The sequence below is a fragment of the Sphingomonas sp. SORGH_AS_0879 genome, from assembly GCF_030819175.1.
GTDB lineage: Bacteria > Pseudomonadota > Alphaproteobacteria > Sphingomonadales > Sphingomonadaceae > Sphingomonas.
Genome location: NZ_JAUTBJ010000002.1, coordinates 65221 through 519584 on the forward strand (window position 1 = coordinate 65221; position 454364 = coordinate 519584).

The 454364-nt window shown below is 67.4% G+C and carries 421 protein-coding genes, 4 tRNA genes, 15 pseudogenes and 1 riboswitch (2 of these 441 only partly in view); of the genes and pseudogenes, 216 read left to right on the plus strand and 224 right to left on the minus strand.

All coding sequences use genetic code 11. The annotated features are described in order from the left end of the window. The 4 genes in view from QE379_RS00855 to QE379_RS00870 are tightly spaced (at most 4 nt apart) and all read right to left on the minus strand, a layout consistent with a single transcriptional unit that may run on beyond the window. Window positions 1-609, minus strand: partial view of a methyltransferase gene (locus tag QE379_RS00855; RefSeq protein WP_306996931.1) — the 5' portion only. The gene continues 138 nt to the left of window position 1, outside the view; 609 of the gene's 747 nt are visible here — the first part of the coding sequence; its start codon is at window positions 607-609; its stop codon lies beyond the left edge, outside the window. 4 nt (window positions 610-613) lie between these two features. Beyond that, window positions 614-1252 (minus strand): heme exporter protein CcmB, encoded by a 639-nt coding sequence (locus QE379_RS00860; RefSeq protein WP_306996933.1) that lies wholly within the window; start codon window positions 1250-1252, stop codon window positions 614-616. Beyond that, entirely contained in the window at window positions 1249-1839 is a 591-nt protein-coding gene (gene ccmA, locus QE379_RS00865) for a heme ABC exporter ATP-binding protein CcmA (RefSeq protein ID WP_306996935.1), read from the minus strand. Before ccmA ends, QE379_RS00860 begins: the two co-directional genes overlap by 4 nt. Beyond that, window positions 1836-2243: a metallopeptidase family protein gene (locus tag QE379_RS00870; protein ID WP_306996937.1), complete on the minus strand. Its 408-nt coding sequence runs from the start codon at window positions 2241-2243 to the stop codon at window positions 1836-1838. Before QE379_RS00870 ends, ccmA begins: the two co-directional genes overlap by 4 nt. On the opposite strand from QE379_RS00870, the gene QE379_RS00875 reads away from it, so the two are divergent. Beyond that, window positions 2213-2590, plus strand: coding sequence for a 4a-hydroxytetrahydrobiopterin dehydratase (locus tag QE379_RS00875; RefSeq protein WP_306996940.1), 378 nt, complete (start codon window positions 2213-2215; stop codon window positions 2588-2590). The two genes, QE379_RS00870 and QE379_RS00875, sit on opposite strands and share 31 nt — an antisense overlap. Before the next feature lie 187 nt (window positions 2591-2777). Here the strand turns inward: QE379_RS00875 and QE379_RS00880 are convergent, their stop codons facing one another. Next, window positions 2778-3779 carry a fumarylacetoacetate hydrolase family protein gene (locus QE379_RS00880; RefSeq protein WP_306996942.1) on the minus strand — a complete coding sequence of 334 codons (1002 nt, stop codon included), beginning with the start codon at window positions 3777-3779 and terminating at the stop codon, window positions 2778-2780. 277 nt (window positions 3780-4056) lie between these two features. Here QE379_RS00880 and QE379_RS00885 point away from each other — a divergent pair, with 277 nt between their 5' ends. Together QE379_RS00885 and QE379_RS00890 are read left to right on the plus strand one after the other, a co-directional pair. Beyond that, entirely contained in the window at window positions 4057-5433 is a 1377-nt protein-coding gene (locus QE379_RS00885; protein ID WP_306996944.1) for a DEAD/DEAH box helicase, read from the plus strand. Between the two features lie 265 nt (window positions 5434-5698). Beyond that, window positions 5699-5965 (plus strand): hypothetical protein, encoded by a 267-nt coding sequence (locus QE379_RS00890; protein WP_306996946.1) that lies wholly within the window; start codon window positions 5699-5701, stop codon window positions 5963-5965. A 45-nt stretch (window positions 5966-6010) separates the two neighbouring features. On the opposite strand, the gene QE379_RS00895 is transcribed toward QE379_RS00890, so the two are convergent. Next, window positions 6011-7957: a potassium transporter Kup gene (locus tag QE379_RS00895; RefSeq protein WP_306996948.1), complete on the minus strand. Its 1947-nt coding sequence runs from the start codon at window positions 7955-7957 to the stop codon at window positions 6011-6013. A gap of 149 nt (window positions 7958-8106) precedes the next feature. On the opposite strand from QE379_RS00895, the gene pdeM reads away from it, so the two are divergent. Then, window positions 8107-8769, plus strand: coding sequence for a ligase-associated DNA damage response endonuclease PdeM (pdeM, locus tag QE379_RS00900; protein WP_306996950.1), 663 nt, complete (start codon window positions 8107-8109; stop codon window positions 8767-8769). Window positions 8770-8841: 72 nt separating this feature from the next. On the opposite strand, the gene msrA is transcribed toward pdeM, so the two are convergent. The 3 genes from msrA to pabB all read right to left on the minus strand — a co-directional run bounded on the left by msrA (window position 8842) and on the right by pabB (window position 13051). Further along, on the minus strand, window positions 8842-9513 hold the full coding sequence (msrA, locus tag QE379_RS00905; RefSeq protein WP_306996952.1) for a peptide-methionine (S)-S-oxide reductase MsrA: 672 nt from the start codon (window positions 9511-9513) through the stop codon (window positions 8842-8844). Window positions 9514-10048: 535 nt separating this feature from the next. Continuing rightward, the gene (locus QE379_RS00910; protein WP_306996954.1) at window positions 10049-11248 is read right to left on the minus strand and encodes a pyridoxal phosphate-dependent aminotransferase; all 1200 of its coding nucleotides are present in this window, start codon (window positions 11246-11248) and stop codon (window positions 10049-10051) included. A 54-nt stretch (window positions 11249-11302) separates the two neighbouring features. Next, entirely contained in the window at window positions 11303-13051 is a 1749-nt protein-coding gene (gene pabB / locus QE379_RS00915) for an aminodeoxychorismate synthase component I (RefSeq protein ID WP_306996956.1), read from the minus strand. Between the two features lie 82 nt (window positions 13052-13133). On the opposite strand from pabB, the gene QE379_RS00920 reads away from it, so the two are divergent. Next, entirely contained in the window at window positions 13134-13826 is a 693-nt protein-coding gene (locus QE379_RS00920; RefSeq protein WP_306996958.1) for an MBL fold metallo-hydrolase, read from the plus strand. Window positions 13827-13980: 154 nt separating this feature from the next. On the opposite strand, the gene QE379_RS00925 is transcribed toward QE379_RS00920, so the two are convergent. Further along, window positions 13981-15609 (minus strand): M28 family metallopeptidase, encoded by a 1629-nt coding sequence (locus tag QE379_RS00925; protein WP_306996960.1) that lies wholly within the window; start codon window positions 15607-15609, stop codon window positions 13981-13983. Next, window positions 15606-16043 (minus strand): MAPEG family protein, encoded by a 438-nt coding sequence (locus QE379_RS00930; protein WP_306996962.1) that lies wholly within the window; start codon window positions 16041-16043, stop codon window positions 15606-15608. The genes QE379_RS00925 and QE379_RS00930 overlap by 4 nt, the downstream gene beginning before the upstream one ends. Window positions 16044-16249: 206 nt before the next feature. Between QE379_RS00930 and rpmF the strand changes: the two genes are divergently transcribed. From rpmF to QE379_RS00955, 5 genes are all read left to right on the plus strand, one after another. Next, on the plus strand, window positions 16250-16429 hold the full coding sequence (rpmF, locus tag QE379_RS00935; protein WP_037568791.1) for a 50S ribosomal protein L32: 180 nt from the start codon (window positions 16250-16252) through the stop codon (window positions 16427-16429). A 39-nt stretch (window positions 16430-16468) separates the two neighbouring features. After that, entirely contained in the window at window positions 16469-17497 is a 1029-nt protein-coding gene (gene plsX, locus QE379_RS00940; protein WP_306996964.1) for a phosphate acyltransferase PlsX, read from the plus strand. Then, window positions 17494-18462, plus strand: a complete 969-nt coding sequence (locus QE379_RS00945) for a beta-ketoacyl-ACP synthase III (protein WP_306996966.1) — start codon at window positions 17494-17496, stop codon at window positions 18460-18462. The genes plsX and QE379_RS00945 overlap by 4 nt, the downstream gene beginning before the upstream one ends. 90 nt (window positions 18463-18552) lie before the next feature. Next, window positions 18553-18852: an integration host factor subunit alpha gene (locus QE379_RS00950; protein ID WP_306996968.1), complete on the plus strand. Its 300-nt coding sequence runs from the start codon at window positions 18553-18555 to the stop codon at window positions 18850-18852. Beyond that, window positions 18836-19204: a MerR family transcriptional regulator gene (locus QE379_RS00955; protein ID WP_306996970.1), complete on the plus strand. Its 369-nt coding sequence runs from the start codon at window positions 18836-18838 to the stop codon at window positions 19202-19204. Before QE379_RS00950 ends, QE379_RS00955 begins: the two co-directional genes overlap by 17 nt. 112 nt (window positions 19205-19316) lie before the next feature. Here QE379_RS00955 and QE379_RS00960 read toward each other — a convergent pair whose 3' ends face one another. The 6 genes and pseudogenes from QE379_RS00960 to QE379_RS00985 form a co-directional block, all read right to left on the minus strand. Next, complete coding sequence (locus QE379_RS00960; RefSeq protein ID WP_306996972.1) at window positions 19317-19838, minus strand: hypothetical protein; 522 nt, start codon at window positions 19836-19838, stop codon at window positions 19317-19319. 55 nt (window positions 19839-19893) lie between these two features. Then, window positions 19894-21420 (minus strand): peptide chain release factor 3, encoded by a 1527-nt coding sequence (locus tag QE379_RS00965; protein ID WP_306996974.1) that lies wholly within the window; start codon window positions 21418-21420, stop codon window positions 19894-19896. A 274-nt stretch (window positions 21421-21694) separates the two neighbouring features. Then, the gene (locus tag QE379_RS00970; RefSeq protein ID WP_306996976.1) at window positions 21695-22576 is read right to left on the minus strand and encodes an aldose 1-epimerase family protein; all 882 of its coding nucleotides are present in this window, start codon (window positions 22574-22576) and stop codon (window positions 21695-21697) included. Next, window positions 22569-24932: a phenylalanine--tRNA ligase subunit beta gene (gene pheT / locus QE379_RS00975; protein WP_306996978.1), complete on the minus strand. Its 2364-nt coding sequence runs from the start codon at window positions 24930-24932 to the stop codon at window positions 22569-22571. Before pheT ends, QE379_RS00970 begins: the two co-directional genes overlap by 8 nt. Next, window positions 24929-26018 (minus strand): annotated as a pseudogene (gene pheS, locus QE379_RS00980) (phenylalanine--tRNA ligase subunit alpha). The gene pheT and the pseudogene pheS overlap by 4 nt, the downstream one beginning before the upstream one ends. Before the next feature lie 195 nt (window positions 26019-26213). Beyond that, window positions 26214-27425 carry an LL-diaminopimelate aminotransferase gene (locus tag QE379_RS00985; protein WP_306996980.1) on the minus strand — a complete coding sequence of 404 codons (1212 nt, stop codon included), beginning with the start codon at window positions 27423-27425 and terminating at the stop codon, window positions 26214-26216. A 119-nt stretch (window positions 27426-27544) separates the two neighbouring features. Here QE379_RS00985 and QE379_RS00990 point away from each other — a divergent pair, with 119 nt between their 5' ends. From QE379_RS00990 to QE379_RS01030, 9 genes are all read left to right on the plus strand, one after another. Then, on the plus strand, window positions 27545-29260 hold the full coding sequence (locus tag QE379_RS00990; protein ID WP_306996982.1) for an alpha/beta hydrolase: 1716 nt from the start codon (window positions 27545-27547) through the stop codon (window positions 29258-29260). Between the two features lie 84 nt (window positions 29261-29344). Next, the gene (locus QE379_RS00995; RefSeq protein WP_306996984.1) at window positions 29345-30235 is read left to right on the plus strand and encodes a phasin family protein; all 891 of its coding nucleotides are present in this window, start codon (window positions 29345-29347) and stop codon (window positions 30233-30235) included. A gap of 281 nt (window positions 30236-30516) precedes the next feature. Beyond that, complete coding sequence (locus QE379_RS01000) at window positions 30517-30864, plus strand: hypothetical protein (protein ID WP_306996986.1); 348 nt, start codon at window positions 30517-30519, stop codon at window positions 30862-30864. Window positions 30865-30878: 14 nt separating this feature from the next. Next, a complete protein-coding gene (gene ribD / locus QE379_RS01005; protein WP_307003015.1) occupies window positions 30879-31820 on the plus strand; it encodes a bifunctional diaminohydroxyphosphoribosylaminopyrimidine deaminase/5-amino-6-(5-phosphoribosylamino)uracil reductase RibD in 942 nt (313 codons plus the stop codon). 1 nt (window position 31821) lies between these two features. Continuing rightward, a complete protein-coding gene (locus QE379_RS01010) occupies window positions 31822-32424 on the plus strand; it encodes a riboflavin synthase (protein WP_306996988.1) in 603 nt (200 codons plus the stop codon). Then, entirely contained in the window at window positions 32414-33565 is a 1152-nt protein-coding gene (ribB, locus tag QE379_RS01015) for a 3,4-dihydroxy-2-butanone-4-phosphate synthase (RefSeq protein ID WP_306996990.1), read from the plus strand. Before QE379_RS01010 ends, ribB begins: the two co-directional genes overlap by 11 nt. Further along, window positions 33565-33984 (plus strand): 6,7-dimethyl-8-ribityllumazine synthase, encoded by a 420-nt coding sequence (ribH, locus tag QE379_RS01020; protein WP_042488209.1) that lies wholly within the window; start codon window positions 33565-33567, stop codon window positions 33982-33984. Before ribB ends, ribH begins: the two co-directional genes overlap by 1 nt. Then, entirely contained in the window at window positions 33981-34529 is a 549-nt protein-coding gene (locus QE379_RS01025; protein ID WP_306996993.1) for a GNAT family N-acetyltransferase, read from the plus strand. Before ribH ends, QE379_RS01025 begins: the two co-directional genes overlap by 4 nt. Then, the gene (locus tag QE379_RS01030; protein WP_306996995.1) at window positions 34526-34948 is read left to right on the plus strand and encodes a hypothetical protein; all 423 of its coding nucleotides are present in this window, start codon (window positions 34526-34528) and stop codon (window positions 34946-34948) included. The genes QE379_RS01025 and QE379_RS01030 overlap by 4 nt, the downstream gene beginning before the upstream one ends. Before the next feature lie 273 nt (window positions 34949-35221). Here QE379_RS01030 and QE379_RS01035 read toward each other — a convergent pair whose 3' ends face one another. Further along, window positions 35222-36316, minus strand: coding sequence for an alkene reductase (locus tag QE379_RS01035; RefSeq protein ID WP_306996997.1), 1095 nt, complete (start codon window positions 36314-36316; stop codon window positions 35222-35224). 65 nt (window positions 36317-36381) lie between these two features. On the opposite strand from QE379_RS01035, the gene QE379_RS01040 reads away from it, so the two are divergent. The 6 genes from QE379_RS01040 to QE379_RS01065 all read left to right on the plus strand — a co-directional run bounded on the left by QE379_RS01040 (window position 36382) and on the right by QE379_RS01065 (window position 42587). Further along, window positions 36382-37353, plus strand: coding sequence for a DMT family transporter (locus tag QE379_RS01040; protein WP_306996999.1), 972 nt, complete (start codon window positions 36382-36384; stop codon window positions 37351-37353). Between the two features lie 5 nt (window positions 37354-37358). Then, entirely contained in the window at window positions 37359-38033 is a 675-nt protein-coding gene (locus QE379_RS01045) for a COQ9 family protein (RefSeq protein WP_306997001.1), read from the plus strand. Between the two features lie 204 nt (window positions 38034-38237). Continuing rightward, the gene (locus tag QE379_RS01050) at window positions 38238-38489 is read left to right on the plus strand and encodes a ferrous iron transport protein A (RefSeq protein WP_373461701.1); all 252 of its coding nucleotides are present in this window, start codon (window positions 38238-38240) and stop codon (window positions 38487-38489) included. 16 nt (window positions 38490-38505) lie between these two features. Continuing rightward, entirely contained in the window at window positions 38506-40365 is a 1860-nt protein-coding gene (locus QE379_RS01055; RefSeq protein ID WP_306997004.1) for a ferrous iron transporter B, read from the plus strand. Window positions 40366-40385: 20 nt separating this feature from the next. After that, window positions 40386-40958 carry a single-stranded DNA-binding protein gene (ssb, locus tag QE379_RS01060; RefSeq protein WP_306997006.1) on the plus strand — a complete coding sequence of 191 codons (573 nt, stop codon included), beginning with the start codon at window positions 40386-40388 and terminating at the stop codon, window positions 40956-40958. A gap of 84 nt (window positions 40959-41042) precedes the next feature. Further along, the gene (locus QE379_RS01065) at window positions 41043-42587 is read left to right on the plus strand and encodes a PAS domain-containing protein (RefSeq protein WP_306997008.1); all 1545 of its coding nucleotides are present in this window, start codon (window positions 41043-41045) and stop codon (window positions 42585-42587) included. An 83-nt stretch (window positions 42588-42670) separates the two neighbouring features. Here the strand turns inward: QE379_RS01065 and QE379_RS01070 are convergent, their stop codons facing one another. The 3 genes from QE379_RS01070 to QE379_RS01080 form a co-directional block, all read right to left on the minus strand. Beyond that, complete coding sequence (locus QE379_RS01070; RefSeq protein ID WP_306997010.1) at window positions 42671-43072, minus strand: response regulator; 402 nt, start codon at window positions 43070-43072, stop codon at window positions 42671-42673. 67 nt (window positions 43073-43139) lie between these two features. Continuing rightward, the gene (gene metW / locus QE379_RS01075; RefSeq protein ID WP_306997011.1) at window positions 43140-43733 is read right to left on the minus strand and encodes a methionine biosynthesis protein MetW; all 594 of its coding nucleotides are present in this window, start codon (window positions 43731-43733) and stop codon (window positions 43140-43142) included. After that, window positions 43730-44890 carry a homoserine O-acetyltransferase gene (locus tag QE379_RS01080; protein ID WP_306997013.1) on the minus strand — a complete coding sequence of 387 codons (1161 nt, stop codon included), beginning with the start codon at window positions 44888-44890 and terminating at the stop codon, window positions 43730-43732. The genes metW and QE379_RS01080 overlap by 4 nt, the downstream gene beginning before the upstream one ends. A 64-nt stretch (window positions 44891-44954) precedes the next feature. Here QE379_RS01080 and hisC point away from each other — a divergent pair, with 64 nt between their 5' ends. Both hisC and QE379_RS01090 read left to right on the plus strand, forming a co-directional pair. Continuing rightward, window positions 44955-46061, plus strand: coding sequence for a histidinol-phosphate transaminase (gene hisC, locus QE379_RS01085; protein WP_306997015.1), 1107 nt, complete (start codon window positions 44955-44957; stop codon window positions 46059-46061). After that, window positions 46061-46972 (plus strand): prephenate/arogenate dehydrogenase family protein, encoded by a 912-nt coding sequence (locus QE379_RS01090; protein WP_306997017.1) that lies wholly within the window; start codon window positions 46061-46063, stop codon window positions 46970-46972. The genes hisC and QE379_RS01090 overlap by 1 nt, the downstream gene beginning before the upstream one ends. 109 nt (window positions 46973-47081) lie before the next feature. Here the strand turns inward: QE379_RS01090 and QE379_RS01095 are convergent, their stop codons facing one another. The 4 genes from QE379_RS01095 to ftsE are packed head-to-tail and all read right to left on the minus strand — an operon-like array spanning window position 47082 to window position 49952. After that, a complete protein-coding gene (locus tag QE379_RS01095; protein WP_306997019.1) occupies window positions 47082-47795 on the minus strand; it encodes a 1-acyl-sn-glycerol-3-phosphate acyltransferase in 714 nt (237 codons plus the stop codon). Further along, complete coding sequence (locus QE379_RS01100) at window positions 47792-48325, minus strand: YdcF family protein (protein WP_373461702.1); 534 nt, start codon at window positions 48323-48325, stop codon at window positions 47792-47794. Before QE379_RS01100 ends, QE379_RS01095 begins: the two co-directional genes overlap by 4 nt. After that, a complete protein-coding gene (locus QE379_RS01105; RefSeq protein ID WP_306997021.1) occupies window positions 48325-49224 on the minus strand; it encodes an ABC transporter permease in 900 nt (299 codons plus the stop codon). Before QE379_RS01105 ends, QE379_RS01100 begins: the two co-directional genes overlap by 1 nt. Continuing rightward, window positions 49221-49952: a cell division ATP-binding protein FtsE gene (gene ftsE / locus QE379_RS01110; protein WP_306997023.1), complete on the minus strand. Its 732-nt coding sequence runs from the start codon at window positions 49950-49952 to the stop codon at window positions 49221-49223. The genes QE379_RS01105 and ftsE overlap by 4 nt, the downstream gene beginning before the upstream one ends. 143 nt (window positions 49953-50095) lie before the next feature. Here ftsE and QE379_RS01115 point away from each other — a divergent pair, with 143 nt between their 5' ends. Then, window positions 50096-50824, plus strand: coding sequence for a zinc-ribbon domain-containing protein (locus QE379_RS01115; RefSeq protein ID WP_306997025.1), 729 nt, complete (start codon window positions 50096-50098; stop codon window positions 50822-50824). Between the two features lie 107 nt (window positions 50825-50931). Here the strand turns inward: QE379_RS01115 and QE379_RS01120 are convergent, their stop codons facing one another. Beyond that, on the minus strand, window positions 50932-52287 hold the full coding sequence (locus tag QE379_RS01120; protein WP_306997027.1) for an MATE family efflux transporter: 1356 nt from the start codon (window positions 52285-52287) through the stop codon (window positions 50932-50934). Between the two features lie 151 nt (window positions 52288-52438). On the opposite strand from QE379_RS01120, the gene QE379_RS01125 reads away from it, so the two are divergent. Further along, a tRNA-Leu gene (locus QE379_RS01125) sits at window positions 52439-52525 on the plus strand. A 232-nt stretch (window positions 52526-52757) separates the two neighbouring features. Here the strand turns inward: QE379_RS01125 and QE379_RS01130 are convergent. Continuing rightward, a complete protein-coding gene (locus QE379_RS01130) occupies window positions 52758-53348 on the minus strand; it encodes a PilZ domain-containing protein (protein ID WP_306997029.1) in 591 nt (196 codons plus the stop codon). Between the two features lie 186 nt (window positions 53349-53534). Here QE379_RS01130 and QE379_RS01135 point away from each other — a divergent pair, with 186 nt between their 5' ends. After that, complete coding sequence (locus QE379_RS01135) at window positions 53535-55751, plus strand: transglycosylase domain-containing protein (protein ID WP_306997032.1); 2217 nt, start codon at window positions 53535-53537, stop codon at window positions 55749-55751. Here QE379_RS01135 and QE379_RS01140 read toward each other — a convergent pair. The 3 genes from QE379_RS01140 to QE379_RS01150 are packed head-to-tail and all read right to left on the minus strand — an operon-like array spanning window position 55727 to window position 57410. After that, window positions 55727-56395 (minus strand): M48 family metallopeptidase, encoded by a 669-nt coding sequence (locus QE379_RS01140; RefSeq protein WP_306997035.1) that lies wholly within the window; start codon window positions 56393-56395, stop codon window positions 55727-55729. The genes QE379_RS01135 and QE379_RS01140 overlap by 25 nt on opposite strands. Continuing rightward, window positions 56392-56820, minus strand: a complete 429-nt coding sequence (locus QE379_RS01145) for a YcgN family cysteine cluster protein (RefSeq protein ID WP_306997037.1) — start codon at window positions 56818-56820, stop codon at window positions 56392-56394. The genes QE379_RS01140 and QE379_RS01145 overlap by 4 nt, the downstream gene beginning before the upstream one ends. Next, a complete protein-coding gene (locus QE379_RS01150; protein WP_306997039.1) occupies window positions 56820-57410 on the minus strand; it encodes an SCO family protein in 591 nt (196 codons plus the stop codon). Before QE379_RS01150 ends, QE379_RS01145 begins: the two co-directional genes overlap by 1 nt. A 69-nt stretch (window positions 57411-57479) precedes the next feature. Between QE379_RS01150 and QE379_RS01155 the strand changes: the two genes are divergently transcribed. Beyond that, a complete protein-coding gene (locus QE379_RS01155; RefSeq protein WP_306997042.1) occupies window positions 57480-58079 on the plus strand; it encodes an ankyrin repeat domain-containing protein in 600 nt (199 codons plus the stop codon). A 109-nt stretch (window positions 58080-58188) separates the two neighbouring features. On the opposite strand, the gene QE379_RS01160 is transcribed toward QE379_RS01155, so the two are convergent. After that, window positions 58189-58593 carry a DUF1489 family protein gene (locus QE379_RS01160; RefSeq protein ID WP_306997044.1) on the minus strand — a complete coding sequence of 135 codons (405 nt, stop codon included), beginning with the start codon at window positions 58591-58593 and terminating at the stop codon, window positions 58189-58191. 159 nt (window positions 58594-58752) lie between these two features. On the opposite strand from QE379_RS01160, the gene QE379_RS01165 reads away from it, so the two are divergent. From QE379_RS01165 to QE379_RS01175, 3 genes are read left to right on the plus strand one after another with little or no spacing between them, the layout of a single operon-like run. Then, on the plus strand, window positions 58753-59022 hold the full coding sequence (locus tag QE379_RS01165) for a PadR family transcriptional regulator (RefSeq protein WP_306997046.1): 270 nt from the start codon (window positions 58753-58755) through the stop codon (window positions 59020-59022). Then, window positions 59019-59648: a hypothetical protein gene (locus QE379_RS01170; protein ID WP_306997048.1), complete on the plus strand. Its 630-nt coding sequence runs from the start codon at window positions 59019-59021 to the stop codon at window positions 59646-59648. Before QE379_RS01165 ends, QE379_RS01170 begins: the two co-directional genes overlap by 4 nt. 22 nt (window positions 59649-59670) lie before the next feature. After that, a complete protein-coding gene (locus tag QE379_RS01175; RefSeq protein ID WP_306997050.1) occupies window positions 59671-60126 on the plus strand; it encodes a nuclear transport factor 2 family protein in 456 nt (151 codons plus the stop codon). 77 nt (window positions 60127-60203) lie between these two features. On the opposite strand, the gene rplT is transcribed toward QE379_RS01175, so the two are convergent. Both rplT and rpmI read right to left on the minus strand, forming a co-directional pair. Further along, window positions 60204-60569 carry a 50S ribosomal protein L20 gene (gene rplT, locus QE379_RS01180; protein ID WP_175311849.1) on the minus strand — a complete coding sequence of 122 codons (366 nt, stop codon included), beginning with the start codon at window positions 60567-60569 and terminating at the stop codon, window positions 60204-60206. Between the two features lie 21 nt (window positions 60570-60590). Next, window positions 60591-60794: a 50S ribosomal protein L35 gene (gene rpmI, locus QE379_RS01185; RefSeq protein WP_007406658.1), complete on the minus strand. Its 204-nt coding sequence runs from the start codon at window positions 60792-60794 to the stop codon at window positions 60591-60593. 177 nt (window positions 60795-60971) lie between these two features. Between rpmI and QE379_RS01190 the strand changes: the two genes are divergently transcribed. Next, entirely contained in the window at window positions 60972-63089 is a 2118-nt protein-coding gene (locus tag QE379_RS01190) for an AsmA family protein (protein ID WP_306997052.1), read from the plus strand. Between the two features lie 50 nt (window positions 63090-63139). On the opposite strand, the gene QE379_RS01195 is transcribed toward QE379_RS01190, so the two are convergent. Together QE379_RS01195 and QE379_RS01200 are read right to left on the minus strand one after the other, a co-directional pair. Continuing rightward, the gene (locus QE379_RS01195) at window positions 63140-63658 is read right to left on the minus strand and encodes a YgcG family protein (RefSeq protein WP_306997054.1); all 519 of its coding nucleotides are present in this window, start codon (window positions 63656-63658) and stop codon (window positions 63140-63142) included. A 126-nt stretch (window positions 63659-63784) separates the two neighbouring features. Beyond that, complete coding sequence (locus QE379_RS01200; protein WP_306997056.1) at window positions 63785-64606, minus strand: inositol monophosphatase family protein; 822 nt, start codon at window positions 64604-64606, stop codon at window positions 63785-63787. Between the two features lie 94 nt (window positions 64607-64700). Between QE379_RS01200 and QE379_RS01205 the strand changes: the two genes are divergently transcribed. Beyond that, window positions 64701-65234 (plus strand): peroxiredoxin, encoded by a 534-nt coding sequence (locus QE379_RS01205; protein WP_306997058.1) that lies wholly within the window; start codon window positions 64701-64703, stop codon window positions 65232-65234. 24 nt (window positions 65235-65258) lie between these two features. Beyond that, window positions 65259-66335 (plus strand): diguanylate cyclase, encoded by a 1077-nt coding sequence (locus QE379_RS01210; protein ID WP_306997060.1) that lies wholly within the window; start codon window positions 65259-65261, stop codon window positions 66333-66335. Between the two features lie 359 nt (window positions 66336-66694). Here the strand turns inward: QE379_RS01210 and QE379_RS01215 are convergent, their stop codons facing one another. After that, the gene (locus tag QE379_RS01215; RefSeq protein ID WP_306997062.1) at window positions 66695-67315 is read right to left on the minus strand and encodes a YbhB/YbcL family Raf kinase inhibitor-like protein; all 621 of its coding nucleotides are present in this window, start codon (window positions 67313-67315) and stop codon (window positions 66695-66697) included. A 17-nt stretch (window positions 67316-67332) separates the two neighbouring features. After that, on the minus strand, window positions 67333-68361 hold the full coding sequence (locus tag QE379_RS01220; protein ID WP_306997064.1) for a DUF1176 domain-containing protein: 1029 nt from the start codon (window positions 68359-68361) through the stop codon (window positions 67333-67335). A gap of 77 nt (window positions 68362-68438) precedes the next feature. Here QE379_RS01220 and QE379_RS01225 point away from each other — a divergent pair, with 77 nt between their 5' ends. After that, window positions 68439-69308: a 3-hydroxyacyl-CoA dehydrogenase NAD-binding domain-containing protein gene (locus QE379_RS01225; RefSeq protein WP_306997066.1), complete on the plus strand. Its 870-nt coding sequence runs from the start codon at window positions 68439-68441 to the stop codon at window positions 69306-69308. A gap of 71 nt (window positions 69309-69379) precedes the next feature. Here QE379_RS01225 and QE379_RS01230 read toward each other — a convergent pair whose 3' ends face one another. Both QE379_RS01230 and mgtE read right to left on the minus strand, forming a co-directional pair. Next, the gene (locus QE379_RS01230; RefSeq protein WP_306997068.1) at window positions 69380-70639 is read right to left on the minus strand and encodes a NupC/NupG family nucleoside CNT transporter; all 1260 of its coding nucleotides are present in this window, start codon (window positions 70637-70639) and stop codon (window positions 69380-69382) included. A gap of 323 nt (window positions 70640-70962) precedes the next feature. Continuing rightward, complete coding sequence (mgtE, locus tag QE379_RS01235) at window positions 70963-72372, minus strand: magnesium transporter (protein WP_307003020.1); 1410 nt, start codon at window positions 72370-72372, stop codon at window positions 70963-70965. Window positions 72373-72489: 117 nt separating this feature from the next. On the opposite strand from mgtE, the gene QE379_RS01240 reads away from it, so the two are divergent. Continuing rightward, a complete protein-coding gene (locus QE379_RS01240; RefSeq protein ID WP_306997071.1) occupies window positions 72490-72945 on the plus strand; it encodes a peptidylprolyl isomerase in 456 nt (151 codons plus the stop codon). A 212-nt stretch (window positions 72946-73157) separates the two neighbouring features. Here the strand turns inward: QE379_RS01240 and QE379_RS01245 are convergent, their stop codons facing one another. After that, a complete protein-coding gene (locus tag QE379_RS01245) occupies window positions 73158-73940 on the minus strand; it encodes a crotonase/enoyl-CoA hydratase family protein (protein WP_306997073.1) in 783 nt (260 codons plus the stop codon). Between the two features lie 60 nt (window positions 73941-74000). Between QE379_RS01245 and QE379_RS01250 the strand changes: the two genes are divergently transcribed. Both QE379_RS01250 and QE379_RS01255 read left to right on the plus strand, forming a co-directional pair. Further along, window positions 74001-74411, plus strand: a complete 411-nt coding sequence (locus tag QE379_RS01250) for a PaaI family thioesterase (protein WP_306997076.1) — start codon at window positions 74001-74003, stop codon at window positions 74409-74411. Next, entirely contained in the window at window positions 74408-74821 is a 414-nt protein-coding gene (locus tag QE379_RS01255) for a PaaI family thioesterase (protein ID WP_306997077.1), read from the plus strand. The genes QE379_RS01250 and QE379_RS01255 overlap by 4 nt, the downstream gene beginning before the upstream one ends. Here the strand turns inward: QE379_RS01255 and QE379_RS01260 are convergent. The 8 genes and pseudogenes from QE379_RS01260 to QE379_RS01295 form a co-directional block, all read right to left on the minus strand. After that, window positions 74800-75543 (minus strand): SGNH/GDSL hydrolase family protein, encoded by a 744-nt coding sequence (locus QE379_RS01260; RefSeq protein ID WP_306997081.1) that lies wholly within the window; start codon window positions 75541-75543, stop codon window positions 74800-74802. The genes QE379_RS01255 and QE379_RS01260 overlap by 22 nt on opposite strands. Then, window positions 75540-78992, minus strand: a complete 3453-nt coding sequence (locus QE379_RS01265; protein WP_306997083.1) for a LamG-like jellyroll fold domain-containing protein — start codon at window positions 78990-78992, stop codon at window positions 75540-75542. Before QE379_RS01265 ends, QE379_RS01260 begins: the two co-directional genes overlap by 4 nt. A 264-nt stretch (window positions 78993-79256) precedes the next feature. Next, a complete protein-coding gene (locus QE379_RS01270; RefSeq protein WP_306997085.1) occupies window positions 79257-80504 on the minus strand; it encodes an adenosylmethionine--8-amino-7-oxononanoate transaminase in 1248 nt (415 codons plus the stop codon). Next, window positions 80501-81121: a dethiobiotin synthase gene (gene bioD, locus QE379_RS01275; protein ID WP_306997087.1), complete on the minus strand. Its 621-nt coding sequence runs from the start codon at window positions 81119-81121 to the stop codon at window positions 80501-80503. The genes QE379_RS01270 and bioD overlap by 4 nt, the downstream gene beginning before the upstream one ends. Next, on the minus strand, window positions 81118-82227 hold the full coding sequence (locus tag QE379_RS01280) for an 8-amino-7-oxononanoate synthase (RefSeq protein WP_306997089.1): 1110 nt from the start codon (window positions 82225-82227) through the stop codon (window positions 81118-81120). Before QE379_RS01280 ends, bioD begins: the two co-directional genes overlap by 4 nt. A 157-nt stretch (window positions 82228-82384) precedes the next feature. Continuing rightward, window positions 82385-83113, minus strand: coding sequence for a bifunctional 2-polyprenyl-6-hydroxyphenol methylase/3-demethylubiquinol 3-O-methyltransferase UbiG (locus QE379_RS01285; protein WP_306997091.1), 729 nt, complete (start codon window positions 83111-83113; stop codon window positions 82385-82387). Between the two features lie 4 nt (window positions 83114-83117). Then, the gene (locus QE379_RS01290; protein ID WP_306997093.1) at window positions 83118-83270 is read right to left on the minus strand and encodes a hypothetical protein; all 153 of its coding nucleotides are present in this window, start codon (window positions 83268-83270) and stop codon (window positions 83118-83120) included. A gap of 67 nt (window positions 83271-83337) precedes the next feature. Further along, window positions 83338-83502 (minus strand): annotated as a pseudogene (locus QE379_RS01295) (GtrA family protein); the annotation flags it as partial. A 131-nt stretch (window positions 83503-83633) separates the two neighbouring features. Here QE379_RS01295 and QE379_RS01300 point away from each other — a divergent pair. Beyond that, window positions 83634-85403, plus strand: coding sequence for an AcrB/AcrD/AcrF family protein (locus tag QE379_RS01300; RefSeq protein WP_373461703.1), 1770 nt, complete (start codon window positions 83634-83636; stop codon window positions 85401-85403). A 139-nt stretch (window positions 85404-85542) separates the two neighbouring features. On the opposite strand, the gene QE379_RS01305 is transcribed toward QE379_RS01300, so the two are convergent. From QE379_RS01305 to QE379_RS01320, 4 genes are read right to left on the minus strand one after another with little or no spacing between them, the layout of a single operon-like run. Further along, on the minus strand, window positions 85543-86166 hold the full coding sequence (locus QE379_RS01305) for a MarC family protein (RefSeq protein WP_306997094.1): 624 nt from the start codon (window positions 86164-86166) through the stop codon (window positions 85543-85545). Between the two features lie 4 nt (window positions 86167-86170). After that, on the minus strand, window positions 86171-87049 hold the full coding sequence (gene folD / locus QE379_RS01310; RefSeq protein WP_306997096.1) for a bifunctional methylenetetrahydrofolate dehydrogenase/methenyltetrahydrofolate cyclohydrolase FolD: 879 nt from the start codon (window positions 87047-87049) through the stop codon (window positions 86171-86173). 14 nt (window positions 87050-87063) lie between these two features. Continuing rightward, complete coding sequence (locus QE379_RS01315; protein WP_306997098.1) at window positions 87064-87366, minus strand: DUF167 family protein; 303 nt, start codon at window positions 87364-87366, stop codon at window positions 87064-87066. Window positions 87367-87370: 4 nt separating this feature from the next. Further along, window positions 87371-87682 (minus strand): YggT family protein, encoded by a 312-nt coding sequence (locus tag QE379_RS01320; RefSeq protein WP_306997099.1) that lies wholly within the window; start codon window positions 87680-87682, stop codon window positions 87371-87373. A gap of 134 nt (window positions 87683-87816) precedes the next feature. Here QE379_RS01320 and QE379_RS01325 point away from each other — a divergent pair, with 134 nt between their 5' ends. Beyond that, the gene (locus tag QE379_RS01325) at window positions 87817-89664 is read left to right on the plus strand and encodes an AsmA family protein (protein WP_306997101.1); all 1848 of its coding nucleotides are present in this window, start codon (window positions 87817-87819) and stop codon (window positions 89662-89664) included. A 37-nt stretch (window positions 89665-89701) separates the two neighbouring features. On the opposite strand, the gene QE379_RS01330 is transcribed toward QE379_RS01325, so the two are convergent. Together QE379_RS01330 and tsaD are read right to left on the minus strand one after the other, a co-directional pair. After that, window positions 89702-90679, minus strand: coding sequence for an NAD(P)H-dependent glycerol-3-phosphate dehydrogenase (locus QE379_RS01330; RefSeq protein WP_306997103.1), 978 nt, complete (start codon window positions 90677-90679; stop codon window positions 89702-89704). Continuing rightward, the gene (gene tsaD, locus QE379_RS01335; RefSeq protein WP_306997105.1) at window positions 90676-91701 is read right to left on the minus strand and encodes a tRNA (adenosine(37)-N6)-threonylcarbamoyltransferase complex transferase subunit TsaD; all 1026 of its coding nucleotides are present in this window, start codon (window positions 91699-91701) and stop codon (window positions 90676-90678) included. The genes QE379_RS01330 and tsaD overlap by 4 nt, the downstream gene beginning before the upstream one ends. Before the next feature lie 65 nt (window positions 91702-91766). Here tsaD and hemC point away from each other — a divergent pair, with 65 nt between their 5' ends. The 4 genes from hemC (at window position 91767) to QE379_RS01355 (ending at window position 95175) form a co-directional block, all read left to right on the plus strand. Further along, complete coding sequence (hemC, locus tag QE379_RS01340) at window positions 91767-92678, plus strand: hydroxymethylbilane synthase (protein ID WP_306997108.1); 912 nt, start codon at window positions 91767-91769, stop codon at window positions 92676-92678. Window positions 92679-92683: 5 nt separating this feature from the next. Further along, a complete protein-coding gene (locus QE379_RS01345; protein WP_306997112.1) occupies window positions 92684-93367 on the plus strand; it encodes a uroporphyrinogen-III synthase in 684 nt (227 codons plus the stop codon). Continuing rightward, a complete protein-coding gene (locus QE379_RS01350; RefSeq protein ID WP_306997114.1) occupies window positions 93364-94296 on the plus strand; it encodes a hypothetical protein in 933 nt (310 codons plus the stop codon). The genes QE379_RS01345 and QE379_RS01350 overlap by 4 nt, the downstream gene beginning before the upstream one ends. A gap of 96 nt (window positions 94297-94392) precedes the next feature. Beyond that, window positions 94393-95175 carry a hypothetical protein gene (locus QE379_RS01355; protein ID WP_306997116.1) on the plus strand — a complete coding sequence of 261 codons (783 nt, stop codon included), beginning with the start codon at window positions 94393-94395 and terminating at the stop codon, window positions 95173-95175. Window positions 95176-95357: 182 nt separating this feature from the next. Here the strand turns inward: QE379_RS01355 and QE379_RS01360 are convergent, their stop codons facing one another. Continuing rightward, window positions 95358-97670 carry a DNA translocase FtsK gene (locus QE379_RS01360; RefSeq protein ID WP_306997118.1) on the minus strand — a complete coding sequence of 771 codons (2313 nt, stop codon included), beginning with the start codon at window positions 97668-97670 and terminating at the stop codon, window positions 95358-95360. 125 nt (window positions 97671-97795) lie between these two features. On the opposite strand from QE379_RS01360, the gene QE379_RS01365 reads away from it, so the two are divergent. Both QE379_RS01365 and QE379_RS01370 read left to right on the plus strand, forming a co-directional pair. Then, the gene (locus tag QE379_RS01365; RefSeq protein ID WP_306997120.1) at window positions 97796-99010 is read left to right on the plus strand and encodes a UbiH/UbiF/VisC/COQ6 family ubiquinone biosynthesis hydroxylase; all 1215 of its coding nucleotides are present in this window, start codon (window positions 97796-97798) and stop codon (window positions 99008-99010) included. A 15-nt stretch (window positions 99011-99025) separates the two neighbouring features. After that, window positions 99026-99598, plus strand: a complete 573-nt coding sequence (locus tag QE379_RS01370; protein ID WP_306997122.1) for an MAPEG family protein — start codon at window positions 99026-99028, stop codon at window positions 99596-99598. 123 nt (window positions 99599-99721) lie between these two features. Here QE379_RS01370 and QE379_RS01375 read toward each other — a convergent pair whose 3' ends face one another. The 4 genes from QE379_RS01375 to gltX all read right to left on the minus strand — a co-directional run bounded on the left by QE379_RS01375 (window position 99722) and on the right by gltX (window position 102806). Continuing rightward, on the minus strand, window positions 99722-99889 hold the full coding sequence (locus tag QE379_RS01375; RefSeq protein ID WP_306997124.1) for a Trm112 family protein: 168 nt from the start codon (window positions 99887-99889) through the stop codon (window positions 99722-99724). Next, complete coding sequence (locus tag QE379_RS01380) at window positions 99886-100491, minus strand: LON peptidase substrate-binding domain-containing protein (protein WP_373461704.1); 606 nt, start codon at window positions 100489-100491, stop codon at window positions 99886-99888. Before QE379_RS01380 ends, QE379_RS01375 begins: the two co-directional genes overlap by 4 nt. Before the next feature lie 5 nt (window positions 100492-100496). Further along, a complete protein-coding gene (locus QE379_RS01385) occupies window positions 100497-101393 on the minus strand; it encodes a tetratricopeptide repeat protein (RefSeq protein WP_307003025.1) in 897 nt (298 codons plus the stop codon). 87 nt (window positions 101394-101480) lie between these two features. Then, entirely contained in the window at window positions 101481-102806 is a 1326-nt protein-coding gene (gene gltX, locus QE379_RS01390; protein WP_306997126.1) for a glutamate--tRNA ligase, read from the minus strand. 98 nt (window positions 102807-102904) lie between these two features. Here gltX and QE379_RS01395 point away from each other — a divergent pair, with 98 nt between their 5' ends. Next, entirely contained in the window at window positions 102905-103840 is a 936-nt protein-coding gene (locus QE379_RS01395) for a ribose-phosphate pyrophosphokinase (RefSeq protein WP_307003027.1), read from the plus strand. 178 nt (window positions 103841-104018) lie between these two features. Here QE379_RS01395 and QE379_RS01400 read toward each other — a convergent pair whose 3' ends face one another. Both QE379_RS01400 and QE379_RS01405 read right to left on the minus strand, forming a co-directional pair. After that, entirely contained in the window at window positions 104019-104351 is a 333-nt protein-coding gene (locus QE379_RS01400) for a PilZ domain-containing protein (RefSeq protein WP_306997128.1), read from the minus strand. A gap of 25 nt (window positions 104352-104376) precedes the next feature. After that, on the minus strand, window positions 104377-104910 hold the full coding sequence (locus QE379_RS01405; protein WP_306997130.1) for a sterol desaturase family protein: 534 nt from the start codon (window positions 104908-104910) through the stop codon (window positions 104377-104379). Between the two features lie 195 nt (window positions 104911-105105). On the opposite strand from QE379_RS01405, the gene sucC reads away from it, so the two are divergent. The 5 genes from sucC to QE379_RS01430 all read left to right on the plus strand — a co-directional run bounded on the left by sucC (window position 105106) and on the right by QE379_RS01430 (window position 109764). After that, complete coding sequence (gene sucC / locus QE379_RS01410; RefSeq protein ID WP_056438953.1) at window positions 105106-106305, plus strand: ADP-forming succinate--CoA ligase subunit beta; 1200 nt, start codon at window positions 105106-105108, stop codon at window positions 106303-106305. Window positions 106306-106458: 153 nt separating this feature from the next. Then, window positions 106459-107208 carry an electron transfer flavoprotein subunit beta/FixA family protein gene (locus tag QE379_RS01415; RefSeq protein WP_306997132.1) on the plus strand — a complete coding sequence of 250 codons (750 nt, stop codon included), beginning with the start codon at window positions 106459-106461 and terminating at the stop codon, window positions 107206-107208. Beyond that, window positions 107205-108134: an electron transfer flavoprotein subunit alpha/FixB family protein gene (locus QE379_RS01420; protein WP_306997134.1), complete on the plus strand. Its 930-nt coding sequence runs from the start codon at window positions 107205-107207 to the stop codon at window positions 108132-108134. The genes QE379_RS01415 and QE379_RS01420 overlap by 4 nt, the downstream gene beginning before the upstream one ends. A gap of 134 nt (window positions 108135-108268) precedes the next feature. Continuing rightward, window positions 108269-108547: an acylphosphatase gene (locus QE379_RS01425; RefSeq protein WP_306997136.1), complete on the plus strand. Its 279-nt coding sequence runs from the start codon at window positions 108269-108271 to the stop codon at window positions 108545-108547. After that, the gene (locus tag QE379_RS01430) at window positions 108541-109764 is read left to right on the plus strand and encodes a dipeptidase (RefSeq protein WP_306997138.1); all 1224 of its coding nucleotides are present in this window, start codon (window positions 108541-108543) and stop codon (window positions 109762-109764) included. Before QE379_RS01425 ends, QE379_RS01430 begins: the two co-directional genes overlap by 7 nt. Here QE379_RS01430 and QE379_RS01435 read toward each other — a convergent pair. Continuing rightward, window positions 109718-110923: an MFS transporter gene (locus QE379_RS01435; RefSeq protein WP_267435885.1), complete on the minus strand. Its 1206-nt coding sequence runs from the start codon at window positions 110921-110923 to the stop codon at window positions 109718-109720. The two genes, QE379_RS01430 and QE379_RS01435, sit on opposite strands and share 47 nt — an antisense overlap. A gap of 204 nt (window positions 110924-111127) precedes the next feature. Between QE379_RS01435 and QE379_RS01440 the strand changes: the two genes are divergently transcribed. From QE379_RS01440 to QE379_RS01460, 5 genes are all read left to right on the plus strand, one after another. Next, a complete protein-coding gene (locus QE379_RS01440; protein ID WP_306997141.1) occupies window positions 111128-112507 on the plus strand; it encodes a glycosyl transferase family protein in 1380 nt (459 codons plus the stop codon). Then, complete coding sequence (locus QE379_RS01445) at window positions 112504-113478, plus strand: hypothetical protein (RefSeq protein ID WP_306997143.1); 975 nt, start codon at window positions 112504-112506, stop codon at window positions 113476-113478. Before QE379_RS01440 ends, QE379_RS01445 begins: the two co-directional genes overlap by 4 nt. 111 nt (window positions 113479-113589) lie before the next feature. Continuing rightward, a complete protein-coding gene (locus tag QE379_RS01450; protein WP_306997145.1) occupies window positions 113590-114504 on the plus strand; it encodes a sulfite exporter TauE/SafE family protein in 915 nt (304 codons plus the stop codon). A 41-nt stretch (window positions 114505-114545) separates the two neighbouring features. After that, a complete protein-coding gene (locus QE379_RS01455; RefSeq protein WP_307003029.1) occupies window positions 114546-115265 on the plus strand; it encodes a TIGR02186 family protein in 720 nt (239 codons plus the stop codon). 78 nt (window positions 115266-115343) lie between these two features. Then, complete coding sequence (locus tag QE379_RS01460; RefSeq protein WP_306997147.1) at window positions 115344-117005, plus strand: ATP-binding protein; 1662 nt, start codon at window positions 115344-115346, stop codon at window positions 117003-117005. A gap of 113 nt (window positions 117006-117118) precedes the next feature. On the opposite strand, the gene QE379_RS01465 is transcribed toward QE379_RS01460, so the two are convergent. Next, window positions 117119-118591 (minus strand): M23 family metallopeptidase, encoded by a 1473-nt coding sequence (locus tag QE379_RS01465; RefSeq protein WP_306997149.1) that lies wholly within the window; start codon window positions 118589-118591, stop codon window positions 117119-117121. Window positions 118592-118809: 218 nt separating this feature from the next. Between QE379_RS01465 and QE379_RS01470 the strand changes: the two genes are divergently transcribed. From QE379_RS01470 to QE379_RS01495, 6 genes are all read left to right on the plus strand, one after another. Next, window positions 118810-121305, plus strand: coding sequence for a helicase-related protein (locus QE379_RS01470; protein WP_306997151.1), 2496 nt, complete (start codon window positions 118810-118812; stop codon window positions 121303-121305). Window positions 121306-121527: 222 nt separating this feature from the next. Continuing rightward, complete coding sequence (locus QE379_RS01475) at window positions 121528-121854, plus strand: S4 domain-containing protein (RefSeq protein WP_306997154.1); 327 nt, start codon at window positions 121528-121530, stop codon at window positions 121852-121854. A gap of 29 nt (window positions 121855-121883) precedes the next feature. Next, entirely contained in the window at window positions 121884-122225 is a 342-nt protein-coding gene (gene fdxA, locus QE379_RS01480; RefSeq protein WP_042486955.1) for a ferredoxin FdxA, read from the plus strand. Window positions 122226-122464: 239 nt separating this feature from the next. After that, window positions 122465-122998 (plus strand): CarD family transcriptional regulator, encoded by a 534-nt coding sequence (locus QE379_RS01485; protein WP_042486954.1) that lies wholly within the window; start codon window positions 122465-122467, stop codon window positions 122996-122998. Between the two features lie 118 nt (window positions 122999-123116). Beyond that, the gene (locus QE379_RS01490) at window positions 123117-123866 is read left to right on the plus strand and encodes a head GIN domain-containing protein (RefSeq protein ID WP_306997157.1); all 750 of its coding nucleotides are present in this window, start codon (window positions 123117-123119) and stop codon (window positions 123864-123866) included. Window positions 123867-124093: 227 nt separating this feature from the next. After that, the gene (locus QE379_RS01495; RefSeq protein WP_306997159.1) at window positions 124094-124789 is read left to right on the plus strand and encodes a GIN domain-containing protein; all 696 of its coding nucleotides are present in this window, start codon (window positions 124094-124096) and stop codon (window positions 124787-124789) included. Here QE379_RS01495 and QE379_RS01500 read toward each other — a convergent pair. Beyond that, the gene (locus tag QE379_RS01500; RefSeq protein ID WP_306997160.1) at window positions 124746-125645 is read right to left on the minus strand and encodes an alpha/beta fold hydrolase; all 900 of its coding nucleotides are present in this window, start codon (window positions 125643-125645) and stop codon (window positions 124746-124748) included. The two genes, QE379_RS01495 and QE379_RS01500, sit on opposite strands and share 44 nt — an antisense overlap. Window positions 125646-125862: 217 nt before the next feature. Between QE379_RS01500 and QE379_RS01505 the strand changes: the two genes are divergently transcribed. Continuing rightward, window positions 125863-128232, plus strand: coding sequence for a membrane-bound PQQ-dependent dehydrogenase, glucose/quinate/shikimate family (locus QE379_RS01505; RefSeq protein WP_306997162.1), 2370 nt, complete (start codon window positions 125863-125865; stop codon window positions 128230-128232). A 182-nt stretch (window positions 128233-128414) separates the two neighbouring features. On the opposite strand, the gene QE379_RS01510 is transcribed toward QE379_RS01505, so the two are convergent. From QE379_RS01510 to QE379_RS01520, 3 genes are read right to left on the minus strand one after another with little or no spacing between them, the layout of a single operon-like run. Beyond that, window positions 128415-129764 (minus strand): family 43 glycosylhydrolase, encoded by a 1350-nt coding sequence (locus QE379_RS01510; protein WP_306997163.1) that lies wholly within the window; start codon window positions 129762-129764, stop codon window positions 128415-128417. After that, a complete protein-coding gene (locus QE379_RS01515; protein WP_306997165.1) occupies window positions 129764-131329 on the minus strand; it encodes an alpha-N-arabinofuranosidase in 1566 nt (521 codons plus the stop codon). The genes QE379_RS01510 and QE379_RS01515 overlap by 1 nt, the downstream gene beginning before the upstream one ends. A gap of 56 nt (window positions 131330-131385) precedes the next feature. Beyond that, window positions 131386-134550, minus strand: coding sequence for a glycoside hydrolase family 2 TIM barrel-domain containing protein (locus QE379_RS01520; protein WP_306997168.1), 3165 nt, complete (start codon window positions 134548-134550; stop codon window positions 131386-131388). Between the two features lie 238 nt (window positions 134551-134788). Between QE379_RS01520 and QE379_RS01525 the strand changes: the two genes are divergently transcribed. Then, the gene (locus tag QE379_RS01525) at window positions 134789-136285 is read left to right on the plus strand and encodes a glycoside hydrolase (protein ID WP_306997169.1); all 1497 of its coding nucleotides are present in this window, start codon (window positions 134789-134791) and stop codon (window positions 136283-136285) included. Window positions 136286-136391: 106 nt separating this feature from the next. On the opposite strand, the gene QE379_RS01530 is transcribed toward QE379_RS01525, so the two are convergent. The 11 genes and pseudogenes from QE379_RS01530 to QE379_RS01580 all read right to left on the minus strand — a co-directional run bounded on the left by QE379_RS01530 (window position 136392) and on the right by QE379_RS01580 (window position 143225). Further along, on the minus strand, window positions 136392-136880 hold the full coding sequence (locus QE379_RS01530) for an MmcB family DNA repair protein (RefSeq protein ID WP_306997171.1): 489 nt from the start codon (window positions 136878-136880) through the stop codon (window positions 136392-136394). Between the two features lie 57 nt (window positions 136881-136937). Further along, window positions 136938-137567: a cell wall hydrolase gene (locus tag QE379_RS01535; RefSeq protein WP_306997173.1), complete on the minus strand. Its 630-nt coding sequence runs from the start codon at window positions 137565-137567 to the stop codon at window positions 136938-136940. Window positions 137568-137761: 194 nt separating this feature from the next. After that, the gene (locus QE379_RS01540) at window positions 137762-138088 is read right to left on the minus strand and encodes a DUF1491 family protein (protein ID WP_306997175.1); all 327 of its coding nucleotides are present in this window, start codon (window positions 138086-138088) and stop codon (window positions 137762-137764) included. 4 nt (window positions 138089-138092) lie between these two features. Beyond that, window positions 138093-138551: a PaaI family thioesterase gene (locus tag QE379_RS01545; protein WP_306997177.1), complete on the minus strand. Its 459-nt coding sequence runs from the start codon at window positions 138549-138551 to the stop codon at window positions 138093-138095. Beyond that, window positions 138535-139005 carry a PTS sugar transporter subunit IIA gene (locus tag QE379_RS01550; RefSeq protein ID WP_306997178.1) on the minus strand — a complete coding sequence of 157 codons (471 nt, stop codon included), beginning with the start codon at window positions 139003-139005 and terminating at the stop codon, window positions 138535-138537. Before QE379_RS01550 ends, QE379_RS01545 begins: the two co-directional genes overlap by 17 nt. Window positions 139006-139070: 65 nt before the next feature. Further along, window positions 139071-139662 (minus strand): annotated as a pseudogene (gene hpf / locus QE379_RS01555) (ribosome hibernation-promoting factor, HPF/YfiA family). Window positions 139663-139717: 55 nt separating this feature from the next. Beyond that, window positions 139718-140413, minus strand: coding sequence for a DNA polymerase III subunit epsilon (dnaQ, locus tag QE379_RS01560; RefSeq protein ID WP_306997181.1), 696 nt, complete (start codon window positions 140411-140413; stop codon window positions 139718-139720). 7 nt (window positions 140414-140420) lie between these two features. Continuing rightward, window positions 140421-141014, minus strand: a complete 594-nt coding sequence (gene coaE, locus QE379_RS01565; protein WP_306997183.1) for a dephospho-CoA kinase — start codon at window positions 141012-141014, stop codon at window positions 140421-140423. Beyond that, on the minus strand, window positions 141011-141823 hold the full coding sequence (aroE, locus tag QE379_RS01570) for a shikimate dehydrogenase (RefSeq protein ID WP_306997186.1): 813 nt from the start codon (window positions 141821-141823) through the stop codon (window positions 141011-141013). Before aroE ends, coaE begins: the two co-directional genes overlap by 4 nt. Beyond that, window positions 141823-142410, minus strand: a complete 588-nt coding sequence (locus tag QE379_RS01575; RefSeq protein WP_306997188.1) for a nucleoside triphosphate pyrophosphatase — start codon at window positions 142408-142410, stop codon at window positions 141823-141825. Before QE379_RS01575 ends, aroE begins: the two co-directional genes overlap by 1 nt. Continuing rightward, on the minus strand, window positions 142407-143225 hold the full coding sequence (locus QE379_RS01580) for a pyruvate, water dikinase regulatory protein (RefSeq protein WP_306997190.1): 819 nt from the start codon (window positions 143223-143225) through the stop codon (window positions 142407-142409). The genes QE379_RS01575 and QE379_RS01580 overlap by 4 nt, the downstream gene beginning before the upstream one ends. A gap of 318 nt (window positions 143226-143543) precedes the next feature. Here QE379_RS01580 and hemE point away from each other — a divergent pair, with 318 nt between their 5' ends. From hemE to rho, 3 genes are all read left to right on the plus strand, one after another. Next, the gene (gene hemE / locus QE379_RS01585) at window positions 143544-144566 is read left to right on the plus strand and encodes a uroporphyrinogen decarboxylase (protein ID WP_307003031.1); all 1023 of its coding nucleotides are present in this window, start codon (window positions 143544-143546) and stop codon (window positions 144564-144566) included. After that, a complete protein-coding gene (locus tag QE379_RS01590) occupies window positions 144563-145024 on the plus strand; it encodes a CopD family protein (RefSeq protein WP_306997192.1) in 462 nt (153 codons plus the stop codon). Before hemE ends, QE379_RS01590 begins: the two co-directional genes overlap by 4 nt. Window positions 145025-145338: 314 nt before the next feature. Next, a complete protein-coding gene (rho, locus tag QE379_RS01595) occupies window positions 145339-146595 on the plus strand; it encodes a transcription termination factor Rho (protein WP_007405231.1) in 1257 nt (418 codons plus the stop codon). A gap of 339 nt (window positions 146596-146934) precedes the next feature. On the opposite strand, the gene QE379_RS01600 is transcribed toward rho, so the two are convergent. Next, a complete protein-coding gene (locus QE379_RS01600) occupies window positions 146935-147432 on the minus strand; it encodes an outer membrane protein assembly factor BamE (protein ID WP_307003032.1) in 498 nt (165 codons plus the stop codon). A gap of 141 nt (window positions 147433-147573) precedes the next feature. Here QE379_RS01600 and QE379_RS01605 point away from each other — a divergent pair, with 141 nt between their 5' ends. Then, window positions 147574-148107 (plus strand): ubiquinol-cytochrome C chaperone family protein, encoded by a 534-nt coding sequence (locus QE379_RS01605; protein ID WP_306997194.1) that lies wholly within the window; start codon window positions 147574-147576, stop codon window positions 148105-148107. Continuing rightward, complete coding sequence (locus tag QE379_RS01610; protein WP_306997196.1) at window positions 148104-148631, plus strand: DUF177 domain-containing protein; 528 nt, start codon at window positions 148104-148106, stop codon at window positions 148629-148631. Before QE379_RS01605 ends, QE379_RS01610 begins: the two co-directional genes overlap by 4 nt. A 100-nt stretch (window positions 148632-148731) precedes the next feature. Here the strand turns inward: QE379_RS01610 and QE379_RS01615 are convergent, their stop codons facing one another. After that, complete coding sequence (locus QE379_RS01615) at window positions 148732-149265, minus strand: histidine phosphatase family protein (protein ID WP_306997198.1); 534 nt, start codon at window positions 149263-149265, stop codon at window positions 148732-148734. Beyond that, complete coding sequence (locus QE379_RS01620; RefSeq protein WP_306997200.1) at window positions 149262-151997, minus strand: ATP-dependent DNA helicase; 2736 nt, start codon at window positions 151995-151997, stop codon at window positions 149262-149264. Before QE379_RS01620 ends, QE379_RS01615 begins: the two co-directional genes overlap by 4 nt. Before the next feature lie 310 nt (window positions 151998-152307). On the opposite strand from QE379_RS01620, the gene QE379_RS01625 reads away from it, so the two are divergent. Continuing rightward, window positions 152308-153882, plus strand: coding sequence for a lysine--tRNA ligase (locus QE379_RS01625; protein ID WP_306997203.1), 1575 nt, complete (start codon window positions 152308-152310; stop codon window positions 153880-153882). A 38-nt stretch (window positions 153883-153920) separates the two neighbouring features. Here QE379_RS01625 and QE379_RS01630 read toward each other — a convergent pair whose 3' ends face one another. After that, entirely contained in the window at window positions 153921-154622 is a 702-nt protein-coding gene (locus QE379_RS01630; protein WP_306997206.1) for a dienelactone hydrolase family protein, read from the minus strand. 69 nt (window positions 154623-154691) lie between these two features. Between QE379_RS01630 and QE379_RS01635 the strand changes: the two genes are divergently transcribed. From QE379_RS01635 to QE379_RS01660, 6 genes are all read left to right on the plus strand, one after another. Then, window positions 154692-154916 (plus strand): DUF6489 family protein, encoded by a 225-nt coding sequence (locus QE379_RS01635; RefSeq protein ID WP_306997208.1) that lies wholly within the window; start codon window positions 154692-154694, stop codon window positions 154914-154916. Window positions 154917-154924: 8 nt separating this feature from the next. Continuing rightward, window positions 154925-156211 carry a tRNA uridine-5-carboxymethylaminomethyl(34) synthesis GTPase MnmE gene (gene mnmE, locus QE379_RS01640; protein WP_306997210.1) on the plus strand — a complete coding sequence of 429 codons (1287 nt, stop codon included), beginning with the start codon at window positions 154925-154927 and terminating at the stop codon, window positions 156209-156211. 66 nt (window positions 156212-156277) lie between these two features. Next, window positions 156278-158113, plus strand: a complete 1836-nt coding sequence (gene mnmG / locus QE379_RS01645) for a tRNA uridine-5-carboxymethylaminomethyl(34) synthesis enzyme MnmG (protein WP_306997212.1) — start codon at window positions 156278-156280, stop codon at window positions 158111-158113. Then, on the plus strand, window positions 158110-158724 hold the full coding sequence (gene rsmG / locus QE379_RS01650; RefSeq protein ID WP_306997214.1) for a 16S rRNA (guanine(527)-N(7))-methyltransferase RsmG: 615 nt from the start codon (window positions 158110-158112) through the stop codon (window positions 158722-158724). Before mnmG ends, rsmG begins: the two co-directional genes overlap by 4 nt. Then, entirely contained in the window at window positions 158721-159512 is a 792-nt protein-coding gene (locus tag QE379_RS01655; protein ID WP_306997216.1) for a ParA family protein, read from the plus strand. The genes rsmG and QE379_RS01655 overlap by 4 nt, the downstream gene beginning before the upstream one ends. Next, window positions 159509-160429 carry a ParB/RepB/Spo0J family partition protein gene (locus tag QE379_RS01660; RefSeq protein ID WP_306997220.1) on the plus strand — a complete coding sequence of 307 codons (921 nt, stop codon included), beginning with the start codon at window positions 159509-159511 and terminating at the stop codon, window positions 160427-160429. Before QE379_RS01655 ends, QE379_RS01660 begins: the two co-directional genes overlap by 4 nt. Window positions 160430-160590: 161 nt before the next feature. Here the strand turns inward: QE379_RS01660 and holA are convergent, their stop codons facing one another. Genes holA through QE379_RS01680 form a run of 4 tightly spaced genes read right to left on the minus strand, consistent with a single transcriptional unit; the run spans window position 160591 to window position 165084 of the window. Further along, complete coding sequence (holA, locus tag QE379_RS01665) at window positions 160591-161610, minus strand: DNA polymerase III subunit delta (RefSeq protein WP_306997222.1); 1020 nt, start codon at window positions 161608-161610, stop codon at window positions 160591-160593. Next, window positions 161607-162137 carry an LPS assembly lipoprotein LptE gene (gene lptE, locus QE379_RS01670; protein WP_306997224.1) on the minus strand — a complete coding sequence of 177 codons (531 nt, stop codon included), beginning with the start codon at window positions 162135-162137 and terminating at the stop codon, window positions 161607-161609. The genes holA and lptE overlap by 4 nt, the downstream gene beginning before the upstream one ends. Beyond that, window positions 162134-164635 carry a leucine--tRNA ligase gene (leuS, locus tag QE379_RS01675; RefSeq protein ID WP_306997226.1) on the minus strand — a complete coding sequence of 834 codons (2502 nt, stop codon included), beginning with the start codon at window positions 164633-164635 and terminating at the stop codon, window positions 162134-162136. The genes lptE and leuS overlap by 4 nt, the downstream gene beginning before the upstream one ends. An 11-nt stretch (window positions 164636-164646) precedes the next feature. Beyond that, window positions 164647-165084: a DUF3576 domain-containing protein gene (locus QE379_RS01680; protein ID WP_306997228.1), complete on the minus strand. Its 438-nt coding sequence runs from the start codon at window positions 165082-165084 to the stop codon at window positions 164647-164649. Window positions 165085-165314: 230 nt separating this feature from the next. Between QE379_RS01680 and QE379_RS01685 the strand changes: the two genes are divergently transcribed. Continuing rightward, the gene (locus QE379_RS01685) at window positions 165315-166022 is read left to right on the plus strand and encodes a hypothetical protein (protein WP_306997230.1); all 708 of its coding nucleotides are present in this window, start codon (window positions 165315-165317) and stop codon (window positions 166020-166022) included. A 109-nt stretch (window positions 166023-166131) separates the two neighbouring features. Here the strand turns inward: QE379_RS01685 and QE379_RS01690 are convergent, their stop codons facing one another. Then, a complete protein-coding gene (locus QE379_RS01690; RefSeq protein ID WP_306997232.1) occupies window positions 166132-166707 on the minus strand; it encodes a thiamine phosphate synthase in 576 nt (191 codons plus the stop codon). 22 nt (window positions 166708-166729) lie between these two features. Between QE379_RS01690 and QE379_RS01695 the strand changes: the two genes are divergently transcribed. After that, the gene (locus QE379_RS01695; protein ID WP_306997233.1) at window positions 166730-167389 is read left to right on the plus strand and encodes a YggS family pyridoxal phosphate-dependent enzyme; all 660 of its coding nucleotides are present in this window, start codon (window positions 166730-166732) and stop codon (window positions 167387-167389) included. Beyond that, window positions 167386-168054, plus strand: a complete 669-nt coding sequence (locus QE379_RS01700) for an HAD family phosphatase (protein WP_306997235.1) — start codon at window positions 167386-167388, stop codon at window positions 168052-168054. The genes QE379_RS01695 and QE379_RS01700 overlap by 4 nt, the downstream gene beginning before the upstream one ends. A 148-nt stretch (window positions 168055-168202) precedes the next feature. Here the strand turns inward: QE379_RS01700 and ribA are convergent, their stop codons facing one another. The 7 genes from ribA to QE379_RS01735 all read right to left on the minus strand — a co-directional run bounded on the left by ribA (window position 168203) and on the right by QE379_RS01735 (window position 175001). Next, on the minus strand, window positions 168203-169252 hold the full coding sequence (gene ribA, locus QE379_RS01705) for a GTP cyclohydrolase II (protein ID WP_306997237.1): 1050 nt from the start codon (window positions 169250-169252) through the stop codon (window positions 168203-168205). Next, entirely contained in the window at window positions 169249-170031 is a 783-nt protein-coding gene (locus tag QE379_RS01710; RefSeq protein WP_306997239.1) for an exodeoxyribonuclease III, read from the minus strand. The genes ribA and QE379_RS01710 overlap by 4 nt, the downstream gene beginning before the upstream one ends. A 306-nt stretch (window positions 170032-170337) precedes the next feature. Beyond that, window positions 170338-171333 carry an IS5 family transposase gene (locus tag QE379_RS01715; protein ID WP_306997241.1) on the minus strand — a complete coding sequence of 332 codons (996 nt, stop codon included), beginning with the start codon at window positions 171331-171333 and terminating at the stop codon, window positions 170338-170340. A 235-nt stretch (window positions 171334-171568) separates the two neighbouring features. Beyond that, a complete protein-coding gene (locus tag QE379_RS01720) occupies window positions 171569-172201 on the minus strand; it encodes an outer membrane lipoprotein carrier protein LolA (protein WP_306997243.1) in 633 nt (210 codons plus the stop codon). Window positions 172202-172265: 64 nt separating this feature from the next. Then, window positions 172266-173666, minus strand: coding sequence for a carbohydrate porin (locus QE379_RS01725; RefSeq protein ID WP_306997245.1), 1401 nt, complete (start codon window positions 173664-173666; stop codon window positions 172266-172268). Between the two features lie 208 nt (window positions 173667-173874). Then, on the minus strand, window positions 173875-174336 hold the full coding sequence (gene msrB, locus QE379_RS01730; protein WP_306997248.1) for a peptide-methionine (R)-S-oxide reductase MsrB: 462 nt from the start codon (window positions 174334-174336) through the stop codon (window positions 173875-173877). A 17-nt stretch (window positions 174337-174353) separates the two neighbouring features. Further along, on the minus strand, window positions 174354-175001 hold the full coding sequence (locus tag QE379_RS01735; RefSeq protein WP_306997250.1) for a DsbA family oxidoreductase: 648 nt from the start codon (window positions 174999-175001) through the stop codon (window positions 174354-174356). Between the two features lie 176 nt (window positions 175002-175177). Between QE379_RS01735 and QE379_RS01740 the strand changes: the two genes are divergently transcribed. Beyond that, window positions 175178-175927, plus strand: coding sequence for an SDR family NAD(P)-dependent oxidoreductase (locus QE379_RS01740; protein ID WP_306997252.1), 750 nt, complete (start codon window positions 175178-175180; stop codon window positions 175925-175927). A 4-nt stretch (window positions 175928-175931) separates the two neighbouring features. Here QE379_RS01740 and QE379_RS01745 read toward each other — a convergent pair whose 3' ends face one another. Next, window positions 175932-176414: a GNAT family N-acetyltransferase gene (locus tag QE379_RS01745; protein ID WP_306997254.1), complete on the minus strand. Its 483-nt coding sequence runs from the start codon at window positions 176412-176414 to the stop codon at window positions 175932-175934. Between the two features lie 104 nt (window positions 176415-176518). Here QE379_RS01745 and QE379_RS01750 point away from each other — a divergent pair, with 104 nt between their 5' ends. After that, the gene (locus QE379_RS01750; protein ID WP_306997256.1) at window positions 176519-176965 is read left to right on the plus strand and encodes a VOC family protein; all 447 of its coding nucleotides are present in this window, start codon (window positions 176519-176521) and stop codon (window positions 176963-176965) included. 48 nt (window positions 176966-177013) lie between these two features. Here QE379_RS01750 and QE379_RS01755 read toward each other — a convergent pair. Further along, a tRNA-Gly gene (locus QE379_RS01755) sits at window positions 177014-177088 on the minus strand. A 131-nt stretch (window positions 177089-177219) separates the two neighbouring features. Between QE379_RS01755 and QE379_RS01760 the strand changes: the two genes are divergently transcribed. From QE379_RS01760 to clpS, 4 genes and pseudogenes are all read left to right on the plus strand, one after another. Beyond that, window positions 177220-177981, plus strand: a complete 762-nt coding sequence (locus QE379_RS01760) for an ImuA family protein (protein WP_306997258.1) — start codon at window positions 177220-177222, stop codon at window positions 177979-177981. Beyond that, window positions 177872-179425: a DNA polymerase Y family protein gene (locus QE379_RS01765; protein ID WP_306997260.1), complete on the plus strand. Its 1554-nt coding sequence runs from the start codon at window positions 177872-177874 to the stop codon at window positions 179423-179425. The genes QE379_RS01760 and QE379_RS01765 overlap by 110 nt, the downstream gene beginning before the upstream one ends. Before the next feature lie 404 nt (window positions 179426-179829). Beyond that, window positions 179830-183046 (plus strand): annotated as a pseudogene (locus QE379_RS01770) (error-prone DNA polymerase). 133 nt (window positions 183047-183179) lie between these two features. Next, on the plus strand, window positions 183180-183536 hold the full coding sequence (gene clpS, locus QE379_RS01775) for an ATP-dependent Clp protease adapter ClpS (RefSeq protein WP_261268654.1): 357 nt from the start codon (window positions 183180-183182) through the stop codon (window positions 183534-183536). A gap of 31 nt (window positions 183537-183567) precedes the next feature. On the opposite strand, the gene QE379_RS01780 is transcribed toward clpS, so the two are convergent. After that, window positions 183568-183756 (minus strand): helix-turn-helix domain-containing protein, encoded by a 189-nt coding sequence (locus QE379_RS01780; protein WP_306997262.1) that lies wholly within the window; start codon window positions 183754-183756, stop codon window positions 183568-183570. After that, window positions 183692-184303, minus strand: coding sequence for a Crp/Fnr family transcriptional regulator (locus QE379_RS01785; protein WP_306997264.1), 612 nt, complete (start codon window positions 184301-184303; stop codon window positions 183692-183694). Before QE379_RS01785 ends, QE379_RS01780 begins: the two co-directional genes overlap by 65 nt. Before the next feature lie 191 nt (window positions 184304-184494). Between QE379_RS01785 and murA the strand changes: the two genes are divergently transcribed. Continuing rightward, window positions 184495-185775, plus strand: a complete 1281-nt coding sequence (murA, locus tag QE379_RS01790; protein WP_306997266.1) for a UDP-N-acetylglucosamine 1-carboxyvinyltransferase — start codon at window positions 184495-184497, stop codon at window positions 185773-185775. 103 nt (window positions 185776-185878) lie between these two features. On the opposite strand, the gene QE379_RS01795 is transcribed toward murA, so the two are convergent. Together QE379_RS01795 and QE379_RS01800 are read right to left on the minus strand one after the other, a co-directional pair. Next, window positions 185879-187471 carry a cisplatin damage response ATP-dependent DNA ligase gene (locus QE379_RS01795; protein ID WP_306997268.1) on the minus strand — a complete coding sequence of 531 codons (1593 nt, stop codon included), beginning with the start codon at window positions 187469-187471 and terminating at the stop codon, window positions 185879-185881. 7 nt (window positions 187472-187478) lie between these two features. After that, window positions 187479-187664, minus strand: a complete 186-nt coding sequence (locus QE379_RS01800) for a DUF1328 domain-containing protein (protein WP_007407044.1) — start codon at window positions 187662-187664, stop codon at window positions 187479-187481. A gap of 356 nt (window positions 187665-188020) precedes the next feature. Here QE379_RS01800 and QE379_RS01805 point away from each other — a divergent pair, with 356 nt between their 5' ends. Beyond that, window positions 188021-189700, plus strand: a complete 1680-nt coding sequence (locus QE379_RS01805) for a hypothetical protein (RefSeq protein ID WP_306997270.1) — start codon at window positions 188021-188023, stop codon at window positions 189698-189700. 61 nt (window positions 189701-189761) lie between these two features. On the opposite strand, the gene QE379_RS01810 is transcribed toward QE379_RS01805, so the two are convergent. The 3 genes from QE379_RS01810 to QE379_RS01820 form a co-directional block, all read right to left on the minus strand. After that, the gene (locus QE379_RS01810) at window positions 189762-190259 is read right to left on the minus strand and encodes a Dps family protein (RefSeq protein ID WP_373461705.1); all 498 of its coding nucleotides are present in this window, start codon (window positions 190257-190259) and stop codon (window positions 189762-189764) included. Between the two features lie 99 nt (window positions 190260-190358). Further along, window positions 190359-190928, minus strand: coding sequence for a hypothetical protein (locus QE379_RS01815; RefSeq protein WP_306997273.1), 570 nt, complete (start codon window positions 190926-190928; stop codon window positions 190359-190361). Next, a complete protein-coding gene (locus QE379_RS01820; protein ID WP_267435729.1) occupies window positions 190928-191263 on the minus strand; it encodes a hypothetical protein in 336 nt (111 codons plus the stop codon). The genes QE379_RS01815 and QE379_RS01820 overlap by 1 nt, the downstream gene beginning before the upstream one ends. Window positions 191264-191462: 199 nt before the next feature. Between QE379_RS01820 and rpmG the strand changes: the two genes are divergently transcribed. Further along, window positions 191463-191630 (plus strand): 50S ribosomal protein L33, encoded by a 168-nt coding sequence (gene rpmG, locus QE379_RS01825; RefSeq protein ID WP_007407030.1) that lies wholly within the window; start codon window positions 191463-191465, stop codon window positions 191628-191630. A 252-nt stretch (window positions 191631-191882) separates the two neighbouring features. Here the strand turns inward: rpmG and QE379_RS01830 are convergent, their stop codons facing one another. Beyond that, window positions 191883-192773: a LysR substrate-binding domain-containing protein gene (locus QE379_RS01830; protein ID WP_306997275.1), complete on the minus strand. Its 891-nt coding sequence runs from the start codon at window positions 192771-192773 to the stop codon at window positions 191883-191885. Window positions 192774-193033: 260 nt separating this feature from the next. On the opposite strand from QE379_RS01830, the gene QE379_RS01835 reads away from it, so the two are divergent. Further along, a complete protein-coding gene (locus QE379_RS01835) occupies window positions 193034-195325 on the plus strand; it encodes a CDC48 family AAA ATPase (RefSeq protein ID WP_306997277.1) in 2292 nt (763 codons plus the stop codon). A gap of 214 nt (window positions 195326-195539) precedes the next feature. On the opposite strand, the gene QE379_RS01840 is transcribed toward QE379_RS01835, so the two are convergent. Further along, complete coding sequence (locus QE379_RS01840; protein ID WP_306997279.1) at window positions 195540-195866, minus strand: antibiotic biosynthesis monooxygenase; 327 nt, start codon at window positions 195864-195866, stop codon at window positions 195540-195542. Window positions 195867-196011: 145 nt separating this feature from the next. On the opposite strand from QE379_RS01840, the gene QE379_RS01845 reads away from it, so the two are divergent. Continuing rightward, a complete protein-coding gene (locus tag QE379_RS01845) occupies window positions 196012-196626 on the plus strand; it encodes a class I SAM-dependent methyltransferase (protein ID WP_306997281.1) in 615 nt (204 codons plus the stop codon). A gap of 52 nt (window positions 196627-196678) precedes the next feature. Here the strand turns inward: QE379_RS01845 and QE379_RS01850 are convergent, their stop codons facing one another. After that, the gene (locus QE379_RS01850) at window positions 196679-197866 is read right to left on the minus strand and encodes a phosphatidylserine/phosphatidylglycerophosphate/cardiolipin synthase family protein (protein ID WP_307003034.1); all 1188 of its coding nucleotides are present in this window, start codon (window positions 197864-197866) and stop codon (window positions 196679-196681) included. Window positions 197867-198024: 158 nt separating this feature from the next. Here QE379_RS01850 and rpoZ point away from each other — a divergent pair, with 158 nt between their 5' ends. Next, window positions 198025-198369 (plus strand): DNA-directed RNA polymerase subunit omega, encoded by a 345-nt coding sequence (rpoZ, locus tag QE379_RS01855; RefSeq protein WP_042486773.1) that lies wholly within the window; start codon window positions 198025-198027, stop codon window positions 198367-198369. Window positions 198370-198458: 89 nt separating this feature from the next. Here rpoZ and QE379_RS01860 read toward each other — a convergent pair whose 3' ends face one another. The 5 genes from QE379_RS01860 to QE379_RS01880 all read right to left on the minus strand — a co-directional run bounded on the left by QE379_RS01860 (window position 198459) and on the right by QE379_RS01880 (window position 201991). Next, a complete protein-coding gene (locus tag QE379_RS01860; protein ID WP_306997283.1) occupies window positions 198459-198785 on the minus strand; it encodes a hypothetical protein in 327 nt (108 codons plus the stop codon). A 103-nt stretch (window positions 198786-198888) separates the two neighbouring features. Next, window positions 198889-199584, minus strand: coding sequence for a hypothetical protein (locus QE379_RS01865; RefSeq protein WP_306997285.1), 696 nt, complete (start codon window positions 199582-199584; stop codon window positions 198889-198891). Window positions 199585-199594: 10 nt separating this feature from the next. Continuing rightward, on the minus strand, window positions 199595-200218 hold the full coding sequence (locus QE379_RS01870) for a hypothetical protein (RefSeq protein ID WP_306997288.1): 624 nt from the start codon (window positions 200216-200218) through the stop codon (window positions 199595-199597). After that, complete coding sequence (locus QE379_RS01875) at window positions 200215-200514, minus strand: PadR family transcriptional regulator (RefSeq protein WP_306997290.1); 300 nt, start codon at window positions 200512-200514, stop codon at window positions 200215-200217. The genes QE379_RS01870 and QE379_RS01875 overlap by 4 nt, the downstream gene beginning before the upstream one ends. 79 nt (window positions 200515-200593) lie before the next feature. After that, window positions 200594-201991: a M20/M25/M40 family metallo-hydrolase gene (locus QE379_RS01880; protein ID WP_306997292.1), complete on the minus strand. Its 1398-nt coding sequence runs from the start codon at window positions 201989-201991 to the stop codon at window positions 200594-200596. Window positions 201992-202254: 263 nt separating this feature from the next. On the opposite strand from QE379_RS01880, the gene QE379_RS01885 reads away from it, so the two are divergent. Further along, the gene (locus tag QE379_RS01885) at window positions 202255-202914 is read left to right on the plus strand and encodes a queuosine precursor transporter (protein ID WP_306997293.1); all 660 of its coding nucleotides are present in this window, start codon (window positions 202255-202257) and stop codon (window positions 202912-202914) included. A 60-nt stretch (window positions 202915-202974) separates the two neighbouring features. Beyond that, on the plus strand, window positions 202975-203874 hold the full coding sequence (gene argB, locus QE379_RS01890; RefSeq protein ID WP_306997296.1) for an acetylglutamate kinase: 900 nt from the start codon (window positions 202975-202977) through the stop codon (window positions 203872-203874). Window positions 203875-204081: 207 nt separating this feature from the next. Here argB and QE379_RS01895 read toward each other — a convergent pair whose 3' ends face one another. Further along, the gene (locus QE379_RS01895; RefSeq protein ID WP_306997298.1) at window positions 204082-204243 is read right to left on the minus strand and encodes a DUF1674 domain-containing protein; all 162 of its coding nucleotides are present in this window, start codon (window positions 204241-204243) and stop codon (window positions 204082-204084) included. Window positions 204244-204411: 168 nt separating this feature from the next. Between QE379_RS01895 and QE379_RS01900 the strand changes: the two genes are divergently transcribed. The 4 genes from QE379_RS01900 to purH all read left to right on the plus strand — a co-directional run bounded on the left by QE379_RS01900 (window position 204412) and on the right by purH (window position 210122). Continuing rightward, entirely contained in the window at window positions 204412-205653 is a 1242-nt protein-coding gene (locus QE379_RS01900) for an RsmB/NOP family class I SAM-dependent RNA methyltransferase (RefSeq protein ID WP_307003036.1), read from the plus strand. Between the two features lie 32 nt (window positions 205654-205685). Further along, complete coding sequence (gene rpe, locus QE379_RS01905; protein WP_306997300.1) at window positions 205686-206342, plus strand: ribulose-phosphate 3-epimerase; 657 nt, start codon at window positions 205686-205688, stop codon at window positions 206340-206342. 5 nt (window positions 206343-206347) lie between these two features. Continuing rightward, complete coding sequence (locus QE379_RS01910; protein ID WP_307003037.1) at window positions 206348-208090, plus strand: heparinase II/III family protein; 1743 nt, start codon at window positions 206348-206350, stop codon at window positions 208088-208090. A gap of 412 nt (window positions 208091-208502) precedes the next feature. Next, window positions 208503-210122 carry a bifunctional phosphoribosylaminoimidazolecarboxamide formyltransferase/IMP cyclohydrolase gene (purH, locus tag QE379_RS01915; protein WP_306997302.1) on the plus strand — a complete coding sequence of 540 codons (1620 nt, stop codon included), beginning with the start codon at window positions 208503-208505 and terminating at the stop codon, window positions 210120-210122. A 136-nt stretch (window positions 210123-210258) separates the two neighbouring features. Here the strand turns inward: purH and QE379_RS01920 are convergent, their stop codons facing one another. The 4 genes from QE379_RS01920 to nadB form a co-directional block, all read right to left on the minus strand. Next, entirely contained in the window at window positions 210259-211773 is a 1515-nt protein-coding gene (locus QE379_RS01920; protein WP_306997304.1) for a lipopolysaccharide biosynthesis protein, read from the minus strand. Between the two features lie 376 nt (window positions 211774-212149). Further along, window positions 212150-214921, minus strand: a complete 2772-nt coding sequence (polA, locus tag QE379_RS01925) for a DNA polymerase I (protein ID WP_306997307.1) — start codon at window positions 214919-214921, stop codon at window positions 212150-212152. Between the two features lie 497 nt (window positions 214922-215418). Beyond that, complete coding sequence (locus QE379_RS01930; protein WP_306997309.1) at window positions 215419-216558, minus strand: serine hydrolase; 1140 nt, start codon at window positions 216556-216558, stop codon at window positions 215419-215421. A gap of 106 nt (window positions 216559-216664) precedes the next feature. Next, entirely contained in the window at window positions 216665-218242 is a 1578-nt protein-coding gene (gene nadB / locus QE379_RS01935; RefSeq protein WP_306997311.1) for an L-aspartate oxidase, read from the minus strand. A gap of 118 nt (window positions 218243-218360) precedes the next feature. Here nadB and QE379_RS01940 point away from each other — a divergent pair, with 118 nt between their 5' ends. Beyond that, complete coding sequence (locus QE379_RS01940; RefSeq protein WP_306997313.1) at window positions 218361-219107, plus strand: energy transducer TonB; 747 nt, start codon at window positions 218361-218363, stop codon at window positions 219105-219107. Window positions 219108-219422: 315 nt separating this feature from the next. On the opposite strand, the gene QE379_RS01945 is transcribed toward QE379_RS01940, so the two are convergent. Further along, complete coding sequence (locus QE379_RS01945; RefSeq protein ID WP_306997315.1) at window positions 219423-220355, minus strand: ABC transporter ATP-binding protein; 933 nt, start codon at window positions 220353-220355, stop codon at window positions 219423-219425. An 88-nt stretch (window positions 220356-220443) separates the two neighbouring features. Here QE379_RS01945 and QE379_RS01950 point away from each other — a divergent pair, with 88 nt between their 5' ends. Continuing rightward, window positions 220444-220677 (plus strand): zinc-finger domain-containing protein, encoded by a 234-nt coding sequence (locus QE379_RS01950; protein WP_306997317.1) that lies wholly within the window; start codon window positions 220444-220446, stop codon window positions 220675-220677. A 254-nt stretch (window positions 220678-220931) separates the two neighbouring features. Next, entirely contained in the window at window positions 220932-222362 is a 1431-nt protein-coding gene (tldD, locus tag QE379_RS01955) for a metalloprotease TldD (protein WP_306997319.1), read from the plus strand. A 169-nt stretch (window positions 222363-222531) separates the two neighbouring features. Here the strand turns inward: tldD and QE379_RS01960 are convergent, their stop codons facing one another. After that, window positions 222532-223311 carry a formate/nitrite transporter family protein gene (locus QE379_RS01960; RefSeq protein WP_306997321.1) on the minus strand — a complete coding sequence of 260 codons (780 nt, stop codon included), beginning with the start codon at window positions 223309-223311 and terminating at the stop codon, window positions 222532-222534. Window positions 223312-223534: 223 nt separating this feature from the next. Between QE379_RS01960 and QE379_RS01965 the strand changes: the two genes are divergently transcribed. Both QE379_RS01965 and QE379_RS01970 read left to right on the plus strand, forming a co-directional pair. Further along, window positions 223535-223873, plus strand: coding sequence for a P-II family nitrogen regulator (locus QE379_RS01965; protein WP_042488306.1), 339 nt, complete (start codon window positions 223535-223537; stop codon window positions 223871-223873). 16 nt (window positions 223874-223889) lie between these two features. After that, window positions 223890-225254, plus strand: a complete 1365-nt coding sequence (locus tag QE379_RS01970) for an ammonium transporter (protein ID WP_306997324.1) — start codon at window positions 223890-223892, stop codon at window positions 225252-225254. A 255-nt stretch (window positions 225255-225509) separates the two neighbouring features. On the opposite strand, the gene QE379_RS01975 is transcribed toward QE379_RS01970, so the two are convergent. Beyond that, a complete protein-coding gene (locus tag QE379_RS01975; RefSeq protein WP_306997326.1) occupies window positions 225510-225893 on the minus strand; it encodes an EF-hand domain-containing protein in 384 nt (127 codons plus the stop codon). A gap of 147 nt (window positions 225894-226040) precedes the next feature. Between QE379_RS01975 and QE379_RS01980 the strand changes: the two genes are divergently transcribed. The 3 genes from QE379_RS01980 to QE379_RS01990 are packed head-to-tail and all read left to right on the plus strand — an operon-like array spanning window position 226041 to window position 230547. Next, window positions 226041-227261, plus strand: coding sequence for an argininosuccinate synthase (locus QE379_RS01980; protein ID WP_007406430.1), 1221 nt, complete (start codon window positions 226041-226043; stop codon window positions 227259-227261). A 35-nt stretch (window positions 227262-227296) separates the two neighbouring features. Then, entirely contained in the window at window positions 227297-228868 is a 1572-nt protein-coding gene (locus QE379_RS01985) for a hypothetical protein (protein ID WP_306997330.1), read from the plus strand. Between the two features lie 11 nt (window positions 228869-228879). Then, a complete protein-coding gene (locus tag QE379_RS01990) occupies window positions 228880-230547 on the plus strand; it encodes a hypothetical protein (RefSeq protein WP_306997332.1) in 1668 nt (555 codons plus the stop codon). Window positions 230548-230635: 88 nt separating this feature from the next. Here QE379_RS01990 and QE379_RS01995 read toward each other — a convergent pair whose 3' ends face one another. The 4 genes from QE379_RS01995 to QE379_RS02010 form a co-directional block, all read right to left on the minus strand. Next, a complete protein-coding gene (locus QE379_RS01995) occupies window positions 230636-231766 on the minus strand; it encodes a GNAT family N-acetyltransferase (RefSeq protein WP_306997334.1) in 1131 nt (376 codons plus the stop codon). Window positions 231767-232158: 392 nt separating this feature from the next. After that, on the minus strand, window positions 232159-232623 hold the full coding sequence (locus QE379_RS02000) for a RidA family protein (RefSeq protein WP_306997337.1): 465 nt from the start codon (window positions 232621-232623) through the stop codon (window positions 232159-232161). A 47-nt stretch (window positions 232624-232670) separates the two neighbouring features. After that, window positions 232671-233294, minus strand: a complete 624-nt coding sequence (locus QE379_RS02005; RefSeq protein WP_306997339.1) for an HAD family hydrolase — start codon at window positions 233292-233294, stop codon at window positions 232671-232673. After that, on the minus strand, window positions 233291-233533 hold the full coding sequence (locus QE379_RS02010; protein WP_306997342.1) for a DUF3572 family protein: 243 nt from the start codon (window positions 233531-233533) through the stop codon (window positions 233291-233293). Before QE379_RS02010 ends, QE379_RS02005 begins: the two co-directional genes overlap by 4 nt. An 81-nt stretch (window positions 233534-233614) precedes the next feature. On the opposite strand from QE379_RS02010, the gene QE379_RS02015 reads away from it, so the two are divergent. Next, on the plus strand, window positions 233615-233977 hold the full coding sequence (locus QE379_RS02015; RefSeq protein ID WP_306997344.1) for a response regulator: 363 nt from the start codon (window positions 233615-233617) through the stop codon (window positions 233975-233977). 241 nt (window positions 233978-234218) lie between these two features. Here the strand turns inward: QE379_RS02015 and QE379_RS02020 are convergent, their stop codons facing one another. Continuing rightward, a complete protein-coding gene (locus QE379_RS02020; protein WP_306997346.1) occupies window positions 234219-234914 on the minus strand; it encodes an RlmE family RNA methyltransferase in 696 nt (231 codons plus the stop codon). Beyond that, a complete protein-coding gene (locus tag QE379_RS02025) occupies window positions 234911-235954 on the minus strand; it encodes a Ppx/GppA phosphatase family protein (protein WP_306997348.1) in 1044 nt (347 codons plus the stop codon). The genes QE379_RS02020 and QE379_RS02025 overlap by 4 nt, the downstream gene beginning before the upstream one ends. Window positions 235955-236125: 171 nt before the next feature. Between QE379_RS02025 and QE379_RS02030 the strand changes: the two genes are divergently transcribed. Next, window positions 236126-236199: transfer RNA gene (locus QE379_RS02030), tRNA-Gln, on the plus strand. A gap of 67 nt (window positions 236200-236266) precedes the next feature. Further along, window positions 236267-237841, plus strand: coding sequence for a glycosyltransferase family 39 protein (locus QE379_RS02035; protein WP_306997349.1), 1575 nt, complete (start codon window positions 236267-236269; stop codon window positions 237839-237841). Between the two features lie 6 nt (window positions 237842-237847). Here the strand turns inward: QE379_RS02035 and QE379_RS02040 are convergent. After that, window positions 237848-238367: pseudogene (locus QE379_RS02040) on the minus strand (phosphoribosyltransferase). On the opposite strand from QE379_RS02040, the gene QE379_RS02045 reads away from it, so the two are divergent. After that, the gene (locus QE379_RS02045) at window positions 238305-238457 is read left to right on the plus strand and encodes a hypothetical protein (protein ID WP_307003312.1); all 153 of its coding nucleotides are present in this window, start codon (window positions 238305-238307) and stop codon (window positions 238455-238457) included. The pseudogene QE379_RS02040 and the gene QE379_RS02045 overlap by 63 nt on opposite strands. A gap of 42 nt (window positions 238458-238499) precedes the next feature. Here the strand turns inward: QE379_RS02045 and QE379_RS02050 are convergent, their stop codons facing one another. Next, complete coding sequence (locus tag QE379_RS02050; protein WP_306997351.1) at window positions 238500-239513, minus strand: adenosine deaminase; 1014 nt, start codon at window positions 239511-239513, stop codon at window positions 238500-238502. Window positions 239514-239733: 220 nt separating this feature from the next. Between QE379_RS02050 and QE379_RS02055 the strand changes: the two genes are divergently transcribed. Together QE379_RS02055 and QE379_RS02060 are read left to right on the plus strand one after the other, a co-directional pair. After that, window positions 239734-241101: a nucleobase:cation symporter-2 family protein gene (locus QE379_RS02055; RefSeq protein WP_306997352.1), complete on the plus strand. Its 1368-nt coding sequence runs from the start codon at window positions 239734-239736 to the stop codon at window positions 241099-241101. A 54-nt stretch (window positions 241102-241155) separates the two neighbouring features. Continuing rightward, window positions 241156-242151 (plus strand): IS5 family transposase, encoded by a 996-nt coding sequence (locus tag QE379_RS02060; RefSeq protein WP_306997355.1) that lies wholly within the window; start codon window positions 241156-241158, stop codon window positions 242149-242151. 150 nt (window positions 242152-242301) lie between these two features. On the opposite strand, the gene QE379_RS02065 is transcribed toward QE379_RS02060, so the two are convergent. Genes QE379_RS02065 through QE379_RS02075 form a run of 3 tightly spaced genes read right to left on the minus strand, consistent with a single transcriptional unit; the run spans window position 242302 to window position 247291 of the window. Continuing rightward, window positions 242302-243663 carry an 8-oxoguanine deaminase gene (locus QE379_RS02065; protein WP_306997357.1) on the minus strand — a complete coding sequence of 454 codons (1362 nt, stop codon included), beginning with the start codon at window positions 243661-243663 and terminating at the stop codon, window positions 242302-242304. Beyond that, window positions 243660-244745 carry a purine nucleoside permease gene (locus QE379_RS02070; protein WP_306997359.1) on the minus strand — a complete coding sequence of 362 codons (1086 nt, stop codon included), beginning with the start codon at window positions 244743-244745 and terminating at the stop codon, window positions 243660-243662. The genes QE379_RS02065 and QE379_RS02070 overlap by 4 nt, the downstream gene beginning before the upstream one ends. Window positions 244746-244801: 56 nt before the next feature. Then, window positions 244802-247291 (minus strand): TonB-dependent siderophore receptor, encoded by a 2490-nt coding sequence (locus QE379_RS02075; protein WP_306997361.1) that lies wholly within the window; start codon window positions 247289-247291, stop codon window positions 244802-244804. Window positions 247292-247513: 222 nt separating this feature from the next. Here QE379_RS02075 and QE379_RS02080 point away from each other — a divergent pair, with 222 nt between their 5' ends. Next, window positions 247514-248434: a LysR family transcriptional regulator gene (locus QE379_RS02080; protein ID WP_306997363.1), complete on the plus strand. Its 921-nt coding sequence runs from the start codon at window positions 247514-247516 to the stop codon at window positions 248432-248434. On the opposite strand, the gene QE379_RS02085 is transcribed toward QE379_RS02080, so the two are convergent. Genes QE379_RS02085 through QE379_RS02110 form a run of 6 tightly spaced genes read right to left on the minus strand, consistent with a single transcriptional unit; the run spans window position 248431 to window position 256788 of the window. Next, window positions 248431-249537 (minus strand): nucleoside hydrolase, encoded by a 1107-nt coding sequence (locus QE379_RS02085; RefSeq protein WP_307003038.1) that lies wholly within the window; start codon window positions 249535-249537, stop codon window positions 248431-248433. The two genes, QE379_RS02080 and QE379_RS02085, sit on opposite strands and share 4 nt — an antisense overlap. Next, window positions 249537-250826 carry a guanine deaminase gene (gene guaD, locus QE379_RS02090; protein WP_306997365.1) on the minus strand — a complete coding sequence of 430 codons (1290 nt, stop codon included), beginning with the start codon at window positions 250824-250826 and terminating at the stop codon, window positions 249537-249539. Before guaD ends, QE379_RS02085 begins: the two co-directional genes overlap by 1 nt. Further along, the gene (gene xdhC, locus QE379_RS02095; RefSeq protein ID WP_306997366.1) at window positions 250823-251755 is read right to left on the minus strand and encodes a xanthine dehydrogenase accessory protein XdhC; all 933 of its coding nucleotides are present in this window, start codon (window positions 251753-251755) and stop codon (window positions 250823-250825) included. The genes guaD and xdhC overlap by 4 nt, the downstream gene beginning before the upstream one ends. Beyond that, on the minus strand, window positions 251752-254034 hold the full coding sequence (gene xdhB, locus QE379_RS02100; RefSeq protein ID WP_306997368.1) for a xanthine dehydrogenase molybdopterin binding subunit: 2283 nt from the start codon (window positions 254032-254034) through the stop codon (window positions 251752-251754). Before xdhB ends, xdhC begins: the two co-directional genes overlap by 4 nt. Continuing rightward, on the minus strand, window positions 254031-255440 hold the full coding sequence (xdhA, locus tag QE379_RS02105; RefSeq protein WP_306997371.1) for a xanthine dehydrogenase small subunit: 1410 nt from the start codon (window positions 255438-255440) through the stop codon (window positions 254031-254033). The genes xdhB and xdhA overlap by 4 nt, the downstream gene beginning before the upstream one ends. Next, a complete protein-coding gene (locus QE379_RS02110) occupies window positions 255433-256788 on the minus strand; it encodes an NCS2 family permease (protein ID WP_306997372.1) in 1356 nt (451 codons plus the stop codon). The genes xdhA and QE379_RS02110 overlap by 8 nt, the downstream gene beginning before the upstream one ends. 490 nt (window positions 256789-257278) lie before the next feature. On the opposite strand from QE379_RS02110, the gene QE379_RS02115 reads away from it, so the two are divergent. From QE379_RS02115 to QE379_RS02170, 12 genes are all read left to right on the plus strand, one after another. After that, a complete protein-coding gene (locus QE379_RS02115) occupies window positions 257279-258769 on the plus strand; it encodes an adenosine deaminase (protein WP_306997374.1) in 1491 nt (496 codons plus the stop codon). Between the two features lie 112 nt (window positions 258770-258881). After that, window positions 258882-259046, plus strand: coding sequence for a hypothetical protein (locus QE379_RS02120; protein WP_306997376.1), 165 nt, complete (start codon window positions 258882-258884; stop codon window positions 259044-259046). Next, entirely contained in the window at window positions 259043-260386 is a 1344-nt protein-coding gene (locus QE379_RS02125) for an AtzE family amidohydrolase (RefSeq protein WP_306997378.1), read from the plus strand. The genes QE379_RS02120 and QE379_RS02125 overlap by 4 nt, the downstream gene beginning before the upstream one ends. Next, window positions 260383-261966 carry a gamma-glutamyltransferase family protein gene (locus QE379_RS02130; protein ID WP_306997381.1) on the plus strand — a complete coding sequence of 528 codons (1584 nt, stop codon included), beginning with the start codon at window positions 260383-260385 and terminating at the stop codon, window positions 261964-261966. The genes QE379_RS02125 and QE379_RS02130 overlap by 4 nt, the downstream gene beginning before the upstream one ends. Then, window positions 261960-263210, plus strand: a complete 1251-nt coding sequence (locus tag QE379_RS02135; protein WP_306997383.1) for an allantoate amidohydrolase — start codon at window positions 261960-261962, stop codon at window positions 263208-263210. Before QE379_RS02130 ends, QE379_RS02135 begins: the two co-directional genes overlap by 7 nt. Window positions 263211-263247: 37 nt before the next feature. Next, window positions 263248-264429: an alanine--glyoxylate aminotransferase family protein gene (locus QE379_RS02140; RefSeq protein ID WP_307003039.1), complete on the plus strand. Its 1182-nt coding sequence runs from the start codon at window positions 263248-263250 to the stop codon at window positions 264427-264429. Then, window positions 264426-265328 (plus strand): allantoinase PuuE, encoded by a 903-nt coding sequence (gene puuE, locus QE379_RS02145; protein WP_306997385.1) that lies wholly within the window; start codon window positions 264426-264428, stop codon window positions 265326-265328. The genes QE379_RS02140 and puuE overlap by 4 nt, the downstream gene beginning before the upstream one ends. After that, the gene (hpxZ, locus tag QE379_RS02150; protein WP_306997387.1) at window positions 265325-265705 is read left to right on the plus strand and encodes an oxalurate catabolism protein HpxZ; all 381 of its coding nucleotides are present in this window, start codon (window positions 265325-265327) and stop codon (window positions 265703-265705) included. The genes puuE and hpxZ overlap by 4 nt, the downstream gene beginning before the upstream one ends. Continuing rightward, entirely contained in the window at window positions 265702-266187 is a 486-nt protein-coding gene (uraD, locus tag QE379_RS02155) for a 2-oxo-4-hydroxy-4-carboxy-5-ureidoimidazoline decarboxylase (RefSeq protein ID WP_306997389.1), read from the plus strand. Before hpxZ ends, uraD begins: the two co-directional genes overlap by 4 nt. Then, complete coding sequence (locus QE379_RS02160; protein WP_306997391.1) at window positions 266184-267611, plus strand: NAD(P)/FAD-dependent oxidoreductase; 1428 nt, start codon at window positions 266184-266186, stop codon at window positions 267609-267611. Before uraD ends, QE379_RS02160 begins: the two co-directional genes overlap by 4 nt. Further along, window positions 267608-267949, plus strand: a complete 342-nt coding sequence (gene uraH, locus QE379_RS02165) for a hydroxyisourate hydrolase (RefSeq protein WP_306997393.1) — start codon at window positions 267608-267610, stop codon at window positions 267947-267949. Before QE379_RS02160 ends, uraH begins: the two co-directional genes overlap by 4 nt. A 28-nt stretch (window positions 267950-267977) precedes the next feature. After that, complete coding sequence (locus QE379_RS02170; protein ID WP_306997395.1) at window positions 267978-268994, plus strand: bile acid:sodium symporter family protein; 1017 nt, start codon at window positions 267978-267980, stop codon at window positions 268992-268994. Here the strand turns inward: QE379_RS02170 and QE379_RS02175 are convergent. Together QE379_RS02175 and QE379_RS02180 are read right to left on the minus strand one after the other, a co-directional pair. Continuing rightward, window positions 268942-269847, minus strand: a complete 906-nt coding sequence (locus QE379_RS02175; protein ID WP_306997396.1) for a LysR family transcriptional regulator — start codon at window positions 269845-269847, stop codon at window positions 268942-268944. The genes QE379_RS02170 and QE379_RS02175 overlap by 53 nt on opposite strands. A gap of 223 nt (window positions 269848-270070) precedes the next feature. Beyond that, a tRNA-Leu gene (locus QE379_RS02180) sits at window positions 270071-270157 on the minus strand. A gap of 104 nt (window positions 270158-270261) precedes the next feature. Here QE379_RS02180 and QE379_RS02185 point away from each other — a divergent pair. The 6 genes from QE379_RS02185 to QE379_RS02210 all read left to right on the plus strand — a co-directional run bounded on the left by QE379_RS02185 (window position 270262) and on the right by QE379_RS02210 (window position 280388). Further along, a complete protein-coding gene (locus QE379_RS02185) occupies window positions 270262-271194 on the plus strand; it encodes a complex I NDUFA9 subunit family protein (RefSeq protein WP_306997397.1) in 933 nt (310 codons plus the stop codon). 83 nt (window positions 271195-271277) lie between these two features. Then, window positions 271278-272087, plus strand: coding sequence for an undecaprenyl-diphosphate phosphatase (locus QE379_RS02190; protein ID WP_306997399.1), 810 nt, complete (start codon window positions 271278-271280; stop codon window positions 272085-272087). Window positions 272088-272240: 153 nt separating this feature from the next. Further along, on the plus strand, window positions 272241-273692 hold the full coding sequence (locus QE379_RS02195) for an NAD(P)-dependent oxidoreductase (protein ID WP_306997401.1): 1452 nt from the start codon (window positions 272241-272243) through the stop codon (window positions 273690-273692). Window positions 273693-273739: 47 nt separating this feature from the next. Next, on the plus strand, window positions 273740-278254 hold the full coding sequence (gltB, locus tag QE379_RS02200; RefSeq protein ID WP_307003041.1) for a glutamate synthase large subunit: 4515 nt from the start codon (window positions 273740-273742) through the stop codon (window positions 278252-278254). Window positions 278255-278602: 348 nt separating this feature from the next. Further along, complete coding sequence (locus QE379_RS02205; protein ID WP_306997403.1) at window positions 278603-279679, plus strand: AI-2E family transporter; 1077 nt, start codon at window positions 278603-278605, stop codon at window positions 279677-279679. Window positions 279680-279815: 136 nt separating this feature from the next. Beyond that, complete coding sequence (locus tag QE379_RS02210) at window positions 279816-280388, plus strand: OmpA family protein (RefSeq protein ID WP_306997404.1); 573 nt, start codon at window positions 279816-279818, stop codon at window positions 280386-280388. Between the two features lie 48 nt (window positions 280389-280436). Here QE379_RS02210 and QE379_RS02215 read toward each other — a convergent pair whose 3' ends face one another. Then, complete coding sequence (locus QE379_RS02215) at window positions 280437-280703, minus strand: hypothetical protein (RefSeq protein WP_306997406.1); 267 nt, start codon at window positions 280701-280703, stop codon at window positions 280437-280439. A 97-nt stretch (window positions 280704-280800) separates the two neighbouring features. After that, entirely contained in the window at window positions 280801-281871 is a 1071-nt protein-coding gene (locus QE379_RS02220; protein ID WP_306997408.1) for a low specificity L-threonine aldolase, read from the minus strand. A gap of 49 nt (window positions 281872-281920) precedes the next feature. Next, window positions 281921-282031, minus strand: a riboswitch (SAM-I-IV-variant riboswitch). A 109-nt stretch (window positions 282032-282140) separates the two neighbouring features. Here QE379_RS02220 and QE379_RS02225 point away from each other — a divergent pair. Continuing rightward, window positions 282141-283208, plus strand: a complete 1068-nt coding sequence (locus QE379_RS02225) for a LacI family DNA-binding transcriptional regulator (RefSeq protein WP_306997410.1) — start codon at window positions 282141-282143, stop codon at window positions 283206-283208. A gap of 171 nt (window positions 283209-283379) precedes the next feature. Then, window positions 283380-284804 (plus strand): sugar porter family MFS transporter, encoded by a 1425-nt coding sequence (locus QE379_RS02230; protein ID WP_306997412.1) that lies wholly within the window; start codon window positions 283380-283382, stop codon window positions 284802-284804. Between the two features lie 219 nt (window positions 284805-285023). Here QE379_RS02230 and QE379_RS02235 read toward each other — a convergent pair whose 3' ends face one another. Together QE379_RS02235 and QE379_RS02240 are read right to left on the minus strand one after the other, a co-directional pair. Then, complete coding sequence (locus QE379_RS02235) at window positions 285024-286313, minus strand: ROK family transcriptional regulator (protein WP_306997414.1); 1290 nt, start codon at window positions 286311-286313, stop codon at window positions 285024-285026. A 99-nt stretch (window positions 286314-286412) separates the two neighbouring features. Next, a complete protein-coding gene (locus QE379_RS02240) occupies window positions 286413-287624 on the minus strand; it encodes a PQQ-dependent sugar dehydrogenase (protein ID WP_306997416.1) in 1212 nt (403 codons plus the stop codon). A gap of 172 nt (window positions 287625-287796) precedes the next feature. Between QE379_RS02240 and rimP the strand changes: the two genes are divergently transcribed. The 10 genes and pseudogenes from rimP (at window position 287797) to pnp (ending at window position 299487) form a co-directional block, all read left to right on the plus strand. Further along, on the plus strand, window positions 287797-288375 hold the full coding sequence (gene rimP / locus QE379_RS02245) for a ribosome maturation protein RimP (protein WP_306997418.1): 579 nt from the start codon (window positions 287797-287799) through the stop codon (window positions 288373-288375). Then, window positions 288375-289997 (plus strand): transcription termination factor NusA, encoded by a 1623-nt coding sequence (gene nusA, locus QE379_RS02250; RefSeq protein ID WP_306997421.1) that lies wholly within the window; start codon window positions 288375-288377, stop codon window positions 289995-289997. Before rimP ends, nusA begins: the two co-directional genes overlap by 1 nt. Further along, complete coding sequence (locus QE379_RS02255; RefSeq protein WP_306997423.1) at window positions 289997-290245, plus strand: 4-oxalocrotonate tautomerase family protein; 249 nt, start codon at window positions 289997-289999, stop codon at window positions 290243-290245. The genes nusA and QE379_RS02255 overlap by 1 nt, the downstream gene beginning before the upstream one ends. Next, on the plus strand, window positions 290226-291029 hold the full coding sequence (locus tag QE379_RS02260) for a DUF448 domain-containing protein (RefSeq protein ID WP_373461708.1): 804 nt from the start codon (window positions 290226-290228) through the stop codon (window positions 291027-291029). The genes QE379_RS02255 and QE379_RS02260 overlap by 20 nt, the downstream gene beginning before the upstream one ends. After that, window positions 291026-293899, plus strand: a complete 2874-nt coding sequence (gene infB / locus QE379_RS02265; RefSeq protein WP_306997425.1) for a translation initiation factor IF-2 — start codon at window positions 291026-291028, stop codon at window positions 293897-293899. Before QE379_RS02260 ends, infB begins: the two co-directional genes overlap by 4 nt. A gap of 105 nt (window positions 293900-294004) precedes the next feature. After that, window positions 294005-294412: a 30S ribosome-binding factor RbfA gene (rbfA, locus tag QE379_RS02270; RefSeq protein WP_306997427.1), complete on the plus strand. Its 408-nt coding sequence runs from the start codon at window positions 294005-294007 to the stop codon at window positions 294410-294412. A gap of 576 nt (window positions 294413-294988) precedes the next feature. Next, a complete protein-coding gene (locus QE379_RS02275; RefSeq protein ID WP_306997429.1) occupies window positions 294989-295600 on the plus strand; it encodes a thymidine kinase in 612 nt (203 codons plus the stop codon). A 10-nt stretch (window positions 295601-295610) separates the two neighbouring features. Beyond that, on the plus strand, window positions 295611-296612 hold the full coding sequence (gene truB / locus QE379_RS02280; RefSeq protein ID WP_306997431.1) for a tRNA pseudouridine(55) synthase TruB: 1002 nt from the start codon (window positions 295611-295613) through the stop codon (window positions 296610-296612). A gap of 12 nt (window positions 296613-296624) precedes the next feature. Then, complete coding sequence (gene rpsO / locus QE379_RS02285; RefSeq protein WP_261268525.1) at window positions 296625-296894, plus strand: 30S ribosomal protein S15; 270 nt, start codon at window positions 296625-296627, stop codon at window positions 296892-296894. A gap of 252 nt (window positions 296895-297146) precedes the next feature. Next, a pseudogene (gene pnp / locus QE379_RS02290) lies at window positions 297147-299487 on the plus strand (polyribonucleotide nucleotidyltransferase). A 452-nt stretch (window positions 299488-299939) separates the two neighbouring features. Here pnp and QE379_RS02295 read toward each other — a convergent pair. The 5 genes from QE379_RS02295 to QE379_RS02315 form a co-directional block, all read right to left on the minus strand. After that, complete coding sequence (locus tag QE379_RS02295) at window positions 299940-300152, minus strand: hypothetical protein (RefSeq protein WP_306997433.1); 213 nt, start codon at window positions 300150-300152, stop codon at window positions 299940-299942. 42 nt (window positions 300153-300194) lie between these two features. Beyond that, window positions 300195-301187: a glycosyltransferase family 2 protein gene (locus QE379_RS02300; protein WP_306997437.1), complete on the minus strand. Its 993-nt coding sequence runs from the start codon at window positions 301185-301187 to the stop codon at window positions 300195-300197. A 34-nt stretch (window positions 301188-301221) separates the two neighbouring features. Then, window positions 301222-302637 (minus strand): M48 family metalloprotease, encoded by a 1416-nt coding sequence (locus tag QE379_RS02305; RefSeq protein WP_306997439.1) that lies wholly within the window; start codon window positions 302635-302637, stop codon window positions 301222-301224. Window positions 302638-303051: 414 nt separating this feature from the next. Beyond that, entirely contained in the window at window positions 303052-305151 is a 2100-nt protein-coding gene (locus QE379_RS02310; RefSeq protein WP_306997441.1) for a bifunctional (p)ppGpp synthetase/guanosine-3',5'-bis(diphosphate) 3'-pyrophosphohydrolase, read from the minus strand. Window positions 305152-305412: 261 nt separating this feature from the next. Then, entirely contained in the window at window positions 305413-307824 is a 2412-nt protein-coding gene (locus tag QE379_RS02315) for a ligase-associated DNA damage response DEXH box helicase (protein ID WP_306997444.1), read from the minus strand. Between the two features lie 19 nt (window positions 307825-307843). Between QE379_RS02315 and QE379_RS02320 the strand changes: the two genes are divergently transcribed. Continuing rightward, complete coding sequence (locus QE379_RS02320) at window positions 307844-308842, plus strand: ligase-associated DNA damage response exonuclease (RefSeq protein WP_306997447.1); 999 nt, start codon at window positions 307844-307846, stop codon at window positions 308840-308842. Between the two features lie 10 nt (window positions 308843-308852). Here the strand turns inward: QE379_RS02320 and mdoH are convergent, their stop codons facing one another. Further along, window positions 308853-310652, minus strand: a complete 1800-nt coding sequence (gene mdoH, locus QE379_RS02325; RefSeq protein WP_306997449.1) for a glucans biosynthesis glucosyltransferase MdoH — start codon at window positions 310650-310652, stop codon at window positions 308853-308855. Then, entirely contained in the window at window positions 310649-312172 is a 1524-nt protein-coding gene (locus tag QE379_RS02330; protein ID WP_306997451.1) for a glucan biosynthesis protein, read from the minus strand. Before QE379_RS02330 ends, mdoH begins: the two co-directional genes overlap by 4 nt. 189 nt (window positions 312173-312361) lie before the next feature. Between QE379_RS02330 and QE379_RS02335 the strand changes: the two genes are divergently transcribed. Continuing rightward, complete coding sequence (locus QE379_RS02335; RefSeq protein WP_306997453.1) at window positions 312362-315355, plus strand: TonB-dependent receptor domain-containing protein; 2994 nt, start codon at window positions 312362-312364, stop codon at window positions 315353-315355. Window positions 315356-315737: 382 nt separating this feature from the next. On the opposite strand, the gene QE379_RS02340 is transcribed toward QE379_RS02335, so the two are convergent. Further along, complete coding sequence (locus tag QE379_RS02340; protein ID WP_306997455.1) at window positions 315738-316328, minus strand: TlpA disulfide reductase family protein; 591 nt, start codon at window positions 316326-316328, stop codon at window positions 315738-315740. Window positions 316329-316344: 16 nt separating this feature from the next. On the opposite strand from QE379_RS02340, the gene argH reads away from it, so the two are divergent. The 5 genes from argH to QE379_RS02365 all read left to right on the plus strand — a co-directional run bounded on the left by argH (window position 316345) and on the right by QE379_RS02365 (window position 321055). Beyond that, window positions 316345-317712, plus strand: a complete 1368-nt coding sequence (gene argH / locus QE379_RS02345; protein ID WP_307003045.1) for an argininosuccinate lyase — start codon at window positions 316345-316347, stop codon at window positions 317710-317712. Continuing rightward, the gene (locus QE379_RS02350; RefSeq protein ID WP_306997457.1) at window positions 317709-317945 is read left to right on the plus strand and encodes a hypothetical protein; all 237 of its coding nucleotides are present in this window, start codon (window positions 317709-317711) and stop codon (window positions 317943-317945) included. The genes argH and QE379_RS02350 overlap by 4 nt, the downstream gene beginning before the upstream one ends. Next, entirely contained in the window at window positions 317945-319207 is a 1263-nt protein-coding gene (gene lysA / locus QE379_RS02355) for a diaminopimelate decarboxylase (RefSeq protein ID WP_306997459.1), read from the plus strand. The genes QE379_RS02350 and lysA overlap by 1 nt, the downstream gene beginning before the upstream one ends. A gap of 124 nt (window positions 319208-319331) precedes the next feature. Beyond that, the gene (locus QE379_RS02360) at window positions 319332-320105 is read left to right on the plus strand and encodes a bifunctional precorrin-2 dehydrogenase/sirohydrochlorin ferrochelatase (RefSeq protein WP_306997461.1); all 774 of its coding nucleotides are present in this window, start codon (window positions 319332-319334) and stop codon (window positions 320103-320105) included. Further along, complete coding sequence (locus QE379_RS02365; protein ID WP_306997463.1) at window positions 320102-321055, plus strand: zinc transporter ZntB; 954 nt, start codon at window positions 320102-320104, stop codon at window positions 321053-321055. Before QE379_RS02360 ends, QE379_RS02365 begins: the two co-directional genes overlap by 4 nt. A gap of 172 nt (window positions 321056-321227) precedes the next feature. Here QE379_RS02365 and QE379_RS02370 read toward each other — a convergent pair whose 3' ends face one another. The 18 genes from QE379_RS02370 to QE379_RS02455 all read right to left on the minus strand — a co-directional run bounded on the left by QE379_RS02370 (window position 321228) and on the right by QE379_RS02455 (window position 337050). Beyond that, window positions 321228-321644, minus strand: coding sequence for a flagellar protein FliS (locus QE379_RS02370; RefSeq protein WP_306997466.1), 417 nt, complete (start codon window positions 321642-321644; stop codon window positions 321228-321230). Between the two features lies 1 nt (window position 321645). Next, window positions 321646-323079: a flagellar filament capping protein FliD gene (fliD, locus tag QE379_RS02375; protein ID WP_306997468.1), complete on the minus strand. Its 1434-nt coding sequence runs from the start codon at window positions 323077-323079 to the stop codon at window positions 321646-321648. A gap of 127 nt (window positions 323080-323206) precedes the next feature. Next, window positions 323207-324334, minus strand: coding sequence for a flagellar biosynthesis protein FlhB (locus tag QE379_RS02380; protein WP_306997470.1), 1128 nt, complete (start codon window positions 324332-324334; stop codon window positions 323207-323209). Then, window positions 324334-325107, minus strand: coding sequence for a flagellar biosynthetic protein FliR (fliR, locus tag QE379_RS02385; protein WP_306997472.1), 774 nt, complete (start codon window positions 325105-325107; stop codon window positions 324334-324336). Before fliR ends, QE379_RS02380 begins: the two co-directional genes overlap by 1 nt. Before the next feature lie 18 nt (window positions 325108-325125). Then, a complete protein-coding gene (gene fliQ / locus QE379_RS02390) occupies window positions 325126-325395 on the minus strand; it encodes a flagellar biosynthesis protein FliQ (protein ID WP_230483419.1) in 270 nt (89 codons plus the stop codon). Window positions 325396-325523: 128 nt separating this feature from the next. After that, complete coding sequence (gene fliP, locus QE379_RS02395; RefSeq protein ID WP_306997475.1) at window positions 325524-326402, minus strand: flagellar type III secretion system pore protein FliP; 879 nt, start codon at window positions 326400-326402, stop codon at window positions 325524-325526. Beyond that, window positions 326399-326752 (minus strand): flagellar biosynthetic protein FliO, encoded by a 354-nt coding sequence (locus tag QE379_RS02400; RefSeq protein ID WP_306997477.1) that lies wholly within the window; start codon window positions 326750-326752, stop codon window positions 326399-326401. Before QE379_RS02400 ends, fliP begins: the two co-directional genes overlap by 4 nt. Before the next feature lie 8 nt (window positions 326753-326760). Beyond that, window positions 326761-327051: a flagellar motor switch protein FliN gene (gene fliN / locus QE379_RS02405; protein ID WP_007406148.1), complete on the minus strand. Its 291-nt coding sequence runs from the start codon at window positions 327049-327051 to the stop codon at window positions 326761-326763. After that, on the minus strand, window positions 327048-328028 hold the full coding sequence (locus QE379_RS02410; RefSeq protein ID WP_306997480.1) for a flagellar motor switch protein FliM: 981 nt from the start codon (window positions 328026-328028) through the stop codon (window positions 327048-327050). The genes fliN and QE379_RS02410 overlap by 4 nt, the downstream gene beginning before the upstream one ends. A gap of 3 nt (window positions 328029-328031) precedes the next feature. Continuing rightward, window positions 328032-328724: a flagellar basal body-associated protein FliL gene (fliL, locus tag QE379_RS02415; protein ID WP_306997482.1), complete on the minus strand. Its 693-nt coding sequence runs from the start codon at window positions 328722-328724 to the stop codon at window positions 328032-328034. 11 nt (window positions 328725-328735) lie between these two features. Further along, window positions 328736-329998 (minus strand): flagellar hook-length control protein FliK, encoded by a 1263-nt coding sequence (locus tag QE379_RS02420; protein WP_306997484.1) that lies wholly within the window; start codon window positions 329996-329998, stop codon window positions 328736-328738. Window positions 329999-330011: 13 nt separating this feature from the next. After that, window positions 330012-330452, minus strand: a complete 441-nt coding sequence (locus QE379_RS02425; RefSeq protein ID WP_306997486.1) for a hypothetical protein — start codon at window positions 330450-330452, stop codon at window positions 330012-330014. A gap of 14 nt (window positions 330453-330466) precedes the next feature. Beyond that, entirely contained in the window at window positions 330467-331804 is a 1338-nt protein-coding gene (locus QE379_RS02430) for a FliI/YscN family ATPase (protein ID WP_306997488.1), read from the minus strand. After that, the gene (locus QE379_RS02435; RefSeq protein WP_306997491.1) at window positions 331798-332628 is read right to left on the minus strand and encodes a FliH/SctL family protein; all 831 of its coding nucleotides are present in this window, start codon (window positions 332626-332628) and stop codon (window positions 331798-331800) included. The genes QE379_RS02430 and QE379_RS02435 overlap by 7 nt, the downstream gene beginning before the upstream one ends. After that, window positions 332621-333649, minus strand: coding sequence for a flagellar motor switch protein FliG (gene fliG, locus QE379_RS02440; RefSeq protein ID WP_306997493.1), 1029 nt, complete (start codon window positions 333647-333649; stop codon window positions 332621-332623). Before fliG ends, QE379_RS02435 begins: the two co-directional genes overlap by 8 nt. Further along, on the minus strand, window positions 333646-335394 hold the full coding sequence (gene fliF, locus QE379_RS02445) for a flagellar basal-body MS-ring/collar protein FliF (RefSeq protein WP_306997495.1): 1749 nt from the start codon (window positions 335392-335394) through the stop codon (window positions 333646-333648). The genes fliG and fliF overlap by 4 nt, the downstream gene beginning before the upstream one ends. A 1-nt stretch (window position 335395) precedes the next feature. Continuing rightward, window positions 335396-335770 carry a flagellar hook-basal body complex protein FliE gene (gene fliE, locus QE379_RS02450; RefSeq protein ID WP_267434290.1) on the minus strand — a complete coding sequence of 125 codons (375 nt, stop codon included), beginning with the start codon at window positions 335768-335770 and terminating at the stop codon, window positions 335396-335398. Next, complete coding sequence (locus QE379_RS02455) at window positions 335767-337050, minus strand: sigma-54-dependent Fis family transcriptional regulator (protein ID WP_306997499.1); 1284 nt, start codon at window positions 337048-337050, stop codon at window positions 335767-335769. The genes fliE and QE379_RS02455 overlap by 4 nt, the downstream gene beginning before the upstream one ends. Window positions 337051-337347: 297 nt before the next feature. Here QE379_RS02455 and QE379_RS02460 point away from each other — a divergent pair, with 297 nt between their 5' ends. The 4 genes from QE379_RS02460 (at window position 337348) to QE379_RS02475 (ending at window position 341518) form a co-directional block, all read left to right on the plus strand. Further along, the gene (locus QE379_RS02460; RefSeq protein WP_306997501.1) at window positions 337348-338196 is read left to right on the plus strand and encodes a flagellin; all 849 of its coding nucleotides are present in this window, start codon (window positions 337348-337350) and stop codon (window positions 338194-338196) included. Between the two features lie 256 nt (window positions 338197-338452). Then, window positions 338453-339307 (plus strand): flagellin, encoded by an 855-nt coding sequence (locus QE379_RS02465; protein ID WP_306997504.1) that lies wholly within the window; start codon window positions 338453-338455, stop codon window positions 339305-339307. Between the two features lie 346 nt (window positions 339308-339653). Next, the gene (locus QE379_RS02470; RefSeq protein WP_306997506.1) at window positions 339654-340481 is read left to right on the plus strand and encodes a flagellin; all 828 of its coding nucleotides are present in this window, start codon (window positions 339654-339656) and stop codon (window positions 340479-340481) included. A gap of 200 nt (window positions 340482-340681) precedes the next feature. Further along, window positions 340682-341518: a flagellin gene (locus QE379_RS02475; protein WP_306997508.1), complete on the plus strand. Its 837-nt coding sequence runs from the start codon at window positions 340682-340684 to the stop codon at window positions 341516-341518. 128 nt (window positions 341519-341646) lie between these two features. Here the strand turns inward: QE379_RS02475 and QE379_RS02480 are convergent, their stop codons facing one another. The 9 genes and pseudogenes from QE379_RS02480 to QE379_RS02520 form a co-directional block, all read right to left on the minus strand. Further along, window positions 341647-342876 (minus strand): ABC transporter permease, encoded by a 1230-nt coding sequence (locus QE379_RS02480; protein WP_306997510.1) that lies wholly within the window; start codon window positions 342874-342876, stop codon window positions 341647-341649. Between the two features lie 135 nt (window positions 342877-343011). Further along, on the minus strand, window positions 343012-343821 hold the full coding sequence (locus QE379_RS02485; RefSeq protein WP_306997512.1) for a sigma-70 family RNA polymerase sigma factor: 810 nt from the start codon (window positions 343819-343821) through the stop codon (window positions 343012-343014). Further along, window positions 343818-345896, minus strand: a complete 2079-nt coding sequence (gene flhA, locus QE379_RS02490; protein ID WP_306997513.1) for a flagellar biosynthesis protein FlhA — start codon at window positions 345894-345896, stop codon at window positions 343818-343820. Before flhA ends, QE379_RS02485 begins: the two co-directional genes overlap by 4 nt. A 3-nt stretch (window positions 345897-345899) precedes the next feature. Beyond that, window positions 345900-346757, minus strand: coding sequence for a lytic transglycosylase domain-containing protein (locus QE379_RS02495; protein ID WP_306997515.1), 858 nt, complete (start codon window positions 346755-346757; stop codon window positions 345900-345902). A gap of 234 nt (window positions 346758-346991) precedes the next feature. Continuing rightward, window positions 346992-347303, minus strand: coding sequence for a flagellar protein FlgN (locus QE379_RS02500; protein WP_230483398.1), 312 nt, complete (start codon window positions 347301-347303; stop codon window positions 346992-346994). Beyond that, on the minus strand, window positions 347290-347589 hold the full coding sequence (flgM, locus tag QE379_RS02505) for a flagellar biosynthesis anti-sigma factor FlgM (protein ID WP_306997517.1): 300 nt from the start codon (window positions 347587-347589) through the stop codon (window positions 347290-347292). Before flgM ends, QE379_RS02500 begins: the two co-directional genes overlap by 14 nt. A gap of 247 nt (window positions 347590-347836) precedes the next feature. Then, window positions 347837-348184 (minus strand): annotated as a pseudogene (locus tag QE379_RS02510) (hypothetical protein); the annotation flags it as partial. Continuing rightward, window positions 348181-348726, minus strand: coding sequence for a hypothetical protein (locus tag QE379_RS02515; protein WP_306997520.1), 546 nt, complete (start codon window positions 348724-348726; stop codon window positions 348181-348183). The gene QE379_RS02515 and the pseudogene QE379_RS02510, both read right to left, overlap by 4 nt. Beyond that, on the minus strand, window positions 348723-349412 hold the full coding sequence (locus tag QE379_RS02520) for a motility protein A (RefSeq protein WP_306997522.1): 690 nt from the start codon (window positions 349410-349412) through the stop codon (window positions 348723-348725). Before QE379_RS02520 ends, QE379_RS02515 begins: the two co-directional genes overlap by 4 nt. Before the next feature lie 247 nt (window positions 349413-349659). On the opposite strand from QE379_RS02520, the gene flgB reads away from it, so the two are divergent. The 13 genes from flgB (at window position 349660) to QE379_RS02585 (ending at window position 360306) form a co-directional block, all read left to right on the plus strand. Then, window positions 349660-350010 carry a flagellar basal body rod protein FlgB gene (gene flgB, locus QE379_RS02525; protein ID WP_267434303.1) on the plus strand — a complete coding sequence of 117 codons (351 nt, stop codon included), beginning with the start codon at window positions 349660-349662 and terminating at the stop codon, window positions 350008-350010. Between the two features lie 3 nt (window positions 350011-350013). Further along, a complete protein-coding gene (gene flgC / locus QE379_RS02530) occupies window positions 350014-350424 on the plus strand; it encodes a flagellar basal body rod protein FlgC (protein WP_306997524.1) in 411 nt (136 codons plus the stop codon). 2 nt (window positions 350425-350426) lie between these two features. Further along, the gene (locus QE379_RS02535; RefSeq protein ID WP_306997526.1) at window positions 350427-351128 is read left to right on the plus strand and encodes a flagellar hook assembly protein FlgD; all 702 of its coding nucleotides are present in this window, start codon (window positions 350427-350429) and stop codon (window positions 351126-351128) included. 28 nt (window positions 351129-351156) lie between these two features. Next, on the plus strand, window positions 351157-352443 hold the full coding sequence (locus QE379_RS02540) for a flagellar hook protein FlgE (RefSeq protein WP_306997528.1): 1287 nt from the start codon (window positions 351157-351159) through the stop codon (window positions 352441-352443). A 29-nt stretch (window positions 352444-352472) separates the two neighbouring features. Then, the gene (locus tag QE379_RS02545; RefSeq protein ID WP_306997530.1) at window positions 352473-353228 is read left to right on the plus strand and encodes a flagellar basal body rod protein FlgF; all 756 of its coding nucleotides are present in this window, start codon (window positions 352473-352475) and stop codon (window positions 353226-353228) included. Between the two features lie 13 nt (window positions 353229-353241). Beyond that, window positions 353242-354030, plus strand: a complete 789-nt coding sequence (flgG, locus tag QE379_RS02550) for a flagellar basal-body rod protein FlgG (protein WP_306997532.1) — start codon at window positions 353242-353244, stop codon at window positions 354028-354030. Between the two features lie 23 nt (window positions 354031-354053). Further along, the gene (locus QE379_RS02555) at window positions 354054-354758 is read left to right on the plus strand and encodes a flagellar basal body L-ring protein FlgH (protein WP_373461839.1); all 705 of its coding nucleotides are present in this window, start codon (window positions 354054-354056) and stop codon (window positions 354756-354758) included. Window positions 354759-354769: 11 nt separating this feature from the next. After that, window positions 354770-355864, plus strand: coding sequence for a flagellar basal body P-ring protein FlgI (locus QE379_RS02560; RefSeq protein ID WP_306997534.1), 1095 nt, complete (start codon window positions 354770-354772; stop codon window positions 355862-355864). Further along, window positions 355861-356181: a rod-binding protein gene (locus tag QE379_RS02565; RefSeq protein WP_306997536.1), complete on the plus strand. Its 321-nt coding sequence runs from the start codon at window positions 355861-355863 to the stop codon at window positions 356179-356181. The genes QE379_RS02560 and QE379_RS02565 overlap by 4 nt, the downstream gene beginning before the upstream one ends. 15 nt (window positions 356182-356196) lie before the next feature. Beyond that, window positions 356197-357540, plus strand: coding sequence for a flagellar hook-associated protein FlgK (gene flgK / locus QE379_RS02570; RefSeq protein WP_306997538.1), 1344 nt, complete (start codon window positions 356197-356199; stop codon window positions 357538-357540). Then, the gene (gene flgL, locus QE379_RS02575; protein ID WP_306997541.1) at window positions 357540-358436 is read left to right on the plus strand and encodes a flagellar hook-associated protein FlgL; all 897 of its coding nucleotides are present in this window, start codon (window positions 357540-357542) and stop codon (window positions 358434-358436) included. The genes flgK and flgL overlap by 1 nt, the downstream gene beginning before the upstream one ends. A 112-nt stretch (window positions 358437-358548) precedes the next feature. Continuing rightward, window positions 358549-359412, plus strand: coding sequence for a flagellar motor stator protein MotA (motA, locus tag QE379_RS02580; RefSeq protein WP_306997543.1), 864 nt, complete (start codon window positions 358549-358551; stop codon window positions 359410-359412). Window positions 359413-359415: 3 nt separating this feature from the next. Continuing rightward, the gene (locus QE379_RS02585) at window positions 359416-360306 is read left to right on the plus strand and encodes a flagellar motor protein MotB (protein WP_306997546.1); all 891 of its coding nucleotides are present in this window, start codon (window positions 359416-359418) and stop codon (window positions 360304-360306) included. 17 nt (window positions 360307-360323) lie between these two features. Here the strand turns inward: QE379_RS02585 and QE379_RS02590 are convergent, their stop codons facing one another. The 8 genes and pseudogenes from QE379_RS02590 to QE379_RS02625 all read right to left on the minus strand — a co-directional run bounded on the left by QE379_RS02590 (window position 360324) and on the right by QE379_RS02625 (window position 367483). Further along, a complete protein-coding gene (locus QE379_RS02590; RefSeq protein WP_306997548.1) occupies window positions 360324-361343 on the minus strand; it encodes a hypothetical protein in 1020 nt (339 codons plus the stop codon). A 246-nt stretch (window positions 361344-361589) separates the two neighbouring features. Next, on the minus strand, window positions 361590-362075 hold the full coding sequence (locus tag QE379_RS02595) for a MucR family transcriptional regulator (RefSeq protein WP_306997550.1): 486 nt from the start codon (window positions 362073-362075) through the stop codon (window positions 361590-361592). A gap of 757 nt (window positions 362076-362832) precedes the next feature. Then, window positions 362833-363177: a hypothetical protein gene (locus QE379_RS02600; RefSeq protein ID WP_306997552.1), complete on the minus strand. Its 345-nt coding sequence runs from the start codon at window positions 363175-363177 to the stop codon at window positions 362833-362835. Between the two features lie 72 nt (window positions 363178-363249). After that, the gene (rpoN, locus tag QE379_RS02605; protein WP_306997554.1) at window positions 363250-364734 is read right to left on the minus strand and encodes an RNA polymerase factor sigma-54; all 1485 of its coding nucleotides are present in this window, start codon (window positions 364732-364734) and stop codon (window positions 363250-363252) included. Between the two features lie 66 nt (window positions 364735-364800). After that, window positions 364801-365590: pseudogene (lptB, locus tag QE379_RS02610) on the minus strand (LPS export ABC transporter ATP-binding protein). Window positions 365591-365649: 59 nt separating this feature from the next. Continuing rightward, entirely contained in the window at window positions 365650-366192 is a 543-nt protein-coding gene (locus tag QE379_RS02615; protein WP_306997556.1) for an LptA/OstA family protein, read from the minus strand. 18 nt (window positions 366193-366210) lie between these two features. Continuing rightward, entirely contained in the window at window positions 366211-366837 is a 627-nt protein-coding gene (lptC, locus tag QE379_RS02620) for an LPS export ABC transporter periplasmic protein LptC (RefSeq protein ID WP_306997558.1), read from the minus strand. Between the two features lie 25 nt (window positions 366838-366862). Then, window positions 366863-367483: a ribonuclease D gene (locus QE379_RS02625; RefSeq protein WP_306997559.1), complete on the minus strand. Its 621-nt coding sequence runs from the start codon at window positions 367481-367483 to the stop codon at window positions 366863-366865. 298 nt (window positions 367484-367781) lie between these two features. Between QE379_RS02625 and QE379_RS02630 the strand changes: the two genes are divergently transcribed. The 5 genes from QE379_RS02630 (at window position 367782) to QE379_RS02650 (ending at window position 371011) form a co-directional block, all read left to right on the plus strand. Continuing rightward, the gene (locus QE379_RS02630; protein WP_306997561.1) at window positions 367782-368630 is read left to right on the plus strand and encodes a cold-shock protein; all 849 of its coding nucleotides are present in this window, start codon (window positions 367782-367784) and stop codon (window positions 368628-368630) included. 178 nt (window positions 368631-368808) lie between these two features. Beyond that, a complete protein-coding gene (locus tag QE379_RS02635; protein ID WP_306997563.1) occupies window positions 368809-369366 on the plus strand; it encodes a helix-turn-helix domain-containing protein in 558 nt (185 codons plus the stop codon). Between the two features lie 5 nt (window positions 369367-369371). Further along, window positions 369372-369896, plus strand: coding sequence for a GNAT family N-acetyltransferase (locus QE379_RS02640; protein ID WP_306997565.1), 525 nt, complete (start codon window positions 369372-369374; stop codon window positions 369894-369896). A 72-nt stretch (window positions 369897-369968) separates the two neighbouring features. Then, window positions 369969-370436: a nuclear transport factor 2 family protein gene (locus QE379_RS02645; RefSeq protein WP_306997567.1), complete on the plus strand. Its 468-nt coding sequence runs from the start codon at window positions 369969-369971 to the stop codon at window positions 370434-370436. A gap of 2 nt (window positions 370437-370438) precedes the next feature. Beyond that, window positions 370439-371011: a TetR/AcrR family transcriptional regulator gene (locus QE379_RS02650; protein ID WP_306997569.1), complete on the plus strand. Its 573-nt coding sequence runs from the start codon at window positions 370439-370441 to the stop codon at window positions 371009-371011. 30 nt (window positions 371012-371041) lie between these two features. On the opposite strand, the pseudogene QE379_RS02655 reads toward QE379_RS02650, so the two are convergent. The 5 genes and pseudogenes from QE379_RS02655 to lgt form a co-directional block, all read right to left on the minus strand. Continuing rightward, window positions 371042-372377 (minus strand): annotated as a pseudogene (locus QE379_RS02655) (cystathionine gamma-synthase family protein). 79 nt (window positions 372378-372456) lie between these two features. Next, the gene (pgeF, locus tag QE379_RS02660; protein WP_306997572.1) at window positions 372457-373221 is read right to left on the minus strand and encodes a peptidoglycan editing factor PgeF; all 765 of its coding nucleotides are present in this window, start codon (window positions 373219-373221) and stop codon (window positions 372457-372459) included. Next, window positions 373218-373727 carry a GNAT family N-acetyltransferase gene (locus QE379_RS02665; RefSeq protein WP_306997575.1) on the minus strand — a complete coding sequence of 170 codons (510 nt, stop codon included), beginning with the start codon at window positions 373725-373727 and terminating at the stop codon, window positions 373218-373220. The genes pgeF and QE379_RS02665 overlap by 4 nt, the downstream gene beginning before the upstream one ends. Then, entirely contained in the window at window positions 373724-374806 is a 1083-nt protein-coding gene (locus QE379_RS02670; RefSeq protein WP_307003048.1) for a class I SAM-dependent methyltransferase, read from the minus strand. The genes QE379_RS02665 and QE379_RS02670 overlap by 4 nt, the downstream gene beginning before the upstream one ends. A gap of 41 nt (window positions 374807-374847) precedes the next feature. Then, the gene (gene lgt / locus QE379_RS02675) at window positions 374848-375729 is read right to left on the minus strand and encodes a prolipoprotein diacylglyceryl transferase (RefSeq protein ID WP_306997578.1); all 882 of its coding nucleotides are present in this window, start codon (window positions 375727-375729) and stop codon (window positions 374848-374850) included. Between the two features lie 452 nt (window positions 375730-376181). On the opposite strand from lgt, the gene QE379_RS02680 reads away from it, so the two are divergent. The 3 genes from QE379_RS02680 to phbB all read left to right on the plus strand — a co-directional run bounded on the left by QE379_RS02680 (window position 376182) and on the right by phbB (window position 380216). Beyond that, window positions 376182-378395 (plus strand): xanthine dehydrogenase family protein molybdopterin-binding subunit, encoded by a 2214-nt coding sequence (locus tag QE379_RS02680; RefSeq protein WP_306997580.1) that lies wholly within the window; start codon window positions 376182-376184, stop codon window positions 378393-378395. After that, on the plus strand, window positions 378395-379408 hold the full coding sequence (gene hemH, locus QE379_RS02685) for a ferrochelatase (RefSeq protein WP_306997582.1): 1014 nt from the start codon (window positions 378395-378397) through the stop codon (window positions 379406-379408). Before QE379_RS02680 ends, hemH begins: the two co-directional genes overlap by 1 nt. 85 nt (window positions 379409-379493) lie before the next feature. Beyond that, on the plus strand, window positions 379494-380216 hold the full coding sequence (gene phbB, locus QE379_RS02690; protein ID WP_306997584.1) for an acetoacetyl-CoA reductase: 723 nt from the start codon (window positions 379494-379496) through the stop codon (window positions 380214-380216). A gap of 159 nt (window positions 380217-380375) precedes the next feature. Here phbB and QE379_RS02695 read toward each other — a convergent pair whose 3' ends face one another. Beyond that, window positions 380376-380714: a glycine zipper 2TM domain-containing protein gene (locus QE379_RS02695; protein ID WP_306997587.1), complete on the minus strand. Its 339-nt coding sequence runs from the start codon at window positions 380712-380714 to the stop codon at window positions 380376-380378. 203 nt (window positions 380715-380917) lie between these two features. Here QE379_RS02695 and QE379_RS02700 point away from each other — a divergent pair, with 203 nt between their 5' ends. Beyond that, the gene (locus QE379_RS02700) at window positions 380918-381907 is read left to right on the plus strand and encodes an esterase-like activity of phytase family protein (protein WP_306997589.1); all 990 of its coding nucleotides are present in this window, start codon (window positions 380918-380920) and stop codon (window positions 381905-381907) included. A gap of 203 nt (window positions 381908-382110) precedes the next feature. Here QE379_RS02700 and rpmB read toward each other — a convergent pair whose 3' ends face one another. Next, a complete protein-coding gene (gene rpmB / locus QE379_RS02705) occupies window positions 382111-382419 on the minus strand; it encodes a 50S ribosomal protein L28 (protein WP_056432158.1) in 309 nt (102 codons plus the stop codon). Between the two features lie 150 nt (window positions 382420-382569). Here rpmB and QE379_RS02710 point away from each other — a divergent pair, with 150 nt between their 5' ends. Genes QE379_RS02710 through QE379_RS02720 form a run of 3 tightly spaced genes read left to right on the plus strand, consistent with a single transcriptional unit; the run spans window position 382570 to window position 383810 of the window. Further along, entirely contained in the window at window positions 382570-382782 is a 213-nt protein-coding gene (locus QE379_RS02710; protein ID WP_306997591.1) for a hypothetical protein, read from the plus strand. 54 nt (window positions 382783-382836) lie between these two features. Next, window positions 382837-383286, plus strand: coding sequence for a nucleoside deaminase (locus QE379_RS02715; protein ID WP_306997594.1), 450 nt, complete (start codon window positions 382837-382839; stop codon window positions 383284-383286). An 11-nt stretch (window positions 383287-383297) separates the two neighbouring features. Then, the gene (locus QE379_RS02720; RefSeq protein WP_306997596.1) at window positions 383298-383810 is read left to right on the plus strand and encodes a kinase; all 513 of its coding nucleotides are present in this window, start codon (window positions 383298-383300) and stop codon (window positions 383808-383810) included. 81 nt (window positions 383811-383891) lie between these two features. On the opposite strand, the gene QE379_RS02725 is transcribed toward QE379_RS02720, so the two are convergent. Then, window positions 383892-384569 (minus strand): OmpA family protein, encoded by a 678-nt coding sequence (locus QE379_RS02725; RefSeq protein WP_042487217.1) that lies wholly within the window; start codon window positions 384567-384569, stop codon window positions 383892-383894. A 141-nt stretch (window positions 384570-384710) separates the two neighbouring features. Here QE379_RS02725 and QE379_RS02730 point away from each other — a divergent pair, with 141 nt between their 5' ends. Both QE379_RS02730 and QE379_RS02735 read left to right on the plus strand, forming a co-directional pair. Continuing rightward, entirely contained in the window at window positions 384711-386012 is a 1302-nt protein-coding gene (locus QE379_RS02730) for a hemolysin family protein (protein ID WP_306997598.1), read from the plus strand. A 222-nt stretch (window positions 386013-386234) separates the two neighbouring features. After that, window positions 386235-387104, plus strand: coding sequence for a glycerophosphodiester phosphodiesterase family protein (locus QE379_RS02735; RefSeq protein WP_306997600.1), 870 nt, complete (start codon window positions 386235-386237; stop codon window positions 387102-387104). On the opposite strand, the gene QE379_RS02740 is transcribed toward QE379_RS02735, so the two are convergent. The 3 genes from QE379_RS02740 to purD are packed head-to-tail and all read right to left on the minus strand — an operon-like array spanning window position 387093 to window position 389720. Beyond that, on the minus strand, window positions 387093-387653 hold the full coding sequence (locus QE379_RS02740) for a hydrolase (RefSeq protein ID WP_306997603.1): 561 nt from the start codon (window positions 387651-387653) through the stop codon (window positions 387093-387095). The two genes, QE379_RS02735 and QE379_RS02740, sit on opposite strands and share 12 nt — an antisense overlap. Before the next feature lie 34 nt (window positions 387654-387687). Next, a complete protein-coding gene (locus tag QE379_RS02745) occupies window positions 387688-388383 on the minus strand; it encodes a hypothetical protein (RefSeq protein WP_306997605.1) in 696 nt (231 codons plus the stop codon). A 50-nt stretch (window positions 388384-388433) separates the two neighbouring features. Next, window positions 388434-389720, minus strand: coding sequence for a phosphoribosylamine--glycine ligase (gene purD / locus QE379_RS02750; RefSeq protein ID WP_306997607.1), 1287 nt, complete (start codon window positions 389718-389720; stop codon window positions 388434-388436). Between purD and xseA the strand changes: the two genes are divergently transcribed. Genes xseA through QE379_RS02765 form a run of 3 tightly spaced genes read left to right on the plus strand, consistent with a single transcriptional unit; the run spans window position 389719 to window position 392232 of the window. Then, window positions 389719-391125 carry an exodeoxyribonuclease VII large subunit gene (gene xseA, locus QE379_RS02755; protein WP_306997609.1) on the plus strand — a complete coding sequence of 469 codons (1407 nt, stop codon included), beginning with the start codon at window positions 389719-389721 and terminating at the stop codon, window positions 391123-391125. The two genes, purD and xseA, sit on opposite strands and share 2 nt — an antisense overlap. A gap of 19 nt (window positions 391126-391144) precedes the next feature. Next, window positions 391145-391345 carry a DUF2093 domain-containing protein gene (locus tag QE379_RS02760; RefSeq protein ID WP_306997611.1) on the plus strand — a complete coding sequence of 67 codons (201 nt, stop codon included), beginning with the start codon at window positions 391145-391147 and terminating at the stop codon, window positions 391343-391345. Window positions 391346-391362: 17 nt separating this feature from the next. Further along, window positions 391363-392232, plus strand: a complete 870-nt coding sequence (locus tag QE379_RS02765; protein ID WP_306997612.1) for a M23 family metallopeptidase — start codon at window positions 391363-391365, stop codon at window positions 392230-392232. Between the two features lie 26 nt (window positions 392233-392258). Here QE379_RS02765 and QE379_RS02770 read toward each other — a convergent pair whose 3' ends face one another. After that, complete coding sequence (locus QE379_RS02770) at window positions 392259-392645, minus strand: hypothetical protein (RefSeq protein ID WP_306997614.1); 387 nt, start codon at window positions 392643-392645, stop codon at window positions 392259-392261. Window positions 392646-393037: 392 nt separating this feature from the next. Here QE379_RS02770 and QE379_RS02775 point away from each other — a divergent pair, with 392 nt between their 5' ends. The 4 genes from QE379_RS02775 to QE379_RS02790 all read left to right on the plus strand — a co-directional run bounded on the left by QE379_RS02775 (window position 393038) and on the right by QE379_RS02790 (window position 404644). Beyond that, window positions 393038-395938, plus strand: a complete 2901-nt coding sequence (locus QE379_RS02775; RefSeq protein ID WP_306997616.1) for a TonB-dependent receptor domain-containing protein — start codon at window positions 393038-393040, stop codon at window positions 395936-395938. A gap of 143 nt (window positions 395939-396081) precedes the next feature. Beyond that, entirely contained in the window at window positions 396082-397377 is a 1296-nt protein-coding gene (locus QE379_RS02780) for an aspartyl/asparaginyl beta-hydroxylase domain-containing protein (protein ID WP_306997618.1), read from the plus strand. A gap of 502 nt (window positions 397378-397879) precedes the next feature. Further along, the gene (locus QE379_RS02785; protein WP_306997619.1) at window positions 397880-400951 is read left to right on the plus strand and encodes a TonB-dependent receptor domain-containing protein; all 3072 of its coding nucleotides are present in this window, start codon (window positions 397880-397882) and stop codon (window positions 400949-400951) included. A gap of 426 nt (window positions 400952-401377) precedes the next feature. Continuing rightward, the gene (locus tag QE379_RS02790; protein WP_306997621.1) at window positions 401378-404644 is read left to right on the plus strand and encodes a TonB-dependent receptor; all 3267 of its coding nucleotides are present in this window, start codon (window positions 401378-401380) and stop codon (window positions 404642-404644) included. 69 nt (window positions 404645-404713) lie between these two features. Here QE379_RS02790 and clpB read toward each other — a convergent pair whose 3' ends face one another. Next, complete coding sequence (gene clpB / locus QE379_RS02795; RefSeq protein WP_306997623.1) at window positions 404714-407293, minus strand: ATP-dependent chaperone ClpB; 2580 nt, start codon at window positions 407291-407293, stop codon at window positions 404714-404716. 212 nt (window positions 407294-407505) lie between these two features. Between clpB and QE379_RS02800 the strand changes: the two genes are divergently transcribed. The 4 genes from QE379_RS02800 (at window position 407506) to QE379_RS02815 (ending at window position 413600) form a co-directional block, all read left to right on the plus strand. Next, window positions 407506-410349: a pitrilysin family protein gene (locus QE379_RS02800; RefSeq protein WP_306997625.1), complete on the plus strand. Its 2844-nt coding sequence runs from the start codon at window positions 407506-407508 to the stop codon at window positions 410347-410349. 26 nt (window positions 410350-410375) lie between these two features. Beyond that, the gene (locus tag QE379_RS02805; RefSeq protein ID WP_306997627.1) at window positions 410376-410675 is read left to right on the plus strand and encodes a hypothetical protein; all 300 of its coding nucleotides are present in this window, start codon (window positions 410376-410378) and stop codon (window positions 410673-410675) included. Window positions 410676-410935: 260 nt separating this feature from the next. After that, the gene (locus QE379_RS02810; RefSeq protein WP_306997629.1) at window positions 410936-412741 is read left to right on the plus strand and encodes a DUF885 family protein; all 1806 of its coding nucleotides are present in this window, start codon (window positions 410936-410938) and stop codon (window positions 412739-412741) included. Window positions 412742-412787: 46 nt separating this feature from the next. Then, window positions 412788-413600 (plus strand): TonB family protein, encoded by an 813-nt coding sequence (locus QE379_RS02815; RefSeq protein WP_306997631.1) that lies wholly within the window; start codon window positions 412788-412790, stop codon window positions 413598-413600. A 9-nt stretch (window positions 413601-413609) separates the two neighbouring features. Here the strand turns inward: QE379_RS02815 and QE379_RS02820 are convergent, their stop codons facing one another. The 5 genes and pseudogenes from QE379_RS02820 to glmM form a co-directional block, all read right to left on the minus strand. Next, a complete protein-coding gene (locus tag QE379_RS02820; RefSeq protein WP_306997633.1) occupies window positions 413610-414665 on the minus strand; it encodes a 5-(carboxyamino)imidazole ribonucleotide synthase in 1056 nt (351 codons plus the stop codon). Between the two features lie 5 nt (window positions 414666-414670). Beyond that, window positions 414671-415151: pseudogene (purE, locus tag QE379_RS02825) on the minus strand (5-(carboxyamino)imidazole ribonucleotide mutase). A gap of 379 nt (window positions 415152-415530) precedes the next feature. Next, window positions 415531-416217 (minus strand): 2,3-diphosphoglycerate-dependent phosphoglycerate mutase, encoded by a 687-nt coding sequence (gene gpmA / locus QE379_RS02830; RefSeq protein ID WP_306997635.1) that lies wholly within the window; start codon window positions 416215-416217, stop codon window positions 415531-415533. Window positions 416218-416274: 57 nt separating this feature from the next. Beyond that, a complete protein-coding gene (locus QE379_RS02835) occupies window positions 416275-416499 on the minus strand; it encodes a DUF1272 domain-containing protein (protein WP_306997637.1) in 225 nt (74 codons plus the stop codon). Then, a complete protein-coding gene (gene glmM / locus QE379_RS02840) occupies window positions 416499-417839 on the minus strand; it encodes a phosphoglucosamine mutase (protein WP_306997639.1) in 1341 nt (446 codons plus the stop codon). The genes QE379_RS02835 and glmM overlap by 1 nt, the downstream gene beginning before the upstream one ends. Before the next feature lie 113 nt (window positions 417840-417952). Here glmM and QE379_RS02845 point away from each other — a divergent pair, with 113 nt between their 5' ends. Together QE379_RS02845 and QE379_RS19550 are read left to right on the plus strand one after the other, a co-directional pair. Continuing rightward, window positions 417953-419197: a dicarboxylate/amino acid:cation symporter gene (locus tag QE379_RS02845; protein WP_306997642.1), complete on the plus strand. Its 1245-nt coding sequence runs from the start codon at window positions 417953-417955 to the stop codon at window positions 419195-419197. A 43-nt stretch (window positions 419198-419240) separates the two neighbouring features. After that, a pseudogene (locus tag QE379_RS19550) lies at window positions 419241-419381 on the plus strand (aldo/keto reductase); the annotation flags it as partial. Between the two features lie 279 nt (window positions 419382-419660). On the opposite strand, the gene QE379_RS02855 reads toward QE379_RS19550, so the two are convergent. After that, window positions 419661-421247 carry a peptide MFS transporter gene (locus QE379_RS02855; RefSeq protein WP_306997646.1) on the minus strand — a complete coding sequence of 529 codons (1587 nt, stop codon included), beginning with the start codon at window positions 421245-421247 and terminating at the stop codon, window positions 419661-419663. 129 nt (window positions 421248-421376) lie between these two features. Between QE379_RS02855 and QE379_RS02860 the strand changes: the two genes are divergently transcribed. Together QE379_RS02860 and QE379_RS02865 are read left to right on the plus strand one after the other, a co-directional pair. Beyond that, entirely contained in the window at window positions 421377-421979 is a 603-nt protein-coding gene (locus tag QE379_RS02860; protein ID WP_306997649.1) for a nitroreductase, read from the plus strand. A gap of 71 nt (window positions 421980-422050) precedes the next feature. Then, a complete protein-coding gene (locus QE379_RS02865; RefSeq protein WP_306997651.1) occupies window positions 422051-422407 on the plus strand; it encodes a GntR family transcriptional regulator in 357 nt (118 codons plus the stop codon). Here QE379_RS02865 and QE379_RS02870 read toward each other — a convergent pair. The 5 genes from QE379_RS02870 to QE379_RS02890 all read right to left on the minus strand — a co-directional run bounded on the left by QE379_RS02870 (window position 422350) and on the right by QE379_RS02890 (window position 427605). Then, window positions 422350-423402 (minus strand): PepSY domain-containing protein, encoded by a 1053-nt coding sequence (locus QE379_RS02870; protein WP_306997654.1) that lies wholly within the window; start codon window positions 423400-423402, stop codon window positions 422350-422352. The genes QE379_RS02865 and QE379_RS02870 overlap by 58 nt on opposite strands. Before the next feature lie 364 nt (window positions 423403-423766). Next, window positions 423767-424012, minus strand: a complete 246-nt coding sequence (locus tag QE379_RS02875) for a ribbon-helix-helix domain-containing protein (protein WP_306997656.1) — start codon at window positions 424010-424012, stop codon at window positions 423767-423769. After that, complete coding sequence (gene cobT, locus QE379_RS02880; RefSeq protein WP_306997658.1) at window positions 424009-425832, minus strand: cobaltochelatase subunit CobT; 1824 nt, start codon at window positions 425830-425832, stop codon at window positions 424009-424011. The genes QE379_RS02875 and cobT overlap by 4 nt, the downstream gene beginning before the upstream one ends. Before the next feature lie 5 nt (window positions 425833-425837). After that, window positions 425838-426842, minus strand: a complete 1005-nt coding sequence (cobS, locus tag QE379_RS02885; protein ID WP_294269930.1) for a cobaltochelatase subunit CobS — start codon at window positions 426840-426842, stop codon at window positions 425838-425840. A 148-nt stretch (window positions 426843-426990) separates the two neighbouring features. Next, window positions 426991-427605, minus strand: coding sequence for a J domain-containing protein (locus QE379_RS02890; protein WP_306997662.1), 615 nt, complete (start codon window positions 427603-427605; stop codon window positions 426991-426993). Between the two features lie 39 nt (window positions 427606-427644). On the opposite strand from QE379_RS02890, the gene QE379_RS02895 reads away from it, so the two are divergent. The 5 genes from QE379_RS02895 to QE379_RS02915 all read left to right on the plus strand — a co-directional run bounded on the left by QE379_RS02895 (window position 427645) and on the right by QE379_RS02915 (window position 430989). Continuing rightward, window positions 427645-427929: a BolA family transcriptional regulator gene (locus QE379_RS02895; protein ID WP_306997664.1), complete on the plus strand. Its 285-nt coding sequence runs from the start codon at window positions 427645-427647 to the stop codon at window positions 427927-427929. Between the two features lie 4 nt (window positions 427930-427933). After that, window positions 427934-428626, plus strand: a complete 693-nt coding sequence (locus QE379_RS02900; RefSeq protein ID WP_306997667.1) for a glutathione S-transferase — start codon at window positions 427934-427936, stop codon at window positions 428624-428626. Further along, window positions 428623-429084, plus strand: a complete 462-nt coding sequence (locus tag QE379_RS02905) for an NUDIX hydrolase (protein WP_306997669.1) — start codon at window positions 428623-428625, stop codon at window positions 429082-429084. The genes QE379_RS02900 and QE379_RS02905 overlap by 4 nt, the downstream gene beginning before the upstream one ends. Then, window positions 429077-429976, plus strand: coding sequence for a pirin family protein (locus QE379_RS02910; protein ID WP_306997672.1), 900 nt, complete (start codon window positions 429077-429079; stop codon window positions 429974-429976). The genes QE379_RS02905 and QE379_RS02910 overlap by 8 nt, the downstream gene beginning before the upstream one ends. A 344-nt stretch (window positions 429977-430320) precedes the next feature. Continuing rightward, window positions 430321-430989, plus strand: a complete 669-nt coding sequence (locus QE379_RS02915) for a sensor histidine kinase (RefSeq protein ID WP_306997674.1) — start codon at window positions 430321-430323, stop codon at window positions 430987-430989. Window positions 430990-431093: 104 nt separating this feature from the next. Here the strand turns inward: QE379_RS02915 and QE379_RS02920 are convergent, their stop codons facing one another. Then, the gene (locus tag QE379_RS02920; protein ID WP_306997676.1) at window positions 431094-431792 is read right to left on the minus strand and encodes a pirin family protein; all 699 of its coding nucleotides are present in this window, start codon (window positions 431790-431792) and stop codon (window positions 431094-431096) included. Between the two features lie 112 nt (window positions 431793-431904). On the opposite strand from QE379_RS02920, the pseudogene QE379_RS02925 reads away from it, so the two are divergent. Further along, window positions 431905-432836: pseudogene (locus tag QE379_RS02925) on the plus strand (LysR family transcriptional regulator). A gap of 37 nt (window positions 432837-432873) precedes the next feature. Continuing rightward, window positions 432874-433425: pseudogene (locus tag QE379_RS02930) on the plus strand (TMEM175 family protein); the annotation flags it as partial. Window positions 433426-433453: 28 nt separating this feature from the next. Here the strand turns inward: QE379_RS02930 and QE379_RS02935 are convergent. The 10 genes from QE379_RS02935 to QE379_RS02980 all read right to left on the minus strand — a co-directional run bounded on the left by QE379_RS02935 (window position 433454) and on the right by QE379_RS02980 (window position 442317). Beyond that, entirely contained in the window at window positions 433454-434593 is a 1140-nt protein-coding gene (locus QE379_RS02935; RefSeq protein ID WP_306997680.1) for a sensor histidine kinase, read from the minus strand. Between the two features lie 43 nt (window positions 434594-434636). Further along, window positions 434637-435458, minus strand: coding sequence for an alpha/beta fold hydrolase (locus QE379_RS02940; protein WP_306997682.1), 822 nt, complete (start codon window positions 435456-435458; stop codon window positions 434637-434639). Between the two features lie 94 nt (window positions 435459-435552). Next, a complete protein-coding gene (locus tag QE379_RS02945) occupies window positions 435553-436260 on the minus strand; it encodes a YoaK family protein (RefSeq protein ID WP_306997684.1) in 708 nt (235 codons plus the stop codon). A 10-nt stretch (window positions 436261-436270) separates the two neighbouring features. Further along, window positions 436271-437626: an alginate export family protein gene (locus tag QE379_RS02950; protein WP_307003051.1), complete on the minus strand. Its 1356-nt coding sequence runs from the start codon at window positions 437624-437626 to the stop codon at window positions 436271-436273. A 28-nt stretch (window positions 437627-437654) separates the two neighbouring features. Then, complete coding sequence (locus QE379_RS02955; protein ID WP_306997686.1) at window positions 437655-438092, minus strand: DoxX family protein; 438 nt, start codon at window positions 438090-438092, stop codon at window positions 437655-437657. Further along, on the minus strand, window positions 438089-438985 hold the full coding sequence (locus tag QE379_RS02960) for a glyoxalase (RefSeq protein ID WP_306997688.1): 897 nt from the start codon (window positions 438983-438985) through the stop codon (window positions 438089-438091). The genes QE379_RS02955 and QE379_RS02960 overlap by 4 nt, the downstream gene beginning before the upstream one ends. 14 nt (window positions 438986-438999) lie before the next feature. Beyond that, window positions 439000-440847 carry an amidohydrolase gene (locus tag QE379_RS02965; protein WP_307003053.1) on the minus strand — a complete coding sequence of 616 codons (1848 nt, stop codon included), beginning with the start codon at window positions 440845-440847 and terminating at the stop codon, window positions 439000-439002. An 80-nt stretch (window positions 440848-440927) separates the two neighbouring features. Then, window positions 440928-441185 (minus strand): XapX domain-containing protein, encoded by a 258-nt coding sequence (locus QE379_RS02970; protein ID WP_306997690.1) that lies wholly within the window; start codon window positions 441183-441185, stop codon window positions 440928-440930. A gap of 3 nt (window positions 441186-441188) precedes the next feature. Then, window positions 441189-441848, minus strand: coding sequence for an isochorismatase family protein (locus QE379_RS02975; protein ID WP_306997691.1), 660 nt, complete (start codon window positions 441846-441848; stop codon window positions 441189-441191). 154 nt (window positions 441849-442002) lie between these two features. Beyond that, the gene (locus tag QE379_RS02980; RefSeq protein ID WP_306997693.1) at window positions 442003-442317 is read right to left on the minus strand and encodes a hypothetical protein; all 315 of its coding nucleotides are present in this window, start codon (window positions 442315-442317) and stop codon (window positions 442003-442005) included. Between the two features lie 439 nt (window positions 442318-442756). On the opposite strand from QE379_RS02980, the gene QE379_RS02985 reads away from it, so the two are divergent. The 6 genes from QE379_RS02985 to QE379_RS03010 all read left to right on the plus strand — a co-directional run bounded on the left by QE379_RS02985 (window position 442757) and on the right by QE379_RS03010 (window position 449667). Then, on the plus strand, window positions 442757-443731 hold the full coding sequence (locus QE379_RS02985; protein WP_306997695.1) for an alpha/beta fold hydrolase: 975 nt from the start codon (window positions 442757-442759) through the stop codon (window positions 443729-443731). A 33-nt stretch (window positions 443732-443764) separates the two neighbouring features. After that, window positions 443765-444781, plus strand: coding sequence for an MBL fold metallo-hydrolase (locus QE379_RS02990; protein WP_306997697.1), 1017 nt, complete (start codon window positions 443765-443767; stop codon window positions 444779-444781). Then, a complete protein-coding gene (locus QE379_RS02995) occupies window positions 444778-445641 on the plus strand; it encodes an alpha/beta fold hydrolase (RefSeq protein ID WP_306997700.1) in 864 nt (287 codons plus the stop codon). Before QE379_RS02990 ends, QE379_RS02995 begins: the two co-directional genes overlap by 4 nt. After that, window positions 445641-447299, plus strand: coding sequence for an FAD-dependent oxidoreductase (locus QE379_RS03000; RefSeq protein ID WP_306997703.1), 1659 nt, complete (start codon window positions 445641-445643; stop codon window positions 447297-447299). The genes QE379_RS02995 and QE379_RS03000 overlap by 1 nt, the downstream gene beginning before the upstream one ends. Window positions 447300-447322: 23 nt before the next feature. After that, window positions 447323-447889, plus strand: coding sequence for a carboxymuconolactone decarboxylase family protein (locus tag QE379_RS03005; protein WP_306997706.1), 567 nt, complete (start codon window positions 447323-447325; stop codon window positions 447887-447889). 215 nt (window positions 447890-448104) lie between these two features. Beyond that, window positions 448105-449667, plus strand: a complete 1563-nt coding sequence (locus QE379_RS03010) for a sensor histidine kinase (protein WP_306997709.1) — start codon at window positions 448105-448107, stop codon at window positions 449665-449667. On the opposite strand, the gene QE379_RS03015 is transcribed toward QE379_RS03010, so the two are convergent. Continuing rightward, window positions 449587-449940, minus strand: a complete 354-nt coding sequence (locus QE379_RS03015; protein WP_306997711.1) for a response regulator transcription factor — start codon at window positions 449938-449940, stop codon at window positions 449587-449589. The genes QE379_RS03010 and QE379_RS03015 overlap by 81 nt on opposite strands. 100 nt (window positions 449941-450040) lie before the next feature. Next, window positions 450041-450700 (minus strand): response regulator transcription factor, encoded by a 660-nt coding sequence (locus tag QE379_RS03020; RefSeq protein ID WP_306997713.1) that lies wholly within the window; start codon window positions 450698-450700, stop codon window positions 450041-450043. A gap of 81 nt (window positions 450701-450781) precedes the next feature. Here QE379_RS03020 and QE379_RS03025 point away from each other — a divergent pair, with 81 nt between their 5' ends. Continuing rightward, a complete protein-coding gene (locus tag QE379_RS03025; protein ID WP_306997715.1) occupies window positions 450782-451603 on the plus strand; it encodes an alpha/beta fold hydrolase in 822 nt (273 codons plus the stop codon). A gap of 82 nt (window positions 451604-451685) precedes the next feature. Here the strand turns inward: QE379_RS03025 and QE379_RS03030 are convergent, their stop codons facing one another. Then, the gene (locus QE379_RS03030; protein WP_306997717.1) at window positions 451686-451976 is read right to left on the minus strand and encodes a UBP-type zinc finger domain-containing protein; all 291 of its coding nucleotides are present in this window, start codon (window positions 451974-451976) and stop codon (window positions 451686-451688) included. A gap of 346 nt (window positions 451977-452322) precedes the next feature. Between QE379_RS03030 and QE379_RS19555 the strand changes: the two are divergent. From QE379_RS19555 to QE379_RS03045, 3 genes and pseudogenes are all read left to right on the plus strand, one after another. Further along, window positions 452323-452616 (plus strand): annotated as a pseudogene (locus tag QE379_RS19555) (M17 family peptidase N-terminal domain-containing protein); the annotation flags it as partial. Between the two features lie 216 nt (window positions 452617-452832). Then, window positions 452833-453463, plus strand: a pseudogene (locus QE379_RS19560) (response regulator). A gap of 149 nt (window positions 453464-453612) precedes the next feature. Then, window positions 453613-454173, plus strand: a complete 561-nt coding sequence (locus tag QE379_RS03045; protein WP_306997723.1) for a helix-turn-helix domain-containing protein — start codon at window positions 453613-453615, stop codon at window positions 454171-454173. Between the two features lie 51 nt (window positions 454174-454224). Here QE379_RS03045 and QE379_RS03050 read toward each other — a convergent pair whose 3' ends face one another. Continuing rightward, window positions 454225-454364: the 3' portion of a hypothetical protein gene (locus QE379_RS03050; RefSeq protein WP_306997725.1), read on the minus strand. Its footprint extends 67 nt past the window's final position; 140 of the gene's 207 nt are visible here — the last part of the coding sequence; its start codon lies off the right edge, out of view; it ends in the stop codon at window positions 454225-454227.

The following is a 454364-nucleotide window of genomic DNA, read 5'->3' on the forward strand; positions in this document are numbered from 1 at the left end:
CCCGATCGCCCGCAGCGCGCGCATGAAGTCCGCCGCCGTCCCGTGCCTCTGCTCGAACGCCCGCGTCTCGATCCGCCAGCCCATCGCCGCCAGCGCCTCGACCGGCGGATAGGCCGGGCTCCCCGCGACATAGCCCTCCGCCCGGTGTGCGTCGTGCCAGGCCGCGAACGTGCCCTCGACCAGCGTCGTCACCAGCATGCGCCCGTCCGGCGCAAGGCAAGCGGCCAGCCGCCGCAAGCCGCCGCTCAGGTCGGCGAACCACTGCACCGCCAGGCTGCTGACGATCAGGTCGAACGGCGCTTCGCCGGGCAGGTCGGGATGCTCCCCATCCATCACTCGCCCCCGCGCGCCCGGATTCGCCACCAGCCCACGAGCCAGCATGGCGGGCGCGATATCGGTCATCAGCCAGTCGGGCTCGATCAGATACGGCAAGGTTGCACCGGTCAGGAAGCCCGTGCCGCACCCGATCTCCAGCACATGCGGGGCGGGCGGCGCGGCGGCGATGACCCGATCGGCCAGCCAATCGGCGACCTGTCGCTGGACCACCGCATGGGCGTCATAGGCCGCCGCCGCGTCGAAGGCCCGCGCGATCCGCGCCGCGTCGGCCATCGTCTCAGTCCCGCACCGAACGAATCGCCGCCGCCGCGATCCAGGGCGCGCCCGCGACCAGCAACAGCGATACCGAGGCCAACAGCTTGAGCCCGCCGAAATCCCCGCCCCCCGCGCCGAAGATCAACAGCGGCAGGGCAAGCGGCAACAACACCAGTCCGGCGATCCCCCCTGCCCCGCGCAACCCGGCGGTCAGCGCGCCGGTCGCCACCGCCAGCGCCGCCAGCCCCGGTGTCCCCAGCAACAGCGCCAGCTCGACCAGCGCCAGCACACGCGCATCAAGCCCGAACAGCCCTCCGGCGACCAGCGCCGCGACCATCAAGGGCGGTGCGAAGGCCAGCCAGTGCGCCACGATCCGCAACGCCATGACCAGCGCCAGCGACAGGCCATGCACCCGGATCTGGTCGAACCAGCCCGACTCGGCGTCCGGCGCGACCAGCCGCTCGACCGGGAGCAACGCCGCGAGCAAGGCGGCAACCCAGATCGCGCCCGGCCCGATCCGCGCGAGGATCGCCCGATCGGGACCGATCGCGAAAGGAAACAGCACCACCGCCAGCAGAAAGAATCCGCACACCAGCGCCGCGCCGCCCCCGGCATAGCCGCGCCGTACATCGCGCGCGATCAGCGTCAGCGCCCCATTCATGCGGGGACGAACCCGTCGAGGGAGACCGTCCCCGCCTCCGTCACCCCCAGCGGCTGATGGGTGGTCAGCAGCACCGCGCCACCGTCCGCACGGTGCTGCGCGACTATCTGCTCCAGCATCCGCACGCCGTCCGCATCCAGTCCGTTACCGGGCTCGTCCAACAACCAGAGCGGAGCCCGCGACGCCACCACCCGCGCCAGCGCGGCGCGGCGACGCTGACCGGTCGACAAGAGGCGCACCGGCACCTCGGCCAGGGGAGCAAGGCCCACCGCCTCCAGCGCCGCCGCCACTCGCCCCCGCGCATCGGGCAGGAGATCGAGCCGCGCCCAGAAGAGCAGCGCCTCGCCCAGACGCCGCTCGGTGTCGAGGGCGATATCCTCGGTCATCAGCGCGATACGCGCGGTCCGCTCCACCCGCCCCTCGAACGGCGGGATCAGGCCGGCGGCCAGGCGAAGCAGGCTAGACTTGCCGATGCCGTTGGGGCCGGTGACGATCGCCGCCCCGCCCGCCACGAGGCCCAGCGACAACCGGGCGAAGAGCAGCCGCCCGCCCCGCGCGCAGGCGACATCGGACAGGCACAGGATCACGCGACCGCGTCTTCCAGCGCGTGCATGTCCTCATCCGACAGGCCGAAATGATGGCCGATCTCATGAATCGTCACATGCACGACCAAATCGTCCAGCCGCACCCCCGTCTCGATCCATTCGTCCAGGATCGCGCGGCGATAAAGGTGGATGCGGTCGGGCAAGCTCCCCGAATCCATCGAACTTTTCTCACCCAGCGGACGGCCATGATAGAGGCCGGTCAGGTCGAGCGGATGTTCGATGCCCAGCGCCGCCAGCGTCTCGTCATCGGCATAGTCCTCGACGATCAGCACCACATCACCCAGATGGGCGCGGAACTCCTCCGGCAGGCGCGCGATCGCGGCGCGGGCGATCGCCTCGATCACATCGGCTCCCGGTGCCGCGCCGATCCCGTCTTGCCCGCTCATGCGCGCCGTCTTACCCCTGGGGCAGGCGAAAGAACAAGAGAAGCAAGGGGACGAGCATGGTGGAGCGTCTGAGCGAACTGGACCGGGACGAAGCGCTGGACGGCCTGCCCGAATGGGACTGGGACGAAGCACGCGACGCGATCAGCCGCCGCTTCGTCTTCGCCGATTTCAACGAGGCGTTCGGCTTCATGACCCGCGTCGCGCTGCTCGCGGAAAAGGCGGACCATCATCCCGAATGGTCCAATGTCTGGAACCGGGTGGACATCGTGCTGACCACGCATGATGCGGGCGGCCTGTCGGCGCGCGACATCGACATGGCCGAAGCGATCGACGCGCTGGTGGATTGACCACCCCAATCCTCCCCATCCCCGATGGGGAGGGGGACCGCCGGGCGTCAGCCCGGTGGTGGTGGGGCGATGCCGGACGGCCGCCCCGTCACCGAACTTCGGAAGCAGGCGAGCCGCCGGACCCCGCCCCTCCACCATCGCTGCCGCGATGGTCCCCCTCCCCAAGCAAGCTTGGGGAGGAATAAGGTCACCCGACCGTCTGCTCGATCGCGCCGAAGATGGGATGGTGGCGGTCGTCCTCCATCCATATGCGCACCGTGTCGCCCTTTTTCAGGAACGGCGTCTTCGCCTCGCCGCCGCGGATCGTCTCGATCATCCGCACTTCCGCGATGCAGCTATAGCCGACGCCGCCCTCGGCGACCGGCTTGCCGGGGCCGCCGTCCGAATCGCGGTTGGACACGGTGCCCGAACCGATGATCGTCCCCGCCCCCAGCGCGCGGGTCTTTGCCGCATGGGCGATCAGCGTGCCGAAGTCGAAGGTCATGTCCACCCCCGCCTCGGCCCGGCCGAAGGGCTTGCCGTTCAGGTCGACCTTGAGCACCCGGTGCAGCTTGCCGTCCCGCCACCAGTCGCCCAGCGACTCTGGCGTGACGAAGACGGGCGAAAAGGCCGAAGCCGGCTTGGACTGGAAGAAGCCGAACCCCTTGGCCAGTTCGCCGGGAATCAGCCCCCGCAGCGATACGTCGTTGGTCAGCCCGACCAGCCGGATCGCCGCCAGCGCTTCCTCGCGGCTCGCGCCCATCGGCACATCGCCGGTAACGACGACGACCTCGCCCTCCAGGTCGCAGCCCCAGCTTTCATCGGCCAGCGGGATCGGATCGCGCGGCCCCAGGAACCCGTCCGACCCGCCCTGATAGATCAACGGATCGTGCCAGAAACTCTCGGGCAGTTCCGCCCCGCGCGCCTGGCGGACCAGCGCGACGTGATTCACATAGGCCGACCCATCCGCCCACTGATAGGCGCGCGGCAGCGGCGAGGCGGCGTCATGCTCGTGGAAACGCGCACGCGGGATCGCGCCGTGATCCAGATCGGTCGCCAGATTGGCCAGCGCGGGCGCGATCGCATCCCAATCGTCGAGCGCGGCTTGCAGCGTCGGTGCGATATGCCCCGCATCGGCATACCAGGCGAGGTCGCTCGACACGACGACCAGCTTGCCGTCGCGACCTTCCTTGAGACTGGCGAGTTTCATGCAGGACTCCTCTTGCCTATTTGGTATCAGATGTAACCATCCGTCCGCGATTGTCACGCCATCGCGCCCCGATCCTGCCTGAAACTTGACTTTTCGCAAAGGTCGGCGCACATGGCCATCCGTCGAGGCGTCCACTCGCAGCGTGAACGGACCATCTGGTCCCGGCTCCGCCCCGACCCTGTCTTCAGGCTTCCCTTGTCACGCGGGGTGTCATCAACCCCGGCGCCGCATCTCGCGGCCCTTCCGTGACTCGCGCGCCATGATCGAAAGCAATTCCATGCCATTTTCCGAACTCGGCCTTGCCGAGCCGCTCGTCCGCGCGCTCGAAGCGAAAGGCTATTCCGAACCCACCCCGATCCAGCGCGATTCGATCCCGACGCTGCTGGAAGGCCGCGACCTGCTGGGCATCGCGCAGACCGGCACCGGCAAGACCGCGGCCTTCGTCCTCCCCTCGATCCAGCGTCTGGTCGAGGCGAACAAGCGCGTCCTGCCGACCCATTGCCGGATGCTCGTCCTCGCCCCCACGCGCGAACTGGCCAGCCAGATCGCCGAGAATGCGAAAGGCTATGCCAAATTCTCCAAGCTGGCGGTCGCGACCGTCTTCGGCGGGACCAGCCTGAACAAGAACCGCCAGGACCTGTCGCGCGGCGTCGATATCCTGGTCGCGACGCCGGGCCGCCTGATCGATCTGGTCGAGCAGGGCTTCCTGAACCTGTCGATGATCGAGATCCTGGTGCTGGACGAGGCCGACCAGATGCTCGACCTGGGCTTCATCCATGCGCTGCGCCGCATCGTGAAGATGATCCCGCGCAAGCGTCAGACCCTGTTCTTCTCGGCCACCATGCCCGCCGCGATCCGCGATCTGGCCGACAAGTTCCTCGACAACCCCGCGACGGTATCGGTCACGCCGGTCTCGACCACGGCCGAGCGTGTCGAGCAGTCGGTGACCTTCGTAACGCAGGCCGAGAAGCAGGCGCTGCTGACCATCCTGCTCGCCGATCCCGCGATCGAGCTGGCGCTGGTCTTCACCCGCACCAAGCATGGCGCGGACCGCGTCGTGAAGCTGCTGGCGGGCAATGGCATCGCCGCCAACGCGATCCATGGCAACAAGAGCCAGGGCCAGCGCGAGCGGGCGCTGGGCGAGTTCCGCTCGGGCCAGACCCGCGTGCTGGTGGCGACCGACATCGCCGCGCGCGGCATCGACATTCCGGGCGTCAGCCATGTCTTCAACTTCGAATTGCCCAATGTCGCCGAGCAATATGTCCACCGCATCGGCCGCACGGCGCGCGCGGGCCGCTCGGGTCTGGCCATCGCCTTCTGCGCCGAGGATGAGCGGCCCTATCTGAAGGACATCGAGAAGCTGACGCGGCAGAAGATCAATGTCGTGCCGCTTCCCGCCGACTTCGTGAAGCGTGCCGAGGCGATCAAGTCGCAGCGGGTGAAGGCCATCGGCGCCGACCCCGCGCCGCGCGTCGACCGTCCGCGCGATCCGGCGCGTCCGCGTGCGACCCATCATCCGCGCGCAACCGACGCCCGCGCGCCGCAGGGTCGCCAGCCGCGCCGTCGTGGCGGCGGTGGTGGAGCTGGCGGCGGTCGTGGTCGCGGCGGCCAGGGTCGCCCCGGCGGCGGTGCCGGTCGCGGCGCGCAGGGCTGAATCCTTCTTAGCTCTTCTTAAGCCCCTCCCGCAGGCGGGAGGGGTTTGGGGAGGGCAAGGACTCTCACAGAGACCATCGCCTGTGGCGTACCCTCCCCCATCCCAGTTTCAGGTAAACGATGCCCCGCATCGTTTAGGTCGTGCCGGGGGCATGACCGACCTGAAACTCGCCTGCGGGAGGGGCGTGCTTGCGGCCATCGCTTGCATCCCAACACGATGCTGATGCGTTGAACGCGTAACGACACGCGCATCAGGAGAGGTTGCCATGGATATTGCCCACACCCCCGCCGCCGAACGCATCGCGCGTGTGCTATGCGGCCAGCGGTTGAGCGCCAATGCCGGGGGCGATTCGGAGTCCGCCGCCAAGCTGGTCGACGATCATTGGCGCGAGCATATGAGCGACGCGCTGGCCGTGCTGCGGACCCTACGCGAACCCGATCAGGCGATGGCCGAAGCGGGCGATCCCGCGATCTGGGAAAAGATGGTGCTGGTGGCGGTCGAGGCCGCCAAGCCGCCCAAGGTCACGCTGTAGCCCCTATCCCTCCCCCGAGCCAAACTTGGGGAGGGGAGGAATAACTCACACCGTCACCTGCTCCCCCAATTCCAGCACCTTGCCCGGCGGAATCCGCAGGAAGTCGGTCGGGTCGCTGGCGTTGCGCTGCAGGAACATGAACAGCCGGTCCTGCCAGGGCGGCATGCCCTTTTCCGCCTCGGGTTTCAGCGTGTTGCGGCCGATGAAATAGCTCGTCTTCATCGGGTCCAGCCCCGACATGCGTGTCTCCACGCCCAGATCGCGGGGCAGGTCGCGCGGGATGTCCGGCGTCTCCATGAAGCCATAGGTCAGCGTCACGGTCGCGAAATTGTCGTCCAGCCGCTCGACATGCGCGCGCTTCTCCGCCGACACGACGGGCCGGTCGGCGGTGCGGATCGTCACGACCAGATTCTGTTCGTGCAGGATCTTGTTGTGCTTCAGATTGTGGAGCAGCGCGCCGGGGGCGGACGCCGGATTGGCGGTCAGGAACACCGCCGTTCCGGGCACCCGCTCCGGGGGACGCTTGGCCAGCGCGGCGGCGAGGTCGGCGAGCGGTATCGCCTGGCGCTTCTCGAACGCCGCGACGATCCCGCGCCCGCGCACCCAGGTGTGGATGATCGTCCCCACCCCCGCGCCAACCAGCAACGGCACCCAGCCGCCCTCGATCACCCGCAGGATGTTCGCCCCGAAAAAGACGAGGTCGAGCGCCAGAAAGGGCAGGATCGCCGCCAGCGCCAGTGCCCGCGACCAGCCCCAGCGATGCCGAACGACCAGATAGGCGAGGCAGGTCGTCACCACCATCGTCCCCGTCACCGCGATGCCATAGGCGGCGGCCATCGCCGAAGAGGTCTTGAACTGGATGACCAGCACCAGCACCCCGAACAGCAGCAGCCAGTTGATCGCGGGCAGATAGATCTGCCCTTGGAAATCGGCCGAGGTCTGGCGGACGCGCAGGCGCGGCAACAGTCCCAGTTGAATCGCCTGCTGGGTCAGCGAGAAGGCGCCGGTGATCACCGCCTGCGCCGCGATGACGGTGGCGAGCCCCGCCAGCACGATCAGCGCGGGGCGGAGCGACTCGGGCGCCATCAGGAAGAACCAGTCCTGATTGGTGAAGGGCTGTCCGTTCGCGGTCGCCCGCTCCAGCGCCGACAGCGCGAAAGCCCCCTGCCCCAGATAGTTGAGCGCCAGCGCCGGCAGGACCAGCGAGAACCAGCCGATCCGGATCGGCAGCCGCCCGAAATGCCCCATATCGGCGGTCAGCGCCTCCGCGCCTGTCACCGTCAGGAACACCGCGCCCAGCACGAACAGCCCGACCACCCCATGGCTCGCCAGGAAGCTGACGCCGTAGCCCGGCCAGATCACCCGCGCAATCGAGGGTTCGTCGGCGATATGCCACAGGCCCAGCCCGCCGATGACGAGGAACCACAGGATGCAGATCGGCCCGAACAGCTTCGACACCGACGCCGTGCCGCGCGACTGGATGAAGAACAGCGCGACCAGGATGACGATGGTGCACATCCGGATCACGTCTTCGTTGAAGATCGTGGCGGCGGCGGGGATGGTGTGCAGCCCCTCCATCGCCGACAGGACCGACAGCGCCGGCGTGATGATCGCATCGCCATAGAAGAGCGACGCCCCCGCCGCGCCCAGCACCAGCGCCAGCCGCGAGCGGATGCCGACCGAGCGCCGGGCCAGTGCGGCCAGCGCCAGCACCCCGCCCTCCCCCTGATTGTCGGCGCGCATCAGGAAGACGACATATTTGATCGTGACGACCAGGATCAGCGACCAGAGCGCCAGGCTGAGCACGCCCAGTATCTCGCTGGGGTCGATGCCATCGCCCGCCGATTGGGACAGCGCCTCGCGAAAGGCGTAGAGCGGGCTGGTGCCGATATCGCCGAACACCACGCCGATCGCCCCGATGGTCAGTGCCGCCAGCGCGGGGTGACGGTGCGCGGTTTCCGCCGCGCCGGTCGCCGCGGTCTGGTCGTCCATAATGTCGGTTGCCGTCCCCGTCATGTCCGCCGGAACCCCCTGAGCCAAAAGGACGGCGCGCTTTACGCTTCTCCGTCCGGGAAGCAAGGGCTTTCCCATGCCCTGTGCAAACGCTTGATATTGCCGAGCGTCAAGCGCATGGACGGCAAATGGTTCCCTTTTCGTTCGGCGGGCAGGCGTTTCAGGCGCTGGCCGATGGCGCGCTGTTCTGGCCCGCGCGGGCCGCGCTGCTGGTCGCGGACCTGCACCTGGAGAAGGCGAGCTGGTATGCGGGCGGCGGACAGATGCTGCCCCCGTACGACTCGCTCGCGACCTTGAGCGAGTTGACCGAAATCGTGGCGCGGACGGGCGCGCGGCAGGTCTGGTGCCTGGGCGACAGCTTTCACGATGCGGAGGGATGCGACCGCCTGCTGCCGGAGGCGCGGGCGATGTTGCTGGCGCTGACCGGCTCGACCGAATGGACCTGGATCACCGGCAATCACGACCCCGTGCTGCGCGACCGATGCGGCGGCGCGGTGGTGGACGAAGCGCTGGTCGATGGTCTGGTCCTGCGGCACGAGGCCGATCCGGCGGAGACGCGGCCCGAACTGTCGGGGCATTTCCACCCCAAGCTTCGCCTCCGGGTGCGCGGCAAGCTGGTCGCGCGGCGTTGCTTCGTGGGGACGACGAACAAGCTGATCCTGCCCGCCTTCGGGGCGCTGACCGGCGGGCTGGACGTGGATCATCCCGCGCTGATCCAGGCGGTCGGGCGGTCGGCGGAGGCACTGGTCCCGGTGCGCGACCGCATGCTGCGCTTCCCGGTCGCCGCCTGAGGGTGGGTCGCCATTCCCTGGCTTCGCTAACCCTCTCCCCTCGCAGAGGGGTGAGGGAAGTCACGCTACGCCCTATCCCGCCCGCGCCAGATCCGGGAAACCGGCGCGGAAGCCCGCCACCTTGGGCTTGTCCCAGCGCATGATGTAGGGATGCATCGGGTTGCGGTCGTAGAAATTCTGATGATCCGCCTCGGCGGGGAAGAAGCCGCCCTGCTCGATCCGGGTGGTGATCGGTTTGCCAAAGGCATGGGCCCTGGTCAGCTGCGCGATATAGGCGCGGGCGACCCGTGCCTGTTCGGGCGACTGGGCGAAGATGGCGGAGCGATAGCTGGGCCCGCGATCCGGGCCCTGGCCGCCGACCTGGGTCGGATCATGCGCGATCGCGAAATAGACGCGGAGCAGCGTGGCGTAGGAGACTTGCGCGGGGTCGTAGGTGATCCGAATCGCCTCGGCATGGCCGGTCCGCTCGGTCGAGACGGCGCCGTAATTGGCATCCTCGCGACGACCACCGGCATAGCCCGCCGTTACGGCGCGGACGCCCTTCACCCGCTCGAACACCGCTTCCATGCCCCAGAAGCAACCGCCCGCCAGCACCGCCACCTGCGGGCGGGACGACGCGGGCACGTCCATCGCCGCCCTGGGCAACGGCACCGCGCGTTCCGCGCTGGCGGGGAGGGAGGACAGGGCGACCGCTCCGAATGCGGTCGCGACCAGAGCGATGCAGAGGGTATAGCGCATCGCCATGATATGGGGTGGGATTTCAGGTTCGGCTAGAGGCGGGCGTTGAAGCGCGGGCTTCGACTTCGCTTAGCCTGAACGGCTGTTTTAGAGGAGTATTCCAAACCTCCGTTCCGCCTGCGCGAAGTCGAAGGCCACGGGAATCACCCCGCCGGGGCCCCTTAGCGAACCGCCTCGACCGGAGCGGACGCATAGCGGCTGGGCGCGTCGGCCGGGTGAAGCATCACGAGACCCAGGGCGCCAAGCGCAAATCCGCCGGCGAACTGCCATACGAAGCTGGACTTGAGGAGGGCACGCATTCGTCTTCACCTGTCTAAACGGTTCGCCTCCGAAATGGGCGGCGATCTTCCGGGTGCCATCTGGTCGATCGGCACCGTTCCGACAATGGCGTTTATAGAAACACAGCATTAACGGCACGTGACCGTGTCGTTCACGCCACAGTTAAGCCATATTGCCGCAGCGCACCCAGCGATAGGAAAAAGCCAGCCAGTCGAGCCATTTGGCTGGACCGACTGGCTTTCGCAGCGCCATAAGGCGAACCTTATTTCAGCGCGGCGCAGGCCGTCTGAATGCGGGTGCACGCTTCCCTGAGCAGCGCATCCGAGGTCGCATAGCTGATTCGCATCGCGGGCGAGAGGCCGAACGCCGCCCCCTGCACCGCCGCGACCTTGGCATCGTCGAGCAGATAGCCGACGAACGCCTCGTCACCATCGATCAACCGGCCCGAAGGCGTGGACTTGCCGATCAGCGGGGCGAAGGACGGATAGACGTAGAAGGCGCCCTCCGGCGTCGGGCAGGTCATGCCCTCTATTGCGTTCAGCATCGACACCACCATGTCGCGCCGCGCCTGGAACGCCTGGTTCCGCTCGGCGAGGAAGCTCTGGTCGCCGGTCAGCGCCGCGGTCGCCGCCGCCTGCGCGATCGAACAGGGGTTGGAGGTCGACTGAGACTGCAACTTGGCGATCGCCTTGATCAGCCAGGGCGCGCCGCCCGCATAGCCGATCCGCCAGCCGGTCATCGCATAGGCCTTGGAACAGCCATTCACCGTCAGCGTGCGCTCGTACAGCTCGGGGCAGACCTGCGCGATGGTGGCGAAGCGGAAGCCGTCATAGACGATATGCTCGTACATATCGTCGGCGAAGACCCAGACATGCGGGTGGCGAAGGATCACCTCGCCCAACGCCTTCAACTCGTCGGCGGTATAGCCCGCGCCGGTCGGATTGGACGGCGAGTTGAGGATCACCCACTTGGTCCGGGGCGTGATCGCGGCGTCGAGCGCCTCGGGGGTCAGCTTGTAACCCTGTTCGGGCCCCGCCTTGACGATCACCGGCACGCCGCCCGCGAACTGGACCACGTCCGGATAGCTGACCCAGTAAGGCGCGGGGATCACCACCTCGTCGCCCGCATCGATCGTCGCGACCATCGCGTTGAACAGGGTGTGCTTGCCGCCGACATTCACGCTGATCTGGTCGGCCTTGTAGGTCAGGCCGTTGTCGCGCGCGAACTTTTCCGCGATCGCCGCCTTCAGCTCGGGCGTGCCGTCGACATTGGTATATTTGGTCTTGCCGTCGCGGATCGCCCGGATCGCCGCCTCTTTGACGAAATCGGGCGTGTCGAAGTCGGGCTCACCCGCGCCCAGTCCGATCACATCGACACCGGCGCGCTTCAGTTCCAACACGCGGCTGGTGATGGCGAGCGTGGGGGACGGGCTGATACGGCCGAGCGCGGCGGAGGGCTGCATGAAACGGAACCTTTGCGTCAGGGATTTGCGGGGGCGCTTTAGACGCCTCCACCCTCAATCCGCAACCATCCGTGCACGAAACAATCCGCGAAGTGCATTGCCAAGCAAGAATCCGTCCCGAATGTCTCCACGGGTCAACCGCCCCTCGACCGCGCGGCCCGTCTGGATCAAATGCGCGCGCAGCACGCCGGGCAGCAGCCCTTGCGCCAGCGGCGGGGTGACCAGCACATCGCCGCGCGTGACGAACAGCGAGGTGTAGCTGCCCTCGGTCAGGCCGCCATCGGGGGCCTCGAACACCACCTCGGTCGTGCCCGCCGCGATCCGCGCCGCGTCGTAAAAGCCGCGCGCGCTGGTCTTGTGCCGCAAGCGCAGATCGTCGGGAGAGACGGGCAGCGGCACGATCCGCACCGGCACCACCCCATCGAAGGGTGCGGGCCGGGGGCCGACCTCCACCACCACCGCGCCACCGCGCGCCAGCAACAGCCGGATCCGCCGTGCCTCGCGCAGGCGGAAGGTCGCCGCCTGAAGTTCGTTGCGCGCGCCATGCCGGTCGAAGGCGAAACCCAGCGCGGCCGCGCTCGCCTTCATCCGGGCGAGATGCGCCTCCAGATGCTGGATACCCTCGACCGGATCGAAGGCCATGGTTTCGATCAGGTCGAAATCGGGCCGCCCCCCGACCAGGAACGCCGCCTTGGCGAGACACTCGTCCCACTCGTCCGCCGCCACCGAATCGGCGACCACCCCGGACCCGATGCCCAGCGTCACCCGCGAGCCGCCCGTCGGCCAGGTCAGGGTGCGGATGGCGACGTTGAACATCGCGTCCCCATCGGCATCCAGCCGCCCGATCGCCCCGGTATAGAGCCCGCGTGCCGAATCCTCGATCCCGGCGATCGCCTGCATCGCGCGGATCTTGGGCGCGCCGGTGATCGATCCGCAGGGAAACAGCGCCGCCAGTACGTCCAAGGCATCGCGCCCCTCGGCCAGGTCGGCGGTGACGGTGGATACCATCTGGTGCACCGTCGGATAGGGTTCGACCGCGAAAAGCTCGGGCACCGCGACGCTGCCCGCCCGCGCGACGCGCGACAGGTCGTTGCGCATCAGATCGACGATCATCAGATTTTCGGCGCGCTGCTTCGGGTCGTCGCGCAGGGCCGCCGCCGCGCGCGCATCGGCGGCGGGATCGGCCTCGCGCCGTGCGGTGCCCTTCATCGGCCGGGCGGTCAGGCGACCGTCCTCCAGCGAGAAGAACAACTCGGGCGACAGCGACAGGATCGTCGCCTCGCCGGTCGCCACCACCGCGCCCCAGCCCGCGCGCGACCGGGCGCGAAGCCCCGCATAGAGCGCCAGCGGATCGCCGACGACCGGCGCGGTCGCGCGAAAGGTCTGATTGACCTGATAGAGATCGCCCGCCGCGATCAGCCGCTGCACCTCGGCGAATTGCGCGGCATGGCGCGCCTCGTCCCATTCGGGCTCCAGCGCGCCGATCCACGCCCCCGCCGGATCGGGCAGCGTCGCCTCGACCGACAGGCTCTGCCACCCCTCGAACAGCCCGAACCACAGGAGCGGGCCGTCGAGCGCAGGCGCGGACACACCGGGTTCCAGCGCCGCCCCCGCCTCATAGGCGATCATCCCCGCGGCATGGAGGCCCTGCGCCCGCGCCTGTCGCAGCTTTTCCAGCGCGGGGGCGACCTCCAGCGGCGCATGCGCGACGACGATCCCGACCGGCGCGGTATAGAGCCGCGCCGCCGCTCCTCCGTCACGGGCGTCGTCGAGCAGCACGAAAGGGGCATCGAGGCGCAGCATGGCGTTCGATCCATGCACGGCCCTTCCCCGCACATGCAAGTATCGATTGGCCGCGACTGTCCCAGTCTCTATCCCGGACGCCATGACCGATGCTTCCCAGACCCTGCCCCCGCCCCCTACCCCGCCTTTGCGCGCCGCGATCGTCCCCGTCACCCCGCTTCAGCAGAATTGCTCGATCGTCTGGTGCACCGCGACGATGAAGGCGGCGGTGGTCGATCCCGGCGGCGACCTGCCCCGTATCCACGACGCCATCGCCAAGACCGGGGTGACGGTGGAGAAGATCCTGCTCACCCATGGCCATATCGACCATGCGGGCGGAGCCAGGGCGCTGTCCGATTCGCTGGGCGTCCCGGTCGAGGGTCCGCAGGAAGAGGATCGCTTCTGGCTCGCGCGGCTGGACGAGGATGGGCAGGCCTATGGCATCCCCGCGCAGGTGCTGGAGCCGACGCGCTGGCTGTCCGAGGGCGACACGGTGACGATCGGCGGCCTGACCCTGGATGTGTACGAGACGCCGGGGCATACGCGCGGGCATGTCATCTTCCACCACGCGCCGTCTAAGTTCGCGCTGGTCGGCGACGTGCTGTTCCAGGGATCGATCGGGCGGTCGGACATGGCCGGCGGGGATCATGATACGCTGATACGCTCGATCGTCGAGAAGCTCTGGCCGCTGGGGAACGAGACGGCGTTCATCCCGGGGCACGGCCAGCCCAGCACGTTCGGGCATGAGCGGCAAAGCAATGCGTTCGTCGCGGATCGGGTGTTGGGTTTGGGGTGAAGTTGGGGCGTGGGCTTCGACTTCGCTCAGCCTGAACGGCTGGTGGGATAGGGGTTCCCCAAACCCCGTTCAGCCTGAGCCCTTCGGCTGGCTGGCAAGCCAGCCGCTCAGGATAAACCTCGGGGCAAAGCGCCGAGGTCGAAGGCCAAGGGAATCAGCGCCGTTCCGCGGCACTCTCCCCTCGAATCGCCTTGAACTCCGACCCCTCACGCCATTCCGGCCAATCCCGCCCATCGGCCAGATCGCGCCCGATCCGGTAGAACAACCCGACATCCGCCGCCGCCCCGCGCAAGTCCCATTTCGCGTCCCAGGCATCGCAGGTCTGGTGATAGCAGCGCATATAGCCGTCGAGCCATTGCTGCCCCGCCGGACGCCCCCCTTCGACCAGATCGGGCGCGCCGCTGATCGCCATCAGCAGCAAGGTCGGCACGCCGCGCCGCGCGACCGAGAAATGGTCCGCGCGATAGAACAGCCCACGCTCGGGCAGAGCCTCGGGCGTCACCACCCGCCCTTGCGCGGCGGCGGCGGCCTTCAGCCGATCCTCCAGGTCGTTCTGGCCATCACCGACCAGCATCACGTCCTTCGACGGCCCCGCCGTCTGGAGGATGTCGAGCGTCAGGTTGGCGACCGTCTTGGCCAGCGGATAGACCGGCTTCACCGCATAGGTCTCCGACCCCAGCAGCCCGCGCTCCTCGCCGGTCCACAGCGCGAAGACCAGGCTGCGATCGGTCGGCGGGGCCGCCTTGAACGCGCGCGCCAGTTCCAGCACGCCCGCCACGCCCAGCCCGTCGTCGTTCGCACCGGGACGGATCACCCGCCCCTGCGCATCCGCCGCGCCCTTGCCATAGGCGTCCCAATGCGCGCCGAACATGACGACTTCATCGGGGTGCGTCTTGCCGGGAAGTTTCGCCAGCACGTTGCGGCTCTCGGCCCGCACCGTCGTCACGGGCAGGTCGGCGGAGAAGGACTGCCCCTTCAACGGCACGGGGCGGAAGTCGGCACGCCGCGCGGCCTTGCGCTGCTGGGCCAGGTCCAGCCCAGCGGCAGCGAACAGCTTCGTCGCCGAGTCGCCCGACAACCAGCCCTGCAACAGCACCCGCGACGTCGGATCGCTGCGCACGATATCGTAATTCTCGCCCGCAGGCGCCGTCACCGTCGCCCAGCCATAGCCCGCGCCCGGCGTGTCATGGACGATCAGCGCCCCCAGCGCGCCCCGCCGCGCGGCTTCCTCATATTTATAGGTCCAGCGGCCATAATAGGTCATGCGGCGGTCGCCGAACTTGCCCTTGGCATCGTCGCCCGCGACCGCCTCGAAATCGGGATCGTTGACCAGGAAGACCGCGACCTTACCCTTCAGGTCGACGCCCTTGAAATCGTCCCAGCCGCGTTCGGGCGCATGAACGCCGTAGCCGACAAAGACCATCGGCGCGTTCTGAATGGCGACGCGATCGACGGGACGCACGGTCGAGACATAGATACCCTGGCCCTGCGCCAGCGGCATGGCCCCGACGCGCATCGTCCCCTTGCCGATCTGGGTACGGATCAGCGGCACGGCCTGGGTCCACTGCCCATCCGGGCCGCCTGGTCGCAGTCCCATCGCCTTGAACTGCGCGACCAGCCAGTCGACCGTCTTCGCCTCGCCCGGTGTGCCGGGCGCGCGTCCCTCGAAGCTGTCGGAGGCGAGCGTCTTCACATCGTTCGACAGGCGCGTGGGTGAGATGGGATCGGGGGCGGCGGCGGTCAGCGCGATGGCGGCCATGCCGATGAGGGGAAAACGAATCATCGCTGGTCGATCCTTATGACGGTGGTGGCGCTGACGGGCGCGACATGGCTGGTATAGACGATCCCGATCGCCCAGCCCGCCAACAGCGCCAGGACCGCCCAGGTTCCCATCGCGCCCCCGGCGCGCCCGATATTGGGCGCGGGCCGCATCATGCCCCAGCCATGGCCGATCCGCGCGATGATGAATGCGCCGCCCAGCACCCACAGCCAGAAGGACGATCCCCCCGCCAGCTCGATCAGCGCCATCAGGATCAGCACGAAGGGCGCATATTCGACGAAATTGGCCTGCGCGCGCATACCACTGGCCAGTCGCGAATCGCCGCCATCGCCCAGCAGGACCTTGCCCCGCACCCGCCCGACGACGATTCGCAGGGCGAGCCACAGATTGACCAAGGCGGCCGCCGCCGCGATGCTGAGCGTGACGGGCAAGACCATAAGCGCCGCATTCTCCGTATATTGAACCCGAACACCGCCTGCCATTCCGTGGCAAAGCTTGCAACATCGGCAAAACTCGCTATAGGCGCGGGGCTTCGCGATGCGTCCGGCTGGGTGCTCACGCGGCCGGGTCCTTCGATCCGGGCGCGCAATGGGTGCTGACCGTGGCGTATTCCACCCATTGTTCGAATTGATAAGGTGCCGCAATGGCCGTCCCCAAGAGAAAGACTTCGCCCTCCAAGCGCGGCATGCGCCGTGGCCACGACTCGCTGACGATCGCGGCATTCCAGGAATGCCCGAACTGCGGCGAGCTGAAGCGTCCGCACAATCTGTGCACCGCTTGCGGTCACTATAACGGCCGTGAGGTCGTGTCGGTCGAGGGCTGATCCCTCCATCCGTCAACGGAATGACCGTTAGAGGAACGCATGGCCGATAACGCCTGGATCGCCGTCGATGCGATGGGCGGCGACGACGGGCTGGCCGTGATGCTGGCCGGTGTCGCCAGAGCGCGACGCCGTTTCGAGGGCATGCGCTTCCTGCTGGTCGGGGACGAGGCACAGATTGCGGAGGGGTTGAAGACCCATCCCAATCTGTCCGCCGCGTCCGAAATCGTGCACGCGCCCGAAGTGGTCGGCTCCAGTGAGAAGCCGAGCCAGGCGATCCGGCGCGCCCGCACGACATCGATGGGCATCGCCATCGATCTGGTGAAGCGGGGACGCGCCGCCGCCGCCGTGTCGTCGGGCAATACCGGCGCGCTGATGGCGATGGCCAAGCTGAGCTTGCGCACCCTGCCCGGCATCGACCGGCCCGCGCTCGCCGCGCCGCTCCCCACGCTGGGCGACAATGACGTCGTCATGCTCGACCTGGGTGCGAACACCGAGTGCGATGCGCGCAACCTCGTGCAATTCGCGGTGATGGGCGCGGCCTATGCCCGCATCCTGCTCGAACTCGACAATCCGCGCGTCGCGCTGCTCAACATCGGGTCCGAGGATCAGAAGGGCACCGACGAGATTCGCGACGCCGCCGCCGTGCTGCGCGGACAGAGCCATTTGCCGCTGAACTTCACCGGCTTCATCGAGGGCAATCAGCTCGCCCGCGGCGAGGTCGATGTGATCGTGTGCGACGGCTTTGCGGGCAATATCGCGCTCAAGACCGCCGAGGGCACCGCGCGATTCGTGGGCGACCTGTTGAGGCGCGCCTTCCGCTCCTCGACCCGGTCCAAGATCGGCTTCCTGATCTCGCGCCCCGCTACGGAATTGCTGCGCGATCATCTCGACCCCAACAACCATAATGGCGCGGTTTTCCTGGGCCTGAAGGGCGTGGTGGTGAAGAGCCATGGCGGCGCGACCGAACTGGGCGTCGCCACCGCGATCGGCAACGCGGCCAAGATGGTGCGCGCCGACCTGACCCGGCGTATTGCCGAGGATCTCTTGAATTTCGAGGATGCCGCATGATTCGTTCGATCGTCACGGGTACGGGTTCGGCGCTTCCAACCCGGCGGGTGTCGAACGAGGAACTGGCGCAGGAGGTGGACACGTCCGACGAGTGGATCGTCGAGCGCACCGGCATCCGTTTCCGCCACATTGCGGGCCCGGAGGAAACGACCGCCACGCTGGCCGCCGACGCCGCCAAGGCCGCTATCGCGGCGGCGGGCCTATCGGCCCAGGATATCGACCTGATCGTGCTGGCGACCGCCACCCCGGACCAGACCTTTCCCGCCACCGCCACCAAGGTCCAGACGATGCTGGGCATCGACGATTGCGTGGCGTTCGACGTCGCGGCGGTCTGCTCGGGCTTTCTCTACGCCGTGCAGGTCGCCGATGCGATGCTTCGCTCGGGCGTGCAGCGGCGCGCGCTGGTCATCGGTGCCGAGACCTTCAGCCGCATCCTCGACTGGGAGGACCGCACCACCTGCGTCCTGTTCGGCGACGGGGCGGGTGCAATGGTGCTGGAGGCCCGCGAGAGCGCGGATGCTGACGGACGCGGAATCCTGACGACCAAGCTCCATGCCGATGGGCGTCACAATGGCCTGCTCTATGTCGATGGCGGCCCCTCGACCACCGGCACGGTCGGCAAGCTCCGCATGAAGGGTCGCGAAGTGTTTCGCCATGCCGTCGTCAATCTGGCGCAGGTTATGGAAGAAGCGCTGCAACTGGCCGGGCTGTCCGCCGCCGATGTCGACTGGGTCGTGCCGCATCAGGCCAATGCCCGCATCCTCGACGCCACCGCGCGCAAGCTGAACCTTCCCGCGGAGAAAGTCATCGTGACGGTCGATCGCCATGCCAATACCTCGGCGGCTTCGGTTCCTTTGGCACTGGACACGGCGGTTCGGGACGGGCGCATTCGGGAAAATGATCTGATCGTTTTGGAGGCAATGGGCGGCGGCTTCACTTGGGGAGCGGCTGTAATCCGCTTCTAGGCAATCGATTTTCATTAACCAAGATAAATCCCTTTCGGTCCCAATAGTCGATGTGTTAATCGGCCCATTACAGACCATTGGGGGATGGACATGACCAAAGCTGGAACTTTGACACGCGCTGATCTTGCGGAATCGCTGCATCACGAAGTGGGCCTGTCCCGCTCCGATTCGGCGGACGTGGTCGAGCAGATTCTCGTCGAGATGTGTGATGCCCTGGCACGGGGTGAGAACGTCAAGATTTCCGGCTTTGGCACCTTCGTGCTGCGCGACAAGGGGGAGCGGATCGGCCGCAATCCCAAGACCGGGATCGAGGTGCCCATCGCACCCCGCCGCGTCCTGACCTTCCGCGCAAGCCAGATGATGCGCGATCGTATTGTCGCGGCGGGATAGGCCCGAGCGTCCCATCGAAGGCGGCAAGTCCGATGGTGCCCTGCGCACCATCGGCGAGGTTGCGCGGGAAACCGGCGTGGCGCAGCATGTGCTACGCTATTGGGAAAGCCGTTTTCCGCAGCTTCGCCCGGTGCAGCGGGCGGGCAACCGACGCTATTACCGCCCCGAAGACCTGGCCCTGATTCGCCGCATCGATCACCTGCTCAACCAGCAGGCCTATACCGTGCGCGGCGTCCAACAACTGTTGGACAACGAGGCGCGAGCGAAAGACGATCCCGCGACCATGTTGCGCAACATCCGCGATTCGCTGGTCGAGGCGCTGGCCTGGGACGATCGGGCGGAACGGCGATAGGGGGCGCACGCGGCCTTAGACTTCGCTTTGGCTGGACGGCTGGGTGGAGTGGGTCCGGACCTCGAACCCCGTTCAGCCGGAGCGAAGTCGAAGGCGAGGCTGCAATCCCGCCTCAAGCGTGCTGAATCACCCCGCCCTGCGCTCCCAGCAGCAGATCGCGGCAAGCCCGGTTATAGGCATGGGCGCGCCACCAGAACCAACCGCCATTGCCGACACCCCAGGCCGCGACGCCGAGCGCCGCCCAAGGCACCGCGCGTGCCGCCCGACCACCGCGCGCGGCGATCCGACCGGCGGCAAGCCCGCCCTTGCCGATCCGCCGTGCGGTCTTGGCCAACTTTCCCGCCGCGCGCGCCTGCGACAACAGGCCCGACCCGCCACGCAGATCGCCCAGGATCGCCGCCGGGCCGACAAAACCCTTCAGCTTGGCCGCAATCTCCTGCGCCTCGATGGCCGCACCGGGCTCCAACTGGCGGCGCTGCGCCCCCGTCAGGCCATAGGCATCGGCGATCGCATCGATCGTCTCGGCCAGGCTTTCGGTCCCGATGGTCAGCGCCTTCGCCCCGGCCTTCAGGGCGCGGCGGCGGATCAGCTTCTCATTGGCCTCGAAGGTGGCGTCGATCGCGGTGCGGTCCATGGACAATCCCTGTTCGTTCATGACCGTTGAAGCCCCGAAACGGCCTTCCGGTTCCTTAGCGCTCGCGCGTGGCGAGGAAGCGGACCTTCGGGTAACGATCCGCGACATAGCCGACCTCCCAGGCGCTCTTGGCGAGGAAGACGGGGTTGTCGTCGCGGTCCTTGGCCATGGCGGCACGGTTCAGGTCGATGAACGCCTTGAGGTCGGCGGGATCGTCCGCCGCGATCCAGCGCGCGGTGTCGAACGGCGCGGGCTCCAGCCCGGCGGCGACCTTATACTCGGCGTCCAGCCGCGACAGCAGCACATCGAGCTGCAACTGCCCGACCACGCCGATGATCCAGTTAGACCCGATCTCGGGATAGAAGACCTGGGTCACCCCCTCCTCGGCCATGTCGTCCAGCGCCTTGCGTAGCTGCTTGGTCTTGGTCGGGTCCTTGAGTGCCACGCGGCGAAGGATTTCGGGCGCAAAATTGGGCAGGCCGGTGAAGCGCACATCCGCCCGCTCCGACAGGGTATCGCCGACGCGGAGCGTGCCGTGATTGGGGATGCCGATGATATCGCCCGGAAACGCCTCGTCCGCGACTTCGCGATTCTGCGCGAAGAACAGGATCGGCGAATGCACCGCGATCGGCTTGCCATGGCCCGTCGGCGTCAACTTCATGCCGCGCTTGAAGGTGCCCGAGCAGAGCCGCATGAACGCGATCCGGTCGCGATGCTGCGGGTCCATATTCGCCTGCACCTTGAAGACGAAGCCGGTGACTTCCTTGTTCTCCGGCGACACCGGCGCGGGTTCGGCGGGCTGTGGGCGTGGGCTCGGCGCGTGGCGGCTGAGCGCGTCGATCAGTTCGGCGACGCCGAAGTCCTTCAGCGCGGAGCCGAAATAGACCGGCGTCAGGTCGCCATTGCGATAGGCTTCGCCGTCGAACTGGGCGTAACCCGCCTGCGCCAGTTCCACCTCTTCGGCGACCTCGGGTGGAAGGGGCGGCGCATCGTCCACCTTGCCCAGAAAGGCGCGGCTGTCCCCTTCGGGACGGCTCACCTTGCCGGTGGTCAGGTCGAGCACGCCCTCGAACAACCCACCCATACCGACCGGCCAACTCATCGGCGCGACGTCGAGCGCCAATATGTCGGCGATCTCGTCGAGCAGTTCGAACGCCGGACGGCCTTCGCGATCGACCTTGTTGACGAAGGTGATGATCGGCACGGAGCGCAGGCGGCACACCTCGAACAATTTGCGCGTCTGCGCCTCGATCCCGCGCGCCGCGTCGATCACCATCACGGCCGAGTCGACGGCGGTCAGCGTGCGATAGGTATCCTCCGAGAAATCCTCGTGGCCCGGCGTGTCGAGCAGGTTGAAGGTCACGCCGTCCTTCTCGAACGTCATGACTGAGGACGTAACCGAGATGCCGCGCTGCTGCTCGATCTTCATCCAGTCCGACCGCGCGCGCCGGTTCTGGCCCCGCGCCTTGACCTCGCCCGCCAAGTGGATCGCGCCGCCGAAATAGAGCAGCTTTTCGGTCAGCGTCGTCTTGCCGGCGTCAGGGTGCGAGATGATCGCGAAGGTACGGCGGGGGGAAGTCATGGGCGGCTCTGTCGAATAGGGAAATGGGGCGTCCGGGCGCCCGAGATGCTGCGCCTGTTACAGCAAATTGCGGCACAAGACAGGCCCTGGATTGCGGTAGCCGTCAGTGCCAGCCTTCCTCCATCCGCGCCACCCCGGCGAAGGCCCGGGTCCAGTTGCCAAGGTCGTTGAGATCGGACGTCGACATTCGCTATCGACGTCACAGCCACTGGACCCCGGCCTTCGCCGGGGTGGTGTAGGATATGGGGTGGTGTAGGATATCAGGCGGACGCCCTTACCCCGCCAGCGCCACCGTCATCCGCATGACCTTCTCGCCACCGACCGGCACCACGAACACGCCGGGCTTGTCGGCAAACTCGCCATCATACCCTTCCGGATCGGCGATGCCGTGCCAGGGCTCGACACAGACATAGGCCGCGCCGGGCTTGGTCCAGATGCCGAGCTTGGGCGTGTCTGGGAAGGCGATCCGCAACTGCGGTGCACCGTCCGCGCCATAGGTGACGCTGCGGCTTTCGACCGGATCCCAGACCAGCGCGTCCTCGGTGAACAGGTCATCCGCCAGATGCAGCACGCGGCCGTCGAGCGGGCTGTCACGGCGCTCCTCCGCGATCAGGCCGTCGGGCGCGATCTTGCGGAGCCGGGATGGCTCGTCCTTCTCGAAGACGATACGGTGCTCGGCCCGCGCCTTGCCGTATGGCAACGGCCAGGCGAAGGCGGGGTGGAAGCCGAAGCTGGCGGGCATCGGCACCTCGCCCCGGTTGAGGAGGCGGATTTCCATGATCAACGTCGCCTCTTCCAGCCGGAACTCCGCCTCCAGCCGAAAGGCGAAGGGATAGGAGGTGCGGGTTTCCTCGCTATCGCCCAGCGAGAAGACCGCGCGGGTCGCCTCGTGCGTCACCAGTTCGAACATCGAGTGGCGGGCGAAACCGTGCTTGGCCATCGGATAATGCTGGCCGTTCAGGCGGATGCCGTCGCGAGTCACGCCGATCACCGGGAAGAGCAAGGGCGCGCGGCCGGTCCAGAAGGCCGGGTCCGCGTTCGTCATCAACTCGCGGCCCTCGGCGTCCTTCAACGAAGACAATTCCGCTCCGAACGGATTGATCGCCGCCGACAGATGGTCGTTGCCGATGCGGACCCAGTTTTCCTCATTAGCCACGGAGTTGCGCCCCCTGCTTGGCGGCCGCCGCGACGATCTTGTCCGCGACGGCTTTCAGTTCCTCGTCGGTGAAGCTTTTCTGCGACGGTTGCAGAAGCACTTCGACCGCAACCGACTTGTGGCCCTCGGGCACGCCCTGACCGGCGAACACGTCGAAGACGCGCGCGGCGGTGATCGCGGCCTTGTCGGCACCCCGGACCGCGCGGATCAGCATGTCGGCGGCGAGGGCCTCGGGCACCAGAAAGGCGAAGTCGCGCTTCACCGACTGCAAGGCGGGGGGCGTATAGGCAGGGCGCATGAAGCCCGTCGCGCGCTTCGGCGGGATCGCGTCGAGATAAAGCTCGACCGCCGCCACCGCGCCGTCGAGGTCGAACGCCTTCAGGACCGAGGGGTGGACCATGCCGAACGCCGCCAGCACCGTCTTCGGCCCCAGCCGCAGCGTACCCGACTGGCCGGGATGCCAGGCGTCGCCCGCCTCGCCCATCACCTGGAGGTTGTCGACCGGCGCGCCTCCTTGCGCGAGCAGCGCGATCGCCTCCGCCTTGGCGTCATAGGCGTCGAACCCTTGCGCCTTGCCCGAACGCCAGTTGCGCGGGGCCTTGTCGCCCGCCAGCACCACGCCCAGCGTCGGCCGCTCGGCCTCCGCCAGATAGCGGCGGCCGATCTCGAACAGGCGCACGGCGGTCGCGCCGCGCTTGATGTTGCGCTCGGTCGCGGCGAGCAGGCCGGGGAGGAGCGAGGGCCGCATGACCTTCAGGTCTTCGCTGATCGGGTTGGCGAGCGTGAAGGCCCCACCGCCAAAGGGCGCGGCCTGCGCCTCGCTGATGAAACTCCACGTGACCGCTTCGTCCAGACCGCGCGCGGCGGCGGCGCGACGGGCGCGGCGCTCCAGCTTCTGCTGCGGCGTGGCGGTGGGACGCGCGACGCCGGGGGTGCGGGGGAGCGCGACCGGGGGAACATGGTCGATCCCCTCGATGCGGATGACTTCCTCGACCAGATCGGCGGGGCCGTCCACGTCGCGCCGCCAGCTAGGCGCGGTGACCTGCCAATCGGCGGTGACGGTGAAGCCCAGCGACTCGAGAATCGCCTTCTGCCGCTCGGGCGCAATGGCGAGGCCGCCCAGCGTCTGGGCAAGGTTCGGGTCATAGGCGATGGTCTTGCCGACGACCGGCGACTGACCCGCGCGGGTCACGGTGCTGGCCGTACCGCCGCAATATTCGAGGACCAGATAGGTCGCGATGGCGAGGCCGTCGTCGAGGAACGCCGGGTCCACCCCACGCTCGAACCGCTGGCGCGCGTCGGAGGTCAGGGCCAGCTTCTGGCCCGTCCGCGCGATCGCCTCGGGCGCGAAATAGGCGCATTCGATAATGACGTCGGTGGTCGTCTCCGACACGCCCGAATGTGCACCGCCCATGATGCCGCCGATATCGTGCACGCCCGCATCGTCGGCGATGACGGTCATGCCCTCCGACAGGGTATAGGTCTTGCCGTTGAGCGCCTCGACCGTCTCGCCCTCGCGCGCCTTGCGGGCGACCAGACCGCCCGACAGCCTGGCCTTGTCATAGACGTGCAAGGGGCGGCCGAGATCGACCGTCATGTAATTGGTGATGTCGACCAACGCCGAGATCGGCTTCTGCCCGATGGCGGTCAGGCGCTGGCGCATCCATTCCGGTGCCTCGCCATTGGTCAGCCCCGACACGGCTTGCGCGTAGAAGGCCGGGCAGCCCTCCGCGTCCTCGATGCGGACATCGGGGCCGGGGCCCTCGCCCGGAACCGACGGCACGGTCGGCGCGATCAGCGTCCCCAGCCCGGCGGCGGCCAGGTCGCGCGCGATGCCGTGGACGCCCATGCAGTCCTGCCGGTTGGGCGTGATCGACACGTCGATGACCGGATCGTTCAGCCCCGCATAGTCCGGAAAGGAGGTGCCGACGACCGCATCCTCGGGCAGTTCGATGATGCCGTCATGGCCCTCGCCGATCTGCAACTCGCGCGCCGAGCACATCATGCCGTTCGACTCGACACCACGAATGGCGGCGACCTTCAACGTCACGTCGAGGCCGGGGACATAGGCCCCCGGCGCGCCGAACACGCCGACCAGGCCAGCGCGGGCATTGGGCGCGCCGCACACGACCTGCATCGGGCCGTCGCCCGCATCGACCGACAGCACCTGAAGCTTGTCCGCCTGCGGATGCCGATCCGCCGACAGGATGCGCGCGACGCGGAACGGGGCCAGCGCCTCGCCCGGATTATGGACGCCCTCGACCTCCAGGCCGATACGGGTCAGCCCCTCGACAATGGCGTCGAGCGGGGCGTCGGTGTCCAGATGGCTCTTCAGCCAGCCCAGGGTGAACTTCATGCGCCGACTCCTCCCGACAGAGTGGGTACGTCGAGGCTCGCGAACCCGTAATGCTTCAACCAGCGGATATCGCCGTCGAAGAACGCCCGCAGATCGTCCATCCCGTATTTCAGCATGGCGAGGCGATCGATGCCGCAGCCGAAGGCGAAGCCCTGCCACTCGTTCGGATCGAGCCCGCACGCCTCGATGACCTTGGGGTGGACCATGCCGGAGCCGAGAACCTCCATCCAGCCGCCGTTCTTGCCCTCTGGGGACCCACCGATGACGCGCTTGCCCTTCTCGATGGTGTAGCCGACATCGACCTCCGCCGACGGTTCGGTGAAGGGGAAATAGCTGGGGCGCAGGCGCAGCACGATATCGTCGCGCTCGAAGAACGCCTTGAGGAACGTCTCCAGCGTCCATTTCAGATGGCCGAGCGTGATGCCCTTGTCGATCACCAGCCCCTCGACCTGATGGAACATCGGCGTGTGGGTCGCGTCCGAGTCTGAGCGATAGGTGCGGCCCGGCGCGATGATGCGGATCGGCGGCTTCTGGTCGAGCATGGTGCGGATCTGCACCGGCGAGGTGTGGGTGCGCAGCACGCGGCGGACCGTGCGCTCGTCGCCCCCGGCGTCGACGCCCGCCAGATAGAAGGTGTCGTGCATCGCGCGCGCCGGATGCGTCTCCGGGATGTTGAGCGCGGTGAAATTGTGCCAGTCGGTCTCGACCTCAGGGCCGGTCGCGACCGCAAAGCCCAGATCGGCGAAGATCTCGGCCAGTTCGTCCATGACTTGGGCAACCGGATGGACGGTGCCGAAGCTGGCGGTTTCGACCGGCAGGGTCATGTCCAGCCGCTCGGACGACAGCCGCCGCGTCGAGCGCCGCCTGTTCCAGTGCGGCCTTGCGGGTCGCCAGCGCCTCGGTCACGGCTTCACGCAGCGCGTGGATGCGCGGCCCTTCGACCTGGCGCTCGTCGGGGGCCATCTTGCCCAGGGTCTTGAGCAGTTGCGTGATCCGCCCCTGTTTGCCCAGCGCATCGACGCGGATCGCCTCCAGCGCGTCCAGCGCGGGCGCGGCGGCAATGGCGGCGAGCATGGGCTCACGCATTTGATCGAGTTCGTTGCTCACTCTTTACTCCGTCGGCCGCTGCGGCCGCCCCGATGGGGGATGGCCTCGGCCGGTTTGCGGGATTGCACCCGCCGTAGCGGCTAGGGGCGGCCCGGATCAATCCTTCTGACGGTCGCCCATGCGGCATGACCGGGCTGGCGGCGGCGGAGCCCCGCCCCGCCGCCGTGCCGCGCCTTACACCGCCTTGGCCGAGCCCGGCGTGTTGACGCCCATCGACTGGAGGTAACGCTTGATGTTGCGCGCCGCCTGGCGGAGCCGCTGTTCGTTCTCGACCAGTGCTATGCGGACGAAGCCCTCGCCATTCTCGCCATAACCGACGCCCGGCGCGACCGCGACCTTGGCCTCGGTCAGCAACTGCTTGGAAAATTCCAGGCTGCCGAGATGCGCCAGCGCCGGGGGCAGCGGCGCCCAGGCGAACATCGACGCCTTGGGGCTGGGAATATCCCACCCCGCCCGGCCGAAGCTCTCGACCAGCACGTCGCGGCGCTTGTGGTATAGCTGGCGGTTCTTCTCGACAATGTCCTGCGGCCCGTTCAGCGCGGCGCAGGCCGCCGCCTGGATCGGGGTGAAGGCGCCGTAATCCAGATAGGACTTCACCCGCGTCATCGCCGCGATCAGCTTCTTGTTGCCCACCGCGAAGCCGATCCGCCAGCCCGCCATCGAATAGGTCTTGGACAGCGAGGTGAACTCGACCGCCACGTCCTTGCCGCCCTTGACCTGAAGGATCGAGGGGGTCGGGTTGCCGTCATAATAAAGCTCGGAATAGGCGAGGTCGCTGAGAATCCACAGCTCATGCTCCTTCGCGAACGCCACGAGGCGTTCGTAAAAGGCCAGGTCCACCGTCTCGGCGGTCGGGTTGGACGGATAATTGACCACCAGCACCGAGGGGCGCGGCACGGTGAAGTGCATCGCCCGCTCCAGGCTCTCGAAATAGGCTTCGTCGGGCGTGGTCGGCACCGCGCGGATCGTCGCCCCCGCGATGATGAAGCCGAAGGTGTGGATCGGATAGGACGGATTCGGCGCCAGGATCACGTCGCCCGGCGCGGTGATCGCGGTGGCCAGCGACGCCAGACCTTCCTTCGAGCCCATGGTCACGACCACCTCGGTCTCGGGGTCCAGATCGACGCCGAAGCGACGGCCATAATAATTGGCCTGGGCGCGGCGCAGGCCCGGAATCCCCTTGGACTGGGAATAGCCATGGGCGTCGGGCTTCTTCGCCACCTCGACCAGCTTGTCGAGGACATGGTCCGGCGGCGGCAGGTCGGGATTGCCCATGCCCAAGTCGATGATGTCCTCGCCGCCCGCGCGCGCCGCTGCCCGCATCGCATTGACTTCGGCGATGACATAGGGCGGCAGGCGCTTAATGCGGTAGAACTCTTCGGACATGGGTCCCTCGTTGAAACAATTGGGACCCGATGCTTAGCGCCTTTCGTTCAACAACGCGACCCGACATGACGGCGCAATATCCTGACGCTAGGATGGCTCCAAACGAACGAGAGGATGCGATGACGGCCGCCCCCGCGACAGCCCCCACCCTTCCCACGCTGGAAGAGTTGCAACACTGGACCTGGGTGATGGGCCGGGCGCAGCAGATGATGATGGAGGCCGCGCTGTCGCCCCCGCCGGAAGGCGTGCCGGTGGTGCAGGGCTTCAACGACCCCGCCACGATGACGCGGGTCCGCGATTTCTGGTCCGATTCGATGGCGCTGTGGCAGCGCTTCGTCGACCCCGCCGCCGAGCCGAGCGTGGCCCCCAAGCCCGATCGCCGGTTCAAGGCCGAGCAGTGGCAGTCGCCGCTCTTCGACTGGATCCGGCAAAGCTATCAGGTGATCTCCGACCATATGCTGCGCGGCGTCGATGCGCTGGAGGGGGTGGAGCCGCGACAGAAGGAGCAGATCCGCTTCGCCGCGCAGGCCTTTGTCGATGCGATGAGCCCGACCAACTTCCCCGCGACCAACCCGGAGGTGCTCGACACGATCGTCGAGACGCGCGGCGAGAATCTGTTGAAGGGTTTGCAGAACATGCTCGCCGATCTGGGGCGCGGGCAACTGACGCACAGCGATTCGCGCGCGTTCGAGGTCGGGCGCAATCTCGCCGCGACGCCTGGCAAAGTCGTCAAGCGGACCGACCTGTACGAACTGATCCACTATACCCCGACCACCAAACAGGTGGCGGCGGTGCCGATCCTGATCTTCCCGCCCTGGATCAACCGCTTCTACATCCTCGACCTTTCCCCTGAGAAGAGCCTGATCAAATGGCTGGTCGATCAGGGGTTCAGCGTCTTCATGGTGTCGTGGAAGTCCGCCGACGCCAGCATGAAGGACGTGATCTGGGACGATTACGTCACCGCGCAGGTCGATGCGGTCGACACGGTGCGCGCGTTGCTGGACGTCGAGTCGGTTCACACCGTCGGTTACTGCGTGGCGGGCACGACGCTGGCCGCGACCCTGGCCTATCTCTCCGCCAAAGGAGAGGCGGCGAAGGTCGCCAGCGCCACCTTCTTCACCGCCCAGGTCGATTTCTCCAAGGCGGGCGAGCTGCTCCACTTCGTCGATGACGAGCAGTTGAAGCTGATCGGTACGCTGTCCCCTGAGGGTTATCTCGACGGGCGCTATCTGGCGATGACCTTCAACCTGTTGCGCGGGCGCGACCTGATCTGGAACTACGTCACCAACAACTATCTGCTGGGGCGCGATTATGTGCCGTTCGACCTGCTCCACTGGAATGGCGACGTCACCAACCTGCCCGCCAAATGGCATCTCAGCTATCTGACCGACCTGTACCGCGACAATCGGCTGATGACCCCCGGCGCGATGGCGGTGGCGGGCGTACCGCTCGACCTGACCAAAGTGGCGACCCCCGCCTATGTCCAGGCGGGGCGCGAGGATCATATCGCCCCAGCCGAAAGCGTGTGGAAGATCACCGAGGCCTTTACCGGCCCCCTTCGCTTCGTGCTGGCGGGATCGGGGCATATCGCTGGTGTGGTGAACCCTCCGGCGGCGGGGAAATATCAATATTGGACCAACGACATGCCCGCCGCGACGCTGGCCGACTTCGTCGCGGGGGCGAAGGAGACGAAGGGAAGCTGGTGGCCCGACTGGGCGGACTGGTTGCGAACCCGCGACTCCGCGACCGTGTCGGCGACCGGTGCGCGGATACCGGGCGAAGGTCCGCTCCCCGCGCTCGACGAAGCGCCCGGACGATACGTCAAGCTGCGCTAGACGGGATTTGCTGCACCGCACAATAGACTTGATTTTCATCATGCGAATCGCTATTGTGCACCGCAACAAATCGGGAGAGCGCTCTTGGATTCGAAGAAGCAGACCGTTCCTGCGGCCAAGCCGCGACGGGCGACCAAGCCGGTAGCGGCCAAGACGTTGCCGGGACTCCCCTCCGACCCCATCCCCGCCGCGAAGCCGGCGGTCGCCGCGACCGCCCCGGCTCCGTCGGTCAGCCCGCCCCTGCCGCCGAAGCAGCCCGAGGCCAAGACGGCACCGGTCGCCGAAAAGCCCATCGTGCCGGTGGCGGCCAAGGGGGTGGACGCCGCACCCAAGGTCGAAAAGCCCCAGGCCGTCAGCGCCCCGGCCAAGCCGGTCGCCGCACCGCCTGCGCCCAAGCCCAGGGTGAAAGCCCAGCCCAAGGCCGTCGAAGCGGCCAAGCCCGCTCCGGCCCCCAGGCCCGAAGCGCCCGCGCCCGAGATTTCTTCCCCGACCGCCGCGGTTTCGGCGGACTCAAAGCCCAAGGACATCATCATGGACGCCACGAGCACCATCGAAAACGCGACCGCCAAGACCCAGGCCTTTTTCGGCGACGCCCAGGCGCGCACCCAGGCCGCGATGGAAAAGAGCAGCAAGCTGTTCGAAGACATGGTCGCCTTCAGCAAGGACAATCTGGAAGCGGTCGTCGAATCGTCGAAGATCGCCGCCAAGGGCGCCGAGTCGCTGGGCCAGGGTGCAGCGGACTATGCCAAGCGCTCGTTCGAAACCGCGACCCAGACGCTGCAAACCCTGTCGGCGGTCAAGTCGCCGACCGAGTTCATGAAGCTCCAGTCGGACTTCGCCCGTTCGGCCTTCGACTCGATGGTCACCGAGACCTCGCGCTCGACCGAGACGATGATGAAGCTGGCCGGCGAAATCGCCCAGCCGCTGAGCAACCGCTTCGCGGTCGCGGCCGAGAAGATGAAGACCGTCGCGTAATGCGCTGACGCTTTCCTTCGCGGGAAAAACGGGGCGGTCACTGCGGTGGCCGCCCTTTTTTGTTGAGCGGGTTCGACGGAGGCATCGCTTGCGGCTTGCCCTCCCCCATCCCCTCCCGCCTGCGGGAGGGGAGCGGCAAGATCGGACGGTTCGATCCATCCGCGAGTTCGACCCTTGGCACGCCCCTCCCGCAAGCGGGAGGGGATGGGGGAGGGCATGGTGTCTCACCGAGACCGACGTCCCCACTGGCATCCCACGCCCGCAAGCCCTATCTTCCCCCCATGTCGTTCTTCGGCCGCTTCTCCCCCGTCCGCGCCATCCGCGACCTGCGTTTCTTCCTGGCGCAGCGCCAGCCCTATGAACTCGTCTTCCTGATGATCGCGATGGGGATCACGGGCTTCTTCATCTACGCCTTCGCGCGCAACGACTATGTGCCGGTGCCGTACAAGCCCGACATCGTCTATGTCGAACAATGGCGCGCCGACCGCACCGATGCGGAGATCAAGGCGCAGCAGAAGATCGACTATGTGAAGAAGAAGGAACGGCTGGCCGAGGAGAAGGCCGCCAGGGAACAACGTCAGGCCGAGTTCAAGAAGGTCGATGACACGCTGAGCCGGTGGGGCTTCTGACCGATCATCGCTGGATGGGCGTGGCGCTGGCGCTGGCGGATCGCGGCGTCGGGCGGACCGCGCCCAATCCCAATGTCGGATGCGTGCTGGTCCGGGACAGCCGGGTCGTGGGACGCGGCTGGACGCAGGCAGGCGGCCGCCCCCATGCCGAGGCGATGGCGCTGGCCGAGGCGGGCGAGGCGGCGCGGGGTTCCACCGCCTATGTCACGCTGGAGCCTTGCGCGCATGTCTCGCTGCGCGGTCCCGCCTGCACCGACCTGCTGATCGCCGCTGGAGTCGCGGGCATCGTCGCCGCGATGGGCGATCCCGACCCACGCACCGATGGGATCGGCTTCGCCCGCGCGCGCGCCGCCGGGATCGCGGTCACGGCCGGGGTGCGCGAGGCGGAGGCGCGGGCGATGATCGCGGGTTTCCTGACCCGCCGGGCGAAGGGCCGCCCCTTCGTCACGCTGAAGCTCGCCACCTCGCTGGACGGCAAGATCGCCCGGCCCGATGGGACAAGCCGCTGGATCACCGGCCCGGAGGCGCGCGCACATACCCATCTGGAGCGCAGCCGCCATGAGGCGATCCTGGTCGGGCGCGGCACATTGGAGGCGGACGCCCCCAGGCTCGACGTCCGCCTGCCGGGCCTGGAGGGCCGAAGCCCCCGCCGCATCCTGCTGTCCCGCACGCCGGAGGCGGGTTGGGACACCATCCCCTCTCCCCACGCCATCGCCGATCTGGCGGGCGTCGACCGGCTGATGGTCGAGGGGGGGGCGAAGACCGCCTCCGCCTTCCTCGCCGGTGATCTGGTCGACCGGCTGCTCCTCTACCGCGCGCCGATCCTGATCGGGGAAGGCCGCGCGGCGCTGGGCGATATCGGGCTGGAGATGCTGGCCGATGCGCATGGTCGCTGGACGCTCACCGACTCGCGGATGCTTGGCAGCGACCGGTTGGAGGTCTACGAGCGCGACTGATATGTTTACCGGGATCGTCACCGACATCGGCTCCGTCTCCGCCGTGGAAAACCGCGGCGACACGCGAGTCGTCATCGCCACCGCCTATGATACGGCCAGCATCGACCTGGGCGCATCGATCGCCTGTTCGGGCGTCTGCCTGACCGTGGTCGAAAAGGGCCCCGACTGGTTCGCGGTCGATGTCTCCGCCGAGACGATCGGGCGCACCGCCGACCAATGGACGAGCGGCCAGCGCCTGAACCTCGAACGCGCGATGAAGCTGGGCGACGAGCTGGGCGGGCATATCGTCACCGGCCATGTCGATGGCGTCGGCACCGTCGTCTCGGTCGCGGAGGAAGGCGGGTCGCACCGGGTGTTCGTAACCGTACCCGCCGACCTCGCCCCCTTCATGGCGACCAAGGGTTCGGTGACGGTCGACGGCGTCTCGCTGACCGTCAACAGCGTCGAGGACCGCGAGGACGGCACCGTCATCGGCCTGAACATCATTCCCCACACCGCCGCCGTCACCACCCTGGGCGGCATTGCGGCGGGCCAGCGCGTCAATATCGAGATCGACGTGCTCGCCCGCTATCTGCAACGCATGGAGCATTATCGTGGCCGCTGATCCGAACGCGCTTTCCGGTCTGCGGCGGGGATTCCTCTCCAGCCCCGAAGAGATCATCGACGAGGCGCGCAACGGCCGCATGTTCATCCTGGTCGATGACGAGGATCGCGAGAATGAAGGCGATCTGGTCATCCCGGCGCAGATGGCGACGCCCGAAAAGGTCAACTTCATGGCGCGGCACGGGCGCGGGCTGATCTGCCTGGCCATGACACGCGAGCGGGTCGACACGCTCGGCCTGCCGCTGATGAGTCCCAAGAACGGGACGCGGCACGAAACCGCCTTCACCATCTCGATCGAGGCGCGCGAGGGCGTCACCACCGGCATCTCCGCCGCCGACCGCGCGCGGACCATCGCGGTGGCGATCGACGCAGGCCATGGGGCCGACTCGATCGTGACGCCGGGCCATGTCTTCCCGCTGGTCGCGCGCGACGGCGGCGTGCTGGTGCGGGCGGGCCATACCGAGGCGGCGGTCGATGTCGCGCGGCTGGCGGGTCTGAACCCCTCGGGCGTGATCTGCGAGATCATGAACGAGGACGGCACGATGGCGCGGATGGACGACCTCGTCTCCTTCGCGCAACTCCATAACCTCAAGATCGGCACGATCCGCGACCTGATCGCCTATCGCCGTCGCTACGACCATCTGGTCGAGTTGCAGTCCGAGGCGACCTTCGAGAGCGAATGGGGCGGCACCTGGACCGCGCGCGCCTATCGCAACAAGGCGACCGGCACCGAGCAGGTGGCGTTGGTCAAGGGCAGGCTCGACACCGACCAGCCGGTACTGGTGCGGATGCACGCGCTGTCGCCCTTTGCCGATGTGTTCGGCGAGGCGGGATCGCGCGGGGCCTTGCTCGCCAAGTCGATGCGGATGATCGCCGAGGAAGGCTCGGGCGTCATCGTCGTGATCAACCGCCCGCGCTCCGACGCCTTCACCACCGCCGTCCGCCTGAAGGCCGGCGAGGAGGTGCAGATCGATATGGAGGAACTGCGCGATTACGGCGTCGGCGCGATGATCCTGGCCGAGCTGGGCGTGCAGGACATGGTGCTGCTGACCAACACGCATCACACGCTGATCGGGCTCGACGGCTATGGCCTGTCGATCGTCGGCGAACGTCGCATTGAAAATTTTGAGGGAGACGCCTGATGGCGCATGTGTTGATCGTCGAGGCGCGCTTCTACGAGCATCTGAACGACCTGCTGCTCGCGGGCGCGCGCGCCGCGATTGAGGAGGCGGGCCACAGCCATGAGACGATCACCGTCCCCGGCGCACTCGAGATCCCGGGCGCGGTCGCGATGGCGGCGGACACCGGCCGCTATGACGCGTTCGTCGCGATCGGCGTGGTGATCCGGGGCGAAACCTATCATTTCGAGATCGTCTCGAACGAGAGCGCGCGCGGGCTGATGGCGCTGACCATGGACGGGCTGCCCATCGGCAACGGCATCATCACCACCGAGAACGAGGCGCAGGCGCTGACCCGTGCCAAGCCCGACGAGAAGAACAAGGGCGGCGAAGCGGCCAAGGCGGCGCTCGCCATGTTGGCGCTCAAGGGCCGGTTCGGGTGACATCCCCCGTCCTCCAGACCGAGCGGCTGATCCTCCGGGTGCCCTCGGCGGAGGATTTCGAGGCCTGGGCGGCTTTCCATGCCGAGGAGGACACGATGCGTTTCCTCGGCGGCGTACAGGCGCGCGGGGCGGCGTGGCGTTATCTCTGCACCATGGTCGGTGCGTGGAGCGTGCGCGGCTTCGCCATGTTCTCGGTGATCGAGCGCGACACCGGCCGCTGGGTCGGGCGGATCGGCCCCTGGCAGCCGGAAGGCTGGCCGGGGCGCGAGGTGGCCTGGGGCGTGGCGCGCGAATTCGCCGGACGCGGCTATGCCTATGAGGCGGCGTGCGCGGCGATGGACTATGCGGTCGATGTGCTCGGCTGGGACCATGTGATCCACACCATCGACCCGGAGAATTACGGCTCGATCAAGCTGGCGCAGCGGCTGGGCGCGGTGAACGAGGGGCCGGTGAGCCTGCCCGCGCCGCTGGAGAGTTTCCGCGTCGACGCCTGGGGCCAGAGCGCCGACCAGTGGCGCGCGCGGCGGGGACGCGCTGCGGAATGACCGACATGCCGCCCACCCGCTTTCGCGTCGTCGAGCGGGGTCGGCGGCTGGAGGTGATCGATACCATGGCGGGCAAGGCGGCGCCTGCGCGTCGGACGGAGGCGCCGCGTCTGGCGGACGGCAAGACGTCGCGTTTCAAGCTGCCCGAAAAGGTCCGCTTCGATGGCGGCGGGTCCTGGACGACCGATGGCTTCTACGATGCGAAGGGGCCGCGTACCGTGACGCTGGACGCGGGCGCGATGCGGAGGCTGCGCTATGCCGGGGCGGCAGCGCTGGCACTGGTGATGGTGTGGGCGGCGCTGGGTTTTGCGATTCCGATCGTGTGGGGCGCGCCGATGCTGCTGCTCAACCCCAAGGTTCGCGAAACGGTGCGGGGGCAGGTGACGACGTTGATCGACGGGCTGGATAGCGGCGGATAACGCCCCGCCCTCCGTTCACGCTGAGCGAAGTCGAAGCGCACGTTCCGCGATGGCCGCCAGGGTTTCCCTTGGCCTTCGACTTCGCTCAGGCTGAACGGAGGTAGGGGGAAAGAAATGCGCTCCCAACGGACGTCACCCCGGCGGAGGCCGGGGTCCAGATGCCGCCAAGTCTGTTGTTCAACCCGGCCAGCCCCTTCGCCACCACATCACAACTGGATCCCGGCCTTCGCCGGGGTGGTTGGGGGGTGGGAGAAACCCCCGCCCCCCGCCTTGTCACGCCGCCCGCGCGGCTTCGTCGAGCGTCGGGTAATCGATATACCCCTCCGGCCCCTGGCTGTACCAGGTCTTCATGTCGCTCTGGTTCAGCGGCGCATCGGTGCGCAGCCGCTCAGGGAGGTCGGGATTGGCCAGGAAGGTCCGCCCGAACGCGATCCCGTCCGCCACGCCCGAATCGATCGCTTCTTGCGCCTTGGCCCGGCTGTCGAAGTCGCTGTTCAGAATCAGCGGCCCCTGGAAGACCTCACGGATCTGCGGCGACAGCTTGGGCACGTCGGTCGCGCCGTAAGTGCCGTCCGGCCCGATCTCACGCAGTTCGAGAAAGGCGATGCCGAGGTCCGACAGCATCTTCGCGGCGGGCACGAAGACCGAAGCCGGATCGCTGTCGTCCACACCCTGGCTGTCGCCATTGGGCGAGAGGCGGACGGCGACTCGATCCTTGCCCGCGACCGCGATCACCCGCTCGGTGATCTCACGGAGCAGGCGGATGCGGTTTTCCGGCGAGCCGCCATATTCGTCTTCGCGGTGATTGGCCCCGTCGCGCAGGAATTCGTCGATCAGATAGCCGTTGGCGGCGTGAATCTGCACCCCGTCGAACCCGGCGCGCATCGCGTTGCGCGTCGCCAGTTCATAATCGTCGAGCAGGCGCGGGATTTCGGACAGTTCGAGCGGACGGGCCGTCTCGAAATCCTGCTTGCCCTCGAAGGTATGCGCCTGCCCCTCGGTCCGCGTCGCCGAGGACGATACCGGCTGCATCCCCGTCACCGAGCTGTGCACCTGGCGGCCCATATGCCAGAGTTGCGCGACGATCCGGCCGCCCGCCTTGTGCACGGCGGCGGTCACCGGCTTCCAGGCCTCGACCTGCTCGTCGGTCCACAGGCCGGGTGCATAGGGCCAGCCCAGCCCTTCACGGCTGATGCCCGTGGCTTCCGAGATGATCAGGCCCGCACTCGCGCGCTGGGCATAATATTGCGCCATGATCGGCGTCGGCACCGCCTCGCGCGTAGCGCGCGCGCGGGTCAGCGGGGCCATCAGGATACGGTTGGGGGCGTGAATGGCGCCCAGATGGATGGGATCGAACAGCGTTGGCATCAAAATGCAATCCTTCTGCGGCCTTTCTGGCCTGACGCAACGCAGATAGGAGGTAAAGGGAGCCCATGCCCGTGTTCCGCGCCCCAAGAAAAAGTGAACGACCTGAAAGGGATGGTCTTTCCGACCGGAACGGGCCGATCACGACGCCGCCCCTGGCCTTCGCGGCGGTCATTCTCGCCAATGTCGCGCTCGCCTTCGGGCCGCTGCTGGTGCGGATGGCCGATACCGGGCCGGTCGCCTCGGGCTTCTGGCGGATCGCGCTGGCCGCGCCGGTGCTGGCGTTGGTCGCATCGCTCGGCCCCGCTCGCCCCCGTATGCCGGGCCAGGGGCAGGTGGGGCTCTGGGTCCTGCTGCTGATCGGCGGGGTCGCCTTTGCGGGTGATCTGGGCACCTGGCATATCGGTATCGAGCAGACGACGATGGCCAACGCCACGCTGTTCGGCAATTCGGCGACCTTCATCTTCCCGCTCTATGGCTTCCTCGTCGCGCGCGCCTGGCCCTCACGGGCGCAAGGGGTGGCGCTGATCCTGGCGGCGGTCGGCGCGGGGTTGTTGATGGGCCGCAGCTATCAGGTCGATCCGCGCCATCTGGTCGGCGATCTCCTCTGCGTGCTCGCCGGGCTGCTCTATGCGGTCTATTTCATCCTGATGTCGCGGGTGCGCGTCGCGATGCCGCCGGTCCCGGCGCTCGCCTGGTCGACCGTGGCCAGCATCGTGCCACTGCTCATCTTCGCCCTGATGCTGGGCGAGCGGATATGGCCCGGCCATTGGGGACCGCTCATCCTGCTGGCGGTGGGGAGCCAGATCGTCGGCCAAGGGTTGATGATCTATGCGCTGGGGCTGCTCAGCCCGCTGGTGATCGGGCTGGCCCTGCTGGTCCAACCGATGGTGGCGACGGCGATCGGCTGGATCGTCTATGGCGAGACGCTGGCGCTGCCCGATCTGGTGGGCGTCGCGATGGTGGCGGTCGCGCTGGTGCTGGTGCGGCGCGGATCGACGAGGAGGGTTGCCAAGACCGGCGATAGGAACGACGAGTGATGCATATGACCGAGGCTGCCATGACCGATGTTCAGGACCTGACGCTCGACGAGGTACGCGCGCTGCTGGCGCAGGGGATCGCGTCCAACGCGGCCTTTGACGGCTGGGGCGACGCCGCCCGCGACATGGCGGCGGATGCGGCCGGGGTCGACCGCGACATCGCGCGACTCGCCTTCAAGGATGGGCCGGTCGCGATGATCGACGCGTGGTTTTCGGCAATCGATGCGGCGATGGTCCAGGCGGTCCCCGTCGAACAAGCCGCCGCGATGAAGATTCGCCAGCGCATCACCGCGCTGGTCGAGGCCCGACTGGCGGCGGTCGCGCCCAATCGCGAGGCGCTCCGCCGCGCGCTGACCATCCTGGCGATGCCGCAGAACGCCGCCACCGGCGCGCGACTCGGCTGGCGGACGGTCGATACGATCTGGGCACAGGCGGGCGATACCGCGACCGATTACAATCACTATACCAAGCGGGCGACGCTGTTCGCGGTCTATGCCGCGACGATCGCCACCTTCCTGAACGACGATAGCGAGGATCACGCCGACACCCGCGCCTTCCTCGCGCGGCGGATCGAGGGGATCATGCGGTTCGAGAAGTGGAAGGCCGGCATGGTCAAGCGCGGCGGAAATAGGCCGAGTCTGTCGCGGTTTATCGGGCGGTTGCGTTATCCGGCGGTGTGAGGGGAGTGGAGGTGACGGATTCCCTTGGCCTTCGACTTCGCTCAGGCTGAACGGGGGCGAGGAATGGCTGAACGGGGCGAGATGCCCGGCATGTATACCAATCTCCGTTCAGGCTGAGCGAAGTCGAAGCCCACGCCCCAAACCTCACATCCATTTCACGAACAGGTAATTGATAATCACTCGCACCGGGGTTATGTACGCCCCATGGCGATGTTGAGCAGTCTCGAAACCCTTCCCCGCCGGCAACCGGCGACCGTGGCCGCGATCGACTGGGCGCAACTGGCCGTGCCGGAGGCGCGTCGCCTGCGCGAACTGGGCTTCGACGAAGGCGTGGGGGTCGAGGTGCTGCACCGCGCGACATTGGGCGGTGGCCCGATCGCCTGCCGGATCGGACGCATGACGGTGGCGCTGCGCCGCCGGGTCGCGGCTTCGATCCGCGTCGCCACGGGCGCTTGAGGCCCAGCCGGATATAATGAACGCCGCACCGCTGGTCGCGCTCGTCGGCAATCCCAATGCCGGCAAAAGCGCCCTGTTCAACGCGCTCACCGGCGCGCGGCAGAAGGTCGGCAATTATCCCGGCGTCACCGTCGAGCGCCATTCGGGCCGCCTCGTGCTGGAGGATGGCCGTCCGGTCGAGCTGGTCGACCTGCCCGGTGCCTATAGCCTCGATCCCGGCAGCCTGGACGAACAGGTCACGCGCAACGTCGTCATGGGATCGCAGGCGGGCGAGCGCCGGCCCGACGCGCTGGTCGTGGTGGTCGATGCCGCCAATCTCGACAATCATCTGCGCTTCGCCCTGCAACTCATCGCGCTGGGCCTGCCGGTCGTGGTCGCGCTCAACATGGTCGATCTGGCCGAGCGCGACGGGCTGACGCTCGACGCCGATATCCTGGCGCGCGAACTGGGGGTGAAGGTCATTCCCACCGTGGCGGTGCGCCGTCGCGGGCTGGACGCGCTGAAGGGTGAGATCGATCGGCTGGTATCCGAGGAGCGGGCGCATCCGGTCGCGGCTGCCGACAAGATCGACGATATCGTTACCCTGCAACGCCGCGCGCGCCAGATCGCGGCGACCGCGACCGTGGCCGAGACGCCGACGCGCCGCTGGACGCACATGCTCGACTCGGTCGCGCTGCATCCCATTTTCGGGCCGATCCTTCTGGTCGGACTGCTCTTCATCATGTTCCAGGCGGTCTTCGCCTGGTCCGAAGCCCCCATAAGCTGGATCGAACAGGGCTTCGTCTGGCTGGAGGCGCAGGTGGGTGCGACCCTGCCCGAGGGCTGGTTCCGCAGCCTCATCACCGACGGCCTGATCGCCGGTGTCGGCGCGGTCATCGTCTTCCTGCCGCAGATCCTGATCCTGTTCCTGTTCATCCTGGTGCTGGAGGCGACCGGCTATATGGTCCGCGCGGCCTTCCTGATGGACCGGCTGATGGCGCAGGTGGGGCTGTCGGGACGTGCCTTCATCCCCCTCCTCTCCTCCTTCGCCTGCGCGGTGCCGGGTATCATGGCGACGCGCACGATCGATGACGAGAAGGACCGGTTGACCACGATCCTGATTGCGCCGCTGATGACCTGTTCGGCGCGGCTGCCCGTCTATACTATCATCATCAGCGCCTTCATCCCCGACCGTCAGGTGCTGCCGTTCGTCGGCTTGCAGGGGCTGGTGCTGCTCGGCCTCTATCTGATGGGCATCATCGGCGCGTTCGTCGCCGCGCTGCTGCTGCGCCGCACCGTCACCAAGGGTGCGTCGTCGGGCTTTATGATGGAGATGCCCAAATATCAGTGGCCGCATATCCGCGACGTGTTGCTCGGCCTGTGGAGCCGCGCGCTGATCTTCCTGAAGCGCGCGGGCACCACGATCGCGCTGACCACCGTCATCCTGTGGGCGCTGCTGTCCTTCCCCAAGCCGCCCGAGGGGTCGGGGATCTCGCCGGTCGACTATTCGATCGCGGGCCGCATCGCGAGCGGGATCGAGGTCGTGGTCCGCCCGATCGGCTTCAACCGCGACATCGCGCTGGCGCTGGTGCCCGCCATGGCCGCGCGCGAAGTGGCGGTGGCCGCCATCGGCACCGTCTATGCCATCGACGATACCGAGCATGAGGGCGGGCAGAAGGCGATGACCGAAAAGCTCAAGCGCAACTGGTCGCTGCCCACCGCGCTCGCCTTCCTGATGTGGTTCGTCTTCGCGCCGCAGTGCATCTCCACCATCGCGGTCACCCGCCGCGAAACCAACGGGTGGAAATGGCCCGCCTTCATGGTGGCGTACTTGTTCATCACCGCCTATGTCATGGCGGGCATCACATATTGGCTGGCCGTTTTCGCCGGCCTCTAGAACAAGCACAGGACTGATACATGGCGGGCAGCGTCAACAAGGTGATTCTCGTCGGCAATCTGGGACGCGATCCCGAGAGCCGTTCCTTCCAGAATGGCGGCAAGGTGGTCGAACTGCGCATCGCCACGTCCGAATCGTGGAAGGACCGCAACAGCGGCGAGCGCAAGGAAAAGACCGAGTGGCACACGGTCAAGATCTTCAACGAAGGCCTGGCCAATGTCGCCGAGCGGTTCCTGCGCAAGGGCTCGAAGGTCTATATCGAAGGCGCGCTGACCACCCGCAAATGGCAGGACCAGCAGGGTAACGACCGTTACTCGACCGAGGTGACGCTCCAGGGCTTCAACTCGGTGCTGACGATGCTTGATGGCCCCGGCGGCGGCCAGGGCGGGGGCGGTCGTGGCGGCGGCGATTTCGGCGGTGGTGACGATTTCGGCGGCGGCAACGACTTCGGCGGCGGGTCGAGCGGATTCGGCGGCGGCAATCGTGGCGGCGGCTCGACCAATCAGAGCAGCGGTGGGAACGGCGGCAACCGTGGCGGGTTCGGACAGGGCGGCGGTTTCGCCGACGATCTGGACGACGACGTGCCCTTCTGATCGGGCACATCCCATCAGGTTACGGGCATGCAGGATACGGGGTTTCGACAGGATGGGGTCTCGGATGATGATGGGGGGACAGACATGCTCGCCCCCCTGACCATTTCCGAGGAGCAGCGCGCGGCGGTGATCCGCGCCTATGACCTGTCGGGCTATCGCGACAGCGGTTGCCTGGACGATCTGGCGGCCTTCGCCGCCGAGTTGTGCGGCACGTCCGTCGCGCTGGTCAGCCTGGTCGAGGAAGAGACCCAGCAATTCCTGGCGGCGATCGGTTTCGAGGAGCGCCAGACGCCGCGCGAAACCTCCTTCTGTGCACATGCCATGGTCGCAGGCGACCCGGTGATGGTCGTTCCCGACGCCAGGACCGATCCCCGCTTCACCGACTTCCCCCTCGTCGCGGGGCCGCCCTATATCCGTTTCTATGCGGGGGCCCGCCTCCTGTCGCATGAAGGCGTGCCGCTGGGCGCGATCTGCGTCATCTCGCCGGAGCCCCGCCCGGAGGGGCTGAGCGATTTCCAATATCGGGGCCTGGAAATCCTGGCGACCGCCGTCATGGGCCGGTTGCAGGATCGCCGCGCCCAGCTGGAGCATATGCGAACGGTCGAGGTATCGGAGGCGCGCGTCGCCGACAGCGAGCAGCGCTTCCGCACGCTGGCCGACACCATGCCGCAAATGGTCTGGTCGACCCAGCCCGACGGCTTTCACGACTATTACAATGCCCGCTGGTACGAGTTCACCGGGGTGCCCGACGGATCGACCGATGGCGAAGGCTGGAACGGCATGTTCCATGCCGATGACCAGGAGCGCGCCTGGGCGCGCTGGCGCCACAGCCTGGCGACCGGCGAACCCTATCAGATCGAATATCGACTGCGGCACCATGACGGCACCTATCGCTGGGTGCTGGGCCGCGCGCTGCCGATCCGCGATGCCGAGGGGCGCATCATCCGCTGGTTCGGCACCTGCACCGACATCCACGAGCAGAAGCTGGCGCTGGAAGAGCGCGAGATCGTCAGCCAGGAACTCAGCCACCGGATCAAGAACATCTTCGCGGTGATCTCCGGCCTGATCGCCTTCGCTGCGCGCAGCCATCCGGGTTTCGCCGGGATCGCCAGCGATTTGCGCGACCGGATCACCGCACTGGGCCGTGCCCACGACTTCGTCCGCCCGCACAGCCCGCAGTCGCAGCCCAAGGCGCGGCAGGATTCGCTGCATGGGCTGCTCGGCGATCTGTTCGAGCCTTATCGCGGCGACACCGATGCCCGCATCCGGCTGGACGGTGAGGATGTGCTGGTGGACGACCGATCGGCCACGCCGCTGGCGCTTCTGTTCCACGAACTGGCCACCAACGCCTCCAAATATGGCGCGCTGTCGGTGATGACCGGGCATGTCGATCTGACCGTGGCGCGGCAGGAGGACATGGTGACGCTATGCTGGCAGGAGCATGGCGGCCCCGCGCTGGAGGCCCCGCCGGAACGCATCGGGTTCGGATCGCAACTGGTCGAATTGTCGGCGGTGCGGCAGCTGGGCGGTACCGTCCGCCGCGACTGGCAGGCCGAGGGGCTGGTCGTGACGATCGAGGTTCCGCTCGCCGCGTTCAGCCGCCCGGCGGATGCCGGTCCCTGCCGGTAAAGGGCTGACGGAGAGCGGTTGCTCCGTCATCATTCCTGCCATTGCCAAGAGCCCCGGGCCCGCACCGGCGCTATAGCGGTCGATCAGTTTCCGATCGTCAGCTTGAACGGCATCAATTCCTCGGGCACGTCATCAATAGGGGACCCGCTGGCCATCGCCGCCGCCGCCAGGATCGCACGCTCGCTGAACGGCTTGCGGATATAGCCGAGCGCCTGGATATCGGTCGCGATCTGGGCGGGGTTGGCGGTGACGAAGACGATCTTCACGCCATAGTCATGGACCAGCCGCCGCGCGATATCGGGACCCGTCGCGCCATCGCGCAGGTTCACATCGACAAAGGCGAAGGAGCAACCCGGCGCGGTTTCGTAAGCGGTGCGGCTATCTGCCGCTATGCCAGCTACTTGATAGCCCGCATCGGTCAGAATGCGCTCAAGATCGAGGGCCACGAATATTTCGTCTTCCACGATCAGGGCGGTTTGGCTCATGTCAAATTCCCGTCACTTTTCCGGTCAACCGTCTTGATACAGATAAAGTTCCGCATCTGTCGTCGTTTCACCGACGTAACAGAAAAACAGCATGCTCGGCGCGGAAATTCGCCGCCGCCGCGCTGGTCGGGCGACCGCGCGACAGGAACCAGCTGCCCTCCACGGTGATTCGCCGTTGCCGCACAAAGGCGCGGAAGTCGTCGATCGTCACATGGTGGATGTTGGGCGTGTCATACCATTGTTCGGGCAGCAGCTTGGTCACTGGCATCCGCCCGCCCCAGAGCAGCGACAGCCGCACCCGCCAATGCGCGAAATTGGGAAAGGAGACGAAGGCCCGCTGGCCGATACGCAACAGATGGTCGAGCACCTGGTCGGGCGCGCGCGCCGTCTGCAAGGTCTGGCTGAGGATCGCATAGTCGAACCCCTTGTCGGGATAGCCCGCCAGATCGACATCCGCGTCGCCCTGCACCACGGCCAGCCCGCGCGCGACCGCCGAGGCGACATTGGCGGGATCGATCTCCAGCCCGCGCGCATCGACGCCCGCCCGGTCGCGCAGCGCCGCCATCAGCTGCCCGTCGCCGCATCCGATATCGAGCACGCGCGCGCCCGGCGCGACATGGTCGGCGATGATCGCCAGATCGGGGCGCAGCGCGTCGCTCATGGTTCGGCCCTGAGGAAACCGTCGATCACCCGGTTCATCTCCGGCGCTTCGAGCAGGAAGGCGTCATGGCCGTAAGGGCTGGACAATTCCACGAAACTCGCCGCCGCCCCCGCCGCGTTGAGCGCCTGCACGACGGCGCGCGACTCGGAGGTGGGATAGAGCCAGTCGGTGTCGAAGCTGACCAGACAGAAGCGCGTACGCGTCCCCCGGAAGGCATTGGCGAGCAGCCCGCCATGCTCCTCGGCCAGGTCGAAATAATCGAGCGCGCGGGTGATGTAGAGATAGGAATTGGCGTCGAACCGGTCGACGAAGCTCAGTCCCTGATGGCGGAGATAGCTTTCGACCTGGAAATCGGCGTCGAAGCCGAAGCTCTTGGCCCCGTCCGGCCGGTCGGGTCGTGCCTGGAGGCGACGCCCGAATTTCTCGGTCAGGCCAGCCTCGGACAGATAGGTGATGTGCGCCGCCATCCGCGCGACCGCCAGACCGGCGGCGGGCGGGTCGTTGGCTTCGTAATAGGCCCCGCCGCGCCATTTGGGGTCGGCCATGATCGCCTGTCGCCCGACTTCGTGAAAGGCGATGTTCTGCGCCGAGTGCCGCGCGGTGGAGGCGACCATGACGCAGGCGCGCACCCGCTCGGGGAAGGTTGCGGCCCAGCTCAGCGCCTGCATCCCCCCCATCGAGCCGCCGACCACCGCCTTCAACCGGCCGACGCCCAGATGGTCGAGCAGCATCGCCTGCGCACGCACCATGTCGCGGATGGTGATGACCGGGAAGCGCATGCCCCAGGGCTCGTTCGTCGAGGGGTCGGTGGTCGCGGGGCCCGACGATCCCATGCAGCTGCCGATGACGTTGGAGCAGATGATGAAATGCCGCGCCGGATCGATCGGCTTGCCCTCGCCCACCAGGCGGGTCCACCAGCCGGGCTTGCCGGTGCGGGGATGGGGCGAGGCGACATGCTGGTCGCCGGTCAGCGCATGGCAGATCAGGATGGCGTTCGAGCCATCGGCGTTCAGCGTGCCATAGGTTTCGTACCCGATCTCGACCGGCGACAGCAGGCCACCGCCGTCCAGCCGGAGCGGCCCGGGCAGGACGACATGCCGCGACAGACCGAAACGCTGGTCGTCGCCAAGGGATTGCGCGGAAACGGAAGCGGCCATGGAGCGATATCCGCTAGGCCGCGATGCTTGGCAACGCAAGGGCGAGGCCGCTATGGCGGGTCGCATGACCGATCTTACCGCCCCCGAACCGATTTCCTGGGTCAAGGCCATCGCGCCCTATGTCCCCGGCCGCGCGACGACCGATGACGGGCGCACGGTCGCCAAACTCTCGTCCAACGAGAATCCGCTGGGGACGAGCGAAAAGGCGCGCGCCGCCTTCGCCGCCGCCGCCGCCAAGCTGGAGCGTTACCCGGACGCGGGCGCGACCGCGCTCCGCGAGGCGATCGGCGAAGTGCATGGGTTGGACCCGGCGCGGATCATCTATGGCACCGGTTCGGACGAGATCCTGCACCTGGCGGCGGGCGCGTTCGCGGGGCCGGGGGATGAGATCATCCATGTCCGCTACGGCTTTGCGGTCTATGAGATCGCCACCCGCCGCGTCGGTGCGGAGCCGGTGGTGGTCGCCGATCACGACTATGCCACCGATGTCGATGCTATCCTGGCGGCGGTGACGGAGAAGACCAAAGTCGTCTTCGTGGCCAATCCCAACAATCCCACCGGCACCTATGCGGGCGCGGGCGAGATCGCGCGGCTGCACGCCGGTTTGCCGCCGCATGTCCTGCTGGTACTGGACCAGGCCTATGCCGAATATCTGGCGGAAGGCGAGGATGACGGCGGGATGACGCTGGCCGAGCGCGCGTCCAACGTGCTGGTGTCGCGTACCTTCTCCAAGATTCATGGCCTCGCCGCCGAGCGGATCGGCTGGGGCTATGCCGCTGCCCCGATCATCGACGCGCTGCACCGCATCCGCGCGCCGTTCAACGTCACCATCGCAGGCCAGAATGCGGCGATCGAGGCGATCCACGACCGCGCCTTTGTCGAGGCGTCGCGCGCGCATAATGCCAAGTGGCTCGGCTGGTTCGAGGAACAGATCGCGTCGCTGGGCAATGCGGGCCTGCGCTGCGTACCGTCCAAGGCGAATTTCTCGCTGGTGCTGTTCGAAGGCGAACTGACCGCCGAGCGGGCCTATCATGGGCTGATGGACGCAGGCTATATCGTCCGTTGGCTGCCCAGCCAGGGGCTGGGCCATGCCTTACGCATCACCATCGGCACCGAGGATGAGGTGAAGGGCGTCGTCGCCGCGCTCCGTGCGATGGTGGCGGCCGACTGATGCTGCCCTTCGCGCGGATCACCATCATCGGCCTGGGGCTGATCGGTTCCTCGGTCGCGCGGGCGACGCGCAAGGCGATGCCGACCGCGCGGATCACCGCCTATGACGCCGACCCGCAGGTGCGCGAGACGGTGCGCGCGCTCGACCTCGCCGACGATGTCGCGGATACGGCGGGCGCGAGCGTGATCGACGCCGACTTCGTGATCCTGTGCGTGCCGGTCGGCGCGATGGGCGCGGTCGCCGCCGAGTTCGCCGACGACCTGCCCGAGGACGCGATCGTGTCGGACGTGGGAAGCAGCAAGACGGCCGTCCTCGCCGCGCTGACCGAAGCCCTGCCCGGCGCGACGATCATCCCGGCGCACCCCGTGGCGGGCACCGAGCGCAGCGGGCCGGAGGCGGGCTTTGCCACGCTGTTCCAGAAGCGCTGGTGCATCGTCACCCCGCCCGAGGGCGCGGACGAACTGGCGGTCGAGCGGGTCGCGGAGTTCTGGCGACGGCTGGGCGCGGATGTCGAGGTGATGGCCCCCGACCATCACGACCGGGTGCTGGCGGTGACGAGCCATTTGCCGCACCTGATCGCCTACACCATCGTCGGCACCGCCAGCGACCTGGAGGAAGTGACCCAGTCCGAGGTCATCAAATATTCCGCCGGTGGCTTTCGCGACTTCACCCGCATCGCCGCGTCGGACCCGACCATGTGGCGCGACGTGTTCCTGACCAATCGCGAGGCGGTGCTGGAGATGCTCCAGCGCTTTTCCGAGGATCTCAGCCAGCTTCAGCGCGCGATCCGCTGGGGCAAGGGCGACGAGTTGTTCGACCTGTTCAGCCGCACCCGCGCCATCCGCCGCTCGATCATCGACCAAGGCCAGGACGATGCGAGAGAGGATTTCGGGCGGAGTCACGAAGCCTAACAATCCTCCCCAAGCATAGCTTGGGGAGGGGGACCGCCCGGCGCAGCCGGGTGGTGGAGGGGCATGGCCACACAGGACGTCCCTCGTGGCACGCCCCCTCCACCACCCCCTATGAGCGCGGTCCCCCTCCCCGTGCCGGGGAGGATTCCAGCGCATTCATTGCCGCGTGCACCCTGGCCTCCGCCTCCGCGCGGGGCAGGCCCGGCGGGATCATCTCGCCGAAGCGCAACGTCACCACGCCCGGTCGCTTCAATCCCTTGCGCGGCCAGACCAGCCCCGAATCGGTCGCCACCGGCACCACCGGCAGGTTGAGCATCCGGTAAAGCCCCGCGAAACCGGGTTTCAGCGGCGGCATCTCGCCCGGCTTCACGCGCGTGCCCTCGGGAAAGATCATGATCGCCCGCCCCTCATCCACCGCCACCCGCGCATCGCGCATCATCCCGCGCATCGCCTTGGCCGAGGCCGAACGATCGACGACGATCGCGCCGTACTTCCGCACCGCCCAGCCCCATAGGGGGATGTTGGCCAGTTCGCGCTTCAGCACCATGGCGGGCGCGCCCAGCATGCGCTGCAATTCCATCGTCTCGAACATCGCCTGGTGCTTGGCGGGATAGAGTACCGGGATCGTCGGCACCTGCCCCTCCACCACGACGCGGATGCCCAGGATCCACCGGGTGCAGATCCGGTGAAACCGCGTCCAGGCGGTCGCCCAGTGGATCACCGCGCGTCGACCGCCGACCGCGATCACCGGCGCGAGCAGCGCCATCACCGTCGACACCGGATAGAAAACGGCCACGAAGGCTATGTTGCGAAACAGGATCACGCCCCCACTCCCGTCCAAAGCGCGATTCGGCGCAGGATCAGCTTGTTATATTCGTTGATCAGGGTGCCCAGCCGCGGCTCGGACGGCACCCCGTCGCCCATCACCAGCACGTCGCGCCCCAGCGCCGCCGTCAATTCCATCTTCGCGCGCGGCAAATGCCAGTCGGAGGTGACGAGCCGGACCGTGCGATAGCGATGCTGGCGCACCCAGCCCGCCGTCTCCTCGGCATTGGAGCGGGTGTCGACCGCCTCTCCGCCCAGGTCGATGCAGCAGGAAAACAGCGCGGGCGAGGTGCGATAGGTGCGCGCCAGGTCGATCGGGCGCACGCCGGGCGCAACTCCGGTCACCAGCATCCGCTTGGCCTGATGCGCCTGGAGCAGCGCGATGCCGCGATCGATCCGCCCCGGCCCGCCGGTCGGCACCACGATCGCGTCGGTGGTGTTGTGCTCCAGCGGGTGCGGCAGGGTCAGCATGAAGGCCGCGAACCCCAGGCACCAGGCGAGCGCCGCCAATCCGATCAGCCGCAGCATCAGAGCATCCGCCGCATCTGGGCCAGCACCGCCAGCCGCGCCGCGACCACCGCCAGCGCGACGAAGGCGAAGGGCAAGGCGATCAGCATCGCCACATCCCCGACGCCGAGCCGCATTCCGCCCAGCAATTCGGATTCCAGCGCCCCGATCTGGCGTGCGACGAGCAGGATGGCACCACCCGCGACCATGCTGCCCACCACCGCCCCGATCCCGGCATCCAGCGCGATCCGCCGCTGGAACAGTCGGGCGACCTGCCGGTCGGTCGCGCCCAGCATATGGATGACCTCGATCGTCGCGCGATGCGCCTCCAGTCCGGCCCGCGCCGCCAGCATGACCACCGCCGTGGTCGCGCCCAGCATCAACAGGATGATCGCCCCCGCCAGCCAGGCGGCGGTGTCGAGCAATCGCCCGACCGGGCCCAGCCAGGTCGCATGGGCATCGACCCGCGCCGCCGGGCTGGCGCGCATCACCGCCGCGCCGACGCGCGTAATGGCGGTCCCCGCATCGCTGGTCAGGTCGACATCGATCAGCGCGGGCACCGGCAGTCCGGCAGCCTCGGCATCCTTGCCCAGCCAGGGTTGCAGCATCCGCGCCAGATCGGCCTGCGGCACCGGGGTCGCGCGGACCACATCGGGCAGGGTGCGCAGGACCGCCAGCACGCGGGCCGCCGCCGCATCGCGCCGCTGCGTCTCACCCTCGACGATCTGGACGGTCAGCCGCCCCGCCATCTGCCGGTCGAGCGCGCCCGCCGCCCGCGCCGTCCCCAGCCCCGCCGCCCCGGCCAGCAGGGTGAGGAACAGCATGATCGCGATGACCCAGCTCATCACATGCGCGCCGCCGACATCGTCCAGCGCCCGCGCCTCCGCGCCCGTCGCCCGTGGCTTGCCGCCGCGCGTCACAGGCCGCTCCGCACGATCGTCGAGGGCGGCGGCGGTGCCGGGGAGTCGGCTTCGGGCGGTTCGGGATCGACCAGCCGCCCCCCCTCCAGGTGCAGATGATGCGCCCCCGGCACCCGATCGATCAGATGCCAGTCATGCGTCGCCATCACCACTGTCGTCCCCAGCCGGTGGAGCGAGTTGAACAGGTGGATCAGCCGCTCCGCCATGACCGGGTCGACATTGCCCGTCGGCTCGTCGGCGACCAGCAGTTCAGGGCGCGCGATCACCGCGCGGGCGATCGCCACCCGCTGCTGCTCCCCGCCCGACAGCGTCGCGGGGCGCGCACCCGCGCGTTCGGACAGGCCGATCCAGGCCAGCATCTCGCGCACCGCGCGCGCGATCTCCGATTCGGCAATGCCTGCGACCCGCAGGGGCAGCGCGATATTGTCCGCCGCCGACAGATGCGGGATCAGGCGGAAATCCTGGAACACCACGCCGATCCGCCGCCGGAATCCAGGCAGCCGGTCGCGCGGCAGGATCACCGCATCCTCGCCGAACAGCCGGATGATTCCCCGACTGGGACGCTGGGACAGATATAAAAGCCGCAACAGCGAGGTCTTGCCTGCGCCGCTGGCCCCGGTCAGGAAGTAAAACTGCCCCGACCGCAACGTGAAGCTGACGTCGCACAGGGTTTCCTCGCCCGCGCCATAGCGAAGGCCGACATTCTCGAACTGGACGATGTTCGCCATGCTGGCATGGCCTTGGCATGGCCCGCCCCGCGCTTCAAGCTTGCCACGCATATGGGCGGCGTGCTTACTGGCCTTTCGGGGGGCCTGATCAGGATGGCCTGTCCGTCTGTCGATCCGTCCTGTCCGTTGAAGTGCCCGCCCGCATGATCCTCGAATGTCCCGAGTGCCGCACCCGCTATCTGGTGCCCGACAGCGCGATCGGGCTGGAGGGGCGGACCGTGCGCTGCGCCAATTGCCGGCATAGCTGGTTCCAATCGCCGCCCGAGCCCGAACTGCCCCCGCCGCCGGTCGCGACGCCCCAGCAGGAGGATCTGTTTCCGGAGAGCGTCCCCGAAACGCCGCCGCCGCCTCCATCGGTCATCGTGCCGCCCCCGGCCCCGCCGATCCTGTCGCAGGACGAGGCCGGGTTCGACGCCTTCGCGCACCGCCCGCCCTTCCGCGCGCGGCGCAACCCGGTGCGGCGCTGGACCATCGGCGCGATCGCGGCGGGCCTGTTGATGCTGATTGCGACGGCGGCGATCCTGTGGACCGGCATGCCGGGCATCGGCGGCTGGCTGGGCCTGGGCAGCACGGAGTCGGCGCTGGAACTCCGCTCCAACCCGATCGAGCGGCGCGAGTTGGAAAACGGCTCGGAACTCTTCGCCATCTCGGGCCAGATCATCAATCCGTCCTCGACGCAGCAGAGGGTGCCCGACCTGCGCGCCGAGCTGAAGGACGCGCAGGGCCGCGTCGTCTTTTCCTGGGCCATCGCGCCGCAGCAGCGGACCTTGGGGCCGGGTGCATCGATGGACTTCAACTCGGCCAAGCTCGACGTGCCGCCCAGCTCCAAACGGCTGGACCTGAGCTTCGCGGGCGAGGGCAGCGGGAACTGACAGGCGGGCGTAGCGTGGCCTTCGACTTCGCTCAGGCTGAACGGAGCGAGGGTTACTTGGCGCTATTTCCCCACCCCCGTTCCGCCTGAGCGAAGTCGAAGGCCACGCTACTCACGCAATCGCCGCGCGATGATCGCGAACCGCGCACCGTGGAGCAGCGCGGCGATCAGCATGCCCACACCCGAGGCGATGGCCAGCCCCTGCGCGCCCCAGCCATGCGCGACCAGCCACCATCCCGCGCCGCCCGTGACGATGAAATAGGCGATGATGCTGTTGATCCCCGCCGCCACCTGATCCCCCAGCGAGCGTAGCGCATAGACCAGCACCACCTGCACCCCGTCGAACAGGATGAACGGGGCCCAGATCAGCAGCATCGCGACCGCGACGACGTGGGCATCGGCCTGGGCGGGGAACAGGCCGACCAGCGGCCCCGCCCCGACCAGCAGCGCCACACCGCACGCCCCCATGGCCAGTGCGGCAAGCGCGACCGCCATCAGGGCGCGCGGGATCGCCGCCGACGCCGTGCCTTCGCCCACCGCATTGCCCGCGCGCACCCCCGCCGCCGATCCCAGGCCGAGCGCCAGCGCGAAGGTGACGTTATGGACCGAGAAGACGATCTGGAATGCATGCGCGGTCGCATCGCCCAGCCGCGTCGACAGCGCGATCAGGATGGCGAACCCGGCCAGTTCCAATCCCGAGGCGATGGCGGGGACGAAGCCGAACCGCGCCAACTCCACCGCGCCCGCCAGCGTCGGGACCCAGGAGGCCCGGTCCATCCGCCGCACGCCTCGCAAGCCGCCGCGCGGCAGGGTCATGGCGCTCGCCACCATCGCCACCGCGCCCAGTGCCGAGGCGATCACCGTCGCCAGCGCCGCCCCGACCGCACCCAGCGCCGGAAAGCCCAGTTCCCCACCCGCCAGCGCCCAGGCCAGCACCGCATTGATCGGCAGGATCGACAGATTGACCATCGTCACCCGGCGCGGGCGGCTGATCCCCTCCAGAAAGAAGCTCGCCGCGACCAGCACCAATTGGAACGGATAGCCCAGCGCCATCACTGCCACGACCCGCGCGCCCGGCTCGACCAGCGCGGGGGCGACCCCGATCCCACGCAACAGGCTCGCCCCGCCCAGCCCCAGGATCAGCATCGCGGCGACGCCCAGGATCAGGCCGAGCACCAGCCCGTCACGCAGCGCCTGCCCCGTTGCGGGCAGGTCACCCGCGCCATCGGCGCGCGAGGCGCGGACCAGCACGCCCGACAGCCAGGCCAGACCGGTGACGATCGCGACATAGGTCAGCGACCGGCTGGCCGAGAGCGCGGCGACCTCATGCTCGCCGACGCGGCCGACCACCACGACATCGGTGACGTGCAGGATGGTCCAGTTCAGGCTGGTCAGCATCACCGGCCAGGCCAGCCCGAGCAGACGGCGCGCCTCGGCACGATCGGGGCGGAGGATGGTCGTCATCCGTCCTCCCTATGCGCGATGCGGGTCCGGCGAAAGTCATCGAATATCGCCGACGCCATGCGCTCGCACGAAAGCCATTGCGCTACCCGTATCGCTTTGCTAGGGGCACCCGCCTACCAGCCCTCCGGCTTGCCGGTGGTGACTATCGAGTGCGGTCGTGGCGGAATTGGTAGACGCGCAACGTTGAGGTCGTTGTGGCCGAAAGGCCGTGGAAGTTCGAGTCTTCTCGACCGCACCAGATTTTTCCCGAACATCGTGAAATGGGCCGATGGCCCGTTATGTCATGCCTGCGAAAGCCAGGGTTGACCATCGCACCGTGGCATTTCCTCCCCTCGCCCCTCTCTGAGGGCAGAGGGTTGCGCAGATTTGGCCTTTGCGGGAGCAAAGGCTTAGTCGAAGCTGGGTGAGGGGTGAGCGCTCGATGAGCGCGCAAGCCTTTGGGCTCGCTCGACCCCTTACCCAAGCTATGCTCACCGCGCGGCGACGATCGCCGCCAGCGTGTCGATGGGCAGGGGCGAGACGAAGCGGAAGCCGAAGCGGCCGTCCTTTACCCAGCAGATCGTACCGAACAGCGCCGTCCCCATCGGGCGGATGACGATATGCCCCGCCAGTCCGGGCTGAACCGGATCGTCGGCGACCAGCTTGGCGCCGCCGGCGGAGACGTCGATCAGTTCGCTGGCGAATTTCCGGTCGCCCAGCCGCACCTCGGCGGCCAGCGTCACCGGGAAGCGCGGCGGGCGGGGGATGGTCCCGTCCTCATTCTCCGACGAGAAGATGTTCTGATAGGGCTGGGGCGCATCGAACTGCACGCCCGCCTTCTTGCCCCGCACCCAGCGGACCGTGCCGGAGACGGGCGGCAGGCCGCGCACCTCGATACGGATCGCCTCGCCCACCACGGGTACGTCGACGAATCGCGCCATCAGTCCATTGGCCGAAATATTATGGACCAGGCAGACGCCGGGCACGTCGCCGCACACCTTGCCCAGCAGAAGGACGGCCGAATGCCGCTGGCCCGACCGACGTTCAGCCGACATGCTCTGCTGCTGTTCGATCTGTTCCATGCCCATCCTTTCCGCCAATTACGCCCCCCTGACGGAATTCGGCTTGGTTTGTCTATTAGCGTATCACGGACAAAAAATTAACAGCTTTGCGGGACCACGCCGATCTTTGGTTCATCACGCCGCAATATCGGGTCGGGCATCCCGCTTGTGGTCATGTCCAAAGCCCTGTAATTCGCGAGCCGTCCCATGCCTCGCGCGTCGTCTTCCCGGTCACCCCGGCCCCGCTCCTCCAAGCCCCGCTCTCCCTGGCGGCGCCGGATCGTCGTAACCTTGCAGATCCTGATCGGCCTGGCCGTGCTGGCGGTCGGCGCGCTGGCGATCGCGGTCTTCGTCGCCAAGTCGCAATTGCCCAGTTTCGAGGAGCTTAAGTCCTCGCCCAACGGCCAGATGATCCGCGTCCATGCCGCCGACGGCACGGTGATCGTCTCGCTCGGGCCGAGTTATGGCGAATGGCTGCCCTATGATCGCATCCCCACCGTCATGCGCGACGCGACGATCGCGGTCGAGGACCGCCGGTTCCGCCAGCATCCCGGCGTCGATCCGATCGGCATCGCCCGCTCGGTCGAGGTGCGGGTGGAAAAGGGCCGCTGGAAACAGGGCGGCTCGACCATTACCCAGCAGATCACGCGCACCATCTTCCTGAACAACCAGAAGAAGTTCGGGCGCAAGATTCGCGAGGCGATCCTGGCGCTGGCGATGGAGCTGAAATTCTCGAAGAACCAGATTCTCGAACTCTATCTGAACAAGGTCTATTATGGCGGCGGCGCCTATGGCATCGATGCCGCGAGCCGCAAATTCTTCGGCCATGGCGCGGATCATCTCAGCCTGTCCGAGGCGGCGGTGATCGCCGGGCTGGTCAAGGCGCCGTCCAACTATTCCCCGACCGCCGATGCCGAGGCCGCCGTGGGCCGTGCGGGCGTGGTCATCAGCCAGATGGAGCGCAACGGCTTCATCACCGCCGCCCAGGCCGCCCAGGCCGATCCGCAGGCCCTGAAACTCGCGCCCGAGCCCAAGCAGAATTCGGTCCGCTATTTCACCGACTGGGCACTGCCCCAGCTCGACACGCTGATCGACGAGCAGACCGCGCCGCTCGACGTGTGGACGACGCTCGACCTCAATATGCAGCGTGCCGCCGATGCTGCGATCCGCGCCGATGCGCCCGCAGGGACGCAGGGCGCACTGGTCAGCCTGGACCGCGACGGGGCGGTGCGCGCGATGGTGGGGGGCAAGGATTATGTCTCCACCAACTATAACCGCGCGGTGACGGCGGTCCGCCAACCGGGTTCGGCGTTCAAGCTGTTCGTCTATCTCGCCGCGCTGGAGGCCGGGCACAAGCCCGAGGACCAGGTGGTCGACGAACCTGTCACCATCGACGGATGGTCCCCGCGCAACGATTCGCGCCGCAATTCGGGCAGCGTCTCGCTTCGCACCGCCTTCGCCTATTCGTTGAATACCGTCGCGGCCAAGCTGGGCCAGGAGGTCGGGTTCCAGACGGTCGCCGACATGGCGCGCCGCTTCGGCATCACCACGCCGGTCAACACCCACCCCTCGATGGTGCTCGGCACCTCGGAAGTGCGGGTGATCGACATGACTAGCGCCTTCGCCAGCGTCGCGAACAAGGGCGTGAAGGTCACCCCCTATGGCATCACCAAGGTCATGGCGAACGGCCAGACCATCTACACGCATGAGGTCGATCGCAGCCATGTGCTGGTCGCGCCCTTCGTCGCCGCCGAGATGACCGACCTGCTCCAGACCGCAGTCAACACCGGCACCGGCCGCGCCGCGCAGATCGGTCGCCCGGTCGCGGGCAAGACGGGCACGACGACCAGCCTGAAAGACGGCTGGTTCCTGGGCTTCTCCAGCGGGATCACCACCGGCGTCTGGATGGGACGCGACAATGCCAAGCCGGTTGCCGGGCTGCACGGGGGCAGCGCCCCTGCCAAGGCCTTCGCCGACTATATGCGCGTCGCCACCGCCAACCGCCCGATCGAACAGTTCGATACCCAGGTGACCCTGCCCGACTGGCAGCTGGAGCCCGATGAGGAGAGCTATTTCGGTCAGCCCGACAATGGCGTGGCCGGGGTCGATGCCGATGGCAATCCCCTGCCCCCGCCGGTCGCCGGAGGGGCGCAGGAAGGCGACGAGACGATGGAGATCCCCACCCGCCGCAACCCCGGTGCGCCCATCCCGATCCAGCAGCCGCAACCGGGCGCGTCCGTGCCGTCGCCACCCTCGGGTCAGCCGCCCGCACAGGCCCCCGCCCCGCAACAAAGGCTGGATCAGGCATGGATCGACCGGGTGACCGGGCGCGGCAATGGCGGGGCTCCGCGTGAGGGGCGGGCCAATCCCAACCCGCCGCGCGGCTCAACCCGCGATCGTCAGGACGACCGCCCGTACCAGTGAAGTCCCGCGCCGTGTCGCCGCAACCAGGCGGTGGCCGGCGTCGGGTCCTCGCCCAGCAATTCGGCGACCAGCGCGTGGAAAACGGGCGCGTGGTTCATATGCACGCGGTGCGCGACCTCATGCGCAACGGTGGCGCGGCGGACGAAATCGGGGGCCAGGATCAACCGCCAGCTATAGCGGATCGCGCCCGTCGAGGCACAGCTTCCCCAGCGCGCCTTGGGGTCGGCGACGCTGACCTTGGTCACGGTGACACCCGCCGCCCGCGCGACCTCCGCCGTCTCGCGCGCCAGCACTTCGAGCGCCTGTCGCTTCAACCACGCCTCGACCCGGCGGCCCAGCGTCTCGATCGGGCCGGAGGCACAGAGCCGGTTCCCCTCGCGCTGGATGACGCGGGCCCGCCCCTCCCGCCATTCCAGCGTCAGCGTCACGTCGCCGAACGGGATCGTCGCGCCGGGCACGAAGGGACGCGGGTTTGGCAGGCGGGCGCGCTGCTCGGCGATCCAGTCCTTCTTCTCCTCGGCCCAGGCGAGCGCGGACTTCAGCCCCGCGCAGCGCGGCACGATCAACCGCGCGGTCCCGGTGGCGGGATCGACGCTGAGGCGGATGGTCTTGGCGGTCGGGTGGCGGACGACCTCGTCGATCACAATTCGCGGTCCACGATGTGATTCTCGAAATCCCCGGCATCGTCCTCGCTGATCGTCCAGCCGCGCACCGATTGCCCTGCGCGATGCACCGCCTCGCGGTCACCGCAGACCAGATAATGCCATTCGGGCAGCGCCTCGCCCGCCGCGCGCAGGCGATAGGCGCAGGTGGTCGGCAACCAGTCGATCGAGCGGACATTGCCCATGGTCAGCCGCACGCACTCGCTGACATAGGCGCGGCGATGGCGGTAGTTGGAGCATTGCCCGCTCCGCCGGTCGAGCAGGCGGCACGCGACGTTGGTCGCGACCAGTTCGCCCGTCTCCTCATCCTCCAGCTTGTGGATGCAGCATTTGCCGCAACCGTCGCACAGCGCCTCCCATTGCGCGCGGTCGAGGCTTTCGATCGGCTTTTCCCAGAAGCGCTCCATTATCGGACCCACTGGTCCAGCGTGTCGGCCACCGCCTTGGGGCCTTCATCCGTCGGCAGCAGCGCCATCGGTTTGCCGTCCGGGTCCATCAGATAGGCCTGTTTGCTATGGTTCATCAGATAGCCGCCGCCGGGCGAGGGATCGCCCTTTTGCGCCACGATGGCATAGGCCTTTTCCACCGCCGCGATCTGCGCCTCGGTGCCGGTCAGTCCGACGAAGCGCGGGTGGAAGGTGGTGGCGAAGCGGCCGACCACCTCGCGCGTGTCGCGCGCCGGATCGACGGTGATGAAGATCGGCACGATCCGCGCCGCCTTTTCGGGCGCGCTCTGTTCCAGCAGCTTCAGCCCCGCGCCGATCGCCTGCATGTCGGTGGGGCACACATCGGGGCAGAAGCTGTAGCCGAAATAGACGATGCGATACCGCCCGGCATAGTCGCGATCGGTGACGGTGCGGCCATCGGCGGCGGTCAGGCGGAACGGTCCGCCGATCTTCGCCCCGGCCAGCGGCGGCTGCGCCTCCGGCTGGGAGGAACCGCAACCGGCCAGCGTCAGGGCCAGCGGCAGCAGGGCGGACGGGAATATTCGGGTCATGACGTCGACAGCCTTGCTGTGATAAATCGCCGGTTGCAAGCCATGCTCCATTGCTCAGGATCACCTTTCATGTCCCTTCGCCCCCTGTTCGCCGCCGCGCTTCTGGGTGTCATCGCCATGCCCGCCACGGCGCAGATGATGCAGTCGGAAAGCTATAAATTCCTCCAGGCGGTGCGCGAGGCCAAGGGCAACGACGTGACCAACATGCTGGACCGTCCGGGCGCCAGCATCATCAACACCCGCGACGTGACCAGCGGCGAAGGCGCGCTGCACATCGTCATCAAGCGCGGGGACGAGACCTATCTGCGCTTCCTGCTCCAGAAGGGGGCCGATCCGAACCTGCGCGACGGGCGCGGCAACACCCCGTTGCTGCTGGCGGTCGGCGGCGGCCAGTCGGAAATGATCCGCATCCTGACCGCCGCCAAGGCCAATCCCAATATCGGCAATGCCTCGGGCGAGACGCCGCTGATCCGCGCGGTGCAGCGTTACGACATCGGCATGGTCCGTGAGTTGCTCGCCGCCGGGGCCGATCCCGACCAGGCCGACAATGTCGCTGGGCTGACCGCGCGCGAATACGCCTCGCAAGACCCCCGCAACACCGCCATCGCCAAGCTGTTCGCCGAAACGCCGAAGAAGACCCGCGCGGCGGTGGCGGGGCCGAAACTGTAAAATAACATCCTCCCCGGCACGGGGAGGTGGCAGGCCGAAGGCCTGACGGAGGGGGATGGCCGCATCGGACGATCCCTGGCGGCGGTCCCCCTCCCCGTATCGGGGAGGATCAAATCAAACCCAGTTCCACCAGTTTCCCTACCAGCACCGGCGGCATCGTCTCGATCCCCGTCGCCGCGCCGCTGAGGTCGGGCGGGGCGTCGTTCGCCTCCAGATAGCGCCATCCCTGATGCGCGCGGCGGGGCAGCGCCTGGACCAGCACCAGTTCGGGGTCGATATGGATAGCGCACCGCCCGCCCTCCGCCTCTCCGAAGGACAGGATCGGCGAGCGCGCGACCAGCTGGTGCTTCAGGATCCAGAACAGCGACCCCTGCCCCGCCACTTCCTCATGCCGCTTGGGCAGATAGCGCGTGGTCAGGAACACCGGCCCTTCCTGCGCCCGCATCTTCAGTCGTTCGGCCAGATGATCGATACTGGCCGCCCCGAACGCGACCTTGGTCAGATGAAGCGCCATGTCATGGGGGCATGTGGGGAGGCGGACCCGTGAAGGCTAGGGAAAGCGCCCGCCCCGTTCGGCAAAATGTGACGGACACAGCCGATGACGGGCGTTGACTCATAAATCTACATATGTGACGTTATATGGGTGAAACGATCCCGCCGCCCTTCCAAACAGATGCTTACCCTGCTGGCAGCGCTGGCCGAACGGGGGGCGCAATGGTGGCATGGCTATGACCTGATGAAGGACACCGGACTTCAGTCTGGTACGCTCTACCCCCTGCTGATTCGCATGACCGAGCAGGGCCTGGTCGAGGCCGAATGGCGCGAGCCCGATCAACCCGGTCGGCCCGCGCGCCACGCCTATCGGCTGACGGCGCAGGGTGTCGCCTTCATGCGTGCCCATGCCATCGCGATCGACCTCGATCCCGCGCCGGTCGTCGCATGAACGGCGCAGCGGCTCGGGCGGTGATGGCCGTGGCGCTGCCCCTCATGCGGCAGGACGACCGGTGCTGGGCCCACGCGATGGGTGCCGAGTTCGAGGAGGCGGAGCGCGACGGACAGGGCCTGCGTTTTGCCATGGGGTGTCTGGGCGTTGCGGCCCGGCGGCTGACCGGTTCAGGCAGGGGTTGGCATTTCCTGACGCGCCACGGTGTCGCCCTGGCGATCATCCTGCCCTTTGCGCTGTTCCATCTCGGCTGCGCCCTTCGGGGGCTGCGCTACTGGTTGGCGGGCGGCGATCCCTATGTCGCCGCCCTATCGGCGGGCGATGCGGGCCAGCGCCTGATCGCGGTGGCCTATCGGACATGGTCGCCATGGATCGCGCTGTTGCTCGTGGTGCTGGGTACGCTGCATATCGTCATCGCGTGGCGGATCGCCTGCTGCCAATGGCGCGGCGCGCGTCATGCGATGATCGCGGCGATCCTGGTCGTCGCCGGACTGTTGCTGTGCATCGCCGTCGTACACCCCACGCCCGGCGGCATGGTCCTGCAAGCCGTTGCCCTGGCCGTTGAATTGCTCTCCGTCCCGATCCTGGCCGCGTGGCAGGCGCGGCACAACGTTCCGATCCGCTAACCTCCAAACAGGGAATTGCTTTATGATCCATCGTCCATGGACGGGATGGGTGTGCCTGATCGCCGCCCTCCTGCCGCTTTCGGCCGCGTCGGCCCAGACGATACCGACCGACGAGCCGCTCGCGCTGGTGACGCGCTTCGAAACCGCCCGCCGCGATTTCGACCCCGTCATGCTGGCCGCGACCCTGTCTTCCGACTTTGTCGAGATTTCACCGCGTGGCGAAGTCGATCCGCGTGACAAGGTTCTCGGCTTTTACGATCCGGCTCATAAAAGCCCGGTCCCGCGGATGGAAAGCGACGAACCGACCGTTCGCCTGGTAAGCGACATCGCCCTGATGACCCGGCGCCTCTCGATCATCCTGCCGGGCGCGGGCGGCAAGCGCTCGGTCCGCGTTCTGTATGTGGCGCATCGGGAAAAGGCCGGATGGAAGCTGGTCTCGGCCCAATATACCCCGATACCGCCCGAACCCACCAAATAAGCCGCGCAAACAGAAAGGGCGCCGGTGGAACCCACCGACGCCCTTTCCTGATTTCCGGCTGAACCGTCAGTCGCGATTTACGCGGCCTGCGGCAGAGCGGCCTTCGCCTGTGCGACGATCGCCTTGAAGGCTTCGCCCTCGTGCATGGCGATGTCGGCCAGGACCTTCCGGTCCAGTTCGACGCCCGCCAGCTTCAGGCCGTGCATGAACTGCGAATAGGTCAGGCCCTCGGCCCGGACACCGGCGTTGATGCGCTGGATCCACAGACCACGGAAGGTCCGCTTCTTGACCTTGCGGTCGCGATACGCATATTGACCGGCCTTTTCGACGGCCTGGCGCGCGATGCGGATGGTGTTCTTGCGACGGCCATAATAGCCCTTCGCCTGTTCCAAAATCCGCTTATGCTTCGCCTTGGTGGTCGTGCCCCGCTTGACGCGTGCCATATCTTTCTATCCTTCCAGAAATCAGTTCAGGCCGTAAGGCGCCCAGGCCTTCACGGTCTTGGTGTCGGCATCGGACAGGACCGAGGTGCCGCGGTTCTGGCGGATATACTTGCCGTTATGGCTGATCAGGCGGTGGCGCTTGCCGGCGACGCCGTGCTTGAGCTTGCCGGTCGCGGTGAGCTTGAAGCGCTTCTTGACGCCGCTCTTGGTCTTGAGCTTGGGCATTTTGGTCCTTTCGCTGGAGCTAAGGCAGAAACGGCCGCGGCAGCCCTGATGGCCGGGCCGTTCGTGACACCTCGCTCGGGAAGCGGGCCGCTTAGACCAAGCCGCGCCGGATTGCAACCGATGAGCGGTGGAGAGCCCCAAGGGAACCAGCGCTCCGCTTGCGCGATTGGACCTATCATGGATCAGGCGCCTGCGGCCGACACCCCCGCCAGCCCGACCGCCGCCCGCAGCCGCTGGCGGCGATGGGCGTTGCGCGTCCTGATCGGCTTCGTCACCGTCATCGCCGCGATCTGGCTGGTGCTGTTCATCACCAAGGGGCGGTTCCTGCGCCATCCCTTCGAGTCGATCGTCGGAAAGCTGACCCACCGGACGGTCAGCGTCGGCGGCGACTTCCAGCTCTATTTCGCGCCGTGGCGGATCAAGTTCGTCGCCGAGAAGATCGCGATCTCCAACCCCGGCTGGGCCAGCCGCCCGAACCTGTTCACCGCCGACCGGATCGATTCGCGGATCGCGCCGCTGTCGCTGCTGTTCGGAAAACGGCGCTTCACCTGGCTGGAACTCACGAACGGCGCGGTCGACCTGGAGTGGACGCCGGACCACCGGACCAACACATGGACGTTCAGCGAGAAGAAGGGTGGCAAGCCGCTGGAATTCCCGCGAATCGATACGGCCGATGTGACCGGCACCACGGTCCGCTATCGCGATCCCCGGTTGCGGGTGACGGCGGATCTGGCGCTGGACGACATCCGGTCGCAGGACGCGCGGATCGGCAAGGCGGTGGGGGTTCGCGGCAAGGGCGTGATCCGGGCCACGCCCTTCACCCTGACCGCCCGGCTTCTGTCGCCCGACGCCACCGCCAATCGCGGCAGGAACGCGCTGATCGCCCGGATGCGCGCGGCGGGCAATGTGGTCGACGTGTCGGGCACCCTGCCCTCGATCGCCGCGATCGAGAATGTCCCGCTGAAGACGCGGGCGCGGGGCAGGGATCTGTCGACGCTGCTCGACGTGATCGGCGTCGTCATCCCGCGCACCCGCACCTATGACTTGCGCGCGCAACTGGTGAAGGATGGCGAGGTCTATCGCTTCACCCGGATGACCGGCCATTTCGGGGACAGCGATGTGGCGGGCAAGCTGACCGTCACCAATGGCGAGCGGCTGCATCTCGATTCGGAACTGGCGACGACCAAGCTCGACATCATCGATGCCGCACCCTTCATCGGTTACAATCCCGACATCGTCGCGAGCAAGGGCGCGCAGGCCGCCGCCGCCGCGACCGGGGTGGGGCCGCAAATGCTGCTGCCCGACGCCGCGCTGCCGATCGCGACGATGCAGCGATTCGATGCCGATCTGAAATGGACGATCCGCACCGTGCGGTCGCGCCGGGTGCCGATCTCCAATGTCGACCTGACGCTGGAGTTGGAACGTGGCAAGCTGACCCTCTCGCCGCTGCGCTTCGCAATGGCGCGGGGCGATGTGGCGTCGGACCTGATCTTCGACACGCGGCCCCGGCCCAGCCGGATCACTTACGATATCCGCCTGTCGCCGACGCCGCTTGGCCGGTTGCTTGCCGGATGGGGCGTGGCGGAAGCGGGGACGACGGGCACGGTCAAGGGCCGTATCCAGTTGGAGGGGCGCGGCGACACCATCCATGATTCGCTGGCCGGTGCGAATGGCCGCATGGCCTTCATCCTGCCCGCCGGGTCGCTATGGACCCGCAACGCGCAATTGGCCGAACTGGACCTGGGCACCTTCGTCCAGAAGATGTTCGAGGAACGGCTCAAGGAGCCGGTCCGGATCAATTGCGGGCTGATCGCCTTCACGGTGCGCGGCGGGGTGGCGGCGGCGGACCCGATCCTGATCGACACGTCGAAGAACGTCATCATCGGGCGCGGCGGCTTCAGCTTCCGCAACGAGGCGATCGACCTGGCCATCCGCGCCGACGCCAAGAAGTTCAGCCTGTTCTCCGGCCAGTCGCCGGTCGGGCTGACCGGCCATTTCGTCTCACCCGCCATCCAGCCGATCAGCGGCGACCTGCTCGCCCGCGCCGGGGCCGGGCTGGGGCTGGCGGTGGTGGCGACGCCGCTGGCCGGGGTGCTGGCGTTCGTCGATGTCGGCGACGCCAAGGCGGCAGCGTGCGGCCCGGTCTTGTCGGGCGCGCGAGCGGGTGCGCAGCGGACGACCAAGGGCGACAAGCGCGACGATGTCGGGCGGGGCACGACCGCCAAGGACGAAAAGGGACGCGGCAATCCCGGCGAAGCCAAGGCACAGCGGAAGAAATTTTTGGGGATTTTCTGAGGTCACGCGCCATTCGGCACCACATGGGCACGGTCGCCCGATAGCCGGGACTAACGCGCGCCGGGGGCTGACGCCTGGAGCCTCTCGATGATCGCCGACACACCCCGCTCTATGCCTTGCCCGATCCGCGCTTTCGCGAAAGCAGGAACCATGATCCGGCTCATCACCTGCTGGCAGAACGCATCCGGCAATCGCTGTTCCAGTCCGATGCCAACGGCAATTCTGGCTTTCCTGTCATTCGCCGCCACAAGGATCACGATGCCGTCGTTGAGGTCTTTTCGGCCGACGCCCCACCGGTTTGCGAGCCGCATGGTGAAGTCCTTCACGTCCTCACCATGCAGGGTTTTCACCGTCACCACCGCGAGTTGATGACCGGTTTCCCGCTGAAAACGCCCGAGCCATAAAGTAAGCCGCTGCTTCTCGTCGCTATTCAGCAGCTGGGCCTGATCGACGACATAGCCGGTAAATTGCAACGGCTCGTCCGCACTCGCAATTTTCGGCTCCATCGCCTGGCAGGGCGCGGCAATGCCCCCAAGCAAGGCCAGCGGCATCGCCAGGGCCACCAGCACCGCTGAACGGTATGACCGCAAAGGGGGCCTTGATCCCGGGTCGATCCTGCCGTTCACCCACGATAACCCGCCGGGGTCGGACATTTCCGCCATGTCTGTCACCAGGCATCGACCAATGATCGTGCATCAATGATCGTGATGGTGATCCCCATGCGGCACATTGCGCAACGCCTCCAGCACCTCCTCGGTCCGCGCGGGGTCGCCGATCGCCAGCACATGGCCCGCGCTGTCGGCGGTCAGGGGATCGCCGTTCCAGTCGCACATGCGCCCGCCCGCCCCTTCGACCACCGGCACCAGGGCGGCGAAGTCGTGCAGCTTCAGCCCCGATTCACAGACGATGTCGATATGCCCGCTCGCCAGCAGTCCATAATTATAGCAATCGCCGCCATAGACCGGCCCCTGGCGCGGATTGTCGCCGCTGATCGCCCCGACCAGCGCCATGAAGTGCGGCACGTCGTCATCCTCGAACAGATGCGGGCTGGTCGTCGCGATCGTCGCCCCCGCCAGTTCGGGGCAGGGGCGGGTGCGGGCGGGCTGGCCGTTGAACAGGGTCGGGCGGCCCGTGACGCCCAGCCAGCGCTCGCCCGCGATCGGCTGGTCGATGATGCCCAGCACCGGCCAGCCATTGTCTACCAGCGCGATCAGCGTGCCGAAGATCGGACGGCCCACGGTGAAGCTGCGCGTCCCGTCGATCGGATCGAGCACCCATTGCCGACCGGTCACGCCCGCCTTGACGCCATATTCCTCGCCATGAATCCCGTCGCCGGAGCGCTCCGCCTCCAGGATGCGGCGCATGGCGGCCTCCGCCTCCCGGTCGGCGAGCGTGACGGGCGACCGATCCTCCTTGATCTCCAGCCCCATCTCGCGACGAAAATAAGGCCGGATGGCGGCACCGGCGGCGTCGGCCAGCTTCAATGCCAGGTCGATATCGGCAGAGTGTACGGACATGGGGCATGGGATAAGCCAGCTTGGATGTATCAGCAATGGACGCCAATCCCGCGACGCGATACGTTTGACGTATAGGTATATGAGAGGTGAAGTGATGCGCGTACTGCTGGGCGTTCTTCTGGCAATGGCCACGGTTCCGGCTGCGGCGGCGCTACGCCCGGGGGCCACCGCTCCCGACTTCACCACGCGCGGCGCGGTGGCGGGCAAGGTCTTCACGCTGAACCTGAAGGATCAGCTGCGCCATGGTCCGGTCGTCCTCTATTTCTTCCCCGCCGCCTTCACCAGCGGATGCAGCGCGGAGGCGCGCGCCTTCGCCGAGAAGATCGACGCCTTCCGCGCCGCCGGCGCGCGCGTGATCGGCATGTCCGCCGACCCGGTCGACAAGCTCGCCGCCTTTTCCAAGGCCGAATGCGCGGGCAAGTTCCCGGTGGCCAGCGCGGGTCCGGCGATCGTGAAGGGCTATGACGTGGCGCTGGGCCGTCAGATCGAAGGTCGCGACATCACCTCGCGCACCAGCTACGTCATCGGTCGCAACGGCAAGATCGCCTTCGTCCATGACGATATGAACCCGGCCGAGCATGTCGCCACGACGCTGGCGGCGGTGCGCGACTTGGACTCCCGTCGCTGAGCAGGGGGGTGACGGGGGCGTCCGATGTCTGTGGGGGATTATGCGGAACTGGGCGGGCGTAACATGACGCGCGCGACCGATGACCTGTATCGGCGGATCGGCCGGTTTCTGGACGATCATCGCCTGTCCCCCGATCCGGCGCATTATGCGTTCGTCCACGCCATCATGACCGACCCGGACGGCAGTCTGGCACGGGCGGTGGCGGCGTTGATCGACGGCGGCGTCCGCCTGCACCGCGACGATATCTGCCGGCTGGGCGGTCCGCAGAACGCGTCCCGACCCGCCGCCCCATCGCCTTCGCGCAAACCCCGCAGCCGCTCGCAGCTGATCGTCCCCCCCGCCGAGGTGCAAACCGACGCGCTGGCCGAACAGACCCAGGATCAGGTGGAAACCTTCGCGGCGATCATCCGCGGCATCCAGGCGGACACCTCCGCCTTCGGCGTCGATCTGGCGCGCAACGCCGAAGAGCTTCGGCACGGCGACGCGATCGGGCTGAGCACGCTCGCCACGCTGACCGGCGAAATGCTGAAGCGGATCGACGCCACCGAGGCCCGGTTGCAGGAGGCGACGGCAGAGGCCGAGACGCTGCGCGAAAAACTGGCCGAGGCGCGGGCGCTGGCGCGGCGCGATCCGCTGACCGGGCTGGCCAACCGGCTGGCCTTCAACGAAGCGCTCGTCCAATGCTTCCAGAACGCCTCATCCTGCCATCTCGCCCTGTGCGACATCGATCGTTTCAAGCGGATCAACGACGAGCATGGGCATGGGGTGGGCGACCGGGTCCTGCTGGCGATCGGCAATATCCTGGCGAAGGAATGCCATGGCCATCTGGTCAGCCGTCATGGCGGCGAGGAGTTCGCCATCCTGATTTCCGGCCTGTCGGACCAGGAGGCGTTCGCACTGGTCGAGCGCGCCCGCGACACGCTGCGCGAGCGGCAGATGCGGGTGCGCGAGACCGGGGAAGCGCTGGGGCCGATCACCTTCTCGGCGGGGATCACCGCCTTCCGCCCCGATGATACGCAGGAAACGCTTTTCGCCCGCGCCGACGCGCTTCTTTACCGCGCAAAGAACGAAGGCCGCGACCGCGCTTTCGGCGACGCCTGAATTGCGCCACGACATGGCGCAAAATCCGCAGGGTCGTTGGCAAAAATTCCCAACTTCTCGATTGGCAAAATAGAAAACGCCTGATTTGCGTCACTTATCGAACTGGCACGCTCCCTGCAAAGCTGTTGGCATCGGTCGCCAAATGGTTGGACGACCGGACCATCAAGGGAGTTTCACCATGTTCACCTCGTTCCAGGCTCGCCAGATCCTCGTTTCCTTCGTCGGCGCGGTCGTCTTCGCCAGTCTCGCCATCACCAGCGCAGCGCCGATCTTTCCGATCGCCTGATCGGTGACGGCGCCTTCACCATGGCGCGGTCGGGTCCATCACCGCTGATGCCCGACCGCCGCCCCTCCGACGATCAGGCGGGGGCCACCGCGCCGACCGGGCCCACCGGCGCTTCCTCTTCCCGCGAATAGGTGCCGGTCAGCACCCCGGCGGCGAGCACATGCCCCGCCATCGCCTCGACCAGCGCACCACGCCCCGGCGTCGCGCCGCCGATCTCGACCAGGCTATCCAGCGCGAACAGCTGAAACACGTAACGATGCTCGCCATGCCCGCGCGGCGGATCGGGGGGCAACCAGCCTTCGCCCAAATAGGAATTGCGCCCGACATCGCCGCCTTCGGGCGTTCCCGCACCATCCGCCGCGATCGCGCCTTCCGGAAGGTCCCCGGCGTGCGGCGGCAGCTTCCACAGGATCGCATGGACCAGCGGCTGCGGCGTGGGCGCATCGGCATCCTCGACCAGCAGCGCCAGCATCGCGGTCCCGCTCGGCGGATCGCCCCATATCAAGGGCGGCGACACCCCTTCCCCATCGGCGGTGAAGCGTTCGGGCAGGCGGCCCATGTCGGCAAAGGCGGGGCTGCTCAGCGACAGGGCGGCGGGCGGGGCCAGTTCGGGTCGGACCACCGCGATCGATTCGACCCCGGCGCGCCAGCCGCTCATCGCCTTGCCCAGCCATGCAGGCAGATGTTCGAGCATGATCCTCTCTCCCTTGCCTATCGCGCCGCCATGCCGACGGGGCGCGTGCGCCAGACATGCAGCGTGTCGATCGCGCCGCGACATTCGGTCATGCTCGCCGCCTCCAGCAGCCGGAAGCGCGTGCCGTCCCAGCCGAACGACTGCCGGTCGCCGCAATCGCCCAGCCCCCGGCCCTTGCCCCAGCTCGACAGCCGTCCGGTCGGCGACCATTCGCTGTTGACCAACGTCACCGCGCCGCCGGGCCTGGCCTCCCCGGCGAAAGGAAAGGCGAAGTCGAACCGCGCCGGGGCCAGCCGCCCGTCGCGCCAGATCAGAGGCTTGACCAGATAATTATACGCCCCCGCGCCGCAGGACATCAGCACCAGTGTCGAGCGCCGGTCCAGCCGATAGGATTCGGCACTGACCGGGCTGCCCAGGCTGTTACGGCAATCGAGCCGCCGCCGCATGTCGGCGATCGCCCCGTTGGGGATGGAGGGGGCCGCGCCCGGTGGCGGCGTCACGATCCGCACGACGGGCAGGACGGGGGGCCTGCCGCGATACCGCGCCGCCCCCTTCGCCACCAGCGCGCTGGTGGTCCCGGCGCGCTTCTGCCGCTCGTCCATATAGCGGAAGGCCGCCGACGCGCCGGCCAGCGACACGGGCTTGGCGTCGGGGGTCAGGATCGCCGCGCGCCGACCATGGCTCATGGCGGCGACCAGCGCGGTCGCGGGGGCGCCGCGCAGCCATCCCTCCGCTTGTTGCGGCAGGGGGACGGTCGCCACCGCCCGGCCATCGATCCGGACGCTGGCGGATTGCGCCTTGCCGGTCATGTCCGCGACCTTGACCGCGACCGTCCCGTCGGCCGCGCGTTGGATGAACAGCCCGGCGTCCTGCAACGTGCCGTCCTCCGACGACAGCGAGGCCGCCTCGCACCCGCCACCATTGTCGCAGGTCACGATCCAGTCGCGGAACAGCTTCAGCTTGGACGGGACCGGCGTGGCGGGGTCCACCGCCGTGACGGGCATCGCGAAGCCGATGAGGACCGAGAATGCGGCGATGCGAATCATGCTGGACCAACCCCTTTGCTGGCGGTGACGTTCCGAAACGGATAGGGCGACTGTCAAAGAATAAGGAGAGTATCGTGATGAAGTCGGTAGGTGTGATCGGCGCCGGGCAGATGGGCGCGGGTATCGCGCAAGTGTCGGCGGCGGCAGGCTATTCGGTCAAGCTGGCCGATGTCTCGGCCGAGCGGGCCGAGGCGGGCAAGGCGGGAATCGCCAAGGCGCTCGACCGGCTGGTGACCAAGGAAAAGACGACCCGCCCCGAGGCGGACGCGCTGCTGTCGCGGATCGAACCGGTCGGCAGCCTGTCCGCCATCACCGGATGCGAACTGGTGATCGAGGCGGCGACCGAACGCGAAGCCATCAAGCGCGCGATCTTCGAGGAGGTCGGCAAGGGGCTGTCCGACACCGCGATCCTGGCGACCAACACCTCCTCCATCCCGATCACCCGTCTGGCGCAAGCCGCGCCCGATGCCGGACGGTTCGTCGGCGTGCACTTCTTCAACCCGGTGCCGGTCATGGGCCTGATCGAACTGATCCGCGGCCTCGCCACCTCGGACGAGACGGTCGCCAAGGTGGAAGCCTTCGCGCAGGAACTGGGCAAGCATGTGGTGCACGCCAATGACGCGCCCGGCTTCATCGTCAACCGCGTGCTGATGCCGATGATCAACGAAGCGATCTTCGCGCTGGGCGAGGGCGTGGCGACCATCCCCGATATCGATGCGGCGTGCCAGTTGGGACTCAACCACCCGATGGGCCCGCTGACGCTGGCCGATTTCATCGGGCTGGATACCTGTCTGGAGATCACCCGCGTGCTGTTCGAGGGCACCGGCGACCCCAAATTCCGCCCCGCCCCGCTGCTGATCAAATATGTCGAGGCGGGCTGGTATGGCCGCAAGACCAAGCGGGGATTCTACGACTATAGCGGTGCGGAACCCGTGCCGACGCGGTGACCCCAATCCTCCCCAAGCTCTGCTTGGGGAGGGGAACCACCGCGAAGCGGTGGTGGAGGGGCATATCCCGATCAGGCGATCAGCAGCCCCGCCAGCGCCGCCGACATCAGATTGGCCAGACTCCCCGCGACCAGCGCCCGGATGCCCAGCCGCGCGATGGTCGGGCGCTGGTTCGGCGCGAGGCTGCCGGTCACCGCCATCTGGATCGCGATGGACGAGAAATTGGCGAAGCCGCACAGCGAGAAGGTGACCACCGCGACCGTGCGCGGGGAAAGCTGCGCGGCCTGCTTGCTCAGGTCGATATAGGCGACGAACTCGTTCAGCACGATCTTCTCGCCGAACAGCCCGCCCGCGATCCCCGCCTCGTTCCACGGCACGTTGAGCAGCGCCATGATCGGCTGGAACACATAACCCAGCAGCGCCTGGAAGCTGAGGCCCGGAATCCCGATCATATTGCCCAGCCCGCCGAGCAACCCGTTGGCCAGCGCGACCAGGGCGACGAAGGCCAGCACCATCGCGCCGACCGCGACGGCCAGCTTCACGCCGGTCTGTGCACCCTGCGCCGCCGCCATGATGATGTTGGCGGGCTTTTCCTCGTCGTGCGTGGCTTCGGCGAGCGCGATCTTCTCGTCCTCGATCACATCGCCCAGCGGCAATTGCCCGGCGGGCGGCTCGATCCGGTCGGGCATGATGATCTTGGCCATCAGGATGCCGCCGGGCGCGGCCATGAAGCTCGCCGCCAGCAGATATTCGATCGAGATGCCCATCGAGGCATAGGCGGCCAGGATCGTCCCCGCCACGCCCGCCATGCCGCTGGTCATCACGGTGAAGAGCTGCGCCGGGGTCAGGCTCGCCAGATAGGGGCGGATGACGAGCGGCGATTCGGACTGGCCGACAAAGACGTTGGCGGCGGCGCAGAGCGACTCCACCTTGGACACGCCGATCACCTTCTCGATCGCACCGCCCAGCCAGCGCACGACCAACTGCATGATCCCCAGATAATAGAGGATCGAGACGAGGGCCGCGAAGAAGATGATGACCGGCAGCGCCTGGATCGCGAAATTGCGGCCCAGCGGATCGGACGCCAGCGCGCCGAACAGGAACTTGGTCCCCTCATTGGCGTAGCCGAGCAGCCCTGCGACCCCACCCGACAGCCATTGCAGCACCCGCTTGCCCCAGGGGACATAGAGGACCAGCACCGCGATCCCCGCCTGAAGCGCGAAGGCCGCGCCGACGACGCGCGGGCGGATGGCGCGCCGGTCGGTCGACAGGGCGACCGCGATCGCCAGAATGACAAATATACCCGCGATACCGATGGCAAAACGATTCATGCGCGCTGCTTAGCTGGGCCGCTTTGGGGCGGGTGGTGAAAACGACGCGGCCCCCCGGCTGCGCGGGGGACGATCATAAGCATGGTATGAGCCGACCGCCATAGTTTTGATCGGGGGCCGTAATTCGTTGAAATTCCTCCCGTGCAAGGATTCCTCTGCAAAACTCCCGCCAGCACCATCCCGGCGAAGGCCGGGACCCAGTTGCTGAACGATGGTAAATGACTCCCATCGCTTCCCAACTGGACCCCGGCCTCCGCCGGGGTGGTACATGATGTTGGGCGACGTCCCGACTTTCGCAGAGGTTTCCTTGCACAGGAGGAACGCTATCCAGTCAGCCCCGCCGCCGTCGCCAGCCCCAGAAACGCCAGGAAGCCGATCGAATCGGTCGTCATCGTCACGAACACCGACGACGCCACCGCCGGGTCGGCGTCGAACCGGTCGAGCGTCACCGGCACCAGCACGCCCGCCAGCCCCGCGACCAGGATATTGGTCATCATCGCCGCCGCGATCACCATGCCCAGCGCGGGGTTGGCGAAGACCAGGCTCACCCCCACCCCGATCACCGCCGCGACCGTCACCCCGTTCATCATCGCCACGCGGATCTCGCGCATGATCGCGCGCGCGGTGTTGGAACGGGTGAGTTGGTTGGTCGCCAGCGCGCGCACCGTCACCGCCAGCGTCTGAGTCCCCGCATTGCCGCCGACGCCCGCGACGATCGGCATCAGCGTGGCCAGCGCCACCATCCGCGCGATCGTGCCCTCGAACGCCGCGATCACCGAGGAGGCGACCATCGCCGTCACCAGATTGGCGAGGAGCCAACGGACACGGCTCTTATAGCTGTCGAGGATCGGCTCGTTGATATCGCCCTCGCCCGCGCCCGACAGGCGCAGCACGTCCTCGCCCGCCTCCTGCTGGATGATGTGGACGATGTCGTCGACGGTGATCATGCCGACCAGCCGCCCGCTGGCATCGACCACGGCGGCGGAGATCAGCGCATATTTCTGGAAGCGCAACGCGACCTCTTCCTGGTCCATATCGACCGGGATCAGCGTCTGTTCGCGCTTCATCACGTCGCCGATCACGATCTGCCCCGGCGCGCGGAGAATCCACGACAACTGGCACGTCCCGATCGGACGATGGCCGGGATCGACGACGAAGATTTCCCAGAAATCGGTGGTCAGTTCCTCGTCGTCGCGCAGGAACTGGATCGTCTCGGCCACCGTCCAATGCTCGGGCACCGCGATCAGCTCGCGCTGCATCAGGCGACCGGCGGACTCCTCGGGGAAGGACAGCGCCTCTTCGATCGCGGCGCGGTCGTCCGGGTCGAGCGCGCGCAGCACCGCACGCTGCTCGTCCTCGTCCATGTCCTCGATGATCGCCACCGCGTCGTCGGTGTCGAGTTCGGAGGCGATATCGGCGACTTCATGCGGTTCGAGCGCCTGGATAAGCTGCTCGCGCACATAGTCGTTCATCTCGGCGAAGACGTCGCCGTTGAGCAGGTCCGCGACCGCGCGCGCCAGATTGACGCGCTCCTCGTCGCCGACCAGTTCGAACAGGTCGGCGATGTCGGCGGGGTGGAGCGGCTCGACCAGCGCGCGTGCACCCTCGTCGTCACCCGCGTCCAGCGCGTCGAGTACCGCCGTCACATATTCGGGCTTCAGCCGGTCGTCCTCGTCCAACTGGGTTTCCGGCGGGGTCTCGGTTTCGAGTTCGGGGAGTTCGGTGTCGCTGATCTCGGCCTCCCTCGACGGTGCATGAACGCGGTGTCACGCCTCTATAGAGAGGCGCTTCGATTTGCCAGCGGGCGTGTGAACGCCTACCTGCGGGCGATCAACCAAGGAAGACCCCTTATGGCCGAGACTTTTTCCAAGCTGACCCTGACGCTCGAGAGCGGCGATGTCGTGATCACGCTGCGCCCCGACCTCGCGCCCGAGCATGTCGCGCGCATCGGCGGGCTTGCCAATGAAGGCTTTTACGACGGCGTCGTGTTCCACCGCGTGATTCCGGGCTTCATGGCACAGGGCGGCGACCCCACGGGCACCGGCATGTCGGGTTCGGACAAGCCGAATCTGAAGCAGGAGTTCAATGCCGAGCCGCATGTGCGCGGCACCTGCTCGATGGCGCGGACCAACGATCCCAACTCGGCCAATTCGCAGTTCTTCATCTGCTTCGACGACGCGCGCTTCCTCGACCGTCAGTACACGGTCTGGGGCCAGGTGGAGAGCGGCATGGAACATGTCGACGCGCTCCCCAAGGGCGAGCCGCCCCGCAATCCGGGCAAGATCCTGAAGGCACGCGCGGAGTAATTTCGCAAGAGCCGGGAAAGGGGGGAGTCCTGAGAAGGGCTCCCCTTTTTTGTTTGGCCCATCGCCCTGCCAAGCAGCACGCCCCTCCCGCAGGCGGGAGGGGATGGGGGAGGGAAAGCCACAGGCCATGCGCTCCATGAGACCCCATGCCCTCCCCACCCCCTCCCGCCTGCGGGAGGGGCTATCGTTGCGGGAGGGCGAGCAGCGCCCTCTCAACCGTCGCGGAAATCCGGCCGCCGCCGTTCCATGTTCGCCTGTACCGCCTCGCGGAAGTTCGCCCCCCGCATCAGCGCCACTTGCTCGGCGCTTTCCATCGCCAGCATCGCCTCGGGCGCGCTCCCCATCGCCCCGAACAACCGTTTCGCGCTCCGCACCGCATCGGGACTCCGCCCGGCAATCTTCTCCGCCAGCACCAGCGCCTCCCCGCGCGGATCTTCCACCAGCCGGGTCACGAACCCCGCCGCCAGCGCCTCCGCCGCATCGAACTCGCGCGCGGTATAGACCCATTCGCGCAAGCAATCCTCGCGGACTCCGCGCCACAGCGCAAAGCCGCCCATGTCCGGCACGATCCCCCAATGCACTTCCCGGATCGCGAAACGGGTCGCCGGGTGCGCCAACCGGATATCCGCCCCGGCCATGATCTGCGTACCGCCGCCGAACGCCACGCCGTGCACCGCCGCGATCATCGGCACGGGCAGCGTCCGCCATCCCCACGCCACCTGCTGCACCCTGTTGGCGGGGCCATGGCTCCGCGCCGACAGGTCCAGCCCCGCCAAGTCTCCCCCCGCCATCGCCGCCATGTCGAGGCCGGAGCAGAACCCGTCCCCCTCGCCCGACAGCACCACCGCGCGCACATCCTCCCGTGCCGCCAGCGTCTCGATCGCCTCGGCCAGCGCATCGAACATCGCGCGGTCGATGGCGTTCAGCTTTTCCCCGCGCGACAGGCGGACATCGGCGACGCCGTCCTTCACCGCGATCGTCACCCGGTTCCGCATGTCGCTCTCCTTTTGCACTGGCTTTCCCGTGGTGTAGATCATGGCCCCATGGGGTTCGATATGGAACGCTTCATCGCGATGGGCGGCCTGGGCGGTGGGCATGGCCGGCATCTGGGCATCGCATACCGCGCGCATGGGCCGGATTGGGCGGAACTGGCGCTGCCCTATGACGAACGGCTGATCGGCGATCCGGCGAGCGGGGTCATCGCCTCCGGCCCGATCGTCGCGATGATGGACATGGCGACCAGCGTCGCCGTCTGGCTGAAGCGCGGGCGTTTCGAGGCGCATGTGACGCTGGACCTGCGCGTCGATTACCTCCGCCCCGCCGTGCCGCAGCGGACCGTGATCGGGCGCGGCGAATGCTATCGGATCACCCGCAGCGTCGCCTTCGTCCGGGGGATCGCGCATGACGGCGATCCCGACGATCCCGTCGCGCATGTCGCGGGCACCTTCATGGGAATGAAGCCATGAGCACCCCCCGCACCGCCATCGGCCAGGCGATGGTCCTGCCACCCTATGCCGAATGGCTCGGCTGTTCGATCGAATGGGCGGAGGGTGCTCCGCAACTGGTCATGCCGTTCGGCGACCATGTCATGGGCTGGCCCGGCCTGCTCCAGGGCGGCGCGATCGCGGGGTTGCTGGAGGTGGCGGGGATCGCCGCGCTGACCCACCGGCTGTCGAGCGAAGGGGCTTCGCGGATCAAGCCGGTGACGGTGACGACCGATTACCTGCGGACCGGCCGCGACCACCCGACGCGCGCGGTCGGCACGATCCTGCGGCTGGGCCAGCGGGTCGCCAATGTCGAGGCGACCGCCTGGCAGGAGGATCGCGACCGGCCGATCGCGACCGCCCGGCTGAACTATCGCATCCTGCGCGGCTGAGCGCCCCTGAGCGCCTGTTTGATCGCAGCGTCGGCGACCGGCGCCATCGCGGCATAGCCCGCCTCGTTCGGGTGGACCCCATCGGTGCCATAAGCGGGGTTCAGCGCGTCGCCGACATGTAAGGCAGACCAGTAATCGGCATAGGTCGCCCCCACCCGACCCGCATAATCCTTCAACCACGCATTCATCGCGGCGATGCGCGGGGCGGGGTTCACGCCCGGCTTCCACTCGAAATGATCGGCGGGCGGGATGGAGGCCAGGATCACCCGGATGCCGTTGGCCTGCGCCAGTTCGACCATCGACATGATATTACCCTGCACCTGCGCATCGGTCGTCGGGCCGGTATTGCCCGCGATATCGTTGGTGCCCGCCATGATCTGCACCACCGTGGGATGCAGGTCGATCACGTCCTGGCGAAAGCGGAGCAGCATCTGCGAGGTCGTCTGCCCGCTGATCCCGCGCCCGACCCTTTCGGTCGTGAAGAACTGCGGCACCTTGCTGGCCCAATTTTCGGTGATCGAATCGCCCATGAAGACGATGCGGGAATACCCCGGCGTCAGCTTCGCATTGTCGGCACGATAGCGGGCGAGATAGCCGAAGTCGTTGTGCAACCGCTCCTCCCATTCACGGGCCCAGCGTTGGCCATCGGTTTCCGTCTGCTGCGCGGCGGCGGGCGTGGCGAGGACCAGCGCCATCAGCACGATCGAGGCAAGGCGGCTCACGGACGCAGGTCCGCAGCGGTGGCGGTGACGTTCCAGCCGCGAAGCGTGACGCTGGGCTTGTCCGCCTTGGCGGTGGGATAGCGAATCTCGATCACGCGGCTCTCTCCGGGCAACAGGGTGACGTAATTGTCGCTGAAATAGGCGGGCAGAACCTGGCTACCGTCCGCATTCATCACGGTCAGCTTGGTCTCGATCGCGGGGACCGAACCGCTATTGGTCAGGGTGACGTTGGCGAGCGTCTCCTCGCCCTGCCCCTGAAGGCTGGTGGTCGCGGTGACGGTCGCCGCGCCCATCGTCGTCAGCGCGCGGTAGCCCGCATCGTCCTGCGCCTGCCAATAGCTGTTGGTCGAAAGCACCTGCCCGCCCGCGTCGGTGGCCTCCAGCCGGACCAGCACCGGCCCGCGCTTCATCGCGGAGGCGAGGTCGAGATTGAGGGCGGGCGTCACCCCCTCGGCACCCGCGACCAGCTTCGCCTCCTGCTCGCCCTCGACCCGGCCATCGAGCCCGACGACACGTGCGCGCACCTGCACGCCCTTCAGCGCATCACGGGTGTTGTTGACCAGCACGACACGGTGGTCGGGCAGGTTCATCTGGACATGGATCGGCTCGGCCGCCTTCTTCACCCCGTAAAAGGCGGCATGGGTGTCATAATCGGAAGAGAATATCTGCCATGCCGAGGACGGCCAGGCGGGTTGGGTCATCCACAGCATCCGCCCCGAATTCTCGGTCCAGAGACCGGCATTCATCCCCTCGAAAATGGCGCGGTAGGATTCATACTCCATCATTTGCGCCTTGCGCTCGAAATCCTCCAGCCCGGTGGCGGGGCCGAAGCGGCGTTCGAGGGCGTCAGTGAAGCTCTTGACCGCGCCGTTCCCGCTCTGGTGCCAGTCATGATAGGCCCAGACATCACCGATCGGCCAGCGATCCGCCTCCGCCGGGATGGCGCGCTTCCACGCCTCCAGCGTCGGCAGCGAGGGCGTGCCGACCTCGACCGAGAAGCCCTTGGCCAGATCGGTGAAGTAATCGACCGGCGGCCGCCAGTTATACGGCCCCGAGCCTTGCAGGTTCACCGCGTTGGACGAGGGCATATAGAGCCGCGTCCCGTCCTCGGCGCGCAGGATCGCGTCGAGACCGGTGTTGAGGATCGGTTGCGGCACGCCCTCGTTGCGGCCGAACCAGGCGACGATCGAGGGATGGTTGCGATAGCGGCGCACCACATCGGCCGCATTGGCGAGGAACAGTTGCGGGTCCTCGGCCTCCATATTGTAATCCTGGGTCGACTCCCAGAAATCGGACAGGACCATCAGGCCGTACTCGTCGGCCAGATCGAAGAAGCTCTCCTCGCTATTCTGGCCCACCCAGTTGCGGACGATATTCAGATGCGCGTCGCGGTGGAGGCGGAAGAACGGCTCCAGATGCGCGCGGTCGACGCGCTTCATATAATCGTCCATGCCGATATTGCCGCCGCGCGCGGCGATGCGCACGCCGTTGACCCGCAGGACGAGATGGGGGGCGAGGCGCGGGTCGTCCTGCACCTTGGTCACCGCCGCCGACTGGTCGCCGCCGGGGGTGAAGCTCATCGCCCAGCCATTACCGGCCTTGCGAATGCCCGCATGGCTGGTGTCGATCACCCGCTGGCCGCCACGCACCCGGTTGAGATCGAGCGTCACCCGCTCCAGATCGCCGTCATTGTCGAACAGCGACAGGTCATAGGTCACCTGCCGCATCCCGAAGCGGAGCGCCTTCGAATCCGACAGCGCCCCGTCCACCGCCGCCGTCAGCGCGAGATCGTGCAGCGCCGGGTCGCCATAGCCATTGGGCCACCACAGGCGCGGGTTCTTGACCGAAAGCTGCGGGAACTCGGACGGCGACAGGACGGCGCGGATCGTCTGGCCGGGGGCGATCGTCACCGGCTTTTCGACCACCACATCGTCGAACACCGCGCGCACCATGGTCGTCACCGGCGCCTGGCCGTTGTTGGTGACGGGCACCGCGATCTCGACATCGGCGACGCTATTGTCGGTCTTGGGCAAGGTGGTGACCACCTGCGGGTCGCCGATCACCGCCGGGCCGGTCGCGGCCAGCGTCACCCCCTGCCACAGCCCGGTATTGCGATCGCGGACGGAGGGAATCCAGTCCCAGCCCTCGGTCGCGACGAAGGTCGGGCCGTCGAGCATCTGGACGCCGCCATTCTCGCCCACGCCCGCCGTCATCGACTCCTCATGCGCGATGCCGGGGTGCGGCGGCGGGGAGACGCGCACCGCGATGGCGTTGCGCCCGGCGGCCAGCGTCACGGGGAAGCGGCCGCGGATGAAGGCCCCCTTCATCGTGCCCGCCATCCGGCCGTTGACCCAGATTTCGGCGGAATAGTTCACGCCGTTGAAGGTCAGCCACATCTGACGCCCGGCAGCCTCGGCGGGCGTGTCGAACTCGGTGCGATACCAGTAATCCTGCCGTGCCAGCGTCTCCGGGATCGACAGGTTGTTCAGCCCGACCGCCGGATCGGGATAGACGCCGCGATCGACCAGCGTGGTCAGCACCGTGCCCGGCACGGTCGCGGCATACCATTTGCTGGCGTCGAAATTCCCCTGCGACAGGTCCGCGCCGCCGGGGCCGACCTTGGCCGCCTCGATCAGTCGCCAGCCATTCACTGCCCATTGCCCGGTCGCGGTGGAGACGAGCGCCGCGTCCTTGGGCTCCGGTTTCGCCGTGCCGCTGGTCGGGATCGGGGCCTTGGACTGGGGCAGGGTCCAGGCGTCCTGCGGCACCGTCTGACCCTGCATCTGGCGCGTCTGGAAGGGCCAGCTTGGGCTGCCGGTCTGGAGCGCCAGCCTGGCGGGGTCGGGCGCGCGCCGCGCGGCGACACGGATGGTCAGCGGATCGACCACCTCGCGCACCATGCGGAAGTCGATGACCTTGCCTGCGAAGACCGGCTGGTAACTGCGCGGGGCCAGCGTCGCGACGCCGTTGACGGGTTGCAGCGTCAGGCCGCGCTGCACCACCTGTCGCCCGTTCACGAACAGCCGGACGACCTTTCCGTCATAGCTGGCGGCGATATAGGTCCATTTGTTGCGATCGGCGTCGCCGCCGCCCTGCACCACCCCCGCCTCGGTGACGAGCGCGGGCTGGCCATCGACCAGTGCAAGATAGCGGCGCGGGCCGCCGGTCGGATCGCCAAAACCGCCGATCAGCATCGTCGTGCCCTTGCCCGCGACACTGCGCGGCTGGACCCAAGCGGACAGCGTCCAGTTGGGCGCGGCGACCGGTGTCCGCACGATAGCGCGGGCGTAGGAATCGCCACCGGGCGGCAGATCGGCGTTGATCGGCCCAAGCGGCGTCGCGGGCGGCGTCGCAGGCACGGCCACCGTCTGCGCGGAGGCGGCGAGGCTCCAGACCAGCGCCGTCACCGATGCCAGAGCCCCCATCGCCCTTGCCGCCGCCACGCTCATGCCTGCTCCTTTTGAATCGCTGCGGGATAAAGCAAATGAAAAGCCCTAAAGTCAAAGGCCGCTGACCATATTCCTCCCCTTCCGGGAAACCTCTGCGAAAGTCGGCACGTAAGCCGATACCATGGACCACCCCGGCGGAGGCCGGGGTCCAGCTGGGGCGCAATGAGAGGACTTGCAACCGTCCCGCAACTGGATCCCGGCCTTCGCCGGGATGGTCAGGGGGGAGTTTTGCAGAGTAATCCCTTGCAGGGCGGGAATCGACGTTCACCCTCCGAAGCGGTCGATCGCCGCATGGATGCCGGTCCAGACTTTACCGAGCTGTTCCGGCGTGATGGAATAGGGCGGCATGACATAGATGGTGTTGCCCATCGGCCGGACGAGCAGATCGGCCTCGCGGAAATGCGCCAGCAGCCGTGGGGCGAGGTCGGAGAGATAATCCTGCCCCGCGCCCAGTTCGAACGCGGCGATGGTGCCGAGCGTCCGGGGATTGTGCACCGCCGCCGCGCCGCTCACCGTCGCCAGATACTTTCCTTGAGCCTCGGACAACGCGTCTATCCGCGCCGATACCGGCTCGTCGCGCCAGATCGCCAGATTGGCCGCCGCCGCCGCGCAGGCGATGGGGTTGGCGGTGTAGCTGGAGGAGTGGAAGAACTGCCTCGACCGATCCGTCTCGGACCAATGCGCCTGGAAAATCCCCTCGGTCGCCAGCGTCACCGCCAGCGGCACCGCGCCGCCGGTCAGCCCCTTGGACAGGCACAGGATATCGGGCACCACCCCCGCCTGCTCGCAGGCGAACAGCGTGCCGGTGCGGCCCCAGCCGGTCATGACCTCGTCGGCGATGAACAGCACGCCGTGCGCCGCGCAGATTTCGCGCATCGCCGCCAGCGTCTCGGGCGGATAGAACAGCATCCCGCCCGCGCCGAGCACCAGCGGCTCGACGATGAACGCCGCCGCACCCGCCCGACACTCCGCCTCCAGCGCGTCGAGCGTAGCCTGCACGTCATGGGGAAAGGGGATGGTGCCGACATCGAAGAGCAGCGGCGCATAGGCCCGATTATACACCCCGCGCGCGCCCACCGACATCGCGCCGATCGTGTCGCCATGATAGCTGTGTTCGAGGACGAGGATGCGATGGCGCGGCTCGCCCCGGTTGAGCCAGTAACCCAGCGCCATCTTGAGCGCGACCTCGACCGCCGTGGAGCCCGAGTCGGAGAAGAACACCCGCGTCAGTTCGGGCGGCGTGATCCGAACCAGTTCGGCGGCGACCTCCTCGGCGGGGTCATGCGTCCAGCCCGCGAAGATGATCTGGTCGAGCCTGCCCGCCTGGTCAGCGATGGCGGCGGCGATGCGCGGGTGGTTGTGGCCATGGGTCGTCACCCACCAACTGGAGATGGCGTCGATCACCTCGCGCCCGTCAACCGTGGTCAGCGTCGCGCCACTCGCGGTGACGACACGCGGGATCGGCTCGCCCAGACCATGCTGGGTGAAGGGGTGCCAGACGGGCGAGGTCATCGGAAATCCTCGACGTCGAAATGCGCCGCGAACGCCTCCGCCAATGTCTCGCGGGTCAGCGTCGCCAGACGCGGCAGGCGGCCGAGCCGCTTCACCCCGCCGATCGCCGCGATGGTCGCCTCGCTATCCTCCACCGCCTCGCCGACGAAGGCGACACCCCGAATCGGCACCCCGCGCGCGCGCAGGGCCTCGATCGACAAGAGGCTGTGGTTGATCGTCCCCAGCCCGGTCCGCGCGACCAGCACCACCGGCCGGCCCCAATGGGCGAACAGATCGGCGAACAGCATCTGCCGCGTCACCGGCACCAGCACGCCCCCCGCCCCTTCCGCCACCAACGGCCCATCGACCTGCGGCAAGGCCAGCCGCTCCCTCTCGATCGTCACGCCGTCGATCTCGGCCGCGCGGTGCGGCGAGCAGGGCGCCCTGAGTCGATAGGCGGAGGACAGGACCGGACGCCCGCTGAGCGATGCGACCGTCTCGGCATCGCCATGCCCTTCCGCGTCGGTGCCCGCCTGTACCGGCTTCCAATAGCTGGCCCCCAGCGCTCCGGTCAGCGCGGCGGAGAAGATGGTCTTGCCGATCTCGGTATCGGTGCCGGTGACGATGACGGCGCTCATGCCAGAACCTCGCTCAGTGCCGCGTCGAGCGCGCGGATATCCGCCGCCTCGACATTCAGGGTGATGGACAGCCGCAGCCGCGCCGCGCCCACCGGCACGGTCGGCGGGCGGATGCCGCGTATGTCAAAGCCGCGCCCCTGCAACGCCTCGGCGGCGCGCATGGTGCGGCCATTGTCGTGCAGGATCAGCGGCAGGATCGGCGTACCCTGCGCCAGCGCGCCGTGCCGGGACAGATGCGCGCCCGCCAGCGCGATCCGCTCGTGCAGCGCCGCCCGCCGCTCGGGTTCGTCGGCCAGGATTCGCAACGCTTCGCGCACTCCGCGCGCCATCAGCGGCGAGGGCGCGGTGGAGAAGATGAACCCCCGCCCGCGATTGACCAGATAGTCGCGGACCAGCCCGGACCCGGCGACCAAAGCCCCCTCGCACCCCATCGCCTTGCCGCAGGTGTGGAGGGTCACCACCCGCTCACCCGGCCGGGACAGCCCCTGCCCCCGGTCGCCGAAGACGCCGGTGGCGTGCGCCTCGTCCACGACCAGCATCGCGTCATGCCGCTCGGCCATGGCATGGAGATCGGCCAGCGGCGCGGTGTCGCCGTCCATGCTGTAGAGGCTTTCGACCGCGATCCAGACGGTGCCCTTGCCGCCCCGCGTCCGCCACGTCCGAATCGCGTCCTCGAACGCGCCCACATCGTTATGCGCCGCCGCCACCGACTCCGCGCGCGACAGCTTCATCCCTTCATGCATCGAGGCATGGGCGAGCGCGTCATGGACGATCAGGTCGCCGCGCTGGGGCAGGGTGGCGAGGATCGCGACATTGGCGGCATAGCCCGAGGAGAAATAGAGGCTCCCCTCCGCACCGAAGAACGCGGCGGCTTCGGCCTCCAGCGCTTCATGCTCGGGATGGTTGCCGCGCAGCAGCCGCGAGCCGCCCGAGCCGACGGGCACGCCTTCCGCCACCCCTTGCGCGATGGCGGCGGCGAGGCGGGGGCTGTTCGCCAGCCCGAGATAATCGTTGGAAGCGAAGTCCTTGCCCCGCTGCGGGGCCAGCACCCGCAACCGGTCCCGCGCGGCCAGTCGGGCCAGATCGGCGCGATGAAAGTCCAGCATGGCGCTTCCCTAAAAGGGATGCGCGGTCAGCGGAACCCGGAAAGGTGAAGGATTCCCTTGGCCTTCGACTTCGCTCAGGCTGAACGGGGGGTGGGGAGACCGGGCCGGATACAAAACCCCGCTCAGCCTGAGCGAAGTCGAAGGCCACGCCCTGACCTCAAACAGGCTCCGCCAGGGTCACGATCGACACCCCCGGCGTCATCGGCGCACGGCCGACCAGGTGCCGTTCCAACCGGAAGATCGCCTCGAACGCCTTGTTCAGCGGCGCGGGGGGGGGCGAGTCGTCGCTGTCGTCGCGGCCTGTCAGCCGCCCGGCGATCCGCGCGGCAGCAGCGAGCGGGAAGAGCAGCGAGTTGAAATAGCTCAGCTTGCGCGGCCTCAGCCCGGCCTTCTCGATCGCCGCCACCAGCGTGGCCTTGGAATAACGACGGTGGTGATGGTTCACCACGTCATGCGCCGACCACATCCACTGATGCGCGGGCACCGCGATCAGGATCTTGCCGCCGGGCTTGAGACACGCCTTCATCGCGGCGAGCGCGGCGACGTCGTCCTCGATATGCTCGACCACATCGAGCACCGCGATCAGGTCATAGGCCCCACGTTCGATCCCCGGCAGTTCGGGCAGCGGCGCGTCGCCCACGGCGCGGCCCAGACGGGTGGATGCGATTGCGCGCGCCGCCGGATCGATTTCGATCGCATCGACCGTGCCGAAATGCGCCAGCATCGGCAGGTTGTGACCGGTGCCACAACCGATCTCCAGGATGCGGGCATCCTGGGGCAGCTTGCCATAGCGGTCGAGATAATCGGCCAGGATGTCGCGGCGGGCGCGGTACCACCAATGGGTGGAATCATGCGCCGCCATGCGGTCGTAAACGATACGGTCCATGAACTTATCCGAAGACCCATTGGCGGTTGAGCGCGAAGGTCGCGATCGGCGTGATCGTGACCACCGGGATCAACGCGACCCAGGGTTGTTGATGCAGGAGCCCGGTCGCGATCCAGGTGAAGAGCGCGTTCAACGCAAGGCCGAAGCCCTGCACCACCAGGAATTTTCAGATGCTGCTTGCCGCTGGAGTCGCGGGTGCCGTGCCCGCGAAAACTCCACGCGCTGTGCAGGAAGAAGCCGAAGATCACCGCGACCAGAAAGGCGGGCGGCACCGCCAGCACGGCCCTGTCGTGCGGCAACACCCAATAGGTCAGCGGCAGATAGACCGCCGAATAGACGACCGTCGACAGGCCGCCCGCGATGCCGAACCGGATCAACTGGCCCAGCATGCCGCTGTCCCGCCATCGTTCGATCTGGTGCTGAAGAGTCGCCACGCCGCCGCCTTTGCCCCCGACCTTGCCCTTTGCGTCGCCCGCGATAGAGCGGGCCCCTGGTCCTGCGCCTTAAGCTGCGGGCGGGTATGAGGGAAGCGTCTTTGGAACGTCTGAAGGGCGAGATGGATCGGCACTGGCGACGCTGGGTGCTGATCGCCTGGGTCGCGGTCGCCGCCTGGTACATGTACGACCGCTGGGGCCAGATCCGCTGGTGGTCGCTGGGCGACACCGACGACAATATGCGCCTGATGCAGGTGCGCGCCTGGATGGCGGGCCAGGGCTGGTACGACCTGCGCCAGTATCGGCTGAATCCGCCGCTCGGCTTCGACATCCATTGGAGCCGCATCGTCGACCTGCCGATCGCCGGGCTGATCCTGTTCTTCCGCCTGTTCACCACCCCGGCCTGGGCGGAGCGACTCGCCTGCGGCCTGGCGCCGATCATCCCGCTGTCGATCACCATGCTGGCGATCGCGGCGACGATCCGGCGGTTGATCGAACCCTATCTCTGGCCGCTGGGCATCGTCCTGCTGCTGTGCGCCAGCGCGACGCAGCTGATGTACATGCCGATGCGCATCGACCATCACGGGTGGCAGCTCGCCATGCTGGCGGTCACCGTCGCGGGCTTATGCGATCCGCAAGGACGGCGCGGCGGCGCGATGGTGGGTCTGGCCAGCGCGGTGTCGCTGGCCATCGGGCTGGAGATGCTGCCCTATGCCGCGATGGCGGGGGCGATCCTGTGCTTGCGCTGGGTCTGGGACCGGGCGGAGGCCCCGCGCCTGGCCGTCTATGCGCTGACGCTCGGCGGGGGGAGCGCGGCGGGATTCGCCGCCTTCGCCTCCAACGCCAATTACGCGATGCGCTGCGACGCGCTGACTCCGGTATGGCTGTCGGTGACGGTGGCGGCGGGGGCGCTGCTGTTCCTGCTTGCCCGGATCAATCCCGAGTCGCGGGGCGCGCGGCTGGGCCTGGCGGTGGTTGCGGGGGCGGTGATCGCAGGTGGGTTCGCCAGCCTGTTTCCGCAATGCCTGACCCGCCCCGAACAGGTCAGCCCGGAGTTGCAGCGCAACTGGCTGAACAATGTCCGGGAGGCCAAGCCGATCTACAAGCATCCGCTCCGCGTCGCGCTACCCATGGCGATCATGCCGGTCATCGGCCTGATCGGTGCCGCGCTGGCGGCGTGGCGGCGGCGGACGATCGGGTGGAGCGCGGTGGCGCTGTTCACCGCCTTCGCCTGCGCCATGCTGTTGTGGCAGGCGCGCGCGGCCCCGGCGGCACAGATGCTGGCGGTGCCCGGCGTCGCGGCGCTGGTGTGGATGCTCCTGCCCCTCATCAACCGGCTGCGCTCGCCGCTGTTGCGCGTGCCGTTGATGGTTGCCGTGATCCTGGTGCCCACCGGCGTCCTCGCCGCGCTGGTCCTCAAGAAACTGCCCGCGACGCAGCCCACCCCCTATGCCGCGCGGGTCAATCGCGCGACGGGGCAGTGCGTGCGCACCTCGGTGCTGACGCGGGTCAACGTCTATCCGAGGGCGACAGTCTTCACCTTCGTCGACCTGGGCCCGCGCCTGATCGTCACCACCCATCACGATGCGATCGCGGGGCCCTATCACCGCAATGGCGATGCGATCCTGGACGTGCAGCACGCCTTTCAGGGCGGCGAGGCACAGGCGCGCGCGATCATGAAGCGGCACGGCGCGAAGCTGTTGCTGATCTGCCCCGACATGGCCGAGTCGACCAATTACCGGGCACGGGCGCCGGGGGGTTTTTACGACCGGATGGCGCATGGCTGGGTCCCGAACTGGCTGACCCCGCTACCGCTGCCCAAGGGGTCGCCGCTGAGGCTATACCGGATCGATTGAGAAAAATATCCTCCCCGACAACGGGGAGGTGGCAGGGCGTGAGCCCTGACGGAGGGGGGCCTGCCACACGGGACGTCCCTGGCGGCACACCCCCTCCACCACCGCTTCGCGGCGGTCCCCCTCCCCGTGCCGGGGAGGATCAGCGCAAGGACGCGGTCACCCCGTCGATCACGAACTGCACCGCCAGCGCCGCGAGCAGCACGCCCAGCACGCGGGTGATCACCGCCTCGATCTTCGCGCCCAGCAGCCGCATCAGCGGCCCCGCCGCCAGCAGCGCGACCAACGTCAGGATCAGGATCGTCACCATCGCGCCCAGCACGACGATCGACGCCTCCAGCCCCGAATTGCGGCTCATCAGCAGCATGACGGTCGCGATCGAGCCGGGCCCCGCGATCATCGGCATCGCCATAGGGAAGATCGACACATCCTCCGCCTCGTGCGGATCGTCGGCGACCTTGGCCGCGCGGTCCTCGCGGCGCTGGGTGCGCTTCTCGAACACCATCTCCAGCGCGATCAGGAACAGCATGATGCCGCCCGCGATCCGGAACGCCGCCATCTCGATGCCCAGACCGTGGAGCAGCGCCTCGCCGAACAGCGCGAATACGAACAGGATGACCGCGGCGACCAGCACCGCGCGGATCGCCATCGCCCGGCGATGCTGCGGCGTCGCCCCCGCCGAGAGGCCCGCATAGATGGGCGCACAACCCGGCGGATCGATCACCACGAAGAAGGTGATGAGCGAGGAGATGAAGAGTTCGAGCACCGGCTTACAGCGCCGTCTGGTCGATCGCGACGCCCTCGCGCCGCCCCGCCGAGACCAGCGTGTTGCGCAACAGGACCGCGATCGTCATCGGCCCGACCCCGCCGGGAACCGGCGTGATCGCACCCGCGCGGGTCACCGCCACGTCATAGTCCACATCGCCGACCAGCCCGGTCTCGACACGGTTGATGCCGACATCGATGACGCTGGCGCCGGGCTTGATCCACTCGCCCTTGACCAGCCCGGGCACGCCGACCGCCGCCACGACGATATCGGCGCGCCCGACCACTTCGGCCAGGTTGCGGGTGCGGCTGTGCGCGACCGTCACGGTGCAGCTTTCGCCGAGCAGCGACTGCGCCATCGGTTTGCCGACGATGTTGGAGCGGCCGACGACCACCGCATCCATGCCCGACAGGCTGGGGTGGATGCTCTTGAGCAGCATCAGGCAACCCAGCGGGGTGCAGGGCACGAAGCCCTCGACACCCGTGGCCAACCGCCCGGCATTGACCGGGTGGAAACCGTCGACATCCTTGTCGGGGTCGATCGCCTGGATCACGACTTGCGCGTCGATCTGGCCCGGCAGGGGAAGCTGGACGAGGATGCCGTCCACCGTCGGATCGGCATTCAACTGCTCGACCAGCGCCAGCAGGGTCGCCTGGTCGGTATCGGCGGGCAGGCGATGCTCGATGCTCTCCATCCCCGCCTCGCGCGTCGCCTTGCCCTTGGAGCGCACATAGACGCTGGAGGCCGGGTCCTCGCCGACCAGCACGACCGCTAGGCCGGGCGCACGGCCCGCCTTTTCACGGAACGTCGCGACCTGGGTGGCGATGCGGGTGCGGAGGGCGGCGGCGAAGGCCTTGCCGTCGATGATCGTGGCGCCGGTCATTGGGGTATTTGGGGTCATGGCGTATCGCCATAAAGCGCCTCGGCCAGCCGCGCCAGCTTTTGCGGGTCGCCCGCGACATGCAGGCGTTTGAGCCGCGCCGTCTCCCCCGCCACGATGGTCACCGCGCGCTTGGGCACCCCGAAATGCTTGGCGACGAGGGGCACGAGCGCCGCATTGGCCGCGCCGTCCACCGGCGGGGCGGAAAGGCGCGCGGCGAAATGCTCCTCGGTTCCGGCGGTCAGCGCATCGCGGCCTCCACGCGGCGTCACGCGCACCGCGATCTGGATGCCGTCATCGCGCGAGGTCCAGGCGGGCATGGCCTCAGCCGACGACGACCGCGCCCCCGTACATCTGCTGCGCGATGGCGGTGTCCAGGATCTTGCCCAGGATGATGACGGCGAGCAGCACGACCATCGGCGACAGGTCCAGCGCCCCGAAATCGGGCAGGATGCGCCGGATCGGGCGATAGAGCGGATCGGTCATCCGTTGCAGCGCATACCAGACCGAGCGGATGAAATCGTTCGAGGTGTTGATGACGTTGAAGGCGATCAGCCAGGACAGGATCGCCTGCACGATGATCACCCACCAGACGACGTTGAGCAGTATCTGAAGGATTTGAAGGATGAGGATCAACGCAGGGAGCTCCCGATGGCCATGGCCCCATATCTAGGGCGCTGGGTGCCCGGGGGCAATAATCGTGCACGGCGGTCCTGACGCAGCCGGAACGAACTACCGGATCGAGCGTCCCGCTTAACATGGAACAAGGAATGGATCGTCCGGCGACACGGCGGCGGCTCGGGATGCGGATCGCGATAGGGGTGCTGGCGGCCTTGCCGCTGCTCCTGCTGCTGGGCCTGGCGGTGTTTCCCTGGGGTATCCTGCGCGGGGCGGTGACGCGTGCGGCGACCGAGCGGTTCGGGCGGCCCGTCACCATCGGCTCGGTCCACCGGGTCGACGCCATCGGCTTTCACCCCGTCATCGCGGTCGAAAAGCTGCGCATTCCGCAGGCCACCTGGGCAGGACAGGGCGACTTCGCGACGCTGGAGCGCGCGGAAATCCGCTTCTCGGTCTGGCCTTTGCTGAAGGGCGCGTTCGTGCCGGAGGATATCCGCGTCTCCGGCCTGCGCCTGGCGCTCGTCCGCGACCAGCAGGGGCGCACCAACTGGTCCCGCCCCGGCGCGCCCGAAAAGGGCGGCAGTTCCACCGACCTGCAAGGGCTGGTCATCACCGATGGCGTGATCCGGTACAGCGACGCCAGGCAGGATCGCGACGCCACGCTGCGCATCGCCGCCGATCCCGACAGGGGCGTGCGGGCGGAGGGGCCGGGTTCGGTGCGTGGCGCGCCGGTCCGGATCATGTTCACCGGCGCGGCGGTGAAGCCGGGCCGCTGGCCCTTCACCGCGACGATCACCGGCGATACCCTGTCGATGACGGCGCGCGGCACGATGGATCGCCCGTTCGACACCGACGCGATGACGCTGGACCTGACGGCACGCGCCGACGACCTGAAACGGATCGACGCGGTGATCGAGGCCGGCCTGTTCCAGACCCGCGCGGTGCAACTGGCCGCGCATGTCCGCCACGATCGCCCGCGCTGGACGATCACCGATCTGACGGGGCGCATCGGCCGCTCCGATCTGGCCGGGCATCTGACGGTCGACAAGAAGGCGGGGCGCACACTGCTCGACGGAGAGCTGACCGCGCGACAGCTCGATTTCGACGACCTGTCCTCGGCGGAAGGGCGCGCCGAGGCCGCCGCGCTCGAACGGCGGATCGGGCCGCGACTGGTGCCCAATACGCGCATCGATATCTCCAAGATCGACACCACCGACGGCACGATCCGATTCAAGGTCGGGCGGGTGGTCAGCGCGCAGGGCCCCTCGCCGATCACCGGGCTGGCCGGGCGGATGACGATGGATCGCCAGTTGCTGACCATCGGCGATATCCGCATGGCCCTGCGCGAAGGCGTGGTGACGGGACAGGCGGTGATCGACCAGCGCAACGGGCGCAAGGTGCCACGCCTGTCGCTCGACCTCCGTTTGAAAGGGGCGAGCGTGTTGTCGCTCTCGGGTCAGACCGCGATCACCGGCCAGGTCGCCGCACGTGCGAAACTGACCGGCTCCGGCGAGACGGTGCGAGCGGCGGTCGGGCGATCGGATGGCCGGATCGGGCTGGTCGTCGCGAACGGCTCGCTGCCCGATCGCTATGCCGCAGCGCTGGGATTCGATGCGGGCGCGGCGTTCATGGGGGATAGCGGTCGCGCAACTCTACGCTGTCTGGTGCTGGGCGTGGACATGAGGAACGGCACGGGCCGCGCCGATCCGCTGATCGTCGACACCTCACGCAGTCGGCTGGACGGGACGGGGATGGTCAGCTTTCCCGACGAGCGGCTGGCGCTTCGCCTGACCGGCGCGCCGAAACAGGGTGCGACGCTGCGGCTGGCGGGGGCGGCGACGGTGGGGGGAACGCTGGAGAAGCCGGACCTCGTCATCCCCCGGGAGGTGAAGTCGGTCGGCAATATCTTCAAGTCGATCGGCCGCGCGATCACCGGTGACTCGGGCCCGAAGGCGCAAAATGCCGCGTGCGGGGCCCTTGCGCGGCAGGTGCTGCGGTGATTCCCATCTTCCGCTCAGGCTGAACGGAGCGAGGGAGTCAGGCTCCCTCAGCCTTCAACGGTCTGGCCAGCAACGCCTCGATCACCTCGCCGACGCCCGCGCCCTCCAGCAACCGGCACACCGCCTCGCACACCGGCATGTCGACGCCCGCTTCCGCCGCCGCCTGGCGCAGCACGGGGGCGGTGAAGGCCCCCTCCGCCACGGTCCGCCGATCGGCGAGCAGTTCCGCCGCCGAACGCCCCTGCCCCAGCCCGACACCCAGCGAGAAATTGCGCGAGGCGGTCGAGGAACAGGTCAGCACCAGGTCGCCCAGGCCCGACAGGCCCGCCAGCGTCTCCGCGCGTCCGCCGCGCGCCAGTCCGAATCGCGTCATCTCGGCAAAGCCGCGCGCGATCAAGGCGGCGCGCGCATTCTGGCCCAGCCCCGCGCCCTCCACGACACCACAACCGATGGCGAGCACGTTCTTGATCGCCCCGCCGATCTCCGCACCCGTCACGTCATCGGTGGCATAGGGCCGGAAGTGCGGCGCGGCGATCCGGGCGGACAGGGCTTTTCGCAAATCCATATCCTCGCACGCCAAAGTCACCGCCGTCGGCAGCCCCGCCGCCACCTCATGCGCGAAGGTCGGGCCCGACAAGACCGCGATGGGAGCCTGCGGATGGATCGCCCGCGCCACCTCGCCGACCAGCCGCCGCGTGCCCGCCTCGATCCCCTTGGAACACAGGACCAGCGGCGTGGACCCGACCGGCATCGTCGCCAGCACCGCACCCACCGCCTGGGCCGGGGTGACGACCAGCAGCGCATCCGTCTCCGCCATCGCCGCCGGATCGCTCACCGCCTCGATGCTCGGCGAGAGCGCGATGTCGGGGAGGTAGAGCGGGTTGGCGTGCCTCGCGTTGATCGCCTCCGCCACCGCCGGATCGCGCGCCCAGATCCGCACCGGCCTGCCGCCATGCGCCGCCACCTGCGCCAGCGCGGTGCCCCAGGCACCCGCACCGATGACCCCGATCCTCATGCCTTCACCCCCGCGCCGCGCACCGACTCCGCCGCCGGGTCGAGTGGCCAGCGCGCCCGTGCGGGCGTATCGAGCGGATCGGTCAGCCCTTCGCGGAACCGCTCCACCCCGGCCCAGGCGATCATCGCGGCATTGTCGGTGCACAGCCAGAGCGGCGGCGCGACGAAGCGCAACCCATGCTCGGCGGCCAGCGCCTCCAGCGCGCCCCGGATCACGCCGTTCGCCGCCACCCCGCCCGCGACCACCAGGGCGGTGACCGGCGGCACCTCGGCCAGCGCACGGCGGGTGCGGTCGAGCAGGCAATCGACCACCGCCTGCTGGAAGGAGGCGGCGATATCCTCCGGCCGGTGATGCCCGACCGCGCGCGCCACCGCGCTCTTCAACCCCGCGAAGGAGAAATGCGGCTCGGCCGCACCCTTTAGCGGACGGGGCAGCGGCACCGCATGAGGATCGCCCTCCCGCGCCGCCGCCTCGACTCGCGGGCCGCCGGGATAGCCGAGGCCGAGCAGCTTGGCGGTCTTGTCGAACGCCTCGCCCGCCGCGTCGTCGATCGTCGTCGCCATCCGGCGATAGCGCCCGACCCCCTCGACCAGCAGCAACTGGCAATGCCCGCCCGACACGAGCAGCAACAGATAGGGATAGGCCAGTTCCCGGTCCGACAGGCGCGGCGACAGGGCATGGCCCTCCAGATGGTTGACAGCGATCAGCGGCTTGCCCGCCGCATGGGCCAGCGCCTTGCCCGTGACGAGCCCGACCATCACCCCGCCGATCAGCCCCGGCCCCGCCGTCGCGGCGATCGCATCCACGTCCGCCAGCGTCACCCCCGCATCGGCAAAGGCGGCGGCGACCAGCGGCTCCATCGCCTCGACATGCGCGCGCGCGGCGATTTCGGGGACGACGCCGCCGAAGGGCGCGTGCGCGGCCTCCTGCCCCAGCAGCCGGTGCGCCAGCACGCGGCCGTCATCGGTGACAAGCGCGGCGGCGGTCTCGTCGCACGAGGATTCCAGTCCCAGGATCAGCATGGGTCCTCCATACCCGCCCGCTCACAACTTGTCGAAGGGGGTCGGTTTACGGCAAAGGCGAACATATGGTTTGTTTCCGGCTCGGTACGCGCGGTTCGCCGCTGGCCCTCACCCAGGCGCATATGGTGCGGGCGGCGCTGGCCGATGCGCAGGGCTGGGACGCCGACGCGATCGAGATCGTGCCGATCAGGACCACCGGCGACCGCGTGCAGGACCGCGCGCTGGCCGAAATCGGCGGCAAGGCGCTGTGGACCAAGGAACTGGATCGCGCGCTCCATGACCGGGAGATCGACGCCTCGGTCCATTCGATGAAGGATGTCGAGACGATCCGCCCCGACTGGCTGCATATCGCGGCGATGCTGCCGCGCGCCGATGTCCGCGACCGGCTGATCGGGGCGGAGAGCATCGCCGAACTGCCCCCCGGCGCGGTGGTGGGGACCAGCAGCCCGCGACGCCGCGCGCAATTGCTGTCGCACCGCCCCGATTTGGCCATCACCTTGCTGCGCGGCAATGTCGACACGCGGCTGGCCGCCGTCGCGAACGGGGATGTGGACGCGACCCTGCTCGCCGCCGCAGGGCTCGACCGGCTGGGGCGCGAGATCGGCCATGCGGTGCCGACCGACCAGATGCTGCCCGCCCCGGCGCAAGGGGCGGTGGGGATCGAGACGCGCGCCGACGATGCGGCGGCGACCATGCTGCTCGCGTCGATCGACCATGCCGAAACCCATGGCTGCGTGATGGCGGAACGGTCGCTGCTCGCCGCTTTGGCCGCCGATTGCCACAGCCCGGTCGCGGCGCTCGCCTCGCTGTCGGGCGAGATGCTGACGTTGCGCGCCGAATTGCTGGCGGAGGATGGATCGTCACGGGTGAGCGGCTGGGTCGAGGGGGCGAGGGACGAGGAACTCGGCGCGCGGCTGGCGATCGACCTGCTCGACCGCGCATCGCCCGAAGTGCGCCGCCTGTTCGCCGGGGGTTGAGCGCCATGGCGGTCGTCGTCGTCCGGCCCGAACCCGGCCATGGCGCGACGATGGCTCGCCTATGCGCGGAGGGACTGGCGGCATGGTCCCTGCCCTTCTTCGCGACACGGGCGGTCGCATGGGCCGCGCCCGATCCCGATGCGATCGACGCGCTGCTCTTCACCAGCGCGCAGGGCGTACGACTGGCGGGTGCGGGGTTGGAGCGGCTGAGGCATCGTCCCGTCGTCGCGGTCGGCCCCGCCACCGCCGCCGCCGCGCGAGAGGCGGGCCTGTCGGTCGTCCTGACCGGCTCCCATGACGCCGCCGCCGTGGTGGCGCAGGCACGGGGCATGGGGCTGGCCCGGCTGCTGCATCTCGCGGGGCGCGACCGGGTGGAGACGGGGGCGATGGTGCGGGTGGTCTATGCCGCCGATCCGGTGCCGGTGCCACCCTCCGCCATCGCCGCGCTGGCGGGCGAGATCGTATTGCTCCACTCCTCCCGCGCCGCCGAGCGGCTGGCCGAGCTGGTCGATGAGGCGGGGCCAGGCCGCCGGGACATCGCGATCGTCGCGATCAGCGCGAAGGTCGCGGCGGCGGCGGGTTCGGGCTGGCGCGCCGTCGCCATCGCCGATGCGCCCCGTGACGAAGCGATGCTCGCCGCCGCGCGGGCGTTGACCCGGACAGCCGCCACGGGGATAAGCGGGGCATGAACCAATTCGCGCCATCCGACCGACCGCCGTCGCGCGGGCCCCGTACGGGCGCGACCATCGCGCTGATCCTGCTCGCCTTTGCCGCCGGCCTGATCCTGATGGCCTATGCGATGCGCAACCTGTCCTGGTTCGGCGGCACCCCCGCCGCCAAGACGAGCGCGGTGACCGGCGCCAAGCCGGGCGGCACCGCCGCCGGGTCGCCCGCCGCCGATGCGACGCACGGCGCCACCGACCCGGTCGCGCTCGCCACGCGCGAAGCGGCGCTGGCCGCGCAGATCGCCGCGCTGGAGACCCGCGCCGCGACCATCGCGACCGATGCCTCCGCGGCAGGGGCACAGGCAGGGCGCGCCGAATCGATCCTGGTCGCCGCCGCGGCGCGCCGCGCGGTCGATCGCGGCCAGCCGCTCGGCTATCTCGAAGAGCAGCTCCGCCAGCGCTTCGGTGCGAGCGAGCCGCGCGCGGTCGCCGTGCTGATCGGCAACGCACGCCAGCCGGTCACGCTGGAGACGCTGCGCCAGGGGCTCGACACGCTGGCCCCCGATCTGGTCGTCAACGGCACCAGCGGCTGGTGGGAAGGACTTCGCCAGGAACTCGGGCGGCTGATCGTGATTCGCGAGGCGAGCGCCCCCTCCTCCAACCCCGCCGACCGGCTGGCGCGCGCGCGTCGCCTGCTCGACGGTGGACAGGTGGAGGCCGCCCGCGCCGAAGTCGCCCGGCTGCCCGGCGCCGATGCCGCCCGGACCTGGCAACATGCCGCCCAGCGCTATGTCGCGGCACGCCGCGCGCTCGACCTGATCGAGAATGCCGCCCTGATCACGCCCGTCGCGGCTCCGGCCCCGATCGTGACCACCCCGGTGACGAATGCGCCTCCGGCGGAGGAACAGGCCGGCCCCGAAACGGCCCCCGCGCCCGCCGCACCGACGATCTGATCCGGTCCGCCGCTGGCCCGCCGATTGCGGCGAAACGAGGAGCCGGTGGCGAGGGCGGAGCGTTGATCTCCGTCATCATCGTCGGAGATCCTGCTTGTGACCCGTGCCGCACCCCGCCTCGCCCGCTGGCTGACCGGTTCGCTCCTGCTGCCGCTCGCCGCATGTGGAGGAGCCGCCGACCCGACGCGTAACGACAGCGCCGCCGCTGGCCCGACACCCACAGCGACCACCATGCCGGACCGCGTGCCGGAGCACGCCGCCCTTCCCGCGCCGATCAAGACCACCCCCTCGCCCGAAGCGCAGAGCGTGCTCTCCTGCTCCGCCGAACGGGGGCAGGCCGCCGCGCAGAGGCTGGTGAAGATCTGCACCTCGGTCTCGCCCGCGACCCATCCGCCGTGCAATGCCGCCAATAGCTGTGCGATCATCGAGGACGAGATCGCGCGGAGTTGCGGGCTGCTGGGCGACGACGCGGCAAAGACCAGTGGTTGCGCGGTCGATCCGAAGAGCGATGCGGCGGCGGCCAACGTCATCCGCCGCTATTATTCGGCGATCAATGCGCATGACTATGCCACCGCCTGGATTCAGTGGGGCAATGACGGGCGACCGGGCCAGCGCTTCGCCGATTTCCAGAAGGGCTTCGCCGATACCCGCGCGACCAGCGTGACGATCGGCAAAATGCCGCCCAGCGAAGGGGCGGCGGGATCGATCTATGCCACCGTGCCGGTGACCGTGGATGCGCAACTGGACGATGGGCGGCGGCAGCGCTTCATCGGGCACTATGTGGTGCGGCGGGTCAACGACGTACCGGGGGCGAGCGCGGAGCAGCTACGCTGGCATATCGATTCGGCGACGTTGAAGGCGGCGGGGGTTTCCGGGTGAGCGTGAGGCGCGGCCTTCGACTTCGCCCAGGCTGAGCGGGTGAGGGAATTGGTTCGCCCTCGCCAGAAAGGCACACGCCCCAACCTCCGTTCCGCCTGAGCGAAGTCGAAGGCCAAGGGACGCCCGCAGCGGGCGCGTACAGCGTGCACTTCGACTTCGCTCAGTGCGAACGGAGGAGTATCCTAGATCGGATGCCCCTCGGTATCGCGCAGCACCTCGCGCCGCCCGACATGGTCCGGGCGACCGACGATCCCGTCCGTCTCCATCCGCTCGATCAGCCGCGCCGCCGAGTTGTACCCGATGCGCAACTGCCGCTGGAGCCAGGAGGTCGAGGCCTTCTGGCTCTCGCACACCAACTGGATCGCGGCGCGATATTGCTGGTCCTCCGCCGAATCCTCCCCCGTCGGCGCGCCGTCGAGCGCGAAGCTTTCCGCCGGTTCTTCGGTGACCGAGGAGATGTAATCGGGCTGTCCCTGCGAGCGCCAGTGATCCGCGACCCGGTGCACCTCGTCGTCCGAGACGAAGGGGCCATGGACACGCACGATCCCCTTGCCGCCGGGCATGTAGAGCATGTCGCCGCGCCCGAGCAGTTGCTCTGCCCCCTGCTCGCCCAGGATGGTGCGCGAGTCGATCTTGGACGTGACGTGGAAGCTGATGCGGGTCGGCAGGTTCGCCTTGATGACGCCGGTGATGACGTCCACCGACGGCCGCTGCGTCGCCATGATCAGGTGGATGCCCGCCGCGCGCGCCTTTTGCGCCAGGCGCTGGATTAGGAATTCGACCTCCTTGCCCGCCGTCATCATCAGGTCGGCCAGTTCGTCGACGATCACCACGATCTGCGGCAGCGGTTCATATTCGAGCTTTTCCTCCTCATAGACCGGCTGGCCGGTCTCGGGATGATAGCCCGTCTGCACCTTGCGCCCCAGCGGCTGGCCCTTGGCCTTGGCCGCGCGCACCTTGTCGTTGAAGCTGGCGAGGCTGCGCACGCCGACCGAGGACATTTGCCGATAGCGGTCCTCCATCGTCTCCACCGCCCATTTCAGCGCGCGGACTGCCTTGGCCGGGTCGGTGACGACCGGCGACAGCAGATGCGGAATGTCGTCATACATCGACAATTCCAGCATCTTGGGGTCGATCATGATCATCCGGCACTGCTCGGGCGTCAGGCGGTAGAGCAGCGACAGGATCATGCCGTTCAGGCCGACCGACTTACCCGACCCCGTCGTACCCGCGACCAGCAGGTGCGGCATCGGCGCAAGGTCGGCGACCACCGAGTCGCCCGCGATATTCTTGCCCAGGATGATGGGAAGCTGCGCGGCCTGATCGGCGAAGCTCTGCGACGCGACCAGTTCGTGCAACGACACCATCTCGCGCTTGGCATTGGGCAATTCGATGCCGATCACGTTTCGCCCCGGAATCACCGCGACGCGCGCCGAGATCGCCGACATGTTGCGTGCGATATCGTCGGCCAGCGCGATGACGCGATTGGCCTTGATGCCGGGGGCCGGCTCCAGTTCGTACATGGTGACGACCGGGCCGGGGCGAACCTCGACGATCGATCCCTGGACGCGGAAATCGTCGAGGACATTCTCCAAGAGGCGCGCATTGCGCTCCAGCCCGGCCTTGTCGATCGTCCCCGCCGGAGTCGGCGGCGCGGGCGTCAGCAGGTCGAGGCCCGGCAACTGGTACGGCGCGTCGCGATCCGCCGTCGCCTTGGGCCGCGCGGGCGCGGGGGCAATCTGGCGGTCGGCGATGACGGGCGCGGGGCGATCCTCACGCACCGGCACCGCCTTGCGCGCCAGGGTCAGCGGCTCCTCGTCTTCGTCCTCGTCGTAGAGCGCCTCGTCCTCATCGTCCCAGGGGAGCGCCTCGCCATCCTCGCCGATCGCCCGGCGGCGACGCAGCCGGGCCAGGCCGCGCTCGGCGAGATCGAGTTCCAGGCTCCGCCCCCAGATCAACGCGCCGCCCAGCCCGAAGGCGAGCCCGATCGCCACCGAACCCCAGGTCACCACCGCCGCCTGTCCGCTGAACTCCAGGGCCCAGCGGACGAAACCGGCGACCGACAGGCCGATCACCCCGCCCCAACCGGCGGGCAGCGCCAGCACCGCCGAGTCGGAGACGAAGGACAGGGCACAGGCCATCAGCGCCACGCCGATCACCGCCTGGCGCAGCATCCGCACCCAGCGCCCCGCCGGGCGGTCGCGCCACAAGCGACTCGCGACGATCGGTCCGACCGGCAGGACCAGCGCGACGGCGGGGCCGAACAGGGTCAGCGCGATATCGGCCACCCACGCGCCGGGCAGTCCCAGCCAGTTGGCGGGCACCGCGCCCGAGGCGGTGTTGAGCGCGGGGTCGCTCGCGCGGTAGCTGGCCAGCGCCAGCACCAGCATCAGCGTGACGGCGAACAGGATCAGCGCGGCGACCAGCGCCCCGCTACGTACCGCGCCCGCCTTCACCGTCTCGCGCCATAATACCGGCTGCGCGCGGCTGGCCATGGGTATTGTCCTTCAGGAATGTCCGAAAATCCGGGAAAATTCATCGCCTCTGGCGGTTCCCGCGTCAAGGCGCACGGGCCATAGCCGCATTGTTAGGCGGTCCGCGAAGGTCTAGGAGCATGTCCATGGATAGCGATGTCATCATCCTCGGCGGCGGTCTGGTCGGCGCGACGCTGGGCGTCGGGCTGGCCGCGCATGGCCTTTCCTCGATCATCATCGATCCCGCCGATCCGGCGGTGATCCTGGCCCCCGGCTTCGACGGGCGCGCCTCCGCCGTCGCTTCGGCGAGTTGGCGGATGCTCGACGCGATCGGGATCGGAGCCAAGCTGGCGGGACAGGGCTGCGAGATTCGGCATATCCGGGTCAGCGACGGGCTGGAGCCGGGGGCGCTCGATTTCATTCCCGACGCCGATGACGGTGCGCTCGGCACGATGTTCGAGAACAAGCTGCTCCGCCGCGCGATCCATGCGACCGCGAGCGAAGCGGAACGGGTCGACCTGCGGATGCAGACCCGTGCGGTCTCGGTCGAGCGTGGCCCGGCGGGCGTCACCGCCACCTTGAGCGACGGCACCACGGTCCGCGCGCCGCTGCTGGTCGCAGCCGAGGGCCGCCAGTCGCCGACCCGCGATGCGGCGGGGATCAAGGTGGCGCGCTGGTCCTATGACCATAACGCGATCATCAGCGCCTTCCACCACGAAGCCTCCCACGAAAATATCGCGTTCGAGATCTTCTACCCTACCGGCCCCTTCGCGCTGCTGCCGCTGCCCGATGATGAGGTCGGGCATCGCTCGGCGATCGTCTGGTCGGTGCCGGGGCGCGATGGCGACGCGATGCTGAAACTCTCCGACCGCGCCTTCCTGGCCGAGGCGGAGAAGAGCATGGGCGGGTTCCTGGGGCGGCTGTCCCATGCCAGCCCACGTTCCGCCTATCCGCTGGGCTTCCACCGCGCCGCGACGATGACCGGCGACCGGCTGGTGCTGGTCGGCGACTCGGCGCATGGCATCCACCCGATCGCGGGGCAGGGCGTGAACCTCGGCTATCGCGACGTCGCCGCGCTGGTCGAGGTGCTGGTCGAGGGCAAGCGGACCGGCATGGACCTGGGGGATGCGGCGTTGCTCCAGCGGTATCAGCAATGGCGCGGGCTCGACACGTTGATGGTGTCGGTGGCGACCGACAGCTTCAACCGCATCTTCGGCGTGCCCGGCAAGATGGCCAGCAGGGTCCGGCGGCTGGGCATCAGCGCGATCAACCATATCCCGCCGATCAAGAACCGCTTCATGGCCGAGGCGCGCGGTGAAACCGGACAGCTTCCCCGGCTGTTGCAGGGCGTGATGGTCTAACCCACAGGAGCCGCCATGATCCCTGGGCCTGATTATCCCGACCACCCTGGCCGCCCCGCTCGCGCGCCCGTCAGAGACCGTCGCCAGACCGGCGTCGCGCGCGGCATGGCGGCGGCACTGGTGGTCGTCCTCCTGACGCTGGCGGTGGGTTGGAGCGTGGGCAGCCCGCTCTCCCCGACCGACCGGGTGTTGCGCGCGGTGGCGGCGGCGACGGTCGCGGCGCTCTGGCTGGCGGCGGCGATCGGACGTGTCGCGGCGCTGCGGTTCGACTCGCCCGCCGATATCGATGCGGCGGCGGGCGGGAGTGCGGATTCGCCCCGCCTTGCCATCGCCAATGCGGTGCTGCGCAACACGCTGGAGCAGGTGGTGCTGGCCATTCCCGCCTATCTCGCGCTCGCCTGGGTGGTGGAGGGATCGGGCGCGATGATCCCGATGCTCGCCGCGCTGTTTTCGGTCGGGCGGACGCTGTTCTGGACCCATTACGCGCACGGGGCGGCGGCACGGTCGTTCGGCTTCGCGCTGACCTTCTATTCCAGCGTCGCGGCGCTGGTCATCGTGCTGGTGGCGCTGGTCGGGCGACTGGTCTGAAATCCACCCTCCGTTCGCACTGAGCGAAGTCGAAGTGCACGTTCCAAGATTGGCGGCCACGGATTCCCTTGGCCTTCGACTTCGCTCAGGCTGAACGGGGGGTAGGGAGGTGAGGGCGCGGGATCAGATTTCCCGCGCTTCCTCCACCAGCATCACGGGCACGCCGCCCCGGATCGGATAGGCCAGCCCCGCCGCCTCCGAAACCAGTTCCTGGGCGGCTTCGTCATAACGCAGCGGCGTCCGCGTCACCGGGCACACCAGCCGTTCGAGCAACCACGGGTCCAGGCTCATTGCAGCGTCACCCGATCCTCGCCGTCATGGCGACCGAAAAATTGCATCAACTGGATGATCAGTTCGGCGCGCTGTTCCAGGTCGGTCGCCTCCAACAGCGCCTGCTTCGCCGCCACGTCGAAGGGCGCGATCTGGGCGATGCCGTTGACCAGGCTCTCGTCATCGAGTCGCCCGACCGCGTCCCAGTCCACCGCATAGCCCTGTAGCTCGGCGAAGCGCCGCGATTCCTGCTCCAGCGACGCCCGGCGGCCCAGCGACAACAGATCCTCGTCCACCACCGGCAGCAACTCCGCCTCGACCTGGCGGAAGGGGGTCGTCACCTCCAGTTCGCGGACGATGCGGAACAGCGAGACGCCTTCGAGCACAAGGTTGTAGCGGCCATCCTCCATCGCCTCGACCTCGGCGATGCGGCCGACGCATCCCAACTGATAGAGGCTGGGCGTGTCGCCCTCGCCCGAGGGCTGGACCATGCCGATCCGCCGGTCGCGCGCCATCGCGTCCGACACGAGCGCCCGGTAGCGCGGCTCGAAAATGTGCAGCGGCATCGGCATCCCCGGAAAGAGGATCGCACCCGCCAGCGGAAAGATCGAAAGCCGCGCCACCCGCCTTATCCGAACAGGATGGCGGACAGCCGCCGCCGCTGCTGCGATACCCAGGGGTCGGTCATGCCGACCACCTCGAACAGCTTGAGCAACTGCTGGCGCGCGGCATCCTCGTTCCAGCTCCGGTCGGCGGCGACGATATGGAGGAGGTTGTCCGCCGCGCCGTCCCGGTCACCCGCCGCCATCTGCGCGTTGGCGAGCGCGAACCGCTTTTCGTGATCCTCGGGATTGGCCGCGACGTCGGCCGCGAGATCGGCATAGTCCGCCGCCGGAGGGGCCGAACGCGCCAGCGCCACGGCGGCGACCGCGCGATGGATGGCGGGGTCGTTGGCAAGACCCTCGGGCAGTGCCTCGGTCGCGGCTTCGGCCTCCTCGACCCGACCGGCGGCGATCAGCGCGCGGATGCGGCCCGACAGCACGGCGGGATGCTCGGGAGCCATGTCGAGCAACTGCTCGAAGATCGACAGCGCACGTTCCGCGTCACCCGCCTCCAGCACCTCTTCGCCCATCGCGATCAGCGGTTCGAGTTCCGCCGCCGCGTCCGCCGCCTCCGACTGGATCGGCAATTGCTTGAGCAACTGGTCCAGCGTCGCCCGCAGCGCGCTTTCGGTGCGCGCGCTGGTCAGGTCGGCGACCAACTGCCCCTGGAACATCGCATAGACGGTCGGGATCGAGCGAATCTGGAATTGGTTGGCGATGAACTGGTTCTTGTCGGTGTCGATCTTGGCCAGCACCACGCCCTTGTCGGCATAGTCGGCGGCGACCTTCTCCAGCGTCGGGCCCAGCGCCTTGCACGGGCCGCACCATTCCGCCCAGAAATCGAGGATGACCAGCTTGGTCATCGACGGCTCGACGACATCGCGGCGGAAGGCGGTGACGGCCTCCTTCTCGGCGGGCGACATTCCCAACGTGGCCAAAAGACGCTCCTTTACGTGTTGCTTGGCCCTATGTGGGCGAGGGTGGGCGGTAATGAAAGGCCGTTCGGTGAATCAGGCCGACAGCCGCGCGATCGTCCGCTCCTGCCCGATCAGCGGGAGAAGCGCGGCCATGTCCGGCCCCTGCGCCCGGCCGGTAAGGGCAAGTCGCAACGGCAGGAACAGCGTCTTCCCCTTGCGCCCTGTCGCGTCCTTGAGCGCGGCGGTCAGCCTGTGCCACGGGTCGTTCGCCCAGTCGATGGTGGCCGCAACCTCGGCGGCTTGGGCCAGGTACGCGCGGTCCTCCCCGGCCGGCTCGGGTGCGTCTACCGGGCCCTCGATCACCTGCCACCAGTCGGCGGCCTCTGCGACGGTCGACAGGTTGGGCCGCACCGCTTCCCATTCCGCTGCGCCCATGCCGTTGGGAAGGCGATCGGCCACGGCGGCATACGGAGTCTGATGCAGAATGCGCGCGTTCAACTGCGCCAGTTCCGCCTCGTCGAACCGTGCAGGCGCGCGGCCGAAGCGCGAAAAGTCGAACCCGGCGATCAGCGGGGCCATGTCGGCGACCGGCTCGACCGGATCGCTGGTGCCGATCCGGGCGAGGAGCGCGCGGACCGCCTGCGGCTCGATCCCTTGTCCACGGAAGTGATCGACGCCCAGCGAACCGAGTCGCTTGGACAGCTTGCCCTCATTGCCGGTCAGCAGTGCGGCATGGGCGAAGCGGGGCAAGTCCGCCCCCAAAGCCTGAAACATCTGAATCTGGAGCGCGGTGTTGGAGACGTGATCCTCACCCCGCACCACCTGGGTCACGCCCATGTCGATGTCATCGATCACCGAGGGCAGCATATAAAGCCATGTCCCATCGGCGCGGCGGATCACCGGATCGCTCATCGTCGCGGGGTCGAAGCGCTGGGGCCCGCGCACCGCATCATCCCACTCGATCGACGCGCCATGGTCCAGCTTGAAGCGCCAATGCGGGCGAACGCCTTCGGCCTCCAGCTTGGCGCGGTCTTCGTCGGTCATGGTCAGCGCGGCACGGTCGTACACGGGGGGAAGCCCGCGCCCCAACTGAATCTTGCGCTTCAGGTCGAGTTCCTGCGCGGTTTCATAGGCCGGATAGACATGGTCGTTCGCCGCCAGTTCGGCGAAGCGCGCCTCATACAGCGCAAAACGCTGCGACTGGCGCACCTCGGCATCGGGGATCAGCCCCAACCAGACCAAATCCGCCCGGATCGCCTCGACATAGCGTTCCTCGCTCCGCTCGGCATCGGTGTCGTCGATGCGCAGCAGGAAGCGCCCGCCGGTGCTTTGCGCATACATCCAGTTGTGGAGCGCGGTGCGGATATTGCCGACATGCAGCCGCCCGGTGGGCGAAGGAGCGAAACGGGTCACGGTCATGCCCCGCGCCATAATCCGGGAATCGCCTTTGCGCTATTGTGACAGCGCGATTAAAGGGGCCGCGACCAACGGACTGTCTGCGGGGACGGGGAATGACCATGAAGTTGATGACCGGCAATTCGAACCTGCCGCTGGCAAAAGCCATTTCCGCCTATCTGGAAGTGCCGCTGACCGAAGCGCTGGTGCGCCGCTTCGCCGATGAGGAAATCTTCGTCGAGATTCAGGAGAATGTGCGCGGCGAGGACGTGTTCGTGATCCAGTCGACCGGCTATCCGGTCAACGACAACCTCATGGAATTGCTGATCATGATCGACGCGCTGAAGCGTGCGTCGGCGCGGCGGATCACGGCGGTCATCCCCTATTTCGGCTATGCGCGCCAGGACCGGAAGCCCGGCCCGCGCACGCCGATCTCGGCCAAGCTGGTCGCCAATCTGATCACCGTGGCGGGTGCCGATCGCGTCCTGTCGGTCGACCTCCATGCCGGTCAGATTCAGGGCTTTTTCGATATACCGACCGACAATCTCTATGCCGCGCCGGTCATGTCGGCGGACATATTGGCGCGGTTCAAGAACGACAATCTCATGGTCGTATCACCCGACGTCGGTGGCGTGGTCCGCGCACGCCAGCTCGCCAAGCGGCTCAACAACGCGCCGCTCTCCATCGTCGACAAGCGCCGCGAGCGCGCGGGCGAGTCGGAGGTGATGAACATCATCGGCGACGTCGAGGGCCGCTTCTGCATCCTGATCGACGATATCGTCGACTCGGCGGGCACGCTGTGCAACGCCGCCGCCGCGCTGCGCCAGGCGGGGGCGGAGGACGTGGTCGCCTATGTCACCCACGGCGTGCTGTCGGGCGGCGCGGTGGCGCGGGTCGAGGGATCGGAACTGCGCGAACTGGTCATCACCGACTCGATCGGCAATCACGAGTCGATCGGCGCGACGGCCAAGATCCGCCATTTGGCCATCGCCCCGCTGCTGGGCGAGGCGATCAAGCGCATCGCGGATGAAACCAGCGTGTCGAGCCTGTTCGACTGATGGCAACAGGGGGCTGTCGGCAGCTTTGCCCGCCGCCATGGCTGCAGGTCGATGGGGGATTCCCGTGGCCTTCGACTTCGCTCAGGCTGAACGGGGGTAGGGGGTCGCCAAAACCCCGTTCGCGCTGAGCGAAGTCGCAGCGTACGCCCCTCGCTCACCGCAAGGGACACGAACCGCCTCAGCCATTCCCCAGCGCGACGATATGCTCGAACACCGCCGGGTGGAGCGGCTTGGAAAAGGCGCAGCCATATTTGAAGCCGTCGCGCCAGGCGATCACCGCTTCCATGGGGGCGAGGCCCGGCAGGGTCAGCCAGACGATCGTGCCCGGCCACAGGGTGAAGCTGGTTTCGGCGCGAAAACCATGCTGCGACAGGTCGACCACGTCGATCTCGAACCGGGTCTGCCCCTTGTCGCGCAGATGGGCGCGCATCCGCACCGCATGACGCAGGGTACGACGGAGTTCCTGGCCGGCGACCGGCTCGAACGGCGGGGTGAAGACCGGTTTTTCCATGACTCCCGTTCTATCCGAAATAAGGTTACTTTTTCGACAACAGCCCGTCCTGTTCGGCTACGGCACCGACAGGGCGGCGAACCCCGGCGCGCGAACGCCGCTTGAGTTCGGCCTTCAACGCCTCGGGCCTGGGCGCGACCAGAAAGCCGAAGCTGACCGTGCCGTGCTTGGTTTCCACGACATGGTGCAGCCGGTGCGCCTGGATGATCCGCTTCATATAATCCGACTTGGGCAGATAGCGGGTCGGCAGCCGCTTGTGCACGATGACATCGTGAAAACCGAAATAGATCGCGCCGTAAGCCGCGATCCCCGCGCCGATCCAGGTAAAGCCGCTCCACCAGCCCAGTTGCGCACCGCCCAGGATCATCACGAAGGACGGCACCGCGAAGATCGCGGCATACAGGTCGTTCAACTCCCAATTGCCGGTGCGCGGGCGGTGATGGCTTTCGTGGAGGAACCAGCCGGGCCCATGCATGATCCAGCGATGCGCCGCATAGGCGAACCCCTCCATGAAGATCACGGTGCCGAGAAACAGGAGAATGCCGAGAGCCCAGTGCATCCTGCCTATATAGCGTGGTCGCTCTGCTTTTGCGCGTAATTCCGTTCGTCACCCTGATCGAACGGCTCGCCACCCGAGAATTCGCACTTGCGATGCAATTGCAATAATGCCGTTTCGGGGTGGATTTGTCCGTCCGCCTGTGCTTTAGCCGCACCCAATTTCCCTAGAACCACCCGAGAGGCGGAAGGCTAGCGCATGAACATCCACGAATATCAGGCCAAGGAATTGCTCGCCAAGTTCGGCGTGCCCGTCCCCGCCGGCTTCGCCGCGATGACCGTCGAGGAAGCTGTCGAGGCATCGTCCAAGCTCCCCGGACCGCTCTATGTCGTCAAGGCGCAGATCCATGCCGGTGGCCGTGGCAAGGGCAAGTTCAAGGAACTCGGCCCCGACGCCAAGGGCGGTGTTCGCCTCGCCAAGACCGCCGAGGAAGTCCGCGCTGCCGCGACCGACATGCTGGGCAACACGCTGGTCACCATCCAGACCGGTGAGGCTGGCAAGCAGGTCAACCGCCTGTACGTGACCGACGGCGTCGACATCGCCAAGGAATTCTACCTGGCGCTGCTCGTCAACCGCGCCACCGGCCGAGTCTCGATGGTCGCCTCGACCGAGGGCGGCATGGATATCGAAACCGTGGCGCATGACACTCCCGAAAAGATCCATTCGATCGACATCGACACCGCGACCGGCTTCATGCCGCATCACGGCCGCGCCGTCGCCGCCGCGCTGGAACTGACCGGCGACCTTGCCAAGCAGGCCGCCAACGTCGCGTCGAAGCTCTACGCCGCGTTCCTGGGCACCGATGCCGAGCAGATCGAGATCAACCCGCTCGCCGTCACCGAGGACGGCAAGCTGATGGTGCTCGACGCCAAGGTCGGCTTCGACGGCAACGCCATGTTCCGTCACAAGGACCTGATGGAACTGCGCGACACCACCGAAGAAGACGCGATGGAACTGGAGGCGTCGAAGTACGACCTGGCGTACATCAAGCTCGACGGCGACATCGGCTGCATGGTCAACGGCGCAGGGCTTGCCATGGCGACGATGGACATCATCAAGCTGAACGGCATGTTCCCGGCCAACTTCCTCGACGTCGGCGGCGGCGCCAACAAGGAGAAGGTCACCGCGGCGTTCAAGATCATCCTGAGCGACCCCGCCGTGAAGGGCATCCTGGTCAACATCTTCGGCGGCATCATGCGCTGCGACATCATCGCCGACGGCATCGTCGCGGCGGCGAAGGAAGTGAACCTCCAGGTTCCGCTGGTCGTCCGCCTCGAGGGAACGAATGTCGAGAAGGGCAAGGAAATCCTCGCCAATTCGGGTCTCGCCATCGTCCCCGCCAACGATCTGGGCGACGCCGCCAAGAAGATCGTGGCCGAGGTGCAGAAGGTCGCCTGATAAGCGCCTTCGGCCCTGATGGACCGATTTGGAGGGGCTCGGGCGGAAACGTCCGGGCCCCTTTCTCGTTGGTCGGGACGAACACTTGCGATGCGCTCGCAAGCCCGCCAAAGACGGCGACATGATGGGCTGTTCAGCCGGGAAGGAACCGCGATGAAGATCGTCGTGCCCGTGAAACGGGTGTTGGATTATAACGTGAAGCCTCGGGTGAAGGCGGACGGGACGGGCGTCGATCTGGCGAACGTGAAGATGTCGATGAACCCGTTCGACGAGATCGCGGTGGAAGAGGCGATCCGGCTGAAGGAGAAGGGGGCGGCGACCGAGGTGGTCGTCGTCTCGATCGGCGAGCCCAAGGCGGCGGACACGCTGCGCACCGCGCTGGCGATGGGCGCGGACCGGGCGGTGCTGATCACCGCCGATCAGGCCCCCGAACCGCTCGGCGTCGCCAAGCTGCTCGCCAAGGTGGTCGAGGAGGAGCAGCCCGGTCTGGTGATCCTGGGCAAGCAGGCGATCGACGGCGACAACAACCAGACCGGCCAGATGCTGGCGGGGCTGCTCGGTTGGGCGCAGGGGACCTTTGCGTCCAAGGTCGAGATCGACGGCCAGACCGCCAACGTCACCCGCGAGGTCGATGGCGGTCTGGAGACGGTGGCGCTCACGCTCCCCGCCATCGTGACGACCGACCTGCGCCTCAACGAGCCGCGCTATGCGTCGCTCCCCAACATCATGAAGGCCAAGTCCAAGCCGATGGCGACCAGGACCGCCGCCGACTACGGCGTAGATGTTGCCCCCCGGCTGACGGTCACGCACGTTGCCGAGCCGGGCAAGCGCCAGGCGGGCGTCAAGGTCGGCTCGGTCGACGAACTGGTCGAGAAACTCAAAGCACTGGGAGTGGCCAAGTGAAGACGCTGGTATGGGTCGAACATGACGGCGGAGCCGTCAAGGATGCCACGCTGGCGACCGTCACGGCGGCGGCCAAGCTGGGCGAGGTCCACCTGATCGTCGCCGGTCAGGGCGTGGACGGTGTCGCGCAGGCCGCCGCCAAGATCGCGGGCGTGGGCAAGGTCCATGTCGCCGATGACGCGGCCTATGCCCATGCGCTGGCCGAGAATGTCGCACCGCTGGTGGCGAAGCTGATGGAGAGCCACGACGCCTTCCTTGCCCCGTCGACCACCACCGGCAAGAACATCGCGCCGCGTGTCGCCGCGCTGATCGATGTGATGCAGATCAGCGACATCCTGTCGGTCGAGGGGCCGGACAGCTTCACCCGGCCCATCTATGCGGGCAACGCCATCGCGACGGTGAAGACCAGCGACAAGAAGCTGGTCCTGACCGTGCGCACCACCGCCTTCGAGAAGGCGGCGGCCGAGGGCGGCTCGGGCGAGGTCGAAGCCATCGCGTCCACCGGCGATGCCGGAAGCTCGCGCTTTGTCGGCGCGGAGAAGGCCGAGAACGCGCGGCCCGAACTGACCAGTGCCAAGGTCATCGTCTCGGGCGGTCGCGCGCTGGGCTCGGAGGAGCAGTTCCATGCGCTGATCGACCCGCTCGCCGACAAGCTGGGGGCCGCCGTGGGTGCCTCCCGTGCGGCGGTCGATGCGGGCTATGCCCCCAACGACTATCAGGTCGGGCAGACCGGCAAGATCGTCGCCCCCGAAGTCTATGTCGCGGTCGGCATTTCGGGCGCGATCCAGCATCTTGCCGGAATGAAGGATTCCAAGATCATCGTCGCGATCAACAAGGACGAGGATGCCCCCATCTTCCAGGTCGCCGATATCGGCCTGGTCGGCGACCTGTTCACCGTGATCCCCGAACTGACCGAGAAGGTCTGACGGAGGGGGGATCGCCGCACACGGCGTACCCGGCGGCGAGCCCCCTCCACCGCCGCTCCGCGGCGGTCCCCCTCCCCGTGCCGGGGAGGATTGTGGCTCTTCCCTTTCTTGTCCACCTGCGCGACATTCGCCGCATGATCGGCCGTCATCTTCGTATCACCGGACGCGTGCAGGGCGTCGGGTATCGCTACTGGTTTATCGGTCGCGCCAAAGCACGGGGGCTGACCGGCTGGGTTCGTAACCGTGCGGACGGCTCGGTCGAAGCGGTCGTCCAGGGACCTGAGGACGAAGTGGCGCGGATCGTCGCCGACGCCGCGTCGGGACCACCCGCCGCGCGGGTCGACCGTGTCGAAGCGATCGAGCAACCCGTCGATCCCGCCTTCAATCAATTGGAACAGCGACTGACATGCTGATCGCACTTATCCTCGCCCAGGCCACCGATCCGGCCATCGCAAAGCGGGTCGAGTCGCTTCTTTCGCGCGCGCCCATAGTCGACGGGCATAACGACCTGCCCTGGGAACTGCGCGACACCGACCTCCCGCCCGAATCGCCCAGGCTCGCCGCCGACACGAGCGCCCTGCCCCATCCGCTCCAGACCGACCTGCCCCGGTTGCAGCGTGGCGGGGTCGGCGGACAATTCTGGTCGGTATGGATTCCCGCCGACGCCACCGGCCCGCGCGCGGTCGAGATGACGCTGGAGCAGATCGACCGGGTCCACCGCCTCGTCGCCGCGCATCCCGACCGGCTGGCACTGGCGCGCACCGCCGGGGATATTCGTCGGCTGTCGAAACAAGGCCGGGTCGCCTCGCTGATCGGGGTCGAGGGCGGGCACCAGATCGACGGACGGCTGTCCGTGCTGCGCCAGTATCGGGCACTGGGCGTCGCCTATATGACACTGACCCATGGGCGGAGCCTGGCCTGGGCCGATTCCTCGACCGATGCGCCGATCGCCAACGGGCTCAGCCCCTTTGGCCGTGCGGTGGTGGCAGAGATGAACCGGATCGGCATGATCGTCGATGTCGCCCATGTCTCCGACGCGACGATGGCGGCGGTGCTCGACACCAGCAAGGCGCCGGTCATCGCCTCGCATTCCGACGCCCGTGCGCTGGCCGATGCGCCGCGCAATATCCCCGATGCACTGCTCCGCCGGATCGGTGAGGGCGGCGGCATGGTGATGGTCAACTGCTATCCCGCCTTCCTGTCGAGCGCGTGGCGCGCCTGGGATGCGGCCCGCACCGCCTATGCCAAGTCGGTCGGCGTGCCCGCCAATATCTATGGCCCGCGCAGCCCCGCGCCCTTGATCGCCTGGGACGCGCAGCACCCCGCCCCGCATGTGACCGCCGCGATGGTCGCCGACCATATCGAGCATATCGTGCACGTCGCCGGGCATGGCGCGGTCGGATTCGGCGGCGATTATGACGGGATCAACGGCACTTCGCCCGAGGGGATGAGCGGGGTCGACGGCTATCCGCTGGTGCTGGCCGAGCTGGTCCGGCGCGGGTGGAGCGACGCCGACCTGGCCGCGCTGACCAGCGGCAATATTCTGCGCGTGATGGACCGGGTCGAGGCCGTGTCCAAGAGCCTCAGTGCGACAGCGCCGGACGATTCGATCGATCCACTGGCCCGCTGAGCGTATCCCCGGCGAAGCGCATCGCCACCAGCCAGATCACGAACCCGCCCAGCGCCAGCCCGCAACCGACATAGCCGGTCGAGGTCCAGCCCAGCCCGTTCGCGATGGCGAGCCCGCCCGCCCAGGGCCCGATGGCATTGGCGGTGTTGAAAGCCGAATGGTTGAGCGCGGCGGCCAACCCCTGCCCCTCGCCCGCCACGTCCATCAACCGCGTCTGGAGCACGGTGCCCAGCGCGCCGCCCAGCCCGATCGCGAAGATATTGGGCAAGATCGTCCACAAGCTCCCCGCCGCCAGCGGATAGAGCGCCAGCATCGCCGCCGACCAGAGCAGCAGCCCCCCGGCGGTCGGCATCAGCGCGCGGTCGGCGAAACGCGGCACGACGATATTGCCGATCGTCATGCCCAGACCGAACACCGCCAGCACCAGCGGGATGGTCGCGGTGGAGGCCCCCGTCACCTCGGTCAGCGTCGCGGCGAGATAGGTATAGACCGCGAACATCCCGCCAAAGCCGATTGCCCCGATCGCCAGCGTCAGCCAGACCTGACCCCGGCCCAGCGCCGCCAGCTCGCGCCGGACACTCGCGCCTTCGTCCGGCCTGTCATGCGGCGCGGCGATCCACACCAGGGTCGCGGTCAGCAGCGCCAGCGCCGCCACCACGCCGAACACCCAGCGCCAGTTGAGCCACTGGCCCAGCATCTGCGCCAGCGGCACGCCGATGACGGTCGCCACGGTCAGCCCCAGCATGATCCGCCCGACCGCCACCGTCCGCCGCTCGTCGGGGACCAGCGAGGCCGCGACCAGCGCCGCGATGCCGAAATAGGCCCCGTGCGGCAGCCCGCTGAGAAAGCGAAAGAAGAGCATCCAGTGATAATCGGGCGCGATCGCCGACAAGCCGTTGCCCAGCGCGAACATCAGCATCAACAGGATCAGCAGCGTGCGCCGCGCCAGCTTGGCCGACAGCACCGCGAGCAGCGGCGCGCCCACGACCACGCCCAGCGCATAGGCGCTGATGACATGCCCCGCCGTCGGCGCGTCGATGTTCAGCCCGCGCGCCAGATCCGGCTCCAGGCTCATCGCGGCAAACTCGGTGGTGCCGATCGCGAAACCGCCCACCGCCAAAGCGGTGTGGACGATGCCGGGGGAAAATGTCCGGGCCATGGATTATCCTTTCTCGGCTTCCATATGTTGCGCCGCAGCAAAATGCGCAACCGTGGCGATGCGATCGCACAGCATTGAATTGATGAGGAATTCGAAAAACCAAGGATTTTCCGAACCCGTAACTGTTCCGAAACGGTCTTTTATCCATGTTGAAGTGCCCATTCCAGGCGGGCAGGGTCGTCCTCGGCAAAAGGGGGATGCCGGATGGGCGAGATCACGGGGGTGGTCGAAGTCGTGGCACGCGAGTTGCTATTGTTCGCGGCGGCGGGATTGTTGATCGGCGGGCTGGATGATCTTCTGGTCGACCTGCTCTATTTCGCGCGACGACTGGTGAAGGGCCCGGCGACACGGCTTCGCAGCTATGCCTTGTCCCCACCCGTTCAGCCAGGACGGATGATCGTCTTCACCCCGGCATGGGACGAAGCACCGGTGATCGGTGCGATGCTTTCCACCGCCCTCTCCCGTTTCCGCCATCCCGACTATCGCCTCTATGTCGGGCTTTATCCCAATGACCCCGCGACCATCGCCGCCGCCGCCGATGTGGCGGAGCGGGACGATCGGGTCCGCCTGGTCATCGGTCCACGCAACGGCCCCACCACCAAGGCCGATTGCCTGAACACCCTCTGGCACGCCCTGCGACGCGACATGGCGGTGGAGGGTTTCGATGCCAAAGCGATCATCCTGCACGATGCCGAGGATGTGGTGCATCCCGACGAACTGATGGTCTTCGACTCGCTGATCGAGGGGCGGGCGGTGGTGCAATTGCCGGTCCTGCCGCTGGTGGTACCGGGGTCGCGGCTGGTGTCCGGTCACTATGCCGACGAGTTTGCCGAGAGCCATATCAAGCAACTGGTCGTCCGCACCTGGATCGGCGCGGGGATGCCGCTGGCGGGGACGGGATGCGCCATTTCGCCCTCGATCCTGGGCAGGATCGCCGCCCTGCGCGGCGGCGATCCGTTCGATGCGACCAGCCTGACCGAAGATTACGAACTGGGCCTGCGCATCGCCGAATTGGGCGGCGAGGGACTGTTCGCGCGGGTGGCCGACGGGACGCGGCACGGGGTGGTGGCGGTGCGTGCTTTCTTCCCAGCCACGCTGATCGCCGCCATACGGCAAAAGGCGCGCTGGATGACCGGCATCGCGCTGATTGGATGGGACCGCACCGGCTGGGGCCGCACGCTGGCGATGGGGGATCATTGGTGGCGGCTGCGCGACCGGCGCGGGCCGGTGGCGATGCTGGTGCTGGCGGCGGCCTATCTGGGCATGGTCGCCGATGCCCTGTCGGTGCTGCTGCACGTGATCGCCGACACCCCCTTGCCGCCGGTCCATGCCGGACTGAAATTCCTGTTCGGGATCAATGCATTGTTGTTGAGCTGGCGGCTGGCGGTGCGGATGATGTTCACCGGGCGCGCCTATGGCTGGCGCGAGGCGCTGTGGTCGTTGCCGCGGTTCGTCATCGGCAATTTCGTCGCACTGGCCGCGATCCCCCGCGCGCTGATCCGCTATGTCCATGTGCTGCGCGGCGGGGTCGCGGCGTGGGACAAGACGAGCCACCGCTTTCCGGACCTGTCGCCGCAGCCATGAGCGGACGGCCCCTGCGATTCCTGGGCGGCATCGTCGGGTTGTGGACGCTTGGGCGGATCGCGGTCCTGCTGCCCTCCGAACCCGCCGTGGAGATGGCGATCGCGCCCGAGCGGCCCGCCACGACGAAAACCGCCCCGATCCTGGCCGCCAATCTCGCCGCACCCGGCCCGGCATCCCAGCCGATCCGGATCGCCTATGTCCGAACGCCTTCGCCCGCCCTGAAGATCGCTCGACGGGCGAGCGCGCCTCCGCCTCCGAATACTGTCTCGGTCGCTGTCCATGAGGACGTCCGCCTTGAAACGCCGGTCCGCATCCCGTTCTCGATCCCGGCCCTGCCCGAAACACCCACCCCCACTCGGCGATGGAGCGCGAGTGTCTGGGGAATCGTCCGCGACGGCGGGCGGACCCTGCTGCCCGGCGGGCAATTGGGCGGCACGCAGGCGGGCATCCGCCTGTTGCGGCGGCTCGATTCGCATGGAGACCTGTCCGCCAGCCTGCGGCTTTCCACCCCGTGGCGGGGGATCGGGCGCGAAATGGCGGTGGGGGTCGATTGGCGACCCGTTCGCCGCCTGCCCGTTCGATTGCTGGTCGAACAGCGCTTCACCCTCGATTCGGGGCGGGACGCGCCCGCCGCACTGATCGTGACGGGAATCGGCCCCAAACCCGTCGCGCCCGGCCTCACCCTGACCACTTATGCGCAGGCCGGGGTGGTGGGCCGCACCCGAGTCGAACCCTTTGCGGACGGCGCGGCGCGGATCGGTATGGCGGTGTCGCCCGACATGGATCTGGCACTGGGCGCATGGGGCGGGGCGCAACAGGATGCGCAGCGGCTGGATATCGGACCGAGCCTGGGGCTCGCCCTGCCCGTCGCCGATCGACGGATTCGCCTGTCCCTCGACTGGCGACAGCGCGTCGCCGGTCGCGCCGCCCCCGGCTCCGGTCCGGCCCTGACACTGGCAAGCGATTTCTGAGAGTCGGTTTGAAAACGGGCCGGTGCCACCGGAAATTGGCTCTTTCGCCAATTTCCTCGTCTCCAAACGATCGACACTGTTCGGAAAGACCCTTGCGGCTATAACGCCGCCGTGGACCTGTATCTTCCGATTGCCAATCTGTCGGTCAATGCGCTCGTCATCATCGCGCTGGGGGCCGGCGTGGGTCTGTTGTCGGGCATGTTCGGGGTCGGGGGCGGCTTTCTGACCACGCCGCTGCTGATCGTCTATGGCATCCCGCCCACCGTCGCCGCCGCCTCCGCCGCCAGCCAGGTGACCGGGGCCAGCGTGTCCGGCGTCTCCGCGCATTGGCGGCGCGGCGGGGTGGATGTGAAGATGGGCGGCGTGCTGGTCGCCGGCGGCGTGGTCGGATCCTTCGCGGGGGCCTGGATCTTCCGCCTGCTCCAGGCGAGCGGACAGATCGATACGGTCATCGCCATCGTCTATGTCCTGATGCTCGGCTGGATCGGATCGGTCATGGCGCGCGAGGCGGCGGGCGCGATCCTGGCACAGCGGCGCGGCGTGCCGCAGCGCGCGGCACGGCGACGGCATCACCCGATCGTCGCGGCGCTGCCCTTCCGCACCCGATTCTACGCCTCGGGCCTGTACATCTCGCCGCTGGCGCCGCTGATGCTGGGCTTCTTCGTCGGCATCCTGACCATATTGCTGGGCGTGGGCGGCGGGTTCATCCTGGTCCCCGCCATGATCTATCTGCTGGGCATGGCGACCAATGTCGTGCTCGGCACCTCGCTGTTCCAGACCCTGTTCGTGACGGCGGCGGCGACCATGGTCCATGCCACCACGACCAAGGCGGTGGACATCGTGCTGGCCGGGCTGCTGCTCGTCGGATCGGTGACGGGAGCGCAGGTCGGCGCGAAGCTGGCGACCAATGTGAAGCCCGAATATCTCCGCCTCGCGCTGGCCGTCATCGTGCTGCTGGTGGGGCTTCGCATCCTGCTCGGCCTGGTATGGCGGCCCGAGGAGATCTTCACGGTCCAGCCGCTGTGAGGAAAGCCGCCGCCGCGCTGGCGCTGCTGTCGCCGCTGTTGATGGCCCAGGCCAAGCCGGTGCTGGTCCCCGACGTGTCGCAGCGCGATATCCAGATCGCCTACAGCTTCACCGGGGCCGAACTGCTGCTGTTCGGCGCGATCCTCTATCCCGGCGGGCGCCCGCCCCAGGACGACAAGCCGACCGATATCGTCGTGGTGGTCAAGGGCCCGACCCAGTCGATCCTGATCCGCGAGAAGGAGAAGATCGCGGGGCTGTGGGTCAATGCCGGGCGGCTGCGGTATCAGTCCGCGCCCTCCTTCTACGCCATCGCCTCGTCGCGCCCGATCGAGCGGATCGTCGACGACCGGACGCGCGCCATCTACGAACTGGGGCTCGACAGCCTTCAGCTTTCCCCCGCGTCCAACGCCCCCGCCGATGTCCAGGCGCGGTTCCAGGAGGGGCTGGTCGATCAGCGCCGCCGCAGCGGCCTGTATGTCGAGGCGCCGCGCGCCGTCGAGATCACCGACGACGTGCTCTACCGCGCGCGCGTCACCATCCCCGCGCGCGTGCCGGTGGGCCGCTTCACCGCCGAAACCTTCCTGATCCGCGACGGTCGCGTCCTGGCCGCCGCCGTGCGCGATATCGACATCCGCAAATCGGGGTTCGAGCGATTCGTCGCGCGCGCCGCCGACCGCGCCGCCATCCCCTATGGCCTGACGGCGGTCGCCCTGTCGATCCTGCTGGGCTGGGCCGCGGGGTGGATCGCGCGCCGCGTCTAGGCGCTTGTAGATACGGCATTTTAAGCTTCGCGCGGTACCAGACCAGTCCTTCTTCCAGGATCGGACGGTTTCGTCTCCATGTTCTCCCCTTCGCCCGCGCTCGAACATCCCGCATCGTCCTGTCCCGAGGCCCCCGTCCCCGAGTCCCCCGTCATAGGCTGGCTGCTGGGTATCGCCGGATCGAGTGGCCGCATCGTCCTCGACCGGACGGCGATCGACGCGCTGGCGGGGCATGCCGACCCGGTGCTGGCGGCGGCGGGGCAGGTGGCGATGCCGGTGAAGATCCGCCGCGACGATCGCTGGATCATCGGATCGATACGCGCGCTGTCACTCGACCCGTCCAGCGACGCCGCCGCCATCGCGACCGAGATCGACCTGATGGGCGAGGCCATGCGCCACGCCGAAACCGGCGAGATGCTGGGCTTTCGGCGCGGCGTGACCTCCTATCCCCTGCCCGGCGCGACCATCCATGCGATCAGCAATGCGGAACTGGCCGGAATCCACGCCAATACCGATATCACGACCGTGCGGATCGGCACCGTCCATCCGGCGCGCAGCGTGGCCGCGACGCTGGCGGTCGACGCGCTGCTGGGCCGTCACTTCGCGCTGCTCGGCTCGACCGGCACTGGCAAGTCGACCGCGACCGCGATGATCCTGCACCGCATCTGCGACCTGGCGCCGCAGGGGCATATCGTGATGATCGATCCGCACGGCGAATATGGCAGCGCCTTTCCGGACAGCGGCGCGGTTCACGATGTCGGCAATCTGCGGATGCCCTATTGGCTGATGAATTTCGAGGAGCATTGCGAAATCCTGCTGACGGCCGGCCCCGCCGACCGGCAGGGCGATGCCGACATCCTGGCCCGCTGCCTGCTCGCCGCGCGGATGCGCAACCGGGCGGCGCAGGAACTGCCGCGCGTCACCGTCGACACGCCGATCCCCTATCTGTTGTCCGACCTGACCAGCCTGTTGGCGCAGGAGATGAGCAAGCTGGAACGCGCGGGCGACAGCGCGCCCTATCTGCGACTGAAGACCAAGATCGAGGAGTTGAAGGGCGATCCCCGCTATGCCTTCCTCTTCTCGGGCATGCTGGTCGCCGACACCATGGCGAGTTTCCTCAGCCGCATCCTGCGCATGCCGAGCGGCGGACGCCCGATATCGATCATCGACGTGTCGGGCGTGCCGTCGGACGTGACCAGCGTCGTGGTCGCGGTGCTGGCGCGGATGATCTTCGACCATGCGATCTGGTCACCGCCGGAGGAGCGTCGCCCGGTCCTGATGGTCTGCGAAGAGGCGCATCGCTACATCCCAGCCCGCGCCGAACAGGAATCGGCGGTCGGGCGCGTCCTGTCGCGCATCGCCAAGGAGGGGCGCAAATACGGCGTCTCGCTGGGCCTGGTGACGCAGCGGCCCTCCGATCTGTCCGAAAGCGTCCTGTCGCAATGCGGCACGATCATCGCGATGCGGCTGAACAACGAACGCGACCAGGCGATGGTCCGCGCGGCCATGCCGGAAGGGGGCCGCGGCCTGCTCGACACCATCTCGGCGCTGCGCAACCGCGAGGCGATCCTGTCCGGCGAAGGCGTGACGTTCCCGATGCGCGCCAGCTTCGACACGCTGGAGGAGGGCAAGCGGCCCGCCTCCAACGACATGCGGATTTCCGCGACCTGGGCGATCCCCGCGCGCGGCGAGGCGGCGGTGGCGGACACCGTCGCGCGCTGGCGGACGGCGGGCAAGTGACAGCGAAGGGGAAACCCCACCTCCGTTCAGCCTGAGCGAAGTCGAAGGCCACGGGTCGACCGTCGGGCGCGCGCTCCGACGACGCTCAGCGTGACCGGAGGTGAGGGATTGATCTACCGCCCCGGCCGGACCGACAACAGGCTCTGCACCTCGTGACGGAAGGCACGCAGCTTCGCGCCGGACAGTACCGCGACGCTCGTCAGCTTCAAGCTGCGCGGATCGACGGTTACGCCGTTCCTCCACACTTCCCAATGGAGATGCGGGCCGGTCGACATGCCGGTCGATCCGACATAGCCGATCACCTGCCCCTGCCGCACCCGCGCGCCCGAGCGGACGGCGAAGCGGCTCATATGGCCGTAACCGCTGGCGACGCCGCCGCCATGCGACAGCTTGACGAAATTGCCATAACCGCCCGACCGGCCCGCGAACTGGACGACGCCGTCCATGATCGCATGGATGGGCGAACCATAGGGCGCGCCGATATCGGTGCCCTTGTGCATCCGCATGAAGCCCAGGATCGGGTGCATCCGCTTGCCATAGGACGAGGTCACCCGCCCCGCGACCGGCATGTCCATGCTGCCGCGCCGTTCGCTCTGGCCGTTGACGTCATACCATTGGCCGTCATCGTCATCCGCCAGCCGCGCCAGCTGTACCTTGCGCCCGCCATGATCGAGCCCGGCGAGAAGCAGCTTGCCCAGCCGCGTCTCGCCGGTGGCGGCCCGCTCGCGCTCGATGATCAGGTCGAAACTGTCCGAGCGCCGCACGTCGCGCCCGACCGACACATGCGACGACAGCGCCTTGATATAGGCCTCCACCACCTTGGCCGGAGCCCCGGCGGCGCGAGCGGAGCGATAGAGGCTGGCGCCGACCAGCCCCTGGAGGCGCAGCGGCGTACGGTCGATCGCGATGGGCTGCTTCGTCATCGACAGCCCCTGCGCCGTGCGGGTCAACGTGACGGCCAGGTCGAAGCGCGCGCGCAGCTTCATCGCCTCCAGGGGGCGCGCGACCATCCGGCTGGGCCGCCGCCCCAGGGTCAGCGCGACGCGGGTGCCGGAGGCGATCGCCTCGCCCCCGGTCGCCTGGTCGACCAGATCGGCGGCGGCCCGCGTCTGGTCACGGGCGACCCCGGCGCGTTGCAGGACACGAGCCAGGGAATCACCCGATCCGATGGTGGCGGACAGGTCGACGCTGGGACGCTCGGGCGCTTCGGCCAGATGCTCGACCAGCTCGCCCGCCGCCAGCCGACGCCCGCTATCCGCGCCCAAGGCCAACGGGGCGATGGCCTGTGCGCGGGCGTTCTTCCAGGCATCGCCGGTCAGCGGAGCGGGAACGCGCGCCGGAATGGAATGGTGAAAGCCCGGCGCCATCGCGATCGTCGCCGCGCACAGCGCCGAACAGGTCGCCAGCCCCCGCCACCAGTCGCGGCTGCCGATCTGCGCGCCCAGATCGGGCACCCAGTCGATCTCGCGCATCGCCCGTCGCCAGCGGGCCAGTCGCCCGACCGGTACCAGGGGAAATCCCCCGCCGATCGTCCGCGCGGCGGTGCCGCCGGATACCAGGAATGCGTCGTCGCCGGCCAGAAACATGACTGAGAAGTGCGTCCGTCTATCGTCGATCCATGTCGCCGATCCCCCCGGCGCGCATTTGGCGGGGTGTAAGCGCGCCGGACCAAAGTCAAACGCCCCGCGATCCCCTGCCCCGATGCTGCGGTAAGACGTGGCCGGACCGGGCCGAATGTCGCGAACGTCGCGCCATCTTGCCTCATGCCGTTGCAACCGCGCGCGGGAAGCCCGATGTAGAGGATATGACCAGCCGCGTATCGGGCGCCGTGACGGCCGTTCTCGGGCCGACCAACACCGGCAAGACGCACCTCGCGATCGAGCGGATGTGCGCGCATTCGAGCGGCATCATCGGCTTTCCCCTCCGCCTGCTCGCGCGCGAGGTCTATGACCGGGTCGTCGCGCTGAAAGGGCCGGAAAAGGTCGCGCTGGTGACCGGCGAGGAAAAGATCGTGCCCCCCGACGCGCGCTGGTTCCTGTGCACCGCCGAGTCCATGCCCGACCGCGACGTGGCCTTCGTCGCGCTGGACGAGGCGCAACTGGGGGCCGACCCGGAGCGCGGTCATGTCTTTACCGATCGGTTGCTGCACGCGCGCGGCCGGGACGAGACGATGATCCTGGGCTCCGAAGCCCTGAAACCGATGATCCGCGCGCTGGTGCCCGATGCGGAGATCGTCGCGCGACCGCGTTTCTCGACCCTGTCCTATGCGGGCGCGAAGAAGATCAGCCGGTTGCCCAAACGCTCGGCCATCGTCGCCTTCTCGGCGGAGGAGGTGTACGCGGTGGCCGAGATGCTGCGGCGGCTGCGCGGTGGCGCGGCGGTGGTGATGGGGGCGCTGTCCCCGCGCACCCGCAATGCCCAGGTGGAGATGTTTCAGGCGGGCGAGGTCGATTATCTCGTCGCCACCGATGCGATCGGCATGGGCCTGAACATGGATGTCGCGCATGTCGCCTTTGCCGGGCTGCACAAGTTCGACGGCCGCCGCCGCCGTCGCCTGACCGTCGCCGAGATGGCGCAGATCGCGGGCCGCGCCGGGCGGCACCACCGCGACGGGACGTTCGGTGCACTGGCCGAGGAAGGGCCCGATGCCTTCCTGCCCGAAGAGATGCTGGCGATCGAGGAGCATCGCTTTCCCCGGCTCGACCATCTCTACTGGCGCGAGGGCGATCCCGACCTGTCGAGCATCGATGCGCTGATCAAGAGCCTGGAGCGCAAACCCGAACCCGGCGTGCTCCGCGCCGCGCCGATCGCCACCGATTTGCAGGTGTTGAAGCGCCTCGCCGACGAGCCGTGGGTCCGTGACCGGGTCCGGCGGCCCGCCATGGTCGCGCGGCTCTGGGCGGCGTGCGGCATTCCCGATTTCCGGAAAGTGGGCATCGATCCCCATGCCCGCTTCGTCTCGCGCGTCTTCGGCCATCTGTCCGAAGGGCTGGGCCATGTGCCCCACCAATGGTTCGCCGACGAGATCGCGCGGCTGGACAGCATGGCGGGCGATGTCGAGACGCTGGCGGGCCGCCTCTCCGCGATCCGAAGCTGGGCCTATATCGCGCAGCGCGCCGACTGGCTGGCCGACCCGAAGCATTGGGCCGAGCGGACGCGAGAGATCGAGGAGCGGCTGTCCGACGGCCTGCACGCCAGCCTGACCCAGCGTTTCGTCGACAAGCGCACGACCGCGCTGATCCGCCGCATCGGCGCGGATGCCGGGGCATTGCCCGTCACCATCGGACCGGAAGGCGAGGTGCTGGTCGAGGATCATCCCATCGGGCGGCTGGAGGGATTCCGTTTCACCGTCGAGGCGGGCGCGCGGGCGAACGACAAAAGGCTGCTGCTCGCCGCCGCCGAAAAGCGGTTGGGAACCGAGCGCGGCCGCCGGGCCGAGGCGTTGATCGCCGCAACGCCCGACGCCTTTTCGCTGGTCGAAGACCGACTGGTATGGGACGGGCATGCCATCGCCCGGCTGGTGGCGGGGCCTTCGCTCGGACGGCCGGTGGTGCGGCTGGAGCGCGATCTGGATTGCCTGCCCCCGTCGATGCGCGAACGGGTGAAGGGCCGGCTGGAGGATTGGGTCGCACGCACGCTCGACCGCCAGGTGCCCGCGCTCGTCCGGCTGTCGGCGCTGACGCGAGAGGCCAAGGCTTCGCCCGCGATCCGCGCGGTGGCCGCCGCGCTGGAGGATGCGGGCGGGATCGTGCCACGCCAGCCGTTGCGGCTGATGATCGATGCGCTGTCGCCGGAGGAACGGCGGCGATTGCGCGGGCTGGGCATTACCATCGGCACGCTGGATGTATTCGACGCGCGACTGCTCAAGCCCGGTGCCGCCGCGTGGCGGCGCACGCTGATGGCGCTGTGGGGGCAAAGCCCCGAACTCGCACGGATCGGCGCGACCACGCTCCGCCGGGACGAGCCGGGGCGGAGCGTCGCCTCGGGCTTCCGGCCCTTGGGCGAGCAGGCGGTGCGGATCGACCTGGTCGAACGAATCGCGCGCGCCACCCATGATGCGCGCCAGGGGCGTGGGCCCTTCGCCCCCGACGCCGCACTCGCCACCTCGATCGGGCTGGAGGCGGCGACGCTCGACCGGCTGATGGGCGATCTGGGATTCCGCAAGGTTCGCGGCACGACGGAGGGCGAGCCCCCCCGCTGGGTCTGGCGCGGTCGTCCCCCCGCACGCCCCGCCCCGCGTGCCGAAGCGCGCCCCGGCAACGCCTTCGCCGCACTTGCCGACTGGGGGCGGACGCCGTGACCCCGATCCTTCCCAATCTCCAATGGGGAGGGGGACCGCCGGGCGTCAGCCCGGTGGTGGAGGGGCGATGCCCTGCGGTTCGTGCCAAGCCAGGAATTTGCGTGCCAAGCCCCTGCCCCTCCACCATGCTTTGCATGGTCCCCCTCCCCAAGCACAGCTTGGGGAGGAATGGGGTTAAGCCCTCTTGCCCTCCCTTCCCCGTAGAAAGGATCGCCCCACCCCATGACCGCCCGCGCCCCCGCCGCAGCCACCGAGTCGATGCGGCTCGACCGTTTCCTCTGGTGGGCGCGGATCGCCAGGTCGCGTGAGACGGCACAGGCGATGGCGTGCGACGGGCATTTCCGCATGGACGGGCGCAAGATCGACCGGGCGCATGCGCCGGTCCGGGTGGGCAGCATCCTGACCTTCGCGCATCATGGCGATGTGCGGGTATTGCGCGTGGAACAGCTTCCCGTGCGGCGCGGTCCGCCCGCCGAGGGGCGCGCCTGTTACTGCGATCTGGTCACTTCCCCGGTTTCGGGCGTTGACGGATCGTCACACGCGGCATAGCAGCACGCGTTCGTACCTTGGGAGTTGTCATGACCTACGTCGTCACCGATGCCTGCATTCGCTGCAAGTATATGGACTGTGTCGAGGTGTGTCCCGTCGACTGCTTCTATGAGGGCGAGAATATGCTCGTCATCAACCCGTCCGAGTGCATCGACTGCGGCGTGTGCGAGCCGGAATGCCCGGCCGAGGCGATCCTGCCCGACACCGAAAGCGGTCTGGAACAGTGGCTCGAGTTGAACAACACCTTCTCCGCCCAGTGGCCCAACGTCACGCGCAAGCTGGACCAGACCCCGCCCGATGCCGACGCGATGAAGGGCGTGGAGAACAAGTACGACCAGTTCTTCAGCCCGGAGCCCGGCAAGGGCGACTGAGCCCAGGGCGCTGCTGACGCTACGGCACAGGTCGCCTGTGACGCGCGGTGGCGTGTGGCGCGGGACATGCTGGTAATTTTGTTGCGACCATGCTATATGGTTCCGCGACGGGCCTAGCTTTTTCGCGAAGGCCCGCCTTGCTATGTTCGACCCTTCCTTCCCGAGGCCGATGAGAACAGTGGACCCATTTCCGCTCGTCCGGCGCTCGTGCGAAGGCCTTTGACCCGGAAAGGCCCCCAATGGCTGCCAAGGCGCTCCACTTCGACGTCGGTGACTATGTCGTGTATCCCAAGCATGGCGTGGGCCGCGTTATCGAGCTGCAAAAGCAGGAAATCGCAGGGATGCAGCTCGAACTCTACGTGCTGCGCTTCGAAAAGGAGCGCATGACGCTGCGCGTTCCCACCAACAAGGCCGAGTCGGTCGGCATGCGCAAGCTGTCCTCGGACAAGACCATGCGCGAGGCGATGGAAACGCTGAAGGGCAAGCCCAAGGTCAAGCGCACCATGTGGTCGCGCCGTGCGCAGGAATATGAAGCGAAGATCAACTCGGGCGACCTGGTGTCGATCGCCGAAGTGGTCCGCGACCTGTTCCGCGCCGACGACCAGCCCGAGCAGAGCTATTCCGAGCGGCAGATCTTCGAAGCGGCGACCAGCCGCCTCGCCCGCGAACTCGCCGCGATGGAAGAGGTGGACGAGCCTCGCGCCCAGGAAAAGATCCTGGAAATCCTGCGCGCCGCCGCCGCCATCTACAACAAGGAAAAGCCCGCCGCCTGACGGCTGCCGGTTTCGACCGAACCGAAAAGGGGCGGCTCCATCCGGGGCCGCCCCTTTTCATTTGCATCCGTCAGCGCCCCACGTGTATTGTTTGCGCAATACACGATAGGAGGATCGCATGGCCGGACCCGCATTTCGACTGCCCCTGATCGCGCTGCTGGCGCTGGCGATCCCGACGGCGGCGTGCAGCTATGGCTGGTCCGACGATGAGGGGCAGGAGGTGCCCGCGCAAGGATCGGGCACCGCCCGCAGCTATGCCGTGCGCGATTTTACCGGCATCGACCTGCGCGGCAGCGATCCGGTGGAGGTCCGGGTGGGCGGCGGCTTCTCGGTCCGTGCCGAAGGACCGTCCGACGTCCTGGACCAGCTCCGTATCGAGCGCGACGGCGACACGCTGCGCGTCGGGCGGAAAAAGGGTGTGCACTGGGGCGGCGGCAAGGGTGCGCGCATCCTCGTCACGCTGCCGCGCCTGACCGATGTCGGGGTGGCCGGATCGGGCCGGATGACGGTCGACCGGGTCGAGGGGCCCAGCTTCCATGCCGGGATTGCGGGATCGGGCGATCTGGTGATCGGCGCGATGCGGGTCGGCACCGCCGATCTGGCGGTCGCCGGATCGGGGACGATCACGCCCAGCGGCGTGGCCGACATGCTGAAGGTCTCGGTCGCCGGATCGGGCGATGTGCGCGGGGCCGGATTGCAGGCGAGGCAGGCCAATGTCTCGATCGCCGGATCGGGCGACGTCGTCGCGCGGGTGAACGGTGCGGCCAAGGTCAACCTGATGGGCTCGGGCAGCGCCGATCTGGGCCCCCAATCGAGCTGCACCGTCAGGAAGATGGGCTCGGGGAGCGCCCGGTGCGGGCGGCAATGATCCGGGGAGGGTGCCTGCCCCTCCACCACCGCTGACGCGGTGGTCCCCCTCCCCAAGCCATAGCTTGGGGAGGAATAAGGATACCAATCCTCCCCATCCCCGATGGGGAGGGGGACCGCCGCGAAGCGGTGGTGGAGGGGCGGCAACGGCGGCCGCATGACCAACATCCCACCGCTCGATTCCGCGCCCGCTTGTCGCGCTCGAAGGACGGTGCGAGGATCGCCTCCATGCTCCCCCGTGCCCTCCTCGCCGCCGCCTTGCTCCTCCCCAGTGTCGCGCAGGCGGCGGACCGGCAGGTCGATCTGAGCAGCTTCGACACACTGCGGGTGGAGGGGCCGTTCATCGTCGCCCTGACCACCGCGCCCTCACCACGCGGCATGATGTCGGGCGATGCCGAGACGCTTCGCCGGGTGGAAGCGCGGATCAGCGGCACGACCCTGGTGGTGCGGCGGAGCAATGACGGCACGGCCATGTCGCGCAGTCCCCTCGGCCCCGTCACCCTGACCATCGCCGCACCGCCGCTGTCGACGATCACCGTCATCGGCGGCGCGCAGGTGACGGCGCAGGCGATGCGCGGCACCGCCCTGTCCCTTAACATCAACGGACCGGGCGACGTGCACATCGACCGGGCGGATGGCGAACAGCTGAGCGCGACCCTGCTCGGCCCCGCCAAGCTGGCGATCGGCGGCGGGCGGGTGGGCAAGGCGCGGCTCTCCGCGAACGGCCCCGCCGCGATCACGGCCGGGGGGCTGGAGGCGGGCGACCTGCTGGTCATGCTCGACGGTGCCGGAGAGGTCGATGCGCGGGCCCGCTATACCGCAACCATCGCCAATAACGGCCTGGGTCGCGTGACCGTGGCGGGGACGCCCAAATGCCGGGTCACGGGTGCGGGCACCGGTCCGGTCCGCTGCGGCACGCGGTGACGCGCCGTGCGAGGAAGGCGTCGATCGCGGCCAAGGCATTGCCCCGCATCGGCTCCGCCTCGCGCAATATCTCGTGCGCGCAGCCCCGTCCGAAGGCGACCATCTCCCCCTGGGGCAGTTGCGCCGCCACCCTTCCAGCGGCGCGCGCATCGACCAGCCGGTCGGCCAGCGCCACCAGCATCAGCATCGGCACTTCGATCCGCGCCAGCCCCGGATCGTCGCGGAGCGCCGCGGTCGCGCGAAACGCCTCCGCCACCCAGTGCCAACTCGGCGAGCCCAGGCACAGTTCGGGCCAGCGCCGCCGGAACGCCTGCTGATCGGCGAAGCGCGCCACGTCATGGGTCAGCCTTTTCTGGCGCGCGGTCGAGGCCGCCTCGGTCTCCAGCCTTTGCCAGGCGGCGCGGCTCGGATCGCCGCGACCGACCTGCCACCGGGCGAACATCGCGCCCGCCCATTGCCCCACGGGTGATCGCAGCGCGAGCATCGGCGCGACCAGCACCACCGCATCGGGCGCGATCCGCTGCGCCGCCAGTGCCGACAGGGTGACGAACCCGCCCATCGAATGGCCGAGCACGACATGCGGCCCCTCCGCTTCCTCCACCCAATCGGCATGGAAAGCGGCCAGATCGTCGGTCAGCCGGTCGAAGCGATCGATATGGCCGGTGTCGTCGCTTGCCAGCCGCCCCGATCCCCCCTGCCCGCGCCAGTCGAAGGCGGTGACGTCCCAGCCCTGGGCCCGGAAATGGTCGATCGCATCGCCATATTTCTCGACCATATCGGCGCGCCCCGTCTGGAACAGCAGCCGCCCGCGCCGCGCCGTCCCCTCTTCGCGCGGGCGATCATAGCGGCGATGCACCCAGCCATCGGGCGCGATCCAAGGCGACAGCCAGGGCGAAAGCGGCCCATCGACCGGCCAAGAGGGCGATGTCGCTATGACGGCCTCCGTCCTTCCAAAGCGCAACGGCGAGACTTCGCCCGAAAAATTGCCGCAGATCAAGCGCCTGTGCGAACAAACACGGTGCCGCTGCGTTCACCCCTTAGCAATATTTTGTTACAACCATAGGGAATAGCTCGTGTTGGGTCGCGCCTTTGCAAAGATACTAGGCTGGGCGCTGGCCCTGCTGGGCGGGTTTTTCGCCGTGGCGGGGGGCTATCTCGCGCTACTGGGCGGTTCGCCTTATTATGGGCTGACCGGCCTGGCGATGATCCTGTCGGGCGCGCTGATCGGGCGGGGCGATCCGCGCGGGCGGTGGCTCTATGTCGCGATCTGGGTCGTCACCCTGGTCTGGGCGGTGTGGGAGGTCGGGCTGGACTGGCTCCAGCTCGTGCCGCGCGTGGTCGCGCCGACCGTCCTGCTGGTGCTGGTCGCCCTCCCCTGGATCGGACGCGCGATGCGTTCGCCCGGAGCGCGGACGCGGGCGATGCCCGCCGCTTTGGGGATCGTCGCGCTGCTGTTCGCCGTGCCCGTCCTGAAGACCCGCCCGGTCGAGGCGCAGGACCCCGCCCCCCACGGACTGCCGATCGCCGCGCAGGCGCCGGTGGGCGACTGGACCGATTATGGCGGCACCCTGTCAGGCCAGCGCTATTCGGCGCTGTCGCAGATCACGCCAGAGAATGTCGGCAAGCTGGAACTCGCCTGGACGCAGCGGACCGGCGACCTGCCCGACCGGGCAGAATCGGTCGAGCATCGCCGCGAATATCATTCGGAGGCGACGCCGATCCAGATCGGCGACACGCTGTATACCTGCACGCCGCATTCGATCGTGCAGGCGATCGACGCGACGACCGGGCGGACCAAGTGGAGCTGGAAGGATCAGGTCAGCCGCCAGGGCAATTCCTATCTCGTCTGTCGCGGCGTCGCCTTTTATCAGGCGCCGGCGGGCACCCCCTGCCCCCGTCGCATCTTCGCGCCGACCTTCGACGCGCGGATGATGGCGCTGGATGCCGATACGGGGAAGCCCTGCCCCGGTTTCGGGACCAATGGCGGGATCGACCTGCGCCAGAATATGGGCGTGTCGGGCCCCGCCGACCAGATCAGCACCTCGCCCCCCGTGGTCGCGAACGGCCGGTTGATCGTGGGGGAGCGGATCGTCGACAACGTCAACCGCAACATCCCCAGCGGGGTGGTCCGCGCCTATGATCCGATCAGCGGCGCAGGAGTCTGGGCCTGGGACGTGGGCCGCTCGCCCGATGCGATCCCGCCGCTGCCCGCAGGGGAAACCTATACGCGCGGCACCCCCAATGTCTGGGGCGCGATGACCGCCGATCCGGCCAACGGGCTGGTCTATCTGGGCACCGGCAATGCCTCGCCCGATTACTGGATCGGCTGGCGGCGGCCGTTCGACGACCGGTTCGGCTCGGCGATCGTCGCGCTGGAGATCGCGACGGGCAAGCTGCGCTGGGTCCGCCAGCTCGTCCACCGTGACATGTGGGACATGGACATTCCCATCGGCCCGTCGCTGTTCGACTATCGCGCGCCGAACGGACAGACCATCCCGGCGCTGATCCAGACGACCAAGATGGGCCAGGTCTATTTCCTCAACCGTCTGACCGGTGCGCCGATCACCCCGATCGTCGAGCGGCCCGCGCGACAGGACGGCGCGACGCCCGGGGTCAAGGTTTCCCCGACCCAGCCCTGGTCCGTTGGCCTGCCCTCCTTCACCCCGCCCGCGCCGACCGAGAAGTCGACCTGGGGCGCGACGCCGATCGACCAGCTCTTCTGCCGGATCGATATCCGCCGTGCGCAGGGGACCGGCATTTACCAGCCGACGGGGCTGAAGCCGATCATCGGCCATCCCGCATTCGACGGCGTCACCGACTGGGGCGGTGCGGCGCTCGATCCGGTGCGGCAGGTCTTCACCGTCAACACGATGGAGATGCCGTTCAAGATCTGGCTGATGCGCCGCGACGATCCGCGCGCGAAGAGCTATATGGAAAAGAAGAAGGGCGGCGAGAATGCGCGCGAGCCCAATCTCCAGACCCAGTATAACACCCCTTATGTCGCGGTGGTCGCGGCCTGGATCGGCGTGTTCGGCGCGCCGTGCAACGCGCCGCCCTGGGGGCATCTGACCGCCGTCGATCTCAACACCCGGCAGGTGGTGTGGAAGAAGGTACTGGGCACCGCGCGCGACACCGGGCTGTTCGGCAGCCATCTGGGCGTGCCGATCAAGACCGGCGTACCCAATCTGGGCGGATCGATCATCACCGCCTCGGGCCTGGTGTTCATCGGTGCGACGACCGACCAGTATCTGCGGGCCTATGACCTGAAGACCGGTCGGGTGCTGTGGCGCGCGCGGTTGCCGGCGGGGGCGCAGGCGACGCCGATGACCTATCGCGGGCGGGACGGGCGGCAATATGTCGTCATCACCGCCGGGGGGCATGGCGCACTGGGGACACGCTATGGGGATTATACCATGGCGTTCGCCTTGCCGAAGGGGGTGTGAGGAGAGGTTTCACCCTTGGCCTTCGACTACGCTCAGGCTGAACGGAGGTTGGAAGACTGACCCTCGCCTCTAGCCGCTCCCCTCCCGCAGGCGGGAGGGGATGGGGGAGGGCACGGAGTCTCACCGAGACCCTTGCCCGCGACAGGCCTCCTCCCCCCTACCGGGAGGACGGGCTTAGGACCTCAGAAGATCGACCATTCCAGGATCGCGGGCTCCTTCGCCGTGACGGTCATCCGCAACCACCGCGCCTTGCCCCAATGGCGCAGGGTGATCGGCGAGCCGCTCACCCCCGTCTCTACCGCCACCTGACGCCAGGTCTTGCCGTCCTCCGACGCTTCGACCCGCAGATCCTGCGGCTGGATCGCGAAAGCCGGGCGGATTTGACTCTCCCGCACCATCCGCACCGCCCCGAGATCGGCGGTCAGCATCGGCGGCTGCCCGGCCTCCGGTCGCCAGGCGGTGGCGTAATTGTCATCCGCCGCGAGAATATCCGCCCCCTTCCCCGTCCAGCGCAACCCCCGTGTCCGGTGCGGCGCAAAGGCCGGGATCACGGGATCATGGCTGGGCACCACCTTCTCCAGCGTCCCGTCCGCCTTCACGGTCAACGGATCGATCGCCACCTGCCGAAGCACCCGGTCGCCCCCTGGCACGAAGGGCAGCGCCTGTCGGTGGTAGAGGATATAGGACCGCCCCTTGTCGGCGAAGATCGCATGGTGACCGGGGCTGATGATCTGCTTCTTCGCATCGGTTACCAGCACCGGACTGTTCGCCGCCTCGGTGAACGGCCCCATCGGCGACGACCCGACCGCGTAGCGCACCTTGTAGGTGTCCTTGGTCGTGTTGCCGTCGCTATAGGTCAGCAGGTAACGCCCCTTCTCCTTCACCATGAAGGGGCCCTCGAAATAATGGGCCGGGGTCACGTCCTTCGGCTCGCCGTCGAAATGGACCATGTCGGGCTTGAGCTTCACCACGAAGCAATGGCCGTTGACCCAGTTCAGCCCCGATCCCCAATAGAGATAGGCCTGGCCATCGTCATCGACGAACGCTTCGGCGTCGATCATGTGATATTGGGGCGCGAAGTCGCGCGCGATCAGCGGCTTGCCGCCATTGGCATCGGCCCAGGGCCCTGCCGGAGAGGGCGCGGAGCCGACCCATATCTCGCTGCCGACCGAGACATACATATACCAGCGGCCATTGGCTGCCTTGACCACCGAGGGGGCCCAGACCTTGGCATCGCCCGAGGTCGGGCTGGTCGCCGCCTGCTTGGTCGGCCAGTTCGGCTGCGAGAATGTCCAGTCGCGACCATTGTCGGAGGTCCACAGCCCCAGGCGATCGTCGCCCCAGGGATCGACCGTGGCGAAGATATACCAACGCCCCCCGTCGCGCACGATGGAGGGATCGGCGAAATAGCCCGGAAGCAGGGGGTTGCCCGCCCCCGGACTGTTCCATGCCATGTCGCGCCGGGGTGCAGCGGACCCCGCTGACCCGACGAGCAGGACGGCGGCGAGCAGCGCTCCGGCGCGGGACCGCATCAGCGCAGATCCAGCATCACGACCGACTTGGCCGGGATCTGCACGCTCAGCGTGCCACCCGACAGCGACGCACCCTGGAAGGGCTGCGGCGCGACCTGGGCGGGCGCGTCGAACGTGTTGTGTGCGTCCATCGTCGCCCCCGTCAGGATCCGGCCCGACACCTGAGCGGCGTTCAGACCATCGAGCTTGACGGTCACCGTGGCGGGCTGGTTGGGATCGACATTGGTCAGCCCGACATGGACGACGCCCGCCTTGTCGCGCACCGCCGAGGCGCTGACCGCCTTCATCACCCACTGGTCCTTGTTGTACCAGCGCGACTGGACATCGACCGGCAGGACGGTGGCGTCCTGATAGTCCTTGTACATGTCGAACACCCAATAGGTCGGCGTCTTCACCATGCGCGCGCCGTCGGTCAGGATCATCGCCTGGAGCACGTTGATCATCTGCGCGATGTTGGCACCGCGCACGCGGTCGGCGTGGCGTGCGAAGATGTCGAGGTTCAGGCTGGTGACCATCGCGTCGCGAAGCGAGTTCTGCTGGTACAGGAAGCCCGGATTGGTGCCGGGTTCGACATCATACCAGGTGCCCCATTCGTCGACGAGCAACGCGACCCGCTTGTTGGGGTCGTACTTGTCCATGATCGCCGAGTGTTTGGTGAGCAGCTCTTCCATCTTCAGCGTCTTGGAGAGCGTCCGCGCCCAGGCTTCCTCATCGAAGCCGGTGGCGGGGCCCTTCTTTTCCCACGGTCCGGGGACGGTGTAGTAATGGACACCGATGCCGTCGAACGCGCTCGACGCATCGCGCATCATGACCTCGGTCCAGTTATAATCGTCGCCATTCGCACCGCTGGCGATGCGCATCAGCTTCTCGCCGGCGGGGACCTTGAGGAAGGTCGAATAGCGGCGCGTCACGTCCGCCGCATATTCGGGCCGCATATTGCCGCCGCAGCCCCACAGTTCGTTGCCGATACCGAACATGGCCAGCTTCCATGGGCGGTCGCGACCGTTCCGGCGGCGCTCCTCGGCATAGGTCGATTTGGAGGGGAAGGTCATATATTCGACCCACTCGGCCATTTCGGACGGCGCGGACGAACCGACATTGCCCGAGACATAGGCTTCCGCACCCACCATCTCGCTGTAATTCATGAATTCGTTGGTGCCGAAGCTGTTGTCCTCGGTCACACCGCCCCAGTTGGTGTTGACCTTGGTCAGCCGCTTGGCCTGGGGCCCTACGCCTTCGCGCCAGTGATATTCGTCGGCGAAGCAGCCGCCCGGCCAGCGGATCACCGGCACGCGAATCGCCTTCAGCGCGTCAATCACGTCGCGGCGATAGCCGTTGATGTTGGGGATCTTGCTGCCCTTGCCCACCCAGATGCCCGGATAGATGCCGGTGCCCAGATGCTCGGCGAACTGGCCGAAGATACGGCGGTTATAGACGGGTCCGGGGCGGTCCCCATGCACCGCCACCGTATCGCCGCCGGTCGCGGGTGCCTCTTGCGCCATCGCGGTGCCCGCGAACAGCGTGGCCACCGCCGCCGCAAACAGGAATTTCGTTGCCCTTTTCATGGTCTCTCCTCTGCCTGAAGCGGCATGATGGCTTATTGTCCGAGTAAAGAACAGCCCTATTGCGGCTCGGTCGCGCGAGCGGGCTTCGCTTTGTCGGGCGTGGTCCCCTCGCCCGCGAACGGCTCCAGCCGGAAGGCGATGCGGGTGGGCTCCAGCGTCGTCCGGTACTTCATGTGCGGCTGTCCGACATGGCTCCAGGTCGTGTCGCCGCCGACGCCCCATTGCGCGGCATCGACGATCAGTGTCGTCTCGCCATGCGGCACGATGTCGGTCGACTTCCACGTGCCCGGCGCGCGGCGGTAGAGATCGCCATAGGGAAAGGCGAGCGCCTGCATCATCAACGGCTTGTCCGCTCGCACACGCAGGCCGCTGCCCGCGCCCGACAGCTCCATCCAGCGCACGTCCAGCTTGTTGCCGGTATCCTGCGGCCGCATGTAATCGTGATTCTGCTCGGCGATCGCCCCGCGCCACAGCCCGATCGCGGCGGAGGTCTTGCGATCGACATAGCTTTCATGCGGACCCCGGCCATACCATTCGACCGTCTTCATGGTGGTTGGCATGGTGTACCACAGGCCGATACGGACCGGCGGCGGCAGGTCGGCCTTGAGCGGCGTAAACTGCCCCTCGACATCCACCGCGCCATCGCCCGCCATCCGGTAGCGGGTGACGAAACGCGCCGCTCCCGCGCCATAGTCGTGATCGACGGTGACCAGCCCCTGCGCCCGCTCGACGGTAACGCCGCGGAGTTTCTGCGCCCCGTTCATCGCGAACCAGGCGCTTTGCTGCGCGACCGTGCCGTTGGCGGTATCGTTGTCGGTCTCTGCCCGGACGAAATTGGGCTGTCCTCCCTTGACGAGCAGCTTGCCATCCACGCTGTACCGTTCGATCAAACCGGTCTTGCGATCGATGACCAAGGTCGCGCGCCCAGCCGACAGGCTGACCCGCTCGGCCGTGTCCGCCACCGTGACACGCCCCGCCTTGGCCGGTGCCATAACCGGTGCCTCGCCCAGTGCGAACTGTTCCCAGCCGACGACATAGCCCGCCGGAACCGCGCGGATCGTGCCGTTCTTGGCCCGCGCACGCACGGTCAGGAAATATTCCGCCCCCGGCTTACGTGCGAATTGCGGGGCGAGCGCCACCGTCTGCACCTGCCCGGCGGCGGTGGTCAGTGCGGGCAGCGTGCCGGTCGCGACCGCCACGCCATTCTCCTCCACCATCCAGTCGAAATCGAATCCGGACAGGTCGATGAAGTCGTGGCGGTTGCGCACGTCGATCCGCCCCTTGGCGGGATCGAACCCCTCGAACTGGATCGGCGACTGCACCTTCTGCACTTCGTAGAGTTGCGGATTGGGGGTGCGGTCAGGCTGGTTCAGCCCGTCGCCGAACTCGATATCGCCACCCGGATTGGGGCCGTACTCGCCGCCGTCACCCCAATATCGCCGTCCGTCCTTGGTATAGCGATACATGGACTGGTCGACCCAGTCCCAGATGAAGCCGCCCTGCAATTTGCGATGGGCGTAGATGGTGTCCCAATAATCCTTGAAATTGCCGCCCGAATTGCCCTGCATATGGGCATATTCGCACTGGATCATCGGTTGCGTGTGGCTTGGGTCCTCGGCCCAGTCGACCATCTTCTCGATATCGTCATACATGGGCGCGTAGATATCGACGAAGCTATTGGGCTGGTGGCTCCAGTCGAGCGTGCCCCAGCCGAGATAGGATACCAGCCGCGCCGGATCGCGCCGCCGGATCGCCGCCGCCGCCTTCTCGAAATTGGGGCCGATCCCCGCCTCGTTGCCCAGCGACCAGAAGATGATCGAGGGGTGGTTCTTGTCCCGCTCGACCATGTTCATCACGCGGGAGACATGTGCGCTTTCCCAGGCGGGGTCGAAGCCGATCTGATACTTCGCCCGCTCGTCGCCATGGCGGTTGCCGGCCTCCATATAGGCGTGGCTCTCGATATTGGCCTCGTCCATCAGGTAGAAGCCGTACTCGTCCACCAGCGCCAGGAAGCGCGGGTCGTTGGGATAGTGCGAGGTTCGGATCGCGTTGAAGTTGTTACGCTTCATCAGTTCCAGGTCGCGGCGCATCGACTCTTCGGAGATGACGTGGAAGGTGACCGGGTCATGCTCGTGCCGGTTGACGCCGCGAATGACGATGCGGCGGCCATTGACCATGACCTGCCCGTCCCTGATCTCGACGGTGCGGAAGCCGATCCGCTGCGGCGTGGCCTGTACGACCTGTCCGCTCGCATCGACCAGTTCGACCAGCAGGGTGTAGAGGTTGGGCGTCTCGGCCGACCAGGCGCGCACGCCAGGCACACCCGCCTCCAACCGCGCCGAGGTCGCGCCCTTGGCCACCCGCACTTCGCGCGTCACCACCGCCCGATCCCCGTCGAGCAGCGTCATCCGCGCGGTCATCGCCTGGGGCAACGCGGGCAGCGTCAACTCGGTCGACAGCGTGCCGTCGCGATAGGCCTTGTCGAGCCCGGCATGGACGAACAGATCGTCGATGCGGGCTTTGGGTACGGCGCGCAGGAAGACCGAGCGCTCGATCCCCGAGACGCGCCAGAAATCCTGATCCTCAAGATAGCTGCCGTCCGACCAGCGATGGACGCGGATGGCGACGACATTGCGCCCCGGCTTCAGGAAGCGGGTGACGTCATATTCGGTCGGCAGCTTGGAGTCTTCGGAGTAACCGACCTCCTGCCCGTTGATCCAGACGCGATAGGCCGAACCCGCCGCGCCGATCTGAAGGATCACATCCTGGCCGCTCCACCCCTGGGGCAGGTCGAAATCGCGACGATACGAGCCCGTCTCGTTATCGTCATGCGGCACCAGCGGTCGGTTGGCCGGGAAGGGATAGGTGATGTTGTTGTACTTGGGCTGACCATAGCCCTCGGCCTGCCACATGGCGGGGACCTTGATGCTCTTCCATCCCGACACGTCATAATCGGGCCGCTCGAACCCCTTGGGCGCGCCCTCGACCGAGGGGGAGAAGGCGAAGGACCAGGTGCCATCGAGGCTGAGGAACCGGCTGGACCTAGTCCGATCCCCCGCCAGAGCGAGTTCGCGGCTTTCATAGGGGAAGGCGGTGGCCGTGGCCGGGCGCGTACCGCGCGCGTTGACGGTGGGATTCTCCCAATCGGGACGGTTGGGATCGACCTGGACGGGGGCGACCTGCGGCCCGCTCTGCGCCGCTACCGGGCCGGTCAAAGCCATCACGGCCACGCCGGCCGCCAAACGCCATTTCATAACACTCCCCTTTTTCTGTCGGCCAAGCCGTCCTGCCGGACATTTCGCCATATTTTGTCTGATTTTTATGGACGGTTTCCCTGCCCTACAAGCGAAAAGGCACTGTCGCGGGATAGGGAATAGCCCTTTTCAAGCGGATTGACGGGCATGACGGCATTGCGACTATAGTCCGACGTTTGAAAAACCACCGGGCGGGAACGACAAGATGAAGAACGCAAGGAAGCGCTGCATCGGCCGCGCCGCTATGGCCTCGCTGATCCTCCTCTGCGGTGCGACCGTAACGAGCGGTGCCGCTGCACAGGCAAGCCCCGTTGCCGACCGTTCCGTTCCCGTGACCTTGCGCCCGGCGATCGATCGGCCGTCCACGGTGTTCGAGGGCTGGGGCACCGCGCTGGCCTGGTTCGCGCATGTAACCGGCGGCTGGCCGGAGTCGGAGCGGACGCGGCTGGCCGACCTCTTCTATGGCCCCGACGGGCTGGGCTGGACGATCGCGCGCTACAATATCGGCGGCGGCAATGCGGCGGATACGCCGCCTTATATGAAGGTCGGACGCGCGGTGCCGGGCTTCTGGCGGCAACCGGCGGGGGCGACGGGCAAGGACTGGTGGCGCGCCGAGAACCCCGCCATGTGGGACTGGGCGCAGGATGCCAACCAGCGCTGGTGGCTGGACGCGATCACGGCACGGGTGAAGCAACCGATCTTCGAGGCTTTCTCCAACTCCCCGCCCTGGTTCATGACGGTCAGCGGTCGGGTGTCCGGTGCGGAGAAGGGCACCGACGACAATCTGCGCCCCGGCCAGGAACAGGCTTTCGCCACCTATCTGGTGCGCGTCACCGACGAGTTGCAGCGGCGGCACAAGCTGCGCTTCCGCACCCTGTCACCGGTCAACGAACCCAACACCGATTACTGGTTCACCGCCAATACGCAGGAAGGCGCGCATTGGTCGCCCACGCGCCAGGCGCAAATGATCGACGCCACCGCCGCCGCGCTGAAGGCCAAGGGGCTGTCCACCGTCATCGCCGCGCCGGACGAAACCGCGTCCCATCTGTTCGTCGAGGATTGGGCCGCCTATCCTCCGGCCACCCGCGCGGCGATCGGGCAGCTCAACGTGCACAGCTATGGCACCGTCCACCAGACCGCGGTGCGCGATATCGCCCGCGCCTCGGGCATCAGGCTGTGGATGAGCGAGAACGACACGCCGCTGTCACGCGATCCGGAGGATTTCACCGGCATGGCGACGCCGCTGGCCTTTGCCGAGCATGTCGTCGGCGATCTCAAGCGGCTGGAACCCGCCGCCTGGGTCTTCTGGCAGGCGATCGAGGATCTCAGCGCCCGCAAGGGCGAGAAGGGCTCCAACTGGGGGATCATCAAGGCCGACCTGATGGGCGCACCCGACCAGCCCCATGCCATCCACGTCACCGGCAAATATTGGGCGATGGCGCAGTTCAGCCGCTATATCCGCCCCGGCGACCGGCTGGTGCCGGTGGATGATATGGACACGGCGGGCGCATTGTCGCCGGATGGGCGGCGGTTGGTGCTGGTCCATGTCAATCCGGGGCTGTCCTCCCGGCCCTTGAGCATCGCGGTGCCGGGCCGGTGGCAGAAGCGGATGATCGTGACCGACGCGGAACATAAGGCAGCAGCGGTGGCGGGTGAAGTGGCGCCGCCCCGGTCGATCGTGACGTTGATTCTGACGCGGTGAGGGTGGGGCGTGGCCTTCGACTTCGCTCAGGCTGAAGGGGTCTTGGTACGATACAAATACCCAACAGCCGTTCAGCCTGAGCGTAGTCGAAGGCCAAGGGAATCCCTCACATCCCCGCATCGGGATCGGTCAGCCCGATCATCCGCCGCCCCGCGCGCCGGGCGAAGTTGAGCGTCGCCTTCTTCCGGATATGCACGGGCAGGGGCACGCTATGCGCTTCCCGCACGATCGCGGCGTCATAGCGGTCGGCGACGATGATCCCGGTCCGCTCGGGCAGGAAGGCAGCGCTTTCCAGGGGAGACCAGTCGAACCCGGCGGGCACGGCCCAGTAGAAGCGGTCGCAATGCGCCAGATAATCGGGCCATTTCCCGTCGCCCAGCATGTCGGCACGCGACACCTTGATCTCGACCACCACCACCCCGCCCCGCGCGTCCAGCGCCATCAGGTCGGCACGGCGACCGCCGTCCAGCGACACTTCGGGAATGGCGATCAGGTCGTGGCGGAGCAGCATCCGGGTAACGCCCCGCGCGACATCGGCGGCGCAAAGCGGTGAGTCGGGGTCCTCGACACACGAAGCGGGCGGCATGTCCAACATACCGCCCGCTTAGAACGTTTGACGAACAAAGCAAAGCCCCGGAGCGGGGCTGGATCGTCAACGATAGAAGATGTGATTGCCGATCGCGGCGACCTTCTGCACGCGCACGCCCGGACGATTGCCGGGGGTGTTGAAGTACAGCGCCTTGCCGGCGGTGCTGTCCCAGGCCTGGGCCAGGGCGACCTTCGCCACCGCGACGGCGGTGCGATAGGCGCTGCGCGAAGGGCTGACCGACGGGATTTCACCGTGGCGCACGAAGCTGAACTGGCCGCGCTGCTTGATGACGTCGCACACGCCCGTGGGGAAACGGCCCGACTTGGTGCGGTTCAGGATCACCTGCGCCACGGCCAGCTGACCGCTCAGCGGTTCGCCCTGCGATTCGAAATAGATGGCACCGGCGAGACAGCGGAGCTCTTCGCTCGACGCCATGTCGTCCTGGGCCGCAACCGCTTCGGCCAGCGACTCGAAATCGCCGTCTTCATCCGTATCCGCTTCGGAAACTTCGGAAAAATTGGGGAGCGGGGACATGGTGGCCCGGGCGCTCATGGGAACCATCGGCAGATCCGCCGCGTTGATCCCGGAAACAGCCATCGTCGTGACCGGTGCAGCACCGCCCGCAGCATTGGCGGCCACATTGGCCAGGCTGGGGGTGCTGGTGGCGAGAAGACCCGCCAGGGAAAGAGCCATGGCCGCAGACGCCGCGACTCGTTTGAAAACCGTCATTCACTCAAACAGACATGCGGTTGGATCACGGACCCGAGCATATGCCCCATGGGCGCTCGTCCGGGCTTCCCCCCGACTGCGTAACCGACCGGATCGCACCCGGATCGACACAACGCGAATTTAAGACCGGGCGCTCGTGGCCGATATGGCCCCGTTCGTCAATCGTTCAGGATCGTTTCAGCGGTGAACCGTTCCGCCGCAGCGCCGTCCAGTTCCACCACCCACAGGTCCGGATCGCGCGATCGCCGCCGCTGCCAATAGCCCGCCACATCCTCGCGCGGGGTGGAATCGATCAGCGCGATGCGCCCATCGGGGCCGATCCCCCGCTCCAGCACGCGCTCGGTCCGGTCGGGGCCGATGGCGATCACCAACAGGCCCCCGGCCTGCGCATCGCCCTTGGCGAGCACCATGCCCATGCCCCCGCTGTCGTTCATCCGACGGAGCAGCGCCGTCACCAGCATCCCGGTCGGCAGGCGGCCGTTCATCGGCTTAGGCCGTCCGATAGCCGGGCAGTCCCGACAGCGCGATCTGCGAGCGCATGAAGGTGCCGGTGCCGCGCGCCACCTCTTCCCCGCTGGCGTCGATCAGCCGCGCATCGGCGACGAAGACCCGCCGCCGCCCGCTGACCCAGCGACCCTCCGCCATCACCTCGCCCGCCTTGATCGGGCGGGTCAGCAGCAGGTTGAACTGCGTCGTCAACAGGAAGCGGTCGGTGACCAGGCTGTTGCAGGCATAGAAGGCGGCATCGTCGAGCATCTTGAAATAGCTCGTGCCATGCGCCGCGCCCGCCGCGTGATAATGGCGCTCGTCCACCATGAAGCGGATGCGGGCGACGCCGGGCTCCGGGATTTCCAGGGTGGAGACGAACAGGCGGTTGATCGGAGCCTCGGCATAGAGGGTCTCCAGCGCCCGGAAATGCGCCGCCTCGCCCTCAGGCCGCGGCGTCACGCGCCTCGTCCTGGGTCAGAAGCGCCCAGATCGCGTCGGGCGATCCCGCCCCGCGCAGCTTGGCGACGAAGCCCTTGTCGCGCAGCCGCCGCGACACCCGCGCCAGCGCCTTGAGATGCGCCGAGCCCGCATCGGCTGGGGAAAACATCGCGAAGACCAGGTCGACCGGCATGTCGTCCACCGCCTGGAAATCGACCGGCTGCGCCAGACGCGCGAAGACGCCGATAATCTGGTCCAGTCCCGCCACCTTGCCATGCGGGATCGCAACCCCGCCGCCGAAGCCGGTCGAACCCAGCTTCTCGCGCTCGGTCAGGACATCGGCCAACAGCTTGGCATCCTGTCCCGCCGCGTCGGCGGCCGCGGTCGCCAGGGTTTGGAACAAGAGCTTCTTGTTGGAGGCGGATACACCCGCCAGCACCGTTTCATGGCGCAACAGATCACTGAAATCGTTCATGCTTATATCCGGTGCGCCCCCGCGCGGCCCGCCTATTAGCGGCCCGCGCGGAAGAACGATAGGGGTTATCCCGCCGGATTGGCCCTTTGCGGTTCGACCCAGCCGATGGTTCCGTCGCCCCGGCGATAGACCATATTATACGATCCGGTGCCCGAATTCTTGAACAGCAGGGCGGCTGTATTGCGCAGGTCGAGCATCATCACCGCATCGGACACGCTGGCATCGGGAATATCCACGCGGGTTTCGGCGATGATCAGGGGCGCATCGCCCGGCCTCGTCCTCGTCGACCTGCTCGGCGAACAGGGTATAGCCCGCATCATAGGCCCCGGCCTCGGCCAGTTCGATCGCCTGGCCGGCATTGCGATCCTTCAGGCGGCGGGAATAGCGGCGAAGCTGCTTTTCGATCTTGGCCGCCGCCCCGTCGAAGGACAGATGCGCGTCCTGCGCATCGTGGCGGCCCTTCATGACCAGGCCACGGGTCACGTGCATGACGATATCGCACTTGAAGCCGATATCGTGCGGCCCTTTGCCGAACGTCACCTCGGACGACATGGTGCGGGCGAAATATTTCTCGGCGATACCCTGAAGCCGGTCCGTCACATGGGTCCGCAGCGCGTCGCCCGTTTCGACCTGATGACCAGAAATCCGGATATCCATCGTCTTCTCCTCGATACACACTGATGGGACGGTCCTTTTGGCCTGTCCCGTGGCGTCAACCGGACGCCTCGGCCCCCCAAATCGGATCGGCGATCCCCTTAAGAAACGCAGCATGAGCGGCAAGTTCCGCCTCGCTGGGGCGGAAGATGCGCGGCGGGCGGACTTTGGCGGGCGCGCGGGCGACGATCACCGGCCCGGCCTCCCCCACCGTCTCGGCCAGCAGGCCCAGACCGATCTGCCGCCCGCCCATCAACTCGACATAGACCTGCGCCAGCAGTTGCGCATCGAGCAGCGCGCCGTGCAGCACGCGGTGCGACCGGTCGATGCCGTAGCGCGAGCACAGCGCGTCGAGCGTATGCTTCGCGCCAGGATGCTTGCTGCGCGCGATCGCCAGCGTGTCGATCATCCGCGTCTTTTCATCGACCGGCGGAAAACCCAGCGCGCCCAGTTCGCCATTGATGAAGCCGAAGTCGAAGGTGGCGTTGTGCGCGATCAGCGGCGCATCGCCGATAAAGTCCAGAAACTCGGCCACGCCCTCGGCAAAGACCGGCTTGTCCTTCAGGAAGGCGTCGGACAGGCCATGGACCGCCTGCGCCTCGGCGGGCATCGACCGTTCGGGATTGAAATAGGCGTGATAGGTGCGACCGGTCTCGACCCGGTTGACCAGTTCGACACAGCCGATCTCGACCAGCCGGTCACCTTCCGAAAATTTGAACCCGGTCGTTTCGGTGTCGAAAACGATCTCTCTCATGGACCGACTATCGGCCTTCCGATGCGCGCATGCAAGCGATCAGCCGTCGAACCTGTTGGCGGGTTTCGGCAAGCGGAATGTCGGTCGCGATGACGTGATCGGCGCGCGTCCGCTTTTCCGCATCGGGCATCTGGCGCGCGATAATGGCCTGAAACTTGGTCGAATTCATGTTCGGTCTTGCCAACACCCGTGCCTCCTGCACGGTGCGTTCTGCCGATACTACCAACACCTTATCCACAGTCTTATCACCGCCCGTTTCGAAGAGCAGGGGTATGTCGAGTACGACCAGGGGAGCGTCCGCATGGGCGGCCAGAAAGGCGGCGCGCTCGGCCTGGACGGCGGGGTGGACGATTCCCTCGAGTCGGCGCATCGCGGAATCGTCGCCCAGCACGGCCTGGCCCAGCGCGGTGCGATTCACCCCATCGGGTCCCGTGGTGCCGGGAAAGGCCGATTCGATCGCCGCGACCAGTTTTCCACCGGGCCCCTGCAAGCGGTGGACACAGGCATCGGCGTCGAACACCGGCACGCCTTCGTCGCGAAACATCTGCGCGACGGTGGACTTGCCCATGCCGATCGAGCCGGTCAGCCCGAGGACGATCATCCGAGCAGGATTCCGCGCAATTCCCCGTCGCGGTCGCGCGGCGGCTCGGCCCCGAAGAACAACGCGAAAGCCACCGCCGCCTGGCCGATCAGCATTTCCAGGCCATCGATCGTCTGGAGTCCCCTGGCCCGCGCCGCCGCCAGCAAACCGGTTTCCAGCGGCGCATAGACGATGTCGTAGACGATGGCGTCCCCCGGCAGCACCGACAGGTCGAGGTCGAGCGGCGGCTGGCCGGTCATGCCCAGGCTGGTCGTATTGACCAGCAGCGCGGAGGGCGGGACGGCGCTGTCCAGCGCGACAGCCTGCCCATCGAGTCCGAAGGAGGACAACAGCGCCGCGCCCTTTTCCACATTCCGGTTGAGCAACGTCACCGGCCCCACCCCGATTCCGGCCAACGCGAACAGCACCGCGCGCGCCGCGCCCCCTGCCCCGATCACCGTCACCGGCTTGCCCGCCAGATCGAACGGGTTCAGCGGCGCGGCGAACCCGGCTGCATCGGTGTTGGTACCGACCAGCACGCCATCCTCGGCGCGGATCGCGGTGTTGATCGCCCCGATCGCCGCGCGAACACCCCCATGATCCTCGACATGCGCCAGCGCATCGACCTTGTGCGGCACGGTGATGTTGCATCCGCGCCATGCCGGATCGTCCCTCCGCCCGGCGAAATAGTGGGGCAGCGCGTCGGGCGTGACATGGGTGGCGCGGTAATCGGCGTCGATCCCCAACGCCTCCAGCCAGAAACCGTGAATGCGCGGCGACTTGCTATGGCTGATCGGGTCGCCGATCACCTCGGCATAGGGTCTGGTCATCAGGCGGGCATCCAGCCGCGTTCGCGCAGATAACCCAGCACGGGCAGCAGCGGCATGCCGAGAATGGTGAAATGGCTCCCCTCGATCCGCGAGAAAAGCTGCACCCCCGGTCCCTCGATGCGGAAACAGCCGACGCACCCGGCAATCTCGGGCCACTCCCGGTCCAGATAGGAGTCGATGAAGGCGGAGGAGAGCGGACGGACATGCAGCCTGGCGCGCTCGACATGCCGCCAGACGGGGTGGCCATGTTCGGCGATGACGGCGGCGCTCCACAATTCGTGGCTGCCGCCGCTCATCCGCGTCAGATGCTCGGCGGCCTGTTCGCGACTCTCGGGCTTGTCGAGCAGCGTGCCGTCGGCGAGCGCCACGATCGAATCCGACCCCAGCACCGGCACCGGCCCGGCATTCGCCGACACCTTCACCGCCTTCATCTCGGCCAGCGCATCGGACAGGTCGCGCGGGGACGAGCCCGCCATCGCGGCCTTGACGCCGGCTTCGTCCACACGGGCGGGCAGCGCTTCATAGGCGACACCGGCGGCGTCGAGCATCGCCCGGCGCGAGGCGCTTTGCGAGGCGAGGATGATCATGCGTCGGACTTTCTTTGATTCACGAGGGAGATGATCGCCGCCGCCGTCTCCTCGATCGAGCGGCGGGTGACGTCGATCACCGGCCAGTCATTGTCGGCGAACATCCGCCTGGCGAAGGTGAGTTCGCGGTTCACCGCCTCCTGCTCGACATAATCGGTGTCGGGGGCCTGGTTGAGCGACAGCAGCCGGTTGCGCCGGATCGCGATCAGCCGGTCGGCGCTGGTGGTCAGCCCCACGACCAGCGGCTTTTTCAGGCTGAACAGAAAGGGGGGCGGGGGGCTTTCGACCACGATCGGGATATTGGCGGTCTTGTACCCGCGATTGGCCAGATAGATGGAGGTCGGCGTCTTGGACGAGCGGCTGACCCCCGCCAGCACGATATCGGCCTCTTCCCATTCCTCCCAGCCGATGCCGTCGTCATGCGCGATGGTGAACTGGATCGCATCGACCCGCGCGAAATAGGCGGCGTCGAGGACATGCTGGCGACCGGGCCGCATCTTGGCCGCGACGCCCAGCAGCCCCGACAGCGCGGCATTGACCGGGTCGAGCGGCGCGACGGTGGGCAGGCCCAGCGCATGGCACCGGCTCTCCAGCACGCGCCGCGTCGTCGGGTTGACCAGCGTATAGATGACCAGCCCCGGATTCTGCGCGATCTCCTGAAGGATGCGCTCCAGATGGCTCTCGGTCCGGACCATCGGCCAGAAATGCCGGACGGTTTCCACATCGTCATATTGCGCGAGCGCCGCCTTGGCGATGTTCTCCAGCGTCTCGCCGGTGGAATCGGACAGGAGGTGCAGGTGGAGCCGCGTCGTCATGACCGGCCTAATGACTCTGTGGATAACATGTCGCGAATCGGTAGCGTAACTTTGCCGACCGGCCAAGCGGCGGACCGGCGGTGGATAACGACCGATTCGTCCACAATGAATCTCACAGGCGCGATTCTTTTCCACAGCCTGTGAGTTACGGGGGCGATGAATCCGAATCCCGTTGAATCGGCGGTTCCCGATGAGTCAACATGTTGGCATATCGGGGAGAGCCGCATAATCCCGACAACCAACGTGCCAACCACTTCAACAATCCATTCTTAGAATCTTCTTTAATAGAAGAAGGGGGGTCTCCTGACCGACGTTTCGATTCGAAAGCCCCTGCTCGCCGTCTTGCGGGGCGAGCGGCAGGCGGTGCCGCCGATGTGGCTCATGCGGCAGGCCGGACGCTATCTGCCGGAGTATCGGGAACTACGGGCGCAGAAGGGGGGCTTTCTGGCGCTGGCCACCGATCCGGAGGCGGCGGCCGAGGTGACGGTGCAGCCGATCCGGCGGTTCGGCTTCGACGGCGCGATCCTGTTTTCCGACATATTGATGGTTCCCTGGGCATTGGGCCAGGATCTGAGCTTCGGGGCGGGGGAGGGGCCGCGTCTGGCGCCCGCGCTGGTCGATCATGCGCTGAATGCCCTCACGCGCGTCCCTGAGCGTCTCGACCCCGTCTATGCCACCGTGGCACGGGTCGCGGGCCAGTTGCCGCCCCAGACCAGCTTTCTGGGCTTTGCGGGCTCTCCGTGGACGGTCGCGACCTATATGGTGGCGGGGCAGGGGTCCAAGGACCAGGGCGAGACGCGACGTTTCGCCTATGCCGATCCGGCGGGGTTCGGCGCGATCATCGATGCGATCGTGACGATGACGGTGGAGTATCTGGCCGGACAGGTCGCGAACGGGGTCGAGGCGGTGCAGTTGTTCGATAGCTGGGCGGGATCGCTCTCCCCGGCACAGTTCGAACGCTGGGTGATCGCTCCCAATGCCGCGATCGTCGAGGGTTTCCGGGCGCGCTGCCCCGGCGTGCCGGTGATCGGCTTTCCCAAGGGCGCGGGGGGCAAGCTGCCCGCTTATGCCCGAGAGACGGGGGTGGACGCGGTCGGGCTGGACGAGACGGTCGATCCGGCCTGGGCCGACACCTATCTGCCGGAGGACCTGCCGGTGCAGGGCAATCTCGATCCGCTGGCGCTGATCGCCGGGGGCGAGGCGCTGGACGGCGCGGTGGATCGCATCCTGGCGGCGTTCGCGGAGCGCCCACACATCTTCAACCTGGGGCACGGCATCCTGCCCGACACGCCGATCACGCATGTCGAGCGGCTGATCGCCCGCGTACGGAGCGAGTCATGATCGGACTCTTGGGGGCCGCCTATGAATGGGTGAAGGCGGCGCATATCATCTTCGTGATCTTCTGGATGGCCGGGCTGTTCATGATGCCGCGCTATCTGGTCTATCATCAGGAGGCGCTGGTCGCGGGCGACGCCACCGACGCGGCGCGCTGGGTCGAGCGGGAAACCAAGCTCCGTTCGATCATCCTGACCCCGGCGATGATCGCGGTGTGGGTGCTGGGGTTGTTGCTCGCCGCGTCGCTGGGGCTGTTCTCGGGCGTGCCGGGGCTGGGGTGGCTGCACGCCAAGCTGGCCTTCGTGCTGCTGCTCAGCGGCTATCATGGCTGGATGGTCGGCTATGCCAGGAAGCTGGCGCGGGGGGAAACCAGGCTGACCGGCAAGCAACTGCGGATGATCAACGAGGTGCCCGCGCTGGCCGCGACGATCATCGTGGTGCTGGTGGTGATCAAGCCGTTCTGATCCCTTCTTCTTCCCTCCCGTTTACGGGAGGGGCATCCCTTCTTCCTCCCCTCCCGTAAACGGGAGGGGCCGGGGGAGGGCAGGGAGTCTCACCGAGACCAGCGCTCGCGGCTTTCCCTCCCCCATCCCCTCCCGCCTGCGGGAGGGGCGTGAGTCTCACGTAGCAATGGGTATTCCCCATTGACTTGGGGCCGCCCGAATCCTAACTCGGGCCTTGTACGGCGCGGTCCTCGCGTCGGGTACGCTTCCTTATCGACAGCCTCGTTTCGCCGCGATCATCGCCGACCGACGCCCTCCGACCATCCGGACCGATCATGCATCTGAAAGACCTGAAGAAGAAAACTCCCGCCGACCTCGTGCAACTGGCCGAGGAATTGGGGGTCGAGAGCGCGTCGACGCTGCGCAAGCAGGACCTGCTGTTCGCCATCCTCAAGGAACAGGCGGAGCAGGGCGACCAGATCATGGGTCTGGGCACGATCGAGGTGCTGCCCGATGGTTTCGGCTTCCTGCGTTCGCCCGAAGCGAACTATCTCGCCGGTCCGGACGACATCTATGTCTCGCCCAACCAGGTCCGCAAGCACGGCCTGCGCACCGGCGACACGGTCGAAGGCGAAATCCGCGCGCCCAAGGACGGCGAGCGTTATTTCGCGCTGACCAAGCTGACCTCGGTCAATTTCGATGACCCTGAGGCCGTCCGTCACCGCGTCAATTTCGACAACCTGACCCCGCTCTATCCCGAGCAGAAGCTGATCCTCGACCCCGCCGATCCGACCCAGAAGGACAAGTCGGCGCGTGTGATCGACATCGTCTCGCCGCAGGGCAAGGGCCAGCGCACGCTGATCGTCGCGCCCCCGCGCGTGGGCAAGACGGTGATGTTGCAGAACATCGCCAAGGCGATCACCGACAACCACCCCGAAGTTTTCCTGATCGTCCTCCTCATCGACGAGCGTCCGGAAGAAGTCACCGACATGCAGCGCTCGGTGCGTGGTGAGGTCGTCTCCTCGACATTCGACGAACCGGCACAGCGCCACGTCCAGGTCGCCGAGATGGTGATCGAAAAGGCCAAGCGCCTGGTCGAGCACAAGAAGGATGTGGTCATCCTGCTCGACTCGATCACCCGTCTGGGCCGCGCCTACAACACGGTCGTCCCGTCCTCGGGCAAGGTGCTGACCGGCGGTGTCGACGCGAACGCGCTCCAGCGGCCCAAGCGCTTCTTCGGCGCGGCGCGCAATATCGAGGAGGGCGGCTCGCTCTCGATCATCGCCACCGCGCTGATCGACACGGGCAGCCGCATGGACGAAGTCATCTTCGAAGAGTTCAAGGGCACCGGCAACTCGGAAATCGTGCTCGACCGCAAGGTGGCGGACAAGCGCATCTTCCCGGCGATGGATGTCGGCAAGTCGGGCACCCGCAAGGAAGAGCTGCTGGTCGAAAAGGACAAGCTGTCCAAGATGTGGGTGCTGCGCCGCATCCTCATGCAGATGGGCACGATCGACTCGATGGAATTCCTGCTCGACAAGATGAAGAATTCCAAGACCAACGAGGATTTCTTCGACTCGATGAACCAGTAAGGGCAGGGGGCTTGGTCCCCCGCCGACGCTATGGATCGATGGGTTCGCCGACGGGAAATAGGCCCGTTTGCGAACCCATTTCGCATTTGGGGCGTTAGCAGGCCCGATCCCATCCCCTTTCGGGATCGTGCCGACCCAAGCACGGCACGGCCGCGTCGTTGCTTATCACGCGACGCGGCCAAACGGGGGGTGGCGATGTCGCGCGAGCCCGCCAAACCACCCACCGTGCGTTCAGCCTGAGCGAAGTCGAAGGCCAAGGGAATTCGTTGCCGAAACGCGGGACGTGCACTTCGACTTCGCTCAGTGCGAACGGAGGTTGGTATGCCTAGGGTTCAGCCCTTACGGACGCGTACGTCCGCCGCCACCGGTACCCGGCGCACCGGCACCCGCACCGGGGGCGCCGACCGCGCCGATATTGCCGAACAGATCCTGGAAGAAGCCGCGCGAACGGCCCAGGGTCGGCGTCGTCTTGCCATAGGGCGAGATGTCCGCGACCTGGTCCAGCCCCGCGCGGCGGATCGTGGTCACATTGCCCGCCTGGTCGAAGCTGATCTGCAAGGTGATCTGCGATGACGGATTGGGCAGGTTATAGCCCAGATTGCGGCTGTCGCGCGCGACATAATACCAGTCGGTTCCGCCGAACTGGCTGCTGATCGTCGGCGTGCCCAGCGTCTGGAGCACCGACTGGCGGTTATCCACACCCGGCTGGATCGCGTTGACGAGATCGACATCGACCACATAACCCTGATGCGACCGCAGGGGCGTACAGGCGGACGCGGCCAGGGCCATCGCCAGGCCGAGCCCGAGGGCACGGGTGGAAGAAACGCTCATCATCATCTCCGGGCCGGGATATCGGCCGCACAGGCGGGTATACAGGCGGTCGATCCGCTCGACCGTCACCCCCTCGATATGCCAAGGGAAAGGCGCATACAAGCAATTCGCGCCGGCGTCGGTCGCATGATGGAGAGGGAGGGGCGCATGGCCTGGGGCTGGCTGAAGCAGGGGATTGCGCGCTATTTCGGCCGCGACGGGGACGCGGCGCTGCCGCTCTATAATGCGGTGGTGCTGCGCGCGCGCGAACCGCATTGGTATCTGGACGGCGCGGTGCCCGATACGGTCGATGGCCGGTTCGATATGATCGCGGCGGTGCTGTCGCTGGTCTTGATCCGGCTGGAAGCCAGCCCGGAGGGCGCGGGCCCGGCGGCGCGGATCACCGAGCGCTTCGTCACGGACATGGACGGGCAGTTGCGCGAACTGGGCATCGGCGACATCGTCGTCGGCAAGCATATCGGCCGGATGATGGCGATGCTGGGGGGGCGCCTGACCGCCTATCGCAACGGGCTGGCCGGCGGGGCGGAGGCGATGGACGCCGCGCTGGTCCGCAACCTGTATCGCGGCGAGGCTCCGACCGACCGACAAGCGGTTCCCCATGTTCGCGAGGCGCTTCGTACCCTACATGGACGGCTGGCGGACGTGCCGCTTGCCCGCCTGACCCTTGGAGAATTGCCGTGACCCCCGAATGGAGCCGCCCCGAAAAGATCGATACGATCGGCGAGCGAGAGAAAGCCGTAGCAATCGAGACCACCCGCGACGAACGCCGCGCGCTGGCCGGGCGGTTCGGGTTGCTCTCGGTGGATGCGCTGACGGCGGAACTGGTCGTCCGGCGCGACGCGGCGGGCATAATGGTGACCGGCAAGGTGCGCGGTGCGGTGGTGCAGCCCTGTTCGGTGACCGGCGACCCGGTGCCTGCCAAGGTGGACGAGCCGGTCGCCTTGCGCTTCGTCGAACCTTCCAGGCAGGGCGGAGACGAGGAGATCGAACTGTCCGAGGACTCGCTCGACACGATCGAGATCGAAGGCGGCACGATCGACCTGGGCGAAGCGGCGGCGGAGACCATGGCGCTGTCGCTCGATCCCTTTCCCCGCAGCCCCAACGCCGCCGCCGTGTTGAAGGAAGCGGGGGTTATCAGCGAGGACGAAGCCGGGCCCTTCGGTGCGCTGGCGGGCCTGAAGGCCAAGCTGGAAGGCAAGGGCTGACCCATTCTTCCTCAGGCTTTGCTTGGGGAGGGGGACCGTCGCGGAACGGCGGTGTAGGGGCAAAACCGCGAATGCTCCGCGCATCACCGATCGGGGAAAATTACGGCGTATCCGGCCCCAGCGTCGGGTCCAGATCGCGCGGCCGGATGAACGCCACCAGCGTCGCGCTATGCGGCTGCGCCTCGTTCCACCGGTCGATAGGCAGCGTCATCTGCGCCACCGTCGCGGTCGGGTATTTATCCTCCACCCGCTCGCGCAATTCGCTGGCCAGCGTCAGGTCGAGGACCAGATCCTCCAGACCTGGGTTATGCCCGACCATCAGGACATGGTCCGCATCGTCGGGCAGCGCCTGGACCCGATCGAGCAGGCTGGCGGCCGAGGCGAGGTAGAGCGTCTTGTCCCACATCGGCTCCAACCGACGACCATAGCCGCCCCAGACCTCGTCCAGCGTCTCCATCACGCGCACGGCGGGGGAGGCGAGGATATGGTCGAACGTGATGTCCAACGACTTCAGATGCCGCCCGATCATCGCGGCGGCGCGGCGGCCTTTGGCGTTGAGAGGCCGATCGAAATCGCGCGAGACCGGATCGTCCCAGCTCGACTTGGCGTGGCGAAGCAACGTCAGCGTCTTCATCGGACCGGAAACTCCGTGGCGGCGGCTGGCAGGATGTTGCTTCCCCCATGCCCTATCGGCGCGTCGGTGGAAAGTCGCGCCGCCACGCGCGCGACCGCTTCGTCCAGCGTCACCCGTGAAATCGCCACCCCCGGCGGAAAGGCATCGCGCAACCGCGATGGCATGGCGGCGGACAGCAGCACAAAGGCGCCGCGATCGTCGGCGCGCCGGATCAGCCGCCCGAAGGCCTGCGCCATCCGCGCCCGGACGATCCGGTCGTCATAGGCGCTGCCACCTCCCGCCAGCTTGCGCGCGGCGTGAAGGACGGTGGGCTTGGGCCAGGGTACGCCCTCCATCACCACCAGCCGCAGCGACGAGCCGGGCACGTCCACCCCGTCGCGCAAGGCATCGGTGCCGAGCAGCGAAGCCGACGGATCGTCGCGGAAGATATCCACCAGCGTGCCGGTGTCGATCGGATCGACATGCTGGGCGTGCAGCGCCAGCCCTTCGCGCGCCAATCGGTCGGCGATCCGGCCATGCACCCCGCGCAACCGCCGGATCGCGGTGAACAAACCCAGCGTCCCGCCCTTCGCCGCGTCGATCAGCCGCGCATAGGCATTGGCGAGTTGCGGAATGTCGCCGCGCTTCACATCGGTGACGATCAGCACCTCGGCGCGGCCCGGATAGTCGAACGGGCTTTCCGCGACGAAATGGGAGGGCCCGCGCGCCAGATGCGGCGCGCCTGTCCGCGCCTCCGCCACGTCCCAGTCGCCCCCGGCGCGCAACGTCGCCGAGGTGACGAGCGCGCCATGCGCGGGCTTCAGCACGATTTCGGCAAAAGGCCGGGTGGGGTCCAGCCAGTGGCGATGGAGCCCGACATCATATTCGCGCCCCTCCACCCGGTCGACCGCCAGCCAGTCGACGAAATCGGGATCGACCGGCCCGCCGATCCGCGCGAGCAGCGACAGCCAGGCGGCGACCGTCTCCGCCCGCCAGGCGATGGAGGCGATCGCGCCCTCCACCCGGGCGCGGGCTTGTCCGTCCAGCCAGTCGGGTGCTTCGTGCAGCACCGCCTCCAGCCGCTGGCCGAGTGTCACCAGCGGTCGCAGCAATGCGTCGAGTGCGTGGGCGGCGGGACCGGCGGCATCGATCAGTTCGGGCGAGGGATCGGCCAGTTCCGTTTCCAACCCATAGCCCGCATCACCCGGCTGTTCCGCGCGCGCAAAGGCGAGGCCGCGCACGGCCGCCAGCAAGGTTTCGATCGGTCCGAAAGGCTGCCCCTCGGCCAACCGCCCCAGCCAGCCTTCGCTCGCCAGCGCATGGGCCGCCTGTACCGCATCGCCGATCGCGCGGTTGCCACCCTCGTCATAGCTGGCGACATCGGACAGCCGCGCGGCAAGGCCCCGGCGTCGCCCGCGGGATCCGGCTTCAGGGCCCAATATCCAGCGGCGCAGTTCGATCGTCTCGGCACCGGTCAGCGCGGTCGCGAACATCGAGTCCGCCGCGTCGAACAGATGATGGCCCTCATCGAACACATAGCGGGTGGGCCGCGTCTGGGTCTCGCGCCCGCGCGCGGCGTTGACCATGACCAGCGCGTGATTGGCGATGACGATATCCGCCTGCACCGAGGCGCGCGCTGCCCGTTCGATGAAGCATTTCCGATAATGCGGGCACCCGGCATAGACGCACTCGCCGCGCCGGTCGGTCAGCGCCGCCGAACCGTTGCGCCGGAACAGGGTGGTCAGCCAGCCGGGCAGGTCGCCGCCGACCATATCACCGTCACTGCTATAGGCGGCCCAACGCGCGACCAGTTGCGCCAGAACCGCCGCACGGCCCGCGAACCCGCCTTGCAGCGCATCCTCCAGGTTGAGCAGGCAGAGATAATTTTCGCGCCCCTTGCGCGTGACCACCCGTTCCTTGCGCAGCACGGGATCGGGGAAAAGGCGCGCGGTCTCGGCGCTCAACTGGCGTTGCAGCGCCTTGGTATAGGTCGAGATCCACACCGCGCCGCCCGCCCGCTCGGCCCACAGGCTGGCGGGGGCGAGATAGCCCAGGGTCTTGCCGATCCCCGTTCCCGCTTCGGCCAGCACCATATTCGGTGTGTCGCGCACGGCGCGTGGGGCGAAGGCGGCGGTGGCGGCGGCGGCATAGGCGCGCTGGCCGGGACGTTCCTCCGCGCCTTCGCCGGTCAGGTGACGGAGACGGTTTTCCGCGTCCTGTGGCGGCAGGTCGATATTGCGCGGGGCGGGGCGGGGGGCGTCCTCCTCCCATTCGGGCAGCGCGCTGAACAGCCAGCGCTCGTTGCGCTCGGGTCGGGCGAGACGCGGACCGATCAGCGGAGCCCAGGGCCAGCGGAGGCGGGCGAGACTTTGGGCCGCGGTCCAGGCGCCTTCGCGTTCGGGCCACGCGCCGTCCGGCATCGCCAGCAATGTCTCGGTCGCGCGGAGCAGAAAGGCGGCGACGTCCGCATCGTTCTCTGGCGGCTCCAATCCACAGGCACGAGCCAGGCCATGCGGGGTCGGCACCGCGAATTGGGCGGGCCGCAGAAAGGCGAACAACTCCAGCAGGTCGAGGCCGGACAATTCGGCATAGCCCAGCCGCTGTCCGATCAGCGGCGCATTGAGCAGGATGACCGGGGTTTCCGATGCCAGCCCGATCGCCTCGCCACGGGAGACGGCGCGGGTCTGTCCCCCGGTAGAGATCCATACGCCGCTATGGCTGGCATGCAGGGCGGGGTGCGGGAGCGCGGTCACTTTCGGGATATCGGCCTGTTGGAACAGGATGGCAACGGGTCCCGTCTCATTTGCTTCGCGGCGTGGGGCCTTTCCCTCTCCAAAACCCCTCCCGCCTGTGGGAGGGACTGACCGTATGAGGCGCGCTTCTGGTCCGCCAAGCAGCGCTCCCCTCTCGCAGGCGGAAGGGAATGGGAAAGGGCAGTCGCCAGGACACCGCCACGCCGCTGTTCCACGTGGAACACCTACCCCTGTGGATAACCCCGTGCACAACCCGTGCATAACGCAAAACCCATTGTGCATCCCCGTCCGTGTTGCCAGAGGCAAAAGCATGACAGACGAACTTCGCTCCACCGCTCTCGACTCCAAGGCCTGGCCCTATGAGGAGGCTCGCAAGCTCCTCAAACGCTATCCCGACGGCAAGCCGGGTGGTGAGCCGATCCTGTTCGAAACCGGCTATGGTCCCTCCGGCCTGCCGCATATCGGCACGTTCAACGAAGTGCTGCGCACCACGATGGTCCGCAACGCCTTTCATGCGCTGTCGGATCAGAAGACGCGGCTGATCGCCTTTTCGGATGATATGGACGGGCTGCGCAAGGTGCCCGACAATGTGCCCAACCAGGCCATGCTGCGCGAGCATCTCGGCAAGCCGCTGACCCAGGTGCCCGATCCGTTCGAGAAGTTCGACAGCTTCGCCGCGCACAACAACGCGCTGCTGCGCCAGTTTCTCGACCGCTTCGGCTTCGAGTATGAATTCGCCTCCTCGACCGAATATTATAGCTCGGGACGGTTCGATGATGCGCTCCGGTTGGTACTGAAGCAGTATCAGGGCATTCAGGACGTGATGCTGCCCACGCTGCGGGCAGAGCGTCGAGCCACCTATTCGCCCGTCCTGCCGATCAGCCCCAGATCGGGTATCGTGCTTCAGGTGCCGGTCGAGGTGATCGACGCCGAAGCCGGACTGATCGCATTCGAGGATGAGGGCGAGCGGATCGTCCAGTCGGCGCTGGGCGGGCTGTCCAAGCTGCAATGGAAGGTCGACTGGGCGATGCGCTGGGTCGCGCTGGGCGTGGATTATGAGATGGCGGGCAAGGACCTGATCGACTCGGTCACGCAATCCTCCAAGATCGCGCGTGTCCTGGGCGGCCGTCCGCCCGAGGGCTTCAACTATGAGATGTTCCTCGACGAGCATGGCGAGAAGATCTCCAAGTCCAAGGGCAACGGCCTCAGCCTCGACCAGTGGCTGACCTATGGGCCGGAGGAGAGCCTGGCGTTCTTCGCCTATCGCGAGCCGAAAAAGGCCAAGCAACTCCACATGGGCGTCATCCCGCGCGCGGTGGATGAATATTGGCAGTTCCGCACCAGCTACCCCAGCCAGTCGCTCAAAGAGCAACTGGGCAACCCGGTGCACCATATCCATGATGGCAAGCTGCCCGATGGGGAATTGCCGGTGACGTTCGGCTTGCTGCTCAACCTGGTCGGTGTGATGGGCGAGGCGACCAAGGCGCAGGTCTGGGGCTATCTCGCCAATTATGTGCCGGAAGCATCGGCGGAGAAATATCCCGAACTCGACCGGCTGATCGACCATGCGCTGGCCTATGCCCGCGATTTCGTCGCGCCGACGCTCCACCGCCGCGCGCCGGAGCCGCATGAGGCCGATGCGTTGCGTCAGTTGGATGCGCAGCTGGCCGCGCTACCGGCGGGGGCGAGCGCGGAGGATATCCAGAATATCGTCTATGAAATCGGCAAGACCGACGCCTTCGCGTCGCTGCGTGACTGGTTCAAGGCGCTGTACGAGACGCTGCTAGGCTCGGCGCAGGGGCCCCGGATGGGCAGCTTCATCGCGCTCTATGGTGTGGATAACAGTCGCAAGCTAATCGCCGAGGCGCTGGCCAAGGCGGCGTAAAAGGGAAGGGGGGAGCGGTGGCTCCCCCCTTTTTCATATCAGCGGAGATGCTCCGCGAAGAACGCCATGGTGCGTTCGTCCGCCAGCTTCGCGGACGTCTCCGACCGCCGCTGGCCGAACTCCGCTGCAAAGCCGTGATCCTCGCCGGGGTAATCGTACAGCGTGACCTTGGGGTGGTCGTCCAGTCCCTCGTGCATACGCTGCTGCGCATCCTTGTCGACGAAATGATCCTCCTCCGGGATGTGGAGCAGGACCGGCTTGGCGATGGCGTGCTTCTCGCCCAGCAGCCCGTCGATGCCGACGCCATAATAGCCGACACTGGCATCCACATCGGTCCGCGCCGCGGCCATGAAGGCGAGCCGTCCGCCCAGGCAATAGCCGACCACGCCGACCTTGGTATCCGCACCATGCTCGGCACGGATCGCATGGATCGTCGCCTCGATATCGCCAATCCCGCCGTCCTGGTCGAATTGGCCTATCAGGTCGAGCGCCTGTTGCATCTCGGTTGGCACGTCCGGGTCCAGTTCGATGCCGGGGGCAATCTTGTGGAAAAGATCGGGAGCGATGGCCAGATAGCCCGCCTCGGCCAGCGTGTCACACTTGCGGCGGATGCCCGCATTCACGCCGAAGATTTCCTGGATGACGATGATCGCGGCGGCGGGTGTCCCCTTCGGCTCGGCATAATAGGCGTTGAACGAGGCCTCGCCGCCCATAGCGGCGATGATCTTGGTTCCGGTCATGCTGGTCTCCTGTGGTCGTCGCGACGATAACGCCTTATGCCTCGGTTGGTCGCGTGAGGAGAATGGCCGATGAAAGTGAATGTGGAAATCGACTGCACGCCCGAAGAGGCGCGCCGCGCCATGGGCCTGCCCGACCTGACGCCGATCCATGAACGCTATGTCCAGATGATGCTCGATACGATGCAGTCGGGGGTGAAGCCCGAAATGGTCGAGGCGATGATGCGGAGTTGGGCCCCGATGGGCGAGGCGGGCATGGCGATGTGGCGCCGGATGTTCGAGGGGCAGAAGGGCTGATCCCTCCCATGACGGACACGATCTTCGCCGTATCGAGCGGACAGCCGCCCGCCGCCATCGCGGTGATCCGGGTCAGCGGCCCGGCGGCGTTCGCGGCGGCCGGGCGGCTGGCGGGACGATTGCCCGAACCGCGTCGTGCGGGGCTGCGGTCGCTCCGCGACGGGAAGGGGGACTTGCTCGACTCGGCGCTGGTCCTGCTATTCCCGGGTCCCGCCACCGCGACTGGCGAGGATCTGGTCGAATTCCATTGTCATGGAGGCCGTGCCGTGGTGGCGGCGGTCGAGGCGGCGCTGGCGGTTCAGCCGGGTCTTCGCCGCGCCGAGCCGGGAGAATTCACCCGGCGCGCGCTGCTCAACGGTCGCATCGATCTGGCCGGGGCGGAGGGGCTGGCGGATCTGCTCGAAGCCCAGACCGAGCGACAGCGCCGCGCCGCGATCGGGGCGGTCGAGGGGCGGGTAAGCCAGGCGGTGCGTGGCTGGATGGACCGGATTGCGACATTGTCCGCGATGGTCGAGGCGATGCTCGATTTCGCCGAAGAGGATGACGTGCCGCTCGATGGGGCGGCGGTCGCACGGATCATGGGGGAGATGCATGCGCTCGCTTCCACGATGCTGGAGGTGGTCGAGCGGCCGCCGGTCGACCGGCTTCATGACGGTATCCGCGTGGTGCTGGCCGGGCCGCCCAATAGCGGTAAGTCGACCCTGCTCAACCTGCTGGTCGAACGCGAGGCGGCGATCGTCTCGCCGATCGCGGGCACGACCCGCGACCGGATCGAAGCCAGCGTGTTGCGCGGCGGGGTGGCTTATGTGCTGACCGATACCGCCGGGCTGGCCGAGGACACCGATGATGTGATCGAGGCGATCGGCGTCACCCGCGCGCAAGAGGCGATTGCGCAGGCCGATATCCTGTTGTGGATGGCGGATACGCCGCCTCCGCGCGGGGATGCGATCTGGCTGCACAGCCGCGCCGATCTGCCCGAACGAGCGGTTCTGCCCGAGGGTCGGCGGCTGGCGGTGCGGCGGGACGATCAGGATTCGATCGCGGCGGTGTGGGACGCCATTGCCCAGGAGGCCGGAACGCTCCTGCCGCGCGAAGACGCGATCGGGTTCAAGCGGCACCAGCAGGCGCAATGCACGCTCGCGGCGCAGGCGCTGATGGCGGCGTCGGGCGAGGATATTCTTTTGATCGCCGAGGAGCTTCGCATCGCGCGGCAGGCTCTGGCCGAGCTTCTGGGGGTGAACGCAACGGAGACGATGCTCGACGCGCTGTTCGGACGATTCTGTCTCGGCAAATGATGTTCCACGTGGAACGTTGCTCGGGATCGCTTTGACGCTGCGGCCTGCTTCGGATAGGGCAAGGGCATGTTTGATGTCGTAGTGATCGGTGGCGGTCACGCGGGAACCGAGGCCGCCGCGGCGGCCGCGCGCCGGGGCGCGCGAACGGCCCTTTTGTCCTTCGATCGTCATGGTCTGGGCGCCATGTCCTGCAATCCGGCGATCGGCGGGTTGGGGAAGGGCCATATCGTGCGTGAGGTCGACGCCTTTGACGGGCTGATCGGGCGAGCGGCGGACCAGGGCGCGATCCATTACCGGATGCTCAATCAGAGCAAGGGTACGGCGGTCCAGGGCCCCCGTATCCAAGCCGACCGGCGGCGCTATGCCGGGGCGATCCAGGCGATGCTTGCCGCACAACCGAAGCTCACCATCGTAGAGGGTGAGGCCGAGGCGCTGATCCTCGACGGCGACCGGGTGGCCGGTGTGCAATTGGGGGACGGCACCATGCTGTCGGCCCGCGCGGTGGTGCTGGCGACCGGCACCTTCCTGGGCGGCCGTCTGTTCCGGGGCGAGGAACGGCATTGGGGCGGCCGGATCGGCGAGCGTGCGGCGACGCGCATGGCCGATCAGCTACGTGCACTGGGCCTGCCGATGGCACGGATGAAGACCGGTACGCCACCGCGTCTCGACGGCAGGACCATCGACTGGGCGCGGCTGGACGAGCAGCCCTCCGACCCGGATCCCTGGACCATGTCGCCGATGACGGCGGGGCGGCCCTTGCCGCAAATCGCCTGCGCGATCACCCGGACGACCGAGCACACCCATGCGATCATCGCGGCGGCCTTCCATCGTTCGCCGCTGTTCACCGGCGCGATCGAGGCCAATGGGCCGCGCTATTGCCCGTCGATCGAAGACAAGATCAAACGCTTCGCCGACCGTGACAGCCATCAGATCTTCCTGGAACCGGAGGGGTTGGACGATCCCTTGGTCTATCCCAACGGCCTGTCGACCTCGCTGCCGACCGATGTGCAGGAAGCGATGATCGCCTCCATGCCGGGGCTGGAGCGGGCGGTGATCACGCTGCCCGGCTATGCAGTGGAATATGACCATATCGACCCGCGTGCGCTCGATGCCCGGCTGGCGCTGGGCGCGATCGAGGGGGTGTTCTGCGCGGGGCAGATCAACGGCACTACCGGTTATGAGGAAGCCGCGGGGCAGGGGCTGATCGCCGGGCTCAACGCGGCGGCCCATGCCTGTGACCTTGATCCGGTGATCCTTGATCGTGCATCCAGCTATCTGGGCGTGATGATCGACGATTTGGTGTTGCAGGGCGTGACCGAGCCCTATCGGATGCTGACCGCGCGTGCCGAATATCGGCTTTCACTACGCGCCGACAATGCCGAAACGCGGCTGGGGGATATCGCGGAGGCGGTGGACTGTTTGTCGCCCGAACGGCTGGCGCATCGGCGGCGGCGGCAGGAGCAGCAGACGATGCTACGCGAACGGCTGGCGGTGGTCCGTACCGCCTCCGATCTGGCGCGGAGCGGGGCGACGATCGCACAGGATGGCGCGCGCCGGACTGCTTATGAATGGCTGCGCTTCGGTGGCGTCACGCTGGCGCATGTCGCACCCGAGGCGGCGGAGGGATGCGATCCCGCCGTGATCGCCGAGACGCTGGAGGATGCGCGCTACGCCCCCTATGTTGAGCGACAGGCGGAGGAGGTCGCGCGGCTTCGCGCCGATGAGCGAATCCCGCTCCCTGCCACGTTAGACTATGCCGCGATCCCCGGTCTGTCGCAGGAGATGATCGACCGGTTGAGCCTGGCGCGTCCCGCGACCCTGGCGGCCGCATCGCGCATACGCGGCATCACCCCCGCCGCATTGTCGGCGGTGCTTCTCCACGCACGAAAGATGGCGGCATGACCGAAGACCAGGCCCGCGACTGGGTCGCCCAGCGTTTCGGGGAAGAAGCAGCCGAGCGGATCGATCATTTCCTCAGCCTGGTGATCGTCGAGAACGACCAGCAGAATCTTATCGCACCATCGACCATCCCGACCATCTGGGCGCGACATGCGCTGGACTCGGTGCAGTTGATCCCGCTCGCCGATCGCGCGGATGGGCAGTGGGTGGATATCGGGACCGGGGGAGGCTTTCCCGGCATGGTCGTGGCGCTCGCCTGGCCCGGCCGAATGGCGCTGGTCGAACCGCGCAAGCGGCGGGCGGACTTCCTTCGGGACTGCGCCGACAAGCTGGGGATCGCCGACCGGGTGGCCGTCCACGCCTCCAAGATCGAAGCCGTCGATGTGAAGGCGGATATTATTTCTGCTCGTGCCGTGGCGACAGTCGAAAATCTTTTGCGCGCGGCGGCACACTGCGGCAAACAGGAAACGCGGTGGCTGCTCCCGCGCGGCCGCCTGGACGAGCGCGAGATGAAGACCCTCAAGCGGCAATGGCGCTTCGTGTTTCACGTGGAACATAGCATCACCTCGGCGGACTCGTCGATCGTGATCCTCGACCGAGTAGGGGCCCGATGATCTGCGTTGCCATCGCGAACCAGAAGGGTGGGGTGGGCAAGACCACCAGCGCCATCAACCTCGCCACTGCCCTGGCGGCGACGGGGCTGCACGTCCTGCTGATCGATCTCGATCCACAGGGCAATGCCTCGACGGGTCTGGGAATTCCCAACAGCCAGCGGCTCTTCTCCAGCTACCACGTCCTGCTGGGCGAGGCGCGGATCGACGATGCGGTGGTCCATACGCAGGTGCCCCGGCTGGACATCGTACCCGCTACGGTGGACCTGTCGGGGGCGGAGCTGGAGCTGGTCGATTTTGAGAATCGGACGCACCGGTTGGATCAGGCGATGCGGCGGACGCAGGGCAATTGGGACATCGTCCTGATCGATTGCCCGCCCTCGTTGGGCCTGTTGACGATCAATGCGATGGTGGCGTCCGATTCGCTGTTCGTGCCGCTGCAATGCGAATTCTTCGCGCTGGAGGGGCTTTCGCAGCTTCTGACCACGGTCGAGCGGATTCGCGCACGGTTCAATCCGGGCCTCGCGATCCTGGGCGTGGCGCTGACGATGTATGACCGGCGCAACCGGCTGACCGACCAGGTGTCGGCGGACGTGCGCGCCGTTTTGGGAGGGGTCGTGTTCGATACGGTGATACCGCGCAATGTCCGGCTGTCGGAGGCGCCCAGCCATGGGCTGCCGGCGCTGATCTATGACCATCGCTGCGTCGGCAGTCTGGCCTATATCGCGCTGGCGCGGGAATTGATCGCCCGCCTGCCGCTCGGCACCCAGCCGGGAGCGGCGGCGGCATGAGCGGGGAGACGACCGCCAAGCGCCCACGTCCCGGTCTCGGGCGCGGTCTGGGCGCGCTGCTGGGCGATATCGCGCGGGAGGCGTCGATCCGGCCCGGTGACCAGCCGACGCCGGGCGGCGTGCGGATGTTGCCGGTCGGATCGCTGCAACCGCATCCGGACCAGCCGCGCCGTCATTTCGAGGAAGCGGCGCTCGACGAACTCGCTGCGTCGATCGCGGCGCGCGGGCTGATCCAGCCGATCGTCGTTCGCCCGCACGGCAAGGATTATCAGATCGTCGCGGGCGAGCGTCGCTGGCGCGCGGCGCAGCGCGCGCGGCTGCACGAGGTGCCGGTCGTCGTCCGTGATTTCGACGACGCCCAGACGCTCGAAGTCGCGCTGATCGAGAATATCCAGCGCCAAGACCTGAACGCCATCGAAGAGGCGCAGGCCTATCAGCGGCTGGCGGGCGAGTTCGGCCATACCCAGGAGGCGCTGGCCAAGATCGTCCACAAGTCGCGCAGCCATGTCGCCAATCTGCTCCGCCTGCTCGAATTGCCCGACACGGTGCAGAGCCAGGTCGTCAGCGGCGCACTGTCGATGGGGCATGCCCGCGCGCTGCTGGGCGCGGACGAGGTCGAATCGTTGGCCGATCAGGTGATCGCGCGGGGCCTCAGCGTCCGAGAGACCGAAAAGCTGACCCGTGAGGCCAAGGGCGGCGGTCGAAAGGGTACAACGGGCGAGCGGGGGGCGAGCAAGCCTTCGGGCCAGGATGCCGCCGATGCCGATATCGCGGCGCTGGAGGGGCAATTGGCCGATCTTCTCGGCCTGTCGGTGCGGATCGCGCATGGCGAGAAGGGGGGGACGATCACCCTCAGCTACTCGACGCTCGATCAGCTTGACATGGTGTGCCAACGGCTGACCGGTGAGGGGATTTGAAAGCGGGACGCCGGTCTGTTTCGCAGGCAGGCGCAGCTCGCTTTTGATTTCTGAGGGGAGGGGCGTGGGCTTCGACTTCGCTCAGCCTGCACGGGGTTTGGGGACAGGGGGCTTAAATCCCAAACCCCGTGCAGGCTGAGCGAAGTCGAAGCCCAAGGGAATCACCCCCGCCGCGCAATCCCCTGCGCGATAATCGTCGCCTCGGACTCCGCCAGCACCGCCCCGGCATTGCCCGGTGCCATCACCGCGCGCTCCGCCGCCCGGATCCGCGTCAGCGCCCGCGCCAGCATCGCCGGGGTCCAGCGCCGCAGCGCCCGTGCCGTGCGAGCTTCGTCGCGGAAGAAGACTCGGTGACGCTTCATCACCGCCTCGACCGGCTCGCCCGCATCGAGATCGGCGCGCATCTCGGCCAGCGCCACCAGCCGCCGGGCGAGCGCCCGCAGCCAGGGGATGGGCGAGGCGCCCCCTTCGTCCAGCAGCGCCAATTCACCGCCCAGATCGCCGACACGGCCCTCCACCACGGCCTCGACCGCGTCACTCATCTCCACCTCCCCCAGATCGGCGCCGATGGCATCCAGGGCGGCATGATCGACCTCGCGCGGGCGGTCAGGGGCCGAATCGAGATAAAGGGACAGCTTCTCCAACTCGCGGGTCAGGACCGAACGATCGGCGGCGGCGGCCTCGACCAGTCGCGTCGGGATACCCGCGGCCAGGCGCAGGCCCAATTCCCCGGCGATGGCGGTCGCCAGCCGCTCGGCATCGGCAGCAGTGGGGGCGTAGCAGCCGAACGCCATGGCACGCGGCGAATCGAGCGCCAGCTTGACGATCTTGGCGGTCGTCTTGACCGATGGCGCGATGGCGACGACCGGATTGCCCGCCGACTCGGCCTCCAACAGCGCGGTGAAGGCGGCCAGTCCTTCCTCGCCGACGCTGGCGATGCGGATATGGCGGGGGCCGCCGAACAGCGACATGGAGGCCGCTTCGTCGGTCAGGCGGGCGGGGTCGCTTTTCAGCGTCGCCGAATCCAGGTCGATCCGCTCGGCCTCCTGCCCCATCGCATTCGCCAGCAATCGCGCCAATTCGCTCGCCCCCGCCTCGTCGGGGCCATGGAGCAGATAGAGGCGGATATCGGCGGAGGGACGGCTCAGCGCCTGGCGAATCTGATTGGCGTTCGCCTTCACGGCCGCGCGGGGGCCATCGCCTCGCCCGGCCGTGACCGGGCATAGGTGGCGAGCCGGGCGACGATCTCGTCCGCGACGATCACCGACAACCGTTCCAGCGCGGTGTTCTCCGCCGCGATGGTGGCGTATTCGGAGCGGACCACATCGATCCCGGCATCCGATCCGGCGGTGGCGTCGACCAGTACCGCGTTGCTCGTCTGGTCGACCAGTTGGTAGCGCGCCCGCAGGATACGCCGTTCGCGGACCACCGAATCGTCCCGCCGCACGCCGAGTCCGCGAATCTCGTCATCCAGCCGCACATCCAGCCGATAGCGCGCGCCGCCCGACTGGCCGCCACCCAGACGATCCTTCAGCGCATTGGCCATCAGCCAGCCCGCTTTCCCCTCGATCGGGGCGATCTCGATCCCCGACAATGCGGTGGCCACCGATCCCGAGCCGCCTCCCGCATAGAGCGGATGCAGCCCGCAACCCGACAGGCCGAATGTCAGGGCCAGCCCGGCGACGATCAGGGGGAGGGGACGCATCATGCGACGATGTTCACCAGACGGTCGGGCACCACGATCACCTTCTTCGGGGTCGCACCGTCCAGCGCACGGACGATCTTGTCCGACGCCAGCGCGGTCGCTTCGAGGATATCCTTGGGCAGCCCCTTGGCGACGGTCAGCGTGTCGCGCAGCTTGCCGTTGACCTGCACCGCGACGGTGACTTCGTCCTCGACCAGCAGGCTTTCGTCCACGACCGGCCAGGCGGCGTCGGCGATCAGGCCCTCTTGCCCCATGCCCGCCCAGGCTTCCTCGGCCAGATGCGGGACCATCGGTGCGACCAGCAGCATGGTGGTGCGGATGGCTTCGTTGCGGGCGGCGGACGGCTTGGCCTTTTCAATGGCGTTGACCAGTTCGTACAGCTTGGCCACCGCCTTGTTGAAAGCCAGCGCCTCGATATCCGCCGCGACGCCCGCGATGGTCTGGTGCAGCTTGCGCGAGAGTGGCTTGTCCTCGCCCTCGGCGGCTTCCGAATCGTCGAACAGGCGCCACAAGCGCTGGACGAAGCGCCACGAACCCTCGATGCCCGCTTCCGACCAGGGCAGGTCGCGTTCGGGCGGGCTGTCGGACAGCATGAACCAGCGCACCGCGTCCGCGCCGTACTGATCCACGATGGGCTCGGGATCGACGGTGTTCTTCTTGGACTTGGACATCTTCTCGACGCGGCCGACCGTGATCGGCTGGCCGGTCGCGATCTCGATGCCGTCGCGGATTTCGCCCGGCGCCAGCCAGCGGCCGTCCGACGACTTGTAGCTTTCGTGCGTGACCATGCCTTGCGTGAACAGGCCCGCAAAGGGCTCCGCCACGTCGATCAGGCCGATATGCTTGAGGGCGCGGGTCCAGAAGCGCGCATAGAGCAGGTGCAGGATCGCATGCTCGACGCCGCCGATATACTGGCCGACGGGCAGCCATGTCTTCACCACCTCGGGATCGAAGGGGCGATCCTTGGGCTGGCTGGCGAAGCGGATGAAATACCACGACGAATCGACGAAGGTGTCGAGCGTGTCGGTTTCACGCCGGGCGGGCTTGCCGCAATTGGGGCAGTCGACATGCTTCCACGTCGCATGGCGATCGAGCGGGTTGCCGGGGACGTCGAAGGTCACGTCCTCGGGCAGCGTGACCGGCAGTTGCGCCTTGGGCACCGGCACCGCGCCGCAGTCGTCGCAATGGATGATCGGGATCGGCGTGCCCCAGTAACGCTGGCGGCTGACGCCCCAGTCGCGCAGGCGGTAGACGGTCTGGCCCTGGCCCCAGCCTTCGCTCTCGGCCGCTGCGATGACGGCGGCCTTGGCGGCCTCCACCTCCATGCCGTCGAGCGGGCCGGAGTTCACCAGACGACCCGCGCCGGTATAGGCGGTGTCGCCCTCGAACACCGGCGCGGTCGTGTCGCCATCGGCGACGACGCGCGTGACGCTCAGGCCGTATTTCCGCGCGAAATCCAGGTCGCGCTGGTCATGCGCCGGCACACCCATCACTGCGCCGGTGCCGTAATCCATCAGCACGAAGTTCGCGATATAGACGGGCAGGGTGATGCTCTCGTCCATCGGATGCTGCATCCGATAGCCCGTGTCGAAGCCCAGCTTTTCCTGCGTTTCCAACTCGGCCGCGGTCGTGCCGCCCGCCTTGCAGCGTTCGATGAACGCCGCCGCATCCGCATTCGACTCGGCCAGGTCGCGGGCGATCGGGTGATCCGCCGCGATCGCGACGAAACTCGCCCCGAAGATCGTATCAGGCCGGGTCGAATAGACCTCGATCGACGTCGCGAAGGGCGCGACCGGTGCAAATCGGAACTGGAGGCCCTTGCTGCGGCCGATCCAGTTTTCCTGCATCAGCTTCACCTTGTCGGGCCAATGCTCGAGCGTCGTCAGACCCTCGAGCAGTTCGTCGGCGAAGTCGGTGATCTTGAGGAACCACTGGTTCAGCTTGCGCTTCTCGACCAGCGCGCCCGAGCGCCAGCCGCGCCCGTCGATCACCTGCTCGTTGGCGAGCACGGTCATGTCGACCGGGTCCCAGTTGACCGCCGATTCCTTGCGATAGACCAAGCCGCTCGCATAGAGATCGAGGAACAGCGCCTGTTCATGCCCGTAATAATCGGGCTCGCAGGTCGCGATCTCGCGCGTCCAATCGAGCGCGAAGCCCAGCCGCTTCAACTGCGCCTTCATCGTCGCGATATTGTCGCGGGTCCAGCCGCCCGGATGGACGCCCTTTTCCATCGCGGCATTCTCGGCGGGCATGCCGAACGCGTCCCAGCCCATCGGATGGAGCACCTCATGCCCGATCATCCGCCGATAACGCGCCAGCACGTCGCCCATCGTATAGTTGCGGACATGCCCCATATGGATGCGCCCCGAGGGATAGGGAAACATCTCAAGGACATAGCTGCGGGGCTTGGGGCTTTGGTCGTCGGCGGCGAAGGTGCGCCGCTCTTCCCAGATCCGCTGCCAGGTCGAATCCGATTTCAGGGCGTTGAAACGCGAGGCCATGTGTCTCGTCTTTATCCGTTCGTGATCGAGGCGCGGCGCAGGTCGCGCGCCTTGGTGAGGATGATGTCTTCCAGCTTCTGGATCGTCGCGGCCTGAACGGGGGCTTCCACCCACTGGCCGCCGCGATTGATCTCGCGAAGGGCGGTCACGCGCAGCGCGTCGGCGCGCAAATCCTGGTCGAGGATGGTGACGGTCACCTTCATCCGCTCGGTCGGGGTCTGCGGATTGACGTACCAGTCCGTGACGATCACGCCGCCGTTGGAATCCGTCTCGGCCAGCGGCATGAAGCTGAGCGTGTCGAGGCTGGCGCGCCACAGATAGGAATTCACGCCGATCGTCGTCACCTTCGACGCGGCCAAGTCGCCCTGTGGGCGGGCCTTCTTGCCGGCACAGGCGCCGAGCGACAGGGCGGCGATAACCGCGAACGCGGTGGCGGAACGGCGAAGCATCGGCATTATCCTGACTGCGATGAAGAATGGGAATATGGGTTGCCTATCGCCTCTACAGGGGCCCCGCGACCCCGGCAAGCATTCCGGCGAATCGCGGAGCAGTCCGAATCTGTGGAGGATGCGCAACAGTCGGACAAGATTCGCCTATGGCGGCGTAACAATGGGATCGCTCACGACGGATTCCATGTTAGAGGCCATGTATCAAAGAGGTCATATAAAAGGGGTGGACCGTGTCGTTCGGGCGTGTGGTGATCGGAATCGCAATCGGGGCGCTCGCCGCCACGACTGCGCTGGTCGCGCCCGCCATCGGTGCGGTGGACCAGAATAGTCGGGCCCCCAAGCGCAGCCTCAGCCTGATGGGGCGCGGTGGCTTTACCCCGGCGGCGGCGGACCCCCGGCTGGCGGCGATCTTCGCGCGTAGCGGGCTGGACGCGGGCGATCTGCGCTTCACCCCGGCGGAAAGCCAGCGCGGGGCCAACCGCCCGGTCACCGTGGCGGTGCGCGCGCGGACCAGCCGGACCAGCGACGACCGGGTCGCCGCCAACATCGCGCCGACCGTGGGTTTGGCGCCGATCTCCTATAATCTGGGTGTCTCGGTCGGCTGGAAGCGGCTGGCGGTGTCCGGCGACATGGCGCGCGTCGATCTGGCGGGCCTGCCGGGCAGCCGCGAAACCGCCGATGTGGCGGTCAGCTATACCGCGAATCGCTTCACCGGTCGGGTGAAGGCCTCGGCGGATCGCCCGATCGAGGGTGTGAACAAGCTGGTCGACATGCCGTCCAGCTATTCGCTCGACATGAGCAGCTCCTATTCGCTGACCCGCAACCTCGATGTGACGGCGGGCGTCCGCTATCGCTCGGACCGCGAGCGTCTGGCGCGGCTGGACGACGATCGCCGGAACAGCCAGGCGGTCTATCTGGGTACGGCCTTCCGCTTCTGATAACCGTGTGATGCGGTTTGGGTTAGACCGACTGTCGACGTTCCGACGTCATCCCAGCAAAGGCTGGGGTCTTTCGCCGTGATCCCCGGCGCAATGGGAAGCGGCCGCGCTACCAAGCTGCGCTTCTTTGGCCAATCGAACCCCGTTCGCGATCATCGACCGCTGGGATGACGGGGGCGGGTTCCACCCAAGCATCGATCGCGGCCCAGCCATCGAATCGCCCCCGCAATCGACGAAAGCGCTCCGCCGTCATTCCGCCCAGCGCGATTCGCGGCAGGCCCAGGCCACGGCCGATCCTTGCCGCGCGGGCAACCCCCAGGCTGGGCGCACCGGGATGCGAGCGGGTGGGGAAGAGCGGTGAGACGAACAACAGATCGGCCCCGGCCCGCCGCCCCGCCATCGCCTCGGCGTGGCTGTGGGCGGGCCAGCTTCGCAGACCCGATCCCCGACCCCATTTATGCACGCCGTCGCCGGGCAATCCGCCGCCCGCGACCAGCAGCATCAGCCGCCGCGCGCGGGCGATCCGCCACACCCGGCGATGGATCGCACGGCGCTCGGCCGGGGGCGTGGCGTGATGGCGAAACACGACTCCCGAACCCGGCGGCAGGCGTCGCAAGGCCCGCCACAGCCCGTCCCCCAGCCGTTCGTCGGTCATCAGCCATGTCACGGGGTATCGGTCGGCCATCCTCGCGACTATAGCGCGGGGCATGACCGACGACAGCGTTTCCCGCCTTTCCACCGTCTCCGATCAACTCGCCCGCGCCGCCGGGCTGGGGGATCATGCCGCCCCGACCCTGATCGCGGTGTCCAAGACCCATGACGCCGACACGATCCGCCCGCTGCTCGACGCCGGGCACCGAGTGTTCGGCGAGAATCGCGTGCAGGAGGCGGCGGCCAAATGGCCCGCTCTCCAAGAGGCGTATGCTGGCGTCAAACTCCACCTGATCGGCCAGTTGCAGTCGAACAAGGCGGCGGACGCGGTCGCGCTGTTCGATGTGATCCACACCGTCGACCGCCCCTCGCTGATCGCCGCGCTGGCCGAGGCGATGGACAAGAGCGGGCGGCGGCCCGACTGCTTCCTCCAGGTCAATATCGGCGAAGAGGAGCAAAAGGGCGGCTGCGCCATCGCCCAGGCACCGGCGATGCTGGAGCAGGCGCGGGCGGCGGGCCTGCCGATCATCGGCCTGATGGCGATTCCCCCGCAACGGGTGGACGCCGCCCCCTATTTCGCGCTGCTCGCCAAGATGGCGCGCGACCTGGGGCTGACCAAGCTGAGCATGGGCATGTCGGATGATTACGAAGTCGCTGCGATGCTGGGGGCCAGTCACGTCCGGGTCGGCAGCGCGCTGTTCGGAGCCCGCGCATGAGCCGCTTCGCAGCCCTATTGTTCGATTTCGACGGCGTCCTGATCGACAGCGAATATGAGGGCAATCGGCACCTCGCCGAATGGCTGACCGCCAACGGCCATCCGCATAGCCCCGAAGAGGCGATGCACCATTATATGGGGCTGGCGGGCAAGGACTTCGTCGCCGCGATCGAGGGTCGGATCGGCTATGTCCTGCCGGACTCCTTTTACGAGGCCCGGGCGGCTGAGGATCTCCGCGCGATGGAGGAAGGCGTCGCGGCGATCGCGGGGGCGGTCGATTTCGTTCGTTCGCTGCCCGGTGATTTCCCCAAGGCGGTGGTGTCGTCCAGCCCGACCGTCTGGCTCGACCGGCATCTGCGCCATCTGGGTCTGCGCGAGGCGTTCGGCGAGCATGTCTATAGCGGACGCGAGCATGTGGAGCGGGGCAAGCCCGCGCCGGACCTATATCTCTACGCGGCGGACCGGCTGGGCGTGCGGATCGAGGATTGCGCGATCCTGGAGGACTCCCCCGTCGGCGCGACCGGCGCGGTGGCGAGTGGGGGCTATGTCATCGGCATGTGTATGGGGACGCATTGCGCGGTCGGGCATGACCAGCGGCTCCGCGAAATCGGCGTGGCCGCGATCGCACAGGATTATGCGGATGTGCGGCGGGAATTGGGGGTCTGATTTCCACCGCCCTCTGCTAAACCAATCTCCCCAACCCCCGTTCACGCTGAGCGAAGTCTAAGCGCACGTTCCACGCTACGCCACATAGGTTCGACCCGTGGCCTTAGACTTCGCTCAGGCTGAACGGAGGCTGGGAGGGAGCGCGGTCTTAAAGCTGGTGCCCGGTCCGATCCCGCTTGGTCGCCAGATAGCGTTCGTTGTGCGGATTGGGCGGCAGGCTGTGCGCCACCCGCTCGATCACCCGCACCCCCGCCGCGTTCAGCCCCGCGACCTTGGCCGGATTGTTGGTGAGCAACCGCACCTCGTCCTGCCCCATCAGGGTCAGCATCCGCGCCGCCACGCCGAAATCGCGCGCATCGATCGCGAAGCCCAGCCGCGTATTGGCGTCGACCGTATCGAAGCCCTGATCCTGAAGCTGGTACGCGCGCAGCTTGTTGACCAGCCCGATCCCGCGCCCTTCCTGCCGCAGATAGAGCAATATGCCCCAGCCCGAGTCGGCGATGGCGTGGATCGCGGCATGAAGCTGTGGCCCGCAATCGCATTTCAGGCTGCCCAGCACATCGCCGGTCAGGCACTCGCTGTGCAGGCGCACCAGCGGCGGCGCACCGTTGGGCTGGCCGATGAGCAGCGCGACATGCTCGCCCGCCGCATGGGGGGAGCGGAAGGCGACGATCTCCGCATCCTCGGCCCCCTCGACCGGCAGGCGGGCACGGGTGGCGATGGCGAGTGCCTCGGCATTCTCATGCGCGGCGATGTCGGCCAGCGAAATCTCCGCCTCGACGCCCTCACCCCCGACGAAGAAGGCGGGCAGCATCCCGGCGATCCGCGCGAACCGGATCGCCGCCGCCGCGACCGCCGGGTCGGGAAGGGGCAGGGCGCGGAACGGGCCTTTCAGCGGGGTGGCGAGGTCGAATTGCGGATCGGCCAGCGCCGTCGCGGCGGCAAAATCGACCCAGGGCGCGCGTTCGACCAGCACGGCGGCATCCGGGTCGGCGGCCTCCAACTGGTTGGTCAGCTTCAGCGTCGCGGCGCGCCCCGCCGAGATCAGGACGGGCGCGCGGCCCTCGGGATCGAAGGCCGCCAGGCGTAGCGGGTCCGCCGTCTCGACCGCGAGCAGCGCCTGGCCCTGAATCGCGATCGGCCAGCCCCGGCGCAGCGCATCGATCGCGCGCGCGGCGGCCTTGGCATCGGTGCTCAAAAATCGAATTCCGTCATGATCGGGATATGGTCGGAGGGCTTGAGCCAACTCCGGCACCCCTCGAACACCCGATGCGACACGGCCTTTTCGGCTACGTCCCGCGTCGCCCACATATGGTCCAGCCGCCGCCCGCGATCCGACGCCGCCCAGTCCTTCGCGCGGTAGCTCCACCAGGTATAAAGCCGCTCGGGCGCGGGGATGAAGTGGCGGCCCAGATCGACCCAGTCGTTCGATGCCTGAAGCTTCGCCAGTGTTTCCACCTCGATGGGCGTATGGCTGACCACGTCGAGCAGTTGCTTGTGGCTCCACACGTCCGATTCGAGCGGCGCGATGTTGAAGTCGCCGGTCAGGATCGTCGGGCAGTCGAGCTTGCCCGACCAGTCGATCATCCGGCCGAGGAAATCCAGCTTCTGGCCGAACTTCGGATTCACCGCGCGATCGGGCACGTCGCCGCCCGCCGGAATATAGACATTCTCCAGCCGCACGCCGTTCGGCAGGCGGATGCCGACATGCCGCGCCTCGGCATTGGCCTGCCAGTCCAGACGGTCGTCTTCGGTGATGGGGACACGGGATGCGATGGCGACGCCGTGATGCATCCGCTGGCCATGGATGATGATGTGGTCGTAACCCAGCGACCGGAACAGATCGAAGGGGAAGTCGTCATCGACGACCTTCGTCTCCTGAAGGCACAATATGTCGGGCGCGGCTTCCGTCAGGAATTGCTCGACGATGGCGGCGCGGAAACGCACCGAGTTGATGTTCCAGGAGGCGATTTTCACGGCTGCCGATGTAGCGGTGGGCCGGGGGCGAGACAAGATTGGGCGGCCACCATCCTATTCCGCCCCTGGAAGGGGGGGACCATGCGCAGCATGGTGGAGGGGTGTCCCCGGTTGCGAGTGAGGGTCGCCTGACCGGCGGCGATACCCCTCCGTCAGCGCTACGCGCTGCCACCTCCCCTTGCAGGATTCCTCTGCGAAACGGCTCATTTGTGACAGAGGATCTGGGCGAGGCTTTCGCTGCAGGGATCCGGTACGGGCCTTGGTCAGCTTTGGCTGGCCGGTTTGGAGGGGCAGGATCGCTCCGGCTCAGCCAGCGGCAAGGATGGCGGCGCGTCTGAGATTGTAGATGGTGGCAAAGGCGAGGAAGTCTGCGGCGTTCCGCTCGATCGACAGGCATCTGGTGCGCGCCTTGCCGTAGAGGCGCTTCATGGCGCTGAAGACCGCCTCGACAGGGGCGCGCCGTCTGGCGATGAGGTGGTTGCGCCGGGCCTGCCAGCGCGGCAGCTTTGGCATGTAGCGGTGCCGGCGATGCATGATGCGATCCTTGATCCCGGCCGCCTTCAGGGCCTTGCGACGCGCCTGGCCCTCATAGGCCCGGTCGGCATAGACCGCGCCTTCGTCGCCGCAGACCAGCGCGTCGGCCCGTTCGACATCCTGGACCCTGGCCGAGGTGAAGGCCAGCTTGCGGATCAGGCCCGAGCCCTCGTCCATGCCGATATGGAAGCGGTAGCCGAACACCGGCTTGCCGTCCTTGCGCGTCCAGTCGGCACCCGGCTCCTGGGGGTGCGGATCACCCGGCGCGATCCAGTCCCCGCGCGGGGGCTTGCGGGTCGCCTTGACCACCGAGGCATCAAGGATCGTCCCCCGCCGCAGCACCAGCCCCTGCGCATCCAGCTGCCGGTTGATCTCGGCAAAGCAGCGCTCCAGCACGTCCCCCGCCGCCGCCGCCGCGCGAAACCGGCACAGCGTCGTCTCGTCCGGCGTGCCGCCATCCAGCGCAAAGCCGCAGAACCGCCGGAACGACAGCCGGTCGAGCAGCGCCTCCTCCAGCCCGGGGTCCGACAGATCATACAACGCCTGCAGATACAGCGCCTTGACCATCGCCAGCGGCGCATAGGGCGGTCGACCCGTCCGACCCTGCCGCAGCGGCGACACCAGCGGCTCCAGCCGGCTCCAGTCGATCAGCCGCTCGATCCCCGACAGCTTCGCATTCGATCCCAAGCGCGGATCCATCAACGCTTCCACCAGCGATCGCTGCTCGACCATCACCATGCCCTCCTGCCCGCACAGTGAATCACTCAACCATCCTCATTGCCAGACGTTTCGCAGAGGAATCCTGCAAGGGGAGGAATGAGGGGAAAACGGAAAGGCCCCCGCTCCGGGGGCATGGAACGAGGGCCGACCTAGCGTTCGTCACGCAGGCGGGGAGAGGGGGCTCGTCCGAGCAACAGGGGGGAATCTCGAAGGCCCCTCAACCGCAACCCCCTGATAGGGCAGCGAACCTGTCGCTCGGATGAATGAAATGGCCCGCCGGCGTTCAGTTTCGCGTCGGCCCCCTCCGGGGATCGTTGAATCGGAACGCTTTGTCGTCCACCGGCACCCCGAATCGCTGATTGGACAGACGAATGGTGGTCCGGCTGTTCTGGCTGTCCAGCGCGACCCAGCCCTGCATCATCAGCCCGCCCGGCGCGGCGGGATCGCGGGCGAAGACCAGGGTGATCTTGCCATATTCGGGATGCTTGGGATCGTTCGCCTCGACCGAGACCAGCCGTGAATCGGCGCTGGGCACCACCTTGGCATAGCGGCCGATATCGCGGCTGGGATCGAGCAGCACGCCCAGCGGCGAGTTCTTGATCGGCCAGCGCTGCTTCTGTCCGACCGAATAATCGAGGAACCACAGGCTGCCGCCATCCGCGACGATCAGCAGCGGCACGCCCTTTTCATATTGGAAGCGGATCTTGCCCGGCTTCTTCATGGTCAGCGTGCCGGTCAGCACCTTGCCCGCCCGGTCGGTCTGGGTGAAATCGGCGGTCATCGTCTGGACGGATTGCAGGTGACGCTGCACCGCCGCCAGGTCGCCTCCGGCCTGGGCCAGCGCGGGGAGGGGGGCGGCGACCATCGCCATGGCGGTCGGCGCCAACAGGGCGGACGCCACAATCGAACGGATCATATCAAACTCCTTTGGCCCGTCCGTCATGCGTCGGGTCTATTGAACGGGTCGTGAATCGCGGGCGCTACAGGGTGAAGGCGGCCTTCATCCCCAATATGGTGGCGTCGTCGGCTTGCGAATAGCCGCCGGGGTGATGGACGAACTGGAGGTTGGGGCGCATCTCCAGCCATTGGGCGGGGTGGATACTGTAATAGACCTCCGCCGCATATTCCGACCCCTGTACCGCCGGGCGGGTGGGATCGAGCCTCTGACCATCCGCCACGCGGCCGTTCACATGGGTCCGCGCCACGCCGATGCCCAGCACGTCGCCCGGCACGGCGGGAACCAGCCCCTTGTAGAATAGTCCGGCGGCGATCTGGTTATCGGTGACGCTGGTCGCGCGATCGGCCTGGGTCGCGTTGAGGAAGACGCTCAGCCCGTTCTCCGCCTTGCCGTCCTTGGTTTCGCCGGTCAGTTGCTGCTGGATATTGACGTACACGCCATAGCGGCTGGTCCGCTCCAGCGGCGCCAGGCCGGTGATCGCGATGGGGCGGCGGTTGATGTCGAGGAAGACGTCCGCCGCATCCGCCGTCGCGACCCAGCCGCCCAGCTTGTACGACCCGATCTTGCCGGCACTGGCATTGCGGATCCAGCCGATCTCTGCGGGGATCAGCACGCCGGTCGCACCCTTGAAATGGCCGATGAAGAAGTCGGTATCCAAGTTGCGCGGATTGATCTCATAGACCGCGCCCTGGACATACAGGTCGTCGTGCGGTTCGTAGCGCAGCCGCGCGCCCCATTGGCTGACCGGCCAGTTCTGCCAATAGTCGCCGACCAGATTGCCCGGCTGTGCCCCGCAAAAGCTCAAGTTCATGAAGTGGCAGGAGAAGATGGCGAAATCCTCGCCCGGATTGGTGCGGCCCAGTTTCAGTTCGAACCGCTCGCCCAGCCGCTGCTCGTACCAGAATTGGGTCAGGCGCAGCGTCTGGCCGCGACCATAGACCTCCTGCACCTGTTGCAGCGTGCCGAGCGCGGCGTCGTCGCTGAGGTTGCGGCCCCGGCGATAGGTGAGGGTGGCCTGGAACGCGCCGCCCTTCAGCCCGAAGACCTTCTCCAGATCGAACAGCGCGCCCGCGTCGAACTGCCCCGTCTCGCGCAACAACGTCTTGCGCCCGCCGGTGAGGTTGGCGGCACTTTCCGAGGCATAGCGGGCGGTGACGGTGATCCCGCGCTCGTTCAGCCGCGTGCGGATCTTGTGCCAGTCGCCGATGATCCCGGGCGGCGGCGTCCGCCGGGTGTCGGCGGTGATCGCCGAGGGCGCGCTGTCGGACGGGCGGACGGCGCGGCGGCGGGCGGGGGTGCGCTGCGTATCGCCGGCGGCGGCATCGGGCGTGACGCGGGCGGCGGTGGGGACGGGATCGGTGGTCTGCTGCGGCGACAGGGGTGCGGCGAGCAGCAGTGGTGCCCAGCCCCAGATCATCGCCATCGCCTTAACCCCCTTTTACCCGTCGCTTTTCGTTGCGGACGGCAAACGATCGGAAGGGCAAAAGGTGCCGTAAACGTCAATCCTCCCCGGCATGGGGAGGGCGACCAGCGAAGCTGGTGGAGGGGGATCGCCACACAGGCCGTCCTATGGGGAAGCCCCCTCCGTCAGGCCTGCGGCCTGCCACCTCCCCGTACCGGGGAGGAATAGGTCATCCCTGCTCCGCCGCGCGAACCTGGTCGATATAATCGCCATATCCCTCCGCCTCCATCTCCCCCAGCGGCACGAAGCGAAGCGAGGCGGAGTTGATGCAGTAGCGCAGGCCGCCGCGATCGCGCGGGCCGTCGGGAAAGACATGGCCCAGATGGCTGTCGCCATGCGCCGAGCGGACTTCGGTGCGGACCATGCCGTGCGTCGTGTCGCGCAATTCGTTGACATGCGCGGGCTCGATCGGCCGCGTGAAGCTGGGCCAGCCGCAATGCGAATCGAACTTGTCGGCGGAGGCGAAGAGCGGCTCGCCCGAGACGATGTCGACATACAGGCCCGGCTCGCGCGTGTGGAGATATTCGCCGGTGCCGGGGCGCTCGGTGCCGCTCTGCTGGGTCACATAATATTGTTCGGGCGTCAGCTTCGCGAGGGCTTCCTCGGTCTTGGCATAGCGGGTGTCGGCCATGGGACTTCCTTTCCGGCTCAGGCTTGGGCGGCGATCTGGCGCAGCGCCTGTTCGAACGCTTCGGGCGGTTGCCCACCCGAGATCAGGTAACGATTGTCGATAACGATGGCGGGCACCGATTGGATGCCGCGCCCCTGCCACAGCCGCTCGGCCTCGCGGACCTCGGCGGCATAGCGGTCGGAGGACAGGATCGCGCGGGCCTCGCCCTCGTCCAGCCCGGCGCGGGTCACGGCGGCGACCAGCACGTCGTGATCCGCGATATTCTCGCCGCGCGTGAAATAGCTGTCGAACAGCGCATGCTTCAGTTCCGCCTGTCGCCCCTCGATCCCGGCCCAGTGGAGCAGCCGATGCGCGTCGAAACTGTTATAGATGCGCGACGTATCGCCCATCGCCATGGTGAAGCCGACCGAGGCCGCTCGCTCGCGGATCGTCGCGCGGGTGGCGGCGGACTGTTCGGGCGTGGCGCCATATTTGCGGCCGATATGCTCGACGATATTCTCGCCCTCCGGGACCATCGCCGGGTTCAGTTCGAAGGGCTGGAAATGGATGTCCGCCTCCACCGTGTCGCCCATCCGGTCGAGCGCGGTTTCCAGCCCGCGCAGGCCGATGACGCACCAGGGGCAGGAGACGTCGGAGACGAAGTCGATACGGATCGGACGGGACATGCAGGGTCCTGGATGATGCGGCCGGGCCGCGAACGCCTCGCTTATGTGGGAGGGGCTCTGCCGCCCTGCAACCGGCGGAACATCGCGCCATGGCGGCGGCTTTTGCATCGGAGCACTTTGCAGCAAGGACCGCGCCGGATAGCAGCATCGGGCCAGTTCAAGAGGGATATGCCAGAATGACCAGAACAGTCCTCGTCACCGGTGCGACCGCCGGAATCGGTGCGGCGACGGCGCGCGCCTTCGTCGCCAGCGGATGGCGGGTGATCGGGACCGGCCGCCGCGCCGACCGGCTGGAGGCGCTGGCGGGCGAGTTGGGCGGGGCCTTTCATCCGCTCGCCTTCGACATCACCGACGAGGATGCGCTGGACGCGGCGCTGGCGGGATTGCCGCCCGAATTCGCCGGGATCGACCTGCTGATCAACAATGCCGGGCTCGCGCTCGGCACCAAGCCCGCCCAGGACAGCGATCTGGCCCAATGGCGGACGATGATCGCGACCAATATCGATGGCCTCATCACCATTACCCACCGCTTGCTGCCCCGCCTGATCGAGCGGCGCGGGGGGATCATCAACCTGTCCTCGGTGGCGGCGAACTACCCCTATACCGGCGGCAACGTCTATGGCGGGACCAAGGCGTTCGTGAAGCAATTCTCGCTGAACCTGCGCGCCGACCTGCATGGCAAGGGGGTGCGCGTCACCTCGATCGAGCCGGGCATGGTCGAGACCGAGTTCACCACCATCCGCACCGGCGGCGACCGGGCGGCGTCGGACGCGCTCTATGCGGGATCGAACCCGATGACGGGGGAGGATATCGCCGCGACGCTGCTCTGGGTGGCGGAACTGCCGCCGCATCTCAACATCAACCGGCTGGAGTTGATGCCGGTCAGCCAGTCCTTCGCGGGCTTCCAGGTCGCGCGAGAAGGGTAAGCCGTCAGAGCGGTCGGTGCATCACCAGCGCATCGACCGGCCCCAGCGCCGGGTGTCGGAACGCCCCCGGCACCCGCCCGACCGTTGTGAAGCCCAGCGCCGTCCACAGATGCACGGCGGCGGCGTTGCTGCTCACCACGAAATTGAACTGCATCGCGGAGAACCCCCGCGCGCGGGCTTCGTCGAAGGAATGCAGCGCCATCGCCCGTGCGACGCCTTTCCCCCGTGCGACGGCGGCGGTCATATATCCCGCATTGGCGACATGATCCCCGCCGCCCGCCTGATTGGCGCGGATATAATAGGTGCCGAGGATCGCGCCGTCCTCCTCCGCCACGAAGACCGTCTTGTCCGCACCGAACCAATAGGCGAGCGCGGCCTCCCCGGTCATGTCGCGGTCGAGCGCATAGGTCTCCCCTGCGCGGATCACCGGTAGAATGATCGCGGCGATGGCGGAGGCGTCGACGGGGAGGGCGGGGCGGATATTCATGAGGGCAGGATAAAGCCGGACAGATGGATTTGCGACCATCGACAGTTCGGAACGAGGCTTCGCACTGGTAGCATGGTCGTCGGATAGCGGTCGGGAGAGGGCGGATGACGACAGGTATCACCGGGTTGAACCACATCACGCTTGCCGTTTCCGATCTGGACCGGGCAGTGACCTTTTACCGCGACGTTCTGGGATGTGACCTGCGCGCGCGGTGGAGGGATGGGGCCTATCTGGAGGCCGGTTCGCTCTGGCTTTGCCTGTCCCATGACGTACAGGCGCACCCGTCACCGCGGCCTGACTACACCCATGTCGCTTTTGCGGTTCCAGCGGATAATTATGCCGCGCTGAGGACCCGCCTGTTGGCGACATGCCCGATCTGGAAGGACAATGCGAGCGAGGGGGCTTCGACCTATTTCCTCGATCCTGACGGACATCAGCTCGAAATTCACGTCGGGACGCTCGAATCGCGATTGCGCTACTATCGCGATCATCCCGAAAAAGGCGTCGAACTTTTCGATGACAGATCGCGCGAACAAGATCGCTGCATCTGATTTTGGGAAGCGCCGCTTTGCGACGAAGGCGGTTCCTGTAAGAACCGCTGGAGCGGGCGAAGGGATTCGAACCCTCGACCCCAACCTTGGCAAGGTTGTGCTCTACCCCTGAGCTACGCCCGCTCTGGCGTTCCGAACCGGCGAACCGGCTGGGGTGAGGCGCGCTAATAGATGTGGGTTTTCGAACCGGCAAGCCCTTTTTTTAGAATTTTTCCGACTGGCGGCTTCTCGTTGAGAACATTACAAGAACAAATATGGAGGAGCCCTTCGCCCTGATCGACCGACTGCGCCGCGCCGCCGCTTTGGCGAGCGAGGCGGCGCGCGGGGTGGAGGGGATGGCGGAGGATGGTCTGTCCAGTCTGGCGCGGGCACAACTTCATGAGATTCATACACTTTCCCAGGAGGATGCGGCCAGCGGCGCGGGCTTTGCCATGGGGTGCGTGCTGGCGGCGGCGGCGCGACCGTTGCTGTGGCTGCGCACCGAATCCGCCGAGAGGGAAGGTGGGCGACTCCATGGGCCGGGGCTGGTCGCGATGGGGCTGGACCCCGCCGATCTGGTCGTGGTGGTGGTCGCCGACGATGCCGCCTTGCTGCGCGCGGCGGCGGATGGCGCGCGCTGTCCGGGGCTGGGCACGGTGATCGCGGAGGGCTGGGGGGCGATGCGGGGCTATGACCTCACCGCTTCGCGCCGGTTGATGCTGTCGGCCGAAGCCTCGGGCGTGCTGATGATCCTGCTGCGTGTCGGCGGTCAGGCGGTGCCGAGTGCCGCCGCGACCCGCTGGGCGGTCGCGCCCGCCCCGTCGCGCGCGCTGGCCGCCGATGCGCCGGGCGCCCCCGCCTATGACCTGGAATTGCTGCGTCGACGGGGAGGGCCCGCCGGTGCCCGTTGGCGCGTGGAGTGGAACCGTGACACGCAAAGCTTCGATCCCGCGCCGCTATCTGGCGCTCGTCTTCCCCTGGTTGCCGATCGAGCGGCTGCGGGCCCGCCGCCCGCATCTGTTCGTCGCGCGCGATGACGCGCCGATCGCCTTTGCCGAATCGGTCGGCGGCGCGATTCGGATCGCCGCGCTGGATAAGGAGGCGGTGGCGGCGGGGCTGTCGGTCGGGCTGACGCTCGCCGATGCGCGGGCGCGGGTGCCGGAGATCGAGGTGTTCCCGCACGATCCCGCCGCCGATGCCGACTGGCTGGAGCGGCTGGCGGAGGGGGCACGGCGTTACAGCCCGGCGGTGGCGCTCGACCCGCCACAGGGACTGGTGCTGGACAGCGCGGGGGCGGATCACCTGTTCGGCGGCGAGCGCGGGCTGGCCGAGGATATCGAGACGCGGATGGCCAGGCGCGGGATCACCGTGCGGCTGGCTTATGGCGACACCCCCGAGGCGGCGCGGGCGCTGGCGCGTCATGCGGGTGCCCCGGCTCCGGACGAGATGGGGGCGATCCGCCGCCTGTCCGTGGCCGCGCTGGAACTGGACGCGGATGCGACGGCGGCGCTGGTCGCGGCGGGGTTGAAGTCGGTCGGCGACGTGCTGGCGCGACCGATGGCGGCGATCGCGGCGCGTTTCGGGCGCGAGGCGGCAACGGCGCTGCGGCGACTGACCGGCGAGGAGGAGAGCCCGCTGACCCCGCGCGTGGTGGCCGCCCCGATCGGGGTGGAGCGCCGCTTTGCCGAGCCGGTGGCCAGGACCGAGCATATGCTGGCGGTGCTGGAGGACCTGGCGGGGGAGGCGGCACGCGCGCTGGAGGAGCGGCATGAGGGTGGGCGGCGCTGGGACGCGCGGCTGTTCCGTGCGGATGGCGAGGTGCAGGGCCTGCGCGTCGAGACGGGGCAGCCGACCCGGGATCCGACGGTGCTGCTGCGGCTGTTCCGCGAGCGGATCGAGGCGCTGACCGATCCGCTCGACCCCGGTTTCGGATACGACCTGATCCGATTGGACGTCGGGCTGGCCGAGAAGCTGGACGCGGTCCAGTTGCGGCTGGAGGGGGGAGAGGCCAAGTCGGAGGCGGTGGCGGCGCTGATCGACCGGCTGGGCACCCGGCTGGGGCGCGAGAGGGTGCGGCGAATCCATCCGCGCGACAGCCATATTCCCGAACAGGCCGAGTTGCTGCTGCCCGCGACGCAGGATGCGCCCTGCGCCGAATGGTCCCGACCCGAACCGGGCGAGCCGCCGCTGCGGCCCATCCACCTGTTCGACCCGCCCCAGCCGATCGAGTCGCTCGCCGCCGAGACGCCCGACGGACCGCCTGCGCGCTTTCGCTGGCGGCGGAAACTGCATGACGTGGCGCGCGCCGAAGGGCCCGAGCGGATCACGGGCGAATGGTGGCGGCGGGCGGACATGACGCCGCCCACGCGCGACTATTACCGGGTCGAGGATGTGCGCGGGCGGCGCTTCTGGATCTTCCGCCATGGCCTCTACAGCGAGACCGAGCGGCCCCGCTGGTATGTCCACGGCCTGTTCGCGTGAACAGCGCCAAAATTCCTCCCCTGCAAGGGGAGGTGGCAGGGCGAAGCCCTGACGGAGGGGTGTCCCCGGTCGCGGGGTTCCCGATCCTCGCTGGCGGGGACACCCCTCCACCATGCTGCGCATGGTCCTCCTCCCCTTACAGGATTCCTCTGCAAAACTCCCGCCAGCACCATCCCGGCGAAGGCCGGGACCCAGTTGCGGGACGATTGTAAATGCCTCTCATCGCTTGCAAACTGGACCCCGGCCTCCGCCGGGGTGGTCGATGTTCATGGGGGGCGTCCCGACTTTCGCAGAGGAATCCTTACAGGGGAGGAAGGGGTTAAGTGTCTGCCCAACCCCGCTTCGCCGAACTGGTCGCGGCCACGCATTACTCCTTCCTGGACGGTGCGAGTCCGGCGGAGGACATGGTCAAGCGCGCCATTGTCCTGGGGCTGGACGGCTTGGGCATCGCCGACCGCAACACCGTGGCGGGGGTGGTCCGTGCGCATCGGGCCTTGCGGGAAATCCGCGAGGAACTGGGCGAGCGAATGCCGTCCTTCGAACTCGTCGTCGGCGCACGGCTGGTCTTTGCCGACGGCACGCCGGACATCGTCGCCTATCCGATCGATCGTCGCGGGTGGGGGCGGCTGACCCGGTTGCTCACACTGGGTAACAAGCGGGCGAAAAAGGGCGGCTGCATCCTGGGGCTGGGCGATCTGGCCCGCCATGCCGAGAATCTGCTGCTGATCGCGCTACCCCAATCCTCCGCTCGCCCCTTCGAGCCGATGCCGGAAGCGATGCTGCCCCCGCGCCGTGCCGATCCGGGGCTGGCGGCGACGCTCGACCGGTTGGCGGCGGTGGCGCCGGGGCGGGTCTGGCTGGGCGTCACCATGCCGCGATCGGGCGCGGACCGGCGGCGGCTGGCGGCCTGGGCGGCGCTGGCGGAGGGGCGGGGTGTGCCGCTGCTGGCGACCACCGACGCGCTGTTCGCCACGCCCGCCGACCGACCGGTACAGGATATACTGACCTGTATCCGCGAAGGACTGACCATCCGCAGTGCCGGACGGCGGCTGGCGGCGAATGCGGAGCGGCATCTGAAGCCCGCCGCCGAGATGGTGCGGCTGTTCGCCGATCGACCGGAGGCGGTGGCGCAGAGCATCGCGATACTCGACCGGATTGAATTCCGTCTGGAGCATCTGTCCTACGAATATCCCCATGAGCCGGTGCCCGAGGGTTGGGAGGCGCAGGACTGGCTGGAGGAACTGGTCCGGCGGGAAGCGGCGGTGCGCTATCCGGATGGCGTTCCGGCCCAATTACGGACCCTGCTGGACAAGGAACTCGCGCTGATCCGCCAATGCGGATACGCCCATTATTTCCTGACCGTGCACGACGTGGTGCGATACGCACGCAGCCTGGATCCGCCCATTCTCTGCCAGGGGCGGGGGTCGGCGGCCAATTCGGCGGTATGCTGGATATTGCACGTCACCTCGGTCGATCCGACCCGTTACGACCTGCTCTTCTCCCGCTTCGTCTCGGCGGAACGGGGAGAGCCGCCCGATATCGACATCGATTTCGAGCATGAGCGGCGCGAGGAGGTGATCCAGTATATCTACAACCGCTATGGCCGCCACCGCGCCGCCATCGCCGCGACCGTCATCCATTACCGCCCGCGCAGCACGGTGCGCGAGGTCGGGCGCGCGCTGGGGCTGAGCGAGGATGTGACGCAAAGGCTGACCAGCACCGTCTGGGGCAGCTTTTCCAAGCAGTTCGAGGAGAAGCGTTTCCACGAAACCGGCTTTTCCCCCGATAACCCGGAGATCGCCCGGCTCCGCACCCTGGTCGACCGGCTGCTGGGCGCGCCGCGCCATTGTGTCGCAGCATGTCGGCGGCTTCGTGCTGACCCAGGGGCGGCTCGACGAGACGGTGCCGATCCATAACGGCGCGATGGAGGGGCGGACCTTCATCGAATGGGACAAGGACGATATCGACGAACTGAAGATCATGAAGGTCGATATCCTTGCGCTGGGTATGCTGACCTGCATCCGCAAGGCGTTCGACCTGATGGACGCGAACGGCTTCGCGCGCCCGACCCTCGACGATCTGGCGCAGGACGAGGACGACCGCGTTTACCGGATGCTGCAAAAGGGCGACAGCATCGGTGTGTTCCAGGTGGAAAGCCGTGCGCAGATCAACATGCTGCCCCGGCTGAAGCCGCGCGAGTTCTACGATCTGGTCGTGCAGGTGGCGATCGTCCGGCCGGGGCCGATCGAGGGCGACATGGTCCACCCCTATCTCCGCCGCCGGGCGAAGAAGGAGGCGGTCAGCTTTCCGTCTCCCAAACATGGCCCGGCGGACGAGTTGTACCAGTTGCTCCACAAGACCTATGGCGTGCCCTTGTTCCAGGAACAGGCGATGAAGCTGGCCATCACGGCGGCCGGATTCACGCCCGACGAAGCCAACCAGCTCCGCCGTGCCATGGCGACGTTCCGCAATGTCGGCACCATCCAGAATCTGCGCGAGAAGATGGTCGGCGGCATGGTCAGGCGGGGCTATGAACCCGATTTCGCCGAACGCTGTTTCAAGCAGATCGAGGGGTTCGGGTCATACGGTTTTCCCGAAAGCCATGCGCTGTCCTTCGCGCGGCTGGTCTATGTCTCGGCCTGGCTGAAATGCCATCAGCCCGCGATTTTCACCTGCGCGCTGCTGAATGCGCAGCCCATGGGCTTCTACGCCCCCGCCCAACTGGTCCGCAACGCGCGTGAGAATGGCCGGGTCGATGTGCGGCCGGTCGATGTGAATTTCAGCGGTTGGGACAATCGGCTGGAGCGGCGGGAGGACGGCGCGCTCGCGCTGCGACTGGGTTTTCGGCAGGTCGACGGGTTTCGGGAAGGCTGGGGCGAGGCGATCGCCACCCACGCGCCCTATGAGACGATCGAGTCGGTCGCGATCCGGGGGCGTCTCCCCCGCCGCGCGCTCGATCTGTTGGCACAGGCGGATGCCTATCGCTCGCTGGGGCGCGGGCGGCGCGAGGGGCAGTGGGAGGCGCGGCGGATGAAGTCGGCGCAACTGCCTTTGTTCGCCGCGATGGAGGCCCCTGAAATGGCTGCCGAGCCGCCCGTGACCCTGCCGCCCATGTCACCATCGGAGCAGGTGACGGCGGATTACCGTGTCACCCGCCTGTCGCTGAAGGGCCATCCCATGGCCTTCCTGCGCAGCGAACTGGCGGCGGAGGGGGTGCTGTCCGCCGCCGATATCGGGAATTTGCGCGACGGGCGGCGGGTGAAGGTGGCGGGGGTGGTGCTGGTCCGCCAGAGGCCGGGCAAGGGCAATGCGATCTTCGTCACGATCGAGGACGAGACGGGGATCGTCAACGCGCTGCTCTGGGCCCGCGATTTCGAGGCGAACCGGCGGGCGGTGATGGCGTCGCGGCTGATGCTGATCCACGGCGTCGTCCAGCGCAGCGAAGAGGGGGTGGTGCATGTGATGACCGCCGGGGTCGAGGATCGCAGCGCGATGCTGGCCCGGCTGGAGGATGTTCCCCCCGCGCCGACCCGCTCGCACGATCCGCGCGGAGCCCCCGCCCAGCGCGGCGTGCATCCGCGCGACGTCCGGCTGCTGCCCCGTTCGCGGGATTTCCATTGAGCGGGGAATTGGGGGCCGGGCATGGCGATTTCTGCGATGGTCCTATCCTGGGGGACTTGTGCCCACCCCCCGCCATGCCATATTTTACACCATCATGGCCCTGAACAGCGACCTTCTCACCCATCCTCTGGGAATGACCGGCAATGGGCCGGGGCGTGGGCCCGGCCAGGGCCCCGACCATGGGGATGACGACGGCAACGGTCTGGGCGTCGCGACTCGCACCCGGACGCGCACCAAGCAGCCGACGCCGTACCGCGTCCTGATGCTCAACGACGACTACACGCCGATGGAATTCGTCGTGCTGTGCCTCCAGCGCTTTTTCCGGATGAGCATGGACGACGCGACCCGCGTGATGCTGCACGTCCATCAGCGCGGCGTGGGGGTGTGCGGCGTCTTCTCCTACGAAGTCGCCGAGACCAAGGTGGCGCAGGTCATCGACTTCGCCCGCGCCAACCAGCACCCTTTGCAGTGTACGCTGGAAAAGGCGTGAAGCGCGCCGTTCCTCCTCGTATCGGGGAGGATCAGCGCGCGGGCGGCAACCAGCTGAGGTCCAGCCCGGCGAAGCGGTCGATATAGCCCGACTCCTGCACCAGCCGCTCTTCGTCCAGCAGGAACACCCGGCCGCCCTCGCGCTTGATGAGGCCTTCATCCTCCAGCAGGCGGAGCATCCGGTTCACATGCACGGCGGTCAATCCGATCGCGTCGCCCATCTCCTCCTGGGTCAGCCCCCGGCGTGAAGGATGTGCCGACCGTCATCCCCGCCTGACGCATCTGGCCGCGTAGCGACAGCAGCAGCGTCGCCACCCGCGCGCGGGCCGCGGTGCGGCCCAGCCCGGCCAGCCGATCGGTGGTGACGACCCGTTCGATCTGGTTGAGCACCAGGATCAGGCTGAACAGGCGGGGGTGATCGGTCGCCAGCCGGGTCATGTGCGACCGGTCGAAGGAACACACCACCGCGTTCGACACCGCGACGATCGTATCAGGCGACCGGCCATAGACCAGGGTGGACATGGCGAAGAGGTCGCCCGGAAACAGGAAGCGTACGATCTGGCGGCTGCCGTCGTCGAGCAGGACATAGCACATCAACATGCCCTGCAGCACGATGGACAATTCCTCGGTACGGGACCGCTCGTTCATCAGGACCAGGCCGCGCCGTATCGATCGTGGCTTGTCTTCCATCCGCGACAGCGCGTCGCGCTCGGCCGGGGTCAGGTCGACCCATTTGTTCAGGCGATCAGCAAGGCCGAAATTTGACACTGACACTCCATCCCCCGACTGGGAAAGGTGCCTTAGCCACGGAGGATATGAACCTGCATTAATATCGATCAACCAGTGCTTTGACCGCGTAACAATCGGCAACAATCCTGCACTGGCGTGACGATTCGCATGCGATTCGGCGATGTCCGACCCTTGGCGGTGGCGCGCGGGTCCGCTAGGGAGCGGAATCTATGGACCGTATCCTCATTCGCGGCGGCAACCGGCTGTCGGGTCGCCTGAAGATCTCGGGCGCGAAGAACGCCGCGCTCACCCTGATGCCCTGCGCGATCCTGACCGACGAGCCGGTCACGCTGCGCAACCTGCCGCGTCTGGCCGATGTCGACGGGTTCGGCCATCTGCTCAACCAGATCGGCGCCTCGACGCGGATCGAGGGGACGCGTCCGGAGGATTTCGGCCGGGTCATGACGATCCGCGCGGGCCAGCTTTTCTCGACCGAGGCGCCCTATGACATCGTGCGCAAGATGCGCGCGTCGATCCTGGTGCTCGGCCCGATCCTGGCGCGGATGGGCGAGGCACGGGTGTCGCTGCCCGGCGGCTGCGCGATCGGCAACCGTCCGATCGACCTGCACCTGAAGGCGCTGGAGGCGCTGGGCGCGGAGATCGAACTGACCGCCGGTTACGTCAAGGCGAGTGCGCCGGGCGGGCGGCTGCCGGGTGGGCGCTATACCTTCCCCGTCGTGTCGGTCGGCGCGACCGAAAACGCGCTGATGGCCGCCGTCACCGCCAAGGGCACGTCGGTATTGGGCAATGCGGCGCGCGAGCCCGAGATCGTGGATCTGTGCCGGTTGCTGATCGCCATGGGCGCGCGGATCGACGGGGTCGGCACCGAGACGCTGACCATCGAGGGTGTCGAACGGCTGCACGGCGCGACCTATTCGGTGATGCCCGACCGGATCGAGGCGGGCTCCTACGCCTGTGCCGCCGCGATCACCGGCGGCGATCTGGAACTGGTGGGTGCCTGTGCCGAGGATATGCGCGCCACGCTGTCCGCGCTAGCCGAAGCGGGCGTGACGGTCGAGGAAGGCCGCGATGCGATCCGGGTGAAGGCCGATGGCCCGCTCCAGCCGCTGACCCTGTCGACCGCGCCCTATCCGGGCTTCGCCACCGACATGCAGGCGCAGTTCATGGCGATGCTGTGCATGGCGCAGGGGACCAGCACCCTGACCGAGACGATCTTCGAGAATCGGTACATGCACGTGCCCGAACTGGCGCGGATGGGCGCGGATATTCAGGTCCATGGCCGCACCGCGATGGTGAAGGGCGTCGAGCGGCTGACCGGCGCGCCGGTGATGGCGACCGACCTGCGGGCCTCGATGAGCCTGATCCTGGCGGGCCTGGCCGCCGAGGGTGAGACCTCGGTCAGTCGCGTCTATCACCTGGATCGCGGCTACGAGCGCTTGGAGGAAAAGCTGTCGGCGGTCGGCGCGGATATCGAGCGCGTCGGCGACTGACCAATCCTCCCCATGGGGAGGTGGCAGGCCGAAGGCCTGACGGAGGGGGGCTTCCTCATAGCGTCCCTGATGGCAATCCCTCTCCCCGCGCCGGGGAGGATGTTCACGTCACCAGTCGCTTCAGCGTCTCCACCCGATCCGCCTCGGCGGCGGGCTTGTCGGTGCGGATGCGCGCGATCCGGGGAAAGCGCATCGCGACCCCCGATTTGTGCCGCTTCGATTCGTGGATCGAGTCGAACGCGATCTCCAGCACCAGGGTCTTTTCCACCTCGCGCACCGGGCCGAAGCGATGGACGGTGTGCGCGCGGACAAACCGATCCAACTGGCGCAATTCCTCGTCGGTGATCCCCGAATAGGCCTTGCCGACCGGCAGCAACTCGCCCTCCTCGGTCCAGCAGCCGAAGGTATAGTCGCTATAATAGCTCGAACGCCGACCATTGCCGCGCTGGGCGTACATCATCACGCAATCGGCGGTCAGCGGATCGCGCTTCCATTTGTACCACAGGCCGACGCGCCGCCCGCCGCTATAGGGCGAATCGCGCCGCTTGAGCATCACCCCCTCGATCGCGGCATCCCGTGCCGTCGCCCGCAGGGCCTCCAAGGCGGTGAAGTCCTCCGCCTCGATCACCGCGCTGATGTCGAACCGATCGGGGTCGAGCCTGGCCGAGAACGCCTCCAGCCGCTGGCGTCGCTCGGTCCAGGGGAGGGCGCGGACATCCTCCGTCCCGTCGACAAGAATGTCGTAGAGCCGGACGAAGGCGGGATAATCGGCCAGCATCTTCGCCGACACCGTCTTGCGCCCCAGCCTTTGCTGGAGCGCGTTGAAGCTGGCGGCACCCCCGCCATCCTCCAGCGTGCCGCCCTGATGCTCGCCCTTGACCAGCAACTCGCCATCCACCGCCCCCACCGCATCGAAGGCGATGGCGACATCGGGAAAGGCGTGGGTCACGTCATCGCCGGTGCGGCTATAGAGCCGGGTGTGCCCCGCGACATGGACGATCTGCACCCGGATGCCGTCCCATTTCCATTCGGCGGCATAGTCGGTCAGGTCGACCCGCAAATCCTCCAGCGGATGCGCGAGCATGAAGGGGCGGAAGACCGGCACATCGGCCGGCGTCGGCTGCGCGCCCTTGCCCTCGCCCCAGGCGAAGAGTTCGGCATAAGGCGGGGACAGGCCATGCCACACCTCCTCCACCGCCTCGACATCCAGCCCGAAATGCTGGGCAAAGGCGGTCTTGGCAAGCCGCGCGGACAGGCCGATGCGCAGGCCGCCGGTCGCCATCTTGAGCAGCGCGAACCGCTCCTCCGCCGTCAGCCGGTCGAGCATGTCGGCCAGCACGGCGGGCGCGTCGGAGCGCGACAGGTGCCGCAACCGCTCCACCACCGCGCTGACCGACAGCGGTTCGGGATCGAGCGACCGGTCGGGCGCGGGCCAGAGCAGGGCGACCGTCTCCGCCGTGTCGCCGACATAGTCGCGGCTCATGCGGAAAAGGACGGGATCGACCCGCTGCTCGATCAGTGCGCGGATGACCGCAGGCTTGACGCCGGGCAGGTCGAGATCGCCGGTCAACGCCGCCATCGCCCAACCCCGGTCGGGATCGGGCGTGGCGGCGAGGTAATCCGCGACCAGTTTCAGCTTGGCGTTGCGCGATCGCGTATAGATCAGCGCGTCGAGCAGCCCCGCGAATTCGCGCACCGGCGGATCAGTCGATCGCGTTCTTCACCGACTTGCCTGCGACGAGGCCCAGCACCAGGAAGATCACGAACAGCGCGATCGCGATGAAGAACAGGATCTTGGCGATCCCGACGAACGCCCCGCCGATCCCGCCGAAGCCGAGCGCGCCGAGGATCAACCCGACGACGAGGAATGTGATGGCGAGTTTAAGCATGGGGGCATCCTTCCGATCTGATGGGGGATCAACAGGCCAGACGGGTTGGTGTTCCGGTTACGAATGAGGTGCCGGATCAGGGATGCGGATGGGGCATGGCCCTAGATTCGAAAAAGGGCATGTGCTCCGTCCCATCGCGGTATCGAAACCGGCATGGGACGCAGGTGCAGCATTGCCTTAATGTATTGATTTGGTGCATCTTTCGCCGAGAGGGGGCGGTGACCACCTGCTCACGGGGGATATTCATGACAACTCGGCGCCAATTCCTAATCGGGGCGGCTGCTTTCTCGTGCGCGGGCTGCGTGATCGAAGGCGGGAATGAACCGCTGCCGCAACCGACACCCACCCCCACCCCGATGCCGACCCCGGTCGCTACGCCGGTCTATATGCTGGCGACCAAGGATGGGTCAGTCGGACAGACCTATTCCGCGCCGCAGGGGCTGACCGGGGTTCAATGGTTCCGGGAAACGCTGACGCCCGATCGGACGCGCACGGCGATCGCGGGTGCGTCGGGGGCCACCTATGTCGCGACGGCGGAGGACATCGGCACGCGCCTGGTCGCGGTGGGCACGATGAACGGACAGCCGAGCGTGGCCGCGGCGCTGGCGGTGGTGCTCGACATTCCCGTGCTGCTCGAAGGTTTCGACACGGCGGGCGGATTCACCGCCACCAACGAGGCCCTGCTCGGCAACCGTTCGGCCCTGGCGCAGGGCAGCGGCGCGGTGGAGATGCAGGGAACCGGATCGCGCCTGGGCGGGCCGGGGTTGCGCAAGTCCGACATCGGCTATCACGATCCTGTCCGGTTCGGCACCATCGCGCAGTTCGTCGACCTGGGATGGGACCCGATCTATGGCACCGCCACCGGCTTCGACCTGACATTGTCGCGGAACGGGCAGGAGTTTCGCGCGCCGGAGCCGCTTCTGGCGCCGCTCTATCAGACACCGCAGCCGCTGTTCTTCGGCACGATGTGGGGCTCGGTCCATTCCAGCGAGATCGTGGGGCTGCAAAGTGCGGGTGCCGGGCGATTCGGCATGGCGAACAGCGTGACGACGCAGGTGCCCGACGCGCCCCGCATTGGCGTAGACGCGCTGGTGGCGCGGGCCGGTGGGCGCCCGACCATCGTCATCGGCTTCGACGACATATTGCGCACCCAATATACCGAGGCCTTCCCCTATATGCGGGCGCGCAACGTCAAGGGCGGCTTCCACGTTGCCCCCGGCCTGATCGGCGGGCAGAACAGGATGACGCTCGCCCAGCTTCGCGAAATGTATGACGCGGGTTGGGACTGTTATCTGAACGGCAGCTATGACGACATTCTGATGACCGACCATCCGACGGTGGCGGCGGCCTTGGCGGACCTGCAAAAGGTGCGCGACTGGGCACAGGCCAATGGAATGCCGCGCGGCAACGACTTCTGCTGCTATCCCAATGGCCGCTACCATGTCAGCCCCACCCGGCCGCGCACCTTCTCCGCCAGGACCTATGGTACGCGCATCGCCACCATGTCGGACACGACGGGGATTCGTCCCGGAATGTTCGTCGGCGGCTATAACGTGCCCACCGGAACGACCGTTATCAGCGTGGACAGCGCGACCCAGATCACGCTCAGCACCGAGGTCGTCGCGCAGGTCAAGGCGTTCAACTTCAACGACCTGTCGAGCGAGTTTTCCTATACCAAGCTGCCGCTCGCGCTGAAGGCCGCCGGATACAAGATGGCGCGGACGACGCAGGGGCGGGGAAGCTGGCTGTCACGCTTCGGCATTCCCGATCGCGGCGGCATCCTGGCGCCCGCCAACGCCACGTCGAATCAAAGCCTGGAACAGCTGAAGGCCGATATCGACCTGACCATATTGCGGGGCGAAACCTCGGAATTCTACATCCATGGCCTTGCCGAGAACGCGGCCGGGCAGACCGATCCGGCGAAGTTCCGGGGGCTGATCGATCATATCGTCGCACGGCGCGACGCGGGGCAGCTCGATGTGCTGACCAAGACCGAATTGTGGATGCGGGACGGGAATTCCTCGCTTCCGATCTGACCCGCACAAAAAAGGCCCCGGCTTTCACCGGGGCCTTTCCTTTATCGACCGGCCCGAACCCTCAGCCCTTGCGGCCCGCCTCGAACAGGAACCAGGCGCGTTCCTCGGCCTGGTCGGTCCATTCGTCGACGATGCCGCTGGTGGCATTGTCCTTGGCCTCTTCGGCGGCGTCCTTCACCGTGCGGAAGCGTTCGACCAGCTTCAGATTGTCGTCGCGCAGTTCGACCAGCATGTCGGCGGCGGACACGAAGTCGCGATCATTGTCGACGATCGTCTGGCGGCGCGCGATGTCGCCGATCGAGCGCAGCGTGACGTTGCCGGTCTTGCGCACCCGCTCGGCGATGGCGTCGGTCACGCCCAGTATCTGAGTCGCCTGATCGTCGAGCATCAGGTGATAGTCCCGGAAATGCGGGCCTGAGACGTGCCAGTGGAAATTTTTGGTCTTCAGGTACAGTGCATAGCAATCGGCCAGCGCGCCGTTCAGCGCATCGGCGACGCTGGCGGTCGCGTTGCGGTTCAGATCGGTCGGCGTATCGAGCGCCGGATTGGTATCGGACATGGACATGCTCCCGCTGTCTGGAATCGTTGCGTAAACGATCCGATGACGAAATAGCTCCGCCGCGTCCATGTACAAAGCCCGGCCTCACTGATCGATGCTCTAGATCAGTTCTTTCACCGACAGTCCGATCACCACACCGGTCAGCACCATGATCGCCCCCAATGCCAGGCGGAGGGCACGCAACGGCAGGCGACGCCATGCCCGCTCGCCCATCAGCATCGCGGGCAGCATCGCACCCGCCAAGCCGATCAGCGCGCCGGGCAGGGCGGCCCAGGGCAGGGGCGAGCGGGCGGCGGCGGCCGCCACGACCAACAACCCCGAATCGGCGAACAGGATCGCGCCACCGAAGATCACCGCCCCCCCGAACGCGCCCAGCCGGGGCCGCCCATAGGGGTTGGTGGGTCGGGGTATGCGCCCCATCATCCCGATTCCCGTTACGACCAGCGCGATCGCCAGCAACAGGCCATGCGTCTCCGGCATGAATTGCGGGGCGAGCAGGATGCCAATCCGGATCGCCCCGGCGGCCAGCGCCGCCTGCGCCAGCATCAATCCGGCCAGCACCGTCGGCGTCTTTCCGCTTCGGTCCACCAGTTGCGCCGCCAACAGGCTCAATCGTCCGCCGGTCTGTCCCGCCAGGGTCGCGACCAGGACCAGCATGAAAGCGTCCATCAGGCCGCCAGTCGCACCGAACAGGCTTCCGCGAATCGGTTGGCGGCCTCCAGATCCTGTCGTTCGCTGGCGACCGCCTCGGTCAGCATCGCGAACCAGCCATGGACGGGCACCGGCCCGTCGCCGCGCATCAGCGCCCGGTCGATGAAGTGGGTCACCGTCACCGCCGGGGCCAGGCCATGGGCATGGGCAAGCTGGCGAATGGCCTCGATACCGCCCAGCAGATCGGCGGCCGGGGTATAGGGCGCGCGCACGTCGAGCGCGGCGATCCGGGCCCAAAGCTGATCCCGTATCTCCGCCGCCGTGTCCCGGTCGGGCGATTCGCCCTGACTCATCGTTTCATGCCCACCCGGCCCCGCACGCATGCCGCGTCATGGGCTGTTTGAACCTGCCGATATAGCGCCATAGGCGTAAAGAGGGGCTTAAATCAGGCGTCATACTTGACTCGGCGGGCCGGTTGGGCCATGCGCCGCCCTTATATAGCGGCGGCTCCGGCTGCCGCTTTCGCTTTTTCACGCATACAGGAACCAGGTCATGGCCAAGCCGACCACCGTCAAGATCAAGCTCGTCAGCTCGGCTGATACCGGCTTCTTTTACGTCACCAAGAAGAACCCGCGCACCAAGACCGAGAAGCTGAGCTTCAACAAGTACGACCCGGTCGTGCGCAAGCATGTCGAGTTCAAGGAAGCCAAGATCAAGTAATTCGCCGTCGGGCGCCTGTCCCGGCGCCCTGCGAAGGACTTGAAGGCGTGAAGCCGCCGTCCTGTCAAGGACGCGCGGCTTTTTGTCGTTGGTTTCTGCTCCCCCTCCCGCAGGCGGGAGGGGGTTGGGGGAGGGCCCTTGCCACGGGCGACCCGGCTTGTGGCTTTCCCTCCCCCATCCCCTCCCGCAAGCGGGAGGGGCGGGCTTGTGGCGGATGTGTCGGCTTTTCCGAGAGGTTGAAGGCGGCAGCCCCTACGCCGCCGCCGGATACAGCGTCCGGATCAACCAGTCGTGGAACAGCTTCACCGACTTCTGCTGAAGCGCACGCGGGCGACAGACGAACCAGTGGCTATACGGGCTGTCCACCTCGATATCGAACAGCCGCACCAGGCGCGGATCATGGGCGTGTTCGAAATGGCTGGCATGCATGAAGGCGACGCCCAGCCCTTGCGCCACCGCCTCCAGCATCAGGCCACCGGAATCGAAGAAGTCGATCGCCTTGGGCTTGATATTGGTCAGCCCCGCAGCCTGGCACCAGGCGGTGAAGGCATCGGGCATTTCGCGGTGCAGCAGCGCGGTCATCCCGTTCATCTGCTCGGGATGGAGCAGGGGATTCGGCCCCTCGATCAGCCTTTTGGCGCCGATGACATAGACTTTGTTGAAATCCAGCCGCTTGGCATAGAGCGACGGATCGATGTCGCGCCCCAGCGCGATGACCGCGTCCAGTCCTTCGCCCAGCCGCGCGATGCCATGGCCGGCGGTATCGATGTCGAGATGCAGTTCGGGATGCGCCGCGCGCAACAGCCCCATATGCGGGAACAGCCGCTGCGCCGCATAGAGCGGCAAGACGCCCAGGCGCAGGCGCAGCACTTCCTGACCGCTGGTCATCGCCTCCACCGCGTCGGACAATTGGTCGAGCAGCGGGGCGATCTGCTCCATCAGCGTGTCGCCGTCCTCATTGGGCACCATCGCTTGGTGCCGCCTGGCGAAGAGCGGCTTGCCGACGAAGCGTTCGAGCGTCTGCACCCGGCGGCTGAGCGCCGGGGCGGACAGCGCCAGTTCCTCCGCTGCCGCCTTGATGGAGCCCAGGCGGACCACCTGGACAAATGCCTCGATCGCACCGAGCGGGGGAAGCCTGCGCATGTCGCACCTGTACTCGTTGACCTATTGGTCAGAGGATTGCATAAACTGCAATCATAGCCAAGCTTTTCGCACTTGCAACATAATGTTTCGCGCTGCAAAAGGAACGGGCCTTTCAGGCATCCTCTCCTAAAAACTTTTCGGGCTGGTCGTTTCGATCGGCCCTTTTTTTTGCCTCCGCCTGGCTCCCCGGTCTTTCGCGGACCGGAACCCGCCCCCAAGTCCCACGCTTTCGTGTTCAGACACTTTGCCAAGGGACGATCATGGCCGACAGCGACGCGCCGACCCGCAAGATACAGGTGGCCAATAGCCGCCCCGAGGATTCCGGGCGCGGCCTGGCCCATGTCCCGCGCAGCCTGATGGCGGCGCTCGGCATCACCGAGGGCGACGTCGTGGAGATCGTCGGCAAGCAGGCCACGCCCGCGCGCGCCGTCGCGCCTTACCCGGAGGACGAAGGGCTCGACCTGCTGCGCATCGACGGGTTGCAGCGCGCCAATGCGGGCGTCGGCTCGGGCGATTTCGTCGAGGTGCGGCGCGTCGAATCCAAGCCCGCGACGCGCGTCGTCTTCGCCCCCGCGCAGGAAAATCTGCGGCTTCAGGGATCGGCCCAGGCGCTGAAGCGCACCTTCTTCAACCGCCCGCTCTGTCAGGGCGATGTGGTGGCGACGGCGGGGCAGCAGCGGGTCACCAACATGCCGCCGGGCGTGGCGCAGTTTATGAACGCGCCGGCCTATGCGCTCCAGGAAATCCGCCTTGCCGTCGTCGCGGCCAGCCCCAAGGGCGTTGTCCATATCGACGAGAATACCGAGGTCGAACTCCGTCCCGAATATGAGGAACCGCGCGAGGCCAGGCGTGCCGATGTCACCTATGACGATATCGGCGGCATGGCTTCGACCATCGACCAGTTGCGCGAGATGGTCGAACTGCCGCTGCGTTATCCGGAATTGTTCGAGCGGCTCGGCGTCGAGCCTCCCAAGGGCGTGCTGCTCCATGGCCCGCCCGGCACCGGCAAGACGCGGCTCGCCCGTGCCGTCGCCAATGAATCGGACGCGCAATTCTTCCTGATCAACGGGCCGGAGATCATGGGCTCGGCCTATGGCGAGTCGGAACAGCGCCTCCGCGAGATTTTCGAGGAGGCGACCAAATCCGCCCCCTCGATCGTCTTCATCGACGAGATCGACTCGATCGCCCCCAAGCGCGACCGGGTGCAGGGCGAGGCGGAGAAGCGGTTGGTCGCGCAGTTGCTCACCCTGATGGACGGGCTGGAGTCGCGCGCGAATCTGGTCATCATCGCCGCGACCAACCGGCCCGAGGCGATCGACGAGGCGCTGCGTCGGCCGGGTCGGTTCGATCGCGAGATCGTGGTCGGCGTGCCCGACGAACGCGGGCGGCGCGAGATACTGGGCATCCACACGCGCGGCATGCCGCTGGGCGACAAGGTGGATCTGGCCGAACTGGCGCGCACCACCTTCGGATTTGTCGGCGCGGACCTGGCCGCGCTGACCCGCGAGGCGGCGATCGAGGCGGTGCGGCGGATCATGCCGCGCCTGAATCTGGAGGAGCGGACCATCCCGGCCGAGGTGCTCGACACGCTGTCGGTGACGCGCGAGGACTTCATGGAGGCGCTGAAGCGCGTCCAGCCTTCCGCGATGCGCGAGGTGATGGTGCAGGCGCCGACCGTCCGCTGGGACGATGTCGGCGGGCTCGACACCGCGCAGATGAAGCTGAAGGAAGGCGTCGAACTGCCGCTGAAAGACCCGGATGCGTTCCGGCGACTCGGCATTCGCCCGGCCAAGGGCTTCCTGCTCTATGGCCCGCCCGGCACCGGCAAGACCTTGCTGGCCAAGGCGGTGGCGCGGGAGGCGCAGGCCAATTTCATCGCCACCAAGTCGAGCGATCTCCTGTCCAAATGGTATGGCGAGAGCGAGCAGCAGATCACCAAGCTGTTCGCCCGCGCGCGCCAGGTCGCGCCGACGGTGATCTTCATCGATGAACTCGACTCTCTCGTCCCCGCGCGCGGCGGCGGGCTGGGCGAGCCGCAGGTGACCGAGCGGGTGGTGAACACCATCCTCGCCGAGATGGACGGGCTGGAGGAGTTGCAGTCGGTCGTGGTGATCGGCGCGACCAACCGGCCCAATCTGGTCGATCCGGCGCTGTTGCGGCCCGGTCGCTTCGATGAACTCATCTATGTCGGCGTGCCGGACAAGGCGGGGCGGCGGCGCATCCTGGGTATCCAGACCGCGAAGATGCCGCTCGCCCCGGATGTCGATCTGGACGATGTGGCGGCGCGGACCGACCGCTTCACCGGCGCGGACCTGGGCGATGTGGTCCGCCGGGCGGGCCTGATCGCGCTGCGCAAGTCGCTGAGCGCGACCGAGGTGGATATGGCCGCCTTCGAGGAAGCGCTGACCGAAGCGCGGGCGAGCGTCACGCCGGAGATGGAGCGCGATTACGAACAGATCGCGGCGAAGCTGAAGCAGGACGCGGCGGCGATCCAGCCGATCGGCTTCATCGCGCCCGGTATGTTGACGCCGAGGGGGGATAAGATGCCGTGAGGGGTAAGCCCCCTCCTTCTTAAGCCCCTCCTCCCGGCAGGGGGGAGGGGTTTGGGGTGGGGGCGGAGCCACGGGCGACGGTCTCGGTGAGACTCCTGTCCTTCCCCCATCCCAGTTTCAGGTAAACGATGCCCCGCATCGTTTAGGTCATGCCGGGGGCATGACCGACCTGAAACTCACTTGCGGGAGGGGCGTGCTTGTGGAAGCGGCTTGTTCAAATCTCCCCGCTCAATGACCACGCATAACGCCGCCCCACCTCTGCCACCGCGACCTCATATCGCCAATACCACTCCGTCCGCCCCCGCTCGCGGATCGCGGCATGCTCCGGATGCGCCCGCCACGCCACCGCACTCTCCTCATCCGCCCACCAGCTGACGGTGATCCCGAAGCCGTCCGCCCCGCGCACGCTGTCCACGCCGCAATAGCCCGGTTGCGGCGCCGCCAGCCGGTCCATCGCCTCCGCCGCCTCGGCATAGCCCACCGCATCGTTATCCGTCCGCTGCGACAGGAAAATCACCGCGATCGGCCCCGTCCGGTCCATGCTTGCTCCCCTTTACCGCATCGCTTTGCGACGGAATGCGCCGCTTCGTCGCAACCCAATAGCTTGAAAGTCGTTCGGCACCTGTGCGACGAGGGGATTTCCCTCGCGTTTCCTCCACGCGGGGATCACGAACGACAGGAACTCGATGCCCAGCTCGACCACCGCCGCGCGCAAGTCCCGCACCGACGCCACGGGTTATCCGTCGCCCGGCCAGATGTTTTTTCAGCAATTTCTGAAACATCCGGTGATGGTCGGTTCGATCATCCCGTCTTCGGGCAAGCTGATCCGCAAGATGCTGGGGCCCGTCGACTGGGCCAATACCAAGTTGTTCGTCGAATATGGTCCGGGCGTCGGCACCTTCTGCCGCCCGATCCTGGAGCGGATGGCGCCCGACGCGAAGCTGATCGCGATCGATACCAATGCCGATTTCTGCGACTATCTGAGCCACACCATTATCGATTCCCGCTTCGCCGCGGTGAACGGATCGGCGGCGGACGTGCAGAAGATCGTGCGCGACCATGGCTTCGACCATGCCGATTATGTCCTGTCGGGCCTGCCCTTCTCGACCCTGCCGCCCGGCGTCGGTCCTGCGATCGCGCGGGCGACGCACGACGTGCTGCGTCCCGGCGGCGCGTTCCTGGTCTATCAGTTCAGCCCCAAGGTGAAGGACTTCCTGGTTCCGCACTGGGACAATATCGACCACGACATGGAATGGTGGAACGTGCCGCCGGCCCAGCTCTATTGGGCGTGGAAGGATTGATCGATCGACCCGTCGCCCCGGCGCAAGCTGGGGCCTTCGCTGGAATGACGTCCTAATCCCCGTCCGGCGAATCGATCCCGAAGTTCAGCCCCCGCGATACCGAGGGATCGATCACCGCGATCAGGATATAGGCGGCGAACTGGCGCAGCCGCTGGAACCAGCCGGTCTGGCGCTTGTACCAGTCCGGCGTGATCGCCTCCGATCGCGCGACCTCGCCATCGACATAGGCGCGGACATGGGCGGCAAAGGCCGCGTCCTCCACCCGCAGCATCAGTTCGAGGTTCACGAACAGGCTGCGCATGTCGAAATTGGCGGAGCCGATATGCACGGCATCGTCGATGACATATAGCTTCGTGTGCAGCTTGGTCGGCTGATATTCGAAGATTCGCACGCCCTTGCGCAGCAGGCCCGCATAGGTGAAGCGCGCCGCCGCGATCGTCGCCTGGTTGTCCGACTTCCCCGCCGTCACGATCCTCACCTCCGCGTCGCGCCGCCCCGCGCGGTCGAGGCGACGGAGCATGGTCGGGCTGGGGGTGAAATAGGCGGCGATCAGGTCGATCCGCCGCCCGCGCCGCATGTCGTCGCGCACCGTCCGCGCCCAGGGGGACAGCCGTCGGGTCGGTCCGCCGATCAGCCAGCGCAGCGGCCCCTTCGCCTCGCTCCAATGCGCCAGCGCCTTGTTCAGGTTGCGCAACCGACCCTTGGGATTCTCCGTCCAGTCGTAGAGCGCATCGAAATAGCCCGCCATTCGCGCCGCCGCCGGTCCCTCGACCAGCAGGCCCAGATCGCGCCAGCTCTGGTCGGCGGGGGTGCCGAAATAATCATCCTCGATATTGAAGCCGCCGATGATGATGCGCGGGGCGGGCCCTTCGGCGTCGGCCAGCGCCAGCTTCTGGTGATTGCGCAGCAGATAGCGGCGACCGAAGCGCGGCTCGAACCGCGACAGTCGCGCGCCGGTGTCGACCAGCGGGCGGAAGAACGCCTCGTCCGCGCCCGCGCCGAACCCGTCCACCACCACCGACACCGCCACCCCGCGTCGCGCCGCGGCGATCATCGCGTCGCGCACGCGCCGCCCGGTCTCGTCATCGGCATAGATATAATAGAGGATGCGCAGGCTGACCCGCGCCCCGTCGATCAGGTCGAGCACCGCCTCCAGCCGCCGGGGCCCGGTGTCGAGCAGGATCAGCGCGTCGTCACCGACCCGAAAGACCGGTTGCTCAGGGGGAGGGCCTTGCGAGATTACGGGCGCTTCGATGACATGATCCTCTCGAAAGCGTAACGATCGAGGCGACTGGGGCGTTGCACGACGCCGCGCTTTGGCCAAGGCTTTTGACTTGTCCGCCCTTTGCTGTTAGGTGGCCCGCTTTCATCCCAGCATTATTTGCGAAGGACACACGCATGGCGCGCGTCACCGTCGAGGATTGCGTCGACAAGATTCCCAACCGTTTCGATCTGGTGCTGTTCGCGGCGCAGCGGGCTCGTCAGATTTCGGGCGGGGCCGACCTGACCGTCGATCGCGATCGCGACAAGAACCCGGTCGTCGCGCTGCGCGAGATCGCCGAGGAAACGGTCCGTCCGACCCATCTGGAAGAAGCCGTGGTCAACAGCCTGCAGCGCGTCCAGATCGATGACGAGGACGAGGCGGACGATGTCGGCAGCCTCCAGGCATCGGCCGAGGCGCTGCGCCTGACCGCCGCCGCACCGCCGCGCAACCAGAATCTGGGTGCCGACTACGACGGCTGATCGCCCGGCGCGATCGACCTGAAAAAAGGGGCCGACGCTTCATCGCGTCGGCCCCTTTTTCGTTTGGGCTGGGCAGGCAGCGCCGGTGCTTACCAGCCCCAGCCGTGATGCCGCCACGAACCCCAATAGGCCGCCTTCTTCTCCTCATGCGCGAAGCGGGCCGCCTGCTTGGCCTCCGACCGGCGGATGGCGGCGTCGTGCGCATAGGCGTCCGCAGCGCGGTAATCGCCATAATAGGCAGCCTCATCGGCGGCGCGCTGATCCCGGCCCGCCTGATAGGCACGGTATCGCGCATCCTGATGCGCCTGGTTCGCCAGATAGGAATCATAGCCCCAGGACTGGGCCGTGGCGGCGGTGGAGGCGAGCAGCGCGCCCCCGGCGAGTGCGAACAGCAAAGCAGTTTTGCGAATGGTCATCGCGACACCTCAAGACATCGATCCGCTCCCGGATGATGAGGTGATACGCCCCCTATCCTGAACCCATCGTGGCGGCGGCGTTCAGCCACGCGCCAGCTTCGGATCACGAACAGGTGCCGCCCAGCCGCTGCCCATGCGATCCGGCGCTATAGCCCAGTTCCTGACGCGGGCTGCGCGCGATGTGGTATCGCAAAAGGTGCGCCGGATCTTCGCCCGCCTCGACGATCCAGGCCGTGACCTTGCCGGACGGGGTGTCCACGCTTTCACGCCCGACGACTCGCGCGGTGAACCGGCCGAAGCCCTTGTCATATTGCCAGAAGGGTAGGGTGTAGCGAGCCCCGTGCTCCAGCGGCAGCGCGGCGAAGGTCACGCCCCATAAATTGCCGTCCCAGACCGGCTGGTCCGCCGCGACATCGATCGCGGTCGTGCCGCTCACGGTCTCACGCGTGCCGGTGATCCGCCCCCCGGCATAGTCGAGCGCGATCCGGTGCCAGCCGCGATCGGTCCGCGCGACGCCGCGCCGGCTATCCATATGCAGCGGCAGGAGCGTGCGCCGGTCGACGACGAAATGGTCGCGCATGTCGAACGCGCCGTTGCCGACCTTCTGGTGAACGACGATGTCCCAGGCGGGCTTGCCGCCCGCGCGGGTCGCGGTGATCGTCTGGAGCGTGGTACCCATCGCCTTTCCGTCGGCGGTCAGCGTGTAGCAGGCGGACCCGGCGCGAAGCCGTGCGCCTTGCATCGCGGCAGGGGTAACGTCGCCCGCGACCAGCGCCGCGAGCAGGAACAGTGACGTCATGGGACCTCCATCAGGGACAGGGCGTAGGGGCGATCCGCCAGCGGGCGAGGATGGGAATGGCGAGCATCTCGATGCCCAGCGCCAGCCATTGCACGACGATGCCGGTCGGCGTGGCGATCGGCGCGATGACGATGACGGTCGCGGCGGCGATGACGCCCGCCACCAGCCAGAGCATCGCGGCCCGCCGCCAACGCCTTTGAACCACCGCCCAGGCGAGGAGCATATGCGCCAGCCCCAGCAGCAACAGCAGCACCGTCACGGCAGGCGTCATGTCGCGATAGAGCGCGGCCCGCGCCTGTTGCGCAGCACTCCCCATGGTCAGGACGGTGTAATAGGGATCGCGGCCCGAGATCAGGAAATAGGCCCCGCGCAGGCCACATTGAACATGAAAGGCCGCGAAGGGCAGGATCAGCCCGATCGTCAGGGCATGGCTCGCCAGCAGCGCCCGCCCCTCGCGGTGCAGCGGCAGGCGTCGCCATGCCGTCATCAGGCACCCCAGCGCGAAGGGCAGGGCGGGCCCATGGGCCGCGACCTCTTCGAGTTCGGCCTGCATCGCTTGGCCCCAGGACCGCTCCTGCGGCGGCAGGCAGCGGACGGCGAGCGCCACGATCCGCTCCGCCAGCACGCCGCTCATGCGGGGGCCCATGCCGCGCGGGCCGCGTCGCCATCGTCCTGCGACCGGGCCAGCGCGATCCCGGCGGCGGTCAGGCGATAGACATGGCGCGCAGGCCGTCCGGGTTGCGCCGGATCGCGCCATTCCGACTCGACCAGTCCCTTCTCGGTCATCCGCATCAGCAGCGGATAGAGCGTCCCCGACGACAGGCCGGTATCCTTCATCAGGTCATAGCCATGCCGCCACGTCGCGGCGTCGGCCATCATCGCGGCGAGCAGGGCGCGCATCTGTCGAGAAGGCTGTCGATGGCGGATCATGTCCGCAATACGACATATGTAGATTTAAGAGTCAAGCACACTGGCGGGCGACGCCGGACCGACGCCGCCCGCGCCACGGTCAATAGGCGTAGGCGCGCACCAGATCGTAGAGATAGTCGCGCCCGTCATAGAGCGCGGTGACCCGAATCCGCTCGTTCAGACCGTGGATGCCCGACATGTCCTTTTCGATGAAGATACCCGGCGCGCCATAGACGGGGATGCCGATCGCCTGGAAGAAGATGCCATCGGTCGCGCCGGTCGACATCATCGGGACCAGCGGCACGCCGGGAAAGTGTTTCGCTGCCAGCGTCTTCATCGGCCCGATGACCTTCGGGTCCAGCTTGGGCGGGATGGCGGTCGGGCGGACGGGTTGGTTGGCGGTGACGGTGATCTTGGGGCCCGCCAGTTCTTTCAGCTTGGCCAGCGTGCCCTCGACCGTCTCGCCGGGGAAGATGCGGCAGTTGATATTGGCGGTCGCGCGCTGGGGCAGGGCGTTTTCGGCATGGCCCGCCTGCAACAAGGTCGCGACGCAGGTGGTGCGCAGCGTCGAGTGCAGCGCCTTGTCCTGGCTGACGATCGCGTCCGCCGCCTTGTCGTTCGGATCGGCGAGCAGCCGGGTGATCGCATCGCCCAACTGTCCGCCGACCTTTTGCCCGGTGGCGGTCAGGAAGGCGCGGGTGGTGTCGGTCAGGACGACGGGGAATTCATAGCCCTGCACCGCCTTCACCGCGTCGGCGAGTTCGTAGATCGCGTTCTCCGGCGTCGGCTGCGAGCTGTGGCCGCCGGGGTTGGTCGCGAGGAAGGTGTAATTCTGCGCGGCCTTCTCGCCGACCTGCACCGCCAGCAATTCGCGCTTGCCGTCCGCGTCGAGCCGTCCGCCGCCGCCCTCGTTCAATACGAATTCGGCCGAAATCAGATCGGGCTTGGTCCTGGCGAGCCATTCCGCGCCGTTGAAGGCGAAGGTCGTTTCCTCACCGCAGGTCAGCGCCATTTTGATGGTGCGCTTGGGCGGCGTTTTCTTCAGGCGGATCAGCGTGTCGGCCCAGACCGCGCTCATCGCCTTGTCGTCGACGGTGCCGCGTCCGTAGAGGAAACCGTCTTCTTCGATCAGCGTGAAGGGATCGCGGGTCCAGTCCTCGCGCTTGGCCTCGACCACGTCGAGATGGCCGAGCAGCAGCATCGGCTTGCGGCTCTTGTCGGTGCCGGGCAGGATGGCGACGATGCCGCCGTCCTTGGGATGCTCGGGGACGGAAAACAGGGTGATGTCGGCGTCCTTATAGCCCGCCGCCTTCAGCCGCTCGGCGATCTGCGCGGAGGCCTGGGTGCAACTGCCGACCGACAGGCTGGTATTGGTTTCGACCAACTGCTTGTAGAGGTCGAAGAACGCCTTCTGGTCGGGACGGGTCTGCGCCGCCGCCAGTCCGGGCAGCAATGCCAGCGTCGCGGCGACCCCGCCAAGCCATTTCGCCAACCGCATATGTCATCCCCTTGTTTTCGTTTCGGCGGGAATAGAGCGGTTCGGGCGGCGGGGTGCAAGGGGAGAGGGAGCCTGCCCCTCCACCACGCCCTGGCGGGCGCGGTCCCCCTCCCCATCGGAGATGGGGAGGATTTGAAGTTCATTCCTCCCCAAGCTGTGCTTGGAGAGGGGGACCGCCGCGAAGCGGTGGTGGAGGGGCATGGCCGCGCGTGGTATTGGCGCAAGTCCTTTGCCCCGCACCGATTTCGCGCTAACCATCGCCGATGGATCATCCCGACGCCGTCACGCCCCCCGCCAAGTCTCTGATTTCGCCCTCGCTGTTTGCCCTGTCGATCTTCTACGGCGGCATGGTGTGCATCGCGGGTGTGCTGGGCAACAAGCAGGTCTCGCTGGGGCCGCTCGCGGTGGAGGCGGGCATCTTCGCCTTCCTGTTGCTGGTCGTGACGTCGAGCGCGGTGGCGGAACTGCATGGGCCTTCGGTCGCGGGGCGGCTGGTGCGGGTGGGTTTCGTGCCGTTGCTCGTATCGCTGGGCCTGTCCTGGGTGGTGTGGATGCTGCCGCCCTCGCCCGAGATGATCCCGGCCAATCGCGACGCGATCCAGTTGGTGCTGGGCTCGACCTGGCGGATCTGGCTGGGCGGTATCGTCGCTTACGGCGTGTCGCAGACGCTGAACGTCACCATCTTCGCCGCGCTGAAGGGGCGGGAGGGCAGCAAGCTGCTCTGGCTGCGCGCGGCGGTGGCCAGCATGCTCAGCCAGGTGGTCGACACGCTTCTGTTCGTCACCATCGCCTTTTACGGGGCCTTCCCGATCGGCCAGCTGATCGTGGGACAGATGATCGCGAAGGTCACGCTGTCGGCCGTGCTGGTGCCGCCGCTGATCTATCTGTTCGTGGGGCTGGGACGGCGGCTGGACCGCGCCTGATCGACCTGTCCCGCATATTGCCGGTTTTCCCCGTTCCCGACCCGCGATAAAGGGCGCGCCATGACCAACCACGATCCCGACGCCGCCCTGCTCGCCAAGGCCGAGACGCTGACCGAGGCGCTGCCCTATCTTCAGCGTTACGCGGGCAAGACCTTCGTGGTGAAATATGGCGGCCACGCCATGGGCGATCCCGAACGGCAGCGCGACTTCGCCGAGGATATGGTGTTGCTCAAGGCGGTCGGCATCAACCCGGTCGTGGTCCATGGCGGCGGCCCGCAGATCGGCGCGATGCTCAAGCGGCTGGGCGTCGAGTCGCAGTTCGTCAACGGCCTGCGCGTGACCGACAAGGAAACCGCGCAGATCGCCGAGATGGTGCTGGCGGGATCGATCAACAAGGAAATCGTGAGCTGGATCGCCGCCGCCGGCGGCCGTGCGGTCGGCATTTCGGGCAAGGATGCGGGCCTCGTCATCGCCGAGAAGGTGCAGGGACGCGAGGCCGATCCGTTGAAGGGGATCGAGCGGCATGTCGATCTGGGCTTCGTCGGCGAGCCGGTGGCCGTCGATCCGCGCCTGATCGAAAGCCTGTGCGCCGACGGCATCATCCCCGTCATCGCGCCGGTCGGCATCGGGCTGGACGGCCACACCTATAACATCAACGCCGACACCATGGCGGGCGCGATCGCCGCGCGGCTGGGCGCGGCGCGATTCTTCCTGCTGACCGATGTTGCGGGGGTGCTGGACAAGCAGGGCGAGTTGATGACCGACCTGAATCCCGCGCGGATCGCGGAATTGCGTAGCGACGGGACGATCTCGGGCGGGATGATCCCGAAGCTGGAGACCTGCGTCTCGGCGGTCGAGGCCGGGGTGGATGCGGCGGTGATCCTGGACGGGCGGGTGCCGCATGGGATGCTGCTGGAGATTTTCACCAGACAGGGAGCGGGGACGCTCGTTCGGCGGTGATTGAGGTGAGGTCGGGGCATAGCCTTCGACTTCGCTCAGGCTGAACGGGGGTTGGGGGGCGTTCGCTCGCCCCAGGCACGCCCCTCCCGCAGGCGGGAGGGGATGGGGGAGGGCAGGGCGTCTCGCAGAGACCATCGCCTGCGGCCTTGCCCCTCCCCAACCCCTCCCCCTGCCGGGAGAGGGGCTTAAGAAAGAGGCGGAGGCTGGTCAGAAATCGACCGCGACCCCCTTCAACTCCCAGTCCCCATAGCGCACCGGGTTCTTCCCCAACGGATCTTCCCGCGGCTCCGGCCTGGCCTCGGGCTGCGGCACCGGCGGGTTCTGGGAAAGGTAAGCGGGCGGCTTCACATGGTCGGGGCGCTGGCCCATGGGCGGTCCTTTCGACTAAGGGGCAAATATTGCAGCCCATGTCGGGGCTGACAGGAGTTTTGCCAAGTGACACGTCCTCCCCAATCGCCGAGCCGTGGCCGTCCCGATCGTCGCGGACCGCCCAAGGGCGAGGACCGGCGCGGGCGTCAGCAGCGCCCCACCGAGCCGCTGGGCACTGCCGCGCGCCGCGCCGCCATCCGTCTGCTCGACGCGGTGCTGCGCCGGGGGGAACCGTTGGAGGCCGCGCTGGCGTCGGCGACTCGCGCGCTGGCGGGCGGGCCGGATCGCGGGCTGGCCCATGCCATCGCGGCGGAGACGTTGCGCCGCCTGCCCGACCTCGACGCACTGATCGACTCGGCGACCAAGCAGCGACTGCCCGATGACGCCAAGGCGCGCTTCGCGCTGCGGATCGCGCTGGTCCAGGTGCTGGCGCTGGGCACGCCGCCGCATGCCGCCATCGCGACGGTGTTGCCGCTGGTCGATGGTGGCCCGCGCAAGCTGGTCCACGGCGTGTTCAGCACCATCACCAAGAGCGGCGTGCTGCTCCCCGAAATCCCTGCGCTGCCGGATGCGACCGAAGCGCGCTGGGAAGCGAATTGGGGTGAGGAGATGGTCGAGGCCGCCGCCCACGCCATCGCCGCGCCGCCGCCGCTCGACCTGACGCTGGCCGATCCCGCCGCCACCGCCGAATGGGTGGAAAAGCTGGGCGGGACCAGCCTGCTGCCCGGTCATGTCCGCCTGCCCTCGGGCAACGCGGTGATGGAGTTGCAGGGCTTCGACGAAGGGGCCTGGTGGGTGCAGGATCTCGCCGCCTCGATCCCCGCGCGCCTGTTGGGAGAGGGCAAGGGGCATGTGCTCGACCTGTGCGCCGCGCCGGGGGGCAAGACGCTGCAACTCGCCGCCGCCGGGTGGACCGTCACCGCGATCGACCAGTCCGAATCGCGTCTCGCCCGCCTGAGCGAGAATCTGGAGCGCACCCGTCAATCCGCCGAAATCGTCACCGCCGATTTGCGCGAATGGGAGCCCAAGGCGCAGGCCGACGCCATTCTGGTCGATGCGCCGTGCAGCGCCAGCGGCATCTTCCGCCGCCACCCGGACGTGCTCTACCGCGTCCGCCCCGCGATCATCGCCGAGATGGCGGCGTTGCAGCGCGCGATCCTGACCCGCGCGGCCGACTGGCTGAAACCCGGCGGCACGATGGTCTATGCCACCTGCTCGCTGGAGCCCGAGGAGGGCGAGGCGCAGATCGCGGCGTTCCTGGACGCGCGCCCCGATTACGCGCTCGTCCCGATCACCGGCGACTGGCCCGGTATCACCGACAAGGGCACGATCCGCACCCTGCCGACGATGCTCGCGAAAGAAGGGCGGCTCGACGGGTTCTTCATCGCCACGCTGCAACGCAAAGGCTGACTTGGGCGCGAGATCGCGATAAGGGTTAATTCATGCTTCCCGTGCGTATCGCTCCCTCCATCCTGTCCGCCGATTTCGCCCGCTTGGGCGAAGAAGTCCGGGCCATCGACGCCGCCGGTGCCGACTGGATCCACATCGATGTGATGGACGGGCATTTCGTGCCCAACATCACCATCGGCCCGGCGGTGGTGAAGGCGCTGCGCCCGCACACGGCCAAGCCGTTCGACGTGCATCTGATGATCTCGCCGATCGACGCCTATCTGGACGCCTTTGCCGAGGCGGGGGCGGACACGATCACCGTCCACCCGGAGGCGGGGCCGCACATCCACCGCACGATCCAGCATATCAAGGGGCTGGGCAAGCGCGCCGGGGTCGTGTTGAACCCCGGCACCCCCGCCAAGATGCTGGATTATCTGATCGACATGGTCGACCTGGTCCTCGTCATGAGCGTCAATCCGGGGTTCGGCGGACAGAGTTTCATCGAAAGCCAGCTCAAGAAGATCGCCGCGATCCGCAAGATGATCGACCATAGCGGCCGCGCCATCGATCTGGAGGTGGACGGCGGCGTCGATCCGGCCTGGGCGAAACGCTGTATCGAGGCGGGGGCCGACGCGCTGGTCGCGGGCACCGCCGCGTTCCGGGGCGGCCCGGCGCATTACGCCGCCAACATCGCCGCCTTGCGCGGTTGAGCGGGATGCGCAGTCAGGAACAGGGCGGCCCCGCCCCCAACGGCGCGGACAGCATCGAGGAGGGCAAGCGCCTCGTCCGGGTGCAGACCGGGGGCCTGTCGCTTGCCGACCGGTTGAGCGAGCATCTCCACCGGCTGACCTGGCGCACGCCGCTGCATTCGCTGCGGTTGAAGGGACGGCATCCGCTCAAGCTGATGGCGGTGCCCGAGGACCCGATCCTGGGCGATATCGAGCGCGGCCATGCGCTGCTCGGCGGGGTGCTGGACTGGCGCGGTGAGGAGCGCGGGGTCGAGTCGATCGATTTCGCCCGACCCGACTGGTCGACCGGGTTCGCCGACCATCTGCACAGCTTCGCCTGGCTGCGCGACCTGTCGACGGTGGCGACCCGGCAACAGGGCGCGCCGATCGCCGAATATCTGATGGGCCGATGGCTCGACGCCTTTGCCGAGACGGTCGATGCGATGGCGTGGCGACCCGATTTGTGGGGGCGGCGCATCCTGTTCTGGACCGCGCATGCGCCGTTGATCCTGTCCTCGACCGATCTCGTCTATCGCTCGCGGGTGCTCAACACCATGGCACGGGGGGCGCGGCATCTGGATCGCGGCGCGGACAAGGCCCCCGCCGGGGTCGCGCGGATCGCGGCATGGTGCGGGGTGATCGCGGCGGGGCTGTTGCTCGCGGGCGGCGATCCGCGCCAGGCGTTCGGCGAGGCCGGGCTGGCCCGCGCGCTCGACACCGGGTTGTTCGCGGATGGCGGCGTCATCGCGCGCAGTCCTTCGGTGCAACTCGATGCCGTCATGCTGCTGACCATGATGCGCGAAGTCTATGACGCACGAGGCTTGGCCTTCCCGGACCCGTTCCAGGCGCGGTTGCAGAAGATGATCTCGGTACTGCTCGGCGTAATGCACGGCGACCGCGCCCTGTCGAGCTGGCAGGGCTCCGGCCCCGAGACGCCGGAGCGGATCGCCGCCGTGATCGAGGCATCGGGCGTGCGGACCCGGCCGCTGCGCCAGGCGGGCGACTGGGGGTATCAGCGGCTGGCGGCGGCGCAGGCGGTGCTGGTCATGGACGCCGCGCCCCCGCCCATCGCGCGCGCGATCGAGGGCGGTTGCGCCTCGACGCTGGCCTTCGAGTTTTCGGACGGGGCGCAACGGATCGTCGTCAATTGCGGCGGCGCGCGCGCGACCGTGGCACAGGTGCCCGCCAGCCTGGCGCATGGCCTGCGCACCACGGCGGCGCATTCGACGCTGACCCTGGGTGACTCCAACTCCACCGCCATCCATGCCGATGGCACGCTGGGGCGCGGGGTGGCCGAGGTGGAACTGAGCCGTCAGGAATCCGACGCGGCCAGCCGGATCGAGGCGAGCCATGACGGCTATGTCCGCCGCTATGGCTTCACCCATCGCCGCCAGTTGCTGCTGACCGGCGACGGACGCGAACTGCGCGGCGAGGACGCGCTGTTGCCGGAGGGGCGCAAGCGGCAGGCGGGCAGCACCTCCTTCGCGCTGCGCTTCCACCTGGGCGACGGGGTCGAGGCGATGGTGACGGCGGAGAGCGGCCAGGCCATCCTGCGGCTGGACGACGGTGCGCTATGGCAGTTCCGCTGTCGCGGCGGCACGCTGGCGATCGAGGAGTCGCTATGGATCGACGGCTCGGGCCGTCCGGTGGCGACGCAGCAACTGGTCGTCACGGGCGAAACTCCGGCGGGCGGTGCGCATGTCAGTTGGGCGTTCAAGCGGGCGCTTTAAGAGGGATTGTTCGCGCAGAGGCGCGGAGAACGCAGAGATGGCGGAATCGCCGCTCTGGCAAGGCTTCCACTCCGGCCGGTTGAGGATCCGAGGGGTTTGCCACCGGGTCAAACCCCTCCGCGTTCTCCGCGCCTCCGCGCGAACCCGTAAATTCCTCCCCGGCACGGGGAGGGTGTGTGAGCTTTGACGTGCCCCCGGCACGTCAAGATGGTGCCGGGGGCACCATCTCGCCCACACACATGCGAAGCATGGTGGAGGGGGGATCGCCACAAGGGATGTTCTGTGTGGAAGCCCCCCTCCGTCAGGGCTTTGCCCTGCCACCTCCCCGTGCCGGGGAGGAACATTTTGCGCTTCGGCGAATCGGCGTCTATCGGGTCGGCAAACTCCCCCAGCATGTAGGACTCGCTGCCCGATGGCCGTTTCGCTTCCCTCCGCTCCTTCCGTCGATCAGGTGCTCGTCCGCCGCGCGCTCCTGTCGGTGTCCGACAAGACCGGCGTCATCGACCTGGCCCGTGCGCTGGCCGAGCGGGGCGTCGATCTGGTCTCGACCGGCGGCACCGCCAAGGCGATCCGCGATGCCGGCCTGCCGGTGCGCGACATTTCGGAGGTCACCAATTTCCCCGAGATGATGGACGGCCGGGTCAAGACGCTGCACCCGATGGTCCATGGCGGCCTGCTCGCGGTGCGCGACGACCCCGCGCACGCCGCCGCGATGACCGAGCATGGCATCGGCGCGATCGATCTGGTGGTGGTCAACCTCTACCCCTTCCAGCAGACCGTCGCGAAGGGCGCCGAACGCCCCGAGATCATCGAGAATATCGATATCGGCGGCCCGTCGATGGTCCGTTCGGCGGCCAAGAACCATGGCTATGTGTCGATCCTGACCGACCCGGCCGACTATGCCGAGTTCCTGGCCGAACTGGCAGCGCATGACGGCGCCTCGACGCTGAAGACCCGCCAGCGCCTCGCCGCCAAGGCCTTCGCCGCCACCGCCGCCTATGACTCGGCGATCGCCCAGTGGTTCGCCTTTGCCGACCAGGGCGAGGCGTTCCCGGCCACCCTGCCGCTCGCCTTCACCAAGCATCCCGAAACACTGCGTTACGGCGAGAACCCGCATCAGGTCGCCGCGCTCTATCTGCCGCAAAAGGGTGGCCAGGGCATTGCCCAGGCCGAGCAGTTGCAGGGCAAGGCGCTAAGCTACAACAACCTGAACGACGCCGATGCCGCGCTGGAACTGGTCAGCGAGTTCCTCGACGGCCCGCCGACCGTGGTGATCGTCAAGCACGCCAACCCCTGCGGCGTGGCGAGCGGCGAGACGCTGCTCGAGGCCTATCAGGCGGCCTTCGCCTGCGACACGGTGTCGGCGTTCGGCGGCATCATCGCCTGCAACCGTCCGCTCGACGCCGAGACGGCCGAGGCGATTTCGGGCATCTTCACCGAGGTCGTGGTGGCACCGGACGCGAGCGCCGAAGCCCGCGCGATCTTCGCGAAGAAGAAGAATCTGCGCCTGCTGCTGTCGGGCGAACTGCCCAACCCGGCGCGCCCCGGCCTGATGATGAAGTCGATCGCGGGCGGCCTGCTGGTCCAGAGCCGCGACAATGGCCGCCTGACCGACGACATGCTGAAGGTCGTGACCAAGCGCGCGCCCACGACGCAGGAACTCGCCGATTGCCGCTTCGCCTGGACGGTCGCCAAGCATGTGAAGTCGAACGCGATCGTCTATGCCAAGGGCGGGTCGACCGCGGGCGTGGGCGCGGGCCAGATGAACCGCCTGGAATCGGCGCGGATCGCGGCGTGGAAGGCCAAGGACGCCGCCGAAAAGGCGGGCTGGGCGGAACCGCGCACCATCGGTTCGGCGGTCGCGTCGGACGCCTTCTTCCCCTTTGCCGACGGCCTGCTCGCGGCGGTCGAGGCGGGGGCTACGGCGGTGATCCAGCCGGGCGGCTCGATCCGCGACGACGAAGTCATCGCGGCGGCGGATGAGGCCGGGTTGGCAATGGTGTTCACCGGGATGCGTCACTTCCGGCACTAAGCCGATCCTCCCCGGTCCGGGGAGGTGGCAGCGCGTAGCGCTGACGGAGGGGGGCTTCGGCGTAGGACGTACCTAGCCGCAATCCCCCTCCACCACCCTTCGGGTGGTCCCCCTCCCCGTGCCGGGGAGGAATATGTTACCGCGTAATCCCGCCCTCGTTCGGCAGGGTCGCTTCGTCCGCGCTCGGCACTTTCCCGAACAGCGCGCGGTCCGCCGGACCAAAGGCCCAGCGCCACAGGATCAGCAGATAGGTCGCCGCGATCGCGGGCTCGCCGAACAGCAGTTCGGCCCATTCCAGCCGCTTGGGTAGCAGGGTGAAGATGCCCCCCACGATGGCCGCCGCCACCGCCGCCCAGACCAGCGGCCAGCGGAAGGGCGAGACGGGCGCCTTCAATATTCCCGACAGCACCCGTGCCTTGATGATCGAGGTCATCGTCACGCTCAGCGCCAGCGCCAGAGCCGGACCCGCCGCCGCCCATGTCTCGGGCCAGCCCAGCGACCGCATCCCCAGGATCAGCGCGAAGCTGAGACCGATCTGAACCCCCAGCATCGCGATCGAGATCATCAGGTTGCGGTGCCGCGCGGTATAGACCAGCGCCGACTCGCACACCGCGCCCGTCGACGCCAGCACCTCGGCGAACAGCAGGAAGGCGAGCGCGGCGGTGCCCGACACGAATTGCGGGCCGACCACGCCCATCACGCCTTCGCCGGGGATCGACCCCATCAGCGCCAGGCACCCTTGCGCCGCCATGATCCAGAAGGCGACCTGTCGCACCTGTCGCGCGATCGCGCCCATGTCGCCGCTTGCCAGGCTCTGGGTGATGACGGGGCCCAGGATCGGGTCGAAGCTGGTCTTCAGCTTCTGTGGCAACGAGGCGACCTGTTGCGCCATGTAGTAGATGCCGACGATGCGCGGCTCGAACATCACGCCCAGGATGAAGCGATCGACATTGCGCGTGCCCCATTCCAGCGCGTCGGCCCCGGCCAGCGGCGCATTGGCGCGGGCGAGCGCAAAGACGCGGGCCAGGCGCGGACTCCAGCCATAGGGCAGGCCATAGCTGCGCAGGAACGGCACCAGGCTGGCGATCAGCGCCGCCGTCATCGACGCGACATAGGACAGGACCAGCCCGTCGCGGATGGTGAAGAAGGAAAAGACCCAGGCCGCGATCGAGATGGTCCAGGGCTCGATCACCGCGCGGGCGGTGACGGTCGCCTTGACGTTGTGGCGATAGGCGAGCGCGGCCAGGCTGACGTCCGACCAGGCGATGGCGACGATGATGCAGGGCAGCCATCGGTCCAGCCCGGTGATCGCGCTGTTGGGATAGAGAAGCTCGGGGAACGACCATAGCAATGTGCTGGCCGCGACCGAGGCGAGCAAGGCCAACGCCATCGCGTCCCACACGACATGGACATGTGGCCGCTCGGTCGAGGACAAGGCCTGCGCCAACCCGCGCTTCATGCCCAGCGTCGCGATCAGCGCCGCCAGTTCGACCACCACCACCGCGATGGCGAAGCGTCCGACCAGATCGGGGCCGTAGATGCGCCCCGCGATGAAGAGAAACGGAATGCGCGCCGCCAGCCGCAGGACGAAGCCCGCGATATTGGTCCGCCCCCCCTTGGCGAGCGCATCGATGTCCTGGGTTTGCGGCATCAGAGGACGCATTTCCCTAGATCGTGATGACAGCAGGTTGAACCACCCCTCCCCTTCAGGGGAGGGGCCGGGGGTGGGGCGCTTCCGCATAGGCTGCGCCTGTGGCGATGCCCCACCCCAACCCCTCCCCTGAAGGGGAGGGGCTCGCGTTGATTCAATGCAATGTCATCATGCCCTAAAGTCGGCCGACCACCATATCGTCTTCCCGTGGAAGGGGAGGCGGCAGGCAGCAGGTCTGACGGAGGGATGTCACCGGCGGTGAGGATCGGTGCCGTATCGGAGCGGCGCGCCCCTCCACCATGGCTATCGCCATGGTCCCCCTCCCCAAGCCGAGATTGGAGAGGAATGGCGTAGGGATCGGGGCGACGCGTGGCGATCAATGCGCCACGCCCCAGCTTTTGCCGAACCCGATCTCGACGCCCAGCGGCACCGACAGTTTCACCGCCGGTTCGGCCGCGCCCGCCATCACTTCGCGGATCACCGCGCCCGCCGCCTCGGCATCCGCCTCGGGCGCCTCGAACACCAGTTCGTCGTGCACCTGGAGCAGCATCCGCACATGGCCCAGCCCGGCGGCGGCGAGGGCGGGTTCCATGCGGACCATGGCCCGCTTGATGATGTCGGCGCTGGTTCCCTGGATCGGCGCGTTGATCGCGGCGCGCTCGGCCCCCTGGCGCTCGCCCTGGTTGCGCGAGGCGATGCGCGGGAAATGCGTCTTGCGACCGAACAGGGTTTCGGTGAAGCCCTTCTCGCGCACGCTCGACAGCGTCTCGGCGATATAGCGGTTGATGCCGGGGAAACGCTCGAAATAGCGGTCGATCATGGCTTGCGCCTCGTCCGCCGACACGTCGAGCCTTCCGGCAAGCCCCCAGCGCGAAATGCCGTAGAGGATGGCGAAGTTGATCGTCTTGGCGCGCCCGCGCGTGTCGCGATTGACCTCGCCGAACAGTTCCTTGGCGGTCAGGCTGTGGATGTCGTCGCCATTGGCGAACGCCTCCCGCAGCGCGGGTACGTCGGCCATGTGCGCGGCCAGCCGCAATTCGATCTGCGAATAGTCGGCGGCGATCAGGACATGGCCGTCCTCTGCGATGAACGCCTCCCGCAACTGCCGCCCGACCTCGGTGCGGATCGGGATGTTCTGGAGGTTCGGCTCGGTCGAGGACAGGCGGCCCGTCTGCGCGCCGGTCAGGCTGTAGCTGGTATGGACGCGCCCCGTCTTCGGATTGATCTGCGCCTGGAGCGCGTCGGTATAGGTGCTCTTCAGCTTGGAAAGCTGACGCCATTCCAGGATCTTGCGCACGATCTCCGCCGCCTCGCCACCGTCGCGGGCCAGGCGTTCGAGTTCGGTCACGTCCGTTGAGTAGACGCCTGACTTGCCCTTGCGCCCGCCCTTCAGGCCCAGCCGGTCGAACAGGATCTCGCCCAGTTGCTTGGGGCTGCCGATGGTGAAGGGGGTGCCCGCCATCGCATGGATTTCGCCCTCCAGCCCGGCGATCTGCCCGGCGAACTCGGTCGAGAGTTGCGACAGGCGGTCGCGATCGACCTTGATCCCGCGCCGCTCCATGCCTGCGATGACCGGCACCAGCGGGCGGTCGACCATCTCGTACACGCGCGTCGCCTGCTCCATCGGCAGCCGCGCCTTGAACCGCTTCCACAGGCGCAGCGTGACGTCGGCATCCTCGGCGGCGTAGCGGGTGGCGAGTTTGAGATCGACTTCGTGGAAGCCCAACTGCTTCTTGCCGGTGCCGACCACCTCCTTGAAGGCGAGGCAGGTGTGCGACAGATGCGTCGCGGCCAGTTCGTCCATGCCATGGCCGTGCAGGCCCGCATCGAGGTCGAAGCTCATCACGATCGTGTCGTCATGCGGCGCGATGGCGATGCCCCGCTCGCCCAGCACGATCATGTCGAACTTGAGGTTCTGGCCGATCTTGAGGACCGACGGATCCTCGCACAGCGCCTTGATCCGCTCCAGCGCCGCCGCGACCGGAATCTGCACCGGCACTTCGGACAACAGGTCGGTGCCGCCATGCCCTAACGGAATGTAGCACGCCTTGTTGGGCGCGAGGCACAGGCTGACCCCGACCAGTTCGGCCTGGGTCGCGTCGGTCGAGCTGGTTTCGGTGTCGATCGCGACGAAGCCCTGGTGACGCGCGTCGGCGACCCACTGGTCGAGCGTGTCGAGGTCCTGCACCGTGGTATAACCGTCGAGGTTGCACGGCGCGTCATCGTCCATCGGCGCGGCGGGGGCGGTGTCGCCGACGGGCGCGGGCGCGGCGTCCTCGGTGATCTGCCCCATCTTGGCGATCAGCGAGCGGAAGCCGTGATGCTCCAGAAAGGCGCGCAAGGGGGCGTCGGGGATGCTGGCATGGAGCGCCAGTTCCTCCAGCGGCTGGGGCAGTGGCGCGTTGCACTCCAGCGTGACCAGCCGCTTCGACAGCCGGGCATTGTCGGCATGTTCGATCAAATTGTCGCGCAGCTTGCCCTTCTTCATCTCGGGCGCGGCGGCGAGGACGGATTCCAGGTCGCCATGCTCGACGATCAGCTTGGAGGCGGTCTTGGGGCCGACACCCGGCACGCCCGGCACGTTATCGACGCTGTCGCCCATCAGCGCGAGCACATCGCCCAACTGCTTCGGCCCGACGCCGAACTTCTCCTGGACATAGGCCTCGCCCAGACGGCGGTTGTTCATCGTGTCGAGCATGTCGAGGCTGCCATCCTCGACCAACTGCATCAGGTCCTTGTCGCCCGAGACGATCGTGACCTGCCAGCCTTGCGCCATCGCGGCGCGGGCATAGCAGGCGATCAGGTCGTCGGCCTCCAGCCCCGCTTCCTCGATGCAGGGCAGCGAGAAGGCGCGGGTGGCGTCGCGGATCATCGGGAATTGCGGCACCAGATCGGGCGGGGGCGGGGGCCGGTGCGCCTTATACTGGTCGTACATGTCGTTGCGGAAGGTCTTGGACGACTTGTCGAGGACCACCGCCATATGGGTCGGCCCGTCGGCGGCGTTGATCTCGTCCACCAGCTTCCACAGCATGGTGGTATAGCCGTACACCGCCCCCACCGGCTCGCCATGCTTGTTGGTCAGCGGCGGCAGGCGGTGATAGGCGCGGAAGATATAGCCGGAGCCGTCGACGAGATAGAGATGGGGCATGATCCGCGCGGTTTAGCGGATGCGGGGGAGGGTAAACAGCCCCTGATGGTAGCGGTTTTTCCGGGCTGTGGCGAATGGGCCACGTTGGGGCTTATACATACCGATGGCGCGCATGGGTGGTGAGCGGACGTGATACGCCATTTTCAGTACCCAAGCGCGAGCCTGATTGCCCAAGGCAGGGTTCCGATGACTAGTAGAATTACGGATGGAGCCATTAGACGCTTTCGGCTCCAAACGCTGATACCAGCGCACAGCAAAGCTGCTAGTAGCGGAATTGGCGCGAAGACGTGCCACCATAGCAGTGCCTGTTCAAAACAAGTGCCGTAGTACAGCTTCTCCGAACCCATACCGAGCAGCGGCCAAATCAAGAGCTGCGGCAGGATCGCCAAGCCGACAAGATCAAAGGGAAGCTGACGAGCATTCACCCGCTCAGCGTAGACTTCGCGCCGCGTGGCTGCAACTGGGCGAGAGCAGTCCTCCGTCTTCAAGCGTCCCGGTCAGTTCGCCACCGCCACCGGTCCTCTTGGCGGCCCCGCCGCGTCTGCCACCGCCGCCGCGACATTCTGGATCAGCAATTGCCGCTTGCGGATATCCTCGGTCGTATCTCCGATCATCACCGCGATGGCGAAGCGGCGGCCGTCGGGGGCGGTCAGCAGGCCGACATCGTTGAACCCCGCATTGCGGCGGCCCAGATCCTGGCCGGTGCCGGTCTTGTGCGCGATCTTCCACCCTGACGGTACGGCAGCGCGCAGGCGGGCATGGCCGGTGCGCGAGGCCTCCATCGTGTCGAGCAGGATGCGGGTCGAGGTTTCCGACAGCAATTCCCCGCGCGCCAGCCGGGCCAACGCATCGGCGATGGCGATCGGCGCGGCACCATCGGGCGGATCGCCGACATAGGCGTCGAGCGCCGCCGTCCGCGCCGCCGGGTCGAGCCGGTTGCGCGCCGCCTGGAACGCCCCCGCCATCGCGAACGCCGGTTGCCAGGTCAGCCCGGCGGTCTTGGCCTGGAGCAGCCGCTCGCCGGGACCGAAACGGATATCGCCCAGCCGCTTGTTGGCGATCATCGTGCGCACCGCCTGCGGTCCGCCGACATAGGTCAGCAGCCGGTCGTTCGCCGTATTGTCGCTCATCGTCAGCGCACGGTTCAGCAATTCGCCGACCGTGGTGTGGTATCCGTCGCCCTTGACCAGCATCGCGATCGGCTGGTGAAAGACGGTCAGATCCTCGCGCCGCACGACGATCGGCTCGTCCAGCCGGGCACGGCCCTGATCGCGCAAGTCGAGCAGGGTGATCGCGACCCACAGCTTCGACACCGATTGCTGGGGCAGGCGCTGGCGACCGCCCGATTCGACCGTCCAGCCATCGTCGACCGCACGGACCGCGATACCCTTTTTGCCCGAGAAACCGGCGGACAGACGATCGATCGCGCTGACCAGCCCGCTGGGCGCGGCGGGGGCGCGGCTGGGGCGGGGCGGGGGAAGCGGCATCGACACGACGGGCGCGGGGTCGGGCACGCTGGGCGCGCGGGCGGTACTGCCGGGTCGGGTATCGGCACCGCAGGCCGCGAGGCTCAGAAAAAGGAAACCGACCGGCCAAATACGCGGCCCGCCGTTCGATACTGGTTTCGTCACCGCCATACCCCGCTGAACCCGGATATCCTTACGCGTTGACCGGAAGGGGGAAATCCCCCCGCACATGGCTTGCGACGAAAAGCCGCAACCGCACGACAAAGCGCGAAACCCTTTACGGAATCAAGACGGTGTCGACCGCCTCTGGCAATGTATCGGGATAGTCGAGCGTATAGTGCAGCCCCCGGCTTTCCTTGCGATGCAGCGCACAGCGCACGATCAGTTCGGCGGTCTGGAGCAGATTGCGTAGCTCGATCAGGTCGGGCGTGACGCGGAAATGGCCATAATAATCGTTGATTTCGTCGGTCAGCATGCGGATGCGGTGCTGCGCGCGTTCCAGCCTTTTGGTGGTGCGCACGATGCCGACATAATTCCACATGAAGCGGCGGATTTCGGTCCAGTTCTGCTTGATGACCACCTCTTCGTCCGAATCGGTGACGCGGCTTTCGTCCCAGGGGCGGATGTCGGGGGGCGGGGGCAGGTCGTCCCAATGTGCCGCGATATGGTTCGCGCACGCCTCGCCATAGACGAAGCATTCGAGCAGCGAGTTGGACGCCAGCCGGTTCGCGCCGTGCAGCCCCGATTGCGTCACCTCCCCCGCTGCATAGAGGCCGGGCAGGTCGGTGCGCCCGTCGCGGTCCACGATGACGCCGCCACAGGTGTAATGCTGGGCGGGGACGACCGGGATCGGCTGCACCGTCATGTCGATGCCGAGGCTCAGCAGCTTTTCGTGGATGTTGGGGAAATGCTCGCGGACGAAGGCCGGCGGCTGATGGCTGATGTCGAGATGGACGTAATCCAGGCCCAGTCGCTTGATCTCGTGGTCGATCGCCCGCGCCACGATGTCGCGCGGGGCCAGTTCGGCGCGGGGGTCGAGATCGGGCATGAAGCGGTGGCCCGTCTCGGGGATTTTCAGGTGGCCGCCTTCGCCGCGAACCGCCTCGGTGATCAGGAAATTCTTGATCTGGGTATTGTAGAGGCAGGTCGGGTGGAACTGCATGAATTCCATGTTGGAGACGCGGGCTCCCGCGCGCCAGGCCATGGCGATACCGTCGCCGGTCGCCCCCTTGGGCGCGGTGGAGAATTGATAGGTGCGGCCCGCCCCGCCCGTCGCCAGGATCGTCGCGCGCGCCTTGTGCAGCACCACGCGCCCCGTCCGCCGGTCGACCGCATAGATGCCCCAGACATGACCCGCGCCCGAATAGCGCATCTCGTGGCGGCTGGTCGCCAGGTCGATCGCGACTTGGTCGGGGACCATGGTGATATTGGGATGCGCGTCCGCCGCCTTCAGCAGCGCGTCGAGCACCGCCCAGCCGGTGGCATCCGCGACATGGACGATCCGCCGATGCGAATGCCCGCCCTCGCGCGTCAGGTGGAGCATATTGCCCTCGGTCGCGAAGGGGACGCCGAGCTTTTGCAGCCGCTCGATCGCGGCGGGGGCGTTCTCGACCACGAACTCGACGGTGGCGCGGTCGTTCAGCCCCGCGCCCGCGACCATCGTGTCCTCGATATGGCTGTCGAACGTGTCGCCGGGTTCGAGGACGGCGGCGATCCCGCCCTGCGCCCAGGCGGTCGAGCCTTCGTTCATCTTGCCCTTGGCCAGCACCGTGACCTTGAACCGGTCGGCCAGGTTCAGCGCCGCGGTCAGCCCGGCCGCGCCCGACCCGACGATCAGGATATCGGAATCGGTCATGCGCGGGCTCCTTCGGGCGCGGTGGCGGGGTACATTCCATACCCTCTGGCACGGACGGCGGGCGGGGGACAGGGGGTAACGGCTTGCCGGCAGCCCCGCGCCTTCCCACCTTCGTCCCATGACGCTGGCCCGGCCCGATTGGCGCGACCGTCTGCGCGCGGCGATCCCCACGGGGTTGATCGTGGGCGGCATGGGCTATGCGCTGGTCATCGGGTTGGGCTTTGCGCCGAGCCTGCCGTCACCGTCGCAGGCGCTCGACAGTTTCGATGTGGTGCCCCCGGCCCCGCCACCACCGCCCCCGACCCAGCCCCAAAAGGTGGCGACCCATCGCCCGCGCGGTGCCGCCGCCCCGCCCAATATCCGATCGCAGGCGACCCAAGTGGTGGCCCCGCCGCCGGTCGTGGTGTTGCGCCCGATCTCGCCCGTCATCGTCGCGCCGGTCGCGGGGACGGGGGCGGATGCGAGTCAGGGCGCGTCCGACAAGCCCGGCCCCGGCACGGGGGCGGGAGGTGTCGGAAACGGCACGGGCAGCGGCGGGTCGGGGGACGGCGACGGCTATGGCGACGAAACCCCGCCGCGCCGGATCAAGGGACGGATCAAGGATTCGGACTATCCCGAAGCCGCCGCCGATGCGGGCGCGAGCGGCACGGTGCAGGTCCGCTATTTCGTCAATGTGGATGGCCGGGTCAGCGGTTGCGTGGTGACGAAGAGCAGCGGCAATGCCGCTTTGGACGAAACGACCTGTCGATTGATCGAGCAGCGATACCGCTACGACCCGTCCCGCGATGCCGACGGGCGACCGGTGCGGTCGATCATCGTGGTGAATCAGGATTGGGTGCTGGAGCGGGTTCCGGCGGAGCGGTAAGCGCTGGGGCATGGGCTTCGGCTTTGACGCATAGCGTCAAAGTTTATCCTGAGCGGCTGGCTTGCCAGCCAGCCGAAGGGCTCAGCCTGAACGGAGGATGGGGCTTTTTTGAGGTTCGCGCGGAGGCGCGGAGGACGCGGAGGTGTCGGGCGCGCTGAAACGTCATCCCACGCCAATGACGGCCTGTTGTGACGGACTATCGAACGCGCTTGGCGGAACACCTCCGCGTCCTCCGCGCCTCCGCGCGAACAAAATCTCTTTCCCCAAACCCCGTTCAGGCTGAACGAAGTCGAAGCCCAAGGGAATCCCTCAGTCTCAAACCCCCACGCTCCGCGTCAACGACAGGAACACGTCCTCCAGATCGGCTTCCTTGGTCGAGACATCGACGATCCCGAACCCGTCCGCCTGTACCGCCGCCAGCACCTGGCCCGCATTCACCTTGTCCTTGGCATAGGTGATTTCCAGCGTGCGCGCGCCCTTCAGCACGATCCTGCCGAAGCTGGCATGGTCGGGGACCGCCCCCACGTCGCGGTCGACGGTCACCGCGACGATCTTTTCCTGCGCCTTGCCGACCAGTTCGCGGGTCGGCTCATTGGCGACTAGGCGACCATGGTTGATGATCGCGATCCGGTCGCACAGTTCCTCGGCCTCTTCGAGATAGTGCGTCGTCAGCACCACCGTCACGCCCTGTTCGTTCAACTGGCGGACATAGGCCCAAAGCTGTTGCCGCAGTTCGATATCGACGCCCGCCGTCGGCTCGTCGAGCACCAGCACGGGCGGCGAATGGACCATCGCCTTCGCCACCATCAGGCGGCGCTTCATGCCCCCCGACAAAGTGCGCGAATAGGCGTTGGCCTTGTCCTCCAGATGCACCGCGCGCAGCAATTCCATCGAGCGGCGCTGCGCCTTGGGCACGCCGTACAGGCCGCCCTGGATTTCCAACGTCTCCAGTGGCGTGAAGAAGGGGTCGAACAGGATCTCCTGATTGACGATGCCGATCGACGCCTTGGCATTGCGCGGATGCCGGTCGATGTCGAAGCCCCAGATCGACGCCGAGCCTTCGGTCTTCATCACCAGCCCGGCCAGGATGTTGATCAGCGTCGACTTGCCCGCGCCGTTCGGGCCGAGCAGCCCGAAAATCTGCCCCCTCGGCACATCGAAGCTGACCCCGTCGAGCGCGCGCTTGCCGCCCTGATAGGTCTTGGCGATGCCCTGGATCGAGATGGCGGCTTCGGTGGGAGTGGTCATGGGCCATGCGATAGGCCCGCGCGGGCAACAGGCCAAGCCGGTTTTCCGCAATTGCACGGGGCCCCGCGCCTTGCTATCGCGCGGGACTATGTTGCCGCCGCCCGAAACCACCCGCGTCACCCAGACCCGCGTCGCCTGCGACGGCGCCACCGACATCCCCGGCGGAGCCGCGCTCGGCCATCCGCGCGTGTGGCTCCAGATCGACGAAACCGGCTATGTCGATTGCGGCTATTGCGATCGCCGCTTCGTGCTGATCGGTGGCCCGGCGGATGGGGTGGACCAGGCGACTCTCCCGGATCACGGCGACGGCGCCGGGCGCTAAGCCCCCCACGCGAATAGAGACTCACGCCCCTCCCGTAGACGAGTTTCAGGTCGGTCATGCCCCCGGCATGACCTAAACGATGCGGGGCATCGTTTACCCGAAACTGGGATGGGGGAGGGTTTTGCCGCAAGCGTTGGTCTCTGTGAGACTCCTTGCCCTCCCCCCGGCCCCTCCCGCTTGCGGGAGGGGAGAAGAAGGTGGGATTTCCGTGAGCGGAGATTTCAAACCTCGGGCCGGCATCCTATATCCCCCAGATGACCGCCACCGATCCCCGCTCGTTCCTGTACCGCGACACGCTCGACCCCGATGCGGCGCTTCGGCTGACCGCCAACGCCCTGTCGCGTGCGGACGATGGCGAACTCTATCTGCAATATAAGCGCTCCGAAGCGTTCGGCTTCGACGATGGGCGGCTGAAGACGGCCAGCTACGACACCCATTCGGGCTTTGGCCTGCGCGCGGTGTCGGGCGAGATGACCGCCTTTGCCCATGCCAACGAACTGTCCGAGGCAGCGATCCAGCGCGCCGCGCAGACCATGGCGCTGATCGATCCGGCCAAGGGGGCCGCCGCACCTCCGCCGCAGGGGACCAACCGGCACCTTTATACCGCGACCGACCCGCTCGACCTGATCCCCTTCGCCGAGAAGGTGTCGCTCTGCCAGACGATCGATGCCGCCGCCCGTGCGCGCGATCCGCGCGTGGTGCAGGTGTCGGTCGGCCTGTCCGGAAGCTGGAGCGTGGTCGAGATCGTCCGTGCCGACGGCTTCGTCGCAACGGACGTGCGGCCGTTGGTGCGGCTCAACATATCGGTCGTGGTCGAGCAGAATGGGCGGCGCGAGACGGGCAGCTTCGGCATCGGCGGGCGCTATCTCTACGACCGGCTGGTCGCGCGCGAGACCTGGGAGCGCGGCATCGACGTCGCGCTCAACCAGGCGCTGGTCAATCTCGACTCGGTGGCGGCACCGGCGGGCGAGATGACCGTGTTGCTCGGGCCGGGCTGGCCGGGCGTGCTGCTGCACGAGGCGATCGGCCACGGGCTGGAAGGCGACTTCAACCGCAAGGGCACCTCGGCCTTCTCGGGGCGGATCGGCGAGCGGGTCGCGGTCCCCGGCGTCACCGTGGTCGATGACGGCAGCCTGGCCGACCGGCGCGGTTCGCTGTCGATCGATGACGAGGGCACGCCAACGCGTGAAGTCGTGCTGATCGAGGATGGCATCCTGAAGGGCTATATGCAGGACCGGCTCAACGCACGGCTGATGGGCGTCGCGCCGACCGGCAATGGGCGGCGCGAGAGCTTCGCCCATGCCCCGATGCCGCGCATGACCAACACCTTCATGAAGGGCGGGCAGGACGATCCCGCCGAACTGCTGTCGCGGGTCAAGAACGGCATCTTCGCCAAGTCCTTCGGCGGCGGGCAGGTCGATATCGTGTCGGGCAAGTTCGTCTTTTCCTGCACCGAGGCATACCGGATCGAGAACGGCCGCTTGGGCGCACCGATCAAGGGCGCGACGCTGATCGGTGACGGGCCGAGCGTGCTGACCAAGGTGACGGGTATCGGCAACGACTTCGCGCTGGACGAAGGCGTGGGGGTGTGCGGCAAGGGCGGGCAGAGCGTCCCCGCCGGGGTCGGCCAGCCGACCTTGCTGGTCGAAGGGCTGACCGTCGGCGGCACCGCGCTGGCGGCGTAATACGCCATTTGTTCCTTGCAGGGGATTGGCGCAAAAGTTCAACTTCCCATCCTCCCTCGCGCCACCCCGGCGAAGGCCGGGGTCCAGTTGCGTCGTGATGGGAGGGACTGACTAACGGCTCGCCAACTGGATCCCGGTCTTCGCCGGGATGGTCCTGGCGGGTTTTGCATCAGGCTCGCTTGTTCAACGCCCCATGCCCCGCCCCCAGCAACAGCGCGATCGCGCCACCGCCGATCAGGTTGCCCAGCGTCGACAGCGCCAGATTATGCGCGATGCCCGCGATCGGTACGCCGACCGGATCGAGCGCATGGCCCAGCGGCAGCAACGTCATGTTCGCGATCGAATGTTCGAACCCGGCGGCGACGAACAGGGTAACGGGCGCGATCACCGCGATGATCTTGCCCGCGACCGTCTCCGCCCCGCTCGCCATCCAGACCGCCAGGCACACCAGCATATTCGCTAGGATGCCCGAGGCGATCAGCATGCCGCTCGACTTGGCGACCTTCGCCATGGCGGTTTCGCGTGCGACGGCGGCAAGTGCGCCGTCCACCGCCTCCGGCCCGCCCGCCGCGACGAACAGCGCGACGACGATCAGGCTGCCGACCAGATTGGCGCACCACACCAGCCCCAGCGCCTTGGCCAGACCCATGCCCGTCACGCGGTGCTGTGCAAGGGGAAGCGACAGCATCGCATGGCCGGTGAACAGATGCGCGCCCGTCACCATCACCAGCATCAGCCCGGCGGAAAAGGCGAGGCCCGCCAGAAGATGCGTCGCCCCCGCATCCGAGGGCATGCCGGCGCTCGCGATCAGATAGGCGATCCCGCCGAACCCGATCTGCAATCCCGCCGCGATGCCCAGCCACAGGATCGGCGCGACGCCCGCCTCTTCCCGTTCGGCCAGCGCGTCGGCCACCGTTCCTGCCAGCGGCTCGCCGGATGTGTCGGCCATGATGGGCTCCCTTCATCTACCTGAAAGGCAAACCGGCGGGACGCGGCTTTGCTCCGAAACCGTGCCTGAAATTTAGGCAGAGATGGCCACCTGCTGTTTTTTTGATGCGCAAAAAGAAGCGATCCGATCCGTCTTCCATCGCCTCCGCGCGGGAAAGTCACGAAATCGTAAATTGGCACATCCTTTGCGAAGCGGGTCGGCGGGTAACGCAAAGGGGGCGCAGGTGAAGCTGATCATCGCTATCATCAAGCCGTTCAAGCTCGACGAGGTGCGCGAAGCGCTGACCACGCTCGGGGTGGCGGGCATGACGGTGACCGAGGTGAAGGGTTTCGGGCGGCAAAAGGGCCAGACCGAAATCTATCGCGGGGCCGAATACAGCACCAACATGGTGCCCAAGATCAAGATCGAGGTCGTCTGCGCGTCCGAGATCGCCGACCGCGTCGTCGAATCGATCCAGGCCGCCGCCAACACCGGCGCGATCGGTGACGGCAAGATCTTCATGCTCGATGTCGGCCAGGCCGTGCGCATCCGCACCGGCGAAACCGACGAATCGGCACTCTGAGCAAGGGGGGATTTCGATGAAGCACGTCACCAAATTGGCGACCGGCGCGGCGGGCCTCGGCCTGACGCTGTTCGCCGCCCTGCCCGCCTGGGCGCAGGACGCCGCGTTGCAGGCACCCGCCGCCGCCGCACCCGCCGCGACGGTGAACAAGGGCGACACCGCCTGGATGCTCACCTCGACCGTGCTGGTCATGATGATGATCCTGCCGGGCCTGGCGTTGTTCTATGGCGGCCTGACCCGCGCGAAGAACATGCTGTCCACCATGACGCAGATCGGCGCGGCGGCCTGTCTCGCGATGCTGATCTGGGTGATGTACGGCTATAGCCTGGCCTTCGGGCCGGACGTGTCGGGGGGCGCGTCCAACTTCATCTCCGGGCTGGGCAAGGCGTTCCTGAAGGGCGTCACGCCCGCCAGCCAGGCGGCGACCTTCACCGCGGGCGTCGAAATTCCCGAATATGTCTTCATCTGCTTCCAGATGACCTTCGCCGCGATCACCGCCGCGCTGGTGCTGGGCTCGGTCGTCGAGCGGATGAAGTTCTCGGCGGTCATGGCCTTCGTCGCCGTGTGGCTGACCATCGTCTATTTCCCGATCGCGCACATGGTGTGGGCGTCCTCGGGCCTGTTCTTCAAGGCGGGCGCGCTCGACTTCGCGGGCGGCACGGTGGTGCACATCAACGCCGGCGTCTCGGCGCTGGTCGCCTCGCTGATCCTCGGCAAGCGCATGGGCTATCCGACCACGCCGATGCCTCCGCACTCGCTGACGCTGACCGGTGTCGGCACCGGCCTGTTGTGGGTCGGCTGGTTCGGGTTCAACGCGGGCTCGGCGCTGGAGGCCAATGGCTCGGCGGGTCTGGCGATGATCAACACCTTCGTCGCGACGGCCTCGGGCGGCCTGTTCTGGATGCTCGCCGAGCGTCTGGCGGGGCATAAGGGTTCGGCGCTGGGCTTCTGCTCGGGCATCGTCGCCGGTCTGGTCGCGGTCACCCCGGCGGCGGGCAATTCGGGTCCGTTCGGCGCGATCGTGCTGGGCGCCATCGCCAGCGTGGTCTGCTTCTATGCCGTGTCGGTCCTCAAGCCCAAGCTCGGCTATGACGATGCGCTCGACGCCTTTGGTGTCCATGGCATCGGTGGCATGATCGGCGCGATCGGCACGGCGGTGGTCTATGCCCCGTCGCTGGGCGGCCCGGGTGCGGCGGATTACGCCATGGGTTCCAAGCTGCTGGTCCAGCTCGGGGCGGTCGCCACGACGATCGTCTGGGCCTCCATCGGCACCGTCGTCGCCATGTATGTCGCCAAGGCGATCACCGGCCTGCGTGTCGCCCCCGAAGTCGAGCAGGAAGGCCTCGACCTCGGCGAGCATGGCGAGCGCGCCTACAACTGATCGGGAGCGGGGGCGACAGACCCCCGCACCCCACGACGTTCCTCCTGCGGACGACCTAAGCCCGGTGCGGCAACGCACCGGGCCTTTTTTTGTGGGGTAGCAGGCGCTCCGTCTGCGGCCCGCTGCCCTTCATGACCAACCCCCGTTCGCACTGAGCGAAGTCGAAGTGCACGGGATGACGCTCGCGGACAGGGCTTAGCGTGGCCTTCGACTTCGCTCAGGCTGAACGGACGTTGGGGAATGGGAAATGGGCGCTTACCGTCCCTTGGGCCCGGCCACCGGACCGGCGGGGCGCGCGCCACCTTGCGCCGCCTTGGCCGCTTCATATTCGTCGAAGGTGCGCGACAGCAGCGCCTGCGCCTCCGCCTCGGTCACCTTGCCGTCCTTGTTGGCGTCGGCCTTGTCGAACCACAGGTCGGTCAGCCGCTGGGCATGGACCGCGTCGATCTGCTTCTTGCCATTGCCCATCTTCATGATCGCGGCCTTGACCTCGGCCTTGGTCAGCACGCCGTCGTGATTGGTGTCGCGCGCCTTGAACTCGCGGGAGAATTTGGCGGCGGCGGAGGCGCGGGTGTCCTGCGCCAGGGCGGGGACGGCGAGCGACGCGGCGATCAGACCGGCGAAGAGGAAACGGGTCATGCTCGGGACTCCAGTACGGGGCATCATGGCCGCTCCTGACGGCCTTTGGCTGTCGCCGCAATGAACGAACCCAAGCGAAGGTTGCGTGGGGCCGCGACAGCGCATAGGGCGCGAGGCAAATCCATCCCCTCTCCGAAGGACTTTGCCGTGAGCGAAGATATCAAGCGCGTCGTCCTCGCCTATTCGGGCGGCCTCGACACCAGCGTCATCCTGAAGTGGCTGCAGCAGCATTATGGCTGCGAGGTCGTGACCTTCACCGCCGATCTGGGTCAGGGCGAAGAACTGGAGCCCGCGCGCAAGAAGGCGGAGATGGCGGGCGTGAAGCCCGAGCATATCTTCATCGACGACCTGCGCGAGGAGTTCGTCAAGGATTACGTCTTCCCGATGATGCGCGCCAATGCGCTGTACGAGGGGCTGTACCTGCTCGGCACCTCGATCGCGCGGCCGTTGATCGCCAAGCGCCAGATCGAGATCGCCAAGATGGTGAACGCCGACGCGGTCAGCCACGGCGCGACCGGCAAGGGCAACGACCAGGTGCGCTTCGAGCTGGGCTATTACGCGCTGAACCCCGACATCAAGGTCATCGCACCCTGGCGCGAGTGGGACCTGACCAGCCGCACCAAGCTGATCGAATTCGCCGAGGCGCATCAGATCCCGGTGTCCAAGGACAAGCGCGGCGAAGCGCCCTTCTCGACCGACGCGAACCTGCTGCACACCTCGTCCGAGGGCAAGGTGCTGGAGGACCCGTGGGATGAGGTCCCCGATTATGTCTATTCGCGCACCGTCAACCCGGAAGACGCGCCCGACCAGCCCGAAACCATCACCATCGATTTCGAGCGGGGCGACGGCGTCGCGCTGAACGGTGAGGCCTGCTCGCCCGCGACGTTGCTGACCAAGCTGAACGAACTGGGCCGCAAGCACGGCATCGGCCGCCTCGACCTGGTCGAGAACCGCTTCGTCGGCATGAAGAGCCGCGGCATGTACGAGACGCCGGGCGGCACCATCTATGCGCTGGCGCATCGCGGTATCGAGCAGATCACGCTCGACCGGGGCGCCGCGCATCTGAAGGACGAACTGGCGCCGCGTTATGCCGAGCTGGTCTATAACGGCTTCTGGTTCAGCCCCGAGCGCGAGATGCTCCAGGCCGCCGTCAACTATAGCCAGGAGAAGGTAACCGGCACCGTCCGCCTGAAGCTGTACAAGGGCCAGGCGATCGTCACCGGCCGCAAGTCGCCCTATTCGCTCTATTCGGAAAAGGTCGTGACCTTCGAGGACGATCAGGGCGCCTATGACCAGCGCGACGCGGCGGGCTTCATCAAGCTCAACGCGCTGCGCCTGCGCCTGCTGGGTCGCCGCGACCGGATCTGATCCGCATAGCCCGTCCTGACAGGGGAAAGGTCGATATGATCGCCGCCAACCGGCAGGACGGGAAGACGAACAAAGAGGCGGGGCTGTGGTGGCAGTCCCGCCTCTTTTTGTTGGCATGCGTGATCCTGTCGGCGGTGCCCCTGCTCTGGCCCGGCGTTGCACCGCTGGACGATATCGGCGACCATATCGGCAGTTACCGCATTCTGGCCGAAGCGGGGCGCGGGCCGCTGGGGCGCTATTATGACGTGCACTGGGCGGCGGTCGGCAATCTGGGTGTCGAGGCGATCGTGCTGGCGCTGCACCGTGTCTTCGGCCTCGACATCGAACCGGCGACCAAGCTGATCCTGCTGGTCATCCCGCCGCTGACGGTCGCGGGGATGATCGCCTTGGCGCGGGCGGCGCATGGGCGGATACCCGCCACCGCGATGCTGGCCTTTCCGCTGGCCTATGGCCCGTCCTTCCAGATGGGGTTCGTCAATTTCTGCCTGGCGCAGGCGCTGGTGCTGCTGGCGCTGGCGTTATGGCTGTATCTGGCCCGGACGCGGGGGATCGGCTGGCGGATCGTCCTGTTCGCGTTGATCGCACCGGTGATCTGGCTGTGCCACGCGCTCGGCTGGGCGTTGCTGCTGACCTATGCCTTTGCGATGGAGGCGGCGCGGCTGGCCGAAACGGGGCGAACCTGGCGGCAGGCCGTTCCCCGTGCCGGGCTTATGGTCGCGCCGATGGCTCTGCCCGCGCTCTGGATGCTGCGGGCGGGCGGGGACCGGGTGGCCGGTGATAGCGGCGGCTGGTATGTGATCTACAAGATCCGTTGGGTCCTGACCCTGTTCAAGGAGCAGTGGTTCGTCTGGGACGCCGCCGCGCTGATCGTCGTGATGCTGTTCGGCTATGCGGTGATCCGGTCGCGCCGCCTGTCGATGCTGCCGCTATTGGCCGTTCCGGCGGCCATCGGTTTCGCGATATTCCTGGCGCTCCCCTATGTGTTCCGGGGCGGTGCCTATCTCGACATGCGGATGCTGGCCCCGGCGGTCGTGCTGGCGATCCTGTCGGTCCGCATCGCCCCGGCCGGGAACCATGGCCGGATCGCGGCGCTGGCGACCGGCTTTTTCGTCGCCCGGTTGATCGGCACGACCATCGCCTTCGTCCAGATCGCGAATGCGCAGGAGCGGGACTGGCAGGCCCTGGACGCCTTGCCGCCGGGTGGCCGGGTGCTGGTGCTGGTCGATGCGCAGGGTGAAGCCGGTTGGGGTAGCCCCCGGCGGTGGCATATCGCCGGTCTCGCGATCGCGCGGCGGCGCATGTTCACCAACACCCAATGGTCCGTGCCCGGCCAGCATCTGATCCGTCCCCGCGTCGCCGATGCCGCCCCCTATGACCGGGACCCCTCCAGCCTGGCCTTCCCGCCCGGCAGCCAGGGGGGATGGGTCGATATCGACACGGCGATTCGGGATTTCGATCGCTGTTCGTTCGATGCGGTGTGGACGATCGGCTTTCCGGCGGGGCGGGCGCGGTCGCCCGACCTGATCCGGACATGGTCGGACCGCGACTCCGCCGTCTATCGCGTTCGGCACCACCGATGCTTGTCGGACGCCCCTTCGGTCCGCTAGGCACTGGCGCCATGAATGGGGGAAAGCTCAACTGGTGGCAGACGCGGTGGTTCGTGGCGGCGATGGCGCTGCTCGCCGCGCTGCCGCTGATCTGGCCGACGGTGCCGCCGCTGGTCGACCTGCCGGGCCATATGGGGCGTTACCGGGTCCAGCTGGAATATGGCAACCAGCCCTGGCTGGCCGACTGGTATCATTTCGAATGGCAGATGATCGGCAATCTGGGCATCGACCTGCTGATCGAGCCGCTGGCGCCGATCTTCGGGCTGGAGCTGGCGGTCAAGCTGATCGTCATGGCAATCCCCGTGCTGACCGTCACCGGCCTGCTCTGGATCGCACGCGAGGTGCAGGGGCGGATTCCCGCCACCGCGCTGTTCGCGCTGCCGCTGGCCTATAGCTATCCCTTCCAGTTCGGCTTCGTGAATTTCGCGCTGGCGATGGCGCTGGCGCTGAACCTGTTCGCACTCTGGCTGCGCATGGGGCGGCTGGGCACGGTGCGGTTGCGCGCGATCCTGTTCGTGCCCTTGTCCTGCATATTGTGGGTCGCGCACACCTTCGGCTGGGGCGTGCTGGGCGTACTCGCCTTCTCGGCCGAACTGATCCGCCAGCACGATATCCGCCGGGCCAAGGGCGCGCATGGGGTGAAGGGCTGGGTCGTGTCGGCCTTCCATGCCGGGATCGGCTGTATCCCGCTGGCGCTGCCGATGGTGCTGATGGTGGTGTGGCGCTCGGGCGCGGACGTCACCGGCCAGACCACCGACTGGTTCAACTGGCGGTGGAAGATCAACTGGGTCACGATGGTCCTGCGCGACCGCTGGATGCTGTTCGACCTCGCCTCGGTCACGGTGCTGTTCCTCGTCCTGCTCAAGGGCGTGCGCGACGAGCGGGTCGAATATTCGCGCAATCTGGTCCTGTCGGCGGCGTTTCTCTTCATCGTCTATCTGCTGTTGCCGCGCATCGTGTTCGGCTCGGCCTATGCCGATATGCGCCTGGCCCCCTATGTCCTGGCGATCGCGCTGATCGCGCTCCGGCCCCGGCGCGGGCTGTCGCTGCGCGGTGCCTCGACCTTGGCGGTCGTAGGCCTGCTGTTCTTCGTGGTGCGGATCGGCGCGACCACGGTCAGCTATGTGATGTACAGCAACGATTACGACCGGGTACTGGCCGCGCTGGACCATGTTCCGCCGCGCGCGCGGCTGCTGACCTTCGTGGGCCGCCAATATTGCGCCGATGTCTGGCCGTCGAGCCGGCTGGAGCATGTCGCGGGCCTCGCGCTGGAGCGCAAGCTGGCCTATGCCAACGATCAATGGTCGATGGCGGGCGGGCAGTTGTTGACCGTGCGCTATGCCCCCGCCAAGCGCTTCGCGCACGACCCGTCCGAGATCGTGACCCAGCGGCGCTGCCGGGGCCAGTGGTGGCGGCCGGTCGAGACCGCGCTGAAGCTGCTGCCGCGCGATGCGTTCGACTATGTCTGGCTCGTCCACCCGCCGCGTTACGACGAAAGCCTGACGCGGGGGATGACGCCGATCTGGCGGTCGGGGCGCGACGTGCTCTACCGGATCGACGATCGCCGTCCGATCATCGATCCGGCGGCCTATGAGCTGCTGAGCCGTCCCTCGCCCGAGGACGAGCATCGCGCCCCACCCGCCCGGCGCAGCACGCCGCCCGGCAAGGACGACGATTAAGAGTCGTTGTCCAAACTTGCTGTAAGCGAGTTTCGAGCGGGCCGGTGCCGCAAAACGTGCCTCGGCACGTTTTCGAATAGTCGCTACCTCACCCCCGGCGGAAGGGGGTGAGTTCGCCCAGATACTCGCTCTCGGCCTCGATGGCCTGCCGCTCGCGTTGCACGAATTCGGCGACGGCGCGGCGGAAGGCGGGGTGGGGGATATAATGCGCCGACCAGGTCGGCACCGGGACATAACCGCGCGCCAGCTTATGCTCGCCCTGCGCCCCCGCCTCGACCGTCGAGAGACCCCGCGCGATGGCGGCGTCGATCGCCTGATAATAGCATAGCTCGAAATGGAGGAAGGGCACCTCCTCGGTGGCGCCCCAATAGCGGCCATAGAGCGTGTCCTGGCCGATCAGGTTGAGCGCCCCCGCGATCGGCACCCCGTCGCGCTCCGCCAGGATCAGCAGCACCTTGTCGCCCAGCCGCTCGCCGATCCGGTCGAACGCGGCGCGGGTCAGATAGGGGCGGCCCCATTTGCGGCCGCCGGTGTCCTGGTAGAAGGTCCAGAAGGCGTCCCAATGCTCCGGGCGGATGTCGCTGCCGGTCAGGTGGCGGATGGTCAGACCCTCGACGGCGGCGGCGCGTTCCTTGCGGATCGCCTTGCGCTTGCGGCTGGCAAGCGCGTTCAGGAAATCGTCGAAGCTGCCATATCCGTCGTTGCGCCAGTGGAACTGCACCCCCTCGCGGATCAGCCAGCCCGCCGCCTCGAAATGCGGCAGCTGTTCGGGCGCGACGAAGGTGACGTGCGCGGAGGATAGCTCGTTCTGATCGGTCACCGCCTCGATCGCGGCGATCAGCGCGGGGGCGAGGGCGGGATCGCGGAGCAGAAGGCGGGGCCCCGGTACCGGCGAGAAGGGCGAGGCGATCTGGAGCTTGGGATAATAGCGCCCCCCGGCGCGCTCCCAGGCATCGGCCCAGCCATGGTCGAAGACATATTCCCCCTGGCTATGCGCCTTCAGATAGGCGGGGGCGATCGCGGCGGGCCGGCCGTCGGGGCCGTCGATGACGATCGGGGCGGGCGTCCAGCCCGAGCGGCCGCCGACGCTGTCCGATTCCTCCAGCGCGGTCAGGAAGGCGTGGGAGACGAAGGGGTTGGCGGTGCCCGCGCAGGCGTCCCACTGGTCGGGGGACAAGGCGGCGACGCCGGACAGGATACGCGCGATGGCGGTGGTCATCGTTGGGGGATATGCGGTTTGGGATGGGGTGGGGCAAGGGGGGCCGTTGGCTTGTGGAAGCGGGCCCTCCCCCATCCCCTCCCGCCTGCGGGAGGGGAGCGGCTAGAGGCTAGAGCAGTTTCCGATCAGGTTGGATCAACGGCACGGCGGTGATTTTGGTTCGGGGCTAGGCGCGCGGAGGGAGCGATGCTGAAGCATCGTGACCGACAAGCAACGCCGCCCCGGATCGAAAGCACCCCGCCGCGAAGCGGTCGCCCGCAGGGCGATGACGCTGGTTCAATCTGGTCGGAAACTGCTCCAGCGAGCGATCCTCACATCAGCCAAGCAACACGCCCCTCCCGCAGGCGGGAGGGGATGGGGGAGGGAAGGCCGCGGGCGACCCGCCCAAAAAATCAGGCCAGCTCTACAATCGCATCCACCTCGACCGCCGCACCCAGCGGCAGCACCGGCACGCCGACCGCCGAGCGGGCATGACGTCCCGAATCCCCGAACAGCGCCACCATCAGTTCCGACGCGCCATTGGCGACCTTGGGCTGGTCGGTGAAGTCGCCCGCCGAATTGACGAACACGCCCAGCTTCACGATCCGCTTTACCTGCGACAGGTCGCCGCCCAGATATTTCCGGATCTGCGCGACCAGCATCAGGCCGCATGCCTGCGCCGCCTTCTGCCCGTCTTCCAGCGAGACGCCGTCGCCCAGCCGTCCGGTGACGAGCTGGCCGTCGATGAAGGGCAGCTGGCCCGAAATGTGGAGAAGCCCGCCCGCCTCGACGACGGGGACATAGGCGGCGACGGGGGCGGCGGCTTCCGGCAGCGTGAGGCCGAGCTGCTCGAGCGCGCGATCGATATGGGTGGTCATGGCGCGAGACATGGCGCGCCCGCCCCGTTCAGGTCAAGCCATGGCGATCAGGCGGCCGGCCGCCCCTCGGCGAAACGCGCCGCGATCCAGTCCTCCGCCCGCCGCCAGTCGTCGATCCGCGCATGGGCGTCGGGGGCGGGGGGCACGTGCGGGGCCATTTCGGGCTCCGACACCATGTGCAGCCGGTGGACCTGCGGCGCATGTTCCGCGACCGAGGCATGATGCTGCGGCAGGTCGTCGACGAAGACGGTGACGGGATGGCCATGTTCGGCGACCAGCCTGGCCACCGGCTCGCCCTTGCCGCCGCTGTTGCACTGGACGCGGTGGGCGATGCCGAAGCGCGCGAGCTGTTCGATTCGCGGCTGGCGGCATTCCTCGATCAGGTTGGTCAGGATGACGATATCGGCGGTTTCGGCCAGGGTCGCCAGCGCCTCGGCGGCGTGGGGGACCAGGGTCTGGCGCTCCATCTGGCCGGGGAAGAAACCGTGGAGCAGGTCCCACGCCTCGGTCTGGCTCAGCGCGGAGCCGCCGTCCCGCCGGGTCATCGCCCCGAAAAAGTCGTGGCGGTCGAGCGCGAAGTCGATGTCATGCGCCTCGTCCAGCCAGCTGCGGAAATGCCGGACCATATGGACCAGCACCTCGTCGCAATCGCAGATCAACAGGGGTTTCATGCCTTCTCCAACATGCGGCGGGCGGCGACCAGCGATTCGGGGCGGGTGCCCAGCGCCTCGGCGCAATCGACCAGATCGGCTTCATGCGCTTCCAGAAACGACAGGATCGCCGCGAGCACGCCGGGCTCGCCCGCGCCGCCGCGCAATTCCTCGACCGACAGGCCGGTCAGCGCCAGCAGACGCTCGGCGCGCGAGGGGCTTTGCAGCGTCCACACCAGCGCCTGCAACGCCGTCGCCATCGCCGCCTCCATCCGTTCAGGCTCGATTGTATCCGGTCCGGGCATTGCCTATCGTCGTCCCTGGTGAATGGTGGAGCGGGCGTGGCAAGAAAGGTGCTCGTTGTCGAGGACAACGAACTCAATCTGAAACTCTTCTGCGACCTTCTGCGCGCGCATGGCTTCGTGGCGGAGCCGGTGCGCGACGGGCGGGAGGCGGTCGCCCGCGCCCGCGAGGTCGAGCCGGACCTGATCATCATGGATATCCAGATGCCGCACGTCACCGGCTATGACCTGATCCTGGAGCTGAAGGCGGACGAGGCGCTTCGCCGCATCCCGGTGATGGCGGTCACGGCCTATGCGGGGCGCGATGACGAGGACCGCATCCGCGCGGCGGGGGCGGATGCCTATGTCTCCAAGCCGATCAGCCTGATGCGCTTCATGGAGGCGGTGAACGGGTTGGTGTGAGTGTTCCCCGGAGTCACATACCACCGCCCCGACCTTTGCCGCGAAGGTCACCCCGTGGCCTTCGACTGCGCTCAGGCTGAACGGAGGTGGGGATTTGGTTCGCGCGGAGGCGCGGAGACGCGGAGCTGTTGGTTTGCCGGCATAGCTCGTCCTGCACCAACGCTCATGGGGAGCAGCCGGTCTTCCGACCGAAGCGAACCTCCTCCGCGTCTCCGCGCGAACTCCATAAAGCCTGAAACGCTCAGTCCTCCGAATCGTCCCCAACCGGAGCCGCCTTCCGCCCCTTGAACCCCTGCGCGACGACGAACCATTCCACCGAGCCCTTGCGGCTCGACGGCGGCTTGGCGTGCTTCACCGTGGCGAAGTGGCGCTTCATCTCGGCGACGAGTTGCGAATCGGCGCCGCCCGCGAACACCTTTGACACGAACACCCCGCCGGGCGACAACACGTCGCAGGCAAAGGCGAAGGCGGTTTCGACCAGCCCCATGGTGCGCAGCGCGTCGGTCTGCGGATGGCCGACGGTGTTCGCCGCCATGTCCGACATGACCAGGTCGGGCGCGCCGCCCAGCGCCTCCATCAGCCGGTCCGGCGCGGCATCGTCCATGAAGTCCATCTCGAAGATGGTGACGCCGTCGATCGGGTCGACCGGCAGAAGGTCGATGCCGACCACGCTGGCGTTCGGCACCTTGCGCCGCACCACCTGGCTCCAGCCGCCCGGCGCTATCCCCAGGTCGATGATCCGCTTCTTGCCGCGCAGGAAGCCGAACCGTTCGTCCAGCTCGATCAGCTTGTACGCCGCACGGCTGCGATACCCCTCCGCCTTGGCGCGGCGGACATAAGGGTCGTTGAGCTGGCGTTCGAGCCAGCGGGTCGATTGGGCGGTGCGGTTCCGGGCGGTGCGCACCCGCTGGTGCAGCCCCGAATTTCCTCTGCTCACGGTCTGGTGATTCCCATCAAACGGCGCAGGATCCCTTCGCGAATCCCACGGTCGGCGATCCCTAGCCGCTCGGCGGGCCAGAGGTCCAATATCGTCTCCAGGATCGCGCAGCCCGCGACCACCAGATCGGCGCGCTCCGGCCCGATGCACGCCACCTTGCCGCGCGCCGCCAGGCTCTTGCGCGACAGGTCGGCGCTGATCGCGCGCATCGCGGCGGTCGGCACGATCAGCCCGTCCACGGCGGCGCGGTCATATTGGCTGAGCCCCAGATGGACGCTGCCCAGGGTCGTCACCGTCCCGCTGGTGCCGAGCAGCCGGGGGCGCTTCAGGTCGCGCGGCAGGCGCCGGGTGAAGTCGGCGAAGCTGTCCGCCACGATCTCGCGCATCCGCGCATAGGCGGCCAGCCGCCCCGCCTCGCCCTCGCCACCGCCGGCGCTCTCGGTCAGCGAAACGACGCCCCAGGGTGCGGAATGCCAGTCGAGGATGCGCGGGGCGGGCCCGCGCGTGTCGACCAGCACCAGCTCGGTCGATCCGCCGCCGATGTCGAACACCAGCGCGGGGTCCTCCCCCGGCTCGATCAGCGCGTGACAGCCCAGCACCGCCAGCCGCGCCTCTTCCTCGGCGGAGATGATGTCCAGATGGATGCCGGTTTCGGCCAGCGCGCGGGCGATGAAGGCGGGGCCGTTGGCGGCGCGCCGGCACGCCTCGGTCGCGACCGCGCGGGACAGGGTGACGTTGCGGCGCCGCAGCTTGTCGGCGCACACGCGAAGCGCGGCGATGGTGCGGTCGATCGCGGCATCTGACAGCCGTCCGGTCGTGGCGAGGCCTTCGCCCAGCCGCACGATTCGCGAAAAGGCATCGACCACCGCGAAGCCGCCGCCCTGCGGCCGCGCGATCAGCAGGCGGCAATTGTTGGTGCCCAGATCGAGCGCGGCATAGGCCTGCGCATCGGACCATCGGCCACGCTGGGGCCGGGGCGGTGCCGGACGGGCAGGGGGCTTGGCCTGCCGGTACGGCCTTCGGGTGGGAACATCCCCCATCGCCGTATCTCACTTTATTCTGTTCTATCCGTCACGGACTTGAGCGTCCGCCGGTGCTTGACGGCCAAGGTAGCGAGTCGCCGCGCGCGCGACAAGACGGCGAGGGGGGCAAGCGGCGGAAATCCGGTTGACAAGGGTGATTCGCCCGCCTAGAGGCCCACCCCTGTTCGATGCCCCGTCGTCTAAAGGTAAGACCACGGACTCTGACTCCGTTAATTGAGGTTCGAATCCTCACGGGGCATCCAGATTTCCCTATATCGCCGGTCCGGATCGCTTTATCGCTCGCCATGTGACGGGGATGGGAAGCGCGCGATGCGATATGCAGGGGCGGTCGGTGCGGCGATGCTGCTGGGGCTGGCGTCACTGGCGCTGGCCTGGATGACGGGCGGGATCACGGGCAGCTTTCTGGGGCCCGACGAATCGGCCCATTATGTCAACACGCTGTTCCTCGCCGACTGGCTGCGCGCCGGATTGCCCGGCCCGATGGCCTTCGCGCGCGATTTCTACGCGCATTATCCCAAGCTTTCGATCGGGCATTGGCCGCCGGGCTGGTATGCGCTGTGGGCGCCGCTCTTCGCGTTGGCATGGCCTTCGCCCTTTGCGGCGGCGATCGTCAGCGCGGTCGTGGCGGGATGGCCCGCGCTGCTGGTGCTGTGGGCGATGCGCCGGATGGGCGCGCCCCGGATTGGACTGGCGGCGGCCTTCGCCATGCTGGCGTCGCCGCTGGCGGTCGACAGCGCGCGGTCCTTCCTGCTCGACCAGCCGGTGGCCCTGGTGGTCGGGCTGGGCGCGATCGCATGGCTGCGTGCGGCGGAGGCGCCCGGCTGGCGGCGGTTCGCACTGTTCGGTGCGCTGGCGGCCTTCGCGCCATTGGTGAAGGGCAATGGCGCGCTGATCGCGCTGGTTCCTGCCGTGGAAATCCTGCTCGCGCGGCGTTGGGCGATCCTGCGCGACCGGCGGCTATGGGTGGTGGCGGTGGCGACCCTGTTGGTCGTCGCGCCCTGGTATGCGGTGTCGTTCCGCATTTCGGCGGGCGGATTCAACTATGCGCCGGGCCTTGCCTATGCATGGCTGGCGCTGTCCACCAATGTCGCGGCGCTGGTCGAGGATCTGGGATGGGTGGGCATCGGGCTGATGGTGGCGGGGGCAGTGCTGGGGTGGCGGGCCGAGGAGGCGAGGCCGGTCGTCCGGCTGGCGCTGGCGGTCGTCGTGGCGACGCTGGCCTTTCAATCGATCGTGCCCGTGGCGCTCGATCCGCGCTATGTCCTGCCCGCTCTTCCCTGGGCCATCACGCTGATCGCGACGGCAATCCTGCTGGTCTGGCGGCGCGGGGGGATGGCGAGGCCCGTTGCCGTGGTCCTGGGACTGATCGTGTTGATTTCACCGGTGACGGCGCTGATCCATCTGGCGCCGAAGCGCGACATGGGCGCGCCCGCCATCGTCGCGACGATGCGGGCGGCACCGGGCATCTGGATGGTCGACGGCCGCGCGGGCGGCGAGGGTGCGATCATCGCCGAGGCCGCCTATCAGGATCGCGGTCGTCGCAGCCTGTGGGCCGTGCGGTCGTCGCAATGGCTGTCGGGCAGCGATTTCATGGGGCGCGGCTATCACCTGATCGCGCGGACTCCGGGAGAGGCGGCGGCGATCCTCGACCGGATCGGCGTGGCGGGGGCGGTGATCGTGCGCGACCGATACCGCGACGCCTATCCGCACAGTGCGGTGCTGCTGCGCACGGTGACCGGCGGGGCTTACCGGGTCATGCAGCACCGTTTCGATCAGGGCGACGGCGACGTGATCGTGGCGATCCGCCGATCGCCGGTCACCCCGCACCCCGAGGCCCTGAGCCAGGCCGATATATCGCGCAATGTGAAGGCGATGGCGCGCTGAATCCCCTCAGCGCAGGATGATGTCCGCGCCATGCTTGTGCGCGCGGATTTCGTCCTCGCTCAACCCGTTGATCTCGTGCGGGAAGATCAGCCAGTCATTGGTCTGGTGGACGAAATAGTCCGGCTTCAGGTCGGTCACGTTGCGCGATGGCTTGTAATAGACGGTCGCGACCTTCACCTCGTCCGGGATATTGCGCCGGCACCGGTCCTTCAGTTCCTTCAGCAGCGCGCGGATCGAGCGGCCCGAATCGAACACGTCGTCGATCAGCAGCAGGCGATCCTCGGGGTTCAGCACGTCGACCAGATGGCCCAGGCCATAGATGCGGACCTGCGGATCCTGCTGGTCGATGCCGGTATAGGAGGCGGTGCGGATCGCGATATGGTCGCTTTCGACGCCGCGATATTCCAGCAATTCCTGCACCGCGATGCCCACACGGCGCGCCGCCGCGCCAGATGCCGACGATATGGGTCGGGCGGAAACCGCTGTCGAAGACCAGATTGGCCAGGCGGAAGGAATCCTCCAGCAGGCGGTCGGCGGACAGATAGACTTTGGTGGTCACGACACTTCCATCATCGTTGAGGGAGCGGGCGGCCACGCCATTCCCGCCGGAATCTGACGCCCCTTTTGCTGCCCCGATGCGCCAAGGGCAACCACCGCGTCATCCCGCCTGTTGCGCGAAGGCATCCAGCCGGTCGAGATGCGCGGCGATCGCGCCATCGTCCAGGAACGATCCCAGGAAGCTGTTGCGCGCCAGCGTCACCAGATCCGCGCGCGACAGCCCCCGGCTCCGGGCGACGGCGCGGTAATTGTCGCCGACATAGCCCCCGAAATAGGCGGGATCGTCCGAATTGATCGTCGCCCGCAGGCCGAGGCGCAGCATGTGGTCGATGGGATGGTCGCCCATGTCCTTCACCACGCACAGCTTGTGATTGGACAGCGGGCAGACGGTCAGCGTCATCGCCTCGCGCGCCAGCCGGGCGGTCAGCAGCGGGTCTTCCAGCGCGCGGTTGCCATGGTCGAGCCGGTCGATCCGCAACAGGTCGAGCGCCTCGTGCACATAGGCGGGTGGCCCTTCCTCCCCGGCATGGGCCACGCGCTTCAGCCCGGCGTCCCCGGCGGCGGCGAAGACGCGGGCGAATTTCGACGGGGGATGGCCGACCTCGGAGGAATCGAGGCCAACGCCGTCGATCCGGTCCAGCCATTTCTCGGCCCGCGCGAAGGTGGCGAAGGCGGCGTCCTCGTCCAGATGGCGCAGGAAGCAGAGGATCAGCTTCGACGTCAGCCCGTGGCGCTCGCGCGCCGCCGCCATGCCGGACAGCAACCCCTCCATCACCGTGTCGAAGGGGATGCCGCGATCCGTATGGGTCTGCGGATCGAAGAAGATTTCGGCATGGACCACGCCGTCCGCCGCCGCCCGGTCGAAATAGGCGACCGCCAGATCGTGGAAATCCTCCGCCTGCCGCAGCACGTCCGCGCCCGCATAATAGATGTCGAGAAAGTCCTGGAGGTTGGAAAAGGCATAGGCCGCGCGCACCTCCTCCACCGAGCCGAACGGGATGGCGACCCGGTTCCGCCGCGCCAGCGCGAACATCAGCTCCGGCTCCAGGCTGCCTTCGATATGCAGGTGCAGCTCGGCCTTGGGCAGGGCGGTGATGAAGTCGTCGTCCGTCATGGCAGGTTCCGTCCGAGGGGTACTATGGCCCTATCATGCGCAATAGCGCGGGCGGGCGATAGAGTGGTGAGCGATGCCTTTTTGCGATCGCTTCGTTCCAGATTCGGCGCTGGTGGCGGGACGCTCCCTGTCGATACCATGGCATCGTTACCCCAGCGGACAGACGGAGACCGGCCCCATGCCTTCGGCGACGCATGAATTGCCCTTGGCGGGATCGTCCATGATGGACCGCGAAACGGCCGAGACGGCGGTTGCGCCGATCGACGACAGTGTCGATGCGGTGCCGCCCGCCCGTCGGCTGGTGCCGCTGGCGTTTCAGCATGTGCTCGTGATGTATGCCGGGGCGGTGGCGGTGCCGCTGGTCGTCGGGCGGGCGCTGGATTTGCCGCCCGCGCAACTGGGGATGCTGATCAGCGCCGATCTGGTCGCCTGCGGCTTCGCCACGCTGATCCAGACGCTTGGCCTGCCCTTGGTCGGCATCCGACTGCCCATCGTCATGGGCGTGACCTTCGCTTCGATCAGCCCGATGCTGGCGATGATCGCGGCGGACCATGCCGAAGGTACGCCGCCCGCCATGGTGCTGCGCGGCATTTACGGCGCGGTCATCGTCGCGGGGCTGTTCGGTTTCCTGGTCGCGCCGTTCGTCGGGCGGCTCTCGCGGCTGTTCCCGCCTGCTGTCACCGGAACCGTGATCCTGTCGATCGGGCTCAGCCTGATGCGGGTCGGCATCAACTGGAGCGCGGGCGGGCAGCCGACCGATCCAGGCTATGGCGCGCCCGCGCATTTGGGGCTGGCGCTTATGACGCTGGTCGTCGTGCTCTGCCTGATGCGGTTCGGGCACGGCCTGTTGCGCAGCGGCGCGGTGCTGGCGGGCACGATCGTGGGGACCGTCATCGCCGGGGCCATGGGGCAGGTCGACTGGGAGCCGGTGCGCGAGGCGTCGTGGTTCGCGCTGGTGAAACCCTTCCAGTACGGCGCGCCGACTTTCGACGCGCCCGCGTCGATCGCGATGTGCCTCGTCATGATGACGGTGATGATCGAATCCTTCGGCATGTTCATGGCGGCGGGGCAGATAGTGGGCCGTCCGGTCGAGCGGACGCAGATGGTGCGGGGCTTGCGCGGCGATGCGGTCGGGACGCTGCTGGGCGGGGTGTTCAACACCTTTCCCTATACCTCCTTTGCGCAGAATATCGGGCTGCTCAGCATCACCGGCGTACGCTCGCGCTTCGTGTGTGCGGGGGCGGGGGTGATCCTGCTGGCGCTGGGCGTCTGCCCGAAGCTGGCGGCTTTGGTCGCGGCGGTGCCGCTGCCGGTGCTGGGCGGCGCGGCGCTGGTCATGTTCGGGATGATCGCGGCGACGGGCATCCGCATCCTGGGGTCGGTGGAACTGACCTTCGAGCGGCTGGTCACCATCGCGGTGTCGATCGCGGTCGGGCTGATCCCGGTCCTGTCCGAACGATTCTTCCAGGCGATGCCGAGCGCACTCGCGCCGCTGCTTCATTCGGGTATCGTGCTGGCCTCGATCAGCGCGGTGGGGCTGAACGCCTTTTTCGGGAGTCGGGCTAGCCGCGAGGCGGAGGTGATCTAAACCCTCTCCTCCCCTTGCAGGATTCCTCTGCGAAACGTCTGGCAATGAGGATGGTTGAGTGATTCACTGTGCGGGCAGGAGGGCATGGTGATGGTCGAGCAGCGATCGCTGGTGGAAGCGTTGATGGATCCGCGCTTGGGATCGAATGCGAAGCTGTCGGGGATCGAGCGGCTGATCGACTGGAGCCGGCTGGAGCCGCTGGTGTCGCCGCTGCGGCAGGGTCGGACGGGTCGACCGCCCTATGCGCCGCTGGCGATGGTCAAGGCGCTGTATCTGCAGGCGTTGTATGATCCGTCGGACCCCGGGCTGGAGGAGGCGCTGCTCGACCGGCTGTCGTTCCGGCGGTTCTGCGGCTTTGCGCTGGATGGCGGCACGCCGGACGAGACGACGCTGTGCCGGTTTCGCGCGGCGGCGGCGGCGGGGGACGTGCTGGAGCGCTGCTTTGCCGAGATCAACCGGCAGCTGGATGCGCAGGGGCTGGTGCTGCGGCGGGGGACGATCCTTGATGCCTCGGTGGTCAAGGCGACCCGCAAGCCCCCGCGCGGGGACTGGATCGCGCCGGGTGATCCGCACCCCCAGGAGCCGGGTGCCGACTGGACGCGCAAGGACGGCAAGCCGGTGTTCGGCTACCGCTTCCATATCGGCATGGACGAGGGCTCGGGCCTGATCCGCAAGCTGGCCTTCACCTCGGCCAGGGTCCAGGATGTCGAACGGGCCGACGCGCTGGTCTGCGGCGACGAAGGCGCGGTCTATGCCGACCGGGCCTATGAGGGCCAGGCGCGTCGCAAGGCCCTGAAGGCGGCCGGGATCAAGGATCGCATCATGCATCGCCGGCACCGCTACATGCCAAAGCTGCCGCGCTGGCAGGCCCGGCGCAACCACCTCATCGCCAGACGGCGCGCCCCTGTCGAGGCGGTCTTCAGCGCCATGAAGCGCCTCTACGGCAAGGCGCGCACCAGATGCCTGTCGATCGAGCGGAACGCCGCAGACTTCCTCGCCTTTGCCACCATCTACAATCTCAGACGCGCCGCCATCCTTGCCGCTGGCTGAGCCGGGGCGATCCTGCCCCTCCAAACCGGCCAGCCAAAGCTGACCAAGGCCCGTACCGGATCCCTGCAGCGAAAGCCTCGCCCAGATCCTCTGTCACAAATGAGCCGTTTCGCAGAGGAATCCTGTAAGGGGAGGAATGAGATGTGGCGATCAGGCCACGTCGCGCAGGCGCGCCACCGAGCGCCGGGCATCGGCGAGGATATCGGCCTGCGATACGCCGACCAGCGCGCCGCCCGACACGACCGCCCGGCCTTCGACGAACAGGTCGCGCACCCCGCCGGGTGGGCACAGGATCAGCCCGGCCACCAGGTCCCAGGCCCCCATGGAGGACGCCTCGCCCATGTCCCACACCGCCAGGTCGGCGCGCCGCCCGACCGTCAGTGCGCCGCAATCGTCGCGGCCCAGCATCTCCGCCCCGCCGCGTGTCGCCAGCCGCAGCGCGGCGCGCGGGGCAAAGGCCTCCGCCCCATGCGTGACACGCTGGAGCAGCAACGACTGCCGCGCCTCCTGCAACAGATGTCCGCTGTCGTTGGACGCCGACCCGTCGACCCCCAGCCCCAGCTTCACCCCGGCGGCGAGCATGTGCGTCACCGGCGCGACCCCCGACCCCAGGCGGCAATTGGAGCAGGGGCAATGCGCAACCCCGGTGCCGGTCGCGGCGAACAGCGCGATCTCGTCGGCGTCCAGCTTGACGCAGTGGGCCATCCACACGTCGCGGCCCGTCCAGCCCAGCCGCTCGGCATAGACGCCGGGGCGACATCCGAAGCGGGCGAGCGAGAAGGCGACATCGTCCTCATCCTCGGCCAGATGGGTGTGGAGCATCACCCCCTTGTCCCGCGCGAGCAGGGCGGCGTCGCGCATCAGCCCCTCGCTGACCGAAAAGGGCGAACAGGGCGCGACGCCGATGCGGACCATCGCGCCGGGGGCGGGATCGTCGAAGCGGTCGATCACCCGGATGGTGTCGGCCAGGATCGCGTCCTCGCGCTCGACCAGCGCATCGGGGGGCAGGCCGCCCGCGCTCTCGCCCACGCTCATGCTGCCGCGCGTGGAGTGGAAGCGGATGCCGATCTCGGCGGCGGCGGCGATGCTGTCGTCCAGCGTGACGCCGTTCGGATAGAGATACAGATGGTCGGTGCTGAGCGTGCATCCCGCCAGCGCCAGCTCGGCCAGGCCCAGCCGGGTCGCGGCATATATGTCGTCGGGGCGATAGCGCGCCCAGATCGGATAGAGCCGCCGCAGCCAGCCGAACAGCGAGGCGTCGGTGGCACCCGGCACCGCGCGGGTCAGTGACTGGAACAGGTGGTGATGGGTGTTGACCAGCCCCGGCGTGACGACGCAGCCCCGCGCATCGACCGTCCGGTCGGCGGTGCGGCGCAGCGGGGCGAGCGCCTCGGTCGTGCCGACCGCGACGATGACCCCGTCCTGCCAGGCGATCGCGCCATCGGCGATCTCCTCCGCATCGTCATTCATCGTGACGAGCGCGGCGGCCGAGTGCAGGACGGACAGCGTCACTTCGGCGGCGTCTGGCCGTAGCGATCCCAATGGGTGAGCAGTTCCTCGACCACGCGGTTGCCGACGCGGTAAAGGCTCTCCACCGACGCACCGAGCCCCGCATAGCCTTCATTCTCGCGCAGCAGATAGTCCGCCGCCGCGACGCCCGGCGGCGGCATGGTGTAGTTGCTGCCCGCACGGAGCACGAGGACGCGGTCCTTGTCGACGCGGCCGATCTTCGAGAGATAGGCGATGGCCTGAAGCGTGCCGGTCTCCTCCATGGCGCTGGTGACGAACTCGCCCTTGCCCTGCGTAAAATAGCGGGTGTGGTCATTGGCCCAGCGATTGAGCAGCGCGCCGTGCCAGAAGGTCATCGCCGAGAACTGGTCGCCGATCAGCACGAAGGGCGGCTTTTGCGCATTGGGATGGTCGGTATAGCGCGCGCGTTCGCGGGCGATGGAGGGATCGTCGGGCAGGGCCGTATCGCGGGTCAGGCGATAGGCCCATTCCGTCAGTGCCGGATTGAGCGCGAAGACCTCGCCGCCATCGGTGCGCGGCGGGGTGGGATCGTTCGGTCCCTTGCGATCCAGCGGGAAATAGCCGCTTTTCCAGTCGGCGGGGATTTCGCGCGCGTCGATCTCATGCGCCAGGTCGCCATCGACGACATAGCGCGCCCAGGCCGCCGATCCGATCGAGGCATCCTCGGGATCGATCCCGGCGATCCCCGCGACCAGCCAATAGGCGCGCGACAGGTCGAGCCTCGTGTCGAGGCCCAGCGCGGTGATCGCCGCTGCCGAGCGGACCGAGCCGACACCGGTGACGACGCCCAATATCTGCGTGTCCGGGTTGTAATAAAGGTCGTGATAGCCGTGGGGGAAGGGGATGCGCTGGCGCAGGTCGCGCCGGGTCTTCCATAGCTGGAACTCGCCGGCGGTGTCGCCTTCGTCCTTGCCGATCTCGAACATGGAGACGACCACCATCCGCACCGGCAGCGGACGGGCGCAGGGCGCGGCGATCGCGCAGAGCGGGGCGGGCGGCTTGGCGGGGGCCTGTGCCCCGCTTGCCGTGGCGGCGAGAAGCAGGCCGGTGAGGAAAGGAACCATGATCGATACTCCGGCCGCGCGGGGGAGGCGGTCCGTCCGCTCCCCCGCGCGCACCATCAGAATTTATAGACGGCCGACGCCAGGAAGCTGCGCGGGCGTTCGGGCAGGACGATGGTGCTGCCGAACAATTCGGTGAAGTTGGCACGGAAATAGCGCGCATTGGTCGCGTTCTTGACGACCACGCGGAACAGCCACGGGCCGGTCTGGTACGAACTCGACAGGTCGACCAGCGTATAGCCGGGCAGGCGCACCGCCTGCGACTGGCCGGAGAACACCGAGTCCACCTTCACCACGCTGCCGCTGACCGACAGGCCGTTGTCGAAGCCATAGGTCGCGGTGGCGGAATAGAGATTGGCGGGAATGCCCGCCCGGCGCGCGGCATTGCGATCCGGGATGGGGATCAGACCGATCGGTTGGCCACCCAGATAGAGGGTCGGGTCGGTGACGTTGACCAGATCCTCGATACCGAAGAAGCCGAACAGCGTACCGGCTTGCAGGGCGGTCAGGTTGACGACCTCGGTATGGGTATAGGCGCCGGTGACCAGCAGGTGCCGGTCGACCGCCCAGCGCGCCTCCGCCTCCACGCCCTTCGTCTCGACCGCCTGGTTGACGGTGATCGACTGGATGTTGAAGTCGGTCCGGTTCTGCTTGTAGACCGACAGCGCGGCATAGAGCGTGTCGTTCAGCCAGCTTCCCTTCACGCCGCCTTCATATAGGCGCGAGGTCGACATGAAGCCCGATGCCACCGCTTCGGGCAGGACTTCGGCACCCTGGCCGACGACGATCGTCGATTGCTGCGATGCGGTGGCATAGGGAATGATGCCGAAGGGCAGCTTGTACGACGCGCTGGCGGTCCAGGACCAGCCATCGTCGCTGCCCTTGGCGGAGACGCGGGTCGGCACCCGGTCCATCACCGTCGGGTCATAACGCGACGTGGCATCGACCTTGTCGTACCGCCCGCCCAGCAGCAGGTCGAGGCCGAAGGAGAAGTCCAGATCGACCAGCGCGGCGATGCCGTAATCGGTCGTGTGGCCGAAGACCCGGTCGGTATAGCCGCAATTGCACTCGTTCGCGAGTAGCCGGTTCGACGCCGGGGTATAGCTCTGGGTCAGGTCGACGCGGTGGAAATATTCGTAATCGAAATCGTCGCCATAGTTGAAATTGACATAGCGGATCGAGGGCGACAACTGGCCTGAGAATTTGCCAAGGCTGGTCTGGATCGATTTGGCCGCGACGATCTTGTCCTCGATGACATAGGAATTGACGCGCTGCGAGAAGCCGTAATCATTGTTGTTGATATTCTGGGTATGGTCGAAGAATAGCTGATTCTTCAGGGTCAGGTCGTCCGGTCCGTCGAAGATGATGTCGTAATAGAGCGTCGTCTGCTTGTTGGTCAGCTTGTCGTTCACGCCGGTCAGCACGTCGCGGCGGCTGAGCGTGGTGGTGCCGGTGTTGACCAGGTTCAACTGCGGATAGGTCTGGGTGAAACAGGCGTTGGTGAAGCTGCTGGCGAACGGGCTGAATGTGCTGTTCGGGCAGGTGAAATTGCCGAAGATCGACAGGCCGCCGGGCACCGCCGCCTTGATCTCGCCCTGCGAAATCTGGCCGTCGCCATTGGTGTCGAGCGGCTTGGCCGTTCCGGTGATATAGGTGCCGTTGTCGACCAGCTTCTGGGTCAGGCGGTTCCAGCCGCCATTCTGCTGGCCTTTGAAATTCTGATACTGGCCGCCAAACTCGATGCGGACAGTGTCGGTCAGCCGGTGGTCGAACGAGCCTTGCAGGATGGTCTGCTTGGTCGACATGTTGCGGTAATAGCTGCCCGAATCCTCGATCTCGGCATAAAGGCTATAGCCCAGATCGGCGCCCAGTATCTTGGCCGGGCCGCGCACCTCGGCGCGCAGATTGTTCCGGTCCCAGCTACCGCCCGTGTAGCTGACCTCGCCGGTCGGCTTGCTGAGCAGCGCGCCGCCCGCGACCCGCGCCGATTTGGGCACGAAGTTCAGGTAGCCGCCGGTCTTGGACGGGCCGTAGATGGGCGAGGCGGGGCCGCGCACGATGTCGATCCGGTCGGCGGCGGCGATCGGCGTCGGATAATTGCCCGCATTGTCGAGCCGCCGGACGCCCCGGAAATAGGTTTCGCCCGGCGTGCCGCGAATGTCGAGCGCGCCGCCCACCCCGAAGAAGGAGTTGGTGAAGGTGCCCGGCGACTGGGATACCAGGTCATAGATGTCGGTGATGCCGAAACGCTCGATCTGCTCGTCGCTGATCGTCGAGGCGGAGCGCGGCGTTTCGACCAGCGTCTTGTCGAACCCGAAGACCGAGCCGACATCCTTGACCGGCAGCGCGTCGAGCGAGCCGGTGACGACGATCTCGCTGCCGTCCTGGGCGGCGGGCTCGGCGGCGGCGGGCGTCGTCCTGTCCTGCGCATAGGCGGGCGTGGCCAGCGCCGTGCCGCACAACAGCGACACGGCAAGTGCGAGCCCCGCGCCGCGCCGCGGCTTCAGGGCATGCGAAATGGTGGAATGCGAGCAAGCGCGTATCGTCATGGTCAGCCCCCCTGTGACGGCCGATCCGTTTCCTCGGGCCAGTCCGTCGCTAATGTCCCCGCCTCTCCTGTGCTCCTGCCCGGTCCGTGCCTCCGCGCCCATCTTGTGCGGGCATCGCCTGTCGGCTTCGCGTGGCACGGCCGACTTTCACGATTGACGTACGGCGCGTCATCGTTGCATTCAAACGCAATGATGACGACGATCCGTTGCAAAAATTAGCGCATGCCAGCCCTGTCGCGCTTCATACGATATTTCATGGCGGTCGGGCGGCTCGGGTCGATCCGGCGCGCCGCCGATGAACTGTCGGTCTCGGCCTCGGCGATCGACCGGCAGATATTGAACGCGGAGGCGCGCCTGGGCGTGCAGTTGTTCGAACGGCTGCCCACCGGCCTGCGGCTGACCGCGGCGGGCGAGGTGATGATGGCGGCGGGCGGGCGCTGGCAGAAGCAACTCGGCGATACGCTGGCGCAGATCGAGGATTTGCGCGGGCTGAAGCGCGGCCATGTCGACATCGCGGTGATCGACGCGCTGGCCAAGGGGCATATGCCCGCCGCCATCCATGCGATCCAGCAGAGCCATCCCGGTATCACCATGGGCGTGCATGTGCTGGGCAACGAACAGGTGCGACGCGCGATCGCCGCCAATGACGTCGACTTCGGCATATTGTTCGACCCGCAATCCTATCAGGACCTGACGGTGCGCGCCTTCGTCGACGTGGTGCTGGGCGTCGTCTCGCCGCCCGGCCATCCGCTGGCGGGGAAGGCGGGCGTCCGCTTCTCCGATTGCGACGGCCAGTCGGTGATCCTGCCCGCCGCGCCGCTGGCGGTGCACCAGCAGGTCGCGGTGCTGGAGGGCACGTCCGGCGTCACGCTCCATCGGCGTGTGACCTCGGACAATATCCAGATGATCGCGTCGCTGATCCAGGAGGGGGACAGTATCGGCATCCTCACCTCGCTGGACGTATCGACCGAGGTGCGCAGGGGTACGCTGGCCTTCACCCGGATCACCGACAAGGTTCTTCGCCCGATGACATTGGCGCTGTGCACGGCGACGGCTCGGACGCCCTCATACGCCGCCGCGATGGTGCTGCGCGAGATCGAGGCGCGGTTCAGCCAGTTCGCCTATATCCCGCCCGGGGCCTAACGCCGGGCTGGCCGCGCTAGCAGGCGGAGCATCAGCGTCTCCAGCCGGGCCGGATCGATGGTGCGGACCACCTCGGCCCGCTGCTCGCCCAAGCCGGGCTGATAGCCTTCGTTCCACGACAGCGTGTCGCCATAGCCGGGTCCGAACTGCGTATTATAATCCACATAGGCGCTCTGCCGCTCGGTCACGATCGTCGGGTCGAGCCAGATCGCGGCGGCGATCTCGTCCCACATCGGAAAGCCGGGCTCCATCCCGCTGATCCACGCGGCGATAGCGGGCGGCGATACGGTGCGGAGCTTGGCGATCAGCGCCGGGGTCAATTCGGTCGCGGTCGACGGGTCGGAGGGGACGACGGTGATCCGCCGCCAAGCGCTGCGCGACACTATGCTGGCCGCCTCGGGATCGAAGCGCGCGTTGAACTCGCGGCGGGGGGAATGGATGAATTCGCGCGCGAACTGCTCCGCCGACACGCCTTCGCGCACCTGGCGCGGATTGAAGCTGCCGCCCATATAGACCAACTCCCTGGCCAGCCCGGCAAAAGCGGGGTCGAGCCGCTGCGCCAGCGCCAGGTTGGTCAGCGGCCCCATCGCGATGATCGTCACCTGCCCGGGATGTTCGTGCACCATGCGGAGCAGGAAATTGGCGGCGATCTCGGGCGAGGGGCGGCGGGTCGGGTTGCCGCCGGGCAGGTCGACGGGATCGTCGGCACGGTGATAGGGCGGGGTGCTCTGTTGCGTGGGCTCTACCCATTGCTTCATCCACGCGCCCTTCCAGGTCAGCTTGCCGTACAGCGCCTCCCAGCGTTCGGTCAGCACCTCGGAATTGACCAGCGGATAGGTTGCGCCCTGGACGACCGGCACGTCCCGGTTCATCCGCTCGACGCCCTTCAGCGCCATGGCGGTCGCGCGGTTGACCCACACATTGCCCGTCACGGTGGTGATGCCCAGCACCTCGACATCGGGGGCGTCGAGCAGCATCACATGGCCCAGACCGAAGCCCTCATCGTCGATGATCACCATCCGGCGACCCTCCGGTCCTTGCGCCAGCACGGGCGCGGTCGCCCCCAGCAACAGGCTCCACAGCAGAATCTTCAACACCCGCATCATCCCATCCCCCGATCCCAGGCGCATTCGCCCAGCACATAGGTGCGTCGCACGGTGCGGTCGTCGCCCAGCACCTGCATCGCGAACAGCCGCGCCGCCAGGTCGGCCCCGGCGGTCCGCCGCGCGAGCAGCGTCGTGGCCGCCTCGTCCAGCACGACGAAATCGGCCTCCTGCCCCGGCTGGAGCCCGCCCACCCGGTCGGCGATGCCGAGCAACGCCGCGCTGCCCGCCGTCGCCAGATACAGCGCACGGAACGAATCCAGCCGCACCTCGCGGGCTAGCGCCGCCTGATAGGCGACCCCGGCGGTGTGCAACATCGAAAAGGACGTGCCCGCGCCGATGTCGCTGCCCAGCCCCAGCCGCATCCCATACGCATCCGCCTGGCCGAAATCAAAGAAACCCGAGCCCAGGAAGAGGTTGGAGGTCGGGCAGACCGCAATCCCCGCCCCCGCCTCGGCGAGCCGGGTGCAGCTGCGGTCGGTCAGGTGGATGCCATGCGCAAAGACCGAGCGGGGACCGACCAGCCCGAACCGGTCATAGACGTCCAGATAGTCGTGCGCGTCCGGGAAACGCTGGGCGACGGCGGCGCATTCGTGCCGGTTCTCGGCCAGATGGGTGTGCAGCAGCACGTCCGGGTTCGCCTCCAGCACGGCGGCGGCCTGGACGAGTTGTTCGTCCGAGGAGGTGAGCGCGAAACGCGGCGTCACCGCATAGCCCAGCCGCCCGCGCCCCCGCCACCGCCGGATCAGCGCCTCGCTGTCCGCCCGCGCACTCTCGGCCGTGTCGCGCAGGCCCTCGGGGCCCAGGTCCATCAGCACCTTGCCCGACAGGATGCGCATCCGCCGCTCCAGCGCCGCGTCGAACAGCGCGTCGACCGATCCCGGATGCACCGTCGGAAAGACCAAGGCGCTGGTCGTGCCGTGGCGGAGCAGCTCGTTCAGGAAGGCGCCGGCCACGCTGGCGGCATGGCGCGGATCGGCAAAGGCCATCTCGGCGGGAAAGATATGCCGCTCCAGCCAGTCGAGCAGTTGTTCGCCGTGCGACGCGATCCGGTCCATCTGCGGATAATGGACATGCGCGTCGACGAAGCCGGGCACGACCAGGCCCGGGAGAGGCTCGACCGGCAGCCCGGCGAAGCGCGGGGCAAGGGTCGCATAATCGCCGCGCGCGACGACCAGCCCGTTCTCGACCGCAAGCAGCCCGTCGGGCTCATGGCCGATCGCATCGGGGTCCTTGATCGGGTCGGTGGCGACCGACAGCAGCTCGGCACGGAAGAGGCGTAGGGTCATGGCAACTCCGGTGTGGCGTCGCGGCCCAGCGCCAAAAGCTGGGCGAGGACGGACAGCGCGATCACATCGGGTTCCTTGCCCGCGATGGTCGGCAGGCCGATGGGGCAGGTTAGCCGGGCGATGCGCTCGTCCGGCACCGCCTCGCGGGTCAGTCGGGCGAGGAAGCGGGCGCGCTTGGTCGCCGATCCGATCAGCCCGACAAAGGCGAGCGGCGACCGCATCAGCGCCGCGCGGGTGAGCGCATAGTCGAGGCCGTGATCATGCGTCAGGATCAGGATCGCGGCTTCGTCCGGGGCTTCGGCAATGCAGTCGGGCAGGCGATCCTCCGCGACGATGGTCACGCCTGGCACATCGGCCATCGTCTCGCGGCTGTCGAACCAGGCGAGCCGCAGGGGCAGGCCGTCGATGCGGCGCGCAATCGCCTGTCCGACATGCCCCGCCCCGAACAGATAGAGCGGCCGCTGCCACTGGCCGGGTCGCTCCGCCCAGCAGGCGCCCGCGCCGGGCCGCTCGCCGCGCGCCGACAGCGGCTGGACCGCCGCCATGGGGTCCGCGTGGCGGACGACATGCGTCGGGTGCAATTCGGTCGTGAGTGTCGCGCCGGTCTCCACCGCGTCGATCCAGTCGAGCGCGGTGGGGTCGACCCGCTCGATCAGCAGTCGCACCCGCCCGCCACAGCATTGGCCCAGCAGCGGCCCGAGCGGATAATCCTGCACCCGCCAGCTGCCGGGTGGATGGGCCAGGATCGCGCGGGCCTGTTCGATGGCCCGATGCTCCAGCGCGCCGCCGCCGATGGTGTCGAAGGAGGCGGTGTCGCTCACTACCATCCGCGTGCCTGCCCCGCGCGGCGCGGAGCCTTCCGTGGCGAGCACCGTGACCAGCGCCAGCGGCGCGTCCCCCGCGCGCAGCCGCGCCGTCCAGGTCGTCATGTCCGGTGCGCGGCGATCGCGCGCAGGATCGCCTCGGGCGTGGCGGGGGCGTCGAGCGGCGGGAAGGCGCGGCGTTCGGGCGCGGTGGCGGCCACCGCCTCGCCCAGCGCCGACAGGACGCATTGGGCCAGCATGAAGGGCGGCTCGCCGACCGCCTTGGATCGGTGGATGGTCGGCTGGACATTCTCGCCGTCCCATAGCGCGATGGACAGGCGGCCGGGGCGGTCGGCGGCGGTGGGGATCTTGTAGGTGGCGGGCGAATGGGTCAGCAACCGGCCATCGTCGGCGAAGACCAGCTCTTCGGTGGTCAGCCAGCCCTGGCCTTGCAGGAACCCGCCCTCGATCTGGCCCAGGTCGATCGCCGGATTGAGCGACCGCCCGACATCGTGGAGGATATCGACCGCCAGGACGCGATGCTCGCCGGTCAGCGTGTCGACCACCACCTCGGCACAGGCCGCGCCGTACGCGAAATAGTAGAAGGGCCGCCCGCGATGCGCCGCGCGGTCATAGGCGATATCGGGCGTCGCATAGAAGCCGGTCGAGGACAGCGACACGCGCGCCAGATGCGCGTTGCGGCACAAGGTGGCGAAGGGGATCGTCTCCGCCCCCGCCACGACTCCGTCCGGGGTGAAGCGCACCTCTTCTGCGGCACAACCGCCGATGGACGCCGCCACATCGGCCAGCCGGTCGCGGATGGTGGAGGCGGCCCGGAACGCCGCCATGCCGTTCAGGTCGGCACCCGAGGAGGCGGCGGTGGCGGAGGTGTTGGGCACCTTGTCGGTGCGGGTCGCGGTGATGCGCACCCGATCGGCGGCCACGGCGAAGACGTCCGCCACCACCTGCGCGACCTTGATATACAGGCCCTGGCCCATCTCGGTGCCGCCGTGATTCACCTGGATGCTGCCATCGGCATAGAGATGCACCAGCGCGCCCGCCTGGTTCAGATGGGTGGTGGTGAAGCTGATCCCGAACTTCACCGGGGCCAGCGCGATGCCCTTTTTCAACACGCTGTGGCGCGCGTTGAAGTCGCGCACGGCGGCGCGGCGCGCGTCATAGTCGCTGTCATGGCGCAGCCGCTCGATCAGCGCGGGCGCGATATTGTCGGCGACGGTCATGCCATAGGGCGTCACGTCGCGCCCCGGCCCATAGAGATTGACGGTCCGCACATCGAGCGGATCGCGCCCCAGCGCGGCGGCGACGACATCCATCACCCGCTCGATCGCCAGCATCCCCTGCGGCCCGCCAAAGCCGCGAAAGGCGGTGGCCGAGACGGTATGCGTCTTCAGCCGTTCGGAGACGATCTCGATGGCGGGCAGCCAATAGCTGTTGTCCGCATGGAACATGGCGCGGTCGTTGATCGCGGGCGACAGGTCGACCGTCGCGCCGCACCGCGACGCCAGCGTCAAGGCCAGGCCGAGGATATGGCCGTCATCGTCGAAGCCGACATCATAGCCGACCTCGAAGTCGTGGCGCTTGCCGGTCAGCACCATGTCGTCGTCGCGGTCGCAGCGGAACTTGGCGGGCCGCCCGGTCTTGGCGGCGACCAGCGCGGCGGCGGCGGCGAAGGGGGCGGCCTGGGTCTCCTTGCCGCCGAACGCGCCGCCCATGCGGCGGACCTCGACCGTGACATCGGCGGAGGTCACCCCCAGCAGGTCGGCGACCAGATGCTGCACTTCGCTGGGATGCTGGGTGGAACTGGCGATATGGACCTGCCCGTCCTCGCCCGGTCGCGCGAGCGCGACCTGGCCTTCCAGGTAGAAATGATCCTGCCCGCCCATCGCGAATCCGCCCGAGCGACGATGCGGCGCGGCGGCCAGCGCGGCGGCGGCGTCGCCGCGTGCCATACGCTGGGTCGGTTCGATCCACCAGGCGGCGGCGCGCGCCTCCGTGATCGAGAGCAGCGCGGGGCGGGGGGCATAGGTGATCCGGCCCAGCCGTGCCGCCCGCCGCGCCGCGTCCCGGCTGGTCGCCGCCACCAGAAAGACCGGCTGTCCGCGATACAGTATCTCGCCATCGGCCAGCAGCCGGTCGTCATGCGCGACCGGGCTGACATCGTTATGTCCCGGAATATCCTGTGCCGTAAAGACCGCCACGACGCCGGGCGCGGCGCGCACTGCGTCCAGGTCGATGGCGACGATGGCGGCATGGGTCTCGGTCGCCTGTCCGAAGGCGAGGTGGAGCAGGTTGGGTGCCTCGACCTCATCATCGATATAGCGCGCCGCGCCGGTGACATGCAGCAGCGCGCTGTCATGCGGCAGCGAGGGCTTGGCGGCGGTCATCCGCAGAGCGCCTGCACGGACACGGGCTCGCCTCGTTCGCGGTGCCACAGCCGCCAGAGCAGATTGCCCGCCGCTTCGCGCCGATAGGCCGCGCTGCCCCGCACATCGGTCAGCGGGTCGAAATCCTCGTTCAGCGCGGCGACGGCGCGGGCGATGGTGTCTTCGGACAGGGGCGCGCCGGTCAGCGCCGCCTCGCAACCGCCCGCGCGGCGCGGGGTCGCCGCCATGCCGCCGAACGCGACCCGTGCCTTTGCGATGATGCCGTCCTGCATCGTCAGGTGGAAGGCACCGCACACCGCGGAGATGTCGCTGTCGAACCGGCGCGACAGTTTCGAGATGTGGATGACGGCGTCGGGGGCGGGGCGGGGGATGTGGATCCGCTCGACGAACTCGCCCGGTGCGCGGTCCTGTTTGCCATAGGCGAGGAAATAATCCTCCAGCGCCAGCGTCCGGCGCTGCTCTCCCCTGCGGAGGACCAGCGAGGCACCCAGCGCGATCAGCGCCGGGGGGCCGTCGCCGATCGGCGAGCCATTGGCGATATTGCCGCCGATCGTCCCGGCGTTGCGGACCTGCAAGCCGCCGATCCGCCGCACCAGCTCGCCCAGATCGGGGTGCAGCCGCGCCAGCGCCTCATGCGCCTCGGCATAACGGACCGCCGCGCCCAGCGTGACCCCGGCGGTATCCTCCTGGATCGTGCGCAGTTCGGGGATGTCGCCGATGAAGACCGGCGTGCCGACATCGCGTAGCCCCTTGGTCACCCACAGCCCGACATCGGTGGCCCCCGCGATCAGTCGCGCATCGGGGCGTTCGAGTAACAGCGCGGCGAGATCGTCCACCGAGCGCGGCGCGAACCAGCCTGTCGCCTCGTCGGTGCGAAGGTCGCGCAACGCGGCGGCCAGCGCCCGGTCGTCGCGTGGGGCAGGCGGGGTTTCCTCGGCGGCGGCCAGGATGGGGCCATATCCCGTGCACCGACACAGATTGCCCGCGATCACATCGGCGACCGGCAGGTCATGCCCCGCCGCCCCGATCGCCCGGCCGTGCAGCGACATGACGAAGCCCGGCGTACAGAAACCGCATTGCGAGCTGCCGTTGCGCGCCATGCACGACTGGAGCGGGGTCGGCGCGCCGCCCCGCGACAGGCTCTCGACGGTCATCACCGCCTTGCCGTCTACCATCGGCAGGAACAGGATACAGGCATTGACCGCGCGCCAGGCGACGGTCTCGCCCGCCGCCTCGCCGAGCAGCACGGTGCAGGCGCCGCAATCCCCCTCGGCGCAGCCTTCCTTGGTGCCGGTGCGGCGCAGGCGATAGCGCAGATGGTCGAGCAGGGTCGCGGTCGGATCGGCATCCGCGATCGTCACGACCTCGTCGTCGAGGAGGAAGCGGATGGTCATCGCCTCACGCACCCCCCATCCATACGAAGCGCGCGACGAACAGCGCGGCGAGCAGGAACAGGAACCAGTCGCCCCGCGTCGCCTGTCCGCGCATCGCCTTCAGCAGCGCATGGGCGGTGATGCCGAAGGCCAGCCCGTTGGCGATGGAGAAGGTCAGCGGGATCATCGCGACCGTCAGGAACGCCGGGATAGCCGCCTGCGGATCGTCCCAGTGAATCTCGACCAGCGGCAACAGCATCAGCCCGCCGACCACGATCAGCGCGGGCGCGGTGGCGGCCAGCGGCACCAGTTGCGCATAGGGGGCGACGAACATGGTGAGCAGGAACAGCCCACCCGTCACCACGGCGGTCAGCCCGGTGCGCCCGCCCGCCTGCACGCCCGCCGCGCTCTCGACATAGCTGGTGACGGTGCTGGTCCCCACCACCGCGCCGACCATCGTCGCCACCGCATCGGTCAACAGGATGCGGTTCAGCTTGGGGATGCGTCCGCTTGCGTCGATCAGCCCGGCGCGCTTGGTGACGGCGACCAGCGTGCCGATATTGTCGAACAGGTCCACGAACAGGAACACGAACAATATCTCGAACAGCCCAAGGCCATGCCGCCCGCCGACCCCGAACACGCCCGCCAGGTCGACCCGGAACGCGGTCTGGGTCAACATGGTCAGGCTATAGGGTTCGGGCTTCACCGTGACCTGCCCGGCGATCCAGGCGATCAGGGTGGTGACGACGATCCCGATCAGCATCGCACCGCGCACGTTCCAGATACTCAGGACCCCGATCAGCACCAGTCCGAGCAGAGCCAGCGCCGCGCCGGGCTGGGTCAGCGGGCCCAGTGCCACCAGGGTCGCCGGGCTGGCGACGACGATGCCCGCATTCTTCAACCCGATGAAACCGATGAACAGACCGATGCCGCCCGCCACCGCCGCGAACAGATGCGGTGGGATGACCGACACGATCAATTGCCGCACACCCGTCAGCGTCAGCACCAGGAAACAGAAGCCCGAGATCAGCACGCATCCCAGCGCGATCGGCCAGGGGATGCCCATCTGCTGCACCACGGTGAAGCTGAAATAGGCGTTCAGCCCCATGCCCGGCGCCAGCGCCAGCGGCACATTGGCGACGAGCCCCATCAGGATCGAGGCGAAGGCGGCGGCGAAGCAGGTGGCGGCGGCGACCGCCGCGACCGGCATCCCGGCCTGTCCCAGGATTACCGGGTTGACCAGCACGATATAGGCCATGGTCAGGAAGGTGGTGACGCCCGCCAATATCTCGGTCCGGGCGGAAGTGCCGCGCGCGGTCAGCTGGAAACGGCGTTCCAGCATATTGGACCCCGCCCGTTCGTCGCTCGCCCTGTCCGTCATGCCATCCCCCGGAAAACCCCGTCCCTCCTGTCATGCCAGCCTGGGGCCGAGCGATCTACATCAATCAATTCCATCCGGCGTTGCAAAAATGTGTGCACCCCTCGTCGTTCCTCACACCTATTCTTCCCTCGCCCTTCGTAGAGGGTTACGCAGACTAAGCCTCTCCCCTGTCCAGGATACCTCTTGCCTCTCCCCTGTCCAGGATACCTCTTCGAAACTCTCCCGGAGCGACCCCGGCGAAGGCCGGGGTGGTACATAGTCTTGGGCGATGCCCCGACTTTCGCAGAGGCATCCTGTCCACGGGAGAGGGAGAAGTAAGCGATTATGAGCCGGCCCCCGCGCGTTTTCCGGCAACGCGACGTGCCGGATATTGCGATGGGCGCGGCGGAACGCGGCCCCTAGACAGGCGGGTATCATCAAGGGGGAATAGCGGATGAACGCCGGTGGGAATGGCGGCTGGAGGCGTATGCGCTCCGCTGCGGCAAGCGTGATGACCCTGGCCATGGCGCTTTCGGGCGGAGCGGCGGTATCGCGTACCCCGGAGACGCCCGAGGCGCGAACGGCGGCCTATCTGGACCGTATCGCGGACAGCCCGCCGCGCCTGCGCCTGTTCCTGCAAGCGATGCCCAAGGGCGGCGACCTGCACAATCATGCGGGCGGCGCGATCTATGCCGAGGACATGCTGCGCTGGGCGGCGGCGGACGGGCTGTGCCTGTCGACCGATCCGGTGGGCGTCGCGCCGCCCCCCTGCGATGCGTCGGGCCGGGTCGCGGCGGCGGGGCTGGAGCGGGATTATCCGCGCTATGCGGCGCTCATCGACGGCTTCTCCACGCGCGGGCAGGAAGCGGGGACCGGCGATCCGCGCGTGGCGGGCTATGACCGCTTCTTTTCGACCTTCGCCGCCTTCTGGCCCATCGCCGCGCGGCATGGGGGCCAAGTGATCGCGCTCGCCCGGCAACAGGCGGCGGCCGATGGCGTGTCCTATGCCGAGTTGAGTACCGGTTCGGCAGCGACGCAACCGTTGCTGGCCAAGGTCGGTGAGGGCGATGTGCGCGACTTGGTCCCGCTGTACGACCGGATCGCGCCCGAACTGCCGGAGGCGGTGCAGGCGACCCGCGCGGAATATGACCGCTATGACGCCGAGGTCGCGGCGATCGACGGTTGCGCCACCGCCAGTCCGAAGCCGTCTTGCGCGACCGAAATCCGTTATCAATATGCCGCGATCCGCACGCGGTCGCCGGTGCAGGTGTTCGCCGAACTCGCGCTCGGCTTCGCGCTGGTGCAGGCCGATCCGCGCTTCGTCGCGGTCAACATCGTCGCGCCCGAACATGATCCGGTCGCGATCCGCGACTATGCCCTGCACATGCGGATGCTGCGTTTCCTGAAGCGGCGTTATCCGGCGGTGCCGCTGTCGCTCCATGCGGGCGAGCTGACGCTGGGGCTGGTGCCGCCGCGCGACCTGGCGTTCCACATCCGCGACGCCGTGGAGGTCGCGGGCGCCAGGCGGATCGGACACGGCGTCGACATCGCCTATGAAACCGATGCCCGCGCGCTGCTGGCGCGCATGGCGCGCGACCGGGTGGCGGTGGAGATCAACCTGACCAGCAATGCGGTGATCCTGGGCGTGAAGGGGCGGGACCATCCGCTGTCGCTCTATCGCCAGGCGGGGGTGCCGGTCGTGCTGTCGACCGATGACGAAGGCGTCTCGCGTAGCGACATGACCAACGAATATCTCCGCGCCGTGACCGAGCAGCGGCTGCGCTACCGTGACCTGAAGCAGATGGCGCGCGATTCGCTCCATTATGCGTTCCTGCCGGGCGCGAGCCTGTGGCAGGACCGGGCGGGGGGCCTGCGCGTCGCGGCCTGTCGGAGTCTTGCCTCGGACACTTGCCGCGCCTTCACCGCCACCCATGCCAAGGCGCGGCTGGAGGCCCGGCTGGAACGCGACTTCGACCGGTTCGAGCGCCAGTCCTTCGATTGATGCGGTGCGGCGAGTGCGCGAAAAATGCGTACGCTCGGGGCGGAATATTGCGCTTCTGGAGACCGGTTCGGCGACGCTAACACCGTGAGGCATCATTCACGGAGACGACCGCATGACCCAGGCGACCGAGGAGGAACGGCGGCTCGCCATGCTGTTGGCCGAGCGTCTCGGGCTGGTCCTGCCGGCGGCGGCGGTGGACGGGGTGGTCGCCAATCAGCGGCTGCTGGCGCGTCATCACGCGGTCGTCAGAGAAGCGGCCCAGGGGGAGGCGCGATGATGGACACCGCCCTCGCCATCGCCACCGACGTCCGGGCGGGGCGGCGTTCCGCGCGGGCGGTTGCGGTGGAGACGCTCGACCGTATCGCCGCGCAAGGAGTGCTGAACGCCGCCACCCGGCTGTTGCGGGACCATGCGCTGGCCGATGCGGAGCGGGTCGATGCGGTGGTCGCCGCCGGGGGTGATCCGGGGCCGCTGGCGGGGGTGCCCTTCGCGGTCAAGGATCTGTTCGACATCGCCGGAGAGACGACCACCGCCGGGGCGCGGCAACGCGCCGATGCCCCGGCGGCGACAGGCGATGCCCAGGTCGTCGCACGGCTGCGCGCGGCCGGAGCGGTGCTGGTCGCGACGACCAATATGGACGAGTTCGCCTATGGCTTCTCGACCGAGAACGCGCATTACGGCACCACCCGCAACCCGCACGATCCCGAGCGGCTGGCGGGCGGCTCGTCGGGCGGATCGGCGGCGCTGGTGGGGGCGGGGCTGGTGCCGCTGGCGCTGGGATCGGACACCAACGGGTCGATCCGCGTACCCGCCAGCCTGTGCGGCATCTACGGCCTGCGCCCGACCTTCGGGGCCTTGTCGGTCGAGGGCGTCTATCCCTTTGTCGAGCGGCTTGACACGGTGGGCTGCTTTGCCCGCTCGCCCGAGGATCTCGCGGTCGCGCATCAGGTGATGGGCGGGGTGTTGTCGCCTGTGGCGGGGCCGCTGCGCGTCGCCGCGCTCGGCGGATGGTTTGCGGGGCTGGCCGATCCGGTGGTGCTCGCCGGGATCGCGCGGATCGCCGAGCATCTGGGGGCGGGGCCGCCGGTCGAACTTCCCTCTGCCGCCGCCGCGCGCTCGGCGGGGTTCGTGCTGACCGGCGCGGAGGGCGGACATCGCCATCTGGCCGCGCTGCGCCGTGACGCGATGGCGTTCGATCCGGCGACACGCGACCGGCTGATCGCGGGCGCGCTTCAGCCGGTGGCGGCGGTGCGTGAGGCGGAGGCGGTGGCCGAACGCTTTACGGCCGAACTGAACGCGGCGCTGGCGACGCACGACCTGTTGCTGGCCCCCGCGACGCCGATGCCAGCCCCCCGGATCGACGCGACGACCATCATGATCGAGGGCCAGACCCTGTCGGCGCGCGCCGATCTGGGGCTGCATACCCAGCCGCTGAGCCTGGCCGGTGTGCCGATCCTGTCGGTGCCGCTGTGCCAGCCCGAGGGAGCGATGCCCATCGGGGTGCAGTTGATCGCCGCTCCGGGGCGCGAGGCATTGCTGTTTCGAACGGCCTCCGCGCTGGTCGCGGCGGGTCTGGTCGCCTGTACCCCCGTTGCCAGCCAGATGGTGGCGGCATGATCCGCGCCACCCCCCGTTCGCTGCGCGGTATGGTCAGCGCGCCGCATCATCTGGCGGCGCAGGCCGGACGCGACGTGCTGGCCGAGGGCGGCTCGGCGGTGGAGGCGGCGGTGGCGACGGCGGCCTGCCTGGCGGTCGTCTATCCGCATATGACCGGGATCGGCGGCGACGGCTTCTGGCTGGTCGCCGAGCCGGACGGAGGGACCTGGGCCATTGACGGCTGCGGCGCGGCGGCGCTGGCGGCGGATCGCGAACTATATCGCGACCATCAGACGATCCCGTGGCGCGGCCCCCTGGCGGCGAACACGGTCGCGGGCACCGTCGCGGGATGGCAGGCGGCGTTGACGCAGAGCGGTGCGACCCTCTCGCTCGACCGGCTGCTGCGTGACGCGATCCACCATGCGCGAACCGGGGTGGCCGTCACCGCCGGAGGGGCACAGGTCGCCGCCGCCGCCTCGACGGCGCTGCGCGATCTGCCCGGCGACTATGCGCGGGTGTTCGAGCCCGAGGGACGCCCGCTGGCCGAGGGCGACATACTCCGCCAGCCCGCTCTCGCGACGACGCTGGAGCGGCTGGCGGGCGAAGGGCTGGACGGCTTTTATCGCGGCGCGCTGGCGCAGGACATCGCCGCCGACCTTGCGACCCTCGGCAGTCCGCTTGCGGCGGTCGATCTCGCCGCCTTCGCCGCACGGGCGGTCGAGCCGCTGGCCGTGGACATCACAGGCGCGCGGCTGTTCAACCTGCCGCCGCCGACCCAAGGGGTGGCGGCGCTGTTGATCCTGGCGCTGTTCGACCGGCTGGGGGCGGCGACGTGCGACGGGTTCGACCATGTCCACCGGCTGGTCGAGGCGACGAAACAGGCGTTCCGCTGGCGCGACGCGCATGTCGGCGATCCGGCGACGATGACCGTCGATGCGCAGGCTTTGTTGGACGACAGGGCCGTGCTCGACCGGATGGCGGGTGCCATCGACCCGGACCGCGCCGCGCCCTGGCCGCATCCCCCGGCGCTGGGCGACACCACCTGGTTCGGCGCGGCCGATGCGCGCGGACAGGTCGTCAGTTGCATCCAGAGCACCTATTTCGAGTTCGGATCCGGTATCGTCCTGCCGCGCACCGGCATCACCTGGCAGAATCGGGGATGCTCCTTCGCGCTGGATGGTGACGGCCCCAACCGGCTGCGCCCCGGCGCGCGGCCCTTCCACACGCTGAACCCCGCGCTGGCCCGGTTCGAGGACGGCCGGGTCATGGCCTATGGCACCATGGGGGGCGAGGGGCAGCCGCAGACCCAAGCGGCGATCTTCACCCGCCATGCTGTCTTCGGCCAGCCCTTGCAGGCAGCGGTGGATGCCCCGCGCTGGCTGCTCGGGCGGACCTGGGGCGAACAGAGCACGACGCTGAAGATCGAGGAAGGGTTCGACCCCGCTCTCTACGAGCAACTGCGCGCGGCGGGTCATGCGGTCGAGACCGTGCCCGGCTGGTCGTCGATGATGGGCCATGCGGGGGCGATCGTCCGGCACCCGGACGGCCTGATTGAGGGCGCGACCGATCCGCGTAGCGACGGGATGGTGGAGACATGGTGATCGCCTCCGGGGCCCGCGCGGCGGCGCGCTGTCTGGAACTGTCGCGCGCGCCCTATAGCGATGCGCCCGACCGGCTGTTTCGCGGCTGGCTGACGCCTGCCTATCGCGCGACCATCGAGCGGGTCGGCGGCTGGATGGAAGAGGCGGGCATGACGGTGCGCCGCGACGCCGCGATCAACCTGATCGGCCGCTATGAGGGGCAGCGCCCCGACGCCCCCGCGCTGGTGATCGGCAGCCATCTGGACAGCGTCCGCGACGCCGGGGCCTATGACGGGCCGCTGGGCGTGATGCTGGGCATCGAGTGCGTCGCCGCGCTCCATGCCGAGGGCCGCCGCCTGCCCTTCGCCATCGAGGTGATCGGCTTTGGCGACGAGGAGGGATCGCGCTTCCCCGCCGCGATGCTGGGCAGCCGCGCGGTCGCGGGCACGTTGCCGCCCGGTGCGGCGGACATGGCCGATGCGGAAGGGATCGGCGTCGACGGCGCGTTGCGTGAGTTCGGCAGCCGGGCGGAGGCGCTCGCCACGGCGGCGCGCGCGCCGGGCATGATGCTCGCCTATCTGGAAGCGCATATCGAACAGGGCCCGGTGCTGGAGGCCGAGGGGCTGGCGCTGGGCAATGTCACCGGTATCGCCGCGCAACTCCGTCTGGAAGTGACGGTGACGGGCGTGGCGGGCCATGCCGGGACGGTGACGATGTCGCTCCGTCGCGATGCGCTCGCCGCCGCCGCGCGCATGGTCGCGGCGATCGAGGACATTGCGCGGGCCGATGCGTCCGAACTGGTGGCGACGGTCGGGCGGATGGCGGTCGCGCCGGGCGCGGCGAATGTGATCGCGGGTGAGGTGCGCTTCACCGTCGACATCCGCGCCGGCACCACCGAACGGCGCGACCGGGCCGCCGCCGCCATCGGCGAGGCGATGCAGGCCATCGCCCGCGAGCGCGACGTCGCGCTGGCCGTCGCGACGATTCACGACCTGGCCCCGACACCCTGCGATCCGCGGCTGATGGACCTGCTCGACACCGCGATCCAGGCGACCGGACAGCCCGCCCGGCGGCTGATGTCGGGGGCGGGGCATGACGCGATGGCGATGGCGGCGCTGGGCCCCGTCGCGATGCTGTTCCTGCGCTGCGCCGGAGGGGTCAGCCATCATCCGGCCGAGCATGTCGATCCGGCGGATGCCGATGCCGCCCTGGTCGCGATGCGCGGCTTTATCGACCTATTGGGAGAAGACCATCGTGACGCCTGACCTTTTCGGCGAGATCGACCCGCCGCAGCGCCTGTTGATGGGGCCGGGCCCGGTCAATGCCCATCCGCGCGTGCTGCGCGCGATGAGCGCCGATCTGCTCGGCCAGTTCGACCCGGAAATGACCGGATACATGAACCAGGTGATGGCGCTGTATCGCCCGGTGTTCGGCACCGACAATCACTGGACCTTCCTGATCGACGGCACCGCGCGCGCCGCCATCGAGGCGTCCTTGGTGTCGCTGCTCGCGCCCGGCGACCGGCTGCTGGTCATTGATTTCGGCCGGTTCGGGTTGCTGTTGCAGGAAATCGGCGAGCGGATCGGCGCGCGGGTCGAGCGATTGTCGGTGCCTTGGGGCGAGACGGTGCCGCTCGACGCCATCGCCGAAGCCATTGCGCGCACCGAGCCGATGGTCGTCGCCTGCGTCCATGGCGATACCTCGACCACCATGGCGCAGCCGCTGGACGGCGTGGGGGCGCTGGTCCGTGCGGCGGGGGCGTATCTCTATGTCGATGCGACCGCGACCATCGGGGGCATGGCAATCGCCACCGACCGCTGGGGCGCGGACATCGTGACCGGCGGCTTGCAGAAATGCCTGGGCGGTCCGTCGGGATCGGCGCCGATCACCGTCTCCCCCCGCGCCGCCGAGCATATCCTCAGCCGTCGCCATGTCGAAAAGGGCATTCGCCGCGACGACCTGGCCGATGCGGGGGGCGTGCGGATCGGCTCCAACTATTTCGATCTCGCCATGGTCATGGACTATTGGTCGGAGAAGCGGCTGAACCACCATACCGAGGCGACGACCATGCTCTACGGCGCGCGCGAATGCGCCCGGATCGCACTGGGCGAGGGGCTGGAGACGCGGTTCGCGCGCCATGCGGCGGCGGGGCGCGCGGTGGTGGCGGGCGCGCGGGCGCTGGGGCTGGAGGTGTTCGGCGACGACCGTTTCCGCATGACCAACGTCACCGGCATCCTGATCCCGGAAGGCGTGGATGGCGAGCGGGTGCGCGCCCGGATGCGTCAGGATTTCGAGATCGAGATCGGCACTGCCTTCGGCCCGCTCCAGGGCAAGATGTGGCGGATCGGCGCGATGGGGTACAACGCCATGAAGCATAAGGTGCTGCTGACCCTCGCCGCGCTGGAGGCGGTGTTGCGCGCCGAGGGGCTGGCGCTGCCCGCCGGGGCCGGGGTCGATGCCGCGCTCGAAAGCTATGCCGCATGAGCGCCGCGCGTGACCTGGTGGGCTATGGCCCGACGCCCCCCGATCCCCGCTGGCCGGGCGGGGCGCGCGTGGCGGTGCAGTTCGTCGTCAATGTCGAGGAGGGGGCGGAGAACAGCGTCCTGAACGGCGATGCCGGGTCCGAGGCGTTCCTGTCGGAGATGGTCGGCGCGGCCAGCCATCCGGCGCGCGCCATGGCGATGGAAAGCCTGTACGAATATGGCGCGCGCGCCGGTTTCTGGCGGCTGCATCGCCTGTTCGCCGAGAGGCAGGTGCCCGTCACGGCCTTTGCGGTCGCCGCCGCCATGGCCGCCAATCCGGCGACGGTCGATGCGATGCTGTCCGCCGATTGGGAGATTGCCAGCCACGGCCTGCGCTGGATCGACTATCAATATGTCCCGCCCGAGGTGGAGCGCGCGCATATCGCGGAGGCGATCGCGCTGCACACCCGGCTGACCGGCACGCGGCCGCTCGGCTGGTATCAGGGGCGGACCTCGCCCGCGACCGCCGCGCTGGTCGCCGCCGAGGGCGGGTTCGTCTATGATGCGGACAGCTATGCCGATGACCTGCCCTATTGGGATCGTCGCCATGCCGGGGCCAATGGCGGGCGGGCGCAGTTGATCGTGCCCTATACGCTCGACGCCAATGACATGAAGTTTGTCGCCTATAACGGCTTTGCCGATGGCGAGCCCTTTTTCCGCTACCTGCGCGATACCTTCGAGCAGTTGCGCGCCGAGGGCGGGCGGATGATGTCGGTGGGGCTGCACGGGCGTATCGCCGGTCGTCCGGCCCGAGCGGCGGCGCTCGCCCGCTTCGTCGACCATGTGGTCACCAGCGGCGACGCCTGGATCGCGCGCCGCATCGACATCGCCCGACACTGGCAACAGGTACACCCCGCATGACAATCGACGACCCGCAAGTCGTGGCCGAGGTGACGGCCGCCTTCCTGGCCTATGAAGCCGCGCTGATGGCCGATGACGTGTCCGCCATGGACCGGCTGTTCCACGATCACCCCAGCACCATCCGCTATGGCGTGGGCGAGGTGCTGTACGGCGCGGAGGCCATTCGCGCCTTTCGCAGGGGGCGCGGCGGATCGCCGCAGCGTCGGCTGGGCCAGGTCGCGATCCATAGCTTCGGCCGCGATCATGCCACCGCCCATGCCGAGTTCTTCCGCGAAGGCGACACAAGGCGCGGGCGACAGAGCCAGACATGGGTACGCTTCGCCGATGGGTGGAAGGTGGTGGCCGCGCATGTCTCCATCGAGGGGAGCGGATCATGAGCGATTTCAACAGCCTGTCGGACGCGGCCTTCGTCGCCCGCTATGGCAGCGTGGTCGAGCATTCGCCCTGGGTGGTGGAACGCGCGGCCGTACGGCGACCCTTCGCCGATGTGGGGGAAGCCATCATGGCGGTGCTGGACGCGGCCACGCCTGAAGAACGCCTGTCGGTGATCCGCGCCCATCCCGAACTCGCCGGACGTGCCGCCATCGCGGGCACGCTGACCGCCGAATCGCAGAGCGAACAGGCGTCCGCCGGACTGGACCGCATGACCCCCGAGGAATTCGAACACTTCCATGCGCTCAACGCCGCCTATCGCGAGCGGTTCGGCTTTCCCTTCGTCATCTGCGTCCGGCGGACCGACCGGGCGGGCATCCTGCGCGCCATGGCCGAGCGGCTGGAGCATGATCGAGAGACGGAGATCGCCACCGCCCTGGCCGAGATCGGCCATATCGTCCGCCTGCGACTGGAGACCCTGTCATGACCCATCCCATCGGCCTGGCCGCTTTGGCGCAGCAGGTCGCGACCGATCTCGAACGCCTGGCGCATGGTGGCCCCGCCTGGACCCGGCCGCAGAGCGATGCGGAGGGGCATGTCCATGACGTCATCATCGTCGGCGGTGGGCAGAGCGGGCTGGGCGCGGCCTTCGGCCTGATGCGCGAGCGGGTGTCCGACATCCTGGTGCTGGACGAGAATCCGGCGGGCTATGAGGGTCCGTGGGACACCTATGCGCGGATGATGACGCTGCGCACACCCAAGCATCTGACCGCCATCGACTTAGGCATCCCCTCGCTGACCTTCCGCGCCTTTTGGGAGGCGCAGCATGGGGCGCAAGGGTGGGAGGCGCTGGACAAGATTCCCCGGCGCGACTGGATGGCCTATCTGCGCTGGTATCGCGCGGTGCTGAACCTGCCGGTGCGCAACGAGGCGCGGGTGACGCTGATCGAACCGCTTGGCGGGCGGTTCCGGGTCCATCTGGCGGACGATGCGCCGCTGCTGGCGCGCAAGGTGGTGCTGGCGACCGGCATCCAGGGCGGGGGCCATTGGCATGTCCCCCCGATGGTGCGCGACCGCCTGGCCCCGACGCTTTATGCCCATACCTCCGCCGCGATCGACTATGCCGCACTGGCGGGGAAGCGGATCGCGCTGCTGGGCGCAGGCGCCTCGGCCTTCGACAATGCCCATGCCGCGCTGTCCGCCGGTGTGGCGGAGGCGCATGTCTTCGTCCGCCGCCCCGCCTTGCCGCGCGTCAACCCGATCCGGCATATGGAGCGCAGCGGCATCGTAGGCCGCTTCGCCGCGTTGGACGATGACGCCAAATATCGGATGATGGTCTCCTTTTTCGACCGCAGCCAGCCGCCGACCAACGACACCTTCGACCGTGCCTCGGCGCTGCCTGGCTTTCACCTGCATCTCGGCACACCCTGGCTCGACGTGGCGGAGAGTGGCGAGGGGGTGGCGGTGACGACCCCGCGCGGGACCGAGACGTTCGACTTCCTCGTCCTGTCGACCGGCCTCGTCACCGATCCGGCCTTGCGGCCCGAGCTGGCGCTGGTCGCGGACGGCATTGCGCGCTGGTCCGACCGCTATCGACCTGCGGATCCGGCGAGCGCCCATCCGCTGATCGACGCGCACCCCTATCTGGGCCCGAATTTCCAGTTCCTGCCGCGCGAGCCTACCCACGCGGCGGCGCTGCATGGGCTGTTCGCGTTCAACTATTCGGGGCTTGTCAGCCTGGGCCTGTCCGCCTCGGCACTGTCGGGGCTTCGCCATGCGCTGCCCCGGCTGGTGGCGGGAGTGGCCGATCAGTTGTTCGTCGATGATCGCGACGCGATGATGGCGGCCTATCTGGACTATGACGAGCCCGAATTCCTCGGCTCCTGGCCACGCATGGCGGCGTCGGCATGAGCGCGACCTTGTCCACCCATGTCCTCGACACGGTGCGCGGCGGCCCGGCGACGGGGGTCGTCGTCACCCTGCTCGACGGGGAGGGCGCGCGACTGTTCGAGGGGCGGACCAATGCGGATGGGCGCTGCCCGGAACTGGCGACGCTGCGTCTGTCGCCGGGGCGTTATGTGTTGCGCTTCGCGGTGGCGGATTATTTCCGTGGCATCGGAGTCGCGCTGGCCGATCCGCCCTTCCTGGACCAGGTGACGATCGACTTCGGGATCGCCGGGGCGGGGGGGCATTATCATGTGCCGCTGCTCGTCTCGCCCTATAGCTATTCCACCTATCGGGGCAGTTGACCTTCATGTTTCGTACCGGAGTGACGCGATGATCCGCCGACTGCTCGCGACCATCGAACCCTATGTGTTGATGCTGTTGGCGACGGTGCTGATCGCGACGCTGCTGCCGCCGCGCGGGGTGGGCGTTCCCTTCTTCGACATCGTCGCCGATACCGCGATCGTCGCCTTGTTCTTCGTGCACGGCGCCAAACTGTCGCGCAGCGCGCTGCTGGCGGGCGCGCGACACTGGCGACTGCATGCGGCGATTCTGGCGACCAGCTTCGTGATCTTCCCGCTGCTCGGCCTCGTTATCGGCGGGCTGGCCGCGCCGAACCTGGCGACCGGCCTGTTGTTCCTGACCCTGTTGCCCTCGACGGTGCAGTCCTCGATCGCCTTCACCGCCATCGCGCGCGGCAATGTCGCGGCGGCGGTGTGCAGCGCGTCGCTGTCCAACCTGCTGGGCATCGCGGTCACGCCCGCGCTCGCCGCTTTGCTGCTGCCCGGCACGGGCGGGGTCGCGCTGTCGTTCGAGTCGGTGCGCACCATCGTCCTGCAATTGCTGGTGCCGTTCGCGGCGGGGCATATGCTGCGCCCGTGGATCGGCGGGTGGATCGCGGCGCGCAAGCGGCTGGTCACCACGCTGGATCGCGGGTCGATCCTGCTGGTCGTCTATACCGCGTTCGGCGCGGCGGTGAGCGAGGGACTGTGGTCGCGGGTCGGGGCGGCGGAGCTGGCCGAGCTGGTCGGGTGGTGCGCGCTGCTGCTGGCGCTGGTACTGGTGCTGACCGGGGTGATGGCGCGCGCGATGAAGCTGGCCCCGGCGGACGCGGTCGTGATGCGCTTCTGCGGCTCGAAGAAGAGCCTGGCGACCGGTGTGCCGATGGCGGGGGTGTTGTTCCCGCCCGCGCAGGTCGGCATCGTCCTGCTGCCGGTCATGGTCTTCCACCAGTTGCAGCTGATCGCCTGCGCCTTCCTGGCGCGGCGGCTGGCCGACGCGGCGGAGGCTGAGCCCGTCATTCGTCCAGCCGCGCAAACTCCTCCTTCAGAATGTCGACAAAGCTGCTGAGATAGATGGGCAGCACCCGCCCGCGTTGCAGCAGCATCGAGACGCTGGCCGGACGGACGATCCCCTCGGCGAGCGGCACCCAGCACAGATCGCCCGCCGTCAGCTCGCGCTCCAGCCCGATGCGCGACAGGAAGGCGATGCCGACGCGCGCGCGGACCAGATTCTTCAGCGTGTCGATCCGCTCGACCGTGGCGACGCGCTTCAGCGGCACGTCGCTGGCGTCGAACAGATCGTGGAGGACGCTCTGCTTCAGCCAGTCGTCGTTCGGCGTCACCACCGGATGCGGGATACAGTCGGCCAGCATCACCCGGTCCAGCGCGGCCAGGGGATGGCCCGGCGGCACGATGACGCCGATCGGTGTCTGGACATGCGCCACCGTCGCGGTGCGCGGGGTTCCGGTCAGGTCGAAGGCGCAGATGACGTCCGCTTCCTTGGCCAGCAATTCCGCCTTCACCCGATGATTGTCCCCCGCCAGCAGCGAAAATTCGATCAGGGGAAAGCGTTCCTGGTGGCGGGCGATGGCGCGGGGAACGAGCTGGTCGGCCAGGCTTTCGGCGGCGGCGATGCGGATCACGCCGCGCTCCCCACCGCGCAACCGCAGCATTTCGTGGTGCAGCGCGACGCTCTCGCGCTTCCAGCGCCGGATATAGCTGAGCAGCGCCTCGCCCGCCGCCGTCGGGCGTATGCCGCGCGGCATACGGACGAACAGCTGCACCTGAAGCTCGTCCTCCAGCTGCAATAGCTGGCGATTGACCGCCGAGGAGGCGATGTTGAGCGATTCCGCCGCCTTGCGGATCGATCCCTGGCGGATCGCCTGATCGAAATAGATCAATCCCGTCTTGATCAGGACCATGGTCGCTTTCGCCCCGTCACCGAACTTGTCTTGCGGCTGTCGGGTCGGTCATCCGCAAAGGGGGGAATATTGGCAAGCATATTGTTGCCCCGATCGTCGCCCGGTCCGGGGGACCAGAAACATCGGTACCGAATTCGGCCCGTCCGCCGAAAGCAACGCGACAAGCACGTGTCGGCGGCCGTCTTTCGACAGCCGCCTCACATTTTCCACCAATGTTGGAAAGTGGTGCCCAGAAGAGGACTCGAACCTCCACGACCTTGCGATCGCCAGCACCTGAAGCTGGTGCGTCTACCAATTCCGCCATCTGGGCACGGGGTAGGCCCGCGCCTTTAGGGGAGGGTTCGAATCCTTGTCAACGGCTTTTTTGCGGGGCAAAGGGGCGGTGCACGAAAAATCTGGCGAATAAGGACGGGCATGACGAACAAGCTGGTGACGCTGATCGGCGGCGGGGGCTTTCTGGGCCGCTATGTCGCACGCGAGTTGATGCGTGACGGAACGCGGGTGCGGATCGCGCAGCGCGATCCGCGTCAGGCCTATTTCCTGCGCACCCAGGGCGGCCTGGGCCAGACCCAGTTCGTCGCGGTCGACATCGCCCGCCCGGACACGGTGGCGCGCGCGGTCGAAGGGGCAGATGCGGTCGTCAATCTGGTCGGCGTGATGGGCGGCAATATGCAGCGTATCCATGTCGATGGCGCGCGCGCCGTCGCCGAAGCCGCCCGCGACGCCGGTGTCGGCGCGCTGGTCCATGTCTCGGCGATCGGCGCGGACGAGAATGGCGCGGCGGCCTATGCCCGCTCCAAGGGGCAGGGTGAGGCGGCGGTGCGCCAGGCTTTCCCGGATGCGACCATCCTCCGCCCCTCGATCGTGTTCGGGCGCGAGGATCAGTTCGTGAACCGGTTCGCGGGCATGGTGTCGGCCCCGATCGTGCCGATCCTGCGCGCGGGCGTGAAGTTCCAGCCGGTCTTCGCCGGGGACGTGGGCGAGGCGGTGGCCACCGCGCTGCGCGATCTCGAAGCGCATGGCGGCCGTACCTATGAGCTGGGCGGGCCGGACGTGATTGCGATGGGCGAGCTGATCCGCTGGATCGCCAAGACGCTGGGCCGCAAGCCGAATTTCGTCGAACTGCCGGACTTTGCCGGGGCGCTGCTGGCGCGCCTGCCGGGCTCGCCGATCAGCCGGGACCAGTGGCTGATGCTGCAACAGGACAATGTCGTCGCCGCCGGTGCGCCGGGTCTGGCCGAACTGGGCGTCACGCCCGCACCGCTGGCGGCGGTCGCACCCGACTATCTGGTGCGATTCCGCAAGGCGGGGCGTTTCGGACGACGGACGGAGACCCTGGCGGCCTGAACCGTCCCGGTCTCGCCGTCTTTGCCGTTTCGCTCATCGCCCCGTCGCCCTATGGCGGCGGGGCTTATTTTTTGGGGACTCGCGTGAACGATCTGATAGCCGCCATCATCCTCGGCATTGTCGAGGGGGTCACCGAATTCCTGCCGGTATCGTCCACCGGCCACCTGATCCTGGCGGGCGCGCTGCTCGGCTATGACGATGATCGGTGGCAGATGTTCAATATCGTCATCCAGCTGGGCGCGATCCTGGCGGTCGTTGTCCTCTACTGGCGGACCTTCTGGACGGTGCTGGTCGGGCTGGCCAGGCGCGATCCCGGCTCGATTCGCTTCGTGCGCAACCTGCTGATCGCCTTCATCCCCGCCGCCGTCATCGGGGTACTGGCAAAGAAGCATATCGAGGCGCTGCTGCTCCAGCCCAAGGTCGTGGCGATCGCGCTGATCGTCGGCGGCGTCGCGATCCTGGTGATCGAGCGGCTGGTGAAGCCCGGCAATACGCGCGGCATCGCGGCGGTGCCTGCCAAGACGGCGCTGGGCGTCGGCTTCCTCCAATGTCTGGCGATGATTCCGGGGGTCAGCCGTTCGGGCGCGACGATTCTGGGCGCGCTGACCCTGGGCGTCGAGCGGCGCACGGCGGCGGAGTTCAGCTTCTTCCTCGCTATCCCCACCATGCTGGGGGCCAGCGTCGTGGAGACGGCGGGGCATATGGATGCGATGCGCGCCGGGAACAGCGTCGGACCGCTGGAAATCGCGATCGGCTTTATCGTGGCGTTCGTCGTCGCGTTGCTGGTGGTGCGCTGGTTCGTTGGAATCGTGGGAAAACATGGTTTCGGCCCCTTTGCCTGGTACCGAATCGTCGCGGGCGGCATCGCACTGGCCCTGCTGACCATGCATTGATACCGGAACGGACCTTATTTATTGCGGGTTGGTCGCAATAAGCGGCGCCTGCCCCGTTCGAAGTATATAAATAGGGCATCAACTATGTCCTATATGTCGATTTTAAGGTGACATAGGATCGTTTGCGCAATATCCGGCTCTTCGGAGGCGCATATGGCGAACGATTCTATGCTGAAGTTTGTAGGCCGTGATCAGGCTTATCCCGCGAAGCGGGCCGCGACGGTTCGTGCGGAGGATTTCCGCGAGATCGCCGAACGTTATGCGCCCCCGGCGGCGGAGGATCAGGCGGGGCGCTGCTCGCAATGCGGCGTGCCCTATTGCTCGGTCCATTGCCCGCTGCACAACCATATCCCCGACTGGCTGCGCCTGACCGCCGAGGGGCGGCTGCGCGAGGCCTATGAGCTGTCCAACAGCACCTCGACCATGCCCGAAATCTGCGGCCGCATCTGCCCGCAGGACCGGCTGTGCGAGGGCAATTGCGTCATCGAATTTTCGGGTCACGGCGCGGTCACGATCGGCTCGGTCGAGAAGTTCATCACCGACACCGCCTGGGAAGAAGGCTGGGTCGAGCCGCTGGTGCCGGGGCCCGAGCGGGGCCAGTCGGTCGCGGTGATCGGCGCGGGGCCTGCGGGCCTGACGGCGGCGGAATATCTGCGCGTCTCGGGTTACGATGTCCATGTCTATGACCGGCACGACCGGGCGGGCGGGCTGCTGACCTATGGCATTCCCGGTTTCAAGCTGGAAAAGCCCGTCGTCATGCGCCGGGTCGAGCGGCTGAAGGCGGGCGGCATCGTCTTCCACGAGGGCTTCTCGGTCGGCGAGGATGCGACGCTGGAGGAGCTGCGCCGTCGCCATGACGCGGTGCTGATCGCGACCGGCGTGTACAAGGCGCGCAATGTCGATGTGGACGGTTCGGGCGCGAACGGCGTGATCGCCGCGCTCGACTATCTGACCGCGTCCAACCGCAAGAGCTTCGGCGACACGGTCGAGGCGTTCGAGAATGGCTCGCTGAACGCCGAGGGCAAGAATGTCGTCGTGATCGGCGGCGGCGACACCGCGATGGACTGCGTCCGCACCGCGATCCGCCAGGGGGCCAAGTCGGTGAAGTGCCTCTATCGCCGCGACCGCGCCAATATGCCTGGCTCGCAGCGCGAAGTCGCCAATGCGGAGGAAGAGGGGGCCGAATTCGTCTGGCTGTCCGCGCCGCTCGGCTTCGAGGGGGGCGAGACGGTGACGGGCGTCCGCGCCGCCAAGATGCGGCTGGGCGCACCCGACGCCAGCGGACGGCGCGCGCCGGAGGCCGAGCCGGGTGCCGACCATCTGCTGGACGCGGACATGGTCATCAAGGCGCTGGGCTTCGACGCCGAGGACCTGCCGAGCCTGTTCGGCACCGCCGAACTGGGCGTCAGCCGCTGGGGCACGGTGCTGGTCGATGGCCGCACGCTGATGACCAGCCTGGACGGCGTGTTCGCCGCGGGCGACATCGTACGCGGGGCGAGCCTAGTGGTGTGGGCGATCCGTGACGGTCGCGATGTAGCGCAGGCGATGCACAAATGGCTGAAGGCACGCGCGAAGATCGGCGCGCGCGAAAAGGTGGCCGCATGATGCGCGACGCCATCTCGATGCAGGACGTTCCAGCAGGACAAGACATGATGACCGACCAGCGCCAATATTTCGCCGAGCACGGCATGTACCGCCCCGAATTCGAGGGCGATGCGTGCGGCGTCGGCATGGTCGCGGCCACCGATGGCCAGCCCTCGCGCCGGGTCGTCCAGTCGGCGATCGATGCGCTCAAGGCCGTGTGGCATCGCGGCGCGGTCGATGCGGACGGCAAGACCGGCGACGGCGCGGGGCTGCATGTCGACCTGCCGCACCGTTTCTTCGACGATGCCATCGCCGCGTCGGGGCACAAGGTGCTGCCCAACCGGCTGGCGGTCGGCATGATCTTCATGCCGCGCACCGATTTGGGCGCGCAGGAAACCTGCCGCACCATCGTCGAGAGCGTCATCATCGAGGCGGGCTACACCATCTATGGCTGGCGCCAGGTGCCGGTCGACGTGTCGGTCATCGGGTTGAAGGCGCAGGCGACCCGGCCGGAGATCGAGCAGATCATGATCGCCGGGCCGATGCCCGACGAGGTCGATGCCGCCGAGTTCGAGAAGAACCTCTATCTGGTCCGCAGGCGGATCGAAAAGCGGGTGATCGCGGCGCAGATCAGCGGCTTCTATATCTGTTCGCTGTCCTGCCGCTCGATCATCTACAAGGGGCTGTTCCTCGCCGAGAGCCTGTCGGTCTTCTATCCCGACCTTCAGGACCACCGGTTCGAGAGCCGCGTGGCGATCTTCCACCAGCGTTATTCGACCAACACCTTCCCGCAATGGTGGCTGGCGCAGCCCTTCCGCTGCCTGGCGCATAACGGCGAGATCAATACGATCCGTGGCAACAAGAACTGGATGCTCAGCCACGAGATCCGCATGGCCTCGATCGCGTTCGGCGACAATTCGGAGGACATCAAGCCGGTGATCCCGGCGGGCGCGTCCGATACCGCCGCGCTCGACGCGGTGTTCGAGGCGATCTGCCGCTCGGGGCGCGACGCGCCGACCGCCAAGCTGATGCTGGTGCCCGAGGCGTGGCAGAAGGATCTCGACGCGCCCAAGGCCCATGCCGAGATGTACCAGTATCTCGCCTCCGTCATGGAGCCGTGGGACGGTCCCGCCGCCCTCGCCATGACCGATGGCCGCTGGGCGGTGGCGGGCATGGACCGCAACGCGTTGCGCCCGCTCCGCTATACGCTGACCGCCGACGGGCTGCTGATCGTGGGGTCGGAAAGCGGCATGGTCGTGGTGCCGGAAGCCACCGTCACCGCCAAGGGCCGGTTGGGGCCGGGGCAGATGATCGCGGTCGATCTGGCCGAGGGCAAGCTGTACGACGACCGCGCGATCAAGGACCAGATCGCAGGCGAGCAGGACTATGCCGCGATGATCGGCGAGTTCCTGACCATGGACCAGTTGCCCGCGCCGTCCGAGGACGAAGCGCTGGTGCGGATGCCGCGCGCGGAGATGCTGCGCCGTCAGGTCGCAGCAGGCCAGACCATGGAGGATATGGAGCTGATCCTGTCCCCCATGGCCGAAGGGGGCAAGGAAGCGATCGGATCGATGGGCGACGACACGCCGCTGGCGGTCATCTCCGACAAGCCGCGCCTCATCAGCCAGTTCTTCCGCCAGAATTTCTCGCAGGTGACGAACCCGCCGATCGACTCGCTTCGCGAGCGCTATGTGATGTCGCTCAAGACCCGGTTCGGTAATCTCGCCAACATCCTCGACACCGAGGATCGGCGCGAGCGCGTGCTGGTCCTACCGTCCCCGGTCCTGACCGGTGCGGACTGGCACCGTCTGAAGGCGCATTTCGGCCGCTCGGCGGCGGAGATCGACTGCACCTTCGAGGCGGAGGGCGGTCCCGATCGCTTACGCGCCGCGATCCAGCGCATCCGCAACCAGGCCGAGCAGGCGGTGCGCGAAGGGCGCTCCGAACTGTTCCTGACCGACGAGCATGTCTCCGAGGGCCGGGTCGCGATTGCGGGCGTGCTGGCGGCGGCGGCGGTGCACACGCATCTCGTCCGCCGGGGCCTGCGCTCCTATGCGTCGATCAACATCCGCTCGGCCGAATGCCTCGACACCCATTATTATGCGGTGCTGATCGGCGTCGGCGCGACCACGGTGAACGCCTATCTGGCCGAAGCGGCGATCGTCGACCGTCATGGCCGTGGCCTGTTCGGTGACCTCACCATCGACCAATGCCTGACCAACCATCGCACCGCGATCGAGGACGGGCTGCTCAAGATCATGGCCAAGATGGGGATCGCGGTGATCTCCAGCTATCGCGGCGGCTATAATTTCGAGGCGGTCGGCCTGTCCCGTGCGCTGGTCAACGACCTGTTCCCCGGCATGCCCGCCAAGATTTCGGGCGAGGGGTATAACTCGCTGCATTACTCGGCGATGGTCCGCCACGAGGCGGCCTGGGACCAGCATGTCGCGACGCTGCCGATCGGCGGCTTCTATCGCCAGCGCGATGGCGGCGAGACCCATGCCTATTCGGCGCAGTTGATGCACCTGTTGCAGACGGCGGTCGCGACCGACAGCTATTCGACCTATCTGCAATTCTCGCGCGGGGTCGGCGACCTGCCGCCGGTCTATTTGCGCGACCTGCTCCAGTTCAACTTCCCGAACGAAGGCGTGCCGGTCGATCAGGTCGAGGCGATCACCGAAATCCGCAAGCGCTTCGTGACGCCGGGCATGTCGCTGGGCGCACTGTCGCCCGAAGCGCATGAGACGCTGGCCATCGCGATGAACCGGATCGGCGCCAAGGCCGTGTCGGGCGAGGGCGGCGAGGACAAGCTGCGCTATCAGCCCTATGACAATGGCGACAACGCCAACTCGACGATCAAGCAGATCGCGAGCGGTCGCTTCGGCGTGACGGCGGAATATCTGAACGCCTGCGACGAGATCGAGATCAAGGTCGCGCAAGGCGCCAAGCCCGGCGAGGGCGGGCAGTTGCCCGGCTTCAAGGTGACCGAGTTCATCGCCAAGCTTCGCCATGCGACGCCGGGCGTGACGCTGATCTCGCCGCCGCCGCACCACGACATCTATTCGATCGAGGATCTCGCGCAGCTCATCTATGACTGCAAGCAGATCAACCCGCGCGCGCGCGTCTGCGTGAAGCTCGTCTCCTCGGCGGGCATCGGCACCGTCGCGGCGGGCGTGGCCAAGGCGCATGCCGACGTCATCCTGGTGTCGGGCCATGTCGGCGGCACGGGCGCTTCGCCCCAGACCTCGATCAAATACGCGGGGACCCCGTGGGAAATGGGTCTGTCGGAGGTCAACCAGACGCTGACCCTCAACGGCCTGCGCGGGCGTATCCGTCTGCGGGCGGACGGCGGCCTGAAGACCGGCCGCGACATCGTGATCGCCGCGATCCTGGGCGCGGAAGAGTTCGGCATCGGTACGCTGAGCCTCGTCGCGATGGGCTGCATCATGGTGCGTCAGTGCCATTCGAACACCTGCCCGGTCGGCGTCTGCGTGCAGGACGAACGCTTGCGCGCGAAATTCACCGGCACGCCGGAAAAGGTCATCAACCTGATGACCTTCATCGCAGAGGAAGTCCGCGACATCCTGGCACGGCTGGGCGTGCGGTCGCTGGACGAGGTGATCGGGCGGACCGAGTTGCTGCGTCAGGTCAGCCGCGGGGCGGAACATCTCGACGATCTCGACCTCAATCCGGTGCTCGCCAAGGTCGATGCGACCGATGCCGAGCGGCGATTCAGCCTGTCGACCTTCCGCAACGAGGTGCCCGACAGCCTGGATGCGCAGATCATCAAGGATGCGTCGGCGGTGTTCTCGCGTGGCGAGAAGATGCAGCTGACCTATTCGGTGCGCAACACCCACCGCGCGGTCGGCACGCGCCTGTCGTCGGAGATCACCCGTAAGTTCGGCATGAGCAAGCTGGCCGATGGCCACGTCACCGTGCGGTTGCGCGGGAGCGCGGGCCAGTCGCTGGGCGCGTTCCTGTGCAAGGGCGTGACGCTGGAAGTGTTCGGCGACGCCAATGACTATGTCGGCAAGGGCCTGTCGGGCGGCACTATCATCGTCCGCCCGGCGGTCAGCTCGCCGCTGGCCAGCCAGAAGAACACGATCATCGGCAACACCGTCCTCTATGGCGCGACCTCGGGCAAGCTGTTCGCGGCGGGCCAGGCGGGCGAGCGTTTCGCGGTCCGCAATTCGGGCGCGACCGTGGTGGTCGAGGGCTGCGGCGCCAATGGCTGCGAATATATGACCGGCGGCATCGCGGTGGTGCTGGGCGAGGTCGGCGCGAACTTCGGCGCGGGCATGACCGGCGGCATGGCCTTCATCTACGACCCCGAGGAGCGCTTCGCTCGCCGCGCCAACCCCGAGAATATCGTGTGGCAGCGCCTCGCCTCGGCCCATTGGGAAGGCGTGTTGCGTGGCCTGGTCGAGGAACATGCCGCGCGCACCGACAGCAAGTGGTCGAAGGGCCTGTTGGAGGACTGGCACCGCGTCGCGGGGCATTTCTGGCAGGTCTGCCCGAAGGAAATGCTGACCCGCCTGGCGCATCCGCTCGACGACAGCGTCGAGGCGGTGGCGGCGGAGTAATGGACGATCCTCCCCGGCACGGGGAGGTGGCAGCGCGCAAGCGCTGACGGAGGGGGGGGCTTGCCCGGCGGCGATCCCCCTCCACCATGCTCCGCATGGTCTCCCTCCCCGTGTCGGGGAGGATCGGACTTCCCCAACCCCGTTCGGCCTGAGCGAAGTCGAAGGCCGCACCTGAACCTTTGCCGCGATCCCGGGGAAAGGGATTCCCTTGGCCTTCGACCTCGCTCAGGCCGAACGGACGGAGGCGGCTTCCCAAAGTGTAACATCCCCGTCATCCAATTAACCCAAATCACGGAACCGTTGCGGCGACGTGACGGTTAGGCGGCGATGCGAATGGGGGAGGACCATATGATCATCGACCGGCAGAAGATCGAACGGGGGGGATTCATCCTCTTCCTCGCGTTCATCACCATCGGCCTGATCGCGGTCATTTCCGGCTTTCTGATCGCCTTGCTGTGGGCGGGGCTGGCGGCGATCCTGTTCCGGTCGCTGTTCCAGTGGCTGCTGACCAAGACCGGCGGGCGGCGCAACACCGCCGCCGGGCTCACCATGCTTATCATCACCTTCGCGGTGGTCGTGCCGACCCTGCTGATCGGCAGCATGGTCGTGGATCAGGCGTCAGGCGTCTATCTGAAGATGCGCAGCGGCCAGATCGATTTCGCGCAATATTTCCAGCAGGTGCGCGACGCGCTGCCGAGCCGTCTTCGCCAGATGATGGACAGTTCGGGCATCGGCAGTTTCGAGGGGCTGCAACAGCGCGTCTCGCGCACCTTGAGCAGCAGCGTCAGCCAGATCGCGACCCAGGCGCTGTCGATCGGGCGCAACGCCTTTGCCTTCGCGCTGGCCTTCGGCGTCGGCCTCTATGTCGCCTTCTTCCTGATCCGCGACGGCGACCGGCTGGGCCCGAATTTCGTCCGTGCCTTGCCGCTGGAGCAGGGCGTGGCCGCCCGGCTGGCCGACAGCTTCGTCGCGGTGGTGCGCGCGACGATCAAGGGGTCGGTCATCGTCGGGCTGGTCCAGGGCGCGCTGGGGGCGATCACCTTCTGGATCGTCGGGGTGCCCGCCGCTTTGCTCTGGGGCGTGCTGATGGCGATCGCGGCGCTGCTGCCCGCGATCGGCCCGGCGATCATCTGGGTGCCGGTCGCCATCTATCTGCTGGCGACGGGTGCGATCTGGCAGGGGGCGGTGGTCGTCGCCTCGGGCGTGCTGGTCATCGGCCTGGCCGACAATATCCTGCGGCCCATCCTGGTCGGGCGCGACACCGGGCTGCCCGACTGGATCGTGCTCCTGACCACGCTGGGAGGGATCGAGCTGCTGGGACTGAGCGGCATCGTCGTCGGCCCGGTGGTTGCGGCGTTGTTCCTGGCGGGGTGGCGTATCCTGAGCGAGGAACGCGGCGTCATCCTGCCCCCCACTGGGGAATAGGCGCGCACCTGTCTCGATCTGGTCCGTTCCCGCACGCATCGTGTCGCGCTTCTCCCGTTTGCGCCGCAGCAATCGCCTCCTTATGGTTCACGTCCGAGCGGATCGGTCGGGGCCGGACCGGGCAAGGGGGATGCGAATGCGGATGCGATCGGGGGGGCTGGCGGCCATGACCGGGCTCGCCTTGGCTTTGGCCGGATGCGACACCGGCGATACGGCGGTCGCCCGCGCGGCGGGGGCCAAGGGCGTGTCGATCGAACTGCCCGTCCCCGACCCGTCACCCTCCGCCGATACGAGGGGGGCCATGCCTCCCAGGTCCGACGCCTTGCCCGGTGCGGTCGCCGCCAACCCCGGGGCCAGCCTGTCGACCATCGGCTTTGCCGAGGGCGGCGCGGCGCTGGACCAGAATGCACGCGCGGCGCTCGACCGGCTCGCCGCCGATCCCAGGGTGAAGAGCGGCCGCATCGTGCTCAGCGGCCATTCCGACAGCGAGGGGGATGACGAGGCCAATCGCATCATGTCGCGCAAGCGGGCCGAGGCGGTGCGCGACTATCTGGCGGGCAAGGGGATCGCCCGCGCCGACATGAAGCTCATCGCGCTGGGCGAGACGCGCCCCATCGCCCCCAATGCCAAGCCCGATGGCAGCGACGATAGCGCCGGTCGCGCGCGCAACCGCCGGGTGGAGATCGACCTGGCGCCCGCCGACCGCTGACCGCCTCACTCTTCCGCCAACGCAACATGGCCGGGGCGGGAGCGTCCGTCAGTTGGGCCGGTTGCGTTCGTTGGTGCTGGTCATGTTGAGCGCGCGGCGGAATTCGCCCACGCCCTGCTGATTGACGCCATCGAACTCGCGCCATTGCGCCTCGGTATTGCACACGCGCGTGGGAAGGAAAGAGCCGGTCGGCATCAGCCGGCGACAGGTCTTCTTCTCCTGCGGCTTGGGACGGGGTTCGGACGACTGTGCACCTGCCGGTGCGGCGGACAGGATGACGGCGGCCATGGCGACCGCTGCCCATTGACGCTTCATTTCGATGTTCCTCCCTCGATGATGCGGAGGATGAGGCAGTATTTCCGACTTATCAAGTGCTTGGCCGGACGGAGCGCGCCGCCCGGCCAAATCCCCGTCACGCCGCCTGCAACGCCTCGACCGCCACCGCCGCGATGTCGTCGCCCAGCTGGTCCACCCGCGCCGGGTCGGCGTCCCAGGCGAACATGAAGCGCGCCCCGCCGCCTATGAAGGTGTAGAAGCGCCAGCCGCGTGCCCGCAGGCCATCCAGTACGGCGGGCGGCGCGCTGAGGAACACCGCATTGGCCTCGACCGGGAACATCGGCGCGATGCCTGGCAGGCCCGCCACCCGGTCGGCCAGCCGCCGGGCACAGGCATTGGCGTGCGCGGCGTTGGACAGCCATGCGCCGCTGTCGAGCATGCCGATCCACGGCGCGGCCAGATAGCGCATCTTGGACGCCAGCTGCCCCGCCTGTTTGCAGCGATAATCGAAATCCTCCGCCAGCACGGGGTCGAAGAACAGGATCGCCTCGCCCACCGCCATGCCGTTCTTGGTGCCGCCGAAGCACAGCACATCGACCCCGGCGCGCCAGGTCATGTCGGCGGGCGAGCAGCCCAGCGCGGCACAGGCATTGGCGAAGCGCGCCCCATCCATATGCAGCCTGAGGCCCAGTTCGCGACAGGTCGCCGACAGCGCATGGATCTCGGCCAGCGTATAGACCTGGCCCGTCTCGGTCGGCTGGGTGATCGTCACCGCGCGCGGCTTGGGGAAGTGGATATCCGAGCGGCCGGTGGCGAGCGCGCGGACCGCCTCGGGCGTCAGCTTGCCGTCCTCGGTCTGCGCGACCAGCAGCTTGGAACCGTTGGAGAAGAATTCGGGCGCACCGCACTCATCCGTCTCGACATGCGCGGAGGCCGAGCAGATCACGCTGTGATAGCTCTGGCAGAGCGCGGCCAGCGCCAGCGAATTGGCCGCCGTGCCGTTGAAGGCGAAGAACACCTCGCACTTGGTCTGGAACAGCGTGCGAAAGGCATCGGCGGCGCGGTCGGTATAGGGGTCTTCGCCATAAGCGGGGACATAGCCGCGATTGGCCTGGTCCATCGCGGCCCAGGCTTCGGGGCAGATGCCCGCGTAATTGTCGCTCGCAAATTGCTGGGGGGCGATTGATTGGGGTCGGGCCGTTTCCATCACAAATCCTTGCGTCCGTTCGGGCGAGTCGGATGGAGGAGAAAGTGGCTGATCGTCCCGTTGTTGCCGGTCTGGCCACATCCCCCTCCTTGTCGGAGAGGCACCACCTTGCCGGGAGGCAGGTTGGTGCCGGGCGACGGCCCGACTCTTGATGCTGATGCGGCCCCTAGACGCCGGCCCGTCGGGAATCAAGCGCTACCATGGTCGTCCCGGGTGGAAACGAGCGCAAAGCATTGCGTCCGGCGTCCGAAAGGTGGAAGCGTAGCGCCATGAATATCAGGACTTCGCGCCGCGGCAGCAGCGCTCCCACGATCAGCGACGTCGCCCGCGCCGCCGGTGTTTCGTTGATGACCGTCTCGCGCGTCATCAACAACGAGGCCAATGTCCGCCCCGCCACCCGCGAGAAGGTGGAAGCGGCGATCGCCCAGCTCAACTATGCCCCCAACCCCGCCGCGCGCAGCCTGGCGGGGGCGGCGCAGATCCGTGTCGGCATGCTCTACAGCAATCCCAGCCAGGGGTATCTGAGCGAATTCCTGCTCGGTACGCTCGACCAGGCCTCGCGCCTCGACGTGCAGATGGTGGTCGAGAAGTGCGAGATCGGCGATCATGAGATGGAAGTGGCGCGGCACCTGATCAAGGGCGGCATCGATGGCGTGATCCTGCCCCCGCCCCTGTGCGAGGCGGACGCGGTGCTGGCATTGTTGCGCGAGGCGGGAGTCCCCTCGGTGGTGGTCGCGACCGGTCGCGCGCCCGAGGAGATGCCCGAGAAGACCATGGCGGTGCAGATCGACGACCGCGCGGCGGCGGAGGAGATGACCCGGCATGTGATGACCCTGGGCCATCGCCGGATCGGCTTCATCTGCGGCAACCCCAATCTGACCGCCAGCGCGCGGCGTTACGAGGGGTTCCGCGCCGCGCTGGAGGCGATGGGCGTGCCGTTCGACGAGGATCTGGTCGCGCCCGGCCTCTATACCTATCGCTCGGGGCTGGACGCCGCCGAGCGGCTGCTCGACCTGCCCGAGCCGCCGACCGCGATCATCGCCTCCAACGACGACATGGCGGCGGCCAGCGTCGCGGTGGCGCACCGGCGCGGGCTGGACGTGCCGAGCGACCTGACGGTGTGCGGCTTCGACGACACCACCCTATCGACGACGATCTGGCCCGAGCTGACCACCATTCACCAGCCGATCGCCGACATGGCGCGCGCGGCGGTGGAGATGATGGCGACGGTCATCCGGCAGAAGAATGGCGACGCCGCCCCGCACCGCCTGCTCGACTACAGCCTGATCCGCCGCCAGTCGGACGCCGCCCCACGCCGCCGCCCGCGCGAAATCTGATGCGCGGGCATATTCCGTCGCAATGGGGGAATGGCGGTGGATGCGCATGCTTGACGGCACGGTGTTTTAAGATAGCGTTACCATGATGACCGGTCGCATATCGCGCCGGTGACAGGACATTGCCGTGTCGATAGGCGAAGACGCCATGCACGGATCAGGAGAGGGCCCGAGGTGACCGACAAGACAAGGGGATTGGACGCTGGCAGCGTCAATCATGGTTTCATCACCGCGATCGTCGCCGTCGCGACCATCGGCGGTTTCATGTTCGGCTATGATTCGGGGGTCATCAACGGCACCCAGAAGGGGCTGGAGGCGGCCTTCGATCTCGGTCGCCTGGGTATCGGCGTCAATGTCGGCGCGATCCTGGTCGGCTCGGCGATCGGCGCGTTCGGGGCGGGCCGCCTGGCCGATGCGATCGGCCGTCGCAACGTCATGATGCTGGCCGCGGGCCTGTTCCTGGTCAGCGCGTTGCTGGCGGGGGCGGCGAGCAATTCGATCATCTTCATCTTCGCGCGCATCATCGGCGGCCTGGGCGTCGGCGCGGCGAGCGTCATCTCGCCCGTCTATATCTCCGAAGTGACGCCTGCGGCGATTCGCGGACGCCTGTCGAGCCTGCAACAGGTGATGATCATCACCGGACTGACCGGCGCCTTCGTCGCGAACTTCGCGCTGGCCCGCTATGCCGGTGGCTCGACCGCCGAATTCTGGCTGGGCTATCCCGCCTGGCGCTGGATGTTCTGGCTTCAGGCGATCCCGGCGGCCATCTATTTCGCGGCGCTGTCGATCATCCCGGAAAGCCCGCGCTTCCTGGTCGCCAAGGGCCGCGATGCCGAGGCGCACACCGTCCTGACCAAGCTGTTCGGCCAGGCCGAGGCGACCCGCAAGGTGGCCGAGATTCGCGCCAGCCTGGCCGCCGATCATCACAAGCCGAAGCTGTCCGATCTGGTCGACAAGACCACCGGCAAGATCCGCCCGATCCTGTGGGCGGGCATCGGTCTGGCGATCTTCCAGCAGTTGGTCGGCATCAACGTCGTCTTCTATTATGGCGCGACCCTGTGGGAAGCGGTCGGCTTCTCCGAGGATTATGCGCTTCAGACCAACATCCTGTCGGGCGTGCTGTCGATCGCGGCCTGCCTGTTCACCATCGCGACCGTCGACAAGATCGGGCGCAAGCCGCTGTTGCTGATCGGATCGGCGGGCATGGCGGTGACGCTGGCGATCGTCGCCTATGCCTTTTCGACCGCCGTCACCGGCGCGAATGGCGGCGTGACCCTGCCCGGCAACAATGGCGTGATCGCGCTGGTCGCGGCGAACCTGTACGTCATCTTCTTCAACGCCAGCTGGGGCCCGGTGATGTGGGTCATGCTGGGCGAGATGTTCCCGAACCAGATCCGCGGTTCGGGCCTGGCGGTGTCGGGCTTCGCCCAGTGGATCGCCAATGCCGCCATCTCGGTCAGCTTCCCGGCGCTGGCCGTGTCGCCGGGCCTGAGCGTGACCTATTTCGGTTATGCCTTCTTCGCGGCGGTCTCGTTCTTCTTCGTTCGCGCGATGGTCAAAGAAACGCGCGGTCGCGAGTTGGAGGACATGGCGGGCTGATAGCCCACCGGACATGGTAAGATGCCTGAAGGGCCCGCTTCCAAAGGGGAGGCGGGCCCTTTTGTCCTTTCCCCACCCTCCGTTCAGCCTGAGCGAAGTCGAAGGCCACGCCGGACCGTTTCCGGTGTCCCGGAGGCAAAGGGATTCCCTTGGCCTTCGACTTCGCTCAGGCCGAACGGCGTACGGGTTTCGGGGGGCGGGGTTGGAGTGGGGGAGAGACTAACCCCGCCCGGCCTGGATCAGGATCGAGTCGGACGGCAGCAGCCGGTCCATGAAGGGCAGCATCGCCGCGCCGATCGCGGGGGCGTCCTGTGCCGTGCGGGCGGGGCGGATGACCGGGCGGGCGGGCAGTTCGATCCCCGCCAGCGCCTGGCGCAACCCCTCCGCCAGCCGGTGGAGCAGCCAGGCGGGCAGGCGTCCGCCGATCAGGATCGCATGCGGATCGAACAGGGTCGTGACCGCGACGAAGGGCTGGATCAGCGAGGCGATCGAATCGACGATCCACTGGTTGAGCACGGCGGACAGCTTCGGGTCGTCATGCTCGCTGAGCGTTTCGGGCGACTCCAGCCCAAGGCCTGCCGCCGCCAGCCGGACCTGAAGCCCCGCCAGCGACACGGTGTCCTGCACCACCGCGCCCGGCCGGTCGGCGGTGGGATCGGGCATCAGGCCGATCTCGCCCGATCGGCGATGCGCGCCGCGATGATAGCTGCGGTCGATGATCAACCCGCCCCCCAGGCCCGCCGTGATCAGCAGGTAGAAGAAGCTGGGGCACTCGAAATCCTGGTCATACTGCGCCTCGCCCAGCGCGGCGGCGGCGGCGTCGTTGTCGCGGTGGATCGGCCAGGGCAGCAGGGGGGCGAGCAGCGTCTCCAGATCGACCCCGACCCAGGCGTCATAGCCCCGCGTCTGATTGGGCAGCGAGCGGTCGACCCCGTCCGGCATCGCCACCCCGACCCCCAGCACGCGCGAACGGTCGACGCCGCCCTCCACCAGCGCGGGGCCCAGCGTATCGCGGATGAAGGCCAGCACGTCGTCAGGGCTGGCGAAACCGATCTCTCGCGTGGCGCGGGCGCGAACCCTGCCGCTCAGGTCGAGGATCGCGATGGCCAGATGGTCGCGATCGATGGTCAGGCCGATGCCGAACGCGCCGTCGGGGCACAGCTCGATCTTCAGCGCGGGCTGGCCGCGCCCGCGATGCAGCCGCCCGGCGGTGCGGATCAGCCCCATCTCGATCAGCCGCCCGGTGATGTTGGCGATGGTCGGCGGGGTCAGGCCGGTCTGGTTGGCGATGGCGATCCGGGTCGTTTCGCCGTGGATGCGGATCACCTGGAGCACGGTGCGCAGATTATAGTCGCCCGCCCGCTCCAAATTGGTGCCGGACAGGCCGCGCGACAGCCGGGCGTCGCGCGAATGCACCTCGACCGTGCGCGCGCGGCCGGGCGGCATGCGGTGCGGCGATGGCATCTGGTTCGTCTCCCCGTGGTGGTGGAGCGAAGCGTCTTCGTCCATCTCCTCCCGGCGGCAGGATCGACCCACCGCCAGCGCCGGTCAAGTGAATTGTCCGACCATTCCGACCGCCCCGGCCTATCGACCGGGGCGACGCGGGGTTCAGGATGCGCTCGCCGGGGTCAGTTTGATGAGGCGCCCTTGCGACTCGCCGCCATCCTCCAGCACATAGATGGCGCCGTCCGGCCCCTGTTCGACCTCGCGGATGCGCGCGCCCATGTCCCATTGATCGCCCTTGGTGGCGTTGGTGCCGTTCAGGTCGACGCGGACCAGCGACTTGCTCGACAGCCCGCCGATAAAGGCGTCGCCGCGCCACTGCGGGAAGAGCGATCCCGAATAGATCATCAGCCCGCCGGGCGAGATGACCGGGTTCCACCAGACCTTGGGCGCTTCGTATCCGTCGCCCGCGCGGTGATCGGGAATGTCGCGCCCGTCATAATGCGATCCGTTGGAGGCGTTGGGCCAGCCATAATTCCGGCCCGGCAGGATCAGATTGACCTCGTCGCCGCCCTTGGGGCCCATTTCCTGCTCCCACAAATTGCCCGAGGCGTCGAAGGCGAGACCGAGCAAATTGCGATGGCCATAGGACCAGACCGCCGGATCGAACCCTTGCGCGGCCAGCGGATTGCCGGGGGCGGGCTGGCCGTCCGGGGTCAGGCGCAGCACCTTGCCCAGCGTCGCCTTGGGGTCCTGGGCGGGCGTGAATTTCTGCCGGTCGCCCGCCGTGAAGAACAGATATTGGCCATCCGGCGAGAAGGCGATCCGGCCCGAATAATGGCCATCGCCGGTCACCGCAGGACTGGCGCGCCACAGCGCCTCGATCTCGGCAAGGCGGGCCGCGCCATTGCTCTCCTGCAACCGGCCGCGCGCCAGCACGACCCGCTTGCCGCCCTCGGCGGCGGCCGAATAGCTGAAATAGACGCGGCGGCTCTGGGCGAAATCGGGGGCGAGGACCACGTCCATCAACCCTCCCTGGCCCGCCGAATCGACCGGGATGGTCGCGATCGTCTGACGCTGTTGCCCGTCCGCGCTGACCAGCAGCATCCGCCCGTCCTTCTCGGTCACCAGCATCCGCCGGTCGGGGAGGAAGGTCATCGCCCAGGGCGCGTCGAAATCGGCGATGACGGTCCGACCGAAGGGCTGGCCGTCCGCCGCCGTCGCGGGCGGCGTGGCGGAGGCGGAGGGCGAGGGGCTGGGCGTGCCGCCGGGGGCGACCGTCACCGGCGGCGTCGCGCCCGTCTCATCGGGCCCCGGTCCATTGCCCGAACAGGCGATCAGGGCCACCGGCAATGCGGCGAGCAGCGGCATCTTCATCTCAGTCTCTCCCGGAAGGCCGTCCCGGCCCTTGGCCAGCGTAACGCTTCGATATGCGTGCTTGTTTCGCAAGCGCGTTGCAGGTATAGACTGCGGCATTCTCTTACATCGTCGGGTGAAAGAGGCTGCGGGACGGGTTCCGCGGCACCGATCCGGCACATCTGGAGCTTTCATGGCGGACATCGCCCTTCTGACGCAACTCATCGAACCCGAGGCCAAGGCGCTCGGCTTCGAACTCGTGCGCGTGAAGATGTATGGCGGCACGTCGGACCCCACGCTCCAGGTGATGGCCGAGCGCCCCGACACGCGCCAGCTCAACATCGACGACTGCGCCGACCTGTCGCGCCGCATCTCCGATGTGATGGACGCGCTGGAGGAGCAGGGCCGCGACCCGATCGACCATGCGTATCGGCTGGAGGTGTCCTCGCCCGGTATCGACCGTCCGCTGACCCGGCTGAAGGACTTTGCCGACTGGGCGGGGCATGAGGCGCGGATCACGTTGGCCGAGAAGCGGAACGGCCGCAAGCAGTTCAAGGGCGATCTGGCCGGGGTCGAGGGTGAGAATGTCATCATCGTCGATGGGGAAGAGGTTCGCCACGAACTGCCCTTCTCGGGAATCGAGGACGCCAAGCTCGTCATGACCGACCGGCTGATCGCCGCGACGGTGCCGCTGTCCGTCGAGGGCGCGGAAGAGGTTTATTATCAGGACGCGCCCGATACGGACGGCGCCACCACGGAAGGACGGCACTGATGGCTACCGCCATTTCCGCCAACAAGGCGGAACTGATCGCGATCGCGAATGCGGTCGCCTCGGAAAAGATGATCGACAAGGGCATCGTCATCGAGGCGATGGAGGACGCGATCCAGCGCGCCGCCCGTGCCCGCTACGGCGCCGAGAACGACATCCGCGCGAAGCTCGATCCCAACTCGGGCGACCTGCGCCTGTGGCGCGTCGTCGAGGTGGTCGAGCAGGTCGACGATTATTACAAGCAGATCGACATCAAGGGTGCCGAGAAGCTGCAAAAGGGTGCCGCGATCGGCGACTTCATCGTCGATCCGCTGCCCCCGATCGAATTCGGCCGCATCGCGGCGCAGGCGGCCAAGCAGGTCATCTTCCAGAAGGTCCGCGACGCCGAGCGCGACCGTCAGTATGACGAGTTCAAGGACCGCCAGGGCGAGATCATCACCGGCGTCGTCAAGCGTGTCGAGTTCGGCCACATCGTCGTCGACCTGGGCCGCGCCGAGGGCGTGATCCGTCGCGACCAGCAGATTCCGCGCGAAGTCGTCCGCGTGAACGACCGCATCCGTTCGCTGATCCTGAACGTGCGTCGCGAAAATCGCGGGCCCCAGATCTTCCTGTCCCGCGCGCACCCGGACTTCATGAAGAAACTGTTCGCGCAGGAAGTGCCCGAAATCTATGACGGCATCATCGAGATCAAGGCCGCCGCGCGCGATCCGGGCAGCCGCGCCAAGATCGGCGTGATTTCGCACGATTCGAGCATCGACCCGGTCGGCGCCTGCGTCGGCATGAAGGGCAGCCGCGTCCAGGCCGTCGTGCAGGAAATGCAGGGCGAGAAGATCGACATCATCCCCTGGTCGCCCGACACCGCGACCTTCGTGGTGAACGCGCTCCAGCCCGCGAACGTCAGCCGCGTCGTGATCGACGAGGAAGAGGACCGGATCGAGGTCGTCGTTCCCGACGATCAGTTGTCGCTCGCCATCGGTCGTCGCGGCCAGAATGTCCGCCTGGCCAGCCAGTTGACGGCCAAGGCGATCGACATCCTGACCGAGGCCGACGCGTCGGAGAAGCGCCAGAAGGAATTCGTGGCGAACTCCGAACTGTTCCAGAACGAACTGGACGTGGACGAGACGCTGGCGCAGCTTCTGGTCGCCGAGGGCTTCGGCGCGCTGGAAGAGGTCGCCTATGTCGAACTCGACGAATTGGCCGCGATCGAGGGCTTCGACGAGGATCTCGCGCAGGAACTGCAAAGCCGCGCGCAGGAAGCGCTGGACCGCCGCGAACAGGCCGCCCGTGACGAGCGTCGTGGCCTGGGCGTCGAGGACGCGCTGGCCGAAATGCCGTACCTGACCGAGGCGATGCTGGTCACGCTGGGCAAGGCGGGCATCAAGACGCTCGACGATCTGGCCGACCTCGCGACCGACGAACTGGTCGAGAAGAAGCGCGCCGAGCCGCGCCGTCGTGGCGACGATGCCCCGCGTCCCGCCCCGAAGGGCGGCATCCTGGCCGAATATGGCCTGAGCGACGAGCAGGGCAACGAGATCATCATGGCCGCCCGTGCGCACTGGTTCACCGATGAGGACGAACCCGCTGTGGAAGCCGGGGAAGAGCAGGCGGAGGGCGACGAAGCCTGATGCCGTTCGTCTCGATCCGTCTGGCGGGCACCGCCTCCAAGCAGCAAAAGGCCGGGATCGTCGCCGACGTGACTCGTTCGCTGGTGGAGCGGCTGGGCAAGAACCCGGCCGCCGTCCAGATCGTGATCGAGGAAGTCTCGACGGAGAATTACGGCGCGGGCGGTCAGTTGATCGCCGACCGTGACGCTCCCGCCTCGAACCAATCCTCTGGCACCCGGGGAGACGCGCATGCGGAACCGGGACGATGAGCGCGCTGGCGTAAACACCGCTTCGGCCGGAAAGGGCCGGAGTCCCCGGAATGCGGCCAAGGCCGCCCGCGACTCGATCGACGGGCCGGTCCGCCGCTGCATCCTGTCGGGCGAGCATGACGCGCGCCCGCACCTGATCCGTCTGGCGCTGGCGCCCGACGGGCGGGTGCTGCCCGATGTCCGCGCGAAGGCGCCGGGGCGGGGCGGCTGGATCGGCGTGACCCGCGCCGAACTGGAAATCGCTATCCAGAAGGGGCGGTTGAAGGGGGCCTTGGCCCGCGCCTTCAAGACGGGCGAGTTCTCCATTCCCGACGACCTGCCCGACCTGATCACCGCCGCGCTGGAACGCAACGCGCTCGACCGGCTGGGACTCGAGTCGCGCTCCGGCATGTTGCTGACGGGATCGGACAAGATCGCGACGGCGGCGCGCTCGGGACAGTTGCATGCGCTCTATCATGCGTCCGATGCTGGCGAGGATGGATGCCGCAAGCTGGCGCAGGCGTGGCGCGTCGGATCGGATCGTGAAGGGTCCGATCTCAAGGGGTTGGCACTGCCTGCCACACGCCCCATATTGTCAATGGCGTTGGGCCGCGAAAATGTGGTACACATCGGCCTGACAGATCGTAACGCGGCAAAGCGGGTGAGCGAAGCGCTCGACCGCTGGCTGCATTTTATCGGACCCGACCCTGTGGCAACGCCTTGCGAAACGGCCTCGCAAGGCGCATCGGCGTCCGACATTACCGGTGACCGAACGGCCGTGACCGTACACGAGGATTTTGAGTGAGCGAGACCGACAACGACAAGCCGAAACTCGGAATGCGCCAGCCTTTGGGGCTGAAGCGCACGGTCGAGACCGGCAAGGTGAAGCAGAGCTTCAGCCACGGCCGCTCGAACACCGTGATCGTCGAGACGAAGCGCCGTCGCGTCCTGGGCCCGCAGGGTGGCGCGCCCGAGGCGGCCGCGCCTGCACCGACTCCGGCCCCGGCAGCCCCCATGGCCGCCGCGCCGGTCGCCCCGCCGCGCCCCGTTCCGTCGAACGAGACGGCGCAGGAGCGTCAGGCCCGCCTGCTGCGTGAGGCCGAGGAACAGCGCCTTGCCATGCAGGAAGAGATGCGCCGCCGCGAGGATGCCGAGCGTCAGCAGCGCGCCGAGGAAGAGCGCCAGCGCGCCGAAGAGCGTGCGCGTGCCGCCGCCGAGGCCGCCGCTGCTCCGGCGCCCGAGCCGACGCCCGCCCCGACTCCGGCACCGGCTCCCGAGCCTGTCGCCGAAGCGCCTGCCCAGGTGAACGCCCAGCCGGAAGCCCCGGCCGCGCCGACCATCTCGGTCCAGCCGCGTCCCTTCCGTCCGGTCGAGCGCCCGGTGATCCCGGCCCCCGAGCCCAAGGCCGAAGAGCCCAAGGTCGAGGCTGCGGCTCCGACTCCGGCCCCCGCGCCGACGCCTGCGCCCGCTCCGGTCGCGGCGAAGCCCGCGCCTGCGCCCGCCCCCGCTCCGGCGGTGCCGACGCCGCCGATCCTGGGTCGCGATCCGTCGATGCCTGCGCCGCGCCGTTTCTCGCCGGTGCAGCGCCCCGAAATCCCGAAGCCCGCCCCCAAGCCCGCGCCTGCGCCCGCCGCGGCGGCGGCTCCGGCGGCGGCCAGCGCGCCGAGCGGCAACGCCTCGGCTCCGTCGGGCGGCGCACCGCGCTCCCTGCCCTCGGGCCAGCCGACGCCGCGCAACGCGCCTCCGGGCCGTCCGCAGCAGCGCGACCGCAAGGGTGACGAGCGTCGTGGCGGCAAGCTGACCGTCAACCGTGCGCTCAACGAGGACGGTGCCCGCGCCCGCTCGCTCGCCGCGCTCAAGCGTGCCCGCGAAAAGGAAAAGCGTGGCTTTGGCGGCCCGCGCGAGCCGCAGGTCAAGCAGGTCCGCGACGTGCAGGTACCGGAAGCGATCACCGTTCAGGAACTCGCCAACCGCATGGCCGAAAAGGGCGCGGATCTGGTCAAGGCGCTGTTCAAGATGGGCATGCCCGTCACCATGACGCAGACCATCGACCAGGACACGGCCGAGCTGCTGGTGACCGAATTCGGCCACAACATTGTCCGCGTCTCGGACAGCGACATCGACCTGGCGCTCGACACCAGCGAGGATGCGGCCGAGAGCCTGCAGCCGCGCCCGCCGGTCGTGACGATCATGGGCCATGTCGACCATGGCAAGACCTCGCTGCTCGACGCGCTGCGCGGCACCGACGTGGTGCGCGGCGAAGCGGGTGGCATTACCCAGCATATCGGCGCCTATCAGGTCACGCTGAAGGACAAGTCGAAGATCACCTTCCTCGACACGCCGGGCCACGAGGCTTTCACCCAGATGCGCGCGCGCGGTGCCGACGTCACGGATATCGTGGTGCTGGTGGTCGCGGCCGATGACGGGCTGATGCCGCAGACGATCGAGGCGATCAACCACACCAAGGCGGCGGGCAAGCCGATGATCGTGGCGATCAACAAGATCGACAAGCACGACGCCAATGCCCAGCGCGTCCGCGAGCGTCTGCTCGAACACGACGTGCAGGTCGAGGAAATGGGTGGCGAAACCCAGGACGTCGAAGTGTCGGCGCTCAAGAAGATCGGTCTGGATACGCTGATCGAAAAGATCCAGCTTCAGGCCGAACTGCTCGAACTGGCCGCCAACCCCGACCGCGCCGCCGAGGGCAGCGTGATCGAGGCCAAGCTGGACAAGGGCCGTGGTCCGGTCGCGACCGTGCTGGTCACGCGCGGCACGCTGAAGGTCGGCGACGTGTTCGTCGTCGGCGCGGAAAGCGGCAAGGTCCGGGCGCTGGTCGACGACAAGGGCCGTCAGGTGAAGCAGGCCGGTCCGGCGATGCCGGTCGAGGTTCTCGGCCTGTCGGGCGTGCCTCAGGCGGGCGATCTGTTGCAGGTCGTCGAGAATGAGGCGCGTGCCCGTGAGGTCGCCGAATATCGACAGAGCGTGGTGCTCCAGAAGCGCACCACCTCGGCCCCGGCCAGCCTGGAGTCGATGTTCTCGGCGCTGAAGGCGAACCAGGCGAAGGAATATCCGCTGGTCGTGAAGGCGGATACGCAGGGCACCGTCGAGGCGATCGTGGCGTCGATCACCAAGATCCAGTCGGATCTGATCAAGGCGCGTATCCTGCACTCGGGCGTCGGTGGCATCACCGAGTCGGACGTGACGCTGGCAGCCGCGAGCGGAGCCCCGATCATCGGCTTCAACGTCCGTGCCAACGCCAAGGCGCGCGAGATCGCCGAGCGGAACAAGGTGGCGTTGAAGTACTACGACGTCATCTATGACCTGATCGACGAGATTCGTGCGGGCATGGCGGGCGAGCTGGGTCCCGAGGCGTTCGAAACGGTCGTCGGCCGCGCCGAAATCCGCGAGGTCTTCTCGGCGGGCAAGATCGGCAAGGCCGCCGGTCTGCTGGTCACCGAGGGTGTCATCCGCAAGGCGCTCAAGGCGCGCATCACGCGCAACGACGTCATCATCTACCAGGGCGAGATCAACTCGCTCCGCCGGTTCAAGGACGATGTCGCCGAGGTTCGCGCCGGTCTGGAATGCGGTGTGACGTTCACGCAGAACTTCACCGACATCAAGGCGGGCGACTATCTCGAAACCTTCGAGGTCGAACTGCGCGAGCGTTCGCTCTGATGACGGCGGGGCGGTGGGAGTGATCCTGCCGCCCACGCTTTATGCCGGAATGAGTCGCGGTCGCCTGTCCGGCGGCCGCGATTTTCGTTTGAGAAGAAACGGAACATGGTCCAGTCCAAAAATCCCGCCGAACCCTCGGTCCGCCTGCTGCGCGTCGGCGAGCAGGTCCGCCATATCCTGTCCGAAATCCTCGCGCGCGGCGACGTGCATGACGAGACGCTCGCCAAGCATATGGTCAGCGTGACCGAAGTGCGCATGTCGCCCGACCTGCGCCACGCGACCGTCTTCGTGAAGCCGCTGCTCGGCAAGGACGAGGAGGTCGTCATCAAGGCGCTGCGCACCAACACCGCCTATCTCCAGCGCGAGGTCGCGCACCGGGTGAAGATGAAATACGCCGCCAAGCTGAAATTCCTGGCGGACGAGAGCTTCGACGAGGGAAGCCATATCGACTCGCTGCTCCGCTCGCCCAAGGTGTCGCAGGATCTGGAGGAGGGGGAGCCCTCCGGCGACTGACTCCCGCCCCCCCATTCAGCCTGAGCGAAGTCAAAGGCCACCTTTTGACCGCTGGAAAATAGGGTTCACGCGAAGCTGCGAAGGTTTTTGGTTCGCGCAGAGGCGCGGAGGGCGCAGAGAAGAAGAGCCCTCACCGAATAGGGAGCACCACCCCGGCGAAGGCCGGGGTCCAGTAGCAAAGTGTTGATGGCGCGGCGCGCCAAGGCGGGTGGGGCAAATGCCTCGCGCCCTCGTGTATCCATCGCAACTGGACCCCGGCCTTCGCCGGGGTACGAAGACTTGCAAAATTCCTCTGCGTCCTCCGCGCCTCTGCGCGAATCACGATCAAGCCTTTTCCCTTGGCCTTCGACTTCGCTCAGGCTGAACGGAACGAAGGTCACGGGATGAGGTTCGCGCCGAGGCGCGGAGGACTGTTCGTTATCGCAGCGACGGTCGGGATTATCGATGGAGGCCCCAGCCTTGGCTGGGGCGACGGAGGAGGGCGGATGAGCCCGGCACTCCGCACAGGCTATTTCGATTCCCGACGCGCCAACCCCGATGCTCGATCAGGCGGCGTCCTTTGGCTAAGGACAGCGGATGGCCAAGCTCTATTTCTACTATGCCAGCATGAATGCGGGGAAATCGACCATGCTGTTGCAGGCCGATTTCAACTATCGCGAACGGGGGATGAACACGATGCTGTTCACCGCCGCGATCGACGACCGCTTCGCCTATGGCACCATCGCCTCGCGCATCGGCCTGTCGCAGCCGGCGACGCCCTTCCACGCGACGACCGATCTGGAGGCCTGTGCGCTGGATCGGCACGGCAAGACGCCGCTGGCGTGCATCCTGGTCGACGAGGCCCAGTTCCTGACGCCCGAACAGGTCGACCAACTGGCACGGCTGGCGGACCGGCACCGCATTCCGGTGCTGTGCTACGGCCTGCGCACCGACTTCAAGGGACAGCTTTTCCCCGGATCGGCGCGGTTGCTGGCGCTGGCCGATGCGCTCGGCGAGATCAAATCGGTGTGCGTCTGCGGGGCCAAGGCGACGATGAACCTGCGTGTCGATGGGCAGGGCCATGCCATCGCCGAGGGCGCGCAGACCGAGATCGGCGGCAATGACCGCTATGTCGCGCTGTGCCGCCGCCATTTCGGTGAGGCCTTGGCGGGCGGCACGGTGCTTGAGGCCGGAGCCCAGCCCGACTAACGCCTTGCCGATGCATGGATGGATCATTCTCGACAAGCCGCTGGGGCTCGGCTCGACGCAAGGGGTGAGCGCGGTCAAGCGCGTGTTGCGTCAGGGCGGCTATGGCAAGGGGATCAAGGTCGGCCATGGCGGCACGCTCGATCCGCTGGCGACCGGCGTGCTCCCGATCGCGGTGGGGGAGGCGACCAAGCTGGCCGGGCGGATGCTCGACAGCGACAAGGTGTATGACTTCACCATCAGCTTCGGCATGCAGACCGCGACGCTGGATGCGGAAGGGGAGTCGGTCGCGGAGAGCGATGTCCGGCCGACTCGCGCCGCGCTGGAGGCGGTGCTGCCCCGTTTCACCGGGCCGATCGACCAGGTGCCGCCCGCCTATTCCGCGCTGAAGATCGATGGCGAGCGCGCCTATGACCTCGCCCGGGCGGGGGAAGAGGTGGTGCTGGCGAGTCGCGCGGTGACGATCCATTCGCTCCAATCCTCCCCAAGCTCGCTTGGGGAGGGGGACCATCGCGTCAGCGATGGTGGAGGGGCGGGACGGACCGGCGATGCCCCTCCACCACGCCCTGCGGGCGCGGTCCCCCTCCCCGAGCGAGCTCAGGGAGGATTAGAGGAGGCCACCCTTACCGCCCATGTCTCCAAGGGCACCTATATCCGCAGCCTCGCCCGCGACATCGCCCTCGCACTCGGCACGGTCGGCCATGTCACCATGCTCCGCCGGATCAAGGCGGGGCCGTTCACCCTGGCCCCGGCGATATCGCTGGACAAGTTGAACGAAATGGGGCAGGCGCGCACCCTTGAACAGATACTCCTGCCGCTGAGGGCGGGGCTGGACGACATCCCGGCTCTTGCTCTCGACCCCGACCAGGCAGGGGCGCTCCGTCAGGGGCGTGTGCTGGCCGGGATTGCCGTGGACGATGGCCAATATTTCGCGATGCTGGGGGCTATCCCGGTGGCGCTGGTAGAGGCGCTGGACGAAAATGTCCGGGTCGTTCGTGGTTTCAACCTCGATTAAGAAAGGATCACGATGTCGATCACCGCTGAACGCCGTCAGGAAATCATCAAGGACCATGCCCGCGCCGAGGGTGACACGGGTTCGCCCGAAGTCCAGGTCGCGATCCTGACCGAGCGGATCCAGAACCTGACCGGCCACTTCAAGACCCATGCGAAGGACAATCATTCGCGTCGCGGTCTGCTGATGCTGGTCAACAAGCGCCGCTCGCTGCTCGACTATCTGCGTCACAAGGATGGCGACCGCTATCTGGCGCTGATCGCCAAGCTCGGCCTCCGCAAGTAACAGCGGGGCGCGCAAGCGACCAAAAAAGGGCACTCCCATCGGGGGGTGCCCTTTTTTTATCGGCTGGTGTATGTAGCACCGGGCCGACCGGATGCTGCAAAGGCGCATCCCCAAAGCCTCTATGTCATCAAACCCGGCGAAAGGGCCGGGTAGAGCAATCGGATGGGCGGCAATTCGGCCGACCTCCAGAGCCAATTTTGGCTCAACCCATAGGCCCCGGCGGGATAGGCCCGTCGGAGTGAAGGATATTCCATGTTCAATACCAAGAAAGTGGCCATCGAGTGGGGCGGCAAGACGCTGACCCTCGAAACCGGCAAGGTGGCCCGTCAGGCCGACGGCGCGGTGATCGCGACGCTGGGCGAGACGGTGGTGCTGTGCGCCGTGACGGCCGCGAAGACTGTGAAGGAAGGGCAGGATTTCTTCCCGCTGACCGTTCACTATCAGGAGAAGTTCTCGTCGGCGGGCCGCATCCCCGGCGGTTTCTTCAAGCGCGAGCGTGGCGCGACCGAGCGTGAGACGCTGATCAGCCGCCTGATCGACCGTCCGATCCGCCCGCTCTTCCCCGAAGGTTTCTACAACGAGATCAACTGCATCTGCCAGGTGCTCTCGTACGATGGCGAGAATGAGCCCGACATCCTGGCGCTGGTCGCCGCGTCGGCCGCGCTCACCATCTCGGGCGTGCCCTTCATGGGCCCGATCGGCGCGGCGCGCGTCGGTTACAAGGACGGCGAATATGTCCTGAACCCGACCGATGCCGAAGCGCTGGAAGGCGATCTCGACCTGGTCGTCGCCGCCACCCACAATGCGGTGATGATGGTCGAATCGGAAGCCAAGGAGCTGTCCGAAGAGGTGATGCTGGGCGCGGTCATGTACGCGCACAAGGCGTCGCAGCAGATCATCAACGCGATCATCGACCTGGCCGAGCAGGCCGCCAAGGATCCGTGGGAACTGAAGGTCGGCGACGACCAGAAGGCGGTCAAGGCCGAGCTGAAGAAGCTGATCGGCAAGGATATCACCGCGGCCTACAAGCTGACCGACAAGCAGCAGCGCCAGACCGCGCTGGGCGAGGCCCGCGCCAAGGCGAAGGCCGCCATGGCCGAGCGGAGCCCGCAGGAGCAGCTTGTCGCCGCCAAGCTCGTCAAGAAGCTGGAAGCCGAGATCGTCCGCACCGCGATCCTGAAGGACGGCCGCCGCATCGACGGTCGCTCGACCACTCAGATCCGTCCGATCGAGGCCGAGGTTCATTTCCTGCCGCGTTCGCACGGCTCGGCGCTGTTCACGCGCGGCGAGACCCAGACGATCGCGACCACCACGCTGGGCACCCGCGACGCCGAGCAGATGATCGACGGCCTGAACGGCCTGTCGTACCAGCACTTCATGCTGCACTATAACTTCCCGCCCTATTCGGTCGGCGAAGTGGGCCGCTTCGGCGCGCCGGGTCGTCGCGAGATCGGCCATGGCAAGCTGGCGTGGCGCGCGCTGCACCCGGTGCTGCCGTCGAAGGAGGAATTCCCCTACACCATCCGCGTGACCAGCGACATCACCGAGTCGAACGGCTCGTCGTCGATGGCCACCGTCTGCGGCGGCTCGCTGTCGCTGATGGATGCGGGCGTGCCGCTGAAGCGTCCGGTCTCGGGCATCGCCATGGGCCTGATCCTGGAAGGCAAGGACTTCGCCGTCCTGTCCGACATCCTGGGTGACGAGGATCATCTGGGCGACATGGACTTCAAGGTCGCTGGCACCTCCGAGGGCATCACCTCGCTCCAGATGGACATCAAGATCGCCGGTATCACCGAGGAGATCATGAAGGTCGCGCTGGCGCAGGCCAAGGAAGGCCGCGCGCACATCCTGAACGAGATGAACAAGGCGCTATCCTCGACCCCGGACCGAACTGTCGGCGCACGCGCCGCGCATCGAGACGATGACGATCGACAAGTCGAAGATCCGCGACGTGATCGGCACCGGCGGCAAGGTGATACGCGAGATCGTCGCCACCACCGGCGCCAAGGTCGATATCGACGACGAGGGCGTCATCAAGATCAGCTCGTCGGACGGTTCGCAGATCGAAGCCGCGATGAACTGGATCAAGGGCATCGTCGAAGAGGCCGAGGTCGGCAAGATCTACAACGGCAAGGTCGTCAACCTGGTCGATTTCGGCGCGTTCGTGAACTTCATGGGCGGCAAGGACGGTCTGGTCCACGTCTCGGAGATCAAGAACGAGCGCGTCGAGAAGGTCTCGGACGTCCTGAGCGAAGGCCAGGAAGTCAAGGTCAAGGTGCTCGAGATCGATCCGCGCGGCAAGGTCCGCCTGTCGATGCGCGTCGTCGATCAGGAAACCGGTGCGGAACTGGAGGACAATCGTCCGGCCCGCGAACCGCGTGAACCGCGTGGTGATCGTGGCCCGCGCGAGGGTGGCCGTGGTCCACGTCGTGACGGCGGTGATCGTGGCGGCGAGCGCGGCGGTGATCGCGGGGGCGAAGGCCGCAGCGGCCCCCGTCGCGACCGTGGCGACCGTCCCCGTCGTGAAGGTGGCGAACAGGGCGGTTCGTCCGAATTCGCCGCTCCGGCCTTCCTGACCGGCGATCGCGACTGATCTTTCGCCCTTGGGTGAAAGGAAAAGGGCTCGGGGAAAACCCCGGGCCCTTTTTTGTTGGGGGGCGGCCCCTCCACCACCCGGCTGCGCCGGGCGGTGACCCTCCCCATCGGAGATGGAGAGGATTTGGTTCAGCCCATTCCTCCCCAAGCTCGCTTGGGGAGGGGGACCGCCGCAAAGCGGCGGTGGAGGGGCGGGGACGCTTCGTGGGAAGGTGCTGGCGTGGCCTTCGACTTCGCTCAGGCTGAACGAGTTTGAGGGATAAGGTCTTTACCCACCTCCGCTCGGCCTGAGCGAAGTCGAAGGCCATGGGAATCCCTCACCGCGAACGCCCCTCCATCCACCGGACGATCCCGTCCACCACCTTATCCTCGATCCCATAATGTCGCAGTCATTGTCCGACCGCGTCTCTCCGCCGGAAACGGTCAGCACGCGAACCTGTGGGCTATCCGTCATCGCCGCCGCGATGCGTGGAGCGTTGTCGGGCGGAGCAGGAAGACGGGCTCCGGCCCTTGACGATGCGCCAGCGCGGACAGCCGCGCGACCCGTCGGGCATAGGCGGTGGAACGGCGCATGCCGCGCAAATTCTGCCGCTCGATCGTATCGGGGATCAGGACGGCATAGCTGCGCGCGTTCCCGCAAAGGTCCGAATGATCGCTCTGCAACGGTCATCGGACATTCGGGCCGAACGGCGGAAGAATAGGCCCTCAGCCCGGCTCCTTCGCCCCCTCATGCGCGCTATAGCCCAGCCGGGCATGGCCCTGGACCGGCCCCGCCACATCGGCGACGAGGTAGAGCGGCCGCCGCTTCGACTCGATATAGAGCCGCCCCAGATATTCGCCGATCATGCCCAGCACGAACATCTGCACCGCGCCCAGGATGACGGTGACCAGCATGGTCGAGGTCCAGCCCTGCACCGCCGAACCGGTCAGCCAGCCGATCGCGATATAGACCAGCAGCAGCAGCGAGGCGGCGGTCAGTGCGAGGCCGATATGGCTGGCCCAGCGCAGGGGCGCGGTGGAGAAACCCGTCACCGCGTCGAAGGCGAGCGCGATCATCTTGCCCAGCGGATAGTGCGTCTCGCCCGCAAGGCGCTCGGCGCGATCATAGGGGAAGGGAACCTGACGGAAACCGACCCAGGCGACCATGCCGCGAATGAAGCGCGCCTGTTCGGGCAGCGATTGCAGCGCGTCGAGCGCACGGCGGCTCATCAGGCGGAAATCGCCGGTATCGAGCGGGATCGGCGTATCGGTCAGCCGGTCGAGCATCCGGTAGAAGATCGCCGCCGTCGCCTTTTTGAACAGTGTTTCCCCGGCGCGCTTGCGACGGACGGCATAGACCACGTCCGCGCTCTGCGCCGCCATGGTCGCGCGCATGTCGGTGAGGAGTTCGGGTGGGTCCTGAAGATCGGCGTCGATGATCAGGATCTGCTCGCCCGCGCACAGGTCCAGCCCTGCGGTCAGCGCAAGCTGGTGCCCATGATTGCGCGACAGGTTGATCGCCACCAGATGCGGGTCGGCGGCGGCGAGGCGCTGCATCACCGGCCAGCTATCGTCCTTCGAGCCGTCGTTGATCAGGACGATCTCATAATCCTCGCCCACCGCCGCGCGCGCCGCGCCGGAGATGCGCGCGTGCAGCACGTCCAGACAGGCGGCTTCGTTATAGCAGGGGACGACGACAGACAGGGCGGGGCGCTTCATGACGCCGCCGGTGTAGCGGCGTCGAAGCCGTCCGTCACCCGTTCACGACCAACTTGACCAAACGGCCCGGCGTCAGCGCTTGTTCCGGGTCGAGCCCGTTCAGCGTCACGAACCGCTCGCGCTTGTAATCGGGATAGGCCATGCGCGCCGACAGGCTGTCGATCGTGTCCCCCGCCTTGACGGTAACGATGCTGATCTTCTTGCCGCGAATGCTATTCGCCTCGGCGGTGGACAGCGGCGCGACCGAGGCGAGCAGCGGCTGGAACGGCCCGATGCCGCTACCGGCGGGCGTAACCAGCGTGAAGGTATAGGTCGCCGAGGGGAAGCGATAGGCGACCACCGTCGCATCCACCGCGCGGTTGTTGGCGGCGGCGCGCGTCGTGACCCAGGCATAGGGGATGCCGTTCGCCGTCCCGTTCTGCAACTGGCCGGTCGGCGTGCCGGTGCCGAGCTGGCCGAAACGCTGGGTGATCGCCTGGCCCAGATCGCTGCCCTGGGCGAGCCGCATCTGTGCCTGTCCGCCCTGACCGACGATGCTCACCGCGTCGCTGCCATTGGCGATCGCATAGCCGTTGGGGGCGGTGAATTTCAGCTTGAGGCCGGGATGGCGGAAACTCTGGCCATCGACGATCCCCTCCTTGGGATCGTCGTCATAGGGCATGCCGTCGAGCATCCGCAGATAGGTGGTATCCTGTGGCGGCGTGGTTTCGGGGCGGCCGGTCTGCTTGGCGAGCGCGGCGGCGCGGCGGACGCGGTCGGCGCTGTTGGGATGGGTCGAGGCCCAGGTGGGGATGGCGTTCGCGTCCTTCCCCGCCGTGCGCGCGGCGAGGTCGCTCGATGCGGCCAGCGAGGCGAGCATGTCGGCGGAGGCGTAGGGATCGTAACCGGCGGCGGTCATGTAGCGGATGCCGAGGCCATCGGCCTGATATTCCTGATCGCGGCCATATTTGAGCGTGTAAAGCTGCGCGCCCGTGCCGACCAACTGGGTCGCGACATTGCTGCCGGTCAACAGCCCCGCCCCCGCCGCCAGGATCGATCCGATGGTCGAACGGGTGTTGCGGCTCTGCGAGTGGCGCGCGGCGACATGGCCGACCTCATGCCCCAGCACCGAGGCGAGTTCGGCCTCCGAATTCATCAGCGCGAGCAACTGGCGCGTGACATAGATGTAGCCGCCGGGGATGGCGAAGGCGTTCTCCACCGGCGAGTTGAGCGTGGTGACGGTGAAGTCGCCCTGCGCGTTGGACAGGCCGGACTGGACCGCGACCCGCTTGCCCACCCGCTCGACGAATGCCGCCTGCGGGCCGGTGTAGCGGCCGCCATATTGCGCCACGAGCTGCGGATTGGCCTGCGCCCCTTGCGCCTTGTCGGAGGCGGAGATCGACCGCGCCTGTTGCGCGGCGACGGGTGCGGCGACAAGCGCGAGCATGGCGGCGGCGGTGATGAAACGCATGTTAAGGCTCCCCTGTTCGGGGGTTCCAAAGCGCAGGCGCGGCGCGGGTTCCAGAGTTTTGTTACGGAGGCGTCATCCGGGCGTCAGGATTTTTGCACCGTTCCGCTCCCCGGCGAAGGCCGGGGTCCAGTCTCTTCGCGGCTCAGGACGTGCGAGACGATACAGGGAGACATCTGCTTTGAGCCTCCGATCATTCACCGCAACTGGGCCCCGGCCTTCGCCGGGAACGAAGAAGAATATGGTTCGCGCGGAGGCGCAGAGAGCGCGGAGGTGTCTCGCCCCGCCGCAGATGCAGGCGCCTTTCATCGATCATGAGAGGAAAGATACGCTTGCTGCGCAATGCCCACTTCTCTGCGCCCTCCGCGCCTCTGCGCGAACAAAAGACTTTTTCGCCGCCGATGGCGGTGGATTACCTCAAACCCGCTCGACCGAACTCACCACATCCGCCGCGCGCAACGCCGCCATCAGGCGCATCAGATGTTGTAGGTCGTGCACCTCGACATCGATCAGATTGGTGTGGAAGCGCGTGTCGCGCGTATCCAGCCGGACGTTGATGATGTTCGCCTTATGCTGGCCGATGATCGTCGCGAGGATACCGAGCGCACCGGGCTCGTTCTTGACCATGACCGAGATGCGCGCGGTCGCGCCCTCGCTGTCGTCGCCCCAGGAGACGTCGACCCAGTCGGTTTCCTCGTCGGTCCGGTCGGCGAGTTCGGCCAGCACCGGGCACTGGATCGCATGAACCTCGATCCCCGCGTCCGGACGACGCAGGCCGACGATGCGGTCGCCGGGCACCGGATGGCAGCATTGCGCCAGGTCATAGGCGACGCCGGGGGTCAGCCCCTTGATGGAGATCGCGCTCGACTGCGGCGGCAGGGCGGCCACATCCGCGCCCGCCGATCCGGGCATCAGCGCCTCCATCACGGCGGCATCGGACACCGTGCGCCGGGCGATGGCGATCATCAGATGCGCTTCGTCGGGCATCTTCAGCCGTTGCAGCGCATGGGTCAGCGCGTCGGGCCCGATCTGCGCGGGCAGGCGACGGACGATATCCTCGTACAGCTTGGTGCCGAGCGTCACCTGTTCGGCCCGCTCGGCCTGGCGCAGATGGCGGCGGATCGCGGCCAGCGCCTTGCCGGTGATCGCCAGGTTCAGCCAGTTGGCCTGCGGCGTCTGTCCCGCCGAGCGCAGGATCTGCACCTGGTCGCCATTGGAGATGACGGTGGACAGCGGCACCACCCGCCCGTTCAGCTTGGCCCCCACCGCCTGGTCGCCCAGATCGGTGTGTACGGCATAGGCGAAGTCGATCGGCGTCGCGCCCTTGGGCAACTGGATCAGTTCGCCCTTGGGGGTGAAGGCGAAGATGCGATCCTGGTACATCGCCATCTTCGTATGTTCGATCAGTTCTTCCGGGCTGCCCGCCGTGTCGAGGATTTCAACCAGATCGCGAATCCAGCTTACCTGGGCATCGTGGCGGGTCGCCTGTTTGTAGGTCCAGTGCGCCGCGAGACCGAAATCCGCCTCGGCATGCATTTCGGCGGTGCGGATCTGGATCTCGATCCGCGCATTGTCGGCATGGATGACGGATGTGTGGAGCGAGCGGTATCCGTTGCGCTTGGGGGTCGAGATATAATCCTTGAACCGCCCCGGCACCATCGGCCAGCGGCGATGGATCAGCCCCAGCGCGCGGTAGCAATCCTCCTCGGTCGGGACGATCGCGCGGAAGGCCATGACGTCGGATAGCTGCTCGAAACTGATATGCCGCTCGTTCATCTTGCGGAAGATCGAGAAGGCGGATTTCTCCCGCCCCGTCACCTCCGCCTCGACGCCGCCGCGCGACATCAGCAGTTTCAGGCCCGACGCGATCCTGGCGATCCGGTCGCCGCCGCCCTCCTTCATCTGGGCGAGGCGAAGCGTGATCGACTCATAGGCTTCGGGTTCGAGTTGCTGGAAGGCGAGCATCTGCATCTCCTTCATGAACTCGTACATGCCGATCCGCTCGGCGAGCGGGGCATAGATGTCCATCGTCTCCTTCGCGATGCGGCGGCGCTTCTCCGGCTTCGCGATGTGATGGAGCGTGCGCATATTGTGCAGCCGGTCGGCCAGCTTGACCAGCAGGACGCGGATATCGTCCGACATGGCGAGCAGGAATTTGCGCAGATTCTCGGCGGCGCGCTCGCTCTCGGTCTGTGCCTCGATCTTGGACAGCTTGGTCACGCCGTCGACCAGCCGGGCGACATTGGGACCGAACAGCCGTTCGATCTCGTCATAGGTGGCGACGGTATCCTCGATCGTGTCGTGCAGGATGGCGGTGGCGATCGTCTCGTCATCCAGATGGATGTCGGTCAGGATGCCCGCGACCTCGATCGGATGGCTGAAATAGGGATCGCCCGAGGCACGCTTCTGGCTGCCATGCGCCTTCATCGAGAAGACATAGGCACGGTTCAGCAGCGCCTCATCGGCCTGGGGGTCGTAGTCGAGCACGCGGTCGACGAGTTCATACTGGCGGAGCACGATATCAGATTTGCGTGGTAGGGATGGGCATTGCAACATTTTTGATGCGATCAGGGTGATCGGGTGGGTCTTCTTAAGCCCCTCTCCCGGCAGGGGGAGGGGTTGGGGAGGGGCAAGAGCCGCAAGGGGTGGCCTCTGTGAGACCCCGTGCCCTCCCCCATCCCCTCCCGCTTGCGGGAGGGGAGCGGCTAGACGTGAGGGAAGACTATACCAACAGCCGTTCCGCCTGAGCGAAGTCGAAGGCCACGGGAATCCCTCACCTCACTCCCCCATAGCCTCCGCCGCCAAGGCCTCCGCCTCGATCAGCAGGTCGTCATCCGCGCTTCCCGTCGACACCTTCTCCCGCCCGATCAGCACCAGCACCGGGACCGCCAGCGGACTCACCCGTTCCAGATCGACGTGCAGCATCGTCCCCCCCGCCCGGTCGAGCAGGTTCGCCAGTCGCCCCACATCGGTCATCCGCGCCCGCGCATCGTCCCACGCCGCCTGGAGCAGCAGATGGCCGGGTTCGTACTTACGCAACACGTCGTAGATCAGGTCGGTCGAAAAGGTCACCTGCCGCCCGGTCTTGCGCTTGCCGGGATGCTGGCGCTCGACCAGCCCGCCGATCACCGCCACCTCGCGAAAGGCACGCTTGAGCAGGTGCGATTGCTGCACCCAATCGACGAACTCGTTTTCGAGAATGTCGGGGGAAAAGAGGCTGGCCGGGTCGGTCACCTTCTCCAGCCCGTAACAGGCCAGCGCATAGTCGCTCGCCACGAAGCCGAGCGGCTTCAGCCCCTGCGCTTCCATCCGCCGGGTGATCAGCATCCCCAGCGACTGGTGCGCGTTCCACCCCTCGAAGCTGTAGGCGACCATATAATGCCGACCCTCACGCGGGAAGGTCTCGACCAGCAACTGGCCGGGGCGGGGCAGGACCGAGCGGCGATCCTGCATCTCCAGCCAGTCATGCACGTCCGGCGGGAAACGATCCCATTCGCTCCGGTCGGCGAGGAAGGCCCGCACCCGGTCGGCGAGGCTGGTCGAGAGCGGCATCCGGCTGCCGCCATAGGTCGGGATGCGCGCGGGGCGGGAGGTGGCGCGAACGATCAGGTCTTCACCGTCGATCGACTCCACCTCCAGGCTCAGCCCCGCGAAGAAGAAGGTGTCGCCGGGGGCGAGGGTGGCGGCGAATCCTTCCTCCACCCGGCCAAGCTGGCGGCCATTGCGGAAGCGGACCTTCAGCATCGTCGCCTCGACGATGATCCCGGCGTTCAGGCGGTGCTGCGCGACGAATTGCGGATGGGTGACGCGCCACGTCCCGTCCGTCTGCTGGACCAGCCGCTTGAACCGGTCATAGGCCTTGAGCGCATAGCCGCCGTCCGCGATAAACCGCAGCACCCGCTCGAACGTCTCGTCCGGCAACGCCGAATAGGGCATGGCCGAGCGGATTTCGTCGAGCAGCGCGCCCTGCTCGAACGGCGCGGCGCAAGCACAGGCCATGACATGCTGCGCCAGCACGTCGAGCGCGCCCTGTCGGAACAGGTCGGGGTCCAGTTCGCCCGCCTCCACCGCATCGAGCGCGGCGCGTGCCTCCAGATATTCGAAGCGGTTGCCGGGGACGAGGATCGCACGGCTCGATTCGTCCAGCCGATGATTGGCGCGCCCGATCCGCTGGAGAAGCCGCGACGACCCCTTGGGCGCGCCCATCTGGATCACACAATCCACATCGCCCCAGTCGACGCCGAGGTCCAGGCTGGCGGTCGCGACCAATGCGCGGAGCTTGCCGTCCGCCATCGCCGCTTCCACCTTTTGCCGCGCCTCCAGCGAGAGCGAGCCGTGATGGACGCCGATCGGCAGGCTCTTGTCATTGGCCTTCCACAAATCCTGGAAGATCAGTTCGGCGAGGCTGCGGGTGTTGCAGAACAGGATGGTGGTCCGGTTCGCCTCGATCACGCGCATCACCTGCGCGGCGGCGTAGCGGCCCGAATGGCCCGCCCAGGGGATGCGATCCTCGGGCAGCAGGATGGCAATGTCCGGTGGCGCGCCCGGCTCGCCGGTGACGAGGCCGACCGCGTCGATATCGCCGTCCGGGGCCAGCCAGGCGCGATAGCCGTCCGGGTCCGCCACCGTCGCCGACAGCGCGACCCGGCGCATGGCGGGGGCAATTCGCTGCAACCGCGCCATGCATAAGGACAGCAGGTCGCCGCGCTTGCCGGTGGCGAAGGCGTGGACCTCATCGACCACGATGGTCTTGAGGCTGGCAAACATCCCCTCGGCATCGGGGTAGCTGAGCAGCAGCGACAGCGATTCCGGCGTGGTCAGCAATATATGCGGCGGCTTGACCCGTTGCCGCGCCTTCTTGTCCGACGAGGTGTCGCCGGTCCGCGTTTCGACCCGGATGTCGAGGCCCATCTCCTCGATCGGCGTGACGAGGTTGCGGCGGATATCGACCGCCAGTGCCTTCAAGGGCGAGACATAGAGGGTGTGCAGCCCCTCCGACGGGCGCTCGATCAACTCGGTCAGGGTCGGCAGGAACCCCGCCAGCGTCTTGCCCGCGCCCGTCGTCGCGACCAGCAAGGCGTGCCGTCCGGCGCGGGCTTCTTCCAGCATCGCCAACTGGTGCGTGCGCGGGTGCCAGCCCTTGGCGGCGAACCAATCGGTCAAGGCGGAGGGAAGGGAACCGGGGGGCATCCCGAAGGATATAGGTATCATGGTCAAGCTCGGCGACTGGATACAGCCCCATAAACACGGGATTTACGTGGCCCCCGCCGATGTGTGGGTCGATCCGTCCGAGCCGGAGGCCAAGGCGCTGGTGACCCACGGCCATGCCGATCACGCGCGCGGCGGACATGGCACCGTCTGGGCGACGCCGGAGACGCTGGCGATCATGGCGGCGCGCTACGGCCCGCAGACGGGCGTGCCCATGGGCTATGGCGAGACGATTCGATTGGGGGAGGTGGAGGTCGGCTTCGTCCCCGCCGGGCATGTGCTGGGATCGGCGCAGATCGTGCTCGATTACCGGGGCGAGCGGGTGGTGGTGTCGGGTGATTACAAACGCCGCGCCGACCCGACCTGTGCACCGTTCGAGCCGGTGAAATGCGACGTGTTCGTCACCGAGGCGACCTTCGCGCTCCCTGTCTTTCGCCATCCCGAAACGGGCGACGAGATCGACAAGCTGATCGCGCGGCTCCATGCCAATCCGACCCGCTGCGTGTTGGTCGGGGCCTATGCGCTGGGCAAGGCGCAGCGGGTGATCGCCGAACTGCGGGTGCGCGGGCATGAGGCACCCATTTATCTGCACGGCGCGCTGGCGCGGCTATGTGCGCTCTATCAGGAACTCGGCGTCGATCTGGGCGATCTGCGCATGGTAGCGGATACGCCCAAGGCGGAGATGGCGGGGCATGTCGTGCTGTGTCCGCCGGGGGCGCTCAATGATCGCTGGTCGCGGCGGCTGCCGGAGCCCATCACTGCCATGGCCAGCGGCTGGATGCGGGTGCGCCAGCGCGCGCGGCAGAAGAATGTCGAACTGCCGCTGATCCTGTCCGACCATGCCGATTGGGACGAACTGACCCAGACCCTGACCGAGATCGCGCCGCGCGAGGTGTGGGTGACGCACGGGCGCGAGGAGGCTTTGGTCCACTGGTGCGAGACGCGGCAGATGAAGGCGCGGGCCCTGGCGCTGGTGGGGTTCGAGGACGAGGATGATTGAGGGGAATCCCTCACGCCATCGCCAAAGGCCGCACCGGTTCCGCCACCGCCGACCCCGGCACCGCGAACACACCCCTTTTCGCCAGCCTTTCGCCCGGTCGCACCTTGGCCGTCTGCATCGCCAGCCACGGCGCGAGCAGCAGCCCCAAGGTCACCGGCGACAACCACGCCCCCAGCACCGGGTTCAGGAACGACACGCCAAGCAACACCACGCCGACCGCCAGATGCCAGTAATAGCGCGGCATCGCATCCGCCGCCGCGAGGCCGTCGCGCACCCGGCTCTGCGGGCTCCAGCCGGAGGGCTTGCCGCGGACGATGTTGATGAGGTCGATCGTCTGGGTCAGCGCGATGACCGGCGCGGTCAGGATCGACAGCGGCACGTCGAGCGCCACCGACGCCAGGATTCCCCGCGCCCCGCCGTAACTCGCCCGCCGGTTCCGGTCGGCCATCGCCCAGATGATGCTTAGCAGCTTGGGCCCGAACAACAGGATCAGCGTCACCACCAGCACCTGCACCGACGTCACCGCCCGCACCGTCGCGGCGTCGTCGGACAGGCTCTGCGCGATCGAGGTGGCGATCAGGATCAGCCAGGCGGGCGACATCAGATAGGCGAGCGCGCCGATGAACAGCTGCAACCGGCTGATCCAGTGGAAACCGCTCGACCCCAGCAGCTTGAGGTGCTGGGTATTGCCCTGCGCCCAGCGCCGGTCGCGCACCGCCTGGTCGATCAGGGTCGGCGGAAACTCCTCGAAACTGTCCTCGACCATCAACATGTGCAGCCGCCAGCCGCGCCGCCGCAGGAGGGCCGCCTCGACCATGTCGTGGCTCATGATCGTGCCCCCGAAGGGCGGGCGTCCGGGCAGGTCGGGCAGGCCGCAGCTTTCGGCAAAGGCGCGGATACGGATCAGCGCGTTATGCCCCCAGAAGGTCGACTCCGACCCCGACCACCAGACCAGCCCCGCCGTCGAGATCGGCCCATAGAAGCGGCTGGCGAATTGCATCCAGCGCTGGAACAGGGTGGTCGCGCCGATGATCATCGGTACGGTCTGGAGAAGCGCGATCGAGGGGCGCTGCTCCATGATCTGCGCCATGCCGACGATCGTGTCGCCGCCCATCAGGCTGTCGGCGTCGAGCATCAGCATGAAGTCGTAGGCCGCGCCGTGCTTGCGCACCCAATCGGCGACATTGCCCGGCTTGCGCCCGACATTCTCGGTCCGGCGGCGATAATGGAGCGGCACCGCCAGACGGGGGGCGAGGCGGGCCCAGGCGGCGCGTTCCTCCACTTCCGCCGCTTCGCCCGAATCGGACAGGACGAAGAAGGCGAAGCGGTCGGCGGCACCGGCCCGGTCGATCATCATCGCCATCCGTGCGATCCGGTCGAAGACGGCGTCGACATCCTCGTTATGCACCGGGACCAGCACGGCGGTCCGCGCGGTCAGGGGGGCCGCGCCGCGGGGCGCGGGGGTGATGCCGGGATGCGCGCCGGAAATCAGCAGGATGAAGCCGATCGCCGCGGTGACGAAGCCGAACGAAATCCAGGCGAAGAGCGGGAAGAACAGCAGCAACAGCAACCCGTCGAGCAGGTTGAACCCGTCGCTGAGCAACGCCTCCTTGACCGACGCGGAAGCGGCGGTGGCGAGCAGGCCGGTCAGCAATACCAGCAGCAACCGGCGCGTCAGGATATCGTCGGGTGCCAGATTGACCCCGATCCGGGGCTCCGGCGCGTTGTGCGGCGGCGGCGGGCCGTCGAACCGCTGGACCTCCATGGTCAGCGGCGCGGGCTCCGGCATGATCGCGCGGGCGTCGGTCATGGCAGAAAGACGGGGGCCAGCACCGTCTCGGTCAGCGCCTTGTTGCCGCGCTTCAGGAACAGGCGGACATCGGCGGGGCCCTGCCCCACGGGCGCGATATCGGCGGTGACGCGCCAGCGATTTCGCTGGCCGACGACCGGATAGGCGGCTTGCGTGAGCAGCTTGCCGCGCGACACGCCGATCTCGGCGATCACGTTGCTCTGCCGGTCCAGCCCGGCCAGTGCCGGGCCGACGAAATCGACGACCAGCTTGCGCGCGCCCTGGGTCGGCTCGGCACCGGGCCGACCGGCCGCGCCGGTCCACTGGTCGACCGCGTGCGCGACGGCCGACACCACGGTCGGGTCGATCGAGCCCCAGCTCAGGCGATAGTCGAATTGCCGCTTCTGCCCTGCCTTGGGCGCGTCGGCGGGGTTCCAGAAGGCGACGATATTGTCGACCGTCTCCGACGCGGTCGGAAAGGCATAGAGCATCACCTGCCCCCGGCCCCAATCCCCCTGCGGCTGCACCCACAAATTGGCGCGGCGGTCATAGAATGCCCCGTCATCCTGATAATGATCGAAATCCCGGTCGCGCTGGAGCAGGCCGAAGCCGCGCGGATTGGTGTCGGCGAAGCTGTCCAGCGTCGGGCGCGGCGGGTTGACCAAAGGCCGCCACAGCCGCTCGCCCGCGCCGGTCAGCAGTGCGAGGCCGTCCGAATCGTGGATCTCGGGTCGCCAGTCGCTGCCCGCCGCGCGATTGCCCTCACCATACCAGAACATGCTGGTCGCGGGCGCGATGCCGAGGCGTTCGACATCGCGGCGGAAGAACAGGACGGCGGAGACACGCTGTTCGACCCCGTTCGCGCCCTTCACCGACTCGATCTTGTACGCGCCCGTCACGCTCGGCCCGTCAAGCAGCGCATGGACGGTATAGCCCTGCGCCGCCGTCCGCTCGATCCAGAAATCGGTGAAGGCGGGAAACTCCTCGCGCCCGTCGATCCCGGTGTCGATCGCGATCCCGCGTGCCGACAGGCCATATTGGTCCTGCGCGCCTGCGGTCCGGAAATAGGAGGCGCCCTGAAAGGCCAGCCAGTCGCTCTTGCCGTCCGCCGTCATCGCGCGGAACCCGGCAATGCCCAGCGGCGGCGCATGGCCAGCTTCGGCGGTGAACAGCGATGGCGAGAAGGGGACCGCGCGCGCCTGGCCGTTCTCGACGATATGGCTGCCGACCGGGTTGGGCGCATAGCGGCCCAGCGGGAACAGTCGGATTCCGCCCGCCAGCGTCTTGTCTTCCCGATACCGGATCGTGCCGACCGCGTCGTAATCGATGGCGGCGGCGGCCTCGACCTTGGCCTGTGGGCGATAGGGTTGCCGGGCCAGGGCCTCGGCCTGCGATTGAAGCGCGGCCCAGGAAAAGGGCTTGGGCGCGCCCATCTTCACGCTCGAAGGCGTGGCTTGCGCGGCGGCGCGGGCGGCCCATGCAGGCGACAGCCCCAGGGCGGCGAAGGCTGCGATCAACTCTCGACGATTGGCTCGGATCATCGGCTCCAGCATCTCCTGCGACGGACGGACGGCCTCCCGGCTGCGTGAGCTTGGCCGTTTGTGCAACGCAACACGCGACGATCGGTTGCTCCCGCGCCACCAGATGATTCCCGCATACGGTATAATATATTTGACGAGTGATGGTTTTTGGTTAGGATTGGCTAAATAAATCAAAGAGGGGGCTCTTACATGAGCAAAAGTTACACGAGGCTGGCCTGTTCGGCCGGCGCAATTGCAATCGCGCTGCTTTCGGTTTCACCCGTCAGCGCACAGACCGCTCAGGGTGCGACCAGTGATGACGCGGCGGATTGCGTGCCCGCGCCCGACCGGCCCTGTCCGTCGAACGCCGCCGCGCTGCCCGACAGCGCCAACGGGTCCGCGGGCGAGGCGATCGTCGTCACCGGCACCCGGCTTCAGCGCCCCAGCCTGACCAGCAACAGCCCGCTGACGGTCGTGGACGACGCCGAAATCCGCTATCAGGGCGCGATTCAGGTCGAGAATGTGCTGAATCGCCTGCCGCAGGTGACGCCGGACTCGAACGAGAATGGGTCGAACGGCTCGGACGGCACCGCGCGCGTCAACCTGCGCAACCTGGGCAGCAACCGGAACCTGGTGCTGATCAACGGCCAGCGCATGCTGCCGGTGCAGGCCAACGACCTGAACTTCATCCCCTCCGCGCTGGTCAAGCGGATCGACGTGGTGACCGGTGGCGCTTCCGCCGTGTACGGGTCGGACGCGATTTCGGGCGTGGTCAACTTCATCCTGCGCGACGATCTGGAAGGCATTCGGACCGACATCCAGTATGGCTTCGCCCAGCATCAGAACGACAATGCGTTCGCCCGCCGTATCCAGAGCCAGGCCAATTACCGCCTTGCCAACCGCAACGTGCTCGACGGGCAGAAGCTGGACGTCAACGTCGCCTTCGGCACCAACTTCCCCGACAATCGCGGCAATGTGACCGCCTATTTCGGCTATCGCGATACCAAGCCGGTGCTTCAGGGCAATCGCGACGTGTCCTCCTGTGCCTTCGATCCGGCGGGGGCGGGTAATTCGACGCTGACCTGCGGCGGGTCGAGCAACAACCAATATGGCCTGTTCGACCCGATCACGGGTCCCAGCGCCGATTCCGGCGCGTTCAACAATACGCGCGACGGCAATCGTAGCTGGGTGCCGTATGATTCCAGCTTCCGCTACAATTACGCGCCGCTGAACTATTTCCAGCGCAACGATACCCGCTACACTGCCGGCGCCTTTGCCCGGTACGAGATCACGCCGTCGGTCGAAGCCTATGGCAGCGTGATGTTCATGGACGACCACACCAATTCGCAGGTCGCCCCGTCCGCGCTGTTCCAAGGCTATACCTACTCGGTCAATTGCGACAATCCGTTCCTCAGCGCGCAGCAGGGCAATATCCTGTGCGGCTCGGCCTATGGCACCAACGCGACGCAGCAGCTCTACATCGGCTATCGCCCGGTCGCCGGGAACGCCCGTCCGCGCCGTGACGACCTGCGCCATACCGACTATCGCTTCTCGGGCGGCGTGCGCGGCGAGATCGCGCCCGGCATCCGCTATGACGCCAACGCGCTGTTCTCGACGGTCCTCTATAACGAGACCTATGAGAACGACATCGATCCGTCGCGCGCCAATCGCGGCATCCAGGTCGTCAACCGCAACGGCACCCCGACCTGCAAGTCGGTGATCGACGGCAGCGACCCGCAGTGCGTTCCGCTCGACATCTTCCGCTACAACGGCATTTCGGATGCGGCGTTCGGTTATATCTATGCGCCGACCTCGACCCGCGGCGTCGACAAGGAAACCGTGCTCAGCGGCAATATCAGCGCGGACCTGGGCACCTATGGCGTCCGGTCGCCCTGGTCGGACGACGGCATCGGCGTCGTGCTGGGTATCGAGCATCGCTACGAAAGCCTGGAGTTCAAGGCCGACGCGCTGGCGCTGCAAAAGGGGACCAAGGAAACCCAGGGCCGCTTCGACGTGAACGAAATCTTCGCGGAAATCGAAGTGCCGCTGGTCCAGAATCGCCCGTTCTTCAAGGACCTGTCGCTGAACGCGGGCTATCGCGGATCGGACTATAGCAACCTGTCCAAGATCGTCTCGACCTACAAGGCCGAGCTGTCCTGGGCGCCGAGCAGCGATATCCGCCTGCGCGGCAGCTATAACCGCGCGATCCGTGCCGCCAACGTCTCGGAATTGTTCGGCCCGCAGTTCAACGGCAATGTCAGCGCGCAGGACCCTTGCGCCACCGCGACGCCGACCGCGACCTTCGCCCAGTGCGCGCGTACCGGCGTGACCCAGGCGCAATATGGCCGCATCACGGAGTGCCCGGCGGAAACCTGCACCGCGCAGTTCGGTGGCAATCCGGCGCTGAAGCCCGAAACCGCCGACACCTTCACCGCCGGTCTGGTCCTGACGCCGACCTTCCTGAAGCGGCTGTCCTTCTCGGTCGATTATTTCGACATCAAGGTGCGCGACTATATCGGTTCGATCTCGGTCAACCAGACGATCAGCCAGTGCATCGCGACCGGCAATCCCTTCTTCTGCAACCTGTTCAAGCGTGATCCGCGCGGCGGCATCATCTTCGGTGACCAGGGCTATATCGTCTCGACGACGCAGAATACGGGTTCGCTGCGCACCTCGGGCGTCGATTTCGGCCTGGCCTATCTCCAGCCACTGGGCGGCGTGGGATCGCTGGCGATCGACTTCCAGGGCACCTGGAACCGCAAGCTGGTGAACGAGCCGGTGCCGGGCCTGGGTTCCTATGACTGTGTCGGCTATTTCGGCCCCGTTTGCGGCCAGCCGACGCCCGAATGGCGTCACCAGTCGCGCTTCACCTGGACCGACGCGTCGAAGGTGGGGACGATCTCGCTCAACTGGCGCTATATCGGCGCGACGAACCTGACGAACAATTCCACCGACCCGAACCTGACCGGTACGCCGTCGCTCTTCAACAGCCGGATCAAGGCGTACAGCTATTTCGATCTGGCCGCGACCGCCAAGGTGCAGGACGGCGTCACCTTCCGTGCGGGGGTCAACAACCTGTTCGACAAGGATCCGCCGATCATCGCGCAGGGGCTGCTGTCCTCGTTCGGCAACGGCAACACCTATCCCGGCATGTACGACGTGGTCGGTCGCTCGGTGTTCATCGGCCTGACGGCGGAATTCTGACGGAGAAGGGGGCGGCAGCGCCCCCGATCCCGACAACGCGATTTTACCCCAGCCTGCCCCGTCCGGTTCACACCGGGCGGGGATTTTTTATCCTCCCCGGCACGGGGAGGGGGAGCAGCGAAGCCGGTGGAGGGGGATCGCCGCAAGGCGTGTCCTGTGGAAGCCCCCCTCCGTTAGGCCTTCGGCCTGCCACCTCCCCGTGCCGGGAAGCGTTGCAAAACCCATCAGACCATCCCGGCGAAGGCCGGGATCCAGTTAGGATAGCATGGGTCAGTTGCTCCAATCGTCTCGCAACTGGACCCCGGCCTTCGCCAGGATGGCGGACAGGGGGGAGCGAAAGGGCGACTTTCGCAATGATCCCGTGAAGGTGAGGATCGGGGGGTTACGCCGCTTCGGCCAACAGCTTCCGCGCCTCCGCGCCCGCCCAGTCGAAGCCGCCGGTCACCCGCCAGACTTCCTTGCCGTCCGCGCCGTACAGGATCGTGGTCGGCAGGTTCGCCTTGTAATGGACGCTCAGGGACAATTTGGGGTCGAGATAGATGGGCAGCGCGTCGAGGGACTTGCCCGTCAGGAAGGGTTTGACCTTGGCGGCATCGTCCTGCGCCACGGCGATCACCGCGACCTTGCCTTTCAGGCGATCCGCGGTGGCGGCCAGCGTCGGCATCTCGGCCACGCACGGCCCGCACCAGGTCGCCCACAGGTTCATCAGCACCGGCTTGTCCCGGAAATCGGCCAGCGTCATGGGCTTGCCGTCGAGCGTGGTGAAGCCCAGCGTCGGGGCGGCCTCGCCCTTGTGGCTGCGATCGACGGCACCGGCGGGCTTGGGCGCGTCCGGCGCGGGGGCGGCGGTCGCTTCCCCACTTGAAACTTGTGTGTCGGAGGTGTTGCTGGCTTGCTCCGGCGCGGGGCTTTGCTTATCGCACCCGGCGACCATCAGCCCCAGGAGACAGGCGATCACGGTACGCGACGACATGGGCGGCTCCAACGCAATGTGGGGCGGGCGCTTCGCAGAAGGTCCCGCCGCGGTGATGCGCGAGATAAACGCGTCCATCCCCTTCGACAAGCGATTGTGGAAACAGGATATCGCCGGATCGAAAGCGCATGTCGCGATGCTGGGCCGACAGGGGATCGTCTCTGCCGAGGACGCCGCGACGATTTCCGCCGGGCTGGACCGGGTCGCCGAGGATTATGCCGCGAACGGCGTGGCCGAGGACCTGACCCTCGAAGACATTCATATGCAGACCGAGGCGAAGCTGGCCGCGCTGATCGGCCCGGTCGCGGGGCGGCTGCACACCGCGCGGTCGCGCAACGACCAGGTGGCGACCGACTTCCGCTTGTGGGTGCGCGACGCGATCGACGAGACGCTGGCCGCGCTGGGCGCTCTGCGTAACGCCTTGCTGACCCGCGCCGAAGACCATGCCGACAGCGTGATGCCGGGCTTCACCCACCTTCAGTCCGCGCAGCCGGTGACGTTGGGCCATCACCTGATGGCCTATCACGAGATGATCGTGCGCGATGCCAGCCGCTTCGTGGCGGCGCGCGCGCGGATGAACCAGTGCCCGCTGGGTTCGGCGGCGCTGGCGGGGACGGGCTTTCCGGTCGACCGGCACATGACGGCGGCGGCGCTCGGCTTCGACGAGCCGACGCGCAATTCGCTCGATGCGGTCAGCGACCGGGACTTCGCCATCGACTATCTCCAGGCGGCGACCAACTGCTCGCTGCACCTGTCGCGGCTGGCGGAGGAGTTCGTGCTCTGGGCGTCGCAGCCCTTTGGTTTCGTGGCGCTGAGCGATCAGTGGTCGACGGGCAGCTCGATCATGCCACAGAAGCGCAACCCGGACGCCGCCGAACTGGTGCGCGGTCATGCGGGGCGGATCATGGGCTGCATGACCAGCCTGATGGTCACGATGAAGGGCCTGCCGCTCGCCTATTCCAAGGACATGCAGGACGACAAGCCGCCGGTCTTCGAGGCGCACGACCTGCTGGCGCTCTCGATCGCGGCGATGACCGGCATGATCCAGAGCGCGACCTTCCGGACGGAGCGGATGCGCGCGGTGGCGGAGGCGGGCTTCTCGACCGCGACTGATCTGGCCGACTGGCTGGTGCGGGTCGGCGGCATTCCGTTCCGCGAGGCGCATCACATCACCGGCCGCGCGGTGAAACTCGCCGAGGAGAAGGGCGTGATGCTGCACCAACTGTCGATCGAGGAATTGACCGCCATCGACGCGCGGATCAACGCCGGTATCTATGACGTGCTGTCGGTGGATGCCTCGGTCGCCAGCCGGGTCAGCTTCGGTGGCACCGCGCCCGCCAATGTCCGCGCCGCGATCGCGACGGCGCGGGGCCTGCGGCCATGAAGCGGGCGCTCACCCTGCTGGTCGCGCTTGGCCTGACGGGTTGTGGCGCGGCCAACCGGCTGCAACCGGCCAAGGGCGAGAGCCTGCCCGTGGCACCACGCGGCGCCACCGCGACTCCGACGCCCCAGCAATTGCTGACGGCCACCCCTCAACAACGCCCGCAGCGCTCCGACGAACTGATGACCCAGTCGCAGGACCGGCGTTCGGACGAATTTGATTTGCCCCCCCGCTGATGGACCATTTTCATTTCTCGAACGGCGAACTCCATGTGGAGGACGTGCCCGTAGCCCGGATCGCTGCCGAGGTCGGCACGCCGGTCTATGTCTATTCCGCCTCCACCTTCCGTCGCCATGCGCAGGTGTTCCGCGAGGGGCTGAGCGCCCTGCCGCGCGTGCACCTGGCCTATGCGATCAAGGCGAATCCCAACCTCGCCGTGCTGCGCGTGCTGGCGGACGAGGGGTATGGCGCGGACGTCGTCTCGGTCGGCGAGATGCGCCGCGCGCTGGCGGCGGGGATGAAGGCGGAGGACATCGTCTTCTCCGGCGTCGGCAAGACCCGCGCCGAATTGATCGCCGCGCTGGAGGCCGGGATCGGCCAGTTCAACCTGGAATTGGAGGAAGAGGGCGCGGTCCTCGCCGAACTGGCGCATGAACGCGGGCTGGTCGCCCCCGCCACGCTGCGGGTGAACCCGGACGTGGACGCTGGCACCCACGCCAAGATTTCGACCGGGCGCAAGGAGAACAAGTTCGGCGTGCCGATCGACCAAGCGCTGGGCATGTTCGACCGTCTGGCGGGGCTGCCCGGTATCGATCTGAAAGGCGTCGCCTGCCACATCGGCAGCCAGTTGGGCGATCTCGCGCCCCTGGAGGCCGCCTATAAGCGGATCGGCGAACTGGTCGCCGAACTGCGCGGGGCGGGGCACCGCATCAGCCGCGTCGATCTGGGCGGCGGCCTGGGCGTTCCCTACAAGCCCGGCGACGTGATGCCCGCCCCCGCCGCTTATGGCGAGATGGTGGCGCGCGTCACGAAGGACTGGGATGTCGAGCTGATGTTCGAGCCGGGCCGGGTGATCGCGGGCAATGCCGGGGTTCTGGCGACCGAAGTCGTCTGGGTGAAGCCCGGCGTCGCCAATCCTTATGTCATCGTCGATGCCGCGATGAACGACCTCGCGCGCCCTGCGCTGTACGATGCGTATCACGACTTCGTCGCGGTCAAGCCGACCGGCGAGCGGATGATGGCGAACATCGCGGGGCCGGTGTGCGAGACCGGCGACACCTTCGCGATGAACCGCGAAATCGATGTGGTGAAGTCGGGTGACCTGGCCGTGTTCCGCACGGCGGGTGCGTATGGCGCGACCATGGCCTCGACCTATAACAGCCGCCCGCTGGTGCCCGAGGTGATGGTGGAGGGCGACCGCTATGCCGTCGTCGCCGACCGCATCGCCGCCGAGACGATCATCGCCGCCGAGCGTGTGCCGGAGTGGCTGAAGAAGTGAGGCGACGGGCGGGTTCCCCGTCTAAACCGTCATCCCAGCGAAGGCTGGGATCTTTGGCGGGTTTCGGGCCGTCAGTCGGCAGAGGCCCCAGCCTGCGCTGGGGCGACAATGCGGGGGCGGGGCGGTGAGCCTCGCGAGCCTGCCACTGTTCGTCCGGTTGGCTGGTCGCCCGGTCATCCTGCTGGGCGAGGGGGAGCCCGCCGAGGCCAAGCGGCGTCTGCTCGACCGCGCCGGTGCGCTGGTGGTGGGGGAAGACGCGCAAGCCGCGCTCGCCATCGTCGCGATCGAGGACGAGGGCCAAGCCCAGGCCGCCATCGCCCGGTTGAAGGCACGCGGCGTGCTGGTCAACGCGGTCGATCGCCCGGCGGCCTGCGATTTCACCTTGCCCGCCATCGTCGAGCGGGGCCCCGTGATCGTCGCGATCGGCACCGGCGGCGTGTCGGCGGGACTGGCGGCGGCTTTGCGCCAGCGGCTCGAGGCCTTGTTGCCCGCCGGACTGGGGACGCTGGCCGAGGGGCTGTACGCCGCCCGCGCCGCCTTGCGCGCGCGGTTCCCGGACGGGGCGGAGCGGCGGCGTGCGATCGGGGCGGCGCTGTCGCCGGGCGGTGCGCTCGATCCTCTGGCGGGCGAAACCGATGTCGCGGGCTGGCTGGCGGGCGTCGAGCGTCCGGCGGCGTCGGTCGCGACCTTTGTCCTGACCTCGTGCGACCCGGACGACCTGACCCTGCGACAGGCGCGCGCGCTTGCCGCCGCCGACCGGGTCTATCACCGCCCCGACGTGCCGTTCGCCATCCTGGACCGTGCGCGCGCCGATGCGGTTCGGATCGAAAGCGACGCATTGCCCATGGAACCGGGCGAGGGGCAGATCGTCGACCTGACCATGGACAGGCGCGCATGACCGGCTTCGCCTATCGCATCGACGGGGGCAAGGCGGACGCCATCCCGATCCGCGAGGCGGTGGAGGCGAAAGCCCGGCTGGTCTGGGTGCATCTGGAGACCAATGACGCGGTGGCGCAACGCTGGCTGTGCGAATCGGCGCATCTGGAGGATTATGTCGTCGACGCGCTGACCGCGACCGAGACGCGCCCGCGCTGCGAGGCGGTGGGCGAGGGCGCGTTCCTCAACCTGCGCGGGCGGAGCAGCGAGCCGCTCGACGGGTCGGACATGCTCGCCTCGGTCCGGATCTGGGCGGTGAAGGGCAAGGTCTATTCGGTCACGCGCCGCCCGCTGCTGGCGGTGGATGCGGTGCGCAAGGAGGTGGAGGGCGGCGCCATCGCCGATCCGGGCGACCTGATCACCGCCTTCGCCACCGCGATCACCAGCGACCTGGACCCCGATGTCGCGGGGCTGGGCGACGAACTCGACAGTTGCGAGGAGCAGTTGGACGAGCACCGTGTGTTCCAGCTTCGCCGCACGGTCAGCCGGGTGCGGGTCGCCGCGATCGGATACCGCCGCTTCCTCAATCCGCAGCGTGCGGCGCTGGAGAAACTCGCGGCGCTGCCGGGCGACTGGCTGGCGGATGACGACCGGCTGCATCTGTCCGCCGCCGCCGACCGCGCCGCGCGCATGGCCGAGGAACTGGAATCGATCCGCGAACGCTCCGCGCTGATCCATGAGACGCTGACCGACATGCGCGCCGAGCAGATCGACAATCGCGCGCTGGTCATCTCGATCGTGGCGATGGTGTTCCTGCCGCTGACCTTCATCACCGGGCTATACGGGATGAACGTCAAGACCCTGCCCTATGCCGAGGAACCCTGGGCGTTCGACGCGATCCTCGGGGGCTGCGCGCTGATCGCGGCGGGGATCGTCATCTATTTCGTCCAGCGGCACTGGTTCCGGCGGTAATCTTCACTTCCGCCCCGGCCATCCGTTCGGCCTGAGCGAAGTCGAAGCGCACGTTCCGCGCTGGCGGCTTGGTGGAGGGATCCCCTTGGCCCCTTCGACTGCCTGCCAAGGCAGGCGCTCAGGACAGGCTTCGACTTCGCTCAGGCTGAACGCAGGGTGGGGAGCGGCCCCCTTACGCCCCCGCCTTCTTGCTCATCTGGCGGACCGTCTCCCAGGCTTCGGCGATATCGGCGATGTTGTCCGCCACGTCGCGGAACAGCTTCGGATTCTGGTCCAGCGAGCCGTCGACGATCTGCCGCCGCGCACCCGCATAGAGTTTGGCGAAGGTGATCGACATGTCGCCGCCATTCTCGAAATCGAGCCCCGCCTCCAGCGCGAACAGGATGGCGGTGGCGCGGGTCACCCGCTCGCTCTTGCGCGCGAGTTGGCCATGCTCGGTCGCCCACGCCGCCGAGCGGAGCGCGGAGATGAGTTCCTCGTAGAGAAGCTGGACGAGCGCGGGGCCGTCCGCCATCGCGGTGCGGCCGACGACGTCGATCTGGCGATAGGTCGCGGCAGGATCGGTGAGCAGTCCGGTTGCATAGGCCATCTTAGCTGCTCTTCGTCCACATCTTGACCTGCTGGTCCATGAAATTCTGCACCGATTTGTAGCTGGAGACGCGCGCGTTCATCGCGGAGAACTGCGCCGTCATCCGGTCCTGCGCCGCGCTCTGATCGTCCGCCAGATCGCTCTGGGCCAGAGCGTTGGCGCTCTGGTCCTGGCTCAACTGCCTGGCGGTCGCGCCGAGCCCGTAAAGGGTGCTGGTCGCCGCCATCTGGATGCCGTTCAACTGCGCCGACAGGCCGACCAGATTGTCGCCGCTCGACTGGAACATCTGTTCGACCGCATCCGGATATTGCGCCATCACCTGCGCCAGACGCACCGTGTCGACCTTCAGCGTCCCGTCCTTGTTGGTCCCGACGCCCAGATCGGCCAGCGTCTTGGGGCCGGGCGTGCTGGCGTCGCCGGGCACGATCTTGGACGTGGTCAACCGCCCCAGCGACTGGGACAGCGTGCGCGCCGCGAGGTTGCTGCGCAGATCGCCCGTCTGGGGGTTCAGTTCCTTGTTCAGCTCGGTGATCTTGTCGTTGAAGGTCGCCACGAAGTCCGACACGACCGAGGTCAGCGCGGCGGTCGGGCGCGTGCCGGTCAGCGAGACCGGGGTGGTCGAGACCGCGTTCAGCGTCATCGTTACGCCGCTCACCAGATCGCTGATGGTATTACTGGCGCGCTCCACCGTGACGCCGTCAACCGTCAGCTCGGCATTGGCGGCCGTGGAGGTGTTGCGCGTACCTGTCGCGCCGCCACCGACGTTGAGCCGCGACAGGCCCGCCGTCGCCCCCTCGCTGGCGGTCACGGTGAAGCTGTTCGCCGCGCCCGTCGCGCCGGTGAAGGACAGATAGGCCTTGCCGTCGGCATCGGTGATGACCGAGGCGGTGACGCCGGTCTTTGCCGCGTTGATCCTGGCCGCGACATCGTCGATCGTCGGGCTGGTGCCGTCATCGAACTGGACCGTGACGGCGGCTTTGGAGCCGACCTGGATCGACAGGCTGCCGGTGCCCATCGAGGCGGTCCGGTCATAGCTGATGCGCGTCACGCTGGTCTGCGGCGTGGCGAGTGCGTTGACGGTGATCGACTTGGACAGCCCGGCCAGCTTCGCGCCCGCCGCCGTCGTCACGCTGAACACCGCCGGATTGCCGCTGCTCGCCTGGGTGGCGAGCGTCCCGCCCTTGGCGAGCGAGGCGAGCGAGCTGGCGAAGTCGGTGATCGAGCTCATCACCGTCGATGTCGCCGAAATCTGCGAGGTCAGCGTATCGGCCTTCGCCTTCAGCGCCGCGGTGCGCGCGGCGAACTGCGCCTGGACCAGCGAGGGGACCAGCGCGGACAAATCCATGCCGGAACCGGTCTGGAGCGAGGTGAACAGCGCCTGCGCGGCGGATTTGGTGGCGTCCGTGGTCGACTTGGTCGCCGTGGTGCTGGTCACCGCAGACGTCGATGAGGTCGAGGAAATGGTCGTCATCGACGGGACTCCGGCACGCGTTCGCCTTCGTGAACGACCATCGGGATGGTTTCTTTAGGGATTTGCGACGAACCGTTCATGGCGTACCGGTTCATGACTGGGGCTGGCCGTTTTCGTCGAAACGGGCGTCGACCGGCACCTCGACCGGCGGCTGCGCCGTGCCACCCGCGCCTGCGTTGAGCCCGAAGACGAAGGCGAGCACGACGGCGATCGCCTGATACAGGTCGGCGCGGACCTCCTGCCCCTCGCGGCTGGTGTAATAGACGGCGCGGGCAAGCTGGGGATATTCCAGTACGGGCTTGGCATATTCGCCCGCCATCTCGCGGATCGCCAGCGCGGTGGCGCCGCGTGCCCGGGCGACGACCACCGGCACCTCGTCCTGCCCGCGTTCGTAACGCAGCGCGACCGCGAAATGGGTCGGGTTGGTCAGGATGACATGCGCCTCCTGCACCGCCGCGCGGACCGCCCGGCGCGACATTTCGCGCTGCTTGCCCCGGATATGCGCCTTGGCCTCGGGATTGCCCTCGCTCTCCTTATGCTCGTCCTTGACCTCCTGCTTGGTCATCTTGAGCTTGGAGAAGAGCTGGAAGATCTGGAGCGGCACGTCGAAGCCCGCGATCAGCACCAGCCCCATCCCCATCACCAGCAGCACCGAGATGAAGGTCCCGCCCAGCGAGCCGAGCGCGCTGTTGAGGTCCGACTGCGCCAGCCCCATGGTGGTGCGCGACGACTTCCACAGCATGTACGCGCCGATCGCGCCGAGCAGTACGACCTTGAGCAGCGACTTGCCCAGCTCGGTCCAGCCCTGCATGCCGAAGATGCGCTTCAGGCCCGAGGCGGGATTGAGCTTGGAGGGTTTGGGCGCGATCGCCTTGGGATTGAAGTGGAGCGAGCCCAGCCCCGCCTGTGACGCGATGGTCGCGACGATGGTGACCGCGAACAGCGAGGCGAGCGAGGGGGCCAGCTTCCATCCCGCCTCCATCAGCGGGCGGAAGGGCTCGAAATCCTCGACATCGGCATGGCTGAACTGGAAGCTGGCGGCCATCACCGCCTTGCACGCAGCCAGCAGGGTGGGGCCGGCGAAGATCAGCCAGGCGATACCCGCCATCATCACCAGCGCCGCCGCCAGATCGCGGCTGCGCAGGATCTGCCCGTCGTCGCGCGCTTTTTCGCGACGCTTCTGGGTTGGGGCTTCCGTCTTTTCGCCGCCCTCCGACATCAGCCGAGCACCAGCGTCTGGGTGGCGGCAAGGCCTTCGCGGAGGATGACGAGCATATAGTCCCCCATGGCGGGGAAGGCGATGGCGATGGCGATGACGCCGAGGAACAGCGCGGCCGGAAGGCCCACCGAGAAGAGGTTGAGCGAGGGCGCGGCGCGGCTCATCATCCCCATGACGAGGTTGAGGCAGAGCAGCAGGAAACCGACCGGCAGCGCCAGCAGCAACCCCGCGAGGAAGGCGTAGCTGCCGAACAGCGCGATGGCGCGGAACTGCGCCGGGGCCATCCAGGCCTGGCCGGGGGGCAGCGCGTCATAGCTCTTCACGATGGTATCGACGAGGACGAGATGCCCGTCGACCGACAGGAACAACAGGGTCAGCATCACCGTGAAGAACTGGCCCAGCGCCTGGGTCGAGCGACCGTTGAGCGGATCGACGGTCGCGGCGAAGTTGATCCCCATCGATCCGCCGATCAACTCGCTGGCGACGAGCGGCGCGGTGAAGGCGACTTGCAGGATCAGGCCGAGCGCCAGCCCGACGATCGCCTCCGCCGCCACCGACATGATGGTGGGCAGGGCGAAGATCACCGGCGGCGGCACGACCGGGTGCGCCATGTTGACCAGAAAGGCGATGGCCCCGGCCAGGCTGACCCGCACGGGCAGGGGGATCGACACCGCGCCGAACACCGGCGCGGTGATGAACGCCGCCCCGACCCGGACCATGATGAACAGGATCGCCCAGGCCTGCGGCTCGATCGAGAGGCCGAAGCCGAGCATGTTACTTGACCCAGGCCTTCACTTGACCAGGTCCGGGATGCGCTCGAACATGCTGACGGTGAAGTCGCTCAGCAGGCCCATGATGAGGCTGCCGAAGATCAGGATCGAGATGGCGACGACGATCAGCTTCGGCACGAAGGACAGGGTCTGTTCGTTGATCGAGGTCGCGGCCTGCACCATGCCGATCACCAGCCCCGACACCAGCACGGGCAACAGGATCGGCGCGGCGGCGAGCGCCAGCACCCACATGGTCTGGTTGGCCAGCGTCAGGAAATAATCGGCGTCCATGATGCTCGGGTGCTTCCGTGGGAGAGGGTGTCCCGTGGCCTTCGACTTCGCTCAGGCTGAACGGAGGTTGGGGAGGGGGCTTGGTTCCGCCAGCCGTTCAGGCTGAGCGAAGTCGAAGCCCAAGGGAATCACGTCGCGAAACTGTTCGCCAGGCTGCCCATGGTCAGCGCCCATCCATCGACCAGCACGAACAGCAACAGCTTGAAGGGCAGCGAGATGATCGATGGCGACAGCATCATCATGCCCAGCGCCATCAGTACCGTCGCCACCACCAGATCGATGACGATGAAGGGCAGGAAGATCAGGAAGCCGATCTGGAACGCCGTCTTCAACTCGGAAGTGACGAAGGCGGGCAGCAGCACCGAATAGGGAATGTCGTTGGGACTGGCATAGGGGCCCGACTTCGCCATTTCAGCGAACATCGTCACGTCCTTGATCCGGGTCTGCTTGGCCATGAAGGCATGGAGCGGGGCACCGGCGGCCTTGATCATCTCGGTGCCGGGCAGGCGACCCTCGGCATAGGGCTGGATCGCGTTCGCGTTCATCTGGCTGATCGTCGGGGCCATGATGAACAGCGACAGGAACACCGACAGGCCGATCAGCACCTGGTTGGGCGGGGTCTGTTGCAGGCCCAGCGCCTGGCGCAGGATGGCGAGCACGATGACGATCCGGGTGAAGCTGGTCATCATCAGGATGATGCCCGGCAGGATCGTCAGCAGGCCCATGATGATCAGGACCTGGAGCGACAGGCTCAGCGAGCCCGAACTGCCATTGCCGCCGCCGCCGAGTTGGCCGATCGCGCGGTCCACCGCGTCGCCGACACCCGGTGCGGGTGCGGCGGCCGGAGCGGCGGCGGGGGCCGCTTGGGCGAAGGCGGGCATCGCGATCATCAGCGCCAGCAGCAGCGCCAGCACGATCCACAACGGCTTCAGGCTCCGCTTCGGGCTCGCATCCTGGGTGCGGATCAGCGCGGGGCCGGTGCCCCGGCGGGTCACGGAAATGCTCATTGGTCGAACTTCTTCGGCGCGAAGCGGGACACGAAGTCGCGACCGCGTGGGGTCGTCGGTTCCATCGGCGTCGGCGTGACTGGGGTCGCGGGGCCCTTACCGTCGACCTTGTCGACCAGTTGCACGCCGCCACGCCCGACCGAGACGAGCAGGTTGCGCCCCTCGAACTCGATGACCGCCAGCCGCAGGCCGGGCGAGATCATCATCGTCTCGCGCACATGGATCAGCCGCGTCGCCGGACGCCCCGGCATCCGGCTTTCCAGTCGCCGCCAGAGATAGAGGCACCCGATCATCAACCCGCAGATCAGCGGCAGCAGGACGACCAGCTTCAGGATATAGGACCAGAGCATCGGGGGGATCAGCCGCGCTTGTCGGGATTGACCAGTTCGGTCATGCGCACGCCGAAGCGGTCGCCGACCGTCACCACCTCGCCCCGCCCGATCAGCGTGCCGTTGACCAGCACGTCGAGCAGTTCGTTGGCCTGGCGGTCCAGTTCGATGACGCTCGATTCGGACAGCGCCAGCAGCTCGCGCAACGACAACTGGGTCGAGCCGATCTCGACGGTCAGCTTGACATCGACATCCTGGAGCAGCCGGAAATTGGCGGCGACCGATGTGTCGACGGGGAAGCCCCCGGCCATATCGTTCATTGTTCGAATCCTTCGTGAGCGCGGGCCAGTCCTTCGATGGACCGGTTGAGCGTGGTAAGCTGGACGGCGGCGCGGCCATTGGCGGTGCCGACCGTGCCCATGCCGAGCAGGTCGCCGCCGACCATCACCGGCACTTCCGGGCCGAAACTGATCGGGATCACGTCGCCGGTCTTCAGGTCCATCAGACGCTGGAGCGAGACGACGGGTTCGGCGAGGACCGAGCGGACGGGAAAGCGGACGGTCATCACCGCGCGGGTCAGGTCGCCGCGCCAGGTGGGATCGGCCTCGGCCTGCTTGTCGACGACCTTGCCGGTCAGGGCGGAGCCGTGCGGCTTCAACGCGCTGACGGGATAGAGGATGTCGAGCATGGTCGGGCGGCGCGTCTGTCCGGCGATGCCGAAACGGGTGACGATCATCGCGTCCTCGCCCTCGATCCCCGACAGCATGGCGGGCGAGGATTCGGGACGACCGGCGCGAAAGTCCAGCCGGGCCAGCGATTCCCAGGCATTGCGCAGCGGGATCGCCATCATGTCGCCCAGCTGCGTCACCATCGTCTCGGCCCCGTGCGAGAATTCGGCGGGCAGGGGATCGGGCACATGGCCGGTGCCGCCGAAGAGCAGGTCGATCAACGACAGGCCGAACCCGCCATCGATGACGATCAGCGCCTGCGAATCGGGGGGCGACCCGCCGGGCGCGCTCATCGTCATCGGCAACCACGCGCTCAGCCCCTCGCCGCGCTCCGCCCGGTAATCGGCGAAACGCTGGACGACCAGCGGCTCCGCCCAGCAGCGCAGTTCCTCGCGAAGCAGCGATTCGAACAGCCCCCGCAGGGTCCGCGCCAGACGCGCAGACAGATGCTGCATCGTGTGCAGATCGCCGAACGGGTTGAGCTTGGTCGAACCCAGCACGCCGTGATCGGCGGTGGGCTGTTCCCGATTGCGCTCGCGTCGTTCGGCCTGAGGGGCGGCGTTAACCATGCCTCACTGAACAACGAAATTGGTAAAGTAGACGTTAGCGATACCCCCGAATCCCTCTTTCTGCCGAAGAATCTCGTTGATCGCGTCGACCAGTTTGCGTTGCAGCTGGCGCTTGCCTTCGCTGGAGAACACGGCTTCCTCATTGGCGTCGCCCAGCGTCATCAGGATGGCCGAGCGCACCGCCAGGTCGTTGGTCTTCAGATTGTTGATGACCGTATCGTCATAGGGCGTCGATACCGCCAGCCCGACCTGGATGATGTGCACCGAGTCGCGCATGTTGGACGTGAAGTCCTTGGGCAACTGGTAATAGTTGCTGGCATAGCGTTCGCCGCCATCGCCGATCGGCGTCTTCATGCCGACATTCTCGTGGCCGCCGCCTTCGGCGTCTGCCCCTTCGCCGCCGCCATGGCCGCCGCCTTCTTCGCCTTCGCCGCCCTCACCGGCGCGCTTCTGCTCGGCCTTGGGGACCAGCTTGGGGCCGGGATGGCTGGCATCGGCCTCGGCCTCTTCGGCGGCGGCCTTGTCCTTGGTCGAATGGCCGCCGACCAGCCCCGAATTGGCCGCATAGAGCCCGGCCCCGACACCACCGCCCAAAAGGACGACGACCCCGGTGGCCATGACAAGGATCTTGCCGATCTTGCCCTTCTTCTTCTTGGGCGTGCCCTCGGTCTCGGGCGTGTCTTTCGCGTCGCTCATATTTCAGTTCCTCAGGCGATTCGGGTGGTGGCGGTGGCGGCGGGATCGCCCGACGCGCTCTCGCGGAATGGGTCGGCCTCGGGCGCGCGCGGGCGTGCCGGAACCATGGGGGCGGGCGGGGGCGACGGACGCTGGTCGCGCGCCGACTGGCCCAGGTCGGAGCCGCCGGTCGCCCCCGCCTGCACCGCCATGCTGCCCAGCCGCATCCCCTTGTCCTCGGCCAGCTGGGCGAGCGTCGCATGCGCGTCCGCCAGGATCGTCGCGGTGTGCGCCTGCTCGGCGGTGAAGTGGATATGCGTCCGGTCGTCGTCGCGCCGGATCGCGACGGCTATTCCGCCGAGCGCGTCGGGCGAGAGCTGAATCCGGGTGTCGGCGGTCGCGGCGTCCTCGCGCATGCGGTCGATCCGGTCGATCATCGCCTGCGGCCAGTGATGCTGCGTCATGTCGAGCGGAGCCTGATCGGCGGTCGCGGTCGTCGCGACCACGGGACGCGCGCCATCGGTCGCCGCCAGCGCGACGGGATCGGCAGCGCCCGCCACGGTCAGGGGCGCACGGTCGGACGGCTCGTCGCGATCCTCGGGCGGTGTGGACAAATGGCGCAGCGTCTCCGCCAGCAGGCCGATCACCGGCGCGCCTTGCGCGGGTTGCAGCACGCTCAGCGGGCCGCTGGGCATAGCGGGGGACAGGGCGGCCATGTCGGTGTCCGTCTCGACACGGGGCTGGGCGGCGACCAGGCGAAAGCCGGTGGTCCGGGCCGCCGGGGTCGGCATGTCGGTGACCTGGCCGGTGGCGTTCGCCACCACATCGAGCATCGCGGTGTCGCTCGGCAGGATCGGGGGCGTTGCGGCGTCGAGGCGTGGGGCACCGGGGTCCGTGGCGCCGCGCGGCGTCGCCACGATCGTGTTACCGTCGATCCTTGGCGTACCATCCTGCGGGGCGATCACCGTCGCGGCGGCCTCACCGCTGGCGACCGGTGCCGCATATTGCGGTGGCGGCGGCACGTCGGCGAAGACCGGCAGGACCATCGGCAAGATGCCCGGCAAGGGATTGCCGGGGTCCGCTGCCGCCTTGTCGCTCGTCTCCGGCAAAGAATCATCGTCCTCGGTGACGAGTGAAAGCCCGCCCACGTCTGCGGCGGGCGACGCTATCGCCAGGAGATCGGAAAATTTCCCCGGATTTCCGTCGCCTGCCGGGCTCGTGCCGCCCGGCTTGGCGGACAGGCTACGACCGGGATGCAGGGCATCCAGCGTGAGGGGGGAGGGAATGGCTGACATGGCATGATACCCGTCAGCAAGGATCGTGCCGATTTTGCGAGCGACGCGGCGGCGCGGCGGGCATGTCCTCCAGCGCGCGCATTTCGGCGCGGATCGCGGCGGCGCGGGCGCGTTCGAGCAGCTTTTCGACCGCCGTCTGGTCGCGCTTGGCATCGCGGGTCTGCTCGGCGGCGCGGTCCGCCTGGCGCTCGGCGGCGGCGACGCGACCGGCGGCGGCGTCGGAGGATTCGTTCAACCGGTTGCGGAAATGCGCCCGCGCCATCAGCGCCACCGCCGAGGTCGGCGGGGCCGGGGTGGGAGCGACCGCCTGGGCCAGCTGGGCGATGCGATCCGACAACTGGCGTTCGGTCGCGACCCGCTGCTGCGCGCGCGATTCCTCGGCCATGGTCAGGTTGAGTTGCAGCGTGCGGACCCGGTGGAGCCGGTTCAACATCGCCTGTTGCCGGTTGGGCATGGTCTGTCCTTCGGTCAGGCGCCGGGCTGGCCGAACACGCCGACCAGTTCCTCGACCGCATGGTCGAGCGGCACGATCTCATCGGCGTCCTGGCGGATATATTCCATCACCGCCGGGTGGCAGGCGATGGCGGCGTCGATCGCCGGGTCGGCCCCGGCTCGATAGGCGCCCATCAGCACCAGGTCGCGATTTTCCTCATAGGTCGCCAGGTGGCGGCGCAGCGTCCGGGCGGCCATGGCATGGGGCTTGCCGACGATGTCGGTCATCACCCGGCTGACCGAGGGGCCGATATCGATCGCCGGATAGACGCCGCGCTCGGCCAGATGGCGGTTGAGCACGATATGTCCGTCCAGGATCGAACGCGCCGAGTCGACGACCGGGTCGTTGCCGTCGTCGCCGTCCGCCAGCACGGTGTAGATGGCGGTGATCGAACCCGGTCCGTGCGCATCGGCACCCGCGCGTTCGATCAGATTGGGCAGCATCGCGATCGCGGACGGCGGATAGCCGCGTGCCGAGGCGGGTTCGCCCAGCGCCAGCCCGATCTCGCGCCCGGCATGGGCGACGCGGGTCAGCGAATCCATGATGAGCAATACCTTCTTGCCCTCGGCGCGGAACGCCTCGGCAATGGCGGTGGCGCGCAGGGCCCCGCGAATGCGCAGCACCGGCGAATGGTTGGCGGGCACCGCGACCACGACCGAGCGCGCACGCGCTTCGCCCGCCACCTTGGTTTCCAGAAAGTCGGCGACCTCGCGGCTGCGTTCGCCGATCAGGCCGATGACGATCACATCGGCCTTGGCGGCGCGGACCATCATGCCGAGCAGAACCGACTTGCCGACGCCCGAGCCCGCCATGATGCCGACACGCTGGCCCTGGCCGATGGTCAGCAGCCCGTTGATCGCGCGCACCCCGACGTCCAGCGGCTCGCGCACCCGGCCGCGATCGAGCGGCGACTGCATCCGGCCCGCCAGCGGCCAGCGGCCCGCGCCCCGAATGGGGCCCAGCCCGTCGATCGGCTTGCCCGACCCGTCGACCACGCGGCCTAGCATCGCCGCGCCCACTTCGGCCTCGCCCGGAGGACCGAGCGGGCGCACCGGCGCGCGCGGCAGCAGCGGCGCGGGACCGCCCAGATTCATCAGGAGGGTGCGGCCATTGCGGAAACCGATCACCTCGGCCTCCACCCGCTCGCTCTCCGTATCGCCGATCGCGCAGACGGTGCCGACCGGCAGCGACAGGCCGACCGCCTCCATCAACAGCCCGTCATAGGAGGACAGCCGCCCCGACACGCTGACGCGCGGCGCGAAATCGGCCTGGGCCAGCGTTTCCAGATAGTCGGCGGTGAACCGGTTCAGCATGACGGGACCGGCACCTTGTCCATGACCGCCGCCAGTTGATCGAGCCATAGGCGCGGTCCGTCCTCGATGATGGTGGAGGCGCTTTCCAGCACGAAGCCGCCGCGCTCGACACTGGGATCGCCGACCGGAAAGATCGTCTGCGGCAGTCGCCCGTCCAGTGCGGCGACATCGTCGGGATGGACGCGCAGCATCGCGGACTCATGCGCCTCGGCCAGCAGGTCGATCGCGCCTTCGATCCGCGCGGTCAGTCGGTCGGCGTCGATGCCGGTCTCACCGACCAGCCGGGTGACCAGCGCCATGACGGTGTGCCGCAACTGGTTCGCCATCATGTCGCGGTCGATCCGCGAGGACAGCGCGTGCGAGATGCCGCCGATCAGTCCGGCGTCGCGCGCCTGCGCTTCGGACAGGGCCTGGAATTCGCGGGTCGCGTCCTCGACGCCCTGGGCATAGCCCTCGGCATGGGCAGCGGTGCGGGCCATCGCGATCGGATCGACCGCAGGCTCCTCGCTTTCCTCGCATGCGGCGAACGGGTCCCAGCCCTGGGTGGGGTCTTCGGTCCGGTTGGCCGGGTGGAAGTGGCGGGGGCGTGCCTGTCCGTCCGCTTCCGGGGCGGGATCGGCACCCGGCACCGGCGAGCGGGGACGGAACGACACCGGCCCCGCGCCCAGGTCGAAGCCCATGCCCATATCCGCATTGGCAACCGATCCGGCACCCATGCCGGGCAGGTCCGACCGGGCAAAGCCGCCCGGCGGCGCGAACGCCTGTTGCAGCGCCGCCGCCGCCGCATTCTGCCGCGCGGAGAAACCCGCGACGAAATCAGACATAATCGTCCTCGCCGCCGCCCATCATGATGGTGCCTTCCTTGGCCAGGTTGCGGGCCACCGCGATCATCGCCTTCTGCGCCTCCAGCACCTCGGACAGCTTCATGGGCCCGCGCGAGTCGATCTCGTCGCGGATACCCGCCGCCGCCCGCGCCGACATGCACGCCAGGAAGCGTTCGCGAGCCGCCTCGTCCGCGCCCTTGAGCGAGCGGATGAGCACTTCGCCATCGACGTTGCGGATCAGCGCGCCCAGATTCTTGTCGTCCATCTCCAGCAGGTTGTCGAAGATGAACAGCGCCTCTTCGATCTGCTTGGCGACGTCGCGGTCAATCTTGAACAGCTTGGGCATGACCCGCTGCTCGGTCGCCTTGCGCGCGCTCGACAGGATCTTGGCCGCCTCGCGCGAGCCGCCCATGGTCAGGCCGTTGCCCGCCCCGCCGCCGCCATTGCCGCCGCTCGTGCGACGCGACAGGATCGCGTTCAGCGTCTCGATCGCCTGCGGCGTCACCGGCCCCAGCCGCGCGACGCGGTGCAGGATGTCGGGCTGCATCGTCTCGGGCAGCAGTTCGAGCACCTGGCCCGCCACCGCCGGATCGCAATTGGCGATCAGGACCGCGCCGATCTGCGGATGTTCCTTCTCGACGATCTTGGCGATGTCGGTCGCGTCGAGCCAGTGAAGCATCTCGATCTCGCACTGCGCCTCGGGCGGCACGATGCGCGACAGCACGCTGTCGGCGCGTTCGGGCCCGAGCGCCCGGTTCATCAGATTCTCGACCAGCGGCTTGGGCTCGAACGCGATCGAGGTCCGCGCCCGCGCACAGCCGACGAAATTGTCGAGCACTTGATCGACGTCGCTCTCGCTGACATCGGCGATCGAATACATCGCCTTGCCCAGCTCACGCACCTCGTCCGGGTCCAGCTTCTGGAGGATGGCGGCGGCTTCCTCCTCGCCGACCAGCATCATCAGGACCGCCGCACGTTCCACCCCGCTATAGGCGCGGGGGGCCTCCGCGACCGCGCTCATGCCTGGGGCTCCGGCATACGGATCATGTCGCGGATGGCGAGCGCGGCGCGCGCCGGATTGTCGCGGGTGAAGCCGCGCACCTTGCCGATCCGTTCGTCGAGCACGGTCGAATCCTCGATATCGTCGAGCGTCACGGGCGGCTGGACCGCGATCTGATCGGGTCGGGACTGGTTCGCCAGCGCGGGATCGCCGTCGGCCTCCGCCCCGCCATCTGCGCCATCCGCGCCGTCGGCGGCTCCCATCGGGAGAGCCTTGGTCGCCGCGTCATCCTTCTTCTTCGTCATCGCCTTGATCATCGGACGCACGCCGAGCAGCAGGACGAGCAGTGCGATGATCAGCGCGGTCGCATTGCGCGCCAGTACGGGCAGCCAGCTATTGTCGTACCAGGCCGGACCCTGATCGGTGCTCGCATCGGCGAATTTGCGGCTGATGACGGTCACATTGTCGTTGCGCTGCTGGTCGAAGCCGACCGCCGACTTCACCAGATCGGAAATCTGGCCGATCTCCATCTGGCTGCGCTTGCCGGTGGCGGGGTCGCGCAACAGTACCGCGACGGTCAGCCGCTTGATCGAACCCGGCGCGGCGCGGGTCACCGAAATCTGCTTGTTCAGGTCATAGGCGCGCTGGAAGGCGTCGGACTGCTTCTCCGGGTTGACACCCGGACCACCGGCGACCGGCTTGGCGTCGGCGGGCGGGGTGCCCGGCGCGCCGTTCGCGGGCTGCGGCTGTTGCAGCGTGCTGGCGGGCGGCGGCGTGTTGGACAGCGCGCCGGGAATGCCGCCGGGGGTGGTCGGGTCCTTCTGATTGCCGGTCCAGTTGCCGGTTTCGGCACGCAGCGCGCCGTCCTTGTCATAGCGTTCGCTGGTCGCGCTGGTTTCGTCGAGATTGACGTCCGCCTGCACCTCGGCGGTGAAGTTGCCCGCGCCGACCAGGGGGGTCAGCAACTGGATGAGTTGCGTGCGGTATTTCTCTTCCAGGCGGCGCTGGAAATCGATGCGGCGATCGTCGCCATTCGCGCCCTCGGCGCCCTTTTTGGACAGCAGGCCGCCCATCTGGTCGACGATGGTCACATCCTCGGGCTTCATCCCCGGCACCGACGAGGCGACGAGATTGACGATCGACTGGACCTGCGATTCCGACAGCGAACGCCCGGCGTTCAGCTTCAGCACCACCGAGGCGGAGGGCGAGGCGTGGTCGCGCACGAAGACCGACGCCTCCGGCATGGCGAGGTGGACGCGCGCCTCGGCCACGGCGTCGATCTCCTGGATCGAGCGAGCGAGTTCGCTCTCGCGCGCCTGGCGAAGCCGCTCGCCCTCGACCGCGCGGCTGACGCCCATCGGCAACTGGTCGAGGATCGCGTAGCCGCCGGGTGCCTGCTTGGGGAGCCCCTGGCCCGCCAGCAGCATCCGCGCCCTGGAGTAATCCTCCTCGTTCACGGTCAGCGCGCCGGTGCCGTCGTTGATCTTGCTCCTGATGTTCGAGGCGGACAGCGCGGTCGTCACCGCCTGCTTGTCCGCGTCCGAGAGGTTTTCGAACAGCGTCTTCTGCGGCGGGCTGGACAGTGCCATCCAGGCGAGCGCGGCGGCGGCGATCAGTCCGATCAGCATCGCCATCGGCGCGGAACGGCGCACGGCGGGCTGCGCCATCACCGACTTGATCTGGCGAAGCGGGTTGGCGAACTTTTCCGGCAGCGGCGGCAGGGCCGGTGCGGGATTGGCGGATGCGGGGGTGAGGGCAGTGCTCATCTTACACCGGCATGCTCATGATGTCCTTATAGGCGGACAGGAGTTTGTTACGGACCTGCAAGGTCGCCTCGAAGCCGACCGAAGCCTGCTGGCGGGCCATCATCACCTTGGCGATGTCGACGGTTTCGCCGCGTTCATAGGATTCGGAGAGGCGGGCGGCCTGTTGCTGGCCTTCGTTCACGCCCTTCAGCGCGGTTTCCAGCGTGTCGGCGAAATTCGCCGGAGCCGCCGGGGCTTGGGTCTGGGCGGCCTGTGCCGCCTGGTTGGCACCGGCTTGGCTTGCCGCCTTGAGCGCCTGATTGCGTTCCAGGATCTGGGCGCGGAGCGCCATCACCCGGTCTACGCTCATCGCGCCGCCGACACCGCCGACGCTCATGCCATCATGGCCCGGCTAGAGGGGCGGATGATCTCCTCGCCCTGCTCGCGCGCCTTGGCGAGGCGGTAGCGCAGCGTGCGCTCCGAAATGCCCAGGCGCTTGGCCGTCTCGACCCGGTTGCCGCCGCACGCGGCCAACATGTCGCGGATCGCCGCGAATTCGCTCATCTGCACGACCTTGCCCAGCGTGGCTTCGGCGGTCGTCACGGTCAGCGGCATGTCGTCGGTGTCGTTGGCGACCATCGGGCGGTCGAACACGATATGCTCGGGCTCGATGGTCGCGCCGCCCGCGAAGAGCAGGGCGCGCTGGATGACGTTTTCCAGTTCGCGGACATTGCCCGGCCAATTGTGCATGGCCAGCTTCTCGATCGCCGCGACACTGGGCCAGGGCATGACGGCGCGGCCCGCGGCGTGGCGCAGGATCATCGTCGCGGCAAGCGCCGGGATGTCCAGCCGCCGCTCGGACAGCGGCTTGGTGGTCAGCGGGAAGACCGACAGGCGGTAATAAAGGTCGGCGCGGAACCGGCCCGCCGCCACTTCGCCCTGAAGGTCGCGATTGGCGCAGGCGATGACGCGGACATCGACCGACTGCGGCATCGACGCGCCGAGCGGGATCACCTCGCGCTCCTGAAGCACGCGGAGCAGCTTGGCCTGAAGCTGGAGCGGCATCTCGGCGATCTCGTCGAGCAGCAGCGTGCCGCCGTCCGCCGCGCGGAAGAAACCTTCGCCCGCCTGGGCCGCGCCGGTGAACGCGCCCTTCTGGTGACCGAAGAGCAGCGCCTCCAGCATCGATTCGGGCAGCGCGGCGCAGTTGATCGCGACGAACGGCTTGGACGCGCGGGCCGACTGGGCGTGGATCGCGCGGGCCACCACTTCCTTGCCGGTGCCGGTCGGGCCGTTGATCAGGACGGTGATGTCCGACTGGGCGACCCGCTCGGCCAGAGTGAACAGCGCCAGGCTCTCCGGATCGGCGGCGGTCGGCATGTCCGGCCCGGCGACCAGCGCGCGGACGAAGCTGTTGCCGACACCGGCCTCGCTTGCCGGATAGATCACGGTCGTCGGTCGGCCATGGCTTGCCGGAATGATCGCGGGCTCGGCCCCGTCGCCGACGATCACGGTGCGCGTCGGATGGGTTACGACGTCGTCCGGGGTCAGCAGGAACATATCCCCCGCCTGCGGTGCGGCACCCGGTTCGGCAATCGCCAGACCCTGCGCGCGCAATGCGGAGATCAGCGCATATTTCTGCTTGATCAGGGCGGGAGAGGGAAGAATCGACGGCATCGGCGGGGAAGTCCTTTCGTGACTCCCCATTGCCGCTTCTTTGGTAAAACCGCGGTTAATACGGCAAGAATGGCGGCAATATTTTTCCGGGCGCACGCGGCCGTGTGCGCCCGAGCGCCCGTATGCGCGTCCGTACGGGCCCGCGCACCCGCGAAAACGGCAGAACCGGCAGAAACTTGCGGCGGTTTTTTGCCGCCTGCCGGCTAAACCCTGCCGGAACATGGCCGTTCTCCTGTTCGACGGCGCGACGGTCCGAGGGGATGCAGCGAACCCGTCTGGCGATTCGGAGATCAAGAAATGGCTGTTATTGCTAGTAACATCAGTGCCTTGCGGGCCACCTCGGCCTCGACGATGGCGACCAATGCGCTCAACGTGTCGATGCAGCGCCTGTCGACCGGCAAGCGGATCAACTCGGCGAAGGACGATGCGGCGGGTCTGGCCATCGCGGCGTCGATGACCGCGCAGGTTCGCGGCATGGCGCAGGGCATCCGCAACGCCAATGACGGCATTTCGCTGGCCCAGACGGCGGAAGGCGCGCTGGACGAAGTCAGCAACATGCTACAGCGGATGCGCGAACTGGCGGTGCAGGCGTCGAACGGCACCTATGCGACCGGCGACAAGACCAACATCGCGACCGAACAGCTCGCGCTGGCCAACCAGATCAACGCGGTCGTCGCCAACACGACCTTCAACAGCAAGTCGCTGTTCGACGCCGACGCGGCGGACACGACCAAGGGCTTCCTGATCCAGACGGGCGCGACCAGCAACGACACGGTGCGAATCAACACCGTCAACTTCCAGTCCGGCGGTACGTCGGGCCTGAAGGCGGTGACGGGCGGCGGCGGCGGTGCGCCGACCACGACTACTGTCGCGGCGGTCACGCTGACCCAGTTCGACACGGCCATCTCCGAGGTGTCGACCGCCCGCGCCGGTCTGGGCGCGGTGCAGAACCGGCTCCAGTCGGCGGTGAACAACACGACCTCGACCATGACCAACCTGACCGAAGCGCGCAGCCGCATCGAGGATACCGACTTCTCGGTGGAAACGACCGCGCTCGCCAAGGCGCAGATCCTGTCCCAGGCGTCGACCGCGATGCTGAGCCAGGCCAACCAGTCACAGCAGGGTGTGCTCAAGCTCCTGAGCTGATCCTGACTGTCCGACCGGCCACGGGCTTCCCCTCGGCCGTGACCGGTAATTCGACCCCGGCGTCCTCTGGATGCCGGGGTCGAACACTATTGGGCCCAATAAAACCGAAACCGGCAAGCTGTCGCCGCCAGGCGGCAAATTAATTCCGCAAATGACTAAATATTGCCGGTTGGATGACGTTTCCTTCATTGGCGGCTCGGTCGGTCCATGAGGGGACTTGGAAGGGGATCGCCGGGACTTTTCCGGGAGACAATTCATGGGCGTCATCGCCAGCAACATCAGCGCATTGCGCGCGACCTCCGCTTCGACCATGGCGACCAGCGCGCTGAACGTGTCGATGCAGCGCCTGTCGACCGGCAAGCGGATCAACTCGGCGCGCGACGACGCCGCCGGCCTCGCCATCTCGGCATCCATGACCGCGCAGGTTCGCGGCATGGCGCAGGGTATCCGCAACGCGAACGACGGCATCTCGCTGGCGCAGACGGCGGAAGGCGCGCTCGAAGAGGTCGCCAACATGCTCCAGCGTATGCGCGAGCTGAAGGTCCAGGCGTCGAACGGCACCTATGCGACGGGTGACAAGGACAATATCGCCACCGAGCAGCTGGCGCTGGCGACCCAGATCAACAGCGTGGTGGCCAACACGACCTTCAACGGCAAGTCGCTGTTCGGTTCGGCCGCCGCGACGGGCTATGACATCTATACCGGTGCGACGGCGTCGGACAAGGTGACGGTCACCTCGGCCGACCTGACCCTGGCGACCGGCACGTCCAAGCTGGTGAAGGTCACGGGCACCGTCGCGGGCCCGCCCTATACGGCGCCGACCGCCGCCTCGGTCGCGGGGGTGACGCTCGTCCAATTCGACGATGCGATCGCCGAGATTTCGACGACGCGCGCCAGCCTGGGCGCGGCGCAGAACCGGCTGCAATCCGCGGTGAACAACACGACCTCGACCATGACCAACCTGACCGAAGCGCGCAGCCGCATCGAAGATACCGATTTCTCGGTGGAGACGACCGCGCTCGCCAAGTCGCAGATCCTGTCCCAGGCCTCGACCGCGATGCTGAGCCAGGCCAACCAGTCGCAGCAGGGCGTGCTCAAGCTGCTGAGCTGATCGGGGCGCGATGCCGCCGCTTGACCGGTGGCCGTCCGACGCAATTGTCGAATGACGATCATGGCCCCGCTGTCCGTATGGATGGCGGGGCCTTTTGCCGTCCTGGCACTTCTGTAAGCGTCATGGCGGCGAAAATGGCGGTTTTCCGCGGTTTTACGGGCCGTCGAGGGGAAGGGCAGGGCTGTCACGCCTTGGAAAACCGGCAATCATCATTGAATTTGCGGCAAAATTCGTCCGGTCGCGGCTAAAGTTTGCCGGTGGGCTGCCGTTTCTCCTCATGACGGTTCGATGGTCCACGGGAAGGGGCACAGGCTGGATCGTCCGACCACATTCACGGAGCTCGATCATGGCAGTTATCGCAAGCAACATCAGCGCCCTGCGCGCTACCTCGGCCTCGGCCATGGCGTCGAACGCGCTGAACGTGTCGATGCAGCGCCTGTCGACCGGCAAGCGGATCAACTCGGCCGCCGACGATGCGGCGGGCCTCGCCATCTCGGCGTCGATGACCGCGCAGGTTCGCGGCATGGCGCAGGGCATCCGCAACGCCAATGACGGCATCTCGATGGCGCAGACCGCCGAAGGCGCGCTGGACGAGGTGAACAACATGCTCCAGCGGATGCGCGAACTGGCGGTGCAGGCGTCGAACGGCACCTATGCCTCGGGCGACAAGACCAACATCGCGACCGAGCAGGACGCGCTACAGAAGCAGATCGTCGCGATCACCACCAACACCAAGTTCAACGGCAAGACGCTGTTCGATGCGACCGCCGCCACCGGTTACGACATCTACACCGGTGCGGGCTCGGCGGACAAGGTGACCGTCCAGTCGACCGACTTCACCGCCACCGCGTCCAAGGTGAAGGTCATCACCGACAACACCTATACCGGCGCCACGCCCGGCACCCCCGCGCTCAGCGCCTATGACGATGCGATCGCGGAAGTGTCGACCACCCGCGCCAAGCTGGGTGCGGTGCAGAACCGGCTCCAGTCGGCGGTGAACAACACGACCTCGACCATGACCAACCTGACCGAAGCGCGCAGCCGGATCGAGGATACCGATTTCTCGGTGGAAACGACCGCGCTCGCCAAGTCGCAAATCCTGTCCCAGGCCTCGACCGCGATGCTGAGCCAGGCCAACCAGTCGCAGCAGGGGGTGCTCAAGCTGCTCGGCTAAGCCACTGACGGGGCTTGAAAACCCCGAATAGAAAAAGCGTGCCCCCCCGCTATTTCAAAGAGATAGCGGGGGGCGCCCCGATAAAAACGTCGCCCGCTGCACTTTTTTCCTAAAGTGCGGCGACAGGCGGCCGTTTTTCGTGGTGGCAGCTCGACCTTCGCCTTGGGGGCGGCGGAGAGCTCCGGCTTTGGAGAACGACCATGACGGTTATCGCCACCAACATCTCGTCGCTACGCGCATCCAGCGCGTCGACCAGCGCCCAGGACGCGCTGGGTGTCGCCATGCAGCGCCTGTCGACCGGCAAGCGCATCAATTCGGCCAAGGACGACGCGGCGGGTCTCGCCATCGCGGCTTCGATGACCTCGCAGGTCCGCGGCATGAACCAGGGTATCCGCAACGCCAATGACGGCATCTCGATGGCGCAGACCGCCGAGGGCGCGCTGGACGAGGTCGCCAACATGCTCCAGCGTATGCGCGAACTGGCGGTGCAGAAGGCCAACGGCACCTATTCGACCAGCGACCAGTCGAACCTGACCGCCGAACAGGACGCGCTGAGCGCCCAGATTTCCACGATCCTGACCAACACCTCGTTCAATGGCCAGAAGCTGTTCGACGGTACGGCGGGCACGACCGGCACCGTCAAGATCCAGGCCGGGTCGGGCACCAATGACGGCATCAACATGGTCTTCGGCAATCTGAAGGCCGAGACGGCGCTGACCGACCTGATCAATTTCACCGCGACGCCGCCGGTCATGAAGTCGACCGCGACGCTCGACCAGTTCGATGTGGGCATCGGCAAGGTCGCGAACATCCGCGCCGGCCTGGGTGCGGTGCAGAACCGGCTCCAGTCGGCGGTCAACAACCTGACCTCGAACATGACCAACCTGTCCGAAGCGCGTAGCCGGATCGAGGACACCGATTATTCGGTGGAAACGACCGCACTCGCCAAGGCGCAGATTCTGTCTCAGGCCTCGACCGCGATGTTGAGCCAGGCGAACCAGTCGCAGCAGGGCGTGCTCAAGCTGCTCGGTCAGTAACACCGGATCCTGAGCGCCCCGGCACCGCGCCCCCACTCGGGTGCCGGGGCCGACCGACCGCCCATGTGCGCGGTACGGTTCGCAGGAAAAACCCCGGCGGCCTTCGGGTCGCCGGGGTTTACGCGTTTCTATTCACCGCGAAGCACCAGCGCGGGCGACACGCGCGCCGCCTGCCAGGCGGGATAGAGGCTGGCCAGCACCGCGCCCGCCAGCACGCAGACGCCGATGATCGTCACCTCATGCGGCGAAATTCCGATGGGCAGCGACAGGAAGACGTCCAGATCGCGCTCGCGCGTCGGGGCCAGCCACAGGACGAACGCCGCGATCCGATCGCGCTGGGTCAACAAGCCGCTCGCCAGCGTGAGGCCCGCCACCGCGCCGACCCCGGCGATCACGCTGCCCACCGTGGTGAACACCCGCGCGATGCCGCGCGCGGACATGCCCATGCTGCGCAACACCGCAATCTCGCGCCGCTTGGAGCGGGCGAGCAGGGTCATCGAGGACAGGATATTGAACAGCGCGATCACCGTCACCAGTCCGACCGCGATGGTCATGCCGATCTTCTCGGTCGCCAGCGCGGCGAGCAGCGCGCGATTGGACTGGGTCCAGCTCGCGATGCGATAGCCGGGGCCGAGGCGGCGGCGGATTTCACCGGTCACCATCGCTTCGTCGGCGGGTTTCGTCAGCGTCACCGCGACCCGGCGCGTCACCGCCGCCCTGTCGTCCAGGATCGGCAGGCCCGCCACCGGGCCGATGACGACGGGCGACTGTCCGCCATCGGCTTCGTCGTCATGATAAAGCCCGGCGACCCGCGCATCGAACAGCTTCAGCGACACCGCCCCGTCGGAACCGACCTCGACCCGGCCCAGCGCGACCGGCATCCCCGGCAACAGCCCCAGTTGCAGCGCGGCATTCTCGCCGACCGCGATGCTGTCGGGCGAATCGGGGCGGCGGCCCATGGCCATGCGCGACAAACCGGGATGGCGCGCCAGCCCGTCGGGATAGAGTCCCTGCAAGCGGATCGGGCCCATCCGCCCGTCGATGCTGAGCGCGGCGGTGATTTCGCGCAACGGTTTGGCGCGCGCGACACCGGGCAGCCGGGCGATCGCCGCGGCGACCTGCGCCTCGTCCATCAATCGGTGGGCGGCGGCGGTGATGCTGAGATGTCCGTCGACCGGCGCGACGCTGCTGGCCAGCTTGGCGGTCGCGCCGTTCATCACGGCCAGGACCAGCACGAGCGAGGCGACGCCGATCGCCACCCCGACACAGCCGATCGCACCGACCAGCAGGACCAGCCGTCCCCCCGCACCGGGCCACAGATAGCGCGCGATCAGGTGACGTTCGTGACGGGCCAACATGCTCTTCCCCCGGATGCGGGGGAGAGGCTTAGGCGCAAGGGCCGGTCAAATGAACATGATTCCCCCCCGGCCGGGGAATCGTCGCGGAACCTTCCGGACCAGCCCGGCGAACGCCGGGGCGGGCGACCGGTGGAGTTACGCCTGTCCGGCCAGCGCCTTTTTCAGCTTGGCATGGGCGGCGCTCTTGATCTGGCAGACGCGGGCGGCGCCGACATTCAGCACTTGGCCGATTTCCTCCAGATTGAGTTCCTCGACATAATAAAGCTGGATCACCATCGCCTCGCGCTTGGGCAAGGCCGAGATGGCGGCGATCAGGGCGTCGCGCAGGTCGCTTTCGGCGAGTTGCTCGAAGGCGTCGGGGGTGTCGTCGGCGAACCAGGGCAGATCGTCCGAATAGACATCGTCGATCGAATCCATCCGCACCGCCTCCGCCGTCTTGTATTCGGCGCGCAGCTTTTCGACCGTCACGCCCAGCTTTTGCGCCACCGCCTCGTCGGTCGGGGCCTGGCCGTTGGGCTGGGTCAGCGCGGCGATGGCGCGGCTATAGTCGCGGCGACGGCGCATCGCACCGCGCGTCGTCGTCGCCTGACGCCGCAGTTCGTCGATCATCGCGCCGCGCAGCCGCGCCTTGAGATAATGGCCGAACTCGACCCCGCGCTCCTCAAAGGAGGAGGCGGCCTCGACCAGTGCGACCAGGCCGACCTGGACCAGATCCTCGATCTCGACCAGGTTCGACATCGACCCGTGGACGTGCCACGCGATCCGCCGGACCAGCGGCAGATGCTGGCGGATCAGCGCGCTGCTGTCCCCCGTGGCCCCGCGCGGGGCGGGGCGATAGGTGAGCGGCTGGTCCGCGATCGTCGGATTGACCAGCGCGGGGTCGAAGTTCGCCGGGTTGACCGGCTGGGCATTCATGAACGTGCCGCTGAAAGGGTGCGAGGTCATGCAGCAATCGCCTGTTGCTGGGAGTGATGGGGGGCGCCGATGACGGCGACGACTTCGACCGGCTTGTCTTCCGGCACTTCGAAGAAGGAGAGGACGGGCACGTCGGGCAGGCAGGTGCGGAGCAGCTTGCGCATCGCCAGACGGACACCGGGCTGGACGACGAGGGCAAAGGGCTTGGCCTCGGCGATCAGGGGCTCCGCCGCCTGGGTCAGCGCGGTGGTGATGCGCTGGCCCAGATCGGGCTCGATGACATGGCGGCGCGACACGTCGGCGCGCATCGCCTGGCCCAGCAGCCCTTCGAGTTGACCGTCCAGCGTCATGACGCGAAGCGGTTCGCGCACGCCGCACAGCTTCTGGACGATCAGCGCGCCCAGGCTGGGGCGGATCGTCTCGATGATCTCTTCGGCATCGGTCGTCCGCTGTGCCGCGACCGCGACGGCGCTGGCGATGCGGCGGAATTCCTTCAAGCTGATATTCTCGGCGAGCAGGCCCTTCAGAACCTGGGTCAGCGTGGTGAGCGGCAGCGGCGAGGGGCAGAGCGAGGCGGCGAGTTGCGCCGCGCGTTCCTTCAGCCCGTCGAGCAGCGCCTGCACCTCGTCGGGGCCGAGCAGTTCGGACGCGTTGGACCCCAGGATATGGTTCAGGTGCGTCGCCATGACGGTGCCCGGATCGACGACCAGATAGCCCATGCCGGTCGCGGCATCGGCGTCGCCCTTCAGGATCCAGGTCGCGGGCAGCCCGAAGGTCGGGTCCTTGACCGGCTTGCCGTTCAGCGTGCCGAACGCCTGGCCGGTGTCGAGCGCGAGCATCTCGTCGGGCGAGACCTGATCCTCGGCCGCGATCACGCCGTTGATGAGGATGCGATAGCTATAGGGCGCCAGGCTGATATCGTCGCGGACCCGCGCCTGCGGCACGACGAAGCCCAGATCCTTGGACAATTGGCGGCGGACGCCGGTGATGCGCGCCATCAGGGGCGCACCGCGACGCTCATCGACCAGCGGCACCAGGCCGTAACCGATGTCGATATGCACCTGCATCCCGTCGGTCACGTCTTCCCAGGCGATGCGCGAGGGGTCGACCGGCTCGGCCACGGGGGCGGCGGCGATGACCGGGCGCTTCTCGATCTGGCGCAGCTTCCAAGCGGTGAACCCGGCGATGGCGGCGGCGGGCAGCAGGATCAGGTGCGGCATGCCGGGCAGCACGCCCAGCAGGCCCAGGATGACCGCGACCGGCAGCCAGGTCTTGGACGCGCCGAACTGCGACCCGATCTGGCCCGCCAGGTCCTTGTCGGACGAGACGCGGGTGACGATCGCGGCGGCGGCGATCGACAGCATCAGCGACGGCAACTGCGCGACCAGCGCGTCGCCGATGGCGAGCAGGATATAGGTCTTGGCGGCGTCGGCGACGCCCATGCCATGGCTGACCGGGCCCAGGATCAGGCCGCCGATGATGTTGGCCGCCAGGATTAGCATCGCGGCGACCGCGTCGCCCTTCACGAACTTGGACGAGCCGTCCATCGAGCCGTAGAAATCGGCCTCGGTCGACACTTCGACGCGGCGCGCCTTGGCCTGGTCCGGGGTGATGAGGCCAGCGTTCAGGTCGGCGTCGATCGCCATCTGCTTGCCGGGCAGGGCGTCCAGGGTGAAGCGCGCGGACACTTCCGACACGCGCCCCGCGCCCTTGGTCACGACGATCAGGTTGATGATCATCAGGATCGCGAAGACGAAGAGACCCACGACATAATCGCCGCCGATCAGGAAGGTGCCGAATGCCTCGATCACATGGCCCGCCGCGCTCTCGCCCTCATGGCCATGGACCAGCACGATGCGGGTGGACGCGACGTTGAGCCCCAGGCGGAACAGGGTGGCGAAGAGGAGGACGGTCGGAAAGGCCGAGAAGTCGAGCGGCTTTTCGGCGTTCAGCGCGACCATCAGCACGGCCAGGCTGATCGCGATATTGGCGACGAAGAAGATGTCGAGCAAAGCCGGCGGGATCGGCACGACCATCACGAGCACCAGCAGCAGGATCGCGGCGGGCAGGGCCATGGTGCGGCCGTTGGAGAGGAACTTGCCCATCGCTTAGCCCCCCATGCTCGCAAGCATCATATAGGCGAGGCGCGCATGATCCGGCTTGGGCCGCAGCACGCTGTCGCCGGTCGCGGCCCCCCCGCGCATCCCCAACTGGTTCATCGTGCTGGTCGCCCAGGCGATGGCGTCGGCGGCGCTTTCGTTGTTGCCGGTGACCACCGTGGCATCGCCGTTCATCCCCTGGAGCGCGAGCGCCTGTGCGGCGAACTGAAGGTTGGCGGAGCGGGTCGCGTCGCTGTCGGCGCTGCTGCCCGCCAGCTTGTTCGCGAACCGGTCATAGATGTCTGACAACGAGCGCGGCTGGCCGTTCGACGCATAGAAGACCGAACGATTGGCCCGCGCGGCGGCGGGGAACAGCGATGCGCCGCTGGCCTGCGGGTTGCTGGCCATGGTGCCCAGAAACTTGGTCGCGCCGCCCAGGCCCAGGAAATGCGCCATGTAGAGGTCGGTGCCGTTCGCCTCGCGGCCCAGCGTCGATTCCAGCGCGGCCTTGTTGTCCGAGGCGTGCTCGGCGGCCATCAGCGAGGCGGCGGTCGGATCGTTGCGCAGGCCCATGATCGCCGAGCGCGCATTGCCGGTCACATAATAGCGCCCGCCCGACTGGCCGATCGAATCCGCCGCCCAGCCCAGTCCATGTTCGGCGCCATGCTTCTTCAGAACGGCGAGCCAGCTCTGCTCGACGAACTGATAGAGACCCGAGGCCGAGGAGGTGCCCGCCCGCGCATTGGCGTTCAGCCCGGATTCCAGCTTCGCCTGGCCGAGCAGATAGCCGAAATCGACTCCCGTGCGGCTGGACGCCAGCGCGATGGCCGATTGGATTCTGGCGTGGGAAACGGGTTGGACGGTCATGCTATGTGGTTAAAGCCCTGGTTTGGACTTCGATTAGCAAGGGGCGTGCCAATCCCGTTCGTCGCCACGGGTCGAACCGTTCAAAAGCGATGGAGGCAATAAAAAAAGCCCGGAAGAACCGGGCTTTGCTTCGCATTTCTGGTGCCGTGACCGCGTGCGGGGCGGTGGTGGGTCGGGTCGCGGCAGAGGTCGGTGCGGCAAAGCGGCAAGCGCTTGCCGCCGGCAAGACGGCAATCAGGCGAAGGCGCGCATCATCGGGCGATAGCCTGCCCCGGCGTCGCCGGTCAGGGTCTGCAACCGGCGGCGGACATTGGCGGCCATCAGGTTGACATAGATGCGGCACGTCTCGTTCAGGCGATTGGCCTCGTCGGCCAGTTCGCGCAGCTCGGGTCCGGCGGGGCCGGTGCCCAGCGCGGCGACCTCTTCGATCGCGGCCAGCTTTTCGGTGGTCGCGCGTTCCAGGCCCGCGACGTCGTTGACCTTCAGGGCCGCGATCTCGCGATGCAGGGCCTCGATGACCCGGATCAGGGCGTCACGCCGCGTCATTGTTGTTCCAGCTCAGCTTCAGGGCGATCATCTGGTCGGCGATGGTCGCCGGCAGGATCGGAAAATTGCCGTCCGCGATCGCCTTCTTGATCTGGGCGATGCGCTCCTGATTGATCGGAGGCTGCGAGGCCATCGAAGCGGACAGGCCGCTCAGCGCGCTCGTGTCGCCGGTCGCGCGCTTCGCCGGGGCAGGCCCTGCCTCGGGAGTCGCCGCCACGCGGGCCGCCGCGATCCGCGCGACCCTCGTGTCTCCGGCATTCAGCCTTGAAGTCGTTATGTCCACCATGCCCGCACCTATCGGTTTCGCTGACATCCATGGAAACGGCAGGTCGGTGCATTCTTTTAGTCGGAATTTCGGTCCCGACCCCGCAGGAAACCGTCAATCGACCCAGCCGGGCAGGGTGGCACGACCGCTGGACAGGGCAACTGCTTGAATTGGTTGGCGAGCCGCGTCGATCTTCACCGGAAAAATGCGCGCCCGGGGCGGCATCGGCCATCGCGATTCCGTCGCGGGTGATCGAAAATCCGTCCGATCCCGCCTCGACCGTCACCGGATCGCCACGTCGGATCACCGGTTCCTGGCGGACCGGGACGGCGGGAATCGCGGCCACGGCGGCGGTCACCGGGCGGGGGGCGGCCAGCACCGGCACGAAGATGCGCCATTGCGGACTGGAACAGGCGATGACCACGGCGTCATGCGCCTCGGTCCGCCAGGACAGCGCGACGGTCGGGCATTGGGCGAGCTTCAGCCGCGCATCGACGGGCGAACGCGCGCCGCCCTCCACCCCGACCGGGCGGCCGGTGAAGGCGGTGACCGCCGCATCCAGCGCGGCGACATCCTGAAAACCGGCGGCGCCGGCCAGCAACAGGGACAGGATCATGGAGACTTCCTTCGGGGTTCACCGGAAAAGACGAGGCTGACCACCGCACGCCGCTGGCCGGGGGCCGTGGCGGTCGACAGGGTCAGGCGATCGGCGGCGGTCGGGCCGATCAGCGCGGCGGCGGCGCGCGCGCGATCGGCGGCCAGCACCACCGGGCTATGGGTCACGGGATCGACATCGGCGGCACTGCCGTCGGTCGCGGCCTGGATCGACAGGCGCACGCGCGGATCGGCCAGCGCCGCCTTCGCCCAGCGCGCCAGATCGGGATCGGGGTCGATCGGCTGGGCCGAACCGGGGGCGAAGCGGAGCGCGGCGGCGGCGACCGGCATGATCGGCGATGGCGCCGAGGTGGGAGCGGCACGGGCAAGCGGCGTGGCCGCCCCGAACTCCGCGCGCAGGGAATCGATCAGTGCGGGACGCCGCTCGGCGCCCATCGCCTGCGCCAGCACCAGGAAGCCGACCAGCAGCAGCGCCAGATCGGCCAGGGTAATGAGCCAGAGCGGGCGCGACGCCGGGGGGGCGGGGAAGTCGAACTCGGTCATGCGACGGTGGCCAGGGGGCGACGCGGCGGCGTCGGCGGGCGGACGGCGGCGACCGGGGCCTCGCGCGCGGCGAGCGCGGCGATGGGCAGCTCGATCCGGGCACGCTCGAACGCTTCGATCCGGGCGGCGCGGCGCAGGCGGGCGGCGATGGGCTGGGCGACCAGATTGGCGAACAGCGCGCCATACAGGGTGGCGAGCAGCGCGATCGCCATCGCGCCGCCGATCCGCTGCGGATCGTTCATCGTCGCGAACATCGCCGCCAGTCCGATCAGCGTGCCGACCATGCCCATGGCGGGGGCCGCTTCCGCCGCGCCCGCCCAGATATCGACGACCGCCAGATGCCGTTCGACCCGCGCCATGCGGGCCTGACGGGTGCGGGTGAGGACGGCCTCGGGCCGCTCGCCATCGACGATCGCGCCGATCGCTTCGGCCAGGTCGGGATCGGTGATGACCGAACGGTCGAGTGTGACCACGCCGTGGCGCTGCGCGATCCGGGCCAGATGGGTGATCTGCTCCAGCAGCGGCTCTGCGGAATAGGGCGCGCGGACCAGCACGCCCAGCGCGCGCACGCCGCGCCGGGCATCCCGCCACGGCGTGCGGAGCAGGGTCGCGACCAGCGTCCCGCCCAGCACGATGGCGAGTGCGGCGGGGTCGAGGAACTGGGAAAGGGGCGGCAATCCGTTCATGCGCCCGTACTCTGCAAGCACCGGGCCAGTTTCAGTGCTTCTCCGGATGAAGGGCAGGGCGAACGGTCCCTTTGCCGCCCGTTGCCGCCACCCGGCAAGGCGGCGGCAATGGCGACGGCAAGGCGTTGCCGGATGCCGGCTTGCCGGTCCTTGCCGCCAAGGCCCTTTCCTTCGTGGCAGGCGAATTGGCACGGAGGTTGCGTATTCCCGCTGGCGTGACGTTTCGCGCCGGAAAGGAGGATCGACGATGGCCAATGAAACACTGTTCGGCGTGCATGGAGCAGCGCTGGAGGTACGGGCACAGCGCATGGGTGTGCTGGCGTCCAACATCGCCAATGCCTCCACCCCCGGCTTCAAGGCGCGCGACATCGATTTCAAGGCCGCGCTCGCCGCGGTCGAGGGCGAGCAGGATCAGGGTCGCGGCATCGGCGCGGCGATGAAATATCGCGTGCCGATCCAGACCTCGCTCGACGGCAATACGGTGGAGCTGAACCAGGAGCAGACCGCCTTTGCCGAGAATGCCGTCCAGTATCAGACGACCCTGTCGTTCCTGAACGGGCGCATCGCCACCATCACCCGCGCGCTGAAGGGCGAATAATCCATGGCGGACGCACCCCTTTCCATCTTCCAGGTCGCCGGTCGCGCCATGTCGGCGCAACTGGTGCGGATGAACACCACCGCGTCGAACCTGGCCAATGCCGGGGACGTCACCGGTTCGCCCGATACCGCGTACCGCACGATGAAGCCGGTGTTCCGCACCAGCTTCGACGCCGCGACCGGCCTGTCCACCGTCGATGTCGAGAAGATCGTGACGGCGGGCGAGAACCCGACCGTGCGCCACGATCCGAACAACCCCTTGGCCGACAAGGACGGCAATATCTACGAAGCCGCCGTCGACGAGACCCGCGAGCTGGTCGACATGATGGAGACGGCGCGCACCTATCAGAACAATGTGGAGGTGATGCAGACGGCCAAGTCGCTGATCCTCGACACCCTCAAGCTGGGCCGCTGATCATGACGATCTCCACCACCATGGACTCCACGCTCGACGCGCTGGGCGTGCGCCGCTCCGGGGCCGCCAGCGGTGCGTCGTCCTCCACGACCGCCGCCAAGAAGTCCGACACGCTCGACCAGTCCTCCTTCCTGAAGCTGCTGACCGCGCAGTTGAAGAACCAGGACCCCTTCTCGCCGATGGACAACACCCAGATGGTGGCCCAGATGGCGCAATTCTCCAGCGTGGCGGGCATCTCCGAGATGAACACCACCCTGTCCGCGATCGCGACCAAGCTGAACGGCACGACCAAGGCCGATGCGATGAGCTATGTCGGCAAGACCGTGCTGACGCCGGGATCGGTCGCCTATGGCCGGACCAGCGGTGGCCTCGCCGGGGCGGTCGAACTGGACCAGGCCGCCGCGAACGTGTCGGTCACGATCTCGGACGCGCAGGGCAACCCGCTCAAGACGCTGTCGCTGGGCGCGCAGAAGGCGGGCACCGCCAGCTTCGACTGGAACGGCAAGACCGATACCGGCGGGGATGCGGGCAGCGGCCCCTTCACCGTCACGCTGAACGCCAATGACGGCGTCGCCGCGGTGTCGGGCCGCCCGCTGGTCTGGGCGCCCGTCCAGTCGGTGTCGATGCCCGCCAGCGGCGATCCCGTCCTGACCGTCGCCGGCCTCGGCCAGATCAACCTCGCCGCCGTCCGCTCGGTCGGCTGACCCCCATCCCCACCAAGGTACTCCGCCCATGTCCTTCTATACCTCGCTCAGCGGTCTTCAGGCTTCGCAGACCGACCTGTCCGTGATCTCGCACAACATCGCCAATGTCGGGACCAACGGCTTCAAGAAGAGCCATGCCCAGTTCGCCGACGTGATGGCGTCGAACTTCGCGACCGATCCGACCAAGCAGGTCGGCTCCGGCACGGTGGTCAAGTCGAACCGGCAGGAGTTCAAGGAAGGCAATTACAACAGCTCGTCCAACGCGCTCGACCTCGCCATCTCGGGCGACGGCTTCTTCGCGGTGCAGACGCCGGGCAAGGGGCCGCTGCAATATACCCGCAACGGCGCGTTCCAGGTCGATCAGCAGAATTACGTCACCGACGCCAATGGCGGTCGCCTCCAGGTGCTGCCGGTCGATAGCGACGGCAACGTCACCGCGACGGGGGTCGATGGCCTGACCGCGCTTCGGCTTCCCGCGACCAGCGGCCTGCCGCTTCCGACCAAGAAGGTGACGATGGACCTGAACCTGTCGGGATCGGCGGTCGCGCCGACCGTGGCGTTCAACCGGTCGAACATGGGCACCTACAACAACACCACCCAGACCAAGATCTACGACTCGGCGGGCAACGCCATGACGCTGACCAACTATTATGTCCGCAAGCCGCTGCCCCTCGACGCCAACGGCAAGGAGATCCAGCCCGCGGACGGCAGCAGCAGCTGGCAGGTGTACAGCTTCGTCGACGATCAGCAGTTGAAGGTCGGGGGTTCGACCGATCCCGTCGAGATGACCTTCGACAAGAACGGCAACATGACCGCGCCGGCCAAGGCGATCGCTTTCGACCCCTTCACTTCGCACAGCTCGACCACGGCGCAGCCGCTGTCGATCGACTATGCCGGTTCGTCCCAGGCGGGTTCGGTCTTCTCCGTCGCCTCGCGTTCGCAGGACGGCAAGGCGATCGGTATCCTGTCGGGCGTGTCGGTCGGCGACGATGGCCTGGTCACCGCTTCCTTCTCCAATGGCGAGACGGCCAAGCTGGGCAAGGTCGCGCTGGCCGACTTCGTCAACATGCCGGGCCTGCGCCAGGCGGGCGACAGCTATTGGCAGGCGACCGGTCTGTCGGGCAATCCGGTCATCGGTTCGGCGGGCGAAGGCACGTACGGCGCGATCAAGTCGAGCACGCTGGAAGGCTCCAACGTCGACATCACCGAGGAACTGGTCAACCTGATCGCGGCGCAGCGCAATTTCCAGGCGAATGCCAAGGCGCTCGATACGTCCAGCCAGATCTCGCAGACCATCTTCAACATCCGCAGCTAAGCGCGGCACGGGGGTAACGGGGAACAGCGATGGACAAGCTGGTCTATACGGCGGCGACGGGCCTGCGCGCGCACATGGCGGCGCAGACGGCGATCGCCAACAACATGGCCAACGCCTCGACGATCGGCTTCCGCTCGGACCGGGTGGTGTTCGACCGCATCGACCTGAAGGGCGGCGGCGCGGCGTTCGAGGCGCGGATGCCCACCGCCGAGGAAGTGACCGACGCCGACCGCGCGCCGGGCACGGTCCAGCAGACCGGCCATCCGCTGGACGTCGCCATCGCCACCGGCACCGCCTGGCTGGCGGTGCAGGCCCCCGACGGGTCCGAGGCCTATACCCGGCGCGGCGACCTGGAGGTGACCGCCAGCGGCGTGCTCCAGACCGGCGACGGCTATCCGGTGATCGGCCAGAACGGCCCGATGACGGTGCCGCCCTACAATTCGCTGACCGTCGCCCCCGACGGCACCGTGTCGATCGTGCCGCTGGGCGCGGGGCCGGATACCCAGCCGCAGGTGATCGACCGGCTGAAGCTGGCCGACACGCGCGGCTCGACCACGGTCAAGGGGCTGGACAATCTGTTGCGGGTGAAGGGCGGCGGCGCCTTGCCGCAGGACATGGACGCGACGGTCCAGTCCGGCGCGCTGGAAGGCTCCAACGTCAACATGACCCAGACGCTGGTCGACATGATCGAGAACCAGCGCAGTTACGAGGTGCAGGCCAACCTCATGAAAGAGGCCAAGTCGATGGACGAGAACAGCGCATCGCTGATGCGGCTGCCGAGCTGAGGATTAGAAGGACATGTCTTCCGCCGCCATGCACGTCGCGCGCACCGGGCTCGATGCCCAGGATATGCGTATGCGGGTCATCTCGAACAACCTGGCCAACGTCAACACGACCGCGTTCAAGCGCGACCGCGCCGCGTTCGAGACGCTGGCCTATCAGGTCGTCACCGCGCCGGGCGCGGCCAGTTCGACCGAGAGCAAATATGCGACCGGCCTGAACCTGGGCACCGGCGTCCGCATCCAGGGGACCGCGCGCATCGCGACGCAAGGGCCGATGCAGACCACCAACAACAGCCTCGACATGGCGCTCGACGGCGAGGGTTATTTCCAGGTGCAGATGCCGGGGGGCACGCTGGGCTATACTCGCGCGGGCAATTTCTCGCGCTCGGCCGAAGGGCTGCTGGTCACCTCCGAGGGGTATCAGGTGATGCCGGGGATCACGATCCCCGAAGGCACCACCAATGTCACGATCGGCACCGACGGCACGGTTTCCGCGACGCTGCCGAACCAGACCGCGCCTGCCGAGATCGGGCAGATCCAGATCGCGAACTTCCCCAACCCGGCGGGCCTCCAGTCCAAGGGCGACAATTACCTGACCGAGACCCCTGCTTCGGGGGTGGCGAACATGGGTGTCGCCGGGCTCGAGGGGCGCGGCCAGATTCGCCAGGGGATGCTGGAAGGCTCGAACGTCAATGTCGTCGAGGAACTGGTCGACATGATCGAGACCCAGCGCGCCTATGAGGTCAACTCGAAGATGATCAAGTCGACCGACGAGATGCTTCAATACGCGAACCAGAATCTGTGATGATGCGCCTTCCCGCCTTCCGCATGGCCTATGGCGTCGAGCTGGCGCTGACCGCCGCCGCCGGTGTGCTGGTCGCCGCCGCGCTGGCGCCCGCGCCCGCCCATGCCAGCCTGTTCGGCAAGAAGAAGCCGGTCGAGGATTTCACCACCACGCGCCCGATGGCGGTTCCGGCGCAGCCGGTCGCCGCGCCCACCGGCTCGATCTTCCAGGCGTCGGACGGCTATGCCGCGCTGTACGAGGGCTGGCGTGCGCGCCGGGTCGGCGATCCGCTGACCATCGTCCTCGTCGAGCGGACCGCCGCGTCCAAGTCGGCAGGGTCGAAGCTGGGCTCCAAGGGGGATTTCGGCCTGACCCCGCCCACCACGGGGCCGCTGGGATCGCTGCTCAAACCGAGCGATGTGGGGATGAGCGGCAGCCGCAACTTCACCGGTTCGGGCGCCGCCGACCAGTCCAACTCGCTGTCGGGTGAGATCAGCGTGACCGTGGCGCAGGTCTTCCCCAACGGCACCATGCTGGTCCAGGGGCAGAAGCGCGTGACGCTCAATCGGGGTGACGAGTTCATCCAGATCAAGGGGCTGGTCCGCAGCGCCGATATCGGCATCGACAACCGCGTCCCCTCGACCCGCGTCGCCGATGCGCAGATCGCCTATACCGGCAAGGGCGACGTCGCCCGCGCCAGCCGCCAGGGCTGGCTCAGCCGCTTCTTCCAGGCCGTCAGTCCGTTCTGAGGCATTTGACCATGATCCGCTTCCTCCTCGCGCTTCTCGCCGCCCTTTCGATCGCGGCCCCGGCTTCCGCCGACCGGATCAAGGATCTGGGCGGGTTCCAGGGCATCCGCACCAACCAGTTGACCGGATACGGCATCGTCGTGGGTCTGCCGGGGACGGGCGACGACAATCTGGAATATACCGTCCAGTCGCTGAAGGCCGTCGTCTCGCGCTTCGGGCTGCAATTGCCGCCCAATGCCAATCCGGGCATGAAGAATGCCGCGGTGGTGATGGTTACCGCCGAACTGCCGCCCTTCGCCAAGCCGGGGCAGAAGCTGGACATCACCGTCTCCTCGATGGGCAAGGCCAAGTCGCTTCGCGGCGGCAGCCTGATCCTCACGCCCCTCCAGGGTGCCGATGGCCAGATTTATGCGATGGCGCAGGGCAACCTCGCGGTCGGCGGGCTGGGCGCGGAGGGCGCGGACGGGTCGAAGATCGTGGTCAACGTCCCCTCGACCGGCCGCATTCCCGAAGGGGCGACCGTCGAGCGCGCCGTCGCCACCGGGTTCGACACCGCGCCCTCGCTGACCTTCAACCTGGCGCGCGCCGACTTCACCACGGCGCAGAATGTCGCGCAGGCGATCAACGGACGGCTCGGCATGGGCACTGCGCAGGCGATCGACGCCGTGTCGGTCGCGGTCCGCGCACCGATGGGGGCCGATGTCCGCGCCACGCTGATGTCGGAGATCGAGAATCTCAACGTCGCCTCCGCCGAACCCTCGGCCAAGGTGATCGTCAACGCGCGCACCGGCACCGTCGTCATCAATTCGGCGGTCCGCGTCGGCCCCGCCGCCGTCACGCACGGCAAGCTGACCGTCAAGATCGACGAGAATCAGCGCGTCAGCCAGCCCGGCCCCTTGAGCGGCGGCCAGACCGCGATCACCCAGAAATCGGGTGTCTCGGTCGAGGAGGAGCGTCGTCCGATGTTCCTGCTGAACCCCGGTCCCAAGCTGGCCGATGTGGTGAAGGCGGTGAACGCGATCGGCGCGGCCCCGTCCGATCTGGTCGCCATCCTCGAAGCCCTCAAGGAAGCCGGTGCCCTCAAGGCGGAGTTGATCGTCCTGTGACCCAAAGCATTTCAGCGACTTCCTCGACCTCGCCCATCACCGGATCGGTTTCCACCGATACCAAGCGGCTGTCGAACGGCGCCAATCTGGACAAGGCGGGCACCCAGTTCGAGGCGATTTTTAACGGCATGATGCTGAAGGCGATGCGCCAGACCAAGCTGGGCGACACGTTGTTCGAGTCCAAGGCGCTCGACACGTTTCGCGATATGCAGGACCAGCAGGTGGCGCAGACCATGGCCGAACATGCTCCGATGGGAATCGGCAAGGCGGTCACGACGTTTCTCGCCCAGTCGAAACCCGATCTTAACCACGGGTAACGTAGGCCGAGTCGTATGAGCGACTTGCTCTCCATCGGCGCTTCGGGCGTGCGGGCGTATCAGACCGCGTTGACGGCGGTTGGCGAGAATATCGCCAACACCGGCACGGACGGCTATTCGCGTCGCTCGGTCGGCCTGCGCGAGGTCACGACCTCGGGCGGGGTGACCAGCAGCAGGCTGTCCGCCGGGGCGGGCGTGACCGTCACCGGGATCGTCCGCGCGACCGACACCTATGCCTCGGCGGCGGTGCGGTCGGCGACGGCGGATTTGAAGCGGACCGAAACGGGCGAAGTCTGGCTCAACCGTATCCAGGACGTGATGACCGGTGACGAGGTGTCGAACCGGTTGACCGGATTCTTCACCGCCTCTCGCGCGCTGGCGGCGGACCCGACCTCGACCGCGCTGCGCACCACGATGCTCGAAGCGGCCAATTCGGCGGCTTTCGCCTTTACCGCGACCGACAAGGCGTTCGATGCGATGGAGGCCGATTTCGACGGCCAGGCCCGCGCCGCCGCGCAAGGCCTGTCCTCGCTCGCGCTGTCGCTGAGCAAGGTCAATGACGGCCTGACCCGGACCGAGGCGGGCACCTCCGCCTCGGCGCAGCTGGCCGATCAGCGCGACCAGATCCTGTCGCAAATGAGCGAGCTGTCCGACATCAACGTGACGACCGACGAACTGGGTCGCGCGACGGTGCGGATCGGCGATCGCGCCGGACCGATCCTCGCCTCGCCCGATACGCTGGGCGCGGTCAGCTATGCCCGCAAGACCGGCGGCGGCGTCGGCTTCACCGTCGTGTCGCAGGGCAAGGCGACCGACGTCGTCCCCTCCGGCGGGTCGATCGGCGGGATGCTCGACGGGGCGGAGCGGATCGCGGCGATGCGCGACAGCTTCAATGCGGTCGCCAAGGACTTCACCGACACGGTCAACACGATCCAGGGCCAGGGGCAGGACGCCAATGGCGCGACCGGCACCGCGCTGTTCGCCCTGACGGCGGGCACCGCGTCGATGACCGTCGCGCTGACCGACGCATCGAAGATCGCGGCGGCGGCGAACGGACAGGGGCCGCGCAACACCGACAATCTGTCGGCGCTGGAATCGGCGCGCAACAGCGGCCGGTTCGAGGCCCGCATCACCCAGGTCATCACCGAAAACGCCTCCGCCCTGAAGCAGCGGCAGACCATCGCCGATGCGCAGACCGCGATCCGCGACGGGGCCAATGCCGCGCTGACCGGATCGACCGGTGTCACGCTCGACAATGAGGCGGTGTCGCTGATGCGTTTCCAACAGGCCTATTCCGCGTCCAGCCGCGTCATCCAGATCGCGCGCGAGACCTTCCAATCCATTCTCGAGATTCGGTGATGGCGATGCAGATTTCGACCTCCACCCTGTATGACAGCGCGACGCGGCGCATGACGGCCTTGCAGAGCAAGGCCAACGACCTGATGACGCAGAACGCGACGGGCAAGAAACTGCTCAAGCCGTCCGATGATGCCGCCGCCTCGGCGCAGGTCGCGCAGCTCAATCGCGCCGATGCGGACGCCGCCGTCTACAAGAGCAATTTGTCGCTCGCCAAGTCGGTGCTCCAGCAGGTCGACACCACCCTGGGTTCGATCGGCACCCAGTTGCAGTCCGCCGTCGAACTGGCGACCAAGGCCGCCAACGGCACGCTCAACGATTACGACCGTTCGGTAATCGGCGACCAGCTGAGCGCGATCCGCGACCAGCTCGTATCGCTGGGCAATACCCGCGACGTGCGCGGCCAGCCGCTGTTCGGCACGGTCGACGGCACCGACGCGGTGCGGAACGTCAACGGCAGCTACAGCTATACCGAGCCCAAGACCTCCGCCGTACCGATCGACCGCGACCAGACCGTGGAGATCACGGTCGGGGCGGAACGCGTGTTCAAGTCGGGCAGCAACGACACCTTCGCGATCCTGAACAACCTGATCACCGCGTTGAAGACGCCGGGCGGATCGAGCGCCGACATCCGCAATTCGATCGACCAGCTCAACGCCGCCAACGACAATGTCGGCGCGGTCCAGGCCTCGATCGGTGCGCGCGAGACGCGGGTCGGGCTGCAACAGGCGATGCTGGATACCGCCAGCACCGATCGTGCCGCGCTGCGATCCAATGTCGAGGACGCCGACATCACGAGCAACATCGCGCAGCTGCAACAGACGATGACCGTGCTTCAGGCGACCCAGGCCAGCTTCACCAAGCTGTCGGGCCTGTCGCTGTTCGACTATCTGAAATAATCGCGCTGGCCGTCCCATCCTTTCCGGCGCGGTAACCCTATGGTGACCAAATCCGGTTAATCCAGACACCTGACGGCCTTCGCGTCGGCCCCTGCTGGAGAATCGGTTCACCATGTTTCCTGCCATCGGCCTTGTCATACTGCTCGGCATGGTCTTCGGCGGCTTCGCCATTACTGGCGGCGCGCTGGGGCCCGTGTTCGAGGCGATTCCCCATGAGATGCTTATCATCGGCGGCGCCGCCGTCGGCGCGCTCGTCATCGGCAACTCCGGTGCCGAACTCAAGGCGCTGGGCGGCGCGATGGGCAAGATCTTCAAGGGGCCCAAATACAAGAAGCAGGATTATCTCGACGTCATCTTCCTCGTCTCGAAACTGATGAAGATGCTGCGCACCGAAGGACCGATCGCGCTGGAACCGCATGTCGAGGACCCCAAGTCCTCCTCGGTCTTCGCCGAATATCCGCGCCTGGTCGCCGACCATACGCTGGTCAACCTGATCGCCGACACGCTGCGGCTGGTCGTGGTATCCAGCGGCACGCTCGACGTGCATGCGGTCGAGGAGGTGATGGATAATGCCATCAAGACCCATCATCACGAGGTGGAGGGGCCGCAGGGCACGCTCCAGAGCCTGGCCGACTCTCTGCCCGCGCTGGGTATCGTCGCCGCCGTGCTCGGCATCGTGAAGACCATGGGTTCGATCGACAAGCCGCCGAGCGTGCTGGGCGGGATGATCGGATCGGCGCTGGTCGGCACCTTCATGGGCGTGTTGCTCGCCTACGGCATCGTCAATCCGTTCGCGGGCCGGTTGAAGCAGGTGATCGACGCGGATGCGGCCATCTATCACGTGGTCAAGCAGATCATCATCGCCTCGCTCCATGGCCATCCCCAGCCGCTGGTCATCGAAGCGGCGCGTTCGGGCATCAAGCACAAGGATCAGCCCGGCTTCGCCGAAGTCTTCGACGGCCTGCGGGGCCGCTAAACCATGGCGCGCGCACCCCATGGCAAGAACGAGCCGCCCAAGATCGTCATCGTCAAGAAGATCATCGCCGATGGTCATGGCGGGCATCATGGCGGCGCGTGGAAGGTCGCCTATGCCGACTTCGTGACCGCGATGATGGCCTTCTTCCTGCTGCTCTGGCTGCTGGGTGCGACGACCGAAAAGCAGCGCAAGGGCATTGCCGATTATTTCGCGCCGACCCTGCTCGACACCCGGTCGCAGGGGATCGGCGGCGGTGCGCTGAACGGTGGGCCGGGGGCTGGCGAGCGGCAGAGCGGCAGCAACGGCATCGTCCAGCTTATCGTGCCCAAGGTTTCGGGGGAGGGCGGCGAGAAGGCCGGGACCGGCGACAAGGGGTCGCTGCGCAATCCCAATGCCATGGCACAGGATCGCAAGAGCTTCGCCGAACTGCAAAAGGCGATCCAGCAGAAGATGGAGACGACGGCGGGCCTCAAGAAGCTGGCGCGGCAGGTCCGCTTCATCCCGACCCAGGACGGGCTGCGCATCGATCTGGTCGACAATGCCGATTACTCGATGTTCGCCAGCGGCACGACGCAACTGGAGCCCGAGGCCTCGGCGCTGATCGGCACCATCGCGCGGTCGATCTCCGGCCTGCCCAATACGATCATGATCCGCGGGCACACCGATGCCGTGCCCTATGGCGATCCGCGCGCGATGAACAACTGGATGCTGTCCTCCAGCCGCGCCGAGACCACCCGCCGCCGTCTGGCCGCCGGGGGTATCCCCGAGTCGCGGTTCGAGCGGATCGAGGGCGTCGCCGATCGCGAGCCGATGATCTCGGACAACCCCGCCGACCCGCGCAACCGCCGCGTGGCGATCACCCTGCTCTATCGCAAGGGCGGTTTCGGGCGGTAAGAGGGTGTTACCGGCGGTCAGTAGATCCAGTGGCCCACATAATCGCCGGTGACCGTCACGCCATCGGCCACGCTGGTCGCCTGGAACACGAAGGCTGCCTCGCGGCCCTCCGGTCCATAGAGCCGCCCGCGCATCCTGCCCCTGTAATCGGTCTTGTCGGTGACGTCGGCGGTGAAGATACCCGTCGTCCGGTCGAGCTTGCCGACCATCGTGAACGAGCGCGGGGTCGGGCCACCGCGAAAGCCGTTGAAGTTGACGGTCGCCTGCACCGTGTCATCGAACTCGATCACCTGAAAGAGCCCGAAATTGGATCTATGGGCGATCGTACTGCCCCCTTCCGGGGTAAAGCCGGGGTTGGGAGCGCTGGGATACCAGATGGTGCCGACCCCCTCATAGCTGGGGTTCAGGGCGAGGGTCGCCGCCCGCATCGCGCGTGCCTTGCGGTCGAACAGATCCTCGCTGTTCGATGTCGCCCCGAAAAAGGCGGAGGAATATTGCATGACACGCACGGACCTGCCGTCGACGCTGCTCTGGCCCACCATACGCTCCCAGGCGACCCGCGTGACATATTTCTGCTGCATCGACGGGGGCAGGCCGACCAGGATGCGGTCGGCGGTCGGATCGGACTTGCCGTAGATCCGGTATCCGTCGACATCCTTCCGGTCGGCTGCGGTGAAGAGGGGACTGCTGACCCGGCCATAGTCGACGCGCACGGTGTCCGCATCGCCCGAATGATTCCAGGTCGTGCGCAGATCGGTCGGAAACAATTGGGCGTCGAGATAGAGGTTGGAAACCACTATCGTTGCGGAGGGCTGGCCCGCCACGTCTTGGGTGATCAGGCCCCGGCGAACGTCGAGGCCAACATCCGAGAAGGCGGTATAGCTGCGCGTCAGATCGTTATAGCTGGGATAATTCGTACTGGCCGAGGGGCCGGACGTCGGGGTGGGGGCCGGAAGTACGATCGGGGCGGAGCCGCCGCCGCCATCGCCGCAAGCCGCCAGAGCCGATGCCGCCGCCCATCCGAAAAACCGTTTCATGCCCGCTTGTCCCCCGTATTCCCGAGCGGCCGGGACGATCGCGACACCGGAATCGATTACCGTGGGAATGTCCCCGGTTAGTCAAGCGCGGGCCTACACTCAACATCCCCAAACAAGGGATGCGGCGGCACCCATGCCATGTTTTTATAAACGCAAAGAAAAAAGGCCCCGCCGATCCTCGTCACCTTGGGAGAAGGGCGACGAGTCTCGACGGGGCCTTTTCGCGATCGGGTGATCGCCGCGCGCTTATTCGGCGTCGGCGGCGCCTTCGCCCTTGCGCGGCTTGCGCGCGGCACCGGCGGTGCGCGGACCCGGCTTGCGGCCCAGGCCGATCTTCTTGGCCATCGCGCGACGGCTTTCCGAATAGCTTTCGGCGACCATCGGGTAATCCGGCTTCAGGCCATAGCGTTCGCGATATTCTTCCGGCGTCAGACCATGAGTCGCCAGATGACGGCGCAGGGTCTTGTAGGGCTTGCCGTCGATCATCGAGACGATGTGATCTTTCGAAGCCAGCGACTTGCGAACCGAAACCGCGGGAACATATTCCGTCGGCGCTTCGATATCGGTCGTCTGCGGCGTGCTGCCCAGAAGCGAAGACACGGTTTCGTGCATCTTGTTCAGGAACGCCGGAACCTCTTCGGAAGACGTGCGGGTGTTGGGATTACCCAACCATGCGATCGTCAACTCGGTCGCCAGTTCTACGGCATTCACATCGATAGGGTCGTCGGCCATGATACGCTCCTGTTATTTTCAGCTTGACCTAACCGTCAAATACGAGACGTCAACCGCCCGATTGAGCCGATCGTCCAAAATTTATCCAAAACGACAGTAAATTCTCTTTTTGAAACTCATTTCATGAAGATTTCGGGCAGTGGACAACTTGGAATAAAACCAAATCGGTCAGAACGATACAGGCGGAAGTGTGTGGTCTGGCCCTACAGAAATCTTAGTCCATGTTAGTATTGTATGAAAGTTAATTCATTTGTGAGCATTTTGATGCGGAGCGGCCGATACAAAGCACGCGTATCACGGCGCGAATGCAAAAAACGCAACGAAAATTGATGAGCTTGCATTTGTGTTAATCGTCGGCATCGGCCAAAGAGGATGGGCCTTTCAGGCATCCTCTCCTAAAAACTTTCACGGCTGGTCCTCGGACCAGCCTTTTTTTTGCTATGCATCCGGTGCGACTGGGCCTAGGCTGCCGTCATCGCCGCGCTTCAATATAAAGATAAGCAGGAGTGGAAGCCGCCGGAAAGACCGGCATCGCGCGTCGGTGCCGGGGGTTGAGCGATCGGTTCGCTCCCCCCGTTGACCGTCATGGCCGATCGGCTTCTATTCGATGATCGGAAATAGTCAGTCGTGCGCGATGGCCGGGTTCTTTGCTATCGACCTTTGCATCGGCTGATACGGCATCTGTAAGATACGATGGGCACCGGATCGAAGTGCAAGAATGCGCTTCGATCCAAAGCCTTGCTCAGAAGACAAATGCTTACGCCTTGTCCTCCGGCGTCTTGCGGCGGATGAACTGGTCGAGTGCGGACAGGGCGAGACCCGCGAACGCGCCGATATCCGGCGTCGATGGCGCGGGATCGCGGGGAAGGCCGTCCTGCGGATCGGGCCGTGGTGCTTCCTCCGGTGTCAAGCGTGTCGTCTCGCGTGCCAGCGCAGCGGCCGCGACCACCAAGCCAGACGCGATGAGTTGCCGCCCCATCGGGCTACGCGCCTGATCGAGCAGAAGCTGGCCCACACGGTGCAGGGACGATGTCGCCTGAGGGGCCGCCTGTTCCGCCTGTGCAGCCTTTTTCTGTTTTTTCTTCTGCTTCTTCTTGCCCATCGACCGGCACCTCCGATAACGGTGTATCCATAATATAATACACCATGGCGACGTAACAAGATAAGCGCGTGGTCAGCCGCCCAAGGCGCGGGCGCGGCGGCGCTGGACCGAACTGCCGATGCCCAGCGACTCGCGATATTTGGCGACCGTGCGCCTGGCGATGTCGAAGCCCTTGGCTTGGAGAAGCTCGACCAGCGTGTCGTCGGACAGGATCTTCGCACCCTCGCCCGCGATCAGCGTCCGGATCGCGCTCTTCACCGCCTCCGCCGACACCGCATCGCCGCCGTCCGCCGCCGCGATGCCACTGGTGAAGAAATATTTCAGTTCGTACAGCCCGCGCGCGCAACTGAGATATTTGTTGCTGGTCACGCGGCTTACCGTGGATTCGTGCATCCCGATCGCCTCGGCCACGCGCGCCAGGGTCAGGGGTTTGAGATGCGCGACGCCGTGGAGGAAGAACGCCTCCTGCTGCTTCACGATCTCGGTCGCGACGCGGATGATCGTCCGCTGCCTCTGGTCGAGCGCCTTCATCAGCCAGTTGGCGCTGGCCAGACAATCGGCCAGCCACGCCTTCGACCTCTTGTCCTGCGGACCGTGGCGCAGTTCCTGATAATAACGCCGGTTGACCAGCACGCGGGGCAGGGTGGCGGTGTTGAGTTCGATCCCCCAGCCGGACTTGATCCGCGTGACGAACAGGTCGGGCACCACCGCCTGGCTCGGCTCCCCGCCATAGCGACAGCCCGGCTTGGGATCATAGCCGCGAAGCTCGCGGATCATGTCCGCCATGTCCTCGTCATCGACGCCGCAGATGCGCTTCAGCCGGATCAGGTCTCCCCGCGCCAGCAGGTCAAGATTGGCGATCAGCCGCGCCATGCAGGGGTCGTAGCGATCGACCTCCCTGGCCTGGAGCGCCAGGCATTCGGCCAGATCGCGCGCGCCGACGCCGGTGGGGTCCAGGCTCTGCACGACGGTCAACACCCGTTCGACGCGGGGCAGCGGCACGCCTAGCCGCTCGGCGATTTCGCTCAGCGGCACGGTCAGATAGCCCGCCTCGTCCAACTGGTCGATGATGTGTGCGGCGATGGTCAGCTCGACCCCCGACAGGATCAGCGCGACCTGTGCCTCCAGATGCTCGGTCAGGCTGGGCGCGTCGTCGGGCAGCGCGTCCCAGTCGGGCCCGTCCTCGCCGCCCAGTCCGCCGCCGCCCGATCCGCCGTTCAGCGACAGCCCGCCATCCGGGCCGGTGCCGCCATCGGTCACGCTGTCCTGCTGATGGCTTTCGGTCGCATAGTCGAGGTCGAGGCCGCGATCCTCGGCGGGCGCGGTGCCGGTGACCAGTTCGTCGGCGCCGGCCGGAGCCTCCCGTTCGGGACGCTCGGGGGTTGCCACCTCGCGGACGGCGGTCGCGTCGAGCAGGGGGTTCTTCTCCACCTCCTCGGCGATGAACGCCTCGATCTCCAGATTGGACAGGGTCAGCAGCTTGATCGCCTGCTGCAACTGCGGCGTCATCACCAGCGACTGGGACTGGCGAATGTCGAGACGCGGGGACAGGCTCATGCCGCCGCGCTCCGGTTCGCGCCGGGACCATCGAGGAAAATGGAGCGGCGGCGCGTGGTCATCGGATCAGAGCGAAAAGCCCTCGCCCAGATAAAGGCGACGGACATTGGCGTCGGCGACCAGTTCCTCGGGCGATCCCGTGAACAGCACGCGGCCGTCATAGATGATGTAGGCGCGGTCGACGATGTCCAGCGTCTCGCGGACATTATGGTCGGTGATCAGCACGCCGATATCGCGCCGTTTCAGGTCCTTCACCAGATCGCGGATATCGGCGATCGAGATGGGATCGATGCCCGCGAACGGCTCGTCCAGCAGCATGATCGACGGGTCGGCGGCCAGCGCGCGCGCGATCTCGGCCCGGCGACGCTCTCCCCCCGACAATGCCATGGCGGGCGCGGCGCGCAGGCGGGTGAGGCCGAATTCCTCGAGCAGCTTGTCCAGCTTGCGCGCCCGCTCGGCCGGATCGGGCTCGGCGAGTTCGAGCACGGTCAGGATGTTCTTCTCGATCGACAGGCCCCGGAAGATCGAGGTTTCCTGGCGGCAGATATCCCAGGCCCAGGATCGCGCGGCGATACATGGGCAGCCCCGTGATATCCTCGCCATCGAGCATGATGCGGCCCGAATCGGGCTTCACCAACCCCATGACCGAATAGAAGCAGGTCGTCTTGCCCGCGCCGTTGGGGCCGAGCAGCCCGATCACCTCGCCGCGCCCGACCGACACCGACACATCGGTCAGGACGGTGCGCTTGTCATAGCTCTTGGCGATCGAGACGACCTGGAGCCCGTTCGCGACCGGGGGTTCCGCCACCGGACTGGTGCGGTCGCTCGCCTCGCGAATCGGGGTGTCCATGTCCATCGGCCAGTCTCTTCCTGTGTTGCGGGACGTTAGCGCGAGGACACGCCGTCCGTCACGCGTCAGTTGCGATTCGGGACCGAGAAGGTGCCCGTGACCCGGCCCGACGGCGCGCGGGTGACCGTGCCGCCATTGCCCGAGGACGCGCCGCCCGCCACCGACGATCCGTCGATCACCGCGCGACCGGTGTCGAGGTTCAGGGTCAGCCGACCGCCGTTCACGGTGTTGCCGTCCTGGGTCAGCGTCACATTGCCCAGCATGGTGATGACCCGGCGGTTGAGGTCGTAAATGCCGTAATTGGCCCGCGCGGTCTGGTTGGGCCGCTTGACGACGACATTGCCCGACGCCTCGAATCGCGAGACCTGCGGCTTTCCGCCGATCACCTGCCCGGTATAGTGGATGACCATCCGCGCGGCGGTCAGCGTCATCTCCGCCTGGCGCAGCACGACATTGCCCGACAGGACGCCGCGATTCGCCTTGTCCTGCAACTCGATGACGTCCGCGCCGAAATCGACGGGCGCGCGGCTGTCATGCCGGGTCTGCGCCGCGGCGGAGGCTGCCAAAACGAGAAGGGCTGGAGCCGTCGCGGCGAAGAACTTGTGCATGATCGGCTATTTCGTGCTTTACGGTACGATGCGCAAGCGTGCGTTGCCTTCCAGCCGGACGGTGCGATCCTCCAGGTTGGCGCGCAGCTTGTTGGCGCTGAACGTGCCCTGCGGCACGCGCCCCGTCACCGCGCCGCCCGATTCCAGCGTGCGTTGCTGAAGATCGATCGTCGCGTCATGCGTCTGGAGGTCGTATCCGCCCGCCGATTTGAAATCGAGCGGCCCGTCCAGCTTCACCTGCTCGGTCCGCATGTCGTAGCGGCCCGAATCGGCACTGACCGTGGCAGGGCCGTCCGACAGGCGGATCGCGGCGGCCAGCTTGTTGAGCTGCACCACCGGTTCGGCCGAACTCCGCTGGATCGCCGAGCCCGCGTCGAGCGAGAAGGGCTGCCCCTTGTCGTCGACGCCGCGATATTGCGCGGCCTGGATCTTCAACCGCTCCTTGGCGACCTCGACCTTCTTCTTGTCGAGGACGAAGGACACCTCGCTCGACGAATAGACCGGCGCCATGACCAGAAAGGCGGTCAGCACGCCGATCGCGCTGGGCAGCATCCAGCGGGCCAGCGTCACGAACCGGTCGTGGCGGCTGCCCGGCGCGGCCCAGTGCTGGCGTTGGGTGCGAACGCGATCGGCGATCTCGGACATGGGCGGGGCTCCTGGACCGGCCGGATCAGGCGTGGGCGAAGATATCGACCTCGGGCCAGCCCGCGAGATCCAGTTCGGCCCGCGCGGGCAGGAAGTCGAAACAGGCCTGGGCCAGTTCCATCCGTCCCTCGCGGACGAGGCGCTTGTCCAGTTCCGCCTTCATCCGGTGGAGATAGCGCACGTCCGAGGCGGCATATTCGCGCTGCGCGTCCGACAGGTCGGGCGCGCCCCAGTCGGAGGATTGCTGCGCCTTGGACAGTTCGACGCCCAGCAGTTCGCGGACCAGTTCCTTCAGGCCGTGGCGGTCGGTATAGGTGCGGATCAGGCGCGAGGCGATCTTGGTGCAATAGACCGGTCCGGCGACCACGCCCAGATAGTGGCGAATCGCCGCGATATCGAACCGCCCGAAATGATAGAGCTTCAGCCGCGCCGGATCGGCGAGCAGCGCGCGCAAATGGGGCGCGGCATAGTCGCTGTCGGGGCCGAAGCGGACGAGATGCTCGTCGGGGCCGCCATCGGACAATTGGACGACGCACAGCCGGTCGCGCGGGGTGATCAGGCCCATCGTCTCGGTATCGACGGCGATCGAGGCGCCGGGCGCGAACAGATCGGCGGGAATGTCTTCTTCGTGCAGATGAACGGTCATGCCCTCCGCCCTAGCGGGCGATGCCGAAAGCCTCAACCGCGATCGCTCGACTCGGGGCCGATCGTGCATCATGGTTTCGGGGAAGTTGTGGAGTTTCGGCCACAATTCCGACGCAATCTGCCTCGTTCGCGCCGAAGCGAGAGCCATTCGCAAGATTTCGTTCGCGATGCGTCGGCTCTTGCGTTATGACTGGCAATTAGGCGCAAAAGGTTTGGCGCCGAAAGACCCGCGCTCTTCGTCCGGCGCACGGTTCTTGAGGATAGCATTTGCGGGCGAACCGGGAAGACGAACAGGGCTTATGGGTTTCGATAGAGGTAGCCGGGGCAATCGCGGCACGCGTGGTCGCGACAAGCGGGACAATTTCGGCGGCAGCGACGATTTCGGTGGCGGCGGCTTCGGCGGCGGTGACCGCTTCGGTGGTGGCGGCTTCGGCGGCGGCGACCGTTTCGGTGGCGGCGGCTTCGGCGGCGACCGTGGTGGCTTCGGCGGTGGTGACCGCGGCGGCTTCGGTGGCGGCGGCGGCGGTTTCCGTGGCGGCGGCGGTGGCGGCTTCGGCGGCGGTCGCGGCGGTGGCGGCATGCCCCCCCAGGTCGTTGGCGAAGGCACCGGGGTCGTCAAGTTCTTCAACGCGCAGAAGGGTTTCGGCTTCGTCGTGCGCGATGACGGCGGCGAGGACGTGTTCGTCCACATCTCGGCCGTCGAGCAGGCGGGCCTGACCGGTCTGGCCGAGGGTCAGCCGCTCGGCTTCACCCTGGTCGATCGCGGCGGCCGCATCTCGGCCACCGAGCTGAAGATCGAGGGCGAGCCGCTCCCGGTCCAGGACCGCGCGCCCCGCGAACCGCGTGAAGGCGGCTTCGGCGGCGACCGTGATCGTAGCCCGCGCGGCGGTGCCGCTGGCGGCTTCGGCGGCGCTCCGCAGCGTCAGCTGACCGGTGAGAAGGCGACCGGCACGGTCAAGTTCTTCAACGCGATGAAGGGCTTCGGCTTCATTCAGCGCGACGATGGCCAGCCCGACGCGTTCGTGCACATCTCGGCCGTCGAGCGCGCCGGCATGGGCTCGCTGAACGAGGGCGACCGCCTGCAGTTCGAGATCGAGGTCGATCGTCGCGGCAAATATGCCGCCGTCAACCTGCAGAACGAAGGCTGATCCCTTCGTCTGATTAAGCCATCCCTTTTCGGGCGACAGGGCCCGGCGTTGCAGCGATGCGACGCCGGGCCTTTTCGTTTGTCGGCGCAGGGGATGGAGGAGATGACGTCACCGACAGCGACAAACCCGGCCAATATCGACAATAGCCAAATCTCAATATCGGGATTAAATCCCGGATATGAGTGATTCGCCATCATCCCATCGTGCCTTGGCCGACCATTTGAGATTTGTTCGAACGGAACGGAATCTCAGCCTCCAGGAACTGGCCGCGTCGAGCGGGATCAGTCGGGCTACCCTGTCGCGAATCGAAAATGCCGAGGTTAGCCCGACCGCCGAAACGCTGGGGCGGCTGGCCTGCGCCTATGCCATGCCCCTGTCGCGCCTACTCGCCCCGTTGGAGCCGGGCTTTCCGCCTCTGATCCGCCATGACGACCAAAGTCTGTGGCGCGATGCGGGAAAGGGCTTCACCCGCCGGGCCCTGTCGCCGCCTAGCGGGCAACTGTCCCTGGAAATGATCGAAGGCCGGATCGAGCCGCACCAGCATATCGCTTATGAACGTCCCGCCTTTCCGGGCCATGAGCATCACCTCGTTCTGCTGGAGGGGATGCTGAACCTTACCGTCGACGGCTTGGGATATGACCTCTTGCCTGGCGACTGCGTGCGCTATCGCCTCCAAGGTGCTTCGTCGTTCCGAACGGCGGAGGAGGGCGCCCGCTACATCATCGCGATGGTGTGACGATCATGGCGGTCATCATCACCGAATTCGATGCCGGGGCGGTGGAACAGGGGATCGAATCGCTGACCGGCATCCTTTCCGACAGCGTGAATGAGGGCGCGGCGATCGGCTTCCTGGCCCCGATGGCCGACGCGGAGGCCGCCCGCTTCTGGCGCGATCAGGTGTCGCCGGAACTGTCCGCCGGACGGCGGCGGATGTTCGGAGCCCGACGCGATGGCGATCTGGTCGGCACGGTCCAGTTGCTCACGGCCATGCCCGCCAACCAGCCCCATCGCTGCGAGATCGCGAAGATGATCGTTCATCCCTCGGCCCGGCGGTTGGGGATCGGGCGCAGCCTGATGGGCGTCGCCCTGGATGGAGCAAGGTCGATGGGCAAGAGCCTGGTCACGCTCGACACGCGAAGCGGCGATCGGGCCCAGTCGCTCTACGCTTCGCTCGGCTTCGAGGTGGCGGGGGTAATCCCCGATTACGCCTGGGACGCGGATGGCAGGGCCCTCCACACAACGACCTATATGTTCAAGCGTCTCTGACCCGATCACTTGCCCGCGTCGCAGGTCGCCTGTACCGATCGATACACAGATATTTGATCGGTCGAGAGGATCATGACGATGCGCCCGCCGCTGCCGCCCTTCACCGCCGACACCGCCGCGCAAAAGGTCCGCGCGGCGGAGGATGCCTGGAACAGCTGCGATCCCGAGCGCGTGGCACAGGCTTACACCCCCGACTGCCAATGGCGGAACCGGGCCGAATTCGTCACCGGTCATGAGGAGATCGTTCAATTTCTCCGCCGCAAATGGGCGCGGGAGCGGGATTACCGCCTCATCAAGGAGCTATGGGCGCAGGAGGGCGCGCGGATCGCGGTTCGCTTCGCCTATGAATGGCATGACGATGCGGGCCGGTGGTTCCGCTCCTATGGCAATGAGAATTGGGATTTCGCCGAGGATGGGCGGATGCGCCGCCGGATCGCGTCGATCAACGACCTGCCGATCGGGGAGGATGCGCGGCTGTTCCATTGGTCGCTGGGGGCACGGCCCGCCGATCATCCCTCGCTGAGCGATCTGGGGCTATAACCATGGCGCGGTTGATCGCCGAGCGCGCCGATGCGCTGCCGGGGCTGGCGGAGGTGTTCCGCGAATATGGCTATGCGGGGGCCAGCCTCTCGCTGATCGGCACGGCGACCGGGCTGGGGCGGGGGAGCCTCTACCACTTCTTTCCCGGCGGAAAGCAGGAGATGGCCGCCGCCGTGCTCGACGATGTCGCGACGTGGTTCGAGGGTGCGGTCTTCGCTCCCCTGGATGCGGCGGACGATCCGCGCGCCGGGATCGATGCGATGATGGTCGCGGTGGATCGCTATTTCGAATCGGGGCGGCGCGCCTGCCTGATCGGGTTCTGGGGCCTTGGGGCGACGCGCGATCCCTTTGCCGAGCGGATCGCGGGCTATTTCCGGCGCTGGATCGGCGCGCTCCAGACGTTGCTGGTGCGCGGCGGCGTGGCGGAGGGTCATGCGACGGCGCTGGCGCAGGACGTGGTCAGCGGGATTCAGGGCGCGGTCGTGCTGGCGCGGGGGCTGGACGATCCGGGACTGTTCCGCGCCACGCTCGGCCGGCTGACCGCGCGGCTCTATACCGCGCTCGCCGCCGTCTGAATCGGGGGGACGGGCCGTCCCCCCGAAGCTTCAGATCGCCGCCAGCGCCTGTTCGCAATCGGCGATCAGGTCGTCGGCGTCCTCGACCCCGATCGAGATGCGGACCAGATTGTCGGTGATCCCCAGCGCCGCCTTGCGCTCGTCCGGCACCGAGAGATGCGTCATCGCCGCGGGATGGCTGGCGAGCGTCTCGGTCCCGCCCAGGCTGACGGCCAGCTTGGCGATGCGCAATGCGTCCAGGAAGCGGAAGGATTCCGCCTCGCCACCCTTGAGATAGAGCGAGAAGGTCGATCCGCCGCCGGTGCAGTGGCGGCGATAGATATCCGCCTGGCGCTCCAGGCCCGGCGTGTCGGCGAGAAAGCCGAGATAGCCGACCCGCTCGACCTTGGGGTGATCGCGGAGGAAGGCGCAGACCTTGGCGGCATTCTCGCCCGCGCGGCTCATGCGCAGTTCCAGCGTCTCCAGCGAACGCAGCAGCATCCAGGCGGTGTTGGGGTCGCAGATGGTGCCGATCGTGTTGCGCATCGACCGGATGGTGGCGATATGCGCCTTCGACCCCAGCACGCCGCCCGCGACCAGATCCGAATGGCCGCCCGCATATTTGGTCAGCGAATAGACGACCAGGTCCGCGCCGTGCTTGAGCGGACGCTGCCACAGCGGCCCCAGAAAGGTGTTGTCGATCGCGATGGGGGGCTTTTCGGCCGCATCGGCGAAGGCCGCGTCGCGCGCCGCCGCCACCGCCTCGATATCGACCAGCGCGTTGGTGGGATTGGCGGGGCTTTCCAGATAGATCAGCGGCACCCGGCCCATGGCGGCGGCCTTTTGCAGCACCGCGCCGATTTCCTCACGTGTCGCGCCTGCGGGGAAGTCGAGCCACTTCACCCCGAACCGGCCCAGGATGCGCCCGATCAGCGTTTCGGTCGCGGCATAGAGCGGGCCCGAATGGACGATCACGTCGCCCGGCTGGACCATCGACAGGAACAGGGTGGCGATCGCCGCCATGCCGCTGGAGAAGGTCAGCGCATCCTCCGCCTCGTCCCAGATGGCCAGACGGTCCTCCAGGATTTCCTGATTCGGCCCGTTGAAGCGGGAATAGACCAGGCCGTCCGCACCGCCGGGGCGCTTGCCGGTGACGCCCTCGAAATGGCGCTTGCCCGCCGCGGCGTTGGGGAAGACGAAGGTCGAGGTCAGGAAGATCGGCGGCTTGAGCGACCCCTCCGACAGGACGGGGTCGAAGCCGTGCCCCATCATCAGGGTGGCGGGCGGGCTTCAGCTTGCGGTCGCCGATGCTGGTCGCGTCGCTGCTGCGATCGGTCGTCGCCGGGTTTTGGGGCGGAACGCCGGTCAGGTCGGATTCGGTCGGCATTGCGGTCTCCTTGGGACATGGTGCCGCTCGGTCGGCGGCTATGCCCCAAGGATAGCGCGGCGAACGGCTTTGGCGAGGCTCAGCCGAGGCCGATCAGCGAAATCTGGCGGCCATAAGAGGGTTCGCCGCGATGGGTCGCGCGACGGAAGCTGAAGAAGCGCTCCTCCTGTGCATAAGTGTCCTCGCCCAACGCGGCGACGCGACCGACCCCGGCTTCGGCCAGGCGGTGGGCGACATAGGCCTCCAGATCGAACTGGTAATGATCGGCGCGGCGGCCATCGGCGAAGAAACGCTCATTCTCGGGCGACGCCTCGACGAAGCGGCGGAGAAAGGCGGCATCCACCTCATAGCTGGCGCGCGCGATGCACGGGCCGATCGCGGCGACGATGCGGTCGCGCTGCGCCCCCAGCGCCTCCATTGCGGCCAGCGTCGCGTCGGTGATCCCGCCGAACGCGCCCTTCCACCCCGCATGGGCGGCACCGACCACCCCGGCTTGCGGATCGGCGAAAAGCACCGGCGCGCAATCGGCGGTCAATATGCCCAGCAACAGGCCCGGACGGTCGGTCACCAGCGCATCGCCATGCGGGCGGCTATCGTCCTGGGGCGCGGTCAGTACCGTCACCGCCTCCGCCGAATGAATTTGGTAGCAGGTGACGAGGCGTGCGCCGGGCAGCACGGCGTCGCGCGCCAGGCGGCGGTTTTTGGCCACCGCATCGGCATCGTCCTCCGACCCCAGCCCGACATTCAGCCCGCCGTGAATCCCCACCGAGACGCCGCCGTGCCGCCCGAGAAAGCCATGCGCCGCCGACTCCAGCAACGGCGTCCGAATCGCCTCGACGCTCATAGCGACAGCCTCATGATCCGATCCTCGTCGATCGTGTCGCCGACCGGGAAGTCGTATCGGCCGATATCGACGAAACCATAGCGGGCGTAAAAGGCCTTGGCCCGGTGATTGTCGACATAGACCGACAGGATGAGCGCGCTGGCCCCCTGCGCCCTGGCCGATGCGATGGCCCAGTCCATCAAGGCGGGGCCGACGCCCGCGCCCAGATGGCTGGCCTTCACGTAGAGCTGATAGAGTTCGATCGCATCCTCGGGCCAATCGCCGGGGAAGCCCACGGGGCCGAGCTTGGCGAAACCGATGATCGCATCGCCCTCGATCGCGAGGCGGATGGTGAAATCGGGATGGCCGATCTGGCGGGGCAGGCCTTGCGGACCGAAGGCTTCGTCCAGAAAGGTGGCGAGGTCGGCGGGCGGATAGAGATGGCCGAAGGTCTCGGTGAACGCCGCCGCCGCCATCGCGGCCAGGGCTTCGCCATCGCCCGGCCGGGCATCGCGATAGTCGATCATTCGCCATACCCCGCCGGCACGGGCCAGTCGGGCCGGCTGACCGCCAGCGCGCGGAACAGCGTGCCCATGTCCTGCATCAACCGGTTGCGATCGGCGAGCAGCGAGTCGGCGCGATCCGGATGCGCGCGGGCGAGGGCGGCGGTCCGCTGGTCGATCCCCAGCGCGCCGAGCAGGTCGCGCTGCGTGACGGGACCGAAGGCGGCGAGCCCGGCGGCTTGCGCGGCGGCGGCCAGCGTCGTGAAATCGACATGCGCGCTCAAATCCTGCTCCCCCGGCCGCTCGAAGGGATTGGCATAGGCATGGCCGCGCACCGCCTGCAACGTGTCGGCGATGGCGGGGCCTTCATAGCCGTAATCGACGATCAGCGCGGCGCCCCCCTGCGCGGCGATCCGGGCGGACAGCGTCCGCATCACCGCGACGCTGGCGGGGGACACCTCGATCACCGATCCGGCCTCCGCCTCGCGAAGTGGTTCGGGAATGATCTCGGGCGGGACCGGCGGCCCCGCGATCGGCAGGAAGAGGAGGTCCTGCGCGGCGACCAGCCGCTCGTGCCAGCCGTCCCCGCGCCGGACCAGTTGGCGGATGGGCAATGCGTCGAAGAATTCATTGGCGACGACGATCAGCGGGCGGTCGTTGGGCAGCGTCTCGACCGAATCATGCCATGTCGCCTCGGCCACGCGCTGGCTCTGCGCGGTGCGGAGCGTCGCGCTGGTCTCGACGAAATGCACGCTGGGCGTGAACCCCGCCTTGGCCATGGCCCGCCCGGCATCGGCGGCCAGCGTGCCGCGTCCCGGCCCGAGTTCGACCCAGTGCATCTCGGGCCGCCCGGCGCGGTCCCACAGGTCGGCGCACCACAGGCCGACCAGTTCGCCGAACATCTGGCTGATCTCGGGACTGGTCGTGAAGTCGCCGCCGGTGCCCAGCGGATCGCGGGTGCCGTAATAATGCGCATTGGCGGCGGCCATGAACTGCGCCACCGGGATCGGCCCGGCCAGCGCGATGGCGCGGGCGAGCCGTTCGGGCAGGGCGTCCTCCGGCTCGGGCTTGTGATCGGCGGGGGGGATCAACGGGTTGGTCATGTCCTTCGCTCTGCCGTCCATGCCCCGCCGCCGCAAGGGGATCAGGCGACGCTGTCGGCCCCCGCGATCGGCTCCACCCGCACGCGCCGCGCCTTGGCCGAGTTCATCAGGTACAGCCCGCCCAGGATCATCGGCACGCACAGCCACTGGCCCATATGCAGCCCGGTCATCTGCGCGAAGGCGCGCAACTGCTGATCGGGTTCGCGGAAGAACTCCACGATGAAGCGCGCGATGCCATAGCCGAGCAGGAACAGCCCCGACAGCTTGCCCGGATCGTAGCGCGACTTTGTGCGCCAAAAGGCGAAGCTCATCACCGCGAAGAGGACAAGGCCCTCCAGCCCCGCTTCGTACAACTGACTGGGATGGCGTGCCGGATCGGGCAGGCCGAAGGGCACCGTGCGCGGGAAGACGATCGCCCAGGGCACGTCCGACGGCTTGCCCCACAGCTCGCCGTTCACGAAATTGGCCAGCCGCCCCAGGAACAGACCGACCGGCGCGGTGCAGACCAGATAGTCGAGGATGCGCAGCCAGTTGAGCTTGTGCTTGCGCGCGAACAGGATGACGCCGACCCCGGTCCCCACCGCGCCGCCGTGAAAGCTCATCCCGCCATCCCACAGCCGGACGATGTGCAGCGGGTGCAGGAACATCTCGGGCGCGTAGAAGATCACATAGCCGATCCGCCCGCCCAGGATGATGCCCAGCGTGGCGTAGAAGACGAGGTCGTCGGCATGCGCCCGCGACATCGGCGCGCCGGGCCGGTCGAGCATCTTGCCCAGATACCACCAGCCGAACAGGATGCCGGTGATATAGGCCAGGCTGTACCAGCGCAGCGTGAAGAAGCCGATCGAGAAGACATCCGGGTGCAACCCCAGATCCTCGAACCGGATATGGCCGGTGGCGGCCGCGAGCATGGGCAGGATCAAGCGCGTTTCCCTTATCTCTGACCGGCTTCCATAGAGTGGTCGCGCGTCAACACCAAGACCATGGGTTCGGGGGCGGAACGTGCGCTTCGACGTCGCTCAGCGCGAACGAAGTCAGGGTGCATCCCAACTTCCGTTCAGCCTGAGCGAAGTCGAAGGCCACGCGATAACGGTCGCCCAATTGGATTCACGCGAAGCCGCGAAGTCGCGAAGATTTTGGGTTCGCGCAGAGGCGCGGAGGGCGCAGAGGTGTTCGGTCCGACCGCGAGGCCGATCTGCTCATCTTGAGCGAAGAAGTCTCCCGATTGAGAGGGCGGGATGGCGGTGCGGCTGCCCCCTCTCTGCGTCCTCTGCGCCTCCGCGCGCAGAAACCTTCGAACGATCGACCCGCTCGCTTTCACACAGCGAAACCCCCGGCTTGCCTGACCGGCCTTCGACGTTAAGGCTCGCCCGTGATGGAGTTCAGCAGGCGCAACATACTCATTGGCGGGGGTGCCGGGGCCGGGTTGCTCGTCGCCTGGAGCCTGTGGCCGCGTGCTTATGGGCCCAATCTGACCGTCAATCCGGGCGAGCAGGCGTTCGGCGCATGGCTGAAGATCGGGCGCGACGGGATCGTCACTGTCGCGGTGCCGCAGGCCGAGCATGGCCAGGGCGTCGTCACCGCACTGGCCCAGGTCGTTGCCGACGAACTGGGCGCGGACTGGCGGACGGTCGCGGTCGAGCCCGCCCCGATCAATCCGCTCTACGCCAATCCGGTCGGCGTCGATTCGCTGTTCGAGGGGGCGTTCGACCGGATGCCGGAGGCTTTGCGCACCGGATGGCTGCGGCGCGACACGGTGATGCTGACCGGCGGCTCCAGCACGATCCGGATGTTCGAGGGGCCCGCCCGTGCCGCCGCCGCCACCGCGCGCGCGTTGATGGCGCAGGCCGCCGCGCGCCGATGGGGCGTGGACTGGACCGAGTGCGAGGCGAAGGACGGCTTCATCACGGATGGGCGGCGGCGGTTGCGCTTCGCCGAACTGGCCGAAGCGGCGGTAAGCGAGACGGTGCCCGAACCCCTGCCGCTGGGCAGCGGGGGCGCGGGGCGGCTGGCGGGGACGGATCTGCCCCGGCTCGACTCGCCCGCCAAGATCGACGGCTCGGCCAATTTCACCGCCGATATCCGCCTGCCCGAGATGGTGCATGTCGCGATCCGCCACGCGCCGCTGGGTGAGGTGCGGGCGATCCGGCTGGACCGCGATGCCGCGATGAAGGTCACCGGCGTCGTCGATGTGATCGAGGGCGACGAATGGGTCGCGGTCGCCGCCGCGAGCTGGTGGATCGCGCAGAAGGGGTTGGACGCGGCGGCTCCGCAGGCCGTGAGCCGGGGGCCGGGCGTCGACAGCGCCGGAATCGCGCAGGGCCTCGACCATGCATTGGGCGAGGAGGGGCGGCTGGCCTTTGCGCGCGGAGACGTGGCCGAGGCGCTGGAGGGCGGCGGGCTGGTCGAGGCGCGGTATCGGATCGGCGTCGGGGTCCATGCCGCGATCGAGCCGCGCGCGGCGGTGGCGGCGTGGCGTGACGGTGGGCTGGAACTTTGGGTGCCGACCCAGGTGCCCGCACAGGTCCGCGCGCTGGCGGCGGAGGCGGTGGGGATCGCGCCGGACCGGGTGATCGTCCACCCCATGCCGATCGGCGGCTCCTTCGGCGTCGCGCTGGAGTCCGAGGCGGCGGTGCAGGCCGCGACGATCGCCGCGAAGCTGAAGCGCCCGGTCAATCTGCAATGGTCGCGCGCCGACGATCTGCGCCGGGACGCCTTTCGCGCGCCCGCGCTCGCCCGGCTGACCGCGCGGGTGGACCAGGGGCGGATCACCGGCTGGCGCAGCCGGATCGCGACGCCGTCGACCGGCCCCGATCTCGCGCGGCGGGTGATGCCGGGCGGACCGGCGCGCTGGGGAATGCGGGGAGCGGGACGGGGCGACGCCTATGCCATGGGCGGCGCGGTGCCGCCCTATGTGATTCCCGCGCTGGCGGTGCAGCATCATGTCGCGGACCTGCCCATCCCGACCGGGCATGTCCGGGGCGGCACCCATGTCGCCAATGTCTTTGCCCGCGAATCCTTCATCGACGAACTCGCCGCGCGGGCGGGAGCCGATCCGCTGGCGTGGCGGATCGGGATGCTGGGCGGGGAGCCCCTTCTGGCGCGTTGCCTGTCCACCGCCGCCTCTTTGGGCGGGTGGGAAGGCGGGGGTGCGGGCAGCGGGCAGGGTGTCGCGGCGCACGGCTTTCGCGGCAGCCATGTCGCGGTGCTCGCCGAGGCGCATCGGGGCGAGGGCGGCCGGCCGGTGGTCGACCGGCTGGTCGCCGCCGTCGATTGCGGGCGGGTGGTGAACCCCGATCTGGTCCGCCAGCAGATCGAGGGGGGATTGCTGTTCGGGCTCGCCCATCTGTTCGGCGCGGATATCGGCTTTGCGCGCGGACTGGCCGAGCCGGTGCGGCTGGGCGCGCTCCGGCTGCCGCGTCTGGCGGATACGCCCGACATCACGGTCGAACTCATCGCCTCCGACGAAGCGCCGGGCGGGGTGGGGGAGGTGGCGGTGCCGCCGGTCGCGCCCGCCATCGCCAATGCGCTCGCCACCCTGCCCGGCTTCCCACGGATACGAAGCCTGCCGATGGAGTTGTCCGCCTGATGCTGCCCCCCGATCATGTCCCCGTGCCGCGCCCGAAGATCGGCGTGCTCCTGATGAACCTGGGCACGCCCGACGCGCCCGAGCCGCGCGCGGTGAAGCGCTATCTGCGCGAATTCCTGTCCGACCGGCGGGTGATCGAGATTCCGGCGCTGCTCTGGCAACCGATCCTGCGCGGCATCATCCTGAACACCCGGCCCAAGAAGTCGGCGCACGCCTATTCGCTGGTATGGTCCGACGACGGCTCGCCGCTGGCGGCGATCACGCGGGCGCAGGCGGTGGCGCTCAAAGATGCGTTCGGGCCGGGCGTCATGGTCGACTGGGCGATGCGCTATGGCCGCCCCGCCATCGCCGAGCGGGTGCAGGCGATGAAGGATGCGGGATGCGAGCGAATCCTGCTCGCCCCGCTCTATCCGCAATATTGCGCGGCGACGACCGCGACAGCCAACGATCGCGCCTTCGCGCATCTGGCCACGATGCGCTGGCAGCCCGCGATCCGGACGTTGCCGCCCTATTATGACGATCCGCTCTATATCGACGCGCTGAAGACCCAGGTGGAGACGCAACTCGCCACGCTGGACTTCGAGCCCGAGGCGATCGTCGCCAGCTTCCACGGCATGCCGCAGCGGACGCTGGAACTGGGCGACCCCTATCATTGTCATTGCCGCAAGACCGCGCGCCTGCTGGCGGACGCGATGGCCGACACGCTGAAGGGCCGCGAGTTGCTGGTCGCCTTCCAGTCGCGATTCGGGCGGGCCAAGTGGCTGGAACCCGCGACCGACGTGACGCTGGAGGCGCTGCCTGCGCGCGGCATCCGCAAGGTGGCGATCCTCGCGCCGGGCTTTTCGGCGGATTGCATCGAGACGCTGGAGGAACTGGCGATCCGGGGCCGCGAGAGCTTCGAAGGCGCGGGCGGCACCCATTTCGCCTATCTTCCCTGCCTCAACGATAGCGCGGTCGGGGTCGCGATGCTGCGCGGATTGATCGAACGCGAGCTTCAGGGCTGGTTGCCGTAACGTAATATTCCATTTCGGTCCGGCCTGGGCATTGCGGATGGCGCGTGCCCATTTTATGCCACAATCTGAAAATGGGAGAGGTTGAATGGCACGGGTCGCGATTGTGACGGGTGGTACGCGCGGTATCGGCGAGGCGATCAGCCTGGCCTTGAAGGAGGCAGGCGTCACCGTCGCCGCCAATTATGCGGGCAATGACGAACGCGCCCGGGCGTTTTCGGAGCGCACCGGCATCAAGGCCTATAAATGGGACGTCGCCGATCATGACGCGGTCCAGGCGGGCGTCGCGCAGGTCGCCGAGGAACTGGGGCCGGTCGACATCGTCGTCAACAATGCGGGCATCACCCGTGACGGGACACTGCTCAAGATGACCTACCAGATGTGGAAAGAGGTCATGGACACCAACCTTGGCGGTTGCTTCAACATGGCCAAGGCGGCGTTCCCCGGCATGCGCGAGCGCAAATGGGGACGCATCGTCAATATCGGCTCGATCAACGGCCAGGCTGGCCAATATGGTCAGGTCAATTATGCCGCCGCCAAGTCGGGTATCCATGGCTTCACCAAGGCGCTGGCGCAGGAGGGCGCGCGATTCGGCGTGACCGTCAACGCGATCGCGCCGGGCTATATCGACACCGACATGGTCGCCGCCGTCCCCGCCGATGTGCTGGAGAAGATCGTCGCCAAGATCCCCGTCGGCCGCCTGGGCCAGGCGCATGAGATCGCACGCGGCGTCGCCTTCCTCTGCTCGGACGAGGCGGGCTTCGTGACCGGTTCGACCCTGTCGATCAACGGCGGCCAGCATATGTATTAAAAGCGCGGGCTGGCTTTCCTTCCCTTGCAGGGGAGGAATATCATGCCTTCAACAAGAACGCCGACCTCCGGTGGGGGAGATCGGCGTTCCGTCCTCAATACGCTACGCGAGGAAGACTGGGGCGGGTGGGCAGGATACAGGCCCGCCCGCCCTAACCGTTTAGCGGCAATAGCCGGGGCGGCCGGACCGCTCGATCGCGCGGCCTGCCAGCGCGCCCGCGCCGCCGCCGATCAAAGTGCCCAGCGTCCGGTCGCCGCGCGTGTCGATGGTGCGACCCAGCAGGCCACCCGCGACCGCGCCGACGATGGTGCCCGTCGTGCCCGAGCGGCGGCACTTGCTGTCGCGATATTCCGCCGCCGCCCCGTCGCGATAGCCGCGATCATAGCGATCGGCATGATGCGCCCGCCGATACCGGTGCGCGTCCGCGGCGGTGGCGGGCAGGACGGCGCCGCCGAGCATCGCCAGCGTGGTCGCGGCCAGGGTCAGGGTCTTCATCATCGTCTCACTCCCGAAACTTCTCGATCGACGGTCCCGTCCGTCGTCGTTGACCCGGTAATGGGCGATTCGGATTGAGCGCTTCCTGAATGCCGTCGTTATCTTTCGTTAAGGCAGCGATACGGTCGCATGCCCAAAGCGAATCAGGCTGTCGTGCTGCGCCGCAGCGCGTATGAGGCGCCATGCGCATCCTGCTTTCCTGCCTGATGATACTGGCTTTCGTGCCGGGATGGGCGGGGCGTGATCGGCTGGCCCTCTATGAAGGCGCGCCGCAGATGGATGCGCGGCGGGTGGCGCTGGACCCGCGTGATCCGACGCGGCACCGCCTCGGGGCGCTGACTTATCTGGGCGGGGTCGAATTGACCGGTCGCTCTCCGGCGTTCGGCGGCTTTTCGTCGCTGACCGTATCGGGGGAGCATTTCATGCTGCTCAGCGACGGGGGCAATATCGTCCGCTTCGCCATGGGGGCGGACTGGAAGCCGCACGGGCTGCGCTTCGACAATCTGCCGTCGGGGCCCGCGACCGGGTGGCTGAAATCGGACCGCGACAGCGAGTCGCTGGCGGTCGATCCGACCACTGGCACGCTGTGGGTGGGGTTCGAGAATTTCAACCAGATCTGGCGCTACGCCCCCGACTTCACGCGGGCGGAGGGTTATGTCGCGCCCCCGGCCATGGCGGACTGGCCGGGCAATGGCGGGCCCGAGTCGCTCGTGCGGATGCCCGATGGCCGATTCGTCACCATTTCCGAAGAGGCGAAGATCGACCGTCCGCGCTGGCGGGGTAGCGAAGAGACGCGGCGCTGGAGCCGCCAGGGGCTGATCTTCGCGGGCGATCCGCTCCGCCACCGGCCCCGGTCCTTCGCCTATCGGGTATCCCCCTATCACGATGTCGCGGACGCCGCCGCGCTGCCCGATGGGTCGCTGATCGTCGTCGAGCGGCGATTCCGCCTGCCGTTCCGCTTTTCGAACCGGATCATGCTCGTCCCCGCCGCCGAGGTTGCGCCGGGCAGGACGGCGCGGGGGCAATTGCTCGCCGAACTCGACGCGCCGCTGATCCACGACAATTTCGAGGGCGTGGCGGTGACCCGGGAAGCGGGGGAGACGATCCTGTGGCTGGTGTCGGACGATAACCAGACGCTGCTGGAGCGCAGCTATCTGCTGAAATTCCGATTGGATCGGCGGTTCGCGGGGCGGTGATTCGGGTCAGGGTTTCCCTTGGCCTTCGACTTCGCTCAGGCTGAACGGATGTCGGTAGAAATTCCGATCCCCGAACCCCGATCAGCCTGAGCGAAGTCGAAGACCACGCCCCGCACAAGCCCCACACCCCCAAAAACCTAACGACGAAAACCCGCCGCTCCGAAGAGCGGCGGGCTTCAACCCGTCAACCGGTCGTCCGCGAATTACGCGGCGGCGGCTTCGGTCTTGGCGGCGGCCAGCTTCTTCACGACATCGCGCTTCAGGCGACGGACGCGAAGCGAAAGCTGATCGTCCGAGGTCTTGACCAGCCAGTTGTCCAGGCCGCCATTATGCTCGACCGAACGCAGGCCATGGGTCGAGACGCGCAGACGCACGCTCTTCTCCAGCGAATCGGAAATCAGCGTCACGTTCTGCAGGTTCGGCAGGAACGTCCGCTTGGTCTTGTTGTTGGCGTGGGAAACATTGTTGCCCACCTGCCGGCCCTTGCCGGTCAGCTCGCAAATGCGCGACATGATCGTTATCCTGGTTTCAGGCAGTGCCCGGAAAGGCCGCGCCGATACCCCGTCCCGGCGGGCACGTCAACCGATTCCCCGCTTGCCCTCGTGCAACCGCGTCGTCGGAAGGTGCGTTGTTACGGTCACGACCCTGTTGGAGCCAGAGCCATGCGCGCCTTTCTTGTCCTTATCGGCATCGTCCTTCTCCTGGCGGCGGGTGCCATGGCGATGGGCTGGATCAGCATCGACCAGACCCGCCCCGCCGTCGTCCAGGCCCCGGCCTTCCGCGCTGAAGGGCCCAAGGTGTCGGTCGGCACGACCCAGAAGACCGTCGACGTGCCCACCGTCTCGGTCGAAAAGCCCGCCGATAACGCCCAGTAAGCGAATCGCTCATCTACCCTTGTCCGCGTGACGGACGCGGGGCAGGGAGGGGCGATGTTCCCGCTCCCCGCCCCGATGCGCGCCGCGCTCGACGCCGCTGCCCAGGCGGCGGCGCTGGGCGAAGTCCCGGTCGGCGCGGTGGTGGTGCGGGAAGGGGCGATCGTGGCGGTCGCCGCCAATGCGCCACGCCGTCTGAACGACCCCACCGCCCATGCCGAGATCCAGGCGATTCGCGAGGCCGCCGCTCGACTCGGTCGCGACCGGCTGGAGGATTGCGATCTTTGGGTGACGCTGGAGCCGTGCGCGATGTGCGCGGGGGCCATCGCCCAGGCCCGGATCGCCCGGCTTTACTATGCCGCCAGCGACCCCAAAGGCGGCGCGGTGGAGCACGGACCGCGCTTCTTCACGCAGCCCACCTGTCACCATCGCCCGGAGCTCTATACCGGCATGGGGGAGGCCGAGGCGGCTGACTTGCTCCGGAATTTCTTCGCGGAACGGCGATAGGAGGACGGACGATGTCGAAGCCATTGCGTGACGAAGCCATGGTCGATGGCGCTCCGTCCCGATCGGTGAGCATCAATCCCGATGACTTTCTGGAAACCGCGCAGGGCCGTGTCTGGACGCCCGAACGGGGCGAGGCGGCTTGGGATCAGTCCTACCGGGCGTTGGAGCAAGCGATCATGCAGCACGCAGGTCCGGTGCGGGTCGTTCTGGTCTGTGGGGTGCAAGGGGCGGGAAAGACGAGCTGGATCGCCGCCCGGCCCCCATGTCCGGGCGTCATCTATTACGATGCGGCGCTGCCGGGCGTTCGTCATCGGGCGAAGATCATCGCCATCGCCAGACGGTTCGGAGCCGCCATCGACGCGGTGTTCATCGATACGCCATTGGCCGTCGCGATCGAACGCAATGCGTGCCGGTCGCCCGACAGGATCGTGCCGGTTTCCGCCATCCGGTCGGTTGCGGGGCAGTTCGAGTTGCCCTCGACCGATGAGGGTTTCGGCTCTGTCAGGATTTGCAAAGGGGTCTGACAGCGACACGGTCTCGATCGCGAAAAAGGGCCCGGACGGCATCCCGTCCGAGCCCCTTCGTTCGATTTCAAGGCGTGGCGATCAGCGCAGATCGCCCTCGCGGATCGGCACGATCTTGATCTCGACGCGGCGGTTGGCGGCGCGGCCTTCCTCGGTGTCGTTGGAGGCGATGGGCTGCGACTTGCCGAAGCCGCGCGTGCCGATGCGGGCGGGCTGCACCCCGCGCGAGGCGAGATAGTCGGCGACCGACACCGCGCGCTGTTCCGACAGGCGCTGGTTATACGCATCGCTGCCGGTCGAATCGGTATGGCCGTACACGTCGATATAGGTCTGCTTATATTGCGACAGAATGTCGGCGACCTGGTCCAGCGTCTGGCGGAACTGCGGCTGCACCTGCGACGAGTTGTACGCGAAGGTGATGCCCGAGGGCAGGTTCAGCAGCAGGTCGTCGCCCTGGCGGACCACCTGCACATCGGTGCCCGCGGTCCGCGCGCGCAGGTCTCGCTCCTGCTTGTCCATGTATGCGCCGATCCCGGCCCCGGCCAGGCCGCCGATGCCGGCGCCCAGGATCTTCTCGGTCCGGTCGCGCCGCCCGCCGACCAGATCACCCAGCAGATAGCCGCCCACCGCACCGCCGATGCCGCCGATCGCGGCCTTGGACAGGCGCTGCTGGCCCGTTTCAGGATCGGTCGTGCAGGCCGAGGTGGCGACCAGCGCCGACAGCGCGGCGGCGGCGAGGAATTTGGCGGAGGTCTTCATGCGGATAACCCTTGTTAGTTTGTCGCGTCTCATACCCCGAAACGCGAACCCGATCGCGCTTGTTCCGCAGGCGATCTGAACGGAACATGACGACGGGAGTTGTCGAAACCCTGTCCGGCCCGCTATGAGCACCCCATAACGATGGCACCGCTGCCCCCCTTTCCGTGGATCGACGTCCTCATCATCCTCGCGCTTGTCGCGTTGAACGGGGTATTCGCGATGAGCGAGCTGGCGATCGTGTCGTCCCGTCGCGCCCGTCTGGAGGCGATGGCGCGCAACGGCCGCAAGGGCGCGCAGGCAGCCCTTACCCTGGCGGCCGATCCGGGCAAGTTCCTCTCGACCGTGCAGATCGGCATCACCCTGACCGGGATCATCGCGGGCGCCTATTCGGGCGCGAGCCTGGGCACGCCGACGGCCGCCCGGCTGGAGGCGCTGGGCGTGCCAGCCGCGACCGCCGCGACGCTGGGCTTCGCGCTGGTCATCGGCCTGACCACCTATGCCTCGCTGATCCTGGGCGAGCTGGTGCCCAAGCAGTTCGCGCTGCGCAAGCCGGAGCCGATCGCAGCCTTTGTCGCCGTCCCCATGCGCTGGCTGGCGGTCGGGACCGCGCCGATCGTCTGGCTGCTCGATTCGACCAGCGGGGTGATCTTCAAGCTGCTGCGCCTGAACCGCGACAATGAGGATCAGGTGACCGCCGAGGAACTGCACCTGATCGTCGCCGAGGCCTCCAAGTCCGGCGTGATCGAGGAGCATGAGCGCTCGATCATCTCGGGCGTCGTGCGGCTGGCCGATCGGCCGGTGCGTGAGGTGATGACGCCGCGGACCGAGATCGACTGGCTCGACTGTACGCTGGGCGACGAGGCGATTCGCGCCAAGCTGCTGGAAAGCCCGCGCACCCGCCTGCCGGTGGGGGAGGGCTCGATCGACGCGGTGGTCGGCGTGGTGCAGGCGCGCGACATCGCCATGGCGCTGTTCCGGGGCGATCCGCTCGACCTGAAGCATCTGATGCGCAAGGCCCCCGTCGTCATCGACCGGATCGACGCGATGGACGTGCTGCTGGCGCTGCGCCAGGCGGAAGTGCCGATGGCGCTGATCCACGACGAGTACGGCCATTTCGAAGGGATCGTGACCCCGTCCGACCTGCTGGCCGCGATCGCTGGCGAATTCGCCTCCGACGCCGATCCGGGCGAGGCGCCCTCCGTGGTCGAGCGCGACGACGGATCGCTGCTGGTCGCAGGCACCATGGCGGCGGATGCGCTGGCCGACCGGCTGGGCATCGACCTGCCCGACGACCGCGATTACGCGACCGTCGCGGGGCTGGCGCTGGCGGTGTTCCGCCATTTGCCGGGCGAGGGGGAAAGCTTCGTCGAACAGGGCTGGCGCTTCGAGGTGGTCGATCTCGACGGGCGGCGGATCGACAAGCTGCTGGTCAGCGAGGCGTAAGGCAAGAGACCGATTCCGGCTGGCCGTTCCGGCGGTCGATGATGGGCCTGTAGGGGGGGCGCATGAAACGTCGTTTTCTTGCCGCATGGGGTGTCGGTGTGATTCTGGCGTCGATCTATTTGGCGAACGCCTCCTGGATCGCCAGTCCGCCCATGGGGCGACCCATCGTCGTTGCGCAGCGTGGCGTTCATCAGCTTTTCGACGGAAACTCCGACGATCCCAATGCCTGCAAGGCGGGGCATATCCTGCCGCCGCATCACCCGGCTTATCGAAAATACGCTGCCCTCCATCCGCGCAGCCATCGATGCGGGCGCGGATATCGTCGAGGTGGATGTACGCGAAACGGCGGACGGCGAATTCATCCTGTTCCATGATATCGGGCTGGAGTGCCGCACGGACGGAGCGGGACTTGTCGGCAAGACGCCCTTCGATCGGATGAAGGCGTTGGATGTCGGCTATGGCTATACGGCGGACGGCGGCAAAACCTATCCGCTTCGGGGTGCCGGTCGGGGACTGATGACTACCCTGGACGAAGCGCTACGCACATTCCCGGCGCAGCGCTTCCTGGTGCAGATGAAGGACGGTCGGTCCGCCGGTCCGAACCTGGTATCCTATATCGACAAGCGGCATCCCGATGCATGGAGCCGCATCGCCTTGTTCGCGGACACCCCGGCCACGATGGCGGCGAAGGCACTGCGTCCCGACGTTCCCGTTATCCATGATCGACGGGCCGCGAAATGCACCCTGACATATGCCGCGCTCGGGTGGACCGGTTATGTCCCGCAGGCGTGCCGCGACGGCACGATCATCGTCGCGATGAATACTCGCGCGCTGGCCTGGGGCTGGCCCAACCGGTTTCTCGGGCGCATGGCGAAGGCGCACGTCGACGTGATGCTGATCGGGTCGGTCTTCGGGCTGGGCGCGAACGATTTCACCCGGCTGGACCGTATCGAGGACCTTGCGCGTGTGCCGACCGGCTTCGATGGCCTGATCTGGACCGACCGGGTCGAGACGATCGGGCCGGCGGTTCGCAAGCGATGGCCCCTGGACCGGGACACCATGCCGCCCCGACACGCACCCTCAACCGTCTAGCGCGATATCCCCCGATGCCACCACCCGCGCGATCAGTGGGAAGATCTGCGCGATCGCGAACGCATGCAGTTCCGCCGAGCGCGAGGCGCAGGCGTCCTCGGCGATGACCACATCATAGGACAGTTCCCACGCCGAGCGGGCGGTCGACTCGACGCCCATATTTGTGGAGATGCCCGCGATCACCACGGTCCGAACGCCCCGCCGCCGCAATTGCAGGTCCAGGTCGGTGCCGGTGAACGCACCCCAATGATGCTTGAGCACCACGATATCGCCGGGCTGACGCAGATCGGGGACCAGTTCGCTGAAGTCCGGCGGCGTGCCCTGGGCGGGCAGGCTGGGGCGGTCGACATTCTGGCTGGGCATGGCTTCGGCCGTGAAGCCGACATGGACCAGCACCACCAGCGCGCCGGCCGCGCGGAACCGGTCGGCCAGCATCCTGGCGGTCCGCACCACTTCCTCACCCGAGCGTGGCCCCCCGGCATGGGGGACGATGCCCTGTTGCAGGTCGATGAGGATCAGCGCGGTGGTCTGGGGATCGAGCGTCGTCATCGCGCCTCAACCGGTCGGGACGGTGCCTGTTCCGTCAGAGACGCCCGAACACCGCCTCGAACCCGGCCCGGTCACCCGCCGCCAGCAAACGCGCCTGTTCCAGCCAGCGGTCGCGCGCCATGCGGCCCGAGAACGGCCCGAGCTGCGCATCCAGGGCCTGTGCCTGCTGGTCGCTGAGCGCCGCCATGTCGCCGACCGTGGTGATGCCATGTTCGGCCAGCTTCTGGGTCAGCTTGGGGCCAAGGCCCTTCAGCAGCGTGATCGGCTGATCCTGGGGGCGCTCGGCAGAAGCGGCGGCGGTGGGAGCGGCCTCCGCCGCCGGACTGGCGGACATCGGCGCGGCGGCCGCGACCGGTTCGTCGCTCAGCGGTTCCGGCGCGGCGACGGGTTCCTCCGGCACGGCGGGGGCGGGCATGACCGGCGGTGCGGCGGGTGACGGAACCGGGGCGGGCGCGGGTGCCGCCTTGGGCTGGGTCAGCGCGGCTTCGCTCAAGGGCGCGGAATCGGGGGCGCGGACGGTCATGCCCGCATCCTGGGCATTCTCCTCCACCTGCCGTGCGGCATGGGTGCGGCGACGCTTCAGTCGCATGCCGATGATGATGACCGCGATCGCCGCCAGTGCGACGATGGCGAGCAGGGCGAAGTGAATCGTCGTGATCGTCGCCACGCCATCGGGGATCAGGCTTTCAGCCGATGCGGCCCCCCCAGTTGCTGCCGTCGTGTCGTTCATCGCATCACCCTATTGTCCCATCGCCCCGATCGCGAGCCCAATCGACGGAGTTACACTGCGGTTCCCGTTGCGTCCGCTTCGCGCGCCATCTCGCGCCAGCCGATATCGCGGCGGCAAAAGCCATCGGGAAAGCGGATCGCGTCGACCGCGCGGTACGCGGCGGCCTGCGCCTCGCCCACGGTGGCGGCGCTGGCGGTGACGGCCAGCACCCGGCCGCCGCTGGCGACCAGCCGATCGCCGTCCATCCGGGTCCCCGCCTGGAACACCACCGCGCCGGTCGCCTCGGCGGCGTCGATCGCGTCGATGCTGCCGCCCGACTTGGGCGTACCGGGATAGCCCGCCGCCGCCATCACCACGGTCAGCGCCGGATCGTCCGAGAAAGCGGGGGCGGGCAGTTCGGCCAGTCGCCCCTCCGCCACCGCCAGCATCACCGCCAGCAGATCGCCTTGGAACCGCAGCATCAGCACCTGGCATTCGGGATCGCCGAAGCGGGCATTATATTCGATCAGTTTGGGCCCCTGCTCGGTCAGCATCAGCCCGGCATAGAGCACACCGGAAAAGGGCGTCCCCTCGGCGCGCAACGTGTCCACGGTGGGCCGCACGATCCGGTCGATCGCCTGTTGCTCCAGTTCGGGCGTCAGCACGCGAGCGGGGCTGTACGCGCCCATGCCGCCGGTATTGGGGCCGGTATCGCCATCGCCGACGCGCTTGTGATCCTGTGCCGAGCCGAAGGGGAGCAGAGCCTCGCCATCCGTCAGGACGAAGAGGCTGGCCTCTTCGCCATCCAGAAACTCCTCGATCACCACTTCGGCACCGGGAACGGAGAACAGGTCGTTGATCGCCGCCTCGGCCTCGGCCTTGGTGAAGGCGACCGTCACGCCCTTGCCCGCCGCCAGTCCATCGGCCTTGATGACCACCGGCAGGCCGAAGGTCGTGGCGAGCGCGGCCTGCGCCTCCTCCAGCGTGTTCACGCGGACATAACCGGCGGTCGGGATGTCGGCGCGGCGGCACAGATCCTTGGTGAAGCCCTTCGACCCCTCCAGTTGCGCGGCGGCCTTGCCGGGCCCGAACACCGGCACGCCCTCGGCGCGCAGCGAATCGGCGAGACCATCGACCAAAGGCGCTTCGGGGCCGACCACGACCAGGCCGATATCGCGGTCCTTCACGAACGCCACCACGGCGGCGTGATCGGTCGCGTTCAAGGCCACGCACGTCGCGTGGTTCGCGATACCGGGGTTGCCGGGCGCGGCGTAGAGCGTATCTAACCCGTTCGACTGTGCCAGCTTCCATGCCAGCGCATGTTCGCGGCCACCCGATCCCAGCAACAGGACGTTCATGCCCGATCCTTATCCCTATGACGAAAGTGCGAGGCTGGTAGCCGAGGAGATCGCCGGCGACAACGCGCTCGCGCTATCGGTCGGCGAACTCAGCCTGAAGCTGAAGCGGATGGTGGAGGGCGAATTCGGCCATGTCCGCCTGCGCGGCGAGATTTCCGGCTATAAGCGCGCGACCTCGGGCCATGTCTATATGAGCCTGAAGGACGAGAATGCGGTCATCGACGCGGTGATGTGGAAGGGCGCGGCCAACACGCTGCCCTTCCAGCCGCAGGACGGGGTGGAGGTGATCGCCACCGGTCGCCTGACCACTTTCCCCGGCCGGTCCAAATACCAGATCGTCGTCGAGCGGATGGAGTTGGCGGGCGCGGGCGCGCTGATGGCGTTGCTCGAAAAGCTGAAGGCCAAGCTGGCGGGCGAGGGGTTGTTCGACCGGGATCGGAAAAAGCCGTTGCCCTTCATGCCGCCTGTCATCGGCGTCGTCACCTCGCCTACGGGTGCGGTCATTCGCGACATCCTCCACCGGCTGGAGGATCGCTGCCCGACCCATGTCATCGTCTGGCCGGTCAAGGTGCAGGGCGAGGGATCGGCCAGGGAGGTCGCCGCCGCGATCCAGGGCTTCGACGCGATTGCGCCGGGCGGGCCGGTGCCGCGCCCGGATCTGGTGATCGTCGCGCGCGGCGGCGGCTCGATCGAGGACTTGTGGTCCTTCAACGAGGAGATCGTGGTCCGCGCGGTCGCCGAATGCTCCATCCCGATCATCTCGGCGGTGGGGCATGAGACCGACACGACGCTGTGCGACTATGCCGCCGACCTGCGCGCGCCCACACCCACGGCGGCGGCGGAGATCGCGGTGCCGGTGCTCGCCGATCTGCGCCTGACCGTCGCCAGCCATCGCCAGCGCACCGAGCGTTGCGCGCGCCGCTATGTCGAGCGCGGTCGCGAACGGCTGGACGCGATGGCGCGGCTGCTGCCCAAGCGCGACCAGTTGCTGGGGCCGCAGCGCCAGCGGGCGGATGAAGCGGGCGCGCGGCTGGACCGGGGCTTGGAGCGGCGGGTCACGCTGGCGCGCGGCGGGCTGGACCGGGCGGGCGCGGCGCTGCGCCCCGCAATCCTCGAACGGCAGGTCGAGCGCGGGCGCGACCGGCTGGCCGCGACCTGGCGGCTGGTCCAGTCGCTCAACCCCGACCGCATCCTGGAGCGCGGCTATGCCCGCATCACCGCGCGACCGGGCGGCGCGACCCTGTCCTCGGCGGATGCGGCGCGGGCGGCGGACACGCTGACCCTGCGCTTCCGCGACGGCACGGTCGATGTGGCGGTGGAGAAGGCCGGGGTTGAGCGCCCCGCACCCAAAACCTATGACAAGCCCAAGCGGGAGCCCAAGGCCGACCAGCCGACGCTTCTCTGATGCCTTCGAAAGAGCCAATATGTTGATGTCGAATACCGATCGCCCCGCGCGGCTGCACTATATGGCCAACGGCTTTCGTGTGCTGGCGCCCGGCGACCATGTCGTCTGCGCGGTGACCGGGCGGCGCATTCCGCTGGAAGACCTGAAATATTGGAGCGCGGCGCGGCAGGAAGCCTATGCCGATGCGGAGGCGACCGCCAAGGTGCTCAGCCCGCAATGAGGCTGGGCGGCGGAGGGATGGCGCTGCTGCTGGCCGGATGCGTCGCGCCGAGCGGGCTCGTATCGACTCCGGTTGCAACCTTCGCGCCGCAATCCGCCGCCGCGCCCGCTGCTCCGCCTGCCGTGCCGCTTACCCCGTTCCGCTGGACCGGGGAACTCAGCCAAGGGGGCTTGATACGGGGGCAGGCCCCCGCCGGTGCGGTATCGGTGACGCTGAACGGCGAAGCGATCCCGCTCGCCCCCGATGGCGCGTTCCTGGCCGGGTTCGATCGCGATGCCGGACCCTCGGCCGAACTGGTCGCGACTCTGCGCGACGGGAGACAGGTGCGCCAGCCGCTCGCCATCGCACCACGCGCCTGGCGGATCGAGCGGCTGGATCGGTTGCCCAAATATCCTGTGCCCGATCCCGAGTTCCAACGGCTGCGCCCTCCCGAACTGGCACAAATCCGCGCGGCCCGCGCGCAGGCGACGGGTGCGGATGGCTGGCGCCAGACCCTGCAATGGCCGCTGACCGGGCGCATCTCGGGCCTGTTCGGCGCGCAGCGCGTCTATCGCGGCGAGCCGGGCAGCTATCACTCCGGCACCGATGTCGCCGCGACCACCGGCACCATCGTCCGCGCGCCCGCCGATGGCGTGGTGATCCTGGCGGCGGACCAGCCCTTCACGCTGGAGGGGCATCTGCTGATGCTCGACCACGGCCAGGGACTCAACAGCGCCTTTCTGCACCTGTCGCGCATCGACGTCCGCGTCGGCGATCACATCCGCCAGGGCCAACCGATCGGCGCGGTCGGCGCGACCGGCCGCGCGACGGGGCCGCACCTGCACTGGAGCCTGCAATGGCGCGGGCGCAAGCTCGATCCGCTACTGGTGACGGGGCCGATGCGGTGATGGATCGCCGAGGAAGGCGGGTGCCGCTAGCGAATCCGTTTGGTCAGGACCGAACGCTCGCCTGCGATCGATAGACGATAGCCGCCCATAGCCGCTTCCTTGACCGTTACCCCGGTGCCTGGCTTGGGCGGGAAGGATAGCACTTCCAGCGTCTGCCACACCGAACCGTTGGCCAATTGGATATCGAAGCGGCCATAGGCCTTGGCCGGGGCAATGGCGACGATCTTGCTGTCGAGTTGGCGCACCGCGGTCGCATCGTCGGACGCGCCACCGCCGAACATCTCGCCGGTCGGGGTGGTCAGCCCGAAGCGTTGTTGCTTGCGCGCCACGACCGTTTTCCTGTCCAGCACCATCAGGTCGCCGGATGCCCGTGCATTCGCCAGCACGTCCGCCGCACGATCATAGCAGCGCAATCGTGCTGCATCGCCGCGAACTTCGCGGCAGGCGGTTAACTCGTCAACCGTCCTGGAACGGTCGTCGATACGCTGCGCCGCAGCAGCTGACGATAGGCAAACCGCTAAAATGATCTGGACTTTCATCGACTTCGGTATCCTTCGTGCGTTTCCGGCGGGTTTGATGAAATTTTAATGCACGTTCTGTGACGGTTATGTCACAGCCCCGATAAACCTGAAGATATGGGCCCAAATCCAGGGGTTTGGGTTTGCAACCGACTCTAACGCCTTTGTAATAAAATGGCAGCACCCGGTTAAATCCGGGTCGAAAACGTCAGGTCACAAGGCCGACAAAAGGGGTTAAGTCTATGAAAACAAATGCTCGCGTACGCCTGCTGGCGTCCACGTTGCTGATGGGTGCAGGCATTTTCGCTGCTCCCGGTCAGGCGCAGGTCGTGCCGCAGGACCCGGCCGCCCAACAGACGAACACCGACGGCACGCCCGTCACCAGCGAGTCCAGCCAGGGCGATATCGTCGTCACCGGTACGCTGATCCGCAACCCGAATCTGGTCTCGTCGAGCCCGGTCGCGGTCGTTGGTCGCGAAGAACTGACGCTGCGTCAGACCAACACCGCCGAGGAAGTGCTGCGTCAGCTGCCCGGCGCGGTGCCCGGCATCGGCACGGCTGTCAATAACGGCAATGGCGGCGCGTCGTTCGTCAACCTGCGCAACCTCGGTTCGAACCGAAACCTCGTCCTGATCGATGGCAAGCGCATCGCGACAGCGGGGCTCAGCGGCCAGACCGACCTCAACAACATTCCGCTCGCCCTGCTGGAGCGGATGGACGTCCTGACCGGCGGTGCATCGACCTCGTACGGCGCGGATGCGGTGTCGGGCGTCGTCAACTTCGTCACCCGCTCGGACTTCTCCGGCGTCGATGCCTCGGCCAGCCAGCAGATTTCGCAGCGCGGCGACGGCAACTACTTCCGTGCCGACGTCACCATCGGTGCGAATTTCGACGATGGCCGCGGCAATGCCGTATTCAGCGTCGGTTACCAGGAAGCCGATCCCATCTATCAGGGCGATCGCCGCTACTCGTCGAACACGATCAGCTCGACCACCGGTAGCGCCGCCGCCGGTTCGCCGACTTCGGTGCCGACCTCGCTCGGCCTGGACGGACAGTCCGACCTGCTGCAGGTGAATCCTGGCAGCAACCTGCTGGTCGCGCCCTATCAGGACTTCAATTTCAGCCCGTACAACATCTTCTTCACGCCGTTTAAGCGCTACAACATGTACGGCGCGGCGCATTACGACGTGTCGGATACCGTCACCGTCTATACCCGCGGGCTGTTCTCGAAGAACCGGGTGTCGACCATCATCGCACCGTCGGGCATCTTCGGCGAGTCGCTGACCATTCCGGGCAACAATCCGTATCTGCCGACGGGCATCCGCAGCCAGCTTTGCGCGGCCGCCGGAATCACCGATGCGGCGGCTTGCGCGGCGAACGCCGCCATTCCGATGCCGGAAGTCTATCGCCGTACGGTCGAACTCGGGCCGCGCGTCAGCGAATTTGAAACGACGCTGTTCGACTATACCGCCGGCGTCCGCCTGAACCTGACCAAGTCGCTGAACCTGGACGTTTACGGATCCTATGGCGAAAGCCAGAACACCCAGACCCAGTCGGGTTATGTGTTGCGTTCGCGCGTCCAGCAGGCGCTGAATGCCGATAACACCACGACCTGCACCGTCACGACCAATGGCTGCGTGCCGCTCAACCTGTTCGGTCAGGCGGGCAGCATCACGCCGCAGCAGGCCGCGTTCCTGAACGGTCAGAGCACGATCACCACCAAGACCCAGCTGTCGCAGGTCCATGCGCTGCTGAACGGTGATTTCGGTTTCGCTTCGCCCGCCGCGTCCACCCCGATCAGCTTCGCGGTCGGTGCGGAATATCGCGATTACGGCGCGCAGCGTATCCCCGACGCCTATGCCCTGGTTCCGGGCGAACTGGGCGGCGCGGGCGGCGCGGTCCTGCCGGTCAATGGCGGCTTCAACGTCACCGAATTCTTCGGTGAGGTCATCGCCCCGCTGGTCGAAGACAAGCCGTTCTTCCGCAACCTGACCATCGAAGGCGGTATCCGCCAGTCGCGTTACAAGATCGACGCCACCGGCAACCCCAGCTTCAATGCCACCACCTGGAAGGCTGGCGGTAGCTGGGAACCGATCGCCGACTTCAAGGTGCGCGGTAACTACCAGCGTGCGGTTCGTGCGCCCAACATCAGCGAACTGTTCGCGCCGGTGTCGACCTATCTGGTCAACCTGACCGTCGATCCGTGCGCCGGCGCCGCTCCGACCAGCAACGCCAATCTGGCGGCGATCTGTCTGGCACAGGGCGCTCCGGCGGCGGTGATCGGTTCGATCGCGAACCCGGCTTCGGGCCAGCCCAACGCCACCGGCGGCGGCAATCCGAACATCCGTCCGGAAGTCGCCGATACCTTCACCGTGGGGGCCATCCTGACCCCGCGCACGCTGGTCGAAGGGCTGACGATCAGCGTCGATTACTTCAACATCAAGATCAACCAGGCGATCACCGAAGCGACCCCGGCGGACATTCTGTCTGCCTGCTTCGGCAACATCACGGCGGCCTCGGCCACGTCGACGGCCTGCACCAGCATCCGTCGCAGCACCACGACGGGCCGTCTCAGCGGTTCGTCGGCAACGGTGGCGGGCTTGCCGCAGCCGTTGACCAATGCTGGCCGCATCGCGACCGATGGTATCGACCTGACCGCCGATTACCGTCGTGACCTGGGCTTCGCGAAGCTGAACCTGAACTTCCAGGGCACCTGGACGAACAGCAACACCTTCCAGGCCTCGCCCAGCTCGGTCGTTCGCGAATGCGTCGGCTATTACAGCGCCAACTGTCTGACCATCCAGCCGAAGTTCGCCTGGAATCAGCGCACCACGCTGACCTTTGGTGATGTCGACCTGTCGCTGCTGTGGCGTCATATCGATGCTGTCCGGTACGAGCCGGGTCTGACCCCGCTCTTCTCGGGCACGATCACGGGCAACACCCCGATCGCCGGCCAGGTCTGGAACTTCAACCGGATCAAGGCCTATAACTATCTCGATCTCGGCACGCGCATCCGTGCCACCGAGAATTTCGAGTTGTCGATCCTGGTCACCAACCTGCTCGACAAGCAGCCGCCGATCGTCGGATCGAACGCCGGTTCGACCTCGTTCAACAGCGGCAACACCTATCCGTCGACCTATGACACGGTCGGTCGCGGCTTCCGCGTTCAGGGTCGCGTCCACTTCTAAGGACCGGTTCGCGATCGCAATCGCCGAGGGAAAGGGCGGTCCGCAAGGGCCGCCCTTTTTCGTTGGGAATTGCAGGCTGTTAATCCCCGAAACAGCGCGGACGGCGCTTGTAACCCGCCCGGTTCCCCCCGCATAACGGCATCATGACCCAGCCGCTTCCCGCCCCCGCCATGTCGTTGCTCCAGCAGGCCCAGGCCGCGCAGGCACGGGGCGATGGACCGGGGGGGCGTCGTTTGTTGAAACAGGCCCTGGCGCAGGTGGCCGATCATCCGATCCTGTGCAACGCGATGGGGATGAGCCTGTTGTCGACCGACCCGGCGGGGGCGGCCGACTGGTTCGAGCGGGCGATCCAAAGCGACTCCGATGCACCGCCCCTATGGATGAACCTGGCGACCGCGCGGCGCGACCAGGGCGATGTGGCGGGCGAGCGCGAGGCGCTGCTTCAAGTGCTCCACCGCGATCAGCGGCACGTCATGGCCAATGTCCGCATGGCCGAATGGCACGACCGGGCCGGAGAAGAATCGCAGGCGCAGTTCCGCTGGCATGGGGTCGCGACGGTCTTGCAGTCCCTGCCCGAACGGTCGGCGGGACTCGACCAGTTGCTCGCTCATGCCCAGGCGCGGATAGCCGCCCGTGCACAGGCGCTGGGCGATCAACTCGACGCCGCGCTGGCGCCGGATTGGGGGGATGTGCCTGCCAGCCGGCGGCGGCGGTTCGATCGGTGCGTCGATGCGCTGCTCGGGCGGCGGGCGATCTACCACAATGTCTGCCACGGGGTGCATTTCCCCTTCCTGCCCGCCGACGAGTTTTTCGACCCGGCACATTTCCCCTGGTTCGCCGAGCTGGAAGCGGCGACGCCTGCGATCCGGGCCGAGTTGGAGGCGCTGCTCGCGCGGCCGGACAGCGGTTTCACGCCCTATGTCGCGATGGAGGCCGGGACCCCGGAGAATAAATGGACGGCGCTCGACCATTCCGAGGCTTGGAGCGCCCGCTATCTCTGGCGCTACGGCGTGCGCGACGCGGATATGGCCGCGGCCTGCCCGCAGACGATGGCGTTGCTCGATCGGCTGCCGCTGGCGCATATTCCGGGGAAGGGGCCGACCGCCTTCTTTTCGGTCCTGAAACCCGGCACGCGTCTGCCTGCGCATACCGGGGTCAGCAATGTTCGGGCGATCGTGCACCTGCCACTGATCGTACCCGAGGGCTGCGGGTTCCGCGTCGGCGGCGAAACGCGCGCCTGGGTCGAGGGGCAGGCCTTCGCCTTTGACGACACGATCGAGCACGAGGCATGGAATGACAGCGCGGAATTGCGGGCGGTCCTCATTCTCGATGCCTGGAATCCGCATCTGGCCGACGACGAACGACGGATGCTGCAAAATCTGTTCGTCGCACTCGGAAAGATCGAGGGAGCGAAGACGCTCGCCGCGCTGGCCGAATAGCTCCGGAGCGGGGTTTTACTCGCATTCGACGTGATTCCGGCTGTTATGGTCGGGGTCATCACCTTGTCATGATCTGCGGACGGGCCATCGCGCGGCTCGGCCAATCCGTGCGGCCGCGGCAGATAGCGGCAATAAACTAACACCGTTTTCGGAGGCGATTTTATCTGCTGCCCTTGGGGGGCGGCATCCATTCGTGCGCCTACATCCCCATTCGATTTCATAACATATGTCATCAATACTGACATCGTTTGCATGTCACTTACGCGTCATGTTCGCGTCATTCTGACGTTCTGGTGACGGTCCTGTCATATGAGACAGTGCTTGTGTCATTTATGCGACAGGCGCACGGTTGTGATGATTTCCCCTGATTTCTGGCCTTTACACGAGCCATGGTTCGTCTCAATCAAGCAACATTCCGTTAGCAAATGGGATTTTTCTTTCACGCGAGCGGTGACCCTTCCGGCCAGAAGGTCGGGAGGAAGAGAAAAAAGGGGTAATGAACATGACCAATTCGTGGATCGGTCAGCGCAGGCTCGGCCTGCTCGCGACGGTCGCGCCGCTTTCGCTGGCGCTCGTCTCTCCGGCCTGGGCGCAGAGCGTGCCCGACGCCAACCAGAATGCCGAAAACAACGCCCAGGTCGCACAGGGGGCCGAACAGGCCGATGCCGGCCAGGGCGGCGATATCGTCGTCACCGGCTCGATCATCCGCGGCGCCGATGTCGGCCCGTCGCCGGTGTCGACCATCACCACCGAGAATCTCGACGCGCGCGGTATCAACACGGTGCAGGCGGGTATCCAGGCGCTGGCGTCGAACAACGGCCCGGCGCTGACCAACTCGTTCACCGCCAATGGCGCGTTCGCGTCCGGTGCGTCGTCGGTGTCGCTGCGCGGTCTGTCGACCAACTCGACGCTGGTCCTGTTCGACGGTCTGCGCGCCGCTTATTATCCGCTGTCGGATGACGGCACGCGCAACTTCGTCGACCTGAACACCATCCCCGACGACATCGTCGACCGCGTCGAAGTGCTGCGCGATGGTGCGTCGTCCAGCTATGGCGCGGACGCGATCGCGGGCGTGGTCAACATCATCACCAAGCGTTCGGTCAAGGGCATCATGGGCCGCGCCGAGGCCGGTATTTCCGAGCGCGGCTATAACGCCAACCAGCGCCTCTCGCTGACCGCCGGTACCGGCGACCTCGATGAGCAGGGCTATAACGCCTATATCAGCGGCTTCTACTATCGCTCCGAGGGCGTGAAGGCGCGTCAGGTGCCGTCGCCGTACAACAGCAGCGACGAGCGCGGCATCTGTTCCGACCGCACCGGCTCGCTAGTCTGCGGCCCCAACAACATCGCCAACGGGCTGGACGCCAACAACCAGTATACCAATGGCTTCGCGATCAACACGCCGAACTTCTTTGTGCGCCCGGCGGATGCGACCAACACGACGGCGCTCGGTCGCTATCAGTTGCTGAACCCGACGGCGGGCTGCCTCACCGGCAATCCGTACAACCCGACCGCGTCCGAACTGGCGCTGCCGATCAACGCGACCGCGCCGGGCACCGTCTGCCAGGTCGATAGCCAGCGTCTGTACGGCAACATCACGCCCGACATCGAGCGTGTCGGCGGTTCGGCGCGCTTCACCGCCAAGATCGGTGATACGTCGGAAGCCTATCTGCAGGTCAATTTCCAGCAGGCGACGACCAGCTATACCGGCACCCCCACGGTGCTGCGCGCCAATGCGCCCGCCGGTATCCTGTTCCCGCAATATTCGACGTCGCAGAACGCCACGCCCGCGATCGATCCCAACTCGGCGATCCTGGCGCTGCCGGTCTATATCTGCCCGCGCACGACCGTCGGCGCCTGCACCGCGACCAACGGCACGCTGAACCCGAACAACCCGTTCGCCGCGGCGGGCCAGGTCGCGCGTCTGGTCGGCATGCTGCCGAACAGCTTCGAATCGACCCGGACCCGCAGCCGCGTCTATCGCGCCGCCTTCGGGATCAACGGCACGATCTTCGACGATGTCGATTATCGCTTCGACGCGACCGCGATGCACACCGATCTGCGCCTGGAGCAGAACGGCTATGTGTACATCCAGCACCTGCTCGATGTGATCAAGGACGGCAGCTACAACTTCATCAACCCCGGCCAGAACAGCCAGGCGACGCTGAACTATCTGACGCCGACCAACATCACCAACGACAGTTCGGACCTGTTGCAGGCGCAGTTCACCCTGGGCAAGGCGATCATGACGCTGCCGGGCGGCGATCTTCGCCTCGCGGTCGGCGGCTCGATCTTCTACGAAGCGATCGATGCGCCCAGCGCCAACTCGGACGAGAACGGCCCGACCCAGCGCTATTTCCGCCTGAACGCCTTCGGCACCAAGGGCAACCGCACCGTTTCGTCGGCCTTCTACGAGGTCAATGCGCCGGTGTTCGACCAGCTGACCCTGAACGCCTCGGGCCGTTACGACCATTATTCGAGCGGCCAGAGCGCCTTCTCGCCCAAGTTCGGCGCGATCTTCAAGCCGATCCGCCAGGTCTCGTTGCGCGGCACCTATTCGCGCGGTTTCCGCATTCCCTCCTTCGGCGAGGCGAACGCGCTGCCCACGACCGGTTACGTGACCCAGTCGCTGAGCAGCATCCCGGATGCCTTCCTGCGTCAGTACAGCATCAATCCGGGCGCCGGACAGATCTGTTCGCAGAACACGCCGACCAACTGCTCGGGCTATATCTCGAACTATTCGATCGGCCAGACGACGCTGGCGTCGCAGAATCTGGACCCGGAAAAGTCGCGCAGCTTCACCGCCGGGATCAAGGTCGATCCGGTGCGCGGCCTGTCCTTCACGGTCGATTACTATAACATCCGCAAGACCGGGGCGATCACCACGCCCGACCTGTCGCCCGCCATCGCGGCCTATTACGCGGGCACCGCGATCCCGGCCGGCTTCACGGTCATCCCGGATGCCGTCGACGTCAACAACCCCACCGCGACGCCGAAGATCGCCTTCGTCCGCTCGCAGCTGATCAATGCGCAGACGATCAAGTCGGAGGGCATCGATTTCGGGGTCAACGGCTTCTACGACTTCGGTGCGGTCCGCTGGACCACCAACCTCAACGCCAGCCTGATCCTCGAGCTGAGCACGACGGTGGACGGCGTGCGCCAGACCTATGTCGACACGCTGGGCAACTTCAACCTGACCGCCGGTTCGGGCACGTTCGAGTGGAAGGGCAACTGGGTCAACACCTTCGACTTCGGCAACTTCGCACTGTCGGGTACGGTCAACTACACCTCGGGCTATGACCTGTCGGCCATGGACCAGGGCGATGCGTACAAGGATTGCGGCCAGGCCCCGGCCTATTTCGGTTGCCGCGTGAAGAGCTACATCACGGCGGATGCGAACGCGTCGTTCAAGGTCAACGACAAGTTCACCTTCTACGTGAACGTACTGAACGTCTTCAACCGCCTGCCTCCGATCGATCCGGTGACCTACGGCGCGTATCTGTACAACGCGGTGCAGGGCGGCGACGGCATCTTCGGCCGCCAGTTCCGCGCGGGCGCCAAGTTCAACTTCTAACCCCAGGTCCGCTTGCGGACCCAACTGAAGGGGGCGGTTCCTTTGCGGGAGCCGCCCCCTTTTTCATGGCGTAGGCATGAGATTCCAAAGATCCTGATTCGCGAGAGGATGGCCCGCCTATCGGCGACCAACATCCATGCCCCGCCGACACCGACTTCTAACTGTGTTGCTGTATTGCATATATATATCGATAATACGGGCGAAGCTAAGTTGTTGGCATTCAGGATCTTTGCTGCCGACTTTTGATGCAATCATTTACAGGCACGAGAACGACTGTTGCATTTTGCGCACATCGTGCTGTGAAAAACGTATAAAGTGTCAAAAAGCCTTTGTAAGAGCACGTCATCTTCCTGACATATGTTGGTCATCGCCCGTTCAGGGTGGCGAAAAGGCGTCGATCGGGCGCCTTTCGAGGGGGAAATAAAAATGAGCAAACAAGGGCTGTTTTCGAAGACCTTCCTGCGTCATGGCGCGGCGCTGCACGCCGTTGCCTTGCTGGGTGCCGGGGCGACCATGGTGGCCCTCGCGGCGCCCGCGACCGCGCAGGACTATACGCAGGTGAACGCCACCGGCCGTGTCCAGGGGACTGATGGCAAGGCGATTGGCGGTGCGACCGTCACCGTGACGTCGGCGGCGCAGGGCTTTACCCGCAGCGCGACGACGCAGGCGGACGGCTCCTATGTGATCTCGGCGCTTCCGCAGGGAACCTACAGCTTCTCGATCACCGCCGATGGCTATGACAGCTTCACCGATCCGGCCGTTCGCCTGATTCAGGGCCGCGCCGCCAACCAGTTCAACCTTCAGCCGGTGAATGCCGGAACCAGCGGCGATATCGTCGTGACCGCGGGCCGCGTGCAAGTCGTCGATTTCAGCAGCAACACGATCGGCCAGACGATCGACGTGGCCGATGTCGCCATGCGCACCCCGGTCGGTCGCGACCTGACCTCGGTCGTGCTGTTGGCACCGGGCGCAGTCGGCGGTGACAACCGTTTTGCTTCGCTGCCTTCGATCAACGGCGCGTCGATTTCGGAAAACGTCTATTATATCAATGGTTTAAACGTCACGCAGTTCCGCAACGGTCTTGGCGCAGCGGGTGTGCCGTTCGAATTCTATCAGACCGTGCAGACCAAGATCGGCGGCATTCCGGCCGAATTCGGTCGCTTCACCGGCGGCATGATCAACTCGACCACCAAGTCGGGCTCCAATGAGTGGCATGGCGGCATCATGTTCAACTGGCAGCCGAATAGCTTGGTTTCCAAGACGCGCAACACCTATGCCGCCGACAATGATTCGGCCTATTCCGATCGTCATGAGATGATTGCGCAACTTTCGGGGCCGATCATCAAGGACCATCTGTTCTTCTACGGCCTCTACAACGCGCGCGATATTCGCGATGGGCAAGGCTATACGGGCGCAGTCTCTGCGACGGGCACCGGCGCCAATGGTTGTGCGAGCAATCCCGCGCTTTGCGCGAATTTCGCGGACCTCAACACCTTTGGTCAGCAGATCGTCGGCACCTCTTACAGCCAGAACCGTAACACCAGCCCGTTCTGGGGCGGCAAGATCGACGCGGTGATCGTCGATGGCCAGCGACTGGAAGCGACCTATTGGAACACGACGGGGCGCCGGGTTGAGAATGTCTATGGCACCAGCCGGTACACGCTGGCGAGCGGTCAACGCTACAATCTGAACACCAACAATCCGGGCGGTTACATCGCCACCAACATCTACCAGTCGGGCGGTGAAAACTACGTCTTCCGTTACACGGGCAGCTTTACGCAGTGGCTGACCCTGTCGGCGGCCTATGGTGTCAACAAGAACCGCGATACGACCGAATCCAGCCTGCCCAACCTGCCGTCGGTGACGGACCAGCGGAACGGCGCCAATAGCGGCATCGGTAACACCCTGAGCAACGCTTCGATCAATTTCGACAAGCGTACCTTCTACCGCGCGGATGCCGATGTCCGGTTTGAACTTCTCGGATCGCATCACATTCGCGGCGGTTACGACCGGGAAGATCTGGACGAAGATTCGATCAGCGTCGCCAATGGTGGCGCGCAATACACGCTTCTGACCGCTTCGGGTACGGCGGCGACGATCGATCCGGTCATCGGGTTGCCCGGCGGCACGAGCTATATCAAGGGGCGTGTCTTCCGCACGGGTGGTCAGTTCTCCACGCGTAACACGGCCTTCTACGTTCAGGATGACTGGCATCTTCTCAACGATCGCCTGAATCTGAATTTGGGTATCCGTAACGATCGGTTCGAGAACAAGAATGGCGCCGGGCAGACCTTCTTCCTCGCCAAGAACCAGTGGGGCCCCCGCTTGGGTGCAAGCGTCGATCCGTTGGGTGATGGCCGCACCAAGTTCTTTGGTTCCTATAGCCGTTATTTCATCCCCGTTGCGGTGAACACCAATGTCCGGTTGGCCGGTGGTGAACTCGACTATGACGCCTATTATCAGTTCGGTGGGCTGATGGCCGATAATACGCCGATCCTTGGCGCACCGATCACGACCGGTTCTGGTTTCACGGCATGCCCGGGAAATTCGCCGGCAGGCACCGCTTGCAGCTTGCGCAACGACGGAACCGTACCGAGCACGGCTTCTGTGGTGGCGTCGAATCTCAAGCCGCAATCGGTTGATGAGATTGTCTTGGGTGTGGAACAGCGCGTGGCCAACCGGATCAAGGTCGGGTTCAACTTCACGCAGACGAAACTGAACAACTCGCTGGAAGATGCGGCGCTCGATCAGGCGATCGTTCCCTACTGCATCGCGCAGGGCAAGGCAGCGGCGGATTGCCGCGACATTTGGAACGGCGTCCATCAGTTCGCGCTGATCAATCCGGGCCGCGATGTCGCGGTGACGCTCAGCGATCCGTTGCCGGGTGAGACGACGCCGCGTCAGGTGGTGCTGTCGGCGGCCTCGCTGCAATATCCGCAGGCGCAGCGCGTCTATCGCGCCGTCAACTTCACGTTCGAACGTGAATGGGATGGCGTGTGGTCGCTGAATGCGAATTACACCTATTCCAAGCTGTACGGGAATATCGAGGGTGGCGTGCGTTCGGACAACGCGCAAAGCGACTCTGGTCTGACTACCGCGTTCGACTTGCCCGTGCTGGTCAACGGCACCTATGGCTATCTGCCCAACGACCGTCGCCACAACTTCAAGGCTTGGGGTTCGTACAAGGCGGCGGAATGGCTGACGCTGGGCTTCACCGGTTCGGTCAGCGCACCGCGCAAGTTCGGTTGCTATGGTCGTCCGCCCGCGAGTGCCGATTTCGACGCCACGGCGCCGGGTGGTATCACGGGTCTCTACTACAACACGAGCGGCGCCTATTGTAACGTCGTCAACGGTTCGGTCGTCCGTAATCCCAATGGCTTCACCGTGATCAACGATCCGTTCAATCGGGCTGGTGGCGCGCGCCCCAGCACGTTGCAGGTCGTCAACCGCGGTTCGCAGCTGAAGTCGGACTGGCTCGCGCTGCTCAACCTCGATGCGACGGTCGCGGTGCCGACCGATGCCTTCACGGGCTTCGTCCGTATCTCGGTCTTCAACGTCTTCAACTCGAAGCCGGTGCTGCGGGTGGCGGAAACGGGAACCACCTCCGCCGGTGCGCCGCAGCCGGTCTATTCCCTGCCGACCTCGTATAATGCTGGCCGTTCGGCCCGCATTCAGTTCGGCGTCAACTTCTAACCCCGGGGTTCGCTAGCGAACCCTGATCGGGGGCGGCTCCTTCGGGAGCCGCCCCTTTTTTGGAAGGCTTCACCCCACCGACAATGCCAGCTTGCCGTCGCCCTCATCGACGGTGACGGTCGAGCCGTCCTTCACATTTCCGCGCAGGATTTCCTCGGCCAGCGGGTCCTGGAGGTGGCGTTGGACCGCGCGGCGGAGCGGCCGCGCGCCATAGACCGGGTCGTAACCCACCCGGCCCAGCCATTCGCGCGCGGCGTCGGTCAGGTGCAGGGTGATCTTGCGATCCGCCAGCAGCTTGGCGACGCGGCCGACCTGGATGTCGACGATCGGCCCCATATGGCTCTGGCCCAGCCGGTGGAACAGGATGATCTCGTCCAGCCGGTTGAGGAATTCGGGGCGGAAATGGCCGCGCACGATCTCCATCACCTGCGGCTCGACGCTCTCGACGCTTTGCCCGTCCTCGACCGCTGCCAGATACTGGCTGCCCAGGTTGGAGGTCAGGATGATCAGCGTGTTGGAGAAGTCGACCGTCCGCCCCTGCCCATCGGTCAGGCGGCCGTCGTCCAGCACCTGGAGCAGCACGTTGAACACATCGCCATGCGCCTTCTCCACCTCGTCGAACAGCACGACCTGATAGGGCCGCCGCCGCACCGCCTCGGTCAACACGCCGCCTTCCTCATAGCCGACATAGCCCGGAGGTGCGCCGATCAGCCGGGCGACGCTGTGCTTCTCCATGAACTCGCTCATGTCGATGCGCACCATCGCGCTAGGGTCGTCGAACAGGAATTCGGCGAGCGCCTTGGTCAGTTCGGTCTTGCCGACGCCCGTCGGCCCGAGGAACAGGAAGCTGCCCAGCGGCCGGTTCGGGTCCTGTAGCCCAGCGCGTGCGCGACGAACGGCGGTGGAGACGGCGCGGACCGCATCCTCCTGTCCGATCACGCGCTTGCCGATCACCTCCTCCATGCGGAGCAGCTTCTCGCGCTCGCCCTGGAGCATCCGGTCGACCGGCACCCCGGTCCAGCGGCTGACCACGCCGGCGATATCGTCGGCGGTCACTTCCTCGCGTAGCATCGCGCCCTCGGTCGCGGACTGGGCCTCGGCGAGTTGCTTCTCCAGTTGCGGGATGCGCCCATAGGAGAGTTCGCCCGCCTTGGCCAAATCGCCCGCGCGCTGCGCCTGGTCGAGTTCGATCCGCGCCTGGTCCAGTTGCTCCTTCAGCTTCGCCTCGCCCGCGATCTTGTCCTTCTCCGCCATCCAGCGCTGGGTCAGTTCGTGCGACTGTTCCTCGAGGTTGGCGAGTTCCTCCTCCAGATGCTCGAGCCGGTCGATGCTGGCGGCGTCGCTCTCGCGGCGCAGCCCCTCGCGCTCGATCTTGAGGCGCAGGATGCGGCGGTCGAGCGTCTCGATCTCCTCGGGCTTGGACTCCACCTCCATGCGGATGCGGCTGGCGGCCTCGTCCATCAGGTCGATGGCCTTGTCGGGGAGGAAGCGGTCGGTGATGTAGCGGTTGGACAGCGTCGCCGCCGCCACCAGCGCGCCGTCGGTGATCCGCACGCCGTGATGGAGTTCGTACTTCTCCTTCAGCCCGCGCAGGATCGAGATGGTGTCCTCGACCGTGGGCTCGCCGACGAAGACCGGCTGGAACCGCCGCTGGAGCGCGGGGTCCTTTTCGACATACTTCCGATATTCGTCGAGCGTGGTCGCGCCGACGCAGTGCAGTTCGCCGCGCGCGAGGGCGGGCTTGAGCAGGTTGGAAGCGTCCATCGCCCCGTCACCCTTGCCCGCGCCGATCAGCGTGTGCATCTCGTCGATGAACAGGATGATGTCGCCCTCGGCCGCCTTCACCTCGTCCAGCACGCCCTTCAGCCGCTCCTCGAACTCGCCGCGATACTTCGCACCCGCGATCAGCGCGCCCATATCGAGCGCCATCAGCTTGCGGTCCTTGAGCGTGTCCGGCACGTCGCCGTTGGCGATACGCAGCGCGAGGCCCTCGGCGATCGCGGTCTTGCCGACGCCGGGTTCGCCGATCAGCGCGGGATTGTTCTTGGTCCGGCGCGCCAGGATCTGGATGGTGCGGCGGATTTCCTCATCGCGGCCGATCACGGGGTCGAGCTTGCCGTCCCGCGCCACTTGCGTGAGGTCGCGGGCGAATTTCTTGAGCGCGTCGTACCGGTCCTCCGCGCCCGCCGTGTCGGCGGTGCGGCCCCGGCGCAGCTGTTCGATGGCGCCGTTCAGCGCTTGTGGGTTCACGCTACCCGCCGCGAGCGCCTTGCCCGCTGCCGTGGTGGAAGCGAGCGCGAGCGCCAGCAGCAACCGCTCGACGGTGACGAAGCTGTCCCCCGCCTTTTGCGCGACTTGTTCGGCCTGATCGAGCACGCGGACCAGATCATTGTCGAGCCCGGGCGAGCTCTGCGCGCCCGAGCCGGAGACGGCCGGAATCTTGGCCAGCGCCGCATCGGTCTCGCGCTCGACGCGCTTGGCATCGCCGCCCGCCGCCTGGATCAGGCCGGACGCCATGCCCTGATCGTCCTCGATCAGCGCCTTGAGGAGATGTTCGGGGGCGATCCGCTGATGGCTGTTGCGGATCGCCACGGTCTGCGCGGCTTGCAGAAAGCCTTTCGCGCGGTCGGTGAATTTTTCGAGGTTCATCTGGTCTTCCTGTCGCTTTCCAGGTCAGATGGTGTTGCAATTTAGCAACACAAGGGGTGAGGGGAATTTCCGTCCCGCGCAACATGGGATGGCCGTTTCGATTGCGAAAGGGTGGCGCGCTTTCGGACGATATTTCCTTGTCTTCGGCGGATTGTGGTCCGCCGAAGCGCCGCTATGCTCGCACCATACACCGCGTGGGGAGAGTCAAAGAAATGCGTATCAAGTCCGTGGCGCTGGCCGGCGTCGCCGCCCTTGCGTTCGTCCTGCCGGTTCACGCGCCCGTCATGGCCCAGGCCGCGTCCGCCAAGGCGACCGCGACCGCCAAGCCCGCGCCCGTCTCGACGCTCGTGAAGGCGGTCGATATCCCCTATCAGACCTTCACCCTGCAAAATGGCCTGCGCGTGGTCGTCCACACCGACCGCAAGGCGCCCGTCGTCGCGGTCAGCGTCTGGTACGATGTCGGCTCCAAGCATGAGCCCAAGGGCAAGACGGGCTTCGCGCATCTGTTCGAGCATTTGATGTTCAACGGGTCGGAGAATGCGCCAGGCGACTTCTTCGCGCCGCTGAAATCGGTGGGTGCGACCGACTATAACGGCACCACCTATTTCGACCGGACCAATTATTTCGAGACGGTGCCGACCGCCGCGCTCGACCGCGCGCTGTTCCTGGAATCGGACCGTATGGGCTATCTGCTCGGCGCGGTGACGCAAGGCGTGCTCGACGAGCAGCGCGGCGTCGTCCAGAACGAAAAGCGACAGGGCGACAACCAGCCCTATGGCCTGACCCAGTATAAGGTGCTGGAGGGGCTGTTCCCCGCCGGGCATCCCTATGCGCACAGCACGATCGGTTCGATGGCGGACCTCGACGCCGCGTCGCTGGAGACGGTGAAGGACTGGTTCCGTCAGCATTACGGCCCGAACAATGCCGTGCTGGTGCTGGCGGGCGATATCGATGTCGCGACCGCCAAACCCTTGGTGGAAAAATATTTCGGCGCGATCAAGCCCGGCCCCAAGAGCGTGTTGCCGACCGTTTCCATCCCGACGCTACCCGCCCCCGTCAGCGAGGTGATGAAGGACCGCGTGGCGGCGGTGATGATCAGCCGCAACTGGGCCGTGCCGGGGCTGAACGATCCCGAAAGCGCCTCGCTGGTCGTGGCGGGTTCGATCCTGGGCGGGCTGGCCTCGTCGCGGCTGGACAATATCCTGGTCAAGCAGGAGAAGCTGGCGGTGCGGGTGTCGGCCAGCGACCGCCTCTTCTCGCAGGTCGGCATGTTCAACATGATGGCGATCGTCCGTCCCGGCGTCGATCCGGCGCAGGTCGACAAGCGGATGGGCGAAATCCTCACCGACTTCCTGAAGAACGGCCCGACCGAGGACGAGGTGCGGCGCGCCGTCACCCGCTTCGTATCGGGCCGGGTCGAGGGGCTGGAATCGGTCGGCGGCTTCGGCGGCAAGGCGGTCGCGCTGGCCGAGGGCGCGCTCTACTCGAACGATCCGGGCAAATATAAGAAGCAGTTGCTGGCGATCGCGGCGCAGACGCCCGCGACCGTGAAGGCGGCGGCGGACAAATGGCTGTCGCGCCCCGCCTATACGCTGACCGTCGTGCCGGGTGCGCGCGATGCCTATGAAGAGGCCAAGGTGCCGCCGCGCGCCGATGTTCCCGCCGCCCCCGACCAGCCCGCCAAGGGCACGCGCGGGGCCCTGCCCGAAGTGGGTCAGGTCAAGCCGCTGAGCTTCCCCACTGTCGAGCGCAGCCGGTTGGCGAACGGGATCGAACTGATCTACGCGCAGCGGACCGCCGTGCCGGTGACGCAGATCGCGATGTCGTTCGACGCCGGGATCGCCGCCGATGTGCCGGGCAAGCTGGGCACGCAGCGCATGATGCAGTCGATGCTGGACGAAGGCACGACGCATCGTACCACCATCATGATCGCCGAGGAGCAGGAGCGGCTGGGCGCGTCGATCGGGTCGGGCGCATCGAACGATCGCACCACGGTCCATCTCGACGTGCCGAGCGCGAACCTCGATCCGGCGCTGGCCCTCTATGCCGACGTCATCCGCAATCCCGCCTTCCCCGAGGCGGAACTGGCGCGGGTGAAGACCCAGACGCTGGCGGGCATCAAACAGGAACTGACCAGCCCGCAAGGCTTGGCGGGCCGCGTCCTGCCGCCGCTCGTCTATGGGCCGACCAGCCCCTATGCCAAGGCGCAGGGGCTGGGCGATCCGGCCGCCGTGGCGGCGCTGACCCGTGCCGATCTGGTCACCTTCCATCAGGCCTGGCTCCGCCCCGACAAGGCGAAGATCTTCATCACGTCGGACCGTCCGCTGGCCGAGGTGAAGGCGGCGCTTGACCGCGTCTTCGGCGACTGGCGCGGGACAGGGGCGGCGGGCAGCAAGAGCTTCACCGCGGGGCAGCCCTCGGCACCGAAGATCGTGCTGATCAACCGGCCCGACAGCCCGCAGTCGATGATCCTGGCCGGTCTGCCGACGACGCTGAAGGGCATCGACGACATGCTGCCGGTGAACACCGCCAACGATGCGCTGGGCGGCAGCTTCCTCAGCCGGATCAACACCGACATCCGTGAGAACAAGCACTGGTCCTATGGCGTGCGAGGTGGCTTCCAGAGTTCGGAATTCGCCGCGCCCTATGTCATGTCGGCCCCGGTTCAAGCGGACAAGACCGGCCCGTCGATCGACGCGCTGCGCACCGACGTCACCGAATTCCTGACCACCAAGCCGATGGATCAGGTCGAGTTCGATCGCGCCATCACCGGCGCGATCCGTTCGCTGTCGGGCAGCTTCGAAACGTCCGACGCGGTCCTGTCGGCGATGCAGACCAACGACCTGCTGCGCCGCCCGGACAATTACTATGCCACGATCACCCGGCGTTACCAGGCGCTGACCCGCGACGAACTGAACAAGTCGATCCAGGCGGCGTTGAGCCCCAAGGATTTCATCTGGGTCGTGGTCGGCGATGCCAAGACGGTCAAGCCGCAGATCGATACGCTGGGCCTGCCCGTCGAGGTGATCGAGGCGTCCGCGGTCGTCGGGCAGTAAGCGTCGGGATTTAAGGGAGAGAGACTATGGCCGATATCGACGGCACCTGGAACTGCACCGTCAAGTCGCCGCTGGGCGATCAGGACATGACGCTGACCGTCCGGACCGAGGGCGATCGCTTCACCGGCTCGGGCGGCGGCCAGATGGGCGCGATGGAGATCGAAGGCGACGTGTCGGGCAATACGATCACGTGGAAGATGTCGATCAGCTCGCCCATGCCCATGACGCTGGATTGCGAAGCGACCGCCGATGGCGACACGCTGACCGGCTCGGTCGGCGCGGGCGCGTTCGGCAGCTTCCCGTTGTCGGGGACGCGCGCGGGGTGACCTTCCTGCGGTGAGATGGGGAAGGGCGGTGCGTCGGTGGACGGGCCGCCCTTTTTCGTTGGGGTGCCCTTGGCCTTCGACTTCGCTCAGGCTGAACGGCGTATGGGATGTGGGGCCGGGGGAAGCTTCCCGGTCTGATACCCAACCTCCGTTCAGGCTGAGCGAAGTCGAAGCCCAAGGGACAAACCCCCGCCACATAACCGGTTCAATTCCCGCCAAATCCCGTTACGCTGAACCCCAAAGACAAAAAGGGGACCAGCATGATCGACCGTCGGCATTTCCTGGGCGGCACCGCCGCGATGGCGGTGGCTGCGCAAGGCGAGGGCGTCCTGGCCCAGGCCACCGCGTCCACGCCACTCAACGCGCTCTTCGACACGCTGGTCCAGGAACAGCTCCGCCGCAGCCCGGAGGCGGCGACCAATCTCGGCCTCGACACCGGGGCCAATGCCGATCTTCGCTCGAAACTGTCCGATCAGTCGGCTACCGGCATCGCGGCGGCCAAGGCGGCGACCAAAGCCGATCTCGCCCGTTTGCAGGCGATCGACCCCGCCAGCCTGTCGCCGGAGGAGCGGATCGATCTGGAATCGATCCTTTACACCCGCCGCTCGGCGCAAAGCGTGCAGGCGTTCGACTTCGGCGGGACCTCCTATGGCCCCAGCCCCTATGTCGTATCGCAATTGTCGGGCGCCTATCAGTCAGTCCCCGACTTTCTCGACACCAAGCACAAGATCGCGAGCGCGGGCGATGCCGACGCCTATCTGATGCGGCTCCGCGCCTTCGCAAGCCAGATGGATGCGCAGACCGAGCGGATGCGCCATGACGCCGGGCAGGGGGTGGTGCCGCCCGACTTCATCCTCGACCTGGCGCTAGAGCAGATGGCCAAGACCCGCCAGCCCGCAGGGCAAGCGCTGGTCGTCCAGTCGCTTGCCCGCCGCGCTGCTGAGAAGGGGCTGGGGGACCGCTATGCCGCGCAGGCCGCGAAGATCTATGAGGCGGAGGTGCTCCCCGCGCTAGACCGCCAGATCGCCTATGCCCGGACGCTGCGCGCCAAGGCCACGCATGACGCCGGGATATGGAAATTGCGCGAGGGCGCGGCCTATTACCCGGTCGCGCTCAAGGCCAACACGACGACCAGCTTCTCGCCCGACGAGGTGCACCGTTTCGGTCGCGATCAGGCGGCGATGCTGTCGTCGCGGCTCGACGCACTGTTGAAGACGCAGGGCTTAACCAAGGGGACGGTGGGCGAGCGGATGGCCGCGCTCTACAAGAACCCGGACCAGCTCTATCCCAATACCGACGAGGGCAAGCGCGCCGCCATCGCCTATTGCAACGAACGGCTGGACGCGATCCGCACCCGCCTGCCGCAGGCGTTCGAGCGGATACCGCCCTATGGCTTCGAGGTGCGCCGCGTGCCGCCCCAGACCGAGGCGGGCGCGGCGGCGGCCTTCGCGCAAGGGCCCGCCATCGACGGCTCGCGCCCCGGCCTGGTCTATTTCAACCTGAAGGACAGCGCCGACTGGCCCAAATTCTGCCTGGCGACGACGGTCTATCACGAGGGGCTGCCGGGGCATCAGATGGAGGGCGGGCTTGCCCTGTCCAACACGCGCCTGCCGCTGATCCGCAAGATCAACGGCTTTTCCGGCTATGGCGAGGGCTGGGCACTCTATGCCGAACAACTGGCTGACGAGATGGGCATGTATGAGGACGATCCGCTGGGGCGGCTGGGATATCTCAAATTCCTGCTGTTCCGGGCCAATCGCTGCGTCGTGGATACCGGTCTGCATCACCTGCGCTGGACCCGCGAACAGGCGATCCGCCATTTCGTCGAAGCCGAAGGCGAGGCGGAAGGCTTCGCCACGCGCGAGGTGGAACGCTATTGCGTCAATCCGGGCCAGGCGGCGAGCTACAAGCTGGGCCATTCGGTGTTCGTCGACATTCGCGATCTGGCGAAGAAGCGACAAGGCGACCGTTTCGACCTGAAGGCGTTCCATACCGCCGTCCTGCGCCATGGCCGTGTCCCCCTCGACGTGCTGCGCCGGATCGGAGAGGAGTGGGCGCGGGCTTGACCGGGAACGGCATCGCGGTGATCCTTCCATCCGGGAGACTATCGCGATGCAGGGCAGCGTTCGGGGCCGGCAGGACAAGTGGCGACGGCTGGCGGCCGTCGTCGCCACGGTCGCGGTTCATGCCGCGATCGTGGCGCTGTTGATCCTGGGGTCATCGCGGGTCCGGCGGATCGACGATTCCCGGCGGTCGAGCCTGACCTTGTTCGAGGTGCCGCCCTTGCCCGAACCGCCACCCCTGCCGGTGCCGCCCCCGCCGGTTACGCCCGCCCCCGTGAAGCGCGAGAGCCTCGCGGTGCGTCCGACCGCAGGGGGCGGAGCGCCTCGCCCCGCGCCTGTCCCCGCCGCGCAGCAAGCCGCCCCTGTTGCGGTCGCACCCGCGCATTTCGATATGGTCGATCTGCCCGCCCCGGCGGCGGGGCTCAGCGCCGAACCGCCGCTGCTTGTCGGGACGGCGGTGTCCGACGGACGGGGCGCGGGCATCGCCAGTGGCCACGGCACCGGTGGTGAGGGGCGGGGCACCGGCAATGGACGTGGCGACGGCGACGGGCCGGGGGAAGGGCGCTTGCGCTTCGCGCTGGCCGAATGGATCGAAAAGCCGTCACAGTCCCAGATCGACGCCGCGTTTCCCAAGATGGCGCGAAGCGGTGGTATCAGCGGCGTGGCGGTGCTGCTCTGCGTCGTTCCCACACCGGGCAGGCCCAAAAGCTGCTCGGTCGCCGCCGAAAGACCCAGCAGGCGCGGCTTCGGGGAGGCGGCGCTCGGCCTCTATCCCCAATTCCGCATACGCCCGGTCATGAAGGGGGATCAGGTCGTCCAGGCGCAGGTCTTGGTGCCGATGGCCTTCGACATCCGGCGATAGGCGGGAGCCTTACCGCACCACCCGCGTGATATGCCCCATCTTGCGCCCCGGCCGCGACTCGCCCTTGCCATAGAGATGCAGGTGCGCGCCCTTTTCGGTCAGCGCCGGTTCCCACACGTCGTCGCCGATCAGGTTTTCCATCTGCACCCGCGCACCGGTCAGCGCGGTGTCGCCCAGCGGAAGGCCGCAGATCGCGCGGATGTGATTCTCGAACTGTGAGGTTTCGGCGCCCTCGATCGTCCAGTGGCCGGAATTGTGGACGCGTGGGGCCATCTCGTTGAAGACGGGGCCGTTCTCGGTGGCGAAGAACTCGCAGGCGAGGACGCCGACATAGCCCAGCTCCTCGGCGATGCGCAGCGCCAGCGCGGTCGCCTCCTCGGCCTGGGCGGCGATCTCGGGCGGGGCGGGCAGCGTGGAGGTGCGCAGGATCGCATCACGGTGGACATTGTGTGGCGGGTCGTAGCGGACCGTCGCGCCATCGATCCCGCGCGCGACCAGGATCGAGAATTCGTGGGTGAAATGGATGAACCCCTCCAGCACCGCCGGACCGCCGATCGCTTCCCAGGCGGCGGGGGCATCGGACAGGTCGCGGATCAGCGCCTGCCCCTTGCCGTCATAGCCGAAGCGCGTGGTCTTCAGGATGGCGGGGCAGCCGATCCGTTCCAGCGCGGCGGTCAGGTCGGCGGCGCAATGGACCTCCGCCCATGGAGCCGGACGGCCGCCGACCTTCTCGACGAAGCTCTTCTCGGCGATCCGGTCCTGCGCGACGCGAAGGGCCGCGGGGGCGGGGTGGACCGGGAGCCGCTCGGCCAGCCATTCGACCGGCGTCACGTCGACATTCTCGAACTCATAGGTCACCACGTCGCAGGCGGCGACGAAATCGGCCAGGACGACCTTGTTGTGATAATCGGCACGGGTCAGCGAAGAGGCGGTCTGCGCGGCGACGCTTTCCTCGTCCGGGGCCAGCACATGGGTGCGATAGCCCAATTGCGCCGCGGCCACCGCCAGCATCCGGCCCAACTGGCCGCCGCCCAATATCCCGATCGTCGAACCCGGCTTCAGCATCACACTCAGTCCTGCGGATCGTTGGCGACGCTGTCGGTCTGGCGCTGACGCCAGGCCTTGAGCCGCTCGGCCAGGGCGTCGTCGGACAGCGACAGGATCGACGCGGCCGAGCAGCCCGGCATTGATCGCCCCGGCCTTGCCGATGGCGAGCGTGCCGACGGGGATGCCGCCGGGCATCTGGACGATGGAGAGCAGGCTATCCATGCCCTTCAGTGCCTTGGATTCGACCGGCACGCCCAGCACGGGCAGGTGCGTCATCGATGCGGCCATGCCCGGCAGATGCGCCGCGCCGCCCGCGCCCGCGATGATGACCTTGATCCCGCGATCGGCGGCGGTGGTGGCGTAATCGTACAGGCGCTGCGGCGTGCGGTGCGCAGAGACGACGCGGGTCTCATGTTCGACGCCCAGCGCGTCCAGCGTCTCGGCGGCGTGCCGCATGGTTTCCCAGTCCGAAGTGGACCCCATGATGATCCCGACCGACATCATATCCGCAGTTCCGCCTTGCCCCCTTCGGCCCCGGTGCCGTGGGGAAGCGGGCTGACTAGCGGGGCGGGGCGAGGGGGGCAACCTTCCGTATACGTTCGGGCATAACTTAGCGGATTTTGGTTCGCGCAGAGGCGCGGAGGACGCAGAGGCTCTGGATTTGCCGCGCTGGCAACCTTGTTTCGACCGGAAGACGAGGTCGCTTTGTTGAAAAGAGACGGCGTTGCGGCGGAACCTGCCATCTCTGTGCCCTCCGCGCCTCTGCGCGAACCAAATCTTCGTGACTTCGCGGCTTCGCGTGAACCAATTTTGATTTCACGCGAAGCCGCGATGACGCGAAGAGACAAGGCGCAAAGGGCGGGAGCCCCTGTCTCCCGATCGCTTAGCGTTCGGACAGATAGTAGCGGTCGGTCGGGGTCAGGTCGTCGGCCAGTTCATAGACGATCGGCTGGCCGGTCGGGATTTCGAGACCCGTGATCTCGTCGTCCGGGATGTTCGACAGATGCTTGACCAGCGCGCGCAGCGAGTTGCCGTGCGCGGAGATCAGCACGCGGTTGCCGTCGCGCAGGGCCGGCGCGATGCGCTCCTCCCAATAGGGCAGGACGCGCTCGATCGTGTCCTTCAGGCTTTCGGTGGCGGGCACCGGAATGCCCGCATAGCGACGGTCGCTCGACAGGTCATATTCGCCGCCCGCTTCCGCCGGGGGCGGGGGCACGTCGAAGCTGCGGCGCCAGATCTTGACCTGCTCGTCGCCATGCTTGGCCGCCGTCTCGGCCTTGTCCAGGCCGGTCAGCCCGCCATAATGGCGCTCGTTCAGCCGCCAATGCTTCTCGGTCGGCAGCCATAACCGGCCCATCGTCTCCAGCGCCAGGTTCAGCGTCTTGATCGCGCGGGTCTGAAGGCTGGTGAAGGTCAGGTCGAAGTCGAGGCCCTTCTCGGCCATCATCGCGCCCGCCGCGCGGGCTTCGGCGGCGCCTTGCGCGGTCACGTCGACATCCCACCAACCGGTGAAGCGGTTCTCCAGATTCCAGGCGGACTGGCCGTGGCGGATCAGGACGAGCTGGGGCATGGAAACTCCTTCAAAGTGATGATGCCCGCATAGAGCGATGACGCCTCGGGGTCGAGATCAGCCGCGAAAACGGCCCTGGGTCGAGGCGGGGTTGGCCTTCAGCACACGGCCCATCCGTGTCGGCCGGTCGAGCAGCTCGCCACCGCAATCAGGGCAGGTCTCGTCCAGTTCGTCGGCGCATTCCGCGCAAAAGGTGGTTTCCAGCGAGCAGATGAACGCACCGCCCTGGCTCGGGGGCAGGTCCGCGCCGCAGCGCTCGCAATCGGGTCGCATCTCCAGCATCAGGCGGCCACCTCGCGCACCACGTCGCAGATTCGGTCCACAAGGGCCTCGACCTGGCGCTTGTCCTCGCCCTCGGCCATCACGCGGATGACGGGCTCGGTGCCCGAGGGGCGGATGACCAGACGGCCGGTCCCGGCCAGTTCGGCCTCGGCGGCGGCGATGACGGCCTGCACCTTTTCATGCTCCAGCGGCTTGCCGCCCGCGAAGCGGACATTCTTCAGCAACTGGGGCAGCGGGTCGAAGCGGTGCAGCACCTCGCTGGCGGGTGCGCCCGCGCGCTTGATCTCGGCCAGCACCTGGAGCGCGGCGACCAGCCCGTCGCCGGTCGTCGCATAGTCGGACAGGATGATGTGTCCCGACTGCTCGCCGCCGACATTGTAACCGCGTGCGCGCATCGCCTCCAGCACATGGCGGTCGCCGACCTTGGTGCGGACAAGGCCCAGCCCCTGCGCCCCCAGATGCCGCTCCAGCCCCAGGTTCGACATGACGGTGGCGACCAGCCCGCCGCCCGCCAGCCGTCCCTCGCGGGCATAGCTGGTCGCGATGGTCGCCATCAACTGGTCGCCATCGACCACGGTGCCGGTTTCGTCGACGACGATCAGCCGGTCGGCATCGCCGTCCAGCGCGATGCCGATGTCCGCGCCGCTCGCCACCACCGTCTCGGCCAGCGTCTGCGGCGCGGTGGAGCCGACGCCGTCATTGATATTGGTGCCGTTGGGGGTCACGCCGATCGCCACCACGTCCGCGCCCAATTCCCACAGGGCGGCGGGGGCGACCTTGTACGCCGCGCCGTTCGCGCAATCGATCACGACGCGCAGGCCATCGAGGCGCAGCGACTGGGGGAAGGTCGACTTGGCGAAGTGGATATAGCGGCCCGCCGCGTCATCGACCCGCCGCGCGCGACCGATCCTGCCCGAGGCGACCAGCGGCACGTCCTGTTCGATCAGCGTCTCGATCGCTTCCTCCGCCTCGTCCGACAGCTTGTAGCCGTCGGGACCGAACAGCTTGATGCCGTTGTCGGCAAAGGGATTATGGCTGGCCGAGATCATCACGCCCATATCGGCGCGCATCGAATGGGTCAGCATCGCGACGGCGGGGGTGGGGAGCGGCCCCAGCAGCACCACGTCCATGCCCACGCTGGTGAACCCGGCGACCAGCGCCGATTCGAGCATATAGCCCGACAGCCGCGTATCCTTGCCGATCACCACCCGGTGGCGATGCTCGCCGCGCTGGAAATAGGCGCCCGCCGCCATGCCGACCTTCATCGCCATCTCGGCCGTCATCACCGCGCCGTTGGTCGCACCGCGAATGCCATCGGTGCCGAAATATTTTCTTGCCATGCGGCCAGATCCCTGCCGGATTAAGAGGAAACATGTTGAGGTCGCGACCCGTTTAGCGCGACCTTGGCAAAAGCTCAAAAGAACCCCAAAAACATAAGGAAACCAACGGCCCCATGTCGCGCGCCACCTTGATCCTGTTGTGCCTCGCCGCCGGTTTGCTGACCGGGGTGGCGATGGGGGCGTGGTCGCCCATGGCGGCGGATAGCGGGGTGGCGGTGGCGCGCCCGTTGGGGACGCTGTGGCTCAACGGGTTGCAGATGACGGTGATCCCGCTGGTCGTCACGCTGCTGATCACCGGGGTTACCGCGACGGCGCAGGCGGCGCAGGCCGGGCGGATCGCGGCGCGGGCGATCGCCACCTTTCTGGGGCTGGTCGCGCTGACCGGGACGATGGCGGCACTGGTCACGCCGGGGCTGTTGCGCCTGCTGCCCATTCCGCGCAGCGCGGCGGAGGCGTTGAAGGCGGCGCTGGGCCATGCCGAGCCGGTCGCCCCGCCGCCGCCCATGGCCGAGTTCGTGACCGCGATCGTGCCGACCAACATCTTCGCCGCCGCCACCAACAACGCGCTGCTGTCGCTGATCCTGTTCACGCTGGCCTTCGCCTTCGCCATCACCCGGATCGAGGGGGAGGGGCGCGAGACGCTGCTGCGGGTCTTCACCGCGATCCGCGATGCGATGCTGGTGCTGATCGGCTGGGTGTTGTGGCTGGCGCCGCTGGGCGTCTTCGCGCTGGCCTTCGTGGTGGGGGCGACGGCCGGGGGCGGGGCGTTCCGCGCACTGGCGCATTACATCACGATCATCGCCAGTGTCGGGGTGATCGTCATCCTGATGGCCTATGGCGTCGCGGTGCTGGTGGCGCGGGTGCCGGTGGGGCGCTTCGCCCGTGCGCTGGCTCCGGCGCAGGCGGTCGCCATCTCCACTCAAAGCTCGCTCGCCAGCCTTCCCGCGATGATCCAGGGGGCCGAAACGCTGCGGATCGCCCCCGCCACCGCCGGACTGGTCCTGCCCATGGCGGTGGCGATGTTCCGCGCGACCCAGCCCGCGATGAACGTCGCGGTGTCGCTCTATATCGCCGACTGGTTCGGCATCGTGCCTGGCATGGCCTCGGTGGTCGCGGCCGTGGTGGTGGCGATCCTGTGCTCGCTGGGCTCGGCCAGCCTGCCAGCACAGATCACCTTCTTCGCTTCGATCGCGCCGGTCTGCGTCGCGCTGGGCGTGCCCGCCGCGCCGCTGGGGCTGTTGATCGCGGTGGAGACGATTCCCGACATCTTCCGTACCCTCGGCAATGTCAGCATGGACCTTGCCGCCACCGCGACCGTTTCCCGCTTGAGCCATGGGACGGACGAGGACATGTCGTGAAATGTACGGGCGGGCGGACGAGGCGGAGAGCATCGCCACCATCCAGCGCGCCTGCGAGGGCTGGCTCAAGCGGCTGGGGGTCGAGACGATCGACCTGTTCTACCAGCACGGGGTCGATCCCAACGTCCCCATCGAGGATACGGTCGGCGCGATGGGGCGCGCGACGCTGGAGCATTCGATGAAGGCGACGGAGGTCGCCTTTTCGGCGGAGGATCTGGCGAAGCTGGACGAAGCCTCCCCGCGTGGCGCTACGGCGGGCCCGCGCCATGGTGAACGCGCGATGGCGACGACGCGGCTGTGAGCCGCATGTCCCAAATCCTACCGTCCGTTCGCACTGAGCGAAGTCGAAGTGCTAGGGATCCCGCTCATGGTTAGTTCGGGGCGTGGGCTTCGACTTCGCTCAGACTGAACGGAGGTCGGGAAGGGGAGCGGTCGGCGACATGTCCCGACCGCCCCTTCCGAATCAAAGCGGCTTCTGCTCCAACCGGGTATCGATCCCCGCCGCCGCCGGTTCGGCGAGTTCCTTGTCCCCCGCCAGCGCACCCTCGGCCTTGAGCAGATCGAGATGCATCAGCTTCGCGATGAAGGGCGACACCACCAGCACGACGACGCCGATCCCGATCGAGAACCAGCCGATTCGCGTATAGACGTCGAGCACCTTGTCCGGCCCCGCGCCTTCGCCACCCGTGGCCTGCGCGATCAGCCCGGCGATGAAATTGCCCGCCGCCGTCGCGAGGAACCACGTTCCCATCATCAGGCCCGTCATGCTGGGCAGCGACAGCCGCGTCATCGCCGACAGCCCGACCGGGGAGAAGCACAGCTCCGCCATGGTGTGGATCAGATAGACGAGGATGACGAAGATCACCGGCGTCGGCGCACCCGCATAGGCCGCCGCACCCGCGACCAGCACCAGGAAGCCCGCACCCACGCTGACCAGCCCGATGCCGAACTTGAACGGCGCGCTCGGCTCCAGCCCGCGCTTGGCGAGGATCGTCCAGATCGCGGCGAAGACCGGGGCGAGCAGGATGATGAAGATCGAATTGACCGACTGGAAGGCCGAGGCCGGGATCGTCCAGCCGAGCAGGCTGCGATCCACCGAGCGGTCGGTATAGACGTTGAGCGAAGAACCCGCCTGCTCGAACAGGGCCCAGAAGAGCGGGCACAGCGCGATCAGGAACAGCGCGGCCAATATGCGGTCGCGGTCGACGCGGGGCAGGGTGAACACGGCGCGCCACAGGATGAAGCCGATGGTGCCGATGCTGAACACGATCAGCAGCATGCCGACCGCATCCTGATGCCGGATCAACTGCCACGTCACCAGCGTCGCGACGATCGCCCCCAGATAGATCAGCCACTCGCGCGACAGACCGGCCACCACCGGCGCGCGCAGCATAGGGAGCGAGGGGGCCTCCCCCGCGCCGTGCAGTTCACGCTTGAGGCCGATAAAGGCGATCAGCCCCAGCAACATGCCGATGCCCGCCGCGCCGAAGCCATAGGCCCAGCCCACCGTCTCGCCCAGCACGCCGCACACGATCGGCCCCAGCGCGCCGCCACCGTTGATGCCCATATAGAAGATCGAGAAGGCGGGATCGCGCCGCATGTCGTCACGCGCGTAAAGCTGTCCCACCAGCACCGAGATATTGGCTTTGAGGAAACCGGTGCCGATGACGATCGACGCCAGCGCCAGATAGAATCCTTCCAGATAGACGCCCTGCGCGCCCTGCGGCCCCTCCAGTGCGGCGATCAGCAGATGGCCGAAGGCGATGAACACCCCGCCCGCCAGTACCGCGCGTCTGGCCCCCAGATAACGGTCGGCCAGATAGCCGCCGATCACCGGGGTGAAATAGACCAGCGACATATAGGCGGCATAGACGCCGAAGGCCGGTTCGTCGGTGAACAGGAAATGCTTGGTCAGGTAGAAGACCAGGATGGCGCGCATTCCGTAGAACGAAAAGCGCTCCCACATCTCGGTGAAGAACAACAGGAACAGGCCTCGGGGATGGCCCAAAACCGTCTTGCCGCGCGCGGCGGCCTCATACGCAGTCGCCATGCCGGCGTTTACTCCATCGGGATCGCCCCTCGCGCGCCGCGCGGCGTGCCAAGGGGCGTAATGATTCAGTAACCTAACGCCAAAGCCGCGACTGTAAATATGATGCGCGACGACGTAAGGATCGATCGCATGACACCCACGACCTTCAACGACCGCTCGACCCCGCTCTCCCTGCTCGCCACCCGCCGATCGGGCAAGCCGCGCGATCTGGTCGCGCCCGGCCCCGACGACGCGCAACTGGCCGAGATGCTGGCGATCGCGGCGCGCACCCCCGACCATGGCAAGCTGGCCCCATGGCGTTTCGTGATCGTGCGGGCCGAGGCGCGGGCCCGACTGGCGGAGGTCATCACCGCCGCCTATCGCGCCGAACGGCCACAGGCGAGCGGTACGGAGATCGCCGCGCTGGAACAGTTCGCGCATCAGGCCCCCGGCCTTGTCGTCGTCCTGTCCAGCCCGAAGACCGACAGCCATATTCCGTTGTGGGAACAGGAATTGTCGGCGGGCGCGGCGTGCATGAACCTGCTCCATGCCGCCCATGCCATGGGCTATGCCGGGGGCTGGCTGACTGGCTGGCCCGCCTTTTCGGATGCGGTGCGCGATGCGTTCGGGGCCGCGCCGGAGCGGATCGTCGGCTTCGTCTTCCTCGGCACGCCCGGCCGCGCGCTGGAGGAACGGCCGCGCCCCGATATGGCGCGGATCGTATCGATCTGGAACGGATCGCGCGAGGCCTGAGTGCGACAAGACTGCAAACGTTATCGCAGTCCGCCCTCGACATCGCGTCCAAGCCGCTGTATTAACTCGGCATGACAGCTCTTAGCGGTGACGACAGCCCGGTTTATATCCGTCTGCGCGGGACGATCGCGGCGGGTATCCTGAATGGCACCTATCGGACGGGGGACCAGCTTCCCTCGGTGCGTGCGCTGGCGGCGGAGCAGGGGGCCAATCCCCTGACGGTCGCCAAGGCCTATCAGAGCTTTCAGGACGACGGCTATGTCGAGGTGCGGCGCGGGGTCGGCATGTTCGTCATGCCGGGCGCCGCCGATCGCCTGCGCGCCGCCGAGCGGCAGAGTTTCCTGACGGTGCAATGGCCGCGCATCCGCGATCATATCGAGCTTTTGGGCCTCGACGCCACCGATCTGCTGCCCGTCGAGCGGGTCTGACGGCGGGGGGCGGTCCGGCACCGGGTCGCCCAGCCGATCAGTCCCGTCATCGCCAGCATCGCCGCCGCCAGCCCGGCGATCGAGGCGGTGGCTCGCCAGAACCAAGGCATGTCGCGTGCCGTGTGAAGCCGCCGCACCCAGGACAGGCTGGCGGGGGCGGCACGCTCGGGCGCGGCGACCGCCGTGGCGCTGTCGTCCGCGACCTTGATGACATGGGGCCCTTCAAAACGCGCTGTCCAGTCGGGGGAGCGCTGGGTCGGCCAGTCTATCGAGACCAGCCGTCCCCGCGCCTCATGCCGCGCGCTGGCGACGACGCGCTCGACCGACAGGGTCGTGCGCTCTACCGGCGGCGCGACGTGATCCGATCGCCATGCCACCCCCTCGCCGGTCAGCGTCGCCAACAGTCCGGGAAAGGCGAGCGCGGTGCCGGTCAGAATCATCACCAGCACCAGCGGCAGCGACCACAGGCCGATGCGCCAATGCCATCTTGCCGCCCCGGATTCGGATTTTCGGGCGGTGCGCCTGGCCCTGTCGCGAGGCCGCACCCAGGGGCCGGTCAGGCAGAGCAGCACCAGCATGACGCCCGCCACCCCGACGATGGCTCGCCCCGCGTCGCCCAGGAACAGCCCGTCGTGCAGCCGTCGCAGCCATCCGCTCGCCCCGCCGCCATGCGCCCCCTTGCCCAGCACCCGCGCGGTGGGGGGATCGAGGAACAGCAGGCGCTGGTCCTGCCCATGCGCGTCGCTCAGCAGGACGAGGACGGGGGTCGATCCCGACTCCAGCGACAGGCTGGCGATCCGCTGACCCGGCGCCATCGCGGATCGCGCGGCCGTGACATAGGCCCTGGGGGCCAGTCGCGTCTCGCCGCTGACCCGGTAATGCGCGGGCGCGGCGATCCGATCGAGCACGGGGGCCCAGACCAAAATCGCCCCCGACAGCGCGACGGCCAAGGCGACCAGCCCGATCGCCAGCCCCAGCCAGCGATGGACGCGCATTCCGCTGAGAGGAAAGGTGATTCCGGCCACATAAACCCCGAAACAGACGGCGCGCCCTGCCGGAGCGAAGGGGTGGCGTCAATCGGACTCCAACCCGCGCCGCCGTTCAGCTTGAGCGGAATCGGAGCCCATGTCCTGTCAGCGCCGCCGACTGAGTGGCGCAGGGCATAGCGATTTCCCTGGCCTTCGACTTCGCTCAGGCCGAACGGAATGGGGGGGTATTGGCCTTGATGTTCTGGGCAGCGGGAACTCCACGACGGCGTCGTATGCGCGAAACGTGGTGGATTCCCGTCTCGCCTGCATCCCCGCTCCGTTCAGGCTGAGCGAAGTCGAAGCCCACGCCCTGCGTCCTCCGCGCGCGATATCACCGCCGCAGGAACAGCCACGACCGGATCGCGCTCGCCAGATTGGGCGGGTCGTCCGCCGTGATCCGCAACGCATCGATCTCCGCCACCAGCGCCGATAGCGGCAGGCCGTGCGCCACCGCCGCCTCTTCCAGCGCGGTCCAGAACACCGGTTCCAGACTGATCGAGGTCTGGTGCCCGGCGATGGTGATCGACCGCTTCACCGGCCCGACAAAGCCCTGCGCCGGGGCCGCGATCCGGCTCATTCGGTGTCGAACAGACTGGCCAGTTGCTCGATGATCGTGCCGCCCAGTTGCTCGGCGTCCATGATCGTCACCGCGCGCGCATAGTAACGGGTCACGTCATGGCCGATGCCGATGGCGACCAGTTCGACCGGGCTCTTGGTTTCGATCCAGCCGATCACCTGGCGCAGATGCCGCTCCAGATAGCTGCCCGAATTGACCGACAGGGTGGAGTCGTCCACCGGCGCGCCGTCGGAGATGACCATCAGGATGCGCCGCTCCTCGGGCCGCGCGACCAGGCGGCCATGCGCCCAGAGCAGCGCCTCGCCGTCGATATTCTCCTTGAGCAGCCCCTCGCGCATCATCAGGCCCAGATTGTTGCGCGCGCGCCGCCATGGCTCGTCGGCCTGTTTGTAGACGATGTGGCGAATGTCGTTCAGCCGCCCCGGCTGCGGCGGACGCCCGGCGGCGAGCCAGGTTTCGCGGGCTTGTCCGCCCTTCCACGCGCGGGTGGTGAAGCCGAGGATCTCGGTCTTCACCCCGCACCGCTCCAGCGTACGCGCGAGGATGTCGGCGGAGATGGCGGCGATGCCGATCGGCCGCCCGCGCATCGACCCTGAATTGTCGATCAGCAGCGTCACGACGGTATCGCGGAAATCGGTATCCCGCTCGATCTTGTAGGACAGCGACAGGCCGGGATTGACCACCACGCGCGCCAGCCGCGCCGCGTCGAGTATGCCCTCTTCCTGATCGAAGTCCCAGGACCGCGACTGCTGCGCCATCAACCGCCGTTGCAGCCGGTTGGCGAGTTTCGACACCGCCGATTGCAGATGCGCCAATTGCTGGTCGAGATAGCCGCGAAGCCGCGCCAGTTCGTCCGCGTCGCACAGTTCGCCCGCCGCGATCACCTCGTCGAACTGGGTGGTCCAGGGCTTATAGTCGAACTGCGCCGACGGATCGTTCAGCGGGCGGTTGGGGCGGGTCGGCTGGCTGCCTTCGTCGCCCTCGTCACCGGGATCGCCGTCGAGATCGTCGAAGGACTCCTGGCTCTGGTCCTGCGATTCGCCGTCCTCGCTGTCGGAATCGCGCTTCTCGGCGCGCGCCTCTACCTCGCCTTCGCCCTGGCCCTGTTCGTCATTATCCTCGTCGCTCTCGTCCTCGTTCTGCTGTTCTTCGCCCTCCTGATCGTCGCCGCCTTCATCCGCCTCTTCGGGTTCGGCGGGCGGCTCGGCGAGTTCGAGGTCGGCGAGCATCCGCGCGGCGAGCGTCTGGAACGCCTTCTGGTCGTCCATCGCCCCCGCCAGCGCGTCGAGATCGGTCGCGCCCTCCAGCCAGTCGCGGACCAGCGCCAGCGCGGGCGCGGTCTCGGCAGGGGAGGGGCGGCCCGTCATCCGCTCGCGCAGCAGCAGGCCGAGCGCGGTCGACAACGGCACCTCGTCCCGGTTGCGCGCCCGCGTCAACGGATCGGAGCGCAACCTGACGTCGAGCGCATGGGCGAGGTTATCCCCGATCCCGGCATAGCCGCGCGCGCCCAGCGCCTCGACCCGCGCCGTCTCCACCGCGTCGTACACCGCGCGCGCCACCGCCTCGACCGGGGCGGCCTTGGCGTGGAGCGCGGTGTCGTGCAGCTTCAGCCGGAGCGCGAAGGCGTCGGCAAAGCCGCGCGCCTCCGCCACCTGATCGGCGGGCAGCGCGCGGCCGGGCATGGGCACGCGGATATGCTTGCCCGAAGAGGTCGGCGCATCGGCGGTGAAGGCCAGCTCCACCTCCGGCTCCTGCGCGATCGTGCGCGCGGTGCCGCCGAGAACCGCCTTGAACCGGTCGAGGGGGGTGTCGTTCGCCATCGGGATCAGGCGCGGCCGACGACGCTTTCGGGCAGGTCCTTGCCGAACACGCGCTGATAATATTCCGCCACCAGCGCGCGTTCGTTTTCGTCGCACTTGTTGAGGAAGGACAGGCGGAAGGCGAAGCCCGGATCGCCGAAGATCAGCGTGTTCTGCGCCCAGGTGATGACCGTGCGCGGGCTCATCACGGTCGAGATATCGCCGTTGATGAAGCCCTTGCGGGTCATGTCGGCGACGCGGACCATGTTCTCGACCAGTTGCTTGCCGTCGGGCTTGTCATATTCGCCCGACTTGGCGAGCACGATCTGCGCCTCGGTCGCGGCGGGCAGATAGTTGAGCGTGACCACGATGTTCCAGCGGTCCATCTGGCCCTGGTTGATCTGTTGCGTGCCGTGATAGAGGCCGCTCGTGTCGCCCAGGCCCACCGTGTTGGCGGTGGCGAACAGGCGGAACCACTTGTTCGGGCGGATGACGCGATTCTGGTCGAGCAGGGTCAGCTTGCCCTCGGTTTCCAGCACGCGCTGGATCACGAACATCACGTCCGGGCGGCCCGCATCATATTCGTCGAAGACGAGCGCGGTCGGCGTCTGGAGCGCCCAGGGGAGCAAGCCCTCGCGGAACTCGGTCACCTGCTGGCCGTCCTTCAGGACGATGGCGTCGCGACCGATCAGGTCGATCCGGCTGATATGCGCGTCCAGGTTGATGCGGATGCACGGCCAGTTGAGGCGCGCGGCCACCTGCTCGATATGGCTTGACTTGCCGGTGCCGTGATAGCCCTGCACCATCACGCGGCGGTTGTGCGCAAAGCCCGCCAGGATCGCCAGCGTCGTGTCGGGATCGAACACATAGGCGGGATCGAGATCGGGGACGCGCTCGTCCGCTTCGGAGAAGGCGGGCACCTCCATATCGGTATCGATGCCGAACAGGTCGCGCACCGACACCATCTTGTCGGGCGCATCGAGAATCGTGGTGTCGCGGCTGTCGGGAAGCGTATTCGGGATGTTGGTCATCAGGCCCTCGTCTCGTCGCTCAACGCCTTAGGGCAATGGCGGCTCCCGACTCAATGGCAAGGATCGTCAAGAAGCACGTCGATGGGCGATTGCAGAGCACGCGGTTCGGGCTGCGGGCGTCAATCCTCCCCGCGCCGGGGAGGATCGATCAGGCGAAGGCTGGTGCCTGACGCAATTGTTGATAGGCGGCGATCACCTTTTGCAGCCGCGCCTCCTGGCTGCGGTCGCCACCGTTCCGGTCGGGGTGATAGCGTCGGACCAGTTCGCTATAGCGTCGCCGCAGCGCGCTCCGGTCGGCATTCGCCTCCAGTCCCAGCACCTTCAGGCTTTCGCGATCCTGCCCCGATAGCGGCTTGCCGTCCGAGCGTTCGGGCGCGGTTTCGCGGCGATAGCGCGCGGCGATGGCGTCGAGCGGATCGGAGAAATCGGCCCAGCGCGGCCCCGGATCGGTGCCGCCCTGCGCAAAGGCGCGCGTCTCGCGCTCCCAGCCCGAATAGGGGCGCTGCGCACGGTGGATCTCGTCCGCGCTCATCCCGTCGAAGAAATTGTATCGGCTGTTGAACGCGCGGACATGCTCCAGGCAGAACCAACGAAACCGGCCCGGCCCGTCGCCGCTGCGTGTGCCCTCGGGCGGGGGCGCGCGGAACTCGCCCGCCTGTTCGCAACCGGCGTGATCGCAGGCGCGGCCCGTATTCTCGACGCGGCCATGGAAACGCGCGCCCGGTTTCTCCTTGGGGGTATCGCTGCTCGACCGACGAGTCACTTTGTCCGCTTGTCCCGAAAAACCGTCTATATAGGGGCCATGACCGATATCACCACCGCACCGATCGCCGATCAGATCACCGCCCGCCTGACGGCGGCGCTGTCGCCCACTTTGCTCGAAGTCATCAACGAAAGCGCGATGCATCGCGGCCATCTGGGCGATGACGGCACGGGCGAGAGCCATTTCCGCGTCATCGTCGAATCGCCGCTTTTCGCCGGCCAGTCGCGCGTCGCCCGCCAGCGTCTGGTGAACCGCGCGCTCGCCGATCTGTTGTCCGAGCGTATCCATGCGCTGGCGATCAGCGCGAAGGCACCCGGAGAATAAGCGAATGTCCTATGACCTATGGTACTGGCCCGGCCTGCCGGGACGTGGCGAGTTCGTCCGGCTGGTGCTGGAGGCCGCGGGTCTTCCCTACCGCGACCGTGGCCCGGAAGAGGGGGCCGAGGCGCTGCTCGCCGATATGGAGCGGGGCGAGCGCCCGCCCTTCGCGCCGCCCTATCTGCGGGTCGAGGGACAGGCGATCGCCCAGGTCGCCAACATCCTGCACTGGCTGACCGAGCGGCATGATCTCGCGCCGCAGGCCGACCGAGTCTGGCTCCTCCAGCTGCAACTGACGATCAGCGACATGGTGGCGGAGGTGCACAACGTGCATCACCCGGTCGCGACCGGCACCTATTATCATGAACAGAAGCCCGAGGCCGCCCGCGCCGCCCAACAGTTCGGCAAGGACCGTATCCCCAAATTCCTCGGCTATTTCGAGCGTTCGCTGGACGGCCGGGACTGGATGGCGGGCGGCCGCTGGTCGCCGGTCGACACCTCGCTGTTCCAGTTGATCGAGGGTCTGCGCTACATGTTTCCGAAGCGGATGGCGGCGGTCGAGGGGGATTATCCCGCGCTGATCGCGCTTCACGACCGGGTGAAGACGCTGCCCGCTATCGCCGCCTATCTAGACAGCGACCGCCGACAGGCGTTCAATGAGGATGGAATTTTCCGCCATTACCCGGAGCTTGATGCCGCATGATTCGCCAGCCCCGTCCCGCCGCGCGCATCCTGCTGGTCGATGCGGTCGGACGGACGCTGATGTTCCGTTTCACCCCCGATGATCGCCCGCCCTTTTGGTGCACGCCCGGCGGCGCGGTCGATCCCGGCGAGACTTACGAGGACGCCGCCCGTCGCGAATTGCTGGAGGAAACCGGGCTCGACCGCGATTGCGGGCCGCAGGTCGCAAGGCGTCAGGTCGAGTTCCGCACCATCGAGGGTGTCGAGGTCGAGGCGGACGAGCGCTACTTCCGCGTCGACATCGATGCGCATGAGGTGACGGGCGCGGGCCACACCGCGCTCGAACAGCGGGTCATGCAGAGCTGGCGCTGGTTCTCCCGCGCCGAACTGGCGGCACATGCCGAACCCTATTTCCCGACCGACCTGATCGACTTGCTCGACGCGACGGAGCCGACCCCTACGGAGCAAAGATATGTTTGACGATTTCCTGCTGCGCACCCTGCAACCCTCGACGCATGATCTGGGCGGGTTCAAGGTGCACCGCACGCTCCCCAACAAGGAGCGGACGATGGTCGGCCCCTTCCTGTTCTTCGACCAGATGGGCCCGGCGCAACTGCTGCCCGGCTCCGGCATCGATGTGCGGCCGCATCCGCATATCAACCTGGCGACCGTCACCTATCTGTTCGACGGCGCGATCGGGCACCGCGATTCGCTGGGCACGAACCTGGTGATCGAGCCGGGTGCGGTGAACCTGATGACGGCGGGCCACGGCATCGTCCATTCCGAACGCTCGCCGAGCGAGGCCCGGCCGCAGGGGCCGAAGCTTTCGGGCATCCAGACCTGGCTGGCGCTTCCGGAAGCGCAGGAGGAAATGGACCCGGCGTTCGAGCATGTCCCCGCCGGTGCACTGCCCAAGATCGAGGGGCAGGGCGCGACCGCACGGATCATCATGGGCTCGCTATGGGGCGAGCGGGCGCCGACCACGACCTATGCGGGCACCATCTATGCCGACATCGCGCTGGAGCCGGGCGGGAGCATACCGATCGATGCGAGCGCGGAGGAGCGCGCGGTCTATTGCGCGCTGGGCGAGGCGAGCCTGGAGGGCATGACGCTGGAGCCGCAGCGGCTCTACATCCTGAAGCCCGGGATCGCGGCGACGCTGCGGTCGGAAGGCGGCGGGCGGGTGATGCTGTGCGGCGGCGATGCCTTCACCACGCCCCGGCATGTCTGGTGGAATTTCGTCTCCTCCCGCCGCGAGCGGATCGAGGAGGCCAAGCGGGCGTGGAAGGCGCGGGAATTTCCGACCGTGCCGGGCGATGACCTGGAGCGGATCGAGATACCGGAGGTGCCGAAGACGGTGAGTTATCCGTGAGGATGTTCAAGCCCCTCTCCCGGTAGGGGTGGTGAGGGGCAAGGGCCGCGAGTGCTGGTCCCGGTGAAATCCTTTGCCCTCCCCCGGCCCCTCGCGCTTGCGGGAGGGGAGAGTGTGTGGAGAGGTTTCAGCGTGGCCTTCGACTTCGCTCAGGCTGAACGGAGGTTGGAATACCGGCCTGATTCCCCGCCCCGTTCAGGCTGAGCGAAGTCGAAGGCCATGGGAAAAGGCACCCCCCAGTCTCGATCCGCGATACAGGTCCCGCAAATGGTCGAGCCCAAACCTCCGTATGGTTTCGCGGTGCCGTCAAAGCGCCGAAAAGAGGCCATCGGAAGGAGCGCGCGATGCCATTCAGTTCTTGCAGCCAGGATGCGGGTCAGCGGACCGGTGCCGTCATTCCTTTCGGGGCGCTCGACGCGGGCGGCGCGCAGGAGGCCAATCATCGGATCGCGAACAGCCTGCAACTGGTTTCGGCGATGTTGTCCTCGCAGGTCCGCGAACTGGCGGACCCGATCGCCCGGGATGCGTTGGACCGCTCGGTGCAGCGGGTCGCGGCGATCGCCGGTGTCCATCGCCAACTCTATCTTTCGCAGGAACGCGATCGGGTCGACATTGCCGGCTACCTCGTCGATCTGGTGGAGGGCCTGCGGCGCAGCTTCTCGGCGGACGCCCGCCATCGCCGCATCGACCTGGAGGTCGAGCCCGCGGTCGTGCCCGCCAGCTTCGCGGCGATCATCGGCGTCGTCGTGACCGAATTGGTCATCAATGCCTGCAAGCACGCCTACCATCCCGACCAGCCCGGCGGGATCGAGGTGATCGTGACCACGGGGCCGGAGCGCATCTTCTCGCTCCTCGTCCGCGACCATGGCCATGGCAGGCCAGCGGATGCGCGATCCGACGGGCTGGGGGATCGTCTGCTCGAACTGATGGCCCGGCGGCTCAAGGCGCGGGGCGGCTATTCGGAGGGTCGCGCGGGAACGACCTATATGATGACCGGCCTCATCCCGGCGTGACCTTGTCCGCCGCCGGGCCGCCCGACGCCCTCGCATTCCATGGCAAGGGGAGGCCGGGCGGCGATGCCCGACCTCCCCTCTCTGCCTTTCGACCCGGTTGCGGATCAGGCGGCGTCGACCATGACGACTTCGCTGTCCTCGATCGCCGTCACGCGGATCACATCCTGATCCTTGATGGCGGCGCCGTCGCGTGCGTTGACGGCGATGCCGTCGATCTCGACCGCGCCGGTCGCGGGGACGAGATAGGCGCGACGATCCTTGCCGATCGGATATTCGACGGTTTCCCCGGCCTTCAGCGTGGCGCCGACCACCCGCGCATCGGTGCGGATCGGCAGCGCGTCCGTGTCGTCGTCGAAGCCCGAGGCGAGGATGACGAACTGTCCGGCGCGTTCGCCCTTGGGGAAGGGACGGGCGCCCCAGCTCGGCTTTTCGCCGGTGCGGGTGGGCTGGATCCAGATCTGGAAGATCTTCGTCGTGACGTCTTCCTTGTTATACTCGGCATGGGCGATGCCGGTGCCCGCGCTCATCACCTGGACGTCGCCCGCTTCCGTGCGGCCCGAATTGCCCAGATTGTCCTGATGGGTGATCGCCCCCTCGCGGACATAGGTGATGATTTCCATGTCGCGGTGCGGGTGGGGCGGAAAGCCGGACTGCGGCGCGATGGTGTCGTCGTTCCACACGCGCAGATTGCCCCAGCTCGTGCGGGCGGGATCATAATAGTTGGCGAACGAGAAATGATGCTTGGCGTCGAGCCAGCCGTGGTTGGCACCGCCGAGGCTGCTGAAGGGGCGAAGTTCGATCATGGCGTTTCTCCGGGGCCGTGCGCTGGATCGTCGGCCGATGACGAGGATGTAGGCGGGCAGGATCGTCCCGATCAGCCGGATAAATTCGCTCGCTCTTTTCGAGGAAATTGAAATGAGCGAACCGGGCACCCCGACATTCGACCAGCTCCGCATCTTCCTGACGGTGGTGGACACCGGCAGCTTCGCGGCGGCGGGCCGCAAGCTGAACCGCGCGGTGTCGGTCATCAGCTACGGCATCACCAATTTGGAGGCGCAACTCGGCGTCACGCTGTTCGATCGCGAGGGGACGCGGAAGCCCCGGCTGACCGAGGCGGGCCAGGCCGTCCTGGCCGAGGCGCGCATGGTCGCGGGTGGGATCGACGGGCTGAAGGCCAAGGTGAAGGGGCTGCTCGACGGGCTCGAAGCCGAGGTGAATCTGGCGGTGGACGTCATGCTGCCCGCGCGACGGCTGGGCGAGGTGCTCCGCGCTTTCGCCGCCCGCTTCCCCACGGTGACGTTGCGGCTGCATGTCGAGGCACTGGGGGCGGTCGCGGCGCTGGTGCTGGAGGGAAGGGCGGTGGTCGGCCTGTCCGGTCCGCTCGCCAGCGGGTTCGACGGACTGGAATCCCTGGCGGCGGGAAGCGTCGAGATGGTGCCCGTCGCGGCGCCCGACCATCCGCTCGCGCGATATGACCGCATCCCGCCGGGGGCCGGGCGCGAGCATGTCCAGCTGGTCCTGACCGACCGGTCGCCCTTGACCGAAGGGCGCGATTTCGCCGTGCTGTCGCCGCGCACATGGCGGCTGGCGGACCTGGGCGCCAAGCACCAGTTGCTCCGCGAGGGTATCGGCTGGGGCAACATGCCGCTGCCGTTGATCGCCCCCGATCTGGTCGCGGGCACGCTGAAGCGGCTGGCGATGCCGGACGATCCCGGCGGCATGTACCGCTTCTGCGGCATCTGGCGCCGCGACACCCCGCCCGGGCCCGCCGCATCCTGGCTGATCGCCGGCATATGGTCGAACTCGGCCATGGCGATGGCGATCCGGCGGGTCGGGGCGATGTCTGACCGGCGGGGCGGGATGAGGCCGACGCGGCTGGAGGCGTTCACCGACGGCGTCGTCGCGATCATCATCACCATCATGGTCCTGGAACTGAAGGTGCCGACAGGCGGCGATCTCCGCGACCTGGAGGGCATCGCGCCCCTTCTGCTCGCCTATGTCCTCAGCTTCATCAATGTCGGTCTCTACTGGAACAACCATCATCACATGCTGCACGCGACCGACCGGATCGACGGACGGGTGCTGTGGGCCAATCTGTTCCTGCTGTTCTGGCTCAGCCTCGTGCCGTTCGTGATACGCTGGCTCGACGACAGCGGCTTCGCGGAGGGGGCCACGGCCGCCTATGGAATCGTGCTCGGCATGTCCTCGGTCGGGTATCAGCTGACCGAACGGGCGATCATCGCCTGCAACGGACCGGGATCGGCGGTCGCCCGGGCGATCCGTCGCGACGGGAAGGGATGGGGGAGCATCGCGGTCTATGCCGCGGCCGTGCCGCTCGCCTATGCCAGCCGATGGGTGGCGATCGCCCTGTATGTCGGGGTGGTCGCCCTGTGGTTCGTCCCGGATCGACGGATCGCCCGAATCCTGGAAGGCTGAGCGGCCACCGCTTCGACGGAAAATCGTGTCATTCGACCTGCGGCAGCGCGAAGCGGAATATCGATCCCGCGCTCGCCTTCGAGACATGCTCCAGCGTGCCGCCATGATCCTCCACGATCTGGCGCGAGATACGCAGGCCCAGGCCGAGGCCGGTCGCCCTGGTCGAATGAAAGCCCTCGAACAGATGCTCCTGGTCGGATGCGGAGATGCCCGGTCCGCTGTCTTCGACCTCGACGACGATCATGCCGCCGTCCCGCCGACCCCGGACCTTGAGCGCGCGGCTCCAGCAGCGGGCCTCCGCCATGGCCTGTGCGGCGTTCATCATCAGGTTGATCAGCACCTGTCGCAGCTGAACGCCGTCCGCCCATACGGAACCCAGGTCGACGGGCAGGTCGAGCGACAGTGTCGCCTGGCGGCTGGCGAATTCCTGTTGCAGGAAGTCGACCGTCTCCTCGATCAGGGGCCGGACCGCGCAGCGCGTGCGTTCCTCCCGCTTGTTGGCTGCCATCGCGCGAAGCCGGGCGACCGTCTCCTCCGCCTTGCCCGCGCCGAGCACGATCGTGTCGAGACAGTCCTCGACCTGGCGGAGATCGACCTGGGGCTGGCGCAGCCATCGCAGCGCCGCCTGTGCCGATGTCATCATCGCGCTCAGCGGTTGCCGCACCTCATGCGCGATCGTCGCCGACATGATGCCCAGCGTCGACAGCCGGTCGGCATGGGCCATCCGGGCGCGCAGATGGACCGCATCCTTTTCCGCCAGCACCTGATCGCTCACATCCACCAGGCCGAAGGTCAGCGCGCCGGGCGGGGCGTCCTCCTCGCGCCAGCTGCTGAAGCGGACATGCAGGGTCGCGCCGGGGGCCTTGAGAGCAAGCCGTGCCCGGAAACAGGCCTGCGGCTCGGCCGACGCCGCGATGGCCTGGACCAGATGATCCGCCTCGGCAAAGGGCCAGACTGCGCCGACCGGAACCGGCAGGTCGCTCTCCGCGAGGCCGAGCATCGTCCCCGCGCGGCAATTCACCGCCACCAGACGGGTTTCCCCGAACAGCCGCCGCAACAGGTCATGCCGCTTGGCCGTGGTCAGGCCCCGCTCCGCCAGCGCGGTGGCGAGCGCCCCGGCGGCGGTGGCATCGAGCCGCCCGAGCGCGAGGCCCATGGCGTCGACCATGCGGCTCGATGCCGTCAGGGGAAGGCGCGGCGGCATGGTCCCCTCAGTCGGCGATAAACTGCAACAGGTCCTGGTTGAGCCGGTCCTTGTGCGTGAAGAGCACGCCGTGGGGAGCGCCCTCATAGACCTTGAGGGTCGCATTCGGGAACAGCTCGGCGGCCTGGCGTGCGGTCGCGTCGAAGGGAACGAAGGCGTCCTGTTCGCCGTGGATGACCAGCACCGGCACGTCGAAGCCCGCGATGTCGTCGCGATAGTCGGTCGTGGCGCATGCCGTCACCGCATCGTGCGCGGCCTTGAGCGACCCCTGCAAGGCCATATGGTGGACATGGGCGAGCCTGCCCTCCGAAACCTCGCTGTTCGGATCGTTCGTCGCGAAGAACAGGCGTGCGAAGCCGCGAAGAAACTCGGCGCGGTCCTCCAGCAAGCCGCTGCGGACATTGTCGAAGACGATCTGCGGCACCCCGCACGGATAATCCTCGCTCTGGCCCAGCTTGGGGGTGGTCGCGCCGATCAGGACGACGCGCGCCACGCGGGCCGATCCGTGCCGCCCGACATAGCGGGTGACCTCGCCCCCGCCCATGGCATAGCCGACCAGGGTGACGCGACGCAGATCGAGGTGATCGAGCAGTTCGGCCAGATCGTCGGCGAAGCTGTCGTGATCGTAACCGTCCCAGGGCTGATCCGAGCGGCCGAAGCCGCGACGGTCGTGCGCGACCACGCGATACCCGTGCGAGGCGAGGAACATCATCTGGTTTTCCCACATGTCCGCGTTCAACGGCCAGCCATGGGCGAAGACCACCGGATCGCCCGTGCCCCAGTCCTTGTAATAGAGCCGGGTTCCATCCCCAAGGGTCAGCATCGGCATGATATTTCTCCCGTCCCGCACCCCGAAACTAGCCTGGGCGGGGGATCGGGGCTTCCCCCGATCGGGTGCGTCCTGGCCCACACGAAAGGGTGGATCAGCCCCCGGCGGGCTGGCGCGCGGACGGGTGGCGTGTGCAGGCCAGCGTGCCGCCGAATATGGTCGCACCGGCCAGCGCGAGCGGGGCCGCCAGCCCGAAGCTCCGCATCAGGACTGCTCCGAGCAACGCCCCGAGGAAGATCGCGAAGACCGCGCCGAGGCGCCGGGACCAGTTCGGGTTGGTGCCGCCGGCCGCCGCCGAGTCCGCCGCGATGCCGGTGATCGTCAGGGTCAGCACGGTGGTCGTCAGGTCGGGCACCTTGAGCTGGCGGATGGTGGCGTTGCGATAGCCCATCGCGATTGCGGTCAGCGCGATGATCGCAAAGACGCGGAGGCGATCGGGCGCGGAGATGTCGAACCCGACCGCGATCAGCGCCGCCGCCCAGAGCAGCCCCGCTTCGATCAGCGCCGACCGGATCAGCCAGCCGCCGAGCGGCTTTCCGACCTGGCGGCGCGCCATCCGGCCCGCGAGGAGCGCGCCGAGCATGAAGGTGAGGATCGCCGCGACATAGACCGGCCAGTGAAAGCCGGGCGTCCCCGCCGCGGCAAAGCCCAGGAACACGATATTTCCGGTCATGTTGGCGGTGAACACCTTGCCCAGGCCCAGCACGCTCGCGGCATCGACCAGCCCGGTCGTCGCCGACAGGAGCAGCAGCAATTTGGGGAGTGGGGAGGGGGAGGTCGCGGGCGCGGCGGCTGGTGCCATGATAGTCTCCTCAGAATCGGAAATTCGCCTCCAGCCCCAGCATCACGATCGTGTGGGCCGGGCCGGTCTGCTTGATGAAGTCGCCAGGTGCGAAGGCCGACAGCGACCCGGACAGGTTGAGTTCCGGCGTCGCCTGCCAGTCGATCGCCGCTTCCGCCTCCGCACCGATGAACCGGGCGGTCGCCGATCCTGCGGGGCGGATGAGGTTGCCGGGGATGTCGTAAAGGCCATCGGCCTTGGCGAAGCGCCAATAGGCCATCGTCGCGACGCTGCCCGAGACGTTGCCGCCGAACGACGCGGTGACCCGCGGGTTCACCGAGATGATGTTGTAGGGGCCGACCGGCGACAATTCGCCGAAATATTTGCCCTTGGGGAACAGTGCGTTGAACGTGCCCAGATGCCTGTCGTCGGGATTGCGATCCCCGCTGGCGATATTCATGCGCAGGGTCGCGTCGGGCATCCATCGTAGCTGATCGAACCGGTGCCCGCCCTCGACCGCGACGGTCCAGGCGGAGATCGGTCGGTCCGCGAAGCGCCCGAACTGGTACACGCCCTCGGCATTCCAGTGCCAGCCGTCCCGCTTGCCGGACAAGCGCGCGCCGAGGCTGTGGCGCAACTCGCGCCCTTCCGTCCCGCCGAACCGCGCCGCGCGGTTGCGATAGCCGAGATAATAGAGGTCGATCCCGCCGCGGGACGCATAAGCCCCCCAAAGCGACTTGGTGCGCGAGCGTCGGTCGTCGAACGTGCCCATGCCCGGCTGTACGGGCTGGACCGCGATCAGGCTGACCGTCGCGCTGCCCAGCGAGGCGAGCGCGCGGAAACCGTCGAACGCCAGCGGCACATTGGGGCCGTATCGCGTGCCGACCAGGCGTTCGGTGCCGAGCGCGATCATCTGGCGCCCGGCGCGAAGCGTCATGCCATATCCTTCGCGATCGCCGGTCATGGCGTCGCCGAGACGCACGTCCGCGAAGCCCTGGAGCAGATCGACCCGCGTCTGGTCGATCGGCCCGGCCTGTGGCGCGACGCCGATGGCATAGGCGGCGATCGGCTGGACGAAGGCGCGCACGCGACCCATGTGCAGATCGGCATGGGGGACGAGCCGCACCCATTGATAGCCGTCATTCGGAGCGGCGGCGCCACCCCAGAGATTGTCACGATAGCTTTCGTTGCGGACGCGCAGTTCGACGCCGGTCGTCGCATAGGCATCTTCGGCAAGCGGGATGTATTTGAACGCCTCGGTCCAGCGACCGGTGCGGTCGGCGGGATCGGCGAGATGCGACCAGTCCTCGTCATAGCGGGTCGTGGTCAGGGTCGGGGGCTGCCATGCCTCCAGCGTCTGCGCGGCGACGGGGGCCGCAAGGCCCATCGCCAGCGCCGAAGCCGCGAGCGTGAAGCTACGCACGACGCCGTTCGCGTTCGGCGACCAGCGCCGCCAGGACGAAGCCGCCGATCAGGCCGAGATGCTCGAAAAAGGCGTTGGTGGCCATGAAGCGGTCCTGCCCGGCAGGCATGGTCCAGAAGGCGTTGGCGGTGAAGGCGGCGAGCAATGTGAACACGCCAAGCATACCCGCGCCGAGCCAGATCAGGCGGCCCGACAGGATCAGCAGCGGTCCGACGATCTCGACGGCGATCGTGAGCGCGGCCCAAAGCTGCGGCGCGTTCATCCCGAAATGGGCCTGTTCGGCCACCGCTGCGGGCCAGTCGCTCGCCTTGACGACGCCGCCCAGCAGATAGGCGCCGACCAATAGCAGGCGCGCGAGGAACCAGGTTGGGCGCCATTCGAGCACGGCGTCGACGAAGCGCGGTTCGCCGGAGGGGCGGCCGGGCGTCACTTCCCGCTGCCCGCATGCACCTCGGCGATATAGCCGCCGGGGAATTGCAGCATGACGGCGCGGCGATCGCCGACGGTATAGGGCGGGACGATGACCTTCACATCGGCGGCCACCGCGCGGGCCAGCGTGGCGTCGAAGTCCGCAACCTCATAGCCGGTCAGCTCGCGCCCGTAAGGCCAGGTCAGCGCGCCATCGGTGACCAGCAGCGTGGTTCGGCCATAACCGGATGTCAGCCGGATGCGGCGATAGGGCTTGCCCGGCTGGCCGATCTCCTCGCCGGGGGCCGCGCGATCGTCGGACAGGATGCTGGCGTGGGCAAAGCGGGTCCAGCTGCGGACATAGGCATCCGCCGTGTCGGCGGTCAGGTAGACGCGGCTCTCCGGCACGCTGGCGGGCGCGGGGTAATCGGGCGTCTTGGTGTGCCAGTAGAGTTGCATCACGCTGCCGCCCGGCCATTGGACCAGCGTGTCGCGGCCGATCGGGTCGGGGAAGGTGTCGACCACCCGGACCGCCCCGGCGGCGCGCGCGGCGGCGACGGCACCGTCCATGTCCTTGACGAGATAGCCGACGCGCTCCTCGCCGAAGGGATAGGGGATCGGCGTCACGAAGCCGAAGACCGAGACGCTGCCGACCGGCGTGATGACGACTTGCGACCGCGTCCGGCTGGGGGTCGGCGTCACTTGGAAAATGCCGCCCGGATTGGGCTTGCCGCCAAAGGTGGCGACGAAGCTCTGGATGAACCGGTCGAAGTCGGCGACCGGCACATAGACATGGGTCGTGTCATATTGCGGACCGACCGAATAGTCCGCGCTCGCAGGCTGGCGGGCGGCGACCGGCACGGCGGGCGTCGCACCGAACAGCGCGACGGCGAGCAGGAGGATCGTGCGCTTCATCGTCTTGTTCTCCCTCATACCGCCCAGCAGCCGCAGCCGAGCGAACCCCAGAAGCTCTGCACGTCCGCCGCCGGCACGTTCGCGCCCAGGGCGGCGGCATGGTCGTGGCCGTGGACGGAGCAGGCGCTGGCGCAACCACAGGCACTGGCGAGTTTCGCGCTCGCCTCGGGCGCGCGGTGATAGCCGCCGAACGTCGCGACCGGCGACCAGTCGGGCATCGGGCGCGGCAGGGCGGGCGCGAGCGTCGCGAAGTCGCCGTCGCCGTGCACGACCTGGCCGCCCAGCAGCGTCAGGACGGAGCGGATGTGTGGAATGGCGCTTTCCGGCACCGCGAAATAATCGTCGGACAGCACCGCCAGATCGGCGAGTTGCCCCGCCTTGATCTGCCCCTTCTTGCCGACCTCGTTGGAGAACCAGGTGTTCTCGTGCGTCCACATCCGAAGCGCCTTTTCGCGGCTGACGCGATTGGCGCCGGGGTAGAGTGAGAGGCCGCCGACGGTCTTTCCCGTCACCAGCCAGTTCAGCGACACCCAGGGATTATAGCTGGCGACCCGCGTCGCATCGGTGCCCGCGCCGACCGGAATGCCCGCCGCGAGCATCCGGGCGATCGGCGGCGTCCGCTCGGCGGCCCTGGCGCCATAGCGTTCGACGAAATATTCGCCCTGATAGGCCATGCGATGCTGCACCGCGATGCCGCCGCCCAGGGCGGCGATCCGGTCGATATTGCGGTCGCTGATCGTCTCGGCATGGTCGAAGAACCAGTTGATGCCGGTCAGCGGAATGTCGCGATGGACCTTTTCATAGACGTCGAGCGCGCGGCCGATCGTCTGGTCATAGGTCGCGTGAAGCCGCCAGGGCCAGCGATGCTCCGCCAGCAGACGGATCACGGGTTCGAGGTCGCCCTCCATGCCGGGCGGCATGTCCGGTCGCTCGACGCGGAAATCCTCGAAATCGGCAGCGGAGTAGACCAGCATCTCGCCCGCGCCATTGTGGCGATAGCTGTCGTCGCCCTGGCCGGGCTTCACCTGTTTCACCCAGCCCTGAAAGTCGGCCAGCTCCTCCTTCGGCTTCTGCGTGAACAGATTGTAGCTGATGCGCAGCGTGAGCTGGCCGTCGGCGTGGAGCTGTTCGATGATCCGATAGTCGTCGGGATAATTCTGAAAGCCGCCGCCCGCGTCGATCACCCCGGTCACGCCCAGCCCGTTCATCTCCCGCATGAAGTGGCGGGTCGAGTTGATCTGATAGTCGGGCGGCAGCTTGGGCCCCTTGGCGAGAGTCGAATAGAGGATGGTCGCGTTCGGCCGGGCCAGCAGCAGGCCGGTCGGGTTGCCGCGCGCATCGCGCACGATCTCGCCGCCGGGCGGGTTCGGCGTGTCCCTTGTATAGCCGACCACGCGAAGCGCCGCGGCGTTCAGCAGCGCGCGGTCATAGAGGTGGAGGATGAAGACTGGCGTGTCGGGCGCCACGGCGTTCAGCTCGGCGATGGTCGGCAGGCGCTTTTCGGCGAACTGATGCTCGGTAAAGCCGCCGACGACGCGAACCCATTGCGGCGCGGGCGTGTTGTCCACCTGTCGCTTCAGCATCGCCATGGCGTCGGCCAGCGTCGCCACGCCGTCCCAGCGCAGCTCCATATTATAGTTCAGCCCGCCACGGATGATGTGCATATGGCTGTCGATCAGCCCCGGAATCACCCGGCGTCCGCCTACGTCGATGACGGTGGCGTCGGCCTTGGCTGCCGCGCGGGCCTCGCTCTCGCTGCCGACCGCCAGGAAGCGGCCGTCACGGATGGTGATCGCCTCGGCCTGCGGGTTCTCGCGATCGAGCGTCGCGACGCGGGCGTTGAGGATCAGCAGGTCGGTCATGGGCGGATTCCTGTTGGCGGCGATCAGCGGAAGCATGGCGGTGGCGGCACCGCCCAGGACGACGGCGCGCCGGGTGGCGGTCATGCCGCGCGCTCGGCGGCTTCGTTGTTGGAGGGCAGTCGGCCCAGCACATGCTCGGAGCAGGAGGTGCGGATCGTCGCGGCCTCCTGTCGGCTCGCGAACAGGCTCTTGGCGAGCGGTACGACCTGTTCGCCGACCAATATGCCCAGCAGCCCCACCAGCGCGATCGCCGGTGGAGCGGGCGACCGTACCTTGAGCAGTCCGTAGATGACGCCGACAAGCACGCCCGCCGCGATCGAGATCAGGTACGGCCGCATGGCTCAGTGACCGCCTTCGGAGGCGCCGAACATCGTCCTGGCATAGGTGATGCCCAGGCCGTAGCCGCCGCCGAACTTCTTCGCGACCCCGGTGGTGGCGTCATAGGTTTCGGTCCGCGCCCAGTCGCGCTGCAACTCCAGCAGATATTGAAGCGCGGTCATCGGCTTGGCACCGAGCTGGATCATCCGCTGGCAGGCGCGCTCATGCGCCTCCTCCGAAATGTCGCCGCAGGCGTCCGAGATGAAATAGCAGTCGAAGCCCTGGTCGATCGCCGACGCGACCGGCCCGACGATGCAGACGCTGGTCCACAGACCGGCGAAGACGATCCGCTCCTTGCCGATGCGGTTGACCTCCCCGATCACGGCGGCGTCCTCCCAGGTGTTCATCGAGGTGCGGTCGAACATCGCCTGGCCGGGGAAGGGCGCGGTGACCTCGTCGAACATCGGGCCGGAAAAGCTCTTCTCGGCGACGGTCGTCAGGATCGTGGACACGCCGAATGCGGCTGCCGCATGGCTGACGAGCGCGGCGTTGTTGCGGAGCAGTTCGGGCGCGATCGACTTGGTCGCAAAGGACATTTGCGACTGGAAGTCGATCAGGACGAGCATGTGGTCGGTGGGGGTGATGAGCGACTTGCCCGGGGTCGGCGTGGCGGTGATCGGCATGGCTCGATTTCCTTTCTTCGGCTGCGCGCATCCGGCCCGGACCCCGGTCCGGGGCAGGGTTCGGATCTGCGGTGTTCGGATGTCTTGTGGTGGCGCGTCGGTCGGCGGTCTTGGACGATCGTGACGCGAAGAGGACGCGGCGAACGCGCCGCGATCAGAGGGACAACAGGCCGAGCGCGTCGATCTGCGCCTGCGAGAAGCCATGGGTCGCCAGCGGCGGCGCAAGGTCATCGGCGGCCCGGCGCCGGCGGCGGCTCGCGCATACGAACCGGCGGACCGCCTCCAACCGGGGATCGGCGAGCGATGTGGGGCGGTTCTGGCCGAAGACCAGCGCCGCCGCCCGGCCGAGGATGCCCGCCGGTGCATCCCGGGACTGCTCGGCGCAACCGCAGCGCTCGGCGTCCTGAAGGGCGATGGAGACGGCGGCCCATTCGTGGCGGGACAGCGTGGGTTCGGCGGTGGCGGACATGGACAGGCTCCCGTTATGGCAACCCGATCGTGCGCGCCCCGGTCCCGAAGCGGCAGCCGTAAAAGTCCGATCCATTTGTTCGACCGAATGGAAAAGCGGCGGCTTCCGGGGCCCCCACGCACAGCGAGAGCCGCCCGGCCCGTTCGTGCAAGTGGCGCATCGGATATGCAATCGCCGGTCCGGTCATCCGGGGCACCACGCTCCCACGAAGGGAGACGAACATGGCACCGGAACCGGATCAGGACGATGAGGATGGGCGCGAGGAACGGCTCGACGAGGCGATCGAGGAGAGTTTCCCGGCCAGCGATCCGCCCGCGACCGGCGACTTCGCCTGACAGGGGCCAGCCGACGTGCGGATCGTGCCAATTGCAACGCGCTTCTACAATCGCCGGGCGATCGAACGGGGCAGGGTGCGGGAAACCGAAAAGGGAAACCCGCCATGCTTCATCATCAGGATCGATCCGGCCACGCCGAACTGACACGCCGCACCTTGTTCGCCGGAGCCGGGCTCGCGGTCGGTGCCGTCGCGCTCACCTCCGCGGGGGAGGGCGTCGCCCAGCAACCCTCTGAACCGTCGGCCACGCCGGGCGGGGAAGGCTATGCGACCGCGAGCGATGGCGCGCGCCTCTATTACAAGGATTGGGGACGCGGCCAGCCGATCTTCTTCCATCACGGCTGGCCGCTGACGGCGGACGACTGGGACGGGCAGATGCTGTATTTCCTGTCCAAGGGGTATCGCGTGATCGCGATGGACCGGCGTGGCCATGGCCGTTCGTCGCAGACCGCGACCGGCAACGACATGGACACCTATGCCGCCGATGTCGACGCCGTGGTCCGCAAACTCGATCTGCGCGATGCGATCCATATCGGTCATTCCACCGGCGGCGGCGAGGTCGCCCGCTATGTGGCGCGCCACGGCCAGGGCCGCGTCGCCAAGGCCGTGCTGGTCAGCTCGGTGCCGCCGATCATGCTCAAGACCCCCGACTATCCCGGGGGTCTGCCCCGGTCGGTATTCGACGGTTTTCGGGCGCAACTTGCCGCCAATCGCGCCGACTTCTACTGGCAGGTGCCGATCCCCTTTTACGGCTTCAATCGGCCGGGCAAGCCGGTGATCGAAGGGGTGCGCCAGAATTGGTGGCGGCAGGGCATGATGGGCGGTGCCAAGGCGCATTATGACTGCATCAAGGCATTCTCCGAAACCGACCAGACGGCGGACCTGAAGGAGATGGGCGTCCCGACGCTGATCCTCCAGGGCGATGACGATCAGATCGTACCCTATCAACAGGCCGCGTTGCTCCAGGCCAAGCTGGTCCCGAACGGCAAGCTGAAAATCTATCCCGGTTTCTCACACGGGATGCTCACCCTCAACGGCGAGACGATCAACCCCGACATACTGAGCTTCCTGAAAAGCTGATCCGAGGTGGAAACAGGTTCCGGGAGACCCGCCATGCCCGCTCGCCGCATGATCATCGCCGCCGCCCTGGTGGCCCTGGCAACGACCCGGCCGGCGGCCACCGCCCCCGGCCCGGTTCCGCCCCCCTTGCGTCCGCAACAGGTCGCCACCGGCGCGACGAAGCCGGTCGGGGGGCAGGCACCGGGCTATTACCGGCTGTTCGTCGGTCGCTTCGAGGTGACGGCCCTGCTGGACGGAACGCACCCCTTCCCATCCGACAGGGTCGCGATCGGCGCGACCAGGGCCGAGGTGGAGAAGGCATTGGGCGAGGCGTTCCTCCCCTTGCGATATGAAGGGATGATCAATGCCTTCCTCATCGACATGGACGGGCGACTGGTGCTGATCGATTCGGGAGCGGGCAATCTCTACGGCACCGAGGGCGGGGGGCTGAAACAGGCCATTGTCGCGGCAGGCTATACGCCCGAGCAGGTGACCGACGTCTTCGTCACCCATCTGCACGAGGATCATGTCGGCGGGCTGGTGCTGGACGGCCAGCCGGTGTTTCCCCATGCCACCATCCATATCCCCCGCAAGGATGCCGACTTCTGGCTCGACGACCGCAACCGGGCGGGTGTCGATGACCTGCTCAAGCCCTTCTTCCCCGCCGTGCAGGGTGTCCTGGCACCCTATCGGCGGGCCGGGCGGGTTTCGCCCTTCGAGGAGGGGGCGGCGCTGCTTCCCGGCCTGACGCCGATCGCCGCGCCGGGCCATACGCCCGGTCACACGGCCTATCTTCTAAGTGACGCGGGCCAGTCGCTGCTATTCTGGGGTGACACCGTGCACATGGCGCCCGTCCAGCTACCTCATCCGAAGGTCGCCATCCGCTATGACTGGAACGTGCCCATGGCCGTCGCGTCGCGCCGGACGTTGTTCGCGATGGCGGCGGACCGGCATTGGCTGGTCGCGGGCGCGCATATCTCTTTCCCCGGCATCGGGCATGTGCGGCACGATCGGGGCGGCGGATACGCGTTCGTGCCCACCAACTACACGCTGAATCGGGGCCGTCCATGATCTCCATCGCCAACCACACGGTGCGGGCCAACGGCATACGCCAGAACTACATCGATGCCGGGGCCGGTGCGCCCGTCGTGCTGCTCCACGGCTTTCCGGAGACGAATTTCGCGTGGCGGCACCAGGTTCCGGTGCTGGGCGAGCTTTACCGGATCATCGCCCCCGACCTGCGCGGCTATGGCGAGACGGAGAAGCCCGCCAGCGGCTATGACAAGCGCACCATGGCGCGGGACCTGGCCGCGCTGCTCGACACGCTGGGGATCGGGCGTATCGCTTTGGTCGGCCATGATCGCGGCGCGCGGGTGGCGACCCGGTTCGCGAAGGACTTTCCCGATAGGGTCGACCGGCTGGTGGTGATGGACAATGTGCCCACCCGCATCGTCGCGCGCGACCTGGATGCCCGTATCGCCAAGGCCTATTGGTTCTTCCTCTTCCATCTGGTCCCCGACTTGCCCGAGGCGTTGATCGCAGGGAAGGAAGAGCAGTGGCTGCGCTGGTTCTTCTCGGACTGGACCTATGATCCGGCGGCGATCACGGGTGAGGCGTTCGACACCTATGTTCGCGCCTATCGCGCGCCCGGCGCGGTACGGGGGGCCATGGCGGACTATCGCGCCAATGCCGAGGATGTCGCGCAGGACCAGGCCGATGCCGATGTGAAGATCGCCTGTCCGACACTGGCGCTATGGGGCGCGAACTTCGGCGCGGTCGGCGAGATGTTCGACATGCCCAAGGTCTGGGCCGAGATGGCCGACCATCTGCGCGCGGTGCCGATCGAGCGGTGCGGACACCTGCCGCACGAAGAGCGACCGGAAGCCGTCAACGCGCTGCTGCTCGACTTTCTCGACGGGTGGGCGGGCTGATGGCCGGCGGACCCGAACCCGATCCCTATGCGCGGACGGGGCAGATCTATCCGATCCTCTCCGAGGAAATGATCGCGCGGGTGCGGCATTATGGGATCGAGGAGAAGATGCCCGCCGGAACCACGCTGTTCCGCCGGGGCGACCGGCATGCCGACTTCTTCCTGATCCTGGCCGGGGAGGTAGGCATCTTCCATGCCGGTTCGGTGGACGACGACGAGCGGCTGCTGACGGTCCATCGCGGCGGCCAGTTCACCGGCGAGCTCGACCATGTCAGCGCGCGGGCGTTGCTGGTGACCGCTCGGGCGCTGACCGCCGCGCGGCTGATCCGCATCCCCTCGGGCGATTTCCGCAGGCTCCTGTCCGGCGAGGCGGACATCGCCGAGATCGTCATGCGCGCCTTCATCCTGCGCCGGATGGGGTTCCTCCATCATGGCGAGGCGGGCATCACGATCATCGGCGCGGGCGCGACGCCCGACACGCTGCGGCTGGAGCGTTTCGCCATCCGCAACGGCTACCCCTTCCGGCTGGTGGACACCGCGCGGGACCCCCTGGCGATGGACCTGTTGGCCGAGTTGGGGATCGATCTCATGGACCTGCCCGCCGTGGTCACGCCGGACCGGCAGGTCCTGCGCAACCCCAGCACCGCCGAATTCGCGGATCGCCTGGGCCTGACCGAGCGGTTCGAGGCGGGCGAACGGTGGGACGTCGCGGTGGTCGGCGCGGGGCCTGCGGGTCTGGCGGCCGCGACCTATGCCGCCTCGGAAGGGTTGCGCACGGTGGTGATCGAGGCGCTGGCGCCGGGCGGGCAGGCGGGCACGAGCAGCCGTATCGAGAATTATCTGGGATTCCCGACCGGCATCTCCGGCCAGGCGTTGGCCGGGCGGGCGCAGGTGCAGGCGCAGAAATTCGGCGCGCGCATCGCCGTCTCCCGCAAGGTCACGGCGCTGGACTGTTCCGATCATCCGTACCGGCTGGAACTGGAGGACGGACAGATCGTCACCGCGTCCGCCGTGGTGGTGGCGACGGGGGCCCGCTACCGCCGGTTGTCCGTGCCGGATTACGAACGCTTCGAGGGGGCCGGAATCCAATATGCGGCCACCGCGATGGAGGCCGCGCTGTGCGAAGGCCAGCAGGTGGTGGTCGTGGGTGGCGGCAATTCCGCCGGTCAGGCGGCGGTATTCCTGTCGCATCATGTCGGGCATGTGCACATGCTGATCCGCAAGGAGAGCCTGGCGGCGACCATGTCCGACTATCTCGTCCAGCGGATCGCGCTTTCCTCGACCATCACGCTGCACCCGTTCAGCGAGGTGAGCGCGCTCGCAGGGGGTGAGGCGCTTCGCGAGGTCGAGTGGCGCGACGTGCGCACCGACGAGCGGACCCGGATAGAATGCGGCGCGCTGTTCGTCATGATCGGGGCCGAGCCGAACACCGACTGGCTCCGCGACTGTTTGCCCCTGGACGCGAGCGGCTTCGTCATGACCGGAGCCGATCGCGAAGGCCGCGCGCTCGGCTCGCCCTATGAAACGTCGCGGCCCGGAATCTACGCGGTGGGGGACGTCCGCGCGGGCTCGATCAAGCGAGTCGCGTCCTCGGTCGGCGAAGGGTCGGTGGTCGTCCAGGCGATCCACGGCTTCCTCGAACGCCTGTCCCGCACCTGATCCAGAAGAAAAGAGGACATATCATGCGCCTGGCGCCAATCGCTCCCGCCGACCTCTCCGCCGCACAGCAGCCCTTGTTCGCCGCCATGCGGGAGGGCGTGGCCGCCAAATACGACCTGTTTACTACGATGCGGGCGGACGGCGCGCTGCTGGGGCCGTGGAACGCCTGGCTGCACGACCCGGAACTGGGGCAGGCATTCTGGACCGTGACCCAGGCGATGACCAGGGCGCGGCGGATTCCCGACCGCCCCCGGCAGGTCGCGATCCTGGTGGTCGGCGCGCATTTCGGGGCGGCTTACGAAGTCTATGCGCATGGCGTGGTCGCCGCCAAGGCGCATGGCATGAGCGAGCGCCGGATCGCCACGCTGGCAGCGGGCGAGCGACCGGAGGACCTGGATGATGAGGAAGCGGTCGCGCATGATGTCGCGAAGGCGCTGCTGCGGGGCGGCGTCCTGCCCGACCCGCTTTACCGGGCGGCACTCGACCGCTTCGGTCAGCCGGGCGTCAACGAGTTGATCTACCTGGTCGGGCATTATGGCTTCGTCTCGATGACCCTGAACGGCTTCGCCGTGCCCGTGCCCGCCGAATGACGCGCGTGACGGATAGCTGACCCCCGTGTTCCCCTCGGCCGGATCATCCTCCACCCGATCGTGTGATCCTGCGTCACGCCATCGGGGGATGCGCGCTCCGGGCGGCGGGCTAAGGTACTGGCATGTCACGCGGGATTGCCTCTTCGACGGTTCCCCGCTCCGGCGCGGGGCGCGTTGAACTCGTGCCGGCGGCCACGACCCTGCCATGGACGCAGATGGTGGCCGGTCTTCTCGCCGCATCGATCTTCTGCCTCGACGCCTTCATGCCGCAGGCGCTCGCCGTGGCGGGCCTGTATGTGCTGGTCCTGCTGACGGCCGCGCTCGGGGGCGGGGCGAACAGGCGCCGCCGCATCACGCTCTGGTCGGCGGCCTGCCTAGTGCTTTCGGTCCTGGGCTTCGGCATATTCGAGATGCGGGGCGCGCCGCCGCTCGCCATCGCCCATCTGGCGATCAGCGTCGTCATCCTCGTCGCGACCTCGATCCTGCTGCTGCGCGCGAGCGCGATGGACATGGCGGCGCGGCTGGGCGAGCGCCGCTATCGCAGCATCTTCGACACGCTGGCCATGGCCATATGGGAGCATGACTTCACGCCGGTGGTCGAGGGGATCAGGCGCCTGCGCGCCTCCGGCGTCGTCGATCTGCGCCGCTTCCTCGACCAGAATCCGCAGTTCGTGATCGACATGCGGCGACAGGTTCGCATCACGGACGTCAACCTGGCGGCGCTGAAGATGATGGGTGTCGCCAGCAAGGAGGAGTTCTTCTCCAGCCTGGGGGACTTCCTGCCCGAGACCGACGAGAGCTTCGCCGAGTGCATCATCGCCCTGGACGAACGCCGCCATCTCTTTCAGGCGGAAACCGTGGTCGTGTCGCGTAGCGGGGAGCCGCGCCAGATCATCGTCGCCTTCGACCTCGGGCCAGAGGCCTGTCTCGAAAGGGTGCCCGGCAGCATTCTGGACGTGACCGGCCGCAAGGCCCTCGAAGCGCAGATCGGAAAGGCGCGGGCCGATCTCGCCGACGCGCAACGCAACGGCGCGTTGGCGGCGATGTCGGCGTCCATCGCCCATGAACTCCATCAGCCCATGTCGGCCATCCAGAGCTATGCGGACGCCGCGCGGCGCTGGATGGCGCGAACGCCGCCCGATCTGCACGAGACGACGGCCGCGCTGGCGGGGCTCGGACAGGCGGTCGGCCATGCGCGGACGGTGATGCACCGCGTCCGCTCGCTGGTCGGCAACGCCCGGATCGCGTTCGACGATATCGATATCGGCGAGCTCCTGTCGACGACCGTGCGGCTCATGGAACGCGACGCCGTCGAGGCGGGAACCCGCATATCGCTCGACGTGGAGGCGTCGTCGGGGCCGCTTATGGTGCGGGGGGACCGAATCCTGTTGAAGCAGGTGTTCGTCAACCTCGTCACCAACGCCATCCAGGCGATGGAGGGCGTTCCGTCGGATCGACGGCTCGTCGCGCTTCGGCTGAGCCGGCGCGGCAGCGAGGCGGTGGCGATCGTGGAGGACTGGGGTCCCGGCTGGGCGGCGGCGGCGGAGGCCAAGGTCTTCGGCAGCTTCTACACCACCAAGGAACATGGGATGGGACTGGGCCTGTCTATCAGCCGCACCTCGCTCGAACGGCATGGCGGCTCGATCGCGCTTCGTCGCGGTGGCGGCGGCGGGGCGATGGTGGAGGTCGCGCTGCCCTTAGTCGGCGTGGAGCCTGGCCCGGATGGCGGCCTCGATGGTCGCCTGGAGGAGATCGCCGTCGAGCGGCTTCTCCAATAGGTCCACGACGCATCCGGCGTCCCGCAGCGTCTGCGCACGCTCATTGGGATAGGCGGTCATGAGTATGATCGGCAGTTCCGGGGCGCGGTGGTGCAGATGCTGTGCCAGCACGACCCCGGTCATGCCGGGCATCTGAATGTCGCTGAGCACGCAGGCGAAGGAGGCGAGCGGCTGGCGCAACACATCCTCGCCGGAAGAGAAAGTGTGGCAGTCGAAGCCGAGGGATCGCAACAGGCTTGACGTCGCGGACCTGACCAGGGGCTCGTCATCCACGATGGCGATGAGGCCGGGTTTCAATAGTCTCTCCCGTCCAGCGATGACGATTGCCGAACCCTAAGACCCGGGGAGGGGGGCTGGCGAGCCATACGATCGGTTAGGTGCTGGACAATTGATCCGCCAGGCGCACCAGATCGGGCACGCGGCGCAGGCCCAGCTTGCGCATCACGCTCGATCGGTGGAGCTTGACCGTGATCTCCGCGATGCCGAGTTCGTGCGCGATCTGCTTGTTGAGCAGGCCGCGCACGACGCCGTCCATCACCTGGCGTTCGCGGGGCGTGAGCAGGTCATAGCGTGCTCTGGCGTCGGCCGAGCCCTGATGGGCGGCCCGGTCCGCGCGGGCGCGTTCGAAGGCGAGGTTGACGGCGTCCAGCATGTCCTGATCGCGGAAGGGCTTGCTCAGGAAGTCGACGGCCCCCGCCTTCATCGCGCGCACGCTCATCGGAATGTCGCCATGGCCCGTCATGAAGATGACGGGCAGGTCCGCCCCGCTGGCGTTCAGCGCCGACTGGAACTCGAAGCCCCCCACCTCGGGCATGCGCACATCGGTCACGACGCAGGCGAGCTGGTCCCCGGTGCCCATATCGAGCGCCTCGCGGGCGTTCGCATGCAGGCGCGTCACGAACCCGACCGAGCGGAACAGGCTGTCCAGCGACGCGCGCACCAGGGGATCGTCATCGACGATGATGACCAGGGGCGGCGAGGGCGCGTGGGCGACATCGCCCGGTGCCGAACGCGCAAATTGGGTGCCGTCCATACAATCCTCGATCTGCTCGCCTGAATAGGGATGGGCGCGACGGCTCGCGACCGATCGCGACCTCGCCAGGAGTTTCTACCGATGCCTTACGTCACTGCCAAGGATGGAGCCGAAATCTACTATAAGGATTGGGGCACCGGACCCGCCATCTTCTTCAGCCACGGTTGGCCGCTCAGCGCCGACATGTGGGAGCAGCAGATGATGTTTTTCGGAGAGGCGGGCTTCCGCGTGATCGCGCATGACCGCCGGGGCTTCGGCCGCTCCAGCCAGCCATGGAGCGGCTATGACTATGACAGCTTCGCCGACGATATCGCGCTGGTCCTCGAAACCGCGGGCGTGGAGGAGGTGGCGCTGGTCGGCTTCTCGATGGGCGGCGGCGATGTCGCGCGCTATATCTCGCGCTACAAGGGCGCGCGCGTCACCAAGGCCTGTCTGACCTCCGCCGTGACCCCCTTCTTCATGAGGGCGGACGACAATCCCGACGGCGCGCCGCCCGAAATCTTCGACGGCATCCGCCAGGGCCTGTTGAAGGACCGGCCGCAGTTCCTCGATGATTTCAACGCGCTGTTCTACGGAACGAACAAAAACCCGGACGCGGTGTCCGATGGCATCCTGAAGCAGACGCTCCAGATCGCGCTGATGGGCGGGATCAAGGGCACCTATGACTGTGTCGGTGCCTTCTCGGAGTCGGATTTCCGCCCGGACATGGCCGCCTTCACCATGCCCACGCTGATCGTCCATGGCGACGCCGATCAGGTCGTGCCGATCAAACCCACGGCGGAGCAGGCGCACCGCATGATCCCGCATTCCGAGCTGAAGGTGTATGAAGGCGCGCCCCATGCGCTCGTCGTCACGCACAAGGACCGTTACAACGCCGATCTGCTGGCGTTCCTGCGCGGCTGATCCCCGAGGATCCGCCCACCGCAACGCCGCGACCCCGGGGGTTGCGGCGTTGCTCGCGTCCATGCCGGTTCGGGGGATCGGATCACACGAAGCGCGGGATCGGGCCGATTTGCGGTGTCCGGTCGGGTAGCGGGACGAACGCCTCGTCGATGTAGCACCATCCCCAGCCTTCCGGCGGATCATAGCCTTCGATGATCGGGTGGCGCGTGTCGTGAAAATGCGCCCGCGCATGGCGATGGGGCGAGTCGTCGCAGCAGCCGACATGGCCGCATTCGCGACACAGCCGCAGATGCACCCAGACGCTGCCGATCTTCAGGCATTCCTCGCATCCCTTTGCGCTGGGTGTCACATGCCGGACCGTGGTGCGGTCCATATGCCTGCACATTGCCGTCATGCTGAATCTCCCGGAGGCTCGGATGTTCGTCTAACGGTCTGAAAATAAATCGCTTTCACCCGGTGGGGAAGGATTTCCACGCGGTACGATCGCTGTTTGGGCAGCCCCGTCCAAGAAGCATCCATCCCGTCCAAGGCCCTGGTCCGTCGCCCATGTTGTGCTCCGGGGCAAAGGATAGCGATCGGAGCGAGAGGGCGATGGGGCGGGATTGCCGGTGACGAAGGGCCCAGGAACCATCGGCGGGTCGCGGGTGATCGGCGTGCTGCACGGCTGCACCCTGGACATCGTGCCCGGCACGCTCTGGCGGGTCGAGGCCGATCTGGCCGTGGCGGGCATCCATTTGCGGGACCCCGCGCCGACGATACTGGTCGGCCTGGAGCGGGCCCTGGGAGGTGGCGTGAAGGGATTGCGCCATGCCGGCCTGCTGTCCGGACGGCTCGGCGAGACGCTGCTCCTGTCCAGGCCACCGGGGCCGATCCGCGCCGGGGCGGTGTTGATCCTCGGGCTCGGGACCACCGAGGCGATCACGGCGGATACCGTGCGCCGCGCCGCGCAGGCCGCCGCCGAACAGGCGACGCGGATGAAGGTCGGGCATGTCGCGTCCGCGTGCGGCGGGGAGGATGGAGCCGATGCCTCGACGCTCGCCATGCCGCATCTGTGGGTGGCCATCGCAGGCATCGAGGCGGTGCTCCGGGCCAGTACGCAGCCCGTGCGCCGATGGTCGTTCCTCAGCCGCCCCACAGATCTGGAGCGGTTCGTCGAGCGTTTCAGGATCGCCTTCAACCGCGCTATAGGCGATGAACCTCCGACGGCTGAAGGAGGAACAGGTACTCCGATGGCACAGACAGACATTATCCGCATCCTGATCGTGGACGACCATCCCATGTTGCGGGAGGGTGTGCGGGCCGTCATCGACCCCCAGCCGGATATGGACATCGTCGCCGAGGCGGAAAGCGGTGAGGCCGCGATCACCCTGTTCGAACGCCATCGGCCCGATGTCGTGCTGATGGATCTCCAGATGCCCGGCATGGGCGGCGTGGCGGCGATCACGGCGATCCGCGGTGCCTATCCCAATGCGCGGATCGTCGTCCTGACGACCTATTCCGGCGACGCGCAGGCGATGCAGGCGCTCCGGGCGGGTGCGGCGGGCTATCTGCTGAAGAATGCCTTGCGCAAGGAACTGCTCGACACGATCCGCTCGGTTCATGCCGGGGGACGCCACCTGACCGCCGAGGTCGCCACCGGCATCGCGCTGCACGCCATGGAGGACGCGCTGTCCGGGGCGTGAGGTGGAGGTGCTGACGCTGGCGGCGGGCGGCAATTCCAACAAGCAGATCGGCGGCCGCCTCGGCCTCTCCGAGGATACGATCAAGGGCTATATGAAGGTCATCTATTCCAAGCTGGGCGCGTCCGATCGCACCCATGCGGTCACCATCGCCGCACGGCGGGGCATGATCACGCTCTGACCCTTTGATGACTTCCTACCGCGCAAGCTGAACCTTGGTTGGGGGTTGCTGCGGCCAAGGTGCAGGGTCGCGGCAAACCCCCGTTCGATTTTTTGGACGATCTTCGAGGGCGATAACGACTCCCGGACATTGAATTCGGGAGGAACGCGATGCTTTCGGACGCCAGGGCCTTTTCGCACACCGATGCGAACGCCGCGCCGCCCTATCTGCTGGAACTAATCGGTCGGGCGGAGCGTGCGATCGAGGACGATCCCGCGCTCACCCGTCGCTATCTGGATGAGGTCCGCGACCTACTCTCGGGCGGCGGGACCGATCCGATGGACCGGGTGCTGCTGCCCAGCGCGGTTCCGGTGGATGGCAACGGGCCGACCAAGGGCGGTCTGGCGGCCTGGCAGATCCGCCGGGTGCGCGACCATGTCGAGCGGTATCTGGAAAGCGCGATCCTGATCGAGGACCTTGCCAATGTGGCCAGGCTCAGCCCCGGTCATTTCTGCCGCGCGTTCAAGGCCAGCACCGGCGACACGCCGCATGGCTATATCGTCCGCCAGCGCATCCGTCGCGCGCAGACCCTGATGCTGAGCACGCGCGACTCGCTCAGCCAGATCGCCTGTGCCTGCGGGCTGACCGACCAGGCGCATCTGACCCGCCTGTTCCGCCGCCTGGTCAACGAAACGCCGCTGGCCTGGCGCCGGACCTGGCAGGCCGCGTGACCTTCCCGGCCCTGGGGTATCCGCCCGAGGGCCCGGAGGGATCGGTTCAGCCTATTCCGGCACGACGCCGCGGCCCGCCACGCGTTCATAGGCCGACAGTTCGTCGCCGATCGCGACCTTCGCGGCCAGATCGTCCGCCCGGGCCTGATCCTTGGCGGCCTGTTTCGGGTTGTCCGCATTCCCGTCCGGGT

Excerpts from the sequence above, each read along its gene's own strand:
- QE379_RS00860 (WP_306996933.1), bottom strand. The coding sequence starts at position 1,252 with ATGAATGGGGCGCTGACGCTGATCGCGCGCGATGTACGGCGCGGCTAT.
- QE379_RS00870 (WP_306996937.1), bottom strand. The coding sequence starts at position 2,243 with ATGAGCGGGCAAGACGGGATCGGCGCGGCACCGGGAGCCGATGTGATC.
- QE379_RS00880 (WP_306996942.1), bottom strand. The coding sequence starts at position 3,779 with ATGAAACTCGCCAGTCTCAAGGAAGGTCGCGACGGCAAGCTGGTCGTC.
- QE379_RS00885 (WP_306996944.1), top strand. The coding sequence starts at position 4,057 with ATGCCATTTTCCGAACTCGGCCTTGCCGAGCCGCTCGTCCGCGCGCTC.
- QE379_RS00890 (WP_306996946.1), top strand. The coding sequence starts at position 5,699 with ATGGATATTGCCCACACCCCCGCCGCCGAACGCATCGCGCGTGTGCTA.
- QE379_RS00895 (WP_306996948.1), bottom strand. The coding sequence starts at position 7,957 with ATGGACGACCAGACCGCGGCGACCGGCGCGGCGGAAACCGCGCACCGT.
- pdeM (WP_306996950.1), top strand. The coding sequence starts at position 8,107 with ATGGTTCCCTTTTCGTTCGGCGGGCAGGCGTTTCAGGCGCTGGCCGAT.
- msrA (WP_306996952.1), bottom strand. The coding sequence starts at position 9,513 with ATGGCGATGCGCTATACCCTCTGCATCGCTCTGGTCGCGACCGCATTC.
- QE379_RS00910 (WP_306996954.1), bottom strand. The coding sequence starts at position 11,248 with ATGCAGCCCTCCGCCGCGCTCGGCCGTATCAGCCCGTCCCCCACGCTC.
- pabB (WP_306996956.1), bottom strand. The coding sequence starts at position 13,051 with ATGCTGCGCCTCGATGCCCCTTTCGTGCTGCTCGACGACGCCCGTGAC.
- QE379_RS00920 (WP_306996958.1), top strand. The coding sequence starts at position 13,134 with ATGACCGATGCTTCCCAGACCCTGCCCCCGCCCCCTACCCCGCCTTTG.
- QE379_RS00925 (WP_306996960.1), bottom strand. The coding sequence starts at position 15,609 with ATGATTCGTTTTCCCCTCATCGGCATGGCCGCCATCGCGCTGACCGCC.
- QE379_RS00930 (WP_306996962.1), bottom strand. The coding sequence starts at position 16,043 with ATGGTCTTGCCCGTCACGCTCAGCATCGCGGCGGCGGCCGCCTTGGTC.
- rpmF (WP_037568791.1), top strand. The coding sequence starts at position 16,250 with ATGGCCGTCCCCAAGAGAAAGACTTCGCCCTCCAAGCGCGGCATGCGC.
- plsX (WP_306996964.1), top strand. The coding sequence starts at position 16,469 with ATGGCCGATAACGCCTGGATCGCCGTCGATGCGATGGGCGGCGACGAC.
- QE379_RS00945 (WP_306996966.1), top strand. The coding sequence starts at position 17,494 with ATGATTCGTTCGATCGTCACGGGTACGGGTTCGGCGCTTCCAACCCGG.
- QE379_RS00950 (WP_306996968.1), top strand. The coding sequence starts at position 18,553 with ATGACCAAAGCTGGAACTTTGACACGCGCTGATCTTGCGGAATCGCTG.
- QE379_RS00960 (WP_306996972.1), bottom strand. The coding sequence starts at position 19,838 with ATGGACCGCACCGCGATCGACGCCACCTTCGAGGCCAATGAGAAGCTG.
- QE379_RS00965 (WP_306996974.1), bottom strand. The coding sequence starts at position 21,420 with ATGACTTCCCCCCGCCGTACCTTCGCGATCATCTCGCACCCTGACGCC.
- pheT (WP_306996978.1), bottom strand. The coding sequence starts at position 24,932 with ATGAAGTTCACCCTGGGCTGGCTGAAGAGCCATCTGGACACCGACGCC.
- QE379_RS00985 (WP_306996980.1), bottom strand. The coding sequence starts at position 27,425 with ATGTCCGAAGAGTTCTACCGCATTAAGCGCCTGCCGCCCTATGTCATC.
- QE379_RS00990 (WP_306996982.1), top strand. The coding sequence starts at position 27,545 with ATGACGGCCGCCCCCGCGACAGCCCCCACCCTTCCCACGCTGGAAGAG.
- QE379_RS01000 (WP_306996986.1), top strand. The coding sequence starts at position 30,517 with ATGTCGTTCTTCGGCCGCTTCTCCCCCGTCCGCGCCATCCGCGACCTG.
- ribD (WP_307003015.1), top strand. The coding sequence starts at position 30,879 with ATGGGCGTGGCGCTGGCGCTGGCGGATCGCGGCGTCGGGCGGACCGCG.
- QE379_RS01010 (WP_306996988.1), top strand. The coding sequence starts at position 31,822 with ATGTTTACCGGGATCGTCACCGACATCGGCTCCGTCTCCGCCGTGGAA.
- ribH (WP_042488209.1), top strand. The coding sequence starts at position 33,565 with ATGGCGCATGTGTTGATCGTCGAGGCGCGCTTCTACGAGCATCTGAAC.
- QE379_RS01030 (WP_306996995.1), top strand. The coding sequence starts at position 34,526 with ATGACCGACATGCCGCCCACCCGCTTTCGCGTCGTCGAGCGGGGTCGG.
- QE379_RS01035 (WP_306996997.1), bottom strand. The coding sequence starts at position 36,316 with ATGCCAACGCTGTTCGATCCCATCCATCTGGGCGCCATTCACGCCCCC.
- QE379_RS01040 (WP_306996999.1), top strand. The coding sequence starts at position 36,382 with ATGCCCGTGTTCCGCGCCCCAAGAAAAAGTGAACGACCTGAAAGGGAT.
- QE379_RS01045 (WP_306997001.1), top strand. The coding sequence starts at position 37,359 with ATGACCGAGGCTGCCATGACCGATGTTCAGGACCTGACGCTCGACGAG.
- QE379_RS01050 (WP_373461701.1), top strand. The coding sequence starts at position 38,238 with ATGGCGATGTTGAGCAGTCTCGAAACCCTTCCCCGCCGGCAACCGGCG.
- QE379_RS01055 (WP_306997004.1), top strand. The coding sequence starts at position 38,506 with ATGAACGCCGCACCGCTGGTCGCGCTCGTCGGCAATCCCAATGCCGGC.
- ssb (WP_306997006.1), top strand. The coding sequence starts at position 40,386 with ATGGCGGGCAGCGTCAACAAGGTGATTCTCGTCGGCAATCTGGGACGC.
- QE379_RS01065 (WP_306997008.1), top strand. The coding sequence starts at position 41,043 with ATGCTCGCCCCCCTGACCATTTCCGAGGAGCAGCGCGCGGCGGTGATC.
- QE379_RS01070 (WP_306997010.1), bottom strand. The coding sequence starts at position 43,072 with ATGAGCCAAACCGCCCTGATCGTGGAAGACGAAATATTCGTGGCCCTC.
- metW (WP_306997011.1), bottom strand. The coding sequence starts at position 43,733 with ATGAGCGACGCGCTGCGCCCCGATCTGGCGATCATCGCCGACCATGTC.
- QE379_RS01080 (WP_306997013.1), bottom strand. The coding sequence starts at position 44,890 with ATGGCCGCTTCCGTTTCCGCGCAATCCCTTGGCGACGACCAGCGTTTC.
- hisC (WP_306997015.1), top strand. The coding sequence starts at position 44,955 with ATGACCGATCTTACCGCCCCCGAACCGATTTCCTGGGTCAAGGCCATC.
- QE379_RS01090 (WP_306997017.1), top strand. The coding sequence starts at position 46,061 with ATGCTGCCCTTCGCGCGGATCACCATCATCGGCCTGGGGCTGATCGGT.
- QE379_RS01100 (WP_373461702.1), bottom strand. The coding sequence starts at position 48,325 with ATGCTGCGGCTGATCGGATTGGCGGCGCTCGCCTGGTGCCTGGGGTTC.
- ftsE (WP_306997023.1), bottom strand. The coding sequence starts at position 49,952 with ATGGCGAACATCGTCCAGTTCGAGAATGTCGGCCTTCGCTATGGCGCG.
- QE379_RS01115 (WP_306997025.1), top strand. The coding sequence starts at position 50,096 with ATGATCCTCGAATGTCCCGAGTGCCGCACCCGCTATCTGGTGCCCGAC.
- QE379_RS01120 (WP_306997027.1), bottom strand. The coding sequence starts at position 52,287 with ATGACGACCATCCTCCGCCCCGATCGTGCCGAGGCGCGCCGTCTGCTC.
- QE379_RS01130 (WP_306997029.1), bottom strand. The coding sequence starts at position 53,348 with ATGGAACAGATCGAACAGCAGCAGAGCATGTCGGCTGAACGTCGGTCG.
- QE379_RS01135 (WP_306997032.1), top strand. The coding sequence starts at position 53,535 with ATGCCTCGCGCGTCGTCTTCCCGGTCACCCCGGCCCCGCTCCTCCAAG.
- QE379_RS01145 (WP_306997037.1), bottom strand. The coding sequence starts at position 56,820 with ATGGAGCGCTTCTGGGAAAAGCCGATCGAAAGCCTCGACCGCGCGCAA.
- QE379_RS01150 (WP_306997039.1), bottom strand. The coding sequence starts at position 57,410 with ATGACCCGAATATTCCCGTCCGCCCTGCTGCCGCTGGCCCTGACGCTG.
- QE379_RS01155 (WP_306997042.1), top strand. The coding sequence starts at position 57,480 with ATGTCCCTTCGCCCCCTGTTCGCCGCCGCGCTTCTGGGTGTCATCGCC.
- QE379_RS01160 (WP_306997044.1), bottom strand. The coding sequence starts at position 58,593 with ATGGCGCTTCATCTGACCAAGGTCGCGTTCGGGGCGGCCAGTATCGAT.
- QE379_RS01165 (WP_306997046.1), top strand. The coding sequence starts at position 58,753 with ATGCTTACCCTGCTGGCAGCGCTGGCCGAACGGGGGGCGCAATGGTGG.
- QE379_RS01170 (WP_306997048.1), top strand. The coding sequence starts at position 59,019 with ATGAACGGCGCAGCGGCTCGGGCGGTGATGGCCGTGGCGCTGCCCCTC.
- QE379_RS01175 (WP_306997050.1), top strand. The coding sequence starts at position 59,671 with ATGATCCATCGTCCATGGACGGGATGGGTGTGCCTGATCGCCGCCCTC.
- rplT (WP_175311849.1), bottom strand. The coding sequence starts at position 60,569 with ATGGCACGCGTCAAGCGGGGCACGACCACCAAGGCGAAGCATAAGCGG.
- rpmI (WP_007406658.1), bottom strand. The coding sequence starts at position 60,794 with ATGCCCAAGCTCAAGACCAAGAGCGGCGTCAAGAAGCGCTTCAAGCTC.
- QE379_RS01190 (WP_306997052.1), top strand. The coding sequence starts at position 60,972 with ATGGATCAGGCGCCTGCGGCCGACACCCCCGCCAGCCCGACCGCCGCC.
- QE379_RS01200 (WP_306997056.1), bottom strand. The coding sequence starts at position 64,606 with ATGTCCGTACACTCTGCCGATATCGACCTGGCATTGAAGCTGGCCGAC.
- QE379_RS01205 (WP_306997058.1), top strand. The coding sequence starts at position 64,701 with ATGCGCGTACTGCTGGGCGTTCTTCTGGCAATGGCCACGGTTCCGGCT.
- QE379_RS01210 (WP_306997060.1), top strand. The coding sequence starts at position 65,259 with ATGTCTGTGGGGGATTATGCGGAACTGGGCGGGCGTAACATGACGCGC.
- QE379_RS01215 (WP_306997062.1), bottom strand. The coding sequence starts at position 67,315 with ATGCTCGAACATCTGCCTGCATGGCTGGGCAAGGCGATGAGCGGCTGG.
- QE379_RS01220 (WP_306997064.1), bottom strand. The coding sequence starts at position 68,361 with ATGATTCGCATCGCCGCATTCTCGGTCCTCATCGGCTTCGCGATGCCC.
- QE379_RS01225 (WP_306997066.1), top strand. The coding sequence starts at position 68,439 with ATGAAGTCGGTAGGTGTGATCGGCGCCGGGCAGATGGGCGCGGGTATC.
- QE379_RS01230 (WP_306997068.1), bottom strand. The coding sequence starts at position 70,639 with ATGAATCGTTTTGCCATCGGTATCGCGGGTATATTTGTCATTCTGGCG.
- QE379_RS01240 (WP_306997071.1), top strand. The coding sequence starts at position 72,490 with ATGGCCGAGACTTTTTCCAAGCTGACCCTGACGCTCGAGAGCGGCGAT.
- QE379_RS01245 (WP_306997073.1), bottom strand. The coding sequence starts at position 73,940 with ATGCGGAACCGGGTGACGATCGCGGTGAAGGACGGCGTCGCCGATGTC.
- QE379_RS01250 (WP_306997076.1), top strand. The coding sequence starts at position 74,001 with ATGGAACGCTTCATCGCGATGGGCGGCCTGGGCGGTGGGCATGGCCGG.
- QE379_RS01255 (WP_306997077.1), top strand. The coding sequence starts at position 74,408 with ATGAGCACCCCCCGCACCGCCATCGGCCAGGCGATGGTCCTGCCACCC.
- QE379_RS01265 (WP_306997083.1), bottom strand. The coding sequence starts at position 78,992 with ATGAGCGTGGCGGCGGCAAGGGCGATGGGGGCTCTGGCATCGGTGACG.
- QE379_RS01270 (WP_306997085.1), bottom strand. The coding sequence starts at position 80,504 with ATGACCTCGCCCGTCTGGCACCCCTTCACCCAGCATGGTCTGGGCGAG.
- bioD (WP_306997087.1), bottom strand. The coding sequence starts at position 81,121 with ATGAGCGCCGTCATCGTCACCGGCACCGATACCGAGATCGGCAAGACC.
- QE379_RS01280 (WP_306997089.1), bottom strand. The coding sequence starts at position 82,227 with ATGCTGGACTTTCATCGCGCCGATCTGGCCCGACTGGCCGCGCGGGAC.
- QE379_RS01285 (WP_306997091.1), bottom strand. The coding sequence starts at position 83,113 with ATGGACCGTATCGTTTACGACCGCATGGCGGCGCATGATTCCACCCAT.
- QE379_RS01300 (WP_373461703.1), top strand. The coding sequence starts at position 83,634 with ATGAGGGAAGCGTCTTTGGAACGTCTGAAGGGCGAGATGGATCGGCAC.
- folD (WP_306997096.1), bottom strand. The coding sequence starts at position 87,049 with ATGACCGGCGCCACGATCATCGACGGCAAGGCCTTCGCCGCCGCCCTC.
- QE379_RS01315 (WP_306997098.1), bottom strand. The coding sequence starts at position 87,366 with ATGCCCGCCTGGACCTCGCGCGATGACGGCATCCAGATCGCGGTGCGC.
- QE379_RS01325 (WP_306997101.1), top strand. The coding sequence starts at position 87,817 with ATGGATCGTCCGGCGACACGGCGGCGGCTCGGGATGCGGATCGCGATA.
- QE379_RS01330 (WP_306997103.1), bottom strand. The coding sequence starts at position 90,679 with ATGAGGATCGGGGTCATCGGTGCGGGTGCCTGGGGCACCGCGCTGGCG.
- tsaD (WP_306997105.1), bottom strand. The coding sequence starts at position 91,701 with ATGCTGATCCTGGGACTGGAATCCTCGTGCGACGAGACCGCCGCCGCG.
- hemC (WP_306997108.1), top strand. The coding sequence starts at position 91,767 with ATGGTTTGTTTCCGGCTCGGTACGCGCGGTTCGCCGCTGGCCCTCACC.
- QE379_RS01345 (WP_306997112.1), top strand. The coding sequence starts at position 92,684 with ATGGCGGTCGTCGTCGTCCGGCCCGAACCCGGCCATGGCGCGACGATG.
- QE379_RS01350 (WP_306997114.1), top strand. The coding sequence starts at position 93,364 with ATGAACCAATTCGCGCCATCCGACCGACCGCCGTCGCGCGGGCCCCGT.
- QE379_RS01360 (WP_306997118.1), bottom strand. The coding sequence starts at position 97,670 with ATGGCCAGCCGCGCGCAGCCGGTATTATGGCGCGAGACGGTGAAGGCG.
- QE379_RS01365 (WP_306997120.1), top strand. The coding sequence starts at position 97,796 with ATGGATAGCGATGTCATCATCCTCGGCGGCGGTCTGGTCGGCGCGACG.
- QE379_RS01370 (WP_306997122.1), top strand. The coding sequence starts at position 99,026 with ATGATCCCTGGGCCTGATTATCCCGACCACCCTGGCCGCCCCGCTCGC.
- QE379_RS01375 (WP_306997124.1), bottom strand. The coding sequence starts at position 99,889 with ATGAGCCTGGACCCGTGGTTGCTCGAACGGCTGGTGTGCCCGGTGACG.
- QE379_RS01385 (WP_307003025.1), bottom strand. The coding sequence starts at position 101,393 with ATGTCGCCCGCCGAGAAGGAGGCCGTCACCGCCTTCCGCCGCGATGTC.
- gltX (WP_306997126.1), bottom strand. The coding sequence starts at position 102,806 with ATGACCGTGACCCGTTTCGCTCCTTCGCCCACCGGGCGGCTGCATGTC.
- QE379_RS01395 (WP_307003027.1), top strand. The coding sequence starts at position 102,905 with ATGAAGTTGATGACCGGCAATTCGAACCTGCCGCTGGCAAAAGCCATT.
- QE379_RS01400 (WP_306997128.1), bottom strand. The coding sequence starts at position 104,351 with ATGGAAAAACCGGTCTTCACCCCGCCGTTCGAGCCGGTCGCCGGCCAG.
- QE379_RS01405 (WP_306997130.1), bottom strand. The coding sequence starts at position 104,910 with ATGCACTGGGCTCTCGGCATTCTCCTGTTTCTCGGCACCGTGATCTTC.
- sucC (WP_056438953.1), top strand. The coding sequence starts at position 105,106 with ATGAACATCCACGAATATCAGGCCAAGGAATTGCTCGCCAAGTTCGGC.
- QE379_RS01415 (WP_306997132.1), top strand. The coding sequence starts at position 106,459 with ATGAAGATCGTCGTGCCCGTGAAACGGGTGTTGGATTATAACGTGAAG.
- QE379_RS01425 (WP_306997136.1), top strand. The coding sequence starts at position 108,269 with ATGATCGGCCGTCATCTTCGTATCACCGGACGCGTGCAGGGCGTCGGG.
- QE379_RS01430 (WP_306997138.1), top strand. The coding sequence starts at position 108,541 with ATGCTGATCGCACTTATCCTCGCCCAGGCCACCGATCCGGCCATCGCA.
- QE379_RS01435 (WP_267435885.1), bottom strand. The coding sequence starts at position 110,923 with ATGGCCCGGACATTTTCCCCCGGCATCGTCCACACCGCTTTGGCGGTG.
- QE379_RS01440 (WP_306997141.1), top strand. The coding sequence starts at position 111,128 with ATGGGCGAGATCACGGGGGTGGTCGAAGTCGTGGCACGCGAGTTGCTA.
- QE379_RS01445 (WP_306997143.1), top strand. The coding sequence starts at position 112,504 with ATGAGCGGACGGCCCCTGCGATTCCTGGGCGGCATCGTCGGGTTGTGG.
- QE379_RS01455 (WP_307003029.1), top strand. The coding sequence starts at position 114,546 with ATGGCCCAGGCCAAGCCGGTGCTGGTCCCCGACGTGTCGCAGCGCGAT.
- QE379_RS01460 (WP_306997147.1), top strand. The coding sequence starts at position 115,344 with ATGTTCTCCCCTTCGCCCGCGCTCGAACATCCCGCATCGTCCTGTCCC.
- QE379_RS01465 (WP_306997149.1), bottom strand. The coding sequence starts at position 118,591 with ATGTTTCTGGCCGGCGACGACGCATTCCTGGTATCCGGCGGCACCGCC.
- QE379_RS01470 (WP_306997151.1), top strand. The coding sequence starts at position 118,810 with ATGACCAGCCGCGTATCGGGCGCCGTGACGGCCGTTCTCGGGCCGACC.
- QE379_RS01475 (WP_306997154.1), top strand. The coding sequence starts at position 121,528 with ATGACCGCCCGCGCCCCCGCCGCAGCCACCGAGTCGATGCGGCTCGAC.
- fdxA (WP_042486955.1), top strand. The coding sequence starts at position 121,884 with ATGACCTACGTCGTCACCGATGCCTGCATTCGCTGCAAGTATATGGAC.
- QE379_RS01485 (WP_042486954.1), top strand. The coding sequence starts at position 122,465 with ATGGCTGCCAAGGCGCTCCACTTCGACGTCGGTGACTATGTCGTGTAT.
- QE379_RS01490 (WP_306997157.1), top strand. The coding sequence starts at position 123,117 with ATGGCCGGACCCGCATTTCGACTGCCCCTGATCGCGCTGCTGGCGCTG.
- QE379_RS01495 (WP_306997159.1), top strand. The coding sequence starts at position 124,094 with ATGCTCCCCCGTGCCCTCCTCGCCGCCGCCTTGCTCCTCCCCAGTGTC.
- QE379_RS01510 (WP_306997163.1), bottom strand. The coding sequence starts at position 129,764 with ATGCGGTCCCGCGCCGGAGCGCTGCTCGCCGCCGTCCTGCTCGTCGGG.
- QE379_RS01515 (WP_306997165.1), bottom strand. The coding sequence starts at position 131,329 with ATGAAAAGGGCAACGAAATTCCTGTTTGCGGCGGCGGTGGCCACGCTG.
- QE379_RS01520 (WP_306997168.1), bottom strand. The coding sequence starts at position 134,550 with ATGGCTTTGACCGGCCCGGTAGCGGCGCAGAGCGGGCCGCAGGTCGCC.
- QE379_RS01525 (WP_306997169.1), top strand. The coding sequence starts at position 134,789 with ATGAAGAACGCAAGGAAGCGCTGCATCGGCCGCGCCGCTATGGCCTCG.
- QE379_RS01530 (WP_306997171.1), bottom strand. The coding sequence starts at position 136,880 with ATGTTGGACATGCCGCCCGCTTCGTGTGTCGAGGACCCCGACTCACCG.
- QE379_RS01535 (WP_306997173.1), bottom strand. The coding sequence starts at position 137,567 with ATGGCTCTTTCCCTGGCGGGTCTTCTCGCCACCAGCACCCCCAGCCTG.
- QE379_RS01540 (WP_306997175.1), bottom strand. The coding sequence starts at position 138,088 with ATGAACGGCCGCCTGCCGACCGGGATGCTGGTGACGGCGCTGCTCCGT.
- QE379_RS01550 (WP_306997178.1), bottom strand. The coding sequence starts at position 139,005 with ATGAACGATTTCAGTGATCTGTTGCGCCATGAAACGGTGCTGGCGGGT.
- dnaQ (WP_306997181.1), bottom strand. The coding sequence starts at position 140,413 with ATGAGAGAGATCGTTTTCGACACCGAAACGACCGGGTTCAAATTTTCG.
- coaE (WP_306997183.1), bottom strand. The coding sequence starts at position 141,014 with ATGATCGTCCTCGGGCTGACCGGCTCGATCGGCATGGGCAAGTCCACC.
- aroE (WP_306997186.1), bottom strand. The coding sequence starts at position 141,823 with ATGACCAGACCCTATGCCGAGGTGATCGGCGACCCGATCAGCCATAGC.
- QE379_RS01575 (WP_306997188.1), bottom strand. The coding sequence starts at position 142,410 with ATGATCATCCTCGCCTCGCAAAGCGCCTCGCGCCGGGCGATGCTCGAC.
- QE379_RS01580 (WP_306997190.1), bottom strand. The coding sequence starts at position 143,225 with ATGACGACGCGGCTCCACCTGCACCTCCTGTCCGATTCCACCGGCGAG.
- QE379_RS01590 (WP_306997192.1), top strand. The coding sequence starts at position 144,563 with ATGATCGGACTCTTGGGGGCCGCCTATGAATGGGTGAAGGCGGCGCAT.
- rho (WP_007405231.1), top strand. The coding sequence starts at position 145,339 with ATGCATCTGAAAGACCTGAAGAAGAAAACTCCCGCCGACCTCGTGCAA.
- QE379_RS01600 (WP_307003032.1), bottom strand. The coding sequence starts at position 147,432 with ATGATGATGAGCGTTTCTTCCACCCGTGCCCTCGGGCTCGGCCTGGCG.
- QE379_RS01605 (WP_306997194.1), top strand. The coding sequence starts at position 147,574 with ATGGCCTGGGGCTGGCTGAAGCAGGGGATTGCGCGCTATTTCGGCCGC.
- QE379_RS01615 (WP_306997198.1), bottom strand. The coding sequence starts at position 149,265 with ATGAAGACGCTGACGTTGCTTCGCCACGCCAAGTCGAGCTGGGACGAT.
- QE379_RS01625 (WP_306997203.1), top strand. The coding sequence starts at position 152,308 with ATGACAGACGAACTTCGCTCCACCGCTCTCGACTCCAAGGCCTGGCCC.
- QE379_RS01630 (WP_306997206.1), bottom strand. The coding sequence starts at position 154,622 with ATGACCGGAACCAAGATCATCGCCGCTATGGGCGGCGAGGCCTCGTTC.
- QE379_RS01635 (WP_306997208.1), top strand. The coding sequence starts at position 154,692 with ATGAAAGTGAATGTGGAAATCGACTGCACGCCCGAAGAGGCGCGCCGC.
- mnmE (WP_306997210.1), top strand. The coding sequence starts at position 154,925 with ATGACGGACACGATCTTCGCCGTATCGAGCGGACAGCCGCCCGCCGCC.
- mnmG (WP_306997212.1), top strand. The coding sequence starts at position 156,278 with ATGTTTGATGTCGTAGTGATCGGTGGCGGTCACGCGGGAACCGAGGCC.
- rsmG (WP_306997214.1), top strand. The coding sequence starts at position 158,110 with ATGACCGAAGACCAGGCCCGCGACTGGGTCGCCCAGCGTTTCGGGGAA.
- QE379_RS01655 (WP_306997216.1), top strand. The coding sequence starts at position 158,721 with ATGATCTGCGTTGCCATCGCGAACCAGAAGGGTGGGGTGGGCAAGACC.
- QE379_RS01660 (WP_306997220.1), top strand. The coding sequence starts at position 159,509 with ATGAGCGGGGAGACGACCGCCAAGCGCCCACGTCCCGGTCTCGGGCGC.
- lptE (WP_306997224.1), bottom strand. The coding sequence starts at position 162,137 with ATGATGCGTCCCCTCCCCCTGATCGTCGCCGGGCTGGCCCTGACATTC.
- leuS (WP_306997226.1), bottom strand. The coding sequence starts at position 164,635 with ATGGCCTCGCGTTTCAACGCCCTGAAATCGGATTCGACCTGGCAGCGG.
- QE379_RS01680 (WP_306997228.1), bottom strand. The coding sequence starts at position 165,084 with ATGCTTCGCCGTTCCGCCACCGCGTTCGCGGTTATCGCCGCCCTGTCG.
- QE379_RS01690 (WP_306997232.1), bottom strand. The coding sequence starts at position 166,707 with ATGGCCGACCGATACCCCGTGACATGGCTGATGACCGACGAACGGCTG.
- QE379_RS01695 (WP_306997233.1), top strand. The coding sequence starts at position 166,730 with ATGACCGACGACAGCGTTTCCCGCCTTTCCACCGTCTCCGATCAACTC.
- QE379_RS01700 (WP_306997235.1), top strand. The coding sequence starts at position 167,386 with ATGAGCCGCTTCGCAGCCCTATTGTTCGATTTCGACGGCGTCCTGATC.
- QE379_RS01720 (WP_306997243.1), bottom strand. The coding sequence starts at position 172,201 with ATGATCCGTTCGATTGTGGCGTCCGCCCTGTTGGCGCCGACCGCCATG.
- QE379_RS01725 (WP_306997245.1), bottom strand. The coding sequence starts at position 173,666 with ATGGCGATGATCTGGGGCTGGGCACCACTGCTGCTCGCCGCACCCCTG.
- msrB (WP_306997248.1), bottom strand. The coding sequence starts at position 174,336 with ATGGCCGACACCCGCTATGCCAAGACCGAGGAAGCCCTCGCGAAGCTG.
- QE379_RS01735 (WP_306997250.1), bottom strand. The coding sequence starts at position 175,001 with ATGTCCCGTCCGATCCGTATCGACTTCGTCTCCGACGTCTCCTGCCCC.
- QE379_RS01740 (WP_306997252.1), top strand. The coding sequence starts at position 175,178 with ATGACCAGAACAGTCCTCGTCACCGGTGCGACCGCCGGAATCGGTGCG.
- QE379_RS01745 (WP_306997254.1), bottom strand. The coding sequence starts at position 176,414 with ATGAATATCCGCCCCGCCCTCCCCGTCGACGCCTCCGCCATCGCCGCG.
- QE379_RS01750 (WP_306997256.1), top strand. The coding sequence starts at position 176,519 with ATGACGACAGGTATCACCGGGTTGAACCACATCACGCTTGCCGTTTCC.
- QE379_RS01760 (WP_306997258.1), top strand. The coding sequence starts at position 177,220 with ATGGAGGAGCCCTTCGCCCTGATCGACCGACTGCGCCGCGCCGCCGCT.
- clpS (WP_261268654.1), top strand. The coding sequence starts at position 183,180 with ATGACCGGCAATGGGCCGGGGCGTGGGCCCGGCCAGGGCCCCGACCAT.
- QE379_RS01780 (WP_306997262.1), bottom strand. The coding sequence starts at position 183,756 with ATGGGCGACGCGATCGGATTGACCGCCGTGCATGTGAACCGGATGCTC.
- murA (WP_306997266.1), top strand. The coding sequence starts at position 184,495 with ATGGACCGTATCCTCATTCGCGGCGGCAACCGGCTGTCGGGTCGCCTG.
- QE379_RS01800 (WP_007407044.1), bottom strand. The coding sequence starts at position 187,664 with ATGCTTAAACTCGCCATCACATTCCTCGTCGTCGGGTTGATCCTCGGC.
- QE379_RS01805 (WP_306997270.1), top strand. The coding sequence starts at position 188,021 with ATGCCGACCCCGGTCGCTACGCCGGTCTATATGCTGGCGACCAAGGAT.
- QE379_RS01810 (WP_373461705.1), bottom strand. The coding sequence starts at position 190,259 with ATGTCCGATACCAATCCGGCGCTCGATACGCCGACCGATCTGAACCGC.
- QE379_RS01815 (WP_306997273.1), bottom strand. The coding sequence starts at position 190,928 with ATGGACGCTTTCATGCTGGTCCTGGTCGCGACCCTGGCGGGACAGACC.
- QE379_RS01820 (WP_267435729.1), bottom strand. The coding sequence starts at position 191,263 with ATGAGTCAGGGCGAATCGCCCGACCGGGACACGGCGGCGGAGATACGG.
- rpmG (WP_007407030.1), top strand. The coding sequence starts at position 191,463 with ATGGCCAAGCCGACCACCGTCAAGATCAAGCTCGTCAGCTCGGCTGAT.
- QE379_RS01830 (WP_306997275.1), bottom strand. The coding sequence starts at position 192,773 with ATGCGCAGGCTTCCCCCGCTCGGTGCGATCGAGGCATTTGTCCAGGTG.
- QE379_RS01835 (WP_306997277.1), top strand. The coding sequence starts at position 193,034 with ATGGCCGACAGCGACGCGCCGACCCGCAAGATACAGGTGGCCAATAGC.
- QE379_RS01840 (WP_306997279.1), bottom strand. The coding sequence starts at position 195,866 with ATGGACCGGACGGGGCCGATCGCGGTGATTTTCCTGTCGCAGCGGACG.
- QE379_RS01845 (WP_306997281.1), top strand. The coding sequence starts at position 196,012 with ATGCCCAGCTCGACCACCGCCGCGCGCAAGTCCCGCACCGACGCCACG.
- rpoZ (WP_042486773.1), top strand. The coding sequence starts at position 198,025 with ATGGCGCGCGTCACCGTCGAGGATTGCGTCGACAAGATTCCCAACCGT.
- QE379_RS01860 (WP_306997283.1), bottom strand. The coding sequence starts at position 198,785 with ATGACCATTCGCAAAACTGCTTTGCTGTTCGCACTCGCCGGGGGCGCG.
- QE379_RS01865 (WP_306997285.1), bottom strand. The coding sequence starts at position 199,584 with ATGACGTCACTGTTCCTGCTCGCGGCGCTGGTCGCGGGCGACGTTACC.
- QE379_RS01870 (WP_306997288.1), bottom strand. The coding sequence starts at position 200,218 with ATGAGCGGCGTGCTGGCGGAGCGGATCGTGGCGCTCGCCGTCCGCTGC.
- QE379_RS01875 (WP_306997290.1), bottom strand. The coding sequence starts at position 200,514 with ATGATCCGCCATCGACAGCCTTCTCGACAGATGCGCGCCCTGCTCGCC.
- QE379_RS01880 (WP_306997292.1), bottom strand. The coding sequence starts at position 201,991 with ATGCGGTTGGCGAAATGGCTTGGCGGGGTCGCCGCGACGCTGGCATTG.
- QE379_RS01885 (WP_306997293.1), top strand. The coding sequence starts at position 202,255 with ATGGATCATCCCGACGCCGTCACGCCCCCCGCCAAGTCTCTGATTTCG.
- argB (WP_306997296.1), top strand. The coding sequence starts at position 202,975 with ATGACCAACCACGATCCCGACGCCGCCCTGCTCGCCAAGGCCGAGACG.
- QE379_RS01895 (WP_306997298.1), bottom strand. The coding sequence starts at position 204,243 with ATGGGCCAGCGCCCCGACCATGTGAAGCCGCCCGCTTACCTTTCCCAG.
- rpe (WP_306997300.1), top strand. The coding sequence starts at position 205,686 with ATGCTTCCCGTGCGTATCGCTCCCTCCATCCTGTCCGCCGATTTCGCC.
- QE379_RS01910 (WP_307003037.1), top strand. The coding sequence starts at position 206,348 with ATGCGCAGTCAGGAACAGGGCGGCCCCGCCCCCAACGGCGCGGACAGC.
- purH (WP_306997302.1), top strand. The coding sequence starts at position 208,503 with ATGGCCGTTTCGCTTCCCTCCGCTCCTTCCGTCGATCAGGTGCTCGTC.
- QE379_RS01920 (WP_306997304.1), bottom strand. The coding sequence starts at position 211,773 with ATGCCGCAAACCCAGGACATCGATGCGCTCGCCAAGGGGGGGCGGACC.
- polA (WP_306997307.1), bottom strand. The coding sequence starts at position 214,921 with ATGCCCCATCTCTATCTCGTCGACGGCTCCGGCTATATCTTCCGCGCC.
- QE379_RS01930 (WP_306997309.1), bottom strand. The coding sequence starts at position 216,558 with ATGGCGGTGACGAAACCAGTATCGAACGGCGGGCCGCGTATTTGGCCG.
- nadB (WP_306997311.1), bottom strand. The coding sequence starts at position 218,242 with ATGACCGATTCCGATATCCTGATCGTCGGGTCGGGCGCGGCCGGGCTG.
- QE379_RS01940 (WP_306997313.1), top strand. The coding sequence starts at position 218,361 with ATGACGCTGGCCCGGCCCGATTGGCGCGACCGTCTGCGCGCGGCGATC.
- QE379_RS01945 (WP_306997315.1), bottom strand. The coding sequence starts at position 220,355 with ATGACCACTCCCACCGAAGCCGCCATCTCGATCCAGGGCATCGCCAAG.
- QE379_RS01950 (WP_306997317.1), top strand. The coding sequence starts at position 220,444 with ATGTTGCCGCCGCCCGAAACCACCCGCGTCACCCAGACCCGCGTCGCC.
- tldD (WP_306997319.1), top strand. The coding sequence starts at position 220,932 with ATGACCGCCACCGATCCCCGCTCGTTCCTGTACCGCGACACGCTCGAC.
- QE379_RS01960 (WP_306997321.1), bottom strand. The coding sequence starts at position 223,311 with ATGGCCGACACATCCGGCGAGCCGCTGGCAGGAACGGTGGCCGACGCG.
- QE379_RS01970 (WP_306997324.1), top strand. The coding sequence starts at position 223,890 with ATGAAGCACGTCACCAAATTGGCGACCGGCGCGGCGGGCCTCGGCCTG.
- QE379_RS01975 (WP_306997326.1), bottom strand. The coding sequence starts at position 225,893 with ATGACCCGTTTCCTCTTCGCCGGTCTGATCGCCGCGTCGCTCGCCGTC.
- QE379_RS01985 (WP_306997330.1), top strand. The coding sequence starts at position 227,297 with ATGATCGCCGCCAACCGGCAGGACGGGAAGACGAACAAAGAGGCGGGG.
- QE379_RS01990 (WP_306997332.1), top strand. The coding sequence starts at position 228,880 with ATGAATGGGGGAAAGCTCAACTGGTGGCAGACGCGGTGGTTCGTGGCG.
- QE379_RS01995 (WP_306997334.1), bottom strand. The coding sequence starts at position 231,766 with ATGACCACCGCCATCGCGCGTATCCTGTCCGGCGTCGCCGCCTTGTCC.
- QE379_RS02000 (WP_306997337.1), bottom strand. The coding sequence starts at position 232,623 with ATGACCACCCATATCGATCGCGCGCTCGAGCAGCTCGGCCTCACGCTG.
- QE379_RS02005 (WP_306997339.1), bottom strand. The coding sequence starts at position 233,294 with ATGAAACCCCTGTTGATCTGCGATTGCGACGAGGTGCTGGTCCATATG.
- QE379_RS02010 (WP_306997342.1), bottom strand. The coding sequence starts at position 233,533 with ATGGCGACGGCGTTGCAGGCGCTGGTGTGGACGCTGCAAAGCCCCTCG.
- QE379_RS02025 (WP_306997348.1), bottom strand. The coding sequence starts at position 235,954 with ATGGGGGATGTTCCCACCCGAAGGCCGTACCGGCAGGCCAAGCCCCCT.
- QE379_RS02035 (WP_306997349.1), top strand. The coding sequence starts at position 236,267 with ATGCGATATGCAGGGGCGGTCGGTGCGGCGATGCTGCTGGGGCTGGCG.
- QE379_RS02045 (WP_307003312.1), top strand. The coding sequence starts at position 238,305 with ATGGGTCGGGCGGAAACCGCTGTCGAAGACCAGATTGGCCAGGCGGAA.
- QE379_RS02050 (WP_306997351.1), bottom strand. The coding sequence starts at position 239,513 with ATGACGGACGACGACTTCATCACCGCCCTGCCCAAGGCCGAGCTGCAC.
- QE379_RS02055 (WP_306997352.1), top strand. The coding sequence starts at position 239,734 with ATGATGGACCGCGAAACGGCCGAGACGGCGGTTGCGCCGATCGACGAC.
- QE379_RS02070 (WP_306997359.1), bottom strand. The coding sequence starts at position 244,745 with ATGGTTCCTTTCCTCACCGGCCTGCTTCTCGCCGCCACGGCAAGCGGG.
- QE379_RS02075 (WP_306997361.1), bottom strand. The coding sequence starts at position 247,291 with ATGACGATACGCGCTTGCTCGCATTCCACCATTTCGCATGCCCTGAAG.
- QE379_RS02080 (WP_306997363.1), top strand. The coding sequence starts at position 247,514 with ATGCCAGCCCTGTCGCGCTTCATACGATATTTCATGGCGGTCGGGCGG.
- QE379_RS02085 (WP_307003038.1), bottom strand. The coding sequence starts at position 249,537 with ATGCGGGTGTTGAAGATTCTGCTGTGGAGCCTGTTGCTGGGGGCGACC.
- guaD (WP_306997365.1), bottom strand. The coding sequence starts at position 250,826 with ATGACCCTACGCCTCTTCCGTGCCGAGCTGCTGTCGGTCGCCACCGAC.
- xdhC (WP_306997366.1), bottom strand. The coding sequence starts at position 251,755 with ATGACGACCTGGACGGCGCGGCTGCGCGCGGGGGACGCGCCGCTGGCG.
- xdhB (WP_306997368.1), bottom strand. The coding sequence starts at position 254,034 with ATGACCGCCGCCAAGCCCTCGCTGCCGCATGACAGCGCGCTGCTGCAT.
- QE379_RS02110 (WP_306997372.1), bottom strand. The coding sequence starts at position 256,788 with ATGACGGACAGGGCGAGCGACGAACGGGCGGGGTCCAATATGCTGGAA.
- QE379_RS02115 (WP_306997374.1), top strand. The coding sequence starts at position 257,279 with ATGACCCTGGCCATGGCGCTTTCGGGCGGAGCGGCGGTATCGCGTACC.
- QE379_RS02120 (WP_306997376.1), top strand. The coding sequence starts at position 258,882 with ATGACCCAGGCGACCGAGGAGGAACGGCGGCTCGCCATGCTGTTGGCC.
- QE379_RS02125 (WP_306997378.1), top strand. The coding sequence starts at position 259,043 with ATGATGGACACCGCCCTCGCCATCGCCACCGACGTCCGGGCGGGGCGG.
- QE379_RS02130 (WP_306997381.1), top strand. The coding sequence starts at position 260,383 with ATGATCCGCGCCACCCCCCGTTCGCTGCGCGGTATGGTCAGCGCGCCG.
- QE379_RS02135 (WP_306997383.1), top strand. The coding sequence starts at position 261,960 with ATGGTGATCGCCTCCGGGGCCCGCGCGGCGGCGCGCTGTCTGGAACTG.
- QE379_RS02140 (WP_307003039.1), top strand. The coding sequence starts at position 263,248 with ATGGGGCCGGGCCCGGTCAATGCCCATCCGCGCGTGCTGCGCGCGATG.
- puuE (WP_306997385.1), top strand. The coding sequence starts at position 264,426 with ATGAGCGCCGCGCGTGACCTGGTGGGCTATGGCCCGACGCCCCCCGAT.
- hpxZ (WP_306997387.1), top strand. The coding sequence starts at position 265,325 with ATGACAATCGACGACCCGCAAGTCGTGGCCGAGGTGACGGCCGCCTTC.
- uraD (WP_306997389.1), top strand. The coding sequence starts at position 265,702 with ATGAGCGATTTCAACAGCCTGTCGGACGCGGCCTTCGTCGCCCGCTAT.
- QE379_RS02160 (WP_306997391.1), top strand. The coding sequence starts at position 266,184 with ATGACCCATCCCATCGGCCTGGCCGCTTTGGCGCAGCAGGTCGCGACC.
- uraH (WP_306997393.1), top strand. The coding sequence starts at position 267,608 with ATGAGCGCGACCTTGTCCACCCATGTCCTCGACACGGTGCGCGGCGGC.
- QE379_RS02170 (WP_306997395.1), top strand. The coding sequence starts at position 267,978 with ATGATCCGCCGACTGCTCGCGACCATCGAACCCTATGTGTTGATGCTG.
- QE379_RS02175 (WP_306997396.1), bottom strand. The coding sequence starts at position 269,847 with ATGGTCCTGATCAAGACGGGATTGATCTATTTCGATCAGGCGATCCGC.
- QE379_RS02185 (WP_306997397.1), top strand. The coding sequence starts at position 270,262 with ATGACGAACAAGCTGGTGACGCTGATCGGCGGCGGGGGCTTTCTGGGC.
- QE379_RS02195 (WP_306997401.1), top strand. The coding sequence starts at position 272,241 with ATGGCGAACGATTCTATGCTGAAGTTTGTAGGCCGTGATCAGGCTTAT.
- gltB (WP_307003041.1), top strand. The coding sequence starts at position 273,740 with ATGACCGACCAGCGCCAATATTTCGCCGAGCACGGCATGTACCGCCCC.
- QE379_RS02205 (WP_306997403.1), top strand. The coding sequence starts at position 278,603 with ATGATCATCGACCGGCAGAAGATCGAACGGGGGGGATTCATCCTCTTC.
- QE379_RS02210 (WP_306997404.1), top strand. The coding sequence starts at position 279,816 with ATGCGGATGCGATCGGGGGGGCTGGCGGCCATGACCGGGCTCGCCTTG.
- QE379_RS02215 (WP_306997406.1), bottom strand. The coding sequence starts at position 280,703 with ATGAAGCGTCAATGGGCAGCGGTCGCCATGGCCGCCGTCATCCTGTCC.
- QE379_RS02220 (WP_306997408.1), bottom strand. The coding sequence starts at position 281,871 with ATGGAAACGGCCCGACCCCAATCAATCGCCCCCCAGCAATTTGCGAGC.
- QE379_RS02225 (WP_306997410.1), top strand. The coding sequence starts at position 282,141 with ATGAATATCAGGACTTCGCGCCGCGGCAGCAGCGCTCCCACGATCAGC.
- QE379_RS02235 (WP_306997414.1), bottom strand. The coding sequence starts at position 286,313 with ATGGACGAAGACGCTTCGCTCCACCACCACGGGGAGACGAACCAGATG.
- QE379_RS02240 (WP_306997416.1), bottom strand. The coding sequence starts at position 287,624 with ATGAAGATGCCGCTGCTCGCCGCATTGCCGGTGGCCCTGATCGCCTGT.
- rimP (WP_306997418.1), top strand. The coding sequence starts at position 287,797 with ATGGCGGACATCGCCCTTCTGACGCAACTCATCGAACCCGAGGCCAAG.
- nusA (WP_306997421.1), top strand. The coding sequence starts at position 288,375 with ATGGCTACCGCCATTTCCGCCAACAAGGCGGAACTGATCGCGATCGCG.
- QE379_RS02255 (WP_306997423.1), top strand. The coding sequence starts at position 289,997 with ATGCCGTTCGTCTCGATCCGTCTGGCGGGCACCGCCTCCAAGCAGCAA.
- QE379_RS02260 (WP_373461708.1), top strand. The coding sequence starts at position 290,226 with ATGCGGAACCGGGACGATGAGCGCGCTGGCGTAAACACCGCTTCGGCC.
- rbfA (WP_306997427.1), top strand. The coding sequence starts at position 294,005 with ATGGTCCAGTCCAAAAATCCCGCCGAACCCTCGGTCCGCCTGCTGCGC.
- QE379_RS02275 (WP_306997429.1), top strand. The coding sequence starts at position 294,989 with ATGGCCAAGCTCTATTTCTACTATGCCAGCATGAATGCGGGGAAATCG.
- truB (WP_306997431.1), top strand. The coding sequence starts at position 295,611 with ATGCATGGATGGATCATTCTCGACAAGCCGCTGGGGCTCGGCTCGACG.
- rpsO (WP_261268525.1), top strand. The coding sequence starts at position 296,625 with ATGTCGATCACCGCTGAACGCCGTCAGGAAATCATCAAGGACCATGCC.
- QE379_RS02300 (WP_306997437.1), bottom strand. The coding sequence starts at position 301,187 with ATGAAGCGCCCCGCCCTGTCTGTCGTCGTCCCCTGCTATAACGAAGCC.
- QE379_RS02305 (WP_306997439.1), bottom strand. The coding sequence starts at position 302,637 with ATGCGTTTCATCACCGCCGCCGCCATGCTCGCGCTTGTCGCCGCACCC.
- QE379_RS02315 (WP_306997444.1), bottom strand. The coding sequence starts at position 307,824 with ATGCCCCCCGGTTCCCTTCCCTCCGCCTTGACCGATTGGTTCGCCGCC.
- QE379_RS02320 (WP_306997447.1), top strand. The coding sequence starts at position 307,844 with ATGGTCAAGCTCGGCGACTGGATACAGCCCCATAAACACGGGATTTAC.
- mdoH (WP_306997449.1), bottom strand. The coding sequence starts at position 310,652 with ATGACCGACGCCCGCGCGATCATGCCGGAGCCCGCGCCGCTGACCATG.
- QE379_RS02330 (WP_306997451.1), bottom strand. The coding sequence starts at position 312,172 with ATGATCCGAGCCAATCGTCGAGAGTTGATCGCAGCCTTCGCCGCCCTG.
- QE379_RS02335 (WP_306997453.1), top strand. The coding sequence starts at position 312,362 with ATGAGCAAAAGTTACACGAGGCTGGCCTGTTCGGCCGGCGCAATTGCA.
- QE379_RS02340 (WP_306997455.1), bottom strand. The coding sequence starts at position 316,328 with ATGTCGTCGCGTACCGTGATCGCCTGTCTCCTGGGGCTGATGGTCGCC.
- argH (WP_307003045.1), top strand. The coding sequence starts at position 316,345 with ATGTGGGGCGGGCGCTTCGCAGAAGGTCCCGCCGCGGTGATGCGCGAG.
- QE379_RS02350 (WP_306997457.1), top strand. The coding sequence starts at position 317,709 with ATGAAGCGGGCGCTCACCCTGCTGGTCGCGCTTGGCCTGACGGGTTGT.
- lysA (WP_306997459.1), top strand. The coding sequence starts at position 317,945 with ATGGACCATTTTCATTTCTCGAACGGCGAACTCCATGTGGAGGACGTG.
- QE379_RS02365 (WP_306997463.1), top strand. The coding sequence starts at position 320,102 with ATGACCGGCTTCGCCTATCGCATCGACGGGGGCAAGGCGGACGCCATC.
- QE379_RS02370 (WP_306997466.1), bottom strand. The coding sequence starts at position 321,644 with ATGGCCTATGCAACCGGACTGCTCACCGATCCTGCCGCGACCTATCGC.
- QE379_RS02380 (WP_306997470.1), bottom strand. The coding sequence starts at position 324,334 with ATGTCGGAGGGCGGCGAAAAGACGGAAGCCCCAACCCAGAAGCGTCGC.
- fliR (WP_306997472.1), bottom strand. The coding sequence starts at position 325,107 with ATGCTCGGCTTCGGCCTCTCGATCGAGCCGCAGGCCTGGGCGATCCTG.
- fliQ (WP_230483419.1), bottom strand. The coding sequence starts at position 325,395 with ATGGACGCCGATTATTTCCTGACGCTGGCCAACCAGACCATGTGGGTG.
- fliP (WP_306997475.1), bottom strand. The coding sequence starts at position 326,402 with ATGAGCATTTCCGTGACCCGCCGGGGCACCGGCCCCGCGCTGATCCGC.
- QE379_RS02400 (WP_306997477.1), bottom strand. The coding sequence starts at position 326,752 with ATGCTCTGGTCCTATATCCTGAAGCTGGTCGTCCTGCTGCCGCTGATC.
- fliN (WP_007406148.1), bottom strand. The coding sequence starts at position 327,051 with ATGAACGATATGGCCGGGGGCTTCCCCGTCGACACATCGGTCGCCGCC.
- QE379_RS02410 (WP_306997480.1), bottom strand. The coding sequence starts at position 328,028 with ATGGTTAACGCCGCCCCTCAGGCCGAACGACGCGAGCGCAATCGGGAA.
- fliL (WP_306997482.1), bottom strand. The coding sequence starts at position 328,724 with ATGAGCGACGCGAAAGACACGCCCGAGACCGAGGGCACGCCCAAGAAG.
- QE379_RS02420 (WP_306997484.1), bottom strand. The coding sequence starts at position 329,998 with ATGTCAGCCATTCCCTCCCCCCTCACGCTGGATGCCCTGCATCCCGGT.
- QE379_RS02425 (WP_306997486.1), bottom strand. The coding sequence starts at position 330,452 with ATGCCCAACCGGCAACAGGCGATGTTGAACCGGCTCCACCGGGTCCGC.
- QE379_RS02430 (WP_306997488.1), bottom strand. The coding sequence starts at position 331,804 with ATGCTGAACCGGTTCACCGCCGACTATCTGGAAACGCTGGCCCAGGCC.
- QE379_RS02435 (WP_306997491.1), bottom strand. The coding sequence starts at position 332,628 with ATGTCTGATTTCGTCGCGGGTTTCTCCGCGCGGCAGAATGCGGCGGCG.
- fliG (WP_306997493.1), bottom strand. The coding sequence starts at position 333,649 with ATGAGCGCGGTCGCGGAGGCCCCCCGCGCCTATAGCGGGGTGGAACGT.
- fliF (WP_306997495.1), bottom strand. The coding sequence starts at position 335,394 with ATGAGCACTGCCCTCACCCCCGCATCCGCCAATCCCGCACCGGCCCTG.
- fliE (WP_267434290.1), bottom strand. The coding sequence starts at position 335,770 with ATGAGCGTCGGCGGTGTCGGCGGCGCGATGAGCGTAGACCGGGTGATG.
- QE379_RS02455 (WP_306997499.1), bottom strand. The coding sequence starts at position 337,050 with ATGCCGTCGATTCTTCCCTCTCCCGCCCTGATCAAGCAGAAATATGCG.
- QE379_RS02460 (WP_306997501.1), top strand. The coding sequence starts at position 337,348 with ATGGCTGTTATTGCTAGTAACATCAGTGCCTTGCGGGCCACCTCGGCC.
- QE379_RS02465 (WP_306997504.1), top strand. The coding sequence starts at position 338,453 with ATGGGCGTCATCGCCAGCAACATCAGCGCATTGCGCGCGACCTCCGCT.
- QE379_RS02470 (WP_306997506.1), top strand. The coding sequence starts at position 339,654 with ATGGCAGTTATCGCAAGCAACATCAGCGCCCTGCGCGCTACCTCGGCC.
- QE379_RS02475 (WP_306997508.1), top strand. The coding sequence starts at position 340,682 with ATGACGGTTATCGCCACCAACATCTCGTCGCTACGCGCATCCAGCGCG.
- QE379_RS02480 (WP_306997510.1), bottom strand. The coding sequence starts at position 342,876 with ATGTTGGCCCGTCACGAACGTCACCTGATCGCGCGCTATCTGTGGCCC.
- QE379_RS02485 (WP_306997512.1), bottom strand. The coding sequence starts at position 343,821 with ATGACCTCGCACCCTTTCAGCGGCACGTTCATGAATGCCCAGCCGGTC.
- flhA (WP_306997513.1), bottom strand. The coding sequence starts at position 345,896 with ATGGGCAAGTTCCTCTCCAACGGCCGCACCATGGCCCTGCCCGCCGCG.
- QE379_RS02495 (WP_306997515.1), bottom strand. The coding sequence starts at position 346,757 with ATGACCGTCCAACCCGTTTCCCACGCCAGAATCCAATCGGCCATCGCG.
- QE379_RS02500 (WP_230483398.1), bottom strand. The coding sequence starts at position 347,303 with ATGACGCGGCGTGACGCCCTGATCCGGGTCATCGAGGCCCTGCATCGC.
- flgM (WP_306997517.1), bottom strand. The coding sequence starts at position 347,589 with ATGGTGGACATAACGACTTCAAGGCTGAATGCCGGAGACACGAGGGTC.
- QE379_RS02515 (WP_306997520.1), bottom strand. The coding sequence starts at position 348,726 with ATGACCGAGTTCGACTTCCCCGCCCCCCCGGCGTCGCGCCCGCTCTGG.
- QE379_RS02520 (WP_306997522.1), bottom strand. The coding sequence starts at position 349,412 with ATGAACGGATTGCCGCCCCTTTCCCAGTTCCTCGACCCCGCCGCACTC.
- flgB (WP_267434303.1), top strand. The coding sequence starts at position 349,660 with ATGGCCAATGAAACACTGTTCGGCGTGCATGGAGCAGCGCTGGAGGTA.
- flgC (WP_306997524.1), top strand. The coding sequence starts at position 350,014 with ATGGCGGACGCACCCCTTTCCATCTTCCAGGTCGCCGGTCGCGCCATG.
- QE379_RS02535 (WP_306997526.1), top strand. The coding sequence starts at position 350,427 with ATGACGATCTCCACCACCATGGACTCCACGCTCGACGCGCTGGGCGTG.
- QE379_RS02540 (WP_306997528.1), top strand. The coding sequence starts at position 351,157 with ATGTCCTTCTATACCTCGCTCAGCGGTCTTCAGGCTTCGCAGACCGAC.
- QE379_RS02545 (WP_306997530.1), top strand. The coding sequence starts at position 352,473 with ATGGACAAGCTGGTCTATACGGCGGCGACGGGCCTGCGCGCGCACATG.
- flgG (WP_306997532.1), top strand. The coding sequence starts at position 353,242 with ATGTCTTCCGCCGCCATGCACGTCGCGCGCACCGGGCTCGATGCCCAG.
- QE379_RS02555 (WP_373461839.1), top strand. The coding sequence starts at position 354,054 with ATGGCCTATGGCGTCGAGCTGGCGCTGACCGCCGCCGCCGGTGTGCTG.
- QE379_RS02560 (WP_306997534.1), top strand. The coding sequence starts at position 354,770 with ATGATCCGCTTCCTCCTCGCGCTTCTCGCCGCCCTTTCGATCGCGGCC.
- flgK (WP_306997538.1), top strand. The coding sequence starts at position 356,197 with ATGAGCGACTTGCTCTCCATCGGCGCTTCGGGCGTGCGGGCGTATCAG.
- flgL (WP_306997541.1), top strand. The coding sequence starts at position 357,540 with ATGGCGATGCAGATTTCGACCTCCACCCTGTATGACAGCGCGACGCGG.
- motA (WP_306997543.1), top strand. The coding sequence starts at position 358,549 with ATGTTTCCTGCCATCGGCCTTGTCATACTGCTCGGCATGGTCTTCGGC.
- QE379_RS02585 (WP_306997546.1), top strand. The coding sequence starts at position 359,416 with ATGGCGCGCGCACCCCATGGCAAGAACGAGCCGCCCAAGATCGTCATC.
- QE379_RS02590 (WP_306997548.1), bottom strand. The coding sequence starts at position 361,343 with ATGAAACGGTTTTTCGGATGGGCGGCGGCATCGGCTCTGGCGGCTTGC.
- QE379_RS02595 (WP_306997550.1), bottom strand. The coding sequence starts at position 362,075 with ATGGCCGACGACCCTATCGATGTGAATGCCGTAGAACTGGCGACCGAG.
- QE379_RS02600 (WP_306997552.1), bottom strand. The coding sequence starts at position 363,177 with ATGGGCAAGAAGAAGCAGAAGAAAAAACAGAAAAAGGCTGCACAGGCG.
- rpoN (WP_306997554.1), bottom strand. The coding sequence starts at position 364,734 with ATGAGCCTGTCCCCGCGTCTCGACATTCGCCAGTCCCAGTCGCTGGTG.
- QE379_RS02615 (WP_306997556.1), bottom strand. The coding sequence starts at position 366,192 with ATGCACAAGTTCTTCGCCGCGACGGCTCCAGCCCTTCTCGTTTTGGCA.
- lptC (WP_306997558.1), bottom strand. The coding sequence starts at position 366,837 with ATGTCCGAGATCGCCGATCGCGTTCGCACCCAACGCCAGCACTGGGCC.
- QE379_RS02625 (WP_306997559.1), bottom strand. The coding sequence starts at position 367,483 with ATGACCGTTCATCTGCACGAAGAAGACATTCCCGCCGATCTGTTCGCG.
- QE379_RS02630 (WP_306997561.1), top strand. The coding sequence starts at position 367,782 with ATGGGTTTCGATAGAGGTAGCCGGGGCAATCGCGGCACGCGTGGTCGC.
- QE379_RS02635 (WP_306997563.1), top strand. The coding sequence starts at position 368,809 with ATGAGTGATTCGCCATCATCCCATCGTGCCTTGGCCGACCATTTGAGA.
- QE379_RS02640 (WP_306997565.1), top strand. The coding sequence starts at position 369,372 with ATGGCGGTCATCATCACCGAATTCGATGCCGGGGCGGTGGAACAGGGG.
- QE379_RS02645 (WP_306997567.1), top strand. The coding sequence starts at position 369,969 with ATGACGATGCGCCCGCCGCTGCCGCCCTTCACCGCCGACACCGCCGCG.
- QE379_RS02650 (WP_306997569.1), top strand. The coding sequence starts at position 370,439 with ATGGCGCGGTTGATCGCCGAGCGCGCCGATGCGCTGCCGGGGCTGGCG.
- pgeF (WP_306997572.1), bottom strand. The coding sequence starts at position 373,221 with ATGAGCGTCGAGGCGATTCGGACGCCGTTGCTGGAGTCGGCGGCGCAT.
- QE379_RS02665 (WP_306997575.1), bottom strand. The coding sequence starts at position 373,727 with ATGATCGACTATCGCGATGCCCGGCCGGGCGATGGCGAAGCCCTGGCC.
- QE379_RS02670 (WP_307003048.1), bottom strand. The coding sequence starts at position 374,806 with ATGACCAACCCGTTGATCCCCCCCGCCGATCACAAGCCCGAGCCGGAG.
- QE379_RS02680 (WP_306997580.1), top strand. The coding sequence starts at position 376,182 with ATGGAGTTCAGCAGGCGCAACATACTCATTGGCGGGGGTGCCGGGGCC.
- hemH (WP_306997582.1), top strand. The coding sequence starts at position 378,395 with ATGCTGCCCCCCGATCATGTCCCCGTGCCGCGCCCGAAGATCGGCGTG.
- phbB (WP_306997584.1), top strand. The coding sequence starts at position 379,494 with ATGGCACGGGTCGCGATTGTGACGGGTGGTACGCGCGGTATCGGCGAG.
- QE379_RS02695 (WP_306997587.1), bottom strand. The coding sequence starts at position 380,714 with ATGATGAAGACCCTGACCCTGGCCGCGACCACGCTGGCGATGCTCGGC.
- QE379_RS02700 (WP_306997589.1), top strand. The coding sequence starts at position 380,918 with ATGATACTGGCTTTCGTGCCGGGATGGGCGGGGCGTGATCGGCTGGCC.
- rpmB (WP_056432158.1), bottom strand. The coding sequence starts at position 382,419 with ATGTCGCGCATTTGCGAGCTGACCGGCAAGGGCCGGCAGGTGGGCAAC.
- QE379_RS02710 (WP_306997591.1), top strand. The coding sequence starts at position 382,570 with ATGCGCGCCTTTCTTGTCCTTATCGGCATCGTCCTTCTCCTGGCGGCG.
- QE379_RS02715 (WP_306997594.1), top strand. The coding sequence starts at position 382,837 with ATGTTCCCGCTCCCCGCCCCGATGCGCGCCGCGCTCGACGCCGCTGCC.
- QE379_RS02720 (WP_306997596.1), top strand. The coding sequence starts at position 383,298 with ATGTCGAAGCCATTGCGTGACGAAGCCATGGTCGATGGCGCTCCGTCC.
- QE379_RS02725 (WP_042487217.1), bottom strand. The coding sequence starts at position 384,569 with ATGAAGACCTCCGCCAAATTCCTCGCCGCCGCCGCGCTGTCGGCGCTG.
- QE379_RS02730 (WP_306997598.1), top strand. The coding sequence starts at position 384,711 with ATGGCACCGCTGCCCCCCTTTCCGTGGATCGACGTCCTCATCATCCTC.
- QE379_RS02735 (WP_306997600.1), top strand. The coding sequence starts at position 386,235 with ATGCCTGCAAGGCGGGGCATATCCTGCCGCCGCATCACCCGGCTTATC.
- QE379_RS02740 (WP_306997603.1), bottom strand. The coding sequence starts at position 387,653 with ATGACGACGCTCGATCCCCAGACCACCGCGCTGATCCTCATCGACCTG.
- QE379_RS02745 (WP_306997605.1), bottom strand. The coding sequence starts at position 388,383 with ATGAACGACACGACGGCAGCAACTGGGGGGGCCGCATCGGCTGAAAGC.
- xseA (WP_306997609.1), top strand. The coding sequence starts at position 389,719 with ATGCCCGATCCTTATCCCTATGACGAAAGTGCGAGGCTGGTAGCCGAG.
- purD (WP_306997607.1), bottom strand. The coding sequence starts at position 389,720 with ATGAACGTCCTGTTGCTGGGATCGGGTGGCCGCGAACATGCGCTGGCA.
- QE379_RS02760 (WP_306997611.1), top strand. The coding sequence starts at position 391,145 with ATGTTGATGTCGAATACCGATCGCCCCGCGCGGCTGCACTATATGGCC.
- QE379_RS02765 (WP_306997612.1), top strand. The coding sequence starts at position 391,363 with ATGGCGCTGCTGCTGGCCGGATGCGTCGCGCCGAGCGGGCTCGTATCG.
- QE379_RS02775 (WP_306997616.1), top strand. The coding sequence starts at position 393,038 with ATGGGTGCAGGCATTTTCGCTGCTCCCGGTCAGGCGCAGGTCGTGCCG.
- QE379_RS02780 (WP_306997618.1), top strand. The coding sequence starts at position 396,082 with ATGACCCAGCCGCTTCCCGCCCCCGCCATGTCGTTGCTCCAGCAGGCC.
- QE379_RS02785 (WP_306997619.1), top strand. The coding sequence starts at position 397,880 with ATGACCAATTCGTGGATCGGTCAGCGCAGGCTCGGCCTGCTCGCGACG.
- QE379_RS02790 (WP_306997621.1), top strand. The coding sequence starts at position 401,378 with ATGAGCAAACAAGGGCTGTTTTCGAAGACCTTCCTGCGTCATGGCGCG.
- clpB (WP_306997623.1), bottom strand. The coding sequence starts at position 407,293 with ATGAACCTCGAAAAATTCACCGACCGCGCGAAAGGCTTTCTGCAAGCC.
- QE379_RS02800 (WP_306997625.1), top strand. The coding sequence starts at position 407,506 with ATGCGTATCAAGTCCGTGGCGCTGGCCGGCGTCGCCGCCCTTGCGTTC.
- QE379_RS02805 (WP_306997627.1), top strand. The coding sequence starts at position 410,376 with ATGGCCGATATCGACGGCACCTGGAACTGCACCGTCAAGTCGCCGCTG.
- QE379_RS02810 (WP_306997629.1), top strand. The coding sequence starts at position 410,936 with ATGATCGACCGTCGGCATTTCCTGGGCGGCACCGCCGCGATGGCGGTG.
- QE379_RS02815 (WP_306997631.1), top strand. The coding sequence starts at position 412,788 with ATGCAGGGCAGCGTTCGGGGCCGGCAGGACAAGTGGCGACGGCTGGCG.
- QE379_RS02820 (WP_306997633.1), bottom strand. The coding sequence starts at position 414,665 with ATGCTGAAGCCGGGTTCGACGATCGGGATATTGGGCGGCGGCCAGTTG.
- gpmA (WP_306997635.1), bottom strand. The coding sequence starts at position 416,217 with ATGCCCCAGCTCGTCCTGATCCGCCACGGCCAGTCCGCCTGGAATCTG.
- QE379_RS02835 (WP_306997637.1), bottom strand. The coding sequence starts at position 416,499 with ATGCTGGAGATGCGACCCGATTGCGAGCGCTGCGGCGCGGACCTGCCC.
- glmM (WP_306997639.1), bottom strand. The coding sequence starts at position 417,839 with ATGGCAAGAAAATATTTCGGCACCGATGGCATTCGCGGTGCGACCAAC.
- QE379_RS02845 (WP_306997642.1), top strand. The coding sequence starts at position 417,953 with ATGTCGCGCGCCACCTTGATCCTGTTGTGCCTCGCCGCCGGTTTGCTG.
- QE379_RS02855 (WP_306997646.1), bottom strand. The coding sequence starts at position 421,247 with ATGGCGACTGCGTATGAGGCCGCCGCGCGCGGCAAGACGGTTTTGGGC.
- QE379_RS02860 (WP_306997649.1), top strand. The coding sequence starts at position 421,377 with ATGACACCCACGACCTTCAACGACCGCTCGACCCCGCTCTCCCTGCTC.
- QE379_RS02865 (WP_306997651.1), top strand. The coding sequence starts at position 422,051 with ATGACAGCTCTTAGCGGTGACGACAGCCCGGTTTATATCCGTCTGCGC.
- QE379_RS02870 (WP_306997654.1), bottom strand. The coding sequence starts at position 423,402 with ATGCGCGTCCATCGCTGGCTGGGGCTGGCGATCGGGCTGGTCGCCTTG.
- QE379_RS02875 (WP_306997656.1), bottom strand. The coding sequence starts at position 424,012 with ATGAGCCGGATCGCGGCCCCGGCGCAGGGCTTTGTCGGGCCGGTGAAG.
- cobT (WP_306997658.1), bottom strand. The coding sequence starts at position 425,832 with ATGGCGAACGACACCCCCCTCGACCGGTTCAAGGCGGTTCTCGGCGGC.
- cobS (WP_294269930.1), bottom strand. The coding sequence starts at position 426,842 with ATGACCAACATCCCGAATACGCTTCCCGACAGCCGCGACACCACGATT.
- QE379_RS02895 (WP_306997664.1), top strand. The coding sequence starts at position 427,645 with ATGACCGATATCACCACCGCACCGATCGCCGATCAGATCACCGCCCGC.
- QE379_RS02900 (WP_306997667.1), top strand. The coding sequence starts at position 427,934 with ATGTCCTATGACCTATGGTACTGGCCCGGCCTGCCGGGACGTGGCGAG.
- QE379_RS02905 (WP_306997669.1), top strand. The coding sequence starts at position 428,623 with ATGATTCGCCAGCCCCGTCCCGCCGCGCGCATCCTGCTGGTCGATGCG.
- QE379_RS02910 (WP_306997672.1), top strand. The coding sequence starts at position 429,077 with ATGTTTGACGATTTCCTGCTGCGCACCCTGCAACCCTCGACGCATGAT.
- QE379_RS02915 (WP_306997674.1), top strand. The coding sequence starts at position 430,321 with ATGCCATTCAGTTCTTGCAGCCAGGATGCGGGTCAGCGGACCGGTGCC.
- QE379_RS02920 (WP_306997676.1), bottom strand. The coding sequence starts at position 431,792 with ATGATCGAACTTCGCCCCTTCAGCAGCCTCGGCGGTGCCAACCACGGC.
- QE379_RS02935 (WP_306997680.1), bottom strand. The coding sequence starts at position 434,593 with ATGGTCGACGCCATGGGCCTCGCGCTCGGGCGGCTCGATGCCACCGCC.
- QE379_RS02940 (WP_306997682.1), bottom strand. The coding sequence starts at position 435,458 with ATGCCGATGCTGACCCTTGGGGATGGAACCCGGCTCTATTACAAGGAC.
- QE379_RS02945 (WP_306997684.1), bottom strand. The coding sequence starts at position 436,260 with ATGGCACCAGCCGCCGCGCCCGCGACCTCCCCCTCCCCACTCCCCAAA.
- QE379_RS02950 (WP_307003051.1), bottom strand. The coding sequence starts at position 437,626 with ATGGGCCTTGCGGCCCCCGTCGCCGCGCAGACGCTGGAGGCATGGCAG.
- QE379_RS02960 (WP_306997688.1), bottom strand. The coding sequence starts at position 438,985 with ATGAAGCGCACGATCCTCCTGCTCGCCGTCGCGCTGTTCGGTGCGACG.
- QE379_RS02965 (WP_307003053.1), bottom strand. The coding sequence starts at position 440,847 with ATGACCGACCTGCTGATCCTCAACGCCCGCGTCGCGACGCTCGATCGC.
- QE379_RS02970 (WP_306997690.1), bottom strand. The coding sequence starts at position 441,185 with ATGCGGCCGTACCTGATCTCGATCGCGGCGGGCGTGCTTGTCGGCGTC.
- QE379_RS02975 (WP_306997691.1), bottom strand. The coding sequence starts at position 441,848 with ATGCCGATCACCGCCACGCCGACCCCGGGCAAGTCGCTCATCACCCCC.
- QE379_RS02980 (WP_306997693.1), bottom strand. The coding sequence starts at position 442,317 with ATGTCCGCCACCGCCGAACCCACGCTGTCCCGCCACGAATGGGCCGCC.
- QE379_RS02985 (WP_306997695.1), top strand. The coding sequence starts at position 442,757 with ATGCTTCATCATCAGGATCGATCCGGCCACGCCGAACTGACACGCCGC.
- QE379_RS02990 (WP_306997697.1), top strand. The coding sequence starts at position 443,765 with ATGCCCGCTCGCCGCATGATCATCGCCGCCGCCCTGGTGGCCCTGGCA.
- QE379_RS02995 (WP_306997700.1), top strand. The coding sequence starts at position 444,778 with ATGATCTCCATCGCCAACCACACGGTGCGGGCCAACGGCATACGCCAG.
- QE379_RS03000 (WP_306997703.1), top strand. The coding sequence starts at position 445,641 with ATGGCCGGCGGACCCGAACCCGATCCCTATGCGCGGACGGGGCAGATC.
- QE379_RS03005 (WP_306997706.1), top strand. The coding sequence starts at position 447,323 with ATGCGCCTGGCGCCAATCGCTCCCGCCGACCTCTCCGCCGCACAGCAG.
- QE379_RS03010 (WP_306997709.1), top strand. The coding sequence starts at position 448,105 with ATGGTGGCCGGTCTTCTCGCCGCATCGATCTTCTGCCTCGACGCCTTC.
- QE379_RS03020 (WP_306997713.1), bottom strand. The coding sequence starts at position 450,700 with ATGGACGGCACCCAATTTGCGCGTTCGGCACCGGGCGATGTCGCCCAC.
- QE379_RS03025 (WP_306997715.1), top strand. The coding sequence starts at position 450,782 with ATGCCTTACGTCACTGCCAAGGATGGAGCCGAAATCTACTATAAGGAT.
- QE379_RS03030 (WP_306997717.1), bottom strand. The coding sequence starts at position 451,976 with ATGGACCGCACCACGGTCCGGCATGTGACACCCAGCGCAAAGGGATGC.
- QE379_RS03045 (WP_306997723.1), top strand. The coding sequence starts at position 453,613 with ATGCTTTCGGACGCCAGGGCCTTTTCGCACACCGATGCGAACGCCGCG.